The 451664-nt window shown below is 58.4% G+C and carries 459 protein-coding genes, 9 tRNA genes, 3 rRNA genes, 1 other RNA gene and 2 other annotated features (2 of these 474 only partly in view); of the genes, 239 read left to right on the top strand and 233 right to left on the bottom strand.

Annotated features, from left to right (window positions below; genetic code table 11):
* Nucleotides 1-556, bottom strand: partial view of a tRNA-modifying protein YgfZ gene (locus KPHS_43940; RefSeq protein YP_005228694.1) — the 5' portion only. Its footprint begins 428 nt before the window's first position; only the first 556 of its 984 coding nucleotides appear in the window; the start codon lies at nucleotides 554-556; its stop codon lies beyond the left edge, outside the window.
* Nucleotides 557-801: 245 nt separating this feature from the next.
* Between KPHS_43940 and KPHS_43930 the strand changes: the two genes are divergently transcribed.
* Together KPHS_43930 and KPHS_43920 are read left to right on the top strand one after the other, a co-directional pair.
* Complete coding sequence (locus KPHS_43930; protein ID YP_005228693.1) at nucleotides 802-1068, top strand: FAD assembly factor SdhE; 267 nt, start codon at nucleotides 802-804, stop codon at nucleotides 1066-1068.
* Nucleotides 1049-1459 (top strand): protein YgfX, encoded by a 411-nt coding sequence (locus KPHS_43920; RefSeq protein YP_005228692.1) that lies wholly within the window; start codon nucleotides 1049-1051, stop codon nucleotides 1457-1459. The genes KPHS_43930 and KPHS_43920 overlap by 20 nt, the downstream gene beginning before the upstream one ends.
* Before the next feature lie 6 nt (nucleotides 1460-1465).
* Here the strand turns inward: KPHS_43920 and KPHS_43910 are convergent, their stop codons facing one another.
* Nucleotides 1466-1987, bottom strand: coding sequence for a flavodoxin (locus KPHS_43910; RefSeq protein ID YP_005228691.1), 522 nt, complete (start codon nucleotides 1985-1987; stop codon nucleotides 1466-1468).
* 100 nt (nucleotides 1988-2087) lie between these two features.
* Here KPHS_43910 and KPHS_43900 point away from each other — a divergent pair, with 100 nt between their 5' ends.
* The 5 genes from KPHS_43900 to KPHS_43860 all read left to right on the top strand — a co-directional run bounded on the left by KPHS_43900 (nucleotide 2088) and on the right by KPHS_43860 (nucleotide 8170).
* Nucleotides 2088-2984 (top strand): site-specific tyrosine recombinase XerD, encoded by an 897-nt coding sequence (locus KPHS_43900; RefSeq protein ID YP_005228690.1) that lies wholly within the window; start codon nucleotides 2088-2090, stop codon nucleotides 2982-2984.
* A gap of 22 nt (nucleotides 2985-3006) precedes the next feature.
* Nucleotides 3007-3720 carry a thiol:disulfide interchange protein DsbC gene (locus KPHS_43890; RefSeq protein YP_005228689.1) on the top strand — a complete coding sequence of 238 codons (714 nt, stop codon included), beginning with the start codon at nucleotides 3007-3009 and terminating at the stop codon, nucleotides 3718-3720.
* 5 nt (nucleotides 3721-3725) lie between these two features.
* Nucleotides 3726-5459: an ssDNA exonuclease RecJ gene (locus tag KPHS_43880; protein ID YP_005228688.1), complete on the top strand. Its 1734-nt coding sequence runs from the start codon at nucleotides 3726-3728 to the stop codon at nucleotides 5457-5459.
* A 221-nt stretch (nucleotides 5460-5680) separates the two neighbouring features.
* Nucleotides 5681-6643, top strand: coding sequence for a peptide chain release factor 2 (locus tag KPHS_43870; RefSeq protein YP_005228687.1), 963 nt, complete (start codon nucleotides 5681-5683; stop codon nucleotides 6641-6643).
* A gap of 9 nt (nucleotides 6644-6652) precedes the next feature.
* A complete protein-coding gene (locus KPHS_43860; RefSeq protein YP_005228686.1) occupies nucleotides 6653-8170 on the top strand; it encodes a lysyl-tRNA synthetase in 1518 nt (505 codons plus the stop codon).
* A 234-nt stretch (nucleotides 8171-8404) separates the two neighbouring features.
* Here the strand turns inward: KPHS_43860 and KPHS_43850 are convergent, their stop codons facing one another.
* Nucleotides 8405-8959: an isopentenyl-diphosphate delta-isomerase gene (locus KPHS_43850; RefSeq protein ID YP_005228685.1), complete on the bottom strand. Its 555-nt coding sequence runs from the start codon at nucleotides 8957-8959 to the stop codon at nucleotides 8405-8407.
* Between the two features lie 140 nt (nucleotides 8960-9099).
* On the opposite strand from KPHS_43850, the gene KPHS_43840 reads away from it, so the two are divergent.
* The 3 genes from KPHS_43840 (at nucleotide 9100) to KPHS_t00610 (ending at nucleotide 10143) form a co-directional block, all read left to right on the top strand.
* On the top strand, nucleotides 9100-9225 hold the full coding sequence (locus KPHS_43840; protein ID YP_005228684.1) for a hypothetical protein: 126 nt from the start codon (nucleotides 9100-9102) through the stop codon (nucleotides 9223-9225).
* A gap of 50 nt (nucleotides 9226-9275) precedes the next feature.
* Entirely contained in the window at nucleotides 9276-9989 is a 714-nt protein-coding gene (locus tag KPHS_43830; RefSeq protein YP_005228683.1) for a putative lipoprotein, read from the top strand.
* A gap of 80 nt (nucleotides 9990-10069) precedes the next feature.
* Nucleotides 10070-10143 (top strand) — tRNA-Gly (locus tag KPHS_t00610).
* Between the two features lie 167 nt (nucleotides 10144-10310).
* On the opposite strand, the gene KPHS_43820 is transcribed toward KPHS_t00610, so the two are convergent.
* Entirely contained in the window at nucleotides 10311-11699 is a 1389-nt protein-coding gene (locus KPHS_43820; RefSeq protein YP_005228682.1) for a putative transport protein, read from the bottom strand.
* Between the two features lie 129 nt (nucleotides 11700-11828).
* On the opposite strand from KPHS_43820, the gene KPHS_43810 reads away from it, so the two are divergent.
* Complete coding sequence (locus KPHS_43810; RefSeq protein ID YP_005228681.1) at nucleotides 11829-12758, top strand: putative LysR family regulatory protein; 930 nt, start codon at nucleotides 11829-11831, stop codon at nucleotides 12756-12758.
* A gap of 363 nt (nucleotides 12759-13121) precedes the next feature.
* Here KPHS_43810 and KPHS_43800 read toward each other — a convergent pair whose 3' ends face one another.
* From KPHS_43800 to KPHS_43770, 4 genes are read right to left on the bottom strand one after another with little or no spacing between them, the layout of a single operon-like run.
* Nucleotides 13122-13925, bottom strand: a complete 804-nt coding sequence (locus KPHS_43800; protein ID YP_005228680.1) for a putative carboxymuconolactone decarboxylase — start codon at nucleotides 13923-13925, stop codon at nucleotides 13122-13124.
* Between the two features lie 32 nt (nucleotides 13926-13957).
* Nucleotides 13958-14977, bottom strand: coding sequence for a putative NAD(P)H-dependent xylose reductase (locus KPHS_43790; RefSeq protein YP_005228679.1), 1020 nt, complete (start codon nucleotides 14975-14977; stop codon nucleotides 13958-13960).
* A gap of 20 nt (nucleotides 14978-14997) precedes the next feature.
* Nucleotides 14998-15555: a putative NAD(P)H oxidoreductase gene (locus KPHS_43780; protein ID YP_005228678.1), complete on the bottom strand. Its 558-nt coding sequence runs from the start codon at nucleotides 15553-15555 to the stop codon at nucleotides 14998-15000.
* Nucleotides 15556-15563: 8 nt separating this feature from the next.
* On the bottom strand, nucleotides 15564-15872 hold the full coding sequence (locus KPHS_43770; protein ID YP_005228677.1) for a putative superoxide dismutase, iron: 309 nt from the start codon (nucleotides 15870-15872) through the stop codon (nucleotides 15564-15566).
* Nucleotides 15873-16010: 138 nt separating this feature from the next.
* Here KPHS_43770 and KPHS_43760 point away from each other — a divergent pair, with 138 nt between their 5' ends.
* On the top strand, nucleotides 16011-16937 hold the full coding sequence (locus KPHS_43760; protein ID YP_005228676.1) for a LysR family transcriptional regulator protein: 927 nt from the start codon (nucleotides 16011-16013) through the stop codon (nucleotides 16935-16937).
* A gap of 3 nt (nucleotides 16938-16940) precedes the next feature.
* Here KPHS_43760 and KPHS_43750 read toward each other — a convergent pair whose 3' ends face one another.
* A complete protein-coding gene (locus KPHS_43750) occupies nucleotides 16941-17513 on the bottom strand; it encodes a DUF1349 domain-containing protein (protein YP_005228675.1) in 573 nt (190 codons plus the stop codon).
* 30 nt (nucleotides 17514-17543) lie between these two features.
* Entirely contained in the window at nucleotides 17544-17837 is a 294-nt protein-coding gene (locus KPHS_43740) for a hypothetical protein (RefSeq protein YP_005228674.1), read from the bottom strand.
* Between the two features lie 218 nt (nucleotides 17838-18055).
* On the opposite strand from KPHS_43740, the gene KPHS_43730 reads away from it, so the two are divergent.
* The 5 genes from KPHS_43730 to KPHS_43690 all read left to right on the top strand — a co-directional run bounded on the left by KPHS_43730 (nucleotide 18056) and on the right by KPHS_43690 (nucleotide 22671).
* Entirely contained in the window at nucleotides 18056-18385 is a 330-nt protein-coding gene (locus tag KPHS_43730; protein ID YP_005228673.1) for an arsenical resistance transcriptional repressor, read from the top strand.
* Nucleotides 18386-18436: 51 nt separating this feature from the next.
* The gene (locus KPHS_43720) at nucleotides 18437-19729 is read left to right on the top strand and encodes an Ars family arsenical pump (RefSeq protein YP_005228672.1); all 1293 of its coding nucleotides are present in this window, start codon (nucleotides 18437-18439) and stop codon (nucleotides 19727-19729) included.
* Between the two features lie 9 nt (nucleotides 19730-19738).
* Nucleotides 19739-20161 (top strand): arsenate reductase, encoded by a 423-nt coding sequence (locus KPHS_43710; RefSeq protein YP_005228671.1) that lies wholly within the window; start codon nucleotides 19739-19741, stop codon nucleotides 20159-20161.
* Nucleotides 20162-20633: 472 nt separating this feature from the next.
* A complete protein-coding gene (locus tag KPHS_43700; RefSeq protein ID YP_005228670.1) occupies nucleotides 20634-22187 on the top strand; it encodes a di-/tripeptide transporter in 1554 nt (517 codons plus the stop codon).
* 184 nt (nucleotides 22188-22371) lie between these two features.
* On the top strand, nucleotides 22372-22671 hold the full coding sequence (locus KPHS_43690) for a DUF1889 family protein (protein ID YP_005228669.1): 300 nt from the start codon (nucleotides 22372-22374) through the stop codon (nucleotides 22669-22671).
* A 62-nt stretch (nucleotides 22672-22733) separates the two neighbouring features.
* Here the strand turns inward: KPHS_43690 and KPHS_43680 are convergent, their stop codons facing one another.
* Genes KPHS_43680 through KPHS_43650 form a run of 4 tightly spaced genes read right to left on the bottom strand, consistent with a single transcriptional unit; the run spans nucleotide 22734 to nucleotide 27433 of the window.
* On the bottom strand, nucleotides 22734-24182 hold the full coding sequence (locus tag KPHS_43680) for a putative outer membrane efflux protein MdtP (protein ID YP_005228668.1): 1449 nt from the start codon (nucleotides 24180-24182) through the stop codon (nucleotides 22734-22736).
* Nucleotides 24179-26116 (bottom strand): multidrug efflux system protein MdtO, encoded by a 1938-nt coding sequence (locus KPHS_43670; RefSeq protein ID YP_005228667.1) that lies wholly within the window; start codon nucleotides 26114-26116, stop codon nucleotides 24179-24181. Before KPHS_43670 ends, KPHS_43680 begins: the two co-directional genes overlap by 4 nt.
* Before the next feature lie 12 nt (nucleotides 26117-26128).
* On the bottom strand, nucleotides 26129-27154 hold the full coding sequence (locus tag KPHS_43660; RefSeq protein YP_005228666.1) for a multidrug resistance protein MdtN: 1026 nt from the start codon (nucleotides 27152-27154) through the stop codon (nucleotides 26129-26131).
* A gap of 6 nt (nucleotides 27155-27160) precedes the next feature.
* A complete protein-coding gene (locus tag KPHS_43650; RefSeq protein ID YP_005228665.1) occupies nucleotides 27161-27433 on the bottom strand; it encodes a hypothetical protein in 273 nt (90 codons plus the stop codon).
* A 166-nt stretch (nucleotides 27434-27599) separates the two neighbouring features.
* Here KPHS_43650 and KPHS_43640 point away from each other — a divergent pair, with 166 nt between their 5' ends.
* Both KPHS_43640 and KPHS_43630 read left to right on the top strand, forming a co-directional pair.
* The gene (locus tag KPHS_43640) at nucleotides 27600-27869 is read left to right on the top strand and encodes a (4Fe-4S)-binding protein (protein ID YP_005228664.1); all 270 of its coding nucleotides are present in this window, start codon (nucleotides 27600-27602) and stop codon (nucleotides 27867-27869) included.
* Nucleotides 27870-27880: 11 nt separating this feature from the next.
* Nucleotides 27881-28153, top strand: coding sequence for an acyltransferase domain-containing protein (locus tag KPHS_43630; protein ID YP_005228663.1), 273 nt, complete (start codon nucleotides 27881-27883; stop codon nucleotides 28151-28153).
* A gap of 132 nt (nucleotides 28154-28285) precedes the next feature.
* On the opposite strand, the gene KPHS_43620 is transcribed toward KPHS_43630, so the two are convergent.
* From KPHS_43620 to KPHS_43550, 8 genes are all read right to left on the bottom strand, one after another.
* Nucleotides 28286-29608 carry a putative fimbrial protein gene (locus tag KPHS_43620; RefSeq protein YP_005228662.1) on the bottom strand — a complete coding sequence of 441 codons (1323 nt, stop codon included), beginning with the start codon at nucleotides 29606-29608 and terminating at the stop codon, nucleotides 28286-28288.
* Nucleotides 29605-30513: a fimbrial protein FimH gene (locus KPHS_43610; protein YP_005228661.1), complete on the bottom strand. Its 909-nt coding sequence runs from the start codon at nucleotides 30511-30513 to the stop codon at nucleotides 29605-29607. Before KPHS_43610 ends, KPHS_43620 begins: the two co-directional genes overlap by 4 nt.
* Nucleotides 30514-30527: 14 nt before the next feature.
* Nucleotides 30528-31013: a fimbrial morphology protein gene (locus KPHS_43600; RefSeq protein ID YP_005228660.1), complete on the bottom strand. Its 486-nt coding sequence runs from the start codon at nucleotides 31011-31013 to the stop codon at nucleotides 30528-30530.
* A gap of 27 nt (nucleotides 31014-31040) precedes the next feature.
* Entirely contained in the window at nucleotides 31041-31568 is a 528-nt protein-coding gene (locus tag KPHS_43590) for a type 1 fimbrial minor component (protein YP_005228659.1), read from the bottom strand.
* A gap of 10 nt (nucleotides 31569-31578) precedes the next feature.
* Complete coding sequence (locus KPHS_43580) at nucleotides 31579-34191, bottom strand: outer membrane protein for export and assembly of type 1 fimbriae (RefSeq protein ID YP_005228658.1); 2613 nt, start codon at nucleotides 34189-34191, stop codon at nucleotides 31579-31581.
* 81 nt (nucleotides 34192-34272) lie between these two features.
* The gene (locus KPHS_43570) at nucleotides 34273-34977 is read right to left on the bottom strand and encodes a periplasmic chaperone (protein YP_005228657.1); all 705 of its coding nucleotides are present in this window, start codon (nucleotides 34975-34977) and stop codon (nucleotides 34273-34275) included.
* A 49-nt stretch (nucleotides 34978-35026) separates the two neighbouring features.
* Nucleotides 35027-35563, bottom strand: coding sequence for a fimbrial protein involved in type 1 pilus biosynthesis (locus KPHS_43560; protein YP_005228656.1), 537 nt, complete (start codon nucleotides 35561-35563; stop codon nucleotides 35027-35029).
* A 70-nt stretch (nucleotides 35564-35633) separates the two neighbouring features.
* Nucleotides 35634-36182: a major type 1 subunit fimbrin (pilin) gene (locus KPHS_43550; RefSeq protein ID YP_005228655.1), complete on the bottom strand. Its 549-nt coding sequence runs from the start codon at nucleotides 36180-36182 to the stop codon at nucleotides 35634-35636.
* Between the two features lie 363 nt (nucleotides 36183-36545).
* On the opposite strand from KPHS_43550, the gene KPHS_43540 reads away from it, so the two are divergent.
* Nucleotides 36546-36659, top strand: a complete 114-nt coding sequence (locus tag KPHS_43540) for a hypothetical protein (protein ID YP_005228654.1) — start codon at nucleotides 36546-36548, stop codon at nucleotides 36657-36659.
* A 2-nt stretch (nucleotides 36660-36661) separates the two neighbouring features.
* Here the strand turns inward: KPHS_43540 and KPHS_43530 are convergent, their stop codons facing one another.
* Nucleotides 36662-37270 carry a site-specific recombinase involved in flagellar phase switching/type 1 fimbriae regulatory protein with FimB gene (locus KPHS_43530; RefSeq protein ID YP_005228653.1) on the bottom strand — a complete coding sequence of 203 codons (609 nt, stop codon included), beginning with the start codon at nucleotides 37268-37270 and terminating at the stop codon, nucleotides 36662-36664.
* 465 nt (nucleotides 37271-37735) lie between these two features.
* Nucleotides 37736-38365 carry a FimB protein gene (locus tag KPHS_43520; protein YP_005228652.1) on the bottom strand — a complete coding sequence of 210 codons (630 nt, stop codon included), beginning with the start codon at nucleotides 38363-38365 and terminating at the stop codon, nucleotides 37736-37738.
* 1193 nt (nucleotides 38366-39558) lie between these two features.
* Here KPHS_43520 and KPHS_43510 point away from each other — a divergent pair.
* A complete protein-coding gene (locus KPHS_43510) occupies nucleotides 39559-40515 on the top strand; it encodes a nickel/cobalt transporter (RefSeq protein ID YP_005228651.1) in 957 nt (318 codons plus the stop codon).
* Here KPHS_43510 and KPHS_43500 read toward each other — a convergent pair.
* Entirely contained in the window at nucleotides 40512-41018 is a 507-nt protein-coding gene (locus KPHS_43500; RefSeq protein ID YP_005228650.1) for a putative regulatory protein MarR, read from the bottom strand. The genes KPHS_43510 and KPHS_43500 overlap by 4 nt on opposite strands.
* Nucleotides 41019-41099: 81 nt before the next feature.
* Between KPHS_43500 and KPHS_43490 the strand changes: the two genes are divergently transcribed.
* Nucleotides 41100-41996: an EamA family transporter gene (locus KPHS_43490; protein ID YP_005228649.1), complete on the top strand. Its 897-nt coding sequence runs from the start codon at nucleotides 41100-41102 to the stop codon at nucleotides 41994-41996.
* A 95-nt stretch (nucleotides 41997-42091) separates the two neighbouring features.
* Here the strand turns inward: KPHS_43490 and KPHS_43480 are convergent, their stop codons facing one another.
* A complete protein-coding gene (locus tag KPHS_43480) occupies nucleotides 42092-42301 on the bottom strand; it encodes a DUF1471 domain-containing protein (protein ID YP_005228648.1) in 210 nt (69 codons plus the stop codon).
* Nucleotides 42302-43006: 705 nt separating this feature from the next.
* Between KPHS_43480 and KPHS_43470 the strand changes: the two genes are divergently transcribed.
* The 5 genes from KPHS_43470 (at nucleotide 43007) to KPHS_43430 (ending at nucleotide 48545) form a co-directional block, all read left to right on the top strand.
* Nucleotides 43007-43615 carry an MrkA fimbrial protein gene (locus tag KPHS_43470; RefSeq protein YP_005228647.1) on the top strand — a complete coding sequence of 203 codons (609 nt, stop codon included), beginning with the start codon at nucleotides 43007-43009 and terminating at the stop codon, nucleotides 43613-43615.
* Nucleotides 43616-43686: 71 nt separating this feature from the next.
* Nucleotides 43687-44412: an MrkB fimbrial protein gene (locus tag KPHS_43460; RefSeq protein ID YP_005228646.1), complete on the top strand. Its 726-nt coding sequence runs from the start codon at nucleotides 43687-43689 to the stop codon at nucleotides 44410-44412.
* 11 nt (nucleotides 44413-44423) lie between these two features.
* Entirely contained in the window at nucleotides 44424-46910 is a 2487-nt protein-coding gene (locus KPHS_43450; protein YP_005228645.1) for a putative fimbrial usher protein, read from the top strand.
* The gene (locus KPHS_43440) at nucleotides 46901-47896 is read left to right on the top strand and encodes a putative fimbrial-like protein (RefSeq protein ID YP_005228644.1); all 996 of its coding nucleotides are present in this window, start codon (nucleotides 46901-46903) and stop codon (nucleotides 47894-47896) included. Before KPHS_43450 ends, KPHS_43440 begins: the two co-directional genes overlap by 10 nt.
* A 13-nt stretch (nucleotides 47897-47909) precedes the next feature.
* Nucleotides 47910-48545, top strand: coding sequence for a putative fimbrial-like protein (locus KPHS_43430; protein ID YP_005228643.1), 636 nt, complete (start codon nucleotides 47910-47912; stop codon nucleotides 48543-48545).
* A 34-nt stretch (nucleotides 48546-48579) separates the two neighbouring features.
* Here the strand turns inward: KPHS_43430 and KPHS_43420 are convergent, their stop codons facing one another.
* The 6 genes from KPHS_43420 to KPHS_43370 all read right to left on the bottom strand — a co-directional run bounded on the left by KPHS_43420 (nucleotide 48580) and on the right by KPHS_43370 (nucleotide 53928).
* Entirely contained in the window at nucleotides 48580-49296 is a 717-nt protein-coding gene (locus tag KPHS_43420; RefSeq protein YP_005228642.1) for an EAL domain-containing protein, read from the bottom strand.
* A gap of 143 nt (nucleotides 49297-49439) precedes the next feature.
* Nucleotides 49440-50012, bottom strand: coding sequence for a putative LuxR family regulatory protein (locus KPHS_43410; RefSeq protein ID YP_005228641.1), 573 nt, complete (start codon nucleotides 50010-50012; stop codon nucleotides 49440-49442).
* Nucleotides 50013-50029: 17 nt separating this feature from the next.
* Nucleotides 50030-50734, bottom strand: a complete 705-nt coding sequence (locus KPHS_43400) for a pilus assembly protein PilZ (RefSeq protein ID YP_005228640.1) — start codon at nucleotides 50732-50734, stop codon at nucleotides 50030-50032.
* A gap of 382 nt (nucleotides 50735-51116) precedes the next feature.
* On the bottom strand, nucleotides 51117-51995 hold the full coding sequence (locus KPHS_43390) for a putative aldo/keto reductase (protein YP_005228639.1): 879 nt from the start codon (nucleotides 51993-51995) through the stop codon (nucleotides 51117-51119).
* Between the two features lie 118 nt (nucleotides 51996-52113).
* On the bottom strand, nucleotides 52114-53229 hold the full coding sequence (locus tag KPHS_43380; RefSeq protein YP_005228638.1) for an HAAAP family transporter: 1116 nt from the start codon (nucleotides 53227-53229) through the stop codon (nucleotides 52114-52116).
* A 237-nt stretch (nucleotides 53230-53466) separates the two neighbouring features.
* Complete coding sequence (locus KPHS_43370; protein YP_005228637.1) at nucleotides 53467-53928, bottom strand: Na(+)-translocating NADH-quinone reductase subunit E; 462 nt, start codon at nucleotides 53926-53928, stop codon at nucleotides 53467-53469.
* Nucleotides 53929-54030: 102 nt separating this feature from the next.
* On the opposite strand from KPHS_43370, the gene KPHS_43360 reads away from it, so the two are divergent.
* The 3 genes from KPHS_43360 (at nucleotide 54031) to KPHS_43340 (ending at nucleotide 57141) form a co-directional block, all read left to right on the top strand.
* A complete protein-coding gene (locus KPHS_43360) occupies nucleotides 54031-54900 on the top strand; it encodes a LysR family transcriptional regulator (RefSeq protein ID YP_005228636.1) in 870 nt (289 codons plus the stop codon).
* Between the two features lie 118 nt (nucleotides 54901-55018).
* Nucleotides 55019-56197 carry an acetyl-CoA acetyltransferase gene (locus KPHS_43350; protein YP_005228635.1) on the top strand — a complete coding sequence of 393 codons (1179 nt, stop codon included), beginning with the start codon at nucleotides 55019-55021 and terminating at the stop codon, nucleotides 56195-56197.
* 248 nt (nucleotides 56198-56445) lie between these two features.
* Complete coding sequence (locus KPHS_43340) at nucleotides 56446-57141, top strand: KdgM family porin OmpK26 (protein YP_005228634.1); 696 nt, start codon at nucleotides 56446-56448, stop codon at nucleotides 57139-57141.
* A gap of 135 nt (nucleotides 57142-57276) precedes the next feature.
* On the opposite strand, the gene KPHS_43330 is transcribed toward KPHS_43340, so the two are convergent.
* Together KPHS_43330 and KPHS_43320 are read right to left on the bottom strand one after the other, a co-directional pair.
* The gene (locus KPHS_43330; RefSeq protein YP_005228633.1) at nucleotides 57277-58452 is read right to left on the bottom strand and encodes a translocation protein TolB precursor; all 1176 of its coding nucleotides are present in this window, start codon (nucleotides 58450-58452) and stop codon (nucleotides 57277-57279) included.
* Nucleotides 58453-58595: 143 nt separating this feature from the next.
* The gene (locus tag KPHS_43320) at nucleotides 58596-58727 is read right to left on the bottom strand and encodes a hypothetical protein (protein YP_005228632.1); all 132 of its coding nucleotides are present in this window, start codon (nucleotides 58725-58727) and stop codon (nucleotides 58596-58598) included.
* Between the two features lie 210 nt (nucleotides 58728-58937).
* Here KPHS_43320 and KPHS_43310 point away from each other — a divergent pair, with 210 nt between their 5' ends.
* Together KPHS_43310 and KPHS_43300 are read left to right on the top strand one after the other, a co-directional pair.
* The gene (locus tag KPHS_43310; protein ID YP_005228631.1) at nucleotides 58938-59699 is read left to right on the top strand and encodes a 2-deoxy-D-gluconate 3-dehydrogenase; all 762 of its coding nucleotides are present in this window, start codon (nucleotides 58938-58940) and stop codon (nucleotides 59697-59699) included.
* Between the two features lie 279 nt (nucleotides 59700-59978).
* Complete coding sequence (locus tag KPHS_43300) at nucleotides 59979-61415, top strand: low-affinity L-arabinose transport system proton symport component (RefSeq protein YP_005228630.1); 1437 nt, start codon at nucleotides 59979-59981, stop codon at nucleotides 61413-61415.
* Here the strand turns inward: KPHS_43300 and KPHS_43290 are convergent.
* Nucleotides 61412-62407 (bottom strand): LacI transcriptional regulator, encoded by a 996-nt coding sequence (locus KPHS_43290; RefSeq protein ID YP_005228629.1) that lies wholly within the window; start codon nucleotides 62405-62407, stop codon nucleotides 61412-61414. The genes KPHS_43300 and KPHS_43290 overlap by 4 nt on opposite strands.
* 94 nt (nucleotides 62408-62501) lie before the next feature.
* On the opposite strand from KPHS_43290, the gene KPHS_43280 reads away from it, so the two are divergent.
* From KPHS_43280 to KPHS_43250, 4 genes are all read left to right on the top strand, one after another.
* Nucleotides 62502-62636 carry a hypothetical protein gene (locus KPHS_43280; protein YP_005228628.1) on the top strand — a complete coding sequence of 45 codons (135 nt, stop codon included), beginning with the start codon at nucleotides 62502-62504 and terminating at the stop codon, nucleotides 62634-62636.
* Nucleotides 62637-62648: 12 nt separating this feature from the next.
* Nucleotides 62649-63890 (top strand): galactoside permease, encoded by a 1242-nt coding sequence (locus tag KPHS_43270; RefSeq protein ID YP_005228627.1) that lies wholly within the window; start codon nucleotides 62649-62651, stop codon nucleotides 63888-63890.
* Nucleotides 63891-63909: 19 nt separating this feature from the next.
* Entirely contained in the window at nucleotides 63910-65343 is a 1434-nt protein-coding gene (locus tag KPHS_43260) for a glycoside hydrolase (protein YP_005228626.1), read from the top strand.
* A gap of 121 nt (nucleotides 65344-65464) precedes the next feature.
* The gene (locus KPHS_43250; RefSeq protein YP_005228625.1) at nucleotides 65465-66808 is read left to right on the top strand and encodes a glycoporin RafY; all 1344 of its coding nucleotides are present in this window, start codon (nucleotides 65465-65467) and stop codon (nucleotides 66806-66808) included.
* 59 nt (nucleotides 66809-66867) lie between these two features.
* Here the strand turns inward: KPHS_43250 and KPHS_43240 are convergent, their stop codons facing one another.
* The 5 genes from KPHS_43240 to KPHS_43200 form a co-directional block, all read right to left on the bottom strand.
* On the bottom strand, nucleotides 66868-68154 hold the full coding sequence (locus KPHS_43240) for a putative ABC transporter periplasmic binding protein (protein YP_005228624.1): 1287 nt from the start codon (nucleotides 68152-68154) through the stop codon (nucleotides 66868-66870).
* A 16-nt stretch (nucleotides 68155-68170) separates the two neighbouring features.
* Nucleotides 68171-69298 (bottom strand): ATPase, encoded by a 1128-nt coding sequence (locus KPHS_43230; protein YP_005228623.1) that lies wholly within the window; start codon nucleotides 69296-69298, stop codon nucleotides 68171-68173.
* A 12-nt stretch (nucleotides 69299-69310) separates the two neighbouring features.
* The gene (locus tag KPHS_43220) at nucleotides 69311-70213 is read right to left on the bottom strand and encodes a putative binding-protein-dependent transport systems inner membrane component (protein ID YP_005228622.1); all 903 of its coding nucleotides are present in this window, start codon (nucleotides 70211-70213) and stop codon (nucleotides 69311-69313) included.
* Nucleotides 70206-71096 carry a putative inner membrane permease of oligogalacturonide ABC transporter gene (locus KPHS_43210; RefSeq protein ID YP_005228621.1) on the bottom strand — a complete coding sequence of 297 codons (891 nt, stop codon included), beginning with the start codon at nucleotides 71094-71096 and terminating at the stop codon, nucleotides 70206-70208. Before KPHS_43210 ends, KPHS_43220 begins: the two co-directional genes overlap by 8 nt.
* Nucleotides 71097-71548: 452 nt before the next feature.
* Complete coding sequence (locus KPHS_43200; RefSeq protein YP_005228620.1) at nucleotides 71549-71875, bottom strand: cupin domain-containing protein; 327 nt, start codon at nucleotides 71873-71875, stop codon at nucleotides 71549-71551.
* Between the two features lie 139 nt (nucleotides 71876-72014).
* On the opposite strand from KPHS_43200, the gene KPHS_43190 reads away from it, so the two are divergent.
* Nucleotides 72015-72728 (top strand): aspartate racemase, encoded by a 714-nt coding sequence (locus tag KPHS_43190; protein ID YP_005228619.1) that lies wholly within the window; start codon nucleotides 72015-72017, stop codon nucleotides 72726-72728.
* Here the strand turns inward: KPHS_43190 and KPHS_43180 are convergent.
* Nucleotides 72694-73620, bottom strand: a complete 927-nt coding sequence (locus KPHS_43180) for a DNA-binding transcriptional regulator LysR (RefSeq protein ID YP_005228618.1) — start codon at nucleotides 73618-73620, stop codon at nucleotides 72694-72696. The genes KPHS_43190 and KPHS_43180 overlap by 35 nt on opposite strands.
* A 136-nt stretch (nucleotides 73621-73756) precedes the next feature.
* Here KPHS_43180 and KPHS_43170 point away from each other — a divergent pair, with 136 nt between their 5' ends.
* Nucleotides 73757-75019 (top strand): diaminopimelate decarboxylase, encoded by a 1263-nt coding sequence (locus KPHS_43170; RefSeq protein ID YP_005228617.1) that lies wholly within the window; start codon nucleotides 73757-73759, stop codon nucleotides 75017-75019.
* Here KPHS_43170 and KPHS_43160 read toward each other — a convergent pair.
* Entirely contained in the window at nucleotides 75012-76013 is a 1002-nt protein-coding gene (locus tag KPHS_43160) for a putative transcriptional regulator (protein ID YP_005228616.1), read from the bottom strand. The genes KPHS_43170 and KPHS_43160 overlap by 8 nt on opposite strands.
* 299 nt (nucleotides 76014-76312) lie before the next feature.
* On the opposite strand from KPHS_43160, the gene KPHS_43150 reads away from it, so the two are divergent.
* From KPHS_43150 to KPHS_43120, 4 genes are all read left to right on the top strand, one after another.
* Entirely contained in the window at nucleotides 76313-77650 is a 1338-nt protein-coding gene (locus KPHS_43150) for a putative phosphotransferase system, EIIC (protein YP_005228615.1), read from the top strand.
* Nucleotides 77651-77657: 7 nt separating this feature from the next.
* On the top strand, nucleotides 77658-79085 hold the full coding sequence (locus tag KPHS_43140; RefSeq protein YP_005228614.1) for a glycoside hydrolase: 1428 nt from the start codon (nucleotides 77658-77660) through the stop codon (nucleotides 79083-79085).
* Nucleotides 79086-79152: 67 nt separating this feature from the next.
* The gene (locus KPHS_43130) at nucleotides 79153-79926 is read left to right on the top strand and encodes a putative regulatory protein, GntR (protein ID YP_005228613.1); all 774 of its coding nucleotides are present in this window, start codon (nucleotides 79153-79155) and stop codon (nucleotides 79924-79926) included.
* Entirely contained in the window at nucleotides 79923-80402 is a 480-nt protein-coding gene (locus KPHS_43120; protein ID YP_005228612.1) for a GnaT-family acetyltransferase, read from the top strand. Before KPHS_43130 ends, KPHS_43120 begins: the two co-directional genes overlap by 4 nt.
* On the opposite strand, the gene KPHS_43110 is transcribed toward KPHS_43120, so the two are convergent.
* Nucleotides 80363-81379, bottom strand: a complete 1017-nt coding sequence (locus KPHS_43110; RefSeq protein ID YP_005228611.1) for a DNA-binding transcriptional regulator GalR — start codon at nucleotides 81377-81379, stop codon at nucleotides 80363-80365. The genes KPHS_43120 and KPHS_43110 overlap by 40 nt on opposite strands.
* Nucleotides 81380-81472: 93 nt before the next feature.
* Between KPHS_43110 and KPHS_43100 the strand changes: the two genes are divergently transcribed.
* The 3 genes from KPHS_43100 to KPHS_43080 all read left to right on the top strand — a co-directional run bounded on the left by KPHS_43100 (nucleotide 81473) and on the right by KPHS_43080 (nucleotide 85345).
* Nucleotides 81473-81736, top strand: a complete 264-nt coding sequence (locus KPHS_43100; RefSeq protein ID YP_005228610.1) for a hypothetical protein — start codon at nucleotides 81473-81475, stop codon at nucleotides 81734-81736.
* A 263-nt stretch (nucleotides 81737-81999) separates the two neighbouring features.
* Nucleotides 82000-84159 carry a bifunctional acyl-[acyl carrier protein] synthetase/2-acylglycerophosphoethanolamine acyltransferase gene (locus KPHS_43090; RefSeq protein YP_005228609.1) on the top strand — a complete coding sequence of 720 codons (2160 nt, stop codon included), beginning with the start codon at nucleotides 82000-82002 and terminating at the stop codon, nucleotides 84157-84159.
* Complete coding sequence (locus KPHS_43080; protein ID YP_005228608.1) at nucleotides 84152-85345, top strand: lysophospholipid transporter LplT; 1194 nt, start codon at nucleotides 84152-84154, stop codon at nucleotides 85343-85345. Before KPHS_43090 ends, KPHS_43080 begins: the two co-directional genes overlap by 8 nt.
* 102 nt (nucleotides 85346-85447) lie before the next feature.
* On the opposite strand, the gene KPHS_43070 is transcribed toward KPHS_43080, so the two are convergent.
* The 5 genes from KPHS_43070 to KPHS_43030 all read right to left on the bottom strand — a co-directional run bounded on the left by KPHS_43070 (nucleotide 85448) and on the right by KPHS_43030 (nucleotide 88752).
* A complete protein-coding gene (locus KPHS_43070; protein YP_005228607.1) occupies nucleotides 85448-86488 on the bottom strand; it encodes a putative aldo-keto reductase in 1041 nt (346 codons plus the stop codon).
* A 220-nt stretch (nucleotides 86489-86708) separates the two neighbouring features.
* Nucleotides 86709-86927, bottom strand: a complete 219-nt coding sequence (locus KPHS_43060) for a YgdI/YgdR family lipoprotein (RefSeq protein YP_005228606.1) — start codon at nucleotides 86925-86927, stop codon at nucleotides 86709-86711.
* 123 nt (nucleotides 86928-87050) lie between these two features.
* Nucleotides 87051-87764, bottom strand: a complete 714-nt coding sequence (locus tag KPHS_43050; protein ID YP_005228605.1) for a putative transmembrane protein, transport — start codon at nucleotides 87762-87764, stop codon at nucleotides 87051-87053.
* A 63-nt stretch (nucleotides 87765-87827) separates the two neighbouring features.
* The gene (locus KPHS_43040) at nucleotides 87828-88523 is read right to left on the bottom strand and encodes a DNA mismatch repair protein (RefSeq protein ID YP_005228604.1); all 696 of its coding nucleotides are present in this window, start codon (nucleotides 88521-88523) and stop codon (nucleotides 87828-87830) included.
* 85 nt (nucleotides 88524-88608) lie between these two features.
* Nucleotides 88609-88752 (bottom strand): hypothetical protein, encoded by a 144-nt coding sequence (locus KPHS_43030; protein ID YP_005228603.1) that lies wholly within the window; start codon nucleotides 88750-88752, stop codon nucleotides 88609-88611.
* 453 nt (nucleotides 88753-89205) lie between these two features.
* On the opposite strand from KPHS_43030, the gene KPHS_43020 reads away from it, so the two are divergent.
* The 12 genes from KPHS_43020 to KPHS_42910 all read left to right on the top strand — a co-directional run bounded on the left by KPHS_43020 (nucleotide 89206) and on the right by KPHS_42910 (nucleotide 107691).
* Nucleotides 89206-89736, top strand: coding sequence for a dinucleoside polyphosphate hydrolase (locus KPHS_43020; RefSeq protein ID YP_005228602.1), 531 nt, complete (start codon nucleotides 89206-89208; stop codon nucleotides 89734-89736).
* A gap of 12 nt (nucleotides 89737-89748) precedes the next feature.
* Nucleotides 89749-91995: a fused phosphoenolpyruvate-protein phosphotransferase PtsP/GAF domain-containing protein gene (locus KPHS_43010; protein ID YP_005228601.1), complete on the top strand. Its 2247-nt coding sequence runs from the start codon at nucleotides 89749-89751 to the stop codon at nucleotides 91993-91995.
* Nucleotides 91996-92240: 245 nt separating this feature from the next.
* On the top strand, nucleotides 92241-93116 hold the full coding sequence (locus tag KPHS_43000; RefSeq protein YP_005228600.1) for a prolipoprotein diacylglyceryl transferase: 876 nt from the start codon (nucleotides 92241-92243) through the stop codon (nucleotides 93114-93116).
* A gap of 6 nt (nucleotides 93117-93122) precedes the next feature.
* Nucleotides 93123-93917: a thymidylate synthase gene (locus KPHS_42990; RefSeq protein ID YP_005228599.1), complete on the top strand. Its 795-nt coding sequence runs from the start codon at nucleotides 93123-93125 to the stop codon at nucleotides 93915-93917.
* Between the two features lie 185 nt (nucleotides 93918-94102).
* Nucleotides 94103-94654 (top strand): prepilin peptidase-dependent protein A, encoded by a 552-nt coding sequence (locus tag KPHS_42980; RefSeq protein ID YP_005228598.1) that lies wholly within the window; start codon nucleotides 94103-94105, stop codon nucleotides 94652-94654.
* A complete protein-coding gene (locus KPHS_42970) occupies nucleotides 94651-95208 on the top strand; it encodes a prepilin peptidase dependent protein B (RefSeq protein ID YP_005228597.1) in 558 nt (185 codons plus the stop codon). Before KPHS_42980 ends, KPHS_42970 begins: the two co-directional genes overlap by 4 nt.
* Complete coding sequence (locus KPHS_42960; protein ID YP_005228596.1) at nucleotides 95205-95612, top strand: DUF2509 family protein; 408 nt, start codon at nucleotides 95205-95207, stop codon at nucleotides 95610-95612. Before KPHS_42970 ends, KPHS_42960 begins: the two co-directional genes overlap by 4 nt.
* Complete coding sequence (locus KPHS_42950) at nucleotides 95597-95920, top strand: prepilin-type N-terminal cleavage/methylation domain-containing protein (RefSeq protein YP_005228595.1); 324 nt, start codon at nucleotides 95597-95599, stop codon at nucleotides 95918-95920. The genes KPHS_42960 and KPHS_42950 overlap by 16 nt, the downstream gene beginning before the upstream one ends.
* A 12-nt stretch (nucleotides 95921-95932) precedes the next feature.
* Nucleotides 95933-99310 carry an exonuclease V (RecBCD complex) subunit gamma gene (locus KPHS_42940; RefSeq protein ID YP_005228594.1) on the top strand — a complete coding sequence of 1126 codons (3378 nt, stop codon included), beginning with the start codon at nucleotides 95933-95935 and terminating at the stop codon, nucleotides 99308-99310.
* Between the two features lie 153 nt (nucleotides 99311-99463).
* Complete coding sequence (locus KPHS_42930) at nucleotides 99464-102316, top strand: protease III (protein ID YP_005228593.1); 2853 nt, start codon at nucleotides 99464-99466, stop codon at nucleotides 102314-102316.
* The gene (locus tag KPHS_42920) at nucleotides 102313-105801 is read left to right on the top strand and encodes an exonuclease V subunit beta (RefSeq protein ID YP_005228592.1); all 3489 of its coding nucleotides are present in this window, start codon (nucleotides 102313-102315) and stop codon (nucleotides 105799-105801) included. Before KPHS_42930 ends, KPHS_42920 begins: the two co-directional genes overlap by 4 nt.
* 45 nt (nucleotides 105802-105846) lie before the next feature.
* Complete coding sequence (locus KPHS_42910; RefSeq protein YP_005228591.1) at nucleotides 105847-107691, top strand: exonuclease V subunit alpha; 1845 nt, start codon at nucleotides 105847-105849, stop codon at nucleotides 107689-107691.
* A gap of 57 nt (nucleotides 107692-107748) precedes the next feature.
* Here the strand turns inward: KPHS_42910 and KPHS_42900 are convergent, their stop codons facing one another.
* Complete coding sequence (locus KPHS_42900) at nucleotides 107749-108069, bottom strand: hypothetical protein (RefSeq protein YP_005228590.1); 321 nt, start codon at nucleotides 108067-108069, stop codon at nucleotides 107749-107751.
* Between the two features lie 229 nt (nucleotides 108070-108298).
* Nucleotides 108299-109630: an N-acetylglutamate synthase gene (locus KPHS_42890; RefSeq protein YP_005228589.1), complete on the bottom strand. Its 1332-nt coding sequence runs from the start codon at nucleotides 109628-109630 to the stop codon at nucleotides 108299-108301.
* A gap of 227 nt (nucleotides 109631-109857) precedes the next feature.
* Here KPHS_42890 and KPHS_42880 point away from each other — a divergent pair, with 227 nt between their 5' ends.
* Both KPHS_42880 and KPHS_42870 read left to right on the top strand, forming a co-directional pair.
* Nucleotides 109858-111111, top strand: a complete 1254-nt coding sequence (locus tag KPHS_42880; RefSeq protein YP_005228588.1) for an N-acetylmuramoyl-L-alanine amidase — start codon at nucleotides 109858-109860, stop codon at nucleotides 111109-111111.
* Nucleotides 111112-111128: 17 nt separating this feature from the next.
* Nucleotides 111129-112205 carry a threonine-phosphate decarboxylase gene (locus KPHS_42870; RefSeq protein ID YP_005228587.1) on the top strand — a complete coding sequence of 359 codons (1077 nt, stop codon included), beginning with the start codon at nucleotides 111129-111131 and terminating at the stop codon, nucleotides 112203-112205.
* Nucleotides 112206-112208: 3 nt separating this feature from the next.
* On the opposite strand, the gene KPHS_42860 is transcribed toward KPHS_42870, so the two are convergent.
* From KPHS_42860 to KPHS_42660, 21 genes are read right to left on the bottom strand one after another with little or no spacing between them, the layout of a single operon-like run.
* A complete protein-coding gene (locus tag KPHS_42860) occupies nucleotides 112209-113111 on the bottom strand; it encodes a propanediol utilization (RefSeq protein YP_005228586.1) in 903 nt (300 codons plus the stop codon).
* Between the two features lie 55 nt (nucleotides 113112-113166).
* Entirely contained in the window at nucleotides 113167-114381 is a 1215-nt protein-coding gene (locus KPHS_42850) for a propionate kinase (protein ID YP_005228585.1), read from the bottom strand.
* A complete protein-coding gene (locus tag KPHS_42840) occupies nucleotides 114378-114818 on the bottom strand; it encodes a propanediol utilization (protein YP_005228584.1) in 441 nt (146 codons plus the stop codon). The genes KPHS_42850 and KPHS_42840 overlap by 4 nt, the downstream gene beginning before the upstream one ends.
* A gap of 4 nt (nucleotides 114819-114822) precedes the next feature.
* Nucleotides 114823-115173, bottom strand: a complete 351-nt coding sequence (locus KPHS_42830; protein ID YP_005228583.1) for a propanediol utilization polyhedral bodies protein — start codon at nucleotides 115171-115173, stop codon at nucleotides 114823-114825.
* Nucleotides 115173-115727: a propanediol utilization polyhedral bodies protein gene (locus KPHS_42820; protein ID YP_005228582.1), complete on the bottom strand. Its 555-nt coding sequence runs from the start codon at nucleotides 115725-115727 to the stop codon at nucleotides 115173-115175. The genes KPHS_42830 and KPHS_42820 overlap by 1 nt, the downstream gene beginning before the upstream one ends.
* 2 nt (nucleotides 115728-115729) lie before the next feature.
* Nucleotides 115730-117082, bottom strand: a complete 1353-nt coding sequence (locus tag KPHS_42810) for a propanediol utilization polyhedral bodies protein (RefSeq protein ID YP_005228581.1) — start codon at nucleotides 117080-117082, stop codon at nucleotides 115730-115732.
* The gene (locus tag KPHS_42800; RefSeq protein ID YP_005228580.1) at nucleotides 117079-118191 is read right to left on the bottom strand and encodes a propanol dehydrogenase; all 1113 of its coding nucleotides are present in this window, start codon (nucleotides 118189-118191) and stop codon (nucleotides 117079-117081) included. Before KPHS_42800 ends, KPHS_42810 begins: the two co-directional genes overlap by 4 nt.
* A gap of 11 nt (nucleotides 118192-118202) precedes the next feature.
* Nucleotides 118203-119591: a propanediol utilization: CoA-dependent propionaldehyde dehydrogenase gene (locus KPHS_42790; protein ID YP_005228579.1), complete on the bottom strand. Its 1389-nt coding sequence runs from the start codon at nucleotides 119589-119591 to the stop codon at nucleotides 118203-118205.
* The gene (locus KPHS_42780) at nucleotides 119588-120604 is read right to left on the bottom strand and encodes a PduO protein (RefSeq protein ID YP_005228578.1); all 1017 of its coding nucleotides are present in this window, start codon (nucleotides 120602-120604) and stop codon (nucleotides 119588-119590) included. The genes KPHS_42790 and KPHS_42780 overlap by 4 nt, the downstream gene beginning before the upstream one ends.
* Nucleotides 120605-120614: 10 nt before the next feature.
* Nucleotides 120615-120890: a propanediol utilization polyhedral bodies protein gene (locus tag KPHS_42770; protein YP_005228577.1), complete on the bottom strand. Its 276-nt coding sequence runs from the start codon at nucleotides 120888-120890 to the stop codon at nucleotides 120615-120617.
* A 3-nt stretch (nucleotides 120891-120893) separates the two neighbouring features.
* Nucleotides 120894-121385: a propanediol utilization gene (locus tag KPHS_42760; protein ID YP_005228576.1), complete on the bottom strand. Its 492-nt coding sequence runs from the start codon at nucleotides 121383-121385 to the stop codon at nucleotides 120894-120896.
* Nucleotides 121382-122014, bottom strand: coding sequence for a propanediol utilization (locus tag KPHS_42750; RefSeq protein ID YP_005228575.1), 633 nt, complete (start codon nucleotides 122012-122014; stop codon nucleotides 121382-121384). The genes KPHS_42760 and KPHS_42750 overlap by 4 nt, the downstream gene beginning before the upstream one ends.
* Nucleotides 122014-122460 carry a propanediol utilization polyhedral bodies protein gene (locus KPHS_42740; RefSeq protein ID YP_005228574.1) on the bottom strand — a complete coding sequence of 149 codons (447 nt, stop codon included), beginning with the start codon at nucleotides 122458-122460 and terminating at the stop codon, nucleotides 122014-122016. Before KPHS_42740 ends, KPHS_42750 begins: the two co-directional genes overlap by 1 nt.
* A gap of 21 nt (nucleotides 122461-122481) precedes the next feature.
* A complete protein-coding gene (locus tag KPHS_42730; protein ID YP_005228573.1) occupies nucleotides 122482-122757 on the bottom strand; it encodes a propanediol utilization protein PduJ in 276 nt (91 codons plus the stop codon).
* Between the two features lie 18 nt (nucleotides 122758-122775).
* Nucleotides 122776-123126 carry a propanediol utilization diol dehydratase reactivation protein gene (locus KPHS_42720; RefSeq protein ID YP_005228572.1) on the bottom strand — a complete coding sequence of 117 codons (351 nt, stop codon included), beginning with the start codon at nucleotides 123124-123126 and terminating at the stop codon, nucleotides 122776-122778.
* A complete protein-coding gene (locus KPHS_42710; RefSeq protein ID YP_005228571.1) occupies nucleotides 123116-124948 on the bottom strand; it encodes a propanediol utilization diol dehydratase reactivation protein in 1833 nt (610 codons plus the stop codon). The genes KPHS_42720 and KPHS_42710 overlap by 11 nt, the downstream gene beginning before the upstream one ends.
* A gap of 12 nt (nucleotides 124949-124960) precedes the next feature.
* Nucleotides 124961-125485, bottom strand: coding sequence for a propanediol utilization dehydratase small subunit (locus KPHS_42700; protein ID YP_005228570.1), 525 nt, complete (start codon nucleotides 125483-125485; stop codon nucleotides 124961-124963).
* A 14-nt stretch (nucleotides 125486-125499) separates the two neighbouring features.
* Complete coding sequence (locus KPHS_42690; RefSeq protein YP_005228569.1) at nucleotides 125500-126189, bottom strand: propanediol utilization: dehydratase, medium subunit; 690 nt, start codon at nucleotides 126187-126189, stop codon at nucleotides 125500-125502.
* 10 nt (nucleotides 126190-126199) lie between these two features.
* A complete protein-coding gene (locus tag KPHS_42680) occupies nucleotides 126200-127864 on the bottom strand; it encodes a propanediol utilization dehydratase, large subunit (RefSeq protein YP_005228568.1) in 1665 nt (554 codons plus the stop codon).
* 18 nt (nucleotides 127865-127882) lie between these two features.
* Nucleotides 127883-128695 (bottom strand): propanediol utilization polyhedral bodies protein, encoded by an 813-nt coding sequence (locus KPHS_42670; RefSeq protein YP_005228567.1) that lies wholly within the window; start codon nucleotides 128693-128695, stop codon nucleotides 127883-127885.
* Nucleotides 128692-128976, bottom strand: coding sequence for a propanediol utilization polyhedral bodies protein (locus KPHS_42660; protein YP_005228566.1), 285 nt, complete (start codon nucleotides 128974-128976; stop codon nucleotides 128692-128694). Before KPHS_42660 ends, KPHS_42670 begins: the two co-directional genes overlap by 4 nt.
* A gap of 113 nt (nucleotides 128977-129089) precedes the next feature.
* Here KPHS_42660 and KPHS_42650 point away from each other — a divergent pair, with 113 nt between their 5' ends.
* The 20 genes from KPHS_42650 to KPHS_42460 all read left to right on the top strand — a co-directional run bounded on the left by KPHS_42650 (nucleotide 129090) and on the right by KPHS_42460 (nucleotide 146316).
* The gene (locus KPHS_42650) at nucleotides 129090-130058 is read left to right on the top strand and encodes a transposase InsC for insertion sequence IS903 (RefSeq protein YP_005228565.1); all 969 of its coding nucleotides are present in this window, start codon (nucleotides 129090-129092) and stop codon (nucleotides 130056-130058) included.
* Nucleotides 130059-130547: 489 nt separating this feature from the next.
* Nucleotides 130548-131924 (top strand): cobyrinic Acid a,c-diamide synthase, encoded by a 1377-nt coding sequence (locus KPHS_42640; protein YP_005228564.1) that lies wholly within the window; start codon nucleotides 130548-130550, stop codon nucleotides 131922-131924.
* Nucleotides 131921-132880, top strand: coding sequence for a cobalamin biosynthesis protein CobD (locus KPHS_42630; protein YP_005228563.1), 960 nt, complete (start codon nucleotides 131921-131923; stop codon nucleotides 132878-132880). The genes KPHS_42640 and KPHS_42630 overlap by 4 nt, the downstream gene beginning before the upstream one ends.
* A gap of 10 nt (nucleotides 132881-132890) precedes the next feature.
* Nucleotides 132891-133526, top strand: coding sequence for a precorrin-8X methylmutase (locus KPHS_42620; protein ID YP_005228562.1), 636 nt, complete (start codon nucleotides 132891-132893; stop codon nucleotides 133524-133526).
* Nucleotides 133523-134662, top strand: a complete 1140-nt coding sequence (locus KPHS_42610; protein YP_005228561.1) for a cobalt-precorrin-6A synthase — start codon at nucleotides 133523-133525, stop codon at nucleotides 134660-134662. The genes KPHS_42620 and KPHS_42610 overlap by 4 nt, the downstream gene beginning before the upstream one ends.
* Nucleotides 134656-135261 carry a cobalt-precorrin-7 (C(5))-methyltransferase gene (locus KPHS_42600; RefSeq protein YP_005228560.1) on the top strand — a complete coding sequence of 202 codons (606 nt, stop codon included), beginning with the start codon at nucleotides 134656-134658 and terminating at the stop codon, nucleotides 135259-135261. The genes KPHS_42610 and KPHS_42600 overlap by 7 nt, the downstream gene beginning before the upstream one ends.
* Complete coding sequence (locus KPHS_42590; protein ID YP_005228559.1) at nucleotides 135251-135820, top strand: cobalt-precorrin-6Y C(15)-methyltransferase; 570 nt, start codon at nucleotides 135251-135253, stop codon at nucleotides 135818-135820. The genes KPHS_42600 and KPHS_42590 overlap by 11 nt, the downstream gene beginning before the upstream one ends.
* A complete protein-coding gene (locus tag KPHS_42580; protein ID YP_005228558.1) occupies nucleotides 135813-136586 on the top strand; it encodes a cobalt-precorrin-4 methyltransferase in 774 nt (257 codons plus the stop codon). The genes KPHS_42590 and KPHS_42580 overlap by 8 nt, the downstream gene beginning before the upstream one ends.
* Nucleotides 136567-137622 (top strand): cobalamin biosynthesis protein CbiG, encoded by a 1056-nt coding sequence (locus tag KPHS_42570; protein ID YP_005228557.1) that lies wholly within the window; start codon nucleotides 136567-136569, stop codon nucleotides 137620-137622. The genes KPHS_42580 and KPHS_42570 overlap by 20 nt, the downstream gene beginning before the upstream one ends.
* Entirely contained in the window at nucleotides 137622-138347 is a 726-nt protein-coding gene (locus KPHS_42560; protein YP_005228556.1) for a precorrin-3B C(17)-methyltransferase, read from the top strand. Before KPHS_42570 ends, KPHS_42560 begins: the two co-directional genes overlap by 1 nt.
* Nucleotides 138344-139129, top strand: a complete 786-nt coding sequence (locus KPHS_42550) for a cobalt-precorrin-6A reductase (RefSeq protein YP_005228555.1) — start codon at nucleotides 138344-138346, stop codon at nucleotides 139127-139129. The genes KPHS_42560 and KPHS_42550 overlap by 4 nt, the downstream gene beginning before the upstream one ends.
* 10 nt (nucleotides 139130-139139) lie before the next feature.
* Nucleotides 139140-139934: a sirohydrochlorin cobaltochelatase gene (locus KPHS_42540; RefSeq protein ID YP_005228554.1), complete on the top strand. Its 795-nt coding sequence runs from the start codon at nucleotides 139140-139142 to the stop codon at nucleotides 139932-139934.
* Nucleotides 139931-140641, top strand: a complete 711-nt coding sequence (locus tag KPHS_42530) for a cobalt-factor II C(20)-methyltransferase (RefSeq protein ID YP_005228553.1) — start codon at nucleotides 139931-139933, stop codon at nucleotides 140639-140641. The genes KPHS_42540 and KPHS_42530 overlap by 4 nt, the downstream gene beginning before the upstream one ends.
* Nucleotides 140641-141378: a cobalt ECF transporter S component CbiM gene (locus tag KPHS_42520; RefSeq protein ID YP_005228552.1), complete on the top strand. Its 738-nt coding sequence runs from the start codon at nucleotides 140641-140643 to the stop codon at nucleotides 141376-141378. Before KPHS_42530 ends, KPHS_42520 begins: the two co-directional genes overlap by 1 nt.
* 1 nt (nucleotide 141379) lies before the next feature.
* A complete protein-coding gene (locus KPHS_42510) occupies nucleotides 141380-141661 on the top strand; it encodes a cobalt transport protein CbiN (RefSeq protein ID YP_005228551.1) in 282 nt (93 codons plus the stop codon).
* A complete protein-coding gene (locus tag KPHS_42500; RefSeq protein ID YP_005228550.1) occupies nucleotides 141648-142325 on the top strand; it encodes an energy-coupling factor ABC transporter transmembrane protein in 678 nt (225 codons plus the stop codon). The genes KPHS_42510 and KPHS_42500 overlap by 14 nt, the downstream gene beginning before the upstream one ends.
* A gap of 8 nt (nucleotides 142326-142333) precedes the next feature.
* Nucleotides 142334-143158, top strand: coding sequence for a cobalt transporter ATP-binding subunit (locus tag KPHS_42490; RefSeq protein YP_005228549.1), 825 nt, complete (start codon nucleotides 142334-142336; stop codon nucleotides 143156-143158).
* Nucleotides 143155-144678: a cobyric acid synthase gene (locus tag KPHS_42480; protein YP_005228548.1), complete on the top strand. Its 1524-nt coding sequence runs from the start codon at nucleotides 143155-143157 to the stop codon at nucleotides 144676-144678. The genes KPHS_42490 and KPHS_42480 overlap by 4 nt, the downstream gene beginning before the upstream one ends.
* The gene (locus tag KPHS_42470) at nucleotides 144672-145217 is read left to right on the top strand and encodes an adenosylcobinamide kinase/adenosylcobinamide-phosphate guanylyltransferase (RefSeq protein ID YP_005228547.1); all 546 of its coding nucleotides are present in this window, start codon (nucleotides 144672-144674) and stop codon (nucleotides 145215-145217) included. The genes KPHS_42480 and KPHS_42470 overlap by 7 nt, the downstream gene beginning before the upstream one ends.
* A 43-nt stretch (nucleotides 145218-145260) precedes the next feature.
* On the top strand, nucleotides 145261-146316 hold the full coding sequence (locus KPHS_42460; RefSeq protein YP_005228546.1) for a nicotinate-nucleotide-dimethylbenzimidazole phosphoribosyltransferase: 1056 nt from the start codon (nucleotides 145261-145263) through the stop codon (nucleotides 146314-146316).
* Nucleotides 146317-146411: 95 nt separating this feature from the next.
* Here KPHS_42460 and KPHS_t00530 read toward each other — a convergent pair.
* The 3 genes from KPHS_t00530 to KPHS_t00510 form a co-directional block, all read right to left on the bottom strand.
* Nucleotides 146412-146488 (bottom strand) — tRNA-Met (locus KPHS_t00530).
* 32 nt (nucleotides 146489-146520) lie between these two features.
* Nucleotides 146521-146597, bottom strand: a tRNA-Met gene (locus KPHS_t00520).
* Between the two features lie 33 nt (nucleotides 146598-146630).
* Nucleotides 146631-146707 (bottom strand) — tRNA-Met (locus KPHS_t00510).
* Between the two features lie 210 nt (nucleotides 146708-146917).
* Here KPHS_t00510 and KPHS_42450 point away from each other — a divergent pair.
* Both KPHS_42450 and KPHS_42440 read left to right on the top strand, forming a co-directional pair.
* Nucleotides 146918-148015, top strand: a complete 1098-nt coding sequence (locus KPHS_42450; protein YP_005228545.1) for a murein transglycosylase A — start codon at nucleotides 146918-146920, stop codon at nucleotides 148013-148015.
* A gap of 88 nt (nucleotides 148016-148103) precedes the next feature.
* Entirely contained in the window at nucleotides 148104-148925 is an 822-nt protein-coding gene (locus KPHS_42440) for a tRNA cyclic N6-threonylcarbamoyladenosine(37) synthase TcdA (protein ID YP_005228544.1), read from the top strand.
* 42 nt (nucleotides 148926-148967) lie between these two features.
* Here KPHS_42440 and KPHS_42430 read toward each other — a convergent pair whose 3' ends face one another.
* Nucleotides 148968-149399 carry a cysteine desulfurase sulfur acceptor subunit CsdE gene (locus tag KPHS_42430; protein ID YP_005228543.1) on the bottom strand — a complete coding sequence of 144 codons (432 nt, stop codon included), beginning with the start codon at nucleotides 149397-149399 and terminating at the stop codon, nucleotides 148968-148970.
* A complete protein-coding gene (locus tag KPHS_42420; protein ID YP_005228542.1) occupies nucleotides 149399-150604 on the bottom strand; it encodes a cysteine sulfinate desulfinase in 1206 nt (401 codons plus the stop codon). Before KPHS_42420 ends, KPHS_42430 begins: the two co-directional genes overlap by 1 nt.
* 191 nt (nucleotides 150605-150795) lie before the next feature.
* Between KPHS_42420 and KPHS_42410 the strand changes: the two genes are divergently transcribed.
* From KPHS_42410 to KPHS_42380, 4 genes are all read left to right on the top strand, one after another.
* Complete coding sequence (locus KPHS_42410; protein YP_005228541.1) at nucleotides 150796-151026, top strand: YgdI/YgdR family lipoprotein; 231 nt, start codon at nucleotides 150796-150798, stop codon at nucleotides 151024-151026.
* Between the two features lie 444 nt (nucleotides 151027-151470).
* Nucleotides 151471-152295 carry a DNA-binding transcriptional activator GcvA gene (locus KPHS_42400; protein ID YP_005228540.1) on the top strand — a complete coding sequence of 275 codons (825 nt, stop codon included), beginning with the start codon at nucleotides 151471-151473 and terminating at the stop codon, nucleotides 152293-152295.
* Nucleotides 152296-152314: 19 nt separating this feature from the next.
* The gene (locus KPHS_42390; protein YP_005228539.1) at nucleotides 152315-152710 is read left to right on the top strand and encodes a DUF423 domain-containing protein; all 396 of its coding nucleotides are present in this window, start codon (nucleotides 152315-152317) and stop codon (nucleotides 152708-152710) included.
* Nucleotides 152703-153803, top strand: coding sequence for a putative RNA 2'-O-ribose methyltransferase (locus tag KPHS_42380; RefSeq protein ID YP_005228538.1), 1101 nt, complete (start codon nucleotides 152703-152705; stop codon nucleotides 153801-153803). The genes KPHS_42390 and KPHS_42380 overlap by 8 nt, the downstream gene beginning before the upstream one ends.
* A gap of 48 nt (nucleotides 153804-153851) precedes the next feature.
* Here the strand turns inward: KPHS_42380 and KPHS_42370 are convergent, their stop codons facing one another.
* From KPHS_42370 to KPHS_42330, 5 genes are all read right to left on the bottom strand, one after another.
* Nucleotides 153852-154562, bottom strand: coding sequence for a DNA-binding transcriptional activator FucR (locus tag KPHS_42370; protein YP_005228537.1), 711 nt, complete (start codon nucleotides 154560-154562; stop codon nucleotides 153852-153854).
* A 58-nt stretch (nucleotides 154563-154620) separates the two neighbouring features.
* Nucleotides 154621-155043 (bottom strand): fucose operon protein, encoded by a 423-nt coding sequence (locus KPHS_42360; RefSeq protein YP_005228536.1) that lies wholly within the window; start codon nucleotides 155041-155043, stop codon nucleotides 154621-154623.
* A gap of 1 nt (nucleotide 155044) precedes the next feature.
* Complete coding sequence (locus KPHS_42350) at nucleotides 155045-156463, bottom strand: L-fuculokinase (RefSeq protein ID YP_005228535.1); 1419 nt, start codon at nucleotides 156461-156463, stop codon at nucleotides 155045-155047.
* Between the two features lie 107 nt (nucleotides 156464-156570).
* A complete protein-coding gene (locus tag KPHS_42340; protein YP_005228534.1) occupies nucleotides 156571-158346 on the bottom strand; it encodes an L-fucose isomerase in 1776 nt (591 codons plus the stop codon).
* A 32-nt stretch (nucleotides 158347-158378) separates the two neighbouring features.
* Nucleotides 158379-159689 (bottom strand): fucose permease, encoded by a 1311-nt coding sequence (locus tag KPHS_42330; protein YP_005228533.1) that lies wholly within the window; start codon nucleotides 159687-159689, stop codon nucleotides 158379-158381.
* Nucleotides 159690-159984: 295 nt separating this feature from the next.
* Here KPHS_42330 and KPHS_42320 point away from each other — a divergent pair, with 295 nt between their 5' ends.
* The 3 genes from KPHS_42320 to KPHS_42300 all read left to right on the top strand — a co-directional run bounded on the left by KPHS_42320 (nucleotide 159985) and on the right by KPHS_42300 (nucleotide 162079).
* Nucleotides 159985-160104 carry a hypothetical protein gene (locus KPHS_42320; RefSeq protein ID YP_005228532.1) on the top strand — a complete coding sequence of 40 codons (120 nt, stop codon included), beginning with the start codon at nucleotides 159985-159987 and terminating at the stop codon, nucleotides 160102-160104.
* Nucleotides 160105-160255: 151 nt separating this feature from the next.
* Entirely contained in the window at nucleotides 160256-160903 is a 648-nt protein-coding gene (locus KPHS_42310; RefSeq protein YP_005228531.1) for an L-fuculose phosphate aldolase, read from the top strand.
* A 27-nt stretch (nucleotides 160904-160930) separates the two neighbouring features.
* Entirely contained in the window at nucleotides 160931-162079 is a 1149-nt protein-coding gene (locus tag KPHS_42300; protein ID YP_005228530.1) for an L-1,2-propanediol oxidoreductase, read from the top strand.
* A 70-nt stretch (nucleotides 162080-162149) separates the two neighbouring features.
* Here the strand turns inward: KPHS_42300 and KPHS_42290 are convergent, their stop codons facing one another.
* On the bottom strand, nucleotides 162150-162905 hold the full coding sequence (locus tag KPHS_42290) for an exonuclease IX (RefSeq protein ID YP_005228529.1): 756 nt from the start codon (nucleotides 162903-162905) through the stop codon (nucleotides 162150-162152).
* A 96-nt stretch (nucleotides 162906-163001) separates the two neighbouring features.
* Nucleotides 163002-164945 carry a sigma-54 dependent transcriptional regulator gene (locus tag KPHS_42280; RefSeq protein ID YP_005228528.1) on the bottom strand — a complete coding sequence of 648 codons (1944 nt, stop codon included), beginning with the start codon at nucleotides 164943-164945 and terminating at the stop codon, nucleotides 163002-163004.
* A 77-nt stretch (nucleotides 164946-165022) separates the two neighbouring features.
* On the opposite strand from KPHS_42280, the gene KPHS_42270 reads away from it, so the two are divergent.
* The 9 genes from KPHS_42270 (at nucleotide 165023) to KPHS_42190 (ending at nucleotide 174751) form a co-directional block, all read left to right on the top strand.
* On the top strand, nucleotides 165023-165139 hold the full coding sequence (locus KPHS_42270; RefSeq protein YP_005228527.1) for a hypothetical protein: 117 nt from the start codon (nucleotides 165023-165025) through the stop codon (nucleotides 165137-165139).
* Nucleotides 165140-165216: 77 nt separating this feature from the next.
* Nucleotides 165217-166389: an alkanesulfonate monooxygenase gene (locus tag KPHS_42260; RefSeq protein YP_005228526.1), complete on the top strand. Its 1173-nt coding sequence runs from the start codon at nucleotides 165217-165219 to the stop codon at nucleotides 166387-166389.
* Between the two features lie 46 nt (nucleotides 166390-166435).
* Entirely contained in the window at nucleotides 166436-167833 is a 1398-nt protein-coding gene (locus KPHS_42250; protein ID YP_005228525.1) for an FAD-dependent oxidoreductase, read from the top strand.
* A gap of 73 nt (nucleotides 167834-167906) precedes the next feature.
* Nucleotides 167907-169313, top strand: a complete 1407-nt coding sequence (locus tag KPHS_42240) for an NtaA/SnaA/SoxA family monooxygenase (protein ID YP_005228524.1) — start codon at nucleotides 167907-167909, stop codon at nucleotides 169311-169313.
* Entirely contained in the window at nucleotides 169310-170332 is a 1023-nt protein-coding gene (locus KPHS_42230) for a putative D- and L-methionine transporter ATP-binding component (protein ID YP_005228523.1), read from the top strand. The genes KPHS_42240 and KPHS_42230 overlap by 4 nt, the downstream gene beginning before the upstream one ends.
* A complete protein-coding gene (locus tag KPHS_42220) occupies nucleotides 170329-171027 on the top strand; it encodes a putative ABC-type metal ion transport system permease component (protein ID YP_005228522.1) in 699 nt (232 codons plus the stop codon). The genes KPHS_42230 and KPHS_42220 overlap by 4 nt, the downstream gene beginning before the upstream one ends.
* Nucleotides 171024-171902 (top strand): putative ABC-type metal ion transport system periplasmic component, encoded by an 879-nt coding sequence (locus tag KPHS_42210; RefSeq protein ID YP_005228521.1) that lies wholly within the window; start codon nucleotides 171024-171026, stop codon nucleotides 171900-171902. The genes KPHS_42220 and KPHS_42210 overlap by 4 nt, the downstream gene beginning before the upstream one ends.
* Before the next feature lie 193 nt (nucleotides 171903-172095).
* Nucleotides 172096-173517: a putative general substrate transporter gene (locus KPHS_42200; protein YP_005228520.1), complete on the top strand. Its 1422-nt coding sequence runs from the start codon at nucleotides 172096-172098 to the stop codon at nucleotides 173515-173517.
* Nucleotides 173518-173527: 10 nt separating this feature from the next.
* Nucleotides 173528-174751, top strand: coding sequence for an acyl-CoA dehydrogenase family protein (locus tag KPHS_42190; RefSeq protein YP_005228519.1), 1224 nt, complete (start codon nucleotides 173528-173530; stop codon nucleotides 174749-174751).
* Nucleotides 174752-174796: 45 nt separating this feature from the next.
* Here the strand turns inward: KPHS_42190 and KPHS_42180 are convergent, their stop codons facing one another.
* The 5 genes from KPHS_42180 to KPHS_42140 all read right to left on the bottom strand — a co-directional run bounded on the left by KPHS_42180 (nucleotide 174797) and on the right by KPHS_42140 (nucleotide 181433).
* On the bottom strand, nucleotides 174797-175738 hold the full coding sequence (locus KPHS_42180; RefSeq protein ID YP_005228518.1) for a putative ABC-type transport protein: 942 nt from the start codon (nucleotides 175736-175738) through the stop codon (nucleotides 174797-174799).
* Nucleotides 175739-175876: 138 nt separating this feature from the next.
* Complete coding sequence (locus tag KPHS_42170) at nucleotides 175877-177244, bottom strand: L-serine deaminase 2 (protein ID YP_005228517.1); 1368 nt, start codon at nucleotides 177242-177244, stop codon at nucleotides 175877-175879.
* Between the two features lie 65 nt (nucleotides 177245-177309).
* Nucleotides 177310-178599, bottom strand: coding sequence for a serine transporter (locus tag KPHS_42160; RefSeq protein ID YP_005228516.1), 1290 nt, complete (start codon nucleotides 178597-178599; stop codon nucleotides 177310-177312).
* A 509-nt stretch (nucleotides 178600-179108) separates the two neighbouring features.
* Complete coding sequence (locus tag KPHS_42150; protein YP_005228515.1) at nucleotides 179109-180476, bottom strand: LOG family protein; 1368 nt, start codon at nucleotides 180474-180476, stop codon at nucleotides 179109-179111.
* 111 nt (nucleotides 180477-180587) lie between these two features.
* Complete coding sequence (locus KPHS_42140) at nucleotides 180588-181433, bottom strand: 7-cyano-7-deazaguanine reductase (RefSeq protein ID YP_005228514.1); 846 nt, start codon at nucleotides 181431-181433, stop codon at nucleotides 180588-180590.
* Nucleotides 181434-181501: 68 nt separating this feature from the next.
* Here KPHS_42140 and KPHS_42130 point away from each other — a divergent pair, with 68 nt between their 5' ends.
* The 8 genes from KPHS_42130 to KPHS_42060 all read left to right on the top strand — a co-directional run bounded on the left by KPHS_42130 (nucleotide 181502) and on the right by KPHS_42060 (nucleotide 189987).
* The gene (locus KPHS_42130) at nucleotides 181502-182047 is read left to right on the top strand and encodes a SecY interacting protein Syd (RefSeq protein YP_005228513.1); all 546 of its coding nucleotides are present in this window, start codon (nucleotides 181502-181504) and stop codon (nucleotides 182045-182047) included.
* Nucleotides 182048-182678: 631 nt separating this feature from the next.
* Entirely contained in the window at nucleotides 182679-183008 is a 330-nt protein-coding gene (locus KPHS_42120; RefSeq protein ID YP_005228512.1) for a YqcC family protein, read from the top strand.
* Nucleotides 183008-183802: a tRNA pseudouridine synthase C gene (locus KPHS_42110; protein YP_005228511.1), complete on the top strand. Its 795-nt coding sequence runs from the start codon at nucleotides 183008-183010 to the stop codon at nucleotides 183800-183802. Before KPHS_42120 ends, KPHS_42110 begins: the two co-directional genes overlap by 1 nt.
* A 4-nt stretch (nucleotides 183803-183806) precedes the next feature.
* The gene (locus KPHS_42100) at nucleotides 183807-184250 is read left to right on the top strand and encodes a flavodoxin (protein ID YP_005228510.1); all 444 of its coding nucleotides are present in this window, start codon (nucleotides 183807-183809) and stop codon (nucleotides 184248-184250) included.
* 471 nt (nucleotides 184251-184721) lie between these two features.
* Nucleotides 184722-186074 (top strand): MFS superfamily D-glucarate permease, encoded by a 1353-nt coding sequence (locus KPHS_42090; protein ID YP_005228509.1) that lies wholly within the window; start codon nucleotides 184722-184724, stop codon nucleotides 186072-186074.
* 2 nt (nucleotides 186075-186076) lie between these two features.
* Nucleotides 186077-187417: a putative (D)-glucarate dehydratase 2 gene (locus tag KPHS_42080; RefSeq protein YP_005228508.1), complete on the top strand. Its 1341-nt coding sequence runs from the start codon at nucleotides 186077-186079 to the stop codon at nucleotides 187415-187417.
* Nucleotides 187418-187434: 17 nt separating this feature from the next.
* Nucleotides 187435-188775, top strand: a complete 1341-nt coding sequence (locus KPHS_42070; RefSeq protein ID YP_005228507.1) for a (D)-glucarate dehydratase 1 — start codon at nucleotides 187435-187437, stop codon at nucleotides 188773-188775.
* Nucleotides 188776-188847: 72 nt separating this feature from the next.
* The gene (locus KPHS_42060) at nucleotides 188848-189987 is read left to right on the top strand and encodes a glycerate kinase (protein YP_005228506.1); all 1140 of its coding nucleotides are present in this window, start codon (nucleotides 188848-188850) and stop codon (nucleotides 189985-189987) included.
* Between the two features lie 157 nt (nucleotides 189988-190144).
* Here the strand turns inward: KPHS_42060 and KPHS_42050 are convergent, their stop codons facing one another.
* Nucleotides 190145-192895, bottom strand: coding sequence for a hybrid sensory histidine kinase BarA (locus KPHS_42050; protein ID YP_005228505.1), 2751 nt, complete (start codon nucleotides 192893-192895; stop codon nucleotides 190145-190147).
* Between the two features lie 113 nt (nucleotides 192896-193008).
* Between KPHS_42050 and KPHS_42040 the strand changes: the two genes are divergently transcribed.
* The 5 genes from KPHS_42040 to KPHS_42000 all read left to right on the top strand — a co-directional run bounded on the left by KPHS_42040 (nucleotide 193009) and on the right by KPHS_42000 (nucleotide 200873).
* Nucleotides 193009-194313, top strand: a complete 1305-nt coding sequence (locus KPHS_42040) for a 23S rRNA (uracil-5-)-methyltransferase RumA (protein ID YP_005228504.1) — start codon at nucleotides 193009-193011, stop codon at nucleotides 194311-194313.
* A gap of 121 nt (nucleotides 194314-194434) precedes the next feature.
* Nucleotides 194435-196672, top strand: a complete 2238-nt coding sequence (locus KPHS_42030) for a GDP/GTP pyrophosphokinase (RefSeq protein ID YP_005228503.1) — start codon at nucleotides 194435-194437, stop codon at nucleotides 196670-196672.
* Nucleotides 196673-196783: 111 nt separating this feature from the next.
* On the top strand, nucleotides 196784-197575 hold the full coding sequence (locus KPHS_42020; protein ID YP_005228502.1) for a nucleoside triphosphate pyrophosphohydrolase: 792 nt from the start codon (nucleotides 196784-196786) through the stop codon (nucleotides 197573-197575).
* A 280-nt stretch (nucleotides 197576-197855) separates the two neighbouring features.
* Nucleotides 197856-199493, top strand: a complete 1638-nt coding sequence (locus KPHS_42010) for a CTP synthetase (RefSeq protein YP_005228501.1) — start codon at nucleotides 197856-197858, stop codon at nucleotides 199491-199493.
* A gap of 81 nt (nucleotides 199494-199574) precedes the next feature.
* Nucleotides 199575-200873, top strand: coding sequence for a phosphopyruvate hydratase (locus KPHS_42000; RefSeq protein YP_005228500.1), 1299 nt, complete (start codon nucleotides 199575-199577; stop codon nucleotides 200871-200873).
* A 63-nt stretch (nucleotides 200874-200936) separates the two neighbouring features.
* Here the strand turns inward: KPHS_42000 and KPHS_41990 are convergent, their stop codons facing one another.
* Nucleotides 200937-202046, bottom strand: a complete 1110-nt coding sequence (locus tag KPHS_41990) for a hemolysin F (protein ID YP_005228499.1) — start codon at nucleotides 202044-202046, stop codon at nucleotides 200937-200939.
* 183 nt (nucleotides 202047-202229) lie between these two features.
* Nucleotides 202230-202358 (bottom strand): hypothetical protein, encoded by a 129-nt coding sequence (locus KPHS_41980; RefSeq protein YP_005228498.1) that lies wholly within the window; start codon nucleotides 202356-202358, stop codon nucleotides 202230-202232.
* Between the two features lie 162 nt (nucleotides 202359-202520).
* Here KPHS_41980 and KPHS_41970 point away from each other — a divergent pair, with 162 nt between their 5' ends.
* Nucleotides 202521-203192 carry a coenzyme PQQ synthesis protein gene (locus KPHS_41970; protein ID YP_005228497.1) on the top strand — a complete coding sequence of 224 codons (672 nt, stop codon included), beginning with the start codon at nucleotides 202521-202523 and terminating at the stop codon, nucleotides 203190-203192.
* A gap of 40 nt (nucleotides 203193-203232) precedes the next feature.
* Here the strand turns inward: KPHS_41970 and KPHS_41960 are convergent, their stop codons facing one another.
* Nucleotides 203233-203598: a putative 6-pyruvoyl tetrahydrobiopterin synthase gene (locus KPHS_41960; RefSeq protein YP_005228496.1), complete on the bottom strand. Its 366-nt coding sequence runs from the start codon at nucleotides 203596-203598 to the stop codon at nucleotides 203233-203235.
* On the opposite strand from KPHS_41960, the gene KPHS_41950 reads away from it, so the two are divergent.
* The 4 genes from KPHS_41950 to KPHS_41920 all read left to right on the top strand — a co-directional run bounded on the left by KPHS_41950 (nucleotide 203598) and on the right by KPHS_41920 (nucleotide 208259).
* Nucleotides 203598-203771, top strand: a complete 174-nt coding sequence (locus KPHS_41950) for a hypothetical protein (RefSeq protein YP_005228495.1) — start codon at nucleotides 203598-203600, stop codon at nucleotides 203769-203771. The genes KPHS_41960 and KPHS_41950 overlap by 1 nt on opposite strands.
* A gap of 170 nt (nucleotides 203772-203941) precedes the next feature.
* A complete protein-coding gene (locus KPHS_41940) occupies nucleotides 203942-205714 on the top strand; it encodes a sulfite reductase subunit alpha (RefSeq protein YP_005228494.1) in 1773 nt (590 codons plus the stop codon).
* Entirely contained in the window at nucleotides 205714-207426 is a 1713-nt protein-coding gene (locus tag KPHS_41930) for a sulfite reductase subunit beta (RefSeq protein ID YP_005228493.1), read from the top strand. The genes KPHS_41940 and KPHS_41930 overlap by 1 nt, the downstream gene beginning before the upstream one ends.
* Nucleotides 207427-207524: 98 nt before the next feature.
* Nucleotides 207525-208259 carry a phosphoadenosine phosphosulfate reductase gene (locus KPHS_41920; RefSeq protein ID YP_005228492.1) on the top strand — a complete coding sequence of 245 codons (735 nt, stop codon included), beginning with the start codon at nucleotides 207525-207527 and terminating at the stop codon, nucleotides 208257-208259.
* 72 nt (nucleotides 208260-208331) lie between these two features.
* On the opposite strand, the gene KPHS_41910 is transcribed toward KPHS_41920, so the two are convergent.
* Nucleotides 208332-209378 (bottom strand): alkaline phosphatase isozyme conversion aminopeptidase, encoded by a 1047-nt coding sequence (locus KPHS_41910; RefSeq protein YP_005228491.1) that lies wholly within the window; start codon nucleotides 209376-209378, stop codon nucleotides 208332-208334.
* Nucleotides 209379-209624: 246 nt separating this feature from the next.
* Between KPHS_41910 and KPHS_41900 the strand changes: the two genes are divergently transcribed.
* The 13 genes from KPHS_41900 to KPHS_41780 all read left to right on the top strand — a co-directional run bounded on the left by KPHS_41900 (nucleotide 209625) and on the right by KPHS_41780 (nucleotide 220855).
* Complete coding sequence (locus KPHS_41900; protein YP_005228490.1) at nucleotides 209625-211031, top strand: siroheme synthase; 1407 nt, start codon at nucleotides 209625-209627, stop codon at nucleotides 211029-211031.
* 9 nt (nucleotides 211032-211040) lie between these two features.
* Nucleotides 211041-211949 carry a sulfate adenylyltransferase subunit 2 gene (locus tag KPHS_41890; protein ID YP_005228489.1) on the top strand — a complete coding sequence of 303 codons (909 nt, stop codon included), beginning with the start codon at nucleotides 211041-211043 and terminating at the stop codon, nucleotides 211947-211949.
* A gap of 9 nt (nucleotides 211950-211958) precedes the next feature.
* Nucleotides 211959-213386, top strand: a complete 1428-nt coding sequence (locus KPHS_41880; RefSeq protein YP_005228488.1) for a sulfate adenylyltransferase subunit 1 — start codon at nucleotides 211959-211961, stop codon at nucleotides 213384-213386.
* The gene (locus tag KPHS_41870; RefSeq protein YP_005228487.1) at nucleotides 213386-213991 is read left to right on the top strand and encodes an adenylylsulfate kinase; all 606 of its coding nucleotides are present in this window, start codon (nucleotides 213386-213388) and stop codon (nucleotides 213989-213991) included. Before KPHS_41880 ends, KPHS_41870 begins: the two co-directional genes overlap by 1 nt.
* A gap of 50 nt (nucleotides 213992-214041) precedes the next feature.
* A complete protein-coding gene (locus tag KPHS_41860) occupies nucleotides 214042-214368 on the top strand; it encodes a YgbE (protein YP_005228486.1) in 327 nt (108 codons plus the stop codon).
* A gap of 140 nt (nucleotides 214369-214508) precedes the next feature.
* Nucleotides 214509-214826, top strand: coding sequence for a cell division protein FtsB (locus tag KPHS_41850; RefSeq protein YP_005228485.1), 318 nt, complete (start codon nucleotides 214509-214511; stop codon nucleotides 214824-214826).
* A gap of 19 nt (nucleotides 214827-214845) precedes the next feature.
* A complete protein-coding gene (locus KPHS_41840) occupies nucleotides 214846-215556 on the top strand; it encodes a 2-C-methyl-D-erythritol 4-phosphate cytidylyltransferase (protein YP_005228484.1) in 711 nt (236 codons plus the stop codon).
* A complete protein-coding gene (locus KPHS_41830; protein ID YP_005228483.1) occupies nucleotides 215556-216035 on the top strand; it encodes a 2-C-methyl-D-erythritol 2,4-cyclo diphosphate synthase in 480 nt (159 codons plus the stop codon). The genes KPHS_41840 and KPHS_41830 overlap by 1 nt, the downstream gene beginning before the upstream one ends.
* Entirely contained in the window at nucleotides 216032-217081 is a 1050-nt protein-coding gene (locus KPHS_41820; protein YP_005228482.1) for a tRNA pseudouridine synthase D, read from the top strand. The genes KPHS_41830 and KPHS_41820 overlap by 4 nt, the downstream gene beginning before the upstream one ends.
* Nucleotides 217062-217823 (top strand): acid phosphatase, encoded by a 762-nt coding sequence (locus KPHS_41810; RefSeq protein ID YP_005228481.1) that lies wholly within the window; start codon nucleotides 217062-217064, stop codon nucleotides 217821-217823. Before KPHS_41820 ends, KPHS_41810 begins: the two co-directional genes overlap by 20 nt.
* 20 nt (nucleotides 217824-217843) lie before the next feature.
* Nucleotides 217844-218443, top strand: coding sequence for a protein-L-isoaspartate O-methyltransferase (locus KPHS_41800; RefSeq protein YP_005228480.1), 600 nt, complete (start codon nucleotides 217844-217846; stop codon nucleotides 218441-218443).
* Between the two features lie 125 nt (nucleotides 218444-218568).
* Nucleotides 218569-219705 (top strand): lipoprotein NlpD, encoded by a 1137-nt coding sequence (locus KPHS_41790; protein YP_005228479.1) that lies wholly within the window; start codon nucleotides 218569-218571, stop codon nucleotides 219703-219705.
* A 157-nt stretch (nucleotides 219706-219862) separates the two neighbouring features.
* Nucleotides 219863-220855, top strand: coding sequence for an RNA polymerase sigma factor (locus KPHS_41780; protein YP_005228478.1), 993 nt, complete (start codon nucleotides 219863-219865; stop codon nucleotides 220853-220855).
* Nucleotides 220856-220907: 52 nt separating this feature from the next.
* Here the strand turns inward: KPHS_41780 and KPHS_41770 are convergent, their stop codons facing one another.
* The gene (locus KPHS_41770) at nucleotides 220908-221285 is read right to left on the bottom strand and encodes a putative cytoplasmic protein (protein ID YP_005228477.1); all 378 of its coding nucleotides are present in this window, start codon (nucleotides 221283-221285) and stop codon (nucleotides 220908-220910) included.
* A complete protein-coding gene (locus tag KPHS_41760; protein YP_005228476.1) occupies nucleotides 221282-222484 on the bottom strand; it encodes a putative permease in 1203 nt (400 codons plus the stop codon). Before KPHS_41760 ends, KPHS_41770 begins: the two co-directional genes overlap by 4 nt.
* Before the next feature lie 108 nt (nucleotides 222485-222592).
* Between KPHS_41760 and KPHS_41750 the strand changes: the two genes are divergently transcribed.
* Nucleotides 222593-223480, top strand: a complete 888-nt coding sequence (locus KPHS_41750; RefSeq protein ID YP_005228475.1) for a putative LysR-family transcriptional regulator — start codon at nucleotides 222593-222595, stop codon at nucleotides 223478-223480.
* 8 nt (nucleotides 223481-223488) lie between these two features.
* On the opposite strand, the gene KPHS_41740 is transcribed toward KPHS_41750, so the two are convergent.
* Nucleotides 223489-223911 carry a putative transcriptional regulator gene (locus KPHS_41740; protein YP_005228474.1) on the bottom strand — a complete coding sequence of 141 codons (423 nt, stop codon included), beginning with the start codon at nucleotides 223909-223911 and terminating at the stop codon, nucleotides 223489-223491.
* A 157-nt stretch (nucleotides 223912-224068) separates the two neighbouring features.
* On the opposite strand from KPHS_41740, the gene KPHS_41730 reads away from it, so the two are divergent.
* From KPHS_41730 to KPHS_41700, 4 genes are all read left to right on the top strand, one after another.
* Nucleotides 224069-224662 (top strand): putative flavoprotein, encoded by a 594-nt coding sequence (locus tag KPHS_41730; protein YP_005228473.1) that lies wholly within the window; start codon nucleotides 224069-224071, stop codon nucleotides 224660-224662.
* The gene (locus KPHS_41720; protein YP_005228472.1) at nucleotides 224662-226089 is read left to right on the top strand and encodes a putative 3-polyprenyl-4-hydroxybenzoate decarboxylase and related decarboxylase; all 1428 of its coding nucleotides are present in this window, start codon (nucleotides 224662-224664) and stop codon (nucleotides 226087-226089) included. Before KPHS_41730 ends, KPHS_41720 begins: the two co-directional genes overlap by 1 nt.
* 10 nt (nucleotides 226090-226099) lie before the next feature.
* A complete protein-coding gene (locus KPHS_41710) occupies nucleotides 226100-226336 on the top strand; it encodes a putative cytoplasmic protein (protein YP_005228471.1) in 237 nt (78 codons plus the stop codon).
* A gap of 340 nt (nucleotides 226337-226676) precedes the next feature.
* The gene (locus KPHS_41700) at nucleotides 226677-226829 is read left to right on the top strand and encodes a small toxic membrane polypeptide (RefSeq protein YP_005228470.1); all 153 of its coding nucleotides are present in this window, start codon (nucleotides 226677-226679) and stop codon (nucleotides 226827-226829) included.
* A 119-nt stretch (nucleotides 226830-226948) separates the two neighbouring features.
* Here KPHS_41700 and KPHS_41690 read toward each other — a convergent pair whose 3' ends face one another.
* The 8 genes from KPHS_41690 to KPHS_41620 all read right to left on the bottom strand — a co-directional run bounded on the left by KPHS_41690 (nucleotide 226949) and on the right by KPHS_41620 (nucleotide 237381).
* A complete protein-coding gene (locus KPHS_41690; RefSeq protein ID YP_005228469.1) occupies nucleotides 226949-229510 on the bottom strand; it encodes a DNA mismatch repair protein in 2562 nt (853 codons plus the stop codon).
* A gap of 268 nt (nucleotides 229511-229778) precedes the next feature.
* On the bottom strand, nucleotides 229779-230027 hold the full coding sequence (locus tag KPHS_41680; RefSeq protein ID YP_005228468.1) for a DUF1493 family protein: 249 nt from the start codon (nucleotides 230025-230027) through the stop codon (nucleotides 229779-229781).
* Between the two features lie 544 nt (nucleotides 230028-230571).
* Nucleotides 230572-231054 (bottom strand): type VI secretion system effector, encoded by a 483-nt coding sequence (locus KPHS_41670; protein YP_005228467.1) that lies wholly within the window; start codon nucleotides 231052-231054, stop codon nucleotides 230572-230574.
* A gap of 278 nt (nucleotides 231055-231332) precedes the next feature.
* Nucleotides 231333-232112, bottom strand: coding sequence for a hemin transport system ATP-binding component (locus KPHS_41660; RefSeq protein YP_005228466.1), 780 nt, complete (start codon nucleotides 232110-232112; stop codon nucleotides 231333-231335).
* Nucleotides 232105-233100, bottom strand: a complete 996-nt coding sequence (locus tag KPHS_41650; protein ID YP_005228465.1) for a vtamin B12-transporter permease — start codon at nucleotides 233098-233100, stop codon at nucleotides 232105-232107. The genes KPHS_41660 and KPHS_41650 overlap by 8 nt, the downstream gene beginning before the upstream one ends.
* Nucleotides 233100-233918, bottom strand: coding sequence for a hemin ABC superfamily ATP binding cassette transporter, binding protein HmuT (locus KPHS_41640; RefSeq protein ID YP_005228464.1), 819 nt, complete (start codon nucleotides 233916-233918; stop codon nucleotides 233100-233102). The genes KPHS_41650 and KPHS_41640 overlap by 1 nt, the downstream gene beginning before the upstream one ends.
* The gene (locus KPHS_41630; protein ID YP_005228463.1) at nucleotides 233915-234946 is read right to left on the bottom strand and encodes an S-adenosylmethionine-dependent methyltransferase; all 1032 of its coding nucleotides are present in this window, start codon (nucleotides 234944-234946) and stop codon (nucleotides 233915-233917) included. Before KPHS_41630 ends, KPHS_41640 begins: the two co-directional genes overlap by 4 nt.
* A 71-nt stretch (nucleotides 234947-235017) precedes the next feature.
* Complete coding sequence (locus KPHS_41620; RefSeq protein ID YP_005228462.1) at nucleotides 235018-237381, bottom strand: outer membrane porin for ferric enterobactin and colicins B and D; 2364 nt, start codon at nucleotides 237379-237381, stop codon at nucleotides 235018-235020.
* A gap of 215 nt (nucleotides 237382-237596) precedes the next feature.
* On the opposite strand from KPHS_41620, the gene KPHS_41610 reads away from it, so the two are divergent.
* Complete coding sequence (locus tag KPHS_41610; protein ID YP_005228461.1) at nucleotides 237597-237890, top strand: SelT/SelW/SelH family protein; 294 nt, start codon at nucleotides 237597-237599, stop codon at nucleotides 237888-237890.
* 39 nt (nucleotides 237891-237929) lie between these two features.
* On the opposite strand, the gene KPHS_41600 is transcribed toward KPHS_41610, so the two are convergent.
* A complete protein-coding gene (locus KPHS_41600) occupies nucleotides 237930-239639 on the bottom strand; it encodes an acetolactate synthase III large subunit (RefSeq protein YP_005228460.1) in 1710 nt (569 codons plus the stop codon).
* A gap of 35 nt (nucleotides 239640-239674) precedes the next feature.
* Nucleotides 239675-240616 (bottom strand): putative receptor protein, encoded by a 942-nt coding sequence (locus KPHS_41590; RefSeq protein YP_005228459.1) that lies wholly within the window; start codon nucleotides 240614-240616, stop codon nucleotides 239675-239677.
* Between the two features lie 184 nt (nucleotides 240617-240800).
* Between KPHS_41590 and KPHS_41580 the strand changes: the two genes are divergently transcribed.
* Both KPHS_41580 and KPHS_41570 read left to right on the top strand, forming a co-directional pair.
* Nucleotides 240801-241688, top strand: a complete 888-nt coding sequence (locus KPHS_41580) for a putative LysR-family transcriptional regulator (RefSeq protein YP_005228458.1) — start codon at nucleotides 240801-240803, stop codon at nucleotides 241686-241688.
* A gap of 67 nt (nucleotides 241689-241755) precedes the next feature.
* Nucleotides 241756-242097, top strand: coding sequence for a nitrous oxide-stimulated promoter family protein (locus KPHS_41570; RefSeq protein YP_005228457.1), 342 nt, complete (start codon nucleotides 241756-241758; stop codon nucleotides 242095-242097).
* A gap of 66 nt (nucleotides 242098-242163) precedes the next feature.
* On the opposite strand, the gene KPHS_41560 is transcribed toward KPHS_41570, so the two are convergent.
* The 9 genes from KPHS_41560 to KPHS_41480 form a co-directional block, all read right to left on the bottom strand.
* Nucleotides 242164-243018 carry an iron transporter: fur regulated gene (locus KPHS_41560; RefSeq protein YP_005228456.1) on the bottom strand — a complete coding sequence of 285 codons (855 nt, stop codon included), beginning with the start codon at nucleotides 243016-243018 and terminating at the stop codon, nucleotides 242164-242166.
* Nucleotides 243012-243860, bottom strand: a complete 849-nt coding sequence (locus KPHS_41550) for an iron ABC superfamily ATP binding cassette transporter, membrane protein (protein ID YP_005228455.1) — start codon at nucleotides 243858-243860, stop codon at nucleotides 243012-243014. The genes KPHS_41560 and KPHS_41550 overlap by 7 nt, the downstream gene beginning before the upstream one ends.
* Complete coding sequence (locus tag KPHS_41540) at nucleotides 243857-244678, bottom strand: ABC transporter (RefSeq protein YP_005228454.1); 822 nt, start codon at nucleotides 244676-244678, stop codon at nucleotides 243857-243859. Before KPHS_41540 ends, KPHS_41550 begins: the two co-directional genes overlap by 4 nt.
* Nucleotides 244675-245592, bottom strand: a complete 918-nt coding sequence (locus tag KPHS_41530; protein ID YP_005228453.1) for an iron ABC superfamily ATP binding cassette transporter, binding protein — start codon at nucleotides 245590-245592, stop codon at nucleotides 244675-244677. Before KPHS_41530 ends, KPHS_41540 begins: the two co-directional genes overlap by 4 nt.
* 178 nt (nucleotides 245593-245770) lie before the next feature.
* Nucleotides 245771-246673 carry a LacI family DNA-binding transcriptional regulator gene (locus KPHS_41520; RefSeq protein YP_005228452.1) on the bottom strand — a complete coding sequence of 301 codons (903 nt, stop codon included), beginning with the start codon at nucleotides 246671-246673 and terminating at the stop codon, nucleotides 245771-245773.
* 116 nt (nucleotides 246674-246789) lie between these two features.
* A complete protein-coding gene (locus KPHS_41510; RefSeq protein YP_005228451.1) occupies nucleotides 246790-247704 on the bottom strand; it encodes an NAGC-like transcriptional regulator in 915 nt (304 codons plus the stop codon).
* A 50-nt stretch (nucleotides 247705-247754) separates the two neighbouring features.
* Nucleotides 247755-248069, bottom strand: coding sequence for a PEP-dependent phosphotransferase enzyme III (locus tag KPHS_41500; RefSeq protein YP_005228450.1), 315 nt, complete (start codon nucleotides 248067-248069; stop codon nucleotides 247755-247757).
* Nucleotides 248070-248092: 23 nt separating this feature from the next.
* On the bottom strand, nucleotides 248093-249415 hold the full coding sequence (locus tag KPHS_41490) for a putative phosphotransferase protein (protein ID YP_005228449.1): 1323 nt from the start codon (nucleotides 249413-249415) through the stop codon (nucleotides 248093-248095).
* Between the two features lie 9 nt (nucleotides 249416-249424).
* Complete coding sequence (locus tag KPHS_41480; RefSeq protein YP_005228448.1) at nucleotides 249425-249739, bottom strand: PTS system lactose/cellobiose specific transporter subunit IIB; 315 nt, start codon at nucleotides 249737-249739, stop codon at nucleotides 249425-249427.
* Nucleotides 249740-249916: 177 nt separating this feature from the next.
* Between KPHS_41480 and KPHS_41470 the strand changes: the two genes are divergently transcribed.
* The 5 genes from KPHS_41470 to KPHS_41430 all read left to right on the top strand — a co-directional run bounded on the left by KPHS_41470 (nucleotide 249917) and on the right by KPHS_41430 (nucleotide 256445).
* Complete coding sequence (locus KPHS_41470; protein YP_005228447.1) at nucleotides 249917-250420, top strand: PTS system, lactose/cellobiose family IIC component; 504 nt, start codon at nucleotides 249917-249919, stop codon at nucleotides 250418-250420.
* Nucleotides 249917-251189: a sequence feature (potential frameshift: common BLAST hit: gi|238896192|ref|YP_002920928.1| PEP-dependent phosphotransferase enzyme II), on the top strand. Its footprint overlaps the gene before it by 504 nt.
* Entirely contained in the window at nucleotides 250413-251189 is a 777-nt protein-coding gene (locus KPHS_41460) for a PEP-dependent phosphotransferase enzyme II (RefSeq protein ID YP_005228446.1), read from the top strand. It overlaps the preceding feature by 777 nt. The genes KPHS_41470 and KPHS_41460 overlap by 8 nt, the downstream gene beginning before the upstream one ends.
* A 262-nt stretch (nucleotides 251190-251451) precedes the next feature.
* The gene (locus KPHS_41450; RefSeq protein YP_005228445.1) at nucleotides 251452-252789 is read left to right on the top strand and encodes a maltoporin; all 1338 of its coding nucleotides are present in this window, start codon (nucleotides 251452-251454) and stop codon (nucleotides 252787-252789) included.
* Between the two features lie 12 nt (nucleotides 252790-252801).
* Complete coding sequence (locus KPHS_41440) at nucleotides 252802-254994, top strand: beta-1,4 mannanase (protein ID YP_005228444.1); 2193 nt, start codon at nucleotides 252802-252804, stop codon at nucleotides 254992-254994.
* 50 nt (nucleotides 254995-255044) lie between these two features.
* Nucleotides 255045-256445, top strand: a complete 1401-nt coding sequence (locus KPHS_41430) for a phospho-beta-glucosidase B, cryptic (protein YP_005228443.1) — start codon at nucleotides 255045-255047, stop codon at nucleotides 256443-256445.
* A 53-nt stretch (nucleotides 256446-256498) separates the two neighbouring features.
* On the opposite strand, the gene KPHS_41420 is transcribed toward KPHS_41430, so the two are convergent.
* The 5 genes from KPHS_41420 to KPHS_41370 all read right to left on the bottom strand — a co-directional run bounded on the left by KPHS_41420 (nucleotide 256499) and on the right by KPHS_41370 (nucleotide 261960).
* Nucleotides 256499-258556, bottom strand: a complete 2058-nt coding sequence (locus KPHS_41420) for a formate hydrogen-lyase transcriptional activator (protein YP_005228442.1) — start codon at nucleotides 258554-258556, stop codon at nucleotides 256499-256501.
* A gap of 251 nt (nucleotides 258557-258807) precedes the next feature.
* Complete coding sequence (locus KPHS_41410; protein YP_005228441.1) at nucleotides 258808-259818, bottom strand: hydrogenase expression/formation protein HypE; 1011 nt, start codon at nucleotides 259816-259818, stop codon at nucleotides 258808-258810.
* Complete coding sequence (locus tag KPHS_41400) at nucleotides 259815-260936, bottom strand: hydrogenase expression/formation protein (protein ID YP_005228440.1); 1122 nt, start codon at nucleotides 260934-260936, stop codon at nucleotides 259815-259817. The genes KPHS_41410 and KPHS_41400 overlap by 4 nt, the downstream gene beginning before the upstream one ends.
* On the bottom strand, nucleotides 260936-261208 hold the full coding sequence (locus KPHS_41390; protein YP_005228439.1) for a hydrogenase isoenzymes formation protein: 273 nt from the start codon (nucleotides 261206-261208) through the stop codon (nucleotides 260936-260938). Before KPHS_41390 ends, KPHS_41400 begins: the two co-directional genes overlap by 1 nt.
* Nucleotides 261199-261960: a hydrogenase nickel incorporation protein HypB gene (locus KPHS_41370; protein YP_005228438.1), complete on the bottom strand. Its 762-nt coding sequence runs from the start codon at nucleotides 261958-261960 to the stop codon at nucleotides 261199-261201. Before KPHS_41370 ends, KPHS_41390 begins: the two co-directional genes overlap by 10 nt.
* On the opposite strand from KPHS_41370, the gene KPHS_41380 reads away from it, so the two are divergent.
* Nucleotides 261931-262089 carry a hypothetical protein gene (locus KPHS_41380; RefSeq protein ID YP_005228437.1) on the top strand — a complete coding sequence of 53 codons (159 nt, stop codon included), beginning with the start codon at nucleotides 261931-261933 and terminating at the stop codon, nucleotides 262087-262089. The genes KPHS_41370 and KPHS_41380 overlap by 30 nt on opposite strands.
* Here KPHS_41380 and KPHS_41360 read toward each other — a convergent pair.
* Nucleotides 262075-262419: a hydrogenase nickel incorporation protein gene (locus KPHS_41360; protein YP_005228436.1), complete on the bottom strand. Its 345-nt coding sequence runs from the start codon at nucleotides 262417-262419 to the stop codon at nucleotides 262075-262077. The two genes, KPHS_41380 and KPHS_41360, sit on opposite strands and share 15 nt — an antisense overlap.
* A gap of 209 nt (nucleotides 262420-262628) precedes the next feature.
* Between KPHS_41360 and KPHS_41350 the strand changes: the two genes are divergently transcribed.
* The 9 genes from KPHS_41350 to KPHS_41270 all read left to right on the top strand — a co-directional run bounded on the left by KPHS_41350 (nucleotide 262629) and on the right by KPHS_41270 (nucleotide 270433).
* Complete coding sequence (locus KPHS_41350; RefSeq protein YP_005228435.1) at nucleotides 262629-263078, top strand: formate hydrogenlyase regulatory protein HycA; 450 nt, start codon at nucleotides 262629-262631, stop codon at nucleotides 263076-263078.
* Between the two features lie 82 nt (nucleotides 263079-263160).
* On the top strand, nucleotides 263161-263769 hold the full coding sequence (locus tag KPHS_41340; RefSeq protein YP_005228434.1) for a formate hydrogenlyase subunit B: 609 nt from the start codon (nucleotides 263161-263163) through the stop codon (nucleotides 263767-263769).
* Complete coding sequence (locus tag KPHS_41330; protein ID YP_005228433.1) at nucleotides 263766-265592, top strand: formate hydrogenlyase subunit 3; 1827 nt, start codon at nucleotides 263766-263768, stop codon at nucleotides 265590-265592. The genes KPHS_41340 and KPHS_41330 overlap by 4 nt, the downstream gene beginning before the upstream one ends.
* Before the next feature lie 2 nt (nucleotides 265593-265594).
* Nucleotides 265595-266518, top strand: coding sequence for a hydrogenase 3 membrane subunit (locus tag KPHS_41320; protein YP_005228432.1), 924 nt, complete (start codon nucleotides 265595-265597; stop codon nucleotides 266516-266518).
* 16 nt (nucleotides 266519-266534) lie between these two features.
* A complete protein-coding gene (locus KPHS_41310; protein YP_005228431.1) occupies nucleotides 266535-268244 on the top strand; it encodes a hydrogenase 3, large subunit (part of FHL complex) in 1710 nt (569 codons plus the stop codon).
* 9 nt (nucleotides 268245-268253) lie between these two features.
* A complete protein-coding gene (locus tag KPHS_41300) occupies nucleotides 268254-268796 on the top strand; it encodes a formate hydrogenlyase complex iron-sulfur subunit (RefSeq protein YP_005228430.1) in 543 nt (180 codons plus the stop codon).
* Nucleotides 268796-269563: an NADH-quinone oxidoreductase subunit B family protein gene (locus tag KPHS_41290; protein YP_005228429.1), complete on the top strand. Its 768-nt coding sequence runs from the start codon at nucleotides 268796-268798 to the stop codon at nucleotides 269561-269563. The genes KPHS_41300 and KPHS_41290 overlap by 1 nt, the downstream gene beginning before the upstream one ends.
* Complete coding sequence (locus KPHS_41280; RefSeq protein ID YP_005228428.1) at nucleotides 269560-269970, top strand: processing of HycE (part of the FHL complex); 411 nt, start codon at nucleotides 269560-269562, stop codon at nucleotides 269968-269970. Before KPHS_41290 ends, KPHS_41280 begins: the two co-directional genes overlap by 4 nt.
* Nucleotides 269963-270433: a hydrogenase 3 large subunit C-terminal protease gene (locus KPHS_41270; RefSeq protein YP_005228427.1), complete on the top strand. Its 471-nt coding sequence runs from the start codon at nucleotides 269963-269965 to the stop codon at nucleotides 270431-270433. Before KPHS_41280 ends, KPHS_41270 begins: the two co-directional genes overlap by 8 nt.
* On the opposite strand, the gene KPHS_41260 is transcribed toward KPHS_41270, so the two are convergent.
* From KPHS_41260 to KPHS_41220, 4 genes are all read right to left on the bottom strand, one after another.
* Nucleotides 270430-270738 (bottom strand): type I toxin-antitoxin system SymE family toxin, encoded by a 309-nt coding sequence (locus KPHS_41260; protein YP_005228426.1) that lies wholly within the window; start codon nucleotides 270736-270738, stop codon nucleotides 270430-270432. The genes KPHS_41270 and KPHS_41260 overlap by 4 nt on opposite strands.
* Nucleotides 270739-270919: 181 nt before the next feature.
* Nucleotides 270920-272344 (bottom strand): cryptic 6-phospho-beta-glucosidase, encoded by a 1425-nt coding sequence (locus KPHS_41250; RefSeq protein YP_005228425.1) that lies wholly within the window; start codon nucleotides 272342-272344, stop codon nucleotides 270920-270922.
* 26 nt (nucleotides 272345-272370) lie between these two features.
* Nucleotides 272371-273813 (bottom strand): cellobiose/arbutin/salicin-specific PTS system components IIBC, encoded by a 1443-nt coding sequence (locus tag KPHS_41240; protein ID YP_005228424.1) that lies wholly within the window; start codon nucleotides 273811-273813, stop codon nucleotides 272371-272373.
* Between the two features lie 117 nt (nucleotides 273814-273930).
* Nucleotides 273931-274080 carry a hypothetical protein gene (locus KPHS_41220; RefSeq protein YP_005228423.1) on the bottom strand — a complete coding sequence of 50 codons (150 nt, stop codon included), beginning with the start codon at nucleotides 274078-274080 and terminating at the stop codon, nucleotides 273931-273933.
* On the opposite strand from KPHS_41220, the gene KPHS_41230 reads away from it, so the two are divergent.
* The 4 genes from KPHS_41230 to KPHS_41190 all read left to right on the top strand — a co-directional run bounded on the left by KPHS_41230 (nucleotide 274081) and on the right by KPHS_41190 (nucleotide 279011).
* Nucleotides 274081-275094 carry an ascBF operon repressor gene (locus KPHS_41230; protein ID YP_005228422.1) on the top strand — a complete coding sequence of 338 codons (1014 nt, stop codon included), beginning with the start codon at nucleotides 274081-274083 and terminating at the stop codon, nucleotides 275092-275094. It abuts the gene before it with no gap.
* 136 nt (nucleotides 275095-275230) lie between these two features.
* Nucleotides 275231-275758, top strand: a complete 528-nt coding sequence (locus KPHS_41210) for an electron transport protein HydN (protein YP_005228421.1) — start codon at nucleotides 275231-275233, stop codon at nucleotides 275756-275758.
* Between the two features lie 8 nt (nucleotides 275759-275766).
* Entirely contained in the window at nucleotides 275767-278001 is a 2235-nt protein-coding gene (locus tag KPHS_41200) for a hydrogenase maturation protein (RefSeq protein YP_005228420.1), read from the top strand.
* A complete protein-coding gene (locus tag KPHS_41190; RefSeq protein YP_005228419.1) occupies nucleotides 277998-279011 on the top strand; it encodes a putative high-affinity nickel-transporter in 1014 nt (337 codons plus the stop codon). The genes KPHS_41200 and KPHS_41190 overlap by 4 nt, the downstream gene beginning before the upstream one ends.
* Before the next feature lie 96 nt (nucleotides 279012-279107).
* Here the strand turns inward: KPHS_41190 and KPHS_41180 are convergent, their stop codons facing one another.
* The 3 genes from KPHS_41180 to KPHS_41160 are packed head-to-tail and all read right to left on the bottom strand — an operon-like array spanning nucleotide 279108 to nucleotide 281874.
* The gene (locus KPHS_41180; protein ID YP_005228418.1) at nucleotides 279108-280241 is read right to left on the bottom strand and encodes a nitric oxide reductase; all 1134 of its coding nucleotides are present in this window, start codon (nucleotides 280239-280241) and stop codon (nucleotides 279108-279110) included.
* Nucleotides 280238-281686, bottom strand: a complete 1449-nt coding sequence (locus KPHS_41170; protein ID YP_005228417.1) for an anaerobic nitric oxide reductase flavorubredoxin — start codon at nucleotides 281684-281686, stop codon at nucleotides 280238-280240. The genes KPHS_41180 and KPHS_41170 overlap by 4 nt, the downstream gene beginning before the upstream one ends.
* 44 nt (nucleotides 281687-281730) lie before the next feature.
* Nucleotides 281731-281874: a hypothetical protein gene (locus KPHS_41160; RefSeq protein ID YP_005228416.1), complete on the bottom strand. Its 144-nt coding sequence runs from the start codon at nucleotides 281872-281874 to the stop codon at nucleotides 281731-281733.
* Here KPHS_41160 and KPHS_41150 point away from each other — a divergent pair.
* The gene (locus KPHS_41150; protein YP_005228415.1) at nucleotides 281874-283424 is read left to right on the top strand and encodes an anaerobic nitric oxide reductase transcriptional regulator; all 1551 of its coding nucleotides are present in this window, start codon (nucleotides 281874-281876) and stop codon (nucleotides 283422-283424) included. The two genes, KPHS_41160 and KPHS_41150, sit on opposite strands and share 1 nt — an antisense overlap.
* Here the strand turns inward: KPHS_41150 and KPHS_41140 are convergent.
* The 7 genes from KPHS_41140 to KPHS_41080 form a co-directional block, all read right to left on the bottom strand.
* On the bottom strand, nucleotides 283387-284352 hold the full coding sequence (locus tag KPHS_41140) for a D-arabinose 5-phosphate isomerase (RefSeq protein ID YP_005228414.1): 966 nt from the start codon (nucleotides 284350-284352) through the stop codon (nucleotides 283387-283389). The two genes, KPHS_41150 and KPHS_41140, sit on opposite strands and share 38 nt — an antisense overlap.
* Nucleotides 284345-285118 (bottom strand): DNA-binding transcriptional repressor SrlR, encoded by a 774-nt coding sequence (locus KPHS_41130; RefSeq protein ID YP_005228413.1) that lies wholly within the window; start codon nucleotides 285116-285118, stop codon nucleotides 284345-284347. Before KPHS_41130 ends, KPHS_41140 begins: the two co-directional genes overlap by 8 nt.
* Before the next feature lie 66 nt (nucleotides 285119-285184).
* Nucleotides 285185-285544 (bottom strand): glucitol operon activator protein, encoded by a 360-nt coding sequence (locus KPHS_41120; protein ID YP_005228412.1) that lies wholly within the window; start codon nucleotides 285542-285544, stop codon nucleotides 285185-285187.
* A gap of 156 nt (nucleotides 285545-285700) precedes the next feature.
* Complete coding sequence (locus KPHS_41110; RefSeq protein YP_005228411.1) at nucleotides 285701-286480, bottom strand: sorbitol-6-phosphate dehydrogenase; 780 nt, start codon at nucleotides 286478-286480, stop codon at nucleotides 285701-285703.
* A gap of 12 nt (nucleotides 286481-286492) precedes the next feature.
* Nucleotides 286493-286855: a glucitol/sorbitol-specific PTS system component IIA gene (locus KPHS_41100; protein ID YP_005228410.1), complete on the bottom strand. Its 363-nt coding sequence runs from the start codon at nucleotides 286853-286855 to the stop codon at nucleotides 286493-286495.
* 13 nt (nucleotides 286856-286868) lie between these two features.
* A complete protein-coding gene (locus KPHS_41090) occupies nucleotides 286869-287849 on the bottom strand; it encodes a PTS family glucitol/sorbitol porter, IIB component (RefSeq protein YP_005228409.1) in 981 nt (326 codons plus the stop codon).
* On the bottom strand, nucleotides 287846-288409 hold the full coding sequence (locus KPHS_41080) for a PTS family enzyme IIC, glucitol/sorbitol-specific (RefSeq protein ID YP_005228408.1): 564 nt from the start codon (nucleotides 288407-288409) through the stop codon (nucleotides 287846-287848). Before KPHS_41080 ends, KPHS_41090 begins: the two co-directional genes overlap by 4 nt.
* A 276-nt stretch (nucleotides 288410-288685) precedes the next feature.
* Between KPHS_41080 and KPHS_41070 the strand changes: the two genes are divergently transcribed.
* From KPHS_41070 to KPHS_t00640, 12 genes are all read left to right on the top strand, one after another.
* Nucleotides 288686-289765, top strand: a complete 1080-nt coding sequence (locus tag KPHS_41070) for a lytic murein transglycosylase B (RefSeq protein ID YP_005228407.1) — start codon at nucleotides 288686-288688, stop codon at nucleotides 289763-289765.
* 338 nt (nucleotides 289766-290103) lie between these two features.
* Complete coding sequence (locus tag KPHS_41060) at nucleotides 290104-290814, top strand: putative ABC transporter ATP-binding protein (RefSeq protein ID YP_005228406.1); 711 nt, start codon at nucleotides 290104-290106, stop codon at nucleotides 290812-290814.
* Nucleotides 290811-291674, top strand: coding sequence for a putative ABC transporter permease (locus KPHS_41050; protein ID YP_005228405.1), 864 nt, complete (start codon nucleotides 290811-290813; stop codon nucleotides 291672-291674). Before KPHS_41060 ends, KPHS_41050 begins: the two co-directional genes overlap by 4 nt.
* Nucleotides 291675-291681: 7 nt before the next feature.
* A complete protein-coding gene (locus KPHS_41040) occupies nucleotides 291682-292560 on the top strand; it encodes a putative periplasmic solute binding protein (protein ID YP_005228404.1) in 879 nt (292 codons plus the stop codon).
* A 139-nt stretch (nucleotides 292561-292699) separates the two neighbouring features.
* Nucleotides 292700-293197, top strand: a complete 498-nt coding sequence (locus KPHS_41030) for a competence damage-inducible protein A (RefSeq protein YP_005228403.1) — start codon at nucleotides 292700-292702, stop codon at nucleotides 293195-293197.
* 90 nt (nucleotides 293198-293287) lie between these two features.
* Entirely contained in the window at nucleotides 293288-294346 is a 1059-nt protein-coding gene (locus KPHS_41020; RefSeq protein YP_005228402.1) for a recombinase A, read from the top strand.
* 67 nt (nucleotides 294347-294413) lie between these two features.
* Nucleotides 294414-294914 (top strand): recombination regulator RecX, encoded by a 501-nt coding sequence (locus tag KPHS_41010; protein ID YP_005228401.1) that lies wholly within the window; start codon nucleotides 294414-294416, stop codon nucleotides 294912-294914.
* A gap of 250 nt (nucleotides 294915-295164) precedes the next feature.
* Nucleotides 295165-297792 carry an alanyl-tRNA synthetase gene (locus KPHS_41000; protein ID YP_005228400.1) on the top strand — a complete coding sequence of 876 codons (2628 nt, stop codon included), beginning with the start codon at nucleotides 295165-295167 and terminating at the stop codon, nucleotides 297790-297792.
* 420 nt (nucleotides 297793-298212) lie between these two features.
* Nucleotides 298213-298341, top strand: a complete 129-nt coding sequence (locus KPHS_40990) for a carbon storage regulator (protein YP_005228399.1) — start codon at nucleotides 298213-298215, stop codon at nucleotides 298339-298341.
* Nucleotides 298342-298663: 322 nt separating this feature from the next.
* Nucleotides 298664-298756, top strand: a tRNA-Ser gene (locus KPHS_t00620).
* A 4-nt stretch (nucleotides 298757-298760) separates the two neighbouring features.
* Nucleotides 298761-298837, top strand: a tRNA-Arg gene (locus KPHS_t00630).
* Between the two features lie 61 nt (nucleotides 298838-298898).
* Nucleotides 298899-298975, top strand: a tRNA-Arg gene (locus KPHS_t00640).
* Between the two features lie 91 nt (nucleotides 298976-299066).
* On the opposite strand, the gene KPHS_40980 is transcribed toward KPHS_t00640, so the two are convergent.
* Nucleotides 299067-299207, bottom strand: a complete 141-nt coding sequence (locus tag KPHS_40980) for a hypothetical protein (RefSeq protein YP_005228398.1) — start codon at nucleotides 299205-299207, stop codon at nucleotides 299067-299069.
* Between KPHS_40980 and KPHS_t00650 the strand changes: the two genes are divergently transcribed.
* From KPHS_t00650 to KPHS_40920, 7 genes are all read left to right on the top strand, one after another.
* A tRNA-Arg gene (locus KPHS_t00650) sits at nucleotides 299204-299280 on the top strand. The two genes, KPHS_40980 and KPHS_t00650, sit on opposite strands and share 4 nt — an antisense overlap.
* A gap of 355 nt (nucleotides 299281-299635) precedes the next feature.
* Complete coding sequence (locus KPHS_40970; protein ID YP_005228397.1) at nucleotides 299636-299950, top strand: lipoprotein; 315 nt, start codon at nucleotides 299636-299638, stop codon at nucleotides 299948-299950.
* A gap of 125 nt (nucleotides 299951-300075) precedes the next feature.
* Nucleotides 300076-300642 carry a fructose-1-phosphatase gene (locus KPHS_40960; protein YP_005228396.1) on the top strand — a complete coding sequence of 189 codons (567 nt, stop codon included), beginning with the start codon at nucleotides 300076-300078 and terminating at the stop codon, nucleotides 300640-300642.
* Nucleotides 300639-301067, top strand: a complete 429-nt coding sequence (locus tag KPHS_40950) for a DedA family protein (protein YP_005228395.1) — start codon at nucleotides 300639-300641, stop codon at nucleotides 301065-301067. The genes KPHS_40960 and KPHS_40950 overlap by 4 nt, the downstream gene beginning before the upstream one ends.
* Before the next feature lie 66 nt (nucleotides 301068-301133).
* The gene (locus tag KPHS_40940; protein ID YP_005228394.1) at nucleotides 301134-302690 is read left to right on the top strand and encodes a glutamate--cysteine ligase; all 1557 of its coding nucleotides are present in this window, start codon (nucleotides 301134-301136) and stop codon (nucleotides 302688-302690) included.
* A 210-nt stretch (nucleotides 302691-302900) separates the two neighbouring features.
* A complete protein-coding gene (locus tag KPHS_40930; protein YP_005228393.1) occupies nucleotides 302901-303362 on the top strand; it encodes an S-Ribosylhomocysteinase (LuxS) in 462 nt (153 codons plus the stop codon).
* A 52-nt stretch (nucleotides 303363-303414) separates the two neighbouring features.
* Nucleotides 303415-304182 carry a putative helix-turn-helix AraC-type transcriptional regulator gene (locus KPHS_40920; RefSeq protein ID YP_005228392.1) on the top strand — a complete coding sequence of 256 codons (768 nt, stop codon included), beginning with the start codon at nucleotides 303415-303417 and terminating at the stop codon, nucleotides 304180-304182.
* On the opposite strand, the gene KPHS_40910 is transcribed toward KPHS_40920, so the two are convergent.
* From KPHS_40910 to KPHS_40890, 3 genes are all read right to left on the bottom strand, one after another.
* A complete protein-coding gene (locus tag KPHS_40910) occupies nucleotides 304161-305837 on the bottom strand; it encodes a putative isopropylmalate/homocitrate/citramalate synthase (protein YP_005228391.1) in 1677 nt (558 codons plus the stop codon). The genes KPHS_40920 and KPHS_40910 overlap by 22 nt on opposite strands.
* A 136-nt stretch (nucleotides 305838-305973) precedes the next feature.
* On the bottom strand, nucleotides 305974-307512 hold the full coding sequence (locus KPHS_40900) for a multidrug resistance protein membrane translocase (RefSeq protein ID YP_005228390.1): 1539 nt from the start codon (nucleotides 307510-307512) through the stop codon (nucleotides 305974-305976).
* 15 nt (nucleotides 307513-307527) lie between these two features.
* A complete protein-coding gene (locus KPHS_40890; RefSeq protein YP_005228389.1) occupies nucleotides 307528-308700 on the bottom strand; it encodes a multidrug resistance secretion protein in 1173 nt (390 codons plus the stop codon).
* Between KPHS_40890 and KPHS_40880 the strand changes: the two genes are divergently transcribed.
* Complete coding sequence (locus KPHS_40880; RefSeq protein YP_005228388.1) at nucleotides 308677-308802, top strand: hypothetical protein; 126 nt, start codon at nucleotides 308677-308679, stop codon at nucleotides 308800-308802. The two genes, KPHS_40890 and KPHS_40880, sit on opposite strands and share 24 nt — an antisense overlap.
* Nucleotides 308803-308825: 23 nt before the next feature.
* On the opposite strand, the gene KPHS_40870 is transcribed toward KPHS_40880, so the two are convergent.
* The gene (locus tag KPHS_40870; protein YP_005228387.1) at nucleotides 308826-309356 is read right to left on the bottom strand and encodes a transcriptional repressor MprA; all 531 of its coding nucleotides are present in this window, start codon (nucleotides 309354-309356) and stop codon (nucleotides 308826-308828) included.
* Between KPHS_40870 and KPHS_40860 the strand changes: the two genes are divergently transcribed.
* On the top strand, nucleotides 309327-309443 hold the full coding sequence (locus tag KPHS_40860) for a hypothetical protein (protein YP_005228386.1): 117 nt from the start codon (nucleotides 309327-309329) through the stop codon (nucleotides 309441-309443). The two genes, KPHS_40870 and KPHS_40860, sit on opposite strands and share 30 nt — an antisense overlap.
* A 3-nt stretch (nucleotides 309444-309446) precedes the next feature.
* Here KPHS_40860 and KPHS_40850 read toward each other — a convergent pair whose 3' ends face one another.
* From KPHS_40850 to KPHS_40760, 10 genes are all read right to left on the bottom strand, one after another.
* Nucleotides 309447-309782, bottom strand: coding sequence for an L-valine transporter subunit YgaH (locus KPHS_40850; RefSeq protein ID YP_005228385.1), 336 nt, complete (start codon nucleotides 309780-309782; stop codon nucleotides 309447-309449).
* Nucleotides 309772-310518 (bottom strand): putative amino acid transport protein, encoded by a 747-nt coding sequence (locus tag KPHS_40840; protein ID YP_005228384.1) that lies wholly within the window; start codon nucleotides 310516-310518, stop codon nucleotides 309772-309774. Before KPHS_40840 ends, KPHS_40850 begins: the two co-directional genes overlap by 11 nt.
* Before the next feature lie 177 nt (nucleotides 310519-310695).
* A complete protein-coding gene (locus tag KPHS_40830; protein ID YP_005228383.1) occupies nucleotides 310696-311694 on the bottom strand; it encodes a glycine/betaine/proline transport system periplasmic binding component in 999 nt (332 codons plus the stop codon).
* 78 nt (nucleotides 311695-311772) lie between these two features.
* Entirely contained in the window at nucleotides 311773-312840 is a 1068-nt protein-coding gene (locus tag KPHS_40820; protein YP_005228382.1) for a glycine betaine transporter membrane protein, read from the bottom strand.
* Nucleotides 312833-314035 (bottom strand): glycine, betaine and proline ABC transporter ATP-binding protein, encoded by a 1203-nt coding sequence (locus tag KPHS_40810; RefSeq protein ID YP_005228381.1) that lies wholly within the window; start codon nucleotides 314033-314035, stop codon nucleotides 312833-312835. The genes KPHS_40820 and KPHS_40810 overlap by 8 nt, the downstream gene beginning before the upstream one ends.
* Before the next feature lie 356 nt (nucleotides 314036-314391).
* Nucleotides 314392-315354, bottom strand: a complete 963-nt coding sequence (locus tag KPHS_40800) for a ribonucleotide-diphosphate reductase subunit beta (RefSeq protein YP_005228380.1) — start codon at nucleotides 315352-315354, stop codon at nucleotides 314392-314394.
* Between the two features lie 10 nt (nucleotides 315355-315364).
* Complete coding sequence (locus KPHS_40790) at nucleotides 315365-317506, bottom strand: ribonucleotide-diphosphate reductase subunit alpha (protein YP_005228379.1); 2142 nt, start codon at nucleotides 317504-317506, stop codon at nucleotides 315365-315367.
* A complete protein-coding gene (locus KPHS_40780) occupies nucleotides 317479-317889 on the bottom strand; it encodes a ribonucleotide reductase stimulatory protein (protein ID YP_005228378.1) in 411 nt (136 codons plus the stop codon). Before KPHS_40780 ends, KPHS_40790 begins: the two co-directional genes overlap by 28 nt.
* The gene (locus KPHS_40770; RefSeq protein YP_005228377.1) at nucleotides 317886-318131 is read right to left on the bottom strand and encodes a glutaredoxin protein; all 246 of its coding nucleotides are present in this window, start codon (nucleotides 318129-318131) and stop codon (nucleotides 317886-317888) included. The genes KPHS_40780 and KPHS_40770 overlap by 4 nt, the downstream gene beginning before the upstream one ends.
* A 183-nt stretch (nucleotides 318132-318314) precedes the next feature.
* Complete coding sequence (locus KPHS_40760; protein YP_005228376.1) at nucleotides 318315-318746, bottom strand: carboxymuconolactone decarboxylase family protein; 432 nt, start codon at nucleotides 318744-318746, stop codon at nucleotides 318315-318317.
* An 88-nt stretch (nucleotides 318747-318834) separates the two neighbouring features.
* On the opposite strand from KPHS_40760, the gene KPHS_40750 reads away from it, so the two are divergent.
* A complete protein-coding gene (locus KPHS_40750; protein YP_005228375.1) occupies nucleotides 318835-320187 on the top strand; it encodes a GntR family transcriptional regulator in 1353 nt (450 codons plus the stop codon).
* A 143-nt stretch (nucleotides 320188-320330) separates the two neighbouring features.
* Here KPHS_40750 and KPHS_40740 read toward each other — a convergent pair whose 3' ends face one another.
* Nucleotides 320331-320678: a DUF883 domain-containing protein gene (locus KPHS_40740; RefSeq protein YP_005228374.1), complete on the bottom strand. Its 348-nt coding sequence runs from the start codon at nucleotides 320676-320678 to the stop codon at nucleotides 320331-320333.
* A 149-nt stretch (nucleotides 320679-320827) separates the two neighbouring features.
* Between KPHS_40740 and KPHS_40730 the strand changes: the two genes are divergently transcribed.
* Nucleotides 320828-321190, top strand: coding sequence for a YgaC family protein (locus KPHS_40730; protein ID YP_005228373.1), 363 nt, complete (start codon nucleotides 320828-320830; stop codon nucleotides 321188-321190).
* A gap of 85 nt (nucleotides 321191-321275) precedes the next feature.
* Here KPHS_40730 and KPHS_40720 read toward each other — a convergent pair whose 3' ends face one another.
* Together KPHS_40720 and KPHS_40710 are read right to left on the bottom strand one after the other, a co-directional pair.
* Nucleotides 321276-321725, bottom strand: a complete 450-nt coding sequence (locus KPHS_40720) for an L-alanine exporter AlaE (protein YP_005228372.1) — start codon at nucleotides 321723-321725, stop codon at nucleotides 321276-321278.
* 118 nt (nucleotides 321726-321843) lie between these two features.
* Nucleotides 321844-322029 carry a hypothetical protein gene (locus KPHS_40710; RefSeq protein ID YP_005228371.1) on the bottom strand — a complete coding sequence of 62 codons (186 nt, stop codon included), beginning with the start codon at nucleotides 322027-322029 and terminating at the stop codon, nucleotides 321844-321846.
* 406 nt (nucleotides 322030-322435) lie between these two features.
* Between KPHS_40710 and KPHS_40700 the strand changes: the two genes are divergently transcribed.
* Nucleotides 322436-322855 (top strand): DNA-bending protein with chaperone activity, encoded by a 420-nt coding sequence (locus tag KPHS_40700; RefSeq protein YP_005228370.1) that lies wholly within the window; start codon nucleotides 322436-322438, stop codon nucleotides 322853-322855.
* Nucleotides 322856-322927: 72 nt separating this feature from the next.
* On the opposite strand, the gene KPHS_40690 is transcribed toward KPHS_40700, so the two are convergent.
* A complete protein-coding gene (locus tag KPHS_40690; RefSeq protein YP_005228369.1) occupies nucleotides 322928-323107 on the bottom strand; it encodes a hypothetical protein in 180 nt (59 codons plus the stop codon).
* 205 nt (nucleotides 323108-323312) lie between these two features.
* Here KPHS_40690 and KPHS_40680 point away from each other — a divergent pair, with 205 nt between their 5' ends.
* Nucleotides 323313-324215, top strand: a complete 903-nt coding sequence (locus KPHS_40680; protein ID YP_005228368.1) for a lipid A hydroxylase LpxO — start codon at nucleotides 323313-323315, stop codon at nucleotides 324213-324215.
* Here the strand turns inward: KPHS_40680 and KPHS_40670 are convergent.
* From KPHS_40670 to KPHS_40650, 3 genes are all read right to left on the bottom strand, one after another.
* Nucleotides 324196-324741, bottom strand: a complete 546-nt coding sequence (locus KPHS_40670; RefSeq protein YP_005228367.1) for a putative phosphatase — start codon at nucleotides 324739-324741, stop codon at nucleotides 324196-324198. The two genes, KPHS_40680 and KPHS_40670, sit on opposite strands and share 20 nt — an antisense overlap.
* 7 nt (nucleotides 324742-324748) lie before the next feature.
* Nucleotides 324749-325048, bottom strand: coding sequence for a helix-turn-helix transcriptional regulator (locus KPHS_40660; protein YP_005228366.1), 300 nt, complete (start codon nucleotides 325046-325048; stop codon nucleotides 324749-324751).
* 75 nt (nucleotides 325049-325123) lie between these two features.
* Nucleotides 325124-325729, bottom strand: a complete 606-nt coding sequence (locus KPHS_40650) for an acyl carrier protein phosphodiesterase (protein ID YP_005228365.1) — start codon at nucleotides 325727-325729, stop codon at nucleotides 325124-325126.
* 103 nt (nucleotides 325730-325832) lie between these two features.
* On the opposite strand from KPHS_40650, the gene KPHS_40640 reads away from it, so the two are divergent.
* A complete protein-coding gene (locus tag KPHS_40640; protein ID YP_005228364.1) occupies nucleotides 325833-326741 on the top strand; it encodes a LysR family transcriptional regulator in 909 nt (302 codons plus the stop codon).
* A gap of 82 nt (nucleotides 326742-326823) precedes the next feature.
* Here KPHS_40640 and KPHS_40630 read toward each other — a convergent pair whose 3' ends face one another.
* On the bottom strand, nucleotides 326824-328611 hold the full coding sequence (locus tag KPHS_40630) for a putative Fis-type transcriptional regulator (protein YP_005228363.1): 1788 nt from the start codon (nucleotides 328609-328611) through the stop codon (nucleotides 326824-326826).
* A 263-nt stretch (nucleotides 328612-328874) separates the two neighbouring features.
* On the opposite strand from KPHS_40630, the gene KPHS_40620 reads away from it, so the two are divergent.
* Complete coding sequence (locus KPHS_40620) at nucleotides 328875-329597, top strand: lactaldehyde dehydrogenase (protein ID YP_005228362.1); 723 nt, start codon at nucleotides 328875-328877, stop codon at nucleotides 329595-329597.
* An 88-nt stretch (nucleotides 329598-329685) separates the two neighbouring features.
* Here KPHS_40620 and KPHS_t00880 read toward each other — a convergent pair.
* Nucleotides 329686-330048, bottom strand: an annotated gene (locus KPHS_t00880).
* A gap of 144 nt (nucleotides 330049-330192) precedes the next feature.
* Complete coding sequence (locus tag KPHS_40610; protein YP_005228361.1) at nucleotides 330193-330675, bottom strand: SsrA-binding protein; 483 nt, start codon at nucleotides 330673-330675, stop codon at nucleotides 330193-330195.
* 149 nt (nucleotides 330676-330824) lie between these two features.
* On the opposite strand from KPHS_40610, the gene KPHS_40600 reads away from it, so the two are divergent.
* Nucleotides 330825-331262: a polyketide cyclase/dehydrase family protein gene (locus KPHS_40600; protein ID YP_005228360.1), complete on the top strand. Its 438-nt coding sequence runs from the start codon at nucleotides 330825-330827 to the stop codon at nucleotides 331260-331262.
* Nucleotides 331252-331542 (top strand): RnfH family protein, encoded by a 291-nt coding sequence (locus tag KPHS_40590; protein YP_005228359.1) that lies wholly within the window; start codon nucleotides 331252-331254, stop codon nucleotides 331540-331542. Before KPHS_40600 ends, KPHS_40590 begins: the two co-directional genes overlap by 11 nt.
* A gap of 66 nt (nucleotides 331543-331608) precedes the next feature.
* Here KPHS_40590 and KPHS_40580 read toward each other — a convergent pair whose 3' ends face one another.
* From KPHS_40580 to KPHS_40550, 4 genes are all read right to left on the bottom strand, one after another.
* Complete coding sequence (locus KPHS_40580) at nucleotides 331609-331950, bottom strand: outer membrane protein assembly factor BamE (RefSeq protein ID YP_005228358.1); 342 nt, start codon at nucleotides 331948-331950, stop codon at nucleotides 331609-331611.
* Nucleotides 331932-332072, bottom strand: coding sequence for a hypothetical protein (locus KPHS_40570; RefSeq protein ID YP_005228357.1), 141 nt, complete (start codon nucleotides 332070-332072; stop codon nucleotides 331932-331934). Before KPHS_40570 ends, KPHS_40580 begins: the two co-directional genes overlap by 19 nt.
* 25 nt (nucleotides 332073-332097) lie before the next feature.
* Nucleotides 332098-333759 carry a DNA repair protein gene (locus tag KPHS_40560; protein ID YP_005228356.1) on the bottom strand — a complete coding sequence of 554 codons (1662 nt, stop codon included), beginning with the start codon at nucleotides 333757-333759 and terminating at the stop codon, nucleotides 332098-332100.
* A gap of 86 nt (nucleotides 333760-333845) precedes the next feature.
* Entirely contained in the window at nucleotides 333846-334724 is an 879-nt protein-coding gene (locus tag KPHS_40550) for an inorganic polyphosphate/ATP-NAD kinase (protein YP_005228355.1), read from the bottom strand.
* Between the two features lie 124 nt (nucleotides 334725-334848).
* Between KPHS_40550 and KPHS_40540 the strand changes: the two genes are divergently transcribed.
* Nucleotides 334849-335439: an Hsp 24 nucleotide exchange factor gene (locus tag KPHS_40540; RefSeq protein ID YP_005228354.1), complete on the top strand. Its 591-nt coding sequence runs from the start codon at nucleotides 334849-334851 to the stop codon at nucleotides 335437-335439.
* A 119-nt stretch (nucleotides 335440-335558) separates the two neighbouring features.
* Here KPHS_40540 and KPHS_40530 read toward each other — a convergent pair whose 3' ends face one another.
* From KPHS_40530 to KPHS_40490, 5 genes are all read right to left on the bottom strand, one after another.
* Nucleotides 335559-336314, bottom strand: a complete 756-nt coding sequence (locus KPHS_40530; protein YP_005228353.1) for a CBS domain-containing protein — start codon at nucleotides 336312-336314, stop codon at nucleotides 335559-335561.
* Nucleotides 336315-336417: 103 nt separating this feature from the next.
* Nucleotides 336418-336540, bottom strand: coding sequence for a hypothetical protein (locus KPHS_40520; RefSeq protein ID YP_005228352.1), 123 nt, complete (start codon nucleotides 336538-336540; stop codon nucleotides 336418-336420).
* A complete protein-coding gene (locus KPHS_40510) occupies nucleotides 336521-337783 on the bottom strand; it encodes a transposase (RefSeq protein ID YP_005228351.1) in 1263 nt (420 codons plus the stop codon). The genes KPHS_40520 and KPHS_40510 overlap by 20 nt, the downstream gene beginning before the upstream one ends.
* Nucleotides 337784-337879: 96 nt before the next feature.
* A complete protein-coding gene (locus KPHS_40500) occupies nucleotides 337880-338506 on the bottom strand; it encodes a DUF21 domain-containing protein (RefSeq protein YP_005228350.1) in 627 nt (208 codons plus the stop codon).
* 19 nt (nucleotides 338507-338525) lie between these two features.
* Entirely contained in the window at nucleotides 338526-339317 is a 792-nt protein-coding gene (locus KPHS_40490; RefSeq protein YP_005228349.1) for an inner membrane protein YpjD, read from the bottom strand.
* A 163-nt stretch (nucleotides 339318-339480) separates the two neighbouring features.
* Between KPHS_40490 and KPHS_40480 the strand changes: the two genes are divergently transcribed.
* The 5 genes from KPHS_40480 (at nucleotide 339481) to KPHS_40440 (ending at nucleotide 343106) form a co-directional block, all read left to right on the top strand.
* Nucleotides 339481-340845, top strand: coding sequence for a fifty-four-like protein (locus tag KPHS_40480; protein ID YP_005228348.1), 1365 nt, complete (start codon nucleotides 339481-339483; stop codon nucleotides 340843-340845).
* 259 nt (nucleotides 340846-341104) lie between these two features.
* A complete protein-coding gene (locus KPHS_40470) occupies nucleotides 341105-341353 on the top strand; it encodes a 30S ribosomal protein S16 (RefSeq protein ID YP_005228347.1) in 249 nt (82 codons plus the stop codon).
* 108 nt (nucleotides 341354-341461) lie between these two features.
* Entirely contained in the window at nucleotides 341462-341920 is a 459-nt protein-coding gene (locus KPHS_40460) for a 16S rRNA-processing protein (protein YP_005228346.1), read from the top strand.
* Between the two features lie 31 nt (nucleotides 341921-341951).
* Nucleotides 341952-342719, top strand: a complete 768-nt coding sequence (locus KPHS_40450; protein ID YP_005228345.1) for a tRNA (guanine-N(1)-)-methyltransferase — start codon at nucleotides 341952-341954, stop codon at nucleotides 342717-342719.
* A gap of 39 nt (nucleotides 342720-342758) precedes the next feature.
* Nucleotides 342759-343106, top strand: coding sequence for a 50S ribosomal protein L19 (locus KPHS_40440; protein ID YP_005228344.1), 348 nt, complete (start codon nucleotides 342759-342761; stop codon nucleotides 343104-343106).
* A gap of 458 nt (nucleotides 343107-343564) precedes the next feature.
* Here the strand turns inward: KPHS_40440 and KPHS_40430 are convergent, their stop codons facing one another.
* From KPHS_40430 to KPHS_40180, 26 genes are all read right to left on the bottom strand, one after another.
* Nucleotides 343565-344725 carry a putative prophage tail protein gene (locus KPHS_40430; protein ID YP_005228343.1) on the bottom strand — a complete coding sequence of 387 codons (1161 nt, stop codon included), beginning with the start codon at nucleotides 344723-344725 and terminating at the stop codon, nucleotides 343565-343567.
* Entirely contained in the window at nucleotides 344725-345051 is a 327-nt protein-coding gene (locus KPHS_40420; protein YP_005228342.1) for a putative prophage tail protein, read from the bottom strand. Before KPHS_40420 ends, KPHS_40430 begins: the two co-directional genes overlap by 1 nt.
* Nucleotides 345052-345217: 166 nt before the next feature.
* Nucleotides 345218-347659: a putative prophage tail length determinator gene (locus tag KPHS_40410; protein YP_005228341.1), complete on the bottom strand. Its 2442-nt coding sequence runs from the start codon at nucleotides 347657-347659 to the stop codon at nucleotides 345218-345220.
* Entirely contained in the window at nucleotides 347652-347771 is a 120-nt protein-coding gene (locus KPHS_40400; RefSeq protein ID YP_005228340.1) for a putative prophage tail protein, read from the bottom strand. The genes KPHS_40410 and KPHS_40400 overlap by 8 nt, the downstream gene beginning before the upstream one ends.
* A 32-nt stretch (nucleotides 347772-347803) precedes the next feature.
* On the bottom strand, nucleotides 347804-348079 hold the full coding sequence (locus tag KPHS_40390) for a putative prophage tail protein (protein YP_005228339.1): 276 nt from the start codon (nucleotides 348077-348079) through the stop codon (nucleotides 347804-347806).
* 60 nt (nucleotides 348080-348139) lie between these two features.
* Entirely contained in the window at nucleotides 348140-348655 is a 516-nt protein-coding gene (locus KPHS_40380) for a putative prophage tail tube protein (RefSeq protein YP_005228338.1), read from the bottom strand.
* Nucleotides 348656-348668: 13 nt separating this feature from the next.
* On the bottom strand, nucleotides 348669-349850 hold the full coding sequence (locus KPHS_40370) for a putative prophage tail sheath (protein YP_005228337.1): 1182 nt from the start codon (nucleotides 349848-349850) through the stop codon (nucleotides 348669-348671).
* Between the two features lie 110 nt (nucleotides 349851-349960).
* Nucleotides 349961-351031, bottom strand: a complete 1071-nt coding sequence (locus KPHS_40360; protein YP_005228336.1) for a phage tail protein — start codon at nucleotides 351029-351031, stop codon at nucleotides 349961-349963.
* A gap of 15 nt (nucleotides 351032-351046) precedes the next feature.
* Nucleotides 351047-354484, bottom strand: coding sequence for a hypothetical protein (locus KPHS_40350; RefSeq protein ID YP_005228335.1), 3438 nt, complete (start codon nucleotides 354482-354484; stop codon nucleotides 351047-351049).
* Nucleotides 354474-355274: a hypothetical protein gene (locus tag KPHS_40340; RefSeq protein ID YP_005228334.1), complete on the bottom strand. Its 801-nt coding sequence runs from the start codon at nucleotides 355272-355274 to the stop codon at nucleotides 354474-354476. Before KPHS_40340 ends, KPHS_40350 begins: the two co-directional genes overlap by 11 nt.
* Nucleotides 355275-355278: 4 nt before the next feature.
* Nucleotides 355279-355863, bottom strand: coding sequence for a tail protein I (locus tag KPHS_40330; RefSeq protein ID YP_005228333.1), 585 nt, complete (start codon nucleotides 355861-355863; stop codon nucleotides 355279-355281).
* Nucleotides 355864-355870: 7 nt separating this feature from the next.
* On the bottom strand, nucleotides 355871-356779 hold the full coding sequence (locus KPHS_40320) for a putative prophage baseplate assembly protein (protein YP_005228332.1): 909 nt from the start codon (nucleotides 356777-356779) through the stop codon (nucleotides 355871-355873).
* Nucleotides 356780-356783: 4 nt separating this feature from the next.
* Nucleotides 356784-357131 carry a putative prophage baseplate protein gene (locus KPHS_40310; RefSeq protein YP_005228331.1) on the bottom strand — a complete coding sequence of 116 codons (348 nt, stop codon included), beginning with the start codon at nucleotides 357129-357131 and terminating at the stop codon, nucleotides 356784-356786.
* Nucleotides 357128-357721, bottom strand: a complete 594-nt coding sequence (locus KPHS_40300; RefSeq protein ID YP_005228330.1) for a putative prophage baseplate assembly protein — start codon at nucleotides 357719-357721, stop codon at nucleotides 357128-357130. The genes KPHS_40310 and KPHS_40300 overlap by 4 nt, the downstream gene beginning before the upstream one ends.
* Nucleotides 357722-357837: 116 nt before the next feature.
* Nucleotides 357838-358212, bottom strand: coding sequence for a putative prophage, tail completion protein (locus KPHS_40290; protein ID YP_005228329.1), 375 nt, complete (start codon nucleotides 358210-358212; stop codon nucleotides 357838-357840).
* A 67-nt stretch (nucleotides 358213-358279) separates the two neighbouring features.
* On the bottom strand, nucleotides 358280-358747 hold the full coding sequence (locus KPHS_40280; RefSeq protein YP_005228328.1) for a putative prophage, tail completion protein: 468 nt from the start codon (nucleotides 358745-358747) through the stop codon (nucleotides 358280-358282).
* Nucleotides 358710-358868, bottom strand: coding sequence for a hypothetical protein (locus KPHS_40270; protein ID YP_005228327.1), 159 nt, complete (start codon nucleotides 358866-358868; stop codon nucleotides 358710-358712). Before KPHS_40270 ends, KPHS_40280 begins: the two co-directional genes overlap by 38 nt.
* Nucleotides 358843-359274: a putative prophage P2 LysB-like protein gene (locus tag KPHS_40260; protein ID YP_005228326.1), complete on the bottom strand. Its 432-nt coding sequence runs from the start codon at nucleotides 359272-359274 to the stop codon at nucleotides 358843-358845. Before KPHS_40260 ends, KPHS_40270 begins: the two co-directional genes overlap by 26 nt.
* Nucleotides 359271-359768, bottom strand: a complete 498-nt coding sequence (locus tag KPHS_40250) for a putative prophage endolysin, control of lysis (protein YP_005228325.1) — start codon at nucleotides 359766-359768, stop codon at nucleotides 359271-359273. Before KPHS_40250 ends, KPHS_40260 begins: the two co-directional genes overlap by 4 nt.
* Nucleotides 359755-360045 carry a putative prophage holin gene (locus KPHS_40240; RefSeq protein YP_005228324.1) on the bottom strand — a complete coding sequence of 97 codons (291 nt, stop codon included), beginning with the start codon at nucleotides 360043-360045 and terminating at the stop codon, nucleotides 359755-359757. Before KPHS_40240 ends, KPHS_40250 begins: the two co-directional genes overlap by 14 nt.
* A 4-nt stretch (nucleotides 360046-360049) precedes the next feature.
* On the bottom strand, nucleotides 360050-360253 hold the full coding sequence (locus KPHS_40230) for a putative prophage tail component protein (protein YP_005228323.1): 204 nt from the start codon (nucleotides 360251-360253) through the stop codon (nucleotides 360050-360052).
* Complete coding sequence (locus KPHS_40220; protein YP_005228322.1) at nucleotides 360253-360759, bottom strand: putative prophage phage head completion protein; 507 nt, start codon at nucleotides 360757-360759, stop codon at nucleotides 360253-360255. The genes KPHS_40230 and KPHS_40220 overlap by 1 nt, the downstream gene beginning before the upstream one ends.
* 96 nt (nucleotides 360760-360855) lie before the next feature.
* The gene (locus KPHS_40210) at nucleotides 360856-361575 is read right to left on the bottom strand and encodes a putative prophage small terminase subunit (protein YP_005228321.1); all 720 of its coding nucleotides are present in this window, start codon (nucleotides 361573-361575) and stop codon (nucleotides 360856-360858) included.
* A gap of 27 nt (nucleotides 361576-361602) precedes the next feature.
* Nucleotides 361603-361803 (bottom strand): putative prophage major capsid protein, encoded by a 201-nt coding sequence (locus tag KPHS_40200; protein YP_005228320.1) that lies wholly within the window; start codon nucleotides 361801-361803, stop codon nucleotides 361603-361605.
* Nucleotides 361603-362660: a sequence feature (potential frameshift: common BLAST hit: gi|152973344|ref|YP_001337124.1| putative prophage major capsid protein), on the bottom strand. (Overlaps the previous gene by 201 nt.)
* Nucleotides 361797-362660 carry a putative prophage major capsid protein gene (locus KPHS_40190; protein ID YP_005228319.1) on the bottom strand — a complete coding sequence of 288 codons (864 nt, stop codon included), beginning with the start codon at nucleotides 362658-362660 and terminating at the stop codon, nucleotides 361797-361799. It overlaps the preceding feature by 864 nt. Before KPHS_40190 ends, KPHS_40200 begins: the two co-directional genes overlap by 7 nt.
* A 73-nt stretch (nucleotides 362661-362733) precedes the next feature.
* Entirely contained in the window at nucleotides 362734-363588 is an 855-nt protein-coding gene (locus KPHS_40180; RefSeq protein YP_005228318.1) for a putative prophage capsid scaffolding protein, read from the bottom strand.
* Between the two features lie 165 nt (nucleotides 363589-363753).
* Between KPHS_40180 and KPHS_40170 the strand changes: the two genes are divergently transcribed.
* Nucleotides 363754-365523: a putative prophage large terminase protein gene (locus KPHS_40170; RefSeq protein YP_005228317.1), complete on the top strand. Its 1770-nt coding sequence runs from the start codon at nucleotides 363754-363756 to the stop codon at nucleotides 365521-365523.
* The gene (locus KPHS_40160) at nucleotides 365523-366566 is read left to right on the top strand and encodes a putative prophage presumed portal protein (RefSeq protein ID YP_005228316.1); all 1044 of its coding nucleotides are present in this window, start codon (nucleotides 365523-365525) and stop codon (nucleotides 366564-366566) included. The genes KPHS_40170 and KPHS_40160 overlap by 1 nt, the downstream gene beginning before the upstream one ends.
* A 370-nt stretch (nucleotides 366567-366936) precedes the next feature.
* Here the strand turns inward: KPHS_40160 and KPHS_40150 are convergent, their stop codons facing one another.
* The 4 genes from KPHS_40150 to KPHS_40120 form a co-directional block, all read right to left on the bottom strand.
* On the bottom strand, nucleotides 366937-367734 hold the full coding sequence (locus KPHS_40150; protein ID YP_005228315.1) for a hypothetical protein: 798 nt from the start codon (nucleotides 367732-367734) through the stop codon (nucleotides 366937-366939).
* Between the two features lie 113 nt (nucleotides 367735-367847).
* A complete protein-coding gene (locus tag KPHS_40140) occupies nucleotides 367848-368579 on the bottom strand; it encodes a phage protein (protein ID YP_005228314.1) in 732 nt (243 codons plus the stop codon).
* Between the two features lie 79 nt (nucleotides 368580-368658).
* The gene (locus KPHS_40130) at nucleotides 368659-368772 is read right to left on the bottom strand and encodes a bacteriophage sos operon Tum protein (RefSeq protein YP_005228313.1); all 114 of its coding nucleotides are present in this window, start codon (nucleotides 368770-368772) and stop codon (nucleotides 368659-368661) included.
* A gap of 120 nt (nucleotides 368773-368892) precedes the next feature.
* A complete protein-coding gene (locus KPHS_40120) occupies nucleotides 368893-369075 on the bottom strand; it encodes a TumA (protein ID YP_005228312.1) in 183 nt (60 codons plus the stop codon).
* Nucleotides 369076-369478: 403 nt separating this feature from the next.
* On the opposite strand from KPHS_40120, the gene KPHS_40110 reads away from it, so the two are divergent.
* On the top strand, nucleotides 369479-370966 hold the full coding sequence (locus tag KPHS_40110) for a putative reverse transcriptase/maturase (protein YP_005228311.1): 1488 nt from the start codon (nucleotides 369479-369481) through the stop codon (nucleotides 370964-370966).
* 145 nt (nucleotides 370967-371111) lie between these two features.
* Here KPHS_40110 and KPHS_40100 read toward each other — a convergent pair whose 3' ends face one another.
* The 9 genes from KPHS_40100 to KPHS_40020 all read right to left on the bottom strand — a co-directional run bounded on the left by KPHS_40100 (nucleotide 371112) and on the right by KPHS_40020 (nucleotide 376209).
* On the bottom strand, nucleotides 371112-373175 hold the full coding sequence (locus KPHS_40100; protein ID YP_005228310.1) for a gp36: 2064 nt from the start codon (nucleotides 373173-373175) through the stop codon (nucleotides 371112-371114).
* Nucleotides 373176-373596: 421 nt separating this feature from the next.
* Nucleotides 373597-373869 (bottom strand): DUF5405 family protein, encoded by a 273-nt coding sequence (locus KPHS_40090; protein YP_005228309.1) that lies wholly within the window; start codon nucleotides 373867-373869, stop codon nucleotides 373597-373599.
* Complete coding sequence (locus KPHS_40080; protein ID YP_005228308.1) at nucleotides 373866-374447, bottom strand: putative exonuclease CP81; 582 nt, start codon at nucleotides 374445-374447, stop codon at nucleotides 373866-373868. Before KPHS_40080 ends, KPHS_40090 begins: the two co-directional genes overlap by 4 nt.
* Nucleotides 374444-374671 (bottom strand): TraR/DksA family transcriptional regulator, encoded by a 228-nt coding sequence (locus KPHS_40070; protein YP_005228307.1) that lies wholly within the window; start codon nucleotides 374669-374671, stop codon nucleotides 374444-374446. Before KPHS_40070 ends, KPHS_40080 begins: the two co-directional genes overlap by 4 nt.
* Entirely contained in the window at nucleotides 374671-374895 is a 225-nt protein-coding gene (locus KPHS_40060) for a DUF2732 domain-containing protein (protein YP_005228306.1), read from the bottom strand. Before KPHS_40060 ends, KPHS_40070 begins: the two co-directional genes overlap by 1 nt.
* 65 nt (nucleotides 374896-374960) lie before the next feature.
* Entirely contained in the window at nucleotides 374961-375248 is a 288-nt protein-coding gene (locus tag KPHS_40050) for a hypothetical protein (protein ID YP_005228305.1), read from the bottom strand.
* Nucleotides 375249-375328: 80 nt separating this feature from the next.
* Nucleotides 375329-375475 carry a DUF2724 domain-containing protein gene (locus KPHS_40040; protein YP_005228304.1) on the bottom strand — a complete coding sequence of 49 codons (147 nt, stop codon included), beginning with the start codon at nucleotides 375473-375475 and terminating at the stop codon, nucleotides 375329-375331.
* Between the two features lie 61 nt (nucleotides 375476-375536).
* Nucleotides 375537-376046 (bottom strand): gp31, encoded by a 510-nt coding sequence (locus KPHS_40030; protein ID YP_005228303.1) that lies wholly within the window; start codon nucleotides 376044-376046, stop codon nucleotides 375537-375539.
* 31 nt (nucleotides 376047-376077) lie between these two features.
* Nucleotides 376078-376209: a hypothetical protein gene (locus KPHS_40020; RefSeq protein YP_005228302.1), complete on the bottom strand. Its 132-nt coding sequence runs from the start codon at nucleotides 376207-376209 to the stop codon at nucleotides 376078-376080.
* Between the two features lie 497 nt (nucleotides 376210-376706).
* On the opposite strand from KPHS_40020, the gene KPHS_40010 reads away from it, so the two are divergent.
* Nucleotides 376707-377303, top strand: coding sequence for a CI repressor (locus KPHS_40010; RefSeq protein YP_005228301.1), 597 nt, complete (start codon nucleotides 376707-376709; stop codon nucleotides 377301-377303).
* A 2-nt stretch (nucleotides 377304-377305) separates the two neighbouring features.
* Nucleotides 377306-378337 carry a gp27 gene (locus KPHS_40000; RefSeq protein ID YP_005228300.1) on the top strand — a complete coding sequence of 344 codons (1032 nt, stop codon included), beginning with the start codon at nucleotides 377306-377308 and terminating at the stop codon, nucleotides 378335-378337.
* 104 nt (nucleotides 378338-378441) lie between these two features.
* Here the strand turns inward: KPHS_40000 and KPHS_39990 are convergent, their stop codons facing one another.
* Entirely contained in the window at nucleotides 378442-378579 is a 138-nt protein-coding gene (locus tag KPHS_39990) for a hypothetical protein (protein YP_005228299.1), read from the bottom strand.
* Here KPHS_39990 and KPHS_39980 point away from each other — a divergent pair.
* Both KPHS_39980 and KPHS_39970 read left to right on the top strand, forming a co-directional pair.
* Nucleotides 378569-379027: a DUF2946 domain-containing protein gene (locus KPHS_39980; protein YP_005228298.1), complete on the top strand. Its 459-nt coding sequence runs from the start codon at nucleotides 378569-378571 to the stop codon at nucleotides 379025-379027. The two genes, KPHS_39990 and KPHS_39980, sit on opposite strands and share 11 nt — an antisense overlap.
* A 56-nt stretch (nucleotides 379028-379083) precedes the next feature.
* Entirely contained in the window at nucleotides 379084-380454 is a 1371-nt protein-coding gene (locus KPHS_39970; RefSeq protein ID YP_005228297.1) for a putative iron-regulated membrane protein, read from the top strand.
* A gap of 8 nt (nucleotides 380455-380462) precedes the next feature.
* Here the strand turns inward: KPHS_39970 and KPHS_39960 are convergent, their stop codons facing one another.
* The 3 genes from KPHS_39960 to KPHS_39940 are packed head-to-tail and all read right to left on the bottom strand — an operon-like array spanning nucleotide 380463 to nucleotide 382684.
* Nucleotides 380463-380945: an iron-regulated membrane protein gene (locus tag KPHS_39960; protein YP_005228296.1), complete on the bottom strand. Its 483-nt coding sequence runs from the start codon at nucleotides 380943-380945 to the stop codon at nucleotides 380463-380465.
* Between the two features lie 13 nt (nucleotides 380946-380958).
* Nucleotides 380959-382182: a diguanylate cyclase DgcN gene (locus KPHS_39950; RefSeq protein ID YP_005228295.1), complete on the bottom strand. Its 1224-nt coding sequence runs from the start codon at nucleotides 382180-382182 to the stop codon at nucleotides 380959-380961.
* A complete protein-coding gene (locus KPHS_39940; RefSeq protein ID YP_005228294.1) occupies nucleotides 382175-382684 on the bottom strand; it encodes a YfiR family protein in 510 nt (169 codons plus the stop codon). Before KPHS_39940 ends, KPHS_39950 begins: the two co-directional genes overlap by 8 nt.
* A 342-nt stretch (nucleotides 382685-383026) precedes the next feature.
* Here KPHS_39940 and KPHS_39930 point away from each other — a divergent pair, with 342 nt between their 5' ends.
* From KPHS_39930 to KPHS_39910, 3 genes are all read left to right on the top strand, one after another.
* Nucleotides 383027-384097 carry a phospho-2-dehydro-3-deoxyheptonate aldolase gene (locus KPHS_39930; protein YP_005228293.1) on the top strand — a complete coding sequence of 357 codons (1071 nt, stop codon included), beginning with the start codon at nucleotides 383027-383029 and terminating at the stop codon, nucleotides 384095-384097.
* A 9-nt stretch (nucleotides 384098-384106) separates the two neighbouring features.
* Nucleotides 384107-385228 carry a bifunctional chorismate mutase/prephenate dehydrogenase gene (locus tag KPHS_39920; protein ID YP_005228292.1) on the top strand — a complete coding sequence of 374 codons (1122 nt, stop codon included), beginning with the start codon at nucleotides 384107-384109 and terminating at the stop codon, nucleotides 385226-385228.
* Between the two features lie 62 nt (nucleotides 385229-385290).
* Entirely contained in the window at nucleotides 385291-386163 is an 873-nt protein-coding gene (locus tag KPHS_39910; protein YP_005228291.1) for an SMP-30/gluconolactonase/LRE family protein, read from the top strand.
* On the opposite strand, the gene KPHS_39900 is transcribed toward KPHS_39910, so the two are convergent.
* The 3 genes from KPHS_39900 to KPHS_39880 form a co-directional block, all read right to left on the bottom strand.
* Nucleotides 386160-387320, bottom strand: a complete 1161-nt coding sequence (locus KPHS_39900; RefSeq protein ID YP_005228290.1) for a bifunctional chorismate mutase/prephenate dehydratase — start codon at nucleotides 387318-387320, stop codon at nucleotides 386160-386162. The genes KPHS_39910 and KPHS_39900 overlap by 4 nt on opposite strands.
* Before the next feature lie 254 nt (nucleotides 387321-387574).
* A complete protein-coding gene (locus KPHS_39890; RefSeq protein ID YP_005228289.1) occupies nucleotides 387575-387910 on the bottom strand; it encodes a sigma-54 modulation protein in 336 nt (111 codons plus the stop codon).
* Nucleotides 387911-388180: 270 nt separating this feature from the next.
* Nucleotides 388181-388918 (bottom strand): outer membrane protein assembly complex subunit YfiO, encoded by a 738-nt coding sequence (locus KPHS_39880; RefSeq protein YP_005228288.1) that lies wholly within the window; start codon nucleotides 388916-388918, stop codon nucleotides 388181-388183.
* 209 nt (nucleotides 388919-389127) lie between these two features.
* On the opposite strand from KPHS_39880, the gene KPHS_39870 reads away from it, so the two are divergent.
* Entirely contained in the window at nucleotides 389128-390030 is a 903-nt protein-coding gene (locus KPHS_39870) for a 23S rRNA pseudouridine synthase D (RefSeq protein YP_005228287.1), read from the top strand.
* A 26-nt stretch (nucleotides 390031-390056) separates the two neighbouring features.
* Nucleotides 390057-390758, top strand: coding sequence for a polyphenol oxidase (locus KPHS_39860; RefSeq protein YP_005228286.1), 702 nt, complete (start codon nucleotides 390057-390059; stop codon nucleotides 390756-390758).
* Nucleotides 390759-390845: 87 nt separating this feature from the next.
* On the opposite strand, the gene KPHS_39840 is transcribed toward KPHS_39860, so the two are convergent.
* Entirely contained in the window at nucleotides 390846-390959 is a 114-nt protein-coding gene (locus tag KPHS_39840) for a hypothetical protein (RefSeq protein YP_005228285.1), read from the bottom strand.
* A gap of 30 nt (nucleotides 390960-390989) precedes the next feature.
* Here KPHS_39840 and KPHS_39850 point away from each other — a divergent pair, with 30 nt between their 5' ends.
* The 7 genes from KPHS_39850 (at nucleotide 390990) to KPHS_39820 (ending at nucleotide 400723) form a co-directional block, all read left to right on the top strand.
* The gene (locus tag KPHS_39850) at nucleotides 390990-393461 is read left to right on the top strand and encodes a protein disaggregation chaperone (protein ID YP_005228284.1); all 2472 of its coding nucleotides are present in this window, start codon (nucleotides 390990-390992) and stop codon (nucleotides 393459-393461) included.
* Nucleotides 393462-393933: 472 nt separating this feature from the next.
* Nucleotides 393934-395459, top strand: a 16S ribosomal RNA gene (locus KPHS_r00250).
* Nucleotides 395460-395549: 90 nt separating this feature from the next.
* Nucleotides 395550-395625: transfer RNA gene (locus tag KPHS_t00660), tRNA-Glu, on the top strand.
* Between the two features lie 184 nt (nucleotides 395626-395809).
* Nucleotides 395810-398708: ribosomal RNA gene (locus tag KPHS_r00170) — 23S ribosomal RNA — on the top strand.
* Between the two features lie 192 nt (nucleotides 398709-398900).
* A 5S ribosomal RNA gene (locus KPHS_r00090) occupies nucleotides 398901-399015 on the top strand.
* Together the 16S, 23S and 5S rRNA genes with 1 tRNA gene alongside form the textbook arrangement of a ribosomal RNA operon.
* 81 nt (nucleotides 399016-399096) lie before the next feature.
* Nucleotides 399097-399210: a hypothetical protein gene (locus KPHS_39830; protein ID YP_005228283.1), complete on the top strand. Its 114-nt coding sequence runs from the start codon at nucleotides 399097-399099 to the stop codon at nucleotides 399208-399210.
* A gap of 214 nt (nucleotides 399211-399424) precedes the next feature.
* Nucleotides 399425-400723, top strand: a complete 1299-nt coding sequence (locus tag KPHS_39820; protein YP_005228282.1) for an alpha-ketoglutarate transporter — start codon at nucleotides 399425-399427, stop codon at nucleotides 400721-400723.
* Between the two features lie 3 nt (nucleotides 400724-400726).
* On the opposite strand, the gene KPHS_39810 is transcribed toward KPHS_39820, so the two are convergent.
* The 5 genes from KPHS_39810 to KPHS_39770 all read right to left on the bottom strand — a co-directional run bounded on the left by KPHS_39810 (nucleotide 400727) and on the right by KPHS_39770 (nucleotide 406447).
* Nucleotides 400727-401050, bottom strand: a complete 324-nt coding sequence (locus KPHS_39810) for a YfiM family lipoprotein (RefSeq protein ID YP_005228281.1) — start codon at nucleotides 401048-401050, stop codon at nucleotides 400727-400729.
* 41 nt (nucleotides 401051-401091) lie between these two features.
* The gene (locus KPHS_39800; RefSeq protein ID YP_005228280.1) at nucleotides 401092-402447 is read right to left on the bottom strand and encodes a phosphatidylserine synthase; all 1356 of its coding nucleotides are present in this window, start codon (nucleotides 402445-402447) and stop codon (nucleotides 401092-401094) included.
* A 120-nt stretch (nucleotides 402448-402567) separates the two neighbouring features.
* Nucleotides 402568-405219 carry a putative NAD(P)-binding and ATP-binding acyl-CoA synthetase gene (locus KPHS_39790; protein YP_005228279.1) on the bottom strand — a complete coding sequence of 884 codons (2652 nt, stop codon included), beginning with the start codon at nucleotides 405217-405219 and terminating at the stop codon, nucleotides 402568-402570.
* Between the two features lie 34 nt (nucleotides 405220-405253).
* Complete coding sequence (locus KPHS_39780) at nucleotides 405254-405952, bottom strand: DTW domain-containing protein (RefSeq protein YP_005228278.1); 699 nt, start codon at nucleotides 405950-405952, stop codon at nucleotides 405254-405256.
* A 69-nt stretch (nucleotides 405953-406021) separates the two neighbouring features.
* Complete coding sequence (locus KPHS_39770) at nucleotides 406022-406447, bottom strand: thioredoxin 2 (protein ID YP_005228277.1); 426 nt, start codon at nucleotides 406445-406447, stop codon at nucleotides 406022-406024.
* A 203-nt stretch (nucleotides 406448-406650) separates the two neighbouring features.
* Here KPHS_39770 and KPHS_39760 point away from each other — a divergent pair, with 203 nt between their 5' ends.
* The gene (locus KPHS_39760) at nucleotides 406651-407736 is read left to right on the top strand and encodes a putative methyltransferase (RefSeq protein YP_005228276.1); all 1086 of its coding nucleotides are present in this window, start codon (nucleotides 406651-406653) and stop codon (nucleotides 407734-407736) included.
* 57 nt (nucleotides 407737-407793) lie between these two features.
* On the opposite strand, the gene KPHS_39750 is transcribed toward KPHS_39760, so the two are convergent.
* Nucleotides 407794-408483, bottom strand: coding sequence for a uracil-DNA glycosylase (locus tag KPHS_39750; protein YP_005228275.1), 690 nt, complete (start codon nucleotides 408481-408483; stop codon nucleotides 407794-407796).
* Between the two features lie 313 nt (nucleotides 408484-408796).
* Here KPHS_39750 and KPHS_39740 point away from each other — a divergent pair, with 313 nt between their 5' ends.
* Nucleotides 408797-409180, top strand: coding sequence for an autonomous glycyl radical cofactor GrcA (locus KPHS_39740; protein YP_005228274.1), 384 nt, complete (start codon nucleotides 408797-408799; stop codon nucleotides 409178-409180).
* A 45-nt stretch (nucleotides 409181-409225) separates the two neighbouring features.
* Here the strand turns inward: KPHS_39740 and KPHS_39730 are convergent, their stop codons facing one another.
* Nucleotides 409226-410557, bottom strand: coding sequence for an ATP-dependent RNA helicase SrmB (locus KPHS_39730; protein YP_005228273.1), 1332 nt, complete (start codon nucleotides 410555-410557; stop codon nucleotides 409226-409228).
* A 131-nt stretch (nucleotides 410558-410688) separates the two neighbouring features.
* Between KPHS_39730 and KPHS_39720 the strand changes: the two genes are divergently transcribed.
* Nucleotides 410689-411426, top strand: a complete 738-nt coding sequence (locus KPHS_39720; protein ID YP_005228272.1) for a tRNA1(Val) (adenine(37)-N6)-methyltransferase — start codon at nucleotides 410689-410691, stop codon at nucleotides 411424-411426.
* Here KPHS_39720 and KPHS_39710 read toward each other — a convergent pair.
* Nucleotides 411411-413030, bottom strand: coding sequence for an L-aspartate oxidase (locus tag KPHS_39710; RefSeq protein YP_005228271.1), 1620 nt, complete (start codon nucleotides 413028-413030; stop codon nucleotides 411411-411413). The genes KPHS_39720 and KPHS_39710 overlap by 16 nt on opposite strands.
* 420 nt (nucleotides 413031-413450) lie before the next feature.
* On the opposite strand from KPHS_39710, the gene KPHS_39700 reads away from it, so the two are divergent.
* From KPHS_39700 to KPHS_39650, 6 genes are all read left to right on the top strand, one after another.
* The gene (locus KPHS_39700; RefSeq protein YP_005228270.1) at nucleotides 413451-414026 is read left to right on the top strand and encodes an RNA polymerase sigma factor RpoE; all 576 of its coding nucleotides are present in this window, start codon (nucleotides 413451-413453) and stop codon (nucleotides 414024-414026) included.
* Between the two features lie 32 nt (nucleotides 414027-414058).
* Entirely contained in the window at nucleotides 414059-414709 is a 651-nt protein-coding gene (locus KPHS_39690; protein YP_005228269.1) for an anti-RNA polymerase sigma factor SigE, read from the top strand.
* A gap of 29 nt (nucleotides 414710-414738) precedes the next feature.
* Nucleotides 414739-415665 (top strand): periplasmic negative regulator of sigmaE, encoded by a 927-nt coding sequence (locus tag KPHS_39680; protein ID YP_005228268.1) that lies wholly within the window; start codon nucleotides 414739-414741, stop codon nucleotides 415663-415665.
* Nucleotides 415662-416141, top strand: coding sequence for a SoxR reducing system protein RseC (locus KPHS_39670; RefSeq protein ID YP_005228267.1), 480 nt, complete (start codon nucleotides 415662-415664; stop codon nucleotides 416139-416141). The genes KPHS_39680 and KPHS_39670 overlap by 4 nt, the downstream gene beginning before the upstream one ends.
* A gap of 185 nt (nucleotides 416142-416326) precedes the next feature.
* On the top strand, nucleotides 416327-418126 hold the full coding sequence (locus tag KPHS_39660; RefSeq protein YP_005228266.1) for a GTP-binding protein LepA: 1800 nt from the start codon (nucleotides 416327-416329) through the stop codon (nucleotides 418124-418126).
* Between the two features lie 15 nt (nucleotides 418127-418141).
* Nucleotides 418142-419116 (top strand): signal peptidase I, encoded by a 975-nt coding sequence (locus tag KPHS_39650; RefSeq protein YP_005228265.1) that lies wholly within the window; start codon nucleotides 418142-418144, stop codon nucleotides 419114-419116.
* Between the two features lie 177 nt (nucleotides 419117-419293).
* Here the strand turns inward: KPHS_39650 and KPHS_39640 are convergent, their stop codons facing one another.
* A complete protein-coding gene (locus KPHS_39640; protein YP_005228264.1) occupies nucleotides 419294-419422 on the bottom strand; it encodes a hypothetical protein in 129 nt (42 codons plus the stop codon).
* 9 nt (nucleotides 419423-419431) lie between these two features.
* Here KPHS_39640 and KPHS_39630 point away from each other — a divergent pair, with 9 nt between their 5' ends.
* The 5 genes from KPHS_39630 to KPHS_39590 are packed head-to-tail and all read left to right on the top strand — an operon-like array spanning nucleotide 419432 to nucleotide 422820.
* Nucleotides 419432-420046, top strand: coding sequence for a ribonuclease III (locus KPHS_39630; RefSeq protein YP_005228263.1), 615 nt, complete (start codon nucleotides 419432-419434; stop codon nucleotides 420044-420046).
* Nucleotides 420043-420948, top strand: a complete 906-nt coding sequence (locus KPHS_39620; RefSeq protein ID YP_005228262.1) for a GTP-binding protein Era — start codon at nucleotides 420043-420045, stop codon at nucleotides 420946-420948. Before KPHS_39630 ends, KPHS_39620 begins: the two co-directional genes overlap by 4 nt.
* Nucleotides 420949-420959: 11 nt before the next feature.
* On the top strand, nucleotides 420960-421697 hold the full coding sequence (locus KPHS_39610) for a DNA repair protein RecO (protein YP_005228261.1): 738 nt from the start codon (nucleotides 420960-420962) through the stop codon (nucleotides 421695-421697).
* Nucleotides 421698-421708: 11 nt separating this feature from the next.
* Nucleotides 421709-422440 carry a pyridoxal phosphate biosynthetic protein gene (locus KPHS_39600; protein ID YP_005228260.1) on the top strand — a complete coding sequence of 244 codons (732 nt, stop codon included), beginning with the start codon at nucleotides 421709-421711 and terminating at the stop codon, nucleotides 422438-422440.
* Nucleotides 422440-422820, top strand: coding sequence for a 4'-phosphopantetheinyl transferase (locus KPHS_39590; RefSeq protein YP_005228259.1), 381 nt, complete (start codon nucleotides 422440-422442; stop codon nucleotides 422818-422820). Before KPHS_39600 ends, KPHS_39590 begins: the two co-directional genes overlap by 1 nt.
* A gap of 12 nt (nucleotides 422821-422832) precedes the next feature.
* Here KPHS_39590 and KPHS_39580 read toward each other — a convergent pair whose 3' ends face one another.
* Both KPHS_39580 and KPHS_39570 read right to left on the bottom strand, forming a co-directional pair.
* Nucleotides 422833-423093, bottom strand: coding sequence for a 4Fe-4S binding protein (locus KPHS_39580; RefSeq protein YP_005228258.1), 261 nt, complete (start codon nucleotides 423091-423093; stop codon nucleotides 422833-422835).
* A gap of 56 nt (nucleotides 423094-423149) precedes the next feature.
* On the bottom strand, nucleotides 423150-423998 hold the full coding sequence (locus tag KPHS_39570) for a putative DNA-binding transcriptional regulator (protein ID YP_005228257.1): 849 nt from the start codon (nucleotides 423996-423998) through the stop codon (nucleotides 423150-423152).
* A gap of 237 nt (nucleotides 423999-424235) precedes the next feature.
* Between KPHS_39570 and KPHS_39560 the strand changes: the two genes are divergently transcribed.
* A complete protein-coding gene (locus tag KPHS_39560; RefSeq protein YP_005228256.1) occupies nucleotides 424236-424847 on the top strand; it encodes an acid phosphatase AphA in 612 nt (203 codons plus the stop codon).
* A gap of 62 nt (nucleotides 424848-424909) precedes the next feature.
* On the top strand, nucleotides 424910-425419 hold the full coding sequence (locus KPHS_39550; protein YP_005228255.1) for a tRNA-specific adenosine deaminase: 510 nt from the start codon (nucleotides 424910-424912) through the stop codon (nucleotides 425417-425419).
* Here KPHS_39550 and KPHS_39540 read toward each other — a convergent pair.
* The gene (locus KPHS_39540; RefSeq protein ID YP_005228254.1) at nucleotides 425416-427032 is read right to left on the bottom strand and encodes a putative transglycosylase; all 1617 of its coding nucleotides are present in this window, start codon (nucleotides 427030-427032) and stop codon (nucleotides 425416-425418) included. The two genes, KPHS_39550 and KPHS_39540, sit on opposite strands and share 4 nt — an antisense overlap.
* Before the next feature lie 175 nt (nucleotides 427033-427207).
* Between KPHS_39540 and KPHS_39530 the strand changes: the two genes are divergently transcribed.
* From KPHS_39530 to KPHS_39490, 5 genes are all read left to right on the top strand, one after another.
* Nucleotides 427208-431095, top strand: a complete 3888-nt coding sequence (locus KPHS_39530) for a phosphoribosylformylglycinamidine synthase (RefSeq protein YP_005228253.1) — start codon at nucleotides 427208-427210, stop codon at nucleotides 431093-431095.
* 590 nt (nucleotides 431096-431685) lie between these two features.
* Nucleotides 431686-433107, top strand: a complete 1422-nt coding sequence (locus KPHS_39520; RefSeq protein ID YP_005228252.1) for a sensor histidine kinase — start codon at nucleotides 431686-431688, stop codon at nucleotides 433105-433107.
* Between the two features lie 29 nt (nucleotides 433108-433136).
* The gene (locus tag KPHS_39510) at nucleotides 433137-433823 is read left to right on the top strand and encodes a putative alpha helix protein (protein ID YP_005228251.1); all 687 of its coding nucleotides are present in this window, start codon (nucleotides 433137-433139) and stop codon (nucleotides 433821-433823) included.
* The gene (locus KPHS_39500) at nucleotides 433810-435147 is read left to right on the top strand and encodes a putative 2-component transcriptional regulator (RefSeq protein YP_005228250.1); all 1338 of its coding nucleotides are present in this window, start codon (nucleotides 433810-433812) and stop codon (nucleotides 435145-435147) included. Before KPHS_39510 ends, KPHS_39500 begins: the two co-directional genes overlap by 14 nt.
* A 65-nt stretch (nucleotides 435148-435212) precedes the next feature.
* Complete coding sequence (locus tag KPHS_39490; RefSeq protein YP_005228249.1) at nucleotides 435213-435551, top strand: nitrogen regulatory protein P-II; 339 nt, start codon at nucleotides 435213-435215, stop codon at nucleotides 435549-435551.
* 73 nt (nucleotides 435552-435624) lie between these two features.
* Here the strand turns inward: KPHS_39490 and KPHS_39480 are convergent, their stop codons facing one another.
* Nucleotides 435625-436815, bottom strand: coding sequence for a nitric oxide dioxygenase (locus KPHS_39480; RefSeq protein YP_005228248.1), 1191 nt, complete (start codon nucleotides 436813-436815; stop codon nucleotides 435625-435627).
* 325 nt (nucleotides 436816-437140) lie between these two features.
* Here KPHS_39480 and KPHS_39470 point away from each other — a divergent pair, with 325 nt between their 5' ends.
* The gene (locus tag KPHS_39470) at nucleotides 437141-438394 is read left to right on the top strand and encodes a serine hydroxymethyltransferase (RefSeq protein ID YP_005228247.1); all 1254 of its coding nucleotides are present in this window, start codon (nucleotides 437141-437143) and stop codon (nucleotides 438392-438394) included.
* Nucleotides 438395-438449: 55 nt separating this feature from the next.
* Here KPHS_39470 and KPHS_39460 read toward each other — a convergent pair whose 3' ends face one another.
* Complete coding sequence (locus KPHS_39460; RefSeq protein ID YP_005228246.1) at nucleotides 438450-438872, bottom strand: DoxX family protein; 423 nt, start codon at nucleotides 438870-438872, stop codon at nucleotides 438450-438452.
* A gap of 73 nt (nucleotides 438873-438945) precedes the next feature.
* Nucleotides 438946-440142: a putative NAGC-like transcriptional regulator gene (locus KPHS_39450; protein YP_005228245.1), complete on the bottom strand. Its 1197-nt coding sequence runs from the start codon at nucleotides 440140-440142 to the stop codon at nucleotides 438946-438948.
* A 112-nt stretch (nucleotides 440143-440254) separates the two neighbouring features.
* Between KPHS_39450 and KPHS_39440 the strand changes: the two genes are divergently transcribed.
* From KPHS_39440 to KPHS_39410, 4 genes are all read left to right on the top strand, one after another.
* Nucleotides 440255-443530, top strand: coding sequence for a putative transferase (locus KPHS_39440; RefSeq protein YP_005228244.1), 3276 nt, complete (start codon nucleotides 440255-440257; stop codon nucleotides 443528-443530).
* A 69-nt stretch (nucleotides 443531-443599) separates the two neighbouring features.
* Nucleotides 443600-445036 carry a sugar transporter gene (locus tag KPHS_39430; protein ID YP_005228243.1) on the top strand — a complete coding sequence of 479 codons (1437 nt, stop codon included), beginning with the start codon at nucleotides 443600-443602 and terminating at the stop codon, nucleotides 445034-445036.
* Entirely contained in the window at nucleotides 445036-445869 is an 834-nt protein-coding gene (locus tag KPHS_39420) for an aldose 1-epimerase (RefSeq protein ID YP_005228242.1), read from the top strand. Before KPHS_39430 ends, KPHS_39420 begins: the two co-directional genes overlap by 1 nt.
* 210 nt (nucleotides 445870-446079) lie before the next feature.
* Nucleotides 446080-447087, top strand: coding sequence for a putative 3-phenylpropionic acid transporter (locus KPHS_39410; RefSeq protein YP_005228241.1), 1008 nt, complete (start codon nucleotides 446080-446082; stop codon nucleotides 447085-447087).
* Here KPHS_39410 and KPHS_39400 read toward each other — a convergent pair.
* The gene (locus tag KPHS_39400) at nucleotides 447084-448361 is read right to left on the bottom strand and encodes a stationary phase inducible protein CsiE (protein YP_005228240.1); all 1278 of its coding nucleotides are present in this window, start codon (nucleotides 448359-448361) and stop codon (nucleotides 447084-447086) included. The two genes, KPHS_39410 and KPHS_39400, sit on opposite strands and share 4 nt — an antisense overlap.
* Nucleotides 448362-448524: 163 nt before the next feature.
* Between KPHS_39400 and KPHS_39390 the strand changes: the two genes are divergently transcribed.
* The 3 genes from KPHS_39390 to KPHS_39370 all read left to right on the top strand — a co-directional run bounded on the left by KPHS_39390 (nucleotide 448525) and on the right by KPHS_39370 (nucleotide 451031).
* The gene (locus tag KPHS_39390) at nucleotides 448525-449124 is read left to right on the top strand and encodes a putative ABC-type transport protein (protein YP_005228239.1); all 600 of its coding nucleotides are present in this window, start codon (nucleotides 448525-448527) and stop codon (nucleotides 449122-449124) included.
* On the top strand, nucleotides 449115-450095 hold the full coding sequence (locus tag KPHS_39380) for a putative transmembrane protein (RefSeq protein YP_005228238.1): 981 nt from the start codon (nucleotides 449115-449117) through the stop codon (nucleotides 450093-450095). The genes KPHS_39390 and KPHS_39380 overlap by 10 nt, the downstream gene beginning before the upstream one ends.
* 99 nt (nucleotides 450096-450194) lie before the next feature.
* Nucleotides 450195-451031 carry a hypothetical protein gene (locus KPHS_39370; RefSeq protein YP_005228237.1) on the top strand — a complete coding sequence of 279 codons (837 nt, stop codon included), beginning with the start codon at nucleotides 450195-450197 and terminating at the stop codon, nucleotides 451029-451031.
* A gap of 46 nt (nucleotides 451032-451077) precedes the next feature.
* Here KPHS_39370 and KPHS_39360 read toward each other — a convergent pair whose 3' ends face one another.
* Nucleotides 451078-451664: the 3' portion of an inositol monophosphatase gene (locus tag KPHS_39360; protein YP_005228236.1), read on the bottom strand. The gene runs 217 nt beyond the window's last position; only the last 587 of its 804 coding nucleotides appear in the window; the start codon falls outside the window, past its right edge; its stop codon occupies nucleotides 451078-451080.

Below are 451664 nucleotides of genomic sequence, written 5' to 3'. Positions count from 1 at the left end.
TGTTGTTAAACTGCGCTTCGCCGCGCAACGCGTCGGTGACGCGGTTGGCGGTGTCGACATCGGTCACCAGCAGGAAGCGCTCGCCCGGGTGTTCAAACCACAGCAGGCTGGTGGCGCCTTCGCTGACCACCGGGGTGGCAGCGTCGGGCAAGGCGGCGAACAGCGGCGCCAGCGCGGCGCGCGCCTGGAAGCCGGCTACTCCCAGCAGAACCAGATCGTCGTTGGCGGCAATGGTGACTTTGGAGAAGACGGCATATTTTTTCAGCTCGGTCAGCTGCGCGTCGCGCAGGCTGCGGCGCTCAATCCACGCGAAGCCGCCCTCGCGACGGAATACGCGCAGGTTGCTCCACATCTTGCCTTTGGCATCACAGTGGGCGGCAAGCAGATGCTGGGCATCGGTGAGATGACTCACATCGGCGGTAATCTGCCCCTGCAGATATTTTTCGCTGTCCGGCCCGCTAATTGTCGCCAGCGCCCAGTCATCCAGGGTCATCAGCGTTAACGGCAGACGAGCGGAAGAGGAAGGCTGACGCGGAGGAAAAGGTGTAAAAGCCATAGTCATATCCTGAATCGCTTAACGCAGTGTGTGTGACCAATGGTAAAAGAGCTATAGTGCATTGCAAGTGCTTTCAACAGGCCATTTGTGCGCTGGCGTGAGACAGCCGCCTGACGCAGGGAATCAATAAACCCATCATTATTTTAAGGTTTTTATGGAAGGATGCTCGCATTCAGCGATATTCCTGTAAAGTTACGGCAGAAAACGGGTTAAACTAACCTATATTTTGCTGCTGGAAGGTCAACATGGACATTAACAATAAAGCACGTATCCACTGGGCATGCCGCCGCGGGATGCGCGAACTCGACATCTCCATCATGCCGTTCTTTGAGTATGAGTACGATACCCTCAGCGACGCTGACAAACAGCTGTTCATTCGCCTGCTGGAAAATGACGATCCGGATCTGTTCAACTGGCTGATGAACCACGGCAAACCGGCCGATGCGGAGCTGCAGCGGATGGTAACCTTAATTCAGACACGGAATCGGGAACGTGGTCCTGTGGCAATCTGATCTCCGTATCTCCTGGCGCGCGCAGTGGTTTTCCCTGCTGCTTCACGGCGTGGTGGCGGCCCTGGTGCTGTTGGTTCCCTGGCCGCTGAGCTATACCCCGATCTGGCTGCTGCTGCTGTCGCTGGTGGTCTTCGACTGCGTGCGCAGCCAGCGGCGGATCCATGCCCGTCGCGGGGAGATAAAACTGCTCACCGATTCCCGTCTTCGCTGGCAAAACGCCGAATGGGAAATCCTCGGGACGCCGTGGGTTATCAATAGCGGTATGCTGCTGCGTTTGCGCCATGTCGATACCCGGCGCGGACAGCATCTTTGGCTGGCGGCGGACAGCATGGACGCCGGAGAGTGGCGCGATCTGCGCCGGCTGGTGCTGCAAAAACCGGCGCAGGAGTAAGCCGCGTCAGGAAAAGTGTTCGGCCATTTCGCCGAGGATCTGCTCGCACCAGCTCTGGATGCGCTCGTCGCTCAGGTCGTACTGGTTGGTTTCATCCAGCGCCAGGCCAACGAACAGTTGGCCATCGGCGATCACCGGTTTCGGGCTGGTGAACTCATAGCCTTCGGTTGGCCAGTAGCCGACAAACTTCACGCCCCTGGTCGCCAGCTTGTCATGCAGCATGCCGAGCGCGTCAAGGAACCATTCGCCGTAGCCCAGCTGATCGCCCATGCCGTACAGCGCGACGATCTTTCCCTCGAGGTTCAGGGTGTCCAGCTGATCCCAGACCGCTTCCCAGTCTTCCTGAATTTCGCCGAAATCCCAGGTCGGGATGCCAAGGATCAGTACGTCGTACTGGCTCATCAGCGCGGGGGAGTCATCTTTCAGATTGTGCAGCGTCACCAGTTCGGGGCCGATGATATCGCGGATTTTCTCCGCGGCCATTTCGGTGTAGCAGGTACTGGAGCCGTAAAACAGACCTATATTCATCGCGTAAACATCTCGATTCTTGCCGTGAATGGCGGGCAGTGTACCAGAAAGGCGTCCTCTTAAGGCATAATGAGAGCGTTTAACGAACAAAGAGGCCGATGTGAAACAGGATCTGGCACTAATCGAACAGTTTCTCGATGCCCTTTGGCTGGAGCGCAACCTGGCGGAGAATACGCTCAGCGCCTACCGTCGCGATTTGACGATGTTAGTTGAGTGGTTGCACCATCGCGGCCTGTCGCTGGCAAGCGTTGGCAGCGACGATCTGCAGGCGCTGCTGGCTGAGCGGCAGTCCGGCGGCTACAAAGCCACCAGCACCGCGCGCCTGCTGAGCGCCGTGCGCCGTTTTTTCCAGCATCTGTACCGGGAAAAAATTCGCCCGGACGATCCCAGCGCGCTGCTGGCCTCGCCGAAGCTACCGCAGCGGCTGCCAAAAGATCTCAGTGAGGCGCAGGTTGAGCGCCTGCTGCAGGCGCCGCTGGTGGAGCAGCCGCTGGAATTGCGCGATAAAGCGATGCTGGAGGTGCTGTATGCCACCGGCCTGCGCGTCTCGGAGCTGGTGGGGCTGACGATGAGCGACATCAGCCTGCGGCAGGGCGTGCTGCGGGTGGTGGGAAAAGGCAACAAAGAGCGGCTGGTGCCGCTGGGGGAAGAGGCGGTACTGTGGGTGGAAAATTACCTCGAGTATGGTCGCCCCTGGCTGCTGAACGGCGTGGCGTCGGATGTCTTATTTCCCAGCCAGCGCGCCCAGCAGATGACGCGCCAGACCTTCTGGCATCGGATTAAACACTATGCCGTACTGGCGGGGATCGACAGCGAAAAGCTTTCCCCGCACGTGTTACGCCATGCGTTCGCCACGCATTTGCTCAATCATGGCGCCGATCTGCGCGTGGTGCAGATGCTGTTAGGACACAGCGATCTCTCCACCACGCAGATATACACCCACGTGGCGACCGAGCGTCTGCGACAACTTCATCAACAGCACCACCCGCGGGCGTGAGTGCTGAACAAAAGGACTGAGTATGAAAAAAGGTTTATTGATGTTCACCCTGCTGGCGGCCTCCCTTTCAGGAGCGGCGCACGCCGATAGCGCGGCAATTAAACAGTCGCTGGCGAAGCTGGGTGTGCAGAGCACCGATATTCAACCATCGCCGGTTTCCGGGATGAGCACGGTGCTGACCGACAGCGGCGTGCTGTACGTGACCGACGACGGCAAACATATCATCCAGGGGCCGATGTACGACGTGAGCGGCGCGCAGCCGGTCAACGTCACCAACCAGCTGCTGCTGGGTAAGCTGAACGCGCTGAGCAATGAGATGATTGTCTACAAAGCGCCGAAGGAGCAGCACGTCATCACCGTCTTCACCGATATTACCTGCGGCTACTGTCATAAACTGCACGAGCAGATGAGCGACTACAACGCGCTGGGGATCACCGTGCGTTATCTGGCCTTCCCGCGCCAGGGGCTGCAAAGCCAGGCCGAGCAGGATATGAAAGCGATCTGGTGTGCGAAAGATCGCAACAAAGCGCTGGATGACGCCATGAATGGTAAAGGCGTGCAGCCGGCGAGCTGCAGCGTAGATATCGCCAAACATTACACCCTCGGCGTGCAGATGGGCGTCAACGGTACGCCGGCGATGGTCCTCAGTAACGGCATGGTGCTGCCGGGCTATCAGGGGCCGAAAGAGCTGAAGGCGTTCCTTGATGAGCACAAAAAACAGACAAGCGGTAACTGATTCGCGTGAAACAACAGATACAACTACGCCGCCGCGAGGCGATTGACGGCGTCGAACTCCCCGCCGACCTGCCGCCGCTGCTGCAGCGGCTATATGCCAGCCGCGGGGTGCGCAGCGCGCAGGAGCTGGAGCGCAGCGTCAAAGGCATGCTCCCCTGGACGCAGCTCACCGGCGTTGAAAAAGCGGTCGAGATGCTGCATGACGCGTTCCAGAAAGGGTTGCACATCGTGGTGGTCGGTGATTTTGACGCCGACGGCGCCACCAGCACCGCGCTCAGCGTGTTGGCCCTGCGCGCGCTGGGTTACGGCAACGTCTCCTATCTGGTGCCGAACCGCTTTGAAGACGGCTACGGTTTAAGCCCGGAAGTGGTCGATCAGGCCCATGCTCGCGGCGCGCAGATGATCATGACCGTCGACAACGGGATCTCGTCCCATGCCGGCGTCGATCATGCCCATGCGCTGGGGATCCCGGTGCTGGTGACCGATCACCATCTGCCGGGCGAGACGCTGCCGGCGGCGGAAGCTATCGTTAATCCCAACCTGCGCGATTGCGACTTCCCGTCAAAATCACTGGCCGGGGTGGGGGTGGCGTTTTATCTGATGCTGGCGCTGCGCACTTTTCTGCGCGATAAAGGCTGGTTCGACGCTCGCGGCATCCCCGCGCCGAACCTTGCCGAGCTGCTGGATCTGGTGGCGCTAGGCACCGTCGCGGACGTCGTGCCGCTGGATGCTAATAACCGTATCCTCACCTGGCAGGGGTTAAGCCGCATTCGCGCCGGCAAATGTCGGCCCGGTATTAAGGCGCTGCTGGAAATTGCCAACCGCGATCCGCAAAAGCTGGCGGCCAGCGACCTCGGTTTCGCCCTCGGGCCGCGCCTGAACGCGGCGGGACGGCTGGACGACATGTCGGTCGGCGTCGCGCTGCTGCTGTGCGACAACATCGGCGAAGCGCGGGTGCTGGCCAACGAGCTCGATGCGCTTAATCAGACGCGCAAAGAGATTGAGCAGGGGATGCAGGCGGAAGCGCTAACGCTCTGTCAGCAGCTGGAGCGCAGCGCCGATACCCTGCCCGGCGGGCTGGCGATGTACCATCCGCAATGGCATCAAGGGGTAGTCGGCATTCTCGCCTCGCGGATTAAGGAGCGCTTCCATCGCCCGGTTATCGCTTTTGCGCCTACCGGCGACGGCACGCTGAAAGGCTCCGGCCGTTCCATTCAGGGGTTGCATATGCGCGATGCGCTGGAGCGCCTTGATACGCTTTATCCCGGGCTAATCCTGAAGTTCGGCGGCCACGCGATGGCGGCGGGCTTATCGCTGGAGGAGGCGCGTTTTGAAGAGTTTCAACAGCGCTTCGGCGAGCTGGTGACCGAATGGCTGGATCCTGCGCTGTTGCAGGGCGAGGTGGTTTCCGATGGCCCGCTGGCGGCGGCGGAGATGAGCATGGAAGTGGCGCAGATGCTGCGCGACGCCGGGCCGTGGGGGCAGATGTTCCCGGAACCGCTGTTTGACGGTCGTTTTCGCCTGCTGCAGCAGCGGCTGGTGGGCGAGCGTCACCTGAAGGTGATGGTCGAACCGGTTGACGGCGGGCCGCTGCTGGACGGTATCGCCTTCAACGTGGATACTTCCATCTGGCCGGATAACGGCGTGCGTGAAGTCCAGTTAGCCTACAAGCTCGACATCAACGAGTTCCGCGGCAACCGTAGCCTGCAGCTGATCATCGATCACCTCTGGCCAAATTGACAACAGTGTAGGAATAAGGGCGCGAATCCGGTAGAATTCCGCTCTTATCACCGCATTTTGACAAATCCATTAAAAGAAACCGACCATGTTTGAAATAAATCCGGTAAAAAACCGCATTCAGGACCTCACGGAGCGCTCCGACGTTCTTAGGGGGTATCTTTGACTACGATGCCAAGAAAGAGCGTCTCGAAGAAGTAAACGCCGAGCTGGAACAGCCGGACGTGTGGAACGAACCCGAACGCGCCCAGGCGCTGGGTAAAGAGCGTTCTTCCCTGGAAGCCATCGTAGATACCCTGGATCAGATGTCCCAGGGGCTGGAAGACGTTGCCGGCCTGCTGGATCTGGCCGTGGAAGCGGATGACGAAGAGACCTTTAACGAAGCCGTCGCCGAGCTGGATACCCTGGAAGAGAAGCTGGCGCAGCTTGAGTTCCGCCGCATGTTCTCCGGCGAATACGACAGCGCCGATTGCTACCTTGACATTCAGGCCGGTTCCGGCGGCACCGAAGCCCAGGACTGGGCCAGCATGCTGATGCGCATGTACCTGCGCTGGGCGGAAGCGCGCGGCTTTAAGACCGAAATCATCGAAGAATCCGAAGGTGAAGTCGCGGGGATTAAATCCGTGACCATTAAGATCATTGGCGATTACGCCTACGGCTGGCTGCGTACGGAAACCGGCGTTCATCGTCTGGTGCGTAAGAGCCCGTTCGATTCCGGCGGCCGCCGTCATACCTCCTTCAGCTCCGCGTTCGTTTACCCGGAAGTGGAAGACGATATCGATATCGAAATTAACCCGGCCGACCTGCGCATTGACGTATACCGCGCCTCCGGCGCCGGTGGTCAGCACGTTAACCGTACGGAATCCGCGGTGCGTATTACCCATATCCCGACCGGATTGGTGACGCAGTGCCAGAACGACCGTTCGCAGCACAAAAATAAAGACCAGGCCATGAAGCAGATGAAAGCAAAGCTTTATGAACTGGAGATGCAGAAGAAAAATGCCGAGAAGCAGGCGATGGAAGACAACAAGTCCGATATCGGCTGGGGCAGCCAGATCCGCTCTTACGTGCTGGATGACTCGCGTATTAAAGATCTGCGTACCGGGGTGGAAACCCGCAACACTCAGGCGGTGCTCGATGGCAGCCTGGACCAATTTATCGAAGCAAGTTTGAAAGCAGGGTTATGAGGAACCAACATGTCTGAACAACAAGCACAGGGCGCTGACGCGGCAATTGACCTTAATAATGAACTGAAAACCCGTCGCGAGAAGCTGGCTGCGCTGCGTGAGCAGGGCGTCGCATTCCCGAACGATTTCCGTCGTGACCATACCTCTGACCAACTGCACGCTGACTTCGATGGCAAAGAAAACGAAGAGCTGGAAGCGCTGAACGTTGAAGTGGCCGTTGCTGGCCGCATGATGACCCGTCGTATCATGGGTAAAGCCTCCTTCGTGACCCTGCAGGACGTAGGCGGCCGCATCCAGCTGTACGTGGCGCGTGATGACCTGGCGGAAGGCGTTTATAACGACCAGTTCAAAAAGTGGGACCTCGGCGACATCATCGCCGCCCGCGGTAAGTTGTTCAAGACCAAAACCGGTGAGCTCTCTATCCACTGCACCGAGCTGCGTCTGTTGACTAAAGCTCTGCGCCCGCTGCCGGACAAATTCCACGGCCTGCAGGATCAGGAAGCGCGTTACCGTCAGCGTTACCTGGACCTGATTTCCAACGATGAATCTCGTAAGACCTTCAAAGTGCGTTCGCAGATCCTGGCGGGCATCCGTCAGTTCATGGTTGGCCGCGGCTTTATGGAAGTAGAAACCCCGATGATGCAGGTGATCCCGGGCGGCGCTTCCGCGCGTCCGTTCATCACCCATCATAACGCGCTGGATCTGGACATGTACCTGCGTATCGCGCCGGAACTGTACCTCAAGCGTCTGGTGGTTGGCGGCTTCGAACGCGTCTTCGAGATCAACCGTAACTTCCGTAACGAAGGGATCTCCGTTCGTCATAACCCAGAGTTCACCATGATGGAACTCTACATGGCTTATGCGGATTACAAAGATCTGATCGAGCTGACCGAATCTCTGTTCCGCACCCTGGCGCAGGACATCCTCGGCAATACCGAAGTGCCTTACGGCGACCAGGTGTTCGACTTCGGCAAGCCGTTTGAAAAACTGACCATGCGCGAAGCGATCAAGAAATACCGTCCGGAAACCGAGATGGCGGATCTGGATAACTTTGATTCCGCGAAAGCGATCGCTGAATCTATCGGCATCAAAGTGGAGAAGAGCTGGGGTCTGGGCCGTATCGTGACCGAGATCTTCGAAGAAGTGGCGGAAGCGCACCTGATCCAGCCGACCTTCATCACCGAATACCCGGCGGAAGTTTCTCCGCTGGCGCGCCGTAACGACGTCAACCCGGAAATCACCGACCGCTTTGAATTCTTCATTGGCGGCCGTGAGATCGGTAACGGCTTTAGCGAGCTGAACGACGCCGAAGACCAGGCGCAGCGCTTCCAGGATCAGGTTGATGCGAAAGCCGCAGGCGACGACGAAGCAATGTTCTATGACGAAGACTATGTCACCGCGCTGGAACACGGCCTGCCGCCGACCGCTGGTCTGGGTATCGGTATCGACCGTATGGTCATGCTGTTCACCAACAGCCACACCATCCGCGACGTTATTCTGTTCCCGGCGATGCGTCCGCAGAAATAATCGCCCTTCGCGAAAAGCAAAAAACCCGGCTTGCCGGGTTTTTTTATGTCTGATGTGAGGTCCTAAGGCTGGCGTAGCCTGGCTCAGCGCAGCGCAAGCCGGGGATCCCGGATGACGGCGTAAACGCCTTATCCGGGCTACGCAATGGCGCAGAACCGTAGGCCTGTGCAAGCGTAGCGCCGCCAGGCATTAATGACAGGCACAGGGCTGCGCCTGGCCTGGAGAATAGTTAGCTTACCCGCGCAGACGCGCAACAAAGTCGGTCAGCGCCTGGCGGGCGTCCCGATTTTCCGCTTCCAGCACCATCCACGGGCTGAACGCCCACGGCGTGGCGGCCAGCGCGCTTAACATGGTTGCCAGGTCAACCCACTGATAGTCCATGACTTCATCGTCGTTAGGCTGCACTTCGCTTACCACGCGCGCGGCATATACCGGGCACACTTCGTTCTCAACGATACCGTTTGGGGCGACCGCCCGGTAGCGGAAGGCCGGGTGAACCGGCGCGATATCAGAGATCTCCACACCGAGTTCGAAGCGACAGCGGCGCGTGACGGCCTGCTCGAAGGTCTCGCCCTGCTGGGGGTGTCCGCAGACCGAGTTGGTCCATACCCCGGGCCAGGCTTTTTTGCCCAACGAACGGCGAGTGACCAGTAACTGACCCTGCTGGTTAAACAGCCAGCAGGAAAACGCGAGATGTAAAGGGGTATCAAACGTATGGGCGGCATACTTCTCCAGCATACCGGCAGGCTGATCCTGCTCATCCAGCAAAATGACGTGTTCCCCGGCCATGACGACTCCTGAAAATAAAAAATGACCCGGCACAAACCCGCCGGGTCATGTACTCAGGCCACTAGGGTAGCCCATAAATGGGAGAAAGGCATTACCAAAACAAGCCCTGGAGGCAGCTCTGTGAACGGCAACGCGCAATAGTGAGGAGAGGCCGCCGCGCCGCGTGGCGCAAATATGAATTTCTGCCTGCCGCAGACCGCGCGCTAGGGACGGGGGATAATGGTTTCGCCATCAGGGATGACGCCCTGCGCCGCGGACTGGTATGATATTCGCCCTGATTGCGAGGTAAGTGGTTGTGTTAAGTGCAGGATGCCTGATGATGAAACGCTTTTATATGACACTGATGCTGGCGGCAAGCCTGGTGCTGGCCGGCTGCTCCAGCACCTCCGATTCCGGTGGCACCTACACCGTTAAACGCGGCGATACCCTGTACGGCATCTCCCGCACCACCGGCACCAGCGTTCGCGATCTGGCCCGCCTGAATAACATCTCCCCGCCTTACACCATTGAGGTGGGGCAGAAGCTGAAGCTTAACGGCAGCAGTTCAACGAAGACAACGAAGAAAAAATCTTCCTCTACGCGCACCGCGGCGGTCACGCCTTCGTCCGCGGTACCTCAGTCCTCCTGGCCGCCGGTGGGACAGCGCTGCTGGCGCTGGCCGACCAGCGGCAAAGTGGTCCTGCCTTATTCCACCGCCGATGGCGGCAATAAAGGCATTGATATCGCCGGAACCCGCGGCCAGCCGGTGTATGCCGCCGGGGCGGGCAAGGTGGTCTACGTCGGCAATCAGCTGCGCGGCTATGGCAACCTGATCATGATTAAGCACAGCGAGGATTACATCACCGCCTATGCCCACAACGATAAGCTAATGGTGAATAATGGCCAGAGCGTGAAGGCCGGCCAGCAAATTGCCACCATGGGCAGTACGGATGCCGACTCAGTGCGGCTGCATTTCCAGATCCGCTACCGGGCGACAGCCATCGATCCGCTGCGTTACCTGCCGCCGCAGGGAAGTAAACCTAAGTGCTAAAAGGTTATTTTATCGCCAGTCAGCATCCGGCAGGCTTGTCACAGGGTGCGTAAGGGCTATAATGCTTCTCGCACCTCTTCGCGGGCGTAGTTCAATGGTAGAACGAGAGCTTCCCAAGCTCTATACGAGGGTTCGATTCCCTTCGCCCGCTCCAAATTCAAGTCTCCTGAAGTCTACCCAACTCAATTTTCCCTTGATAAATCAGCGATTATAGCATTCTGTTAGTCTATTGAACTCCGGCAGAGGACTCCACTTTGGTTGCGGGATCGGCGTTTTGCGCTGCTGGCGCTGGAGTCGTAGCGTTTAGTGATATTTCCGCGCTTATCCTGTTTCCGCAGGATGAGTGATTTTACGCAACCGGCTCGCGCTGACGACGACCGATACCGCAGAGGCCGCGGCGGCGCTCCACAGCGCAACATGAATTGACCTTTCATCTGCTGCCAGCAGAACGGCTACGGCGGCGGCTCCCAGGCACTGCCCGAAAGTGCGCATAATGGATAAAACACCGGACGCATAACTCGCGTGCTCACGAATAACGTTTGAGAGCATTTCCCGGTTATTGGGACTCTGAAAGCAGCCAAACCCTATTCCGCATACCAGACTTCGCAGGCAGATATCCCACATTGAAGGTCTGGCGGGTAACGTCGCCAGCAGGATCAAACCGACGACAAATATCACCAGCCCCAGGGTGGATATCGCCGGGGCTGATATCGTGTCCGCCCAACGGCCTGCATGCGGCGCAATCAGCACGATCCCTAATGGCCACGGCGTAAACAGCAGGGCAGACACTACCGGACTGTAGCCGTATTCGCTCTGAAACAGGAAGGGTAGCGCAATAAAGGTGATCCCCTGGCTGACAAAAGCAACCATCGACGTGAAGGCCGCGAGGGTAAAACGTTCATTTTTAAACATGCTCGGCGGCAGTAAGGGATGACCCGTGCGGCGGATTTGCCAGATAAAAGCCATGCCGCTCAGCGCAGCGAGAGCCATCCAGCAAAGGCTGCCGAATTGAGAAGTAGCGTTCTGTAGGCTGTTCGCCGCCATGATCGTCGAACCCAACAGCAGCGCCGACAATATGGCGCCCACGGTGTCGAAGGGCGCCTGCATACGGATCGCATCCCGCGGCAGCGCTCTGACCGCCAGCAGTAAGGCGAGGGTGCCGGGAAGAATGTTTATCGCAAACAGCCATTGCCAGCTAAGAGTGTGAAGGATCGTACCGCCCAATACCGGGCCGATAGCGGAGCTCGAGGCAATGAGCAGGGCATGGAACCCCAGAATGCGGCCAAGTAAGCGTCCGGGAAATACGGACCTGAGTATTGCGGGGGCAATACTCAGCGTCGCCGCGCCGCCGATCCCCTGAAGTACGCGCATACCGATAAGCACTTCGGGCTTATTCGCCAGCGCACAACCCAGTGATGTCAGGGTAAAGGTCGTCAGGCCCGCCAGAAATACGGGGCGATAACCCAGACGGGCCGCAAGCGCCGCGAATATCGCCAGCGTCATCGCAGCCGCCAGCAGATACCCGTTGGCGAACCAGACGGCAATACTGGCAGGTACCTGCATCTCCTGAGCCATGGAGGGCAGGGCAATGTTGATCATGGTGCCATCAAACACGCCCATTAAGGTGGTGGTCATTATTGCGGCCATCACCCGTGCGCGCGCCGGGCCAGGCAGTCCTTCGTCGCCGGGTTGACTGGAAAAGAGCGTCATCATTTGTCCTCTGAGAAGAGTGTATGGATGACAAAACTATAAAGATGGCTTTTACCAGGCGGAAGGCGCACTATTTTCACTTTATTGTTGCATCAAACGCCTTATCTTAATGTGCTGGGAGGAAGGGTAATGTCTGATCCCGATTTTAATTTGCTGGTAGCTCTCGACGTATTGCTGAGTGAAGCGAGTGTCGCAGGTGCGGCTCGTCGTCTGAACCTCAGCACTTCGGCCATGAGCCGGACATTAAGCAGGTTACGCGATGTCACAGGAGACCCGATCCTGGTACGCGCCGGGCGTAACATGGTACTGACCCCGTGGGCCGAAGCGACCCGGGATCGCGCCAGGCGTGCAGTGCACGATGCCAGGGCGGTATTACAGCCCTCAACTGAAACGTTCAGCGCGCAAAATCTGGCGCGTCTTTTTACCATCAGGGCAAACGATGGTTTTGTGGTGGCGTTTGGGCCTGCGCTTATAGCAGCGGTTGCCGACGCAGCGCCGGACGTCTGTATACGCTTCGCGCCTAAGCCGGAAAAAACGTCGCGCTATCTTCGGGAAGGGCTGGTTGATCTGGAGATTGGCGTTCAGAGTAATATGGGGCCAGAAATACGGCTGCAACGACTGTTTGAGGATCGGTTTGTTGGCGTCGTCCGTAAAGGGCACCCGCTGGCTAAGCAGGCTGAAATAGGCGTGAGTGATTATGTCGCCTGGGGCCATGTGGTAGCGTCACCCGAGGGCGCGTTGCACGGATCCGTTGACGATGCGCTGGCCGAACTGGGGACAAAACGTAAAATTGCAAGCGTCGTACCGGGATTTCCGACAGCACTTTCCGTGGCGCTGGAATCGGATCTTATCGCCATGATACCCGCACTCTATTTACTCAATCAGCAGGTAACGGACCAGGTACACCTTTTCGAGCTGCCGTTCAAAAGCCGTCGTATTACGGTATCGCAGATGTGGCACCCAAGAATGGAACGCGACCCCGGTCACCGCTGGCTGAGAGAGCAAATTCTTGCGATATGCGGTGTGGCCCGGTCAGTCATGACTAAGGAGCCTGTATAGCGATTGCTATAACATCAATTTATATTAAATGTATAATTCAATTCATTGATATTTAATATAAAATACATCAATCGAAGTAGCGGTGTAGTAGCTAAATTGAGATGTCCATCTCTGGACCAAATAGACATGTCCGCGCTACCGTCTCGCCACAGCGATCGCTGCTTTCAAAGGATGAGACTCATGACGGCATACGGAACGGCAATTTTCTCAATGAGCGATGTGAACAGACTCACGATCGAAGTCTCCATACTTCGATAGACCGTTTATGTTCTTTCCGCGAGACCTAATCGAAAGCCCTCGTGGTACCTTTAAATTAACAATTAACGATAAATAAAGGACAGCTTCCCTGTCCTTTATTCTTTTTTATTCAGTTTTGCTCTCGCGCGATCGTAATACCTCACCGACCACCGGGGCGGCGGTAAACGCATTTGGCCATCCCGCGTAGAACGCCGCCTGGGCGACTACTTCTCCGGCCTCTTCAGCCGAAAGCCCATTATCCATAGCTCTGTTTAGGTGGTAGCCAATCTGCGCGCTCTGTCCGGCGGCGATTAACGCGCTGACCGTCACCAGACTTCTGTCGCGGGGCGTAAGCGCGGGCCGTTGCCAGAGGTCGAGAAACAGCGGGTCGGCGGTAAATTTAACCAGGCCAGGCGAAATGGGGCCGACATTTTTTTCCACGGTGTCTGCACGCTGTTTCTCTACCTGTTCATTGAGTGGCAGCAGCGTTGGCGAGGCGGCGGGCAGGGCCTCTGCCGTCACGCCCCTGGCTTCAAAGATGGTTTTAGCGACGCTGACGGCTGACATCGCATTGGGCCAGCCAGCGTAGAAGGCGAGGTGAGTAATGATCTCTGACACTTCCGCTGGCGTCACGCCGCTATCGAGCGCAACGGCAATATAGTGCTTCAGCTCGCCTGGCTGGTTGCGGGCAATCAGCATCGCTACGGTCACGATGCTACGGTCGCGGGCGGACAGGGCGTCACGTTGCCAGAGGTCGTTGCTGATGGCCTCGCGGCCGAAGCGCGCCAGCGCCGGGGAGACCGCTTGAATATCAGCGTCCGCAAGGGTGGAAGGGGTAATTTTCATCATAGCTTCATCTCTTTGTTCGTGGGCATAAGTAAAATCAGACAGCACAAGCGACAAGGCTGCCGCGGCAATCACGTTTTTCATGTTTTATTCTCCCTGCTGAACAGGACAGAGGGTTACCGCGTCCACACCTGATGATGGTCTTTGGCTTGCGGCGTGTTTTGCGCCATCACGCCTGTGAGAACGTGCGGCTGGTAGGCTTCTTCCAGATAACGGATGTCTTCCGGGCTCAGTTGAAGGGCTACAGCGTTGACCGCGCCGTCAACATGATGCTTTTGCGTGGCGCCGATCACCGGGGCGGTGACTTTAGTCAGCAGCCAGGCCAGCGAAATTTCGGTCATGGAGACCTGATGCCGTTCGGCAAGTTCGGCGACGCGGGCAATAATGATCCGGTCCTGCTCTGCCGTGCCGTCGTATTTGCCCCGGGCATAATCATCTTCCACCGCTCGCCGCGTGTGGCCTTCTAAGCGGGAGAGACGGCCGCTGGCCAGCGCGCTATAGGGAGTCATGGCGATACCCTCTTCCGCGCACAGCCCGAACAGCTCTCGTTCATCTTCACGCATAATCAGGTTGTAGTGGCTCTGCACAGAAACAAAGGATGTCAGCCCTTCGCGTTCGGCAAGGGCGTTCACCTTCGCCAACTGCCAGGCATAGCAATTGGAAATGCCAATCGCGCGCACCTTGCCGGCGGTCACTGCGGTGTGCAGCGCCTCCAGCACGTCGATAACCGGGGTGTTGTAATCCCAGATGTGGTAGATGTAGAGGTCGATGTAGTCCATCCCGAGGTTTCGCAGACTCTGGTCAAGCGAGCGGGCTATCGCCTGTTTTCCGCTGATCCCCTCGGCAATCTGGGCAGCGGTTCGTGGCAGAAACTTGGTGGCCAGCACCACCTCCTCGCGTTTTGCCATCTCCCGCAGCGCCCGGCCAACGTACCGTTCGCTGGAGCCGTTCTGATAGGCGATGGCGGTATCGTAAAAATTGATGCCCTGTTCCAGAGCGTGGCGGATGATGTCCCGGCTGGCTGTTTCGTCCAGCGTCCAGCGATGCTGACCCGTTGACGGATCGCCAAACCCCATACATCCCATGCAGATACGGGAGACCAGTAAGTCACTCTTCCCGAGCCGGGTATACTGCATCGTTATTTTCTCCCTTTGGGTTATTCCACCAGAGTTTTAAGCTGCGCGATCAGTCTGGCCGCGTGTTCCCGGGCAAGCGTTTTTTGCTGAGCGATTTTGTAGGCATCCCGGTCGGCGTAGCTAATACCGCAGGTATAAACCGGCGCCAGCAGCTCAAGATTGCACAGCCTGGCCGTGGTCTCGAAGGGAAGGAGATACTCCTCAATGGCATGGCCAAAGAAACCGTCAGCGGTATAGAGCGCCTGTGGCGCTCCCGTGGTGAAGGAGAGGATCAGCTTTTTACCACCCAGTTTCGCCGTTGAGCCATGGGCGAAGCCGTGGACAAATACCTCGTCCAGCCACTGTTTCATTAACCCGGGCAGCCCATACCAGCTAAAGGGAAACTGCCAGACAATCACATCCGCCTGCAGCAGGCTTTCCTGCTCAGCGGCGATGTTGAATTTGCCGTCCGGATAGAGCCAGTCCAGACGACGGATTTCCGCATCAGGCAGGGCGGTCGCCAGCTCATCGAGGATGGTGGCGTTGGCGATGGAATGGTTAAGATCCGGATGCCCGGAAACGACAAGAATATGAGCCATTCCCAACGTTACTCCTGATGTTTAAATTCAGCAGAGAAGAGATTTTCCCAGCTAATAAACGAGCCGAGTGGAATACACTCGAAGGTTAATAGACCCGCTTTTGCCAGCGGAAATTCGGCCATGACATTATTCGCCTCTTCCACGGTGTCGCACTCGAGGAAAATAGCGACGCCGGGTCGATCCTGACGGAAATAGATGTCGCGAATAAAGCCTGACTTGTACAGTCCCCAGGCGTGCAGGGCTTCTGCGGTAAGGTGCGGCGCATAGTGTTCCAGCGTCGCGCCGGGGGCAGGGATATCCAGACATAAAATTCGCATAGTTGTCTCCGGAAAGTCGTTATCAGCGGGAAGAGACAAAAGTATACGAGCCGCAGGGGGGGAAGATTAGGCGGTCATTGACTTAAGAATATTTAGCCTGTACTTAATAATCAGGCGAGGGTGTCTTAAGGAGATGCTATGAATAACGCGCTTTATAATCAGATACGCATCTTTCAGAGCATTGCGCGCGAGGGCAATATCTCGGCCGCCGCGCGCAAGCTCGAAATCACGCCGCCGTCGGTCAGCAATGCGCTCAGGCTGCTGGAGGAGCATATTGGCCACCCCCTTTTTGTGCGCACTACCCGGCGTATCGAGCTGACGGAAACCGGGCAACAGCTGCTGGAGCAGACCGCCGCGGCGGTGGAGACACTGGAAAAGTCGCTGGAAATCATCCGCGACCAGAATCAGGAGCCCTCCGGGGCAGTGAGAATAACCCTCTCGCGCTTTGCCTACCTGCTTATTCTCAAACCGGCGATGGCGGCATTTTGTCAGCAATATCCGGGGATCCAGCTGGAAATATCGGTCTATGACGGTACCGTCAATATTATTGAAGAACGTTTCGACCTTGGGATCCGCTTTGGCGATATTCTCGAAGGCGGCGTGGTCGCCCGCCCGTTAATGAAGCCGTTTCGTGAAGGGCTATACGCCTCCTCTGCCTATCTTGCCGAATATGGCGTGCCCGCGATGCCTGCCGATCTCCATCATCACCGGCTGATTGGCTATCGCTTTATTACCAACAACCGCATCCTGCCGCTGATCCTCAATGACCACGGCGAGCAGCTCACCGTCGAGATGCCCGGACAGTTAATCAGCAATGATATTGACGTCATGGCCGACGGTATTCGCCACGGACTGGGGATTGGCCGTTTATTTGAACCAATCCTGCAATTACAGCCCGATCGTGAGCAGTTTATTCCCGTGATGGAGGACTACTGGAAAACCTATCCGCCGGTTTATCTCTATTACCCAAAAAACGCGGGCAGAACGAAAAGGGTGAAAGCCCTGATTGATTTCCTGATAATGCATGCCGCGGATGATGCAGAGAAAGTCGGGTCTTCCCGCTAGCGTTCAGCTCAGATCGTGCAGCGCTTTGTCCAGCGGCGGGGAAAGCTGAATATCCTGAAACGCAACCGCCAGTCCGCCACGCTCCGGTGAGCAGCACATGACGCCCGCTTTCACCGGGCCTGGCGGAAAGTAGCCGAGCCGCAGCAGCGGCCAGCGCTCGCCGTCGGTTGAATACTGCAGCCTTAACGCGTCGCCCTTGCGGGTCAGCCGCAGCCAGAAGGTGCGCGGGTCGCCGGGGAAAAGCCCGGTGGCCCAGTCGGAGTGGGTTAGCGTCAGTACGCTGCCGATGGCCGGGGCATCGTCATTGAATTCAATTCCCGCCTTCAGCCAGGTCTGCTCGTCGGCCATCATCATCAGCCCGGCCTGGTCGTAAAGCGTGGTGAAATCCGCACAGATTTTTGCCTGCAGGGTAAAATCGCCCGCCACTTCTGCGGCATAGAGATGGCCAGAGAAGCGCTCGAAGCCATACCAGGTATGGCGCCAGAAGTCGGTATGCTTATTAGTGACCACCGTCAGGCCGTCGGAATCGCGGCGCCACTCGGCAGGTTCATTGATCCAGTGAAAGTACGGCTGCATTTTTCCTCCGGGATATGCTTTCAGACAGGGTTATAACAGCGACTGCAGCGCGGGTGACGCCATGCTGGCCTCAAAGGGAATAATCTCTGTACGGGCGAGACCCAGCTGCTGGAAGGGATCCTGGCTCAGACGCGCTTGCAGAGTTTCCCGGCTATCGCATTTTGCCAGAATGACGCCGCCGGTGCGGGGAATACGGCGGCCGGAGGCGAGAAAGAGGCCGTCGGCATAGCCTTTTTTGAGCCATTCGATGTGGGCGGGGATCGCACGGTCAACCTCTTCGAGCGGTTTTATATACGTTAAAACAACCACATAAATCGTACTCATCCTGAAAGCCCTGGCAATCCAATGGGATCTCCAGCCTGACATATTTCGATGATGGATAAAAGAAAACGCGGCATTTTTCCGTGCTATTTAGCAGGGATGGCGGGGCGCAACATCCCGGATGCTCATCGCAGACGTGAATTAATATATATGTTTTTGCGCATGTATATTGATCTTTCTTTGTGGCCCCGTATGCTGTCCGTCACGCTTGAGGAGAAATCATGTCTTTATTGCCCCTGCAACTGTTCAAAAACCTCGCCGATGAAACTCGGCTGGGGATCGTATTGCTGCTCAAGGCGCGTGGAGAGCTGTGCGTGTGCGATCTCTGTACGGCGCTCGCCCAGTCCCAGCCCAAGATCTCCCGCCATCTGGCGATGCTCCGTGAGAGCGGATTGCTGCTGGATCGTAAACAGGGTAAGTGGGTCCATTACCGCCTCTCTCCGCAGATGCCGGCCTGGGCGGCGCAGGTGATTGAGCAGGCCTGGCTCAGTCAGCAGGAGGATGTGCGGCTGATGATCAGCAGACTGGCTGGCGGGCCGGGTTGCCGGTAAAAAATTTATCTTAACATATATGATTTTTCGAATGTGATTGGCGGAGGAACGATGTTGCTGGCAGGTACGATTTTTATCCTGACCCTGGTGCTGGTGATCTGGCAGCCGCGGGGGTTAGGGATCGGCTGGAGCGCGGCATTTGGCGCGGCGCTGGCGCTGGCCACCGGTGGCGTACAGGTAGCCGATATCCCGGTGGTATGGCATATCGTCTGGAATGCGACCGCCACCTTTATCGCCGTTATCATTATCAGCCTGCTGCTTGATGAGTCTGGCTTTTTCGAATGGGCCGCGCTGCACGTTTCCCGCTGGGGAAGAGGCCGGGGTCGTCTGCTGTTTACCTGGATTATCCTGCTCGGCGCGGCTGTGGCGGCGCTGTTTGCCAACGATGGGGCGGCGCTGATCCTCACGCCAATCGTGATTGCCATGCTGCGAGCGCTGGGGTTCAGCAAGGGAACGATGCTGGCCTTTGTCATGGCCGCCGGATTTATTGCCGATACCGCCAGCCTGCCGCTGGTGGTGTCGAATCTGGTGAATATCGTTTCGGCAGATTTCTTTGCCATCGGCTTCAGGGAGTACGCTTCGGTGATGGTGCCGGTCGATCTCGCGGCGATCCTCACCACCCTGGCGATGCTGCACCTGTTCTTTCGCAAGGATATCCCGCCGGCCTGGGATATGGCGTTACTAAAAGCGCCGGCCACGGCGATAAAAGATCCAGCGACGTTCCGCACCGGCTGGGGCGTGCTGCTGCTGTTGCTGGCTGGCTTTTTCGTCCTTGAACCGCTGGGGATCCCGGTCAGCGCCATCGCGGCGCTCGGCGCCGGGATCCTGTTTGCTGTCGCGAAGCGCGGGCGGGTAATTAACACCGGCAAGGTGCTGCGCGGCGCCCCGTGGCAGATAGTGATCTTCTCGCTGGGAATGTATCTGGTGGTGTATGGTCTGCGAAACGCCGGGTTAACGGATTATCTGACCACGGTGCTGAACATGCTGGCGGAGCGCGGCCTCTGGGCCGCGACGCTGGGCACCGGTATCCTGTCGGCCTTCCTCTCTTCAATAATGAATAATATGCCCAGCGTACTGGTCGGCGCCCTGTCGATTGATGGCAGCACGGCAACAGGGACGATCAAAGAGGCCATGATTTATGCCAACGTCATCGGCTGCGATCTGGGGCCCAAGATCACGCCAATTGGTAGCCTGGCCACGCTGCTGTGGCTGCATGTGCTGGCGCAGAAGCACATCACCATCGGTTGGGGGTATTATTTCCGCTGCGGCATCACCATGACCCTGCCGGTGCTGCTTGTGACGCTGGCCGCGCTGGCGCTGCGTCTCTCCTTCAACCAGCCATGAGAACGTACTATGAGCATCACCATTTACCATAACCCTGACTGCGGCACCTCGCGTAATACGCTGGCGCTGATCCGTAACAGCGGCGCCGAGCCCACCGTTATCTATTATCTGGAGACGCCGCCGTCGGGTGATGAGCTGCGCCAGCTGCTCGCCGCGATGGGGATCCCGGTGCGCGCGCTGCTGCGGAAAAACGTCGAACCCTACGACGCGCTGGGCCTGGCGGAAGACCGGTTTACTGACGACCAGATAATCGACTTTATGCTTCAGCATCCGATCCTGATTAACCGTCCGATCGTAACGACGCCGCAGGGCACCCGACTCTGCCGCCCGTCAGAGGTGGTGCTGGAGATCCTGACGGCGCCACAAAAAGGCGCATTCGTGAAGGAGGACGGTGAGCCAGTCATTGATGCCGCAGGGCAGCGTGTGAAATAGCGCGCAGAATGGCGCCGGCTGTAGCAGCCGGCATGCCGTGTTAAACCTGCTGTATGGTAGGCTCTCCAGGTATGTAGCGCCTGGATTGCTGACAATATTCTCGCTTAGCGCTATTTCTCCACTATCCAGTCTGTTTCCCTTACTTTTCCTGCCGTTATACACCGCCTCTGCGCCGGTGGTTTATGTCTCTCGATAAATTATTAACTGTTTGTTTTTAATGGGTAAAATTTCGTTTTGTGCGTAATGATATAAAGTCAACGTCGTTTGCATTATTGCGAACATTAAATCTGTAAAACTAGATGTTTGTCGACTTTTCATCTAAAAAGGGAAGGTAAGGGGCTGGACAAAACCATTGCGTGGTTATCAAATGGTTAAAAATGCTCGTGTTTGATGTTAATGCAAACAAATTATAAATCGTCAGCCTGCTTTATACGGTTAACTTGCGCTGCGGCGCACCTTACCTGGAGAATTTATGCATTCCTCTGTTAATAAAAACGAAAGCCGTACCTTTTTCGGCCATCCTTATCCGCTGGGCTCCCTGTTCTTCACTGAAATGTGGGAGCGCTTCTCGTTTTACGGCATCCGTCCTTTACTGATCCTGTTTATGGCGGCGACAGTGTACGACGGCGGCATGGGCCTGGCGCGAGAGAACGCCTCGGCGATCGTTGGGATTTTTGCCGGCAGTATGTATCTGGCCGCGCTGCCTGGCGGCTGGCTGGCGGATAACTGGCTTGGCCAACAACGCGCCGTCTGGTACGGCTCTATCCTGATCGCCCTGGGGCACCTGTCGATCGCTCTGTCAGCATGGCTGGGCAACGATCTGTTCTTTATCGGTCTGATGTTTATCGTCCTGGGTTCCGGGTTGTTTAAAACCTGTATCTCGGTGATGGTCGGCACCCTGTATAAAAAGGGCGACGCGCGCCGCGACGGTGGTTTTTCGCTGTTTTACATGGGGATCAACATCGGCTCGTTTATCGCGCCATTGATCTCTGGCTGGCTTATCAAATCGCATGGCTGGCACTGGGGCTTCGGCATCGGGGGGATCGGGATGCTGGTGGCGCTGATCATTTTCCGTGTCTTTGCCGTACCGTCGATGAAGCGCTATGACGCGGAGGTTGGCCTCGATTCCACCTGGAACAGCCCGGTGGCGAAAAAGAATGGCGTTGGAGCGTGGCTGCTGGCGCTGGCTCTGGGAGTGGCGGTGCTGGTCACGCTTATCAGCCTGGGCACGATCGTGATTAACCCGGTGGCGGTGGCCAGCGTGCTGGTCTATGTAATTGCCGCCTCCGTGGCGCTCTATTTCATCTGGCTGTTCGTCTTCGCCGGACTCAACCGTAAAGAGCGGGCGCGCCTGCTGGTATGCTTTATTTTGCTGGTCTCGGCGGCCTTTTTCTGGTCCGCGTTTGAACAGAAACCGACCTCCTTCAACCTGTTTGCTAACGACTATACCAACCGGATGATCGGCGATTTTGAGATCCCCGCGGTCTGGTTCCAGTCGATTAACGCCTTGTTTATCATTCTCCTCGCGCCGGTATTCAGCTGGGCGTGGCCTGCGCTGGCGCGTAAAAACGTTCGTCCGGGCAGTATGACCAAATTCGTGATTGGCATCCTGTGCGCAGCGGCGGGCTTTGGCCTGATGATGCTGGCGGCGCAGAACGTTCTGAGCAACGGCGGGGCCGGTGTGTCGCCGCTGTGGCTGGTGGGCAGCATCCTGATGCTGACGCTCGGTGAACTGTGCCTCAGCCCGATTGGGCTGGCGACCATGACTCTGCTGGCGCCGGAGAGAATGCGCGGCCAGATGATGGGGCTGTGGTTTTGCGCCAGCGCGCTGGGTAACCTGGCGGCGGGCCTGATCGGCGGTCATGTGAAGGCCGATCAGCTGTCGTTGCTGCCGGACCTCTTCGCCCGCTGCTCCATCGCATTGCTGATCTGCGCCGCCGTGCTGGCCGTGCTGATTGTCCCGGTCCGCCGGATGCTGGAGAACAGTCGGTCCAGCGCCGCGCAAAAATCCCTCAGCAACGCCTGACGCGATCCTCAGGCCGGCCCTACGGGGCCGGCTTGTTTTTTGTCCAATCCCCGCCCCAGCAGAACAAAATCCCCTTTTCACAATGCGCGATGTCCCATAACGTGAGCGTGTTCTTTGAAATCACGTCGCTTTCCGGTCCATAGTGTAGTCAGGTTTACTATGTGGTTAATATAAGGACACACCTATGCCAGCAGTCATTGATAAAGCATTGGATTTCATCGGTGGTATGAATACGTCTGAGCCAGTACCACAGTCTATGGATGAAAGTACCGCGAAGGGAATTCTCAAATATTTAAAAGAACTGGGCGTACCCGCCACCCCGGCCGACGTCGCTGCGCGCGGCCAACAGCAGGGCTGGAGCGCTGGGTTTACCGACAAAGTGGCGGAGTGGGCTGAACGGGTCGCCGCCGGCGAACGGCTGGTGATTAAGCATCCGGAATTCTTTTCCACCTATATGCGGGAAGAGCTGCGCGCCCTGGTGTAATCGCCGCGCATCCACCCCGCCTCTTCAGCTTAATGCCTTCCCCTATTGGGAAGGCATTTTTGTTACTGCCCTCGATAGCCGCCGCCCAGGGCTTTGATCAGGGTAATGTCGGTGCTTAGCCGCTGGGCCTCAATGTCCAGCAGCAACAGCTGCTGGGCGAGGACCGCCCGGCGGGCTTCTTCGGCGGCGTAGCGGCTGAGGAGGCCGCGCTGATAATGAGCGCGAGCGCTATCGGTGGTGGTCTGCGCCGCGGTGACTTTTAGCTGCTGCAGCGCGCGCTGCTGATTCAGGTCGTTAAGCTGGCTGGAGCTGATGGCGACATCGCGAACCGCATCCAGCACCGCCTGGTTGTACTGTTTGATCAGGATGTTGCTGGCGGTGCGTACCGACTGCAGATTAGCGTTCAGACGGCCGCCGTCGAAGATCGGCAGATACAGCCCGGGCAGCAGGTTGATCTGCTGGAAAGAGGACTTAAACAGATCCCCGACGCTCAGGGCGTTATAGCCCCAGAACGCTTTGATATCAAAATGGGGGTAGAAGGCCGCTTTCGCCGCATCGACCTGGCTCAGGGAGGCGGTGACGTAGCCGCGCAGCGCCTGCAGGTCCGGACGGCGGGCCAGCAGCTCGAAAGAGAGCGACGGCGGCAGCGTCTCCTGGAGCGCCGGCAGCGCCACCGGATGGATGGCCGGCATGCTCTGCGCATCGGCGCCGATCAGCGCCCGCAGGGTTTCACGATACTGGGTCAGCATCCCCTCGGCGCTAATGATCTGCTGGCGAGCGGCGAGCTGTTCGGCCTGGGCGTTGGCCACATCCACACTGTCTTCCAGACCGCGCCGGGTCCGGTGCTCGTGGGCTTCCACCGAGAATCGGGCAATGCCCTCCAGCTCCTGCAGCAGCGCGATTTTCTGGAACGTCGCCTGCATGGCGAAATAGAGCTGCGCCACGCTGCTGGCGATGTCGAGCTCAATGCCGGCGGTCTCCGCCAGCCGGGCGTTTTTCTCGCCAATAGCGGCGGCGACCCGGGCGCGATCGGCCCCCCAGAGATCGATATTCAGCTGCGCCCCGACGCCAACGGTATTCAGCGTATACCAGGGGCCGTTTTTATCCACCGGCAGGGAGTATGAGTAGGGCCAGCTAAAGGATTTGTCGGTGATCCGCAGGCGGTTTTGCGCCGCGACGGCGGTAGCCTGCAGGCCCATCGCCGACCGGGCGAGTTCCACCGTGGACTGCGACTGGGAGATGCGCAGCCGGGCGGCCTGCATGGTCGGCGAGTTCTGCAGCGCCCGGTTGATCAGCATATTGAGCTGAGGATCATCATAGGCCTCCCACCAGCGGGCGGCCGGCCAGTCGCTGTTCGCCAGGTGGATCACCTGCGCCAGCTGGGCCTGCTGCGGATTGACGATGGCGACCTGGGCAGGCTCATCCTGGATCAGCGCGCAGCCGCTGAGCAACGTCAGCGTCAGGGTAAAAAGAGTGCCGCGCAGGCGCGCGGAGAAAGGAAGGATCATCATGACGTTTTAGCCTGTTGCTCAGTCGCTATCGGTGTCGGCCCCCAGTCGGGCAGGGCGGCCAGCGCGGCGGCCAGCGCCGGGCCAAAGGGGTTAGTCAGTTCGGCGGTCAGCTGTTCGCCAGGCGCCGTCGCCTCCTGTTCGATACGTTCAGCGTAGCGCCGCAGCTGTTCGGCGCAGCGGGCCAGGGTCGGGTCTCCCGGCGCGGCGTTGAGTCGGTAGCCTTCGCTGAGGCGGGCGATCTCCTCGGCCTGGGCGAGGGTGGCGCGCATCGGCCAGTCTTTCGCCTGGGGCCAGGGGTGAGCATACGTGCCCAGCGGTTCGGCGCGAACCCGGTGGATCAGCGCTTCGCTGTCGGTGAAGGCGACAAGCAGGGGAGCCAGCGGAACCGCCTCCTTCGGGGCGGCGAGGCAGTCCGCCAGCCGGCGATAGAGTGCCGCAAGGCGGGTTTTCAGCTGCGGCGCTTCGCTGTCCGGCCAGAGATACAAATGAACAATGGAGGAGACCAGCACCCCGAGCAGGATGCCCAGCACCCGATCCCGGAGCTCGGTGAGGTTCGTCAGCGGAGCAAACCAGCTGAGAAAGGCCAGCGCAAAGGTGAAACCAATCTGGATCCCGGCGTAGGCGATACGCTCCGAGCCGGCGGCAATCCACGCCGCCAGCGCCAGCACCGGCAGGGACATCGCCAGCAGGCCCGTCAGCGAATCGGTCCAGGGCTGGACAAAGACGATTAACAGCAGCGCCAGCAGGGAGGCGAGCAGCGCCCCGCCGATGCGCAGCCATGTCTTTTGCATCGTGGCGCCCAGCCCGGGCTGGGCGACGATCACGCAGCTCAGCATAATGGTATGTAGACCCTGCCAGTCGGCAGCGGTATAGAAGACATAGCAGATTAGGGTCGCCAGCAGGGTCTTGAGCGCAAAATGGAGATATGCCGGGTTGCGCCAGGCGTCCGGCGCCAGCAGGGGCGCCTTCTCCACCTCACCCTGCGGCAGGGCAACCGGCTCACCCTGCGCCAGCCGCTGCAGAGTGGTAGCCATCTCCTGCAGAACAGCGCGATTGACGCCGCGACCGCTGAGCGTCAGGGGAGGAATAGCGCCGTCAAACGGCTCCTCGCTAAGGGCGTTCTTCAGCTGAAGTACCGCCTGCGACAGCTGCTGGCGATCGTCACTATCCGCCTCGTCTGCTTGCAGCAGGGCCGCCAGCTGGTAGCAGCGCAAAGTGGCGGCCAGCCGCGAGCGCCAGGCCAGGGGATCGGCGGCGATCTCCGGTGTCGCCCGGCTGGCCTGGGCGAACAGCGACTGCAGCTGATTGAACTGCGCGGCGGTCTCGCCGAAGGTCGGTGGCGCTTCAGCGTCCGGGGCCGCCAGCCGCCGGGCGACCTCGTGCAGCATCCCGGCCAGGCGCGCCTTAAACTGGTTACCGGGAAAGGCCTGCTGAAAGCAGGCGTTGACCAGCAGGGTGACGAGGATCGCGGTGTTAATCGCCACCCACAGCCAAAGCAGCAGCCGCACCAGGATCTCGCTCTGGCTGGTCATCGACGGGAAGGTCTGAGCGTAAATCACCGCCAGCGCCACCACGAAAAAGGCCAGTCCCAGCTTGCCCAGCACCCGCATCAGATAGAGGGCGCAGAAAAAGAGCGCCACGGAGGCCGCCAGGCGGATCAGCGGGTAGTCATAGGTCCACTTGATGATCAGCAGCACGCCGCCGAGCGCCACGGTGACGGTGACAAAAAAGACCACGCTGACCAGCTTAATCATCAACACGTTAGGCTGGCTGACGTAGAACACGACGATCAGCGCAACGGCCAGGAAAGGGATCTGCAGGGTCATAAACAGGGTGATGAGCACCGCGCAGCTTAGCGTCAGGCGCAGCGTGTAGCTGGCGCGTCCCGGCGCGTCGCGCAGTTCCTGGCGTAAAAAATGGGCGAGAGGAAACATAGCGTCGCCCGGCTACGGCTGCAGCACGGCGCTGGCCGAGGCGCCCATGCGGAACAGTTCCGGGTCGGGATCGCTGACGGCGATTTTCACCGGGAAGCGCTGCGAGACGTGGACCCAGTTAATGCTTTTCTGGATCAGCGGCAGCCCTTCGATGACGCTCCCACCTTCGGGCAGGACCCCGGAGCCGACCGAATCCACCACCCCGTTAAAGGTCCGGTTGTGGTTGGTCATCACGGTGATCCGCGCCGCCACGCCGGGGCGCACGTTGTTCAGGTCGGTTTCGCGGAAGTTCGCGATCACATACCAGCGGTCGTCATCAAGCAGGGTGAAGACCGGCTTCAGCGCCGAGGCGTACTGGCCGACGGTGGTTTTCAGCGCCACCACCACGCCGTTGAACGGCGCGCGCACTTCGGTAAATTCCAGATGCAGTTCAGCGAGGGCGATTTGCGCCAGGACCCCGGCGCGTTGCGCCACCATGGCATCCACGCCGGTCACGGCCGCCGAGGCCTGTTTGGCCTGCAGCAGCGTGGCCTCCAGCTCCGCCCGCGCCGCTTTCTCAGCGGTGCGCGCCTGATCGAGATCTTCCTGGGAAGCGAACCCCTGCGGCACCAGCGGCTCAAGGCGGATACGCGTGGAGGTGGTCTGCTTAACCAGCGCTCTGGCGCGCTCGACGGCGGCCGCCACCGACTGGGCGTTATACTCCTGCGCTTTGATAGTGCGCTGGGTCAGCATGATCTGCGCGTCGAGGGTCGTCAGCCGGGCTTTCGCGTCATCGAGCATTGCCTGATAGGGGCGGGGGTCGATGCGGAACAACAGATCGCCTTTTCTCACCCGCTGGTTATCGCGAATGGGCATCTCCACGATGCGTCCGCTGACCTCGGGCACTACATCGATGGTATCGGCATAGACATAGGCGTCATTGGTCTCCGGCGAGGTTTGCAACTGCCAGATAACGAGGATCAGCGCCAGGATGGCGGCAAGGACCAGCGCCAGCAGAGGCCACTTTTTGCGTAACAGGGAAGTGCGGGAAGTTGTCATAAGCGATCAGTGAACAAAAAACAGAAACCACAGCAACGTGGCGAACAGGAACATCAGCGCGACGTAGCTGAAGACCAGGGGAGAAAAGCGCGGCTGCCAGCCTTTACGGGTAATCAGGATATGGCAGGGGATCAGTAAAAACGCACCGCCCAGTAAGCAGAAAAACCAGCCGGGAAAAGCAGCGCCCAATACCGGGATCTCTGGCGAAAGTGAGCAGCCGGAAAGCGGCAAGACGAGCAGTAACCGCGCCGGGCGGGCGATGGTGGCAATATGATTCAATGGAACATCCCTGAGTGATCATACCAGTGTGTCATGAGTGTAATCGCCTCGTTGCGGGAATGAAAGTCAACCGATCGTTGACTGCGGGATCCTTGTGCGATGGGAGAGCATGATGTGAGGCGTCAATTCCCGCGCTTGCGCATAGTCAGCCGCCACGGCGAGGGCTATGCTTAGCCTGAAAGATAAAAACGACCGAGGCAATGTCATGGATAAGGAATTACTGGAAGCCGGCTACCGGGCCTACACCGGGGAGAAAATCGACGTCTACTTTAATACGGCGATCTGTCAGCATTCCGGGAACTGCGTGCGCGGCAGCGCGAAGCTCTTCAACCTGAAGCGTAAGCCGTGGATTATCCCGGATGAAGTGGATGTCGCGACGGTGGTAAACGTGATTGATACCTGCCCGAGCGGCGCTCTGCAATATCGTCATAAATAAGCGAGGAGAAGATGGAAATACTGGAAGGGCATAACAAATTTTATGTTAACGACGCGCAGGGAAACCAGGTGGCGGAGATTGTTTTTGTTCCCACCGGCGAACACCTCAGCATTATCGAACATACCGATGTTGATCCCAGCCTGAAAGGCCAGGGCGTGGGGAAACAGCTGGTGGCGAAGGTAGTGGAAAAAATGCGCCAGGAGCAGCGGAAGATTATCCCTCTCTGCCCGTTTGCCAAACATGAATTCGATAACACCCGCGAATACGACGATATTCGCGCATGACGTACCGGCACCGGTGCTAACCGGTGCGCTTTTCTCGCACCCTCAACGATCCGCCGGATCGCGCTGGTGGGAAAAGCGGCGGATCAGATCCGGGAGATGTTCACGCCGCATCGGTGGTGAAAACAGATAGCCCTAGAAGCGATCAATCCCCAGCGATTTTAACTGCGTAAATTTCGCCAGTGAATCCACCCCTTCCGCCACACAGCGACTGTCGCTTAACTGGCAGTAGTAGGCCAGGCTTTTTATTAGCGCAAGCGCCTTCGGATCGTGCTGGGCGTCGTTGACGATGCTCATATCCAGTTTATACGCATTGAAGTGCAGTCGACGCGCCGGAAAGATAACGCTCCCCTGAGAAAAGCAGTCGTCCAGCATCACGCGCACGCCAGCACGTTGCAGCTGCGCCACGTGGGCGGCGGAGCGGCTCTGATGGCGAAAATCGATAGTTTCAGCATATTCCAGCACCAGCCTTGCCACGCCCTCTGGCTGCCGAAGCTGCTGGCGAGCGGCTTCCACCATCCGCAGCAGGCTGTCACTGTCGGCGAGTGAGGAGGGTATGTTGACCGAAAAATAGAAGGTGCCTGGATACTCATTAATATTCTGCACGGCCTCCTGCAGAACAAAGGCCGTAAGCAGTAGCCAGGTGTAGTCGGCGCGGAAGTGCGGTAGAAAGGTCTGGGGGTGAAGTACCTGGCCGCGGTGGCGCCAGCGGATCAGGATCTCCACCCCCTGTAGCTGTGAGCGACTATCGACGATAGGTTGAAAAACCGGGAAGACCTGGCGATCGTGAATCGCTTGTACCCATTCCTGTTCAAACGCCGTCAGTGCGTTTGCGGGTGAGCGCGGCAGCAGCGTGCGCGGAAAGCGGGGGGCCAGATGCGGATGACATTCCACCAGCTTTTTCACCCCAGCCAGCCGCTGGGTGTAGAGCGTTTTCTGGCTCAATCCGAGACGTTGGGCCTGCTCGCCTATCGTCTGCCCTTGCAGCAGGGCGAGGATCACCTTGAGCTCGGCGTGGGTCAACCCGACGACCCGTTTTCCGTGGATCAGGGCGGCTTCGCTGGCAAGCCGCTCAAGCCGCGGCGCATTCTCCAGCCGATGGGCCAGCTCCGCGCAGGACAGATCGGCGGGGGCAGTATGGACGTTGCGCAGACGATCCGGATGACTCACCTGATAGAGCAGCGTTTGCCACAGCCAGATGGCCGGGCTGCGGCTCAGAATCAACATCGGTAACGGCGGCAAGGCCTCGTCGAGTAGCCTTGCCGCCTGGCGCAGCGTGGTGAGCATCCACAGGGGATCGTCAGGGAGATACACTACGATCCGCTTCACGGCGGCCAGTTCGCGCAGGGACACGCCCTCGACCGGCAGCTCAACGGGCCGCTTCGCGGCGTTCAGCATCAGCTGGCTCAACCCGCGGGCGGCCAGCGAGCAGGGCGAGAGGATATAATCGGTCATCATTGATAGACAAAGGTGATGCCGATGATCGACTGCACGTTGCCGGCGGTAACCTGGCCTGTGGTCCGGGCATAGGTGGCCGTCAGGCCGAGGTTGACCGGCGAGGTGCCGACGGTGCCCAGCGAGACCGTGCTGTTCGCCGGGACGGCGCTGCCGTTGCGCGTCAGCTGAACGCCTATCCCCTGCGCCGGCGAGGCGGAGGCGGTATTGGTGAAGATCGCGTTGGCGCTGTCCGCGGTGGTGCCGGAGAGGTAATACCCCAGCTGCTGGCTTTGCGCGCAGTGGACGGTGAGCGGCACGGCCATCGATCCCGGGTAGTCGGGGAGGGTGACGGTGACATCGCGGGCGGAGACATCGCAGCCGCCGGTGGGGACCACCACGTCGTTGTTGGCGTAAATGTTCCAGATGAACTGGAAGGAGTCGCTATTGTAGTTGTTGGTCTGATGCAGGATCAGCACCGCGATTAACGATCCTGCGGTGATGGCCACTCCACCGGCAGTGCTCACCGGCGTCAGATACAGGACGGCCGGCCAGGGTTTATCGGTCCGTGAATCATAAATCACCCGCGCGGTTTCCGTGGTGGTCGGGAACGGGTAAGAGGTGCCGTTATATTTCACGGTGCCTGAAAAACTCGACAGCACACCGCCATAGGCGGATCCGCGCTGCAGGGTCACGTAGTCGGTGATCGTTTCCGGATAGTCGTTATGGCAAAAAATCTGCGTGGAGAGGTCGACCACCAGGTTTTGCCCGACGTTCACCGCCGGGGTCAGGTTAACGTAGACGTTGGCTGACCCGCCGCCGATGGGAATCGTCGCCCCGGTGGCCGTTTTGCAGGCAAAGGACCAGGCGTTCATCGACCAGCCCAGCAGCAGCAGGGTGGTGAACAGGGGGATTATTTTTTTCATCATGATGCTCTCCTGGCTCAGGCGTAGGTATAGGTGACGTTAATCACCGCCTGAATGGTGCCTTGCGTGGCGCCGCCGTTGACGGACAGCGCCCTGACCTGCAGCGGGAAGCGAGCGGACTGGCTGGCCTCATCCACCTGTACCGACTGGCTGCTGCCATTGTTCAGCGTGGTGCCGTCCTCGTTCTGCAGTTCGAGCTGAATATTGCCCGCCGTTCCCTGGTTTTTGTAATAGCCGGTGCTGTCCGCCGTTCCGCTGAAGGTGGCTTTCACCCGTGAAGTACCCACGGGGCAGTTGCTCAGATCCAGCGCCACGCTGTGCCAGGCCGATGCCGAGCCCGCACCGATCAGGCTAAAGGTATAGAGATCGCCCAGCTCGACGGTGGCATTGACGGTGGAAACCGTGCAGGGTCTGGCCACCACCTTGCCGTTGACGGTGAGAGTGACGTCGGCCGCCCGCAGGGAAGCGCTCGCGGTTAACAGGCCGGCCAGCAGCCAGCCCACATGAGTCCATTTCATTTCAGCCTCCGCTTACTGAAATTCCAGGGTGAATGTCGCTGTCGCATTGACATGCCCGGCGGTGACGGGCACCTGAGTGGCCATCAGCCGGGCGTAAAAGTTGAGAATATTGGTCTGGCCCGGGGTCAGCGTGGTCCAGGTCATGGTGGATGACGGCGCATTGACCGGCAGCCGGGACTGCTGCTGATCGAGAATTTCCACCCCCATTCCTGCCGCCGCCGAGGTCCCGGCATCGAGTTTTAACAGGCTGGTGTTGACGCTGTCCGCCACGCCGGTGAAACCGACCTTCACCGCGGTGACGGAAGTGCCGCAGGGCGACAGCACGATGCGGAACGGCACCGGCGGCGTCGTTGCCCCAACGGCATAAAACTGCTTCGCGGCGTTATCCTGTAAATCGACAGTAAAATCCTTCGATTCGCCGGCTACCGTGCAGGCGTTATCGCGGACATAGCCGCTGATGGCGATCGTGCTATCGGCGGCAAGCGCAGCCGGTGCGCCCAGGGTGAACAGGGCGCCCAGCAGATACTGCAGTGTTCTCATCATGATCTCCTTAGCGGCACGCGACCGAAAGCTGACTGAGCGCCTGCTGCTGGCTCTCCGGCGGCAGACGGTAATCGGCCACGCACTGAGCGTCCGGGCCATCGCCCCATTTCACCCGCACTTTGCCCGCCAGCGGCATCCCGCTCAGGTAGACCTGGCCGTTGTCCGCGACGATGCTGCCGCTCTGGTTGCTGTCGCCGGTGGCGAGGGCGCCAAACGGCACCGGTTTGCCGCGATGGGTCAGCGTCATCAGGATCTTCATCCCCACCTGGGCGTTAAAGTTGGCGCGGACAATCGCCCCATGGGTGGGCACCACGCTGACCACCGCATCGTCAAGGTCGACATTGTCCGCCAGGGTGTTGGTATCCAGCGCGATCCGGTTTTCACGATACTCAGTGGCATAAGGCAGGACGGCATACCCGCGCCAGTCGGTGCGTACCCCGGTCTGGTTTTCCACTTTCACGCCGCCGGCGCCGGGGGCTTTCACCAGCACCACGGTATCGTTTAACGGTTGGCTCAGGGTGATGCCGTTGGCGTGCGCCAGCACGCCGCCGCTGACCCCGTAATAGAGCTGTTTAAAGCCATCGCTGCGGCTGTAGCCGACGTTGGCGTTGCCGTAGCCGCCGCGGTAGTTGAGGGCGGTGTAGCCTGTGCTCCCGTTGTCGCCGTTGCCGCCGCCGGCATAGCCGGTCTGCATGCTATAGCTGAGGTTGTTGTCTTCCAGCAGGGTGCCGTACAGGCCCGCCAGATTGGTCATGCGGCCATTGAGATCGTGCGACAGGCTGTAGCTGGCGCTGGCGTGCCGCCAGACCGAGCGGCTGTCGGAACGCAGCCAGTGGCTGAAGGGGATATTGATATTGATCGCCAGCATTTGATCGCGCCCCTGCTGCCAGGCGTTTTTTGTCAGGCTGTAGCTTAGCGACCAGTTGATATCGTCCACGGCGGCGTTGAGGCCGGCCTGCAGCTGCTCATCGGCATCGTCGGTGCCCCAGTAGGTCTGGTGGCTACCGCTGAGATAGAGGGTGGCGGTGCGCCCCAACTGCTGAGTCACGCTCAGCTGCACCTTGCCGCGCTTGCTGTAAGCCAGATTGTAGTAGTCGGTAAATTTCGGTTTTACCTGGATAACGCCGTCCTGGGTTTCCACACTGTAGCCGCTCATCCGGCGGTAAGTGGTATCGGCAAAGTTATAATAGCCGCGGGTAGAGTAGCGGTAGCCCACCAGCTGCAGGTTGGTGCCGGTCTCATCCAGGGATTTGTTATAGAGAAAACGCACCGACTGCCCCTGATGTTCGCTGTCGTCAGCCAGGGTGGCGTTGGCCTGAGTGATATCCAGCGACAGGGCGCCGAAATAGCCCATGTTTTTCCCCACCCCAAGGTTAAAGGCGCGATAGCGGTCTGCCAGCTGGGTGCCGCCGTAGAGCGTCCAGCCTGCCGGCAGGCCATGCATGACCGTGCCCTGGAAAAAATCGGGCGTTTCCTGCTGACTGTTGCCGCTGCGGTACTCCCCGGCGGTGAGGGCGAAGCGGGTATGGCCTTCACGCTGGAGAACCGGCACCGTTGACCAGGGCACGCTGAAGACCTGGCGGGAGCCATCCGCTTCTTTGATCGTGACCTGCAGATCGCCGCCATTGCCCGCGGCGTAGAGATCGTCGATGGTAAATGGTCCCGGCGGCACTGTGCTCTGGTAGATTTCGTAGCCGTTTTGCCTGATTGACACCTGCGCCGTGCCGCGGGCGATCCCGTGGATCACCGGCGCAAAGCCTTTCTGGCTGTCCGGTAGCATATTGTCGTCGGAGGCCAGCTGGGCGCCGCGGAAGTTGATCCCGTCGAAGACATCGCCGTTGGTGTAGCTGTCCCCTAGGGTGAGTCGCGAACGCAGAGGCGTGATGTCCCGCTCAAGCCAGCTGTTAACGTGCTGCCAGCGATTCTCGTTGGATGAGGTGCTACCGCCGCTGCTGTAGCTCCAGGTGCTGTTATCGCGCAGACGCCAGGCGCCAATGTTCAGGCCGCTCTGTAGATTCAGATAGGCGTAACGGCTGCTGCCACCTGTGGTGTTATGGGCGTTATTGCCCGTGAAGTTATAGTTTATCAGCCCGGCGGTGATACCGTTATCCCACAGCTCCGGCGGAATATAGCCGCGCGCATGGTTACCCATAAATGCCTGGGGGACGGTGAGGTACAGGCGCTGCTGTCCGACGTCGAAGCGCGTGGTAGCTTCGCTGATAAGCGTGGTCAGCGGCACGCAGGCCGTGCTGTCCAGCGTCGCCATGCCCGGCACCCGACCGGTATCCACACCCATGCTCGCCAGCTGGCCGCGTGTCAGGCAGGGGGACAGACCGTGACCCTGGGCATCGGCCTGGAAGGTGACGTCCCTGGTGGTCATAAAACCATTGTTGAGATAAATATCGACGCGATAGGTGCCTGGCGGAACCTCCTGGCCTTTTTCAAATCCCGACAGGTCAGCCACCGCCGCCGGATCGTCAGCTAAAAAGCGGGGGTTAAAATAGAGGTCCGCCCGCGCGGCAAACGGCTGTGAGCAGAGCCACAGCGCCAGCGCCGGAGATACCAGGCGCCGGGCAGTTCGGCAACCTAAATGATCCAGTCCATATTTCCGATGTGACATTATCCCTCCGGTCCGACGTTGCCCGGCTGTCATTGCTTCTGGTCATGCGCAGCGTGTCCCGCGCGGCGGGGCGCTTCTGGGTTAGCGCAGCACGCCATTCATTTTCGGCGTCAGCGCGCCGTAATCATTAATCGTGCGATAGGTGATGGTGTTCCCGGCATCCGCGGGTAGCTTGACGCTGGTTTTGCCCATCGGCGGTACGAGGGCGTTCTCCAGAATGCGTGTCCCGGCGTTCAGTTCGGTCACCGTCAGGTAATAGGGGGTGGGGTTCGTCAGCGTCAGCGACGATCCGCTACGGCTAAAGGTCAGCTTTTCCGCCGCTTGATCCGGAGGCAGGGCCAGTTTTCCCGGACGGTAGTAGAGCTTGATGCGGCTGATAATCGCCAGCTGCAGGGTATTGTCGCTGAGCTTTGATTTATCCATCGAAGGGATCGCCTTCACGTTCATCCAGAACAGACTTTCCCGATCCTGCGGCAGCTGGTTATTGGTGGCGTCGATAATGCGCAGGGTGTTCTCTTTTTTACCCTGCATGGCAAACAGCGGAGGAGTGATGACAAACCGGCCGTCTCGCTGACCATCGGCATTTTCCACCCATGACTGAATAAGCCAGGTACTGTTGTCATCATTATTGGTCACCGCGAGCTGGACCTGCTTCTGTCCCGCCGGGTAGATAACCCGGGTCGCGCCAAGCGCAACGCCCGCCTGCGCGCTGGCGCTAAAGATACTGGCGGCGAAAAGCACACATCCTGCCAGTAAGCCATGCGCCATCGTTGCCGTTTTTCTCACATTATCTCCTTGTCTGCTCACCGTGTTGTCCTGTTTGTCTGCGGATTAATTACTGATAGGTCAATGAGAACCAGGCCTGGGCATTGGCTGCACCGCCGGTGACCTGGCGTCCGGTCGCCCGATATTTGGCGACGAAATTTAGCGTCGTCCGTCCGCGGTAGAGTGATATCCAGCGATCCGTTGGACGATTGAGCGGGAGCTGCTGGCCCTGGCTGTCGAATAGCGCAATACCGATCCCACTGGCGATCCCCGGACCTTCACCCACCGACAGCACGTCGGGGTTTTTTCCATCAGCCACGCCGTGAAAGGTCACACCCACATGCTGGCTGACCGCCGTACTGCAATCCTGTAAATGAATCGCGAAAGGGATTGGGTTGCTGTCTTCGCCGACAGCATGAAATCGATTACTGCTGATCTGCCCCAGATTGACCGTCATCTGCCGATCGCCGGCTTCGACGTGGCAGGAGCTCGCCATTATCAGGCCCTGAAAACGCATGCTGCCCCCCGGCAGCGTGACGTTCCAATGATTACCGGCCAGCGCCAGCGGAGGCAGTAGCAGCAGCAGACCAGATTTCATTCCCTGCATCGTTTCACTCCGGTTGAAAATAGAGAGCGGGCCCTCCTGGCCCGAATAGCTTCCCTGCCTGACTCGGGTCTTACTCGTACTGCACTTTGAACGTGGCATCCGCGTTCGCTATACCAGCCGTCGCTGCGCCGGTCGCGTAGTAACGTGCCTGGAACGGGATGATGTTGGGGCCGTCATTCAGCGTGGTCGCAGCACTGAAGGTGGCGCCGTCCAGTGCCAGTGGCGTACCGGTATTGTCGAGGATCTGCACGCCGACGTTGGTTGCGCTGCCAGCGGCAGAGTTTTGCAGGGCCAGAACGGTGGTATTGCTGCTGTCGATGGCCGTACCGGCGAAGGCGACGGACGCTTTGGTGGCTACCGTAGTGTCGCAATCATCCAGCTGGATGTTGAAACCGACGGCCGAACTGGTGCTCCCCGCCGTGGCCAGTTTCGCGGAACGCACCTGGCCTAACTGAACGGTTTGATCGATAGAGCCGGCATCCACCGCACAGGCCGCATTAACGACTTCTCCTTTAAAATGCACGGTCCCGCCGTTGACCGTGGTGGTATCGGCCAGAGCTGCCGTGGAGCTCAGTGACAGGGCTGACACAACAATCATTGCCAGTGTTTTGATTTTCATACTGTTTTCCTTTGAACGATGTCGAAATAACGAACCGGATTGGCAGCCGTTGTGCCTTCCAGGCATTTCAGATTTCAGCCGAGTGGTCCGGCTGCCGGCTCTGCACAGTTTTCGCCCAACCGATGAGACAATTGGGGCCATTTTGACTCGTTGGGATAAATGATCTGTATTTTGTGTCAACCTGGTATTCTGTGGTTTTAAATGCTGCCAAATTTGGTTTTTATGGTAATATAATCTGGTGTGGTGGGAGGGGGTGCGAAAGGAATAGCGATGGCGTTGGCGACGGATCGCCGGTGCAGCAGAGATATGGTTAGAGAAAAGTGAGTAATTGCAGGTTTAAAAATAGATAATAATCAATGAGATATGATTTTTTTTGCGGAAATATGGCGCAGTGAGTTGCAAAATATGTCAAAACATTTTTATGATATAAACAGTTTGGCCCCAATTGACCTGTTCGTTATTTTTTTAATTCTTTAAAATCAATCTGTTATTTCATTTTTCGTCTTCTGGTCTTTTTCCTCTAAAAGATTATTTCTTTCCCAGATGCCAGCGAAACGTGCCGCATTACTGGCGGTGTAACGTACTGTGTGACGAATATTACGATGTCCTAGATAATCCTGTATCAAACGCGTATCTGTCCCTCTTTCAGCCAGTTCATAGCCGCAGGCGTGACGCAGCATATGGGGGTGAGTGTGCGTGACGGTACCCGCATTTTCCCCGGCAGAGCGAATAATACGATACGCCTGCTGGCGGGAGAGCGCGGTGCCGCGGCGGGAGATAAACAGTGCGTCCGTTTTGTCCGCCGCTTTCCAGCCGGCACGGACCAGGCTCCAGCGCTCAATCGCCTCGCGCTCATCAAAACGCAGTGGATGAATCGTCGAAAAACCATTCTTTAATCGCCGCACATTAACCCGCCCTTCATGGAGATCCAGATCGTGATAATGCAGATCCAGCAGTTCGCTAATGCGCATACCATGGCGAAAGGCCAGCAGAATGAGGCAGTAGTCCCGTTCGCCGGTAGGGCCCTGACGAGCAGCCTGCATCATGGCCTGAACTTCTTTGGCGGTTAGAAAACGACGTCGGTTCACAATAGTTGCTCCTGAAAATAGGTATGAATGACCGTCACAGCGAAACCATACGCCATGACGAGAAAGGTTCTGTAATGCTAAAACGGTACAGGGTGAAGATGATTAATCACGAATTGATAACATATTACATTGCCAGACACTAAAAATATCGTCGGGTGATAATTCTTAATTTTAAAGATTTTAATCATCGGCTCAATAGTATCTGCGCGGGTTGCCGCCAGGTATATAAAATGAAAGGATATTTTTCATTACCAGCCGCTATTAAACACACAGCCGCGGAAATTTTTTCCCACCAATAAATACCCAGTCTTATTCCTGAGTAAACGCAGGGTTATATTAACTCTCAGTAATAAGGATTAAATAAGAACTTGTGGGAACAGTAATCCTAATTAACGCAGGGTTAATAATCATGAATATTTTAATTTGTCGACCGATCGCGATACAACGCCATCCGTGGCGTCAAGGCTATTGGATCAGCGACGATCGCTGTTTGTCACGGGGATTGTCCCAGATGCCATAGAAGCGTCCCGCATTGCTGGCGGTATACCAGACGGTGTGGCGGATATTGCGATGCCCGAGATAATCCTGTATCAAGCGGGTATCGATCCCCATATTCGCCAACGCAAAGCCACAGGAGTGCCGCAGCATGTGCGGGTGGATCTCCAGTGGCAGCCCTGCCAGTCCCCCTGAGGACGCGATAATCTGATAAAACTGTTGGCGGGAAAGGGGATTACCTTTGCGGGAGAGAAACAGCCATTCGCTGGCGGCCTGCGGCCAGCTGCTGCGAATGGCCAGCCAGCGCTTTAGGGCGTAGATCTCTTTATCCAGCAACGGGTGGGTAGTCGAAAACCCTTTTTTAAGCCGATGGATGTAAACACATCGGGCAGCAAGGTCGATATCCGATATTCGTAGACGACAGATCTCGCTGGCGCGCAGACCATGGATGAAGCACAGTAACGTCAGGCAATAATTACGTGCAGCATAAGGACCGGTATCGGCCGCTTTAAGTAAAGACTCAATTTCATTCTGAGTCAGGAAGTTCCTTTTTTTTATGTCGGCGTTATTCGTCATGGTTTTCCCTTTTATTGCAGGCATATTTTTGGTTTTCCGAGCCTGCGTCAGGTCATTGTTAAATTTGACTGCCTTTTTATTTTGAAACAGCGTGGTGATAACGTTTTAATTTGCTACGAGCGCGAGCGGTATCATGGGCTAGCTCCATTGCTAACGATAAGAGGCCGCGATCTGAAGGGTAAAGAAAGGGTGAGCTGGCTGAACTGATGAATCTTTCCTGGGGGTTTCCACGTCCTGTACATCCCTGATCCTCTTGATGATACCCGCATGATGATGAAGGCTTGGGCTTCCGGCCACGGCAAGGCGGCTATCAATGCCGTCATGATTGATTGCCTGTTTACTGGGCAATGTCACCCCTGTAAACCAGCCTCCCTCGCCGACAACCTTCGGGAATGGCATGAGAAATTTCTCAGACAAAATACAACCTTAAGTCGTCTGGATAGCATTCACTGCAAAACTACAACAGTGATTAAACCATACTGCAAAAAGCCTGGTGATAATAGCATTGTCTGTAATAGAGCACATTACGCCGTATTTCAACGGGTAAGCTTAATCTGGTACATGCGGTTGAATGAGATGAAAACTCGTCACGGTCAACGTATACAGGAAGATATCAATGGGAGGTAGTAGAGGACAGGTAAGTATTGCGACACGGTCTGGCGGCGGGTTGGAATACTCGCTTCGGCGCGGGAAGGACTCACATCCAGGATACGCCGAAGCCTGCCGGTTCACCACTTTTCGTCACGTGCCACCTGGCGCTTGTCGCTGCGCCAGGTGGCCTGTACGGAAAGCGATGGCAGCAGTAACCAGGGTAAGTAAGCCTCTTTTCATGGAAGTGATCCTGCTGAAGAGTACAATAAATAGCAGTTAAAGAATATTCTTGCCGGAAGCGCAGCATAATAACTGACAAAAAATGCTCGCCAAGAAATAAGTTATTTATTTTTATCTGTGATTTTTTGAGTAATTATTCCTGTTAAAAGGTATTGGTAACCAATAACGCATAAAAAGATATAGCTGTGGTATGCTCAAGATATTGAGGCATTCTGCGCTAATACGGTGTCGGGAAGATAGCGATCGGTAGATAATGCGGAGCCTGGTGACTACGAACAATCCCGTGAACAGCTTCGACAAATTCCTCACCCTTCAGCGCTGACGCCTTCGCTCGCCTGTCGTAAAGTTGCTGTCAGGCGGTTTACGTTTACTACAATGGTATAACGATGACGACTCCGATTGCGCTCCGCGACTGGCGCCTGCTGGCGGCCGGGTGCGGCGGCCTTCTACTGCTGGCCGCCGCTATCACCTTGCACAGCCACTGGGGTGACTTTCTCCAGTGGTGTCTCGCCACCCAAATTACCCTGCATCGCTATCTGGTGATGTACCTTCTGTTGCTGAATAACCATCAGTACAGCGGCGGTATCTGGCTGCTGGTGGGGGCCTTTCTCTATGGCGTGCTGCACGCCGTCGGACCGGGACACGGTAAATTTATCGTGACGACCTACCTGAGCACCAATCAGGAGAGCCTGACGGCGGCGCGGGTGGTGCCCTTTCTCGGCAGCCTGTTACAGGGCGTCACTGCGATACTCTTCGTCTTTATTCTTGCGGTGGGGCTGAATCTGGCCGCCGGCTATCTTAGCGCCAGCCGCTGGTACGTCGAGAAGATCAGCGCCCTGACCATCGGCGTCTTTGGGGCTTATGTTATCTTTCGCGCTCTGCAAAGCCTGTGGCCGACAAAACAGGTGATTCGCCGTCTGACGCCAGCGCATCAGCATGACGCCTCGTGCGGCTGCGGCCATCACGGCGTGGGGCAGGATCTGCAGGGCGCTGACTGGAAGACGCGCCTTGGCGTGGTGCTGGCTATCGGCGTTCGGCCCTGTAGCGGGGCGATCATGATTTTATTATTCGCCAATGCGTTGGGGATTGTTAGCTGGGGCATCGCCGCGGTGATGAGCATGGCGCTGGGCACCGCGCTCTCGATCCTCGGTCTGTCGCTACTGGTTCACTATGCGCGCCATCGGACGGTCAAACGATTGGCCACGAATCACCGCCCGCGGCCCTGGCTGGTACCGTTGGTGAAGATCCTCGGCGGTCTGGCGCTGATCCTCTTTGCCGTGGGATTGTTTTTCAGCGTGGTGCCGATCAGCGCCAACGGCGACTTTATCGCCGCTGGCTGTTAGCCCGTTTCCAGCAGTCGCATCAACACCCGCAGCGCCTGATCCAACTGCTGGCGTTCACCGTCACTGAGTCCTGCCAGCAGTTGCCGTTCGTTGTCGACGTGGGTTTCCACTGCGGCATCGATCCGTTCGCGTCCGGCGGAAGTCAGGGCGACCAGCATACTGCGGGCATCCTCCGGATTGGGCAGGCGGGTAATAAACCCGCGTTTCTCCAGCGCCTTCAGACGATGGGTCATGGTGCCGGAGGTAATCATCAGCGTGGAGAAGAGCTGGGTGGGCGAAAGTACGAAAGGCGCTCCGGCGCGCCGCAGCGTCGCCAGCATGTCAAACTCCCAGCGCACCAGATCGTGGCGCGTAAAGGCCACTTCCACCTGCGGCTCCAGCAGCATAGCGCATCGTTTCAGGCGACCTATCGGCCCCATGGGGCTGCAGTCGAGGTCTGGCCGCTCCCGCTGCCACTGGGCGAGGATGCGATCCACGGCGTCGATCGGCGGTGATTTGTCCATTAGTGCTCACTTGTCTTGATATCAAGATACTTGGCGGTACATACTTCACTCACTAATTTACCTTGAAGTGAAGATAAAATCATGGCTTTTCTCTCACGTAATCTGATTCTCGACCTGCTGCTCACCGCGCTGGCGCCCGCTATCTGGGGGACGACCTACATCGTCACCTCCCAGTTTCTTCCCCCTGACCGCCCATTTATTGCTGCGCTGCTGAGGGTGCTGCCGGCAGGTATCGCCCTGCTGATCTGGAGCCGTCGTTTTCCGCAACGCGGCGAATGGGCAAAGCTGATCGTTACCGGCATCTTAAATATCGGCGCGTTTCAGGCGCTGTTGTTTATCGCCGCCTATCGCTTACCCGGCGGGCTGGCGGCGGTGATCGGCGCGATCCAGCCGCTGCTGGTGATGCTCCTCGCCTGGTGTGTCGACCGGCAGCGCTCGCCCTGGCTGGCGGTGTTCTCCGCCATCGCCGGCATACTCGGTATGGCCATGCTGCTGCTGTCGCCGCACACCGTACTCGACCCGCTGGGCATCGGCGCGGCGTTTCTCGGGGCGATCAGTATGGCGCTGGGCACCTGGCTCTCCCGGCGCTGGGCGCTCTCCCTGCCGATCGTCGCGCTGACCGGCTGGCAGCTGACGATCGGTGGGGTGGTGCTGGCCCCGGTGGCGCTGATCGTTGACCCTCCTTTGCATCAGGTAACAGTGCTGCAGGCGGCCGGCTATCTGTGGCTGTGCCTGGCGGGCGCCATGCTGGCCTATGGCCTGTGGTTTCGGGGGATTGGCCGCCTCTCACCGGTGGCCGTGTCGGCGATGAGTCTGCTGAGCCCGGTGACCGCCGTGGTACTGGGATGGATATTCCTCGGACAAAAGATCCAGGGGATGGCGCTGATGGGATTGATCGTGGTGCTGGCGAGCGTGCTGTCTATCCAGCGCGCGCTGGCGCGTCAGGCGGCGGGAGCAAAAACGAAAAAAGCCCCGTAACGGGGCTCGACATTGCTGCGTGCGGGGTGGGCGGCGGGAGCCAGACCAGCCACCCGCAGGCGGCCTGTCCGGCAGCTCCCTCTGCAACCATTCGCTTATTTAGACAGCTCGGCGGTCATATGGACCTGGTTGCCGGTGTACGCTTCGGTAATGTGATAGGAAGCGCCTTGTTCTTTCGCAATGGTTGCGATTTTCGCTTCTGCGCTGTCCAGGGTGTCTGCTGTCACGCTCACCGGATGAGCGAAGCTAGCGAAAGAGACCAGGGAGAGCATACCGGCAGCGGCGAGTAATTTTACGTTTTTCATGGTGTTTGTCCTTTTAACTTTTATGGTGGAAAGCATGTTTGCTTTCGATGGACTTATAATAAGCCTGCTAACTATAACGCGCGTGGCAAAAAGTGCGATTTAGATCACATTTTTATGGCGGTTTGATGGCGTAAACATGATCGTTTATCTATTTTTTAGTTTAAAAACAATGGATTAATGATTTGTTTCTGAAAGGGGGGATCACATGGGCTGCCCTTGTTCAGGGAGAGGAATGCGCCTCATTCATGCTTTCACCATTCGTTGTGTGAATGGTTTGGTGCTGTTTTCACCACCGCAAAGGCAGATTCAGACTTATCGCGATGGCCTTCCGAGGGCTTTTTCTGCATGCTGTTGCGGTCACTTTCTCTCGCTCTGGCGTTAGGCTTGCTGCGCTGTAAACAACCACCCTCGCGTTTTCATCTATCAATGGCTGTTTATTAATAGTCGATGGTTATCTGTTATATAACTTAATGAAACGTGAACAAATGTATATTTGTCGGCGAATAAATAGCATTCTTTGACGCCGATAGCACCAGCGAACTTATATTTTTAGGTTCGTTACCTGACGCCTTAAATATTGCGGCTCCCGGTCAGTCGAAGATTCTATTAGCAGTGGCATAAATCAGCATCGCCTGATGTTTCTGGTTCTATGCGAATTCACAGTGTGCTCATTGATTCGTAATTCACTCTGACAAGGAAATGGCAATGAAAAAGGTTCTTCTCTCTGCAGCAATGGCAACCGCGTTTTTTGGCATGACTGCTGCCCATGCAGCTGATACCACTGTTGGCGGCGGCCAGGTTAATTTCTTCGGTAAAGTTACCGATGTATCCTGTACTGTTTCCGTTAACGGCCAGGGCAGCGATGCGAACGTTTACCTGTCTCCGGTAACCCTGACTGAAGTTAAAGCGGCAGCAGCGGATACTTACCTGAAACCGAAATCTTTCACCATTGACGTCTCTAACTGCCAGGCTGCTGATGGCACTAAACAGGATGACGTAAGCAAACTGGGCGTGAACTGGACCGGCGGTAACCTGCTGGCTGGCGCAACCAGCAAACAACAGGGCTACCTGGCGAACACCGAAGCTTCCGGTGCTCAGAACATCCAGCTGGTGCTGTCTACTGACAACGCTACCGCGCTGACCAACAAAATCATCCCGGGTGACAGCACTCAGCCGAAAGCGAAAGGCGACGCTTCCGCTGTAGCTGATGGCGCGCGTTTCACCTACTACGTAGGCTACGCCACCAGCGCGCCGACCACGGTAACCACCGGTGTGGTTAACAGCTACGCGACTTACGAAATTACTTACCAGTAATTCCGTCAGAAAATAAAACTGCCCCGCGATGGGGCAGTTAATAACAATAATAAAGCGGCAATGTCCGCCGCTTGTATTTTTATTCTGAGGTCAGCATGAAGCGTATTGCCCTTTTTTTCTGTTTCATTTTTAGTTTTGCGGCCCATGCCAACAATATTATTGTTAACGGTACCCGCTTTATTTATCCAGGAAATGAAAAAGAAATAACGGTACAGCTTTCAAATAACGCCGACCGTCCGGCGCTGGCGCAGGCCTGGCTGGATAACGGCGATGCCGATGCCACACCGGATACCATTACCACCCCGTTTATTATCACCCCGCCGATTTCGCGCGTTGACGCCAAGAGCGGCCAGACGCTGCGTATTAAGCTCGGCAGCAGCGCCGGTCTGGCGAAAGATAAAGAGACGCTGTGGTGGCTGAATCTGCTGGAAATTCCGCCGGTGGTGGCCAATCAGAAAAATGAAGGCCAGAACGTGCTGCAGCTGGCGATCCGTTCGCGCTTTAAATTTATTTATCGTCCTGCCGGACTGGGCAACCGCGATGCGGCGGCCGAGAAGCTGACCCTGACCGCCAGCGGCAGTAGTCTCGCCATCAACAACCCGACGCCGTTCTACATTACCGTCAGCCGTATTTCCCGCGACGGCGGTAAAGCCCTGAACAGCAAAACCGTGATGCTGGCGCCGCAGTCCAGCCAGACGGTGGCGCTCTCCTCCGCCGTCAACCGCGGCGAAACCCTGACCGTTAACAACATTAATGACTATGGCGCCGATGTCGCAGTGAAAGTGGCCGTTAAATAAGGGAAAAGCTAATGAAGCAGAGGTCATTCTGCCCGGGAAGATTAAGCACCGCGATCGCCATCGCGCTGTGCTGCTTTCCGCCATTTTCCAGCGGACAGGAAAACCCGGGAACGGTATATCAGTTTAACGACGGCTTTATTGTCGGCAGTCGCGAAAAGGTCGATCTGTCGCGCTTTTCGACCAGCGCGATTACCGAAGGCACTTACTCCCTTGACGTCTACACCAACGACGAGTGGAAAGGGCGCTACGATTTACGCATCGCGCGCGATAAAGATGGTCGGCTGGGCGTCTGCTACACCAAAGCGATGCTGGCCCAATATGGCATCGCGGCGGAAAAGCTCAATCCGCAGCTGAGCGAGCAGGAGGGCTACTGCGGTAGCCTCAAATCCTGGCGCAACGAAGAAAACGTCAAAGACAACCTGGTCCAGTCCTCCCTGCGGTTGAACATTTCGGTACCGCAGATCTATGAAGATCAACGCCTGAAAAACTATGTCAGCCCGGAGTTCTGGGACAAAGGTATTACCGCGCTCAATCTTGGCTGGATGGCGAACGCCTGGAACAGCCATACCTCTTCGGTAGGCGGGTCGGATAACAGCAGCGCCTATCTGGGCGTCAACGCCGGACTGTCGTGGGACGGCTGGCTGCTGAAGCACATCGGCAACCTGAACTGGCAGCAGCAGCAGGGTAAAGCGCACTGGAACAGCAACCAGACCTATCTCCAGCGCCCTATCCCACAGCTCAACTCCATCGTCAGCGGCGGGCAGATTTTCACCAATGGTGAATTTTTCGACACCATCGGTCTGCGCGGGGTTAATCTTTCCACCGATGACAATATGTTCCCGGACGGCATGCGCTCGTATGCTCCGGAAATTCGCGGCGTGGCGCAGAGCAACGCCCTCGTCACCGTGCGCCAGGGCAGCAATATTATCTATCAGACCACCGTTCCGCCCGGACCGTTTACCCTGCAGGATGTCTATCCTTCCGGCTATGGCAGCGATCTTGAGGTCTCGGTGAAAGAAGCGGATGGCTCGGTAGAAGTGTTTAGCGTGCCTTACGCCTCCGTCGCCCAGCTGCTGCGCCCGGGCATGACCCGCTACGCGCTCTCCGCCGGTAAAGTGGACGACAGCGCGCTGCGCAACAAGCCGATGCTCTATCAGGCGACCTGGCAGCACGGGATCAACAACCTGTTGACCGGCTACACCGGGGTCACCGGTTTTGACGACTATCAGGCCTTCCTGGTGGGGACCGGGATGAACACCGGCATCGGCGCGCTCTCTTTTGACGTCACCCATTCGCGGTTGAAGAGCGATGCCCATGATGACTCGGGTCAGAGCTATCGCGCGACCTTTAACCGCATGTTTACCGATACCCAGACCAGCATCGTGTTGGCGGCGTATCGCTACTCGACGAAAGGTTATTACAACCTCAACGACGCGCTGTACGCCGTCGATCAGGAAAAAAATAGTCGCAGCAACTACACCCTGTGGCGGCAAAAAAACGGCATGACCTTCACGGTGAACCAGAACCTGCCGGACGGCTGGGGCGGGTTTTATCTCAGCGGCCGTATCTCCGATTACTGGAACCGCTCCGGGACCGAGAAGCAGTATCAGGTCAGCTACAACAATTCATTTGGTCGTCTCTCCTGGTCGGCGAGCGCGCAGCGCGTCTATACGCCAGACAGCTCCGGTCATCGTCGCGACGATCGTATTTCACTCAACTTCAGCTACCCGCTGTGGTTTGGCGATAACCGCACCGCCAACCTGACGTCGAACACCTCGTTCAATAACTCGCGCTTTGCCAGCTCGCAGATTGGTATCAACGGTTCGCTGGACAGTGAAAACAACCTTAACTACGGCGTGTCGACCACCACCGCCACCGGCGGTCAGCATGATGTGGCGCTCAACGGCAGCTACCGTACGCCATGGACCACCCTCAACGGCAGCTACAGCCAGGGCGAAGGCTATCGTCAGAGCGGCATTGGCGCCAGCGGGACGATGATCGCCCACAGCGGCGGCGTGGTGCTCTCACCGGAAAGCGGCTCGACGATGGCCCTGATTGAAGCCAAAGACGCGGCCGGGGCGATGCTTCCGGGATCGCCGGGCACCCGTGTGGACAGCAATGGTTACGCCATCCTGCCGTATCTGCGCCCGTACCGGATTAACGCCGTGGAAATCGACCCGAAAGGCAGCCATGACGACGTGGCCTTCGATCGCACCGTGGCGCAGGTTGTGCCGTGGGAAGGCAGCGTGGTTAAGGTCGCGTTCGGCACTAAGGTGCAGAACAACCTCACCCTGCAGGCGCGCCAGGCGAACCACGAGCCGTTGCCGTTTGCGGCAAGTATTTTCTCCCCCGACGGCAAGGAGATCGGCGTTGTCGGCCAGGGCAGCATGATGTTTATCAGCGATGCGAACGCCAAACGCGCGATTGTGAAGTGGAGCGGCGGGCAGTGTTCGGTGGATCTGGGACAGCAAACAACAAAGGATAGCGTATGTCGCTGAGGAAATTACTAACGCTTTTTATCGTCTTAATGGCGCTGGGAACCACCTCGTCCTGGGCCTCCTGTACGCGTCTCTCATCGCCAACGGTGATGCTGGACATGGTGGTGGGCAGGGTGGTGGTGCCCCCGGATCTGCCGGTGGGCTCGGTGATCCTTACCCGCGACTGGACGATGAGCGCTCCCGGCGGGGCAAGCTATCGCTGTACTTCCGGCACCAACCGCTTTGCGGCGAAGATCGTGTCGCCAGGGGCCACGGACCTTGGAAATAAAATCTACTCCACCAACGTGCCGGGAATCGGCATGCGTTTCAGCCGCGGCGGCGCAACGGTAAATATCGTCTATCCCGACGTCTTTTCGTCCCGGGTATATAACACCACCAACTATTCCCTCGAAGGGTCGCGCTTTACGCTGCAGATTATCAAAACCGCGGCAACCACCGGCAGCGGCACCCTGGCGGCGGGTAAGTACACCTCCTACGACTGGGAGAGCGGCGGTAACCCGATCCTCGAAACCTATCTGAGCGCCAACGCCATCACCGTGGTCTCGCCCTCCTGTTCGGTGCTGAGCGGGAAAAATATGAATGTCGATGTGGGTTCCATCCGGCGCACCGACCTGAAAGGGGTCGGCACCACCGCCGGCGGGAAGGATTTTAATATCGACCTGCAGTGCAGCGGCGGCCTGAGTGAAACGGGATATGCCAACATTAGCACCTCGTTCTCCGGTACCCTGGCCACCAGCACTACCGCTACCATGGGCGCCTTGCTGAATGAAAAAGCCGGCAGCGGGATGGCGAAAGGCATTGGCATCCAGGTGCTGAAGGATGGCTCCCCGCTGCAGTTTAATAAGAAATACACCGTCGGCCGCTTGAATAATCAGGAGACCCGCTACATCACCATACCGCTGCACGCGCGTTTTTATCAGTATGGCCCGACGACCAGCACCGGCGAGGTGGAGTCGCATATGATCTTTAACCTGACGTACGATTAATACGGGAGGGGGAATGAAGGGATTGCCGAAAAACACTATCGCGTGGCTGCTATTTTGCGGCAGCCTCGCCGCCCCCTCGGCGTGGGGTTTTGAGACCAATTACGATCGCGGACGGGTCGATTTTGCCGGGCGGGTGACGGATATTTCCTGTAGCGTCGCGCTAAACGGCGGCCAGCATGCCGGCAGCGGTAATGTCTGGCTGGCGCCGGTCAGCCTGGCGGAAGTCCACGATCGCGGGGCCGGGGCGTTTATGAAACCGCAGCCGTTTACCCTGGCACTGTCAAACTGCCAGCTGCGCCATGATGGTGGGGCAGCCTCGCAGGATGAGGTGCGTCGGGTCAGCGTGCGCTGGGTCGATGGTTTTTTACTGACGGCGGTCGGTAACGAAAACGCCGGGTATCTGGCCAATACCTTGCCGGATGGAGCGCAGAATATTTATCTGGCCCTATCGACTAACGATAATAATACTCTGGATAAGAGTAATAAAATTGTCCCGGCGGACCCGCAGCAAAATCAGGTGCGTTTGCAGGAAAGCGCGGTCAGCGGCGGCCTGTTCACCTATTACGTTGGCTATGTTTCGCCAACGCCGAAAAGCGCCACCAGCGGGCCGATTACCAGCTGGGCAACGTGGGAATTAGTTTATAATTAAGTGACGTTAAAAAGCCGGGAATTCCCGGCTTTTTTTACATGGCAATATCATCGGCGACCAGTTGTTCAATACTGACTTCCCGCCAGTAATGTCCCTGGATAGCAAACCACTCCATTCCCTGCAGCCATTCTTTATGGGCTTCGCTTTCGACACCTTCAATAATCACATTATGATGGTTGCGCGATAAAAAGGTCACCAGCGCATCCATCAGCTGGCGGCCGGACTCTTTGCGCATCAGGTGCCAGAAAAAATCCTTATCAATTTTCACATAGTCAAAGTGATAACCGCGAATAGCGTTAATTCCCGCGTAGCCGGAGCCGAAGTCGTCGAGCCACAGTGAGGTATCCTGTGGGCTCTGCCAGGCGGCAAGAGAATTATGCAGCAGATTCTCGGCGTTTTCGGTTACCTCGAAATGGACGCAGGTCAGGGCGGCGACTTTGGCTTTTATATCCTTCTGGCGCAACAGGTTCAGGATATGGTCATCAACGTTAATTGTTGCGGAAATATGGTTACGTAAAAACCAGGCTTTATGCTTTTCAATCAGTGCCAGTTGTTCGAGGAAAATACGTTCACGAACGGCGGCGGTAGCATGGCGGAAAAAATCTTCGGGGGAAATAGAAAGATTATCAAAGCGGCTTAAGCATTCCACCGCGACCAGAGTACCTTGTGGGGAAAACATTTTCTGAAAGACGTAGCGTACAGCGATATCATTACGAGATAAAATGTTGTCTTCGAATATTTTAGTGTTCATTATCCCTCTTCACGAGGTTAGTCAGACAATAGGCAGAGGATACATTAATTATAGGCTACCTGATGATTAATGGGAATGGCGGGAAATGTAAATCAACAGCGAATAAGTACGCTTTATCCGCTACTGATTTACCGGGAGAACATTTAGCATTGATGGAGAGCGGCAATACGCTGATTCATAGTGCGGGAGTTATCAATACCCAGTTTTTGCATGATATGGATGCGGTGGCTATGAACCGTTTTATGAGCAATGCCGAGCAGGGCGGCAATACGCTTATTATTATTGTTGGCAATGAGCAGTTCGAGGATCTGACACTCCCGTGGTGAAAGCTGTTTGCGCAATCCTCGCGGCGGCAGTTCGCTGACGCCTTTGGCGCGCTGGACGATAGATGAAAAAAGAGTTAGCGGAGATTTCTCACTAATAATCATAGCGTTGTCAAAGTTTATCAACTCTCTGCACAGCCCGACAATGTCGCTTTTCACCATTAGCACCGGCTGCTGGCAGCGCAGCAGGGAAAGGCGGAGCGCATTCAGCAGATCGACGATTCTGATGGCAGAAATATCCTTATTAATTAAATTGAAAATAATCGTCTGGGCCAGTGGCAGATGTTTCTCATGGATGACATCGGCATAACTCAGTCGGGTGGCATTTTCATGGCTATCAATAAGGTAGTGATAGATTGAGTGACCAATGAGATTGTCATTGGTGTACAGCAATATACTGTCCAAGGTTGTCAGATTCTCTTTTTGCGCTTGGCTTCTAAGATCAGGTCCAGCAGTATCTTCTCTATTCTGCGCTGGTCATCGAGATGGCGGAACTTAAACTGGCAGGATATCTGATAGTAGCTCTCACTCTCTTCATTAGCGTTATCCAGGGTGATAACAATGACATTTTTGACCACCAGGTCGATGGTGATCTCGCCATATTCTGCAAGCATCAGTACGGCGTTTTTCAGTAAGGCGTTGTGGCTGAGGAATTTAAGATTCGGCGTTTTGGTCATCAATGCGCAACCGCCATCTGAAATGTCTTTGATATCGAAAAGATAGTTTTCGCCGTTTTTATGGCGGCCGCGGCAATAAAAGTCATGCTCATGGCGTAAACGAAAGCGGGGATCGCGGCGACGCTGCACTACCTGCAGGCATTCAGGCAATGAAAAAGCGTAGCGGATACCTTTATCGACACCGCTATTGTCATGTTTTGTCAGGGCCGCATTAAACTCTATTTTCCCTGAATCGCTATGCAGGAGAAAGCGAATTTTATGCCCGGACGGGATTTTGCGATGGGTCTGAATATGAAACTCGGCAAAGTCCACGCGCGTCAGTTGGGTTATGATACTGGTGTTGTTAAAAAATATTTCAATTTCAGTACGTTTGCGCAACTCCTCTCTGAAAATAGCAATAATTTCATACTTACTGGTCTTTATCGTTCCCTCTGTCATATGCATCCCTTGTAAATAGTTGTCGTGAGGCGTTTGATTTTTCTTATAGCAATAGCAACATTCTGATTGGGTTAATCAGATGTTTTTATGAGCGTTTGATGTTATTGACTATCTTTGCAGCCAGATTGATATGTATAAACTTGGAATTTGATATTGTATTTCCTGTAATCAAGAGTTTCGAATTTTGGTCATGACAAAAACGACAACGGCCTCCAAGCTGGAGACCGGTCGAAGGATAAAAACTTAAGTTTAATTAACGGGGATAATGAGAGAACGATCGTCGATCACGCCCCATTTGTAGGATCTATAGTGCCAGTAGCGGTGAGGTTTTTCCAGGCAAATATTGAGGAGGGATAGGGTTCCCTCCATTTTGTCTGGCAGGTCAGCGGCGCGCGGCGGTGGCGATATTATCGAGGGTGCGCAGCGCTTCCGCGGGCAGGACCAGCTCGGCAGCGGCAATATTTTCCGCGAGGTGCGTGCGGGAGGAGGTGCCGGGGATCAGCAGAATATTTGGCGCTCGCTGGAGCAGCCAGGCGAGGGCGACCTGCATCGGCGTCGCCTCAAGCGAAGCCGCGACCTCGTTCAACTCCTGCGCCTGCAACGGCGTAAAACCGCCCAGCGGGAAAAAGGGCACCCAGGCGATGTGCTGGGCGGCCAGCGCATCCACCAGCGCGTCGTCGGCGCGATGGGCAACGTTATAAAGATTTTGCACGCAGACGATGGGCGTCATTTTCTGCGCATCCGCGACCTGCTTTGCCGTCACGTTGCTGAGGCCGATATGGCGGATTAATCCTCGCTCTTTCAGTTCCAGCAGGGTGGCGAGTGGCGCCTCCAGCGAACCCTCCACCGGGCCGTGCGGGCTCAGCATACTGCGCAGATTAACCACTTCCAGTACCTCAAGCCCCAGGTGACGCAAATTGTCTTCAACGGCCTGGGTCAGTTCGGCGGGCGACATGGCCGGTAGCCAGTTGCCTTTCTCGTCACGGCGGGCGCTGACCTTGGTGACAATGCACAGATCGTCAGGGTAGGGGTGGAGCGCTTTGCGGATCAACTGATTGGTGACATGTGGACCGTAGAAATCAGAGGTATCGATATGGTTTATCCCGGCCTCGACGGCGGCCTGTAGTACGCGCACCGCTTCTTCAGGATCTTTGGGCGGGCCGAAGACACCGGGGCCGGCCAGCTGCATCGCGCCGTAACCTAAGCGATAGACCTGGCGATCGCCGAGCGTGCCGCGACCGGATAAGGTGACACTGGACATAAGAACTCTCCTCACGGTGGCTAAGCCGTAAGTGTAATCCGCTCACAAGGAAGGCAAGGGGGAGAATATTGTCAGAATGTGCGACAGCAGCTCAGGCAGCCGCTGTCGCCAGAGGGGATTAGCCGAAGAACATCACCGACACGCAGAGCAGGCCAACCACCAGCGTAATGGCGTTACCCACCGAGCGGTACGGCTTCAGCGCCGGAATGAGCCATGTCGACAGCGTGGGCATAATAAACAGGATCATGGCGATAAGCGGTCCGCTGATAGCGTAGATCATTGAGATCGCATTCGGGTTGATAAAGCACACCGCAAAAGTGAAGGCGGAGACCAGCAGGATCGACATCGCGCGGTTGAAAGCGCGGCTCTTACGCACGCCCAGCAGGCCCAGCGAGCTTTTGACGATTTCGCTGGCGCCCTCAATCACTCCGAAGTAGGTTCCGAGAAACGACTTCGACATAGCGACGACGGCGACGATGATGCCGGTCACCGCCAGCCATCCCGGCGCGCCTGGCACCATCGACAGGGCGGAGAGGATAGTCACCCCCTGATCGCGGGCGGTCTCTATATAGGTTGCCGGGATCGCCAGCAGACAACTGAAGACAAAAAACAGCACGCTGGCGCAGATGATGGTGTAGGCCACCTTCATGATTTTTTTGCATTTACCCATGGCCAGGTCGCCGTGTTTCTCCTGCTGATCGATAGCAAAAGTCGAGATGATCGGCGTATGGCTAAAAGCGAAAACCATCACGGGAATAGAGATCCAGACCTGGTGGAGCGTCTGCGGGCTGAACTGCATCTGGCTGGTGAGATGCTCCGGATGCCAGTCGCGGATTAAATAGAGGGAGAGAAACAGGAAACAGGCGATAAGCGGGAAGACCAGAAAGCCCATCACCTTGATGGTGACCTGCCGTCCCATGAGAAAGATCAGGTTGAGGACCAGCACGACCCCCAGACTCAGCAGCGCACGCAGCCCTGGGGTCATCGGCGTGCGATGCGCCACCTGTTCGGCCAGCGAGTTGGTGATGGCCACGGCGTAGATGAGCACCACCACAAAGAAGGCAAGGAAATAGAGGCCGGTGATCAGGTTGCCAATTTTCTTACCATAGTAGTGATTAACTGCGCCGGTGATCCCGGTTCCCGGCGCGATATTGGCCGAGAGAATAAACTGGCTCAGCGCTTTGTGGGGCCAGTAAGTGAGCGGCCAGGCGACCAGCGCGGTGATGAACAGCACAATCGCGCCAGCCGAACCCAGCTGGATCGGTAGAAATAGCGTCCCAGCGCCTACTGCAGTGCCATATAAGGCAAAACTCCATAGAGTTTCTTCTTTAGACCAAATTTTAGACATTATGCGACTTTATCAACCGTCAAACCAAAAAAAAGGAGTGCAATTTACCATATTTATGGTTCGTCTGTTGCGATAGTTTTCGGTGATAAAGTCGCGGCGGATCGTCGAAGATCCGCGCCGGGATTAACCGCGCGCCGTCTGGCGCGGGCGGCGGTGACGAATAACGCGCTCGCGCAGGGTGTCCCATACCCAGTTAAAGGCCATGGTGTAGGGCAGGAAGAAAAGCATAAAACCGATCTCCAGCATAAACGCCTGCAGCAGCGAGACGCCCAGCACGATCGCCACCATGGTGACGCCAATGATGACGAATCCGGTTTCGAAACCGAGCGCGTGCAGGGCGCGTACTTTCAGCTGGCGGGGGAAGCGGGAGACCGGCCACAGGCGATCGAACGCCGCGTTATAGATAATGTTCCATACCATCGCCAGGGTGGCGAGCAGAATGCTCAGTCCGCCCATCTCCACTACCGAGCGCTGCATCAGCCAGGCGGCGGTAGGGGCGAGGATCAGCGTCGCCAGTCCTTCGAAGGTGATGGCGTGGATAACGCGTTCGGTGAGCGTCTTGCGCTGATGTGGGGTCTGTTGCATGGCGAGCTACCTCCAGTTTTAGCCTGAACAGGAAATTACCCGGCAGTTTATGGAAAAATATGATAAACAAAAGATAGGAACCATCGATATTGTAGATACATCATGCGTTATTCACCGGAAGCCTTAACCGCCTTTGTCGAGGCGGTCGACAGCGGATCGTTCTCCGCCGCCGCCCGCCGCCTGCGGAAAAGTCAGTCGACGATCAGTACCGCCATCGCCAATCTGGAGGCCGATCTCGGCGTAATCCTCTTTGACAGGGCAACGCGGCAACCGACGCTGACCCCGCAGGGGGAGCAGGTGCTGAGCTATGTCAAAGCGATTCTTGCCGCCAGCGAGCGGCTGGACGAACTGGCTGTGTCGCTGTCCGGCGAGACGGAGCCGCGGCTGACCTTCGTGCTCTCCGATACTCTGCACCCGGACGTGCTGGAAGATCTGCTGGTGCAGTTTGACCGCCGCTTTCCTCATACCGAGTTTGAGTGTTTGATTGGCGAAGACGAGGATGTGATCGATCTCCTGCAAAAATCCCGCGCCCAGGTGGGGCTGATTGAGGCGAGGGAGCGCTACCCCACCGATATCGGCAGCACCCGCCTGCCGCTGCAGACGGCGATGGGCATTTATGTAGCCCCTGGCCATCCGCTGGCGGCGCAGGGTAAGGTCGCCTGGGATGAGCTGCGCAGCTGGCGCGAGCTGCGTTTGAGCACCTTTCTGGCCAGCGCCACCGAACCTGCCGCAGGCCAGGTCTGGTCGGCGCCAAACTACCTGCTGCTGCTCAGCATGGCGGCGCAGGGGTTCGGCTGGTGCATTCTGCCCAGCGCGCTGGTGGCGGAGTTTGCGCCGCAGGGCGGGCTGGTGGCGCTCGATATCCCCGGCTGGCCGCGGGCAATTTCAGTCGATCTGCTGTGGAATAAGAAAGCGCCGCCGGGAGCGGCCGGCAGCTGGCTGCGTCAGCATCTGCAGCGGCGTGAACGTTAACGAATAGCTATTTCTTTGTGATTGGCTTCACTTTTTTTAAACAATTACAAAGTTTTTTGATAACAATTATCTAGTATATCGCTGTTTCTTTGCGCAAATGCATGGGCAGGGGTAGAGGATGAAGGATGTCGTGATCGTCGGCGCGCTGCGAACGCCGATTGGCTGCTTTCAGGGCGCATTATCGCGCCATTCAGCCGTCGAGCTGGGGAGCGTGGTGGTGAAGGCGCTGGTGGAGAAAACGGGAATCGATCCGCACAGCGTGGATGAGGTGATCCTCGGCCAGGTGCTGACCGCGGGGACCGGACAAAATCCGGCGCGTCAGTCCGCTATTCGCGGTGGGCTGCCTAACACCGTATCGGCTATCACCATTAACGATGTCTGCGGTTCCGGCCTGAAGGCTCTGCACCTCGCTACCCAGGCGATCCAGTGCGGGGAAGCGGACGTGGTGATCGCTGGCGGCCAGGAGAATATGAGCCGCGCTCCGCATGTGCTTACCGACAGCCGCACCGGCGCCCAGCTGGGCAACAGCCAGCTGATTGACAGTCTGGTGCATGATGGGCTGTGGGATGCTTTCAACGATTATCATATGGGCGTCACGGCGGAAAACCTGGCCCGGGAATTTGGCATCAGTCGCGAGCTGCAGGACGCCTGGGCGCTCAGCTCACAGCATAAGGCGCGCAAGGCGATTGATTCCGGTCGCTTTCGCGATGAGATCGTCCCGGTTGTCACCGAGCATAACGGCGCGGCGCGCACCGTGGATACCGATGAACAACCGCGGGTGGATGCCAGCGCGGAAGGGCTGGCCAGCCTGCAGCCCACCTTCGATCGCCTTGGATCGGTAACCGCCGGCAACGCCTCAAGCATCAATGACGGCGCGGCGGCGGTAATGATGATGAGCGAGGCTAAAGCGCTGGAGCTGGGGCTGCCGATCCTTGCGCGGATCCGCGCCTTCGCCAGCGTCGGCGTCGATCCGGCGCTGATGGGCATTGCCCCGGTGCATGCCACCCGTCGCTGTCTGGAGCGGGCCGGCTGGCGGCTGGACGACGTCGATCTGATCGAAGCCAATGAGGCCTTTGCCGCTCAGGCGATCTCGGTTGGCCGGGTACTGGAGTGGGATGAGCGCCGGGTCAACGTCAACGGCGGCGCGATCGCCCTCGGCCACCCCATCGGCGCCTCCGGCTGCCGGATTCTGGTGTCGCTGGTGCATGAAATGATCAAGCGCGATGCCCGCAAAGGTCTGGCGACGCTGTGCATTGGCGGCGGTCAGGGCGTGGCGCTGGCGGTAGAACGCGCATAGCGCTATACCTCGATTTCCATGGCCTCCTGCGGGAGGCCTTTTTTATGCGCCGTGCTTTGCCGAACCCTTATTTTTCCCCTCCCTCTTTCACTCTCCCCGGCGAAATTATTGAGCTTCGTCACGTCTTGTTGTGCCACCTTTTTTGAAACAAATAACTACGATCCTGGTCACTAAAACTATGGTGTCTAAAAAATAAAATGATGTTTCATAAAAACGAAATGTCATTTTATTTATTGTAAGGGTACCCTATGTTAAAACGATCTCTGGTTCTCGCCGCCCTCTGCGGTATGTCTTTTGCGGCAACCGCGGTAACGATAGATTTACGTCATGAATTTATTGATGGCGGAAAGAGTGATAAAAGTAATGCTGACCGCGTCTCCGTTTCTCACCGCTTTGCCAACGGCTTAGGCTTTACCGTCGAGGCCAAATGGCGTTCGGGTGGCGACAACGGTTCGCAACCCTATTCGGACGTGGTGGGCAATGGTCATGAAGACACCATCAGCTGGCGCTGGAAAGCAACGTCGAACTTTTTCCTCACCCCCGGGTTTACCATTGAGAGCAACGACAGCCGCTCCATCTACAAGCCGCACCTGCACGCGCAGTACAGCTTCGACAACGGCTTCTATGTCGCCGCTCGCTATCGCTATGAATACACCCGCTATCCGAACAACGCCGGCAAAGATGATGACAAAGTTAACCGCGGCGACGCGTGGGCCGGATTTGTCCTCGGCGACTGGCGTACAGAGCTGAACTATGTCTATGCCCGCAGCTCGGAAGGGGTCAGCCGCAACGACAATAAACCCTACTCGCAGGAATATAACGTGAAGGTGGCCTATAAGCTGGATAATAACTGGTCGCCGTATGGCGAAATTGGCAACGTCGGGGTCAATGACCGCAGCGATCGCCAGACCCGCTTCCGCGTTGGGGTGGCTTACTCGTTCTGACCGACCATTCATCCCTCATCGTTTGTTTTCCCCGGCGCCGTCAGCCGGGGTTTTTTTATGGGGGAAAGAGAAGGGACAAAAAAAGCCCTCCATGAAGGAGGGCAAGGCCAGTTACAGAAAGAAGTGTGGCGTGGATCAGGCGCTCAGCATTGACGGGTGCGCGGGTAATTTCGCGATATAGATGGCCGGTTTACCGTCTTTATCGGAGCTGAACAGAATGGCGCTATCGTCCGGGGTAAATGAGGGGTGCGGGTGCGTTACCTGGCGGCTGTTGGCCACCGTCGCCCACGAGGTATCATGGCGCGCGACGCGGAAGTAGCGCTTTTCCGCCACGTTAAAGACATACAGCCAGGGATCGTTATCAATGGAGTAGCCGCCGGTATCCTTGACATCCACCGGTGTACCTGAGCCATCGCCTACCAGCAGCGTGCCATCGAAATTGCTCATCAGATGCGAGCAGGCCGGCATCGTCATCAGGGCCTCGTTGACGCCGCTTTCGGGATCAAAGCGATAGATCGTCCGTCCCTGCTGGCCTTTCAGATAGGAGACGTAGATCAGCGCCGAACCGTCCGGCACCCAAAATTCATGAGTACAGCTTTCGCCTGGAGCATGCGCTTTGACTTTGCGAACATGGCTGCCATCCTCGTTGACCAGCCACATGCGGGCGTCCACCAGATCGTGCGGCCCTTCATGGCAGAAGGCGACGGTATGGTCGTCGAAGGGACGATAGATCGGGTGTCCCAGCCAGATTTTTTCCTCATGGATCACCTGGCTCTCACCGCTGCGCAGGTCGACGCGCAGCAGGCGGCAGTGCGGTCCTTTATGGAAGAAATCATGGAAAATCTGCCAGTCGTTGAGTGGCGTCCAGTCGCTTTTGGCAATCTCAATGCCCACCAGTTTGCTGCAATCGCTGTTTGCCACCCAGGTGCCATACCCTACCCAGTCATCGCTAACGCGATAAACTTCGCGCTCGGCGAGGGTGGTCAGGTTGACTTCCAGCAGGATACGGTCATTTTTCACGTAATAAAGCGACTTATCGTCCGGGGAGAGGAAGCCGCCGAAGGTGTTATCCCCGGCGCCTTCGGTTAGCTGGACGGCCTCGGCGCTGGCGATATTCAGCAGATAGTAGTTCCAGTGGCCGTCAAACTCGCCGGCGAACAGTAAATGGCTGCCATCGTTAAAAAAGCACTTCTGATAGAAGTAGTTGCGATGACAGGTGACCTCCGGGGGGGTTAAGCGGGTGACTTCCGCCCCGGTATCCGGATCGTGGCTGACGTGATAATTCAGTTTGACCCGCATGCCTTTAGCCATGTAGTGCTCCTTTCTTTCCTGCGATGCCGCTGGACCAGAGGCGTGTCGCTGAGTGATATGTTTTAAAAGACGGGTATTAATTTATCAAAACATTGTTTCATTATTTGTGATGGCTCACGCAGTTCAGCGTAATTCCCGCGTTTTCAGCGGGCTGCTGGCTTCGCTTCGGCACCTCTGCAGACAATCGGTTGAATCTTCATCTTTTCAAAACCTTTTCCGGCCTGGCGCGTGCCGGGAGGCTCCTTCGCTTTTTCTTTTTTTGTAATCATCATCATAAAAAATGAAACATCGTTTTAAATAATATTGAAAATGGCTGGGGGCGGGGCTAAGATGGCACCCATCAGCAAAACGGAACTCTGTTTTATTTTCATTATGGTGGGCTATGCCCGAGAGTTCGCCCCACGCTCAGTCGCGCCGCCGGCGCGGACCGGGCCGAGAGAACCTTGCCTGCAAACAGCAGGCTCTGAACGACTAAGGAACATAATATGATTCTTGATGCATTCTCCCTGCAGGGAAAAGTGGCCGTCGTGAGCGGATGCGATACCGGTTTAGGTCAGGGGATGGCCCTCGGGCTGGCGGAAGCGGGCTGCGATATTGTCGGTATCAATATCGTCGAACCGGTGGAGACTATCGAGCGAGTAACCGCGCTGGGACGCCGTTTTCTTAGCCTGACCGCCGACCTGCGCCAGATCGACGGTATTCCTCAGCTTCTGGAGCGGGCGGTGGCGGAGTTCGGCCATATTGATATTCTGGTCAACAATGCCGGCCTGATTCGCCGCGAGGACGCGCTGGCGTTCAGCGAAAAAGACTGGGACGACGTGATGAACCTCAACATCAAGAGCGTATTTTTTATGTCCCAGGCGGCGGCGAAACACTTTATCGCCCAGGGCAGCGGCGGGAAGATCATTAACATCGCCTCCATGCTGTCGTTCCAGGGGGGGATCCGCGTGCCGTCGTATACCGCATCCAAAAGCGCGGTGATGGGCGTCACCCGCCTGCTGGCCAACGAGTGGGCCAAACACAACATCAACGTCAACGCCATCGCCCCGGGGTATATGGCGACCAACAACACCCAGCAGCTGCGCGCCGACGAGCAGCGTAGCAGCGAAATCCTCGATCGCATTCCCGCCGGGCGCTGGGGGCTACCGGCCGATCTGATGGGGCCAGTCGTGTTCCTTGCCTCCTCAGCCTCCGATTACATCAATGGCTACACGGTGGCGGTGGACGGCGGCTGGCTGGCGCGCTAACCGTCCGCGATGGCCGGGGTCTGTGGTATCGCTCCGGCCTTCTGAGCAATTATTGTCCATACGCAAAAGTGCGGATCGTCCATACTCCTGAACACGGGTATAATGTTACCGCTCTGTATAAACAGGGTTATTAACTATTGGAAACGCATTTTTTGTTACTTTGAAAGTTTAATGTCCATCACAAAACCCATCCTGCCAGCAATATAGTCCATATCTTTGGCTTATCCTGCCTGACCCATTCATCCACCAGTCACGTACTTTCGTCTTATGTCTTACTCTGTGTGGCAGGAAAAAATGACTTCAATCAGTAACGACTCTACATTATCGCCGCGGACGCAACGTGATACCCGGCGGATGAACTGGTTTGTTTCCATCGCCGCGGCGGTGGCGGGCTTGCTCTTTGGCCTGGATATCGGCGTGATATCCGGAGCGTTGCCCTTTATAACCGACCATTTCACCTTATCCAGCCAGCTTCAGGAGTGGGTGGTTAGCAGCATGATGTTGGGGGCGGCGATAGGCGCGCTGTTTAACGGCTGGCTGTCGTTCCGCCTTGGTCGTAAATACAGCCTGATGGCGGGGGCCGTACTCTTTGTGGCCGGCTCTATCGGATCCGCTTTTGCCGCCAGCGTGGAGGTGCTGCTGGTGGCCCGCGTGGTGTTGGGCGTGGCAGTCGGGATTGCCTCTTATACCGCGCCGCTGTACCTCTCCGAGATGGCCAGCGAGAACGTGCGCGGGAAAATGATCAGTATGTATCAGCTGATGGTCACCCTTGGCATTGTGCTGGCGTTTCTTTCCGATACCGCCTTTAGCTACAGCGGTAACTGGCGCGCCATGCTGGGCGTGCTGGCGCTGCCGGCGGTGATCCTGATCATTCTGGTCGTCTTTTTGCCGAACAGCCCGCGCTGGCTGGCGGAGAAGGGACGCCATATCGAAGCGGAAGAAGTGCTGCGGATGCTGCGCGATACCTCGGAAAAGGCGCGCGACGAGCTTAACGAGATCCGTGAGAGCCTCAAGCTGAAGCAGGGCGGTTGGGCGTTGTTTAAGGTCAATCGTAACGTGCGCCGGGCGGTGTTCCTGGGCATGCTGCTGCAGGCGATGCAGCAATTCACCGGCATGAACATCATCATGTACTATGCGCCGCGTATCTTTAAAATGGCGGGCTTTACCACTACTGAACAGCAGATGATCGCCACCCTGGTGGTGGGCCTGACCTTTATGTTTGCCACCTTTATTGCGGTGTTCACAGTGGATAAAGCGGGCCGCAAGCCAGCGCTGAAAATCGGCTTTAGCGTGATGGCGCTGGGCACTCTGGTGCTGGGCTACTGCCTGATGCAGTTCGACAATGGCACCGCATCCAGCGGCCTCTCCTGGCTCTCCGTCGGCATGACCATGATGTGTATTGCCGGGTATGCGATGAGCGCGGCGCCGGTAGTGTGGATCCTCTGCTCCGAGATCCAGCCGCTAAAATGCCGCGACTTCGGTATCACCTGCTCGACCACCACCAACTGGGTGTCGAACATGATCATCGGCGCCACTTTCCTGACGCTGCTTGACGCGATTGGCGCCGCCGGCACCTTCTGGCTCTACACGGCGCTCAACGTGGCCTTTATCGGCATCACCTTCTGGCTGATCCCGGAAACCAAGAATGTCACCCTCGAGCACATTGAGCGCAACCTGATGGCGGGCGAGAAGCTGCGCAACATCGGTAATCGTTAATGTGAGGCGCGCGGCAACCACGGGCTGGCGACTTTGCGCGTCTCCCGATGGTTGTCGCCGTGAATGATATGCAGGGCGCTCAGGCGCCCGATGTCATAATGCGGCAGTTGCACTGTGGAGAGCGGCGGTAGAAACAGATCGCCAATGCCCACCATGTTGTCGTATCCCACTACCGCCACGTCCTGTGGAATGCGTAACCCCTGGCCCAGCAGCGTCTGATAGACCATAAACGCGATGCGATCGTTGCCGCAGATCACTGAGTCAAAGCCAGGTTTACCCTCGCGGATATGCGCCAGCACCACCGCCGGGATATCGTGGTAATGCTCATCGCCCTGGCCCATATACGAATGGCTCAGATGGTCCGGTTCGATACCGGCCTCCCGGCAGGCGCGCTCCAGCCCCCGGCGGCGGCGGATCGTCGCCGGCTGGCTGGCGGGTAAGTGCAGGCACAGCGGACGACGATAGCCAGCGGCAAGCAGGGCTTTCACCGCATCGTACTGCCCCTGTTCATCGTCCGGGATATAGCTGGCCACCGGCTGGCTGAGGCTTTCGCAGTTGGCCAGCACGCAGGGCAGAGTCAGCAGTTTTTCCGGCAGCGGTACCTGGCGCAGGCCCATGGTGGTAAAGATAATGCCGTCCGGACGATGGGAGAGGAGCAGGTCGACCACCGCTTCCGGACGATCGTCAGAAAACATATTGACCACAAAGCTGTTCCAGCCGTGGGCGCGGGCCGTCTCTTCGATCGATAAGGTGATCTCCACCGAAAAGGGCGTGGTCACGGTATCCAGCGCCAGCACGCCGATGGTGCTGGGGGTGGCGCGCGCCCCGCGGATCTTCTTCGCCGACAGGTCGGGGACGTAGTTGGTTTCGGCGATGGCGGCCTGCACGCGGGCCAGTGTCTCAGGCTTCAGCCGCTCCGGGGTGTTCAGCGCCCGTGAGACGGTCATCAGAGATACATTCGCCAGTTTTGCTACATCTTTCAGGGACGCCATTTTTTCCTCCGCCATTGCCGCAGAGTACAGGCTATACAACTAAGTCGCTGATGTAAAAGAGTGAAACGATTTTCTGCTATCGCCGTCGTGAGCTATGTTGCGGTTGATTTTTGATCGCGATCGCATCTTCATTATGTTAACGTTAACTTTTGTGATTAACATCATATATCGCAGCGAATCCACCTGCGTTTTGTTTTTTGTTAACGTTACCATAATTGCATTCCTCTAACACGAGAATGTCATGATGAAAGCGCCTCACTCACACAGCTACCCGTTGCTCAGTGCCTTACTGTTTTTCTTTTTCGTGACCTGGTCGTCATCCGGCTCCTTGCTCTCTATCTGGCTTCACCAGGAGGTTGGGCTGAAGGCAGGCGATACCGGTATTATCTATGCCGTACTGTCGGTTTCCGCGCTGTTTGCGCAAGTTTGCTATGGATTTATCCAGGACAAGCTGGGGCTGCGCAAACATCTGCTCTGGTATATCACCGCGCTGCTGATCCTCTCTGGTCCGGCGTATCTGCTGTTCGGCCACCTGCTGAAAATCAACGTCCTGTTGGGCAGCATTTTTGGCGGGATCTATATCGGTTTGACCTTTAACGGCGGCATCGGCGTGCTGGAATCTTACACCGAGAGGGTGGCGCGTCAGAGCCAGTTTGAATTCGGCAGGGCGCGGATGTGGGGCTCGCTGGGCTGGGCGGTGGCCACCTTCTTCGCCGGCCTGCTGTTTAACATCAATCCGCAGCTAAACTTCCTCGTCGCCAGCTGTTCCGGGCTGGTGTTCTTTATCCTGTTGGCGCGGCTGCGGGTCTCCTCGGCGCCGCATGCGATGCAGGAGGCGGTATCGGGCGGTAAGGTGACCCTCGAAGATGCGCTGCGCCTGCTGACGCTGCCGCGCTTTTGGGCGCTGGTCTTCTTCGTCATCGGCACCTGCATTTACGGCGTCTATGACCAGCAGTTCCCGGTCTATTTCTCATCGCAGTTCGCGACCCTGCAGGAAGGCAATGAGATGTATGGCTACCTCAACTCCTTCCAGGTGTTCCTCGAGGCGGCCGGCATGTTCTGCGCGCCGTGGCTGGTGAACCGCATCGGCGCCAAAAACGGTCTGATTTTCGCCGGCATGGTGATGGCGATGCGCATGGTGGCCTCCGGTCTGGTGGAGGGGCCGCTGCTGATCTCCATCACCAAACTGCTGCACGCGGTGGAGTTGCCGATACTGCTGGTGGCTATCTTTAAGTACAACAGCCTCAACTTCGATAAACGTCTCTCCTCCACCCTCTATCTGGTGGGCTTCGCCTGCACCAGCTCGATTATCGCCAGCGTATTGTCGCCGCTGGCGGGCTACAGCTATGAAAAATATGGCTTCGCCCAGTCCTACCTGATCATGGGCCTGCTGGTGTTCTGCACCACCTTTATTTCCATCTTCTTGTTGCGCTCCGGCAAATCCTCCGCCGATCCGCTGGTGTCGCAACCTACCGCTATCTGAATCAAAAAGAGTGAAAATGATGACTTACACAATCTCCCGGGCTGAACAGGTACTCCAGACACAACGCCAGGCGCTTAATCTGCGCTGGTATCCGCACTATCACCTGGCGGCCCGCGCCGGGTGGATCAACGACCCAAACGGTCTGGTGTGGTTTGACGGCTGGTACCATGCCTTTTATCAACATCACCCGTACTCCACCCAGTGGGGACCGATGCACTGGGGGCACGCGCGCAGTAAGGATCTGGTGCACTGGGAGCATTTGCCGGTAGCCCTGGCGCCGGAGGGCCCGGAGGATAAAGACGGCTGCTTTTCCGGCTCGGCGGTGGTCGATGGCGATACCCTGGCGCTGATTTACACCGGGCATAAGTTCCACGGCGATCCTGGCGACGAAGCCAATCTGTATCAGGTGCAGTGTCTGGCCACCAGCCGCGACGGGATCCACTTTGAGCGCCAGGGGATGGTGGTCGACACCCCGCCGGGTATGCACCACTTCCGTGACCCGAAGGTCTGGCGTGAAGGAGACTGCTGGTACATGATCGTCGGCGCGCGCGAAGGCGATACCGGCCAGGTGCGGCTGTACCGTTCAGCCGATCTGCGCCAGTGGCAGGACGCGGGGGTGCTGGATGAAGCGGAAAGCACCATGGGCTATATGTGGGAGTGCCCGGACTTCTTCACCCTCAACGGCAAACGCGTTCTGATGTTTTCCCCACAGGGGATGCAGGCCGCGGGGTTCAGCAACCGCAATCTGTTCCAGAGCGGCTATCTGATCGGCGAGTGGCAGCCAGGCCAGCGTTTTATTCGCCATGGCGAATTCCGGGAGATGGATAACGGCCACGATTTCTATGCCCCGCAAAGCTTCTCCACCCCCGATGGCCGGCGGATCGTGATTGGCTGGCTGGATATGTGGGAATCGCCGCTGCCGGAGCAGCAGGACGGCTGGGCGGGCATGCTCTCCCTGCCGCGCGAGCTGAGCCTGAGCGCGGATGACCGCCTGCAGATGCGCCCGGCGAAAGAAGTGGAGAGCCTGCGCGGCGCCTGGTTCCCGTGGCCGGTCAGCACCCTGAACAACCAGCAGACGACGATGGTCGACAACTGCGAGGCGATGGAGGTGAATCTGCGCTGGGACTGCGCCCGCAGCAGCGCCGAGCAGTATGGTCTGCGCTTTGGCGATGGCCTGCGCATCTACATGGATGCCCAACAGCAGCGTCTGGTGCTGGAACGGCATTATCCGCAGTATGGCCTGTGCGGGACGCGCAGCGTGCCGTTGACCGCCGGGGCGGATCTCAACCTGCGAATATTTTTCGATAGCTCTTCGGTGGAGGTTTTTGTCAATGACGGCGAAGCCTGCCTGAGCAGCCGTATCTATCCGCAGGCTCCCCGCCGTGAATTAGCGTTATTTGCCTGGAGCGGCGCGGCGGCATTAACCGAAGCCGGCGCCTGGCAGCTCGAATAATAATAAGGCTGTTGTCGTTAATAACCCGTCTTTGACGATGGGCGGGTTATTATTGCCTGCATCGTCGTGCGTTACCCATTAATAAAAAATTCAGTTCATTCCATAATAAAAGGGTTTACCGATGAATAAAATCTGGGTCGGGTGTTTTCTGACGTCTCTGTATCTGCCATCCGTTATGGCGCAGGCGCCGTTATCGCTGGAGGAGCGACTGGCGCAAATGGAGCAGCGGCTAAAGGCGACGGAGGCGCGCGCCGCCAGCGCAGAGGCGGAAATTAAGACGCTGAAAGGCCAGCAGCAGGCCGCGACGGTCGCCCGCGCGGCGCCTGCTTCGCCGCGTTTGCAGCTAAATGACAATGGCGAATTAAAATTTTATGGCGACGTCGAATTTAACCTCGATGGCGCCAGTCGCACCGGCAGCCTGACGTCGGTCAAAACCAGCGCGAATAAAAGCTGGGCGCCCGGCGATAAAGAGCGCTGGGATATTAACGGTCGTATTCTGCTGGGTTTCGATGGCAGACGGAATGGCGCCGACGGGCAATATGCCGGATTCAGCGTGCAGCCTCTGGCGGATATGGATGGCAAAATGAATCTTGATGATGCGGTATTTTTCTTCGGCCAGCAGGATGACTGGAAAATAAAAATAGGCCGCTTTGAAGCCTGGGATATGTTCCCGCTGAATCAGGATACCTTTATTGAATATTCAGGTAATACCGCCAACGATCTCTATTCCGATGGCTATGGCTATATTTACATGATGAAAGAGGGGCGCGGGCGCAGCAGCAGCGGCGGTAACCTTCTGTTTAGCAAAACGGTGGATAACTGGTATTTCGAAGTTAACACCCTGGTGGAGGACGGCAGTTCGCTGTTTGTCGATCAGAACTATCATGGTAACGCGCTGGAAAACCGCAAAAATGTGGTGTACGTGCGGCCGGTGGCGGCATGGCAGTCCGGCGTCTGGTCGGCGGCCGCGGCGATAGAGAGCAATCTCGTCAACAATGCTTACGGCTATCAGAGCCAGAGCGGACGCTGGGTCGACCAGTCAAACCGCACCGGCTACGGGCTGACCATGAGCTGGAACACCCTGAAAAGCGATCCGCAGGATGGGGCGGTGGTCAATCTGAGTACCGCCCTGCTGGACGCGGCGGACGAAACCGACTTCAGCGCCGGGATCAACGCCCTTTGGCATCGCGTGGAGCTGGGCTATATCTATGCGCACAATAAAATCGACCAGTTCAATATGGCCGGGGTGACCAGCGAATGCGATGGCGATTGCGCTATCCTGGCGCCGGGGCGCTATGACATCCATACCTTGCACACCTCCTGGCAGTTGCCGAATATCATGGCGATGCCGAACTTCAATATTTACCTTGGCGCCTATGCCTCGTGGCTCGATTCCACGGCAGCGAAGAGCGGGAATCCCGATGAACGCTACGGCGCCCGGGTGCGCTTTAAATATTTCTTCTGACAGGGCCGTCTGGCAGACCCTCCCGCGGCGTGCGCCGCGGGAGAGTTCAGACGGGCAGGTTAGCGCATCGCGCGGCGCAGAATGCGGTCGGTCTGGCGCTGGAAGTCCTCGGCCGCTTCTTCCACCGACTTTTTACCGTAGTCGATGTACTGCAGGGTGGTGCCGAACTGGGCGACGATCTGCGGATCGTCGAAGTACGGGGAGACCGGCAGAGCGGTGGGCAGGGATTGCGCCAGCTTCAGGCCGGACACCGCCGGATCGTCGGCTTTGATTACCCCATCCTCGGTCAGGTAGGTGACCGCCGCTTTACTCAGCGGCACGCCGCGCTCCAGTCCAAGAATATCCACCCCTTCTTTGCTGTTCAGCAGGAAGTTAATCACTTTCGCCGCCGCCTGCGGGTTTTTCGTCGATTTGCCAATCGATAACATTTGCGCGGGCTTGAAGAACAGTCCGGCATCGGTGGCGCCCGGCAGCATCGGGTATTCCCCCAGCACCAGCTTCGCCGGCGGCTTCAGGTTATCGGAATATTTGTTGATGGTGGAGTTCCACATGTAGGTCCCGCCCCATTCGCCCTGGATCCACGGCTTCATTTCGTACATGTTGCTCTTGCCGAAGGAGGCATAGTAGCGGGTGTCCGGCATCACATGGCTGTCGATAAGCTTCTTATACATACCGAAGAAATCCGCCCACTGCGCTTTGCTGTAGGAGAATTTTCGCCCTTTCTCATCGATGGCCGGCTGATTGTATTTTTGCACCATATAAGAGTTGAGCAGGGCCAGCACGTCCTGGTGTTCGAGCACCACCGGGTAGTACTGTTTCCCGAGCTTGCTTTCGAAAGTTTTTCCCGCCGCCATGAGTTCATCCCAGGTTTTCGGGAAGGGGATGCCCGCCTTTTTCCATGCTTCGTCGTTAAAGTAGAAGACGCGGGCGGTGACGGAAATTGGAATACCGTTAAGCTTGCCGTTGACCGTGGTGGACTGCAGTTCTTTGGCGTCGAACTGGCTGAGGTCGATCTCGTCTTTCAGGGTATTCAGATCGTAAAAGCCATCGCCATTTTTCGAAAAGATCGGCAGCCAGTTCCAGTTGGTCTGCATCACGTCAGGCTCGGTACCGCCGGCAATCTGGGTGGTCAGGCGTGAAAGATGGCCGTCCCAGCCGGTGTATTCTGCTTTGACGTTGATGTCTGGGTTTTGTTTGTGGAATTCCTCCAGCGCCTTGAGGGTGACCTGATGGCGGCCGTTGCCCCCCCACCAGGACATACGCAGGTCGACATCCTGCGCTAGCGAAGAGAAGGCGCTAAGGCCCAGGGTGGCGGAGAGGGTGGCGCTTATCAGCACGTTTTTCATTGTTATGCTCCAGGGTTCACAGAGAGAGGTTCTGTTCGGTTTTGGCGTCAAAGATGTGACACTTGTTGAGATCAAAGGTGAAATAGACTTTGCGATTCAGTCCCTTGGCAATCATCGGCTTCGCATCGTCCGACGGCACGCGGGCGGTCAGCTCATAATCAGCAACCCTGAGATAAACAAAGAATTCATGTCCCATGTTTTCTACGCGTACCATTTCACCCGCGCAGGAACCTTCGGCAAACGGTTCATCGGAGAGAGAGACAAACTCCGGGCGCACGCCAAAGAACACCTGCTGATTCTTATGGGTTTCAACTTTGCTTTGCAGCCGATCGTTGAGCGGCAGCCGCTGATCGCCCAGCGTCAAATACAGGCGACCACCGTGCTCAACCAGCTGGCTGGGACGAATATTCATCTCCGGCGCGCCGATAAACCCGGCGACAAACATATTTTTCGGCTGGTGGTAGAGATTGTCCGGGGTATCAACCTGCATAATGTGGCCGAGCTTCATCACGCAGATGCGGTCGCCCATGGTCATCGCTTCCGTCTGATCGTGGGTGACGTAGACGGTGGTCGCCGGTTTGCCAGATTTTTTCAACTGCTTATGCAGATCGGAAATGCGGATCCGCATCGAGGCGCGCAGCTTGGCGTCAAGGTTGGAGAGCGGTTCGTCGAACAGGAAGACGTCCGGTTTTTTGACGATCGCCCGGCCCACCGCCACGCGCTGCGCCTGGCCGCCGGAGAGCTGGCGCGGCAGGCGATCGAGCAGTTCTTCCAGTTCGAGAATTTTCGCCGCTTCTTCCACCTGTCTGTCGATTTGCGCCTTCGGCAGCTTGCTTAGTTTGAGGCCAAAGGCGAGGTTTTCGCGCACCGTCATATGCGGATAGAGGGCGTAGTTCTGGAACACCATCGCGATGCCACGGGATTTAGGCGCCAGGTTGTTGACGATTTTGTCCCCAATCCGCACCTCGCCGCCGCTGATGGTCTCCAGGCCCGCCAGCATGCGCAGGGTGGTCGATTTGGCGCAGCCGGAGGGGCCGACGATCACCATAAATTCGCCATCGGCAATCTTCAGGTCGATACCATGCACCGCTTTAAACCCGTTGGAGTAGACTTTTTCCAGTTTGTTGAAAATCACTTCAGCCATGATATTTCCCTCTTAACCTTTGATTCCGCTGCTGGTCACGCCCTGCACGAAGTAGCGTTGAGCCAGGAAGAAGACAATGATGGACGGCAGAATGGAGATGCTCGCCATTGCCAGAATTTCGTTCCACGGCGCGCCTTCCGTGACGTCGATAGACATTTTTAGCGCCAGCGCGATGGGATACTTATCGACGCTGTAGACGTAGATCAGCGGACCGATAAAGTCGTTCATCGACCACATAAACTGGAACAGCGCCACCGAGATAATGGCCGGCTTGAGGATCGGCACCACCACATACCACAGCACCTGGATGGAGTTGCAGCCGTCGATCTGCGCCGCCTCTTCCATATCGCGCGGCACGCCGCGCAGAAACTGGATCAGCATGAAGACGAAGAATCCCTGGGTGGCGAAGGCCAGCGGCAAGTACAGCGGCAGATAGCTGTTCAGCATCCCCATTTCGCGGAACATCAGGTACTGCGGGATCAGCAGGACGGTGCTCGGCAGCAACATGGTGGTGATAAGCGTTGCGAACCAGAACTTCTTCCACGGGATCTCAAAGCGTGCGAAGCCGTACGCCACGATGGTGGAGGAAATGATCGTTAACACCACTTTCGGGATCACATACTTAAAGGTGTTCAGCATATAGTGGCCGAAATGGTATTCGGTGCCGGTCTTCCAGCCGTTGATAAACCCGTCCCAGGTGGCGTGGGCAGGCCACAGCCCGAGGGTGGTGAAGATCTCATGGTTCGGCTTGAACGAGGCGGAGAACATCCACGCCAGCGGGTAGAGCATCAGCAGGCCGACGAATATCAGCACGACGTAGCGCACCACCCGGCTCACCTTTTCCCGGCGCAGCGTACGGGCGACCTCACGATCGGCGTCGCTCATCACCGGCGCCATCTGTTGAATATCAGCCATTTTTGCCTCCCTTATCGGCGGAGTAGAAGACCCAGTATTTCGATGACTTAAAGGCGATCGACGCAAAGACCGCCACGACGAGGAACAGCACCCACGCCAGCGCGGCGCCATAGCCCATGTCGAAGTACTTAAAGGCGGTATCGTAGATATAGAGTGAGAACAGGTAGGTGTAATAGGTCGGACCGCCGCCGGTTATCACGTACGGGCCGGTAAACTCCTGGAACGCCTGGGTGGTCTGCATAATAAAGTTGAAGAAAATCACCGGGGTGATCAGCGGCACGGTGACCTTCATGAACATCTGCCACTTTGAGGCGCCGTCAATCATTGCCGCCTCATACTGCGACTGCGGAACGTTCTGCAGCGCGGCGAGGAAGATGACCATCGCGGAGCCAAACTGCCAGACGCGCAGCAGGGTGACCGACATCAGCGCCAGGGAGGGTTCCCCCAGCCAGTTGATGGCATCGATGCCAAAGACGGCGAGAAAACTGTTCAGCAGGCCGTCAATGGCGAACAGGGCGCGCCACAGCACGGCAATCGCCACCGAGCTGCCGAGGATCGACGGGATGTAATAGGCGGTGCGGAAAAAGCCGATGCCGCGCAGTTTGAAATTGAGCACAAAAGCAATGCCGAGGGCGAAAGCCAGTTTTAAGGGGATGGTTAAAAAGACGTAGGCAAAGGTCACCCCCATCGATTTCCAGAACAGGCTATCCTCGGTCAACATATAGCGATAGTTTTCGATGCCGTTAAATACCGGCGGGCTCATCAAGTCGTACTCGGTAAAACTGAGAAAGAAAGATGAAACAAAGGGAAAAGCGGTAAAGACGATCAGCCCGATGATATAGGGCGATATCCATGCCAATCCCAGCAGCTTGTTTTCATTCATACATACCTACCTGGCTTACGAGTTGTAATACGGATCCGGTGACGCCGCGCTGTCGGCCTTTTACGCCTGACAACGCAAAAATGTCTGAACGCTTCCTCTGCTTAACATGTCATTGTTAATTAATGGGTTATTCTTTAACTGGTCTAGCAGGTAAGGGCTGTCAGCCCCTTTTTTTATGCTGAACTGTTTTTTATAAAACGCCGTTTTAATTTCATTTTATTGCGATTTGTTTCTGCGTCATGCAGATCAGGATGGAAATGTGATCAAAGTCGAAACGATGTTTCAAAAAGGTGAGGTGGTAAGCATTTTGGCCGTAAAGGGCGTCTGAAAGGAATGAAAAATTAGGCTTAACTGAGCGGGAAATATAATTACCAGGATAATGATTGTGACAGCATCTTTTTATTGAAGGGCGCCGGGCAGTAACCGGGGACGGCGAACGCCCCCGTTATGGATTAGCCTTCAAGAAAATCTTCGCGAATGGGAGTAAAGGTATCGAGCAGCGTGCCGGGCTGCAGGCAGACGCAACCGTGCATAATCCCCGGCCGCTTATACAACGTATCGCCGGCGCTGACGACGCGCGTCTCCTCGCCGATGGTGAACTCAAACTCGCCGGAAAGCACATAGGTGAGCTGTTCGTGAGGATGGTTATGCATCGGGCCGACGGCGCCGGCGGCAAAATTCACCTCCACGGCCATCATTTTGCCGTCGTGGGCCAGAATGCGGCGGGTTACGCCATTGCCGAGGTCTTCAAGGGTGGTGTCTTTATGAAAAATAAACATCGGGCGATCCTGTTGTTAAAGTGAAACATTGTTTCATTTAACTTATCCCACTCTTCATGAAAAAGAAATACGCGGCCAGAGAAGTGGAAAGTTGATCACAAGTTTGCTTCACTGGCAGAAACGACATAAGGAGCAGAAGATGAAAACCATTGGCCTGTTAGGCGGCATGAGCTGGGAGTCCACGATCCCCTATTATCGGTTGATCAATGAGGGCGTTAAGGCGCGACTGGGCGGCCTGCACTCTGCCAGCCTGGTGCTGCACAGCGTCGATTTTCACGACATCGAAGCCTGCCAGTCCGCCGGCGACTGGGATCGCGCCGGGGAGATCCTTGCTGAGGCCGCGGTCGGGCTGCAGCAGGCGGGGGCCGAAGGCATTGTCCTGTGCACCAACACCATGCATAAAGTCGCAGATGCCATCGCCGCCCGCTGCCAGGTTCCCTTCCTGCATATTGCCGATGCCACCGGACGGGCGATTGCCGCCAAAGGTCAGCGCCGGGTCGCGCTGCTGGGCACCCGCTATACCATGGAGCAGACCTTTTACCGCGGTCGTCTGCAGGAGCAGTTTGCCATCGAGACGCTGATCCCTGAGGCTGACGATCGGGCGCAGATCAATCAGATCATCTTCGACGAACTTTGTCTCGGCACCTTCAGCGAGGCGTCGCGGGATTATTATCTGCAGACGATCGCCGCCCTGGCGGAGCAGGGGGCGGAAGGGGTTATTTTCGGCTGTACGGAGATTGGCCTGCTGGTGCCTGCCGAGCTCAGCCCGCTGCCGGTCTTTGACACCGCGGCGATCCACGCGGAAGACGCGGTCAACTTTATGCTCTCTGCAGGACCGACGCCAGCGGCGTGAGGATCTGCGGCAGACTCTGCTGCAGGTGGGCAACAAAGGCGTCGACCAGCGCCGAGCGCGGGCGGTGGAGAGGGCGGATCAGGCTGACGGTAAACGGCACCTCGACGCTGAAGCGGCGCACCACCACGCCGCTATCGGCATAGTCCAGGGCGGTTAACGGATTCACCACCGAGATCCCGGCGCCGGCGCGCACCATGGCGCAGATCGAGGCCGCGCTGTGGGTTTCGACCACCATCCGCCGTTTAACCTGATGCTCAAGGAACAGGGCGTCGAGCAGCTGGCGATAGCTGTCGGTGCGCGACAGGCTGATGTAGTTTTCGCCCTGAAAATCGGCGGGGGTCAGCGTCGCCTGCGCCGCCAGCGGATGGCCGGCGGGCAGCACGCAGACTTCATTCAGCGTCAGCAGCGGGGTGCGTTCGGTGCCCGCGGGGGTATGCAGGGTCTCCGTCAGGCCAAGGTCATGGCGCTGGGCGGAGAGCCACTCCTCCAGCAGCGGCGACTCCTGGGGGACGATCTGCAGGCTGACCTCCGGGTAGCGAGCGAGAAACGGCGGCAACAGCAGCGGCAGAAAGGACTGGGAAAACACCGGCAGACAGGCGATCGACAGCTCGCCCTGGCGGAACTCGCGCAGGCTCTCGGCGGCGCTGACGATACGGTCCAGGCCATACCAGGAGCGCTGAACCTCCTCAAACAAACGCAGGCCCTGCACCGTCGGCTGCAGGCGACCGCGGGTCCGCTCAAACAGCTGCAGGCCGAGCACCTTCTCAAAGCGCGCCAGCTCGCGGCTGACCGTGGGTTGCGAGGTGTGCAGCATCCGCGCCGCTTCGGTCAGGTTGCCGGTGGTCATCACCGCGTGAAAGATTTCGATATGACGCAAATTGACGGCTGGCATGCGGTCTCCGTGAGGCTCGGCTGGAACCATATCATTTTTGCATAGAGTCGCGATAAAACGATATTTTTTATTCGTCCGCCACTGTGGCGTAATCGAAAAAAACAGCGACCAACACACGCACTGCACCGGAGTTCTTATGCCACACTCGCTTTACGCCACCGATACTGACCTGACCGCAGACAACCTGCTGCGCCTGCCCGCGGAATTTGGCTGTCCGGTCTGGGTCTATGATGCGCAGATTATTCGCCGCCAGATTGCCCAGCTCAGCCAGTTCGACGTGGTGCGTTTTGCGCAAAAAGCCTGCTCTAACATTCATATTCTGCGTCTGATGCGTGAGCAGGGGGTGAAGGTGGACTCGGTGTCGCTGGGGGAGATCGAGCGGGCGCTGGCGGCAGGCTACGATCCGCAGCAGAATCCCGAGGATATCGTCTTCACCGCCGATCTGATCGACGACGCCACCCTCGATCGGGTGAAGGCGTTACAGATCCCGGTGAACGCCGGCTCGATCGACATGCTGAGCCAGCTGGGCGAGGTGTCGCCGGGCCATCGCGTCTGGCTGCGCGTCAACCCGGGCTTTGGCCACGGCCACAGCCAGAAAACCAATACCGGCGGTGAGAATAGCAAGCATGGCATCTGGTACAGCCACCTGCCGGCGGCGCTGGAAGTGATGCGTCGCTATCAGCTGCAGCTGGTCGGGATCCATATGCATATCGGCTCTGGCGTTGACTATGGTCACCTGGAGCAGGTGTGCGGCGCGATGGTGCGCCAGGTCGTCGACTTTGGCCAGGATCTGCAGGCCATCTCCGCCGGCGGCGGTCTGTCGATTCCTTACCGCGAAGGTGAAGAGGCCATCGACACCGCCCACTATTATGGCCTGTGGAACCGCGCCCGGGAGCAGATCGCGGCCCATCTGGGGCACCCGGTGAAACTGGAGATTGAGCCAGGACGCTTCCTGGTGGCCGAGTCCGGCGTGCTGGTGTCGCAGGTGCGCAGTGTGAAAGAGATGGGCAGCCGTCACTTCGTGCTGATTGACGCCGGCTTTAACGACCTGATGCGCCCGGCAATGTACGGTAGCTATCACCATATCACCGCTCTGGCGGGGGATGGCCGGGATCTCAGCGCCGCGCCGCAGGTCGAAACCGTGGTGGCCGGGCCGCTGTGCGAATCCGGGGATGTCTTTACCCAGCAGGAGGGGGGCAAAGTCGAGACCCGCCTGCTGCCGGCGGTGGCGCCTGGGGATTATCTGGTGCTCCATGACACCGGCGCCTACGGGGCTTCGATGTCGTCCAACTATAACAGCCGTCCGCTGCTGCCGGAGGTGCTGTTTGATGGCGGTAAGGCGCGGCTGATCCGCCGTCGCCAGACCATCCAGGAGCTGCTGGCCTTAGAGCTTATTTAAAAAAAGGTCCCGTCGTCACCGACTCGCGAAGCACCAGCGTGCCGGTAAACGGCGGGATCGTTTCTATCGGCTGCTGATTGGCAAGCTTGATCGCCTGGTCGATAGCCGTAGTGATCATGTTGTCGATCGGCAGATAAACCGTCGACAGCCCCGGCTCCAGCCATTTCGCGCTTGGCGCATCGTCGAAGCCAAACAGCGACACATCCTGTGGAATACGCAGCCCCGCCTGATGCAGCGCCTTTGACGCCCCCAGCGCCATATCATCGTTACAGGAAAACAGCGCGCTGAAGCGGGCTTTCTCGTCCAGCAGTTCCCGGCACAGTTCGTAGCCGCGAGTCATCGTCGAGTCCCCATACTTCACCCGGCTCGGATCCCACTCAATACCATGTTTTATCAGCGCGTTGCGGTAGCCCTGCAGGCGAGCCTGGCCGGTAGGGGTATGCATCGGGACGGTGATGCAGGCGATATCGCGGTGGCCCTGGGTAATCAGATACTCCACGGCCTGGAAGGCGGCTTCCTGCTGTTCGAAGAACACGCAGCGTTCGCGGGCCTGCGCCACATCGCGGTTAATCACCACCAGCGGCATGGCGATCGAGTTAATCAGCGACATGATCGCCTTCTCGCTCATGTGCCGGGTATAGAGGATGATCGCATCGCACTGCCGGTCGGCGAGCATCTGCACCGCTTCCTCTTCGCGCTCCGGCGTATCATGGCCGTCGGTGACGATAAGCTGCTTTCCCCAGGCTTCGGTCTGGCGTGACGCCTGCTGCAGCAGACGGCCAAAGTAAAAGCCGTCAAAGGTGGAGACGACCAGCCCGATACTATTGCTGGTCTGATTGGCCAGCGAGCGGGCAAGGAAATTGGGCCGGTAGCCCAGCTCTTCCATCGCTTTAAAGACCTGTTGGCGGGTGCTCTCTTTCACCTGACCTGTGCCGTTCAACACGCGGGAAACCGTCGCTTTCGAGACGCCTGCGCGAATTGAGACATCCAGCATTGTAGCCATTCATCGATTCCTGATTTCACGTGGTAAAGCGCAGTTTATCACAGACCGAAAAGGGACATATCGACGGGGCGGGGCGGAAAAACCATCGCGATCACGCTTTTGGCAGGAACTGACGAGCCGACAGACTCTGGTATGCCAATGCCGATTTTATCGGATATTTGGGATACCACTGTGCGCGTTGCGAGCGCTGTCACAGAACTATTTTTGCCTGGCGACTATGTTTTGGTATGCCAAAAGTCTCTGGCTGTTCACCTGGCCGCAATAAGCCCTTTACACTGAGGTACTCTTTTATGGCATTACAGGACAAACTGATCGACGCGCTGGGGCGTTTCGCGACGACATTCAACAGCTATCGCTACATTATGGCGATCAAATCGGCGTTTATTACCCTGATGCCGGTGATCATCGTCGGGGCCTTTTCGGTGCTGATCTCCAATATGGTGCTGGATCCGAAGAATGGGCTCGCCAGCTTTTCCTCGCTCTCCTTTCTTGCGGCGCTGAAGCCGATCACCAGCGCGCTTAACTACGCTACGCTCAACTTCCTCAATATCGGCGCCGTGTTTCTGATCGGTATTGAGCTGGGGCGGATCAACGGCATCAAAAGCCTGTTTCCCGGCCTGTTGGCGGTGATCTGCTTTATCTGCGTCACGCCGACCACGGTAGAGATGATGGTCGATGGCCAGATGCACGTGGTGAAAGATGTCCTGCTGCGCCAGTTTTCCGATACCCGCAGTCTGTTCCTTGGGATGTTCATCGCCATTCTGTCAGTGGAGATTTACTGCTGGCTGGAGGGGCGCAAGGGACTGAAGATCAAAATGCCGGATACCGTGCCGCCGAACGTCTCTGCCTCTTTTTCCGCGCTGATCCCGGCGATCATCACCACCACCGCGATCGCCACCTTTGGTTTTCTCTTTCACCAGCTGACGGGAATGTATCTCTACGATGCGGTCTACCAGGTGGTGCAGCAGCCGCTGGAGCGGGTGGTGCAGAGCCTGCCGGGGATCCTGCTGCTGATGTTCGTCGCCCAGCTGTTCTGGGTGATCGGCATTCACGGCAACCAGATGATCAAGCCGATCCGCGAGCCGCTGCTGCTGGGAGCGATCACCGTCAATATGAGCGCTTTTGAGCAGGGGAAAGAGGTACCGAACATCATCACGATGCCCTTCTGGGATGTCTACATGAGCATCGGCGGCTCGGGGCTGACCATCGGCCTGCTGATTGCGGTGATGATCGCCACCAGGCGCAAAGAGATGAAAGAGATCGCCAAGCTGTCGATAGGCCCGGGGCTGTTCAATATTAACGAGCCGGTGATCTTCGGGATGCCGATCATGCTTAACCCGATCCTCGCCATCCCGTTTATCATCACCCCGCTGGTGACCGGCAGCATCGGCTATTTCGCCACCCTGACCGGCTTCGCCGGCAAGGCGGTGGTGATGGTCCCCTGGACCACGCCGCCGCTGATCAACGCCTGGCTCTCCACCGCCGGCTCGATGGGGGCGGTGGTGACCCAGCTTATCTGCATCGTCGTCGCGGTGCTTATCTATCTGCCTTTCGTCAAAATCGTCTCCCGCCGTGCCGATGCCGCGCAGCGTCAGGTAGACAATCAACAAACCGCCAACCCTGTCTGAGGAGCCTATGACTACCGTACGGATGACCATTCCCGATGATTTTATCCTTGGCGCGGCGGCTTCCGCCTGGCAGACCGAAGGCTGGAGCGGGAAAAAACCAGGGCAGGACTCCTGGCCCGATCTCTGGTACAAAAACGATCGCCACGTCTGGCATAACGGCTATGGCCCGGCGGTGGCCACCGATTTTATCAACCGCTTTCAGGAAGATGTGCAGCTGATGAAGCTGGCTGGGCTGACCCACTACCGCACCTCAATCAACTGGTCGCGCTTTCTGACCGACTATGAAAACGTCACGGTGGATGAGGAGTATGCGGCCTATTATGACCAGCTGTTCGATGCGCTGCTGGCTAACGGCATCACGCCGATGATCTGCCTTGAGCATTATGAATTGCCCGGCTATCTGCTGGAAAAGTATGGCGGCTGGGGGTCGAAAACGGTGGTTGAGCTGTTTGTGCGCTACGCGGAGAAGGTGTTTGCCCGCTACCACCCGAAGGTGACGCGCTGGTTTACCTTTAATGAGCCAATTGTGGTGCAGACCCGGGTCTATCTGGATGCTCTGCGCTGGCCCTATGAGCAGAACACCAGCACCTGGATGCAGTGGAACTATCATAAGGTGCTGGCGACCGCCAGCGTCGTGAAGCGGTTTCGCGAGCTCGGCTATCCCGGGACCGTCGGCTGCATCCTCAATCCGGAGGTGACCTACCCACGCTCACGCGCCCCCCATGACCTGCGCGCGGCGGAGATCTACGATCTGTTCTACAACCGCATGTTCCTCGACCCGCTGGTGCACGGCGTCTGGCCGCCGGAGCTTCTCGCGCTGCTTGAGCAGCATCAGGTGACGTGGGAGACCAGCGAGGAGGATCTGGCGGTTATCCGCGAGCACACCGTCGATGAGCTGGGGATTAATCTTTACTACCCGCACCGGGTCAAAGCCCCGTCGCGGGCCTGGCATCCGCACACCCCGTTCCATCCGGCCTGGTATTATGAGCCGTTTGAGCTGCCCGGCCGGCGGATGAACGCCTCCCGCGGCTGGGAAATCTACCCGCAAATCATCTTTGATATGGCGATGCGGATAAAAAATGACTATAGCAACATCCCGTGGTTCGTGGCGGAGAGCGGGATGGGGGTGGAAAACGAAGGCCAGTTCCGTAACCGCGAAGGCGTCATCGATGACAGCTACCGCATTCGTTTTATCAGCGAACATCTGTGGCACACCCTGCGCGCCCGCGAGGCAGGGGCCAACTGCCAGGGCTATATGCTGTGGGCGTTTACCGACAACGTATCGCCGATGAACGCCTTTAAAAACCGCTACGGGCTTATCGAAATCGATCTGCAAAACCATCGCGCCCGGCGACCCAAAGCCTCGGCGCACTGGTTTCGTCAACTGGGCGAACGGCGTGAACTGGTGCTGGATATCGATGATGAATACCGCTAGCCGGGGGCAATATTTGCTAAGATAGCGGCGTATTTGACTCGCAGGCATGTAACGCACAGGTGATTTTGTGGAAAAAGCGATAGTTCCGCCGGAAAAGAAGCCCTATCAGGAGATTGGTGATGACCTGCGCGCCCAGATCGCGCAGGGGCGCTACCCGGTCGGGTCGCGTTTGCCGCCGGAACGCCATATTGCCGAAACCTATGGCGTCAGCCGGACCATCGTGCGCGAAGCGCTGCTGATGCTGGAGCTGCAGGGGACGGTGGATATTCGTCAGGGATCCGGGGTGTATGTCATGCGCATTCCCCACGAGAACGACAGCGAAGAGGAGCAGCTGCTCAGCAGCGACGTCGGCCCGTTTGAAATTCTCCAGGCGCGCCAGCTGCTGGAGAGCAACATCGCCGCCTTTGCCGCGAAAATGGCCACCCGCGCCGATATCGACAATCTAAAGCGGATTATTGAACAGGAGCAGCGGGCAATCGCTCTCAACGACACCGCGCAGGATAACGCTCGTCTGTTCCATCTGGTGCTCGCCGGGGCGACGCAGAACCAGATGCTGTTGGCGACGGTAGAGCGGATCTGGCTGCAGATGGACAGCAGCCCGCTGTGGCAGCAGTTCAATGTGCATATTGCCAGCCGCGCCTGGCGGCTGAAATGGCTCGGCGACCGGCAGACCCTGCTCGCCGCGCTGCGGCGTCGCGATGTGATGGGCGCCTGGCAGGCGATGTGGCAGCATCTGGAAAACGTCAAAAACAGCCTGCTGGAGCTGTCCGATGAGGACGCCCCCGACTTTGACGGCTATCTGTTCGACTCAGTGCCGATTTTTCAGGGGAAGCTGGTATGACGATCCTGCCGCTGTACGCTGCGCCGCAGTACGCCCCGCAGGTGACCGACTGGCTGTGGCAGGCCTTTGGCGGCGAGACGCTGCCGCGGCAATTCTTCGCCAGCATTGTGCAGCATAGCCAGACGGCGGAGGCGCTGCCGTTGACCTTTATTGCCGTGGAAGGCGAGCAGTTGCTCGGCACGATTGGCCTCTGGCGCTGCGATTTGATCAGCCGCCAGGATCTGTTTCCCTGGCTGGCGGCGCTGTACGTCGCGCCCGCCGCCCGCGGTCAGGGGCTGGCCGGAAAACTGCAGCGGCATGTGATCGATTATGCCCGCCGCGCGGGCTTTCGGGAGCTCTATCTCTACTCCGCCTGCCGGGATTTCTATGAACGCTTCGGCTGGCGCTACATCGGCGAGGGGCTGGATTACCCGGCCACCGCCGTGCACCTCTATCGCTATGACTTATCGCCTTCCTGCGGGGCGACCACCGAGTGACGACGGACCAGCGTCGGGCTGAACAGATGGGTGATCTCCGGCGCCGGCCGCTGCTCCGCCAGGGCTAAAGCCAGCTCGGCCGCCTGGGTCGCCATCGTGACGATCGGATAGCGGACGGTAGTCAACCGCGGGCGGACATAGCGCGAAATCAGGACATCGTCGAAGCCAATCAGCGAAATCTCCCGCGGAACGTCGATGCCATTGTCATTCAGCACCCCCATCGCGCCGGCGGCCATCGAGTCGTTATAGCAGGCGACGGCGCTAAAGTGGCGGCCGCGGCCAAGCAGTTCGGTCATCGCCTGTTCGCCGCCGCTTTCATCCGGCTCGGCAAACGTGACCAGCCGGTCGTTGCACGGCAGGCCGCTCTCCTCCAGCGCCGCGTAGTACCCCTGCAGCCGATCTTCCGCATCGGAGATATCATGGTTTGAGCACAGATAGCCGATACGCGTGTGCCCCTGCTGGATCAAATGGCGGGTCGCCAGCCAGGCGCCGTAGCGGTCGTCCAGCGCGACGCAGCGGGTTTCATATCCGGGCAGGATGCGGTTGATCAGCACCATGCCGGGGATCTGTTTCATTAACCCCGCCAATTCCTCATCTGGGATCATTTTGGCGTGCACCACCAGCGCCGCGCAGCGATGGCGGATCAGCTGCTCTATCGCCTGGCGCTCCTTCTGCACGTTGTGGTAGCCATTGCCAATCAGCAAAAAATTGCCGGTGCGGTAGGCCACCTGTTCGACGGCTTTGACCATCGCGCCGAAGAAGGGGTCGGAGACATCGCCCACCACCAGGCCGACGGTTTCCGTTGACTGCTGGGCCAGCGCCCGGGCGTTCGCGTTGGGGTGATAGTTCAGGGTTTCCATCGCCGCGCCCACGGACTGACGCGAAGCTTCGCTGGCTTTGGGAGAGTTGTTGATGACGCGGGAGACGGTAGCGACGGAGACTCCTGCGAGTCGGGCTACATCCTTAATAGTCGCCATACCATGCCTTTTCTAGGGTAAGCGTTTACATACTGCTATGTTACGGGAAAGAGCGGCAGATTCAAGGCGCGGCGGCGAAGGAATGGCGCAAATGTGATTCAGCGCGGGCTTATCGGTGACCTGTTTACATTGACGCGAGCGGTAATTGAAACCGGCGCAGGGAAATACAAACCTTTGCTTACACTTTGCGATGCGCTGTTGCGAATGTTCGCTGGTTTGTTCGCGGATCCGGTTGATATTCTGGCTATCCCAGAGGTATTGATAGGTGGAGTCAACGTCACGTTGACCACTTTACTTACACCAGCCTGCGCAGATGCGCAGGTTTTTTTTGCCCGCTATCGGCGTTGTTACAGATAGCGAAAATCGTAATACCTCGTTGCACTTAGGCTCACTCCCTTGCGTTTTCCCGCTGGCCCGTTACGGCCAAAAAACGTGACAATCGAGATCCCAGAGGTATTGATAGGTGAGTTTCTCAGGTACGCTCTTCGTACTGAACGTCTTACACCGACCTGCGCGGATGCGCAGGTTTTTTTTATTCCGAAAATCCCCCCGCTGCACTGCTTTCCCATGCCTTCTCGTGTAACCTGCTTTGACTCATCAACCGGTCACATGGAGTTGTTATGCTTTTGGGATTTTTCAGACTGCTGTTCAAGGGGTTATACCGGGTCAGACTGACCGGCGACACGCAGGCTTTATACCAGCAAAAGGTCTTAATCACCCCGAACCACGTCTCTTTCCTCGACGGCATTCTGCTGGCGCTGTTTTTGCCGGTCCGACCGGTTTTTGCGGTCTATACCTCAATCAGCCAGCGCTGGTTTATGCGCGCGCTGACGCCGATTATCGATTTTGTGCCGCTGGACCCGACCAAGCCGATGTCGATCAAACATCTGGTGCGCCTGATTGAGCAGGGGCGGCCGGTGGTTATTTTCCCGGAAGGGCGAATTTCGGTCAGCGGCTCGCTGATGAAAATTTATGACGGCGCCGCCTTTGTCGCCGCCAAATCGCAGGCGACCATTGTGCCGCTGCGTATTGAAGGCGCCGAACTGACGCCCTTCAGCCGGCTGAAGGGGCTGGTGAAACGTCGCCTGTTCCCGCGTATTCAGCTGCATCTCCTGCCGCCCACCCATCTGCCGATGCCCGAGGCGCCGCGCGCCCGCGACCGGCGCAAAATCGCCGGGGAGATGCTGCATCAGATCATGATGGAAGCCCGGATGGCGGTGCGCCCGCGGGAAACCCTGTATGAGTCGCTGCTGGCGGCGCAGGACCGCTTCGGCGCGCGCAAACCCTGCGTGGAGGATATCAACTTCCAGCCGGATACCTATCGCAAGCTGCTAACCAAAACCCTGTTTGTCGCCCGCATTCTGGAAAAATACAGCCAGCCGGGCGAGAAGATCGGCCTGATGCTGCCTAACGCCGGCATCAGCGCGGCGGTGATTTTCGGCGCTATCGCCCGCGGGCGTATTCCGGCGATGATGAACTATACCGCCGGGGTGAAAGGGCTCAGCAGCGCGATAGCCGCCGCGGAGCTCAACACCATTTTCACCTCGCGCACCTTCCTCGATAAAGGCAAACTCTGGCACCTGCCGGAGCAGCTGACCCAGGTGCGCTGGGTATTCCTGGAAGATCTTAAAGGCGATATCACCCTCGCTGACAAACTGTGGATTTTTGCTCATCTGCTGGCGCCGCGTCTGGCGCAGGTTAAGCAGCAGCCGGAAGACGCGGCGATGATCCTCTTCACCTCCGGTTCCGAGGGCAATCCGAAAGGGGTGGTGCACAGCCATAAGAGTCTGCTGTCCAACGTCGAGCAGATCAAAACTATCGCCGACTTTACCGCCAATGACCGCTTTATGTCGGCGCTGCCGCTGTTCCACTCTTTTGGCCTCACCGTCGGCCTGCTGACGCCGCTGCTTACCGGGGCGGAAGTGTTTCTCTATCCCAGCCCGCTGCACTATCGCGTGGTGCCGGAGCTGGTCTACGATCGCAACTGTACGGTGCTGTTCGGCACTTCGACCTTCCTCGCCAACTATGCCCGTTTCGCCAATCCGTACGATTTCTACCGCCTGCGCTACGTGGTCGCCGGGGCGGAGAAGCTGCAGGAGAGCACCAAACAGCTGTGGCAGGATAAATTCGGCCTGCGCATTCTCGAAGGCTATGGCGTGACCGAGTGCGCGCCTGTGGTCTCGATTAACGTGCCGATGGCGGCGAAGGTCGGCACCGTGGGCCGCATCCTGCCGGGGATGGACGCCCGCCTGCTGGCGATGCCAGGCATTGATCAAGGGGGGCGGCTGCAGCTGAAAGGGCCGAACATCATGAAAGGCTACCTGCGGGTGGAAAACCCCGGCGTGCTGGAAGCGCCTGCGGCGGAAAACCAGCACGGCGAGATGGAAGCGGGCTGGTATGACACCGGGGATATCGTTACCTTCGACGAGCAGGGCTATGTCCGCATTCAGGGCCGCGCGAAGCGCTTCGCCAAAATCGCCGGCGAGATGATCTCCCTCGAGATGGTGGAGCAGGTGGCCCTCGGCGCGTCGCCGGACAAAATGCACGCCACGGCGATTAAACAGGACGCCAGCAAAGGCGAGGCGCTGGTGCTGTTTACCACCGATAATGAACTGACTCGTGAAGCCCTGCTGCGCTACGCCCGCCAGCACGGCGTACCGGAGCTGGCGGTGCCGCGAGATATACGCTGGCTGAAACAGCTACCGGTGCTCGGCAGCGGCAAGCCAGACTATGTCACCCTGAAAAATATGGTCGACGAGGCGGAAACAACCCATGAGTGAGTCAGTACATACTAACCCTTCGCTGTACTCGAAAGGGATGCTGGCGGTGATCTGCGCCCAGTTCCTGTCGGCCTTCGGCGACAATGCGCTTCTCTTCGCCACCCTGGCGCTGATGAAGCAGCTCTATTATCCGGAGTGGAGCCAGCCGGTCCTGCAGATGTTGTTTGTGGGCGCTTACATCCTCTTTGCCCCCTTTGTCGGTCAGTTCGCCGATAGCTTTGCCAAAGGCCGGGTGATGATGGTGGCCAACGGCCTGAAACTGCTCGGCGCCGGCTGCATCTGCTTCGGCGTCAATCCGTTTATCGGCTATACGCTGGTGGGGATTGGCGCCGCCGCCTATTCGCCGGCCAAGTATGGCATTCTCGGCGAACTCACCACCGGCGATAAGTTAGTGAAGGCTAACGGACTGATGGAGTCCTCGACCATCGCGGCGATCCTGCTGGGCTCCATGGCCGGCGGGATCCTCGCCGACTGGCACGTGCTGGCGGCGCTGATCGTCTGCGCGCTGGTCTACGGCGGGGCGGTAGTGGCTAACCTGTGGATACCCAGGCTGCCGGCAGCGCGTCCGGGGCAGTCGTGGCGTTTTAAGCCAATGACGCACAGCTTCTTCAGCGCCTGCCGGACGCTGTGGCGCAACGGCGAAACCCGCTTTTCGCTGATGGGCACCAGCCTGTTCTGGGGCGCTGGCGTGACCCTGCGTTTCCTGCTGGTGATCTGGGTGCCGGTGGCGCTGGGCATTACCAGCAACGCCATGCCCACCTATCTTAATGCGATGGTGGCGGTGGGGATTGTGCTGGGTGCCGGGGCGGCGGCGAAGCTGGTGACCCTGGAGACGGTGTCGCGCTGTATGCCGGCCGGGATTTTGATCGGTATCGCGGTGATAGCCTTTGCGGTGCAGCAGTCGCTGCTGCCGGCGTTCGGTCTGCTGCTGCTGCTCGGGGTGTTCGGCGGGTTCTTTATCGTACCGCTGAACGCGCTGCTGCAGGAGCGTGGGAAACATTCGGTCGGGGCAGGTAACGCCATTGCGGTACAGAACCTCGGTGAGAACGTGGCGATGCTGCTGATGCTGGGGCTCTATTCCCTGGCGGTGAGCGTGGGCGTTCCACCGGTCGCCGTGGGGATAGGCTTTGGCGCGGTATTCGCCGTGGCCATTGCCGCGCTGTGGGTCTGGGGGCGGCGTAAATAACCTCCCGGCTTGCGCTGCGCTTGACTGGGCGAGGGGGTCGCCAATATCTGCTCTTCAGTAGCCCGGGTAAGGCGTATAAGCCTTACCCGGGGCTTTGCTTTCTTACGGCGCCGGGTAGGTATAAACCTGATGCACCGCCTCAATCTCCGCTAATACCTCTTCGCTTAGCTCAAGCTGCAAACTTTCCACGTTGGCCTGCAGCTGCGTCATGGTCGTCGCCCCCAGCAGGGTGCTGGCGACAAACGGCTGCCGACGCACAAAGGCCAGCGCCATTTGCGCCGGATCGAGGCCGTGGCGTTTGGCGATATCCACATAGGCCGCTACCGCTTTCTGCGACTGCTCGCTGCTGTAGCGCGTAAAGCGGCTGAACAGCGTATTGCGCGCCCCTGCCGGCTTCGCACCGTTGAGATACTTGCCGGTCAGTGTGCCGAAAGCCAGACAAGAGTAGGCCAGCAGCTCCACGCCTTCGAACTGACTCACTTCCGCGAGGCCGACTTCAAAGCTGCGGTTCAGCAGGCTGTAAGGATTCTGAATAGTCACGATCCGCGGGAGGTCGTGCTTATCCGCCAGGTGCAGATAACGCATCACGCCGAAGGCGGTTTCGTTCGACACACCGATGTAGCGGATCTTCCCGGCGCGCTGGAACTCGGTCAGCGCTTCGAGGGTATCCAGCAGCGTCACGGCGGGCGCGGCGTCGGCCCAGGTATAGCCCAGCTTGCCAAAGCAGTTGGTTGGCCGCTGCGGCCAGTGAACCTGATATAAATCGAGATAATCGGTCTGCAGCCGCTTCAGGCTGGCGTGCAGCGCCTCGCGGATATTTTTGCGGTCCAGGACGTGATTGGGCCGAATGCTGCTGTCGTTATTGCGCGCGGGCCCGCTGACTTTCGAGGCGAGCACCAGCTTTTCGCGATTGCCGCGTTTCGCCAGCCAGTTGCCGACGTAGGTTTCAGTCAGCCCCTGGGTTTCCGGGCGCGGCGGGACCGGGTACATTTCAGCGACATCGATCAGGTTGATGCCGTTGGCAACCGCGTAATCGAGCTGCTGGTGGGCATCGGCCTCGCTATTCTGTTCGCCAAAAGTCATGGTTCCCAGCCCGAGGGTGCTGATTTCAAGAGAACTGTGTGGGATACGGTGATACTGCATAGCCAGCTTCCTTTTTATTTATAAGGTCAGGCATTCCCCGACAAAGGAGTATCAACATGGCAGAGGGTGAGAAAAAGAGGAAGTAAAAAATCAAAAAAGCCGGGTGACGAGGAGGGGCGGTGGGTGAAACCCGCGGCGTCCTGGTATATCCCGACTCTTCTCAAAAGACTGGTGGTCGGTAAGCGCAGCGTCAACAGAAGCTGGGGCCGACAGGGAAAGATTAACGCTTAATGATTTGCGAAACGTCGTCACGATTGATCTGCATTTTATTACCCTGCTGATCTTCGTAACTGATTAAACCGGTATCGTCATCCACGGTAGGTTTACCGTCGGTCAGGATCATTCGCCCATCTTTGGTCGCCATGACGTAATCGCTGCTGCAACCGGAAACCGAGAACGCCAGTCCTACGGCGGAAATCAATACTGCCCATTTCTTCATCGTCAACACCTCTTCAGTAGCTGCACCCCATACCCGTCTATTAATAGCCTGATTTGTGAGACATAAAAAGCAGTAAAGTCTGAAAAAGGGTTGCAGCCTGTGACCAGGCTGCAATTTTGTGGTTTACAGCGGGTTTTTCTTATTACGCAGCAGGTTAAGGCTCTCCACCGCGATAGAGAAGAACATGGCGAAATAGATGTATCCCTTCGGCACATGGACGTCGAAGCTTTCCAGCATCAGGGTAAAGCCGACGAGGATCAGAAACGACAGCGCCAGCATTTTCACCGAAGGATGACGGTCAACAAAATCGCCGATGGGTCGCGCGGCGAACATCATCACCCCCACCGCGATCACCACTGCCGCCATCATGATGAACAGATGATCCGACAGGCCGACGGCGGTGATCACTGAATCGAGGCTAAAGATGATATCCAGCAGCATGATCTGCACGATGGCGCCGAGGAAGGAGTGGACGTTGGTCTTCAGCCCCTCCTCTTCACCTTCGATAGATTCATGGATCTCTTTACTGGCTTTCCAGATAAGGAATAGCCCGCCGAGCAGCAAGATCAGATCGCGAAACGAGATCTCCTGACCGAAAACGGTAAAGAGCGGGTTGGTCAGCTTAACGACCCAGGCGATTGAGGCCAGCAGCGCCAGACGCATGACCATCGCGCCCATCAAACCGATCCGGCGCGCATGGGCGCGCTGGGCGGTGGGGAGCTTAGCCACGACCAGAGAGAGGAAAATAATATTGTCGATCCCGAGCACGATCTCCAGCAGCGTCAATGTGCCCAGCGCCAGCCAGGCGTTAGGATCGGTTATCCATGCAAATAACATTGTTCAAAGTCCTGCAAAATAGAAAGCAGCAATTATATGCAACCCCCAACGCAGAACAAAAAATTAATCGTGTTGTAACAAGAAATGGCGGGCAAGCAGAGCGGCGGTAAAATTCTTTTTCAGATAGAAACCGCGCGGCAGCGTGAGGATTGTCTCCCCGCGGGCGCCGATGGCTTCGGTCAGCGCCTTGCTGTTGGCGGCTTTCGGTCTTAACTGCAGCACCTCGCCGTGGCGGGCGGTAATGCGCTCGACCTCACCGAGAACAATGAGATCCATCAGCTCTTCCCAGTCCATGCGCAGCTGGCGCTCCTCGTCTTCGTCCGGGCTCCACAGCAGCGGTGCGCCGACGCGCCGCGCCGCCAGCGGGATGGTGCGTTCACCCTCCACCGGGATCCACAGGACGCGCTGCAGCTTATGCCGTACATGGCTGCTCTCCCAGGTGACGCCGCTATTGCCGGTTAACGGGGCGACGCAGACGAAGGTGGTCTCCAGCGGGCGTCCCCGGCTGTCGATGGGGATCGTTTTGAGCTCGACCCCCAGCGCGGCGAAATCCTGCTCGGGTTTACTGCCTGCGCTGGCGCCCAGCCACAGCTCCAGCAGAATGCCCGTCCAGCCTTTATCGCGCTTCAGATCGCGCGGAATGGGGATCCCCGCCAGCGCCGCCAGCTCGCCCAGCGAATAGCCGGCCAGCTGGCGGGCCTGGGCCAGCAGCTGTTCCTGACTTTGCGGCGGTGAGGCGAGCGGAGCGATAGCGGGCATAGGGTAATACCTTTGGTTAAAAAGTGAGCGCTAATTTTGCGCGTTGTGGATAGAGTTTACCGTTTTCTGAGTAACTATACCAATCTCATGATTTATATGGCTTTTTAAACTCATCATGCGGCTTATGAAAACGGTGTAAACGGGTTTTCCAGAACTGGTCACTGACAATAAACAGGATCTTACACCATGTTATCCACAGAAAAGTGGGATAACTGGGGAAAAGACTCACTACTGGTTCGATTTACAGCCTTGACGTGCGACGAAAATCGAATTTTTAGAGAAAATCTGCCGGTGGCCTGCGCGTAATCTGTGGATAAAATCGACATTGCTCGATCTTTCATCAGTCGGCGGATCGCATGTGTGATGATCGTCACGTTATGCTGTAATGTGTGAAAGGAATATATTCTAACTTTATGAATATGATACTATTATTTTCAGATGCTAGCGATGCGATGTTCGGATTACTCTGGGTTTTCCCGGGTTAATTCCGTACTTCTTCACAACTCTATCCACAGAAAAAGTGAATAAAATCGGCTGTCACGCGCTTTCATTGTTTATAACTCTGGCAATTACTGTGAGTTATTCAAATGTTATCCGTTCTCAGTGTGCGAACAGAGTGGTTTACCGTTTCCGGCGAGTGTGAAACAATCATTCACATTGAAGCTTATCTTGAGGTAGTCCGGTGATTGATGACGATGGCTACCGCCCAAATGTCGGTATTGTAATCTGTAATCGTCAGGGCCAGGTGATGTGGGCCCGGCGCTATGGTCAGCACTCGTGGCAGTTCCCGCAAGGGGGCATTAATCCAGGAGAATCCGCAGAGCAGGCGATGTATCGGGAATTGTTTGAAGAGGTCGGGTTAAGCCGTAAAGATGTGCGGATCCTGGCCTCAACCCGTAACTGGCTGCGTTACAAGTTGCCTAAACGTTTGGTGCGTTGGGACACAAAGCCGGTTTGTATCGGCCAGAAACAAAAGTGGTTTCTTTTGCAGTTGATCGGCAATGATGCGGACATCAATATGCAAACCAGCAGTACACCTGAATTTGATGGTTGGCGCTGGGTGAGTTACTGGTACCCGGTTCGCCAGGTGGTGTCGTTTAAGCGCGACGTCTACCGCCGGGTGATGAAAGAGTTCGCCAGCGTGACCATGTCGCTGGCGGAGAGCGCACCTAAGCCGCAAAACGCGCCTGCTTATCGACGTAAAAGAGGTTAAGCCACGCACATTATGCTCACTCGGTTGCGAGAAATAGTCGAGAAGGTCGCGAGCGCGCCGCGTTTAAACGAGGCGCTGGATATTCTGGTGACGGATGTCTGCCAGGCGATGGAGACGGAAGTCTGCTCGGTTTACCTGGCTGACAATGACCGACGCTGCTATTACCTGATGGCCACCCGCGGGTTAAAAAAACCTCGCGGGCGCACCGTTGCGCTGGCGTTCGATGAAGGCCTGGTGGGGCTGGTTGGCCGCCTGGCGGAACCCATCAACCTCGCCGATGCGCAAAAACACCCCAGCTTCAAATATATCCCCGCCGTCAAAGAGGACCGCTTCCGCGCCTTCCTTGGCGTGCCGATCATTCAGCGCCGCCAGCTGCTGGGCGTGCTGGTGGTCCAGCAGCGCGAGCTGCGTCAGTTTGATGAAAGCGAAGAGTCTTTCCTCGTCACCCTCGCCACCCAGATGGCGGCGATCCTCTCCCAGTCCCAGCTGAACGCCCTGTTCGGCCAGTATCGTCAAACGCGCATTCGCGCTCTGCCGGCCTCTTCCGGGGTGGCGATCGCCGAGGGCTGGATGGACGTCAGCCTGCCGCTGATGGAGCAGGTGTATGAAGCCTCGACGCTGGACACCGCCTCGGAACGCGAACGCCTGACCGGTGCGCTGGAAGAGGCGGCCAACGAGTTTCGTCGCTACAGCAAACGCTACGCTGCCGGGGCGCAAAAAGAGACGGCGGCGATCTTCGATCTCTACTCGCACCTGCTCTCTGACGCCCGCCTGCGTCGCGAGCTGTTTGCCGAAGTTGACAAAGGCGCCGTCGCCGAGTGGGCCGTCAAAAAGATCATTGAGAAGTTCGCCGAACAGTTTGCCGCGCTGAGCGACGGCTATTTGAAAGAGCGGGCCGGCGATCTGCGTACCCTGGGCCAGCGTCTGCTGTTCCATCTCGACGACAGTATTCAGGGGCCCAACACCTGGCCGGCGCGCATTATCCTCGTGGCGGACGAGCTGTCGGCCACCACCCTCGCCGAAGTGCCGCAGGATCGCCTGGCCGGCGTGGTGGTGCGCGATGGCGCCGCCAACTCCCATGCCGCTATTATGGTGCGGGCCCTCGGCATCCCAACGGTGATGGGCGCCGATATTCAGCCCTCGCTGCTGCATGGCCATACGCTGATTGTCGATGGCTATCGCGGTGAACTGCTGGTGGATCCTGAACCTGTCCTGTTGCAGGAGTATCAGCGCCTTATCAGCGAAGAGAACGAACTCAGCCGCCTGGCGGAGGACGATCTCCAGCGCGCGTCGGAGCTGAAAAGCGGCGAGCGGGTGAAAGTCATGCTCAACGCCGGCTTAAGCCCGGAGCACGAAGAGAAGCTCGGCAGCTTTGTTGACGGCATTGGCCTCTACCGCACCGAAATTCCCTTTATGCTGCAGAGCGGCTTCCCCTCAGAAGAGGAGCAGGTCGCCCAGTATCAGGGCATGCTGCAGATGTTTAACAGCAAACCGGTGACCCTGCGTACCCTGGACATCGGCGCGGATAAACAGCTGCCGTATATGCCGATCAGCGAAGAGAACCCGTGCCTCGGCTGGCGCGGGATCCGCATCACCCTCGATCAGCCGGAGATCTTTTTGATCCAGGTGCGGGCGATGCTGCGCGCCAACGCCGCCACCGGCAACCTCAGCATTTTGCTGCCGATGGTGACCAGTCTGGAGGAGGTGGATGAGGCCCGTCGGCTGATCGATCGCGCCAGCCGGGAAGTGGAAGAGATGATCGGCTACGCCATCCCACGTCCGCGCCTGGGGGTGATGCTGGAGGTCCCGTCGATGGTCTTTATGCTGCCGCAGCTGGCCAGCCGGATCGATTTTATCTCGGTAGGGACGAACGACCTGACCCAGTACCTGCTGGCCGTCGACCGCAACAATACCCGGGTCGCCAGCATGTATGACAGCCTGCATCCTGCGGTATTGCGTGCGCTGGCGATGATCGCCCATGACGCGGAGCGCTTTGGCATCGATCTGCGCCTGTGCGGCGAGATGGCGGGCGACCCGATGTGCGTGACGATCCTTATCGGCCTCGGTTACCGCCATCTGTCGATGAACGGCCGCTCGGTGGCGAGGGTGAAGTATCTGCTGCGCCGCATTGATATCGAAGAGGCGCAGGAGCTGTCGCGTCGCAGCCTCGATGCGCAGATGACCGCCGAGGTGCGCCATCAGGTGGCGGCCTTTATGGAGCGTCGCGGTCTCGGCGGCCTGATCCGCGGCGGGCGGTAGCGCCAGCCCGGGTGAGGCGTAAGCCGTAACCCGGGGATCCTCTGCTCGCACCCTCCGGCAAAGTAGGGGACCGCCGGGGAAACGGCATTCTGTTAGCATCCGTATACATATCTTTTACACGTTCGGCGCGGATCGCTCTTGTGGCTTATGCTATGATTCGCCTCCTTCGGCGTGCCCGTTTTGTTCGGGTATGGATCATCACCGCTGTCCACTTTCGGCGGAATAACAAGTCTTTATGGTGACAGATGAATAGTGGCTACCTGCATTTTCCGGAGTTCGATCCGGTCATTTTTTCTCTAGGCCCGGTCTCCCTCCACTGGTACGGTTTGATGTACCTGGTGGGCTTTGTCTTTGCGATGTGGCTGGCCACCCGTCGGGCGAATCGTCCGGGCAGCGGCTGGACGAAAAATGAAGTGGAAAACCTGCTCTACGCGGGCTTCCTCGGCGTCTTCCTGGGCGGCCGTATCGGCTACGTGCTGTTTTACAACCTGCCGGTATTTCTTGCCGATCCGCTGTATCTGTTCCGCGTCTGGGACGGCGGCATGTCGTTCCACGGCGGCCTGATCGGCGTGATCCTGGTGATGATTATCTTCGCCAGACGCACCAAACGCACCTTCTTCCAGGTCTCCGATTTTATCGCGCCGCTGATCCCGTTTGGTCTTGGCGCCGGGCGTCTGGGCAACTTTATCAACGGCGAGCTGTGGGGCCGCGTAGACCCGAGCTTCCACTACACGATGATTTTCCCGGGCTCCCGTGCCGAAGACCTGGCGCTGCTGCCGACGCATCCGGAATGGCAATCGCTGTTCGATACCTACGGCGCGCTGCCGCGTCACGCGTCGCAGCTGTACGAGCTGGCGCTGGAAGGCGTGGTACTGTTCCTGATCCTCAACCTGTTTATCCGTAAACCGCGCCCTACCGGCTCCGTTTCCGGTCTGTTCCTGATTGGCTACGGCCTGTTCCGCATCATCGTGGAATTCTTCCGCCAGCCCGACGCCCAGTTCACCGGCGGCTGGGTGCAGTACATCAGCATGGGGCAGATTCTTTCGATCCCGATGGTGCTTGCGGGTATCATTATGATGGTTTGGGCTTACCGCCACCGTCCGCAGCAACAGAATTCTTGAGGAACCATGAAACAGTATCTTGATTTGATGCAGAAAGTGCTCACCGAGGGCACGCCAAAAAATGACCGCACCGGCACTGGCACGATCTCCATTTTCGGCCATCAGATGCGTTTTAACCTGCAGGAAGGCTTCCCGCTGGTGACCACCAAGCGCTGTCATTTACGCTCCATCATCCATGAACTGCTGTGGTTCCTGCAGGGCGACACCAACATCGCCTATCTGCACGAGAACAACGTCACCATCTGGGACGAGTGGGCGGATGAGAATGGCGACCTGGGGCCGGTCTACGGCAAACAGTGGCGTTCCTGGCCTGCGCCGGACGGCCGCCATATCGACCAGATCAGCACGGTGATGAACCAGCTGAAAAACGACCCGGACTCCCGCCGGATCATCGTCTCGGCATGGAACGTCGGCGAGCTGGATAAAATGGCGCTGGCGCCGTGCCACGCCTTCTTCCAGTTCTACGTCGCCGACGGCAAGCTCTCCTGCCAGCTGTATCAGCGTTCCTGCGATGTGTTCCTCGGCCTGCCGTTCAATATCGCCAGCTATGCGCTGCTGGTGCATATGGTGGCGCAGCAGTGCGATCTGCAGGTCGGTGATTTCGTCTGGACCGGCGGAGACACCCATCTGTACAGCAACCATCTTGAGCAGACCAACCTGCAGCTAAGCCGCGAACCGCGTCCGCTGCCGAAGCTGGTCATCAAACGCAAGCCGGCGTCGATCTTCGACTACCGCTTTGAAGACTTCGAGATTGAAGGTTACGATCCGCACCCGGGCATTAAAGCGCCGGTGGCGATTTAACCCCCAGCAGAGTTGACTAACCGGCGCCCGATGGCGCCGGTTTTTTTATGCCCTTCGCACCACCCGATGGGAGCGCTTTCCGTTACCACCGGGAGAAGGTTGTTTTCTCCTGCCCCCCAGGCCACAGGTGGTTGCGGTGGGCGAAGTTGGGTAGACGCTCGCAAAAAAATGTCCTTCTGTCGAGTATGCAAAGCTTTTTTGCGTATCTGGCCGGGAAAGCTATTTTCCGTCGTCGCGCCAGAGCCAATCGCCGCGGCATACTCGACGCCATGAACAGAGAACATGGCTACACCCTGATGGAAACCCTGGTAACGCTGACACTGATGATGATCCTCAGCGTCGGCGGCCTGTACGGCTGGCAGCGCTGGCAGCAGCAGCAACGACTGTGGCAAACCGCCGTCCAGGTGCGGGATTTTCTGCTCTTTCTGCGCGATGACGCCAACGCCTACAACCGGGACCGCGTGCTTCGCGTCGGCCAGGACGAAGTGGGCTGGTGCCTGAGCGCGGAGGGGGAGGGGCCTGACTGCGCCTCGGGGACATCCTTCACGCTGCGCCCGCGCTGGCCGGGGATCACTCTGGCTGGCGTTACGCCTGGTCTGGGGTTTTATGGTCTGCGCAGCACCGCCTGGGCGGGGAATCTGCGGCTGCAGAGCGCGGCCGGCAGCTGGAGCATTGTGATCTCACACTGGGGGCGGATTCGTTTATGCCGCAGCGACAGCGCAGGAGGGTGTCAGTGAGCCGCCGCGGATTTTCCCTGGCGGAGGCGCTTATCGCCATGGCCATTGGCTCGCTGCTGCTGATGGGGGCCTGCCGCTTTCTGCCTGCCCTGCAGCGTCATATTCTGCGCCAGGGCGAACAGCTGGCCCTGGAGAACGAGCTGTGGCAGCGTGTGCATGCCGTGGGAAAACATCTGCAGCGCGCCGGGTACTGCCGGGGAGCGTGCGGCGGAGCCGGGCTGGAGCTAGCCGCTGGCGGGGAGTGTCTGATTGTGCGCTGGGATGCGAACAGCAACGGGAGATGGGAAACTTCCCCCGCGGCAGCGGCGGAGAGCACCGGCTTTCGCCTGCGCGACGGCGCGCTGGAGACCCTGCGCGGGGCCAGCGACTGCCGCGGCGGCGGATGGGAGAAAATCACCAACCCGGCCGCCATCGTGGTGACGCGCTTCTCGGTACAACGTCAGGTCACCCCGGGCTTCGCGCCGGAGCTGAGCGTGACGCTGGCGGCGCGCTCCGCGCAACAGACGGGCCTGACGAGCGAGGTTGAGCAGCGGGTGACGGGGTATAACCTGTGATCCGCCAGCGTGGAATGTCGTCGCTGCTGATGGTGCTCCTGTTGCTGACCCTCGGCAGCCTGTTACTCGAGGGGCTTAACCTGCAGCAGCGGGTGCTGCTGGCGCAAACCGCCAGCGAAACGCAGGCGATCCGCGATACGGCGATAGCCCATTCCGCGCTGCAGTGGGGAAAACAGCAGGTCTGGTCGGCGCAGGTGGCGCTGGCCTGCCGGGAGCAGGCGCCGCAGGGCTGGCGCGCCTGTCTGCGTATCTTCGGCGACGGTTCACTGGTGCTCAGCAGCGCCAGCGGCGAGGTGCAGGTCTGGCAGTCCGGCGAGGTGCGCGGCGGGCAGGTGCGTTTTTCCGCCCACGGCTGGAGCGATTTTTGCCCGCTCAGAGAGGCGAGCTTATGTCAAATGCCCTGAAGCGTCAGCGGGGGTTTAGCCTGCCGGAGACCGTGCTGGCGATGGCGCTGATGGTGCTGACGGTCACCGCGCTGGGCGGCTATCAGCGCGGAATGGCGCAAGGAATTGTCCAGTTGAACCAGACCCGTCAACTGTGGCGCGACGCGTGGCGCTATAGCCAGCTCTCCGCGCCGCCGTCGCCGGCACGCGGGCAGGTAAGCCGTATGCAGACATCGAGGCAAAGATGTGTCAGCATCACGGTAACGATCAGTAGACCCGTTGCAAAGCGGGTGCAGATGACCCGGCTGCATTGCCCGGTCAGCCAGTAGTCAGGAGCAATTATGTTAAGGGTATACCACTCAAACCGGCTGGATGTTCTCGAGGCGTTGATGGAGTTTATCGTCGAGCGCCAGCGGCTGGATGACCCTTTTCAGGCCGAAATGGTGCTGGTGCAGAGTACCGGCATGGCGCAGTGGCTGCAGATGACCCTGGCCGCGCGCTTTGGGATTGCCGCCAATATCGAGTTCCCGCTGCCGGCGAGCTTTATCTGGGATATGTTCGTGCGCGTCCTGAAAGATATTCCGGGCGAAAGCGCCTTCAGCAAGCAGAGCATGAGCTGGAAGCTGATGACCCTCCTGCCGCAGCACCTGGAGGAAGACGATTTTATCCTGCTGCGCCAGTATCTGAGTGATGACGGCGACAAGCGCAAGCTGTTTCAGCTGGCCGCCCGGGTGGCGGACCTCTATGACCAGTACCTCGTCTATCGCCCGGAGTGGCTGATGCGCTGGGAGGCCGGCCAGCGGGTGGAAGGTCTCGGCGATGCCCAGCAGTGGCAGGCGCCGCTGTGGCAGGCGCTGGTGAGCTACACCGCCGAGCTGGGGCAGCCGCAGTGGCACCGCGCCAATCTCTACCAGCGCTTTATCAGTACCCTGGAAAAAGCGGACGAACCGCCCGCCGGGCTGCCGTCGCGCGTCTTCATCTGCGGGATTTCCGCGCTGCCGCCGGTCTATCTTCAGGCGCTGCAGGCGCTGGGTAAGCATGTCGATGTCTACGTATTGTTTACCAACCCCTGCCGCTACTACTGGGGAGACATTAAGGATCCGGCGTTCCTGGCGAAGCTGCTGTCGCGCCAGCGGCGCCATCACCGCGAGGCGCGCGCGCTACCCCTGTTTCGCGACACCGAGCAGGCGCCGGGGTTGTTTAATGACGCCGGGGAACAGGATGTCGGCAACCCGTTGCTCGCCTCCTGGGGGAAACTGGGGCGCGACTATATCTACCTGCTGGCGGGGCTGGAGCGCTATGAGGAGCTGGACGCTTTTGTCGACATCGCCCCCGATAACCTGTTGCATAACCTGCAGTCGGATATCCTTGAACTACGCAACGCGGCGGTGGCCGGGCAGAGCGCAGAGGCATTCGCCCACAGTCGCGACAAACGTCCGCTGACGCTGGATGACCGCAGTCTGAGCATTCACGTCTGCCACAGTCCGCAGCGCGAAGTGGAGGTTCTGCACGATAGGCTACTGGCGATGCTGGAGGCGGATCCGACGCTCACGCCGCGGGATATCATCGTCATGGTGGCGGATATCGACAGCTACAGCCCCTATATACAGGCGGTGTTTGGCGCCGCCAGCGGCGATCGCTGGCTGCCGTGGGCGATCTCCGACCGTCGCGCCCGAGAGTCGCACCCGGTGCTGCAGGCGTTTATTACGCTGCTCTCACTGCCGGACAGCCGCTTCGCCAGTGAAGATGTGCTGGCGCTGCTGGACGTCCCGGTGCTGGCGGCGCGCTTTAATATCACGGAAGAAGGGCTGCGCTACCTGCGCCAGTGGGTGAACGAGTCCGGCGTCCGCTGGGGAATGGATGACGACAACGTCCGTGAGCTGGACCTGCCGGCGACCGGGCAGCATACCTGGCGGTTCGGCCTCACCCGCATGCTGTTGGGCTACGCGATGGACAGCCGCGAGGGAGAATGGCAGTCGGTGCTGCCGTATGACGAATCCAGCGGTTTGATCGCCGAGCTGGTGGGCAACCTCGCGTCGCTGCTGATGCAGCTTAATCTGTGGCGACGCGGCCTGGCCCAGCAGCGGCCGCTGGCGGAGTGGCTGCCGGTCTGTCGCGATCTGCTGAATGACTTTTTCCTGCCGGACAGTGAGACCGAAGCGGCGCTGGCGCTGATTGAGCAGCAGTGGCTGGCGGTTATTGATAGCGGTCTGGAGGCGCAGTATGGCGAGCAGGTGCCGCTGACGCTGCTGCGCGATGAGCTGGCCCAGCGCCTCGATCAGCAGCGGATCAGCCAGCGCTTTCTTGCCGGCCCGGTCAATATCTGTACCCTGATGCCGATGCGTTCGATCCCCTTTAAGGTGGTGTGCCTGCTGGGGATGAATGACGGGGTTTATCCGCGCACGCTACCGCCGCTGGGCTTTGATTTAATGAGCCAGAAGCCGCAGCGCGGCGACCGCAGCCGGCGCGATGATGACCGCTATCTGTTCCTCGAAGCGCTGATGTCCGCCGAGCAGACGCTGTATATCAGCTATATCGGCCGTTCGATCCAGGACAACAGCGAGCGTTTTCCTTCGGTGCTGGTGCAGGAGCTGGTGGATTATATCGGCCAGAGCCACTGTCTCGCCGGTGACGAAGAGCTTGACTGCGACGCCAGCGAAGCGCGGGTTAAAGCCCATATCACCCATCTGCATACGCGCATGCCGTTCGACGTTGCCAATTTCCAGGAAGACGAGAACAAGAGCTACGCTCGTGAATGGCTGGCGGCCGCCGGCCAGCAGGGAGAGGCGCATAGCGATTTTATACAGCCGCTCACCGCGCCGCCGATTGACAGCCTGCCGTTCGATCAGCTTCTGCGCTTCTGGCAGCACCCGGTACGCGCGTTCTTTCAGCAGCGTTTGCGGGTCAATTTCCGCGCCGAAGAGGACGATATTCCAGACGACGAGCCGTTCACTCTTGAAGGGCTGAGCCGTTATCAACTGAATCAGCAACTGCTCAATACGCTTATTGAGGAGCAGGACGTCTCGGCTATGTTCCGCCGCTTTCGCGCCGCCGGCGAGCTGCCGTATGGCGCCTTTGGCGAGCTGGTCTGGGAGACGCAGCGCCTGGAGATGCAGGCGCTGGCCGAGCGGGTGATGGCCGAGCGCCAGCAGGCGCAGAGCATGGAGATCGATCTGCAGTGCGGCGGCGTGAACCTGACCGGCTGGCTGCAGCAGGTGCAGCCGGACGGTCTGCTGCGCTGGCGGCCTTCGCTGCTGAGCGTCTCCCAGGGGATGCAACTTTGGCTGGAACACCTTGTCTACTGCTCCAGCGGCGGCACCGGCGAGAGCCGGCTGTTTGTGCGGAAAGAGGGAGAGTGGCGCTTTCCGGCGCTGGCGCCCGCCGAGGCGCAGGCGTACCTTAACGAGCTGGTGGATGGCTATTTGCTGGGGATGTCGCAGCCGCTGCTGCTGCTGCCGGAAAGCGGTGGCGCCTGGCTGAAAGCCTGTTACGACGCCGAAAAGGATGTCATCTTAATGGACGAAGAGACGCAGCAGAAAGCGCGGAGCAAATTCCTGCAGACCTACGAAGGGAACATGGTGGTCAGCGGGGAGGGCGCCGATATCTGGTATCAACGCCTGTGGCGTTCGCTGGAGCCGGCGCATTACGAAGAAATCATTGCCCAGACGCAGCGTTATCTGTTACCGCTATATCGTTACCATCGGTCCACACAAATTTAAATAGTATAAAAATTGCGCAGTGAATGACGGTTCATTTAATATGCGCAACGTATCACGGACTGATGGACATAAAAGGCTGCACGCTGTGCAGCGCAAGTTTGTTAATGATGAGGTTCGTGAATGCCCCGCAGTTTATGGTTCAAGGTTTTTGTTGTGCTGGCCGCCCTCTGGGCGCCGTTTAGTCAGGCCGACACCGGATGGCAGCCGATTCAGGAGACGATCCGCAAAAGCGAAAAAGATACGCGTCAGTATCAGGCGATCCGCCTTGATAACGACATGGTCGTGCTGCTGGTTTCCGATCCGCAGGCGGTGAAATCGCTGTCGGCGCTGGTGGTGCCGGTGGGATCCCTGCAGGATCCGGCAGATCATCAGGGGCTGGCGCATTTTCTGGAACATATGACGCTGATGGGGTCGCAAAAATATCCCCAGCCTGACAGCCTTGCAGAGTTTCTTAAGCTGCACGGCGGCAGCCATAACGCCAGTACCGCGCCCTACCGCACCGCGTTTTATCTTGAAGTGGAAAATGATGCGCTGGACGGGGCCGTAGATCGCCTGGCCGACGCCATCGCCGCGCCGCTGCTGGATAAAAAATATGCCGACCGCGAACGTAACGCGGTCAACGCCGAGCTGACGATGGCCCGGACGCGAGACGGGATGCGCATGGCCCAGGTCAGCGCGGAGACCATCAACCCGGCTCACCCGGCGGCCCACTTCTCGGGTGGCAACCTCGAGACGCTCAGCGATAAGCCCGGCAGCCCGGTGCTTGATGCGCTGCACACCTTCCGCGATAGCTGGTACTCCGCCAATCTGATGAAAGCGGTGATCTACAGCAACAAGCCGTTGCCGGCGCTGGCGCGCATGGCTGCGGACACCTTTGGCCGCGTGCCGAATCGTCAGATCAGCAGGCCGGAAATTACCGTCCCGGTGGTCACGGATGCGCAAAAAGGCATCATTATTCACTATGTGCCGGCGATGCCGCGTAAAGTGCTGCGCGTCGAGTTTCGCATCGACAACAACAGCGATCGCTTCCGCAGCAAAACCGATGAGCTGGTCACCTATCTTATCGGCAACCGCAGCCCGGGCACGCTCTCTGACTGGTTGCAAAAACAGGGTCTGGCGGAAGGTATCCGCGCCGATTCCGATCCGGTGGTAAACGGCAACAGCGGCGTACTGGCGATCTCAGCCACCCTCACCGACAAAGGCCTGGCGCACCGCGATGAAGTGACGGCGGCCATTTTCAGCTACCTCGACCTCCTGCGTACTCAGGGCATCGACAAACGCTATTTCGACGAACTGGCGCATGTGCTGGCGCTGGATTTCCGCTATCCGTCGATCAACCGCGACATGGACTACGTGGAATGGCTGGCGGACACCATGATCCGGGTGCCGGTCGAGCATGCGCTGGACGTGGTGAATATTGCCGACCAGTACGACCCGCAGGCGATCAAAGACCGGCTGGCGATGATGACCCCGCAGAACGCCCGTATCTGGTATATCAGCCCCCAGGAGCCGCATAACAAGACGGCCTACTTTGTCGATGCGCCGTATCAGGTGGATAAGATTAGCGAGCAGACGTTCGCTGACTGGCAGCACAAATCGCAGGCCATCCAGCTGCGGCTGCCGGCGCTCAACCCCTATATTCCGGATGACTTCACCCTTATCAAAAGCGATAAAGCCTGGCCGCATCCGCAGCTGATCCTGGATGAACCGACGCTGCGGGTGGTGTATGCCCCGAGCCAGTATTTTGCCAGCGAGCCGAAGGCGGACATCTCCCTGGTGCTGCGTAACCCTCAGGCGATGGACAGCGCTCGCCGGCAGGTGATGTTTGCCCTCAACGATTATCTCGCCGGCATCGCCCTCGACCAGCTCAGTAACCAGGCGGCGGTCGGCGGCATTTCGTTCTCTACCGGCGCTAATAACGGATTAATGGTCAATGCCAACGGCTATACCCAGCATCTTCCGGCGCTGTTCAGCGATCTGTTGCAGGGATACTTCAGCTATACGCCGACCGAGGAGCAGCTGGAGCAGGCCAAATCCTGGTATGCGCAGATGATGGATTCCGCCGAGAAAGGCAAAGCCTACGATCAGGCGATTATGCCGATCCAGATGGTCTCGCAGGTGCCGTACTTCCAGCGCGAAGTGCGCCGGGCGCTGCTGCCCTCCATTACCCTTAAAGAGGTGCTCAACTACCGCGCCAACCTGAAAACCAGGGGGCGTCCTGAACTGATGGTGATAGGCAATATGACCGCCGATGCCGCCACGACGCTGGCCCGCCAGATCCAGCAGCAGCTGGGCGCTGACGGCAACGAATGGTGCCGCAATAAAGACGTGGTGGTGAATCGGCAGCAGCTGGCGATCTTCAATAAAGCGGGCAACAGCACCGACTCCGCGCTGGCCGCGGTGTTTGCGCCGCCCAACGTGGATGAGTTCAGTAGCACCGCCGCCAGCACCCTGCTGGGGCAGATCATTCAGCCGTGGTTCTACAACCAGCTGCGTACTGAAGAGCAGCTCGGCTACGCGGTCTTTGCCTTCCCGATGAACGTGGGGCGCCAGTGGGGCATGGGCTTCCTGCTGCAGAGTAGCGATAAGCAGCCGGCCTTCCTCTGGCAGCGGTTCCAGGCCTTCTTCCCCACCGCGGAGGCGAAGCTGCGGGCGATGAAGCCGGAAGAGTTTGCTCAGCTCCAGCAGGCGGTGATAAGCCAGATGCTGCAGGCGCCGCAGACGCTGGGCGATGAAGCCTCGAAACTGAGCAAAGATTTCGATCGCGGTAATATGCGTTTTGATTCACGTGATAAAGTAGTGGCTCAGATTAAACTGCTGACGCCGCAAAAACTTGCCGACTTCTTCCATCAGACGGTGGTGGATCCGCAGGGCATGACGATCTTGTCCCAGATTTCCGGTAGCCAGAATGGCAAAGCGGACTATGCCCAGCCGAAAGGCGGCAAAGTGTGGGAAAACGTCAGCGCATTGCAGCAATCCTTACCCCTGATGCGAGAGAATGAATGACCGACACCGCTGAGTCTTTGGATCCCCTGCGCTTGCCCCTGATCGGCGAGCGCCTGATAGAAGCCTCTGCGGGCACCGGAAAAACCTTTACCATCGCCGCGCTGTATCTGCGGCTGCTGTTGGGGCTGGGCGGTGAGGCCGCCTATCCCCGCGCCATCAGCGTTGAAGAACTGCTGGTGGTGACCTTTACCGAGGCGGCGACCGAAGAGCTGCGCGGCCGTATCCGCAGCAACATCCACGAACTGCGCATCGCCTGCCTGCGCGGCGAATCCGACAATCCGCTCTACAGCGCGTTGTTGGCGGAGATCGCCGATAAAGACGACGCCGCGAAGACGCTGCTGCTGGCTGAACGGCAGATGGACGAGGCGGCGGTATTCACCATCCACGGCTTTTGCCAACGGATGCTGAGCCTTAACGCCTTCGAGTCGGGCATGCTGTTCGAGCAACAGCTGATCGAGGATGAATCCCGCCTGCGCTATCAGGCCTGCGCCGATTTCTGGCGCCGCCACTGCTATCCCCTGACCCGCGATATCGCGGCGGTGATCCACGACGTCTGGAAAGGGCCGCGCGATCTGCTGAAGTCCCTTGACCGCTGGCTGCAGGGCGAAGCGCCGCAGCTTAAGTCGCCGCCAGCCCCTAACGAGACGCTGGCCGAACGCCATCAGCAGATCATCGCCCGCATTGACTCGCTCAAGCAGCAGTGGCGCGAGCAGGTGGGCGAGATCGAAGGCGTGCTGGAAAATTCCGGCCTTGACCGGCGGAAGTTTAATCGCGGCAACCAGGGCAAGTGGATGGAGAAAGTGAACGCCTGGGCGCAGGAAGAGACGTTAAGCTACCAACTGCCCGACGCGCTGGAGAAATTTGCCCAGTCGTTTCTGCTCGAGCGCACCAAAGCCGGTGGCGAACCGCCGGTGCATCCCCTGTTTAGCGCCGTAGAGTCGTTGCTGGCCTCCTCGCTGACGCTCACCGATCTGGTGCTGGCGAGAGCGATGGTCGAGATCCGCGATGCGGTCGCCCGCGAAAAGCGCCGCCGCGGCGAGCTGGGGTTTGACGATATGCTCAGCCGGCTTGACGAGGCGCTGCGCGGCGACAGCGGCGAGACGCTGGCCAGCGCCATTCGCCAGCGTTTTCCGGTGGCGATGATCGATGAATTTCAGGACACCGACCCTCAGCAGTACCGGATTTTTCGCCGCATCTGGCGCCGGCAGCCGGAGACGGCTCTGCTGCTGATCGGCGATCCCAAGCAGGCCATCTACGCCTTTCGCGGCGCCGATATCTTTACCTATATGAAAGCGCGCGGCGACGTTGCCGCGCACTACACCCTCGATACCAACTGGCGCTCCTCGCCGGGCATGGTGGGCAGCGTCAATCGGCTGTTCAGCCTCAGCGATAACCCCTTCATGTTCCACGAGATCCCGTTCCTGCCGGTGAAGGCGGCGGCGAAGAACAAGGGGCTGCGCTTTACCGTTGACGCGGCGGACGTACCGGCGATGAACGTCTGGCTGATGCCCGGCGACACTGTCGGGTCTGGCGATTATCAGACCTTTATGGCGCAGCTCTGCGCCACGCAGATCCGCGACTGGCTGAGCGCCGGTCAGCGGGGGCGCGCGCTGCTGTGGCGCGGGGAAACCTCGCGCCCGGTACAGGCTTCGGATATTACCGTGCTGGTGCGCAACCGGCTGGAGGCGGCGCAGGTGCGTGAAGCGCTGCAGACGCTGGGCATTCCCTCAGTCTACCTCTCCAACCGCGACAGCGTTTTTGAGACGCTTGAGGCCCAGGAGCTGCTCTGGCTATTGCAGGCGGTGCTGGCCCCGGAGCGGGAAAATACCCTGCGCAGCGCGCTGGCGACGTCGATGTTTGGCCTGACCGCGCTGGATATTGAAAACCTGAACCAGGATGAGCAGGCGTGGGACGCGCTGGTGGAAGAGTTTAGCGAATACCGCCAGATTTGGCGGCAGCGCGGAGTGATGCCGATGCTGCGGGCGTTGATGACAGCCCGACATATAGCCGAGAATCTACTGGCGACACGCGGCGGCGAGCGGCGCTTAACCGACATTCTGCACATCAGCGAACTGCTGCAGGAGGCGGCCAGCCAGCTGGAAAGCGAGCATGCCCTGGTGCGCTGGCTGGCGCAGCATATCGCCGAGCCGGACAGCAACGCCGCCAGCCAGCAGATGCGTCTCGAAAGCGATAAGCACCTGGTGCAAATTGTCACCATTCACAAGTCAAAAGGGCTGGAATACCCCCTGGTCTGGCTGCCGTTTATCGCCCGGTTTCGTAAACAGGACCAGGCGTTTTACCACGATCGCGAGACGTTCGCGGCGGTGCTGGATCTGGGCCAGGATGAGGCCAGCCTCGAGCTGGCGGAGGCGGAACGACTGGCGGAAGATCTGCGCCTGCTGTACGTGGCCCTGACCCGCGCGGTCTGGCACTGCAGCCTCGGCGTGGCGCCGCTCAGCAGCCGGAAATCCGGCAACAGCGATTTCCACCTCAGCGCGCTGGGACGGCTGCTGCAGGCGGGCGAAGCCATGGACGCCGCCGGGCTGGCTGCGCGGCTGGCGGACTTCTGTCATGGCGATATTGCATTACAGATTCCGGGCGAACTGGATCTCACCCCGTGGCAGGCGCCCGCGGCGACCATCCCGCGATTGTCGGCGCGCGAGCTGCAGCGCCGCATCGCCGACGACTGGCGGGTGACCAGTTACTCCGGACTGCAGCAGCATGGTTTCAGCGGCGGGCAGGATTTGCTGCCGCGTCTGGATGTTGATGCCGCCGGCGTCGGCGAAGTCGTGGAAGAGCCGCAGCTGACTCCGCACCAGTTCCCGCGCGGCGCCGCGCCGGGGACCTTCCTGCACAGCCTGTTTGAGGAGCTGGACTTCACCCAGCCGGTGCCGGAAGGGTGGATGGCGGAGAAGCTGCAGCTGAGCGGGTTTGACGCGCAGTGGGCGCCGGTGCTGACCGACTGGCTGGGGGGCGTGCTGAAGACCCGCCTGCCGGGGCCGGATATCGCGCTCAATCAGCTTGCGGCGCGGGATAAACAGGTGGAGATGGCATTTTACCTGCCCATCGCCCAGCTGCTGACGGCGGAGCGCCTTGACGCGCTTATCCGCCAGTACGATCCCCTCTCTGCCGACACGCCGCCGCTGGATTTCCGCCAGGTGCGCGGCATGCTGAAGGGCTTTATCGATCTGGTCTTCCGTCACGAAGGCCGTTATTACCTGCTGGATTACAAATCCAACTGGCTGGGGGAAGATCGCGAGGCCTACACCCGGCCGGCGATGGAGCAGGCGATGCGTGCCCACCGCTACGATCTACAGTATCAGCTGTATAGCCTGGCGCTGCACCGCTATCTGCGCCACCGGCTGGCCGATTATGACTATGACCGCCACTTCGGCGGCGTGATTTATCTTTTCCTGCGCGGCATGGACGGGCGAGGAGGGGGGGCAGGGGATCTTCACCACCCGGCCGGTGCGACCGCTGATTGACGGTCTGGATCAGCTTTTTGCCGGAGAAACTCAGGAGGAGGCCTCATGACTTTCGAACAACTACTGCTGGCGGCGGTGGAGCAGCGTCTGCTGCGGCCGCTGGACGTCCAGTTTGCCCTGATGGTGGCGCAAAACGACCCGCCGGCGGTCAAGCTGGCGGCGGCCTTGCTGAGCCGGGATGCCGGCGAGGGGCACGTCTGTCTGCCGCTCTCGCGGTTGAGCGGCGACGAGGCGCTGAGCGGTAAAGCGGGGGAGATCCGCGATCGGCTGCTGGCCGAAGCCGGCGCGCCGGAGGACTGGCCCGGGCTACTGCTCGCTTCGTCGGCGGTGAGCTGCGGCGATGCTCCGGCGCCGATGATTTTGTGCGGCGACCGGCTCTATCTGAATCGGATGTGGCGCAACGAGCTGACCGTCGCCCGCTTCTTCAATGAAGCCAACCGGGTGCTGGAGATGGATGAGGCCCGGCTGGCGTCAACCCTGAATGCCCTGTTCCCTGCCACCGGCGAAACCGACTGGCAAAAAGTGGCCGCGGCGGTGGCGCTGACCCGCCGCATCTCAGTGATCTCCGGCGGTCCCGGGACCGGGAAGACCACCACCGTGGCGAAGCTTCTGGCGGCGCTGATCCAGATCGAAGACAGCCCGCGCTGTCGTATTCGCCTGGCGGCGCCAACCGGGAAAGCGGCGGCGCGTCTGACCGAATCGCTGGGCGCGGCGCTGAGAAAATTGCCGCTGACCGACGCGCAGAAAGCGTTGATTCCCACCGAGGCCAGCACGCTGCATCGTCTGCTGGGCGCCCAGCCAGGCAGCCAGCGGATGCGCTATCACGCCGGCAACCCGCTGCATCTGGACGTGCTGGTGGTGGATGAAGCCTCGATGATCGACCTGCCGATGATGTCGCGGCTTATCGACGCGCTGCCGGCCCACGGGCGGGTGATTTTCCTCGGCGATCGCGACCAGCTGGCCTCCGTAGAAGCGGGGGCGGTGCTGGGGGATATCTGCGCCTGGGCGAGTTCGGGCTATACCGCCGCGCGGGCGCAGGAGCTGACCCGGCTGACCGGTTCGCCGGTGCCGGCGGGCGAGGGGGCTATCGCGGGCGCGCTGAGAGACAGTTTGTGCCTGCTGCAAAAGAGCTATCGCTTCGGCAGTCACTCCGGCATCGGGAGCCTGGCGCGGGCGGTGAACGCTGGCGCGCGCGCGGAGGTGAAGGCCACGCTGCGCCAGCCGTTTGACGATATCGCGCTTCATCCCCTCAGCACGACCGAAGAGTACGAAGCCATGCTCGGCGCGGCTCAGCAGGGCTATGAGCGCTACCTGCAGCTGCGCCGCGAGCGGGCCGAACCGCAGGCCATGCTGGCCGCTTTCAGCGAATTCCAGCTGCTGTGCGCGCTGCGCGAGGGGCCGTACGGCGTGAGCGGCGTCAATGAGCGGCTGGAGCAGCGGCTCAACCGCCAGCGGGCGATCGCCCTGCCGCGCCACTCTCGCTGGTATGATGGCCGACCGATCATGATATCGCGCAACGACAGCGCGCTGGGGCTGTTTAACGGCGATATCGGCATCGCCCTGGAGCGCAACGGCGAGCTGCGGGTGTGGTTCCTGATGCCCGACGGCGCCATCAAGTCGGTGCAGCCGAGCCGTCTGCCGGAGCATGATACCGCCTGGGCGATGACCGTGCATAAATCGCAGGGCTCGGAGTTCGAACACGCGGCGCTGATCCTGCCGGCGCGCAGCGTCCCGCTGGTGACCCGCGAACTGGTCTACACGGCGATCACCCGCGCGAAACGGCGGTTGTCGCTCTATGCCGACGAGCAGGTGCTCTCCCAGGCCATTGTGACGCGCACCGAACGGCGCAGCGGCCTGGCGGAGATTTTCGCCGGGCGCGAAGCCCCCTGAGACGCCGGGTCCGGGCGATGGAAAATGCTGCAGCCGTTGCCCGGGCTGGCGGAAAAATCAGTAACTGAAGAACAGAGGGATAAGCCAGAGCGCCGAGATCGAGTTCATGGCGAAAAAGCGGACTGCTGCGCCGCCGGCCAGCGGTGGGGTGGAACAGCGGGCACAAAAAATCACCAGCGAGGAGATGAGAAGATTCATGCCGGACGTCAGGGCCAGCAGAAATAATATCGCGATGGCGGCGCCGAGCGCGGCATAGCCATGCTGATGATGGCGCTGGTTATCCCAGAGGAGCAGTATCATCAGCAACCACGGATAGAGGGCGACCGCGGTGGTAATGAGATTAATATGTCTGACCAGCCAGTTCGGTTTGGTTTCCATTCTTTAAGCGATCCTTGCTGGGCGGGTGGCGGCCGCGGCGCCAGTCGACGTCCTGTCGACAGCCAATAGCATATCGGTGAGCCAGCGAGAAAGAAATGGCCTGCGCGGAAACCAGGAATTTCGCCCGCGTGCGTACGCCAGGCTGGCGGGAAGAGGGGCGGGAGACCGGCCGGGGATAAAGCGATAAGCGTCGCGCTATCCCGGGCCGTTAGATAGAGAGGAGAAGGGCTTAAGCGAGGTCGGCCATCAGCACCTTCGACCGGCGCTGATAGTTATACATCTGCTTTTTACTCTCCGGCAGCAGGTCGATATCCACCGGCGTGAAGCCGCGCTCCTGGAACCAGTGGATGCTGCGGGTGGTTAACACGAACAGTTTGCTCAGTCCCATCTGCCTGGCCTGAGCGGCAATACGCTCCAGCAGCACCTCTCCCCGCGACGAGCTCCGGTAATCCGGATGCACCGCCACGCAGGCCATTTCGCCGATCTTCTCTTCCGGGAAAGGATAGAGGGCGGCGCAGGCGATGGTGGTGTTATCGCGCTGAATAATGGTGAATTTGTCGATCTCCATCTCCAGCTGTTCGCGGGAACGGCGTACCAGAATGCCCTGCTGCTCGAGCGGGCTTATCAGCTCAAGAATACCGCCGATATCATTGATGGTCGCCCGACGGATCTGCTCCGCGCTCTCCATGACGATCTGGGTGCCGATGCCGTCGCGTGAAAACAGCTCCTGCAGCAGCGCGCCATTTTCCTGATAGCTGATCAGGTGGCAGCGCCGTACGCCGCTGCGGCAGGCCTTCACCGCCCCGCGCAGGAAGCGCACGGTGCCGGAGTTATAGTCTTCGTCTGCTTCCAGCTCTTCGACGCGGGCTTGCGCCTCATTAGGGAACAGTTCGGAGACAATTTCCCCGGCCTGGTTGTAAACCCCTTGCGACGAACAGAAGCCGATCATTTTCTCCGCCTTCAGCTTGATGGCCAGCTGGGTAGCTATCTCTTCCGAAGTCAGGTTAAAGCTCTCGCCGGTGACCGACACCGCGACCGGCCCCATCAGCACAATGGCGCCGCTGTCGAGCTGACGATGAATCGCCTCTTCGTCAATGCGGCGAATGCGTCCGCTGTGGCAATAATCGACGCCGTCATCGACGCCCAGCGGCTGGGCAATGATAAAGTTGCCGCTGACAACGTTGATATGGGCCCCCTGCAGCGGGGTGTTGTTGAGGCTCATCGACAGACGGGCGGTGATCTCCAGCTGCAGCATCCCCGCCGCCTGCTTAACCAGCTCCAGCGTTTTGGCGTCAGTCACTCGCGTCTGCTTGTGATAGACCGGCTCGTGATGGTGCTCGGCGAGGTTAGCGTCAATCTGCGGGCGGGCGCCATAGACCACCACCAGGCGAATGCCCAGGCTATGCAATAATCCTATGTCATTGACAATATTTGAGAAATTTTCATGCTCAATGGCTTCGCCGCCCAGCATGATGACAAACGTTTTTCCCCGATGGGCATTAATATAGGGAACAGAATGGCGGAATCCTTCTACCAGTTCAGTGCGACGTTCCTTCACCATGACAAACCCTCAATGCATGATTGTTCGTAATTATTGTATTTTTATTCTGTTTTGCCGTTAAACGCAAGCCCCAATTTGAGGCTAAGCCGCGAAAAACATGTGACCCGGCGCAGGGTGTCAATGAATGTTTACCCTTTTATAGATGACAGGTTATATGCCTTTCGTTAAAGTTTCTGGTCAATCTGTTTGTTTTGGGTATAAATGCGTTTTTATTGCTTGGGAGTGGCATGTCGGGAAACAACTCAGGATTAAGCCGTCGCCGTCTGTTGCAGGGCGCGGGCGCCATGTGGTTAATGAGCGTGAGCCCTGTCGGGTTGGCCGCCGCCGCGCGGGTGGTCGCCGTTCGCGTCTGGCCAGCATCGACCTACACGCGTGTCACGGTAGAATCGAATCATGTGCTGAAATACCGGCAGTTTGCCCTCAGTAATCCGGAACGAGTGGTAGTGGATCTGGAAGGGGTTAACCTGAACTCTGTGCTGAAAGGCATGGGGGGCCAGATCCGCGCTGACGATCCCTTTATTAAGTCCGCCCGGGTGGGCCAGTTTGATCCGCAAACCGTGCGCATGGTCTTCGAACTCAAGCAGAACGTTAAGCCGCAGCTGTTTGCCCTCGCGCCGGTGGCCGGCTTTAAAGAGCGTCTGGTGATGGATCTCTACCCCGCCAACGCTACCGATGTTCAGGATCCGCTGCTGGCGCTGCTCGAGGATTACAACAAAGGCAATCTGGAGCGGCAGGTGCCGCCGGCGCAAAGCGGGCCGCAGCCGGGCAAAGCCGGGCGCGACCGGCCGATTGTCATCATGCTCGATCCCGGGCACGGCGGCGAAGACTCCGGCGCCGTGGGGAAGTATCGCACCCGCGAAAAAGACGTGGTGCTACAGATCGCCCGTCGCCTGCGGGCGCTGATCGACAAAGAAGGCAATATGAAGGCCTATATGACCCGCAACGAAGACGTGTTTATCCCGTTGAAAGTGCGTGTCGCCAAGGCGCAGAAGCAGCGCGCCGACCTGTTCGTGTCGATTCACGCCGACGCCTTTACCAGCCGCCAGCCCAGCGGCTCTTCGGTGTTTGCCCTCTCCACCAAGGGGGCCACCAGTACCGCGGCAAAATATCTCGCCCAGACGCAGAACGCCTCGGATCTGATCGGTGGGGTCAGCAAGAGCGGCGACCGCTATGTCGACCACACCATGTTCGATATGGTGCAGTCTCTCACCATCGCCGACAGCCTCAAATTCGGAAAGGCGGTGCTGGAGAAAATGGGCAATATCAATAATTTGCACAAGAATCGGGTAGAGCAGGCGGGCTTTGCGGTACTGAAGGCGCCTGATATCCCCTCCATTCTGGTGGAGACGGCGTTTATCAGTAACGTGGAAGAAGAGCGGAAACTGAAAACGGCCAAATTCCAGCAGGAGGTGGCCGAGTCGATCCTCGCCGGGATTAAAGCCTACTTCGCCGACGGCGCGACGCTGGCCCGCCGCGGATAACCACACAGGAAAGGGACATGGCCTTACTGAAAAGCGCCCATGGCGGCAATATCCGCGAGGCCGCCGCCCTGCTGGGCATAGCCCCCGGCGAGCTGCTGGATTTTAGCGCCAACATCAATCCGCTGGGGATGCCTGCCTCGCTCAGGCAGGCGATCGTTGACAACCCGGGCTGCGCCGAACGCTACCCTGACGTCGAGTATCAACAGCTGCATCAGGCGCTGGCTGCCCACCATCAGTTGCCGACGGCGCATATCCTCGCCGGCAACGGCGAAACTGAATCGATCTTCACCCTCGTCCACGGCCTTAAGCCGCGGCGGGCGATGATCGTCATTCCCGGTTTCGCGGAGTACCGGCGGGCGCTGCAGACGGTGGACTGCGAGGTGGTGGAGTATGCCCTGCGGGAGCGCGATGGCTGGCAGCTGACCGACGCGATCCTCGATGCCCTGACTCCGGCGCTGGACTGCCTGTTTCTCTGCACCCCGAACAACCCCACCGGCCTGCTGCCGGAGCGGGGCCTGCTGGAAGCCATTGCGCAGCGCTGCCGAGCGCTGAACATCAGCCTGATCCTCGATGAGGCCTTCCTCGACTTTATCCCCGACCAGCCGGGGTTTATTCCTCTGCTGGCGCAGCATCCGCACGTCTGGGTTTTGCGATCGCTGACCAAATTTTATGCCATTCCGGGGCTGCGTCTCGGCTACCTGCTGAACGCTGATGCCCAGGCGGTGGCCCGACTGCGCGCGCGACAAATGCCGTGGTCCATCAACGCCTATGCCGCCCTGGCCGGGGAAATTATTCTCCAGGATCGGGCGTATCAGCGGGCCACCTGGCAGTGGCTGCAGGAGGAGGGAGCGCGTTTCTATGCGCAGCTGCAGGAGATGGCCGGGCTGACCGTATGGCCCGGGCGTGCTAACTACCTGTTCTTGCGCTGCGACAGACCCGATTTTGACCTGCAATATGCCCTGCTGCGCCAGCATGTGCTGATCCGCAGCTGCGCCAACTACCCGGGGCTGGATAGCCGCTATTTCCGCGTGGCGATCCGCAGCGCCGAGGAAAACGACCAGCTGCTGGTGGCGTTGCGCCGGGTGCTGGCCTGAGGCCTACTGCAGGATGACGCCCCCGGGCACCATCGCCAACAGATGCTGCTGCGGCCAGTGGGCGGCGATGTCGCTGTCTGCCAGCCGCCATTGCAGAAATTCGACGTCATGCCGACGGCGGTCCAGCAGCAGGCCGACGACGCTGCCGCTGTGCGCCACGTTGAGACCATAGAGCCCTGCGCTTTCCACCAGGTCCAGCAGCGCGTCAAACCCCGGCTTAGGCAACAGCTGCTGGCTGGCAATGGCGCTGATGGTTGCTGCTTCGCCCAGCAGCTGCGGGCTGCCGCAGTGGCAGGCCTGTTGAACTTTCTCCCACGCCAGCTGCAGCCGGGAGGCGTTTGCCAACAGGCCCGGCTCGCGCGGCAGCTGGTGATAGTCGGTGGTGCGCAGTGTCAGCGGGCTCTCCAGCACTAACAGGTCGAGCGCCGGCGGAGGGGGACAGGCGATTTGCGTGGCGGCGGTATTATGGTCGAACAGCGTCAGCTGGCGAAACAGGGTGCTGTCGGTAGGCTCCAGCGCGACGCACAGGCGCGCCAGCGTCGGCTCATCCAGTAGATGGCCCAGATGATGGGCGGTGGCGACGGCGGTGGCAGCGATATCGGCGGTGCTGCTGGCCATCCCTTTGGCCACTGGGATCGTTGAGTGCAGGGTGATGCGGATCTGCTGGCTCAGCGCTGGGGGGTAGCCCCAGTGGGCCAGCAGCTGGTCGACCATCGCCCGCGACAGCGGCCGCTCGTCTTTTCGCGGTACTCCGGTCTCGACCTCGACGGTGCTGTACCAGTCCACCGGACAGGAGACCAGCTTTTCGCTGCCGAGGATCCAGCCCTGGATAAGTTCTCCGCACGAGGCGGGACATTGTGCAACAGCCACGTTTTCACCTTTCCGCTTACCTTCGCCAGGGCGCATAGTGGCATGGCGACCCGCCGGTTACCATGATTCTCCGCAAGAGGAGGCGCGTCGTTTATGCCGACACCGCCAGCTCGCGCGCCTGCGGCAATGCAAGACGCATGACGTCGCGGGCAATCATAAGCTCTTCATTGGTGTTGATCACCGCCACTTTGACCAGCGCATTATCCGCCTGAATAAAGGTCGCGCTCCGCTGGTTTTTCTCGTCGTCCAGCGCGAGGCCGAGAAAATGCAAATTGCGGCAGATCGCCGCCCGCGCCCGGGCGGAATTCTCGCCTATGCCGCCGGTAAAGATCAGCGCGTCCAGACCTCCCATCTGCATGATATAGCTGCCGATAGTCGCGCGAATGCGTTCGGCAAACAGCGACAGCGCCAGAGCCGCCCGTTCGTTGCCGGCGTCGGCTGCCTGTTCGACGTCGCGGTAATCAGAGGACACGCCGGAGACGCCCAGCAGCCCGGATTCATTATTCAGCAGCTGGCTGAGCTGCTGGGCGGATTTCCCTTCTTTCTCCACCAGCCAGGGAAGAATCGACGGGTCGATATCGCCGCTGCGGGTGCCCATCATCACCCCGGACTGGGGAGTAAAGCCCATTGAGGTATTCACCGATTGCCCGCCTTTGATGGCGCAGACGCTACAGCCATTGCCCAGATGGCAGCTTACTACCCGCAGGGCGCTCAGCGGTACGCCCAGCTTTTCCGCCAGCGCGCTGCTGACATAGTGATGGCTGGTACCGTGAAAACCGTAGCGGCGAATGCCCAGCTCGGCGTAATAGCGCCAGGGGAGGGGATAGAGCCAGGCCTCCGGCGCCAGGGTCTGGTGAAAGGCGGTATCAAAAACCGCCACCGCCGGTACCGCGGGTAACAGCTGGCGAAAGAGACGTATGCCCAGCGCATTGACCGGGTTATGCAACGGCGCCAGCTCCGCCAGGCGCTCGATCTCCCGCAGGGTATCGTCGCAGACCAGCGCGGCGTCTTTGAAGCGTTCGCCGCCGTGGGCGACGCGGTGGCCAACGCCGTCGATCTCCTGCAGGCTGCTCAGGATCCCGCGGCCGGTCAGCGCCTCCAGCAGCAGGGTCACTGCCTCATGGTGATCGGCGATGGGCAGCGTCTCCTGCCATTTCTGTGCCGACGTTTTCAGCGTGAAGCGGGCCTCGGGCAGGCCGATACGTTCGATCAACCCCTGACAGAGCAACGCCCCCTGCGGCATGTTAAGCAGCTGAAACTTCAGGGAGGAGCTGCCGGCGTTAATCGCCATGATTTTATAGGTCATTGATATTCCTCTGCATTCAGGCAGGCGAACAGGTCATCAAGCCCGTCGCCGGTTAACGCGCTGGTGATAAAGATATGTCCGGCGCCCGCCGTCTCGAGCCATGTCCGGACCTGTTGCAGACGGGGCGGGGCGGCCAAATCGGCTTTAGTGATCACCCCGATGACCGGGCGGTTCATCGGGGCGGTAAACCCCGGAGAAAAAGGTGACCAGGGCGCATCGGCATTTAGTACCAGCGCGATGACATCGGCCTCGCAGGCGCTGGTGAGCAGTGCACTGTACAGGCAGCGGTTTTCCAGATATTCCCCGGGGGTATCGATGGCGGCCGGCGTCCAGACGATGGCCTGGGTTTTCTGATAGCGCAGGGTTTCGCCACGCAATACCTGGGTCAGCGAGGTTTTGCCGCACTGGCTGGGTCCGATTAGCATCAGGCGTTTCATGGGCTCAGGTCCGGGTAATTGGGCAAGCGGTGAAGCGCATCAGCTCACCGAGGGTGCGGGTGACCTGCCTGAGCGCGTACTCCACGGCGGAGACATCGCCGGTCAACACCACCGCGCCGGTGAAGCGATCGAGAAAACCGATCTCCACCGCGCCGGACTTGGTAGCGATGTCGCAGGCGATAATCGATGCTTCACTGGGGGTAATGGTAAGAATGCCGATGGCGGAGACCGCGTCCGGCAGACCCAGCTTTTTGAACAGATCTTTGCCAGGATTGGCAATGAGATGCGCCAGAGTAACCTGTTTGCCCGGGACATACTCCTGGATCATGCGTTCGGTAGGGGTTTGCGGTTCCATTATCCCTCCATCAGCTGTTGCCACAGCGCATCGTGCGGTCGCGGGATCACTGCCCGGTGAACCAGTAATCCTTTCTCGCCTGCGCTGTCGCTGGCCACCGTGACGGCGTTGTCGACATCGGCGATATCACCCGCCACCACCATGTAGCATTTGCCGCCGATACCAAACGCCATATGGACCCGCACCAGGGTGACGTTGGCCGCTTTCACCGCGCGGTCGGCGGCGCTGATGCACGCCGCCACGCTCCAGGTTTCGACGATCCCCGCCGCCTGCCGCTGCCCGACCACGTTGAGACCGCTGATCGCCGGTAGTACGCTGGGGTGAATGTTGGCCAGCACCAGGCTGTCCACCAGCATCTCCCCGGCGCGCGCGGTGCCGGCGGCGATTGCCTGCTGCACGGCGCCGACGTCGCCGCCGAGCATCAGCAGGAATTTCCCGGGGCAAAGGGTTCTGCAGAGCAGGAGCTGTACGTTCGCGCTTTTCAGCATGACGTCGCCCAGCTCCATCCCCCTGGCGATGCTGGTCAGTTCTAAAATTCCGATAGCCTGGGTCATGATTAACCTCTTACAAGCGTAATGGCCTGCTCCGTGATGGTGGAGACCAGGCCGTCAATACTGGCGTGCACCGGCGCGCCGAGGGCGTCGGCGGGGATATCCGCCAGCACCTGGCCGCGCGTTACCCGCTCTCCCGGCGCGACGCAGGGCACGGCGCTGATGCCGATATGCTGGCGCAGGGGCAGGGTGACGCAGGCCACCTCCGGTTCCACCGCCGTCAGCGGCGCTTCCTGATACCAGGGATCAAGTCCCAGTTTGCTGATGAGCCGCTTGACCGGCACCAGGCGGTGCTTCGCCATCTCGTCCGCCGGACGCAGCGGTCCGTCGTAGCGCAGGTTTTTCGCCCTCAGCTCACGTTTCAGCAGACGGTTGATGCGCATGGGGGAAATACCCACCGGGCAGGCGACGCTCTCGCAAACGTTGCACTCCGAACAGGTCAGGGCGCTGAGCAGCAGCGACGGGGTGGCCGCCTGGCGATAGTTCACCGCCCGCACCAGCAGATGAGGGGAAAGCTCATGGCCGATCAGGTGCCGGGGGCATAAATCTGTGCATAAACGGCACTGTTCACAGACGGTGCGGGCGATGGCGAGCAGCGTTCGTTCATCCTGCCGCCGTCGCTGGATCAAAGGATGGTTGCCCGGGAGCACCAGCAGGCCGCCGGTGGTTTTGGTGACCGGTGTCTCGAGGGAGGTAATAAGCGAGCCCATCATCGGACCGCCGTTGATAAACCCCGGATCGTCAACCGTCGCGCCGCCGGCCAGATCCAGCACCTCGCGCAGCGATATACCCAGTGGTACGGCCAGCGTCAGTGGACGGGCGACGGCGCCATTGACGGTCAACGTCCGGCGAGTTACCGGATAGCCCTGTTCCACGGCTCTGGCGATATTGAGCACCGTCTGCACGTTATTGACCACCACGCCGACGCTGACCGGCAGCGCGGCAGGTGGTACGCGGCGTCCCGTCGCCAGCCAGATAGTGAGCACCTCATCCCCGGCCGGATAGACGTCAGGCAGAATATGCAGCCGGGCCCATTCCGGGAGTCGTGGGGTTAATGCCGCAATCGCCGGAGCATATTTCGCCTTCAGGGCAATGATCCCTTCCCGGGCGCCAGTGGCGGTCATCGCGTAACCCAGGCCGCGAATCAGTCGGTCAGCCTGCTGAGCCATCAGCTGTTGGTCAACCTTCAGCATCGGTTCGCATTCGGCGGCGTTCACCAGCACGGTGTCCACCCGGGCCTGCAGTTTGATGTGGGTCGGAAAGCCTGCGCCACCGGCTCCTACGACGCCAGCGGCCCGAACGCGTTCGCGGATCTCCGCTGCATCAATGCTTGATAGTGGCACTATCGCTTCACTCATTGCAGGCTCTCCAGCAGTTGCGCGATGGCCGCGCCATCGACCGGACGCGGGTTGGTGCGCAGGGTGGCGTCGGCCAGCGCGGCCGGCACCATGGCGGGAATTCGCGATAAGAAAAGGGGATACTTTTCCTGCAGCGCGCCCTTGAGGGTGGGAATGGCGCACTGCTGTTTCAGCGTTTCCACCGCGGTAAGCAGCGCCTGGAAAGCCTCCTGTTCGCCAGCTTCGGGCGGGCAGAAGCGGCAGGCCCTGGCCAGGCGTGCATAGCGCTTAGCCGCTCGTGGCTCGCCGGCATTGAAGCGGATCACCGCGGTCAGCAGCAGCGCATTGGCCAGGCCATGGGGGAGGTGAAACTGGCCGCCAAGCTGATGGGCGATCGCATGATTGAGCCCAAGGCCAGCCTGGCTAAAGGCCATACCGGCGAGGGTTGATGCATTGTGCATTTTGCTGCGGGTCGCAATGCAGTCGCCCTGACGAATCGCAACGGGCAGGGCGCGAAACACCAGCCTTACGGCCTTTTCCGCCAGCGCATCGGTAAAATCGGTGGCCTGCGGCGAGACCCATGCCTCCAGGGCGTGGGTCAGCGCGTCCAGCCCGGTATGGGCTGTGATGGTGGGCGGTACGCTAACCACCAGCGTCGGGTCGATGATCGCCATGTCGGGACAGAGCGCCTCATGGAACAGCGGGTACTTGATCCCTTTTTCCGGGTCGCTGATGACGCAGGCGCTGGTCACTTCCGAACCGGTACCGCTGGTGGTGGGGATCGCCACGCAGGTGTCGACAGGCAGACCGCCCTGCTGGCTGAACCAGACGATAGCCTTGGCGGCATCCATCGCCGAGCCGCCGCCGAAGCCGATCACCACCTGCGGACGCAGGGCCTGCATCTGCGCTATCCCTTTCGCCACGGTGTGAATGGTCGGATCCGGTGTAATATCGCTGAACACGCTGACGCGGTTGCTGGCGGGCAGCGCGGCGCGCAGTCGGTCAAGCAGCGGCGAGCGCGCCAGGAAGCCGTCGCAGACGATCCAGATGTGCTGATGGCTAAAGCGCTGCAGCGCGGCCAGGCTGCCCGGGCCGCTGTAGAGGCGCGTTTGCAGAGAAAAGGTATGCATGGCGCCCCCGGTTAGCGAATGGAAAAACCGTTGGTCAACACGCAGCGCCGCAGGCGGGCGAACGTCCGCGCGGAGGTGGTGCCTTCTCCGGTTGGCGTGGCGATGGTGAAGGTGGTAAACCCTTCGCCGCCGACGCCGATTCCCGCGTAAGACGGGCCATTTTTGACAAAAATGGAGGTCTGCAGGGTGCGTGCCGCCAGATTGAGCCGCGAGACATTCTGCGAGTGCATAATGGCGGTGTGGTGCAGACCCTCCTCTACGCGCAGGGCCAGCGCCAGGGCGCTGTCAAAGTCGGCGACCCTGACGATCGGCAGCACCGGCATCAGCTGCTCGCAGGTCACCCAGGGGTCGTTCGCCTCCACCTCGGCTATCAGCAGGCGAGGGGGGCGAGGCGGAACGGCGAGACCCGCCGCCGCCAGCAGCGCAGCCGGGCTTTTACCGACCAGTTTTTTATTCGCCGCGCCGTCGGGCAGGCAGACGGTACGCAGGGTATCGGCCTCCTGTCGGCTCAACAGCAGCGCGTCAAAATCCTGCATCTGCTGGATCAGGCGGTCAGCGACGGAGGCGACGACGATCAGGCTTTTTTCGGCGATACAGGGCAGGTTGTAATCGAAGGCGGCGCCGCTGATAATATCTTCGGCGGCTTTGACGAGATCGGCGGTTTCATCAACGATGCACGGCGGATTGCCGGCGCCAGCGCCGATCACTTTTTTACCGCTTTTCATGCCCATCGCCACAATGCCAGGGCCGCCGGTGATAGCCAGAACGGCAATCAGCGGGTGGGACATCATTTGCTGGGTGGCTTCAAAGGTCGGCTCGGCAACGGTCACCACCAGGTTACGGATCCCGCTGCAGCGGTAGGCGATCTCTTCGATCCTGGCGATAAGCTTCAACGAGACCTTTTTCGCGCCGGGATGGGGGCTGAAATAGACGCTGTTACCCGCCGCCAGCATGCTGATACTGTTGTTGATAATGGTTTCCGTTGGGTTGGTGCTGGGCGCCACGGCGCCAATAACCCCGAACGGCGAGTACTCAAACAGCACCATCCCGCCATCGCCGGTGAGGGCGCTGGTAGTGAGATCCTCTATGCCCGGCGTGTTTTCAAGAGCGGCTTTATTTTTCAGATATTTATCTTCTTTGTTGCCCATGCCGGTTTCCGTGGCGCTCTCTTCCGCCAGCGTCGCCAGCTCGGGGGCCAGCGTCTCCCGCAGGGCGCTGATAATGGCGCTGCGGGTTTTTAGCGGACACTGCTGATAGCGGAGAAAAGCCTGATGAGCGGCGTCGATGGCGCTGCCGACATCGCAGAAAATGCCCTGCTCTTGCTGAGGGGCAGGGGGCGTCGGCGCGAGCTTTTCACTGAGGATGGTGCGGATAAGGGTTTCCAGTTCTGCTGTATTCATTGATGAGTTCTCACGTTAATGGCCGCCATGGCAGCCTGTGCAATAGCCATATCCTGCTCGACGCTGCCGCCGCTAATGCCGAGGCCGGCTATTAGCTGGCCATCGCGCCACAGCGGATATCCGCCGCCAAAGGTGACGACTTTGCCCTGCAGATGGCTCTCCAGACCGTACAGCGCAGCGCCTGGCTGTACGGTCGTCGCGAGCTCGTGGGTGGCGGTTTTCATGGCGACGGCGGTCCAGGCTTTTTTCGGCGCCAGCTCGCTGCTGACCAGCAGCGCATCGGGCATTCGCCAGGTCACGGTTTCGGTGCCGTGTGCGTCAACGATGCTGACCACCACCGGCACCTGCAGCTGGCGGGCGTGTTCAATGGCCTGACGGATGAGCTGATGCAGCTCGTGAAAGGAGAGCGACCCGGCCTGGGCTTTGGGCGCGTCGGGCGCAGGCGACCCGCTGGCGGCCAGATAGCGGGCCGCGATCTCCGTCACAAGGCGGCGCTGGTGAGCGGCATGATCCTCGCTGCGCGCCAGGGCATACAGGCAGTCAGATAAGCGGTTCAGATAACGCAGCAGCATCTGACGGATAGTAACCTCTGCCCCCAGCTCGACCAGCCGGCGCTCCGCCCGTCTGGCAACGGTGCGGGCCAGGTGCAGACGGCTGGCGGCTTCACAGCGTCCGGGCAATACAAACTGGTGCAGCGCCGGCACGCGGGCCATCTCGCGATCGATGGTCTGCTCCAGCAGGGCAATCTCTTCGCTGCTGATATAGCGCTTACCCGGTGATGGCTGTTCGCTGTCGCTGGCGAGCTCCGCGCTGAACCAAAAAATGTGCTGCTGCAGGGCTTCGAGCAGGGTGCGCTGTTCCTCTTCAGCGACGGCGCAGACGCACAGGCTCAGCATGGCGTTCAGTTCATCCAGGGTGCCGTAGGCTTCGACGCGCGGATGCGTCTTGCTGACCCGCTGGCCGGTAAAGAGTGATGTACTGCCGGCATCGCCGGTTCGGGTATAGATAGCCACAGGCGCCCCCTTAGCGTGAAAGTGAGTCAACAATGCCCACGACGGCAAGATCGATGGCCTCATTCGGGCCGCTGAAAACGTGGCGTGCGCTCGAGCCGCTGCAGAGCAGCACCAGCTCGCCGACGCCAGCGCCAACCGAATCTACCGCCACTTCATCGCCGCTCGTGGGGAGAATCGGACGATCGTCGTCCGCGCTTACCCGGCGCACCAGCAGCAGTTTTTTGCCGTTCAGAGAGGGCGATTTTTGCGTCGAGACGACGGCGCCGGTCACGCGTGCCAGATGCATAGTTCACTCCTGCTTAATCAATTGAACATGCCGCGCGACGGCCGCTTCGCGGGCGAGGGCGGTGATAATGGGGCGGCGGCGCAGCACCAGATAGCCGCCACTGAAACGGGCTACGTCGGCATAGGTGAGCACCGACGCGGCGTGAAGCCTGACGGGCTGGCCAAGCGGGTCGCTGAACGTCAGCGGCAAGCGGGCGAGTTTTTTTACCGCCAGCGCGGGGAGCTGGGCGGGAAGCAGCGTTAGCTGTACCCGAACGCCCCAGGCCATCGCCTCATGCAGTGCGCAACCGGCTGCCGCCAGCGCACGCTGGCCGGCAAGCTGCTCCAGCAGCGGTAAATCCACCTGCACGATGCGCAGCGAAGCGTGCTGGCACAGCAGGCTGCGGATATCCGCTTCGCCGAGCTGGGCCACGCTGAGCGTGGCCGTGCTGAGGGCGCGATGGCGCAGACGGGCGGCGACCTCTTCGACGATACGCTGCAGCATCGCGTGGTTCATGGCTTCGTCACCAGCGTTGCCCAGGCTTGCGCAGCGTCAGCGCCTGCCGCATTGGCCTCGTCAGTATCGATGTGCATCTCAAGACGCATATCCGGGGCAACGCGGACCGCCACGTTGTCGAAGATAAGCCGCCTGTCGCTGCCTTCGATCGCCACCGCGACGCTATCGCCATGGGAGACGCGCAGGATCAACGCATCAAGTGGCGACATATGAATATGTCGCTGGGCAACAATCGTCCCGCCGCTCAACTCCAGTTCGGCAAAGGGGCTTATCAGGCGGATCCCCGGCGTGCCCTGCAGATTGCCGGACATGCGCAGCGGCGCGGCGATACCGAGGATCCGGGCGTCGGTGCGTGAGATTTCCACCTGGCTGGTCTGGCGCAAAGGGCCGAGCAGGCGCACGTTGTTTAATCGCCCTTTGGGGCCAACCAGGGTCACCGTCTGCTCTGCAGCATATTGTCCCGGCTGCAGCAGCGCTTTTTTCGGCTGGATGGGCTGCGCGGGAAAAAGCCTGGCATAGTCAGCCGCCGCTAAATGGATATGGCGACTGGAGATACCGATTGGAATGGGACGCTGGCGCATCTCATCCAGCACTTTGTTGACTGTCGAAGCCAGCTGTTGTTTATCCATTACGCGTCACCTCGTTTACCGGCGTGCAGGCACTGCGAGCGGGGATCGCCTTTTTGTCGTGGGCAGTGTGGGTCCAGGCACAGGTTGCAGGTCACCCGCTCCGTAGAGTGGGAGGGGGCGTCTGTGAGGGCCGTGTTCTCCTCCGTCACGGCGACGTCAGGCGCTGGTGAAGGCGCCTGGACGCGGGCCGGCAGCAGGCCTTCCCCGGGCCTGGCGATAACCTTCTGCGCTACCAGCCCCTGCTGCCGTTCGGCGAGTTCGGCCCCGGTCATCACCGCCGCCTGGACAGAGGCCACATCACCGGCGATCTTCACCACCATCCAGCCGGAACCGTTGGTCTTTTCCAGGGCGAGCAGCGTGATGGCGGCCGCTTTCGCCATAGCGTCGGCGCAGGTGATGGCCAGGGCCAGACCGCTGACCTCAAGTAATCCCAGTGATTGCTTCACGCGGTGCTCCTTTTTTGAGGGTCAGACGGATTTCGGCAGAATGGCCTCAACATCGCTATGCGGGCGCGGGATCACATGGCTGGACTTGACCTCGCCGACCACGCTGGCCGCCGCGCTGCCGGCGTCAACGGCGGCTTTGACCGCGCCGACGTCTCCGCGGACCATCACGGTAATCAGCCCGGAGCCAATTTTTTCGTAACCAATCAACTGCACGTTGGCGGATTTCACCATTGCATCAGCGGCTTCAATGGCGCCAACCAGGCCTTTCGTTTCAACCAGTCCTAGTGCGTTATTCATACTGCGTTCTCCTGTGGATTAAGCATGGCGATCCCGAAATGGGATCCCTTTGACGAGACGAGCCGCATTGTTGCCAGTGTTTCGCCGGGCCAGCCTGTTCTGGTGATACATCAGCGAAAACAACGGAGTTGATGCGGGTAAATTTTTGTAGTGCACGATGAGCCGTTCCCGGTCGCAGGCGATGCCTACCTGCAGCGGCGAACGCTGCGCCGCCTGCCAGGCGTGATGGATAAGATCGCCGCCGGTCTGCGGCTGCAGAACAAAAGGAATGCCTTCCTCTTCAATGCCCAGCAGGACATCGCGCCACTGTTCGCTGCATTCGTCAGTGACGGCAATGACGATGGCGGGGGCGACTACGCTACTCTCCATGTGTGCCTCCTTTTTGCCAGGAAAGGAGTAATCCGCTGGCGACCGCATTGCGTGGGCCTTCACAGCCGCGGATGTTGCCGCGCCCGGCAACCAGCCGGTAGTGCGCCAGCGCGTCGGTGACCAGCTGGGGGATCTCGAAATCGAGGGACGAGCCGCCCACCAGCACCACGAACGGGATGTCGCGAATGTTGCCGGTAGGGCTCACCTGGCGTAACGCTCGCAGGGCGTTGGTGATAAAGACGCGTGATTTGGCGCTACGGCGAATGGCGCGCACTTTCTCCAGCGGCAGATCGCCGGGCAGGGGAACCAGTTCATCCGGTTTCACCACGCAGACGCGGGCAAATACCGTCGGTGGTAAGGCCGACGGAAAAAACTGGACGCTGCCGTCTTCATGACGCAGATGAAACAGGCTTTCGACTTTAGCCAGCGGATATTTTTTGATCTCTTCCGCCAGGTAGCGGTCCTCAAGCCCCAGCTCGCGGGCGATGATCATCGTGACCATATCGCCGGCGCCGGCCAGGTGAGTGGCGCTGATCTCTCCCTGCGCATTGATAATGGAGGCGTCGGTCGACCCGGCGCCCAGATCGAGGATCGCCAGCGGGCGCGTGGTGCCGGGAGTGGTGAGCGCCCCAAGAATGGCCGCCTCCGCTTCGGCGCCGCCCACCTGAACCGCAATCTGCAGTTTGTGCTCAATTTCACGGGCGATGAGGGCCATCTGCAGGCGATCCGACTTGACCATCGAGGCGATACCCACCGCCTGCTCCAGCGAGAACTCTCCCGCAAGACCGCCGGTCACGCTGACTGGCACCGCCGTATCAACGGCCAGCAGATCCTGAATGCGGATCTCCTGAGCTGGCTTATTGGTAAGCTCCGCCATGGTCTGGCGCACGTGCTCAAGCATGCCGCCGATATTGGTGCCCGCTTCTCCCGCGACGTTGTCCAGTTTGCCGCAGCCGTCAACCGCTTTCATGATGGCTTCCGCCCCGGCGGCCACATCAACCTGTACGCTGCGCCCCTGAGCGATGAGCAGCAGATTACCTGCCGGAATAGCGCGGGCCTTGACGTCGCCGGAGGGGGTTTTCACCACCACGGCCGAGCGGTTGCCAATCAGCGCCCGCGCCATTGGCACGATATTTTGGGTCTCCTCGGCGTTGAGATCGAAAACGGTCGCAATACCGTAGGGGTTGGAGAGCGTTTCGATGATCTTACCGGGTAAAGCGACCTCGACGGCCGCCAGCATGCCAAGTGGAATCCGGTCGATATGCTGAACTTCGTCGATCACCGGTAGCGGTTGCTGTAGCCGGTTATTGACCAGCACGCCGTCATCCTGCTGCAAAATAATGCCGGTTATCTGATAGCCCGCTGCCGTTGCCGCATTGACCATCGCGGCGACATCGGCAAAGTCAAAGGCCGAGGAGACCACCAGAATATAGGGAGTGTCCGCGGAGCAGGACAGCAGCGCCTCTGGTGTGATGGTGATGCCGACCCCCAGTCCGACGCCGCCGGGTGTCTTCGGGTTATGGCCGATCATGGTGGACTCGGTGATGATGGTTTCCGTGATGGTTTCCATCGCCACATCGCCAATGACCGGCGTGGCTTCGTTAATGCGAATAAGCGAAATATCGCTGAGCTGAATGCCGGCCGCTTTTGCCGCCTGCGTTAGCGCCTCCTGGATACCGAACACATTTCGTAATGTGCCTTTTATACCCGTGGTTTCAGCCAACGCGCTGTGGCGAATGTTCAGCACACCTGCGTCATCGACCGTCGCCAGGGCGACTTCTGTCGAGGAGTTGCCAATATCAATGCCAGCGATATAGCGCATGCTTACCCCCTGTTAATCGTCGCCTTTGAGTTTCTTACGCTCGATGTACAGCCCGGCCGCTTCCCGAACAAAGGCGGCACAGAGTCGTGCCTGGTAGCGATGCTCGAGATCATCAGCGATCGCCAGTAGCTCCGCCTGGGTGGAACGGTATGGGCGCAGGGCGTTGTAGATCTCAAGGATTCGGTCGTCGGGAACCGCGGTGAGCTCTGCGGCCCGCTCAAAGTTCATCGCCAGCCGATCGCGTCCGGCATCCTGGGCGATCGCCGCCTGCATACGCAGCGTTTCCGGAGTGATGCGCATGTCCTGCGCCGTAACGCGATCGCTTAATACGTTCTCCAGCGTCAGGTCATCGAGCGTTTTATTGGTAGCGGTTTTGACCCACTCCGGATGGCGGGTCGCTAACGGGTAGTCGCTAACTTTTGGCTGGCGAACGGTGTCGTTTGTTGGCGCGGCTGGCGCGGGCGTTATCCCGTCCTGTAGGCTGTTCATCCGGCTCAGCACGTCGCGTACCATGGATTCAATTGCGTCGGTATTCATCGGGATATCCTTTGTTAAAGCGCCACGCGCAGTTCCTGCGGGTTTTTGCCCGTCACCACGTATTTGGTCTCTTTAATGTGCAAAATGGCCGACTTCGCCTGGTATTTGGGACGAGCCATCTGATCGTTAAGCGTCGGCACCGGCTGCGGCGACTCGCGTTTGGCGTAGCGCGCGGCGTTTTTGCCAATCTGACGGTAGGTTTCCAGCGTCAGCAGCGGCGCCTGCGGGAAGAGTTCCAGGTTGGAAAGCGGCGGCAGGCCGCGCTGGTGGATGACGGTGGTGCCTTTCGACTGAATACCGATCGAGATGCCGGAACCGCTCAGGCGGTTGCCTTCCACTGCCACGAAGGCGACGTCAGAAGACTTAAAGCAGCGGATCACCCGGGCTTTGATGCCTTCTTCCTCAATGCCGGCGATCACTTCGCGCAGAATATTTTTATGCGGAATGCCGACGATATTGGCGGTTTGCGCCAGACCAAACGCTGGCCCGACGGCAATAATGACTTCATCCTGCTGCGTGCCGGGTTTGGCTTCGCCGATTTCCGTCAGGAAGCTGTCGCCGGACACAGGCGCAACGGCGACCGGCGCGGCAGAGGCGACAGAAGCCGCAGGCGCGCTAAAGGAGACCGGCTTATCTGCGCCTGATTTCATCTCCACCAGCACCTCTTCGATAATCTGGCGCAGCAGCGTTTCGTTAATTTCCATTTTTCACCCCTTAGCCAAGTTCATTGGGATCGAGCGCGCCCGGGATATTTTTAATCTCTTCCCAGCGCTCGCCTTGCAGGCGGTAGCCTGTTGCCGGACCGGCATAATCGTTCACGTCGTTCACGGCCGAGAGCACCTGGCCCTCGCCAACAATGATGGCGGAGGTATGCAGGTAGTCGCCGGTGAGCTTGGCTTTCTGAATATTGAGCATGTCCTGGGCGACATCGGGGAAGCCGCCTTTCGCCAGGGCTTTCACCACCTCCAGGCCGTTGCGGTTCTTGTTGATGATCTCCTGAGCAAACTTGATGTCCTCGACGATATTGCGCTCAGGCATATCTTTTGAACCGTGGGCGTAGGTGGCGGCTTCTACTTCTTCATCCGTAATAGGCGGCAAACCCATGCCGGCAAATACCGCCTGCAGCGCGCGGGCGGCTTTGTTGCGAATGGCGATCACGTCCTCTTCACGCACCGGCCGCAGGCCGCCATCGACCTTCAGGTCGCGCTGGATCACGTTGTAGTCATCGAAGTCTTCGGCATCTTCGTTGGAACCGGCGAACATGTTGTCGTAGTTCGGCACCGCCGAGTAACCGGAGGAGATGAAGTCGGTGCCTGGCAGGAACTGCATCAGCAGACGCGCGGTACGCCGCATATCCGAGTGGGTAAAGGTTTGATCGTTGCTGGAGGCGCACTCCAGATCCAGCGCTGAGCAGATCAGGTTTTCCGCCAGTACGGCGCGGATCCCGGACGGCACGGCGGACGGTACGCCGATACAGCTGACGGAGCCATTCTGCAGGCCTTGCACCCCGGCGGCTTTGGTGATGTAGATGCAGCGCGCTTCGAGATAAAGCATCGATTTGCCTTCGGCATAGCCCATCTGTACTTCAGAACCGGAACCGGAGGTAAAGCGCATTTTCAGGCCGCGCGAGGCGTAGGAGGAGGCGAGGAAGCCTTTCGACCATGGAGTGTCATCGCCATCGGTAAACACCGGTTCCGTACCGTATACCGAAATGGTTTCGGCATAGCAGGTGTGGCCCAGCATGCCCAGTTTCAGCTCGGTGGCTTCTTCCAGCGAACACTGGGTGAGGACGCCGGGGCGGCCAACCTGTGAACCCACCAGCAGGGCGATGGCGTTGAACGGCGCGTAGCGCGCCACGGCGACGGTGGTCTCCTGTTCGTCAAAGCCGCGCCATGCGCCTTCAGCGGCGTCGGCGGCAATCTGTACCGGATTATCTTTGATATTAGTGACATGCGCCTGCTGGGACGGCGTGCGGCGGGCGCGCATTTTTTGCATCGCCATCATCATCTCGACCACGTTCATATGCGACACCACTTCCACGATTTTCGCCGGGGTCATCGCGGTAGTGAGCGGCACGATGTCGCTGCGTTTAACGTTCGGGTCGCAGAGCATGTTGGCGAGCTTAACCGAATCCATGGCCATCACTTCTTCGGCCCGGGCGAGATTAATGCCGTAGCGCGCGATAAAGTGGTCAATCAGGTCGAACTGCTCAACCGGTTTACCGTCGAGTTCGGTCACCGCGCCGTTGACGATGCGGATAGAAGGTTTGGGATCGTTAGGGCTTTCCATCGCGATAAAGCCCTCTTCAATCCACTCCTTAACGAAACCATCCTGATTCACAGGGCGTTTCGCCAGTGCTTCAAATCTTTTCGATCTCATGAATCAGCCTCGCGGGTATTAAATGTAGGAGGGGCGATCGTTTTTCGGTTCGGCGCCCAGCGTCGCCAGTACGGTTTTGCCGATTTCCCGGGCGGAGATCACCGCCTGGCGCACCGCGCCAGAGTCGCCGGAAATCACCAGAATGGCTTCGTTGCTGAAACTGGTGCCGTGGGCCGGTGAGCTGTAAGCCACCACCTCGACGTTGGCTGATTTCAGCGCGGTATCGGCCATCAGCACGCCAACGGACGCCGGGGCGCCGACGATAATGCCGCAGGCGCGGCCCAGTGGGGCGCCGAACGCTTTTTCCAGGGCATAACTGGCGCGCGCGGTATACTGCAGCTCAATATGACCCGCTTCGTTGCCGTAGACATCGCCGAAGGTACGGTCCAGCTCTTTCAGCGCGACCTCAATCCCGCGTTTGACGTCGGAAACATCATTCCCGCCCAGCACAATCAGCGAGCCATGGCCGGCGCCGCCTTTGGTGTCGCGAGGAAGCTCAATGCTGACCACTTCGGTGTTGGTGGCTTTGACCGCTTCATCGGCGGCCATGATGTGCGGCCCGGCGCCGGTGCGGGCGCCGAGGATGCCGATAGAGCGATAGCGTTTTTCGAGCTTCATCGCCTCCAGCAACGCGGCATCCACGTTGGCGATGACCAGCCCGAGGGTGTCGCCAATGGCGGTCCCGACAAATTCCGTTAAGCTGCAGCTTTTCTCTGCCATAGCCGTCTCTCCTGTGGGATGGGGGGTATCGGGAAGCGCCTGCTGCTCTGGCGTCGCTACACGGGCTATGACTTGCGCCATGATCTGTTCAACCAGCTCATTGCTGCTCATTGGCTATTCCCCTTCGGTAAGATTTTTTCAACATCGGTATGGGGGCGGGGAATGACGTGTACGGCTTTCACTTCGCCCACGTGGCGGGCTGCGGCGGCACCGGCGTCGGTGGCGGCTTTAACTGCCCCCACGTCGCCACGCACGATGACGGTCACCAGGCCTGAACCGATCCTTTCATAGCCAACTAATAAAACGTTGGCCGACTTAACCATTGCGTCAGCGGCCTCTATGGCTGCGGTTAAGCCTTTGGTTTCTACCATTCCTAATGCTTCTTGTTGCATAAAGACCTCGCAGGATATGTGCCAGTGAGGGAACTATATGGCGGAGCGGCGAAAAAGAATGGCTGAGTTGATGGTGGAGAGGGTTTTGTTGAATAAATCGAACTTTTGCTGAGTTGAAGGATCAGATCACGTATCTTCCCGACAACGCAGACCGTTCCGTGGCAAAGCAAAAGTTCAAAATCACCAACTGGCCCACCTACAATAAAGCCCTCATCAACCGTGGCTCCATAACTTTCTGGCTGGATGATGAAGCTATTCAGGCCTGGTATGAGTCAGCAACACCTTCTTCACGAGGCAGACCTCAGCGCTATTCTGACCTTGCCATCACGACTGTGCTGGTCATTAAACGCGTATTCAGGCTGACCCTGCGCGCTGCGCAGGGCTTTATTGATTCCATTTTTTCTCTGATGAACGTTCCGCTACGCTGCCCGGATTACAGCTGTGTCAGCAGGCGGGCAAAGTCGGTTAATATCAGTTTCAAAACGCCCACCCGGGGTGAAATCGCACACCTGGTAATTGATTCCACCGGGCTGAAGGTCTTCGGTGAAGGCGAGTGGAAAGTCAAAAAGCATGGCCAGGAACGCCGTCGTATATGGCGTAAGCTGCATCTGGCAGTTGACAGTAAAACACATGAAATCATCTGCGCTGACCTGTCGCTGAACAACGTTACGGACTCAGAGGCCTTCCCCGGGTTAATCCGGCAAACCCACCGGAAAATCAGGTCAGCCGCCGCCGATGGAGCTTACGATACCCGGCTCTGTCACGATGAACTGCGGCGTAAGAAAATCAGCGCGCTTATCCCGCCCCGAAAAGGTGCGGGTTACTGGCCCGGTGAATATGCAGACCGTAACCGTGCAGTGGCTAATCAGCGAATGACCGGGAGTAATGCGCGGTGGAAATGGACAACAGATTACAACCGTCGCTCGATAGCGGAAACGGCGATGTACCGGGTAAAACAGCTGTTCGGGGGTTCACTGACGCTGCGTGACTACGATGGTCAGGTTGCGGAGGCTATGGCCCTGGTACGAGCGCTGAACAAAATGACGAAAGCAGGTATGCCTGAAAGCGTGCGTATTGCCTGAAAACACAACCCGCTACGGGGGAGACTTACCCGAAATCTGATTTATTCAACAAAGCCGGGATAAACTACACCAGTTTTTATTTTTGTGATGAGATAGAGTGTCCGTTAATACGAGACAGCTGATTATCACAACACCGCTTTCCTTCACTGACGTCATTGTGACGAGTGATGAAACGGTAAAAGAAAACATAAAGTAATACCCGTCGATGCAGGGCGCATCGGCGAAACAAACCGACAGGTTCGACACCAGTTTGGTGTCAGGGAAGGGGGTGTAAATCCCCCGCAGCCCCCGCTGCTGTGATGCTGACGACCCCGCAAAAACCACTGATCGAAAGATTGGGAAGGGCGGGCGAGAACGAGGCTAAGCCAGAAGACCTGCCTGCCGGTAACTGACCAACAACTTCGGTGGGAAGTGGGTGGCTTAGCGGTGCGTGGTCGCAGGACCAGGCATGCGCGTAGCTATACCCTGACCGCCAGAACAGGACAGGGTATGGCAACCAGGCGTGCGTTCATTCTTGCGGGTACCGGCAGCGGTTGTGGCAAAACCACCGTTACGCTCGGCCTGCTCAGCTTGCTCCAACAGCGCGGTATGCGGGTGCAACCCTGTAAAGTCGGGCCTGACTACCTGGATACCGCCTGGCACACCGCCATCAGCGGCATCGCTTCCCGCAATCTCGACAGCTTTATGCTTCCCGCCCCGATACTCAACGCGCTGTTTACCGAACAGCTACAGCAGGCCGATATCGCGGTTATCGAAGGGGTGATGGGCCTGTATGACGGCTACGGCACCGACCCTAACTACTGCAGCAGCGCGGCAATGGCTAAGCAGCTTGGCTGCCCGGTGATTTTGCTGGTCGATGGCAAAGCGGTGTCGACCTCCATCGCCGCCACGGTGATGGGTTTTCAACATTTTGATCCGGCTCTCGACATCGCTGGCGTTATCGTCAATCGGGTCAACAGCGACGCGCACTTCCAGCTGCTGAAAAGCGCCATTGAGCGCTACTGTCGGGTGCCAGTGCTCGGCTATGTGCCGCGCGTGGAAGGCGTGGCGCTGCCCGAACGACATCTGGGATTGGTGACCGCCCGCGAGTCGGTGGTCAATCAGCAGGCATGGCGGGATTTTGCCAGCCTGCTGGGGCGCACCCTCGACATAGACCGGCTGCTGGCCCTCAGCGAACTGGCCGCCATGCCGATCGGCGAGTGGGGAGAACAGCTTGCCGCCGATGCCGGCGAAGGACTGACGCTGGCCCTCGCCGACGATGAGGCCTTCAATTTTTATTACCTCGATAACCTGGCGCTGCTGGCGCGCTGCGGCGTGAAGATGGTGCGCTTTAGCCCGCTGCGCGATCGCCAGCTGCCGGCCTGCCAGATGATCTGGCTCGGCGGCGGCTATCCGGAGCTGCATGCGGCCGGGCTATCCGCTAACCACGAGATGCTGACACAGCTTCGCGCGGCGCACCGGCGCGGGGTGGCGATCTACGCCGAGTGCGGCGGCCTGATGTACCTGGGCACGACCCTGGAAGTCACCAGCGGCGAGCGCTACACGATGGCGGATATTATTCCCGGACACAGCCGAATGGGGACGCGTCTGACCCGGTTCGGCTACTGCGAAGCGCAGGCGCAGCAGCAGACGCTGCTGGCAGCCCCTGGCGAGTGGCTGCGCGGCCATGAATTTCATTACTCCGATTTTTCTCCCGCCACTCCCGCCGTACTGGCCTGCCGTAAACAGCGAGACGGTAAGACGCTCCAGCAGTGGCAGGGAGGATGGCAGTCCGGCAGCGCCTTTGCCAGCTATCTCCATGTCCATTTTGCCCAGCGCCCGACCATGCTCAACCACTGGCTGCAGGCAGCAAGGAGGGCGCTATGACCCTTCTCGCCTGGTGTGTAGCCTGGATACTTGATGTCGTCATTGGCGATCCGCCGCACTGGCCGCATCCGGTGCGCTGGATAGGTCGCCTGATCGCCGTCAGCCAGCGTGTAGTGCGACGCGTCTGCCATAGCGACCGGGCGCTGCGCATCGGCGGCGGGGTGATGTGGCTGGTGGTGATCGGCCTGACATGGGGCGTTGCCTGGGGCGTACTGGCGCTGGCGCACGGGATCCACCCCTGGCTTGGATGGCTGGTGGAAGTGTGGATGATCTTCACCGCGCTGGCGGGACGCTGTCTGGCACAGTCGGCGATGGCGGTGGCCCGGCCGCTGCAGGCCGGAGATCTCGCCGAAAGCCGGCATAAGCTCTCCTGGATTGTCGGGCGCGATACCTCTCAGCTCCAGCCAGCGCAGATCAACCGTGCGGTGGTGGAGACCGTGGCGGAGAACACGGTGGATGGTATTATCGCGCCGCTCTTTTTCCTGCTCCTCGGCGGCGCGCCGCTGGCCATGGCCTATAAAGCGGTCAACACCCTCGATTCCATGGTCGGCTATAAACACGAAAAATACCGGGCGATCGGCATGGTCAGCGCTCGTCTTGATGATGTAGCCAACTTCCTTCCCGCCCGGCTGAGCTGGCTGCTGCTCAGCCTTGCCGCGGTGCTATGCCGGGAAGATGGCGCCCGGGCGCTGCGTACGGGCTGGCGCGATCGCTATCAGCACAGCAGTCCTAACTGCGCCTGGCCGGAAGCGACCGTCGCCGGCGCGCTGGGGATCCGCCTTGGCGGCCCGAACGATTACTTCGGCCAGCGCGTTGAAAAGCCCTGGATAGGCGACGCCGTCCGCGACATCGCGGTGGACGATATTTCCCGAACCATTCGATTAATGTGGGTGGCGTCAAGCCTGGCGCTGGCGCTGTTTATCGGCGTGCGCTACTGGCTGGTCGGCGCGGCCTGAGGAGAACCTGATGCAGTACATCCAACAACCGCAGGCGATCGAGGCGAAAAGCTTCGACATCATCAGCGAGATCATCGCCGAAACGCGACCGGACTACCGTTTCGCCAGCCCGCTGCACGAGGCGATTATCAAGCGGGTGATCCACACCACCGCTGACTTCGACTGGCTGGATATTCTGTGGTTTTCTCCGGATGCCCTGATCGCGCTGAGTGAGGCCTTGAGCCGGCCCTGCACGCTGTATACCGATACCACCATGGCGCTGTCCGGGATCAACAAAACCCTGCTGGCCCGCTTTGGCGGCGAATGCCGCTGCTATATCAGCGACCCGCGGGTGGTGCGCGAGGCGCAAAGCCGGGGGATGACCCGCTCGATGGCGGCGGTGGATATTGCGGTGCAGGAGCCCGGGGAGAAAGTGTTCGTCTTCGGCAATGCGCCAACCGCGCTGTTTCGCCTGCTGGAACATCGCGAGACCGCCATCGGCGGCGTGGTGGGGGTGCCGGTCGGGTTCGTCGGCGCGGCGGAGTCGAAAGCGGCGCTCAGCGAGAGCGGCCTGCCGGCCATCGCCGCGCTCGGCCGCAAAGGGGGAAGCAACGTGGCGGCAGCGATTGTGAACGCTCTGCTTTACCACCTGCGGGAGGCGCAATGAGCGATCAGACCTTTGACGCCCCGGTGTGGCATCACGGCAAAGCGCTGCGCAAGGGCTACACCACCGGCTCCTGCGCCACAGCGGCGGCAAAAGTGGCGGCGCTGATGGTGATGCGCCAGCATCTGATTCATCAGGTCTCGATCGTCACCCCCTCCGGCGTCACCCTGTGCCTGAACGTTGAGTCCCCGCACGTCGAAGGGCAGCAGGCGGTCGCCGCGATCCGTAAAGACGGCGGCGATGATGTCGACGCCACCCACGGCATGCTGATTTTTGCCCGGGTCACCCTCAATGACAGCGGAGAGATTAGCCTGCAGGGCGGGGAGGGTATCGGCACGGTGACCCGCAAAGGGATCGGCCTGCCGACAGGCAGCCCGGCGATAAACCGCACTCCGCGGCACACCATCGAGACCGCCGTGCGCGAAGCGATAGGTCCTACCCGCGGCGCGCAGGTGGAGATTTTTGCTCCGGAAGGCGTACTTCGCGCGCAAAAAACCTATAACGCCCGGCTGGGGATCCTCGGCGGGATCTCGATTATCGGCACCACGGGGATCGTTACCCCGATGTCGGAAGAGAGCTGGAAGCGCTCGCTCTCCCTCGAGCTGGAGATAAAACGCGCCGCCGGGCTGGAGCGCGTGGTGCTGGTGCCGGGCAACCACGGTGAGCGCTTTGTCCGCGAGCAGATGGGCATCGACCCGCAGATGGTGGTCACCATGAGCAACTTCGTCGGCTACATGATTGAAGAGGCGGTTCGGCTCGGTTTCCGCCAGATTGTGCTCATTGGCCATCCCGGCAAACTGATCAAAATCGCCGCCGGGATCTTTCATACCCACAGCCATATCGCCGATGCGCGGATGGAAACTCTCGTCGCTCATCTGGCGCTGCTTGGCGCGCCGCTGCCGCTGCTGACGCTGGTCAGCGAGTGCGACACTACCGAAGCGGCAATGGAGCATATCGACGCCTGGGGATACCAGCGCCTCTATAACCATCTGGCTGAGCGAATCTGCCAGCGTGTTCTTGAGATGCTGCGCTTCACTCAGCAACCGCCCACCTGCGACGCGGTTCTGTTTTCTTTTGATAACCAGGTACTGGGCAGCAGCCGTCCGCTGGAGGCGATTGCCCGGGAGCTGACATGTTGACGGTCGTGGGAATGGGCCCGGCGGGGCTGCAGTGGCTGATCCCGGCCGCGCGCGAGGCAATCGCCGCCGCTGAGGCGCTGGTGGGCGGCAGCCGCCATCTCCAGCAGTTTCCCGACTTCGCCGGCGAGCGCTTCGCGCTGGGGGCCGATATGCCGGCGCTGCTGGCGTGGATTGAGGCCCATACCGGGCGCCGCGTCGTGGTGCTGGCCTCTGGCGACCCGCTGTTCTATGGCATTGGCACCCGGCTGATTGCCCATTTTGGCCGGGAACGAGTGCAGGTGATCCCCGGCATCAGCGCGGTGCAGTACCTCTGCGCCCGGGCGGGCATCGACATGAACGATATGTGGCTGACCAGCAGCCATGGCCGGGCGGTGAGCTTCGATGCTCTGGCCGCCCACCGGAAAGTCGCCATGGTGACCGACGGCCGCTGCGGACCGCGGGAGATAGCCGCCCAGCTGATGGCCCGCGGCAAAGGCCATCGCTGGATGGTGATAGGCGAGAATCTGGCGATGGAAAACGAGCGGATCCACTGGCTGCCGGTCAGCGCCGTGGAGGACGAATATGAGATGAATGCGGTGGTGATCCTCGATGAAAGATGAGCTGTTTTTGCGCGGCGCCCAGGTGCCGATGACCAAAGAGGCCGTGCGCGCGCTGGCGCTGGCGAAGCTGGAGCTGCACCGGGCGCGCCATCTGATTGATATCGGCGCGGGCACCGGCAGCGTCAGCATTGAGGCTGCTCTACAGAACCCGGCGCTGCGGGTGACGGCGATTGAGCGTCAGGCCGACGCGCTGCGCCTGCTGGCGGAGAACCGGCAGCGCTTTGGCTGCGACAACATCGCTATCGTGGCGGGCGTTGCGCCGCTGGCGGTCGCCGACAAAGCCGACGCGATCTTTATGGGGGGCAGCGGCGGCCACCTGACGGCGCTGATCGACTGGTCGCTGGCGCAGCTGCATCCTGGCGGCCGGCTGGTGATGACTTTTATTTTGCAGGAAAACCTTCATAGCGCCCTGGCGCACCTGCGGCAGAGCGGCATCCACGAGGTGGACTGCCAGCAGCTGGCGGTCTCCACCCTGGCTACCCTGGGCAGCGGCCACTACTTCAAACCCCATAATCCCGTTTTTGTCATCGCCTGTCAGAAGGAAGAAAACCATGGCTGAGACTTTTGATCCCCATTGCGTGTGGTTCGTCGGCGCCGGTCCGGGCGATCGCGAACTGATTACTCTCAAAGGCTACCGTCTGCTACAGCAGGCGCAGGTAGTGATCTACGCCGGGTCGCTGATCAACACCGAGCTACTGGCCTACTGTCCGCCACAGGCGGAGTGCCACGACAGCGCCGCGCTGCATCTGGAGCAGATCCTCGACCTGATGGAGGCGGGGGTGAAGGCGGGAAAAACGGTGGTGCGTCTGCAGACGGGCGACGTCTCGCTATATGGCTCGGTGCGCGAGCAGGGCGAAGAGCTGACCCGCCGCGGGATCCGCTGGCAGGTGGTGCCGGGCGTCAGCGCTTTCCTCGGCGCGGCGGCGGAGCTGGGGGTGGAGTACACGGTACCCGAAGTCTCGCAGAGTCTGATTATTACCCGTCTGGAAGGGCGCACGCCGGTTCCCGCGCGCGAACAGCTGGAAGCCTTTGCCAGCCATCAAACCTCGATGGCGATTTACCTGTCGGTGCAACGTATTCACCGGGTGGCGGAGCGGCTGGTGGAGGGCGGCTACCCCGCGACCACCCCGGTCGCGGTGATCTACAAGGCCACCTGGCCGGAAAGCCAGACCGTCCGCGGTACCCTCGCGGACATCGGCGACAAAGTACGCGACGCCGGGATCCGCAAAACGGCGCTGATCCTGGTCGGCCCCTTCCTCGGCGATGAGTATCACTACTCAAAACTGTACGCAGCGGATTTTAGCCATGAATACCGTAAAGCCTGAATCCATTGCCCTGTTTTGCCTGACGCCCGGCGGCGTGCGGCTGGCAAAACGGCTGGCGGCCATGCTGCCGCTTACCTGTTACACCAGCGAAGCGCTGCAGGAAGAGGGGTTTATCCCCTTCAACGGCGGCTTTGCCAGCGCTGCCCGCGAGGCGTTCAGCAGCTTCTCGGCGTTGATTTTTATCGGCGCCACCGGGATTGCCGTGCGGGTGCTGGCCCCACTGGTGAATGACAAGCTCAGCGACCCGGCGGTGGTGGTGATTGATGAGCGCGCCCGGCACGTCATCAGCTTGCTCTCCGGCCATGCCGGGGGGGCCAATGCGCTAACCCGCTATCTCGCCGGGATGCTCGACGCCGACCCGGTGATCACCACCGCCACCGACGTCAACGAGCTGGCCGCCCTCGACACGCTGGCCTTCCAGCTGAACGCCCGGATGACCGATTTTCGCGCGGCGGTGAAAACCGTTAACCAGATGCTGGTGAGCGGTAAGCGGGTGGGGCTGTGGTGCGACGGCGAATTCATCGGGGCGCTAAGCCGCTGCGACCGGCGCGGGTTTATCCCGGTAAGCGACCTGGCGAGCTTGCCGGCGCTCGACGCCCTGATCTGCGTCACCCTGCGCCGGTCGCTGCCGCCGCTGCCGGTGCCTCACTGGAAGCTGGTGCCCCAGCGGGTGGTGGCGGGGATCGGCTGTCGGCGCGACACCCCCTGCGCGCTGCTCTGTACGTTGCTGGATCGCCAGCTTGCCGCTCAGCGTCTTGACCCGCTGGCGCTGAAAGCGATCGGCAGCGTGAGCCTGAAGGCAAACGAGCCGGGGTTGCGCCAGCTGGCTCACCGCTGCCGGGTGCCGTTCGAAACCTTCAGCGCCGAGGCGCTGCGCGAGCACGAGCACCGCTTTCCGGCCTCGTCTTTTGTCCGGGAGACGGTCGGCGTCGGCAGCGTCTCCGGCCCGGTGGCCTGGCTGCTGAGTCAGGGAAACCTGTCCGGCGAAACCCTGCGTGAGCAGGGCGTGACCATTACTTTGGGAGTAACACACTGATGTTAAACGTAATCGGAATTGGCCCTGGCTCGCAGGCGATGATGACCATGGAAGCCGTGGAGGCCCTGCAGGCGGCAGAGATCGTGGTGGGCTACAAGACCTACACCCACCTGGTAAAAGCCTTTACCGGCGACAAGCAGGTGATCAAAACCGGCATGTGCAAAGAGATTGAGCGCTGCCAGGCGGCCATCGAGCTGGCGCAGGCCGGGCACAACGTTGCGCTGATCAGCAGCGGCGACGCCGGCATCTACGGCATGGCGGGGCTGGTGCTGGAGCTGGTTAATAAGCAGCAGCTGGACATTGAGGTCCGTCTGATCCCAGGGATGACGGCCAGTATCGCCGCCGCCTCGCTGCTCGGCGCGCCGCTGATGCATGATTTCTGCCATATCAGCCTTAGCGATCTGCTGACGCCCTGGCCGGTGATTGAAAAACGCATAGTCGCCGCCGGGGAAGCGGACTTCGTTATCTGTTTCTACAACCCCCGCAGCCGCGGCCGCGAAGGACATCTGGCGCGCGCCTTTACGCTGCTGGCGGCCAGTAAAAGCGCAGATACGCCGGTCGGCGTAGTCAAATCCGCCGGACGCAAAAAGCAGGAGAAATGGCTGACCACCCTCGGGGAGATGGATTTTGCCCCAGTGGATATGACCAGTCTGGTGATCGTTGGCAACAAAGCGACTTACATCGACAACGGCCTGATGATCACCCCGCGAGGCTACGCGCTGTGAATCACGGCGACGTGCTGGTTATCGGGGGCACCAGCGATGCGCGGGCGATCTGCCAGCAGCTGGACGCCGCCGACGTACGCTACACCCTGTCGGTGGCGACCCCTACCGGCGAGCGGCTGGCCGGCGATATCCGCGGGCAGATACGCTGCGGGCGTATGGAGTGGCAGCAGATGGCGGAGTGGCTCAGAGCGCAGCGCACCCGCTGGGTGATCGATGCCTCTCACCCCTACGCCGAGGTGGTCAGCCAGAATATTGTGCGCGCCTGCGCCAGCGTCGGGGTTCTGCTCAGCCGCTATCAAAGGCCGGAGCAGCTGAGCGATCTGCGCCATCCGCTACTTCACGTGGTCGGCGATCTGAACGAGGCCTGCGCGGTGGCTCGTCGCCTCGGCGAGCGGATCCTGCTGACCACCGGCAGCAAAGATCTGGCGGCCTGGCGGGCGGGACTGGCGGAGAAAACGCTGCTCGCCCGGGTGCTGCCGGTGCCGGAGGTGGTTCAGCACTGTAGCGATCTGGGGTTTGGCGTCGGGGAGATCTTCGCCCTCTGCGGGCCGTTCAGCGCCGAATTTAACGCCGCCTTTTATCGCCAGTGCCGGGCCGATGTTGTGGTGACGAAAGCCTCGGGGGCTGAAGGAGGCTATCAGGAAAAAGTACAACCCTGTCTTGATGCGGGGATCCCCTGCATCGTCATTACCCGTCCGGCGCCGCTGGTGACGGGCGATGAACTACTGCAAAGCCAGGCCGATTTCACTGCGCGGCTGACGCGCTGGCTGTCGGCGACTTGAGGAAGAGGATATGAAAAAAGCACTTCTGGTGGTGAGCTTTGGCACCAGCTATCACGACACCCGCGAGAAGAACATCGCCGCCTGCGAGCGCGATCTGGCCGCCAGCTGCCCGGACCGCACGCTGTTCCGCGCCTTCACCTCGGGGATGATTATTCGCAAACTGCAGCAGCGCGATGGTATTCATATCGATACTCCGCTGCAGGCTCTGCAAAAGCTGGCCGAGCAGGGATACCAGGATGTGGCTATCCAGTCCCTGCACATTATCAACGGCGACGAGTACGAGAAGATCGTTCGCGAAGTGCAGAGCATGCGCCCGCGCTTTCAGCGTCTGACGCTGGGCGCGCCGCTGTTGAGCGGTCATGGCGATTACGTGCAGCTGATGCAGGCCCTGCGCCAGCAGATGCCGCCGCTGGCGGCGACGGAGCGAGTGGTGTTTATGGGGCACGGCGCCAGCCACCACGCCTTCGCGGCCTACGCCTGTCTGGATCATATGATGGCGGTGCAGGGTTTTCCGGCGCGGGTGGGGGCGGTGGAAAGCTATCCCGAAGTGGACATCGTCATTAACGAACTCTCCCGCCAGGGCGTGACCGGCGTGCATCTGATGCCGCTGATGCTGGTGGCCGGCGATCATGCCATTAATGATATGGCCTCCGACGAAGACGATTCGTGGAAAACCCGCTTCAATGCCGCCGGTATCCCCGCCACGCCATGGCTTAACGGGTTAGGGGAGAATCCGGCGGTGCGGGCGATGTTTGTCGCCCATCTGCAGCTGGCGCTGAACGACACGATGGAGAAAGCAGCATGAGCGGCAAACTATACGCCCTGAGCAGCGGGCCGGGGGCGGCCGATCTGATCACCGTGCGTGCGGCGCGGATCCTCGGCCAGCTGGATGTGCTGTATGCGCCAGCCGGCCGCAAAGGCGGCGACAGCCTGGCGCTCTCCATCGTACGCGAGTACCTGGGCGCACACACGGAGGTCCGCTGCTGCCATTTTCCGATGAGCGCCGACAGCGCGGAAAAAGAGGCGGTGTGGAACGACGTTGCCGCGGCGCTGGCCCAGGAGGTGGCGGCGGGCAGGCAGGTCGGGTTTATCACCCTCGGCGACGCCATGTTGTTCAGCACCTGGGTCTTTCTGCTGCAGCGGATTGGCTGCCCGGAGTGGCTGGAGATTGTCCCTGGCGTTACCTCCTTCGCCGCCATTGCCGCGCGGGCGAAAACCCCGCTGGCCATGGAGCAGCAGTCGCTGGCGGTGATCTCCTGCACCGCGCCGGAAGCGGACATTGCCGCGGCGCTGCGCCAGCATGACAGTCTGGTGCTGATGAAAGTCTACGGCCGCTTCGCCCGCATTAAGGCGCTGCTGGCGCAGGCGGGGCTGCTGGATGCGGCGCTGATGATGTCAGAGGCCACCCTGCCGGGCGAGCAGTGCTGGCGCCGTCTGCGCGAGGTCAGCGATGACCAGCCGCTGCCCTATTTCTCGACCATTCTGGTTAACAAACAGTGGGAGGAGGCGTAATGAATCAGGTGAAATCGCTGAAGCAGCTTTCGTATGGGGGGCTGGCGGCCGCTGTTCTGCTGATCATCGTCCCGCAGGAGGCGTTCGCCATGCATATCATGGAGGGCTTTTTGCCGCCGATGTGGGCGCTGGCGTGGTGGCTGCTGTTTTTACCCTGCCTGTGGTACGGCCTGGTGCGCCTGCGGCGTATCGTTCAGGAAGAGAGCAATCAGAAGGTGCTGCTGGCCCTCTGCGGGGCGTTTATTTTTGTTCTTTCGGCGCTGAAGATCCCGTCGGTGACCGGTAGCTGCTCGCACCCGACCGGCGTCGGTCTGGCGGTGATCCTCTTCGGGCCGGGCGTGGTGGCGGTGCTGGGGGCGATCGTTCTGCTGTTCCAGGCGCTGCTGCTGGCGCATGGCGGCCTGACCACCCTTGGCGCCAACGGGATGTCGATGGCGGTGATCGGCCCGATGGTCGGCTATCTGGTGTGGAAGCTGGCCTGTCGGGCGGGGATCCGTCGCGATGTCGGGGTCTTTCTCTGCGCCATGCTGGCGGATCTGATGACCTACTTTGTCACCTCCGTCCAGCTCGGGGTGGCTTTTCCCGATCCGGCAACCGGGGCAGGCGGATCGATCGCCAAGTTTATGGGCATCTTCTGCCTGACGCAGATCCCGATCGCCATCGCGGAAGGCTTGCTCACCGTGATGATCTACGATCAGCTAACCAAACGGCGACTGATCGCCGCGGAGGCACATTAATATGAAAAAGACCCTGATCCTGTTGGCGATGGTGGCCGCCCTGATGATCCTGCCATTTTTTATTAACCACGGCGGCGAGTTTGGCGGCTCGGACGGCGAAGCGGAGAGCCAGATCCAGGTGGTGGCGCCGGATTATCAACCCTGGTTCCAGCCGCTATATGAACCGGCGAGCGGCGAGATTGAGAGTCTGCTGTTTACCCTGCAGGGCTCGCTGGGCGCGGCGGTGATTTTTTACATTCTCGGATATGCGAGGGGCAGACAGCGCCGTGATGACCGGGTTTGACCGACTCAGCTACCAGAGCCGCTGGTTGCAGGTGGCGCCAGAGCGTAAGTTTCTGCTCTGGCTGCTGCTGATGGCGCTGGCCTTTACGCTGCCGGCGTGGGGCCAGGCGCTGACGCTGGCGCTGACCGCCGCGCTGACCTGCTGGCTGCTGCGGGTCTCATTCTGGCGCTGGTGCCGCTGGATGGCGCTACCCTTTGGCTTTTTGCTGGTCGGCGTGCTGACCATTCTGTTCAGCGTTAGCCGCGACCCGCAGATGCTGTTAGCGAGCTTGCGGCTGGGCGCTTTCTCGATAGGGATTTCCGCTCCGGGGCTGGCCGTGGCCGGGGAGACCTTCTGGCGCAGCCTGGCAGCGATGGCGGCCACGCTCTGGCTGGTGCTTAATCTGCCTTTCCCCCAGCTGATTATCTTGCTCAAGCGCGGTCGCGTACCGCGGCTGTTGACGGAGCAGATCCTGCTGACCTGGCGCTTCATTTTTATTCTGTTGGACGAGGCGATGGCGATTCACCGCGCGCAAACCCTGCGTTTTGGCTATGGTAGCGTGCCGCAGGGCTATCGCTCGCTGGCGATGCTGGTGGGACTGCTGTTCACCCGCGTCCTCCTGCGCTATCAGCAGATGAGCACGGCGCTGGATATCAAATTGTACCAGGGTGATTTTCACCTCTAAGGATAAGTATGCTTGCCACAACCGATCTCTGGTTTCGCTATCAGGATGAGCCGGTACTTAAAGGGCTGACGCTGGATTTTTCCCGCCATGCGGTGACCGGCCTGGTGGGGGCCAACGGCTGCGGAAAGTCGACGCTGTTTATGAACCTGAGCGGCCTGCTGCGCCCGCAGCAGGGGGCGGTGCTGTGGCAGGGAGAGGCGCTGAATTACAGCAAGCGCGGTCTGCTGGCGCTGCGCCAGCAGGTGGCGACGGTGTTTCAGGATCCGGATCAGCAAATCTTCTATACCGATATCGACAGCGATATCGCTTTTAGTCTGCGTAACCTCGGGGTGGCGGAAGAGGAGATCGCCCGCCGGGTGGATGAGGCGTTGACCCTCGTCGATGCCCAGGGGTTTCGCCAGCAGCCGATCCAGTGCCTCAGCCATGGGCAGAAAAAACGGGTGGCAATCGCCGGGGCGCTGGTGCTGCAGGCGCGCTACCTGCTGCTTGACGAGCCCACCGCGGGCCTCGATCCACGCGGGCGGGCGCAGATGATCGCCATCATCCGCCGCATTGTCGGGCAGGGGCGGCGCGTGGTGATCTCCAGCCACGATATCGATCTGATCTATGAGGTGAGCGACGCCGTTTACGTGCTGCGTCACGGCGAAGTGCTGGCCGCGGGGGATCCCGGCGAGGTATTTGCCTGCGCGGAGACGATGGACAGGGCGGGATTGACGCAGCCGTGGCTGGTGAAACTTCATAGCGAACTGGGGCTGCCGCTGTGTAAAACCGAGGCGGAGTTTTTTCAGCGGATGCACAACAACGCGATAGGCGCGATAAAGGAGGCGTCATGACGCTGGCAGTGATGTTGCAGGGCACGGCTTCCGACGTGGGGAAAAGCGTGCTGGTGGCGGGACTGTGCCGCATTTTTCATCAGGATGGGCTGCGTACCGCGCCGTTTAAATCACAGAATATGGCGCTGAACTCCGGCATTACGCCGGATGGCAAAGAGATGGGCCGGGCGCAGATTTTCCAGGCCGAAGCGGCCGGGATTGCGCCGGATGTCCGCATGAATCCGATTTTGCTCAAGCCCACCAGCGACCGTCAGGCGCAGGTGGTGCTGATGGGGCAGGTGGCGACCAGCATGGATGCGGTGAGCTATCACCAGTACAAGCCGCGCCTGCGCGAGCAGATCCTCGCGGTCTACCAGAGCCTGGCCGGAGAGTATGAGGCGCTGGTGCTGGAAGGCGCCGGCAGTCCGGCGGAGATTAACCTGCGCGACCGCGATATCGTCAATATGGGCATGGCCGAGATGGCGCAATGCCCGGTGATCCTGGTGGCCGATATCGACCGCGGCGGGGTGTTTGCCGCGATTTACGGCACGCTGGCGCTGCTGCAGCCTCAGGAGCGGGCGCGGGTGAAAGGGGTGATCATCAATAAATTCCGCGGCGATGTGGCGCTCCTGCGCTCCGGGATAGAGCAGATCGAGGCGTTGACCGGGGTGCCGGTGCTGGGCGTTATGCCATGGCTTGACGTGGATCTCGAGGATGAGGACGGCGTCGCGCTGCAGGCCGGGAAATACCATCGCACCGACCGGCGCGATATCGACATCGCCGTGGTTCACCTGCCGCATATCGCCAATTTTACCGACTTTAACGCCCTGGCGGCACAGCCAGACGTCCGGGTGCGCTATGTCCGCGATCCGCAGGCGCTGGCCGACGCCGACCTGGTCATTCTTCCGGGCAGTAAAAATACCCTCGGCGATCTGTGCTGGCTGCGCGAGAGCGGCATGGCGCACGCGGTCGAGCAGGCCCGGCAGCGCAAGGTGCCGCTGCTGGGGATCTGCGGCGGCTATCAGATGCTGGGCGAAACCATTATCGATGAGGTGGAGTCTGGCCTTGGCGCCCAGCCCGGGCTGGGGGTGCTGAAGACCGTGACCCACTTCGCCCAGCACAAAACCACCACCCAGGTGCAGGCGACCCTGGGGTCTGCGCTCCCGGATTGGTTAGCCGACGCGGCGGGGCTGCGCGTCAGTGGCTATGAAATTCATATGGGCGAGACGCGCCGCGAGGCAGGCTGCCCGCCGCTGCTGCAGTTGCATAAAGCGGGGCAGGCAGTGGACGACGGGGCGATAAGCGACGACGGCCTGGCGTTCGGCACCTATCTCCATGGCCTGTTCGACAGCGATGCCTTTACCCGGGCGCTGCTCAACGGCCTGCGCCAGAGCAAAGGGCTGGCGCCGCTGGACAGCGCCCTGGAGTATGCCCGCTATAAAACCCGGCAGTTTGATCGGCTGGCCAAGGCCATGCGCGAACATATCGCCATCGATAAAATTTACGCCATCATGCGCCAACATCAGGAGCCCCTATGCTGACTCTGGTTACCGGCGGCGCGCGCAGCGGCAAAAGTCGCCATGCCGAGGCGCTGATTGCCGATGCGCCGCAGGTGTTATATATCGCCACCTCGCAAATCTTTGACGACGAGATGGCCGCAAGGATCCAGCATCATCGCGACGGCAGGCCCGCCCACTGGCGCACCGCCGAGCGCTGGCAGCAGCTTGATGAACTGATCACCCCGGCTATCGCCCCAGCGGAGGCGATTTTGCTGGAATGCATCACCACCATGGTCACCAACCTGCTGTTCGCGCTCGGCGGCGACAGCGACCCCGACGGCTGGGATTACGCCGCCATGGAACGGGCTATTGATGACGAAATTGGCGTGCTGATTGCCGCCTGTCAGCGCTGTCCGGCGCACGTCGTGCTGGTGACCAACGAGGTGGGGATGGGCATTGTGCCGGAGAACCGCCTGGCGCGGCATTTTCGCGATATTGCCGGGCGGGTTAATCAGCGCCTGGCGGCCGCGGCGGATGCGGTCTGGCTGGTGGTCTCCGGCATCGGCGTCAAAATCAAATAACTCAATCGCTGGCTGACCGGGCCAGCCCTGGCAGGGATTCTGTATGCAAAATTTAAACACGGTTCTGCGGGCGATCCCCGCGCCGGACGCCGACGCCATGGCGCGGGCACAGCAACACATCGACGGCTTACTCAAGCCCCCCGGCAGCCTCGGGCGTCTGGAGGCGCTGGCGGTGCAGCTGGCGGGAATGCCCGGCCTGGGCGGCCAGCCGCAGGTGGCGAAAAAGGCCTTGCTGGTGATGTGCGCCGACCATGGAGTGTGGGACGAAGGGGTGGCGATTTCGCCGAAGGCGGTCACCGCCATCCAGGCGGCAAATATGACCCGCGGCACCACCGGCGTCTGCGTGCTCGCCGCCCAGGCCGGGGCGAAAGTGCATGTAATTGATGTCGGTATCGATAGCGAACCGCTGCCCGGCGTGGTGAATATGCGGGTGGCGCGGGGCTGCGGCAATATTGCCCGCGGTCCGGCGATGAGCCGTGAGCAGGGGCAGGAGCTGTTGCTGGAGGTGATGCGCTACACCCGCGCGCTGGCCCAGGAGGGCGTTACCCTGTTTGGCGTCGGCGAACTGGGGATGGCCAATACCACGCCGGCGGCAGCGATCGTCAGCGTCCTGACCGGCAGCGATGCGCAGGAGGTGGTCGGGATTGGCGCCAATCTGCCGCTGGCGAAGGTTGGCAACAAGATGGAGGTGGTGCGGCGGGCTATCGCCGTCAATCAGCCCGACCCGAATGATGGCCTCGACGTACTGAGCAAAGTCGGTGGTTTCGATCTGCTGGGGATGACCGGTGTCATGCTGGGGGCGGCGTCCTGTGGGCTGCCGGTGGTGCTGGATGGCTTTCTCTCCTACGCGGCGGCGCTGGCGGCGTGTCAGATAGCGCCGGAGGTGAAACCGTATCTGATCCCGTCCCACTATTCGGCGGAGAAGGGGGCGCGTATCGCGTTGGCGCACCTGGGCCTCGAACCGTATCTCAATATGGGCATGCGTCTGGGAGAAGGCAGCGGCGCGGCGCTGGCGATGCCGATCGTCGAGGCGGCCTGCGCGATGTACCATCGCATGGGCATGCTGGCGGCAAGCAATATTGTGTTACCGAAGGGGTAAGCAGGAGATGGGGGCGGCAATGGCCGTTCCCGTTTTCGGCAGAGGTTTTGCCGGCGGCAGAAACAAAAAAACACCCTTGAGGGTGTTTGTAATGTTGGTTGCGGGGGCCGGATTTGAACCGACGACCTTCGGGTTATGAGCCCGACGAGCTACCAGGCTGCTCCACCCCGCGTCACCGTACTGCTTCACTTTGTCAAATTTGATTGGTTGCGGGGGCCGGATTTGAACCGACGACCTTCGGGTTATGAGCCCGACGAGCTACCAGGCTGCTCCACCCCGCGTCACCGTACTGCTTTACTTCATCAAATTTTAATTGGTTGCGGGGGCCGGATTTGAACCGACGACCTTCGGGTTATGAGCCCGACGAGCTACCAGGCTGCTCCACCCCGCGTCCGTGGAAGCGCACTATACTCCGCTAGCGAGATGATGCAACCTTTTTTCGACCAAATCGACATTTTTGTAAGAATTGGCTTATAAAACGCCATGTTGTGGTGTTTTTTTACACAAATCTGTGCCATCGATGAGATCGCGCATTTCAATAGCTCCGGCGCTTTGTTATCTTCAACACGCACTAAGGCTTCGCAGCAAAAGATGAGACACCATGAAAGGACGTTGGGCAAAATATGTAGCGACGGGGGCAATGCTGGCCATGCTCGCCGCCTGTTCCTCAAAACCGACCGACCGCGGTCAGCAATATAGCGATGGCAAGTTCACCCAGCCGTTTTCACTGGTAAACCAGCCGGATGCCGTCGGGGCGCCGATCAACGCCGGCGACTTCTCCGAGCAGGTTAATCAAATTCGTAACGCCTCGCCACGCCTCTATAATAGCCAGAGCAACGTCTATAACGCGCTGCAGGAGTGGCTGCGCGCCGGCGGCGACACCCGTACGCTGCGCCAGTTTGGCATCGACGCCTGGCAGATGCAGGGCGTCGACAACTATGGCAACGTCCAGTTTACCGGCTACTACACGCCGGTGGTGCAGGCGCGCCACACCCGTCAGGGCGAATTCCAGTACCCCATTTACCGTATGCCGCCAAAGCGCGGTAAGCTGCCGTCCCGCGCCAGCATCTATGCCGGCGCGCTGAGCGATAACTATGTGCTGGCGTATAGCAACTCGTTGATGGATAACTTCATCATGGACGTGCAGGGCAGCGGCTATATCGACTTTGGCGATGGTTCGCCGCTCAACTTCTTTAGCTATGCCGGGAAAAACGGCTGGCCCTATCGCAGCATCGGCAAAGTGCTAATCGACCGCGGGGAAGTGAAGAAAGAAGATATGTCGATGCAGGCGATCCGCGAGTGGGGTGAGAAGCACAGCGAAGCGGAAGTGCGTGAGCTGCTGGAGCAGAACCCGTCGTTCGTGTTCTTTAAACCGCAGTCTTTCGCGCCGGTGAAAGGGGCCAGCGCTGTGCCGCTGATCGGCCGCGCCTCGGTGGCCTCCGACCGGTCGATTATTCCGCCAGGAACCACCTTGCTGGCCGAGGTGCCTCTGCTGGATAATAACGGCAAGTTTAACGGCCAGTACGAACTGCGCCTGATGGTCGCCCTCGACGTCGGCGGGGCCATCAAAGGTCAGCATTTCGACATCTATCAGGGCATTGGGCCTGACGCGGGCCACCGTGCCGGCTGGTATAACCACTACGGCCGCGTATGGGTGCTGAAAAACGCCCCGGGCGCGGGGAATGTTTTTAGCGGCTAACCCCCCCCGGCCGTGCCTGTTGACCAGGGCGCCCGGATGACGCCGCTTGCGGCGGCCTCCGGGCGCTGTCATTTTGTTCTGAGGTTCTATGTCTGTTGTAATCAGCGATGCCTGGCGCCAGCGTTTTGGCGGTACGGCACGTTTATATGGTGAAAAAGCGCTGCAATGTTTTGCCGACGCCCACGTCTGCGTGGTCGGGATCGGCGGGGTCGGCTCCTGGGCGGCGGAAGCGCTGGCGCGGACCGGCATCGGGGCGATCACCCTTATCGATATGGACGATGTCTGCGTCACCAACACCAATCGTCAGATCCACGCCCTCAGCGGCAACGTCGGGCTGGCGAAAGCGGAGGTGATGGCGGAGCGTATTCGCCTGATCAACCCGGAGTGTCGGGTGACGGTGGTGGATGATTTCGTGACCCCGGAAAACGTGGCGGAATATCTTGGCGTCGGCTTTAGCTATGTTATCGACGCCATCGATAGCGTCCGGCCGAAAGCGGCGCTTATCGCCTGGTGTCGCCGCTACAAGGTGCCGCTGGTTACTACCGGCGGGGCGGGTGGTCAGATTGACCCAACGCAGATCCAGGTCGCGGACCTGGCGAAGACCATCCAGGATCCGCTGGCGGCCAAACTGCGAGAGCGGCTGAAAAGCCAGTTTGGGGTGGTGAAAAACAGCAAAGGTAAGCTCGGTGTAGACTGCGTCTTCTCTACGGAAGCGCTGGTCTACCCGCAGGCGGACGGCAGCGTCTGCGCAATGAAGAGCACGGCGGAAGGGCCGAAGCGGATGGACTGCGCTTCCGGCTTTGGCGCGGCGACGATGGTGACCGCGACCTTCGGCTTCGTCGCGGTGTCGCATGCCCTGAAGAAGATGCTGGCGAAAGCGCAGCGTGACGCTGCGGCTTCCGGAAAATAGTTTCCCCACCGGGCGCGGCGGCGGGAAAGCGAAATCGGGAGATTAACTTTCGCGGGCGGCGGCGAGCACCGCCTCGCTCAGGGCGCTGAGGCCCTGGCTGCGCGAGGCGCTGAGCTGGCCGCGCAGCCCCAGCTCGTCGAACAGCGCCAGCGGATCCTGCGCCAGGATCCCGGCGCGGGTTTTTCCTTCCACGGCGGTTAAAAGTACCGCCAGCAGACCGCGCACAATCCTTCCTTCGCTGTCGCCAAAGAAGTGCAGCCTGCCCTCGGCGTCCTCCTCATAGCCCAGCCAGACGCGGTTCTCACAGCCGGCAATCTCATGGGCCTGCGCTTTGCGCTCGTCGGTCAGCGTCGGCAGCTTTTTGCCCAATAAAATCAGCTGACGGTATTTATCCTCCCACTGGTTCAGCGGGGCGAAGATCTGGCGCAGCGTAGCGTCGGTAATGGTTGTGCCGAAGGGGTGCAGAGTTGTCATTAATCCACCAGAATTTCCAGGGCGCGATCCACCGCGTGGACCAGCGCCGCAACATCGTCTTGGGTATTGTAGGGGGCGAAAGAGGCCCGCAGGGTGCCGCTGACCCCTAAGGCCGCCAGCAGCGGCTGGGCGCAGTGTTGCCCGGCGCGCAGGGCAATGCCGGACTCCGCCAGCAGCGTCACCAGATCGCTGTGATGAATATCCTCAAATTCAAAGGCCAGCAGGCTTGACTGCTGGCAGCGGAAAGAGCGGAAGCCCGGCCGTTTCGCCAGTTCCTCTTCCGCCAGGCTCGCCAGACTGCGGCTCCAGTTTTCCGCCTGGCCGATATCGCTCTGCGCCAGCCACTCCAGCGCGGCGCTGAGGCCGATAACCCCGGCGACATTCGGCGTACCGGCCTCGAGGCCATAGGGGGCCGGCTGCGGCGTAAAGCCGTCAAAGCTGACCTCGGCGATCATTTTCCCGCCGCCGAGCCAGGGCGACATCGCTGCCAGCAGCTCGCTTTTGCCGTACAGGGCGCCGATCCCGGTCGGGCCATACAGCTTATGGCCGGAAAAGGCGTAAAAATCGATATCCAGCGCCTGCACGTCAGCGGGGAAATGCACCGCTCCCTGGGCGCCATCGACCATCACCACCATCCCGGCGGCGTGAGCAAGGCGGATAGCCTGCGCCAGGTCCGGGCAGCCGCCGGTGACGTTGGACATCTGACCGATGGCCAGCACCCGGCTGCGCGGGGTAATCAGCGCGCTGAGGCTGGCGATATCCGGCAGGCGGTCGGCGCCAAGCGGCAGCTTGACCACTCTGGCGCCGGTCTGCCCGGCCACCATCAGCCAGGGCACGAGGTTGGCATGATGCTCGGCTTCGCTAACGATAATTTCATCGCCAGGCTGCAGGCGCGGCCGGACGTAGCTTTGCGCCACCATATTGATGGCCTCGGTGGTCCCCCGCGTCCAGACGATATCTTTGCCGGAAGGGGCGTTAAGCCACGCCGCCACGCGATCGCGGGCCGCCTCGTAGCGCTCGGTCAGCCGCTGGGCGGCGGCGAACTGGCTGCGATGGACATTGCCGGCGCTCAGGCGATAAAACTGGTCGCTGGCGTCGATCACCGCCAGCGGTTTGAGCGCTGTCGCGGCGCTGTCGAGATAGACGCCGGCATCGGCCAGAGCCGGAAACTGCGCGCGAAAGTGCGCCGGGTTGAATGCGTTCATGGAATTCCTCGTATCAATACCGCGATCGTCGCGCAATTTGCCGGGCGTGACAAGGTCTCTGCGTCCTGTGGAATTGTCCGAATGTGACTCCACGTCGGTCAAAGAGGGTTATGCTGAAAAGTGTTGGGTTTGTGTTTTAACCTATTACTTAACGAGTTACGAATAGTATAAATAGCCGTAAGGAGAGAAGAATGAAAATGACTAAGGCCGCTGCGATTATCTCTGCCTGTATGCTGACTTTAGGCCTGAGCGCCTGTTCCTCTAACTATGTGATGCATACCAACGATGGGCGGACCATCGTTACCGACGGGAAACCGCAAACCGATAATGACACTGGCATGATCTCGTATAAAGACGCGTGGGGCAACAAACAGCAGATCAATCGCTCTGACGTGAAACAACTGGGTGAACTGGACGAGTAAGGCAGTAAAAAGGCAAAAAAAAGCACCGCGCGTTGCGGTGCTACATTAAATCACTATGGACAGACAGGGTAAATGTACAGGAAGTGAAAAGGGGTAGCTTTGCTACCAGGGTCTGCAAAAACAGACCAATTGCAAACACAACAACACAACATCACAACCGTAAGCCAAAAGCTTGATGGAACACGCATTCCAAAAAAAGCTTCTCGTTCCGGCTCAGGAAGTGCCGCCACTATAGGTATTTGCTGGTAGAACCTCAACGGACAATTTATAATGGCTCAGATAAAAAAAACTAATAGGTTAATCATTGTTTCCTATTTGTTAAATTGAGTTAACATCTAAGCCAGAATAACCATGTCGAAGCGATTACCACCTCTGAATGCATTACGTGTTTTTGATGCAGCCGCACGTCATCTCAGCTTCACTCGGGCAGCCGATGAGCTTTTTGTGACGCAGGCCGCAGTCAGCCATCAAATCAAGTCTCTCGAGGATTTTCTGGGCCTTAAGCTGTTCCGTCGGCGCAATCGTTCGCTGCTGTTAACGGAAGAAGGGCAGAGCTATTTTCAGGATATTAAAGAGATTTTTTCGCAACTGACGGAAGCGACGCGTAAACTGCAGGCGCGCAGCGCCAAAGGGGCATTAACGGTCAGTTTATTGCCAAGTTTCGCCATTCAGTGGCTGGTGCCAAGACTCACAAGCTTTAACTCAGCTTATCCGGGAATCGACGTCAGGATCCAGGCGGTGGACCGTCAGGAGGATAAGCTGGCGGACGATGTCGATGTGGCGATTTTTTACGGCCGCGGCAACTGGCCGGGCCTGCGTGTGGAAAAATTGTACGCCGAGTATCTGCTGCCGGTCTGTTCCCCGCTCTTGCTCACCGGCGACAAAGCATTGAAAACGCCTGCCGATCTGGCGCAACATACCCTGCTTCACGATGCGTCCCGCCGCGACTGGCAAACTTATACCCGTCAGCTTGGTCTAAGCCATATTAATGTGCAGCAGGGGCCGATTTTCAGCCATAGCGCGATGGTGCTGCAGGCGGCCATTCACGGGCAGGGCGTGGCGCTGGCCAACAACGTCATGGCGCAGTCCGAAATTGAAGCCGGTCGTCTGGTGTGTCCGTTTAATGATGTTCTGGTCAGTAAGAATGCGTTTTACCTTGTTTGCCATGACAGTCAGGCAGAACTGGGTAAAATAGCCGCTTTCCGGCAGTGGATCCTGGCGAAAGCGGCAAGTGAACAAGAAAAATTCCGCTTTCGTTATGAACAATAATTACTTGTAGGGTAACAACATGACCAGCCGTTTTATGCTGATATTCGCCGCGATTAGCGGCTTTATCTTTGTGGCTCTGGGCGCCTTTGGCGCGCATGTCTTAAGTCAATCGCTCGGCGCGGCGGAGATGGCCTGGATCCATACCGGCCTGGAGTATCAGGCCTTCCATACCCTGGCGATTTTTGGTCTGGCGGTGGCGATGCAGCGTCGGATCAGTATCTGGTTCTACTGGAGCAGCGTATTTCTGGCGTTAGGGACCGTGCTGTTCAGCGGCAGCCTCTATTGTCTGGCGCTCTCTCATTTACGTCTGTGGGCGTTCGTGACCCCGGTGGGCGGCGTAAGCTTCCTCGCCGGTTGGGTTTTAATGTTAATTGGTGCAATTCGTCTGAAACGTAAGGGCGTTGTTCATGAATAAGGTTGTCCTCTATTGTCGCCCTGGGTTTGAGAAAGAGTGCGCAGCAGAAATTACCGATAAGGCAGCCCGCCTTGAGGTGTTTGGTTTTGCCCGGGTCAAAGAAGACTCTGGCTATGTAATTTTTGAAGGTTATCAGCAGGACGACGGCGAGAAGCTGGTGCGCGATCTGCCGTTCAGCTCGCTAATTTTCGCCCGACAGATGTTTGTGGTCGGCGAACTGCTGCGCGACCTGCCGCCGGAGGATCGCATAACCCCGATCGTCGGCATGCTGCAGGGCGTGGTGGAGAAGGGGGGCGAGCTGCGTGTGGAAGTGGCGGATACCAACGAAAGCAAAGAGCTGATGAAGTTCTGCCGCAAGTTTACGGTGCCGTTACGCGCGGCGCTGCGCGAGGCGGGCGTGCTGACCAACTATGAAACACCAAAGCGACCGGTGGTGCATGTGTTCTTTATCGCACCCGGCTGCTGCTATACCGGCTACTCATACAGCAACAACAACTCACCGTTCTATATGGGCATTCCGCGGCTGAAGTTTCCGTCCGACGCCCCGAGCCGTTCCACCCTCAAGCTGGAAGAGGCGTTCCACGTCTTTATTCCGGCGGACGAGTGGGACGAGCGTCTGGCGAACGGCATGTATGCCGTCGATCTCGGCGCCTGCCCGGGCGGCTGGACCTATCAGCTGGTGAAGCGCAACATGTGGGTCTCTTCGGTCGATAACGGCCCGATGGCCCAGAGCCTGATGGATACCGGCCAGGTGACCTGGCTGCGCGAAGACGGTTTCCGCTATCGTCCGAACCGCAACAACATCTCGTGGATGGTCTGCGATATGGTGGAGAAACCGGCGAAGGTGGCGGCGCTGATGGCGCAGTGGCTGGTCAACGGCTGGTGCCGGGAGACCATCTTCAACCTCAAGCTGCCGATGAAAAAGCGCTATGAAGAGGTGTCGCAGAATCTGGCCTATATTCAGGCCCAGCTGGACGAGCACGGCGTTAACGCCCAGATCCAGGCGCGTCAGCTGTATCACGATCGTGAAGAGGTGACCGTTCACGTGCGCCGCCTGTGGGCCGCCGTCGGCGGACGTCGCGACGAGCGTTAATCCTTCCCCCTCAGGCCGGAGACGCGTGCGCGTCCTCCGGCCTTCCCCTTAAGGCTGCGGCGCATCCGACACAATATGCGTCACGTCATCCAGATGACCAATCCTCGCCTCGCCGGAGCGGTTGAACTTGCTTTTGTCGATCAGCAGCAGCGACTGCGCCGCCCGCTTAAGCAGGATCGATTTGAAGTCGGCATTGAACGCATTGGAGTCCCACAGCGCGCCCTGCGGGTCGATGCCTTCGCAGGAAAAAATAAACAGATCGATCTCCAGCGATTTCAGCTGGGAAATCAGCGCCGGGTTCACGTAGCAGCCATATTTCCGCTGCAGAGTGCCGCCGGAGCAGGTGAGCGTGATCTGGTCGCGTTTGGCCAGCTCCTGGCAGATGGGCTGGCTGTTGGTAAAGACGTGCAGCGGGCGGTCCGGCAGCTGGCGGGCGAGATACCAGCAGGTGGAGCTGGCATCGAGGGCGATCACCATCCCTTCGTCAATCCAGGCCAGCGCTTCGCGGGCGATGTCGGCTTTATGCGCGTAATGGCTTTTCAGGCGCATGTGGAAAGGATCGCCGCTGTCCTGGCTGCGCTGGTGGATCACTTTGGCCCGGCCGTGGTTACGCAGCACTTTGCCCTGCGCCTGCAGCTCGCTCAGATCGCGGCGAATAGTTTCCCTGCTGACGTTGAGCTGTTTTGACAACGTTTCGGTGGTCAGGATGCTGTGGGTGATCAGGAGATCGACGATCGCCTGCTGGCGGGCTGCTTTCATTTATTCTCATCCCATCATTGATTGAGCGTCTGCATCAGGCAGACGCTCCGGCATGAGATTACGGCGTGACTCCTTTTTTTAAAAGGATATTTCCGTACTTAGCGCACTCTCCTGTGATAACGATCGCAAAGGCTTTTTGCGCCCGGTCGTAGAAGGCAAAGCGGTCAATCCGCACGATATCCGGGCAGGGGGCCTGCGCCGATAGCGCCTGCCGATAGCGCTGTTCCACCGTCGGGTCGAGCGCATCGCCTTCGACGGCGGCCATCATCACCACCGGCGGCGCATAGCTGTCTAATTCGAACAGCGGGATAATCGCCTGCAGCAGATCGCTGACTCGCAGGCCATCGGCGCGGATCACCTGCGGCCCCATGCTGTGCGCCGGGAAATGGGCATCGGAAAAAATGATTTCATCCCCATGGCCCATTTCGGCCAGCACTTTCAGCAGTTCCGGCGATATCAGCGGGGAAATGGTTTTGAGCATCTCAGGCTTCCTCTATCAGTTCAGGTTCAGTTTGCGGCCAGAAATAGCGGTAGCGGTACGCGACCTGCGCTCTGGCCTGTTCTGGCGAAGAGAACTCGCCCACGCCATACCAGCCAAACATCGCCGCGCCGGCCACGGTGGTTTCGGCATCGTCGAGGACTTTGATCGGTATCCCGAGTCGGTTGGCCTTGATCTGGTTCCATAGCGCGTTGCGGCTGCCGCCGCCCACCAGCAGCAGCTCTTTCGCCCTGAAGCCGCCGATTTTTTCCAGGGTTTGCAGATGCTGCGCCAGCTGATCGCTTAACCCCTCCAGCGCGGCGCGGTAAAAATGGCCGCGGGTGGTGTTGAGCGTGACGCCCTGCCAGCCGGCGTGCTGGCTGGCGAGCAGGTCGCACTGCATCCTGACGCCCTGGGCGCCGGGCGGGATCGCCTGCGCTTCGTCAATCAGCGTCTGCCATGGGGTGTCAGCGCTCCACAGCAGTTTGCGCACCCACTCGAGCACGCCGGAGGCCAGCCACTGCATCCCCGGGTTATAGCGGCCCGGCTGGCTGTCCAGCTCGCAGGTGGAGCCGCTGTAGTCACAGAGCAGCGAGGTGTCGACCTGCGCGCTGCGCACCATCAGGATCTCCCAGGTCCCGGAGGAGAGCACCGGCTCATCCTGCCCGGCGCCGGCGCCAAACAGAGCGAACTGGGTGTCATGCCCGGCCGAGATAACCGGGATCCCGACGGGGAGGCCCAGCAGCGCAGCGGCCTCCGGCAGCAGGGCGCCGATCGGCTGGCCTGCTTCAACCAGCCGCGGGAACAGGCGGCGCGGCAGGCCGGTCGCCTGCAGGATCGGCGCGCTGAAATCGCGCTGCCGGAGATCGAGCATCTGGCTGGTGCCCGCCATGGTGAGGTCGGTGGTGAACTCCCCGGTCAGCCGATGGTTGATCAGCGATGAAATAAACAGCCAGGCATGGGCCTGCGCCAGCAGCTGCGGGTGGTTCTCTTTCAGCCACACCAGCTTATACAGGGTGTTGAACGCAAACGCGCCGACGCCGGCTATCCGCTGCAGCTGGCGCGCGGGCATATACTGGCTGATTTTCTCCATCACCGCCGCGGTGCGCGGGCATTTCCAGCTGATGATCGGATACAGCAGGGCGCCCTGCTCATCCACCAACGCGCCATCGACGCCAAAGGTCGTGACGGTGATGCCGCGCACCGTGCAGGAGGCCAGCTGGTCATGGATCTGCCGACAGCAGTCGGCAAAGCGCTGCATAATGGCCTCCAGCGACCACTGGTGCCAGTCGCTTTTTTCCGCCGCGATGTCGCTGGCGTTCGCCGTTGCGGCGCGGGCGATAATGTTCCCTTGTCGATCCACGGCCATCGCCCGCACGTTCGTGGCGCCGCAGTCGAGGACCAGGATAACGTCTTGCTTCATAGTGACTCCCGAAACAACATTGCCGGATGGCGCAGCGCTTATCCGGCCTACAGACCGCGCGCGTCTTTAGGCCAGGTAAGCCTGCGCCTCCGGGCGAAACCAACCTGTTAACGCTTATACAGCGGCCCGTAGTTCTGGCAGGCGCGGTAGTCCTGGCCCTCGATATCCATGCCGTGCGCGGCCCAGGCGGAAGGGCGATAGATTTTCGCCTCTTCCACGTTGTGCATGCAGACCGGAATGCGCAGCATGGCGGCGAGGGTAATGAAATCTGCGCCAACGTGGCCGATGGTCAGCACGCCGTGGTTGGCGCCCCAGTTGGCCATCACCGAGTACACATCGCTGAACGGGCCCTTGCCGGTCAGGCGTGGGGCAAACCAGGTGGTGGGCCAGGTGGAGTTGGTGCGGGCGTCGAGCTGGTCGTGCATCGCTTTGGGCAGCGCTACGCTCCAGCCTTCGGCAATTTGCAGCACCGGCCCCAGACCTTTGATGATGTTCACCCGGGTCATGGTGAACGGCACGCCGCCTTCGGTCAGGAAGCGGGAAGAGAAGCCGCCGCCGCGGAAGTATTCGTGGATCGCCGGGCACCATTCGGTCGCCGCGAGGCAGGCATCCGCCTCGCTCTGCTCAATCTCCCAGTGGGGTTTCATCGTCGGATTGCCCTGCGCGTCGCGCTGCTGGCAGGAGCCGTCCAGCGCCGCAGAGCCGGAGTTAATCAGGTGAATGATGCCGTGCTCCGCCCGCCCGGTGAGCGGCTGCCCGGTGACCCGTTCAACGGCATCCGGCGACCAGTAGGTGCGTACGTCGGCAAACACCTGGGCGGTGCCGGTGAGCTGATGGCCCATCAGCATGGCCACGCCGTTGAGGCTGTCGTTTTCGGTAGCGACGACAAACGGTTCGCGCACCCCGTTCCAGTCAAAAGAGCTGTTGAGCAGCGCTTCGGCGGTATCGCCATTGGGGTATTGATCGGTCCAGTGGCGCTGACCCTGGAAACCGGCGGCGATGGCGTTGTAGCCCAGCGACTCCTCCACCAGCCCTTTTTCTGCGAGCTTCGGGTTGCCCTGCATCATGTCGCGGATGCACATCGCCATCAGCAGGCTCTCTTTCAGCACCGCGCGGCTCTGCGTTTCATTGCGCTTATACTGCTCAGCGTTCTGATCTTCGCCGTAGCGGAAGTGTTTATCCGCCCACGCCAGCGCCATCTCCAGCTCGGTTTCATCATAGATTTTTTGATCGATTCGCCGGCGCAGCTCCGTCATGTCGACAGCCTGCACCTTCATGCCGAGCCAGGACTCAAAAAAGTTGTGGTCGACGATAGATCCGGCGATGCCCATTGAGACGCCGCCCAGCGACAGATAGCTTTTCCCTTTCATACTGGCGACAGCCAGGCCGGCGCGAGCGAAGCGCAACAGCTTTTCTTCGACATCCGCTGGGATCGACGTGTCATCGGCATCCTGCACGTCATGTCCGTAGATGGAGAACGCCGGGATCCCTTTCTGGCTATGGGCCGCCAGCGCCGCGGCCAGATAGACCGCCCCCGGACGCTCGGTGCCGTTAAAGCCCCAGATGGCCTTCGGGCGCAGCGGATCCATGTCGATGGTTTCGCTGCCGTAGCACCAGCAGGGGGTGACGGTGATGGTGACGCCGACGTTCTGGCTGCTGAATTTCTCTTCACAGGCGGCCGACTCGGCCATGCCGGCGATGCAGGTATCGGCAATCACGCACTCCACCCGGGCGCCGCAGGCGTGGCGCAGTTTCTCGCTGATAAGCGCGGCGGTGGCTTTCGCCATGTTCATGGTTTGCGCTTCCAGTGACTCGCGGACCCCCATGCGACGACCATCGATTACCGGACGAATACCGATCTTCGGTAAGCTGATTTTTTTCATTACAGATCCCTCAGGTTATGCGGATAACAGGTTTAGTTCGTCGCCGCTTGTGAACGGAAACGGGCAAAAATAAAGATGATGGCGAAGCACAGCGCCGGGACCAGTTCGGCGGTCGGGATATTGCCGGCGGCGTCGCTGACAAAGCCCATCACCGGGGTAACGATCCCGCCGCCGATAATGGTCATGACGATAAATGACGAGCCATATTTGGTGTCCTGGCCCAGATGCTTAATCCCCAGCGAGAAGATGGTCGGGTACTGAATGGACATAAAGGCGCTGCACAGGGTCAGGGCCAGCAAACCGACGTGGCCGCCGCTGAAGGCGGAGAGCAAACAGAGCAGCATGGCGATAAACGCATAGATAGCGAGCACGTTGTGCGGCGCGAAGCGGCGGATAAGCCAGGTGCCGGTAAAACGGCCGATAAAGAAGCAGACCATGGTGGCGGTCAGGTAGTTGGCGGCGAAACCGGCCGTCATGCCCGGGATCTCTTCGATAGCGTAGCGAATCAGGTAGCTCCAGCAGGCGGTTTGCGCGCCGACGTAGCAGAACTGGGCCAGTACCGCCCAGCGCCAGTGGCGGATGCGCATCAGGCGCGTCAGCGAGGCGAAAAAAGTGCTCTGCGCGCTGTCGCTGTGGTCATCGCTTTGCAGGGAGGGGAAGCGGGTGCAGACGATCAGCAGGGCGACCAGCAGGACAATGGCCACGATAATCATATAGGGGGTTTGTACCGACAGGACCAGACTGTGCTTCCAGGCGCTGAGCTGTTCCGGCGTCATTTTATCCAGCACCTCCTGCGGCTGATGCGGGACGTTAGACAAAATAAGACTCTGGCCAAATACCACGGCAATAATGGCGCCGAATGAGTTAAAGGTCTGGGCCAGATTAAGGCGGAAGTGACCGCCGCTTTCCGGACCGAGGACGGTGACAAACGGGTTGGCCGCGGTTTCCAGACAGCCAAGCCCGGCAGCGATAATAAATAATCCAATCAGGAATAAAGTGTAGTTCATCACTTCGGCGGCAGGCCAGAACAGCGCGGCGCCGCAGGCATATAAAAACAGCCCCGTAAGGATGCCGGCTTTGTAGCTGAATTTTTTCATCAACATCCCGGCGGGGATGGGAATAATAAAATAGCCAAAGTAAAAGGCCGATTGAATTAATCCGGCCTGGAAGTTAGTCAGGGTAAAGGCCTGTTGAAATTGCGGTAATAAAATATCATTCAGATTATTTGCCACCGCCCACAGAAAAAAGAGGGAGCACAGCAGAGCGAAAGGAATAATGTAGCTCTTACTCTGCCCGCTCTCCATGGCGCGGTAACTTTGCGTTGGTATCGTTGTGTTTCCCATAGCGTCCTCATCAGTTCAGAAGCATTTACAACAGCATTCAGGGCGCAGTCTGGTGCTGCAGCAGACCGCAAAATTAAGTGAGCTCAGGTGACGCGCCGGTGAGTGAAATGAAAGTCACGGCGGAACTCATGGCTTCATTTTCAAATAAAAACCGCCTGTTAATATGATGATGGTCACACTTAACGTACTGTGGGCCATTTTATGTGATTGTTGTCACTTTAATTTTTCAAAAACGCTGACCGTTTGAGAAAAAAAATTCACAAAACCACAACGCTTATGACCGAATGAATATATATTGTGGAAAACGGGCAATTGTTACAAAGAAATAAAATGCCCGCTTGATGAAATATTATTAAGAACGGGCATTTTAATCTCTCTCGTAATGGGTATGGTTGCTTTATTCATGGCGGAATAATTGACGCGGCTCACAAAAAATAATCATGAAAATTCCCCTTTGAATATTCAGGTTGATGATGAAGACCATTATTCACCCTATCCCACGGTAGCCGACGATATTTCTGTTGCCCTGCCGTTGATGGATGATGAGTCACCAAAAGAGGAACGCAATGGAAAGAAACAGACTGGCCCGGCAGATTATCGATACCTGCCTGGAAATGACCCGCCTGGGGTTAAATCAGGGGACCGCCGGCAATGTCAGCGTGCGCTATCAGGGAGGAATGCTGATCACCCCTACCGGTATCCCATATGAAAAGCTGACGGAAGACAAGATCGTCTTTATTGATGCCGACGGCCAGCATGAGCAGGGAAAACTGCCCTCCAGCGAATGGCGTTTTCATCAGGCGGCCTACCAGACGCGACCCGATGCCCAGGCGGTGGTCCACAATCACGCTGTCCATTGTACGGCGGTGTCGATCCTCAACCGGCCCATCCCGGCCATTCACTATATGATCGCCGCGGCCGGCGGGAATTCGATCCCCTGCGCGCCCTATGCCACCTTCGGCACCCGCGAACTGTCTGAGCATGTCGCGGTGGCGCTGAAGCACCGCAAAGCCACGCTGCTGCAGCATCACGGCCTGATCGCCTGCGAGGCCAGCCTGGAGAAAGCGCTCTGGCTGGCGCATGAAGTGGAGGTCCTGGCCCAGCTCTACCTCAGTACGCTGGCGATTACCGACCCGGTCCCGGTGCTGGATGACGAGGCGATCGCCATCGTGCTGGAGAAGTTCAAAACCTACGGATTACGCATTGAAGAGTGATGCCGCAACGCTAACAGGAGAGCCACGATGGCAAACAGAATGATCCTCAATGAAACGGCATGGTTTGGCCGGGGGGCGATAAACGCATTAACCGATGAAGCGGTGCGGCGCGGTTATCGTAAAGCATTGATCGTCACTGACAGCACTCTCGCCCGCTGCGGCGTGGCGGCGAAAGTCACCGACAAACTGGATGCCGCCGGGCTGGCATGGGATATATTCAGCGACGTGATCCCTAACCCGACCATCGCCGTGGTCCAGCAGGGGCGGCAGGCCTTTCAACGCAGCGGGGCGGATTACCTGATCGCCATCGGCGGCGGTTCGCCGCAGGATACCTGTAAGGCGATCGGTATTATTCAGCGTAACCCGGAATTCGCCGATGTCCGTAGCCTCGAGGGGCTGTCGCCCACCCGTCAGCCCAGCGTGCCGATCTTCGCGGTGCCGACCACCGCGGGTACCGCGGCGGAGGTGACGATTAACTATGTCATCACTGATGAAGAACAGCGGCGCAAATTCGTCTGTGTCGACCCGCACGATATTCCGCAGGTGGCCTTTATCGATGCCGATATGATGGACGCTATGCCGCCGGCGCTGAAGGCGGCTACCGGCGTGGACGCCCTGACGCATGCTATCGAAGGGTACCTCACTCGCGGCGCCTGGGCTTTGACCGATGCTCTGCACCTCAAGGCCATCGAGATCATCGCCGGCGCGCTGCGCGGCTCGGTTGCCGGCGACGCCGGCGCGGGGGAAGCTATGGCGCTCGGCCAGTATGTGGCGGGGATGGGATTTTCCAACGTCGGGCTCGGGCTGGTGCACGGCATGGCGCATCCGCTCGGCGCTTTTTACAACACGCCGCACGGCGTGGCGAATGCCATCCTGCTGCCGCACGTGATGCGCTTTAATGCTGAGGCGACCGGGGAAAAATATCGCGACATCGCCCGGGCGATGGGCGTCAGGGTGGAAGCGTTAAGCCTGACCGCCGCGCGCGAGGCGGCAGTAGAGGCGGTCTGCCAGCTTAACCGCGATGTCGGTATTCCCGGCCATCTGCGCGAGGTGGGCGTCAGGAAAGAGGATATTCCGGCGCTGGCCCAGGCGGCGCTGGCGGATGTGTGTACCGGCGGCAACCCGCGCGAGGCGAGCCTGGCGGATATCGTCGGGTTATATCAGGCTGCCTGGTGATTGCCTGGCCCGGGTAAAGCAGGCAGTGCCGGAGGCAGTCACCCTGCACCGGCGCACCTCTTAACGAAGGTCAGCGCGTCAGCCGCAGCTGCTGCAGATTGCCGTCCAGCTGGAGGTCGGTCTGCAGGCGGGCCACCTCCCGGCAGGTGAAGGCCATCTCCTGATGCGCGGCCAGCTTTTTGCGCCACTTCTCCGGGACCTCGGCCAGACGGGCGTACAGCCCCTCCAGGTCCTGAAACTCGTTCAGCAGCTGGGCGGCGCTTTTGGGTCCAATGCCCGCCACGCCCGGCACCTTCGAGCTGCTGATCCCCGCCAGCCCCCAGTAATCCGCCAGCTGCTCCGGGGTGACGCCGAACTCGCTGGCGATGAAGGGGGCGTCCAGCCAGCGCTTCTGAAAGTAGTCGCGGATGCGGATGGTGGGCGACAGCAGCTGGCAGTAGCCTTTGTCGGTGGAGACGATGGTGGCCTGATGGCCCGCCTGGGCCACCTTTACCGCTAGGGTGGCGGCGAGATCGTCCGCTTCGCTGCCCGGCGAGGCCCAGCAGCGGATCCCCCGCTGTTCGAAGGCGGCCCGCAGCGCCGGCATCTCGGCGACCAGCGTCTCCGGCATCGGCGCGCGGCCGGCTTTGTACTCCGGCAGGCGCTGGTGGCGCCAGCCGTGGGCGCGATCCTCATCATCGAACACCGCCACAGCGTGGGTGGGCTGACTGTGGACAATCAGCTGCTCCAGGGCATGCAGGCAGGTATCGACGCAGGGTGAACCCTGCACCGCGTGGATGCGGCGGATTAGATTTAACGCGTCGACGATTAACAGATGAACAGCCACAGATACCCCCTTATTCTCAGCGTCTTTAGGGTAACATCGCCATCAGATCGAGGCTATCTGCGCCTGAACAATCAGGAAGATAACGCGCAAATTTCGCTAACTGACCGCCATCAGCGGTCTGATGACGTCCGGCGCGGGTTCGCCGTACCACACCGCTTCGCGCACCGGGACCGGTTTGGCGATAAGCCCGAGGGCGTAAAAGCGATCGGCGATGGTCTGCTGGGCGCGGATCACCGACAGATCCATCGGCCGCGGGCGATGGCTGCGGCGGGCGAGGGCCATGCTCAGCGACCGGGCGTCGATCCCCAGCTCTGCCGAGAGTAAGCGGGCCGCTTCGCCGCGATGCGAGTCGATAAACTGCCCGGTGTGGGTCAGCTCCGTCAGCAGGCGGCGCATGATATCGCCATGCTGAGCGAGGTAGTCCCGTCGCGAAAGATAAAACTGATGGTTGTTGACCCGGCCTTCGCCGCTGGCGACCACCCGCAGCTCGCCGGTGTGTTCGGCGTCGCTGAGCAGCGGATCCCACATCATCCAGGCGTCAACCGCCAGATAGTCGCTGGCGGTCAGCGGATATTTCGGCGGGGTATAGACCACCCGCACATCGTTCAGACCCAGGCCGGCGTCCTCGAGGATCTGCAGCAGCAGCCAGTGGACATTCGACCCTTTATTGAGGGCGATGCGTTTACCGCGCAGATCGCTGAGCTGGCGAATGTCGCTCTCCTGCGGGACGACCATCGCCACGCTGCGCGGCGCCGGCGGCTCCCACGCCACGTACATCAGTTCGCTATTGCTGGCCTGGGCAAACACCGGCGGCGCTTCTCCGGTGGTGCCGAAGTCGATCTCGTTGCAGGCGAGGGCGTGGAGGAGCTGCGGTCCGGCAGGAAACTCACTCCACAGCACGTTGACGCCGAGGCTGGCGAAGGCGGTTTCCAGGCTCTGACGGGCTTTCAGGATCCCGAGGCTGCCGAAGCGCTGGTAGCCAATGCGCAGTTCGCGATCGGCCCCGGCTGCGTTGGCGAACGCCCGCGGCGGCGCAGGCGGGCGGCGGCGGCTTTTGATCAGCCCGAGGTTAGCGAGCTGGGTGCGCAAGGTATGCCGGCTGATCCCCAACAGCTCGGCCGCCTGGCTCTGGTTATCGTCGCAATGTGCCATGGCGTGGCGAATCAGGGCGCTGGTCACTCGCTGCCACAGCGGCTCGCCGGGAAGCGCCAGCTGGTGGCGAATAAAGTCGTCCAGCTCATGATCGCTCGCCGGCCCCGGGGCGTCGTTGAGCGTCGCCAGGCGCAGCTGGGCAGGACTGATCTCCTCTTCTTTACTGAGCAGCACCGCGTTGTGCAGGGTGTTTTCCAGCTCGCGAATATTGCCCGGCCACGAATAGTCCATCAGCCGGGCCAGTGATTCCGGCGCCAGACGCAGGGTTGGCCGCCCGAGGCGCCGGGCGTAGAGTGATAAAAAGTGGTGCGCCAGCAGCGGGATATCCTGCCGACGCTGGCGCAGCGGCGGCAGCGGCACCACCGCGATATTCAGTCGATAGTAGAGATCCTCGCGAAAGCGGCGCTCGCGGATCGCCTGGGCCAGGTCAACGTGGGTGGCGGCAATCACCCGGACATTCACTTTAATCGCTTTGCGTGAGCCGACGCGGGTAATTTCACGCTCCTGCAGCACTCGCAGCAGCTTGACCTGCAGCGGCAGGCTTAATTCGCCGATCTCGTCCAGCAGCAGCGTCCCCCCTTCCGCGGCTTCAAACCAGCCGGGCTGTCCCTGCTGCGCGCCGGTGAAGGCGCCTTTCTCATGGCCGAACAGTTCAGCTTCGGCGAGGCTCTCGGTCAGCGCGCCGCAGTTAACGGCCAGAAACGGCTGCTGGCGACGGGCGCTGTGATGATGGAGATAGCGGGCCACCACCTCCTTGCCGGTGCCGGTTTCGCCCACGATCAGCACGGTCGCCTCCGTTGGCGCGAGTTTGTCCAGCAGGCTCTGGAAGGCCTTCGACGCCGGGTCGATCAGCGCGGGAGCGGTGGAAGGGGATTCTGGGTTCAGCATAGCGGGCCTCCGATCGTTGACGCTCTGAACTTATCCTGCGGCGGCCGCAGAAACCAGAGGGGGAAGGCCCCCGGCTGTTGCAAATGCGCCAGCGGATGCGCGGTGGCTGCGCGATTTGCAACAGCGCGGCGCGGCGAAGCCGTTTTCAGTGCATTGATTTTAAAAGATTAATTTTTTATTCACCATTGGCATGATTATCGCTAACACCCATATAACCAAATTAAAACATCTCTTCGATAAATATCGGATATGGTTATATAGGAAATAGATAATGACGCAGCAAGCTCCCGACAAGATCAATGTCTTCTGGTTCTTACCTACCCACGGCGATGGCCGTTATCTGGGTACCACCGAGGGTGGACGCCCGGTCGATTTACCTTATCTGCAGCAGGTGGCGCTGGCAGCCGACAGCCTGGGCTACTACGGCGTGCTGATCCCCACCGGTAAAAGCTGTGAAGATTCGTGGCTGGTGGCCTCGGCGCTGGCGCCGTTGACCCGCCGTCTGCGCTATCTGGTGGCGGTCAGGCCGGGCCTGCAGCCGCCAACCCTGGCGGCGCGGATGGCGGCCACCCTCGACCGTTTATCGGAAGGTCGGCTGCTGATCAACGTCGTTACCGGCGGCGACCCGGTGGAAAACAAAGGCGACGGTATCTTCCTCAGCCACAGCGAGCGCTATCAGGTGACCCGCGAATTTCTTGATGTTTACACCCGCCTGCTGCGCGGGGAAAAAGTAGATTATCACGGCGAGCATATTCACGTGGAAGGCGCTGAGGTGTTGTTCCCGCCGGTGCAGGAGAATGGCCCGCCGCTCTATTTCGGCGGCTCTTCTGATGCGGCCATTGATGTGGCGGCCGAGCAGATCGACAGCTATCTGACGTGGGGCGAACCCCCGGAACTGGTGGCGGAGAAGCTGGCGGTGGTGCGCGAGCGCGCCGCGGCCCGCGGACGCACCCTGCAGTACGGCATTCGTCTGCACGTCATTGTGCGCGAAACGGAAGAAGAGGCATGGGCCGCCGCCGACCGGCTGATCGCCCATCTTGACGACGATACCATTGCCCAGGCGCAAAAGATCTTCGCCCGCATGGACTCGGCCGGCCAGGCGCGGATGAGCGCCCTGCATCAGGGATCGCGCGATAATCTGCGCATTGCGCCCAATCTGTGGGCCGGCGTCGGACTGGTGCGCGGCGGCGCGGGTACCGCGCTGGTAGGTAATCCGCAGCAGGTAGCGGAACGCATCCGCGAATATCAGGCGCTCGGCATCAGCAACTTTATCTTCTCCGGCTACCCACATCTGGAAGAAGCGCACCGCTTTGCTGAGCTGGTGATGCCTCTGTTGCCGCTGGAAAACGGGGCCTCGTCGAAGGCGCGTAGCGTGAACACCGGTCCGTTTGGCGAAACCATCGGCGGCGATAAGCGCCCGGTGCGCCAGGTCAGCGCCAGCTGATGGCCCGGAGCGCGACCATGAGACAGCATACCGGAGGAGGGCAGCGATGAGTGCAGAACCGCATATCGTGATTATCGGCGGCGGCTTTAGCGGCGCGGCGGTGGCGATTGAGCTGCTGCGCCTGGCGCCGAACGGGGTGCGCGTGACGCTGCTGGAGCCGCGCCAGTCCCCCGGGGCCGGGGTGGCCTACTCCACCGCGGAGCCGACGCACCGGATTAACGTTCCGGCCGCTCGCATGCAGCTGGCCGGCGACGAAGAGGGCGCCTTCGATCATTGGTACCGCCATCAGCCTGCCTTTACCGTCGATGTGCAGGCGCTGCGCCCGGACGGTTCCGTCTACCCTCAGCGCGGCCAGTTTGGTCGCTATGTGGCGCAGCGTTTTGCCGACGCCGCGGCGTCCAGCGGCGGACGGCTTCGCCACCTGCGCGATCGGGCGCTCGCTTTTCATCAGGGGATGGTGACCACCGACGGCGGCCTGCAGCTTAAGGCCGATCTGCTGGTGCTGGCGATCAGTCATCCACCGCCTTCGCTGCCGACGCAGGCCGAAGCCTGGCGTCATCATCCGGCGCTGATTGCCAACCCGTGGCAGCCCGGCGCGCTCGATGCCATCGCCCCGCACGCCCGGGTGGCGGTGATGGGCACCGGATTAACCATGGCCGATACGGTCGCGACGCTGGACCGGCTGGGCCACCGCGGCAGTATCGTCGCCTTTTCGCGCCATGGCCTGCTGTCGCGCGGCAACCTTAGCGGCGCAGGGGCAACCTGGCCTGGCGACTATCAGCAGGGCAGCCTGCGCCAGCGCCTGCGCCAGATCCGCCTCGACGTCGCGTATGCGGCGCAGCAGGGCCTGAGCTGGCAGGTGGTGCTGGATGCGGTTCGTCAGCAGGGGCAACGGATCTGGCAGGCGCTCAGCGTCGCCGATCGCCAGCGTTTTCTGCGCCATCTGCGCCATTACTGGGATGTCCACCGCTACCGCGTGGCGCCGCAGGTCGCCGAGGTGCTGGAGGCGCGCCAGCGCACGGGCAGTCTGCAGGTGCAGGCGGCCAGGCTACTGTCGATAAGCGGTGAAGGCGAAACGCTGCGTCTGACGCTGGCGCGGCGCGGCGGCGGCGTGCAGACGCTGAGCGTCGATCACCTGATCCTGACCACCGGACCCGCACACCGCGCCCTGACCGACAGCCAGCCATTTTTACAGGACCTCGCCCGCCGCGGCCTGATTCGCGCCGATGCCCTCGGCATGGGCCTGGAGGTGGACAGCCGTTCCCGGGCAGTGGCTGAGCCGCACGTTGAGGCGCTGCCGGTGCTGGTGGCCGGTCCGGCCGCCCGCGGGCGTTTTGGCGAACTGATGGGCCTGCCGCAGGTAGCCGACCATGCCGCTGACGTGGCGGCGCAAGCGTTACTCACGCTCGGGATCCCGCAGGACTCCCGATGTCCTGCGTACTGAATACCTCTCTTTCTTTTCCCTGATTCATTTTGCCGCGTGCGCCCCGGCGACGGGCCGCGCTATGGAGATTGCTATGTCATCACAACGTGAAATTCGTCTTAACGCTTTCGATATGAACTGCGTCGGCCATCAGTCGCCGGGCCTGTGGGCGCATCCCCGGGATCGCTCCTGGCAGTATAAAGATCTGGAGTACTGGGTGGATCTGGCGCGGCTGCTGGAGCGCGGCAAGTTCGACGGGCTGTTTATCGCCGACGTGCTGGGGATCTATGACGTGCTGAACGGCAGCGGCGATGCGGCGATCCGCCAGGCGACGCAGGTTCCGGTCAACGATCCGCTGGCTCTGATCACCCCAATGGCGCTGGTGACGGAGCATCTGGGCTTCGGCCTGACCGCCTCGCTGTCGTTTGAGCATCCTTACCCCTTCGCTCGTCGTCTGTCTACGCTCGATCATCTGACCAAAGGGCGGGTGGGCTGGAATATCGTCACCTCCTATCTGGAGAGCGGGGCGCGCAATATCGGCCAGCAGACCCAGACCGACCATGACACCCGCTATGACTATGCCGATGAGTATTTGCAGGTGATCTACAAACTGCTGGAGGGAAGCTGGGAGGACGGGGCAGTGCTGCGCGACAGAGAGCGGAAGATCTTCAGCGATCCGCGGAAAATCCATCCCATTAACCATCAGGGACAGTTCTTTTCCGTGCCGGGGATCCACCTCTGCGAGCCATCCCCGCAGCGCACGCCGGTGCTGTATCAGGCGGGGGCGTCCAGCCGCGGCAAACAGTTCGCCGCCGGCCATGCCGAATGCGTCTTCGTCGCAGCGCCGTCGAAGGTGCTGCTGAAGAAGACGGTGGCGGATATTCGCCGCCGGGCAGCTGAGGCGGGGCGCGATCCGCACAGCATCCTGATCTTCAACCTGCAGACGGTGATTGTCGGCGACACCGACCGCGAGGCACAGGCGAAGTGGCAGGAATATAAGCAGTACGTCAGCTATGAAGGCGCGCTGGCGCTGCTCTCCGGCTGGACGGGGATCGATTTCGGCCAGTATCAGCCGGATCAGGTGCTGAAGTATCTGCACACCAACGCCATTCAGTCGGCGGTGGAGGCCTTTTCGACCGCTGATCCGAACCGCCAGTGGACGGTGCAGGCCCTGGCCGATTGGGCGGGGATCGGCGGCTTCGGTCCGCTGGTGGTTGGCAGCGCGCAAACCGTGGCGGACGAACTGCAGTCCTGGGTCGAAGAGACGGACGTCGATGGCTTTAACCTCGCCTATGCCGTCACTCACGAAACCTTCCGCGATGTCGTCGAGCTGCTGGTGCCTGAGCTGCAAAAGCGCGGCGTCTTTAAGCAAGAGTACCGCGAGGGGACCCTGCGCGAAAAACTGTTCGGCGGCGGCCCGCGTCTGGCCGCGCCTCACCCGGGCGCCAGCTACCGCCGCGATGCGCGCACGGCGGCATCGGTAGAGGAGAAGGTGACATGATCGCTATTGATGACCTGCATAAAAGTTACCGCACGGCGGATGGCCGGCTCAGCGCGGTGCTGAAAGGGCTGTCGCTGCAGGTGCCTGAGCGCTCCATCACCGCGGTGGTGGGGCCGAGCGGCGCCGGTAAATCAACCCTGGCGCGCTGCATCAGCCTGCTGGAGCAACCGGACAGCGGCAGCATTCGTATCAATGGCAAGGATCTGTCGGCGCTGTCCGGCGAGGCGCTGCGCCGGGAACGGCGGGCGATTGGCACCGTTTTCCAGTCTTCGGCGCTGTTGAGCCGCAGGACCGCCTGGGAGAATGTCGCCCTGCCGCTGGCGTGGCTTGGTGTGGTGGAGCGCGATATCAAGGCGCGGGTTGGCGAGCTGCTGGAGAGCGTCGGCCTGAGCCACAAAGCGGATGCCTGGCCGGCCCAGCTCTCAGGCGGCCAGCGCCAGCGGATCGGCATTGCCCGCGCGCTGGCGCTGCGCCCGTCCGTTCTGCTGGCGGATGAAGCCACCTCCGGCCTCGATCCTCAGGCCACGGCCTCGGTGCTGGCTCTGCTCAAGCGGCTGCGTGATGAGTACCAGCTGGCGATCGTCCTGATTACCCATGAAATGGACGCGGTGCGCACGGCGGCGGATGCGGTGGCGGAGATCCGCGACGGGACGATCGTCCAGTACGGGCGGATCGAAGATCTGCTGGCGCGTCCCGATTCTCTGCTCGGCCAGCAGCTGTTGCCGCTGACGCCGGCGGCAGCTACCCACAGCGATCTGCTGCTGCGTCTGAGCTACCGCTGGGATGTGCCGGTGGCCACCGACTGGATCAGCCGCCTGAGCCAGCAGTGGGCGCTGCAGATCGATCTCCTTGGCGGTCACGTCGAGGTGATTAATGGTCGGCTGGCCGGTCGCCTGCAGGCCGGAGTGCGCTTTCAGGGCGAACGCCTGTCGCCCGCGCGACTGCAGGGCCTGCTGGCGCAGCTCGGCATAACGGCGGAGATCCTCGACAGCGCGCCGTTGCTCAGGGAGGCGGTATGAAACCGACAGTCATCAGTCAGGATACCCCCTGGGGCGAAATCCCTTCGCTGCTGCTCCCCGCCTATGGCGAAACCTGGCTGATGGTGGCCATTGTGATGCTGTTTGTCGTCACGCTGGGAGGACTGGTGGGGGTGGTGTTGTTTAACGCCTCGCCGCGGGGCTTATTTCCGCACGCACTGCTGTACCGGCTGCTGAACTGGGTGGTCAATATGGGACGTTCGCTGCCGTTTCTGGTGCTGATGGCCGCCATTATCCCGTTCACTTACTGGCTGACCGGCACCACGATTGGCATACCCGCCGCGGTCGTGCCGATGATCGCCGCCGGCGTCCCGTTCTTTGGCCGTCTGGTGGAGAACGCGCTGCGCGAGTTGCCGGCGGAGGTCACCGCGGTGGGGGTCGTCTGCGGCGGGTCGCGCTGGCAAATCATTGCCAGCGCGCAGCTCAGTGAAGCCATGCCCGCGCTGGTGGCGGCGGTGACGCTAAACCTGGTCTCGATGATCGAGTATTCGGCTATCGCCGGGACCATCGGCGCCGGCGGCATCGGCTACCTGGCCGTGGTGTACGGCTATCAGCGCTTCGACAACCACATCATGATCGCGACGATCGTTGCCCTGATCGCCACGATCCAGTTGATTCAATTTTTGGGTGACCGTCTGGTCAACCGTTTACGCCACACGCAGGGGAACCTTGTATGACAACAGAGCAATTTGAGTTACGTAAAGCGCGGCGCTGGCCCTGGCTGGCGGCGCTGGCGGTGATTATCCTGCTCGCCATCGCCTTCTGGTGGTGGCGGGGACATACCCAAAGCCAGCAGGTGGTCTTCGGCAGCACGTTAAAAATTCACTACGAGCCGGCGATGGCCGGCGAGCAGCGGATCATTGAGTATATTAATCAGCATATTGCGCCCGATTACGGTCTGAAACTGGAGGCGGTGGGGGTGCAGGATCCGGTCCAGGCTGACCGCGCGGTAGCGGAAGGTCAGTATGCCGGGACGATCTATCAGCATCAGTGGTGGCTTAAACAGGTGGTGGACGCTAACGGCTTTGCGCTGTCGACCACGGTGCCGGTGTTCCAGTGGGCGTTTGGCATCTATTCCGACCGCTACTCGTCGGTACAGGCGTTGCCCAACGGCGCGACCATTGTCGTGCCTGACGATGGCGCCAATCAGGGGCAGGCCCTGTGGCTGCTCCAGCGCATTGGGTTGATCTCGCTCGACCCGGCGGTGGAGCCGCGCACGGCGAAGCTGAAAAATATTGTCGGTAACCCGCATCAGTTTGTCTTTAAAGAGCTGGATCTGCTGACCATGCCGCGGGCGTTAAATTCGGTGGATGCCGCCATCGGCTATGTCTCGCAATTTGACGCCGGGAAAGTGCCGCGTGAGAAAGGCATATTATTCCCGCCGGCGCCGCGCACCTTTGCTTCGCAATTAGTGATTGGTACACCGTATTTATCGCAGGAAAATATCGTCAAATTAAAACAGGCTTTTTCTGATCCGCGGATCCAGACGTGGTTAAAAACCACCGATGACCCGCTGGTAAAAGACGTATTAGTTCCAGTGTCCGCGGAATAAGCGTCCTGCACGACGTCTATTTTCGTTGTTATTTATTTCCCTTGAGGATGCGTGAAAGCGCGTCCTTTTTGTGCTGGTGATATTTATTAACTTATTGATTATATTGATTATTATAGAATGATTTGTTGTTTTGATTCTCGTCGCGCGCGGTCTATAACCGCTGATGACCTGCACAAAATAATAAGGTGAAAAAATGAGTACATTACCAGTGGATAATCCCGGTATCGCTTCGGTACCGGTCAGTAGCGTCGGGGATGTGGCGCGGCTAATTAATTCCGGCAAGGAACAAGCGAAATATGCGCGGATGATTGTCTTCCTCGCGCTGGGGGGCGTTTTTCTCGACGCATATGACTTAACCACGCTCTCCTACGGTATTGATGACGTTGTACGTGAATTTCAGCTCTCACCGCTGCTGACCGGCCTGGTGACTTCGTCCATTATGGTCGGGACTATCGTCGGCAATATTATCGGCGGCTGGCTGACCGATAAATATGGTCGCTATTCGGTTTTTATGGCCGATATGTTCTTTTTCGTGATTTCGGCTATCGCCGCCGGGCTGGCGCCGAACGTCTGGGTGTTGATTGGCGCCCGCTTCCTGATGGGCATCGGCGTTGGCATCGACCTGCCGGTAGCGATGTCCTATCTGGCCGAGTTTTCCCGCTTTGCCGGCAAAGGCAACAAAGCGGCTCGCCTCGCGGCGTGGTGCCCGATGTGGTACGCCGCCTCAACCGTCTGCTTTCTCATTATCTTCGGCCTCTATTTCCTGCTGCCGCAGGAGCATCTTGACTGGCTGTGGCGCGCCTCCCTGCTGTTCGGCGCCGTGCCGGCACTGCTGATTATTGCCGTCCGCAGTCGATTTATGAATGAATCCCCGCTGTGGGCGGCGAACCAGGGCGATCTGACCTCTGCAGTGCGTATTTTACGCGACTCCTGGGGGATCCATGCCCATGAGGTCCCGGCGGCGAAGCCCGCGCCAGCGCCGAAAGTGAGCTTCCGCGTGCTGTTCGAAAAACCCTACCGCGAGCGGACTATCGTCGCCGGGGTGATGAATATCTGTATCTCCTTCGAGTACACGGCGATTGCCTTTTTCCTGCCGTCAATTCTTGCCCAGTTCCTCGGGGCTGGCGTCTTCGAAACTATTTCGGCATCGCTGGGGCTGAACGCCCTGTTTGCTTTTACCGGTGGGCTGCTCGGTATGCATCTGGCGTGGAAATATCCTTCGCGTCATGTGGCGATAGCCGGCTTCGCCCTGCAGTTTGTGGCGCTGATTGTGCTGGCGCTGGTGGGGCAACCGCACGCGACGGCAGGTATCGTGCTGGCTATCGCGATGCTGGGGCTGTGGCTGTTCGCCGAAGGGTTTGGCCCGGGGGCGCAGCTGATGATCTACCCGGCGCTCTCCTATCCTACTGCCATTCGCGCCACCGGGGTCGGTTTCAGCCGGGCACTCTCCGGGATCGGCAGCGCGCTGGCGTTGTTTATTCTGCCGCTGCTGCAGGCCTCCCTCGGCACGCAGATGTTCTGGGTGGTCTCGCTTGCCGCCATTATTCCCATTTTCTTCCTGCTGGCGGTCCGTCATGAACCGACGCGAGAAGATATCGACGCACTTCATGAATAAGGAACTGACAATGACCCTGCTTTCTACTGGCACCGATTATGACGCGCTGGCGGCCGCCTTCCGCCCGATATTCACCCGTATCGCCCAGGGCGCTGCGGAGCGCGAACAGCAGCGCATTCTGCCCGATGAGCCGATCCGCTGGCTGAAAGAAGCGGGCTTCGGCACGCTGCGTATCCCGCGCGAGAAGGGCGGCTGGGGCGCTTCGCTGCCGCAGCTCAGTGCGCTGCTGATCGAGCTGGCGCAAGCGGACTCTAACCTGCCGCAGGCCCTGCGCGCGCACTTTGCCTTTGTGGAAGATCAGCTGAATCAGCCGGATTCCGCCGGGCGCGACCGCTGGTTTCGTCGCTTCCTCGACGGTGAGCTGGTGGGCAGCGGCTGGACGGAGATCGGCGCGGTTAAGCTGGGAGAGGTGAACACCAGAGTGACGCCGACAGAGGGCGGCTGGCGACTCGACGGCGAGAAGTTTTACAGCACCGGCGCGCTGTACGCCGACTGGATCGATGTGTTTGCCCGGCGCAGTGATACCGCCAGCGATGTGATAGCCCTGGTCAGCACCCAGCAGACCGGCGTGGTGCGGGAAGATGACTGGGATGGCTTTGGCCAGCGGTTGACCGGCAGCGGGACCACCCGCTTTACCGGCGCTCGGGTGGAAACCGAACATGTCTATGATTTTGCCCAGCGCTTTCGCTATCAGACCGCCTTCTACCAGCATGTGCTGCTGGCGACCCTCGCGGGCATTGGCCTGGCGGTTGAGCGGGATGCCGCGCAGGGCGTCAAACATCGTTCCCGGATGTACAGCCACGGCAACGCCGCCGTGCCGCGCGATGACGCCCAGGTTCTGCAGGTCGTTGGGCAGATCAGCAGCTGGGCATGGGCGACCCGGGCCGCGGTCCTGCAGGCCGCGGAATCGCTGCAGCAGGCCTATGTGGCGCACGTCAGCGACGACGAAGCATTGATTGCCCGGCGTAACCAGCTGGCGGAAGTGGAAGCGGCGCAGGCGCAGGTGATCGCCAGCGACTGGATCCCGCGGGCGGCGACGGAGCTGTTTAATGCCCTCGGGGCGTCGGATACGCGAACTCGCCTTGCGCTGGATCGCCACTGGCGCAATGCGCGGACGGTTGCCTCGCATAATCCGGTGATTTATAAGGCACGTAATATCGGTAACTGGCTGGTGAACGGTGAAGCGCCCACCTTTATCTGGCAGATAGGCAATGGTGAGAAAACGGCGGGGTAAGCCTGTCGGCGACGGGAGGCGCAGAGCTTCCCGTCGTCAGGAAAATCAAGGTTTATCCAGCGACCAGGTGGCGCTGCGCACGTCGACTTTCACCGGCAGCAGGCCGATGCGCGTAAAGGTATCCGCCAGCGCCTGCTGTTCGTTATACACCGCCGGGGTCATGCGTTCGGCACCGTAGGGCAGGCGGGCCAGGGTCTTCAGCCAGATGGCTTTATCCAGTCCGGTTGAGGTCGACAGCAGCCCGGCGGCCTCGTCCTGATGGCTGTTCGCCCACGCGCTGAGTTTACCCAGCTCATCCACCACCTGCTTTGCTGTCTCCGGGTAGGTATCTGCAAACTTGCGGCTGGCGAGATAGAAGGTGTAGTGCGGCACCAGCCCCTCGGCATTGCGGATCTGTCGGGCTTTCGCGTTGGTTTCCACTTCTGCGAGGAACGGATCCCAGATCACCCACGCATCAATCGCCCCGCGCTGGAAAGCGGCGCGGGCGTCCGCCGGCGGCAGATAGACCGGGGTGATGTCTTTATAGCTGAGGCCCGCTTTTTCCAGTGCGGCAACCAGCAGGTAGTTGACGTCAGACCCCTTGTTCAACCCCACGCGCTTGCCCTTCAGGTCGGCCACGCTGTGGATTGCCGACTGTTCAGGCACCACAATCGCTTCCGTTTTCGGGTTAGCGGGGGAGTGGGCAAGGTAGACCAGATCGGCTTGCGCCGCCTGGGCAAAGGCCGGAGGCGCATCGCCGGTCGCGGCCAGATCGATACTACCGACGTTCAGCCCCTCCAGCATTTGCGGCCCGGCGGGGAATTCGACCCAGCGTACGGCAATGCCCTGTTTTTTCAGGCTCTCATCCAGCGTGCCGCGGTACTTCAGCAGCGCGAAGATATTCGCCTTTTGATAGCCGATGTTGACGGTTTCCGGCGCTTTGGCCAGCGCGGAGGTAGAGAGGGCGGCGAGGACCAGCAGCCAGGCGGGGCGGAATCGGTTGGACATTGTCTGTTCTCCTTAGCGGTTTTGCGTAAGGTAACAAACAGCGCTTATAACCATTAAATAACTAAAATTTTATTGATATAACAAAAAGAGTTATGCAGGACGATGGCCCGACACGCCGACGCGTGGCGGGCCAGCAGGTTAATCGCAGGCAACAATCTTCATCGCCAGACCACCGCGGGAGGTTTCCCGGTACTTGGCGTTCATGTCTTTGCCGGTTTCGTACATGGTCTCGATCACTTTATCGAGACACACGCGCGGCTCGCTGGTCCGGCGCAGCGCCATTCGCGCGGCGTTGACCGCTTTCACGGCAGCGATAGCGTTGCGTTCGATGCACGGCACCTGCACCTGGCCGGCGACCGGGTCGCAGGTCAGGCCGAGGTTATGCTCCATAGCGATCTCTGCCGCGATGCACACCTGACCCGGGCTGCCGCCCAGCAGTTCCGCCAGACCGGCCGCCGCCATCGAGCAGGCGACCCCCACTTCACCCTGGCAGCCGACTTCGGCGCCGGAGATGGAGGCGTTCATCTTATACAGCGAACCAATCGCGCTGGCGACCAGCATATAGCGGGCCAGGGAGTTGCTGTTCACCTTGCGGATAAACTTGTCATAGTAGGCCAGCACCGCCGGCACGATACCGCAGGCGCCGTTGGTTGGCGCGGTCACCACCCGGCCGCCGGCGGCGTTCTCTTCGTTCACCGCCAGGGCGAACATATTGATCCAGTCGACCACCGCCATCGGATCGCTGTTGGTGGTGTCCTGGCTCACCAGCATACGGCGCAGCGCGGCGGCGCGGCGCGGGACGCGCAGTTTGCCCGGCAGGACGCCTTCGGTGGTGATGCCGCGCTCGATACCGGCGCTCATCACTTCCCACACCGCGGCGAAGTGTTGCTCAAGGGCTTCTTTGCTGTGCAGCGCCAGTTCGTTCTGCATCATCAGGCCGGAGAGCGACAGCCCGGTTTCACGGCAGTGACGCTGCAGGTCGGCGGCGTTTTTGTAAGGGTAAGGAACGGCAACCGGCGCCTCGGTAGTCTGGCCGAAGTGCTCCTCATCAACGATAAAGCCGCCGCCGATAGAGTAATACGTCTGGCTGTAGAGCACCTTGTCGCCGGCCAGGGCGGTGATACGCATGCCGTTCTCATGCAGCGACAGGTTGTCGGCATGGAAATTCATGCACTGATCCACCGGGAAGTCCACTTCGTGCTGACCGTTGGCCAGCATCAGGCGGCCATGGGTATTAACATCCTGAATAAAGCCCGGAATGGCGTCGATGTCGACGGTGTCCGGCAGGTTGCCGGCGAGTCCCATGATAATCGCGATATCGGTATGGTGGCCTTTACCGGTCAGGGAGAGGGAGCCGTAGACGTCGACGACGACTTTGCTCACCTCGGCCAGCAGGCCGCGCGCGATCAGGTCGTCAGTGAATTGTTTGCCCGCTTTCATCGGTCCAACGGTATGGGAGCTGGAAGGGCCAATGCCGATTTTAAAGATATCGAATACGCTGATCATATGTATTCCCGTGCTGTCGGAAAGCGCGCCGCCGTAAAGCGGCGCGGGGGGAGGCGTTGAATGAATTAGCTGAACAGAGAGTAGAAGATCGCGGAGATGGCAATCAGGCCCATAATCACCACGAAGACGTTGCTGATATGGCCGCTGTATTTACGCATCGCCGGGACTTTCTGAATCGCATACATCGGCATCAGGAACAGGATCATCGCGATAATCGGGCCGCCAAGGGTCTCGATCATACCGAGGATGCTCGGGTTCAGGGTTGCCACAATCCAGGTGGTGATCAGCATGAACAGCGCGGTCAGCTTGTTCAGTTTGTTGATTTCAATCGATTTGCCTTTACTGCGCAGGGATTTAATCACCATGCCGTTAAAGCCTTCGCGAGCGCCCAGATAGTGGCCAAGGAAGGATTTGGTGATGGCGATCATCGCGATGATCGGTGCCATCCAGGCAATGATTGGCGCGTTAAAGTGGTTCGCCAGGTAAGACAGAATCGAGATGTTCTGCTCTTTCGCCGCCGCCAGGTCTGCCGGAGAGAGGCTCAGAACGCAGCTGAAGACGAAGAACATCACGGTCAGCACCATCATGATGTGGGCGCGAGCGAGGATACTGGAGCATTTCTTCTCAGCGCCTTCGCCGTACTCTTCACGTTTGGCTACCGCGAAGGAAGAGATGATCGGCGAGTGGTTGAAGGAGAAGACCATCACCGGGATCGCCAGCCACAGGGTCATCAGCAGGCCGTTGCCGGTAACGGAAGCGCCGCTCAGGGAGAGCGTCTCCAGCGCCGCGCCGTTCCACTGCGGGATCAGATACAGAGCCAGCACCATCAGCGCGATAACGAACGGGAACACCAGCACACTCATTGCCTTAACGATCATCTGCTCGCCGAAACGCACAATGGTCATCATGCCGACGATCAGGATCAGCGACAGAATGGCGCGCGGCGGCGGCGTCATGTGCAGCTGATGCGCCATGAAGGTTTCGACGGTGTTAGTGATCGCCACGCTGTAAACCAGCAGGATCGGGTAGATAGCGAAGAAATAAAGCAGGGTAATCAGCTTACCTGCGCCTACGCCGAAGTGTTCTTCCACTACTTCGGTGATGTCTTCGCCCGGGTTTTTCCCGGAGAGCACGAAGCGGGTCATGCCGCGGTGGGCGAAGAAAGTCATCGGGAAGGCCAGAATCGCCATGATGATCAGGGGGATCATGCCGCCAACGCCGGCGTTGATCGGCAGGAACAAGACGCCCGCGCCAATCGCTGTACCGTACAGGCCCAGCATCCACATGGTGTCGGTTTTACGCCATCCGCTGCGGGTTTCGCCCGAAACGATGGTGCTGGTTTGAGTGGTTTCCATCTGTATCTCCTGGAGGAATCAACAAAATCTAATGAATAAATACAATTGCGTAACATGAAATTCGTTTAATTACGGTTTTTTTAGAAATTTTCTCCGTAATAATTGGGCCGGAAAGATACATTTATATGGTTTATGCATCAGTGATCGCGATCTCAAATGCAATAATCCACTTTCAATGTGCGTATTTTTAGTCCAACAGCCTGTTTCTGGTGATCAGCCAGCGATTTGTGGCGCGAAGGCTACCATTTGCAGCATATGAGATAAAAGCGGAGCGGCGTAATAACGAGGGATTTACTGTAAAAAAGAGAACTAGTCGACGTTTTTGCGCTTAAAACCATTTTTTGCAGTGATAATTGTCGCAGTTTTTACCAACGCAAACGTTTGGCTATGTAGAAATAATTCAGGTGATTGATTAGTAACAGAAAGGTTTTTAGCGCGTTCTGGAAGTCAGAGGAAGAGAGCCCGCCGGGGGCAGGCGTCAGGCGATGCCCCGGCGGGAGAGTGGGAAATCAGGCGATGATTTCGTAGCAAGGAATATAGGCGGTGCCGCCCGGAAGCTTCATGCGGTGCTGGGCGACGAAGCCCTGCAGCAGATCGTCCATACGGCGCATCATCTCCGGATCGCCGTGCAGTTTGTAAGGGCCGTACTGCTCAATGGCCTGGATGCCCACCTCTTTGACGTTCCCCGCGACAATCCCGGAGAAGGCACGACGCAGGTCGGCGGCCAGCACTTCCACCGGCTGATCCGGGGAGAGTTTGAGGTTGGCCATGTTCTCGTGGGTCGGATCAAACGGCATCTGCAGGTCCGGCGAGATGCGAATCGACCAGTTAAAGCTATAGGCGTCATCGGTCTCGCGACGGCTCTCTTTCACCAGCGGCATCGCTTTTTTCATCTGCCGCGCCACTTCCGCGGGGTCGTCAATGATGATCCGGTAGTGGCGACGGGCCGATTCGCCCAGGGTATGGGTGATAAACTCGTCCAGTACACGGAAGTAGTCGGCGCTCTCCTTCGGCCCGGTGAGGATCAGCGGCAGCACCTGCGCTTTGTTGTCGGGATGCATCAGAATACCCAGCAGGTAGAGCAGCTCTTCGGCAGTGCCGACGCCGCCCGGGAAAATAATGATCCCGTGGGCGATACGTACGAAGGCCTCCAGACGCTTTTCGATATCCGGCATGATGATCAGTTCATTGACCAGCGGGTTCGGTGGTTCCGCAGCGATAATGGATGGTTCGGTCATGCCGATAAAGCGGCTGTCTTTGTAGCGCTGCTGCGCATGGCCGACAGCGGCGCCTTTCATCGGCGCCTCCATTGCGCCAGGCCCGCAGCCGGTGCAGATATTCAGTTCCCGCAGGCCCAGCTGCGTACCGACGCGGCGGGCGTAGAGATATTCGTTTTCGTTGATGGAGTGGCCGCCCCAGCAGACGATCATGTTCGGCGCCTCGCCGACGTGCAGCGCGCGGGCGTTGCGCAGGATCGAGAACACCAGGTTAGTGATATGAACCGAACTTTCGAGATCGAGGTTCGGGAAGCGAACGGTATTGTGGATCTGGCCGTAAACAAACAGGATATCGCGCAGCACGGCGAACAGGTTGGCCTGCAGGGAGCGGATAATCCGCCCGTCAACGAAGGCGTCTTCCGGCGGGTTGATCAGTTCCAGCTTCACGCCGCGTTCGCGCCGCAGCACGTTAATCTCGAAATTTTCGAAACGGGACAGGAGCTCCTTGCTGTTATCGGTCAGGCTCCCCGAATTGAGCACAGCAAGCGAGCAGTTGCGAAAGAGTTGGTACAGGTCGCTGCTGGCGGTGCGCTTAAGCATATCCACTTCCAGCTGCGACAGCATATCCATTGAACCAAGCGGGCTAACATGTGTAATCAAGTGAACTCCTTACAGGACGCTTATGGTCTTCCTGTGATTACAATAGCCCTGCGAACGGCGTTTCCACAACCTTGCGCGCGCCTAAACGCACGCAAATTGTGAAATTGTTTATTATTGACGGGCGAGGCGGCCGGTGGCGGGGGAAAAGTCGCCATTGCTGCGCCAGGGGTTGATATCCAGACCGCCGCGTCGCGTATAGCGGGCGTAAACGGAAAGCGATTCCGGCTGGCAGAAACGGAGAATATCGTTAAAGATACGTTCGACGCACTGCTCATGGAATTCGTTATGGTGGCGGAACGAAACCAGATAGCGCAGGAGCTGCTCGCGGTCGATTTTCGCCCCCCGATACTGGATCTGCACCGAGCCCCAGTCCGGCTGATGAGTGATAAGGCAATTAGACTTCAGCAGGTGGCTGACCAGCGTCTCCTCCACGATTTTGCCGCTGGCGGCGCCCTGCAGGTAATCGGCGCTGAACTGATAGTTATCGATCTCGATATCCTGATCGTCGATGCAGGTGCCGTGCAGGCGGGCAATCGGCTGGCCTTCCAGTTCATCCAGGCGGTAGAGCGATACCTTCACCTTCCCCTGCGCGCAGGCGCTGAGATCGCGAGTCAGGGTCTCTGCAACGTCCTGCCAGCTGGCGAAACGGGTCTGGTTAAAGCTGTTGAGATAGAGCTTAAAGCTTTTCGACTCCACCAGATTGAGGCTGGTATCGGGCAGCTCGACGTGGCCGACAGCTACCTGCGGCAGACCTTTGCCGTTCAGCCAGGAGAGTTCGTACAGCGTCCAGATATCGGCGCCGTGAAACGGCAGATTATCGGCATGCAGGCCCAGCGGGTCGCGGTTTAAACTGCGCGGCACGCCCTGCAGCAGCGAGGCGTCATAGGTATCGCGGTAATCGGTTGATTTACCGAGCGTCAGGCCGGCCAGCGCCTGCTTATTATCGTAAGAAGACATGTTTCACCATAGTAAAGCGGGTACACTATTGCTCCAGTGTATCCTGTCTAACGTGAAGAGAGAAACCGGTGGACCATCAGACAGCAGAAGCGCTACGCGCTTTTACCCAACGATATTGCGCCGTCTGGCAGCAGCAGCGCCACAGCCTGCCGCGCAGTGAAGAGCTTTACGGCGTCCCGTCGCCTTGCGTTGTCGACACCCAGGGCGAGGCCGTTTTCTGGCAGCCGCAGCCGTTTTCGCTGGCGCAAAATATCAGCGCGGTTGAACGCGCCCTCGACATTGTGGTACAACAGCCGCTTCATTCTTATTATACCACTCAGTTTGCCGGCGATATGTCCGGCCGGTTTGCCGGCGAAACCTTGACGCTGCTGCAGACCTGGAGTGAAGAGGATTTCCAGCGGGTGCAGGAAAATTTAATCGGGCACCTGGTGGTGCAGAAGCGGTTGAAGCTGTCGCCGACGCTGTTCATCGCCACCCTCGAGAGTGAACTGGATGTGATATCCGTCTGTAATCTCAGCGGCGAGGTAGTCAAAGAGACCCTCGGCACCGCCAAACGCATTACGCTTTCTCCCTCACTTGCGGGTTTCCTCAACCACCTTGAGCCAGTTCTGTAATCCAGTCTGCCAGATCGTTTGTGAGAGATCTCTTACAAAACCTGTAAGAGATCGTCATCATTTAAGGTAAATTTAATCCATACTTTTTTATATAAGTTGTTGGTATTAAATCAGATCTTAATTTTTTCGTCCTTTTGAGTGGGGACTAATCTTAAGAGATTGTCTCAAGAAGGGTTGTAAGAAGGGGCAGAATCAGTGATCCTATGTCTGTCGACAGGACGTCGCGAAATGAAGCGAACATCAGGATGATGGCGCTTCTGCAGGACCCGCCAGGACGGCGTTGCAGGGACAGGCTTCAGGATGAAGCAAGGATAACGCAGGATCGCGTAATGGACACCTCCAGGATGGAGAACGAGAGCCGCTCAGGATGAACGGTGGATCAGGAAGATCGGGACAAACTTATGGATAAGTCATTTCGCATCGGGGTGGTGTGAAAGCAGGATGCACGTGTTTATGGATGAACATGGTCAGGAGACCTCAGGAAAAGTTTTCAAGGACGAGCAGGGAGCACCAATGTAGCGGGACTGCTGCAAAACGAACCGGGAGCACTGTTTATACAGTGCTCCCTTTTTTTATTTCTCCTGCGGATTTGCTATCCTGCGCCCGGTTTTTAACTCATCGAGGTTTCCCCATGACTCTTCACGATAGCGTGCGCGATCGCCTGCGCGCCATTGAAGCCCTGCTGCGCGAAACGGAGCACTGGCAGGAGACGGCGCCGGACAGCAGCGCCTTCGCCAGCGATAAGCCGTTTTGCCTGGATACCCTGGAGCCGCTGGAGTGGCTGCAGTGGGTCCTGATCCCGCGTATGCACCAGCTGCTGGAGAGCGGCCAGCCGCTGCCGCAAAATTTTGCCGTTGCGCCTTATTACGAAATGGCTCTGGATCAGGCCCACCCGGTCCGCGAATCCATGCTGGCGGAACTTCTGCTGTTAGACGCGCTGTTTGCCGGTGAGCAGGCCTGATGCTGGAGATTATCTACCAGGACGACTGGCTGGTGGCGGTCAACAAACCCTCGGGCTGGCTGGTGCATCGCAGCTGGCTCGATCGCGACGAGAAAGTGGTGGTGATGCAGACCGTGCGCGACCAGATCGGTCAGCACGTTTTTACCGCTCATCGTCTCGACCGGCCCACCTCCGGCGTGCTGCTGATGGGATTGTCGAGCGAGGCGGGCCGGCTGCTGGCGCAACAGTTCGAGCAGCACCAGATCCGGAAGCGCTACCATGCGATCGTCCGCGGCTGGCTGATGGAAGAGGCGCTGCTGGATTACCCGCTGGTAGAGGAGCTGGATAGAATCGCCGATAAGTTCGCCCGCGAAGATAAAGGGCCGCAGCCAGCGGTAACCCACTACCGCGGTCTGGCGACAGTGGAGATGCCAGTGGCGACTGGGCGCTATCCCACCTCGCGCTATGGGCTGGTGGAACTGGAGCCGAAAACCGGCCGCAAGCACCAGCTGCGCCGTCATCTGGCCCACCTCCGTCATCCGATCCTCGGCGACAGCAAGCACGGCGATCTGCGGCAAAACCGCAGCGCCGCGGAACATTTCGGCTGTCACCGCCTGATGCTGCACGCCAGCGAGCTGTCGTTAACCCATCCTTTTACCGGCGAGCCGCTGACCCTGCGCGCCGGTTTTGACGACGTCTGGATGCGCGCGCTGTCGCAGTTTGGCTGGCGCGGGCTTCTCCCGCTAAATGAAAGGGTTGAGTTTGCCGACGACAGCGGTCAGGATGAAGAGAATAAGGTCAATCCAGGGAGATAATAGCATGGCGGAAGTCGGAATTTTTGTCGGCACCATGTACGGCAACTCGCTGCTGGTCGCGGAAGAAGCGGAAGCGATCCTCAGCGGACTGGGACACAAGGCTACCGTGTATGAGGATCCGCAGGTCAACGACTGGGAATCCTACACGGGTAAGTATGTGCTGGTGGTCACCTCCACCACCGGGCAGGGCGACCTGCCGGACAGCATCGTCCCGCTGTATGAGGGCATCAAAGATATGTATCAGCCTCACCTGCGGTACGGCATTATCGCGCTCGGCGACAGCACCTATGCCAACTTTTGCGGCGGCGGCCTGAAGTTCGATCAGCTGCTGCAGGAGCAGGGCGCGAAGCGCATCGGCGAGATGCTGAAGATTGACGCCAGCGAAGACCCGGAGCCGGAGAGCGTCTCCAATCCGTGGGTTGAGCAGTGGGCCACCCTGCTCGCATAAAAGCGCTGCCCTCTCCCTACGCAGAGGGCGCTCTTTCAATACGTCGCGGCCAGATACGCGGACGTCAAAATAGTAGCGCTTTCCAGGCGCCACGCCTTTAGGCAAACGCCACAATATCCTTAACAATATCATGGCTTAAGCCAGCCAGTTTCACCGGGTCAAGTGAGGTATTTCACACTCCGGCCCTTTTTGCTGCGCTATGCGGCGCCAGCGGCGCTGGCTTTTCATTTCCGTGAACTTCCCCCCATTCTTTCAGGCATTCGCCACAAACCACCTGCAATAGCGGCGTAAAAGCTGTGTGGATGCACGGTGAGCCGCGGTGTGCCTCTTCATATACTGCTCCAGCCAGTGATAAATGCAGTGCCAGATATAACGACAACTATCAAAACACGACCACGTCATTCTGATTACCCTACAGGTTGTGCTGTTCAGAATGAACGTAGCTAAACGCTATGATTCAGGAGTACAACAATGAGTTCATTAAGTCAGGCGGCGACGGCGGCTGAAAAGCGCACCAACGCCCGCTACTGGATAGTGGTGATGCTGTTTATCGTCACCTCTTTTAACTATGGCGACCGGGCGACGCTGTCGATCGCCGGTTCGGAAATGGCCAGGGATATCGGCCTTGATCCGGTGGGGATGGGGTATGTGTTCTCCGCCTTCTCATGGGCTTATGTCATCGGCCAGATCCCGGGCGGCTGGCTGCTCGACCGCTTCGGCTCGAAGCGCGTCTATTTCTGGTCGATCTTCATCTGGTCGATGTTTACCCTGCTGCAGGGCTTCGTCGATATCTTCAGCGGCTTTGGCATTATCGTTGCGCTGTTTACCCTGCGCTTCCTCGTCGGCCTTGCCGAGTCGCCGTCATTCCCCGGCAACAGCCGGATCGTCGCCGCCTGGTTCCCGGCGCAGGAGAGGGGGACAGCGGTATCGATTTTTAACTCCGCCCAGTACTTTGCCACCGTTATTTTCGCGCCGATCATGGGCTGGCTGACGCATGAGGTGGGTTGGTCGCATGTGTTCTTCTTTATGGGCGGGCTGGGGATTGTGATCAGCTTTGTGTGGCTGAAAGTGATCCACGATCCGAACAACCACCCGGGCGTGAACCAGAAAGAGCTGGACTATATCGCCGAAGGCGGGGCGCTGATCAACATGGATCAGAAGAGCAGCGCGCAGAAAGTGCCGTTTAGCGTCAAAATGGGGCAGATCAAGCAACTGATCGGCTCGCGGATGATGATCGGCATCTATATCGGTCAGTACTGCATCAACGCCTTAACCTACTTCTTTATCACCTGGTTCCCGGTTTATCTGGTGCAGGCGCGCGGCATGTCGATCCTCAAAGCCGGCTTTGTCGCCTCCATTCCGGCGGTGTGCGGCTTTGTCGGCGGGGTGCTGGGCGGGGTGATCTCCGACTGGTTAATGCGCCGCACCGGCTCGCTGAACATTGCGCGCAAAACGCCGATTGTGCTGGGGATGCTGCTCTCCATGACCATGCTGATGTGTAACTATGTCAACGTGGAGTGGATGGTGATCGGCTTTATGGCAATGGCCTTCTTCGGCAAAGGGATCGGCGCCCTCGGCTGGGCGGTGATGGCGGATACCGCGCCGAAAGAGATTAGCGGTCTCTCCGGCGGTCTGTTCAATATGTTCGGCAATATCTCCGGCATCGTCACCCCAATCGCCATCGGCTATATCGTCGGCACCACCGGCTCGTTCAACGGCGCGCTGATCTACGTCGGTATCCATGCCCTGGTGGCGGTGCTGAGCTATCTGGTGCTGGTGGGCGATATCAAACGTATCGAACTGAAACCTGTAGCGGGACGTTAATCATGACTACTCAATCCAGCCCGATTATCACAGAGATGAAGGTCATTCCGGTGGCCGGGCACGACAGCATGCTGCTGAACATCGGCGGAGCGCATAACGCCTGGTTTACCCGCAATATCGTGGTGTTAACCGATAACGCCGGCCATACCGGCGTCGGCGAAGCGCCCGGCGGAGAGGTCATCTACCAGACGCTGCTGGCGGCGATCCCGCAGGTGGTGGGCCAGGAGGTCGCCCGACTCAATCGCGTGGTGCAGCAGGTGCACAAAGGCAATCAGGCGGCGGATTTCGACACCTTCGGCAAAGGGGCGTGGACCTTCGAACTGAAGGTTAACGCGGTGGCGGCGCTGGAAGCGGCGCTGCTCGACCTGCTCGGCCAGGTGCTTAATGTGCCGGTCTGCGAGCTGCTGGGCCCGGGTAAGCAGCGTGATGCCGTCACCGTGCTGGGCTACCTGTTCTATATCGGCGATCGGCAGAAAACCGACCTTGGTTATCTGGACCATACGCCGGGCGATCACGAATGGTACCGCCTGCGCCACCAGCAGGCGTTGAGCAGCGAGGCGATAGTGCGTCTGGCGGAAGCCGCCCAGGATCGCTACGGTTTCAAAGACTTTAAGCTCAAAGGCGGCGTGCTGCCCGGCGAGCAGGAGATTGACACCGCGCGGGCGCTGAAAAAGCGTTTCCCGGATGCGCGCATCACCGTCGACCCTAACGGCGCCTGGCTGCTGGATGAGGCCATCGCGCTGTGTAAAGGGCTGCAGGATGTTCTGACCTACGCCGAAGATCCGTGCGGCGCCGAGCAGGGTTTCTCCGGCCGGGAGGTGATGGCCGAGTTCCGCCGCGCCACCGGGCTGCCGGTCGCCACCAATATGATAGCCACTAACTGGCGCGAAATGGGCCATGCGGTGATGCTCAACGCCGTCGATATCCCGCTGGCGGACCCGCACTTCTGGACGCTCTCCGGCGCGGTGCGGGTGGCGCAGCTGTGCGACGACTGGGGGCTCACCTGGGGCTGCCATTCCAACAACCACTTTGATATTTCCCTGGCGATGTTTACCCACGTCGGCGCCGCCGCGCCGGGCAACCCCACCGCCATCGATACCCACTGGATCTGGCAGGAGGGCGACGCGCGCCTGACCAAAAATCCGCTGCAGATTATTAACGGCAGCATTGCCGTGCCAGACGCGCCGGGACTCGGCGTGGAACTTGACTGGGAGCAGGTGCGCAGAGCCCATGAGGCCTATAAAGCGCTGCCGGGCGGCGCGCGCAACGACGCGGGCCCGATGCAGTACCTGATCCCCGGCTGGACATTCGACCGCAAACGTCCCGTTTTCGGCCGCCACTAATTAAAAAGGATGATGCTATGACGACTTTCTCTTCAACGCCCGTTGTCACCACCATGCAGGTGATCCCGGTTGCCGGCCATGACAGCATGCTGATGAACCTGAGCGGCGCGCACGCCCCGTACTTCACCCGCAATATCGTAATTATCAAAGATAACGCCGGCCATACCGGCGTCGGTGAAATCCCGGGCGGTGAAAAAATTCGCCAGACCCTGGAGGATGCCATTCCGCTGGTGGTGGGCAAAACGCTGGGCGAGTATAAAAACGTGCTGGGCGCGGTGCGCAATCAGTTTGCCGACCGCGACGCCGGGGGCCGCGGCCTGCAGACCTTTGACCTGCGCACCACCATTCACGTGGTGACCGGCATCGAAGCGGCACTGCTGGATCTGCTGGGCCAGCACCTTGGGGTCAACGTCGCCTCGCTGCTAGGCGATGGCCAGCAGCGCAGCGAAGTCGAAATGCTGGGCTATCTGTTCTTTGTCGGTAATCGCCATGCGACGCCGCTGGCCTATCAGAGCCAGCCGGATGAGCAGTGCGAGTGGTATCGCCTGCGCCATGAAGAGGCGATGACGCCGGATGCGGTGGTCCGCCTGGCGGAAGCGGCGTATGAAAAATATGGTTTCAACGACTTTAAGCTGAAGGGCGGCGTGCTGGCCGGTTTTGAAGAAGCCGAAGCGATCAGCGCCCTGGCGAAGCGCTTCCCGAATGCTCGCGTCACTCTCGACCCGAATGGCGCCTGGCTGCTTGAGGAGGCCATTCAGATTGGTAAACAGCTGAAGGGCGTGCTGGCCTATGCGGAAGATCCGTGCGGCGCCGAACAGGGCTTCTCCGGCCGCGAAGTGATGGCCGAGTTCCGCCGCGCGACGGGCCTGCCGACCGCCACCAATATGATCGCCACCGACTGGCGGCAGATGGGCCATACGCTGTCGCTACAATCGGTGGATATCCCGCTGGCGGACCCGCACTTCTGGACCATGCAGGGGTCGGTGCGTGTGGCGCAGATGTGCCATGAGTTCGGCCTGACCTGGGGTTCGCACTCTAATAATCACTTCGACGTGTCGCTGGCGATGTTCACCCACGTCGCGGCAGCGGCGCCGGGCAAGATCACCGCTATCGATACCCACTGGATCTGGCAGGAGGGCAACCAGCGTCTGACCAAACAACCTTTTGAAATCAAAGGCGGCATGGTGCAGGTACCGAGTACCCCGGGCCTGGGGGTTGAGCTGGATATGGACCGCGTGATGCAGGCAAATGAGCTATATAAGAAACATGGTCTTGGCGCCCGCGACGATGCGATGGCGATGCAGTATCTGATCCCGGGCTGGACCTTTGACAACAAGCGTCCATGCATGGTGCGCTAAAAGTCCGCCGGCCTCTGCGGGGGCCGGCATTGCGCGACAGCGCCAGGGGTTGGCTCAGAGTAAGGACAGCAGATGAAAATAGTGATCGCACCGGATTCCTGGAAGGAGAGCCTGAGCGCGCTGGAAGTGGCCAGTGCGATAGAGCAAGGCTTTCGCGAGATTTATCCTGACGCCGAGTACGTCAAGCTGCCGGTTGCCGATGGTGGGGAAGGGACGGTGGAAGCCATGGTGGCGGCGACCGGCGGGCTTCTGGTTCCGCTGACGGTCACCGGGCCGCTGGGCGAGCCGGTTGAGGCATTTTACGGGCTGTCCGGCGATCGCCAGTGCGCCTTTATCGAAATGGCGGCGGCCAGCGGCCTGGAGAGCGTCCCGCCGGCGCAGCGTAACCCGCTGCTGACCACTTCCTGGGGTACCGGGGAGCTTATCCGCCATGCGCTGGACGCCGGGGTAAGACAGATCATTATTGGTATTGGCGGCAGTGCGACCAATGACGGCGGCGCCGGGATGGCGCAGGCGCTGGGGGCGAAACTGCTGACCGCCGAGGGCCAGCAAATTGCCTCCGGGGGCGGCGCGCTGGAGACGCTGGCGCGAATCGATCTCAGCGAACTCGATTCGCGGCTGGCAGATTGCCGGATTGACGTTGCCTGCGACGTCACCAACCCGTTGACCGGCCCGCAGGGCGCCAGCGCGGTGTTCGGCCCGCAAAAAGGGGCGACGGCGCAGATGATCGACCGGCTCGATAGCGGCCTACGGCACTATGCCCGGATTATCGCCCGCGATTTAGATATCGACGTGCTGAGCCTTGAGGGCGGCGGCGCGGCGGGCGGCATGGGTGCGGCGCTGTATGCGTTCTGTGGTGCTCAGTTGCGTCCGGGCATTGAGATTGTCACCGATGCGCTACAGCTGGCTGAGCGGGTGGCGGATGCCGATTTAGTGATCACCGGCGAAGGGCGTATCGATAGCCAGACGATCCACGGCAAAGTGCCGGTGGGGGTGGCGAGGGTGGCGAAGCGTTTTAACGTCCCGGTGATCGGGATTGCCGGCAGTCTTACCGCCGATGTTGGCGTCGTGCATCAGCACGGGCTGGATGCGGTATTCAGCGTGTTGTATACCATCTGTACCCTTGATGAAGCGTTGGCCAATGCCGCCGCCAACCTGCGAATGACGGCGCGTAACGTAGCCGCGGTTTTGCAGATGGGCGACAGGCGGTAACCCGGCTGGCGCAGTGGTATTTGTAGTCCGGATAAGGTGCGTAGCACCGCGATCCGGGAACCATCCCCGGTGGCGCTTACGCTTACCGGGGCTACCAACCGAATACCGGACCGTAGGGCGTAGGCCGGATGAGGCGCGTAGCGCCGCTATCCGGGGTTTACACCCCCATCCGGCACGCTTCGCGGGCCACATTATCCATCTCATCTAACAGCTCAAGCAGCTCCGGCTCCAGATCCTCGGCGGCGGTGCCTGCCCGCAGCTGACTTTCCAGGGTATGGCACAGCTTTTTCAGCCGCGGCACGCCGCTATAGCTGCAGCTGCCGTGCAGTTTATGGATCAGATCCACCAGCCCTTCCGGCTGCTCGCCCACCAGCTGCTCCTCAACTTTGTTACGCACCTCCGGCATAAAGGCGATCAGCATTTGCAGCATCTCCCGCGCCAGGTCCGGCTTCATGGCCGCCTGGCGCAGCGCCAGTTGCCAGTCGAGCGTTTGATTATGATCGACGATCGGCTCTGCGGGCGGTAGCGACGCCGGAACGACGCTGTGCAGGCCGGGCTGATAGCGCAACAGCAGTGCGTGCAGTTTCTCTTCTTCGATTGGCTTCGCCAGATAGTCGTTCATGCCGGCGCTCAGTAATTTCTCACGCTGGCCCTCCAGGGCGTGCGCGGTGACCGCAATAACCGGGGTTTGCTGATGATGGGACAGGTGATGGATAAGCTCACAGGCGCGGATGCCGTCCATATCCGGCATCTGAATATCCATCAGGATCAGATCCATCTGCAGCTGCTTGGCCTTGTCCACCGCCTGCTGGCCGCTGTCGCAGAGGATCACCTGCTGCACAAGATCATCCAGCAGGGCGCCAATCAGCTTCAGGTTAGCCGGGTTGTCGTCGACGGCCATTACCGTCATTGGCAACTTATGACTGTCGATCTGCATCAGCGGCGCGGAGGCAAGCGCGTGGCTGGTAGCCACCAGCGCCGGTAGCAGACGGGTGGTGGTGAGCGGCTTTAACAGGCAGGCGGCAACGCCGTCGCGCTTCAGGGCTTCGGCGCTGACCTGGGCATGGCACGGCAGGGCCAGCAGTACGTTATCGGACATCGCGCAGGCTTTGGCTAATTTTTCCCGATGCGGCGACAAATCGCGCATTGAAACCGGGATACCGACCAGCAGAATGTCATACTGCGCTTCCGCCAGCGAGGAGAAGGTAGGGCTGTAGATAACCTCCAGCGGCGTAGCGGCCAGCATCTCCAGGGTACACTGCGCCGCCGTCGCGTTGGCTTCCACATAGGCCAGACGTTTGCCGACAAGCCCGTCGGTGTTCAGCGTATCCGGAATGGCGTTCGGGTTGAGATCGAGGCTGATATGGAACCAGAAGGTGGAGCCGCGGTTCGGCTGGCTGTGGAACGAAATATCCCCGCCCATCTCTTTGACCAGACGCTGAGTGATCACCAGCCCGAGCCCGGTGCCGCCGTGGCGGCGTGAAATACTGGCATCGGCCTGACGGAAGGCCTGGAATAGCCGGGACTGGTCGCGCTCGGGGATGCCGATGCCGGTATCGTGGATCTGAATTTCGATCTGTACCCGGGAATTACTGATGGCCCGCTGCTCCACCAGTACGTCGATATTGCCGTGCTCGGTAAATTTGATGGCGTTGCCCACGAGGTTGGTCACAATCTGCTGCAGACGCAGCGGGTCGCCGATAACGTTGTCCGGTACATTGTTCTTAATATTCAGCGTCAGCTCCAGCCCTTTATCGTGCGCGGAATGCGCCAGCAGGGTGACCACTTCATCAAGCGAAGTGCGCAGCAGGAACGGAATACTCTCCAGGATCAGCTTCCCGGCTTCCAGCTTGGAAAAGTCGAGCACGTCATTGATGATCGCCAGCAGATTGTTGGCCGAACGTTCGATGGTGGTCAGGTGGTCGCGCTGCGTAGCGTTGAGATCGGTTTTCAGCGTCAGGCGGGTAAAGCCGATCACCCCATTGAGCGGAGTGCGCAGCTCGTGAGACATATTGGCCAGGAACTCAGACTTAATGCGCGCCGCCTCCTGGGCGCGCTTTTTCGCCAGGTCCAGCTCGACGTTCTGGATCTCCATCTGCTCAAGCGTTTCCCGTAGATCGGAGGTCGCCTGGTCGACGTTGTGTTGCATCTCTTCGTGGTATGCCGCCAGCGACATGGCCATCGAGTTAATGCCATTTTTCAGCATATCCAGTTCGCCGAGCATAAAGCCTTCGACCCGGCTGTCCAGCTGTCCGCGGCGGATGCGGTCGACAGTGTTAACCATATTGCGGATTGGCCCGGTGACGTCGCGCATCAGCCTCCAGCCGAAGATTAACGCGATGCCGATACAGAACAGCATCATTACGCTGGAGATAAAAATCTCTTTGTACTGCTGGAGGCGAACCGATTTTAGATCCAGCTCCAGGGCGACGTAGCCCAGCATATTGCCCGGCATTTTAGCGTCAGATTCGGGTGATTCATCCGGAGAATAGCTTTCCGAGACAATAGGCGTGCGCAGGATCATCATGTCGCCATCGCGGATGACGCTGAGGTGACGGGGGAATGCCTCGCCTTTCGGGATCTGCAGTTCGCTGGGATTGAGCTGGTAATTGGAGGTGACAAATAAGCGGTTATGCGAATCGTACACCGAGATGGCCCGCACGATCTCCGAGTGGCGACGATGCAGAACGCTGATCAGCTGGCCGATGGATTCGCGGTTTTGCAAGTTCATGCCATATTCGCTGGAGACCGCCAGCGGTTCGATAATACTGGCGCCAGCGTCCTCCAGCTGGCGTTGCAGGTCGTTATAACGATGAGCGACAAAGAAAATACTGAGCAACAGTCCTATCAGGACGGTTGGCGCCAGAATCAGAATCATCATGCGAGCACGCAGGCTGTAGTTGGTCATGCGGTTCCATTATGGGAGAATATAGACATCATCGTTCTGTGCAGCGTCGCTGCGCCTCGCGGCGCTGCCGCTCTGAACGAGCTCGTTTTATTTGATTGAGACAACTCTCTACGATGGCGCAATTCTACTCTGCAAAACGGCGTGTGACGACGCGCCAGATCATAACCGTTACAGTCAACGACCTCGATCCCTTTGGTCAGGGTGTTGCCCGCCACCAGGGGAAGGCGCTGTTCGTGAGCGGCGTGCTGCCCCACGAGCAGGCCGAGGTGGCGCTGGTGGAAGATAAAAAACAGTACGCCCGCGCCGAGGTGAAACGCCGACTGACCGACAGCCCGCAGCGCCAGGCGCCGCGCTGCCCCCATTTTGGCGTCTGCGGCGGATGCCAACAACAACATGCCAGCGTTCCGCTTCAGCAGCAAAGTAAACGCGCCGCGCTGGGGCGACTGATGAAGCGCGAGGTAGATGACGTCATCGCCGGCGCGCCGTGGGGCTACCGCCGTCGCGCACGCTTGAGCTTGAATTATCAGCCGAAGACCCAACAATTGCAGATGGGTTTTCGCCAGGCCAACGCCAAAGCGATCGTCGATGTGGTGCAGTGCCCTGTTTTGGTGCCCCAACTTGAGGCATTGCTGCCCGCTGTGCGCGAGTGCTTAAGCGCGCTGAGCGCATTACGCCATCTCGGCCACGTCGAGCTGGTGCAGGCGGACAATGGCCCGCTGATGGTGCTGCGCCATACCGCAGCCCTGCCGGCGACAGACAGGGAAAAACTGGAACGCTTTTCGCAAACTCACGGTCTTTCCCTGTACCTCGCGCCACAAAGCGAGATACTGGAGCATATTCATGGCGAAGCGCCATGGTATACCTCAGACGGACTACGCTTAGTGTTCAGCCCGCGGGATTTTATCCAGGTCAACGACGGCGTAAATCAGCAGATGGTGCGTACCGCACTGGAGTGGCTGGATCTGCGGCCAGAGGACCGGGTGCTGGATCTATTCTGCGGGATGGGCAACTTTACCCTGCCGCTGGCGACACGCGCCGCCCATGTGGTGGGCGTGGAAGGGGTGCCGGCGCTGGTGGAGAAGGGGCGGGAAAACGCCGCCCGCAATGGTTTATCAAATGTCACTTTCTTCCATGAAAATCTGGAAGAAGACGTCACCCGTCAGGCCTGGGCGAAGCACGGCTTTGATAAAGTGCTGCTGGACCCGGCCCGCGCCGGCGCGCCGGGCGTGATGCCGCATATAATAAAACTGGCACCGCGGCGGGTGGTGTATGTTTCCTGCAACCCGGCGACGCTGGCGCGAGACAGCGAAACCCTGTTGCAGGCTGGATATCAGATTCAACGCCTGGCGATGCTGGATATGTTCCCGCATACCGGCCATCTGGAATCAATGGTGTTGTTTGAGCGCAGGCTTACATAAGGTCATTCACAACGTCGCAGAAGAGCCACCCTGGCCATGAATGCTGACGCGACCTGCAGGATGACATGTAGAAAGTTGAGGCTTGCCGACTTCGGCAGGCCGGTCCCTTAAGGAGAGGACAATGGTTGCGGTAAGAAGTGCACATCTTAATAAAGCTGGTGAATTTGACCCGAAGAAATGGATCGCGAGTCTGGGAATTTCCAGCCAGCAGTCGTGTGAGCGCTTAGCCGAAACCTGGGATTATTGTCGCGAAAAAACGCAAGGACACCCGCAGGCGGACCTGCTGCTGTGGCGGGGCGTCGAAATGGTGGAGATCCTCTCCACCCTAAGTATGGACATCGATACGCTGCGCGCGGCGCTGCTGTTCCCGCTGGCCGACGGCGAAGTTGTCAGCGAAGAGGTGATGCAGGAGAGCGTAGGTAAATCGGTCGTGACCCTGATTCACGGGGTGCGGGACATGGCCGCTATCCGCCAGCTGAAGGCTACCCATACCGACTCGGTCTCTTCCGAGCAGGTGGATAACATTCGCCGTATGCTGCTGGCGATGGTTGACGATTTCCGCTGCGTGGTCATCAAACTTGCTGAGCGGATCGCGCATCTGCGCGAGGTCAAGGACGCGCCGGAAGATGAGCGCGTTCTTGCGGCGAAAGAGTGCACCAATATCTATGCTCCCCTGGCGAACCGCTTAGGTATCGGCCAGCTGAAGTGGGAGCTGGAAGATTACTGCTTCCGCTATCTGCATCCGGCGGAATACAAGCGCATTGCCAAACTGCTCCACGAGCGCCGTATCGACCGCGAGCATTACATCGAAGAGTTTGTCGGCCACCTGCGCTCAGAGATGAAAGCCGAAGGCGTCAAGGCGGAAGTCTATGGCCGGCCGAAGCATATCTACAGTATCTGGCGCAAAATGCAGAAAAAACACCTCGCTTTCGACGAGCTGTTTGACGTTCGCGCGGTGCGTATTGTGGCTGAGCGTTTGCAGGATTGCTATGCCGCGCTGGGGATCGTCCATACTCACTACCGCCATCTGCCGGATGAATTCGACGACTACGTGGCCAACCCGAAACCCAACGGTTACCAGTCTATTCATACCGTGGTGCTGGGGCCGAGCGGCAAGACGGTGGAGATTCAGATCCGCACCCGGCAGATGCATGAAGACGCCGAGCTGGGCGTGGCCGCGCACTGGAAGTACAAAGAGGGCGCGGGAGCCGGCACCAGCGGCGGCCGCGGCTATGAAGACCGTATCGCCTGGCTGCGTAAGCTGATTGCCTGGCAGGAAGAGATGGCCGACTCCGGCGAGATGCTCGATGAAGTGCGCAGCCAGGTCTTCGACGACCGGGTGTATGTCTTTACGCCGAAAGGCGACGTGGTGGACCTGCCTGCGGGGTCGACGCCGCTCGACTTTGCCTATCATATTCACAGCGATGTCGGCCATCGCTGCATCGGCGCCAAAATTGGCGGCCGCATCGTGCCATTCACCTACCAGCTGCAGATGGGCGATCAGATCGAAATTATTACCCAGAAGCAGCCGAACCCGAGCCGTGACTGGCTGAACCCTAACCTCGGCTATGTGACCACCAGCCGCGGACGTTCGAAGATCCACGCCTGGTTCCGTAAGCAGGATCGCGACAAGAACATTCTCGCCGGTCGGCAGATCCTCGACGACGAGCTGGAGCATTTGGGCATCAGCCTGAAGGATGCGGAAAAGCACCTGCTGCCGCGCTATAACTTCAACGAGCTCGATGAACTGCTGGCCGCCATCGGCGGTGGCGATATCCGTCTCAACCAGATGGTCAACTTCCTGCAGGCGCAGTTCAATAAACCTAGCGCCGCCGAGCAGGATGCGGCCGCGCTGAAGCAACTGCAGCAGAAAACCTACACGCCGCAAAATCGCACCAAGGACAATGGCCGGGTAGTGGTGGAAGGGGTAGGCAACCTGATGCACCATATTGCCCGCTGCTGCCAGCCAATCCCGGGCGACGAGATCGTCGGCTTTATCACCCAGGGGCGCGGGATCTCCGTGCATCGCGCGGACTGCGATCAGCTGGCTGAACTGCAGTCGCATGCCCCGGAGCGCATCGTCGATGCGGTATGGGGCGAAAGCTACTCGGCGGGCTACTCGCTGGTGGTCAGAGTGGAGGCGAACGATCGCAGCGGTTTACTGCGCGATATCACTACCATCCTCGCCAATGAGAAGGTGAATGTGCTGGGCGTCGCCAGCCGCAGCGATACCCGTCAGCAGCTGGCAACCATCGATATGACCATCGAGATTTACAACCTGCAGGTGCTGGGCCGGGTGCTCGGTAAGCTCAACCAGGTGCCGGATGTGATCGACGCGCGCCGTCTACACGGCGGTTAATTCGTCTGTAGGCCGGATAAGGCGAAGCCGCCATCCGGCAATTTCGCAACGTCGGATAAGGTCTAAACGCCTTATCCGGCCGACTATTTTTTAAATTTCCAGGATTGTCACATGACTCAAATTGACCGCTTGCTCGGCATCATGCGCCGCCTGCGCGACCCGGAAAACGGCTGCCCATGGGATAAAGAGCAGACCTTTGCCACTATCGCCCCTTACACCCTTGAGGAGACCTACGAGGTCCTCGATGCTATCCAGCGGGAAGATTTTGACGATCTGCGCGGTGAACTGGGCGATCTGCTGTTCCAGGTGGTGTTCTATGCGCAAATGGCGCAGGAAGAGGGACGCTTTAACTTTGACGATATCTGCGCCGCCATCAGCGACAAGCTGGAGCGTCGCCACCCGCATATCTTCGGCGAGGCATCGGCGGGCAATAGCACGGAAGTCCTGGCCCGCTGGGAGCAAATCAAAAGCGCGGAGCGGGCGGAAAAAGCCCAGCATTCGGCACTGGACGATATTCCCCATAGCCTGCCGGCGCTGATGCGCGCGCATAAAATCCAGCGCCGCTGCTCGGCAGTGGGTTTCGACTGGACCTCGCTGGGCCCGGTGCTCGACAAAGTGCATGAAGAAATTGATGAAGTGATGCATGAAGCGCAGCAGGCGGTGGTGGATGAAGCAAAACTGGAAGAGGAAGTGGGCGATCTGCTGTTTGCCACGGTGAACTTATCCCGTCATTTGGGCGTCAAAGCCGAGGTGGCGCTGCAGAAAGCAAACCTCAAATTTGAGCGTCGCTTCCGCGAGGTCGAGCGTATTGTCGCCGCCCGAGGCCTGGAAATGACCGGCGTCGACCTCGATACCATGGAAGAAGTGTGGCAGGAAGTAAAACGCCAGGAAACTGATCTCTAACGGATTTTCGTGATCAAGCGCGATTTGTGTGATTTTATAAATAACAAGCGCTTGATTTACGTCAAAAACATTTCGCCAAAAGCGTCTATTTTCTCTTTCCGTTATGTCGTTGAAACACCATGTAGCCTGCCTCTTCGAGTTGTTCGAGTCGCAACACAGGTGCAACTTGAAGAACGAAGGGGAGGGGAAGAATGAAAGTTTGTGGCGTCACGCATGTTCGGGTATACTACTTTCCCGTCCTGGTTATTCCATCGTTTTACCCTAACTTCTCAGGTTCAGCATGACAACGAACTATATTTTTGTGACCGGCGGGGTCGTATCCTCTCTGGGTAAAGGCATTGCCGCAGCCTCCCTGGCAGCCATTCTTGAAGCCCGTGGTCTCAACGTGACCATCATGAAACTGGATCCGTATATCAACGTCGATCCGGGCACCATGAGCCCAATCCAGCATGGGGAAGTGTTCGTTACTGAAGACGGCGCAGAAACCGATCTGGACCTGGGCCACTATGAGCGTTTTATCCGCACCAAGATGACGCGCCGCAATAACTTCACCACCGGCCGTATCTACTCCGACGTGCTGCGCAAAGAGCGCCGTGGCGACTACCTGGGCGCGACCGTTCAGGTTATCCCGCACATCACCAACGCTATCAAAGAGCGCGTACTGGCGGGCGGCGAAGGCCATGACGTCGTGCTGGTGGAAATCGGCGGTACCGTAGGCGATATCGAATCCCTGCCGTTCCTCGAAGCGATTCGTCAGATGGCGGTAGAGATCGGCCGCGAGCATACCCTGTTCATGCACCTGACTCTGGTGCCGTACATGGCCGCCGCGGGCGAAGTCAAAACCAAGCCGACCCAGCACTCCGTGAAAGAGCTGCTCTCCATCGGTATTCAGCCTGATATTCTGATCTGCCGCTCCGATCGCGCGGTTCCGGCCAACGAACGAGCCAAAATTGCTTTGTTCTGTAACGTTCCGGAAAAGGCTGTGATTTCTCTGAAAGATGTCGATTCCATTTATAAAATTCCGGGCCTGTTGAAATCTCAGGGGCTGGACGATTATATTTGTAAACGATTCAGCTTAACTTGTCCGGAAGCAAACCTGGCCGAATGGGAACAGGTAATCTATGAAGAAGCTAATCCGGCAGGCGAAGTCACCATCGGTATGGTCGGTAAGTACATTGAACTGCCGGATGCCTACAAGTCGGTGATTGAAGCGCTGAAACACGGCGGTCTGAAAAATCGCGTTACCGTCAACATCAAGCTGATCGATTCGCAGGATGTGGAAACGCGCGGCGTCGAAATCCTCAAGGATTTAGACGCTATCCTGATCCCGGGCGGCTTCGGCTACCGCGGCGTTGAAGGCAAGATCGCCACCGCGCGCTATGCGCGTGAAAACAATATTCCTTATCTGGGCATCTGCCTGGGTATGCAGGTTGCGCTGATTGAGTTCGCGCGTAACGTAGCGGGTATGGAAAACGCCAACTCGACGGAATTTGTGCCAGACTGTAAATACCCGGTCGTGGCCCTGATTACCGAATGGCGTGACGAAGATGGCAACGTTGAAGTCCGCTCTGAGAAGAGCGATCTGGGCGGCACCATGCGCCTGGGCGCGCAGCAGTGCCAGCTGAGTGATGATTCTCTGGTACGCCAGCTTTACGGCGAGCCGACCATCACCGAGCGTCATCGTCACCGCTACGAAGTCAACAACATGTTGTTGAAATCGATTGAAGCTGCCGGTCTGCGCGTTGCGGGCCGTTCCGGGGATGATCAGTTGGTCGAGATCATCGAAGTGCCGAACCATCCGTGGTTTGTGGCCTGCCAGTTCCACCCGGAGTTTACTTCGACGCCGCGTGATGGACACCCGCTGTTTGCCGGCTTTGTGAAAGCCGCGAGCGAGTACCAGAAACGCCAGGCGAAGTAAAAAGAGTTTGAACGGCAATGCACCCATCCGGGTGCATTGTTTGTCTGGAGTTTTAGTTTAACTTGTACTGAGGAAAACCTAATGTCCAAAATCGTTAAAGTCATCGGTCGTGAAATCATCGACTCCCGTGGTAACCCGACTGTTGAAGCCGAAGTACACCTGGAAGGTGGTTTCGTCGGTATGGCAGCTGCTCCGTCAGGTGCTTCTACTGGTTCCCGCGAAGCGCTGGAACTGCGCGATGGCGACAAATCCCGTTTCCTGGGTAAAGGCGTAACCAAAGCTGTTGCTGCGGTAAACGGCCCGATCGCTCAGGCAATCCTGGGCAAAGATGCTAAAGATCAGGCTGGCATCGACAAGATCATGATCGACCTGGACGGTACTGAAAACAAATCTAACTTCGGTGCGAACGCTATCCTGGCCGTTTCTCTGGCGAACGCCAAAGCAGCTGCTGCGTCCAAAGGCCTGCCGCTGTACGCGCACATCGCTGAACTGAACGGCACTCCGGGCAAATACTCCATGCCGGTTCCGATGATGAACATCATCAACGGCGGTGAGCACGCTGACAACAACGTCGACATCCAGGAATTCATGATTCAGCCGGTTGGCGCGCCGACCCTGAAAGAAGCAGTACGCATGGGTTCTGAAGTGTTCCATCACCTGGCGAAAGTGCTGAAGTCCAAAGGCATGAACACTGCCGTTGGTGACGAAGGCGGCTACGCGCCGAACCTGGGTTCCAACGCCGAAGCGCTGGCTGTTATCGCTGAAGCGGTTAAAGCTGCAGGCTACGAGCTGGGCAAAGACATCACCCTGGCGATGGACTGCGCGGCGTCTGAATTCTACAAAGACGGTAAATACGTTCTGGCTGGCGAAGGCAACAAAGCATTCACCTCTGAAGAGTTCACTCACTTCCTGGAAGAGCTGACCAAACAGTACCCGATCGTCTCCATCGAAGATGGTCTGGACGAATCTGACTGGGAAGGTTTCGCTTACCAGACCAAAGTACTGGGCGACAAAATCCAGCTGGTTGGTGACGACCTGTTCGTAACCAACACCAAGATCCTGAAAGAAGGCATCGAAAAAGGCATCGCTAACTCCATCCTGATCAAGTTCAACCAGATCGGTTCTCTGACCGAAACTCTGGCTGCTATCAAGATGGCGAAAGACGCTGGCTACACCGCTGTTATCTCTCACCGTTCTGGCGAAACTGAAGACGCTACCATTGCCGACCTGGCTGTTGGTACCGCTGCAGGCCAGATCAAAACTGGTTCTATGAGCCGTTCTGACCGCGTTGCTAAATACAACCAGCTGATTCGTATCGAAGAAGCGCTGGGTGAGCAAGCGCCGTTCAACGGTCGTAAAGAGATCAAAGGTCAGGCTTAATCCTGTCCTTGTGAAATAATCATGCCAGCCTTCGGGCTGGCATTTTTTTTACGCCTGCGGCCATTATTTAAAGTCGACGGCCATTTGCTGAGGGATCGACAACCCGCGGGTGGTTTCCACGCAGCGGTCGATGTAATCGGTAAAGCGCGGCGGTTTTGGCATCCCCATGCTCAGCAGCTTGTCGTTACTAAAGCGCACGTTCAGTGTGGCGAATGCGCCGTATAAGCGCATGGCTTTCAGCATCAGCCGCTCATTGCATGGCCCAAATATCCCTTTCAGTTCGCGTCTCATTTTGACCAGCGTTTCATAGCTCACCTGGGCGTACTTATCCCCCACCGGCGCCTGCTCCAGGGCCTGAGCCATCGCCCGGTCGATTTCGGCAAACTTCACGCTGTTCTCTTCGCCAGCAGAGATATGCACCACCTCGCCGTGAGCCAGAGGCTGGTTAAGCAGCATTAGCAGGGCGTCGGCGCAGTAGTCCACCGGGATAACGTCAATTCGGTCCTCCATGGAGCACATGAATTTCTGCAGCATCAGCCCCATGCTGAACACCCAGAAAATACTGCTGGAAGGCCGGCAGCCGTGATGGGTATGACCCACCACGATAGAGGGGCGGGCAATTACCAGCGGTAGCGTAGGGCACTGCTGCTGCATCAGCTGCTCGATGGTCGACTTCGAGTGGGTATATTCCACCAGGTGCTCAGCGCGTTCCCGAAACTCCGCGCTTTCGGCGACCAGTGAATCCGGTTCAGGCGAACATGACATCGCCGTACCGACGTGCAGAAAGCGCTGCAGACCCGTCACCTGCGCCATACGTTGCGCCAGGCGCAGCGTGCCCTCAACGTTAACCTTCCAGATAAGCGGGTTGCTGCCAAATGAGGCGACAGCGGCGCAGTTGAGGACATGGGTGACCTGCTCAAGGCGCGGATCGTTAAGAAAATGCTCCGAAGAGGCGAGATCGCCCAGCAGGATATGCTGCTGGCGCAACATCGCCAGCTTCTCCTCGGCGATGTTGAACTTACGCATGTTCTCTTTAACCCGTTCGAGGCCAGCCTCGGGGCTATCAGCACGTACCAGCAGCAGCAGATCTAACCGGGTTTCCTGATGGAGTATTTTCTCTAACGCGGCACCGCCCAGAAACCCCGTAACGCCGGTAATTAATAATGTGGTCATAAACGCTATCTCATTATGGTTGGTCTGCGGGATTCTAGGCGGGCAAAAGTAAACGACAATTAAATAAAAAAGGGGCCCGGTCAGGGCTTTATTAAGACCAGTTTAAGGTTATTATTACCGGGGGATAGAATTGGACTCGCAGATCGGCCAGATAATTCACTCTTTCATGTATCAGTTTGTACGTTACTGTATTTTAAGGTTTTTTATTTTGGTTCTTGGACCTTTTATTTTATCCTGAATGACAGGAATAACATTTTTTGTTACATATTTCCCCCCGCGCGTCAGAATGCTATTTATTTTAATTCTTATCATGCTAATAAACTAAGCCAAAAGAAAAGATTGCCTTTTTAATCAATAATATTATTCCCGACACGGATATTGACGGAGGGGTAAAAAAGCGATCGCAGCGCAGGACAAGACCTGGGCAGCGAAATCTGCGATAATGAACGTTTATCACCCTAAACAGAGATGACTATGCAGTACCCGATTAACGAGATGTTCCAGACCCTGCAAGGCGAGGGTTACTTCACCGGCGTGCCTGCCATCTTTATTCGTCTGCAGGGATGCCCGGTAGGATGCGCGTGGTGTGACACCAAGCATACCTGGGACAAGCTGGCCGATCGGGAAGTGTCGTTGTTCAGCATCCTGGCGAAAACCAAAGAGAGCGACAAGTGGGGCCCGGCAAGCAGCGAGGATCTGCTGGCGATTATTGGGCGGCAGGGGTGGACTGCCCGCCACGTGGTCATTACCGGCGGTGAGCCCTGCATTCATGATTTAACGCCGTTAACCTCGCTTCTGGAACAAAACGGCTTTAGCTGTCAGATTGAAACCAGCGGCACCCATGAAGTACGCTGCAGCCCCAATACCTGGGTGACGGTTTCCCCGAAGGTCAACATGCGCGGTGGCTATGACGTGCTGTCTCAGGCCCTGCAGCGGGCGGATGAGATCAAGCATCCGGTAGGGCGCGTCCGCGACATAGAAGCGCTGGACGAACTGCTGGAAACGCTGAGCGATGACAAACCGCGGATCATCGCCCTGCAGCCGATCAGTCAGAAAGAAGATGCGACGCGCCTGTGTATCGACACCTGCATCGCCCGCAACTGGCGCCTGTCTATGCAGACGCACAAGTATCTGAATATTGCCTGATAAAAAAGCCCGGCAGCGTACTGACCGGGCTTTTTTTCGCTTACTCGCCGCGATAGACGCAGCCGGCGGTGCAGGTCTCTTTGACCATCACGGCGCTCAGCAGCGGCACCCGCGGTTTCATCTCATCCCAGATCCATTTGGCCAGCACTTCGCTGGTGGGGTTTTCCAGACCAGGAATATCGTTCAGATAATAGTGGTCGAGGCGATCGTATGTCGGCTTAAAGGCGGCCTTCAACTCGGCAAAATCCATGATCCACCCGGTATGGGGATCGACTTCACCGGTGATCTCCAGACGCACCATAAAGGAGTGGCCATGCAGGCGACCGCATTTGTGTCCTTCCGGGACGTGCGGCAGGTGGTGGGCGGCTTCGAAGGTGAAATCTTTAAACAGCGTGGTGGACATCATTGACTCTCAACAGGACGAAAAAAACCGCCGTAGGGTACCGGAAAGTACATTTTTTCGCATTAACTAAAACGGCCGTGAACAGAAAATGGACATGTTTATCTGCTTTATTTGATTTAATCTCTTATATTTCAATTGCTTATTTAATCGATTTTGTTGTTAATAACTACAACTAAAACAGGTTAGTCCATTTGGTTATTTATTATTTCCATCCCTTCTTTAATTGTTACTATGCCCGCCGTTAACCTTCTATTCTCTTCTGTTTTTGTCGCGCTGACAGGGTGCGAATAACAGCTTTGCTTACTGGAACAAACGACGCATGACGACACAGGCCCCACCTTCCAACTTGCTGCCGCTCAACCCGGAGCAACTGGCGCGCCTTCAGGCGGCCACCACTGACTTCACGCCCACTCAGCTCGCCTGGGTATCTGGCTATTTCTGGGGCGTGCTGAATCAGCAGTCCGGCGCGGCGGTAGCCGCCCCCGCCCCGGCCGCCGAGGTACCGACGATCACGCTGATTTCCGCCTCGCAAACCGGCAACGCCCGCCGCGTCGCCGAAGCGCTGCGTGACGATCTGCTGGCGGCGAAGCTGAACGTGAAGCTGGTGAATGCAGGCGATTATAAATTCAAACAAATTGCTGCGGAAAAACTGCTGGTGGTTGTAACGTCCACCCAGGGGGAAGGAGAGCCGCCGGAAGAAGCGGTCGCATTGCATAAGTTCCTGTTCTCTAAGAAAGCGCCGAAGCTGGACGGGACCGCGTTCGCCGTCTTTGGTCTCGGCGATACCTCTTATGAATTTTTCTGCCAGTCCGGCAAAGATTTCGACAACAAGCTGGCCGAGCTCGGCGCGGAACGTCTGCTCGATCGCGTCGATGCCGACGTTGAATATCAGGCCGCGGCCGCTGAATGGCGCGCGCGCGTGGTTGAGGCGCTGAAGGCCCGTGCGCCGGTCGCTGCGCCCGCTCAGCTGGCCACCAGCGGCGCGGTGAATGATATTCACACCAGCCCATATACCAAAGAAGCGCCCCTGACGGCGACCCTGTCGGTCAATCAGAAAATCACCGGCCGCAATTCAGAAAAAGATGTGCGCCATATCGAAATAGACCTCGGTGATTCCGGTCTGCGCTATCAGCCGGGCGACGCCCTGGGCGTCTGGTACCAGAACGATCCTCAGCTGGTGAAAGAGCTGGTGGAGCTGCTGTGGCTGAAAGGCGACGAGCCGGTGACCGTTGAGGGCAAAACTCTGCCGCTGTCGGAAGCCCTGCAGTGGCATTTTGAGCTGACGGTTAACACCGCGACTATCGTTGAAAACTACGCCACCCTGACGCGCAGCGAATCGCTGCTGCCGCTGGTGGGCGATAAAGCTCAGTTGCAGCAGTATGCCGCCGCGACGCCGATCGTCGATATGGTCCGTTTCTCTCCGGCGCAGCTGGACGCCGAGGCGTTAATCGGTCTGCTGCGTCCGCTGACGCCGCGCCTGTATTCTATTGCTTCCTCACAGGCGGAAGTGGAGAGCGAGGTGCATGTCACCGTAGGCGTGGTGCGCTATGAAATTGAAGGCCGCGCCCGGGCTGGCGGCGCCTCCAGCTTCCTCGCCGACCGCGTGGAAGAGGATGGCGAAGTCCGTGTCTTTATCGAACACAACGACAACTTTCGTCTGCCAGCCAACCCGGAGACCCCGGTGATCATGATTGGCCCGGGCACCGGTATTGCGCCGTTCCGCGCCTTTATGCAGCAGCGCGCTGCGGACGGAGCGCAAGGCAAGAACTGGTTGTTCTTCGGCAACCCGCACTTCACCGAAGATTTCCTCTATCAGGTGGAGTGGCAGAGCTATGTGAAGGAAGGTCTGCTGACCCGTATCGATCTGGCCTGGTCCCGCGATCAACAACAAAAAATCTATGTGCAGGACAAACTGCGCGAGCAGGGGGCCGAGCTGTGGCGCTGGATCAATGACGGCGCCCACATTTATGTCTGCGGCGACGCCAATCGTATGGCGAAGGACGTGGAAAACACCTTACTGGAAGTGATTGCCGAATACGGCGCGATGGACGCCGAAGCGGCGGACGAATTTTTAAGTGAGCTGCGCGTTGAGCGCCGTTATCAGCGAGATGTCTACTAATGAGCGAAAAACATCCGGGGCCTTTAGTGGTCGAAGGTAAACTGAGCGATGCCGAGCGCATGAAGCTTGAGAGCAACTACCTGCGCGGCACCATTGCGGAAGATTTAAACGACGGTCTGACCGGCGGTTTTAAAGGCGATAACTTCCTGCTGATCCGTTTCCACGGCATGTACCAGCAGGACGATCGCGATATCCGCGCGGAGCGCGCCGCCCAGAAGCTGGAGCCGCGTCATGCGATGCTGCTCCGCTGCCGTCTGCCGGGCGGGGTGATCACCACCACCCAGTGGAAGGCGATCGATAAGTTTGCCGCTGAGAACACCATTTACGGCAGTATTCGCCTGACCAACCGGCAGACCTTTCAGTTCCACGGCATTCTGAAAAAGAACGTCAAGCCGGTGCATCAGATGCTGCACTCGGTGGGGCTGGACGCGCTGGCCACCGCCAACGATATGAACCGTAACGTGCTGTGCACCTCCAACCCCTACGAGTCGCAGCTGCACGCTGAGGCCTACGAGTGGGCGAAAAAGATCTCTGAGCATCTGCTGCCGCGTACCCGCGCTTATGCCGAGATCTGGCTGGATCAGAAAAAGGTCGCCACTACCGACGAAGAGCCGATCCTCGGCCAGACCTATCTGCCGCGTAAGTTTAAAACCACGGTGGTGATCCCGCCGCAGAACGATATCGATCTGCACGCTAACGACATGAACTTCGTGGCGATTGCCGAAAATGGCAAGCTGGTAGGCTTTAACCTGCTGGTGGGCGGCGGTCTCTCTATCGAACATGGTAACAAAAAAACCTACGCCCGCACGGCGAGCGAATTCGGTTATCTGCCGCTGGAGCATACGCTGGCGGTGGCGGAAGCGGTTGTGACCACCCAGCGCGACTGGGGCAACCGTACCGACCGTAAGAATGCGAAAACCAAGTACACCCTTGAGCGCGTCGGTATCGAAACCTTCAAAGCGGAAGTGGAGCGCCGGGCAGGCATTAAGTTTGAGCCGATCCGCCCGTACGAATTTACCGGCCGCGGCGATCGCATCGGCTGGGTGAAGGGGATTGATGATAAGTGGCACCTGACGCTGTTTATTGAAAACGGCCGCATTCTCGATTATCCGGGTCGTCCGCTGAAGACTGGCCTGCTGGAGATTGCTAAGGTCCATCAAGGCGAATTCCGCATCACCGCTAACCAGAACCTGATTGTCGCCAGCGTACCGGAAGATCAGAAGGCGCGGATCGAGAAGCTCGCGCGGGATCATGGCCTGATGAATGCCGTCACCCCGCAGCGCGAAAACTCGATGGCCTGCGTCTCCTTCCCGACCTGTCCGCTGGCGATGGCGGAAGCCGAGCGTTTCCTGCCGTCGTTTATCGACAAGGTGGAAGGGGTGATGAGCAAGCACGGCGTGAGCGATGAGCATATCGTCACCCGCGTCACCGGCTGCCCGAACGGCTGCGGCCGCGCGATGCTGGCGGAAGTGGGACTGGTGGGCAAAGCGCCGGGCCGCTATAACCTGCACATCGGCGGTAACCGCAACGGCACCCGCATCCCGCGGATGTACCGTGAGAATATTACCGAGTCGGAAATTCTCGACTCGCTAGACGAACTGGTAGGGCGCTGGGCGAAAGAGCGCGAAGCGGGTGAAGGCTTCGGCGATTTTACGGTGCGTGCGGGCATCATTCGCCCGGTGCTCGACCCAGCCCGCGATTTCTGGGAATAACATCCTGGTGCCCGGTGGCGCGTAGCGATCCGGGCCAGCGAAACCCGTAGGCCGGACGAACGCAGTGTCGTCCGGCAAAACAGGCAAACGAGGTTCATATGTCCGTACTCGATCTAAACGCGCTTAATGCATTGCCGAAAGTGGAACGCATTCTGGCACTCGCGGAAACCAACGCCCAACTGGAAAAGCTTGACGCCGAAGGGCGTGTGGCGTGGGCGCTGGAAAATCTGCCGGGAAACTATGTGCTGTCGTCGAGCTTTGGCATTCAGGCGGCGGTCAGTTTGCATCTGGTGAATCAGATCCGCCCGGATATTCCGGTGATCCTCACCGATACCGGCTACCTGTTCCCGGAAACCTATCAGTTTATTGACGAGCTGACGGACAAGCTCAAGCTGAACCTGAAGGTCTACCGCGCGGCTGAAAGCGCGGCCTGGCAGGAGGCGCGCTACGGCAAGCTGTGGGAGCAGGGCGTTGAGGGCATTGAGAAATACAATGAGATCAACAAGGTTGAGCCGATGAACCGGGCGCTGAAAGAGCTCAACGCGCAGACGTGGTTTGCCGGTCTGCGCCGCGAGCAGTCGGGCAGCCGGGCTACGCTTCCGGTGCTGGCGGTTCAGCGCGGGGTGTTCAAGGTGCTACCGATTATCGACTGGGATAACCGCACGGTGTATCAGTACCTGCAAAAGCACGGGCTGAAGTACCACCCGCTGTGGGATCAGGGCTATCTGTCGGTAGGCGATACCCACACCACCCGCAAATGGGAGCCGGGCATGGCAGAAGAAGAGACCCGGTTCTTCGGGCTTAAACGCGAGTGCGGATTGCACGAGGGTTAAGCTGTTAGCTCTTCCTCTGAGTGATAATTCAAAAAGAACACGCGGGCGATACCGCGCGTTCTTTTGTGCGTATTAGCTTTTCTTCTCCACCTTCGCCAGCTCTTTCACCAGCGGCAGCATGACTTTCACTACCTCGCGTCCGCGGTGTTCGATGCGCCCGGGCAGCGCGTGGTCGATATACTGCTGATTATCCAGCTGGACGTCATGCCAACTGGTTCCCTGCGGGAAACTGGCCGATTTGCTCCGCTGCTGATAGCCATCTTTTTTGCCGAGTGACCAGTTAGTCGCCTCGACCGACAGCACCGGGATCCCGGCGTTGTCGAAGACGCTGGCGTCATTGCAGCAGCTGGTGCCTTTCGGATAAGCCGGGTTGAGTCCCGGGTTGGTGTAGGCGGCGATGCCCTTGCTGCGAGCGATAGCCAGCGCGCGATCGCGGGTCAGCTTGCGCACCGAGGCCGGCGTGCTGCGGCCGCTGTTGAAGTAAAGCTTATCGCCCACCACCAGATTATCGAGATTGATCACCAGCAGGGTATTTTTCTTTTCCGCTTCGCTCATCCGCTGCAGCAGGTTTTGCGCGCCGAGACGGCCTTCCTCTTCACCGCTGGTGGCGATAAAGCGGATGCCATAGCGGGTAGGGACGTTCTTTAAATGCTCCGCCAGCTCCAGCAATACGCCAAGTCCCATCGCGTTGTCGTCGATGCCCTGCAGCGTCAGGCCGCCGAGGTTGTTCTCCACGTCTTTATCGCTCTGCGGCGCATAGGTGTCGAGGTGTGCCATGATAATAATCTGCTGGCGCACTTTACCTTCATGGGCGGCGATCACCGTACTGCCGGTGGCGTTATGCCAGTTCTTGCGCTGATTGCTGTCGGTAAAGATATAGCGGGTATTGAAGCTTCGCACGTCGCTCTGATACCCCATCAGGGCGAACTGCTGGCGCAGATAGTCAGCTGAGAGCATTTCCGGCGGCGTTCCGGTCATTCGTCCCGGGAAGACGGTGGCGATATGGCGGGCCTGGCTACTGGCGGTGTCGCCCAGCGCGCTGAATGCGGGGGCGGCGGCAAAAACAAAACCGGTGCCGAGCGCCAGCGGAAGCAGACGGCGGCACAACGCGGAAAACATAAGGGGTCCTTACACGAACAAGACAATTTGACGCGTACAGTATGAAACTGTGACCGCGGTTAAACAATTTCAATTGCTCTTAAATAGCGGAAAAATAGCGCGTTAAGCACTTTTTGATATTTGTATTTCCGCCGCGTTATTCCTTTGCGTCACAACTCATTCCATTTCGTAATTTCATTTGCTCTAAGGCGCACCCTATAGTCGCAGTATCGCTGAATGTAAGAGAGTTGTTGCACCGTGGATTACTTGCCCCTTTTTGCCGAACTGAAACAAAGGCCCGTGCTGGTGATCGGCGGCGGCGAGATTGCTGAACGTAAGATCAAGTTCTTGCTGCGCGCCCAGGCGCAGGTGCAGGTGGTCGCTGAAACGCTGTCACCGGCGCTGGCCGATCTGGCTGCGCGCCAGGCACTCAGCTGGCGGGCGACGGAATTCAGCGACTCGCTGGTGGATGATGTCTTTCTGGTGATTGCGGCCACCGAGGATGAGGCGCTTAACCAGCGGGTATTTGCGGCAGCTAACGCGCGCTACCGGTTGGTCAACGTGGTGGATAACCAGGCGCTGTGCTCGTTTGTTTTCCCTTCTATCGTCGACCGTTCGCCGCTGCTGGTGGCGATCTCCTCCAGCGGTAAAGCGCCGGTGCTGTCGCGCATTCTGCGTGAAAAAATCGAAGCGCTGCTGCCGACGAATCTCGGTCGGCTGGCGGAATCAGCAAGCTACTGGCGCAACCATCTGAAAACCCGCCTGACGACTACCGAAGCGCGTCGCCGCTTCTGGGAGCGCGTCTTTACCGGCCGCTTCGCCAGCCTGATGGTGGCGGGCAACTCTGCGGAGGCGGAAAAGGCGCTGCAGGATGAGCTGGATAAGCCCGAACGTGAGACGGGAGAAATTATTCTGGTTGGCGCCGGGCCGGGCGATGCCGGGCTGCTGACCCTTCGCGGTCTGCAGGCGATCCAGCAGGCGGACGTGGTTTTCCACGATCATCTGGTGACTCAGCCGGTTCTCGAGCTGGTGCGCCGCGATGCCGAACTTATTTGCGTCGGCAAACGCGCCGGCGAGCACTCGGTGCCGCAGCATGAAACCAATCAGCTGCTGGTGGAGGCGGCGAAGGCGGGGAAAACCGTCGTGCGCCTGAAGGGCGGCGATCCGTTTATTTTTGGCCGCGGCGCAGAAGAGCTGCAGGCTGCCGCCGAGGCGGGGATCCCGTTCCAGGTGGTGCCGGGCGTCACCGCAGCCGCCGGGGCGACGGCCTACGCCGGTATTCCGCTGACCCATCGCGATTATGCGCAAAGCGCCGTCTTTGTCACCGGCCACTATAAGCCGGACAGCGCCCCCTTCGACTGGTCGCTGCTGGCGAAGAGCCAACAGACGCTGGCGATCTACATGGGCACCATGAAGGCAGCGGAAATCAGCGCGCAGCTGATCGCCCACGGTCGCGACAGCGACACGCCGGTGGCGGTAATTTCCCGTGGCACCCGTGACGATCAGCAGACGATAACCGGCACATTGCAACAACTCGAACACCTGGCGAAAGACGCCCCGATGCCCGCCCTGCTGGTGGTAGGCGAAGTGGTGCAGCTGCATCAGCAGCTCGCCTGGTTTCAACATACATCATCCGCCGAGGGGTTTAACGCTTCGGTGGTCAATCTGGCTTAAGGAACGGTTATGGACCAAAAACGACTCACTCACCTGCGGCAACTGGAGGCGGAAAGCATCCATATTATTCGTGAGGTGGCCGCCGAATTTTCTAACCCGGTAATGATGTACTCAATCGGGAAAGATTCCAGCGTAATGCTGCATCTGGCGCGCAAAGCGTTTTATCCGGGAACCCTGCCGTTCCCGCTGCTGCACGTCGATACCGGCTGGAAATTCCGTGAGATGTATGAGTTCCGCGACCGGACCGCCAAAGCCTACGGCTGTGAGCTGCTGGTGCATAAAAACCCGGAAGGGGTGGCGATGGGCATCAACCCGTTTGTCCACGGCAGCGCCAAGCATACCGATATCATGAAAACCGAAGGCCTGAAGCAGGCGCTGAACAAATACGGCTTTGACGCCGCGTTCGGCGGCGCGCGTCGCGACGAAGAGAAATCCCGCGCGAAAGAGCGCATCTACTCCTTCCGCGACCGTTTCCACCGCTGGGACCCGAAAAATCAGCGTCCGGAGCTGTGGCACAACTACAACGGCCAGATTAACAAAGGCGAAAGCATCCGCGTCTTCCCGCTCTCCAACTGGACCGAGCTGGATATCTGGCAGTACATCTATCTGGAAAATATTGAAATCGTGCCGCTGTATCTGGCCGCTGAGCGTCCGGTGCTGGAGCGCGACGGTATGCTGATGATGATCGATGACGACCGTATCGATCTGCAGCCGGGCGAGGTGATTGAAAAACGGATGGTGCGTTTCCGTACCCTCGGCTGCTGGCCGCTGACCGGCGCGGTGGAGTCTGAAGCGCAGACGCTGCCGGAAATTATTGAAGAGATGCTGGTATCGACCACCAGCGAACGTCAGGGGCGCGTCATTGACCGCGACCAGGCCGGCTCGATGGAGCTGAAGAAACGTCAGGGGTATTTCTAAGGAGCCGCCATGAACACGACCATTGCCCAACAAATTGCCAACGAAGGCGGCGTAGAAGCTTACCTGCACGCGCAACAGCACAAGAGCCTGCTGCGTTTTTTGACCTGCGGCAGCGTCGATGACGGCAAAAGCACCTTAATTGGCCGCCTGCTGCACGATACGCGCCAGATCTATGAAGACCAGCTCTCTTCGCTGCACAACGACAGCAAGCGTCACGGCACCCAGGGCGAAAAGCTGGACCTGGCGCTGCTGGTGGACGGCCTGCAGGCCGAGCGCGAGCAGGGCATCACCATCGACGTGGCCTATCGCTACTTCTCAACCGAAAAACGCAAATTTATCATCGCCGACACCCCGGGGCACGAGCAGTACACGCGCAATATGGCCACCGGCGCGTCCACCTGCGACCTGGCGATCCTGCTGATCGATGCGCGCAAGGGCGTGCTCGACCAGACCCGCCGTCACAGCTTCATCTCGACGCTGCTGGGCATTAAACACCTGGTAGTGGCGATCAACAAAATGGATCTCGTCGAGTTTAGCGAAGCGCGCTTCAACGAGATCCGGGAAGATTATCTGACCTTTGCCGAGCAGCTGCCGGGCAACCTTGATATCCGCTTTGTGCCGTTGTCGGCGCTGGAAGGCGATAATGTCGCCAGCCAGAGCGCGAATATGCCGTGGTACAGTGGCCCGACGCTGCTGGAAGTCCTCGAAACCGTAGAGATCCAGCGGGTGGTCGAGAGCCAGCCGCTGCGCTTCCCGGTGCAGTATGTTAACCGTCCGAACCTTGATTTCCGCGGCTTCTCCGGCACGGTCGCCTCCGGTACCGTGCAGGTTGGCCAGCGTCTGAAGGTGCTGCCGTCGGGCGTCGAATCGAGCGTGGCGCGTATCGTCACCTTCGACGGCGACCTGCAGGAAGCCGCCGCCGGCGAAGCCATTACCCTTGTGCTGAAAGATGAAATCGACATCAGTCGCGGCGACCTGCTGGTTGACGCGCAAGCCTCGCTGCCGGCGGTACAAAGCGCCAGCATCGACGTGGTGTGGATGGCCGAACAGCCGCTGACCCCGGGCCAGAGCTACGACATCAAAATCGCCGGCAAGAAGACCCGCGCTCGCGTCGACGCTATCCGCTACCAGGTCGATATTAACAACCTGACCCAGCGTGAAGTCGAGTCTCTGCCGCTGAACGGCATCGGCCTGGTGGAGCTGACCTTTGACGAACCTTTAGTGCTGGATCCGTATCAGCAAAACCCGGTGACCGGCGGGCTTATCTTTATCGATCGCCTGACCAACGTCACCGTCGGCGCCGGGATGGTCAACGAGCCGCACCTGCAGGCATCGACTTCGGCATCACAGTACAGCGCCTTCGAGCTGGAGCTGAACCAGCTGATCCGTAAACATTTCCCGCACTGGGACGCCCGCGACCTGCTGGGAGGCAAATAATGGCCCAGCATGACGAAAACGTCGTCTGGCATGCCCACCCTGTGACCCAACAGCAGCGGGAACAGCATCACGGCCATCGCGGCGTGGTGCTGTGGTTTACCGGCCTTTCGGGGTCGGGTAAATCCACCGTCGCCGGGGCGCTGGAGGAGGCCCTGCATGAGCGCGGCGTCAGCACCTATCTGCTGGACGGCGATAACGTGCGCCATGGCCTGTGCAGCGACCTGGGATTCAGCGATGAGGATCGCAAAGAGAACATTCGCCGCGTCGGGGAAGTGGCCAGGCTGATGGTCGATGCCGGGCTGGTGGTATTGACGGCATTTATATCTCCGCACCGTGCGGAACGGCAGATGGTGCGCGAGCGCCTCGGGGAAGGACGCTTTATCGAAGTGTTCGTCGATACCCCGCTGGCCATCTGCGAGGCGCGGGATCCGAAAGGATTGTATAAGAAAGCGCGGGCAGGGGAATTACGCAATTTCACCGGTATAGACTCGGTCTATGAGGCGCCGGAAAAGGCGGAAATTCATCTGGATGGTGAACAATTGGTAACAAATTTGGTGCACCAACTATTAGACCTGCTGCAACAGAGCGATATTATCAGATCCTGAAACGGCAGCGGCATCGAGGGGTGCCGGTTGCCCGGTCTACAGGATTCGATATGCGCAATACCCAGAACCTCAGTATTATTCGTTCAGAACCGCCTCCGGCGATCGGCGACGAGACCACCTGGTCTTTGTCGGGCGCTGCCGTGGGCTTTATTTCGTGGCTGCTGGCGCTGGGTATTCCCTTCCTTCTCTATGGCAGTAATACACTCTTCTTTCTCCTCTACACCTGGCCATTCTTCCTTGCGTTGATGCCGGTGGCGGTGGTGGTCGGTATTGCGCTGCACTCTCTGCTCAATGGCAAACTGCTCTATAGCGTCAGCGCGACCATCCTGACCGTTGGGCTGATGTTTGCGCTACTCTTCCTCTGGCTGTTGGGATAACCCGTTGCTGGTATGAATCAAGCATGGGTATCGACAGCAAAAATATGGTACAGTCCCCGCGTTACGCGGCATCGTCCGCGCGCCCCGGTAGCGTACCCGGGCGAGTTTTGGGATGATGATGCCGTTTTTCAGGGGGCAGGATGGGTAAACTAACGCTGCTATTATTAGCTTTGCTGGTCTGGCTACAGTATTCGCTGTGGTTCGGTAAAAACGGCCTGCATGACTACACGCGGGTTAACGACGACGTCACCGCCCAGCAGGCGACTAACGCCAAATTAAAAGCACGCAACGATCAGCTGTTTGCCGAAATTGACGACCTCAACGGCGGGCAGGAAGCGATTGAGGAGCGTGCGCGCAATGAACTCAGCATGACCCGCCCGGGCGAAACCTTCTATCGTCTGGTACCGGATGCGTCTAAACGCAATCAGGCATCGGGGCAACAGCAGAACAATCGATAACCAGGCCCAGGATTACAACATGGCAGCCACTTTTCCGGGCGTTTGCGCCGTGGTGCCGGCAGCCGGTTTCGGCCGCCGCATGCAAACGGAATGCCCGAAACAATATCTCTCAATCGGTAACAAAACGATTCTCGAACACGCGGTCGCCGCGCTGCTGGCGGATGCGCGCGTCCAGCGGGTGGTGATTGCCGTCAGCCCCGGCGATCGCCGCTTCAGCCAGCTGCCGCTGGCGCAGCATCCGCAGATTACCGTGGTGGATGGCGGCGCCGAGCGTGCCGATTCGGTGCTCGCCGGCCTGCAGGCGTTGCCGGAGGCGCAGTGGGTGCTGGTGCATGACGCCGCGCGCCCCTGCCTGCATCAGGACGACCTCAGCCGCCTGCTGTCGCTCTGCGAAACCAGCCGCGTCGGCGGGATCCTTGCGGCGCCAGTGCGCGACACCATGAAGCGCGCCGAGCCGGACAAAACCGCTATTGCCCATACCGTCGACCGCAATGACCTGTGGCATGCGCTCACCCCGCAATTTTTCCCTCGCGAGCTGCTGGTGGATTGCCTCACTCGCGCGCTAAACGAGGGAGCCACTATCACCGATGAAGCCTCGGCGCTGGAGTACTGCGGCTTCCATCCGCAGCTGGTCGCCGGACGCGCGGATAATATTAAAGTGACGCGCCCGGAAGACCTGGCGCTGGCTGAATTTTACCTCACCCGTTCCCGACACCAGGAGAAAGCTTAATGCGAATTGGACATGGTTTTGACGTACACGCTTTTGGCGGTGAAGGCCCAATCATCATTGGCGGGGTACGCATTCCTTATGAAAAAGGGCTGCTGGCCCACTCCGACGGCGACGTCGCGCTGCATGCGCTGACCGACGCGCTGCTTGGCGCCGCGGCGCTGGGCGATATCGGCAAGCTGTTCCCCGATACCGATCCGGCGTTTAAAGGCGCCGATAGCCGCGAACTGCTGCGCGAAGCATGGCGCCGCATTCAGGCCAGGGGCTATACGCTCGGCAACGTCGACGTCACGATTATTGCCCAGGCGCCGAAAATGCTGCCGCATATTCCGCAGATGCGCGTCTTTATCGCTGAGGATCTCGGCTGCCATATGGACGACGTCAACGTGAAAGCGACCACCACCGAGAAGCTCGGCTTCACCGGCCGCGGGGAAGGGATCGCCTGCGAAGCGGTTGCGCTGCTGCGTAAGGCCGACAAATGATCGCCTTTGACCAACTGACCTGGCTGCACGGCAAACCGCAGAGCAGTGGGCTACTGAAAGCCAATCCGGAAGATTTTCTGGTGGTGGAAGATCTGGGCTTTGCCCCGGACGGCGAAGGCGAACACGTGCTGGTGCGGATCCTGAAAAACGGCTGCAATACGCGCTTTGTCGCCGACGCGCTGGCGAAATTCCTTAAGATCCACGCCCGTGAAGTGAGCTTCGCCGGGCAAAAGGATAAGCACGCGGTCACCGAGCAGTGGCTGTGCGCCCGGGTGCCCGGCAAAGAGATGCCGGACCTGAGCAAATTTCAGCTCGAGGGCTGCCAGGTACTGGAATATGCTCGCCATAAGCGTAAGCTGCGTTTAGGCGCGCTGAAAGGCAACCAGTTTACCGTGATCCTGCGCGAGATTAGCGATCGCCAGGACGTGGAGACGCGTCTGCAGGCCATCGCTGAACGGGGAGTGCCGAACTATTTCGGCGCGCAGCGCTTTGGCATTGGCGGCAGTAACCTGCAGGGCGCCATGCGCTGGGCGGAGAGCGGCGCGCCAGTGCGCGATCGCAATAAGCGCAGTTTTTGGTTGTCGGCAGCCCGCAGCGCGTTGTTTAATCAGCAAGTGAGTATTAGATTAAAAAAAACGGAATTTAATCAGGTCGTTGATGGCGATGCGCTACAATTAGCGGGGCGCGGGAGCTGGTTTGTCGTCACACCGGAAGAACTCGAGGTTTCGCAGGCGCGGGTGCATAACCGCGAACTGATGATTACGGCCACGCTGCCGGGCAGCGGCGACTGGGGAAGCCAGCGCGACGCCCTGGCTTTCGAGCAGGCCGCGATCGCCGAGGAAACCGCGTTGCAGGCGCTGCTGGTACGGGAGAAAGTCGAGGCGGCGCGCCGGGCGATGCTTCTCTATCCACAGCAGCTCAGCTGGAACTGGTGGGATGACGTAACCGTTGAACTGCGTTTCTGGCTGCCGGCGGGCAGCTTCGCCACCAGCGTGGTCAGGGAGCTTATCAATACAACGGGTGACTATGCGAATATTGCTGAGTAACGATGACGGGATCCATGCGCCGGGGATACAGACCCTGGCGAAGGCCTTAAGGGAGTTTGCCGAGGTCCAGGTGGTTGCACCCGATCGTAACCGCAGCGGGGCCTCAAATTCGCTGACGCTGGAATCGTCCCTGCGTACGTTTACCTTTGAAAATGGCGACATCGCCGTCCAGATGGGCACCCCGACCGACTGTGTCTATCTCGGCGTGAACGCGCTGATGCGCCCGCGTCCGGACATCGTGGTTTCCGGCATTAATGCCGGCCCCAACCTGGGCGACGACGTCATCTATTCCGGCACCGTGGCCGCGGCGATGGAAGGCCGTCATCTGGGGTTCCCCGCGCTGGCCGTGTCGCTGAACGGCTATCAGCATTACGATACCGCCGCGGCGGTAACCTGCACCATTCTGCGCGCCTTAAGCCGCGAGCCGCTGCGTACCGGGCGGATCCTTAACATCAACGTACCGGATCTCCCGCTTGATCAAATCAAGGGCATTCGCGTGACCCGCTGCGGCAATCGCCATCCGGCCGACCAGGTGATCCCGCAAAAAGATCCGCGCGGCAACATCCTGTACTGGATTGGTCCGCCGGGCGATAAGCGCGATGCCGGGCCGGGCACCGATTTTGCGGCAGTGGATGAAGGCTATGTTTCCGTGACGCCATTGCACGTCGATTTAACCGCCCATCAGGCGCATGAGGTGGTCACCGATTGGCTGGAACGTGTCGGGGTTGACAGGCAATGGTAAGTAAACGTGTTGAAAGTTTGTTGAATCAACTGCGCACGCAGGGCATCGTCGATGAACGTGTCCTCGAGGCGATCGCGCTGGTCCCGCGCGAAAAGTTTGTTGATGAAGCCTTTGAACATAAAGCGTGGGAAAACACCGCGCTGCCGATTGGCCAGGGGCAGACCATCTCCCAGCCGTATATGGTGGCGCGGATGACCGAGCTGCTGACGCTGACGCCGGAGTCGCGGGTGCTGGAGATCGGCACCGGTTCCGGCTACCAGACGGCCATCCTGGCGCATCTGGTGCATCACGTATGCTCGGTAGAGCGAATTAAGAGTTTACAGTGGCAGGCGCGTCGTCGCCTGAAACAACTTGATTTACATAATGTTTCAACCCGTCATGGCGATGGGTGGCAAGGTTGGCAGGCGCGGGCGCCGTTTGATGCCATTATTGTGACGGCGGCGCCGCCGGAAATACCGACCGCGCTGCTGGCGCAGCTGGATGATGACGGCGTGCTGGTGCTGCCGGTCGGCGAAGAGCATCAGTTTCTCAAACGGATCCGTCGTCGGGGCAACGAATTTATCATTGATACCGTCGAGGCCGTTCGCTTTGTTCCCCTGGTGAAGGGGGAGCTGGCCTGAGACCCGGATTATTCCAGGTTTTTTTTGCCTGACTTTAGGCGTAGGGTGGACACATTTTTCAGTGTCCTGGCCGGGCGCCGCCCGGTAAGCAAGATATTGGCAGTTAACATATTCCTGGGGGATAAATGAGCGCGGGAAGCACCAAATTTACCGTCAGCCGTATTGCGGCTCTTTCACTGGTTTCACTCTGGCTGGCCGGGTGTACCAACACCAATAATCCGCCTGCGCCGGTTAGCTCTGCCGGCGGCGCCGCCTCTTCCAGCACCAACTCCGGCATGCTGATTACGCCGCCACCCTCCGGCGTCAAGTCCGCTCCTCAGGCGCAGCCGATTCAGCCGATGCAGACCCAGACCATTCAGCCGCAGCCGGCGCCGGTGGCGCAGGAGCCGGTACAGACGGTAAATGGCCGGATCGTTTACAACCGCAAATATGGCGATATTCCGAAAGGTAGCTATACCGGCGGCAGTACCTATACGGTAAAACGCGGCGACACGCTATTCTATATCGCCTGGGTCACCGGCAACGATTTCCGCGACCTGGCGCAACGCAACAATATCCCGGCCCCGTACGCGCTGAACGTGGGGCAGGTACTGCAGGTCGGTAACGCCTCAGGCCAGCCGATCACCGGCGAAAACGCCGTTTCTCAGGCCAGCGCAAGAGCGAGCGGCGGTGCGACGACCAGCACAACTTCTGCACAAAAATCGACCGCGGTGGTTGCTTCACAACCGACTATTACGTATTCTGAATCTTCAGGTGAACAGAGTGCTACCAAGATGTTGCCTAATAATAAACCAGCGACTACAACCACAACGGTTGTCGCGCCGGTGACGGCACCAACAACGGTGAGCACAACCCAGCCGACTGCAAGCAGTACGTCAACCAGTTCGCCGATCTCAACATGGCGCTGGCCGACTGATGGCAAGGTTATCGAGAACTTTAGCGGCGCGGAAGGCGGCAATAAAGGTATCGATATTGCAGGCAGTAAGGGACAGGCTATTGTCGCGACCGCCGATGGGCGCGTCGTCTATGCCGGTAACGCACTGCGCGGCTACGGTAATCTTATTATCATCAAACACAACGATGATTACCTGAGTGCCTACGCTCATAACGATACCATGCTGGTTCGGGAGCAACAGGAAGTCAAAGCGGGGCAGAAAATCGCTACCATGGGTAGCACCGGAACCAGCTCAACAAGATTACATTTTGAAATTCGTTACAAGGGGAAATCCGTCAACCCGCTGCAGTACTTACCGCAGCGATAATTTGGCAAAGTACGGATAAGCGAAGCATCAGCTAACAGGCGCCAGGGCGGTGTCTACGTTCCTCTCGCAGAGAGGGCAGGGGAAATCGTCCAGGCGTCGTTTGTTGATGTGCCGTGGAAGGTGCTTTGCTCAGGGATCACGGGTAGGAGCCACCTTTATGAGTCAGAATACGCTGAAAGTTCATGATTTAAATGAAGACGCGGAATTTGATGAGAACGGAATTGAGGTTTTCGACGAGAAAGCCTTAGTAGAAGAGGAACCCAGTGATAGCGATCTGGCTGAGGAAGAGCTGCTGTCGCAAGGCGCAACCCAGCGCGTACTTGACGCCACTCAGCTTTATCTTGGAGAGATTGGTTATTCCCCACTGCTGACCGCGGAAGAGGAAGTCTATTTCGCGCGTCGCGCACTGCGTGGTGATGTCGCTTCACGCCGTCGCATGATTGAAAGTAACTTGCGTCTGGTGGTGAAGATTGCCCGTCGTTACAGCAATCGTGGTCTGGCGTTGCTGGATCTGATTGAAGAAGGTAACCTCGGCCTGATCCGCGCCGTTGAGAAGTTTGACCCGGAACGTGGGTTCCGTTTTTCGACCTACGCGACCTGGTGGATCCGCCAGACTATTGAACGGGCGATCATGAACCAAACCCGTACGATCCGTTTGCCGATCCATATTGTTAAAGAGCTGAACGTCTATCTGCGTACCGCGCGCGAGTTGTCCCATAAGCTGGACCACGAGCCTAGCGCGGAAGAGATCGCCGAACAGCTGGACAAACCGGTCGATGACGTCAGCCGTATGCTGCGTCTGAACGAGCGCATCACCTCCGTGGATACTCCGCTGGGTGGCGATTCAGAAAAAGCGCTGCTGGATATTCTGGCCGATGAGAAAGAGAACGGCCCGGAAGACACCACGCAGGACGATGATATGAAGCAAAGTATCGTCAAATGGCTGTTCGAACTGAACGCCAAGCAGCGTGAAGTTCTGGCACGTCGTTTTGGTCTGCTGGGTTATGAAGCTGCCACGCTGGAGGATGTGGGCCGTGAAATTGGCCTGACCCGCGAACGCGTGCGGCAGATCCAGGTGGAAGGTCTGCGTCGCCTGCGGGAAATTCTGCAGGGACAGGGGCTGAATATCGAAGCGCTCTTCCGCGAATAAGACGTTTTCTGTCAAAAAGGCCCCCTCGAAAGTCGGGGCCTTTTTCTTTGGGCTAGCCGAGGCGGGTTTCCTGCAGATGGCGCCAGACAATTTTCCCTTCCGCTTGTTGAAAAATCGCCGTCGACCAGCGAACGTTCTGACTGCTATCCGCCAGCGTTTGGCTTTCACGATATAGCACTGCGGCGCCGTCGTGCCACTCGCTGATGATTTCCATCTGATCCACTACGATATCTAACCCCGGACGGCTGCCGCCGGCGTGGTGGAAAAAACGGCTCACCGTTGGGTAGTCCATCTTCTCACCGCTCAAGGGGATCATGGTAAAATCGGCGGCAAAACGCTTCATCAGCGCCTCAGCGCTTCCTTCGCCATGGCTTAACCAGCGTTCGATAAGGACATGGGCATCGAGGACTTCCTGCAGATAAGGATTCATGACTTCTCCAGAGTGGTGTGCAGGCGATGGATAATCGCCCGATTATTCAGCCGCAGGCAAAACAGCAGCGGCAACAGGGTAATGACGGCGGCGCTGATAAATACCCCCTGCCAGGCGTAGGCCGGCGGGAATACCCTCAGCAGCAGGGCGAGCAGGGCGCTGCCGGCAAAGAAGCTGAGCTGGCGGTTAAGATTCCATATCGCGCTGGCGTCAGGCATCTCTTCGGCAGGCGTATGCAGGAAAGCGCTGCTTTGCGCGGTGCTGCTGCATAAGCTGCCTCCGCCGCCCATCAGCGTAAAGGCCAGAATCAACAGCGCCAGCGGGCTGTCCGCATCGATCTTCAGCAGCAGCATGATCCCCATCGCCTGAAGCAGGCAGCCGATGATGACCAGCGGCCGGGGCCCGAAGCGGTTGAAATATCTGCCGGTAAAGGTGATGGCGGCAAACGAGGCCAGCGACCAGGGCACCATCAGGGCACCGATTGCCCCCGGCGCCATCCCGGTGACGCGTTGCAGGTAGTACATCCCCACCACGTTGACGCCAATAAACATCCCCGGCACGCAGAGGTAGATCAGCATCGCGAAGCGCAGCAGGGGATCGGCCAGCAGCGACAGTGGAAGAAAGCGAGTCGGGCGAACCGGACCGGGGGTGTCGTTCAGCCATCGCACCGCCAGCACAAAGGTTAGCAGAGCCACAGGCAGGCTGGCGAAAAAGACCCAGCGCCAGCTGAACGCCTCGACTAACAGGCCGCCGATCGCCGGCGAGCAGGCGGGGGCCAGCAGGCCGACCAGCATCACCGCCGCCGACAGCTTCGCCCGCTCATGCGGCTGAAACAGCGGCCACGTCAGCGCCTGGCCGAGGGGGATTAACAGCCCGCCGCCCATCCCCTGCAGCGTCCGCCATAAAATTAGTTCGCTCAGGCTGTTGGCAAGTCCTGCCGCCAGCGCGCCGAGGCTGAACAGCCCCAGCGAGAGTAAAAACAGCCGTTTCGCCCCCCAGCGCTCGCTGAGCCAGGCGCTGAACGGCACAACGACCGTCAGACCGAGAATATAGGCATTACTGACCCACGCCAGTTGCGAGACGGAAACCGCCAGCGCGCGGCTGATTGCCGGAAAGGCGATGCTGGCGATAAACATATTGATCAAATCGAGAAAAAAGCCGAACAGAAAAACGGTGGCAACGCGGTGGCGGTAGGTCATGGTTCACTCCCTCAGACAGGCGGCTACTGTAAACCTGCCGCAGCGAGGGATAAACGGGACTAATCGGGATATACTGTCTGAATATTTTTGACAATCATCCGGACGACGATGCTTAATCTTCAGCGCGTGACCATGTTTATCGCCGTGGTAGATGCCGGCAGTTTCACCCTGGCCGCAGCGGCGCTGGGGCAGACCAAGGCAGTGGTCAGCTTTAACGTACGGCAGCTGGAAAATGAGCTGGGGGTGACGCTGCTGCTGCGTTCGACGCGGCGTTTGCGGCTCACTGACGCCGGGGTGCTGTTCTATCAGCGCGGGGTGGCGCTCCTGAACGCGGCGGAAAATCTCCAGGATGAAGTGCGGGCCAGCCATAGCGGCTTAAGCGGGGAGCTACGGATCACCACCACGCCGGAGTATGGCGCGCAGGTTATCATTCCAGCGCTGGCCGCGTTCGCCCGTCGTCATCCGGCGCTGCGGGTGCGCCACGTCTCCTCCTCCCATCATGCCGACCTCATTTCAGAACGATTTGATGTGGCGATACGCCTCGGTACGCTGGCCGATTCCCGCTATCGGGCGACGCGGATAGCCAGTTTCGCGATCCTGCCCGTCGCCTCTCCGGCCTGGCTGGCAAGCCATCCGGTGCAGACGCTGTCAGATCTGGCGCAAGCTGAGTGGATTATTCACGAGCGCCTGCCGACGCCGCTGCGCTGGCAGCTGCGCACGGATCACCAGACAGAGGTGGATTTCTCGATAGCCAGCGCGCCGCGGTTTTCTGCTGATAGCGCTACGGCGCTGATGAGCTTTGCTCTGGCGGGATGCGGCGTCGCCTTGCTGCCCGCATGGCTGGTAGCCAAAAAGGTGGCGCAGCGGGAGCTGGTGCCGCTCCTGCCGGAATACCATTTCCCACAGCAGGGCGTGTATGCCCTTTATCCCGACTCGCAGCATTTGCCGACCCGGGTGCGGGCATTTATTGACTTCCTGCGCGAGAAGGTCGGTTAAGCGCCCGTTCAGGGCGCCATCATTTTGTGCACCAGCCGGGAGAACTGCTCGCGCTCGTCATCGCTCAGGCGGCCGAGAAACTCGTCATCGACCTCATTGCCCTGCGGAATGGAACGGTTAAGCAACGCCTCGCCTTCGTCGGTCAGATAGACAAAACGGCGGCGTTTATCGGCCGGATCGTGCTCCCGGCGCACCAGGCCGCGCGCTTCCATTCGGCTGAGCATCTCCGCCAGCGTAGCCTTGGTGCTGACCGCCGCTTCAATCAGCGCCACCTGTTCGATCCCGGGGTGCTCCGCTACCGAGCGCATCACCGCATACTGAGGTTTAGTCAGGTCCGGCAACGCCTGCTGCCAGCGGGCGGTATGCTGTTGAAAAGCTGGCGCAGCAGGTGGAATGCTTCGTTTCGTAACTCCATGAATACTCCGTAACAAAACTGTCACCTCTATGATAGCCGTTCGTACGCCTTTTTATACCCTTTCTGCGTTTTGATTAAAAATGCGCACGTATACGAACGATCTTGCCAATAAGGGCTGGAGGGGGTAGTTTAAATATAAAGTTCGTACACGAACAAAAGTAATGAGGTCTGGAATGAAACTGATTATTGGGATGACGGGGGCCACCGGGGCACCGCTTGGGGTGGCATTGCTGCAGGCGCTGCGCGATATGCCGGAGGTGGAAACCCATCTGGTGATGTCGAAATGGGCCAAAACCACCATCGAGCTGGAAACGCCCTGGACGGCGCGCGAAGTGGCCGCGCTGGCGGACTTTTCCCACAGCCCGGCAGACCAGGCCGCCACCATCTCATCCGGTTCATTTCGTACCGACGGCATGATCGTTATTCCCTGCAGTATGAAAACGCTTGCAGGCATTCGCGCGGGTTATGCCGAAGGGCTGGTGGGCCGCGCGGCGGACGTGGTGCTCAAAGAGGGGCGCAAGCTGGTGTTGGTCCCGCGGGAAATGCCGCTCAGCACGATCCATCTGGAGAACATGCTGGCGCTGTCCCGCATGGGCGTGGCGATGGTCCCGCCCATGCCAGCTTACTACAACCACCCGGAGACGGTTGACGATATCACCAATCATATCGTCACCCGGGTGCTGGATCAGTTTGGCCTCGACTATCACAAAGCGCGCCGCTGGAACGGCTTACGCACGGCAGAACAATTTGCACAGGAGATCGAATAATGGCTTTTGATGATTTGCGCAGCTTTTTGCAGGCGCTGGATGACCAGGGACAACTGCTGAAAATCAGTGAAGAGGTGAACGCTGAGCCCGATCTGGCGGCGGCCGCCAATGCGACCGGACGCATCGGCGACGGTGCCCCGGCGCTGTGGTTCGATAATATTCGCGGCTTTAACGACGCTCGCGTGACGATGAACACCATCGGCTCGTGGCAGAACCATGCCATCTCGCTGGGCCTGCCGCCTAACACGCCGGTGAAAAAGCAGATTGATGAGTTCATTCGCCGCTGGGATAACTTCCCGGTGACGCCAGAGCGCCGCGCCAACCCGGCGTGGGCAGAAAATACTGTTGATGGCGATGATATCAACCTGTTCGATATTCTGCCGCTGTTCCGCCTCAATGATGGTGACGGCGGTTTCTACCTCGATAAAGCCTGTGTCGTTTCACGCGATCCGCTGGATAAAGATAACTTCGGTAAGCAAAACGTCGGTATCTACCGCATGGAAGTGAAAGGCAAGCGCAAGCTCGGCCTGCAGCCGGTACCGATGCACGATATCGCGCTGCATCTGCACAAAGCGGAAGAGCGTGGGGAAGATCTGCCGATCGCCATTACCCTCGGTAACGACCCGATTATTACCCTGATGGGCGCCACGCCGCTGAAATACGATCAGTCTGAATATGAGATGGCTGGCGCGCTGCGCGAGAGCCCGTATCCCATCGCTACCGCGCCGCTGACCGGCTTTGACGTGCCCTGGGGTTCGGAAGTGATCCTCGAAGGGGTCATTGAAGGGCGTAAGCGTGAGATCGAGGGGCCGTTCGGTGAATTTACCGGTCACTACTCCGGCGGTCGTAACATGACGGTAGTGCGTATCGACAAAGTCTCTTATCGCAGCAAACCGATTTTTGAATCGCTCTACCTCGGTATGCCGTGGACCGAGATTGACTATCTGATGGGCCCGGCGACCTGCGTACCGCTGTATCAGCAGCTGAAGGCCGAATTTCCGGAAGTGCAGGCGGTCAACGCCATGTACACCCATGGTCTGCTGGCGATCATCTCCACCAAAAAACGCTACGGCGGTTTTGCCCGCGCGGTGGGCCTGCGGGCGATGACCACTCCCCACGGCCTCGGCTATGTGAAGATGGTGATCATGGTTGATGAAGACGTCGACCCGTTCAACCTGCCGCAGGTGATGTGGGCGCTCTCCTCGAAGGTTAACCCGGCGGGAGACCTGGTGCAGTTGCCGAACATGTCGGTCCTTGAACTTGACCCAGGCTCCAGCCCGGCAGGCATTACCGACAAACTGATTATCGACGCCACCACCCCGGTTGCGCCGGACCTTCGCGGTCACTACAGCCAGCCGGTGCAGGATCTGCCGGAAACCAAAGCCTGGGCTGAAAAACTGACCGCTATGCTGGCCAACCGTAAATAAGGAGAAGAAGATGATTTGTCCACGTTGCGCCGATGAAAAGATTGAAGTCATGGCGACCTCGCCGGTGAAAGGGGTCTGGACCGTGTATCAGTGCCAGCACTGTCTTTACACCTGGCGAGATACCGAGCCGCTGCGCCGCACCAGCCGCGAACACTATCCGGAAGCGTTCCGCATGACGCAGAAAGATATCGATGAGGCGCCGCAGGTGCCGCACGTACCGCCGCTATTGCCGGAAGATAAGCGTTAATGAAAGGGGCCCGCTAAGTCGGGCCTTTTTTATATTTAGTACAATTATGGAAATTATTTTTTTTCATTAAATTAAAAAATTACGTGAAGGGTTAATATACCGGGATGACTTTGCGAGCCTGCATCCAGATTATTATAAAATTCGTCTGATTAATTCCTTGCAGATAAATTTCACGCCCTGACGAGTGTAGAATTGCGGCGGGTGCTTGAGGCTGTCTGGCCTTGAGCATTACCAGGCCCCCAGACAGACGAAAGCCCCAGGAGATATTTCTATCAACTGAGGCTAGCGAATGAACATAGACAATTCAGATGTTAGTCTCTTCTTTGCAGGGAGGCAAGATATGCTGACAAAATATGCCCTTGTGGCAATCATCGTACTCTGTATTACGGTACTGGGATTTACGCTGTTGGTGCACAGCTCACTATGCGAGCTGAGTATTAAAGAGCGTAATATTGAGTTTAAAGCTGTTCTCGCTTACGAATCGAAGAAGTAGCATCCGCGCGAGGGCAACCCCGCGTATGGGTTGTCAGGACGCATCCTCTAGCACCCATTTTTTTGTTTACTAAAACGGCAGCGCTTCACAGCGCTGCCGTTTTTCACCTTAATGGGGGGCTAGACCAGGCTTTTCAGACGGTAGATCCACTCCAGCGCCTGACGCGGGGTCAGGGAGTCCGGATCAAGATTCTCCAGCGCCTCAACCGCAGGCGAGGTCTCTTCCGGGGCGGCGAGTAGCGACATCTGCGTGCCGTCGACCTGGGTCGCCGCCGCGTTGGGCGAGATACTCTCCAGCTCGCGCAGTTTCTGCCGCGCGCGCTTGATCACCTCTTTCGGCACCCCCGCCAGCGCGGCGACCGCCAGGCCATAGCTCTTGCTGGCCGCGCCGTCCTGCACGCTGTGCATAAAGGCGATGGTATCGCCGTGCTCCAGCGCGTCGAGGTGGACGTTGGCGACGCCTTCCATTTTCTCCGGCAGCTGGGTGAGCTCGAAGTAGTGGGTGGCGAACAGGGTCAGCGCCTTGATTTTGTTGGCCAGATTTTCCGCACAGGCCCACGCCAGCGATAGCCCGTCGTAGGTGGACGTGCCGCGGCCAATCTCATCCATCAGCACCAGGCTGTGTTCGGTAGCGTTGTGCAGGATATTGGCGGTTTCAGTCATCTCCACCATAAAGGTCGAGCGGCCGCTGGCCAGGTCATCCGCCGCGCCGACGCGGGTAAAGATGCGATCGATGGGCCCGATCTCCACCTTCTGCGCCGGGACGTAACTGCCGATATAGGCCAGCAGCGCAATCAGCGCGGTCTGGCGCATATAGGTACTTTTACCGCCCATGTTCGGCCCGGTAATGATCAGCATCCGCCGCTGCGGCGCCAGCTGCAGCGGGTTAGCGATAAACGGCTCTTTCAGCACCTGCTCGACCACCGGATGGCGGCCTTCGCTGATGCGAATGCCTGGCTTATCGCTAAAGGTCGGGCAGCAGTAGTTCAGGGTTTCCGCGCGTTCCGCCAGGTTGACCAGCACGTCCAGCTCGGCCAGCGCGCTGGCGCTGGTTTGCAGATCGGCGAGATGCGGCAGCAGCAGGTCGAACAGTTCGTCATAAAGCTGTTTTTCCAGCGCCAGCGCTTTGCCCTTGGAGGTCAGCACCTTATCTTCGTATTCCTTCAGCTCAGGAATAATGTAGCGTTCGGCGTTTTTCAGCGTCTGGCGGCGCACGTAGTGGATCGGCGCGAGGTGGCTCTGGCCGCGGCTGATCTGGATGTAGTAGCCGTGGACGGCGTTGTAGCCGACTTTCAGGGTATCGAGGCCCAGCCGCTCGCGCTCGCGGATCTCCAGCTTATCGAGATAATCGGTGGCGCCATCGGCCAGCGCCCGCCACTCGTCCAGCTCTTCGCTATAGCCCGGGGCGATGACCCCGCCGTCGCGGACCAACACCGGCGGGGCGTCGATCACCGCGCGCTCCAGCAGTTCGCGCAGTTCGGTGAACTCGCCCATTTTCTCGCGCAATTTTTGCACCGGCTGACTGTCAACGTCGGCCAGCAGCTCACGCAGCAGAGGCAGTTGCTGCAGGGCATGACGCATGCGGGCAAGATCGCGCGGCCGGGCGGTACGCAGCGCCAGACGCGCCAGAATACGCTCCAGATCGCCGACCTGGCGCAGCACCGGCTGCAGCTCGGTATAGCGCTCCTGCAGCGCGCCGATGGTCTGCTGGCGCTCCACCAGCACGGCGGTATCGCGGACCGGCATATGCAGCCAGCGCTTGAGCATCCGGCTGCCCATCGGCGTCACCGTACAGTCGAGTACCGAGGCCAGGGTGTTGTCGGTGCCGCCGGCCAGATTCTGGGTGATCTCGAGGTTACGGCGGGTGGCGGCATCCATAATGATGCTGTCCTGCTGGCGTTCCATGGTGATGGAGCGGATGTGCGGCAGCGAGGTACGCTGGGTGTCTTTGACATACTGCAGCAGGCAGCCGGCGGCGCACAGGCCGCGCGGGGCGTTTTCGACGCCGAAGCCGACCAGATCGCGGGTGCCGAACTGCAGGTTTAGCTGCTGGCGCGCGGTGTCGATTTCAAATTCCCACAGCGGGCGACGGCGCAGACCGCGGCGGCCCTCGATCAGCGACGATTCGGCAAAATCTTCCGCATACAGCAGTTCCGCCGGGTTGGTGCGTTGCAGCTCTGCCGCCATGGTTTCGCGGTCGGCCGGTTCGCTCAGGCGAAAGCGCCCGGAGCTGATATCCAGCGTCGCGTAGCCGAAGCCCTTGCTGTCCTGCCAGATGGCGGCCAGCAGGTTGTCCTGGCGCTCCTGCAGCAGCGCTTCATCGCTAATGGTGCCTGGGGTGACGATACGCACCACTTTACGCTCGACCGGCCCCTTGGTGGTGGCCGGGTCGCCAATCTGCTCGCAAATGGCCACCGACTCGCCCTGATTGACCAGTTTGGCGAGGTAGTTCTCTACGGCGTGGTGGGGGATGCCGGCCATGGGTATCGGTTCGCCCGCGGAGGCGCCGCGCTTGGTCAGCGAGATATCGAGCAGCTGCGAGGCGCGTTTCGCATCGTCATAAAATAGCTCGTAAAAATCCCCCATCCGGTAAAACAGCAGAATGTCAGGATGTTGCGCCTTTAGCTTGAGATACTGCTGCATCATCGGCGTGTGGGCGTCGAGATTGTCAATTGTGCTCATGGGGTGTTATCCAGATCCCTGATTTTAAATGGCTGCGATTTTGTAGTTTTCGTCGTTATCACATGGATGAGACATAATAACGGAGATGGGCAGGTGAGGGAAACCGATGAAAGCACGCGGCGCGATCCGGATTCCAGTTGCAGAGGGGGCGGGGTACCGTCACAGTAATTGAACCGCCGCCACGCGATCGTCTTCATACATTACGTTCGCCGTCGATGTTGTTCTGCCTTCTGGCCGTAGACCTCGTTACGACAACGGCTTGTGGTTGCTAGTCGTAAAGCCATTTACCTGCTTTTGCTGATTCGGCAAACATTTTGATAGTTAAAGGTTTACGCGTTTTTTCTACATCTTCTCGTTTTACTTTAAACCACCGAGTTAGCATTGGAGTATTCTCCCAAGGGAAATAACACGACCATTTAACACTGGAAAGATCAACATTAAATTTTTGTTCAAATTTATTTAAAGCGTCAAGCAGATCGTCGCCGGGAGCATCAAATAAGTCATAATCAAGTTCCAATGGGATTTCTTTCCAATTTTTATCTAAACGGGTTGAGATCTCATCTTTAAACAAGTCTAAAACCTGATCTTGAATGCTTTTCATTAAAAGGATGTCCATTGTATACGGTCTTTGGGGCGAGCTATTAGGTTGTATTTTTCCTGAGTTTTTCTTGAAACTTGATAAATTGAGTTTACAAGTCCTATCCAACCTAACCACGGAACATAACGGGCGATAACAGCAGCAAGACTATTCGTTTTTCTCATTCTTACACCAACGGGTGTAGGAACCCTAATACCAAATGGAGTTTTTGCATTTCTCAGAAGCATCCTTCCATATTTAGAAACAACACTTGTTCCTTTTATTGCCTCTCCTGGCTTTGTTCTGGTTTTTAGCCAAGGTTGCCCGGCGAGGATAGCGGCACCAGATTCAATACCAATGCCAAGTTCGTCACAAAATTGTTCAAGAAAAATGACATCAAAAAGTTCACCAGCCGAAAGATTGGATTGTCCGTGATAGAAATAGGTTCCATTTAGTTCTTCTGTCGTATCCATTTGCTCATCTATTATGCTGTTTGTCTTTCATTCCAGGCATCGGTGAAAATTATATTTCCGTCACAATGTTTCCAGGTGATCTTCTCATATCTAAGTTCGACAGATTCAAGATGGTTGTTGTTCTTGTCTTCTGGGGAAGCCATTGTAGGAGATATTGATACGATTCGGACGCCTTCAAGTAGCATATTGAAGTATTCCACTTCTTGACCAGCATCGCTGATTTTATACCATTTGATTTCAGCAGATTTCAGGTTCTGACCAGTAGCTACTGCTTTGTAGAGGTATGGACTGGAATAGTCGAATTCTTTAACGATGATCATTGGTGAGTGCTGACGAGTGCCGGTAGGCTTGCCAGTGGCATTATCAGTGGGAATGGAGAGATTGTGATGAAACCCTTTAAATTCGATGCTGAACTCCCTGTCTGCAACATCACAACCACCTTTGATTAGTGCCCCACCGTCGTCGTATATCCACATATTACCTGGAATAGCCATGCTTCTTCTTCCCTCTATTATCATTAGTAAGAAAACAGTGTATCGAGTTGATTAAGCGCAGTAAATAATCAATGTGTCGTTTTTGGATTAATACGGGAAATATCTTCTCTGTAATGATGGTTTATATTTAAAAATAGCTGTCGTAAATATTTCATTGGGTTATTACGCCATTGGTATAGATTTTAAATATAAATGACCCTCAATAATATAATGCAGGCAATTATTGCCAGAAAGCGTAAGCGCGGCGCGATCCGGATTCCAGTTGCGCCGCGCGGGGATTATGGCGCCAGATAAACCTGGGGGACCGCGTTGTCCGGGTGCTGGACGAGGCGGACATCCGCCCCGTACCAGCGATGGATAACCGGCTGCTGGATCACCTCCTGCGGCGTGCCCTGGGCGACCAGATGTCCCTGGTGAAGCAGCAGGATGCGGTCGGCCCACAGGGCGGCGAGGTTAAGGTCATGCAGCACCACGCAGACGTGCAGTTGCCCGCCGGCGGTGAGCCGTTTGAGCAAACGCAGCAGGTGCTGCTGATAGTAAAGGTCCAGCGCCGAGGTAGGCTCATCGAGAAACAGCCAGCCCTGCGGCGCGCCGTCGCGCCATAGCTGTGCCAGACAGCGGGCCAGCTGTACCCGCTGCTGCTCGCCGCCGGAGAGGCCGGGATAGCGGCGACCGGCAAGGCCATCGCAGCCGGTGACGGCCATCACCGCCGCCAGCACCGCCGGATCCGCCGTCGCGCCCCACGGTGAGCGTCCCATGGCAATGACCGTTTCCACCGTCCAGTCGGCCTGCAGGGCCGTTCGCTGCAGCATGACCGCCCGCCGGCGCGACAGCGCCTCGGGCGACCAGGCTTCCAGCGGCTTGCCTGCAAGATGGCGGGTGCCGCTGTCCGGAGTCAGATAGCCGGTCAACAGGCGCAGCAGAGTGGATTTCCCGGCGCCGTTCGGCCCGATAAGCGCCGTCATCTCGCCGCCGCGCAGCGCGACGGAGACGTTGTCGATAATCTGTCGTTTACCAAGGTGAAGTGACAGCCCCTGGGCGCTGTATTCATTAACCATGTCTGGAGTTCTCCCGACGAAAGACCAGCCACAGAAACCAGGGGGCGCCCAGCAGGCTGGTGAGCAGACCGACCGGTATCTCCGCCGGCGCCGCCACGGTGCGGGCCAGGGTGTCGGCCAGCAGAAGCAGGATCGCGCCGGCCAGCAGCGAGCCGGGGATCAGTCCGCGATGGTCAGGTCCCAGCCACAGGCGCATCAGGTGCGGCACCACCAGGCCGATAAAGCCGATGACTCCGCTGATGGCCACCGCGACGGCCACCAGCACCGCGCTGCACAGCAGCAGCCAGCGCTGCAGCGCCTGCACATTAACCCCGAGATAGTGCGCCTCTTCATCGCCAAGCTGCAGCAGATTGAGGCGGGACGCCATCCACCACACCGCCAGCGCCGCCGGGATAATCAAGGTCGCGGCCACCAGCAGCGTCGGCCATTCGGCCTGGCCCAGACTGCCCATTCCCCACAGCGACAGCTGGCGCAGCTGGGCGTCATTGCTCAGCCAGGACAGGACGCCGACCAGCGCGCCGCACAGCGCGTTGATGGCGATCCCCACCAGCAGCAGGCGCGACAGCGAACCCTCCTCCGCCCGACTGAGGATGAAAATCACCACCATCACCGCCAGGCTGCCAATAAACGCCGCCAGCATCGGCATATACAGAGCGATCAGCCCCGCAGCGGAGAACGGGAGCACCAGCCAGCTGGCCACCGCCAGCGCGGCGCCGCTGCTGATGCCCAGCAGGCCCGGGTCGGCAAGCGGGTTGCGAAACAGCCCCTGCATCACGCAGCCGGAGAGGGCCAGCGCCGCGCCCACCAGCAGGGCCAGCAGCACCCGCGGCAGACGGATGGTCAGCCAGATGTGGCGCAGCATGTCATCCCCGGAAGGCAGCAGGTTGACCAGCGGCAAGCGCATGGCGCCGAGGGTGGTGGCAAACAACGCCAGGGAGACCAGCAGCAGCGTCATCAGCAGCAAACGGCGAGTGAGGGCAGGGCGCATCAGGGCAACTGCTCCGCTTTGTTTCGCAGCGCGATTATCGCCTGCGGTGTGCGCGGCCCGAAGCCCAGCAGGGCCATATCGTCGATCGTCAGCAGCTGTTTATGACGCCCCGCCGGGGTCTGCGCCAGACCGGGCAGTTTCCACAGCCCGGCTTCGCCGCCCATCCCTTTGAGACCATCGGCGGAGATCACCACCAGATCCGCCTGGCTGGCGGCGACCCCTTCCTGCGACATGGCGCGATAGTGGTCGAAGCCCTGCATCGCGTTCTGCAATCCGGCGGCGCGAATGGCGCTATCGGCCGCGGTATGCTGTCCGGCCACCAGGGTATTCATTCCGCCGTGGCTGAGAATAAACAGCACCCGCTTAGCAACCGGCTGCGTTGGAATGGCGGCGATCTGCTGCTGAAGCTGCTGGCGCAGCGCGTCGCCTGCCGCCGTTTTGCCTAACGCTTCGGCAATGACAGCAACTTTGTTATCGATCGCGGACAGACTTTCGCCGCCCGGCACGTTAACCACCTTCACCCCGCTCGCCTGTACCTTGTGTAAGACCAGCGAGGGCTGCGCCTGGGCGCTCGCTAACACCAGCTGCGGGCGTAACGCGAGGATCCCCTCGGCGTTCAGCTGTCGCAGGTAGCCGACGTCCGGCAGCTTTTGCGCCGCCGGGGGCCAGCTGCTGGTGCTGTCCCGCGCCACCAGGCTCTCCTCCGCGTGAAGGGCATAAACGATCTCAGTGACATCTCCGCCGAGTGTGACGAGCCGCTCAACGGCGGCGTGACTCAGCAGCGGGAAAGCGATCAAGAGCAGTAACCAGCGCATCATGCGGGCTGCCCTTCACGGGTCAGGCGGTCTACCTGCTGGCGCCATTGCGTCTGCTCGGGGTGCCCCTCGCTGCGCTGGCCGTAGAGCTGGGCAATCTGGGTGCCGTCTTTAGCGAACAGTTCGACGCTGGTGACGTGTCCGTCCGAAGTCGGCTTGCGGGTCACCCACACTTCATCGACGCTCTCTTCGCGCAGATGCAGGGTAAAAGTAGTATTGAAGATATTCAGCCAGCCGCGCATGGGGGCCAGCTTTTCCAGGGCGCCGGTAAAGATCTGCACGCAGCCGCGATTGCCGACGAAAATCATGATTTCATTGCCCTCCTGGCGCACCGTCTCCAGCAGCGACGGCAGCGCATGGCGATCCACGCGGCAGGCGAGGTCGTCGCTCACCAGACGGAAGGCCTGCTGGCGGGAAAGCTGATATTTACGCAGCAGACCGAAGAACTGGTGAACGTCGGTCATCGCGCGCCAGTCGTTCTCCAGGGCGGCGCCGTCGGCGGTATCGGCATATTTCACCGGCTCCAGCGGGCGCAGGGTCAGCGGTGCCGGCGCCGCCACCCGATATTCCGCGATCAGGGTCTCCCAGGCCGCCATGTCGGTCTGCGTGGTCGCATAGACTTTCAGCAGGGCGTCGCCGTGGTGGTCGAAAAACTGGATGCTCTGACGGCCATTATCGTTCAGATGGAAGGCGCTGGCCCACTGGCTGAGGAACAGACGCAGGTCGAGCGCACGCGGGTTCAGCACCAGCCCGGCGTGGCCGCTGAGGTGATGGTGCGTGAACTGGCCCACCTGCTCATGCACGGCATACTCGTTGCGGCAGATGCATTTGGTTTCGCCGACGCGCTCCAGGGCGGCAATCAGCGCCCGGGCGTCATCGCTCAGGCGCACGGCATCATGGCCGAGGCGGGCGGCGGTCAGCTCGGCTTCGCTGATCCCCATTTCCGCGGCGATATCGCGGGCATATTTCGCGGTACTGGCCGCTTTGGTGGCCTGGTAGCGCTGCCACAGGTCAGGGTGTGCATTTGGCATAATCATATCCTTCTCGACGATGAATATCCCCGGCCGGCGGGCCGGGGGCAGGTGCGTTATTATTCGGGCAATCAGAAGTCGACGTTGACGCCCAGCTGCCAGGTGCGGCCCGGCATCACCGCCAGCGCTTTATCGTTGGCGTCCTGGTTGGTGCCGGTCTCGATATTGCGGCTGCTCAGGTAATCCCAGTATTTACGATCGGTGAGGTTGTAGACCCCGCCATTGAGGCGCACGTTTTTCGCCACCTGCCAGTACGCGGTCCAGTCCAGCATGCCGTAGCCCGGCACGCGCATATAGTCGCTGCTGGCATCGGTGATGGCGGATCCGCTGTTGCTGTAGCTTTCGCGGTTGGTGGCGGTCGCCTGTTTCCCTTTGACAAAGGTCGCCGTCAGGGCGGTGCCGTAGCGTTTCGCCGGATCGTCCCACGCCACGCCGACGATGGCTTTCATCGGCGCCACGCTGTCGAGGTCGACGTATTTATCGCCGCTGTAGCTGGATTTCGATTTCCCTTCGCTATAGCCGAGGGCGAGGGTGGCGCTCAGGCCGTCCACCTGCTCAAACCAGGTGCCAAAGTTAAATTTGGTGCTAATCTCACCGCCGTAGATATAGGCTTTATCGCGGTTTTCCGCCTGATAAATGGTGTAGATGTTCGACGGCACATTCGTGAACTGGCCCGGATTGTTGGCGCGGGTATAGCGGGTATAGGCGATAAAGTTCTTATAGCTGTTGTAGAACAGCGCCGTGCGCAGGGTGATGCCTTCGGTAACTTCCCCTTTCAGCCCCCACTCGAGATTATCGCTGGTTTCCGTCTTCAGATCGGTATTGCCGATCAGGGCATACTGCTGGCTGCCGGCGTAGCTGGAGCCGAGGTTCCAGGAGCCATACAGCTGGCTGGCGTTGGGGAACTGCGCCCCGCGCTGGTACTGCAGGTAGGTCATCAGGCGCGGGGTGAGGTCGTACTGGAAGGTCAACGACGGCAGAACCTGGGTATCGCTGTTTTTGCCGTACAGATTCGCCACCGACGATTCGCTCAGCACGCTGCTGTTGGCGGCGAGATCGGACAGATTTTCCGGCTTAGTCGATTGATGCACCACGCGCACGCCGGGAATAACGGCGAAGTTGTGGCTGTCGAGATCGAAGTTGATCTTATCCTGGACAAAGCCGCCGAGGGTGTAGCTGCGGCTGTCTGCCTCCGGCTGCATGATCTCGCTGTAAACGCTGGGGATCGGCGACTGGCTGAACGGCCGCTGGGTTTTGCTGGTGCTGGCGTTGAAACCGGCGCTCAGATCGTGGCGGCCCAGGGTTTTCGCCAGCGCGGCCTGCAGGCCCCAGGTGTCGGTATCGTAGTTAGAGTTCACCGTCTGCATTCTGCGGGTGACGCTGTCCGGCATATAAGTCCAGTCATGGGCTTCGGTATGCTGGTAGTAGATTTTTGTGGAGACGCTGTCGAGGTAGTCGTTCATCGGCGTCCAGTCATCCTTCAGGCTCAGGCCCCAGCGCCGGGTCTGGCTGGTCTGGTTGGCGGTGCCGATGGTGCTGTTGCCGCTGGAGTCCCAGGTATCGTAGTGGGTGTGGTTGGTTTTATGGTAATAGTCGAAGGTGCTGGTCAGCTTGTGCTCATCGTTAGGCTGCCAGATCCCGGAGGCCAGAAAAGCATCGGAGTGCCAGTTCGCCGGGTAGGCGTCGACGGTGCCGCTGTTGTTTTCGGTTTCCTGGCCGTCACGGCGGCTATAGACCAAAATCCCGCGCAGGAACTCATCGCCGCCGGCGACGGTCACCCCGTTGTGCCAGCTGCGATCCGCAGAGTCGTAACCGCTGCGGTAGCCGAAGGCGCTGGTCTTGCCCGGGCGCAGGTAATCATCCGCTGATTTCGGGCGGAAGGAGACATTCCCCCCGATAGCGCTGTTGGCCGTTTCCGTCGAGGTGGCGCCGGACTGGATATCCACGCTGCCGTACATATACGGGTCGATATAATCGCGGCCGATGCCGAAGGTGTTGAGCCCGGCGCGGCCGACGTAGCCGCGGCCGGTGGCGTTGGGTTGCGCGATACCGTCCACGTCGATACCGACGCGGTTGCTCTCCATACCGCGAATGTTGTAGCCGGTGTAACCTCCGCGGTCGAAGCCGCTTTTGCCGTTGCCGGAGCCGCCGCTGCCCCCGGTGGCGCTGATGAGCGGCTCATAGCGCATGATTGAGCCGAAATCGTTAGCGCCTTTATTCTCCAGCTCCCGGGCGCTGATGCTGTGTTCGCTACCGGCTTTCTGCACCGGCGCGGGGGCGGTGACGGTCATTTGTTCCGAGGTGTCATCCACCGCCTCGCCGCTAACGGCGGAAGTATCTGCTGCGATGGCAGAAGTCTGATAAATTGCTGCAAACAAAGAGGTCACCAGCAGGCGTTTTTTACACCATGCTGCTGACGGAGTCGATTTGTACATAGTCGCCACGCCTTGATCGTTATTAGTATCGGCTCACGCGTTACTTCCAGAGTTGCAGGTTGCTCCGTCTTTTCCGTTGCGGATAGGGTCTTACTCCATTTGTTGATTGCGAATGGTAATGATAGGTATTATCGTTTGCAACAAAATAATCATGTGTTCTTCATTTAAACTGCACTTTGTTTACAATTTGCCCTTTCAGACTTAGCGAGACGACGATGAACTCAAAAGCGGCCATCACCATCACCTACTGTTCCCAGTGCAACTGGATGCTGCGCGCCAGCTGGATGGCGCAGGAGCTGTTACATACCTTCAGCACCGACATCGCCTCGGTGACGCTGGTGCCGGGGACCGGCGGGATCTTCACGATCGATGTCGACGGTCAGCAGATCTGGGAGCGCAAGCAGGATGGCGGTTTTCCGGATGCGGCCGAGCTGAAACGCCGGGTGCGCGATGTCTGCTTCCCGGAGAAGCCGCTGGGCCATGTGGATAAAGGTGACCAGAAGGGGTGACAACCCCCTCCGGACGACAAGCGCCCGGAGGATAAACCGTTAGCGGGCTAACTGCACGTCAACCAGCACGCTTTGTCGGCGGGTGCGTATGAGGGATACCGCTTCTTCCAGCACGCCGGGGAGATCTTCGGCCCGGGAAACCGACAGGGCCGCCGCGCGGCTGGAGGCGGCGATCGCGGCGAAATCCGGCGAGGTGGTAAAGGCGGTGGCTGGAATGGTTTCCGCGCGGGCCGCGTAGCCATCCGGGTAGAGCGCTTTGGTGCCGCCCGCGACGGCGCCCCACCCGCCGTTATTTCCGACCACGACGAGGACAGGGAGCTTCATTACCTCCGCAATATGGTGGCAGACCGCAGGGTTGGCGAACAGGTACGACCCGTCGCCGACGGCGGCAATAATCAGTTCTTCCCGGCGCGCAAGCTGCAGCCCCAGCGCGATGGGCAGGGCTTCGCCCAGGCCGCCGGCCAGCGCTTCCTGGTAATAGCTCTCGGCTTGGGTCAGTCCGGCAAACTGCGGCAGCGTGGTCAGTTCAGAAACGATCCGGCCGCGGTGTTGATTAGCCAGATGGCCGAGGCAGTAGCTGAGCCAGGGTTTGGTAATGGCCCCGGTCTGGCTGGCATGGAGAAGCGCGTCGCGCTGGTTTTTCTGTTGCTGGATGCGGCTCTGCGTATATGCCGCCCGCTCCGCCACATGCTGCTGGCGGGCGGCCTGCAGCGGGCGCAGCGCCTCTTCCAGCAGGCTGAAGACTTCATCGGTCTCGCCCGCCAGGTTGATGTCCGCGCGATAGCCGCGCACCGGGTAGCGGGAGAAGAGCGGATCGGGCCCCATCTGGATCACGGTGCAGTCCTGGCGACAGTCGCCCTCGGCGATCATCCATGGTGCCTGCGAGTCGACCACCAGAATCACATCGGCGTCAGCGAGCCAGACGCTGGGATCAGCCCCGGCGAGCAGGGGATTATCGGCGCTCAGGGTAACCTCGGTGCCCCAGTATTCCACCAGAGGGATCGCCCATTCGCGCACCAGACTATCGAGGCGCGCAAAGCCTTCCGCCGTTCGGGCGCCGCGCTGGGCGAAGATGACCGGGTGTCTGGCGCAGGCGATTGCCTCGGCTGCGCGGGCGATATCTTCCCGGACTGGCGCATAGCGGACCGGCTGCTGCGAAGGGCCAGCCTGCAGCGCGGCCTCATCGACGGCAAAGGTTTCGCACAGTGGCTCACGCGGTAAGCTCAGGTAGACCGGCCCTTTCGGCAGGGAGCTGGCAATCGCCCAGGCCCGGTCAACATGCTCGCCGATCTGATCGGCCAGCCGCAGTTCAAAATCCCACTTCACGGATTCACGGATCAGCGCCGCCTGGTCGCGCATCTCCTGGCCGTAGCCAATCGGCGTATTGCGGCAGCCGAAGTGGGAATGTTCGCTTATCGGCGTGCGGCCGCCAAAAATCAGCACCGGGATATTGCTGTTCGCCAGATTGATGACGCCGCAGGCGGCGTTGGCTAGCCCGACGTTGGTGTGAACCATCACCGCCTGCACCTTGCCGGTGCCGAGGTAATAGCCATGGGCCATGCCGATGGCGGCGTTTTCATGCGGGCAGATCACTAACTCCGGTACCTTTTGCCCGGTCGCCCGGGCCTTTGCCCAGGCTTCAATGACTGGAGGATAATCGGTGCCCGAGTTGATAAAAATATACGCCACGTCCAGCGCCTGCAGCCGATGCAGTAACAATTCAGCAGCCGATAATGTGATAGAGGCCATATTCTCTCCGTATTCACGCGGTGTAATCGCGGTAATTAAAAGGTTAAGAAAATAAATCCGCCCATCGTAATGATGGAGGCAATAATACTCAGCGCCATCGTCGAGGCCATTTCCTGCTCGCCGGTTTTATACTGCATAGCAATAATTATCGCGATGGAGCCTACCGGGATAGCCATCGTCAATACGACTTCCTTTATTTGCTCCATGCTGAAGCCCATTTTTAATAAAATGAGATAGCAGGCGCCGGGGACCAGAATATTGCGGGCGATAACGGTGATAATGGTAGCGGTGGTGATAACAATGCTGCGCGTATAGAGCACGATCCCGGCGGCAAACAGCGCCAGCCCGCCAGAGGCTTTGCCCAGCAGACCCAGCGACATCGAGATAGTCTGCGGAATATGGATATCCGCCAGCACGATGATCAGGGCGATTACCGGCGACCAGACCACGGGTTGTTTAATGGCGTTCACCACCCGTGCGCCAAAGGAAATATGCTGGCTCTTATCGCCGGTGGCGACCGACATCAGTATCATCACCAGCGGCAGCTGGAAGACGTTTTGCGTGATGCTGGACACGGTGATCAGCGACGCGCTGACGGTGCCAAATAAAAAGGCCAGCACTGAGGTGCCGATAAACGGGACTGCCGGCGAGCCGATGGCCAACGCCTGCAGCGTACTGAGGGCGAGGTCGCGTCGAAACAGATAGCGGGCGACCAGTAAGGGAATGACGAAGCTGAGAATCAGCGCCAGGATGATAGCCACGGCGACCGGGCCCATGGTCATGACGATGTGTCGCGGCGTCATCACCATATTGCTGAAAATACTTAGCGGCAATGCGTAGAGCATCACAATTTTATTGATGTCTCCCGCCTGCTGCCAGTTAAAGTCTTTTCGTTTACCGCTAATATAGCCGATGATGACGGTAATGATGACCGGTAATATAGCGCCTGAAATTAATAGAATATTGTTCTGTGTCATGGTGATATATTCTCATTATAAATTATCTTCGGTTCAGAAATGTGTTTTGCCGTGGGTGGTGAGATAAATAAACCCTTTTGAAGTATGCGTTCCGGTGATTTTTGAGCGTATTGATAGCGATATTTATTCGCTAAAAAAGGGCGCAGGGGAAATGCAAAAACCGTTTATTCAATGAGTAAATATCATGCCAATGAAATTTAAGCAGATTCAGGCATTTATTACCGTCGCCCGCGAAGGCAATATGACCCTGGCCGCAGAGAAAATGGGGATCACCCAGTCGGGACTGAGCCGACTGCTATTGAGCCTGGAAGCGGACCTGAGCGCATCCTTATTCGAACGACATAAGCACGGCATGGCGTTGAGCGAATATGGCAGCGCCTTTTTACCCTACGCGCTGACGATGCTGAATACCGAACAAAAGGCGCGCGAGGAAATTGAGCTCATCCGTGGCGCCGGGAAAGGCATTCTGCGGATTGGCTGCGTTTCCAGTCTGCTGACCAGCCATTTCATCGATAAGCTGGCGGCTTTCCATCAGCGCCATCCCCAGATCCATCTGCGGATCGTCGACCGCATTGACTCCGAGCTGTATAAGCTGTTGCTGATGCACGACATCGATATCGCCCTCTGCGGTCCCTTACCGCATGATGAGAAAATCGTGGTGCGGGGCAAAATTAACTGGCAGGACCGGATCTGCATCGTCGCCAGGCAGCACCACCCGCTGCATCAGGCGGCGGACGTCACCCTGGAGGCGATGTTGGACTATCCGTGGATCATGCCGCCGCCGTCTAGTACGCCAATGAACATCCTGGCTGATATCTTTCGCGCCCGGCAGTTGCCCTGTCCGCAGCCGGTTATTGAGTGCGCCTCATCCTCGGCCATTAAGGCCTTTCTGTGCGAGAGCGATCTGTTAACGTCGATGCCGGCCCCGGTTTACCGACACGAAGAAGCGCTTGGCCTGCTGCGCCCGTTTGAGCTCGAGGGCAGCGTTTTTATCCGGGATTTCTATGCCTACAGCCATTTCGGGGTTCTGTCCGGGGCAGCCCTGCAGTTGATTCAGCATCTGAAGCAGTGAGTCTGGTCGGGTATGGATATTAAGGTGTATGATAAATGCACCTTAAGAGCAGACGAAAGGCGGGGAGATGGGGAAGCGTATCGAACGGGAAAAAATGACGATTCAGCGGATGATTGCCCTCTACCAGCGGCGCAGTCCCGAGGCGCAGGCCGATGATGCGCACTATCAGGCGCTGAACGCCTACGCTGACAAGCGCCTTGATAAGTGCGTGTTTGGCGAGAATAAACCGGCCTGCAAGCAGTGTCCGGTGCACTGCTACCAGCCGGCGAAGCGCGAGGAGATGAAGCAGATTATGCGCTGGGCCGGGCCGCGGATGCTCTGGCGCCACCCGATCCTCACTATTCGCCATCTGCTGGACGACAGGCGCCCGGTGCCGCCGCTGCCGGAAAAATATCGACCGAAAAAATAGCGGCTTTCCCTGGTCAGCGCTGCGCAGCCGGGCGACAAGTCGTGCTCTTGTAGCCCCGGCAAGGCGTTAGCCGCCACCGGGGATAATTGCTGAAGTTTTCTGTTTCTGACTATCGCGGATCGTGCTTGCGACAAAGGCGACCACAAACAGCGCGGTAAACAGCACCACGATAGTCGGCGCTGGCGCGCTGTCGAGATAAAACGCCAGCCACACCCCTCCCGCCGAGCAGCCGATGGCCACCGCTACCGCCAGCAGCAGGGCGTGGATAAAGCGTCTCACCAGCAGAAGCGCGATCGCCCCGGGGGCAATCAGCAGCGAAATCGACAGAATAATCCCCACCGACTGCAGCGTCGCGACGATGGTCAGGGCGATCATGCACAGCAGGCCGTAGTGCAGCAGTCCGCCGCGCAGGCCGCTGGCTTTAGCCTGCGTTGGATCGAAGGCGTGCAGCAAAAAATCCCGCCATTTGAGACCGATAATCAACGCAATCACCAGCGCGATCGCCGTCGTTTGCCCAATATCGCGGAGGGATATTCCCAGCATATCGCCGAACAGAATATGGTCGAGATGAACATCGGACTGGATCGCTACGTACAGCACCAGTCCGGCGCCAAACATGCCGGAGAAGACAATCCCCATGATGGTATCGCGCTTGAGTCGGCTGTTATCGTCGAGAAAACCGGTCGTCACGGCGCACAGCAGACCGGCGATAAACGCGCCGATGGCGAAGGGGATGCCGATAATGTAGGCCAGCACCACGCCCGGAAAGACCGCGTGGCTCATGGCGTCGCCCATCAGCGCCCAGCCTTTGAGCACCAGAAACACCGACAGCAGCGCGCAGGGAATGGCGACGACGATCGATATCGCTATCGCATTGACCATAAAAGGAAACTGGAACGGGGCCAGGAACAGGTTCAGCATGCGGCCTCCCTGGCGCGGCGGCGGCTGGCCAGCAGGCCGTGCTTCGGCGCGAAGATAAAGGTGATGAGGAACAGCAGCGTTTGCGCGACCACGATAATGCCGCCGGTGGCGCCGTCGAGATAGTAGCTGAGCCAGGCGCCGAAGAAACTGGTCAGGCTGCCGATAGCCACGGCGATGGCCAGCAGGCGCGGGAAGCGATCGGTTAACAGCCACGCGGTGGCCCCGGGAGTGACCACCAGGCAGATGACCAGAAAGGCGCCGACGGTCTGCAGCGCCGCCACGGTGCAGGCGGCCAGCAGGGTAAAGAACAGCAGCTTCAGGCCGCGGGTGTTCAGGCCAATCGAGCGGGCGTGGTGTTCATCAAAGAAGGTCACCATCAGGTCTTTCCACTTCAGCAGCAGAATCGCCATTGAGATAAAGCCGATCGCCGCCAGCTGGATAATATCCTCCGGGGCGATGGCCAGAATATTGCCGAGGATGATGGTCTGGATATTCACCGACGTCGGATTCAGCGACACCATAAACAGCCCGATCCCGAAGAAGGAGGAGAAGATCAGCCCGATAATGGCATCCTCTTTTAGCCGCGAGCGCTGTTGCAAAAACAGCATGCTGCCCGCCGCCAGGCCGCCGGAGAGAAACGCGCCGAGCGCGAAGGGCAGGCCGAGCATATAGGCCCCGGCGACGCCGGGTACAATCGAGTGGGAGAGGGCGTCGCCAATCAGCGACCAGCCTTTGAGCATCAGGTAGCAGGAGAGAAAGGCGCAGACGCCGCCCACCAGCGCCGACACCCACATCGCATTGAGCATATAGTAATAGCCAAACGGCTCCAGCAGCCAGCTCATCGTGGGCCTCCCGCCGCGCGCCGGCTGATAAACGGCCGCTCGTCATCGGTGATAATTTGCGCTTCCGCGCCGGTCAGCGCGACGTGGCGCAGCACGCCGCTGAAAGCCCGCTCCAGATTCTCGGCAGTGAAGGTGGTTTCTGTCGGGCCGCTGGCCAGCACGGTGCCTTTCACCATCACCGTATAATCACAAAATTCACTCACTGACCCGAGGTTATGGGTGGAGACCAGCATGGTACAGCCCTCATCGCGGAGCTCGCGCAGCAGGCTGATGATCCGCGCTTCGGTCTGCACATCGACGCCGGTGAAAGGTTCATCCAGCAGGATCACCTGACCCTGCTGAGCGATGGCGCGGGCCAGAAAGACGCGCTTTTTCTGCCCGCCGGAGAGCTCGCCAATCTGCCGATGGCGGAACTCGCTCATGCCCACGCGGGCCAGCGCGGCATCGACAATCTCGCGATCGCGCGGCTTTGCCCGCCGCAGCCAGCCCATATGGCCGTAGCGGCCCATCATCACCACATCCTCCACCAGCACCGGGAAGGACCAGTCCACCTCTTCCGACTGCGGGACATAGGCGACCAGGTTTTGGCGCAGTGCGCGGTTGACCGGCTGGCCGAGTATGGCGATCTCGCCGTGACCAACGCGGACAAAGCCCATCAGCGCTTTAAACAGCGTGGATTTACCCGAGCCGTTAACCCCCACCAGCGCGGCAATGGAGCCGCGCGGCACGCTGAACGAGGCGTCGCGCAGGGCAGTGTGGCCGTTGCGCCAGGTGACGGTGAGCTGGTCGACATACAGTCCCGCTTGCGCTGCATTCATGGCTGCTTCCTCATCCCGTCCTGGATACCGTTGACGATGGTTTCGGTGGTGACGCGCAGCAGGTCGAGCCAGGTCGGCACCGGGCCGTCGGCGGCGCTCAGCGAATCGACATACAGCACGCCGCCGTAGTGGGCCCCGGCTTCCCGCGCCACCTGACGCGCCGGTTTATCGGAGATGGTGCTTTCGCTGAAGATGGTCGGGATGCGTTCTTTCTTCATGGTGTCGATAACCTTGCGCACCTGTTGCGGGGTGCCCTGCTGGTCGGCATTGATCGGCCACAGATACAGTTCGCGCAGGCCATAGTCGCGGGCCAGATAGGAGAAGGCTCCCTCGCTGGTGACCAGCCAGCGCTTATCCGCCGGCAGCTGCGCCAGTCTGGCCTGCAGCGGCGCCATCGTCTGACGGATCTTCTCTTTGTAGGCCTCGGCGTTACGGCGATAGGTGTCGGCGTGAGGCGGATCGTACTTCACCAGCGCATCGCGAATGTTATCGACATAGATCAGGGCGTTATCTGCCGACATCCAGGCATGGGGATTGGGCTTCCCGCTATAGGGGCCCGCGCTGATGCCCATCGGCTGGATCCCCTCGCTGACCACCACCTCCGGAACGCCCTGTAAGTGCTGATAAAAACGGGCAAACCACCGTTCGAGATTAAGCCCATTGCTGAGGATCAGCTGCGCCCCCTGCGCGCGTTTGATATCGCCGGGCGTGGGCTGGTAATCATGGATCTCCGCGCCCGGTTTAGTAATGGAGCTGACGACGGCGGCGTCGCCGGCCACGTTCTGCGCCATATCGGCGATAACCGTGAAGGTGGTGATAACCCTGAATTTCTCCTGCGCCGAGGCCGGCGTCGCGGCCAGCAGAGCCAGCGCGCTGGCCAGCAGCAATGATTTCAGCGGTGTCAGGTGTAGCATAGGATCCCTCGCAATGGTGTGGTTAATTTCCCAGCGTTTATAGCCATTGCTATGTTATATAGCACAAGCTATTTATAAATGAAAATAATTCTTATTTACATGCGTGGGTAATAATGAGCCCGGAAACGAAAGCGCGAAAAGGGGAGGTAAGTCTGGCCCGGCGCCAACCGGGCGAAGATCAAGAGATATCGGCGACCGACTGGCGCGGGATCAGGCGGCCAGCCAGCGAGCGGCCCTCGGCGGTGAAGGTTGGCCGGTCGTCAATCAGGCTGCGAATACGCTGAATACAGTTATCCAGCAGCGCCTCCAGTGGCCAGGAGATGCAGGTCAGCGGCGGGTAGAGCAGCGAGGCGAGCGGGGAATCCTCAAGGCTCAGCAGGGAGACCTCCTGCGGGACGGCGATGGTGAATTCGCGCAGCAGACGCATCGCCTCAGCCGCGTAGCGGTCGCGTTTAACGATAATGACTGAGTATTTACTGAAGCTGTTAATTAAGGTCAGCAGCGCCTGCTCGACGTCATCGTTGGCCGTCAGCACCAGCTGACGGTTAAAAGGAATGGAGTAGTTCTGCAGGACGTTGCGGTAGCCTTCCAGCATCTGACGGCTGGCATCGTCGCTATCGCTGTCCACCAGCAGGGCGATGTTGCGGTGTCCCTTGCCAATCACATAGCGGCAGGCGCTTTCGGTGGCAAAGGCGAAGTCATAGCCCTGGCTGTTGCTCCCGGCGACGCCGAAGCGGTCAAAGGCGATAACGTTGCGCGGCGCGTCGGCGGCAACGGCGCCCAGCACCACCACCGCCACGCACTGGCGCTGCAGATCGTCGATTACCGCCGCCTGCTCTACCGGGTCGCTGACGTACTGGACCAGCAGGCTTTTATTCAGCCCTTTCAGCGCCTGAGAGAGCAGCGGCAGCAGACGTGCGCCGTGGCTTTCGTCCTGCGCGGAAATCACCAGACCAACGTGGCTGGATGTCTGACTGGCGAGGTTTTGCGCGGCAAAGCTCGGGCGATAGTTGAGTTCTTCAACGGCCCGCAGCACAGCTTCCCGGCTCTCTTCGCGCACGCCCCGGGTGCCGGTCAGCACGCGGGATACCGTCGCTCTTGAGACATTCGCTAATCTTGAAACATCATCAATCGTTGGCATGGCTTTTTCTGTCTGAACATTTTCGCCTAGCTTAACATACCTGCTGAAAAAAGTGTCTACCGCGGCCCTTGCGCGGCGCCGGGAAGCCGGGGCAGCCAGGCCGCGCCGCGCACGCCGCTGGCGTCGCCGAAACGGGCCGGTTTGATCTGCGTGCGGCAGGTGTCGGAGAAGATCCACGGCACGATGGCGGCAGGCAGATCGCGATAGATCTGGCTGACGTTGGACAGACCGCCGCCCAGCACAATCACCTGCGGGTCGAGAATATTGATCACCGACGCCAGGCTGCGGGCAAAGGCATCGATAAAGTGTCGCCAGTGGGCCAGCGCGCGCGGATCGCCGTTTTGCGCCGCGGCGACAATGGCTTCCGCACGGGCTTGTTCCCCATAGCGGCGGGCGAAGCCGGTACCGGAGAGAAAGCTTTCGATGCAGTTCGTTTTGCCGCAGTAGCAGGGCTGCGGCGGGCCATCGCGCTCAGGAGTATAGCCCGGCAGCGGATTATGCCCCCACTCCCCGGCGATAGCGTTGGGGCCGCTGAGCAGCTGTTGATGAACGGCGATCCCGCCGCCGCAGCCGGTACCGATAATCACCCCGAAGACGGTGGTAGCTCCGGCGCCGGCGCCATCCACCGCCTCCGAAAGGGTGAAGCAGTCGGCATCGTTTGCCATCCACACCGGCTGGCCAAGCTGCTGCATGATATCCCGGCGCAGATCGTGACCGTTGAGCACCAGGCAGTTGCAGTTTTTAATGCGTCCGCTTTGCGGATCGATAGCCCCTGGCAGGCCGATCCCCAGGGTGAACGGCTGCGGGCTGACCGCGCGAATATCGGCAATCAGGGTCAGCAGCTGACGCATAAAGGCGTCATAGCTCTCTTTGTGGGTCGGCCGGCGCAGGCGCTGGACGCATTCGCCCGCCGGGTCCAGCAGTACGGCTTCCATTTTGGTGCCGCCAATATCTATTCCAAGATGTAACATAGTGACCTCGGGGAATCAGGCCCGGCCAGCGCGTCTGGCCGGGCAAGGCGCTAGGCGTGAAGCGGCTGCGCGCGGTAAATCGCAATCAGTTCGGCAATCAGCTCTTTCGCCAGAATGGATGTCATCAGGTGATCCTGAGCATGGACCATTACCAGCGTCATTTTGGTTTTTCCCTCGCCTTCGTCAGCTTCGATAAGCTGGGTCTGTACAAGGTGAGCTTCGCGGGAATAGTGCGCCGCTTCCTGCATTTTGGCGTCGGCGGTGGCGAAATCACCCGCTTTAGCGGCGTGCAGCGCTTCGTAGCACAGGCTACGTGACTGGCCGGCATTGATGATAATCCCCATCACCTGTTCTTCTAATTCCATGATTATCCTCTGAATCGTTAGCGTTAAGCGGTCTGCGCCGCGTTGTCAGCCTGGCCGACGGCGTTTTCACGCTCCTGGGCCAGCAGCTGTTTTTCGTAAGCTTTGAGAAATGGCAGGTACATCACCATGGCGGTGGCCATACAAATGAGGCACAGGATCACCGGGCTAAAGCTCCAGTTCGCCGCCCACGAGGCGCCGATAGGCGCCGGCGTTGTCCATGGCGTCATCGACACTACGCGGCTGACCAGGTCCAGCTTCAGCGCGAAGTACGCCAGGGTCGCGTTCACCATCGGCACCAGCACGAACGGCAGGAAAAATAGCGGGTTCATGATGATTGGCGCGCCGAAGAGGATCGGTTCGTTGATGTTAAATACGCCCGGCACGACCCCCATCCGGCCGATCGTCCGCAGATGCACGGCCTTGCTGCGCAGCAGCATCAGCGCCAGCGGCAGGGTGGAGCCGACGCCGCCGATCAGCAGATAGTGATCCCAGAAGCCCTGGACATAGATGTGCGGGATAGCGGTGCCAGCGGCCATGGCCGCCTGATTGACCGACAGGTTGGCCATCCAGAACGGGTTCATGATCCCGGTGACGATTAGCGCGCCGTGGATCCCGGCGAACCACAGCACCTGACAGACCAGCACCGACAGCAGGATCGCCGGCAGCGTATCGGAAGCCGCGACCAGCGGCTTCACCAGCGACATGATCGCTTCCGGAATGATCATCCCCAGCTGGGCTTCGATAAACAGGTTCAGCGGATGCAGCGTCAGAATGATCGCCAGCACCGGGATCAGGATTTCAAACGAGCGCGCCACCCCGGCAGGCACTTCCGGCGGCAGGCGAATGGTGATGTTATGCCGTTTGAGGAAGGCGTACAGCTCGGTGGAATAGATGGCCACCAGAATGGCGGTAAAGATCCCCTGACCGGAGAAGTAGGCAGTAGAGATCTGGCCATCTTTCAGCGGCGCGGCTACCAGCAGAAACGACATCAGCGACAGCATCCCGGCGGTCAGCGAGTCCAGATGATGGTGTTTGGCGAGGCTGGCGGCGATCCCGACGGCGATAAACAGGGTCATCACCCCCATGCTGAAGTTGAACGGCAGCATCAGCGCATCGCGATGATCGAGCGAAAATTGCAGCCAGGCGCGGGCAAACCCCCACGTCGTATCCGGAGAAAACGGCGGGAAGATAAACACCAACAGGAACGAGCCGACGATCATAAAGGGCAGGGCAGTGATAAAGCCATCGCGGATCGAGGTGACATATTTTTGCTGGCCGATCGCGCCGGCCATAGGCGTGATCTGCCGTTCGATCACGTCGATCAGTTTAGCGTACAGAGAGCTCATGATCTTTCCTTAGTTCTTGTTTTCGATAAGGGAAAGGGCGAAATCAAGGACCGCGGCGCCTTTTTGCATGCCGTAGTCCATCATATTGATGGGTTCGACGCGGATACCGTATTTATCCGCCTGTTTTTGCAGGTCCTGCTGCATGTATTTCACCTGCGGCCCCAGCAGCACCACCTGATAATGGCCAACCTGTTCGGCGAACTCCGCTACGCCATAGGCGTTGATCTCTACCGGCAGGCCCCGCTGTTCGGCTTCCGCAATCATTTTTTTCATCAGCAGGCTGGTGGACATGCCTGCTGAACAACACAACATAATTTTTTTCATAATTACCGCTCCTGATGAGGTTGGATGAGCGGACTATAGTCAAAATGGATGCATTACGGAAAGCGCTTTCCGTTTGTGGATTTATTAATTGTGACCATGATCACCTATGGCAGGCTTTCACTTTCCGGTGTTGTGGGCGATCATCCCGGCGAGACAACCATTCGCAAAGGTAGGAGTATGAACATTCAGTTAATGAATGTGGCCGTGGACATCATCGAGCAGCGGCTGGCGCCGCTGGCGAACGTTCTGACGCGCAACAACCACATTACGGCGATGCGCGATAGCTTTGCGCTGGCTATGCCCTTTGTGATTGTTGGCAGCCTGTTAGTTCCCATTTTGTTTCCGCCCGTTTCCATCGACGGCGCCTCGCGTTTCGGCCAGGTCTATTTGCTGCTGCGGCCTATCCTGCTGCCGACCTTTCAGCTAACCATTGGCCTGGTGGCGCTGATTGTTGCCTTCGGCGCCAGCGCCAGTCTCGCCAAGCAGTACCGTCTGCCGGAACGGCTCTGCGGTTTAACCGGGTGTCTGGCTTTTCTGCTGTTTATCGGCTTTCGCGAGACTGCGGTGAGCAATGTTTATCTCGGCGGTATGGGGATATTTACCGCCCTGATATCCAGCACCTATTCCATTGAGATAATTCGCTTTTTTTTACAAAAAAGGCTGGTGTATTCGCTTGCCTGATGAAGTGCCGCTGATGACCCGCAATGGCTTTCAACTGCTGATCCCGCTGCTGGTGGTGATGCTGTCGATAAGCGTGATGAATGCCATACTGCTGCAGACCACCGGACGCATCGTACCGGAGTTGATCAGCGAAGCGGTGCGGCCGCTGGTGCTGGCGTCCGACACGCTGATGGCGGTACTTATCTCTTTATTTATCTGTAACTTACTCTGGTTTATCGGTATCCACGGCGCGCTGATCATCACCGGGATCATGAACCCCTTCTGGATGACCTATCTGTTTGAAAATCAGCAGGCGCTGGCGGCGGGTTCGCCAACGCTGCCGCATATTTATCTGCAGGGGTTCTGGGATTTTTACCTGCTGATCGGCGGTATTGGCTCCACTTTGCCTCTGGTGCTGATGGCGATGCGCAGCCGCTCGCGGCAGCTGAAAAGCGTGGCCAAGATTGGCCTGCTGCCGTCGCTGTTTAATATCAACGAGCCGATACTGTTTGGTTTTCCGGTGATCATGAACCCGGTTTTTTTACTGCCGTTTCTCTTTGTTCCGCTGATAAATGCCTGTATCGCATGGTATTTAACTCAGCTGGGTATCCTCGACCGCGCGGTGGCGATGCTGCCATGGTCGATGCCTTCCCCGCTGGGGGCGGCATGGTCGGCGAACGGCAGCTGGAAAAATTTGTGCATGAGCCTGTTCGCGATGTTTAACGCCTGGATGCTCTATCGCCCCTTCTTCAAAGTGTACGAACGTCAGCTCGCGGAAACCGAACGCTGATCCTCTCGCCGTCGGCGGCTTATCCCCCGGCGGCACCTGCTCATCTCCTCCTCCTTCCGCTCCACTGCCAGCGCCCGGCGGCATTCTTGTCATTTTATGTGATCAGTCTCACGAATATATTCGCCGCAGAGCTAATTTTGTGAACCAGATAGGCAATTATGGAAAGCGCTTTCCGTAAGTGGATGTACATTTCCGTTTTTGATCCGTAAATTTCCCCTCCGTTATCGGTTCGTGTTAACAAACATAACGTGGGAAAAAAATAATGATAAAGCTGAAACACTCAATACCTCTGGCTCTCCTCTCGCTGGCAGGGGCCAGCAGCCCGGCCTGCGCCGATCCGAAGTATGATTTTGCGCTGCATGGCTATATCCGCTCCGGGATCCTGGCGAACTCCGATGGCAACCGCGCGGACTCCGTCGGCCTGATGCCGGACGGTAAGTGGCGACTGGGCAACGAAGAAGACACCAAGATCGAACTGATCCCCACCGTGACGCTGACGGCGGACAGCGGCGTGGTGGCGAAAGTGCAGGCCAACCTCACTCACCAGTCGAAATGCACCTCCGACTGGAACTGTCAGGATGACGATGGCCATGACGTACAGTTTCGTGAAGGGTTCGCCGAGCTGAGCAATCTGGATTTTGCGCCGGAGATGACCTTCTGGGCCGGTAAGCGCTACAGCAGCTCCAACACCTCCAGCCATCAGTTCGACTGGGAGTACATTCAGTACAACGGCACCGGCGGCGGCTTCGACAACATGGATCTCGGCTTCGCCCGCTTCGACGCCGGGGTGTACGCCTTTTCACCCACCGATGAAACCAAAGCCTACCCGGTGGATAAGGGAGATCAGGGCTACCCGGATGACTATTCTCTCAACCTGTGGCTGAAAAAGATCGCGGGGACAGGCTTCGATCTGGAGCTGATCGGCCACCACATGAACCGTAACGAAAACCATCCAACTTCCGCCGAGAAGGGCTATGGCGTGACCGGTATTTATAACTTTGACGGCTTCTATGGTCTGACCGGAGGATACTCCCGCCTCGCATTGCAGTACGGGAAAGGGCTGGCGGCGGGTGACTCGCTGGGTAAAAACGGCTGGGGCTGGGCCAACCTGGAAAACACCCAGTCCTGGCGAGTGGTGCTGGATAGCGTGGCCTCGATGGGCGACCTGGAGATCTCGACCTTCGCTTTCTGGCAGAAAGATAAAAACTACCGCTGGTGGACAGAAGATGAAAATGGCTGGGGACGCTCGATGTGGGTCGCTGGTATCCGCCCTTATCATCAGATCACCCGCAACTTTGCCATGCAGTACGAGCTGGGCTACGAATACCTGGATGACAAAAACTACAAAGGAGTAAACGGCAAAGGCAAAGGCGGCCTGACCAAAGTCACCGTTGCGCCAACGCTGACCTTTGACTCCGGTTTCTGGGCGCGTCCGCAGCTGCGCTTCTTCGTCACCTACGCGAAGTGGGATAAAGGTGTCTCCGATGCATTAGACGGTAACTACAACTGGGATACCAATACCATCACCGCCGGCGGGTATTCCCGCAGTGGCTCTACCGACACCGTTAACTTCGGCGTACAGGCCGAGGTCTGGTTCTAAGGAGAGAGAACGATGAAGCCGATGAAAAACCTGCTGCTGATGGGGCTGCTGTCCGCGCTGGCGGCCGGCGGGGCGCTGGCCGCCGAGCGCTCGCACTTTACGCACTTTATCACTCGCGACGGCGCCACCCTCAAGGACGGCGACAAGGTGTTTCGTTTCGCCGGGATCCACGCGCCGGAGCTGCACCGCATTGAAGACGACGCCCGCGGCCCCTGCAGGGCAGACCCGCGCGGCTGGGGGCAATACTTTAAATGGCCAACGGCCCAGGAGCAGCAAAACTGGATCCAGGCGATGGTGCAAACCGGGGCGAAAGCCCAGCGCGTCTACGTGCTGTCGGTGCAGCAGGAATTTGATAAGGCCTGCGGGCGCGAGACCCATATTCTGGCGCCGGAAACGGCGGACGGCATGCCGCGGCTGAATGAGAAAGCCATGCGGGTGTATGACAACATGATTGCCGAAGCGGATAAACAGGGATTGCGTCTGATCCTGCCGTTTATCGACCACTGGTGGTGGTGGGGCGGGCGCGAGCAGCTGGCGGCGTTCTATCATGAAAAAGCGGAAGACTTTTATCGGACCGATAGCAAGACCTTCAAAGCCTATCTGGATGTGATCCGCCAGGTCATCACCCGGACAAATACCGTCACCGGCCGCGCCTATTATGATGAAAAGGCGATCATGGCCTGGGAAACCGGTAACGAGCTGGAGGATACCAACGCCGATTTCCTGCATCAGACCGCGGCGTGGATTAAAAAGTGGGCCCCTCATCAGCTGGTGGTGGATGGCACCTATAAGAAAATTAATCCGTTTGCGTTGACCGACCCCAATGTGGATATCGTCAGCAATCACTATTACACCAATGCCGATAATAACCATCCCGGGCAGGTGACGCAGGATCTGCGCGCCGTCGGCGGACAAAAAGTCTATCTCGTCGGCGAGTTTGGCCTGCTGCCGGCGGATCAACTGAACGCCATTATGCAGTCGATTGTTCACAGCGAGGTCAACGGGGCGCAAGCCGCCGGCGGGCTTATCTGGGGCTTCCGCGGCCATCGTCACGACGGCGGCTTCTACTGGCATAAGGAGTCGACCGAGCACTATAGCTACCACCTGCCGGGGTTTGCCAAAGAAGGCGAAGCGAACCAGGAGCAGGCGGTGGTCGATCTGGTGCGCACCGCCGCGGCGCAGATGGCCGGGCAGCAGACGATGGCGCCGCTACCGAAGCCGGAGGCGCCTTTGCTGCGCGAAACCACCTCGCCCTTCGCGATCAACTGGATGGGCGCTGCGGTGGGACGCAGCTACGATGTCGAACGCGCCGCCTCACCGACCGGGCCGTGGACGGTGGTGGGCCGGGATATCTCCGATGGCGTTAACGAATGGAATCCGGAAACCATGGTTCTGTTCCGCGACGATTATCGTCAGCTTCAGCTCGGGCACACGTATTACTACCGGGTGACGGCGAAAAACGAGAGCGGTCGTTCGGCCCCTTCCAATGTGATTAGCGTGCAGCATAGCGAGGAGAATCAGCCGCCGGTTGTCACGCTGGAACCGGCCCTAACCACCACGCAGGACCAGGGCGTCGAGCTTACGGCCAACTGGCAGGACGATGGCCTGCCGTCGCGAGAGGTTAAGGTGGGCTGGCAGCACGCCGGCGATGGCCAGGTGCATTTCTGCCATGCCGATCGGGCTCAAACCCGGGCCTGGTTTACGGCGCCAGGCACCTATGCGCTGACGTTCACGGCGGACGATGGGCTGTTGAAAAGCAGCAAAACCGTGACCGTGACGGTGGGCGAGGCGACGGGGAAAGCGCCAGCGGATTTTTGTCGTTATCACGGCGAAGTTTATGGCGTGGCTGAGGGGCGGCTGACGGTGATGAAGAGTGATAAAGACGCGCTGACAGTTGGTGAGGACGGCTTCCTCGGCCCATTTGCCAACGAGGGGGATAAGGTCAGCTGGCAGGTGCAGGCGCCGTGGAGCGGTCAGTTCCTGCTCAATGTAACCTTCAACGGCAAATGGGGCGGTAAGCAGAACTCGTTTGTCGTCAACGGGGTCGCTCCGCAGGCGGTGGCCTTCCCGCAGACGGATGAGCAGGGCCAGCAGTTGCGGATACCGGTGACGCTTAAAGCCGGGAGCAATCAGATTGACTTCGGCCGCTTCGCCGGCGACTGGGGCTATATGTTCATTAAATCGATCGAAGTGGTCGCTGAGTAGTACGTTCAGGCTGCGCCAGACGGGCGCAGCCTTTTTTCGAAGGAGAGGTTATGCAGCAGTATCAGTTTCCGCAAGGGTTCCTGTGGGGGGCGGCGGCGTCCGGCCCGCAAACGGAAGGGGTCACCAATAAGCGCCATCGTTCCATTTGGGACAGTTGGTTTGCCGAACAGCCGGAGCGATTTTATCAGCAGGTAGGGCCGCAGACCGTGTGTGATACTTATCATCAGTATCCGCAGGACGTAGCGCTGATGAAACAGACCGGCTTCAACTCATTTCGTACCTCGATACAGTGGTCACGACTGATCGCTGATTTGGAAACCGGCGCGCCGGACCCGGACGCGGTGCGTTTTTATCACGCCTATCTGGATGAGATGATCGCTAACGGCATTGAGCCGATGATCAATCTCTACCACTTTGATATGCCGGAAGCGCTGCAGAAACAGTACGGCGGCTTTGAATCGGCGCACGTAGCCGAGCTGTTTGCCCGCTTTGCCCGCACCGCCTTTAGCCTGTTTGGCCATAAGGTTAAATACTGGATAACCTTCAACGAGCCGATTGTGCCGGTTGAGGGAGGCTACCTGTACGACTTCCACTATCCATGTAAGAAAGATGGCCGGCTGGCGGCGCAGGTGGCGTTTAACATTATGCTGGCGCACGCCAAAGCGGTAACGGCTTATCGTGAACTGGCGCTGGCGGGCGAGATCGGCGTGGTGCTCAACCTGACCCCGAGCTATACCCTCACCGACAGCGACGCGGATAAAAAAGCCGCCGGGTATGCCGACCTGTTTTTTAACCGCAGCTTCCTTGACCCGCTGGTAAAACATGAATTCCCCAAAGCGCTGTGCGAGATCCTTGCCGCCCACGACTGCCTGCCGACGACCAGCAAAGACGACGCGGCGTTGATCCTCAGCGCGGATATCGATTTTCTTGGGGTAAACTATTACGTGCCGCGGCGGGTAAAAGCGCGTGAGAGCGAATATGACCTCGATTATTTCACCCCGGAATACTATTTCGAAAACGCGGTGAACCCGCAGGGCCGCTTTAATCCTTATCGTGATAACAACGAGATCCTGCCGCAGGCGATCTATGACATTGCCGCCAATATTCGCGATAACTACGGCAATATTAAGTGGTATCTCGCGGAAATCGGCATCGCGATGGATCGACAATCAGAGGGCGAGCCCGGGGCGGACGGGGTGATAGACGATACTTTCCGCATCCAGCTGATGGAGGAGCATCTGGTGCAGTTGCATCGGGCGATAGCCGACGGCGCGAACTGCTTTGGCGTGCACCAGTGGACGTTTATCGACAACTGGTCGTGGATCAATGCCTTCAAACGGCGCTACGGCTTCTGGCGACTGGATCTGGAGACCGGCGAGCGACAGATAAAACGCAATGCGCTGTGGTTTGCCGAACTGGCGACCAGCAACGGTTTTACCAGCGATAAATAGCGCGCTGCGCCAGCGCTCCCTCTCACCGGCGCGGAAAGGGGGAGCGCGCGAGGTTACACCAGTTCGTCTTTATTAATACCCAGCCGCTTCATGCGTGACAGGAGCGTGGTGCGCTTGAGCCCCAGCCGCTGGGCGGCGCCTTTCGGCCCGGCCACCACGCCGTTGCTCTCCTTCAGCACCCGGACGATCAGCTGATATTCATCCTCACCTTCCTCAGGCAGGACCGCCGGCGTCCGCGGGGCTTCCACGATATCCCGCTCCGGCAGGGAGAGCTGCAGTACGTTGCCGCGGGTGAGCAATACCGCCCGTTCGATAACGTTTTCCAGCTCGCGCACGTTGCCCGGCCACTCCATACGCGTCAGAGTGCGCAGGGTTTCCGCCGGAATGCTGTCGATATTGCGCCCCATGCGGCGGGCGATTTTAAAGGTAAACGCCTTCACCAGCAGCGGGATATCGTCGGGACGTTCACGCAGCGGCGGCAGATGGATCGGGAACACGTTGAGCCGGTAGTAGAGATCGCTACGGAATTCCCTGTCGATAACCATCTGCTTGAGATCGCGGTTGGTGGCGGCGATCAATCGAACGTCGGTCTGAATCAGCTTATTGCTCCCCAGACGTTCGAACTCCTGCTCCTGGAGGACGCGCAGCAGTTTGGGCTGCAGTTCCAGCGGCATATCGCCCACTTCATCGAGGAACAGGGAGCTTTTGTCCGCCAGTTCGAAGCGGCCGATACGCTGGGCGCTGGCCCCGGTGAACGCGCCGCGTTCGTGGCCGAACAGATCGCTCTCCAGCAGCCCGGCGGGCATCGCCGCGCAGTTCATCTTCACCATCCGCCGACCGTTGCGTCCGCTGAGGTTGTGGATAGCGCGGGCGATAAGCTCTTTGCCGGTGCCGGTTTCGCCGAGGATCAGCACGGTGCTGTCGCTCTGCGCCACCATCTCTACCTGCTTGAGCACATTGTTCATCGCCTCGCTGCGGCCGATAATCTCCCCGAATTCGCTCTCGACATTATTGAGCTGCTCGGTGAGGGCGAGGTTCTCATCCACCAGCCGCTCTTTCAGGCGCTGAATTTCGCGGTAGGCGAGGGCGTTATCGATAGCGATCGACACCCGCTCGGCGATCTGCCGCAGCAGCTTGAGATTGGTGGTGGTGAAGACCTGTTCGTCGCACTGCGCCAGCTTAAGCACCCCGAGCAGGGTATTGCCGGACATCAGCGGCAGCAGGCACAGGGTCTGGATCTTATTGCCCCACATCTCGAAGAGCATTTTCTCATACGGCGCGAGAGTGTCATGTTCGTGCAGATTAAGCAGCAGCATCTCTTTGCTTTTGAACACGCGCTCGGTGAGGGTGCCGGCTTCATCCACCTCGCTCTGGTCGTGAACCGGGTGGCTGGCGTCAAGATAATGCGTGGAATAGATGTTGAGCTTCCCCTTGCGGTCGCTGCGCAGCACCACGCTGATGGCGTCGATCCGGAAGTAGCGATGGATCTCTTTCGCCACCTCGCTGACCAGCTCGTCGATATCCAGTCGCGAGAGCACCGCGTTGGTGATCGCCACCAGGATGCGAAAGTTGTCGCGCTCGTGGCACAGCAGATCGTAATCGACGTTATTGCTGACCCGGTTCTGAATCTGTTCGGTGACGACGGCGACGATCTGCGCGAAGGTATGCAGCCGCTGGAACTCTTTCTCGCTCCACGGCCGGTTGTCACGGCGGAGGAATTCGCAACCGCCGAAGATCCGCCCGTCCGCCGCCAGCGGCAGCAGCGAGTAGTAACCGAACGGATGATACAGTCCGCTGCGGATAAGCTGCGGCCAGGTATCGGCAAAGGTTTCATGATCGCAATGCAGGGCATCCGGCCGGGAGAGTAAGCGACGCACCGGACCGTGGGCCAGGACGGTTTCATCCTCGTAGCTTACCGGATGGCCGGCCTCATCGCAGGCGTACCTGGCCGCGCGGTGATTACCCGCGTTCCACAGGATGATGGCCGCCTCATCGGCCAGCGCGGACTGTTGCACCAGACGGGTCAGGGTTTCGCTTAGCGCGGCCAGGTCGGGCTGCTGTAATAAAAGCCGGGTGATATCGAACAGCCCCTGCTGGCCGAGATCGCTCATCGGTGTATACGACATTGCTTACGTCCAAAACGCGCCGACAACGCGGCGCATAAGAAAATGATGGTACAAATAATAGTATGTTAATAAAGCGGTTATTGCCGCTTTAACCCATCCATGGGCGCCCGCTGGTTTGGGCAAAATAATTACGCTGGCTTTTTCCCGGCTCGCGCTGCGCTTAGCCGGGCTACATGTGCGCGCAGTTTTGTAGCCCGGATAAGGCGCCAGCCGCTATCCGGGACCCGACGCCGTCGTTAACAAATTCTCGGCAGCGGTTCGGCGTGGGGAAGATCGAGCGTCCGCTTCACGCCGTACAGCCCAACGGAACGTACGCCCGGGCGGGCGACCACTTCGCCGATTATCGCCGCATCGCGTCCTAACGCGTGAGACCGCAAATGCGCCAGCACGTTTTCCGCCTCGTCGCGGGCGACGGCGAGCACCAGCTTGCCTTCATTGGCGAAGTTCAGGGCGTCCAGACCAAGCAGCTCGCAGACGCCGCGCACCGTGTCGTTGACCGGCAGCGTTGCCTCCTGCAGTTCGATGCCGCAGCCGCTGGCGGCGGCGAACTCATGGGCGACCGCGTTAACCCCGCCGCGGGTGGCGTCGCGCAGGGCTTTCACTCCGCTCAGCGGGCGCAGGGTCTGGATAAGCGGCGTCAGCACCGCGCAGTCGCTGGACAGCGCGCCGTCCAGCCCCATCTGCTCGCGCAGGTTAAGGATGGTGGCGCCATGATCCCCCAGCGTGCCGCTGACCAGCAGCACATCACCGGCGCTAATCTGCTGCGTCCCCCAGTGAACGTCCGCCGGGATGGCGCCGATGCCGGCGGTGTTAATAAACAGCTTATCCGCCGCGCCGCGCGGCACCACTTTAGTGTCGCCGGTGACGATGGCGATCCCTGCCGCCCGGGCGGTGTCGGCCATGCTGGCGACCACCGCTTCCAGGGTGGCCATCTCCAGCCCCTCTTCGAGAATAAAGCCGCAGGAAAGATAGCGCGGGATGGCGCCGCTGACCGCCACATCGTTGGCGGTACCGCAGACGGCCAGCTTGCCGATATTGCCGCCGGGAAAGAACAGCGGGTCAATCACGTAGCTGTCGGTGGAGAAGGCGAGGCGGTCCCCCTGGGCGGCGAGCGCCGCCAGATCGAGGCGCGCCTGATCCTCCTGCTCCGCCAGCCAGGGGTTGGCGAAGGCCTGCATAAACAGGTCGCCGATCAGCTGCTGCATTGCCTGTCCCCCGCTACCGTGGGCTAACTGGACGCTTTTCATACTTCATTTTCCTGACTGCGATATTGATACCAGGCGGCGCAGGCCCCTTCAGAGGAGACCATTAGCGCGCCAAAGGCGCTTTGCGGATTGCAGGTGCTGGCGAAGAGCGGGCACTGGTGCGGTTTACAGCGGCCGGTCAGCACCTCGCCGCAGCGGGCGCGCGGGTCGTCGCACACGCGCTGCGGCGCCGGGCGAAAATGCGCCTCGGCATCGAAGCGCTGATAGGCTGGCGTAAGCTGCACGCCGGAGTCGCTGATGACCCCCAGGCCGCGCCATTCGCTGTCGCCATCCAGGCGGAAGACGTCGGCCATCGCCGCCTGCGCCAGCGGGTTGCCCTCATCCGGCACCACGCGACGGTACTGATTTTCCACATCGCTGCGCTGCGCTATTGTCTGCTCAACCAGCATCACCGCGCCTTGCAGTAGATCAAGCGGTTCGAAACCGGCGACCACTAAAGGACGGTGATAGTCGCTGGCGATAAAGCCGTAGGCCTCGGTGCCGATCACCATACTGACGTGGCCCGGGGCGAGAAAGGCGTCGATTCCGTTCTCCGGCTGGTCCAGCAGGCTGCGCAGGGTCGGCAGCAGGGTGATGTGCTGGCAGAAAAAGTAGAAGTTATCGACGTTGCGCTCTCGCGCCTGACGCAGGGTCAGGGCGGTAGCGGGCATGGTGGTTTCGAAACCGAGACCAAAAAAGACCACCTCGCGCTGCGGATTTTGCTGCGCCAGCCGCAGAGCGTCCATCGGCGAGTAAACGATGCGGACATCGGCGCCGCGGGCTTTCGCCTGCAGAAGCGAGCCGTTTTTACCCGGCACGCGCATGGCGTCGCCGAAGGTGCAGAAGATCACTCCCGGGCGGCTGGCAATCTCAATGCAGGCATCGATGCGCCCCATCGGCAGGACGCACACCGGGCAGCCGGGACCATGAATAAATTCGATGTTCTCCGGCAACAGTTGGTCGAGCCCGAATTTAAAAATGGCATGGGTATGGCCGCCGCAGACCTCCATGATGCGCAGCGGTCGCGCGGCGGTGTGCGGCAGCAGACGAGCACGCTGCTGAAGATGGGCCACCAGCTGCATCACCTGTTCGGGGGCGCGGTATTCATCTACGTAACGCATTATCGCTCCTCGCCGTACAGCAGCGCGCCGACGTCCGGCTCCACGTCAAACATATTTTGCAGCGCCTCGAGGGTGTCGCGGGCTTCGGCTTCATTAATGACGCTCATGGCGAAGCCGACATGCACCAGCACCCACTGGCCGAGCCGCGGCTGGCCCTGCTCATCAACGGCGCCGACCAGCGTCAGGTCGACGTCGCGCTGAATACCGCAAACTTCCACCTTCGCCAGCACGCCGTCGATGGCGCAAATTTGTCCCGGAATGCCTATGCACATCGCTGCGTCTCCAGCCAGGTAAGCCACTGCTCCATGCCTTCGCCGCTGGTGGCGGAGACAAGAATAATTTCAATATGCGGATTGACCTCGCGGGCGCAGGCCAGGCACCGCTCAACGTCGAAATTGAGATACGGCAGCAGGTCGACTTTGTTGAGCAGCATCAGGCTGGCGGCGGCGAACATATGCGGATACTTCAGCGGTTTGTCTTCGCCTTCGGTGACCGACAGCACCGCCACCTTATGGCGCTCGCCGAGATCAAAGCTGGCCGGGCAGACCAGGTTGCCGACGTTTTCGATAAACAGAATGCCGCGGTCAGCCAGCGGCAGGCGCGGGGCGGCGTCGGCGATCATCTGGGCGTCGAGATGGCAGCCTTTCCCGGTATTGACCTGAATCGCCGGGGTGCCGGTGGCGCGAATGCGGGCGGCGTCATTGACCGTTTGCTGATCGCCTTCAATCACCGCGCAGTCGGCGCGTCCTTTCAGCCGGGTGAGGGTTTCGGTGAGCAGGGTGGTTTTGCCGGAGCCGGGGCTGGAAACCAGATTCAGCACCAGCTGCTGTTTTGCTGCGAAGCGTGCGCGGTTGCGTGCCGCCAGGCGGTTGTTTTTATCCAGCACGTCGATCTCCACTTCCAGCATCCGCCGCTGGCTCTGCCCCGGGGCGTGGGTACCCGCTTCGCCGTGGCCGTAATGCAGGTCGCCCTCTGGCGTGCGGGTGGGGGTGAAGTGGTCGATTTTGACACCGGTGATGGTCATCGTCTGGCGTGGGGCGGGCGCGAAGGGGGCGCTGCGGAACGCGGAATGCGGGTTTCGTTCGTCTCCTTCAATATAGAGGTTGCCTTCGCCACAGCCGCATGTTGTACACATAATTTACTCCAATTCTAAACGCTGAATCTGTAAGCCATCATCCGCCACGATCTGCAGCTGGTCGTTATTGCAGTGCGGGCAGCGGCGAACGTGCTGCGAGACAAGATGGACGTACTGCTGACAGCGATCGCACCAGCATTCAGCCTGTTGTTCGGCGATATGCAGTTCGCACCCCTCCGCCAGCGTGCCGCGGCAGACCAGCTCAAAGCAGAAGGTCAGGGCGCTGGCTTCCACGCAGGAAAATGCGCCGACCTTGAGCCACACGCCGGTAACCCGCCGCGCGCCGGCCTGCTGCGCCTGTTGTTCAATAATTTCCAGCGCCCGCTGGCTGAGGGTGATTTCGTGCATAGTCGCCTCCGTATCGCGATGCGCCTTCTATGCAATAACGATGCCAGAATGAAATCGTCGTGGCAGTCAATGTCGATGTCGACGCCCCGGGGCTGTCATCGACATGTCGTATCGGCAGAGGGCGATATAAAAACATAGTTAAATCAATTAAATAAAATCTGGCATGAAAAATGCTTAGAGGGTGCATCTCATGCTACGGAGAAACCGATATGACTATTTGGGAAATAAGTGAAAAGGCGGATTACATCGCCGACCGTCACCGGCAGCAGCAGGAGCAGTGGCACATCTACTGTAACTCGCTGGTTCAGGGGATCACCTTGTCGAAGGCCCGCCTGCATCACGCGATGAGCTGCGCGCCGGACAAAGAGCTGTGCTTCGTGCTGTTCGGCCATTTTCAGGTGTTCGTCGCCCTCGCGGAAGGCTTCAACAGCCACACCATCGAGTACTACGTCGAAAACAAAAACGGCGGTGATAAGTATCTGATTGCTCAGGCCACCCTCGCAATGGATGGCACGGTGGACGGCCGCATCAGCAACCGCTCCCGCGACCAGGTGCTGGAGCACTATCTGGCGATTATCGCCACCGTCTATGACCGTCTGTATGACGCCATGGAACAAGACCAACCGGTGGATTTAAGCCATCTGGCGCTGACCCACTGATCGTAAGGTGTCGACACGTGTCGAAAATGACACCTGCGCAACCTGATTTCGTCAAAAATGACTTTCACCCGAGGATGACCCGGTGAACCGTTTTGTAATTGCTGACTCCACTGTCTGTATCGGCTGCCGCACCTGCGAAGCCGCCTGCTCTGAGACGCATCGCCAGCACGGCCTGCAGGCTATGCCGCGGCTGCAGGTGATGCGTAATGAAAAAGAATCGGCACCGCAAATGTGCCACCACTGTGAAGATGCTCCCTGCGCCACCGTCTGCCCGGTTAACGCCATCCAGCGCGTCGATGGCGCGGTCCAGCTCAACGAGAGCCTGTGCGTAAGCTGCAAACTGTGCGGCATTGCCTGCCCGTTCGGCGCCATTGAATTTTCCGGCAGCCGCCCGCTGGATATCCCGGCGAATGCCAATACCCGGCTGGCGCCCCCCGCGCCGCCGGCGCCGGCGCGCGTCAGCTCGCTGCTCGACTGGGTACCGGGCGTGCGCGCTATTGCCGTGAAATGCGACCTCTGCCACTTCGATGACCAGGGCCCGGCCTGCGTGCGGACCTGTCCGACCAACGCGCTGATGCTGGTGGATAGCCGTGATATCGCCCAGGCCAGCAAGCGTAAACGCCAGCTGACCTTTAATACCGACCTTGGCGACTTGTCGCTGTTCCAGGCGCAACAGGGGGAGAGGGAATGAGTGTAATTGGATTAGTGAATCAGGCGGTGGCGTGGTATGCCGCCAGCGCCGTACTGGCCTTTCTGTTTGCCATGCGCAAACCGCTCAGCGGCGCCATTGCCGGGATCGGCGGCGCGGTGGCCAGCGCCATGCTGGTGGTCGCCGGCGGCGCCGCGCTGCTGATGCCGGAGCGGATCCACGGCGGCATGCTGCAGTTTCTCCACCTGACGATACGGGTGGGGGGCGTCAACGCGCTGTGGCTGCTGGCCATCGGCCTGTCGGCGCTGCCGGTGTCATTGTTCAATATTAGCTGGCATCGCCACCCGCAGGTGAAGGCCAACGGCCCGCTGGTCAACCTGCTGCTGGCCGCCGCGACCTGCGCGGTGGTGGTGACCAATATCGGTTCACTGGTGGTGATGGCGGAGATCATGGCGCTCTGCGCGGCGTTTCTCACCGGCTGCGCCGCCTCCGGTAAGCTGTGGTTTGCCCTGGGGCGTCTCGGTACTCTGCTGATGGCCTGGACCTGCTGGCTGGTGTGGTCAACCTACGGCACCCTCGAGCTGGCGCAGATCAACCTTCAGGCGGTGGATATGATGCAGAACCCGCTGCTCTGGCTGCCGGGTCTGGTGGGGTTCGCCCTGCTGGCCGGGGCGATCCCGCTGCACGGCTGGGCGCCGCAGGCTCACGCCGGGGCCAGCGCGCCGGCCGCCGCGCTGTTTTCCACGGTGGTAATGAAGGTTGGTCTGTACGGCATGCTGACCGTTTCGCTGGCCGGCGGCGTGCCGCCGCTGTGGTGGGGCGTGATGCTGCTGGCGCTGGGGATGATCACCGCCTTTATCGGCGGACTGTATGCGCTGATGGAGCATAACATTCAGCGCCTGCTGGCCTATCACACCCTGGAGAATATCGGCATTATCCTGCTGGGGCTGGGCGCCTTCGTCACCGGCGTGGCGACCCGCAACAGCACGCTGATGGTGCTGGGCTTTATCGGCGGCATGTATCACCTGATTAACCACAGCCTGTTCAAAACCACGCTGTTCCTCGGTGCCGGAGCGGTGTGGTTCCGCACCGGTCATCGCGATATCGAGAAGCTGGGCGGCATCGGTAAAAAAATGCCGCTGATCTCCCTCGCCATGCTGGTGGGGCTGATGGCAATGGCTGCCCTGCCGCCGCTGAACGGCTTCGCCGGCGAGTGGGTTATCTATCAATCCTTCTTCAAAATGAGCACTGGCGACCTGTTTATCGGCCGTTTGCTGGGGCCGCTACTGGCCGTTGGCCTGGCGATCACTGGCGCACTGGCGGTGATGTGTATGGCGAAAGTCTACGGCGTGACCTTCCTCGGCGCGCCGCGGACGAAAGAGGCGGAATACGCCACCTGCGCCCCCTGGCTGATGACCCTGAGCGTGGTGCTGGCGGCTGTGTTCTGCCTCGTTGGCGGCATCGCCGCGCCGTGGCTGCTGCCGCTGGTGAGCGGCGCCTTCCCGGTGCAGGCTCAGGTATCGAGCGTGGTGTCGCAGCCGATGATCGCGCTGCTGCTTATCGCCTGCCCGCTGCTGCCGTTCCTGCTGATGATCTTCTTTAAAGGCGATCGCCTGGCGGCGCGCTCGCGCGGCGCGGCGTGGGTCTGCGGTTACGACCACGAGCAGTCGATGGTGGTAACGGCCCACGGCTTTGCCATGCCGGTGAAAGAGGCCTTTGCGCCGTTGCTGAAGCTGCGTCACTGGCTGAACCCGGTGCGTCTGGTGCCGGGCTGGCAATCGGCCTCGGCGCCGGCGCTGCTGCGCGGGATCGCGCTGGTTGAGCTGGCGGTGCTGGTGGTGATTGTCATTTCGCGAGGAGCCTGAGAATGAGTCTGTTAATTGCATTGCTACAGGCGCTGGTGCTGTTTGCCGTCGCGCCGCTGTTGTCCGGAATCGTTCGCGTCGCCCGCGCGCGGCTGCATAACCGCCGTGGACCGGGGGTACTGCAGGAGTATCGCGATATCCTGAAACTGCTGGGCCGCCAGATCGTCGGTCCTGACGCCTCGGGCTGGGTGTTTCGCCTGACGCCGTACGTCATGGTGGGCGTGATGCTGACCATCGCCACCGCGCTGCCGGTGGTGACGGTAGACTCCCCGCTGCCGGTGCTGGGGGATCTCATCACCCTGATCTACCTGTTCGCCATCGCCCGTTTCTTCTTTGCCATTTCCGGTCTGGACACCGGCAGCCCGTTTACCGCGCTGGGCAGCAGTCGCGAAGCGATGCTCGGCGTGCTGGTGGAGCCGATCCTGCTGTTGGGCCTGTGGGTGGCGGCGCAGGTCGCCGGCTCGACCCATATCAGCGCCATCACCGATACCCTTTACCACTGGCCGGCGGCGCGCAGCATTCCACTGATTCTGGCGTTATGCGCCTGCGCCTTCGCCACCTTTATCGAGATGGGCAAACTGCCGTTCGATCTGGCGGAAGCGGAGCAGGAGCTGCAGGAAGGGCCGCTGTCGGAATACAGCGGCAGCGGCTTTGGCATCCTGAAGTGGGGCATCAGCCTCAAACAGCTGGTGGTGCTGCAGATGTTTGTCGGGGTCTTCTTTCCGTGGGGCCAGATGACCAGCTTCAGCGTCGGCGGCCTGCTGCTGGCGCTGGTGGTCGCCATCGTTAAGCTGGTGGTTGGGGTGCTAATTATCGCGCTGTTTGAAAACAGCATGGCGCGTCTGCGTTTTTGTGCCACCTCCCGCGTCACCTGGGCCGGGTTTGGTTTCGCCTTTTTAGCTTTCGTCTCCTTGCTGGTGGCGTGATTAAGAGAGTTTGAGCATGTCTGAAGAAAAAATAGGTCAACACTACCTTGCGGCGCTGCACCAGGCCTTTCCCGGCGTGGTGCTGGACGAAGCCTGGCAGACCAAAGACCAGTTAACCATCACCGTGAAGGTCAACTACCTGCCGGAAGTGGTGGAGTTTCTCTACTACCAGCAGGGCGGCTGGCTGTCGGTGCTGTTCGGCAACGATGAACGTAAGCTCAACGGCCACTACGCGGTCTATTACGTGCTGTCGATGGAGCAGGGCACCAAATGCTGGATCACCGTGCGCGTGGAAGTGGACGCCAACAAACCGGAATACCCGTCGGTGACGCCGCGCGTCCCGGCGGCGGTATGGGGCGAGCGCGAAGTGCGTGATATGTACGGCCTGGTGCCGGTCGGCCTGCCGGACGAACGCCGGCTGGTGCTGCCGGACGACTGGCCGGACGAACTCTATCCGCTGCGCAAAGACAGCATGGATTATCGCCAGCGTCCGGCGCCGACCACCGACGCCGAAACCTACGAGTTTATTAACGAGCTCGGCAGCAAGAAAAACAACGTGGTGCCGATTGGCCCGCTGCACGTCACCTCTGATGAACCTGGCCACTTCCGCCTGTTCGTTGACGGCGAGAACATTATCGACGCCGACTACCGCCTGTTCTACGTCCATCGCGGGATGGAAAAGCTGGCGGAAACCCGCATGGGTTATAACGAAGTGACCTTCCTGTCGGACCGGGTGTGCGGCATCTGCGGCTTCGCCCACAGCACCGCTTACACCACCTCGGTGGAGAACGCGATGGGCATCGTGGTGCCGGAGCGGGCGCAGATGATCCGCGCCATTCTGCTGGAGGTGGAACGCCTGCACTCGCACCTGCTGAACCTCGGTCTGGCCTGCCACTTTACCGGCTTTGACTCCGGCTTTATGCAGTTCTTCCGCGTGCGCGAAACCTCGATGAAGATGGCAGAGATCCTTACCGGCGCGCGTAAAACCTACGGCCTGAACCTGATCGGCGGGATCCGCCGCGACCTGCTGAAAGAGGACATGATCCAGACCCGTCAGCTGGCGCAGCAGATGCGTCGCGACGTGCAGGAGCTGGTGGATATGCTGCTCAGCACGCCGAATATGGAACAGCGTACCGTCGGTATTGGCCGTCTGGACCCGGAAATCGCCCGCGACTTCAGCAACGTAGGCCCGATGGTGCGCGCCAGCGGCCACGCCCGCGACACCCGCGCCGACCACCCGTTTGTCGGTTACGGCCTGCTGCCGATGGAAGTCCACAGCGAGCAGGGCTGCGACGTGATATCTCGCCTCAAGGTGCGGATCAACGAGGTTTACACCGCGCTGAATATGATTGATTTCGGTCTCGATAACCTGCCGGGCGGCCCGCTGATGGTGGAGGGGTTCACCTATATTCCGCACCGCTTCGCGCTGGGCTTCTCCGAGGCGCCGCGCGGCGACGATATCCACTGGAGCATGACCGGCGACAACCAGAAACTGTACCGCTGGCGCTGCCGGGCGGCGACTTACGCCAACTGGCCGACCCTGCGCTATATGCTGCGCGGCAACACCGTTTCCGATGCGCCGCTGATCATCGGCAGCCTCGACCCGTGCTACTCCTGTACTGACCGCATGACCGTGGTCGATGTACGCAAGAAGAAGAGCAAAGTGGTGCCATACAAAGAGCTGGAGCGCTACAGCATCGAGCGTAAAAACTCGCCGCTGAAATAAGGAATCGCCATGTTTACCTTTATTAAAAAAGTTATTAAGACCGGCACCGCGACGCACGCCTACCCGCTGGAGCCGATGCCGGTAGACAAAAACTTTCGCGGCAAGCCGGAGCATACGCCACAGCAGTGTATCGGCTGCGCGGCCTGCGTGAACGCCTGCCCGTCGAACGCCCTGACGGTCGAGATCGATCTGGCCACTAACCAGCTGGCGTGGCAGTTCAATCTCGGGCGCTGCATCTTCTGCGGTCGCTGTGAAGAGGTGTGCCCGACGGCGGCGATTAAGCTGTCGCCGGAGTATGAGCTGGCGGTGTGGAAGAAAGAGGATTTCCTCCAGCAGTCGCGCTTCGCTATCTGCCACTGCCGGGAGTGCCAGCGTCCGTTCGCGGTGCAGAAGGAGATCGACTACGCCATCGCGCTGCTCAAGCATAACGGCGATACCCGCGCCGAGCTGCACCGCGAAAGCTTCGAAACCTGCCCGGAATGCAAGCGCCAGAAATGCCTGGTGCCGTCCGATCGTATTGAACTGACCCGCCACATGAGGGAGGCCAGCTGATGAGCACTTTACTTGGCCCGCGCGATGAAAACGGCATTCCCGTGCCGATGACGGTGGATGAATCCATCGCCAGCATGAAGGCCTCGCTACTGAAGAAGATTAAACGTTCGGCCTACGTCTACCGCGTCGACTGTGGCGGCTGCAACGGCTGCGAAATCGAAATTTTCGCCACCCTTTCGCCGCTGTTCGACGCTGAACGCTTCGGGATTAAGGTGGTGCCTTCGCCGCGCCATGCCGATATTCTGTTGTTTACCGGGGCAGTGACTCGCGCGATGCGCTCCCCGGCGCTGCGCGCCTGGCAGTCGGCGCCGGATCCGAAGATCTGTATCTCCTACGGCGCCTGCGGCAACAGCGGCGGCATCTTCCACGACCTGTACTGCGTCTGGGGCGGTACCGATAAAATCGTACCGGTCGACGTCTATATTCCGGGCTGCCCGCCGACGCCAGCCGCCACGCTGTACGGCTTCGCCATGGCGCTTGGCCTGCTGGAGCAGAAAATTCATGCCCGTCTGCCGGGTGAGCTCGACGAACAGCCGACCGAGCTGCTGCATGCCGATATGGTGCAGCCTCTGCGGGTGCGCATCGATCGCGAAGCGCGGCGTCTGGCGGGCTATCGCTATGGACGGCAGATTGCCGATGACTATATGCGTCTGCTTGGCCAGGGCGACAGCCAGGTGCTGCGCTGGCTGGAGGCGGAGAAAGATCCGCGTCTGACCGAGATCGTCACCCATCTCAACCAGGTGGTCGAGGGGGCGCGTATCCGATGAGCGAGACGGTGGTGTTCAGTCAGCTGAGCCGTAAATTTATTGATGAGAACGACGCCACGCCGGATCAGGCGCAGCAGGTGGTCTATTACAGCCTGGCGATTGGCCACCACCTCGGCGTCATCGACTGTCTGGAGGCGGCGCTGAGCTGCCCGTGGGACGCGTATCTGGCATGGATCGCCACCCTTGAGGCCGGAAGCGCCGCGCGGCGCAAAATGGAGGGCGTGCCGAAGTATGGCGAAATCGTCATCGACAGCAGTCATGTGGCGATGCTGGCCAACGCCTTTGATAAAGCGCAGTCCGCGCAGACCCCGCAGCAGCAGGCGTGGAGCAAAACCCTGCTCAGCATGCTGCATGATATTCACCAGGAGAGCGCCATCTACCTGATGGTGAGGAGATTACGTGACTGACGTTTTACTCTGTGTCGGCAACAGCATGATGGGCGACGACGGCGCCGGCCCGCTGCTGGCGGAGATGTGCGCGGCGAACCCGGCCGGCCAGTGGGTGGTCATCGACGGCGGCAGCGCGCCGGAAAACGACATCGTGGCGATCCGCGAATTACGCCCCGAACGCCTGCTGATTGTCGATGCCACCGATATGGGCCTAAACCCCGGCGACATTCGCATCATCGATCCCGACGACATCGCCGAGATGTTTATGATGACCACCCATAACATGCCGCTCAACTATCTGGTCGATCAGCTGAAAGAAGACGTCGGCGAGGTGATTTTCCTCGGCATTCAGCCGGATATCGTCGGTTTTTATTATCCGATGACCCAGCCGGTGAAAGAGGCCGTTGCCCGGGTGTATCAGCAGTTGGCAGGCTGGAAGGGCAAGGGCGGCTTTACTCAGCTGGAGGCCGCGGACGACTAGCCCTGCGGCGAACCGGGCTCTCCGCCGGCGCACGACTGGCCGGAAGGGAGCCCCGTTCCCGGCGCTGCCAGCTCAAGATTCTCTATCACTAATTTACCGGGCGACACCGAGACTCTGACCTGCGTGCCGACCGGAAACCCCGCCTGCTCCAGCCAGTCGCCGTTTAAGCTTAATGCCGCGTGGCGGGTGTAGCGCCGCGTCTCCCGCGTTTTGCGGTCCTCATGGCGTTTTCTGACATATCCCACGGTTAACTGGCGAATGGCCCTGGCTATCCCTCTGGCTGCGGTAGGGTGCTGTGCGCTCATGATGTGCTCCTTGCTGAAGATACCCCGGTAAAAGTACTGGATAAAATACCAGTTATTGTAAACAGGTGGCAAACCAGAAACTGGAATCAGGCTCGAGAAAAAAGCATGTAATGGATGCAACAGATAGCCGACGCCCGTCCCCCGGCTATCGCGGGGAACGGGCGCGCGTGGGCGAGGGTGCTTAGTCGAGATCGGCGCCGTTACTGGCTATCACCTTCTGGTACCAGAAGAATGACTTTTTACGCTTACGCGCCAGGGTGCCGTTGCCGGCATCGTCGCGATCGACATAGACAAAGCCGTAGCGCTTGCTCATCTCGCCGGTGGACGCCGAGACCAGATCGATGCAGCCCCAGCTGGTGTAGCCCAGCACCGGAATGCCGTCGCCGATAGCGTCACGCATTGCCCTGATGTGCTCGCGCAGGTAGCTGATGCGATAGTCGTCATTGATGTCCCCATTGGCATCGATCTCATCGCGGGCGCCAAGCCCGTTTTCCACCAGGAACAGCGGTTTCTGATAGCGGTCGTACATCATGTTCATGGTGATGCGCAGGCCCAGCGGGTCGATGCCCCAGCCCCATTCGCTGGCCGGAATGTGCGGGTTCTTCAGCGACTTGACGATGTTGGCGGCATTGGTGTTGCTGGCGTTCATCTCCGCCGAGGCGCAGCGCGACGCGTAGTAGCTAAAGGAGACGAAATCGACGGTGTTTTTGAGGATCTCGTCATCGCCCGGCTGTTTCGCAATCGTGACCCCTTTTTCCCGGAACACCCGCGCGGCCCACACCGGATAGGCGCCGCGGGCCTGGACATCGATAAAGAACAGGTTTTCGCGGTCCTTCTCCAGCGCCATCCATACATCTTCCGGCTTGCAGGAGTAAGGGTAGAAATTACCGCCGGCCAGCATACAGCCGACCTGATTTTGCGGGTTAATCTCATGGGCGATTTTCGTCGCCAGCGCGCTGGCCACCAGCTCGTGATGCGCGGCCTGATACTTCACCTGCTCCTGGTTTTCACCCTCTTCAAACACCAGACCGGCGCCGGAGTAGGGGCTGTGCAGCATGATGTTGATTTCATTGAAGGTGAGCCAGTATTTCACCAGGCCGTCAAAAGCTTCAAAGCAGGTGCGGGCGTAGTGGCTGAAAAAATCCACCATTTTGCGGTTGCGCCAGGAGCCGTACTCCATCACCAGATGCATCGGCACGTCAAAATGGCACAGGGTGACCAGCGGCTCGATACCGTGCTTTTTGCACTCCTCGAACAGTGAGCGATAGAAGGCGATGCCCTGCGGATTCGGCTGCTGTTCGTCGCCGCGTGGGAACAGGCGGCTCCAGGCGATGGAGGTGCGAAAGACGCTGAACCCCATCTCGGCCATCAGGGCGATATCTTCTTTATAGCGATGGTAAAAATCGATCGCCTGGTGGCTGGGGTAAAATTCGTCTCCACGCAGCGTAAAGCGCTTCTCCAGGCCTAATTTTACCGGCAGGCGATGGGCGCCGTGGGGAAGGGTATCCACGGTGGTCAGCCCCTTACCGCCTTCAAGATAAGCGCCTTCAGACTGGTTGGCGGCCAGTGCGCCGCCCCATAAAAATCCCTGTGGGAAACTCGCCATGCATTACCTCATTATCAATAGTGTATTCAGGCGTGGGATGCCTGGGCCCTGGCCTGGCGCGCTCTGGCGTCGGCAGCGGCCTGCTCAACGGGAATGTCCTCAAAGCCAAGGATCAGCGTCAGGGCAAACGACAGCACCACCGACAGCGCCATCACGCCAAACACCCAGACGATGGTCATTGGATTGGCCGGATCGAAAAACTGCACGCTGGTAAACAGCCCCGGCGCCGCCATCGAATGGCTGGCCAGTCCGGCAATACCTGCCACCGCGCCGCAGATAAAGCCGCTGATTAAGCTGGCGATCAGCGGGCGCTTCAGGCGCACCGCCACGCCGTACAGCGCCGGTTCGGAAATCCCGGCCAGAATCGCCGATGCCGCGGCGGCCAGCGCCGTCTGGCGCAGCTCCGGGTTTTTGGTTTTCCACGCTACCGCCAGCGAAGAGCCGCCGAGCGACAGGTTGGCGCCGATCTCCGATGGCATCACCATACCCTCTTTGCCGGTTTCGGCGATGGTCTGAATGATGGTCGGCGTAAAGACGCGGTGCATACCGGTCATCACCAACAGCGGCCACAGCCCGCCCATGATCGCCACCGACAGCCAGCCGAGATAGCTGTGGATCGTATACACCAGCGCGGAAATGGCGCTGCCGATCCAGATGCCCAGCGGGCCAATCAGCAGGATCGCCAGCGGGGCGGCGATCAACACGATCAGCATCGGCTTCAGAAAGTTTTTCGTCACCGCCGGGGTAATGCGATCCACCCAGCGCTCGATATACGACAGGCACCAGGTCATCACCAGCGCCGGGATCACCGTGTAGGTGTATTTCACCGCGGTAACCGGAATAAAGGCGAATTCAACGTGTTCTCCCTGGGCGGCTTTGGCCATCAATTCGATAAACCCAGGATGCACCAGCACCCCGGCGATGGCGATAGCCAGCGACATATTAGTTTTGAATTTCACCGCCGCGGAGGCGGCCACCATCAGCGGCAGGAAGAAAAATGCGCCGTCGCCGATAAGCGCCAGCAGGGTCAGCGTCGGCGAGCCTTTCGGCAACGCGCCGCTCATCTCGAGGATCATCGCCAGCAGCTTGACCATCGATCCGCCGATAATCGCCGGGATCAGCGGCGACATGGTGCCGATCAGCGCGTCAAGGATCCCGGCGCCGATGCGTTTCAGGGTTAGCGGCGCTTTGCCCTGCGGCTCAGCCGGGCGCAGGTCGCCAGGCAGCAGATTCACCACCTCGCGGTAGGCCTGGGAGACAGTGTTGCCGATGATCACCTGGCACTGGTTATCGCTGCGCACAACGCCGAGCACCCCGGCCAGCCCTTTCAGGGTAGAGCTATCGACCTGTTCGTCGTCTTTAACCACGAAGCGCAGACGGGTCATGCAGTGGGTAACGGCGGCGACGTTGTCGACCCCGCCGATTGCCGCGACTATCTGTTGCGCCAGGGCTGCATAATTTTTCGACATCGGATTTTATCCTGTTTATCAATAGGGTACTGATCTGCCACCGCCCCGCATCGCCGGGCGATACCATGTTTTTATAGGAAACCGGTTCCACAAAATCATGGTGAGTTTCATTTAATTTCACAAGAAATAAAAAAATATGATCTCAATTTTGTGATTTTGATCGCTAAGCGTCGCCGTGAGCCGGATCGCGGTGATGAACAGGGGAGTGCTGTAAAAGCGGGAAACGTGCAGTACACTGCCTGCAACTTTTGCAACAGGAAGAATCACATGGCAACGATGCTGGAGGTCGCAAAGCGCGCGGGGGTATCGAAGGCGACCGTTTCGCGGGTGCTGTCGGGCAACGGCTATGTCAGCCAGGAGACCAAAGACCGGGTGTTTAAGGCGGTGGCGGAGAGCGGCTACCGGCCTAATCTGCTGGCGCGCAACCTGGCGACCAAAACCACGCAAACCCTCGGCCTGGTGGTGACCAATACCCTGTACCACGGCGTCTATTTTAGCGAACTGCTGTATCACGTGGCGCGGATGACGGAGGATAAAGGGCGGCAGCTGATCCTGGCCGACGGCAAGCACAGCGCGCAAGAGGAGCGGGAGGCGATCCAGTACCTGCTGGATCTGCGCTGCGATGCGATCATCATCTACCCGCGCTTTCTCACCGTCGATGAGATGGACGAGATCGTTGAGAACCACTCGCAGCCGATCATGGTGCTTAATCGCCGCCTGCGCCGCCACGCCAGCCACTGCGTCTGGTCCGATCAAAAAGCCTCGGCGATGCGGGTAGTGGAGCGGCTGATTGCGCTTGGCCATCGCAATATCGCCTTTATTACCGGCTCCCTTGACTCTCCCACCGGCGTCGAACGCCTCGCCGGCTACAAAGACGCGCTGGCTGGCCACGGCATCGCCCTGAACGAGGCGCTTATCGCCGAAGGGCGCTGGACGCCGGAAACCGGGGCGGCGGGGGTGGAGAGCCTGCGTAAGCGCGGGGTTACCTACAGCGCGCTGGTGGCGAGCAATGACGATATGGCCATCGGGGCGATGAAGCAGCTTCACCAGCTGGGCGTTAAGGTGCCAGAACAGGTCTCGGTGGTGGGGTTTGACGATATTGCTCTTGCGCCGTATATGGTGCCGTCGCTCGCCAGCGTCCGGGTGCCGGTGACGGAGATGATTAAAGAGAGCATCAATCGGCTGATCTTTATGCTGGATGGCGGGGAATTCAACTTTCAGCAAAGCTTTCCCGGAGCGCTGATTGAACGCGAGTCGCTGGTGGCGGGCCCCTGTGCCTGACGTCGTCAGCTGTCATCGTCACTACTGACGATGACAGCAAAGCCCAGCTATAATAGTCTTTATAATCAATATATTAAAAACTTGGAACGTATTATGCATACTCCGGCGCGTAACCTTCTTACTGCTGGAGAAATGGATGAACCGTTTCATTATCGCCGATGCGAGCAAATGTATCGGCTGTCGCACTTGCGAAGTGGCCTGCGTGGTATCCCATCAGGAACATCAGGACTGCGCCTCCCTGACGCCTCACACCTTTCAGCCGCGTATTCACGTGATCAAAGGGGTCAATGTTTCCACGGCGACCGCCTGCCGTCAGTGTGAAGACGCCCCCTGCGCCAACGTCTGCCCGAACGGCGCCATCAGCCGTGATAAAGGCTTTGTCCATGTGATGCAGGAGCGTTGCATCGGCTGCAAAACCTGCGTCGTCGCCTGCCCGTACGGGGCGATGGAGGTGGTGGTGCGCCCGGTGATCCGCCATAGCGGCGCCGGACTGAACGTCGTGGCGGAAAAAGCCGAAGCCAACAAGTGCGATCTCTGCTTCCACCGCGAGAGCGGTCCGGCCTGCATGGAAGTGTGCCCGACGCACGCCCTGGTGTGCGTTGACCGCAACAAACTTGAGCAGATGAATATCGAGAAACGTCGCCGTACGGCGCTGGCCTGGTAAGTCAAGGCATGAACGGGGTGCAAATCCGCATTCGCGGTAAAGTGCAGGGGGTGGGGTTCCGCCCCTTTGTCTGGCAGCTGGCCCGGGCGCAGGCCCGCTGCGGCGATGTCTGTAACGACGGCGACGGCGTACTGGTGCGGCTGGTCGGGGGCGACGACGGTTTTACTGCCGCTCTGGCTGACCACTGCCCGCCGCTGGCGCGGATCGACAGTACCGCCTGCATTCCCTATCGCTGGGCGGCCACGCCGCAGGATTTCACCATCCGCGAGAGCGGGGCGGGACGGATGCGGACTCAGATTGTGCCCGATGCCGCGACCTGCCCGGCGTGCCTCGCGGAGATGAACGATCCCCGGGCACGCCGCTACCGCTACCCCTTTATCAACTGCACCCACTGCGGCCCGCGGTTGACCATTATTCGCGCCATGCCCTACGACCGGCCCTTCACCGCAATGGCGCCGTTCCCGCTCTGTTCCCCTTGTGAGGCGGAATTCCGCGATCCTGCCGATCGCCGTTTTCACGCCCAGCCGGTGGCCTGCCCCGACTGCGGGCCGCGACTGGAATGGCGGGCAGAGGGGGAAACGCTGGACGGCGAGGCGGCGCTGCAGGCGGCTATCGCCCGGCTGGCGGCGGGCAAAATCGTGGCGATAAAAGGCATCGGCGGCTTTCATCTGGCCTGCGATGCCGGTAACCCCGCTGCCGTTGCCACGCTGCGGGCGCGAAAACACCGCCCGGCAAAACCGCTGGCGGTAATGCTGCCGACGGCAACGGGCTTACCCGCCGCCGCTGCGGCGCTGATGGGCTCCCCGGCGGCGCCCATCGTACTGATTGCCAAAGCGCAGGTCTCCGGCCTGTGCGACGAAATAGCGCCAGGGCTTGCGGAAGTTGGGGTGATGCTGCCGTCTAATCCGCTGCAGCATTTGCTTCTGCAGGGCCTGGCGCGCCCCATCGTAATGACCTCCGGCAACCTTAGCGGCCGTCCGCCGACGTTAAGTAATGCTCAGGCGCTCAATGAGTTAGCCGACATTGCCGACGGCTTTCTCTTGCATAATCGCGACATCGTACAGCGGATGGATGATTCACTGGTGCGCTCAAGCGGTGAAATGCTGCGCCGCGCCCGGGGCTACGTCCCGGACGCGCTGCCGCTGCCGCCAGGGCTAGGAGACATCCCGCCGCTGCTGGCTCTCGGCGCGGATATGAAAAATACCTTCTGCCTGGCGCGCGGCAGCGAAGCGGTGCTGAGCCAGCACTTTGGCGATCTTGGCGAGGAAGGTGTTGAACAGCAGTGGCGCAGCGCCCTGCAGCTGATGCAGAGCATTTACGCGTTTGTGCCGCAGCGGGTGGTGGTTGATGCCCATCCCGGCTATCGCTCAACGCAGTGGGCGGCCTCCCTGCCCCTGCCGCTGGAGACAGTGCTGCATCACCATGCCCACGCCGCGGCATGCCTGGCGGAGCACCGCTGGCCGCTTGACGGCGGGGACGTTATCGCCCTGACACTCGACGGTATTGGTATGGGGGAGAACGGCGCGCTGTGGGGCGGGGAGTGCCTGCGGGTCAACTATCGCGAATGCGAACATCTTGGCGGGCTGCCGGCCGTCGCGCTGCCAGGGGGGGACCTGGCGGCACGCCAGCCGTGGCGAAATTTGCTGGCCCACTGTCTGGCCTTTGTCCCTGACTGGCAGGATTATCCGCAGGCCGCCACCCTGCGCCAGCGCAACTGGCCGCTGCTGGCGCAGGCCATCGAGCGCGGGATTAACGCGCCGCGCGCCTCATCCTGCGGACGGCTGTTTGATGCCGTTGCCTGCGCCCTGGATTGCGCGCCGGAGAGTCTGAGCTATGAAGGCGAAGCGGCCTGTCGGCTGGAGGCGCTGGCCGCCAGCTGCCCCGGCGTCAGCCACCCGGTTACGCTGCCGTGGCGCGACGACGCGCTGGATTTAGCGACCTTCTGGCGGCAATGGCTGAGCTGGCAGGCGACTCCGGCGCAGAAAGCCTGGGCATTCCACGACGCCCTGGCCTGTGGGCTGGCGGCGATGGCCCGCGACTGCGCCACCGTCCGCGGCATCGACACGATGGTCTGCAGCGGCGGGGGGCTGCATAACCGCCTGCTGGCGGCGCGATTGACCTTTTATCTGGCGGATTTTACTCTGCTGTTTGCACAGCAGTTGCCGGCCGGCGACGGCGCAATCGCCTATGGTCAGGCGGTGATCGCCGCCGCCCGCTGGCAGGCTCAAGGAATACAACCATGATAATGACAGTTTTACGCCAGCAGCCGCGCGCCGCGGGTCTGGTGCTGGGGTTGATCGCGGCGAATTTACTGGCCTGGTGCTGGGCGCTGCAGGCCTTTGGCGACAGCGGCGCGCTGATGGCCGCCAGCCTGCTGGCCTGGGGCTACGGCCTGCGCCACGCGGTGGACGCCGACCATATTGCGGCGATTGATAACGTGACCCGCAAGATGATGCAGCAGGGGCGGCGGCCTTTCGCCGTCGGGGCGTGGTTTTCGCTGGGCCACTCATCGATTGTGGTGCTGGCCTCGGCGGCGATTGCCGCGACCGCCACCGCCTTCAGCACGCAGATGAGCTGGCTGCATGATACCGGCAGCGTTATCGGCACCGCCGTGTCGGCCCTGTTTTTACTGGCGATGGCCTTTATCAACCTGGTGATTTTACGCAGCGTGTGGCGCAGCTTCCAGGCATGGAAGCGCGGTGAAAAGGTCAGCGACGAAATCGTCAGCGGCGGCGGCATGATGAGCTGGCTGTTTGGCAAGACCTTCCGTCTGATAAGCCGCAGCTGGCAGATGTACCTGGTCGGTTTCCTGTTTGGCCTCGGTTTTGATACCGCCACCGAAATCGGCGTACTGGGTATCTCCGCCGCCGGCGCGTCGAGCGGGATTTCCGTCTGGTCGATTATGGTCTTCCCGGCGCTGTTCGCCAGTGGTATGGCGCTGGTGGATACCCTCGATAACGTGCTGATGGTCGGCGCCTACGGCTGGGCGTTCAGCAAACCGCAGCGCAAGCTCTATTACAACATGACCATCACCGGCACCTCGGTGGTGGTGGCGCTGTTTATCGGCGGCCTGGAAGCGCTGGGCCTGCTGATGGATAAGTTTGCGCTCAGCGGCGGAATATGGCGCTGGGTAGGGGCGTTAAACGACAACCTCGGCGACGCCGGATTTGTGGTGGTCGGGTTGTTTGTCGCCTGTTGGGCGCTATCGGTGCTTAACTATCGCTGGCGCGGCTACGACAATCTGGCGCGCTAGGCTGGATATGTTCCCGGCTTGCGCTGCGCTTAGCCGGGCTACCAGGACAATACCGTAGCCCGGCTAAGGCGTTTACGCCGCAAGCCGGGAAAACCATCAACTTACCAGTTGTTTGAGCAGCGCAAAGGCTTCCTTCATTTTGTCTTCGCTGACCACAAAGGCGCGCAGCTGGTTTTCGGCATCCACGCCTTTCGCCACCAGCCCCTCTTTGGCGGCCACGATGTTCCACGTCAGATCGTCGCGGCGGGTGTCGCCGGCCAGATGCAGCGGCAGATCCGGGGTTTTCACCTTCACCAGCATTGGCGGCAGCTTGAGTTCTCCCGCCTGCGCCAGCAGATTTTTACTCAGGCACATGGCGCTGAGTAAAATCGGCTGCAGGAACGGCAGTACCACGCCGTTGATTTCCGCACAGTCGCCGAGCGCATAAATCGCCGGGTCGCTGGTTTGCAGCTGGCTATTGACCACAATACCGCGGTTAATCTGCAGTCCGGCGTGGCGCGCCAGCGACGTTTCCGGGCGCAGGCCGGCGGCGGCCACCACCGCATCGACGGTTATCGCGCGCTGGCGATCGAGACTGACGCGAATGCCGTCGGCGGTTTGCTCCAGCCCCTCCAGCTGCGTTTTCAGCATCAGATGTACGCCCATCTCGGTGAGCCGATGCTGCAGGCGGCTGCTGGCCTCCGGCGGCATCAGCGCCGCCAGCACGCTGGCGGAGTTATCGACTACCGTTACCGCTTTACCGGCGCGGCAGAAATCCATCGCCAGTTCGCAGCCAATCAGGCCGCCGCCGACGATCAGCACGCGCTTCGCGTCGTGCAGCCGGCTCTGCGCCGCGCCATATTCGCGCTGGCTATTGAGCGTTAGCATCAGCTCGCGCCCCGGTACCGACGGGATAAACGGCGTCGCGCCGGTGGCCAGTACCAGTTTGTCGTAGCGCCACTGGTTATCGTGGCTCTTCACTAACCGGTTTTCGGCGTCGATATCGCTTACCCAGGTATGGGGAAACAGACGCAGAGTGTACTGCTCGGCGAACTCGCCGGCGCTTTGCAGGGTCAGATCGTCGGCCTTCTGTCCGCGGCTGATGACATGGCTGAGGTCCGGTTTGTTGTATTCATCCATGCTATCGGCGGCGATGAGGGTCAGCGGGATTTGCGCATCCTGCTTACGAATATTTTTCACCAGCTGGCGGGCCGCGAAGCCCGAGCCGATGATGACGATGCCATCACTCATTTTGCCTCCGTCGCCAGTACGTCAAAGACATCTTTGCCAAGAGAACACTCAGGGCAGAGGAAATTGTCCGGCACTTCGCTCCACGGCGTACCCGGCTGTACATCCTGATTAGGTTCGCCTTTCGCCGGGTCATAGACCCACTGGCACACGCTGCACTGCATCATGGGACCGAGATCGGCGGCCGCGGCCGCGGCACAGGCGCAGTCCTGTGGTTCCGGCGTTGTCGCTGCTTCAGCAACCGGCAGCGGCGAGAGGGCCCATTGGCGAGCGATGTCGCGACCGTGTTGGCGGCACAGCTCCAGCGCGTCGATATCCGGGCGCCATTTGGCTTTCAGGCTCAGCGACATCTCAAAGCCGGCATCCTGCAGGCGGGTGGACAGGCGGTCTACCGCGCCGCCGCTCCAGCCGTGCGAGCCAAAGGCGCTGGCGCGTTTATTGCGAAAACGCAGCCCGGTCATCTCTTCCACCAGCCCGGCGATTTTCGGCATCATCACGTTGTTCATGGTGGACGTGCCGACAAGTACGCCTTTCGAGCGGAAAACATTGGTGAGGATGTCGTTTTTGTCGCTGCGGGCGACGTTAAAGATTTTCACCGCTACCCGTGGGTCAACCTCGGTGATCCCCTGGGCAATGGCGTCCGCCATCATGCGGGTATTATTGGACATGGTGTCGTAAAAGATGGTGATGCGATCTTCCTGATAATCCGCCGCCCACTCGAGGTATTTCTCGACGATTTGCGTCGGGTTATCGCGCCAGACCACGCCGTGGGAGGTGGCAATCATCTCCACCGGCAGGTTGAAGCCGAGGATTTCAGTAATTTTCGGCGTCACCAGGCGGCTGAAGGGCGTCAGGATGTTGGCGTAGTAGCGCTGGCACTGTTCGTACAGTTCAGTCTGGTCCACTTCATCGTTGAACAGATGTTCGTCGCAATAGTGCTGGCCGAAGGCGTCGTTGCTGAACAGCACCGCGTCGCCGGTCAGGTAGGTCATCATGCTGTCCGGCCAGTGCAGCATCGGCGTTTCCACGAAGATCAGCTGTTTACCGTTACCGATGTCGAGAGTATCGCCGGTTTTCACCACGTGGAAGTTCCACTCCGGATGATGATGGTGGCCGTTGATCGAGTCGATGGCGTTGGCGGTGCAGTAGATCGGCGTATCCGGGATCTGCATCATCAGTTCGGTCAGCGCGCCGGCATGGTCCTCTTCGGCGTGGTTAATGACGATATAGTCGAGGTCGGCGAGGTCGATTTCGCGGCGCAGGTTCTGTACGAACTCGCGGCTGAATTTATGATCGACGGTATCGATCAGCACGTTTTTCTCTTCGCGGATGAGATAGCTGTTGTAGCTGCTGCCGCGCAGCGTTTTATATTCGGTGCCGTGGAAATCACGCACTTCCCAGTCACGTTGGCCAACCCAAAGAATGTTATTTTTCACCACAATAGACATAGCAACCTCAATCAATACAGTGTGTTTAAACTCAGTTGACTGGCTTATATCAAGTTGCGTGCCAACTTTTTAATTAATTGATAATTATCTGTTTTTAATTTTTTCTGATTTTGGTTGTTGTCAAAATGACAATGGTTAAAATAGTCGATATGACAATGCGTATTGTCAAAATGACAATGGAGCGGCAATGAGTTTTTCCGTCGACGAGCTGGCGAGAATCGCCATAGATTTACAAAGCGATATTGGTCACACCGACCGCTTTTCGCGCCTGATTACTACCCTGCGGCAAATTCTTGGCTGCGATGCCTCGGCGCTGCTGCGCTATGAGGCGCATCAGTTTGTGCCGCTGGCGATCGATGGCCTGGCGCAGGATGTGCTCGGTCGGCGCTTTGCCCTGGAAGGACACCCGCGGCTGGAGGCGATTGCGCGCGCCGGGGATGTGGTGCGCTTCCCGGCGGATAGCGACCTGCCCGACCCCTATGACGGGCTGATCCCCGGTCATGAGAGCCTCAAAGTCCATGCCTGCGTGGGACTGCCGCTGTTTGCCGGGCAGACGCTGATTGGCGCGCTGACCCTGGACGGCATGGATGCCGATCGTTTCGATAGCTTCAGCGATGAAGAGCTGCGGCTGATTGCCGCGCTGGTGGCCGGGGCGCTGAATAATGCGCTGCTTATCGCCCGCCTTGAAGCGCAAAACGTCCTGCCGGCGCAGGCGGTGAATTACCCGCTGCCGGAGCGCCAGGAGATCATCGGCCTGTCGGGGCCCATGCTGCAGCTGAAAAAAGAGATCGATATCGTCGCCGCCTCGGATTTAAACGTGCTGATCAGCGGCGAAACCGGCACCGGCAAAGAGCTGGTGGCGAAGGCAGTGCACCAGGGATCGCCGCGAGCCGCCAACCCTCTGGTGTACCTCAACTGCGCGGCGCTGCCGGAAAGCGTAGCGGAGAGCGAGCTGTTCGGCCATGTGAAAGGGGCATTTACCGGGGCTATCAGCAACCGCAGCGGTAAATTTGAGATGGCGGATAACGGCACCCTGTTTCTTGACGAAATCGGCGAACTGTCGCTGGCGCTGCAGGCCAAACTGCTGCGCGTGCTGCAGTATGGCGATATTCAGCGCGTCGGCGATGACCGCAGCCTGCGGGTCGATGTGCGGGTGCTGGCGGCGACGAACCGCGATCTGCGCCAGGAGGTGGTGGAAGGGCGCTTTCGCGCCGATCTGTACCATCGGCTGAGCGTCTTCCCGCTGTCGGTTCCGCCGCTACGCGAGCGGGAAAGTGACGTGGTGCTGCTGGCGGGCTATTTCTGCGAGCAGTGCCGCCTGCGGATGGGGCTGGCGCGGGTCATTTTGGCTGAGGCGGCGCGAAACCGGCTGCAGAAGTGGTCCTGGCCGGGCAACGTGCGCGAACTGGAGCATGCTATCCATCGGGCGGTGGTGCTGGCGCGGGCCACCCAGGCCGGTGATGAAGTGGTCCTGGAGCCGCAGCATTTCCAGTTTGCGGTGGCGGCGCCGATGTTGCCGACTGAGACGGCGGCAGCGGCGCCCGCGACGGGAAACATCAATCTGCGCGAGGCGACCGACTCTTTTCAGCGAGAAGCCATTAGCCGCGCGCTGGAGGCTAACCAGGGCAACTGGGCGGCGACCGCCCGAGCGCTGGAACTGGACGTCGCCAACCTGCATCGGCTGGCGAAACGTCTGGGTCTTAAAGGATCCCCGCCTGGTAAAAGTTCTGCAGGTTAATGGCGCCGACCAGTTGGCCGTTCTCATCCACTACCGGCGCGGCGCTGATTTTGTGTTTCATCAGTCGCTCTTTGGCTTCCACCGCGCGGCTATCCGCCTGCAGCGTTACGCCATTGCGGGTCATCGCCCGAGTGACGCCATCGTTGAGCGTACCGCCAGCAACCAGCCAGCGGCGCAGGTCGCCGTCGGTGAAAACGCCCTGCACGCGGTTGGCTTCATCGCAGACCGCCACCAGGCCGAGCCCGGTTCGGCTTAGTTCAAGCATGGCGTCCATGACGTTGGCCTCGGCATTGACCCGCGGCACTTCTTCGTCGCGGCGCATCAGGTGATGCACTTTGTTCAGCAGCCGCGCGCCGAGGGCGCCCGCCGGGTGGGAACGGGCGAAATCCTCTTCATTGAAACCGCGCGCCTGCATCACCGCCATCGCCAACGCGTCGCCCAGCATCAGCGTGTTGACGGTGCTGGAGGTTGGCGCCAGATGCATCGGGCAGGCCTCGCGCTCCACGGCGATATCCAGCACCGCTTTCGCCGCCAGCGCCAGCGGCGAGGTGGATTTGCCGGTCATCGCCAGCAGCGGAATGCCTTTTTCTTCCAGCCGCGGCACGATGAGATCCAGCTCTTTCGCGCTACCGGAGTAGGAGATAAACAGCATCACGTCGCGGCTATCGAGCATGCCGAGATCGCCGTGCAGGGCTTCCGCCGGATGGACGAAAAAGGCCGGGGTGCCGGTGCTGGCGAAGGTTGCCGCCAGCTTTTTACCGATGTGGCCGGATTTACCGATACCGGAGACAATCAGTTTGCCCTCGCAGTGGATAATGGTTTCCGCCGCGCGGATGAAGTCGTCGCCCAGGCGCTCCGGCAGGCGGCTCGCCTCCTGCAGCTCAAGCATCAGGGTCTGGCGTCCGGCCTCTAACAAAAAGTTACTCATGATGTTCTCCAGTAATAATGACTTCAATGCCTTTGGCTTCCAGCGCCCGCTGGAATTCCGGGTCAATATCGGCATCGGTAATCAATTTATCCACGCGTTCAAGGCCGCAGACAATATTGGGGCTTTTACGACCAAACTTGGATGAGTCGGCCATCAGGATCACTTCGCGGGCGGCGTTGCACATCGCTTTGCTGACGGTATAGACCTCATTAAAGGTAGTGACTCCGGCGTTCAGATCGATACCGTCGGTGCCCATAAACAGCTTGTCGAAGCTGAACTGTTCGAAGGCGTTTTCCGCCAGCTGGCCGTGAAAAGAGGCCGATTTTTTACGGAAGGTGCCGCCCGGCATCAGGATGGTCTGCTCGTTATCGAACTCTGATAGCGCGTTGACGATATGCAGGCTGTTGGTCATCACCGTGATGTTATTGAAGTGACTCAGCAATGGCACCATCTGCAGCACGGTGCTGCCGGCGTCGAGGATAATTGAATCGCCATCGTGGATGTATCGCACGGCAGCCTCGGCAATCTGCGCTTTTTTATGGGTGTTGATCAGCGTTTTATGGTCAATCGGCGGATCGGCTTCATCCTTGTTGAGTACCACGCCACCGTAGGTGCGAATGACGGTGCCGGCGTTTTCCAGCGTGACCAGATCCTTGCGGATGGTGGTGCCAGTGGTATCGAAGTGTTGCGCCAGCTCTTCGACCGAGCATTTTCCCTGCGACTGCAGGAACTCGAGAATGGCTGCCTGGCGCTGACGTGGTTTCATAGGCGTCTATCCTGCGTTTAAGTTTCGAAGTGATAATTTCGCAAGATATTTACTTTTACAACGAAATTATCCATGTTTCGGATTAAGCGCTAATGATAGTGCATTCTGACAGCGCGGATCATGGGGAAAGATCACATCAGGCTGCAATTCCGCAATATGTTTGCCTGCCAGAGCCGGGATCTTTTGCGGACTGGCGAAAATGGTGAAGCCTTTCATCAGCAGCGTGTCGCTAATGCGGTCGTTATCATCGACGGCGATGGCGACGATGGCGCGCGGTTGAAAGCGTCCGGCGGAGCGGCCGACGCCCACCCGCCCCTGCTGGCACAGGCTATCAAAGGCGCGATTGAAGCGGCGGATCTGCCAGCCGCCAAAGGCCAGCTGGGTAAGCCAGGCGATGGCGGCGACGATGATTAATGCAGTAACCATAGGTCTCTCCTTAAGGGGGGCGGGAACAGCCCAGGTCACGGCGCGAGCGCCTAACCCGAGCGACCCGCGGTGCCGTTTTTTGTCGGGTGGCGGCTAACGCCTTACCCGACCTACAGTTTTGTAGCCCGGATAAGCGCAGCGCCATCCGGGAACCTGTTAAAACATCACCTGGCCGCCGGTGACGTTGATCGACTGCCCGGTGCAGTACGACGCCTGTGGGCTAGCGTAAAACATCAATACGTTCAGCACATCCTGATATTCGCAGCCGCGCTTCAGCGGCACCTTGTCGATGTAGTACTGCTCGACTTCGCTCTCATCGATACCGAGCTTGGTGGCATACTGCGGCAGCAGCGACTGGAACATCGGCGACTTCAGCAGATTGCCGAGCATCAGCGAATGCACGGTAATGCCATATTCCGCCAGATCCAGCGCCAGCGACTGGGTCAGCCCGACGCCGCCGAACTTCGCCGCGCTGTAGCCGGAGTTGTGCTTACTGCCGACTTTGCCGGATTTCGAGTTGATCTGAATGATCCGCCCCTTAATGCCGTCGCGGATCATCAACCGCGAGAACTCGCGGGCGCAGAGAAAATAGCCCACCAGATTGACCTGCAGCGAGCGGTCGAAATCCCCCAGCGCGAAGTCGCTAATAAACGCCGCCTTGGCGATCCCGGCGCTGTACACCAGCAGGTCGACGCGCGAAAAAATCTCATCCACCCCGTGGGCCAGGGCGGTGACGCTGGCCTCGCTGGTGGCGTCGGCGCCGAAGCCGTACGCCATACCTTCGCCATACTCAGCGTTAATCTCCTGGGCGACGCGGCTGGCTTTTTCGCTCTGAATATCGACCACCGCCACGCGGTAGCCCTCGGCGGCCAGCCCGCGGCACAGAAACTCTCCTAAGGTTTGTCCACCGCCAATGACAACAGCAACCTGATTCATCTCTCTCTCCTTTTAAGCAACAAACTTCAGTACGCAGCCGGGCGCGATGGCGTCCGGCACCGGGCCCGCCACATGGACGGTACCTGGGAACTCCGCTTCACGATGGCCGTCAAAGCGCAGGGTGATGTGGCCCAGCTCGCGCAGGTTTTGTTCAGCGACCTCGCCGACGGCGGTCACCGGGTAGCGCTGTTCGCCAAGCTGCAGCTCTGCCCCCGGCTGCAGCGTGCCAGCAAGCTTGCCGTGGTTGTGAATAAAGCAGTACTCTTCGATATCCGCCGGGGCGCCCTCGCGGAAGGTGATCAGCATTTGCTCTTCCAGCGCCATCGTCGCGCAGGCGCCGATGTGCGTAATGGTGGTCTGGTAAATCACAGTCATCTGCAGGAACCTCTTACTGGTAAATAAATCCGGAAACGAACCACGCGATCAGCACCGTTGGTGCGCCGGTCAGAAAGCGGCTGACCAGCACCGACGGCACGCCGACGCGCACGGTATCCTGGCGGGCTTCGGCTAGCGACAGGCCTACCGGAATAAAATCGCAGGCGGCCTGGGCGTTAATGGCGAATAGGGCGGGCAGGGCGAGGTGCGGCGGAATGTTGCCGAGGCCGATTTGAACGCCGATCAGCACGCCGATCACCTGGGCAATAACCGCGCCGGGGCCGAGAAACGGCGACAGCAGCGGGAAAGAGCAAATCAGCGCCAGGGTTACCAGCCCCAGCGGATGGCTGGCGAGCGGCGCCAGGCCGTGGGCGATCCAGTCGCCGATGCCGGAGGCCATGATGATGCCGATCAGCGCCGAGACGAAAGCCATAAACGGCAGAATGGTTTTCAGCACCGTATCAATGGTGTCGCGCCCGGCCTGGAACAGCACCGCCACCACCGAACCCATGCCCATCCCGACCTTCGCCAGCAGGCCATCGCTCTGTTCAGTAATCTTCTTGCTGGTGTCGTAATCGCGACCCGCGCTCTTGTTTTCCGCCGGCGGCTCGGAAACCCCTGCGCTGTCGGGAGCGATGCACTGGATGTTGTCCTCTTTGACGCCGGAGACATAAATATCTTCCGTGATGTACTGGGCCAGCGGCCCTGATTTGCCGGTGGCATGGATATTCACCGTCGGGATGCGGCGCTTAGGATAGAGCCCGCAGCGCAGGGTGCCCCCGCAGTCGATAATCGCCACGCCGATGTCGCTTTCCGCTGGTTCCCCCTCTTTAAACCCGTCCACCGGCTGCCAGCCGGTCAGGCTGGCGATGCGGTCAACGATCGCCGGGCGGGTGCCGGCGGTGATATAGACGATCTTTTTGCCTTCGACGGCGTCGAGCTCAAGCGGGCCGCCCCAGCCGCCGGTGCCTTTCTCTATACGAATACGGGTCATGATGTCGCTCCTGACAGATGCACTTTCTGGGAAAGCTGAATCGCCATTTTTCTCTCGAAAATCGAGGTGGTCAGGTCGGTGACCCAGCCGCGGAAGAAGTTAGTCACCAGCCCGACCAGCAGGTAGCTCACCGCCAGCGGACCGAGCGGTAGGCCGAGGGTAGTGAGGCCGTTGGCGATGCCGAGATAGACGAACAGCTCGCCGGGGTTGATATGTGGAAACAGTCCGTTCATTGAGTGGCAGCTATACGACGCCGCCGCGTAATAGCTGGGCTTGTACTTCTCTGGCATAAACCGACCGAGGCTTAACGTCATTGGGTTACAAAACACGAAGGTGCCGATGCAGGGTAGCAGCAGGTAACGGGAGATTGGGTTTCCGGCGCAGCGCTGCGCCAGCTTCTCGATCCGCTGCTGGCCGATAAAGTTGATCAGCGCGTTCATGATCACCAGCAGGCTGATCAGCAAGGGGAGGATCCCGGTCACCATGCCGGTAAATACCTCGCCGCCTTTCTGAAACAGGCCGATAAACCACTCCGCGCCGTGGGTCACGACGTCAATCATTGTTCTCTCCTTCAGCATGTTATTTTTCTTGCTAATCGCAGGCTGATTTTAATCATTTTGAAAGGTTTAAAAGTGTTAAATGGATCGCAAAATGAAAGATAAATATTTTATTTTGAAAGATGATGCGGGCGAGATGAAATATTGCAGGGCATGAAAGCACGCAGGGGAGGAGCCGTTGAAGGACTATTTTGTCTACAAACAGATTGTCGCTTTCTTGTTGGTCGTCGCATGCTTTACCATAATTATCCCTTGCTGAATTTGTTAAACGGAATTCCCATGTTGAAGCGTCGCTATCTGGCTTTACTTCCCCTTTGTGTGCTCCTCGCTGCCTGCAGCAGCAAACCCAAGACCCCCGCGGAAACGGAGATGGCGAGTGGAACCGGCGGCTTTTTGCTGGAACCGCAGCATAACGTGATGCAGATGGGCGGCGACTTCGCCAACAACCCGGCGGCGGCGCAGTTTATCGATAAGATGGTGGCGAAGCACGGCTTCGACAGGCAGCAGCTGCAGGAGATCCTGTCGCAGGCAAAGCGCCTGGATTACGTCCTGCGGCTGATGGATCGTCAGGCGCCGACCGGCCTGCCGCCAACCGGGCCGACCGGCGCCTGGCTGCGCTACAAGAAACAGTTCATTACCCCGGATAATGTGCAGAACGGCGTGGTGTTCTGGAATCAGTATCAGGACGCGCTTAACCGCGCTTATCAGGTTTACGGCGTGCCGCCGGAAATCATCGTCGGCATTATCGGCGTGGAGACTCGCTGGGGCCGGGTGATGGGCAAAACCCGGATCCTCGACGCGCTGGCGACGCTGTCGTTTAGCTACCCGCGCCGCGCCGAATACTTCTCGTCGGAGCTGGAAACTTTCCTGCTAATGGCGCGCAGCGAAAGCGACGACCCGCTGGATCTGAAAGGCTCTTTCGCCGGGGCGATGGGCTACGGTCAGTTTATGCCGTCCTCCTATAAGCAGTATGCGGTCGATTTTAACGGTGACGGACATATCAACCTGTGGGACCCGGTGGATGCTATCGGCAGCGTGGCCAACTACTTCAAACAGCATGGCTGGGTGAGCGGCGATCTGGTGGCGGTGCAGGCGCTGGGGCAGGCCCCGGGGCTGGAGAATGGTTTCAAGACTAAATACAGCGTTTCGCAGCTGGCGGCCGCAGGGCTGACCCCGACCCAGCCGCTGGGTAACCATCAGCAGGCCAGCCTGCTGCGGCTGGACGTCGGCACCGGCTATGAGTACTGGTACGGGCTGCCGAACTTCTACACCATCACCCGCTACAACCACAGCACCCACTACGCGATGGCTGTCTGGCAGCTGGGCCTGGCGGTTGCGCAGGCCCGCGGCGGTTATTAATCCTTTCATCCGGCTGACAATTTCCCAGCCTCCCCGGATAGCGGCGCGTAGCGCCTTATCCGGGCTACGGTCTGGTATCCGGTTGCTAGCCCCGGTAAGCGCAGCGCGACCGGGGGATGACGCCGGGGAGGCCGCGCTTATCTTCCCGTTTTTTCCCGTCTCCATGCCTCTTGTTGACCTTTGTTACATTTCCGCTGAATGACGCTGATTTACATTCTTTCTTCGCTTCGTTATTGTTATGTTATAACATTAAATTGAGGCGGGGATATGTTCACATCGATTTTTATGGCATCCGGCGCGGTGCGCGCGGCTATCGCAGGCGTGCTGCTGGCGGCGCTATGGTTAGCAACCTGGTGGGCGGTGACGCTGCCATGATTGAACTGGAGCAGCTGGTCGCCGGCTATGACGGGGTAGCGATCACCCCTCCGCTGAGCGGGATGATATGCCCCGGCAGCCTGACGGCAATTGTTGGCCTCAATGGCTGCGGAAAATCAACGCTGCTGAAAACCCTCGCCGGGTTTCTTCCGCCGGTCAGTGGCCGCCTGCGCTGGCAGGGAACACGGCCGGTGATCGGCTGGCTGGCGCAGCGCCATGCCCTCGAGTCGCAGTTTCCTCTCAACGTGCAGGATGTGGTAAGCCAGGGCGCATGGCCCGGCGTGTCGCTGCTGCGCGGTCTGGGGGGCGGCACCCGGCGACGCATCGGCGCGGTGCTGGAGCGGGTCGGGCTGGCGGGCCTGGCGAAAACGCCGATCGAAGCGCTCTCCGGCGGCCAGTTTCAGCGCATGCTATTTGCCCGGGTGATGGTGCAGCAGGCGCCGCTGGTGATGCTCGACGAGCCCTTCACCGGTATCGACGAAGCGACCAGTCGCGAACTAATGGATTTGATCCTCGAGATGCACCGGCAGGGACAGACCATCCTGGCGGTGCTGCATGATAACCAGCGGGTGGCCGACTTTTTCCCCGAGACGCTGCTGCTGACTCCCCAGCGCGCCTGCTGGGGCGCTACCCGGGCGGTGCTCCCGGCCTTCAGTCATGTGAGGTCGGCATGATCTGGCACACCTTCTTTCAGCCTTTCATTGAATTCGGCTTTATGCGTCGGGCCCTCGTGGTGTGTCTGGCGCTGTCGCTGAGCACCACCATGCTGGGCGTCTTCCTGCTGCTGCGGCGCATGAGCCTGATGGGCGATGCGCTGTCGCACGCCATTCTCCCCGGCGTGGCGGTGGGGTATCTGCTGAGCGGCATGTCGCTGCTGGCCATGACCCTCGGCGGCTTCATCGCCGGCATCGTGGTTGCCCTGGTGGCCGGGTGGGTGAGCCGGCGGACACCGTTAAAAGAGGACGCCAGTTTTGCCGGATTTTATCTGGGCTCGCTGGCCCTGGGCGTCACCCTGGTGTCGCTGCGCGGCTCCAGCGTGGACCTCCTGCATCTGCTGTTTGGCTCCATTCTGGCGGTCGACCGCGATGCGGCGCTGTTTGTCAGCGGCGTCGCCAGCCTGACGCTATTGTGCATTGCGCTGTGCTACCGCGGTCTGGTCTGCGAGGCGTTCGACAGCGCCTGGCTGCAGGTGAATCACCGGCGGCTGCCTGCGCTGCTGCATGGGCTTTTTCTGGCGCTGCTGGTGCTTAATCTGGTGGCCGGGTTTCAGGTGCTCGGCACGCTGATGGCGGTAGGGGTAATGATGCTCCCGGCGGTCGCCGCACGCTGCTGGGCGCGCACGCTGCCGGGCATTCTGCTGCTGGCGGCGGGAATGGGCGCGCTCTGCGCCTGGCTGGGATTAAGCCTCTCCTGGGCGATTAGTCTTCCCGCCGGGCCCGCTATTGTGCTGACCGCCAGCGCACTGTTTTTTGTTTCGCTATTTTTTGGCACGCGCAGCCGGCTGCTGGTCGGTTGGCGCACATTGATGGGGTAAGGAAATGATGAAACGTAGTGCAATAGTGGTCGCGCTGGCCCTCGGCCTGATGGCGCAGGGGGCCATGGCGAAAACGCTGAATGTGGTAAGCAGTTTTTCGGTGTTGGGTGATATAGCGCAGCAGGTCGGCGGGGAGCATGTCCATGTGGATACCCTGGTCGGCCCGGACGGCGATCCGCACACCTTCGAACCGTCGCCGAAGGATAGCGCGCTGCTCAGCAAGGCCGACGTGGTGGTGGTTAACGGCCTGGGGCTGGAAGGGTGGCTGGATCGCCTGATTAAGGCCTCTGGTTTTAAGGGCGAGCTGGTGGTGGCATCGAAAGGCGTCAAGACCCATACCCTTGATGAAGAGGGTAAAACGGTGACCGATCCCCACGCCTGGAACAGCGCAGCGAACGGCGCATTGTATGCGCAGAATATCCTCGATGGTCTGGTGAAAGCCGACCCGGAAGATAAAGCGGCGTTGACCAGCAGCGGCAAGCGCTATATCGACCAGCTGACGTCTCTCGACGGCTGGGCGAAAGCGCAGTTCAGCGCCATTCCGCTGGCCAAGCGCAAGGTCCTGACCAGCCATGACGCTTTCGGCTATTTTGGCCGGGCTTACCACGTGACCTTCCTCGCGCCACAGGGGCTCTCTTCAGAGAGCGAGGCCAGCACGGCGCAGGTGGCGGCGCTGATTAAGCAAATCAAAGCGGATGGCGTCCATACCTGGTTTATGGAGAACCAGCTTGACCCGCGGCTGGTGAAGCAGATTGCCAGCGCCACCGGCGCGCAGCCGGGGGGCGAACTCTATCCGGAAGCGCTGTCTAAGCCGGGCGGCGTCGCCGATAGTTACGTCAAAATGATGCGTCACAACGTTGAGCTTATCGCTAAAAGCATGAAGTAACAGGTTGTCTGGTCGTCCTGGTTATCACAGGACGACCCATTTCTGGATCCCCCCTCGTAAAATCGCCACTTCATCCCCATATCTCTGTCGAAAGTGCTATCTTTGATGGCCTCTTTATCCAGAGCAAAGCGGGGCGATAATGACCGATTCAGAATTAATGCAGCTAAGCGAGAAGATTGGCCGGGCGCTGAAGGCGCGTGGGGCGACGGTGACCACGGCGGAATCCTGTACCGGCGGCTGGATTGCGAAAGCGATCACCGATATTGCCGGCAGCTCGGCGTGGTTTGAACGCGGCTTTGTCACCTACAGCAACGAAGCTAAATCGCAAATGATCGGCGTCAGCGAAGCGACGCTGCGCGACAACGGCGCGGTAAGCGAACCGGTGGTGGTGGAGATGGCGATTGGCGCGCTGCGCGCGGCGCGTGCGGATTATGCCATCTCCGTTAGCGGCGTCGCCGGGCCGGATGGCGGCAGCGTCGAAAAGCCGGTCGGCACGGTATGGTTCGGCGTCGCCAGCGTGAGCGGGCAAGGGGTGACGCGGCGGGAATGCTTTGCCGGAGACCGCGAAGCGGTGCGTCGTCAGGCGACGGCCTATGCGCTAAATCTGCTCTGGCAACAATTTCTACAAAACACTTGATACTGTATGACCATACAGTATAATTGCCTCAACTGAACAAATATTAACGGCGAAGCGAACACGCTTTACCCTGCATGATTAGGAGTAACAATGGCGATCGACGAAAACAAACAGAAAGCGTTGGCGGCTGCACTGGGCCAGATCGAAAAGCAATTCGGTAAAGGCTCCATCATGCGCCTGGGTGAAGACCGCACCATGGATGTGGAAACCATCTCCACCGGCTCGCTTTCTCTGGATATCGCGCTGGGCGCCGGCGGTCTGCCAATGGGCCGTATCGTCGAGATCTACGGTCCGGAATCCTCCGGTAAAACCACCCTGACGCTGCAGGTTATCGCCGCAGCGCAGCGCGAAGGTAAAACCTGTGCGTTCATCGATGCTGAACATGCGCTGGATCCGGTCTATGCACGCAAACTGGGCGTCGATATCGACAACCTGCTGTGTTCTCAGCCGGACACCGGCGAGCAGGCGCTGGAGATCTGTGACGCGCTGGCGCGCTCCGGCGCGGTTGATGTTATCGTCGTCGACTCCGTCGCGGCGTTGACGCCGAAAGCGGAAATCGAAGGCGAAATCGGCGACTCTCACATGGGCCTTGCGGCGCGTATGATGAGCCAGGCGATGCGTAAGCTGGCGGGTAACCTGAAGCAGTCCAACACGCTGCTGATCTTTATCAACCAGATCCGTATGAAAATTGGCGTGATGTTCGGTAACCCGGAAACCACTACCGGTGGTAACGCGCTGAAGTTCTACGCCTCTGTGCGTCTGGACATTCGCCGCATCGGCGCGGTGAAAGAGGGCGACAACGTCGTCGGCAGCGAAACCCGCGTCAAAGTGGTGAAAAACAAGATTGCCGCGCCGTTTAAACAGGCCGAATTCCAGATCCTCTACGGCGAAGGCATCAACTTCTACGGCGAGCTGGTAGACCTCGGCGTAAAAGAGAAGCTGATTGAGAAAGCGGGTGCCTGGTATAGCTACAACGGCGACAAAATCGGTCAGGGTAAAGCGAACGCGATCACCTGGCTGAAAGAGAACCCGGCGGCGGCGAAAGAGATTGAGAAGAAAGTGCGCGAACTGCTGCTCAACAATCAGGATGCGAAGCCAGACTTCGTTGTTGACGGCAACGACGCAGAAGAAACCGAACAGGATTTCTGATATCGTCTGCAAGACTGACAGGGCTGCTTAGGCAGCCCTTTTGCTTTGTGAGATTATCGAGGTGCCTGTGACTGAACCTTCATCACGCCGCTCCGGCTACGCCCGCCTGCTGGACCGTGCTATCCGCATTCTGGCGATGCGCGACCACAGCGAGCAGGAGCTGCGACGCAAGCTGGTCGCTCCGGTGATGAGCAAAAACGGTCCTGAGGCGCTGGACGCCACCCCCGACGAGCTGGAGCAGGTTGTCGCCTGGTGTATCGAAAACCGCTACCTTGACGACAACCGCTTCGTCGGCCAGTTCATCGCCAGCCGGAGTCGCAAGGGCTATGGTCCGGCGCGCATTCGCCAGGAGCTCAGCCAGAAAGGCATTGCGCGCCAGGTCGTTGACCAGGCGATGCGCGAATGCGATATCGACTGGGTGAGCCTTGCCAGGGAGCAGGCACAGCGTAAATACGGCGAACCGTTACCTTCCGCCTTTACTGAAAAAGTGAAAGTTCAGCGATTCCTGCTTTACCGCGGCTACCTGATGGAAGATATCCAGGAAATCTGGCGAAATTTTGCAGATTGACCCATCCGGGATTTTACTTCGCCGTAAAGAAAACTTATCTTATTCCCACTTTATTCCGTCGGGCCGCTGGTTGTGACTGTGCAGGCAGCGGCCTGGGCGATTATTCCTTTACACAAAATCATTCAAGCTGCATCAGGGCGGCAAGAGAGACTCTCTTTCGCAACGTACGTCAGTTCGGTGCCGGAAGAGCAAGCGCAGCCAGGACAGAGGCGACTTGAAGGATGACGTGTAGCTTGATTTCAGGATAATTATGAGCAAGAGCACCGCTGAGATCCGTCAGGCGTTTCTCGACTTTTTCCATAGCAAGGGACATCAGGTAGTTGCCAGCAGCTCCCTGGTGCCGCACAACGATCCGACCCTGCTGTTTACCAATGCAGGGATGAACCAGTTCAAGGATGTCTTCCTTGGTCTCGACAAACGTAATTATTCGCGTGCGACCACCGCACAGCGTTGCGTGCGTGCGGGTGGTAAACACAACGATCTGGAAAACGTCGGTTACACCGCGCGTCACCACACCTTTTTTGAAATGCTGGGCAACTTCAGCTTTGGCGATTACTTCAAGCAGGATGCCATCAAATACGCGTGGGAACTGCTGACCGGTGAGAACTGGTTCGCGCTGCCGAAAGAAAAACTGTGGGTTACCGTTTACGAGACCGATGACGAAGCTTTCGACATCTGGGCCAATGAAGTAGGCGTTCCGCGCGAGCGTATTATCCGCATCGGCGACAACAAAGGCGCGCCGTTTGCTTCTGACAACTTCTGGCAGATGGGCGACACCGGTCCGTGCGGCCCGTGCACCGAAATCTTCTTTGACCACGGCGATCACATCTGGGGCGGCCCTCCGGGAAGCCCGGAAGAAGATGGCGACCGTTACATTGAGATTTGGAACATCGTCTTCATGCAGTTCAACCGTCAGGCTGACGGTACCATGGAGCCGCTGCCGAAGCCGTCCGTCGACACCGGTATGGGTCTGGAGCGTATTGCCGCGGTGCTGCAGCACGTTAACTCCAACTATGACATCGACCTGTTCCGCGATCTGATCGCCAGCGTGGCGAAAGTCACCGGCGCGACCGATCTGACGAACAAGTCGCTGCGCGTTATCGCCGACCACATTCGCTCCTGCGCCTTCCTGGTTGCCGACGGCGTGATCCCGTCGAATGAAAACCGCGGCTACGTGCTGCGTCGTATCATTCGCCGCGCGATCCGTCACGGCAACATGCTGGGCGCGAAGGACACCTTCTTCTGGAAACTGGTTGCCCCGCTGATCGATGTGATGGGCTCCGCCGGCGACGAGCTGAAGCAGCAGCAGGCTCAGGTTGAGCAGGTGCTGAAAACCGAAGAAGAGCAGTTTGCCCGCACCCTCGAGCGCGGCCTGGCGCTGCTGGATGAGGAGCTGTCGAAGCTGAAAGGCGACACCCTGGACGGCGAAACCGCCTTCCGTCTGTACGACACCTACGGCTTCCCGGTCGACCTGACCGCCGATGTGTGCCGCGAGCGCAACATCAAGGTTGATGAAGCTGGTTTTGAAGCCGCGATGGAAGAGCAGCGCCGCCGCGCGCGCGAGTCCAGTGGTTTCGGCGCCGACTATAATGCGATGATCCGCGTTGACGGCGCCTCTGAATTTAAAGGCTACGATCATCTGGAGCTGAACGGCAAGGTTACCGCCCTGTTTATCGACGGCAAAGCGGTGGATAGCGTTAGCGCTGGCCAGGAAGCGGTGGTGATCCTTGATCAGACCCCGTTCTATGCGGAGTCCGGCGGCCAGGTGGGCGATAAAGGCGAATTAAAAGGCGCGGGCTTCTCCTTCGCAGTCAGCGACACGCAGAAGTACGGCCAGGCTATTGGTCATATCGGTAAAGTCGCCAGCGGCACACTGAAAGTGGGTGACGCGGTGCAGGCCGACGTAGATGAGGCTCGCCGTCAGCGTATCCGTCTCAACCACTCCGCGACGCACCTGATGCACGCGGCGCTGCGCCAGGTGCTCGGCACCCATGTGGCGCAGAAAGGTTCGCTGGTCAATGATAAAGCGCTGCGCTTTGACTTCTCGCATTTTGAAGCGATGAAGCCGGAAGAAATTCGTGCGGTGGAAGACCTGGTCAACGCGCAGATCCGTCGTAACCTGGCTATCGAAACCAACATTATGGATATCGATGCCGCGCGCGCATCCGGCGCCATGGCGCTGTTTGGCGAGAAATACGACGATCGCGTGCGCGTTCTGCGGATGGGCGACTTCTCCACGGAGCTGTGCGGCGGGACTCACGCGGCGCGTACCGGCGATATCGGCCTGTTCCGCATCACGTCAGAGTCCGGCACCGCTGCTGGCGTGCGCCGTATCGAAGCGGTGACTGGCGAAGGCGCGATGGCCATCCTGCATGCGCAGAGCGATCAGCTCAATGATATCGCTCAGCTGCTGAAGGGTGACAGCCACAATCTCGGCGAGAAGGTTCGCGCCGCGCTGGAGCGTACCCGTCAGCTGGAAAAAGAGCTGCAGCAGCTGAAAGAGCAGGCTGCGGCGCAGGAGAGCGCAAACCTCTCCAGCAAAGCGGAAGAGATTAACGGCGTTAAGCTGCTGGTCAGCGAACTGACCGGCGTTGAGCCGAAAATGCTGCGTACCATGGTTGACGATCTGAAGAACCAGCTCGGTTCGACGATCGTTGTATTAGCTACGGTAGCGGATGGTAAGGTTTCTCTGATTGCAGGTGTGTCTAAGGATGTGACAGACCGCGTGAAAGCAGGGGAGCTGGTTGGTATGGTCGCTCAGCAGGTGGGCGGTAAAGGGGGCGGTCGTCCGGATATGGCGCAGGCCGGTGGTACCGATGCGTCTGCTCTCCCTGCAGCGTTAGCCAGTGTGAAAGGCTGGGTCAGCGCAAAACTGTAATAACTATAAACGCATTTACCCTAAATAATTCGAGTTGCAGGAAGGCGGCGACGCAGCGAATCCCCAGGAGCTTACTCTAGTAAGTGACTGGGGTGAGCGAGGAAAGCCAACACGCATGCAACTTGAAGTATGACGGGTATAGGTGCCATAACCAGAGGGTTGCGGCACCTTGCGTCAGAAACACTGATAACGATAAAGTCGGGTTGAAATTGTGTATATCGGCTAAACTTAGGTTTAACAGAATGTGATGCCATGACTGCTTATACCCTAAGGTATTTGTCATCGCTTACTTTTTGGCGTTATATGATGGATAATGCCGGGATACGAGAGACCCGACTCTTTTAATCTTTCAAGGAGCAAAGAATGCTGATTCTGACTCGTCGAGTTGGTGAGACCCTCATGATTGGAGATGAGGTCACTGTGACAGTTTTAGGGGTGAAGGGTAACCAGGTTCGTATTGGCGTAAACGCCCCTAAAGAAGTGTCTGTTCACCGTGAAGAGATCTACCAGCGTATTCAGGCTGAAAAATCCCAGCAGTCCAGTTACTAAGGTTTCCGCGCCTCGCTGTGCAGTGAGGCGCATCACTTACCGCCGCTTTTTCCCTTTTTCTGTTTTTTCCCCCTGCGCCATACCGCTTTTCATTACCCTTTGCCGCTTTGGTCGTTTGGCGTTATGCCAGCGTCAGGGCTGATTTCCTGTTGATAAATTGCCCTTTTTGCCGTTTTTGCATGCGAATTGCGTGCGAAGTGTGCAAACGAAAAAAGGTCTCGAAAAAGTGTTTGACTTATAAGTACCAGAAAGTAATATGTGCGCCATCGCAGCGACGAAGAGCAGAAACAAGTTCTTCGAAGCACTCGAAAGAGGCGTGTGTGGTGAGGTGGCCGAGAGGCTGAAGGCGCTCCCCTGCTAAGGGAGTATGCGGTCAAAAGCTGCATCCGGGGTTCGAATCCCCGCCTCACCGCCATTTTGCATCCGTAGCTCAGCTGGATAGAGTACTCGGCTACGAACCGAGCGGTCGGAGGTTCGAATCCTCCCGGATGCACCATTCTTTAATAAGAATGGCAAATCGCGAAATTTGATATCAGAATTACAGCAGTAATCCCGATGCATCCGTAGCTCAGCTGGATAGAGTACTCGGCTACGAACCGAGCGGTCGGAGGTTCGAATCCTCCCGGATGCACCATATTCTCCTTGATAACAGCGACGATGTTGTTTTATGGTCTGCGAAATTATCGCCAGCACCAGGGAGGATAACGTTGCGTAAGCAACGGCCCTTAGGGCGAGGCGCAGCCGAGTAATCCTCCCGGATGCACCATATTCTCCTTAGTAACAGCAACATTGTTGTTATCTGGTTTGCGAAACCATCGTAAGTGCCAGGAGAGTAACCCCGCAGTAAAATAGCTTTCCCGATGCATCCGTAGCTCAGCTGGATAGAGTACTCGGCTACGAACCGAGCGGTCGGAGGTTCGAATCCTCCCGGATGCACCATATTCTCCTTAGTAACAGCGACGATGTTGTTTTATGGTCTGCGAAATCATCGCCAGCACCAGGGGGGATAACGTTGCGTAAGCAACGGCCCAAAGGGCGAGGCGTAGCCGAGTCATCCTCCCGGATGCACCATATTCTCCTCAGTAACAACGACGATGTTGTTGCGTAGGCTGCGAAATTATCGCAGCACCCGTTCTGAATGCATAATCTTCACTCTTCTCTCACCATCCCGATTACCTCGTTTTCCATCACTGGCTTCATCCTGACTTTTTTATTGGCAAGACGCGCTTTCCACTATAATTTATCCTTGTATATCAGCGTTATCAGGCTGAGATAAATGCAAGGAGAGAAATCCATGAAATGGTTCAAAGCAATACCTGCTTTTTGCGCGACGCTGCTGGTAACGACGGCCCTCGCTGGCTGTGCGGGATCGGCTACAAAGGAGAGTACGGGCGGCTATATTGACGATACCGTGGTGACCACCAAGGTGAAAACGGCGCTCTTTAACGATAAAGACATTAAGTCCTCAGAAATTAGCGTCCAGACCTTTAAAGGCCGCGTCCAGCTGAGCGGATTTGTCTCCTCCGCGGAGAGCGCTAAACGAGCCGTAGAAGTCACACGCCGAGTGCAGGGCGTGCGAATGGTCGAGAACGATCTGCGTATTAAATAAGGCTGGTTATCCGGCCTAATTTTTGGGGGCGCCTGAGGGCGCCTTTGTCGTCTGCGCCGCTGGCCGCGACAACGGCGGGCTTTTGCGTTACAGTAATCATTCCCAAACCGGTTGGTGAGAAGACAATGTACGAAGGTTACGCAGGACTGATCTTTGATATGGATGGCACCATTCTCGATACCGAGCCGACCCATCGGCAGGCATGGAACGAGGTGTTGGGCCGCTACGGTATGCGTTTCGACGAACAGGCGATGGTCGCGCTCAATGGCTCACCAACCTGGCGAATCGCCCAGGCGATTATCGAACTCAACCAGGCCGATCTCGATCCACATCGCCTGGCGCAGGAAAAAACCCAGGCCGTCAAAGCGATGCTGCTGGACAGCGTACGCCCGTTGCCGCTGATTGAGGTGGTTAAGGCATGGCACGGCCGTCGCCCGATGTCGGTGGGAACCGGCAGCGAGAGCTCCGTCGCCGAAGCGCTGCTGGCGCACCTGGGGCTGCGTCATTACTTCTCCGCGGTGGTGGCGGCCGATCATGTGGTCAACCATAAACCCGCGCCCGATACCTTCCTGCTGTGCGCCGAGCGCATGGGCGTCGCGCCGGAAAAATGCGTCGTCTTCGAAGATGCCGACTTTGGTCTGCAGGCGGCGAAGCGCGCGGGAATGGACGCAGTTGACGTGCGTTTGCTGTGAGCGACGCGCTGTCACTCACCTCGCTGTTTGCCAGTAGCTTTTTAAGCGCCACGCTGCTCCCCGGCAATTCGGAGGTTGTGCTGGTGGCTATGCTACTTGCGGGGGTCAGTCATCCGTGGTGGTTAGTATTAATAGCAACAATCGGCAATAGCCTTGGAGGGGTAACTAACGTTATTCTGGGGCGCTTGTTTCCGCTGCGCAAAACCTCGCGCTGGCAGGAGCGGGCGGCCGGCTGGCTTAAGCGCTACGGCGCGGTCACGCTCTTACTGAGCTGGGCGCCGGTTGTCGGCGATTTACTGTGTTTGCTGGCGGGATGGATGCGCATTTCCTGGGGACCGGTACTCTTTTTCTTATGCCTTGGTAAGGCGCTGCGCTATATCGCTATTGCGGCAGCGACGCTTCAGGGCATGACGTGGTGGCACTAATTGGACTGACAGTTCATCCATTACAATTATGCTTATTCAAACGATTTCGACAGGCGGGAGGTCAAATTGATCCCGGACGTATCACAGGCGCTGGCCTGGCTGGAAAAACATCCGCAGGCTCTGCAGGGTATTCAACGTGGTCTGGAGCGGGAAACGCTGCGCGTGAACGCAGACGGCACCCTTGCAACGACCGGTCACCCTCCGGCGTTAGGCTCAGCGCTAACGCATAAATGGATTACCACCGATTTTGCCGAAGCTTTACTTGAGTTCATTACGCCAGTAGATGGCGATATTGAGCATATGCTGACCTTTATGCGCGATGTCCATCGCTATACCGCGCGTCAGCTTGGCGACGAGCGGATGTGGCCGCTGAGCATGCCATGCTATATCGCCCCCGGTCAGGATATTGAGCTGGCGCAGTACGGCACCTCTAACGTGGGGCGCCTGAAAACGCTATATCGCGAGGGGCTGAAGAACCGCTATGGCGCGCTGATGCAGACTATCTCCGGCGTGCACTATAACTTCTCCCTACCGATGGCCTTCTGGCAGGCAAAATGTGGTGTGGAAGATGCCGAGAGTGGTAAAGAGGCCATTTCGGCGGGCTATTTCCGCTCAATTCGTAACTACTATCGCTTTGGCTGGGTGATCCCCTATCTGTTTGGCGCCTCGCCGGCGATTTGCTCCTCATTCCTGCAAGGCAAACCGACAACGCTGCCCTTTGAGGAAACGGGCAACGGCATGTATTACCTGCCGTATGCCACCTCGCTGCGCCTCAGCGACCTTGGTTATACCAATAAGTCGCAAAGCAATCTCGGAATTACGTTTAACGATCTGCACGAGTATGTGGCAGGATTGAAGCGGGCGATTAAAACGCCGTCGGAAGAGTACGCCAAAATCGGGCTGCAGAAAGACGGCAAGTATCTGCAGATCAACAGCAACATTCTGCAGATTGAAAATGAACTTTATGCGCCGATCCGCCCGAAACGCGTCACCCGTCGGGGCGAAACCCCGTCCGATGCGCTGTTGCGCGGTGGTATTGAGTATATCGAAGTGCGTTCGCTGGATATCAATCCGTTCTCGCCGATCGGCGTTGACGCCCAGCAGGTGCGTTTCCTCGACCTGTTTATGGTCTGGTGCGCGCTGGCCGACGCGCCGGAGATGAGCAGCGATGAGCTGCTGTGCACCCGCACCAACTGGAATCGGGTTATTCTGGAAGGGCGTAAGCCGGGCTTAACGCTGGGGATTGGCTGCGAAAGCGCGCAGTTCCCGCTGGCTCAGGTGGGCAAAGATCTGTTCCGCGATTTACGCCGCGTGGCGCAGACCCTGGACAGTATCCACGGTGGCCAGGCATATCAGCAGGTCTGCGACGAGCTGCTGGCCTGCTTTGACGATCCGGAATTAACCTTCTCAGCCCGCATTCTGCGTTCTATGATTGAAGAAGGCATTGGCGGTACCGGCCGTGCGCTTGCCGATCGTTACCGGACGCAGCTGCGCGAAGAGCCGCTGGAGATCCTGAGCGAAGACGATTTTATCGCCGAGCGCGACGCGTCGGTGGCGCGACAGAAGAAAGTGGAAGCTGAAGACAGCGAGCCGTTTGAGGCGCTGCTGGCGCGGCACGCGTAGCGCTGGAAAAGAAAAAGGCCACATCACTGTGGCCAAACTTTCATCTCTGATTCAGGGATGATGATGATAATAAATGCGCGTCTTTCATATACTGAGACTCGCGGCTGAACAAAGAGTTCATTTTATTTTAAAAAAATTCACTCCCGGAGGTGACGAATGCCGTTGTTAGATAGTTTCACAGTCGACCATACCCGAATGGAAGCCCCAGCGGTGCGTGTCGCGAAGAAAATGAACACGCCGCATGGCGATGAAATCACCGTTTTCGATCTGCGCTTCTGCGTACCGAACCAGGAAGTGATGCCGGAACGCGGTATCCACACCCTGGAGCATCTGTTCGCGGGCTTTATGCGCGATCATCTGAACGGGAATGGCGTGGAAATTATCGACATTTCGCCAATGGGCTGCCGCACCGGCTTCTATATGAGCCTGATTGGTACGCCGGACGAGCAGCGCGTCGCTGACGCCTGGAAAGCGGCGATGGCCGATGTGCTGAAGGTGAAAGATCAGAACCAGATCCCGGAGCTCAACGTCTACCAGTGCGGGACTTACACCATGCACTCGCTGGAAGAGGCCCAGGACATCGCTCGTCATATCATTGAGCGCGATGTGCGCATCAACAGCAACGACGAACTGGCGTTGCCGAAAGAAAAACTGCAGGAACTGCACATCTAGTGCTTCCGCCACGGCCCGACGCCTGTCGCCGGGCCGCTCTTCTGACGCCGCGATGACGACGACGCTTTCCTTCTCCTTTCAGCACCGCCCACTGGTGCCCTTTGCCCATGATTATGCCCACGGTGACCAGGAAGACTGGCATCAGCATGACTGCGCCCAGCTGCTGCATATACTAAGCGGCGTGGTGCGAGTCGCGACGCCGGTAGGCTACTGGGTGGTGCCGCCCGGGCGCGGCGTCTGGCTGCCGGCGGGAACGCCGCACGCGCTGCGCATGACCGGCAACGTGGCGGCGCGCACCCTGTTTATCGATCCGCTGGCGCGCGCCGATCTTCCGGCGGGCTGCCAGATCGTACAGATCACGCCGCTGCTGCGGGAACTGATCGTGTCATCCCTGGCGCTGGCGGAACGCTATGCCCCCGCCAGCCGCGACGAAAGAATTTATGAACTGATCCTCGATGAGATCCGCGGGATGGCGATCCTGCCGTTTGGCCTGCCGGAGCCGCAAAGCGAAACGCTGCGTCGGCTGTGCCAGCAGGTACGCGAGGCGCCGGGCGAGGCCTGGAGCAGCGGCCAGGCGGCGAAGGCGTGCAGCATGAGCGAGCGAACCCTAAACCGCCATTTTCAGCAGCAGACTAGCCTGACGTGGAGCGAGTGGGTGCGCCGGGCGAAGCTAATGGAAGCGCTGGTGCGCCTGGCGCAGGGCTACTCCGTGCTGCGGGTGGCGCTGGAGCTGGGCTACGGTAGCCACAGCGCCTTCAGCGCCATGTTTCGTCGGGTGATGGGCGTCGCCCCCAGCGACTATTTTCGTCCCCCGGCCTGATCGGCGGCGCTGAGCGCATTGCACAGCGCCTGCAGCGAGGCGCGCGCCACGTCATTATCGATACCCACGCCCCAGTAGCTTTCTCCTTGCGGAAAAACGCAGCGGATATAGGCCACCGACCGGCTGTCGCTGCGCGCGCCGAGCGTATGCTCATGATAGTCCTTGATCATAAACGGCTGCCGAAACAGCGCGCTGAGCCCGCTGGCTGCGGCGGAGAGCAGGCCGTTGCCCTGGCCCTGCAGGCGTCGGGTTTCGCCGTGGTGACGCAGCGTTGCCTGCAGGGAAAGCTGGCCATCCTGCTGGCTGGCGCTCTGATAATCGAGCAGCGTCAGCGCCGGCTGCGCCTGCAGCCCGTAGCGCGTGCGGAACAGCTGCCACAGCGCATGGTGGGTCATCTCTTTGCCGTCGCTATCGGTGGCCTGCTGAACGTGCTGGCTGAAGTCCTGCTGCAGCCCGCGGGGCAGTTTCAGACCATGATTTTGTTCGATAAGCCAGGCGCTGCCGCTCTTCCCCGACTGGCTGTTGACGCGGATCACCGCCTCATAGCTGCAGCCTATATCCTGCGGGTCAATGGGCAGGTAGGGCATCTGCCACGGATCGCCAGGCTGACGGGCATCAAACCCTTTTTTGATCGCATCCTGATGGGAGCCGGAGAAGGCGGTGTAAGCCAGACTTCCCGCCCACGGGTGGCGCGGGTGAACGGGGATCTGGTTGCAGTTTTCCACCACCTCCACCACCCGGTTCATCTGCTCGAAGCGAAGCTCAGGGTCGATGCCCTGGCTGTAGAGGTTCATCGCCAAAGTCACCAGACAGACGTTGCCGGTGCGTTCGCCGTTGCCAAACAGGCAGCCTTCTACCCGATCGGCGCCGGCCATCACCGCCAGCTCGGCGCTGGCGACGCCGGTGCCGCGATCGTTATGCGGGTGCACGCTGATGCAGACCTCGCTGCGGCGGGAGAAGTGGCGGCAAAAATACTCGATCTGATCGGCATAGACGTTGGGGGTGTTGACTTCCACCGTCGCCGGCAGATTGACGATCATCGGTCGCTCGGCGCAGGGCTGCCAGACATCCGCCACCGCTTCGCAAATCTCAAGCGCAAACTCGGGCTCGGTGAAGCAGAAGGTTTCAGGCGAATATTCATATTGCCAGCGGGTCTCCGGCTGCTGTTCGCACTGCTGACGGATAAGCCGGGTGGCGCGGGTCGCGAGGGCGATCACCTCGGCCTTGTCCATGCCGAAAACCAGCTCGCGGAACAGCGGCGCGGTGGCATTGTAGAGGTGGACGGTAGCCCGGCGGGCGCCGCGCAGCGCCTCAAAGGTGCGCAGGATCAGCGGGTCTCGCGCCTGGGTCAGCACCTGGATGGTGACATCCTCCGGGATGCGCTGTTCGTCAATCAGCTGGCGGACAAAGTTGAAATCGGTTTGTGAGGCGGAAGGGAAGGCGACTTCAATCTCTTTAAAGCCGCACTCCAGCAGCAGATCCCAGAACTGCAGTTTGCGGGCGCTGTCCATGGGCTCCGCCAGCGCCTGGTTGCCGTCGCGCAGGTCAGTCGAGAGCCAGCGCGGGGCGTGACTGATTTGCCGGTCTGGCCAGCGGCGGTCAGGCAGGGCGATCGGCGGATAGGGACGGTACTTTTCAGCAGGATGGCTCAGCATAGTGTTCTCCTTAATGGTCAGCCTTTATCCTGCCCGAGCGCAGGGTGACGGGCTTTCGCAAACGAGACAGAAACTAGCGAGAACTGGACAACCTGACGCCGTAAAAAAGGGACCCGGAGGTCCCTTTATGTGAGGCTTAGTGCGCGCCGCCGCCGCCTCCGCCGGCGCTGAACGGTGGTCTGGCGAACCACACCAGCCCCAACAGCAGGATGAAAATAGCCGCAGAAATCCAGAAGATTTCGTTGGCGGAGATAATCAGCCCCTGGTTGGTTATCTGCTGCGCTATCCAGCCGGACGCCTGCTGCTGCGTCATTCCCATGCCCTGCAGCTGATCGTATATCTGCTGCGCGTTGGGGTTAAAGGGGGTCACCGATTCGGTGAGCTGCGCATGATGCAGCGCCTCGCGGTTGGTCCACAGGGTGGTGGTGATCGAGGTCCCGATGGAGCCGGCAAGGGTACGGGTGAAGTTCGACAGGCTCGACGCCGCCGCCAGCCGCTCCGGCGGCAGGCCGGAGAGGGTGATGGTGGTCAACGGCATGAAGAAGCAGGCCACCGCGAAGCCCTGGATAAACTGTGGCCACGCCGAGGCGCCAAAGTCCATCCCCGGTTCGAAGGTCCAGGCGCGCCAGTAGAAGCAGACCGCGTACATAATAAAGCTGAAGGTGACCAGCCGCCGCATGTCGAGCTTATGCGCGAAGCGGCCGATAATCGGCGACAGAATGACCGGGATCACCCCCACCGGCGCCGACGCCAGGCCGGCCCAGGTCGCGGTGTAGCCGTAGACCTCCTGCAACAGCTGCGGCAGCAGTACGATGGCGCCGAAGTAGAGCATATAGGCCAGACTGATACAGAGGCAGCCGATGGTGAAGTTGCGCGACTTAAATAGCGACAGATCGACAATCGGGTTATCGTCGGTTAGCTCCCAGACGATCAGGAAGCTTATCGCCACCACCGCCACGATGGTCAGAATGATAATCTCATTGGAGGAGAACCAGTCCAGCTCTTTACCCCGGTCCAGCATCACCTGCAGGCTACCGATACCGATGATCAGCAGCGCCAGACCGACACCGTCGATCCGCCGCTGTTCGGTTTTGGTTTCCCGGTTGCGCAGGGTCTGCAGGGTCATCAGCACCACCGCCACGCCAATGGGCACGTTGATAAAGAAGATCCAGCCCCAGTGATAGTTATCGCTGATATAGCCGCCGAGGATCGGACCGCAGATGGGCGCGACAATCACCGTCATTGACCACAGCGCCAGAGCGATAGAGCGCTTCGCCGGGGGATAGTTGCTGAGCAGCAGACTTTGCGACAGCGGGATCAGCGGTCCGGCGACGATCCCCTGAATGACGCGGAAGAAAATCAGCATCGTCAGGCTGTTGGAGACGCCGCAGGCCCAGGAGGCAATGGCGAAAGCGGTGGTTGACCACAGGAACAGCTTCACCTCGCCGACGCGCTTGGCCAGCCAGCCGGTGATCGGGATGGAGATGGCGTTAGCGACCCCGAACGAGGTGATGACCCAGGTCCCCTGGCTCAGCGACGAGCCAAGGTTGCCGGCAATGGTCGGGATCGCCACGTTGGCGATAGTGGAATCCAGCACCTGCATGAACGTCGCGAGCGACAGCGCAATGGTCATAATGACCAGCTGCGCGCCTTCCAGCGGTTTTTGCTGTTGCATTACACTCACCCCGAATTATCCGGCGTTGGCCTGAATGATCTCGTCTATCAGCTTATTAACCGGATCGAGAGCGATTTCACGGGCATTGCTCTCGTAAACCGGGGAGCTCCGCACCTGGCTGGCCAGCATTTCACCATCGCGATCGGTGGTGTTGACTTCCACCAGCGTCGAGAGGCCGATGCGCAGCGGGTGTTCCGCTAGTTGTTTTTCATCCAGCTCGATACGAACCGGCAGACGCTGTACCACTTTGATCCAGTTGCCGGTAGCATTCTGCGCCGGCAGCAGAGAGAAGGCGCTGCCGGTGCCCATATCCAGACCGACCACTTTACCGGTGTATTTCACGTCATCGCCATAGATATCGCTGATCACGGTGGCCGGCTGGCCGATACGCATATGCGCCAGCTGAGTCTCTTTAAAGTTAGCATCGATCCACAGGTTGGTCGCCGGGACCACCGCCATCAGCGGCGTGGTGGTGCCGATCTGCGCGCCAGGCTGTACCGAGCGACGGGAAACGTAGCCGCTAATCGGGCTGACGATCTGCGTACGCTGCAGGGCCAGCCAGGCGTTACGCACTTCAGTGGCCGCCTGGAGCACCGCCGGCTGCTGTTCCAGCCTGGTGCCCAGCACGATCGCCTGGTTGGCGTTGTACTGCTGGATTGCCACGTCGAGTTCGGCCTGTGCGCTGGCGACGGTATCGCGGGCGTGCTGCAGCTCTTCGCGGCCAATGAGGTTCGCGGCGCCCAGCGGGATGCGGCGGTTCAGGTCAGCCTGCGCCTGGGCGAGGGCGGTTTTTTTGACGTCGATATTTGCCTGCAGCTGCTTGCTGTTGATCATCTGCTGGCGGGTCTGACGGACGCTGGCGGCCAGTTGGGTCTTAGCCTTTTCAAACGCCTGTTGGGCATCGGTCCGATCGAGAGTGACCAGCGGATCGCCTTTCTGCACGTAGTCCGTGTTGTCAGCCCAGACTTTGGTCACGCTGCCCGCGACCTGAGCCATAATTTGTACCTGATTCCCTGCCACGTAGGCATCGTCGGTCTCTTCGTAGTGACGCAGTACCAGAAACCAGTAAATCCCATATGCCACGGCAATAATAATGAAGAGCAATGTCAGCAACAGAAGGGCGCCTTTACGCTTTCCTTTTTTGCTGCCTGGTTGCTGCGGGGTTTGGCTCTCCGCATTTGCACTCATGTTATTCTCCACGATCTTATTATTTCACATCGGCTGAGCCGACCTGTTTATCAGAAAGGCCAGCAGAGATCTGCTGGCCTGGCTGTTTTCCTTGCAACGTAAAAATGGGCTGAGCGACGCCGCCCTTAGCGTAGAGAGTCCGCTAGCACGCCTTCTTCTTCCATCTGATCAAGGCGGCTCAGGAGTTTGCGGGTGATGTGTTCGAGCTGATCTTTTTCGCTGGTGCTAAGTGAAGACCACAGCTGATGCAGGCAGTTATGCTGCGGCGGCAGGACTTCACGCAAAAACTGATGGCCCTTTTCGGTCAGTTGCAGATGCAAACAGCGACGATCGTTATCGCTCTCGCGGCGCTCAATCCAGCCGCGTTTTTCCAGTTCATCAGCGATACGGGTGGCGTTGGTACGTGACGAGCCCAGCGCACAGCTCAGCTCGGACGGCTGGATGCTGTGGTTTTCCTGTGACTCCAGCGTAATCAGCGCCATAAATAATGTCTCGTTAATTCCCTGCGCTTTGAGCATTTTATTGCGATTTTCCAGCAGCTTACCTTGCATATGCATGCAAAGACGAGTTAACAGGATCTCCTGAAACGGGAAATCTTCATGGCGGCTGGCGCGGAACTTGAGCATTTGCTCAATGGGAGTAAACGAACTATCCATTTGGGTATGACCTCATTAATTACAGCCGATATAATAACTATTGTGACAAATAAATCAAATGAATTATTGACCAAAATTGATACGTAAAGCTTAGAGCCCGTTGGTGATTTTCCATGCCAGACCATAGGCAAACGCCGACAGCAGGGTCGGGACAATGATGCTGCGGGTTTTCCAGAAGGCGGCCCCCAGCACCAGGAAGCCGGTCAGCGTCGGCGCCAGGCGATGGGCATCGGCGAGGATCTCCGGCACGCTGGAGACCACCAACAGCGCGCAAATCGAGGCGATGCCAATGGTATCCAGCAGCACGCTGACCGGGCCGCGGCGGGCAGGACGGGCGTGGCCGACGCGCAAACGCAGAGGAAGATAGCGAAAGAGATAGTTGACGCCGCCGACTATCACCCCGAGCAGAAGGACTTCACTGTTCATCCGGCATCCCCTTGAGCATGGCCTGAAGCAGCGCCGTCAGACACCCGCAGACAATTCCGGCGAGGATCGCCGCCGGAATGGAAAATAACAGAATGCCGCCCAGCGCGCCCGCCAGCGCCGCCGTGACGCAGAGTGACTGCTGACGCTGGAAAGAGGCCAGCAGGAAGCTCATAAACAGCGCCGGCAGCATAAAGCCGAGGGCGGCTTCCACCGCTGGATAATCCACCAGCAGGCCGTTGCCGGACCAGGCGCCGGCCAGCGTGCCGCACACCCACGATGCCCACGAGGTAAAAGCGAGACCAAGCATCCAGTTTTCGCTCCAGCGGCGGTTATCGCGAACCAGCCTGGCGGTAGCGGCGGCGAAAACCTCATCGGTCAGGCCGAAGGCCCAGAGGGCGGTTTTCTTTTTATCCAGCGCTGAGCGAATGCGGCTGCGCAATGAGGGGCCATACAGCACGTGGCGGACATCCATCGCCATCACCGTCAGGGCGGCGACCCACAGCGAACTGCCGGCGGCCAACATGGCGGTGATCACAAACTGGCTGGCGCCGGCGTAAATAATGCAGGAGAAGAACAGGCTTTCCAGCGGGGTGAAGCCCAGCCGGGTGGCATTGAGTCCGAAGGCGAATGCCACCGGAAGGTAGCTGATGACGATGGGGAGACTGTCTTTGACGCCTTCGCCGACGGTGGCGACGCGTTCAGGTAAGGCACAGGTTAAGGGCGCGGGGTTTTCCATATGAATAACTTATCGCTGGATCCATGTGAAGGTGGCAATTTGACCGATGTCTCCACCTTAACAGAGCGCGATGCGCCTTAACACTATGGAAATTCCTGGAATCGCTTTTCTATGACCTGGCCAGGAGAAAGGGGCAAGGGGGCCGGATAAGGCGCTGGGCCTTATCCGTGAGCGGGTTTACTGCTGCGCGGCGAGGGCGGTTTTCACCCAGCTGTCGAACAGCGGCTGGTGGGCTTTGATCCAGCCATCAACGTGGCCGTTAATGTCGGCTTCGGAAGCATGGCCTTCGTGCATCATCGCATTCTCGGCGTTGATGTCGGCGATCGGCAGCTTCATGACGCTAAACAGAGTGGCGGCGGCCGGATTTTTCTCCGCCCAGGCTTTGTTAGCGACGATGTGCATGGTGTTCACCGGGAAGCCATAGTTGGCGCCGTTGGCCAGTTTGGTGTCGATGTTTTTCTGCTCGCCCGGCAGGGAGGAGAACGGCACCTGCAGCCAGACGACGTCCTTGCCAGGCTTCAGCACGTCGCTAACCCAGTACGGCGTCCAGGTATAGTAGAGCACCGGTTTACCTTCTTTATACCGGGCAATGGTGTCGGCCATCATCGCCGCGTAGTTGCCCTGGTTATGGGTGACGGTTTTGCTCAGGCCATAGGCGTCAATCTGATGGTTAATCACTGCTTCGCAGCCCCATCCTGGGGTACAGCCGGTGAGATCCGCTTTACCGTCATTGTTGGTATCAAACAGTTTGGCGATCTGCGGATCTTTGAGCTGATCGATGGAGGTGATGTGGTACTGCTCAGCGGTTTTTTTGTCGATCAAATAGCCCTGGGCAGCGCCTGAGACGTACACTCCTTTGCGATAGAATTTGTTATCACCGCCCGCCGCGGCGTACATGTCATCGTGCAGCGGTTGCCAGTTGGTGGCGATAAAGGTGGTATCTCCGGCGGCAATCGACGTATAGGCAACGTTATAGTCCACTTCGCTGGGTTTCTCGACGGTGTAGCCCAGCTTCTCCAGCGCGCGACTGACCAGCAGGGTCTGGAAGCTCTCTTCGGAGATAGTGCTCTGAGCGGGCTTCACCGTAATCCCTTTACCCGGCAGGTCGGCGGCGAAGGCGCTGGTGGCGAGCAGGGTGGCAAAGGCGGCGGTGGCCAACATCGTACTATGTCGCATGGTGGTTCCTCTTATTGTTTAACGGGAAGGGCCGCTCCCGGGCATCGGCTGGTGTCGGGGAGCGGCGCTGTTATCGACTTATCGACAGAAAGGGCGAGTGATAAGCCCCAGCGGGCCGGTGGTGTACCAGCGGCGGTTGCCGCGACTGCGGGCGTCGCGACCGACGGCCTGGGTGAGGCGGTCAAGAATAATCGCCAGGATCACGATCCCCACCCCGCCGACGGTCGCCAGGCCCATATCCAGGCGACCGATACCGCGCAGCACCATCTGGCCGAGGCCGCCGACGGCGATCATCGAGGCGATCACTACCATCGACAGGGCCAGCATCAGGGTCTGGTTAACCCCGGCCATAATGGTGGGCATGGCCAGCGGCAGCTGCACCTTAAACAGCAGCTGGCGCGGGCTGGCGCCAAATGAGCGCGACGCTTCGATCAGATCCGCAGGCACCTGGTTTATCCCGAGGATGGTCAGACGGACGATCGGCGGCAGGGCGAAGATAATCGTCACCACCACGCCCGGTACGTTGCCGATGCCGAACAGCATCACGATCGGCACCAGATAGACGAACGCCGGCGTGGTCTGCATGGCATCCAACAGCGGGCGGATGATTTTCGCCGCCCGCGGGCTGCGCGCTAGCCAGATCCCCAGCGGCAAGCCGATAACCATGCAGAACAGCAGGGCGGTGAGGACCAGCGCCAGAGTGACCATGGCTTGCGACCACGCGCCGATGGCGCCGATGGCAATCAGCGATACCAGAGTGGCGACCCCCATGCCGAGGCTGGAGATCTGCCAGGCGATTAGCGCGAAGACGATAATCGCCACCGGCGCCGGTATCCCCAACAGCAGCTGCTGGAAGGCGCTGAGGATGTAGTCGATCGGCACGCGGATCCCCTGGAACAGCGGACGGAAGTGCAGCACGATCCAGTCGATGGCGTGGGTCACCCAGCTGTCGAGCGGGATCAGGGTCTTATGGAACGGATCCATGATATTGAACTGTTCCGGCTGCGGCGCCGGGGCGCTGTGCAGCCAGTCGGCGCCGCCGCCATTAGCCGGCGCGGCAGTAGAGGCACCACCCCAGGCGTCGGCAGCCTGCGCGGCGCTGTCGGTTGACGGGGCGCTGCCCCATGGATTGGTCTGATCAGCCATGATTCACCCCCTCGCGATCTAAAGCCTGGAGCAACATCCGTTTGGAAATGATGCCAATATATTGTTGTTCTTCATCCACTACCGGCACGGCGCACGGAGCGTGGCCGACGTGGGAGAGCAGATCGCTGAGCGGGGTTTGCGCTTCCACCGCCAGCGGGGCGTCAATCAGCGCCGCCTCGATCCCCTGCCCGGCGCTGAGGGCTGTTTTCAGAGAATCAATCGAGACAATCCCGACAAAGCGATTACCGCGCTCTATGACATAGCCATATTCCCGGTCTTCATCCTGTAATAATTTCAGCGCCGAACGGGGGCCAAAACCAGGCGTTTTACGAATCAGGCCAACCGGGCTGCGGCGGGCAATATCTTTCGCGCTGAATACCTGGCTAATATCCACGCCGCGGAAGAAGGTGCGCACATAATCATTGGCCGGATTATTTAATATTTCATCCGGAGTGCCGACCTGGACCACTTCGCCATTTTGCATAATGGCGATACGATCGCCAATTCGCATGGCTTCATCAAGGTCATGGGAAATAAAGACGATAGTGCGTTGATGCTTCGCCTGTAATTTGATGAGCTCATCCTGCATTTCGGTACGAATGAGCGGATCGAGCGCAGAGAAGGCTTCATCCATTAACAGAATATCGGGATTAATCGCCAGGGCGCGAGCTAAACCGACGCGCTGGCGCATGCCGCCGGAGAGTTCATCCGGCCAGGCGTGGGCATAATTCTCCAGCCCCACCTGACGCAGCGCCTCCCGGGCTTTTTGCTCTCGTTCGGCGGCGGGAACGCCGGCAAGCGCCATGCCAAACGCCGTGTTGTCGAGCACGCTCATGTGCGGCATCAGCGCAAAGGACTGAAAAACCATCGCAATTTTCTTGCGACGCACCTCGCGCAGCTCGGCATCCGACATTTTGGCGATATCGACCCCGTCAATCAGCACCTGGCCGCGGGTGGGTTCAATCAGGCGATTGAGAAGGCGAACCATGGTGGATTTCCCCGAGCCGGAGAGCCCCATGATGACGAATATCTCGCCTTCTTCAATGGCCAGACTGGCGTCTTTGACGCCAAGCGACAGCCCCGTTTTTTCCAGTATTTGCGCTTTGTTGAGTCCTTTCTCAATATATTTGAAAGCACGGTGTGGATGCTCGCCAAATATCTTATAAAGATTTTTGATTTCTAATTTAATTGCCATGCAATAGAGAAGTTCCTGTTATTTGTTTATTGCGATATGATACCCGATGGTGATTATGATCTTTTTACACCCTAACATACTCAGATTCTGTGACAACCCTCAATGGCAAACTCTCGGCAAAATCAGATGGGGACAACTGTGGCTAAGCCCCCGTGATATAAGGGCTGGGCGGTAATTTGTTGTTGGTAATATTTTTTGATTATCTTTGGATAATTCGACTGAAATGGACCGGTTTTCTGCTAAATATGACGAAGTGATGACGGTTAGGTCATGGAGAGAATATTTGGTGGATTAAACGCTATTTTGTGAAATTAATCACCAGGAATCCGCCTGCGATATTCCTGGTGAAAGTACGGTTAAAAGTCCCAATCGTCGTCGGCGGTCTCTTCCATTTTTCCTATCACGTAGGAGGAGCCGGAACCGGAGAAAAAGTCATGGTTTTCGTCGGCGTTGGGCGACAGCGCTGCGAGGATTGCCGGATTGACCGCCGCCATCTCCGCCGGGAACAGCGCCTCGTAGCCGAGGTTCATCAGCGCTTTGTTGGCGTTGTAGCACAGGAAAGCGCTGACGTCGTCGAACCAGCCGCTCTCGCCGTACAGCTCCCGGCTGTAGGCCAGTTCGTTGTCGTAAAGATCCATCAGCAGATCGAGGGCGAAATTTTTCAATTCTTCGCGCTTGCCGGGGCTGACGATCTCCAGTCCTTTCTGGTACTTGTAGCCGATGTAATAGCCATGCACCGCTTCATCGCGAATGATCAGGCGGATCAGATCCGCAGTGTTGGTCAGCTTTCCCCGGCTGGAGAAGTACATCGGCAGCCAGAAGCCGGAGTAGAAGAGAAAGGATTCGAGGAACACGCTGGCGATTTTTTTCTTCAGCGGCTCGTCGGCCTGATAGTAACCCAGCATCAGCTGCGCCTTGCGCTGCAGGGGATCGCAGCTTTCGCTCCAGGCGAAGGCGGCATCCACCTCCTTGCTGTGGCACAGCGTGGAAAAGATGGAGCTGTAAGAGCGGGCATGAACCGCCTCCATAAAGCTGATGTTCGACAGCACCGCCTCCTCATGCGGGGTTAAGGCGTCCGCCATTAGCGCCGGGGCGCCGACGGTGTTCTGAATGGTGTCAAGCAGGGTCAATCCGGTAAAGACGCGAATGGTCAACTGCTGCTCCGCCGCGCTGAGGGTTTGCCAGGCGGGAATGTCGTTCGACAGCGGCACTTTCTCCGGCAGCCAGAAGTTGCTGGTGAGACGGTTCCAGACCTCAAGATCTTTATCGTCATCAATGCGGTTCCAGTTGATTGCGCTGACGCGCGTTAAATGGGTCATCCTGTTCTCCTTACAGCGCGCAGGACACGCAGCCTTCAATTTCAGTGCCTTCCAGCGCCAGCTGGCGCAGACGGATGTAGTAGAGCGTCTTGATGCCTTTCTTCCAGGCGTAAATTTGCGCCTTGTTGATATCGCGGGTGGTGGCGGTATCGGGGAAGAACAGGGTCAGCGACAGCCCCTGGTCGACGTGGCGCGTCGCCTCGGCGTAAGTGTCAATGATCTTCTCCGGCCCTATCTCATACGCATCCTGGTAGAGGGCCAGATTGTCGTTATTCATAAATGGCGCGGGGTAGTACACCCGCCCGGTTTTCCCCTCTTTGCGGATCTCAATCTTCGAGACGATCGGGTGAATGCTGGAGGTGGCATGGTTGATGTACGAGATCGAGCCGGTGGGCGGCACCGCCTGCAGATAGCGATTGTAGATGCCATAGCGCATGACATCGTCGCGCAGCTGGCGCCAGCTTTCCCGGTCGGGCAGAGAGATGCCGGCGCGGGCGAACAGCGTGCGCACCCGTTCGGTTTTCGGCTGCCACTCCTCCTGCAGATATTTGTCGAAGTACGCCCCGCTGGCGTAGCGCGACTGCTCGAAGCCGGCGAAGCGCTGGCCGCGCTCGCGGGCCAGCTGCATCGAGGTGTGCAGCGCGTGCCAGGTCACGGTGTAGAAGTAGATATTGGTGAAGTCCAGCCCCTCCGGGCTGCCGTAGGCAATGCCTTCCCGCGCCAGGTAACCGTGCAGATTCATCTGCCCCAGGCCGATGGCGTGGGAGGCCGCGTTGCCGGCCGCCACCGAGGGAACCGACTGAATGTCGCTCATGTCGGACACGGCGGTCAGGGCGCGCACCGCGGTGGCGATTGTGCGGCCGAAATCCGGCGAGTCCATGGTATGGGCGATGTTCAGCGAGCCGAGGTTGCAGGAGATATCTTCCCCGATATGCGCATAGCTGAGGTCTTCATTATAGGCGGACGGCGTACTGACCTGCAGGATCTCCGAACACAGATTGCTCATGGTGACCCGCCCGGCCACCGGACTGGCGCGGTTCACGGTGTCTTCAAACATGATGTACGGGTAGCCGGATTCAAACTGGATCTCCGCCAGGCGCTGGAACAGGTCGCGGGCGCGGATCCAGCGTTTGCGGACCCGCTCGTCGGCCACCAGCTGCGGATAGAGGTCGCCGATGGCGCAATCGGCGAAAGGTTTGCCGTACAGCCGTTCGACGTCATAAGGCGAGAACAGGGCCATCTGCGCATCTTCTTTCGCCAGCTGGAAGGTGATATCAGGGATCACCACCCCCAGCGACAAGGTTTTGATGCGGATTTTCTCATCGGCATTTTCACGCCGGGTATCAAGAAAGCGTAAAATATCGGGATGGTGAACATGCAGCCAGACCGCACCCGCCCCCTGGCGGGCGCCGAGCTGATTGGCATAGGAGAAGGCGTCCTCCAGCATCTTCATCACCGGCACCACCCCAGAAGACTGGTTTTCGATGCGCTTGATCGGCGCCCCGGCCTCGCGCAGGTTGGAGAGTAAAAAGGCCACCCCGCCGCCGCGCTTCGACAGCTGTAGCGCCGAGTTCACCGCCCGGCCGATGGACTCCATATTATCCTCAATACGCAGCAGGAAGCAGGAGATCAGCTCCCCGCGCTGCTGTTTGCCAGCGTTAAGGAAGGTCGGTGTGGCGGGCTGAAAGCGGCCGCTGAGTATCTCCTCCGTCAGCTGCCGCGCCTGCTGTTCATCGCCCCGGGCCAGCGTCAGGGCCACCATCACGCTGCGTTCGGCGAAATCCTCGAGGTAGTGCTTGCCGTCAAAGGTCTTCAGCGCATAGCTGGTATAGAACTTCCAGGCGCCGAGGAAGGTCTGAAAGCGAAACGGAGCGCGCCGGGCATGGGCGAACAACGCCAGCACAAACCCGCGGTCATAGCCGGCCAGCACCTGCGGATCGTAATAGCCCTCGCTGACGAGCCAGCTGAGCTTATCCTCCTGGCTGGGGAAGGTGAGGGCGTTGGGCTGAACCTGGGTCGCCATAAAGGCCTCAACCGCCTGGCGATCTTTTTCAAACGGGATGCGGCCCTCGCTGTCGTACAAATTCAGCATCGCGTTGAGGGCGTGAAAATCCACGGCGGCGGTTATACGTTCTGCGGTTGTCGTTGCCAAAATTCGCTGACTCCTTTACGCACGGTGTTGATATCGTCGGGGGTTCCCATCAGCTCGAAGCGGTAGAGATAGGGCACGGCGCATTTTTGCGCGATGACATCTCCGGCACGCCCCCAGCCGTCGCCAAAGTTGCGATTGCCGGCGGCAATCACTCCGCGGATCAGCTGGCGGTTATGCACGTCGTTTAAAAAGCGGATCGCCTGACGCGGTACCGCGCCGGCGGTGCCGCCGCCGCCATAGCTGGGAACGATGAGAATATAGGGCTCGTCTACCCGCAGATGTTCACGCTCGTTCAGCGGGATGCGCACCGCCGGCAGCCCCAGGCGCTGCACAAAGCGATGGGTATTCTCCGAACGGCTGGAGAAGTAGACGATGAGGCTCATGCGCTGGCCGCCGTAAAGGAGGGGCGCAGGCGATTGATCATATCCGGGCGGAAGCCGCTCCAGCGCAGCTCACCGGCGATCACCACCGGCAGCTGGCGAAATCCCTGCTCGCGCAGGGTGTCGGCGGCATCCGGCTGCTGGTCGACGTTGACCATTTCAAAGGCCAGTCCCCGGCTCTCCATGGCTCGCCGGGTGGCATGGCACTGCACGCAGTCATTTCGAGTGTAAATAATAATGCGCATGATTCGTATTTCCTTTTAAGATAACAGCACGGCGCTAAACATAGCGTCGAACGTAGTGGGCCATTCGATAAGGAAATACTAGATGTAGTTATTTAAAACTTCAACCACTCAATATATAGCGTTTTTGGCAAGCGAGTCCCCCGCCGGGATAGATCGGCGGAGGAGGGGGGAGGCTGTGCGGAACTACAGGCGCATGGCCACGGCGAGGCGGTTAAAGGCGTTCATCAGACTGACGGCGAAGGTCAGATCGCTTATCTGACGCGGGGTAAAATGTTCGCGCAGCGGCTGGTAAACCTCATCTTCCGCATGGCTGGCGGCAATGTCGGTGACCGACTCGGCCCAAGCCAGCGCCGCGCGTTCGGCCGGAGTAAAGTGGGCGCTTACCCGCCAGCCCGCAAGGGCATCCAGTTTGCTTTGCGCCATGCCGCCTTTGCGCAGCGCCTGGCTATGTTTCTCAAGACAGAAGGCGCAGCCGTTGATCTGCGAGACGCGTAAATAAACCAGCTCTACCAGGGCGTTGCCCAGCTCGCTTTTCTCCAGCGCGATGCTGGCCTGTACCAGCCCTTTATAGACTTCCGGGCTCAGTTCACTGAATGGCTGACGTAATTGGTTCATGGTGTTCTCCTCTCTAAGACGGCAGCCAAAATAGCACTATAATGGACTGCAAAAGATAGCCATATTCTGATGAAAAAAGCAGACCATAATGGAAGCAATTAACCTCCCGCTTTATCAGCGTATCGCCCGCCAGTTGAAATCGGCGATTGAACGTGGCGAACTGACCCCGGGCAGCCGTTTGCCCGCCAGCCGGGTGTACGCTCAGGAGCAGGGCGTCTCCCGGGCGACCATCGAAAACGCCTGGGGAGAGCTGGTCGCCCAGGGATGGCTCGAGCGGCGTGGGCAGGCGGGGACCTTTGTCAGCGAGCGGCTCAGCCCGCGCCAGCTGGCGCCGGTACCGCCAGTGCAACCGGCCGCGCCGACGGAGCCGCTGCCGTTTCAGATGGGGCTGCCGGCGCTGGATCTCTTTCCGCGCGGGCAGTGGGCGCGGGTGATGGGGCGTCGGCTGCGGACGCAGTCGCGGTTCGATCTTGCACCCGGCGATCCCGGCGGCGATCCGCTTCTGCGCCAGGCTATCGTCGATTATCTACGCCTGTCGCGTAGTATCGACTGTCAGCCGGATCAGGTGTTGATCACCGGCAGCTATGCCGCCTCCATGAACCTTATCCTGCGTACCCTGGCGCAGCCGGGACAGCATATGTGGATGGAAGATCCGGGGTATCCCTTTATCCGGCCGGTCGTCGAGGCTGGGCAGCTGGCGGTGGATGCGATTCCCGTGGACGACGAAGGGATGGACGTCGGCTGGGGCCAGCGTCATCACCCGCAGGCGCGATTTGCCCTGCTCACACCAGCCCATCAGAGTCCGCTGGGGGTCGCGCTGTCGCTTCCCCGACGCCGCCAGCTGCTGGCGTGGGCCGCGGAGCGCGACGCGTGGATCATTGAGGACGATTACGATAGCGAGTTTCGCTATCACGGCAAACCGCTGCCGCCGCTGAAAAGCCTTGATGCGCCGCAGAGGGTCATCTACGCGGGCACCTTCAGTAAGTCGATGTTCCCGGCGCTGCGCACCGCCTGGCTGGTGGTGCCGACCCCGCTGGTGGCGCGTTTTCACCAGACCGCGGAGCGCCAATCCTGCACCGTTCCCACCCTGTGGCAGCAGACGCTGGCGGATTTTATCCAGCAGGGACATTTTTGGCGTCATTTGAAGAAAATGCGCGCCAGCTATAGCCAGCGTAGACAGTGGCTGGAGTCGGCTCTGCAGGCGCAGGGCTTTCAGGTCACACCGCAGCTGGGGGGAATACAACTGGTTATGTCGGTCAGCGGCGACGATCGGCTGCTCGCGCGGCGGGCGGTTGTGGCCGGGCTGGCGGTGCAGGCGCTGAGCGACTGGCGGATTCGCCACGCGGGCGAGGGGGGATTATTGATGAGTTTTACCAATATACGTTCGCCGGCGATGGCTGACGGACTTGCCCGACGGCTGAGAGAGGCGATTGCGATTTGATGGCGCTTAAGTCGGGGAAGCAGAAAAACCCCTGCGGCCAGAGGCGCGCAGGGGCTGACGCGTATTTGTTATCTTCATTGCCTTCCGTAAAGCTCGCGGGCTACCGCGCGCCAATCGCGCGGCGGCAGCCGACGCTTAAGCTATTATCGACGTAAATTGAGCAATACGCCAATAAATACCCCGACGGCGGCGGCGGCGCCCACACTGTGCCACGGTTTATTGCGCACGTAGGTATCGGCACAGCCCAGCGCATCGCACGCTGCCTGGCGCGCATCCAGCGCCGCCTGCTGCACCCGGTTGTGGCCATTAAGGCGGGCACGAGTCTCTTTTAACAGCGACTGCGCTTTGACACGCGCCGCTTCCGCTTCCTCTTTGGCGTCACTGCCCCATGATTTCAGCACCTCTTCCAGCGTATCCGCTAATTGGCTGACATCGTTATGAATATCTTCGGCGTTCTCGTCAAAATTGTTGCGGTTCACATGGTTAGCCATCGTTATCTCCCTTAATTCCATCGAGTGAGTAAGTGTAGGACAAGATTTTGAATTATGCTTACTGTTGTGGTTTCTGGAATTTTCCGAAAGCACTGTCCTTAATGAATAAGGTAAGGTCAATGTGCGGTAAAAGATAACGAGGAATCAGTATGTATTTAAGACCCGATGAGGTGGCGCGTGTTCTTGAAAAAGCCGGCTTCACCATGGATGTTGTGACGCAAAAAGCGTACGGCTATCGCCGCGGCGATAATTATGTTTATGTGAACCGCGAAGCGCGCATGGGGCGAACAGCGTTAGTTATTCATCCGGCGTTAAAAGAGCGCAGCAATATGCTGGCCGAACCGGCTTCAGATATCAAAACCTGTGATCATTATGAACAGTTTCCGCTGTATTTAGCCGGGGATGCGCAACAACATTATGGTATTCCGCATGGATTTAGCTCACGCATGGCGCTTGAGCGTTTTCTGAATGGGCTATTTGGCGAAGCCCAGCCGGCAATGTCGACGAATTAATACGGCGATAGGCATTTAAGGATCCAGGCGAGGCGGGCTGGCGGGAAGAGGCGACTGGCAGAGCCAGTCGCTGCTAACGCGTTGGTCAGGCCTTCGCCTGCTGATAGGGCGCTACGCGGAACAGGCGGCGGCAATAGTCGAGGAAGTAGCCGTAGGCGGCGCCCATCATCATCGATACCGCCAGGTTCGAGCTCACCGCGGCGACAATCTGGTGCCAGTCAGCACCCACGCTCCACAGAATAGCGACATACACCGGCGACTGAAAGGTGACGTAGGCCAGCACGTCGGCCATATTTTTCATCCACCTGGCTGGGCTGATGCGCCGGGCCTGACGCATGGCGAAATCGCGATAAATCCCATAGGGTACGGCAATAATAATGTTGACCGGGATCGCCACCAGACGCGACGATAACGACTGCTCAAACGTCATACCAGAGAGAAAAATTTCGATCATCATGTTGACGACGGTGCAGTAAACCACCATCGCAAAGGTGTCTGCAACCGCATGCCGCAAGCGGGAGTGCGCAGAGAACATCGGAGTGCTCCTCGAAAATGAAGTCATTAACGCCGAAAAATGCGCGTTGGTATAGCGTTTTTGGGCTGCCTGTTTTGATGTGCGTAGAGTATATCTCTGCATTAAAAGTGGCAACTAGCTATAAATTTTTATTTATCGCCTTTTTGTCGATAAAATACTCTGCGCTGGTTTGTTTTTTGTTCGTTACGCTACTTTTATTCCTGTTTTTGCAAATATCAATATTTATCAATGTGTTACTCTTGATTGCGAAATCGAGACTGGCCGAGGGAACGGCGCCTGATAGCCAACCATGGCGCAACATCACGCGAGTGTGTGATTCCGCTCTCTTTTAGGATTTTTTATGCCGTAAGTCGCTTTTTTATGGTGAAAAATTCTGAATTGCGAATTGTTGTTTTATTCCCATTTTCTGATTAACTATTCACTGTGGCCAAAGGTATGTATCAGTGCGGCCACGTATGAACAGCAGGTAACCCGCTGACCATAAAGCTAATATTCCTGGCGAGAACGGTGGTTTTTCCCGTCATTCTGCCTTTTTTATTTATTCACTCTCTTTTTTGCCTGTGCTTATGAAAAAGGCTCAGGTATTTGCCAATATAGTTCCAGGGGATAACCGCTAATATCCACCTTATATATTTATCTGGACAACCGAAGGCTGGAAATAAATAAACGTTTCTATTACACTTGCCGCGTTGTATCTTTTAATTTGCTATTTGGAATTTTTTAATTTTATGTCTTCAATGTTACACAAACTGAATAATATCCGTTCACTGCGTGCCCTGTCCCGTGAATTCTCCATTGACGTGCTTGAAGAGATGCTGGAAAAGCTCAGGATCGTCACTGAAGAAAAACGTACGCAACAGCAGCAGGCAGCTCAGCAGCAGGCTGAATATCAGGAGAAAGTGAATACCTGGCTTGAACTGATGCGCGCCGACGGTATTTCTCCTGACGAGCTGGTGGCCGATATTCAGCCGCCAAAGGCGGGAGGCAAAAAGCGTCAACCGCGCCCGGCGAAATATCGTTATACCGATCATACTGGCGCAGAGAAAACCTGGACCGGACAGGGAAGAATGCCGAAGCCGATTGCCGAGGCTGTCGCCCAGGGTAAATCGCTGGATAGCTTTTTAATTTAACGCCTTCGGGCCAGCGCCAGGCCGGTGGTGAGAGACCCACCGGCCTGGCCTTATGACTTTAAGCGAGGGGCTTTAGCAGACGCCGAAGTCTCCCTCTTCCTGATACGGCGTGACCTCGTCCGACTTCAGCGAATAGCGCTCTCCCTGCTCCTGTGCGGCCTGAACCACCACCAGTTGCTCCCCTTGCACTTCCACCACTTTCAGTTTTGGTCCGCCCGCTCGGGGTTGTACCAGATCGCCGACAGCAAACATAATTCACTCCTCACTGTTAACACCATGGATAAACCTAAACCATAGCTCAACGCCCGCTCACTGAACACCGGGCGTGCTGTTTTTTGTTAAAACAATTTGGAGTTATATGTATTAACATTGTTAATGTTTTGCTGGCGCCATACCGCTGCTGAGAAAGGGGGACGGCGAGGGTAGGGTTACCACCAATCAGGTCAGGAAAGACACCATGAAGTATATCATTCTGTTGATCATTGTTATTGCTGTACTGTATGTCCATTACCGCGGACGGGTGCGCTATCGTTTCTGGCGGCAGCTCTCCGACCATTCCACATTTACCGCGCCGCTGAATGGATTTATGTATTTATTTTCCCGCGTGCCGAATACGCCTTATCTGCGGCCGGAGATGTTTCCCGAGCTGGCGATATTGCAGCAAAACTGGCAGGTTATTCGCGACGAAGGTCTCCACCTTCAGCAGCTGGAGCAGATTAAAGCGGCCGATAAATATAACGATGCCGGGTTTAACTCATTTTTCAAAACCGGCTGGAAACGCTTTTATCTGAAATGGTATGAGGATGCCCATCCTTCCGCCAGCCAGCTCTGTCCGCAAACTACCGCGCTGCTGCGCGATATCCCGTCGGTGAAAGCGGCCATGTTTGCCACTCTGCCGGACGGTAGCCGTCTGCCGCGCCATCGCGACCCCTACGCCGGCTCGCTACGCTTTCATCTGGGCCTGGCAACGCCGAACGATGACCGCTGCTTTATTGAGGTGGATGGCCAGCGTTACAGCTGGCGCGATGGAGAAGGCGTGCTGTTTGATGAGACCTATATCCACTATGCGGAAAATACCAGTGGTGAGAATCGCCTGATTCTGTTCTGCGATATTGAACGGCCGATGCGCTACCGCTGGGCGCAGAAAGTTAACCACTGGCTGGGACGTCATCTGATGAGCGCCGCTTCGGCGCCCAACGATATCGGCGATCGCACCGGCGGGATTAACCGGGCGTTTCGCTATATTTACCAGATCCGTATTGTTGGTAAACGGTTGAAAAAATGGAATAAGACGGTCTATTACATCGTCAAATGGCTGCTCTTCGGCGGCATTGCCTGGCTTATCTGGAGCGCGTTTTAACCCCCTGGCGCCGGTTCCACGGCATGGTCGCCAGCAGACGCGCCATGCCGCAAAAGCCGGTTACGCCGGCGAAGGTGAGCCCGGCGCCGACCGCGCCGCTGAGCAGGAAAAAGCCGCCGTTAACGGTATAGCCCAGCAGCACCCCCAGTAAAATCAGGACGCCAGCGGCAATTTGCACCTGGCGCATCAGCGGCAGCGGCTGCGATGAATCTTCCACTACCGGCAACCCCGCGGCTTTCCACGCCTGAATTCCTCCTGCCAGCAGGCAGGTCTGCGCCGGCGCGGCGGCCGCGGCCAGACGAATCGCATTATTCTGCGTCCGGGAACCCGCCTGGCAGTGAAAGATGACCGTCTCTCCGGCCCGGGCATTGAGGGGCGCACCGCTGGTCAGAGTGGCGAGCGGCACCAGCTCGGCATCGGGGATATGTTCGCGCGCATATTCATCCGCATCGCGGATATCAATCAGTCTGGCGCCCTGGGCAATCTGCGCCTGGGCCTCGGCGGGAGTTAAGGTGGCGATGGTCATAGGATCCTCACGGGCAATAGAGCGTTTTCAGCGTATTGATCACCTGCTGTACCGCAGGGTGAGTAATGAAATAGTGGATACGCTGGGCGTCGCGCTCGCTGTCGATCAGCCCCTCGTCACGCATCCGCGCGAGGTGTTGCGAGGTGGCGGAGGGGCTCAGCCCTGTAGCCCGGGCGAGTTCGCCGGCGCTGGCCCTGGGCGCATCGCACAGCATGCACAGGATCAGCAATCGGTGAGGATTGCTCATCGCTTTCATCAGCGCGGCGGCTTCTCCGGCGCGGGCCTGCAGGTCTTCAGGTGTGGTCATTTATTTTAGCTTTGTCTAAATTTAGATAACTCTAAAATAAAAAGGCCGCCAGCGCCAGCACAATTTCTCCACGACTCAGGCCTGAACGGCGAGCCGGGCAATCTGCGCCCGGGCGCTGGCGATCCCGGCGTCGCGACCATGCGGGCGATTGTCCAGCCCTTCGGCATAGATAAATTCCACCTCCTGGATCCCCATCAGCCCCAGTACCGCGCGCAGATAGGGCGTGACGGCGTCGGTAGTTTCTCCCTGGTGAATACCGCCGCGGCTGCTGACGACCACCGCCCGGACGCCCTCCACCAGCCCCTGCGGCCAGCTCTCGGTGTAGCGAAAGGTTTCCCGCGCCCGCGCCACGAGGTCGAACCATTTTTTTAGATCGGTCGGGACGTTGAGGTTATACATCGGCGCGCCGATCACCAGCAGGTCGCTGGCCTTTAACTCGGCGATAAGCTGGTCGGAGAGGGCGACCGCCTCGCGGATAGCAGGCTGCGGATCCACTGCCCCGCGCAGGGCGGCGAACAGGGGGCGATCCAGCGTTGGCAGCGCCATGGCGCTGAGATCGTGTTCGGTGAGCCGATCGCCGTGTCCCGCCGCCTGGCGCGCCGCGAGAAATTCGTTAATCAACTGATTTGTCAGGGATGTTTCGCCATTAATGCTGGATTTTAAAACCAGAACGTTAGCCATGATGAGTGCCTCAAATGAAAGATAGAAGCAAAGACTAACACTGTCTTTTTTGTCTCAGGAGTGACATTATTTTTCCCTATTGTATCCCGTAAGGAACCAATCTGTGCGCGACGATCTGAATGCGATCCCGGTATTTGTCACCGTGGTCGAGAGCGGCAACTTTGCCAGCGCGGCGGCGATCCTCCATGTGACGCGTTCGGCGGTGGGAAAAACCATTGCCCGGCTGGAAGCGCGTCTCGGCGTGGCGTTATTCCAGCGTACCACCCGACGGCAACTGCTGACGGAAGAGGGGGAGCAATTCTATCTCCAGTGCCGGGAAGCGCTGGAGCGCATCCGCGAGGCCGAAGAGACGCTGCAGCGCGGCAAAGATGAGGTGCAGGGGCGGCTGCGGGTGTCGCTGCCGGTGCTGTTTGGCCAGCGCTGCGTGGCACCGCTGCTGTTCCGCCTCAGCCAGCGCTATCCGTTACTGAAGCTCGAGCTCCACTACAGCGACCGGCAGGTCAATCTGCTGGAGGAGGGGTTTGATCTTGCGGTGCGTATCGGGAGCCTGGCCGATACCGGGTCGCTGCGGGCCCGGGCGCTGGGAGAGCACGGCATGGTGCTGTGCGCGGCGGCGGAGTACCTGCGCCAGCAGCCAGCGCCGCAGACTATTGCCGGGTTGAACGAGCACCGTACCCTCGGCTATCTGCACAACGGCCAGCTGCAAAAATGGCAACTGTATGACCCGCAGCAGGGCGAAGTGCGCTTCAGTCCGCAGACGTGGCTGATACAGGATGATTTTGCCGCCATCGCGGCGGCAGTGCAGCAGGGGATGGGCATCGCCTGGCTGCCGGACTGGCTGGTGGCGCAGGCGCTTGCCGATGGGACATTGCAGCAGGTGTTGGCGCCCAGCGCTCAGGTGCGTTTCGCCATCCACGCGGTATGGCCGGAGGGGCCGTGGCTGCCGCAAAAAACGCGGGCGGCGATCGATGCCCTGCGGGAAGGGCTACCTCTTACCGCAACACCTGGTTAGCGCAGAGAGAAATAACCGCCATCTATGGCGGCGGAGGTTTTCCGACAGCGTGCAAGCTACCGGCGCGCTTTACGCCATAGCCTCAGCGACGAGGCCGTCCGGCACGGGCGGCACGGCGGTACAACGTGCTGCGGGCGATACCCAGTATCTGCGCCGCCCGGCTGACGTTGCCGTTGACCCTGGCCAGGGTATCGACAATCAACTGCTCATCATGGGCCTGCAATCCCCCGCGCGGCAACGGCGCAGGCGCGGCGCGATACGCCTCCGGCAGCGCGTCGGGCGTCAGCGTGTCGCCCTCATCGGCGAGAGCCAGCATTACCTTCAGGACGCTCTGCAGCTGGCGTACGTTTCCCGGCCACGGCAGCTGGCTGAGGTGAACCAGCAGCGCGTTTGAAAGCGTCACCCGGCGTGAAGCACCGCCCAGGTCGTGCCACAGGGTGGCGATAAAGGTTTCCAGCGCCGGCCACTCGCGCAGCGGAGGCAGCGCCAGGGCGTATTCCCGGAGGCGCCACAGCAGATCTTCACGGAATTCTCCGGCGCTGACCCGCTGGGTCAGGTTGCGGTGGGTGGCGCAGATCAAGGCGAAATTCACCGGCACGCTGCGGCTGGCGCCCAGCGGAGCGACCTCTTTCTCCTGCAGGACGCGCAGGAGGCGGGTCTGCAGCGCCAGCGGCATATCGCCGATCTCATCAAGAAACAGCACCCCGCCGTCAGCCTCGCGGATTTTACCGATATAGCCATTTTTGCTGGCGCCGGTAAACGCCCCCGGCTGGTAGCCGAAGAGCTCGGATTCGATCAGCGATTCCGGAATGGCGGCGCAGTTAATGGCGACAAATTTACCGCTGCGCCAGCGGCTGTGCCGGTGCAACGTGCGGCTGACATACTCTTTGCCGCTGCCGGTTTCTCCTTCAATGCACAGGGCGATGCCGGCGTTGAGCAGCCGCAGCAGCTTTTCGCCTTCGCGCGGACTGGTAAAGGGGAGATGCATGGCCGGCGGGGCGCTTACCGCCACCCGGCGGCGGGTGGGCTCCCGCAGGCGATAGTGGTAGCGGCCCTGCGGCGTGGTCAGCGGCAGCGGGACGCTGACCGCCGTTTGCGTCAGCGTCGGAAAAAGCGAGGCAAAGGTGAGCTGGCCAAACTGCGCCGCGCTCAGGCCGAACTCGCGCATCGCCAGCCGGTTGCCGGCGGTGAGGACGTTGTCGGAAAAGACCAGCAGCAGCTCCTCGACGCTGTCGAGTTTGTCCACCTGCCGGTGCAGGCTCATCAGCCACTGCTCAGGATGCAGACTCTGTTTCACCCACAGATATTCAATTTGCTTTGCCGCCGCTTTTACCCAGCCAAAGGTGTGCTGGTGGGGAAAATTCGCCGGGCCGGAGATATCCAGCACCCCGGCGATGCTTCCGTCCGGTCGCTGGAGCGGCATCGCCGCGCAGTACAGATTCTGGTTGCGGGTAAGAAAGTGCTGACGGCCATCGATCTCGCAGCCATCGTCAATCGCCAGCGCGGTGCCGATGGCGTTGGTCCCGCGCCCGCTTTCACTCCACAGATTGCCGGGAGCCAGCGCCACGCGCTGGGCCTTTTGCAGCGCCTGGGTATCGCCGAGAGTATGCAGCACCAGGCCGTCGGGGTCGGAAAGGATCACCACCGACTGCAGGTCTGCGACCTGGCGCGACAGGGCTTCCACCACCGGCTGCGCCAGCTGCTGCAGGCCTCGGTGGCTGGCGAGCCGGTCCGCCAGCTCGCCGGCACCGAGGCGGGGAAAATCCTCGGTGGCGGGATCCAGCCCGTAGCGCTGGCAGCGAGACCACGAATCGCTCAGCAGGGGATTCGCATTAACCTCTGGTGCGAGAAGAAAGGGATTGCCTGCCACAGGGCACCTCTGGGTCGATGTTGCTGTGTTGCAATATTGTAGCTATTTGGTTTATTTGGTGTTGCGATTTGCAACACATAAGTGGAAACCCGTGCGACAGTGGCTGACCATCTGCTCGGTTAGTGAAGGCAACGTATTAATAAATAAAAATATTTAAAGAAAATAAAAAACTGGCATAACCCCTGCAAAGTGAGAAGCGTTCGGCGGCAAACTTAAAAAATCAATATGCCGCTGCGTCTCAACCCTACAGAAGGAGATTTGCGATGCGTTATGCACATCCTGGCCAGCCCGGCGCCGTGGTTTCATTTAAATCGGCTTACGGCAACTTTATTGACGGTAGATTTGTCGAGCCGCTGAGCGGTGAATTCTTTATGAATACTTCGCCGGTCGACGGCTGCAACATTGCGCAGTTTCCCCGCTCGGATGCCAGAGACATTGACTTCGCCCTCGACGCTGCCCATCGCGCGGCGCCGGCGTGGGGTAAAACCTCAGTGCAACAGCGCTCCAGGCTGCTGCTGCAGGTCGCCGATCGTATTGAACAGCATCTGGAATATCTGGCGGTGGCGGAGAGCTGGGACAATGGGAAACCGATCCGCGAAACCCTGAATGCTGACCTGCCGCTGGCGGTGGATCATTTTCGCTACTTCGCCGGCTGCCTGCGCGCTCAGGAGGGAAGCACCGCCGAGATTGACGAAACCACGGTGGCCTATCATTTCCATGAACCGCTGGGGGTGGTCGGGCAGATTATCCCGTGGAACTTCCCGCTGCTGATGGCCGCGTGGAAGCTGGCCCCGGCCCTGGCGGCGGGGAACTGCGTGGTGCTCAAGCCGGCGGAACAGACGCCGCTAAGCATTACCCTGCTGCTGGAGCTGATCGGCGATCTGTTCCCGGCCGGGGTGCTTAACGTGGTGCAGGGTTTCGGTCGGCGAAAGCGTTGCATGAGGTCAAAAGTATCAGCATCAAAAGAGATTTTTTCATATCGGTAGTCCTTTGCATTGATAAATGTCTGCCGCCATTTTGCCGCCACAATCCAAAAAAAAGGGGTCACGCTTTCACGTAACCCCTTGTTTTATTTGGTGGAGCTGGCGGGAGTTGAACCCGCGTCCGAAATTCCTACATCCTCGGCACTACATGCTTAGTCAGTCTTTACATTCGCTTGCCAGCTGCGGACAGACACGCCACTAACAAACTAGCCTGATTAGATTTAACGCTTCAACCCCAGGCAGGGCATCCACGCGATCTCTTTTGGGTTTGACCTCTCTTTGATCCCCGTCTTAAGAGCGGAAGCTAGGGAGAGAGGGCTCAGAGCAGGTTATTAAGCTGCTAAAGCGTAGTTTTCGTCGTTTGCGACTATTTTTTGCGGCTTTTTACGAGGCCAACCGCCCCTCGGCATGCACCTTGGGTTTCGCAAATCCCGTCGAATCCAGAATCAGCCCCAATGTGTAGGTCAAGTATAACAGATTTGTGAATGTCGTTACCAGCCCCATCACGCAGGATTATTTCAGCAGGGTGGACGAAAAATCAGCATCAACAAGGATATAGCGTAAGGGCCAGCGAGAGCTGGCCTTCGGGGAGGGGAAATTAACGTCCGGCGTGCTTCATAATACGCGCCTTGTCCAGCGCCCATTCACGATCTTTCAGGTCGGTACGCTTGTCGTGCTGTTTCTTACCTTTGGCGACGCCGATTTTCACTTTGCACCAGGCGTTCTTCCAGTACAGCGACAGGGCGACGACGGTGTAACCTTCGCGGTTAATGCGGCCGTACAGCGTGTCCAGCTCACGCTGGTTGAGCAGCAGCTTACGGGTGCGCGTCGGGTCGCAGACATAGTGGGTGGAAGCCACGGCCATGGGCGTAAAGTTGGCGCCGAACAGGAAGGCTTCGCCATCCTTCAGGATGACATAGCTATCGCCGATGTTGGCTTTGCCTGCACGCAGGGATTTGACTTCCCAGCCCTGCAGGGCGAGACCAGCCTCGTATTCATCTTCGATAAAGTATTCGTGACGGGCGCGTTTATTCAGCGCAATGGTGGCTGATCCAGGTTTGTGGGCTTTTTTCTTAGTCATAATGTCCTGAAGTCATCGTCTTATACACAGTTACCTCGATCGCATCCTGCGAGGTATACTGCGCATCTTAGCACGAGTTGCGGCACAGCGTTTTTTTTAGCAGCAGATAAATGATATTATTTGCACTGTGTTTAAATGTGGAACCTGCTATGCCTCAGATTAGCCGTACTGCGCTGGTGCCTTTCAGCGCGGAACAGATGTATCAACTGGTAAACGATGTGAAGTCCTATCCTGATTTTCTGCCAGGCTGCACCGGTAGCCGCGTGCTGGAATTGGGGCCGACGCAAATGACGGCGGCGGTTGATGTGTCCAAAGCCGGCATCAGTAAGACCTTCACCACACGCAATACATTGACCAGCAACCAGAGCATTTTGATGAGCCTGGTGGATGGCCCGTTCAAGAAGCTGATTGGCGGCTGGAAGTTTATTCCGCTGAGCCCGGAGGCGTGCAAAATCGAGTTCCATCTCGATTTTGAGTTTACCAATAAGCTGATTGAGATGGCCTTTGGCCGGGTCTTTAAGGAACTGGCCGCCAACATGGTGCAGGCGTTTACTTCGCGCGCCAAAGAGGTCTACAGTGCCAGCTAATATTCGTGTTGAGGTCGCTTACGCGCTGCCTGAAAAGCAGTACCTGCAGCGGGTCACCTTGGACGAGGGGGCGACGGTCGAGCAGGCGATTGTCGCCAGCGGCCTGCTGGCGCTGCGTGATGACATCGATCTGGCGAAAAACAAGCTGGGTATCTACAGTCGTCCGGTAAAGCTGCATGACGAAGTTCACGACGGCGACCGGGTGGAAATCTATCGTCCGCTGATCGCAGACCCGAAAGAGCTGCGTCGCCAGCGGGCAGAGAAAAGCGCCGCAAAGTAACCTGCAGCAGACCGACTATCAGCCATAAAAAAAGCGCTCATCGAGCGCTTTTTGCTTTTCCGGGCCTTACTGACTGGTCAGCGCAGGCTTGTTATCAATGTTAGTCAACACACCGCCGCTGTTGAAGGTCAGGGTTAGGGTCTGCTGAGTCACTTTCTGGTGGCCCGGCTCCTGACGGAAGACATAGAACCAGGTATTGGTGCCGAACGGATCCGTCATCATTGGCGTCCCCAGAGCATAAGCTACCTGCTGTTGCGTCATACCGACACGAATTTTTGCTACATCGTTTGGTGCCAGATAGTTACCCTGGTTGATGTCAGGACGGTAAACCACTCGTTCCAGAGTGGAACAGCCTGCGGTCAACATAAGAAGAACCGCTGCGGCAGCAGTCAGCGTTTTACAGCGCATAGTGATTTGATTCCTTTTTGGGCCCGAGCAGTACGTGGCTCATCTGTAATATGCCGATAATAATAGACCTTCGCGCCGTTGGAAACCTCCGGCTGCAGGTCAGCAGGCAATTTGCTGTTCACTATGACCCTGTGAAAATCAAAAAGTTTACGCCGCAAGCAACTCTTTCGCGTTCGCCAGGGTGTTGCGCGTGACTTCGCTGCCGCCCAGCAGACGGGCCAGCTCCTGCAAGCGAGCACGTTTATCCAGCGGCTGCATATGGGTTTCGGTCATCTCGCCATCGGTCTCTTTGCAGACAAAGAAATGATGGTGGCCGCAGCCTGCGACCTGCGGCAGGTGGGTCACGCACATCACCTGCGTGGACTCGCCCAGCTGGCGCAGCAGCTTGCCGACCACGGCGGCGGTCGGGCCGCTGATGCCGACGTCCACTTCGTCGAAAATCAGCGCTGGGGTTTCCATTTTACGCGCGGTGATCACCTGAATCGCCAGCGCAATGCGCGACAGTTCGCCGCCGGAGGCCACTTTGGCGATTGGCTGCAGCGGCTGACCGGGGTTAGTGGTGACGCGGAACTCAATATGGTCGGCGCCGTCGGCGGTGAGATGGCGTTCATCGAACGCGACCTCAATCGCGAAGACCCCGTGCGGCATCGAAAGTGAGTGCATACTTTCGGTGATAAGCTGGGTCAGCTCGTCGGCGCTGGCCTGGCGCAGGGCATGCAGCTGGCGTGCGGTCTCCAGCGCCAGCTGATGATGTTCGACCACCTGCTGGCTGAGGGATTCCAGCGAGCCGGCGCTGTCGTCCAGCAGGCGCTGCTCTTCCAGCATCGCCTGATAAACCGCCGGCAGCTCTTCCGGCATCACCTGATGTTTACGCGCCAGCGCGATTTGTCGGGAAATCCGTTGCTCAAGTTCAAACAGACGGTTCGGATCGAGATCCAGACGGTCATGGTAGTGGCGCAACTCGTCGCTGGCCTCGCTGAGCTGAATGGCCGCCTCTTCCAGCATATCCAGGACGCCGGAAAGCTTGCTGTCCATGCCCACCAGCTCGCTAACCAGCTGCTTCGCGGTATAAAGCTGGCTCTGCAGATTGGCCTCTTCGCCGTCCGCCAGTACCGTAAGGGCGTGCTGGCAGGTGCTGAGCAGCTGGCCGCTGTTGGCCAGGCGCTTGTACTCTTCGTCAATCTGCTCGAATTCTCCCGGCAGCGGGTTAAATTCGTTCAGCTCTTTAAGCTGATACTGCAGCAGATCGGCGCGGGCGGCGCGCTCCTGGCTCTGATGCTGATGCTGGGCCAACTCGCGGCAGCTCTGGTGCCACTGGCGATAGTGCTCGGCCATACGCTGAGTAAGCGCATACTCACCGGTATAGCCGTCGAGCAGCGTTTTTTGGTGTTCGGGTTTGGTCAGCAGCTGGTGGGCATGCTGGCCGTGGATCTGGATCAGCAGCTGGCCCAGCTCGCGCAGCTGCGAGAGCGGGACGGCGGTGCCGTTGATGAAGCCGCGCGAGCGGCCGTCGGCGCTGATCACCCGGCGAAGTAAACACTCACGCCCGCTCTCCAGCTGATTCTCTTCCAGCCAGCGCTGGGCGGCAGGGGTATCTTTCAGCGCGAAGCGCGCGCACAGGTCGGCACGGGTGGCGCCGCGACGCACCATGTCGGCTTCCGCTCTGCCGCCGAGGCACAGCCCCAGCGCGTCGATGGCAATGGATTTCCCGGCGCCGGTTTCCCCGGTGATGGCGGTCATGCCGCTGTGGAAATCAATTTCCAGTTCACGAACGATAGCAAAATTACTGATGGTGAGTTGCGCCAACATAGCTGCCTTCCTGTATGAAAAACCAATACTGTGTTTTCGTACAGTATAGACTGGTTTTTTATCCAGTAAAGAGGCAGCCGTGAAAATCAGAACAATTTTTTCGACCAGCCGAGCTTGGTGCTTAATGTATTGAAATAGCTGTAATCTTTAGGGTGAATCAGATTGAGGTGATAATCACAGCGGCGAATGAGGACATCTTCGCCATCCTGGATCGGCAGGGCAATCTGGCTGTCGCAGCTGATCTCCAGATCGCTGCAGCGGTGAGAGAAGCGTAGGCGGATGGTGCTGTCGCCGTTGATCACCAGCGGTCGCGCTGAAAGGGTGTGCGGGAACATCGGCACCAGGGTGATGGCGTCCAGCGACGGCGTAAGGATTGGGCCGCCAGCCGACAGCGAGTAGGCGGTGGAGCCGGTCGGAGTGGAGATAATCAGGCCATCGGATCGCTGAGAGAACGCAAAGACTTCGTCGATATAGACTTCGAACTCAATCATATGCGCCACTTTGCCGGGGTGCAGCACCACTTCGTTGATGGCGGTGCTGATACGTTTCTGGCAATCCTGCTGACACACCTGGGCCTCCAGCAGAAAGCGTTTCTCGGCGATGTAGTGGCCTTCCAGCACGTCGGCGAGCTGCTGCAGGGCGTTGTCCGGGTCAAGGTCGGTGAGAAAGCCGAGGTTGCCGCGGTTAATGCCGATGACGTTAATGTCGTAACGGGCCAGGGTCCGCGCCGCGCCGAGCATATTGCCGTCGCCGCCCACCACCACCGCGAGATCGGCCTGTTGGCCAATCTCCGCCAGCGTGCCGGTTTTCACGTTGCTGAGCTGAAGTTCATGGGCGATCTGCTGTTCAACCAGCACTTCATACCCTTTGCTGCACAGCCAGCGCCAGAGCATTTCATGTGTGGTCAGGGCGGTGGGGTGACGAGGATGTCCCACAATGCCGATACACTTGAAATGGTTCTTCATGATCTGGATGTCCTTGCGTTAAATGAAATAGTGACAATCTGTCCGCTTCCCTTGAAACCCGGAAACTGATCCCCATAATAAGCGAAGTTAGCGAGATGAATGCGAAAAAAACGCGGAGAAATTCATGAGTAGTAAAGAACAGAAAACGCCTGAGGGGCAAGCCCCGGAAGAAATTATCACGGAGCAGCACGACGACGTTGAGGCGGTAGAGCCTGAAGTTTCGGCTGAGCAGGTGGATCCGCGCGATGAAAAAATTGCGAATCTGGAAGCCCAGCTGGCTGAAGCGCAGAAACGTGAACGTGAAGTGATGCTGCGTGCCAAAGCCGACGAAGATAACCTGCGTCGTCGTACCGAGCAGGATATCGAGAAAGCGCACAAATTCGCGCTGGAAAAATTCGTCAATGAACTGCTGCCGGTGATCGACAGCCTGGACCGCGCGCTGGAAGTGGCTGACAAGGCTAACCCGGAGCTGGCGCCGATGGTGGAGGGGATCGAACTGACCCTGAAATCTATGCTGGACGTAGTGCGTAAGTTCGGCGTGGAAGTGATCGCCGACACCAACGTTCCGCTGGATCCGAACGTCCACCAGGCCATTGCGATGGTCGAGTCTGAAGATGTGGCGGCGGGCAACGTGCTGTCCGTGATGCAGAAAGGTTATACCCTGAACGGCCGTACTATTCGCGCCGCGATGGTGACGGTAGCGAAAGCGAAATAACGCTTGCTGCCTTGCTCAACGGCTGCCTGCGGGTGGCCGTTTTTTGTGTCATCGCTCCCGGCGCGAGATAAAAAAACGGCGGGCCGCAGCCCACCGTGATATTAATTCCTTCGCTAGCGCTACTCCGCGACGCTCTCGCGTAATGATTTCACCGGCATCACTTTCACCTGTTTGATCATGTTGTCCTGCACGTCGAGGATATCTATATCGTACTGCTCAATGCGCACGCGGGTGCCCGGGACCGGGATCTCTTCCAGCGCTTCGAGGATAATACCGTTGACGGTGCGGGCTTCATCTTCCGGCAGGTGCCAGTTAAACGCTTTGTTGATTTCGCGAACGTTGGCGCTGCCGTCGATAATCACCGTGCCGTCGTTAAGCGGGGTCACTTCCTCCGCCAGGGTGGGTGACATGGAGGTGGTGAAGTCGCCGACAATCTCTTCAAGAATATCTTCGACGGTGACCAGCCCCTGAATATCGCCGTATTCATCGACCACCAGACCGACTTTCTTTTTATTGCGCTGAAATTTCACCAGCTGGGTGCTGAGCGGCGTGCCTTCCGGCACAAAGTAGATCTCATCTGCCGCCCGCAGCATGATCTCTTTTGTGAACTCTTTCTTCTCCGTCATCAGACGGTAGGCTTCGCGAACGCGCAGCATGCTGATGGCATCGTCCAGCGAATCGCGGTAGAGCACGATGCGGCCATGCGGGGAGTGGGTCAGCTGGCGGACGATAGATTTCCAGTCATCATTGATATCGATGCCGACAATCTCATTGCGCGGCACCATGATGTCGTTAACGCTGACCTTCTCCAGGTCCAGCACCGACAGCAGCATATCCTGATTGCGTCGTGAGATTTGTGAACGGGATTCATTCACCTAAATTCCACGTGTGTTTTTTATTAGCTTCAAAAATCACTATTTCACGAAGAATTTAGACTGCTTCTCACACATTGTAACATTATTTACAACCACCTTTCAATCATTTTTGATAAATCATTGATTTCATCTTTGCTGCAATGATACTTAATAAACTCTGCAAGTTATCCACAGAGCAACACTCAATTTTATTGATGATATTCTTATTATACCAGACATTTTTCATACACTCCCTTGTACGGATAGTTTTCCGACAACTTCATGATTACATATCTTGCGGTTTTGATTATTTTTGCTGCAAGAAATACATACTTCAAACGAAAGGTCTTTATTTGCTGTCTGTATTCTGAAGAGTCCAAGGAATCAAACTTGAACAACAAAAATAGGTTATATGAAAGCATCATCATTTGAAACACGGCTTCATTCGCCCAAAATGACTTTAGCAAGAGATGACCCACCGCCATGTCGTATTTGGCTTCTTTGATATAGTTTTCAGCATTACCACGCTTTTCATAGTATATAACTACTTTTTCAGAAAGCAAGGTAGTATTTGTTACAAAGAAAAAGTAGTCGTATTCGGAACCTTCTAAAAGTGATAATTGTGCTCTTTCTTTTTCTGGTTTCAGTACGCGAGATACGACAAATCTTCTGTCTTTTTCCCATTTAACTAATTTTGTATACAGTTCTGTAGTTTCTCTACCTTCTTCTCCTTTAACGAATACAATTGATGAATTCGTTGCTTGTGAGGTGAGTGTAGAATAACTTTTGGCTTTAATTAAATATTTGCATCCAAGAGATTCTATCGTTTCGATAATTTTTTCATCAAAGTAGCCACTATCCATTCGAAATAAAATTTCTAAATCGTCTGATTTGATGTTAGCAACAATTTCTTTGATCATTTCCGCAGCACCGTTTGCAGTGTAAGTATTGCCACTTCTTACAAATCCGGTAACATATGCTTTTAATTCGTCGCAAAATGCAAATTGGATATTGTAGCATCGGTTTCCCAGTTTCTTAGGATTATATCCTTTTGACGCACCTTCTTGATGACCTTCTACGTTAATTACACTACTATCAATATCAATCGTAATGGATGTCAATTTACTTTTAGTGAGCAGTTTTTTAAAGACTTTAAAATTAATGTCTCTAAACATTTGGGTTGTCTTGAAGTTGAAGTTTCCTAGAAACCGTGACACTGTTTCAGGTTCTTTTACGGAAATATCAAACTCGTTGACGAGGGGATCATTTTGAAGTAGCTTTAGACGTTCTAACTTATCAATGCCAATGAAGTGACCGCAGAGCATGGTCTTTATATGATTCATCTTGATTTTATTTGTTGAGTCATTATCAAATACGAGGTCATTTTCAATAAAATCAAAAATCCCATTGCTTTTTGCATTCTCAAGGAGCAGAAAAAGACCTGCATTTGATGTTAGATTCTTAGCTTTGAAATCAATTTTATTAATCATAATTAGAACCCCTTTTTACTACTTTTCTTACTATTATTTTACCATATATCGAGTCATAAAAGCTGATAATTTAACATATTTTTGAGCACTTTTCTTTCACCCAATGGGTGAAAGCTGAATTTCGAAGGAATGCATATTTATCAAGGCTTTGATTATGCTTTTTGAAGTACTGACGTAGAATCTAGGATTCACAATCGTGCGCAGTTCATCTTTGCTCAGGGCGCTGCTGATGACGGTATCGGTGCGGATGCCCATCATGCGCATCAGTATGCGGGTGATGGTATTCAGCAGCCACACCAGCGGCATCATCAGCACCTGCAGGGGCGCCAACAGGAAGCTGCTGGGGTAGGCGACCTTTTCCGGATAGAGGGCGGCGATGGTCTTCGGCAGCACTTCGGCAAATACCAGCACCACAAAGGTAAGTACGCCGGTGGCGATCGCGACGCCGGCGTCGCCGTACAGGCGCATGCCGACGATGGTGCCCAGCGCCGAGGCGAGAATGTTGACAAGGTTATTGCCGATCAGCACAAGGCTAATCAGGCGGTCCGGCTTGCGCAGCAGCTTCTCCACGCGCTTGGCGGGGCGGTTGCCTTGTTTCGCCATGTGGCGCAACCGGTAGCGGTTCAGCGTCATCATGCCGGTTTCGGAACCGGAGAAATAGGCAGAGATAATCACCATGACGATCAGCGTTATGATCAGCGTGGTGGTGGAGATATGTTCCACGTAGGATTCCTTAAAAGACTTAGCTCACGAACTGCTGCAGCACGCGGCTACCAAAATAGGCCAGCGTCAGCAGACCGGCGCCAGCGACGCTGAACCAGACCACACGACGTCCGCGCCACCCTTCATGATAGTGCCCCCACAGCAGGACGATATAGACGAACCACGCAATAATCGACAGCACCGCTTTATCGATATTTTCGCTGCTGAACAGATTGTGCATGTAGAACAGGCCGCTGCACAGCGTCAGGGTCAGCAGCACCACGCCGACCTGGGTGATGTGGAACATTTTGCGCTCAATGCTCATCAGCGGCGGCATTTCGCTGCTGAAGGCCAGCTTTTTATTCTTGAGCTGGTAGTCGATCCACGCCAGCTGCAGCGCATACAGCGCGGCAATGATCAGCGTGGCGTACGAGAAGAGCGACAGGCCGATATGCACCAGCATCCCCGGGGTGGTTTCCAGGTGAGTGATATATTCGTTAGGCACGAATGTGGCGAAGGCCAGGTTGATCAGCGCGAAGGCATAGACGATAGGCAGCAGCAGCCAGCCGCGATTGCGCGAGGCCACGATAGTCATCACCGTACAGATCATCAGGCTGACCAGCGACCCGACGTTCAGTAAGCTGAGATTTTGCCCGCTCTCGCCGCCGGGGAATATCCGTGCTTCCAGCGCAAAAGCATGGCAGATCAAGGCGATAGTCGCAGATAAAATCGCCATTCGCCGCCAGCTGCTGTTTTTTTGCAGCAAGCCGGGGATAATCAGCGCGAGGCTGACGGAGTAGGCGACAAGGGCGAGTAGAGCAAAAACAGGCATAGGTGTCGGCTGTTGGCTAAATAAGAAAGAGAAGCAGTATAACGTTAGCAGGCCTCTGCTCCAACCGTTGCAGCACATTCAGATTGATGTCGTGTTATACTCCGCCACATTCGTTTTGTGTGTCGCTGCGGCGACCGACCGTTTCCACCTCAGGCGAGAGACAATGTTTGATAATTTAACCGATCGTTTGTCGCGTACGCTGCGCAACATTAGCGGCCGCGGACGCCTTACAGAAGACAATATTAAAGACACCCTGCGCGAAGTGCGCATGGCGCTGCTGGAAGCGGACGTTGCGCTTCCGGTGGTCCGTGATTTCATCAGCCGCGTCAAAGAGAGCGCGGTCGGCCATGAAGTCAATAAAAGCCTGACCCCGGGTCAGGAGTTCGTCAAAATCGTCCGCAACGAGCTGGTGGCGGCGATGGGCGAAGAGAACCAGACGCTCGACCTGGCGGCGCAGCCGCCGGCCGTGGTGCTGATGGCGGGCCTGCAAGGTGCTGGTAAAACCACCAGCGTCGGTAAGCTGGGGAAATTCCTGCGCGAGAAGCACAAGAAGAAAGTGCTAGTCGTTTCCGCGGACGTTTACCGCCCGGCGGCGATCAAACAGCTGGAAACCCTGGCCGAGCAGGTCGGCGTCGATTTCTTCCCGTCTGATGTTGGGCAGAAGCCGGTTGATATCGTCAACGCGGCGCTGAAAGAAGCGAAACTCAAATTCTACGACGTGCTGCTGGTGGATACCGCCGGTCGTCTGCACGTTGACGAAGCGATGATGGACGAAATCAAGCACGTCCACGCCGCCATTAACCCGGTTGAAACCCTGTTCGTCGTCGATGCGATGACCGGTCAGGATGCGGCGAATACCGCGAAGGCCTTTAACGAAGCGCTGCCGCTGACCGGCGTGGTGCTGACCAAAGTGGACGGCGACGCCCGCGGCGGCGCGGCGCTGTCGATTCGCCATATTACCGGCAAGCCGATTAAATTCCTCGGCGTCGGCGAGAAAACCGAAGCGCTGGAGCCGTTCCATCCGGACCGCGTCGCTTCCCGTATCCTCGGCATGGGCGACGTGCTGTCGCTGATCGAAGATATCGAGAGCAAGGTTGACCGCGCGCAGGCCGAGAAGCTGGCCTCCAAGCTGAAGAAAGGCGACGGTTTCGACCTCACCGACTTCCTTGAGCAGCTGCGCCAGATGAAAAACATGGGCGGCATGGCCAGCCTGATGGGCAAGCTGCCGGGCATGGGGCAGATCCCGGACAACGTGAAAGCGCAGATGGACGACAAAGTGCTGGTGCGTATGGAAGCGATCATCAACTCGATGACCCTGAAAGAGCGCGCTAAGCCGGAAATCATCAAAGGCTCGCGTAAGCGCCGTATCGCCGCCGGCTGCGGCATGCAGGTGCAGGATGTGAACCGTCTGCTCAAGCAGTTCGACGACATGCAGCGCATGATGAAGAAGATGAAGTCGAAAGGCGGCATGATGAAGATGATGCGCGGGATGAAAGGGATGATGCCGCCAGGCTTCCCGGGTCGTTAAAAACAAGGGCATAAGGTTATCTTGTTTGCCATTTTAGCGCCGGGGTGTGCTCGCCATCCTCACGTACTACCTGTACGTTACAGTGGTTGCGCACACGCTGGTACTAAACTGGCTGCACCGCCGACGGCCTTTTACAGCAGACTTATCAACTGCTGATTGCATTTTCCCCAGAAATCAGTAAAATTTTCGGGCTTTTAATATGACACCGGGCTCCGTTCCTCGATGGGGCCCGGTTGTTTTATTCACACAAGAGGATGTTATGGTAACTATTCGTTTAGCACGTCACGGCGCTAAAAAGCGTCCGTTCTACCAGGTTGTTGTCACCGACAGCCGTAATGCACGCAACGGTCGCTTCATCGAGCGCGTTGGTTTCTTCAACCCGATCGCTAACGGTGCGGAAGAAGAAACTCGCCTGGATCTGGATCGTATCGCTCACTGGGTTGGCCAGGGCGCTACTGTTTCCGATCGCGTTGCCGCGCTGATCAAAGCCGCTAACAAAGCAGCTTAATCTGTCACGGTGGTCATGATGAGCAAGCAACACACCGCGCAAGCACCTGTTGATCCGATCGTATTGGGGAAAATGGGTTCTTCCTACGGTATCCGTGGTTGGCTCAGAGTGTTTTCCTCCACCGAAGACGCCGAAAGCATTTTTGACTATCAGCCCTGGTTAATCCAGAAGGCGGGTCAGTGGCAGGTCGTTGAGCTGGAAAGCTGGCGCCACCACAATCAGGACATCATCATCAAGCTGAAAGGCGTTGACGATCGTGATGCCGCGAATCTACTGACTAATTGCGAAATTATCGTGGATTCATCGCAGTTGCCGGAGCTGGAAGAGGGTGACTACTACTGGAAAGACCTGATGGGCTGCCAGGTAGTTACGACGGAAGGCTATAGCCTCGGTAAAGTCATCGATATGATGGAAACCGGGTCGAATGACGTGCTCGTCATCAAGGCAAACCTGAAAGATGCATTTGGTATCAAGGAGCGGTTGGTTCCGTTCCTCGATGGGCAGGTTATCAAGAAAGTCGATCTCACTACGCGTACTATCGAAGTAGATTGGGATCCTGGTTTTTAAATTCTCCGGATAAACGGTAAAAGACGGCGCTATGTGGATTGGCATAATTAGCCTGTTTCCTGAAATGTTCCGCGCAATTACCGATTACGGGGTAACTGGCCGGGCAGTAAAAAATGGCCTGCTGAGCATCGAAAGCTGGAGTCCTCGCGACTTCACGCATGACCGGCACCGTACCGTGGACGATCGTCCTTACGGCGGCGGACCGGGGATGCTAATGATGGTGCAACCCTTACGGGATGCCATTCATGCAGCAAAAGCCGCGGCAGGTGAAGGCGCGAAGGTGATTTATCTGTCACCTCAGGGACGCAAGCTTGATCAAGCGGGCGTCAGCGAACTGGCAACGAATCAGAAACTGATTCTGGTGTGCGGTCGCTACGAAGGGATAGACGAGCGCGTAATCCAAACCGAAATTGACGAAGAATGGTCAATCGGCGATTACGTTCTCAGCGGTGGTGAGTTACCGGCAATGACGCTGATTGACTCCGTTTCCCGGTTCATTCCGGGAGTACTGGGCCATGAAGCATCGGCAACGGAAGATTCCTTTGCTGATGGGTTGCTGGATTGCCCCCACTATACCCGTCCTGAAGTGTTAGAGGAGATGGAAGTACCGCCAGTATTGCTGTCGGGAAACCATGCTGAGATACGTCGCTGGCGTCTGAAGCAGTCGCTGGGCCGCACCTGGCTTAGAAGACCTGAACTTCTGGAAAACCTGGCTCTGACTGAAGAGCAAGCAAAGCTGCTGGCGGAGTTCAAAACTGAACACGCGCAACAGCAGCATAAACATGATGGGCAGGCGTGAGCCCCCAATATCAGTTTACCCAGGATAAGAGATTAAATTATGAGCAACATTATTAAGCAACTTGAACAAGAACAGATGAAGCAGGACGTACCTTCCTTCCGTCCGGGTGATACCGTGGAAGTGAAAGTATGGGTTGTTGAAGGTTCCAAAAAACGTCTGCAGGCATTCGAGGGCGTGGTTATCGCTATTCGTAACCGCGGTCTGCACTCTGCATTCACTGTTCGCAAAATTTCCAACGGCGAAGGCGTTGAGCGTGTCTTCCAGACTCACTCTCCGGTAGTTGACAGCATTGCTGTTAAACGTCGTGGTGCTGTACGTAAAGCTAAACTGTACTACCTGCGTGAGCGCACTGGTAAGTCTGCTCGTATCAAAGAGCGTCTTAACTAATAAGCGCATCACGCTACATCCAAAGCGTGTTATAAAACAAGGGGTTAGCGTAATGCTAACCCCTTTTTTATTGATGTTGTCCACGGAATGTCCACGGAGAATTGATAAATGACCACAATGACCACATTGCACAGGTAATAAAAAACCTGCCGGAGCAGGTTAGAGCCATAGTTGATGTTGCTGATATTTAGAAGGGTGGGGCGGAGCTGGGTCTATTTCACCTGGCTTAACAATAAAGCGAGCCAAAGTTTCATGAGTAACAAATGTGCAACCACAATTTATGTTTTGGCACTGATGATAGCGCTCTTTTGTTTCCGTGCTTAGGTATCGGCTGGACCGAGCGTGTGCGGCATCCTGGCATAGTGGACAATGCATCATGATTTTTAACCCCCTCTCTCGCAGTCATTGAGGTGGATAATAATCCTGTAGCTTACATTTGCAAGATAATGTTTGCATTTTTAAATATCTTTCGCCTCATACTCTACATCCGACAACCTCACTTCAAGCTCTAGGGTCGTCGTGAATCCGTTATTGCTCAGAGAGTGCATCACCTTAGTGATTGTCCACGATTGCTCGTCTATGACGCGCTTAAAGCCCATAACCTGTACTGGCGTCTCAGGGTAAAGGTCTGCTCGCCCCGTCGCCAGCCTGATTGAAAACTCAGCAACCCCACGTTGCAGTTTGTCCCATTTTGCCTGGGCGGCTCGCATGGCCTGCGCTTTGGTTGAAAAAATTGTCGTCAGGGCAAACACGTTGTCATCCTCGCCGACCATGTATTCGCCCTCCCTGGCTTCCGGCTCCTTCACCGTTTTTTTCTTCGTTACCGGTTTGGCTTTGGGGTGCTGTAGCGCGCGTAAATGCTGCTCTTTGGGTTTGCGTTTTAACGTAACCTTTTGCTTTTGTGGTTTCGGGTCTTTGGTGTGCAACCATTTTGCCGTAACGCCGGTATATGCCCCACGGTCAGCAATGGAAAACTGATGGCGGTCGCCATCGCTGCGGGTGATCGTTATCTGCGGAATGGCTTTTCCGCTGGCTGTAACCCCCCGACCGGCTTTGAGGAAAAGTAACTTTCCCGCTTTTACCGAAACCTCACCGCCGTTTCGCTCGGCGAGCCGTGTCAAAAATTTGGCATCCGATTCCTGTGACTGGTCGATATGCGGAATTTTTATTCCGGCCAGCTCCGGTATAACGCTCGACGTCAGTTTGTTACGTGTCGCTATCGCTGCCACGATCTCGCCGAGCGTCTTGTCATGCCAGGACTCTTCCCGACGTGAGTTAAGCGTTCCCCGAAAATCGGCGCTACGGGCGCGGATTGTCACTGTATCTGGCGCGCCATGATGTTCAACCTCATCGACGGTAAAACTTCCCTTACCAATCAACGCAAAGCCTTTCCACCCGAGGTAAAGCGTCAGTACGGCACCGCGTAACGGCAGCTCGACCAGCCCGTCAGCATCATCAAGCTCGATGTCGAGCTGGTCGGCCTCGAATCCGCGATTGTCTGTCATGGTCAGACTCATCAATCGATTACTGATGTTGCCGGTAATATCTTTGCTGTCGAGCATCAGCATAAAATCGGGCGTCAGTACGCCACCCGCCTTCAGATTCAGCATATCCAGCATCAGCTAATCCCCACCATGCCGGACACTGATGAGGCCATATTTCCCGCCTTGCCAATCAGTGATTTTGCCTGTTCGCCGATATCGCCATACAGCGCCGCAAGGGATTCATCCACGCGGGTGAGCGTCAGCGTAAAATCAATTTTACGCGCCGTGCCGTCAGCAAAAAACAGGCTTCCTGTCTCGCTGATATTATTGATGACGTACATACCGTAAATCGTGCCAGTTCCATCCAGTAACGGCCAGGCTCGCCCCTGGTCAGCCATCAGACGAATAGCCGTCATCGTCAGCTTTCCGCCGGTCAACTCAGGGTAAAGCGTCCCGGCCAAGGTAATTTTTTCCTCACCCGGCCCCAGATACTGGAAAGAATCCCGCTTACCTACGCGGGAGTTTGACGGCCACCGATATTCGGCATCGCGTTGCATCGTCTGGTGTGGCAACGTCTGGCGCATAAAAACAAACATACCGAGTGCGAGCATCATTTTTCGTCACCTCCTATCCATCGTGGTTCATGCTGGCACGCTGGCGGGCGCGTTTTTCACGCTCAAATTTTTCGAGCGCATCTTGTAGCTGGCGATCGAGCTGAGTGCCGTTACCGCCACCATCAACGGAAATGTGATACTCGCTTTTACTCTGGTCGATGTAAGAACGTCCGGCGGGTGCAGTGACGGGTTGATATGCCTGATAGCCGCTATAAGTACTAGTAGCCGGGATATAAGAGTTACCCTGCGTGGCTGCATTTGCTTTTTCGGCAGTCTGGTCAAGCGTGCTGGACTCTTTGTTGATTATGCCGAGCTTTTCAAGCACCCAATCGATACCGCTGCGCAGCTTATTGAATGCTGTAAGCGGTAACGTAAGAGCGTCAGCCAGGCGCTGACCAAACAACACACCGGCATCACGAAAACTGTTTAAGGTTTCCTGCGATGATTTGACCGGCGCGATCAGGTTGTTAAACCAGTCCCATGCGGCTTTAAGTTTTCCGCCCAGCCAGTCAAACATCGGTTTAAGCGGTGCAAATAGTTCTGCTACTGGCGCAAAGACCGTGCGCAATCCTTCCATCACGCCGCCAAAAAACGCGCTGATGGGTTCCCAATATTTACGGATGAGCAATGCCCCGGCCACTATTGCGGCCACGACAGCAACAACCGGCCAGGAGATCGCGCCAATTGCAGTAACGACGCCACCGGCCACCGTAGTAAATACGGTACCGAGCGCCGTCGCAGCGGCGATGATGGCATTTACACCGGTTATCACCGGCCAGGCAATCAGCCCAATAGCCCCAATCATCCCCACGACCCCGATCGCCACAGCGGTAATCACCCCCAGCGTCTGCGCGAGCTCTTTATTTTGCTGGATCCATTTATCAAGTTTGAGCACGTAGCCGGTAGCTGTTTGCACCAGTTTACGTAAGGAGGACTCCTGCTGGTCAAAAAGGTCAGTACCTACAGCCTCATATGCCGACTGAAACTCTTTAAAGTCGCCGCCGAGGTTGTCCTGCATAACCTTAACTAGTTCCTCCGTCTTACCGTCAGAGGCTTTAAATGCAGCAGTGAGCTTGTCCAGCTTTCCTGATTGAGCCGCGTTCATCAAAACAGCGGCGGCAGAGCTGGCCTCTTCACCGAAGATCGTTTTCATGTATTCAGCGCGCTGACCGGTACCCAGCTTATTTTTTTCAAAACTGGCCTGCATTTCCTTCAGGATGGTAAATATCGGGCGGGTATTCCCTTTACTGTCTGCCGTTTTAACCCCAAGCTCTTTAATCGCCGCGTAGGCTTGCCCGGTCGGTGCCTGTAATCGACTTAAAATAGCGCGGCTACCCGTACCAGCCATTGACCCCGTAATTTTCGCATCATGTAGGGCGCCAACCATTGCAGCGGCTTCCTCAATACTGACACCGGCATTTTTCGCCACCGGCGCAGCATATGTCAGCGCATCACTAAGCCCGTCAAAATCTGCGGCGGTTTTATTCATTGTCATCGACAGGACATCACCGATGTGAGAGACCTGATCGTTAGTGAGCTGGAAAGCTGATTTCATCCCCATCAGCAAACCGGCGTTCTCTTCCATTGTTCGACGGTTAGCAAGCGCCATATTAAGTGTGACGGGCGTCGCCGCCTGAATCGCCGCCGCGTCTCCGCCTGCTTTTGCAATGATAATCTGAGCACCGGCCGCATCATCGGCAGAGGCGGCTGTATTGTCACCCAGCAGTCGGGCCTGCTTTCGCAAAGCCGTCATTTCTGCGGAGTCTTTCGCCACGCCGAGTACAGCCTGTAACTCGGAATTTTTCTGCGTAAAATCATAACCCGGTTTCATCAGCGCAACACCGGCCAGCGAGCCGGTCGTCGCCATACCGACACCGGCGGCCCCCATTGCAGCCGCATTTCCGGCCAGCTCCTTACCGGCCTGATATCGCTGCTTAACCGCGTTGAGCTTTGCCTGTTGCGCGCTGACCCGCGCCAGCGCTTCACGCTGACGATTGAGCTGCGCCGTCGTTTCGCTGATGCTGGTTTTTAACCGGCGCTCGTCTGCCGCCAGGCTGCGGGTATTGATTCCCGCCTGGCTGAGTTCCTGCCTCTGGCGTTGTACAGCCTGCCGCAAGCTGTTGTGTTTGAGCTGGAGCGCTGCGGCGCTTTTACGTGCGGCATCCATTGCCTGCGCCTGCGCGCGCGTCGGCTGTTCAGTATTTCTAAACTGGATCGCCAGTGCGGCGGCTTCCTGTTTAGCTTTCTTCAGCTCCTGACCGGTAACGGCAAGTTGCGCGCTGGCCTTGCGAAACCCGTCAATTCGGGATGCCTGGCCATTCAGTTCACGCAGCGATTTTTGAGTGTCCCGGATATCACCAGACAGCGTTTTGCTCGCTGTCTGGATGGATTTAAACGGACGGGTCGCCTGGTCAACAGCCTTGAGTAATACCTGCAATTTAACGTCGTTACTCATTCGTGTTTCCGCTTCGCTGTAGCGCCTTTTCGCGCCAGGTGGTAAGCTCGGTCAGGCTCATGGGATATAACTCTGATGGCGGCCAGTGAAAAATCACCGCGATATCCGCCATCAGGTCATCGACCGACAGGTCTTTCGGGAAATTTAATCCGCCAAATTCGGCGACAAAAAACCGATCACCTTTGTTGCCAGCGCCATCAAATCGGGTAAATCCATCATGACGACATCCGACTCGGTGAGTGATGGGCTGGTCATACGCGGCAACACTTTAATCAGGGCATCCACTTCAGAGCGCGCAACGTCGGCCAGGCTGACACCGCGCAGGGTTCCGGCGTTGGGCTTCATCAGGGTGATTTTTTCGATGACCTGCTCGCCGCGTTTGATGGGGTTTTCCAGGGTGACGATGTTTTCTTTGCTCATGATTTTCTCGCTGTTTACGGATTCGGGGTTAACCGGCCATGCATGCTGGCCGGGGAAAAATTACAGGCCGATATTGCGGCGGTGCTGGTCGAGTCGGTCGACGCCGTTCACCTTCTCAATCATGTTGAGGACGTCGATTTCGACCAGCTCTTTACCGTTCATGGTCAGCTTGTAGTACGTGCAGACCAGCGATAACTTGCTGCTGGTATCCTCTCCCTGTTTGCTCTCGCCGTTATCGACTTCCTTCACCTTGAAACGGGTCTCAACTTCCACCGCCACGGTTTCGCCGGTATCGTCCCGCTGGTAAGAGCCTGCATAGCGCAGTAGCGTCCCGGTACCGACGGCACCGTAAAGTGACCAGATCGCATCATCAGGGAAGCCGCCGAGGGAAATCTCCATCGCCAGCGCGTCATCGTCGAGGCCGAAATCGACAGGGGCCGAGCCTGACATCCCTCCGCCCCGGTAGTTTTCCAGCTTACGGGTCAGCTTTGGCAGGGTGACGGACTCGATAACGCCGAGATAGCTGACGCCATCCAGAAACGTGTTCAGGTATTTGAGCTTGCGCGGCATTGCCATTGGTCAGGGCTCCTTAATTGCTGTTAACCGATGACACCAGATTCGCCAGGTATTTATCGGTAATGCGCTGGCGTAGCGTCAGGTTTTCGAGAGGGGGAACCGGCGTATAGTCATAATCGATATACAGTTTCCCGGCTTTGAGGGTCGCCGCGTCGTTGGCCGATTCATCAAACCAGCAGGTCGCATCGACGATATAGCCCGCCGTTTTCATCTCGCGGAATTTCGCATTGATACCCGCAACGATGTCCCGAATCAGGGTGGCGGTGATGGGCTTATCGACCGCCCACATGTGACCAGCGGCCATTGTGTCGGCGATAACCTGCGCGGTGCGGGTGTAGTTCTCGAACAGGAACAGCGGGTCATCGGAGCAGCAGCGGTTGCCCCAAAAGCGGAAACCGTCTTTACGAATGAGCGTGGTGACGCCAGCCTCGTTAAGCAGGTCGGCATCGGTGCCGGATTCCTGCAAATCCCAGAAGACCGACGCGCTGATGCCGGTGACGCCATTCACACCAACGTTTGACAGAGTTTTATGCCATCCGGTGTCCTGGTCGATTTTGGCGCGCAGGCCCAGGGCGCGGGCGGTCGCCCATGCGGTTTCGGTCGCGTTCGCCGTGGTATCCCATGCCAGAAAATCCGGCCAGATAACCATCAGCTCACGCTGGCTGAAATTCTCGCGATAGAGCATCGCCTCGGAAATGTTCTGGCAATCCCAGGCGCTGATATAACCAAAGGCGCGGAGCTTCTGACAAATCGGCGCGAGCGCGGTTGCCACTTCGAGGGAATCGAGGCCCGGCACACCGAGGATGCGCGGTTTAACGCCGGTGACGGCCTCCGCCGTGAGCAGTGCTTTCAGCCCGGTGTAATTGCCGTTTTCGTCGGTGCCGCCGATGATATTAGAGATAGTCTGCGCTTCGGCATCGTCGCCGGTACCTTCGGCTACGCGCACAACGACAATGACCGGCTTCGACTGGTCGGCGATCGCCTGGAGGGATGCGGCCAGGGTGCCTTTTGTACCCGCTTTGGCGATGGCGCTTTGCACGCTGGTAATCAGTACGGGCTTATTGAGTGGGAAGGTGGCAGCATCGGCATCGCTGGCCGTGCAGACCATGCCGATAATAGCCGTTGATACGGTGGAAATGACGCGGGTGCCGTCGTTAATCTCGACAACCTGGACGCCGTGATGAAAATCGCTCATCCGTTTAACTCCGTGGTTAAGGGTGAGCATTATTTTCAATCGTGGGGGAAGGGGTGACGAGTCATCCCCGCTGTAACAGGGATAGTACAACAGGAATGACCGTCACAGGGTCAGGCAACGCGGCTCCAGCACATCAGCAGGGTGTGTGCTTCAACCACGCTGAACGATTTGCCCTCGCCAAGGTTGGCTGTTTTGCCGCTGGTATTGTGTTTGTGCGCCGGCACCGTGACTTCGTGGTCGTGCTCTCCGGCGTTATCGGTCACACCCAGCTCTTTCGGGTTAAAGAGCTGCCGCACATCACCGCCGATTTCCCAGGGGTCATCTTTACCGGCTACCCCACCATGATTGTGAACACCGCCGCGCGTGGTCGTTAGGTTCTGCTCTGGCTGCTCGCTGGTTTCCCCGGTGACATCAATCTGCACGGCGGGCAGATTGGCGCGCTCAATGGTCACGGTATCGCTGCCGCCTGTCGTGGCAACGTCCGAACCGTCAGCCTTGCCGACGCGGATCGTTTTGTTTTCGCCGGTGTACACCCATTTCGACCACGGCCAGCGCTCATTGGGATTGAGGTTCTGGTTAAAAAAGCGGGTGGAGCCCACCGGGTTATCATCTTCCCAGAAATCACGTTTTGCCGCCGTTATCGCATCAGCAATCACCTGCTGAATGTCGGTATTCAGTGAGCCAGCCACTTCATCGGCATAATCTTTTGCCTCGTTTTTTGCCTGGTTAACTTCCTCAATCGTCGCCAGAATAACGGACGGGTCAGTTTTCAGCGTCACATCGGCCGTGTTGCTGACGGCTATCCACAGGTTGACCGCGTGAAGCCGTCCCGCCCCCTCAGCAAGCAGCGGTTTATAAGATGGCGGGACGGTAGCGACAGCCAGGCATATGCCTTCCTCGTCATACAGTGCCGCTTCCCTTATCCAGAACCCGCCGGACTGCGGCAAAATGATCATCTCGGTACGAATGACATTATTTTCACCGTCAGCAATCACCACCCGGTTCAGCGAGCCGCGATAAACCTCATTGACCAGGCTTTGCTGACTGGCCGACAGTACAGGTGTGACCCCGCCGCCGTCGCCGACAGCCATAAACGCAAACCCCACCGGCTCACCGGTAATCGCCGATGCAGCAAATTTCTGCTCACCTGCGGGGGTCAGAAGTGTGTAATAAGGTTGCACGTTACTCCCCCCCCCTCAGTTGTTACCTTCAGTCCACCACTGCAACCACGCATCAGCCATAATGTTGCAGGCAAATGTATAATCGGAGAAGTTGGTAGACACGACAGAGTAATAATCCAAATCCCAGAGTTTAATCTGACCGTTGGTGTTGGCTCCCGCGTATTCGTCGAATGCGTCCATCATGCGCTCTGCCGCTTCCAGACAGGAGTTGTCCCCGGCATGAAGGAGCGGATACAGCATAAAGGCCACTGTTGACGGTACCCCGCGCCGGGATTCTGCGGTGCAGTAGTCAATCTCCCGCAGCCCGCCATAACCGGAAATTGCGTTCAGGGCAAAGGTCGTCATATCCAGCACAGGAGTGCGACCGGCAATGCGGCACCCGACCAGATAGTTATTCCATGCATACATCTGATAGTGCAGATACATACGCTTTGGCACGTTCTCAACGACGTTATCGGTGATGATGTTTTTCACCCCGGCGAAATATGCAGGGCTGGAGAACTGGCCGTCAACCATATCCATAGCCGCCGTATAGTTCCCTGTCGGGTCGGTACCGGTGGCTACCGCCATCGCCCAGGCGCGGAACGCCGCCGCATAGAAGTTGCTGTTAGCTTTACCCACCCCGCCAAATGCCGCGTAACAGTCCGATGCCACCCGGTCGATGGCGGTCTTCAGCTCAGCCTGTTTTGCCGCATCACCTTCCATCACTGCCAGTTGATACAACCACCATAGCTGCGGCAGTACGAGGCGGGAGGCAAACTGGAGGGACTGGTAAGCCTCCGGCGCGCCAAGGTGAATGCTCGCGATGCCTGCCCCGCCATAGCGTGACAGCGCCCAGGCCTGAAACTTCGCATAAACGCCTGCAAACGTCCCGGCCCGCAGGTGCAGCAGCTGGACGATATCCCCTGCGACGGTATTGAATGCGCCGTTCGCATTATCCGTCGCACTGGCATCACGTTTATTCCATGAGGCCAGCCCGCTGATGACGTTCCCCAGACGGGACATCAGCGCCGCCTGACGAACACGGGGGTATACTGACGACTGTGACGCAAACCCGACCACCGGATTCATTTCAACATCAGACAGGGAGACGTTATCCGTGACCGGTTCATTCAGGTTGATGCTGAAACCCACCGTCCAGGTCCAGTTTTTCGGGGCGCCCAGGGTGGTCTTTGCTGCGCCGTAGGTCGCCCCGGCCTGCCACCCGCCATCAAAGCGCACGTAACTGGCATTCGCCGTCAGTCCTGCAACCGGCGGTCGATTCCCCAGCGTAGCGGCCTCAGCTTCATCCCGGATAACGTCGCCTCCGGCCACACGAATGGAAACAGAGCGCGGCATGGCATTATCTGTCCAGATAGCGTTATATTCGTTGCGGATGGTTTTTACCGCCGTCGAATTCATCTGGATGCGGGTCATACAGCCGAAAAGCACATTAGCAGGCATATCGGTAGCCAGCCGGACCGCCGCATCAATCTGGATGTAGCCGTTACGGAATATTTTTGTCCGGTAGGTGAATTTCAGCAAACCTGCCGCTATTTCCTGATTATCCCCGGCCACACCATTGGTGAACGTCGTCTCAATCTCCGTAAACACCGGCCCGTCGCTGATGACCGCGTATTTAGCATCCTGGTATGTTGCGGCAAAAATAGACCATGCCCCGCCAGAGAGCCGGATCAACAACTGCTGGCAAATGGCGGTGTAGGTCATGGCATCACGGGTCAGCTTGTAGGGAAGCCACCCAACCACGCTGTCAAATCGCACCTGCGTGCCATCATCCGCAGTGACCAGAAAACTCGTGCTCGTTTCCTGGACGGTGTGATTTACCGATGATGCAAATTGCTCTGTCGGGAACGCTTTAATGATGTACTTTTTGACTTCCCCGGCAGCAAGGTTATCCATGATAAGCAGCTCGCCACTGCGCAGGGAATCATCGCCCCAGTAACTCAGGGTACGCCCGCGACGGGGGTTAAAATCCCGCTCTCCCGCCCACTGGCAGGGGTAAACCTTCCCGGTGGTATCTGTCACCACGATGCATTTATCGTTCGGGACTTCGCCTGCCTTGAATTTGCATTTCAGTTTTACCGGACGCAGGCCGGTGGCGGTTCCGCTGTTATTTTTAACAGTGGACTCATAGCGCTGGTACGTGGATGAGTTATCAGACGACATTTTCGCTCCGTAAAAATTACCGGTCAGGGTGACAGCGGTATCGGTAGTCAGGGAAACCGCCCCGGCGCTTGCCCGGAACAGGTTGCTGAATGGGCGGGTGACGGCGTTCGCCGTCAGCTGACTGAAGACATAGCCACTGAGTTTCTCCACCGCATACTGAATCACCCCGGCACTGGTCAGCGGATACCCTGCCGTGGTGATATCGGTATTCATCAGGGCAACAATCAGGCTACCTGTCGAGGCTTCATAGGTGATGCCCCGCGTGGAACCGCTGAACAGCGTTGACGGGGTGTACGCCCCGAAATAATCCGTTCTGTCACGGATGATGCGGGTCGGATCCGCAGGCAGTGCCCCCGGCAGGGTTACGGGGATTTTGAATGTCGTCCGCCCGGTATCGGTATTGATGGACAGGGCATAAATCCCGACGGGTTGCAGGACAAAATCCACATAGGGCGATGACAATACGCGGCCCGTCACGGACTCGCTTTCAAGCAGGGTAAATACCGACGCAGCCCCGGCGCTATCGGTCAGGCTCATGACGGCACGACGTACATTCGCTGCCAGCGACAGTTTGTCCAGGACGAAAATACTGTCACCGCTGAATGTGGCGCTGTAGGCAACGGCTGAACCATAATTTCCGACAGCCCCCAGGTGATATTTATGGTCCTGAAGTGCAGCGTTAATTTCCCGGAATTTGTCTACGGCGTAGCGGTCAGTCTGCACCCGTAAATCGGTTGATGCTGCCCGCGCCAGCATCGCGCCGGTATCCAGTGCCAGTTTTTTAGTGACCTTGACGGTTGCAGTACAGTTCTGGTCAGTGATGACAGAAACCTCACCCGCTTCAGAAAAAAAGAGGGTGTATTCCGGCAGTATCTGCGTCTCGGTGGATTTCTGACTGAGGATGAGGTCGCCGTAGGTTTTCCAGAAATAAGCCTGCGCCCCGGACTCGGTATTCTCAAAACCGGCGGCGGTCATTTTATCCTGCGCCACCGCCACGCGCAGCAGTCCTGCGGCGGCATCAAAGGTTAAGGTGTCATCGGTGTAGGTATACGCCGCAGAGGCAATACCAACAGGAATACGCCCCTCCCGGTCATATAACACGCGCCCTTCGGCAGGTGAAAACGGCTTCGGCAGTTTAATCGCCCCCTCAAGCACCCATGTTTTCTTTGTGTTATTACCGGTGACTTTCGTCAGCGTGGCTGCACGCATGGACACGTCAAAATATGGCGTGGTGAGCAGCCCGTCCCGGAGTGATTCACCACTCAGGAAGCCTTTATCAAACAGCACCCTTCCTGCGCCGGTGATGCGCAGGCGGCAGGGTCCGGTTGCAAAGTTCGTTGAGAAGGTGGTCAGCGACAGCAGGACGCGACTGGCAAAGGTGGCGCTGCTGTTCAGGCGACTCAGCCCCCCCCGCAGACCAGGTATCAAGATACTGCGTAAAATCTGCGGCAATCGTCCGGCGGGCGGGCATATCGGTAGCGCGACTCATCCCCTGCCTGGCAGTGACCGCCTGAAAGTCATCGGCCATCGCGAGCCGGATTTCATTGAGCACCTTCGCACCCGCCACCTCATACAGGTAAGCGGGGGAACCGCTCTCATTGCGGTAAATCACTTCTTTCTCATCATCAATGAAAATGACGCGGAACAGCTGTGCGGGGAGCGTGGCGGCGATGCCCTGCGCCGTTCCGTCAGGGTCGGCCTCTGACGGGAAAACACTGATGGCGATAGCGCGGCTGTCCGCGATAACCTTCCCGGTGGCAACCGGGGTACCACCCTGATTTTTATATTCGGCAACCCATATCATCGGGTCGGTGGAGCGAACGGAGAACAAAGCCCCCTCTGCGATTTTTCCCGCATTAATCGCAGCCTGTGCAGCGCTTTCATCTGTATAAGGGGCATCACCCGACTGGATCATTACGCTGAAGGATTCCAGGGATTTTTTCAGGTATGCCGTTCTGTCTGCCAGTTGACCTGCCTGAATGTTGGCGACGCCGTCTTTTCCACCGGATACTGTGTCACCCCGGCGGATTTGATAAATCTCAGAGGGCCATACTGCTTTTTCGTCGATTTTTGTCATAGTGCTATCCGGTGTAGTAATAATTACTGTCGTGACGGCTCTGTCCGTCATAGTGAATGCTGTCATCAGGCCTGTAACCAGCCGGATAAACCGTGATAATTTCCCCGTCAGAAACGGCGGCACCGATACTGGCGATACCGGTTGAACGCTGGACTAGTGTCAGTCTCGAAATATGACGGCTGACCGGCTTCGTATCACCGATAATTCTTTCCAGCTCTTTAATCATCGACTCAGTGATGCCGATATCGTTGAGGTCAATCTCAAGGCGGAATGTTCCTGCGGGGTCGGCTACTTCCCACCATTCCTGGAGCGTCATGCTGTAACCCAGCGTTTCAATCACCCGGCGAACGGCGGCAACGGTGCCTTTGCGTTGGTGGATCCAGAAAGCATCACTGACCGCCTGGCGTTTCACTGTTTCCGACCAGGTTTCTTCCCAGCGGTCGACAGAAAACGCCCACGCCAGATACGGCAGAAATTTTACGGGGCATCGCCAGGGGTTCCACAAATCACGCAGCGGCACAGATAAATCGCTGATGACGGCGCACGCTTCGGCGGCTCGTTGTTCCAGCACCGACGACCCGGTCGCCATCAGCGAGTTACTCATCGGAGCCCCCGATCACGACACTGGTTTCGGTGCAGTACGCGGCCTGGGTTTTATCGAGCACGACGTCGGCCAGCGGCTCGCGCAGTTCGACGCGCTGGACACCCTGCACATGCAGTGCGGCATAGATGGCAGATAGTCGAATATCCCGACCGAGGCGGCGCTGCTCAGTGATGTAGGCAGTTAACTGCGCTTTCGCGGCGGCAAGAATGGGCTCCGTCGCCGGGCCGGGGTACACGTACAACACCGCATCGACCGCATAACTGATAATCTCGGCCGAGACGACTGTCAGGCGGTCAGCAACCGGGCGCACGCTCTCATCATTCAGCGCGGTACTGACGGCCAGCAATAAATCATCCGATGCCGTGCCGTCACCTTCCCGCGACAGCACGGCGATAGTCACCTCAGCCGGGGCAGGGCTGTTCGCCGAGGCATCCGCGACACGTCCGTCGGCACTCAGGGCGTGAAATTCATAGGCACCGGTCGGCCCGGCAACACTCATGCCCTCAAATGCCGCCGGGATGCGCTGTCGTAAATCACTGTCGGATTCCAATACCGCATCCACTGGCGGGATTTGGGTATCGTCTCCGGGGGTAATGACCAGGCGCTCAACGTTATTATTTGCCGCGAGCTGGTCGAGGTCGTTCTTGATGGCATAGGCCACCATCCCGGCTTTCGCCGCCTCGTTAATGCGCTGGCGTAAAATCACCTCGCGATAGGCATTCTCTTCGAGATATTTCACCAGTGGCTCTGACTCCAGCGTCAATGTCCTTGCGACCGCTTCCTGCTCATCTTCCGGGTACAGTGAAATCAGCGTCGCTTTGCGCTCGGCGAGGATGGCTTCAAAATCCAGCGTTTCCACCACATCAGGCGCGGGGAGCTGGCTCAGGTCGATAACTGCCATAGATTCAACTCACAGGAATGGTTAAGGAAAGGCTCTCGCCGGTATCGGTGATTTGGCCGGTCACGTCGACGACCATTTGCCCGTTAAACTGCCGCGCTGTGGTGATGCTTGTCAGCCTGACGCGGGGTTCCCACTTCAGGATCGCCATGTAGCACGCCGCCATAATTTGCAGCTCAAGCGCCGGGGTCTGAGGCTGGTCAATCATCTGCGACAACAGCGAGCCGTATTCACGACGCATGACGCGGGAGCCGACGGGCGTGCGCAGAATATCCCCGATGCTCTGACTGATATGGTCAACGTCTGAAATGCTTTCACCGGTCGTGCGGTTCATGCCGAGATAACGCGCCGTCATTGGGTGCCCTCCGTCCATTCATCGCCGCGCCTGATGCCGCCGTGGCCGTGTTTATCCACCTGCACACCGTTGGAAGTGAAAGCGCCGCCGCTGTGCTCGATATCACCTGACATCTTGCCGCCTTGCTTCACCTCCAGCGTGCCGGTCGTCAGCTTGTTGGTGCAGACCACCTCCGGTGTATCGAGGGTGACGCGGGTCTCGGCTTTTACCAGCACCACCGGCACGCTGACGGCAACCGAATCGGATGCGGTCACATCGGCGTTTTTAATGCCGGTGACGGTCAGCGCGCCGGTTTCCGGCTCATAACTCATAACGGCACCGTCGGGAAATTCAACGTGCCAGGCATCAGCAGAGGCCGACGGCGCGGGGTTGTCGTCGGAATAAATACCCGGCAGCACAAAAGCGGTATCGAGTTCGCCGCCCACGGCCAGAATCATCACCTGCTCACCAACAGAGGGAGCCCACCAGGTGCGCGAGCGCCCGGCCCGGTGCGTCAGCCACTGTAGCCAGTCGGTATAAATGCCGCCGGTCTGTACGCGACAGCGCCCGGCGTCGAGGTCAGTTTCGACGACGATGCCGGTGCGGATCATGTTGCGTATCGCGCGGGCGAGTTCCTGGATAGATGCGAGAGTATTCATAGGGGAAAGGATGCCGCCGGGGTGTTCCGGCGGCAATCTGCGGGCGTTTTGCCCTGGCTGGCACAACGTTAATCGGCGAGGTAGTCGATAATGACGCTTTCCACAAGTTGCCGGTCGTCTTCGGTAAAGCCCAGGAGCTGACGTTGTGGATATTCAACGTCGGCGCTTTTTGGTGATGGTTTATCCTTGAGCCCGAGCTGATGCACGCGGGCGATGCGCTGCACTTTCCCGGTAAATTCCACCACCGCCGCGCTATCGCCGCCGCTCGCTTTCATATAGCGGTTGGTACGCAGTTTCGCGAACATCTCACGCTTAATCCGGCCTTGCTTTGCCCTGACGGGTGGGCGCTTACGCGGGGAAAATGGCGAACCGTCCGGTGCTTTTTGCGATTTAATGCGCTGTTGTTGCCGTTGGCGCAGTTTCTTCGCAATATCCGCGGTCATCCGACGGCGCCCGGCGGGGGAAAGGGCCGCTATCAATCCGGCTAGCTTGTCCTCAAAAGGTTTGAAGTCATTCATCCCATTTACTCACCAGTTCGCCATTACTCCACATCTCGACAGGGCGCGTCACCGGCTCCGGCGGTGGCGGCTCCGGGATGTTCTCAACGTACATTGCGCCGTCGGCCTCTTTGACCAGCGTGCGCTCGGTCAGCAACAGGCTGATGCTGACATCGAGGCTGCTGTCGTTATTAATGTCAGCGTACCAGGCAAATCCTTTTTTTCGCCCCTCGTCGGTTGTCATGATGTCCGGCTGATTGACGCGCAACCAGGCCATAATCGGCACAAACAGCAGGTCAATATCGTCGGTAAAATCCGTGACCACGATGTTAAGCGTGTACCGCTTTTCAAACGACAAGGAGCGCGCCAGCGTCGCCGTATTGTTGCCATCGTCCAGGCGAAGGTGAAGCATATCGGGGTTGGTACGCAGTACCGGCACCGCATCAGTTAAGGCTTTTCGCAGACTGTTGGGCTTTTGCATCGATTTCATCCTGACATTGTTTAACCGTATCGACCTGGATTGCGCAGCTTTTCAGGGCGTTTTCGAGCTGGCGTATATCCGCACTCAGGTCGCCATTAGTTACCGGGTCGCTTCCCGGCATCGGGCAGGGGCTGACCTTCGGGCAGGCGTTGTAAACAATCACCGGCGGCGGCATTGGCACAGGCGGCGCGCTGGTGCAACCGGCGCACAGCATCAGGTAAATCAGCGCGATACCAGCGGCGAAACGCGTCATTTTCATTGAGTAACCTCGTGATGGTTTGTTCACGCCGGAAAGCCAGCAGGTTAGCCGCTGCAAGCTTGTCCCTCATGGCGACCTGCGCCAGCTCTTTACGTTGCGACTGCTCTGCGGCAACGTTGAGCTGATTTTTCAGCATGGTGATCGTGGTTTTCTGCGTACCGGCGACCCGGTTCGCACGTTCAAATGAGGCGCGTAAATTGCTGTTATCGTGTCGCATCCACAGCAGCCCCGCACAGGCCAGCGCCAGCAGGAGAATCACTATCTTCATGCAGTTCCCCCTCCGGCCTTGCGCCACACTGCGACCAGCTTGTCGAGGCTGTGCTCACGCTGACCGTATCCGGCACCCGGCAATGAAGCCCAGATATTGCGACAGCGGGAAATCGCGCGCTCGATGCGCCCTTGCTGCAAATCTTCCAGCGCGCCACGCTCCCGAATAAGCTGAATGGCGAGCCTGTCCTGTGATACCGGGCTGAAATCCGGCAAAGCGAGCTGTTTCTGATAATGCGGCCAGAACAGATAAAGCTGCTGGTAACGCCCGGATGCCGTAGATTTTTCCCCGCGACGATTGAAGACCTTCGCCGGGCGTCCACCGGCGAACGGGTGATCGCGATAATCGGTAAAAATCTCCGGCTTGCCATCGATACCCGTGACGATAACGTCGTACCCGTTGTTTCTGGTCAGCGGATGCGTTGCTGTCCCTTCCGAAAACGCCAGCATGTCGAGGAATGCCGCGACGTTGGGGTGTGTCTTAATGACCGCCATCGCTTTCCCCTTTTTTAATCCTGCGCTGAATCGCAATTTCCACCGCCTGATAACCGGCGATACCCAGCATGGAGCCAAATCCGCACACGGCGGCGGGCGGCAGGTCGGGAAACTGCACCAGCGCCACCCCGGCCACCATCGAGACAAAACCGCCCAGCAGCATGCGACCAATAAAAAGCCGGGCAGTGATGGGTTCACCACCGGCCAGCACTTTTCCGACGACAATCAGCACGCCGATCACAAAGAGTGACAGGACGCTTTTTTCACCTTCCGTCATGTGTTTACTCCCAAAGATTAATTGTTTCAGTTACGGGGGATGACTGGACGTCGGGCAGTTCGACCACCGTGCCATGTGGCAGCACTGCGCCGAGCTCGGCCAGCCCCTGATTTGCGGCGAGCACCGACTCGAATACCCCCTCAGTGCGCCCGTAATACCGGGCGCAAATCATGTCGAGCGTGTCGCCCTGTTGCGCGATGGCCTGCATCAGATTTGGCTCACGATGCAGCGGGGTTTGTCCTGGACGCGTGATACGGCCCAGCGCATGTCCCGCCACAGCTCGTCGACAGTGGTATCGATGCTGTCGGCTTTCTTGTCACCTTTGGCGCTGGCATCCACACCGCGATAACGCTCGTAGAGCGTGGCGGTTGCCATTGAGGTGACGGCGCGCAGGTAATAGAAAACGCGCACGCTCTCGCCGTCGAGATCGTCAGCCGGCACGTCGGCCAGCTTGCTAAACCCTCCGGCAATCTGCTGTTCCCGCCACAAAAACAGCTCGGCATTGGTTTCGGCGATGCCGGTTTTGATGGCCTCACGCAGCCGGGCCGGGGCGACGGTCTGCTCAAGGCGCATCCCTTCACGCACGCGTTTCGGGTCGATGTCAGGAAAGAAAAACGTATTTTGTATCACCGGCTCATCGCTGGCAGGCGGCGGGATGACCACCACGCCACCCGGCTGCGGCTCATCGTTCTTTTTAATAATCAGCGTCGTCATGACTACCTCTGAATAGGTGGGCGGTGGACGCCGGTCTCAGGTCAGGTAAAACACCCTCATCGACCAACGTGCCGCCCTGGCGCGGGGCGCATTCTGTTAACCGACGGTCTTTTTCGGGCGGCCACGTTTAGCCGGTGCCGTGGTTTTCACGGCGCGCGGCGCTCTTACCGGGGCTTTAACGACCGTTGCCGGTTTGGGCTTCAGCTCACGCTCAAGCCGTTCAATGTCTTTTTTAACGCCTGCCTGACAATCGAGCTGCATCGCTCGCTTGAGGTGGGCCAGCGCGTCGGCGGGCTGTTTGTTGTCCCGTAACACCTGGCCGGTGATTTTGTGCAGTTTTGCGCGCACTTCATCAGGCATATCGGCGGCGGCGGTCAGCGCCAGCGTGTCGAGCAGCTGGCTGATGACGACCGGTTCACCGGCGGCATGGGCGCGCATGGCGGCGAGCGCCACCTCTTCGGTAAACATGTACTGCGGCGGGCGGCGGTGTTTGCCTGGCATGGTCAGACCGTACTTAAACGCGTAGCGGGCAATATCCATCGCGCCGCCGATATCGCCGACATCGAGACGCCACAGCATGACGGTCATCACGATGTCATCCTGCGCACCTTTTCCCTGTTCCAGCACGCCACTGACCCACGGCAGATAGAACGGCAGCAGCTCGCGCTTTTTCGTGGCTTTCAGCTCTTTACCAAAGATGGCTTTTAACGTGCGTTGGTCTGCGGCCAGCTTAACCAGCATCTGCTCGTAGGCAGTGGCATGTCGCAGCGGGTTGTTTTCCCGCTGCGCGGTTTCAATGGCCGAGACCCGCATCATGTGACGCTGTGCGGGGCTCGTCATCGGTTAGCCCTCCGGTTGCGCGGCAGAGAAATCGCCCAGCTTGATATTTTCAATGAAGCACCCGGCGGCGTAGGTTTCGACCACGTAATCGATGTTCATCGATTCGTAGTTTTCCACCTGGTCGAGTTTCGGGTTTTCGATGATGGAGCGGCGGTGACTTTCATCCATGAAATAGATGGACAGGTTATCGAGACGCGTCACCATAATCGCGTTCGCCGGGAAGTACGGCACACGGACGGCGGGCAGGTTGCCGATGCGTTTCTGGCTGATGATGATGTCAGCCGCGAGCGCTTCGCTGTTGGGCTGGTCTTTGTTGACGATCGGGAATATTTGTCAGCCAGCAGCTTACGACCCACAATCGCGACGAGCTCCGAATCTTCCTGATAAATTTCGTCAATCAGGTTGTCGGTGGCATCCATGACCAGCGCATCGAGGTTAACGTAATCGCCGTTTTTACCCACGCGGATAACAGCGGAAACCACGTTCCCTTCCTCGTCGACGATTTTGCTCATCACACGGGTCGGCGCTTCATTGCGGTATTTCTGCGGCCAGCCGACGGCGACGTCCTGCAACATCGGATGAGTGGCGCGGTCAGAGGTTTCGGCGCGCTCAACGCCGTTGAACCCGGCCATGATGAAATCTAGCGCCTGCCGCTGGATGATGGCATCGCGAATACGGCGCTGGAAGTCCTGGAAGCGCGCCCACAAATCCAGCTTTTTATATTTAAAGTGGAAGTCAAAGTTGACCTGATCGCACTCGTACTTGTTGGACTCCAGCGCGGTAAAGTCGGCGGTTTTACGCTCCTTGCCGCTGTTGGTGTCCGTGGTGCTGGCGATGGTGCCATTGACGCCGACGCCAATTTTTTCACCCTTCAGCTCATCCACCGGCACGATATTAATTTTCTGCAAAAAGGCCGAGGACATCTGCACGGTGTTCATCATGGTTTGCGTGACGGACGGCTCGACGGAGAATTTTTTACTCACGTCGTCCGGGTCGATGCCGTTCAGCTCGGCAACGCGGGACAGGTAGGCATTGAATTTAAAACGGGTTTCCTGACGCATAGTCTTTCCTGTTGGGTTAAATCGGGTTGTCTGACCGGACAAGCCTGTCGCCCGGCGATAAATTCACGACCGTTTAGCAGTCGGTCAGCAGCTCATCGCCACCGCCACCGGTGGAGAGCTTGCGGCGTGGCTGCGTGGTGCTTTCGGTTTTATCCAGCGACGTTTTTAACTGGCTGAATGCCTGGCTGGTCTGGTCGGCCTTCGTGGTGACGTCCTTTTTCAGGGTCGCAAAGGCATTTTCCAGCGTGGCAAGACGCTGTTCAGTAGCAGTGAGGTTTTCCTGCACATGCTCACTGACGGTCGTCACGGCCTCATGCACATCCTGAAAACGGGCGTCATCGCTGGCCTGTTTGCGGCTGAAGATCGCTTTCACTTTGTCGCTCAGGGCGGTAAAGACATTTTCCGCCTGGTCTTCAAACTCCAGCTCGGCGAGGGTGGCGACGGAAATCAGGTTGCCCGGCTCGGCTTTGAAGCGGTTGAGGGGGTTAAATTTGGCACCCCGGCAAAATTCGAGGTATTCGGTGCCGAGGCTGGCCGGGTCATCGGTCACCGCCAGGCCAACCAGGTAGCATTTACCGCTATTGGCGAAATTCGGCTGAATTTCCATTGAGGTGTAGACCTTCTGCAATTTTTTATTCATTGCGATCAGGTCATCGGTCGGGGTGATTTTGGCGAACAGCGCCAGCTTGCCTTTCAGTACCGAATCGTCGTCAATCTTTTCAGACTTCAGCTCGACCACATCGCCGTAACGACTGAACGGGCCATCCGGCAGAATGCCTTTCAGGTGTTCGAGGTTAATGCGGCAACCATAGACGCGGGGGTCAAAGGTCTCTGCCATTTCCTGAATATCCGTCGCGCTGATAACGCGGCCGTCACAGGTATCGCCTTCGACGCCGATGCGAAACCATTTTGAAACTTTTTTTGCCATTGTCAGGAGTCCTGATATCGGGTTAACGGGTCGGGGTTAGTTTCCCGACGTCGCCGCCCACCCGCTATCAATCCCTGATGGCTTATCCCTCACACAACAGCACCTTAGCGATTCGCATCACCCGTTTCTTTAGCCTTGCCCTGTATCAACCACGGCGAGGCATCCATGACCATCACCACCGACACCACTTTATTAAACGACCCGCGACGCCAGGCGGCTTTACTGTACTGGCAGGGGTTTTCCGTGCCGCAGATTGCCGAAATGTTGCAGACCAAACGCCCGACGGTGCAGAGCTGGAAACAGCGCGACCAGTGGGAGGAAACCGCACCGCTGAACCGGGTCGAAAGCACCTTAGAGGCCCGGCTGATTCAGCTCTACGCAAAGCCCAACCTGACACCCCACGATTTCAAGGTGGCGGATTTTCTGGCCCGACAGATGGAGCGCTTTGCGCGCATTAATCGCTATGGCCAGACCGGAAACGAGGTTGACCTTAATCCCAATGTGGCCAACCGCAACAAAGGCGACCGAAAAAAACCGACAAAGAACTTTTTCAGCGACGAGGCTATCGAGAAACTGGAAGAGATTTTTTTCGCGGAGTCTTTCGAGTATCAGCTCCGCTGGCACCGCGCCGGGCTTGAGCACCGTATTCGCGACATTCTGAAATCGCGCCAGATTGGGGCGACGTTCTACTTTTCCCGCGAGGCGCTGCTGCATGCGCTGAAAACCGGCCATAACCAGATTTTCCTGTCAGCGAGTAAGACGCAGGCGTATGTATTCCGCGAGTACATCATTCAGTTTGCCCGCCTGGTCGATGTCGACCTGACCGGCGACCCGATTGTCATCGGCAACAACGGCGCAAAGCTGATTTTTCTCGGCACCAACTCAAACACCGCGCAGAGCCACAACGGCGACCTGTATGTCGATGAGATATTCTGGATCCCCAACTTCCAGAAACTACGCAAAGTGTCGTCGGGCATGGCATCACAAAGCCACCTGCGCAGCACCTACTTTTCGACGCCTTCAACCCTGGCGCACGGCGCTTACCCGTTCTGGTCGGGGGAATTGTTCAACCGTGGACGCGCCCGCGCCAGCGAGCGGGTCGACATCGATATCAGTCATGACGCGCTCGCCGCTGGCGTGGCGTGTCCCGACGGTCAGTGGAGGCAGATTGTCACCATTGAGGATGCGCTCGCCGGGGGATGTACGCTGTTCAATCTGGAGCAACTCCAGCGCGAAAACAGCGTCGACGACTTCCGCAATCTGTTTATGTGCGAGTTCGTTGACGACAAGGCGTCGGTGTTCCCGTTCGAGGATTTGCAACGCTGCATGGTCGACAGTCTGGAAGAGTGGGAAGACTTTGCGCCGTTCGCCGACAACCCGTTCGGCTCCCGTCCGGTGTGGATTGGCTACGACCCCTCGCACAGCGGCGACAGCGCCGGGTGCGTGGTGCTCGCGCCGCCGGTTGTCGCCGGGGGCAAGTTCCGCATTCTGGAGCGTCACCAGTGGAAAGGCATGGACTTTGCGACGCAGGCCGAATCCATTCGTCAGCTCACCGAAAAATACAAGGTCGAGTATATCGGTATCGATGCAACCGGCCTCGGCATTGGCGTTTTCCAGCTGGTTCGCTCGTTTTATCCCGCCGCCCGCGATATCCGCTACACGCCGGAAATGAAAACCGCAATGGTGCTGAAAGCAAAAGACGTTATCCGCCGTGGCTGTCTCGAATATGACGTCAGCGCCACCGACATCACCACCTCGTTTATGGCAATCCGTAAGACCATGACCAGCAGCGGGCGCAGCGCCACCTATGAGGCAAGCCGCACCGAGGAAGCCAGTCACGCGGACGTCGCCTGGGCGACCATGCACGCGCTGTTAAACGAACCGCTTACCGCTGGCAGCGGCCAGGTAACATCATCCATTCTGGAGTTCAACTGATGAGTAAATACAAAGGCCGCAAGCCACAGCCACAAAAGCGCCCGCGCAACATGAAAGACAGCGCGCCCCAAAAAATGGGGGCGTTTACCTTTGGTGAACCGAGCGCCGTGCTCGACCGCCGCGATATTCTGGATTACGTGGAATGCGTCAATAATGGCCGCTGGTTCGAACCGCCGGTCAGCTTTAACGGGCTGGCGAAAAGCCTGCGCGCCGCCGTTCATCACAGCTCGCCAATTTACGTTAAGCGCAACATTCTGGCCTCAACGTTTATTCCGCACCCGCTACTGTCACAACAGGACTTCAGCCGCTTCGCGCTTGATTTTCTGGTGTTTGGCAACGCGTTTTTAGAGCTCCGAAAGAGTGTCACCGGTCGCCCGCTGAAGCTGGAAGCGTCACCGGCTAAATACACGCGGCGTGGTATTGAAGATGATGTCTACTGGTGGGTGCCGTCATTTGACCAGCCGCACCCGTTCGCGCCGGGATCCGTATTCCACCTGCTGGAGCCAGACATCAACCAGGAGCTGTACGGCATGCCGGAATATCTCAGCGCGCTAAACTCCGCCTGGCTGAATGAAGCGGCGACGCTGTTCCGTCGCAAGTATTACCAGAACGGGGCGCATGCGGGTTACATCATGTATGTGACGGACGCCGCGCAAAGCGGTACCGATGTTGAGGCGTTGCGCGATGCGATGCGCAGTTCGAAGGGGCTCGGCAACTTCAAAAATCTGTTTTTCTACGCACCGCACGGAAAACCAGACGGCATTAAAATTGTGCCGCTCAGTGAGGTGGCAACGAAAGACGATTTCTTCAATATCAAAAAAGTCAGCGCCGCCGACCTGCTCGACGCTCACCGCATCCCGTTCCAGCTGATGGGCGGCAAGCCGGAAAACGTCGGTTCGCTCGGCGATATCGAGAAGGTGGCAAAGGTGTTTGTCCGTAACGAGCTCATCCCGCTACAAGACCGGATGCGCGAGGTCAACGCTTGGGCCGGTCAGGAGGTGATCCGGTTCAAAAGTTACACCCTCGACACCGAAAGTGACTGATTTCCGCCGCCTCCGGGCGGCTTTTCTTACCCCCACGCCTGACCGCCTCAGAAGCCCGCCACGCCCTCAAACACCCCCGCACCACCCACCGACACCCTCGCGAACCTGCGCGGCACAGCGACGCGCTCAGGCTGCGAAAATAAATGCGCAAAAGTACGCTGGCGCGCAGTGCTTTCCCCGCCTCGCCTGCCCGCTTCGTGAGTCGGAATTAATGCAGGTGCATGACCACTCTGGATCCGCGCCAGCTCTGGCATAATCGTCATAGCAGGGATGATAAACACGCATGCAGAATGATGCACTAAATGCATGCACGCTTCGTGTTCGAGATTATTATCACCTCAGACATACAATCTAACGACATATTTACATGTCATTTTATCAGTCCAAGAAAAGCGGCAACCATGCTTCCTACACCTCCGGCAGCTGCAAAACAAGTTGCCAACATCATAATTTGTTGGCTGCGTATATTCTCTTTGTAACGTTGCTCGGTTTTATTGAAGTTAGCAAGGGTATTGACTGCTTTTCCGGTAGGTTTATACCCTTCTGGAGTCTTTGAAAGGTCGCCATTTTCTACTAGCGAATCAAGGCATAGACCAAGCTCTTTTCTAAGTCTTGCCTGATTATCATGATAAACCCATAATTTCCCTGCAACGTCAGTCATTATAAGTATCTCGCTGAATGGTCTATCTCCCTGCTGCTCACGATAAATCCTGACAACAGATGTTAAAACAGTCATAGCATCAGTAATCTCTTGCTTACGCTGACGATACAGGAATTTTTCACGACTCAGCTTTTTGTTTTCATAATCAGCATTTCTTTTGAATTTGAAAACCCGAAAAAAACTTAAATCATTTAAGGAAGTAAACTTTAATTCATGTGCGTGATAATAATAAATTCCTGAAAATGAATTTGGATTAAGCTGCTCAGGCATGAGAATAGAGTCAATTTGAAAAATGCTATTTTCCTGATCCCATTTTCTTGCTTTTATTTCGCCGTTAACGTATCTATCAAAAAGATAATCATCACCATTTTCATCTTTAATATAAACTGAATACATATCATAATGTATTGCTTTATCAAACATTAAGCTAATTGTATGACTTGGTGTTCTCTTTATATCAAACATCTCAAGATATTTTTTGACATCTATAGCCATAATACTCAACATTCAAAACCCTCCTTAAAACTACTACAACATAAATTCTTAACTAACGCCTCGCGTAGCTCGTTGTTCAACGTCGCCAGCCCAGAAAGGTACTTTCAGAGCTGGCGACGTTTTGGTTAATTTTCGATTATTGATTCAATCTCGCCCGTTCTGACATCGACGCGAGCGGCAATAGTCTCTTTTACAACTGCGCCATATGAGTTTGTACCTCTAAACGTGGTTTTTACAATGGCATGCGGGTCTTTGTTCAAAATCAGATGATAGACGGTAGAAACATGCTTGTAAGATGAATCATCATTCATGTTCGATTTTATTAGTTTTTCTAACGGACGATAAGAGCCATCCCAACCGCTAAAATTACCCTGAAATGCGTCAAGGTTGATTTTATTATTTAGAGATTGCGGCTCTTTCTCGAAGTCATTGAAACACCACCCCAACACATCACCAAGCTTTAATGCATCATCTTTAGTAAAAGTGTACTCACTCATACAAGCATAAAAAACATCAGTAGAGCTGGTCGGTACACTTTTGAAATCAAGATAGTTTTTAACGATATCGTGTCGGGTTTGTTTTGGCTCGTTGCGATATTCTTTGAGGGTTTTATCTGCATACTCAAACGTTGGCGTAGCCGGTTTCGCTTTAACCTCCAGTGCATCAGTTTTTGCAACAGGCTGGCTCTTTTCAGTCGGCCATAAAATTGAGCCAACAACACTCAGCGCTAGACTGGCACCGAGGTAAACCGCACTGGCTCGCTTACGGTTCGGCATCCGAACCAGCGACGGCTTGATTAAACCCACGATAAAAGCAATAAAGAGTGCCAAAGATAAAAATGCTATTACGGTATCCATGATTTTCCTTTGTGTAATCCCCATAAAAACAACCCCATGCTATCAAACATGGGGTCGAGGGTTGCATACTTTTCAGAGGTTAACGCCAGCTCTCATCTTCCCATACTTCCTGAATGATGCCATCTAATGCCTCTCGGTCAGATTTGTTGTCGAACCCGATAACCTCAACCCCCGTTACAGACCCTTTTTTCACCGTAACCCGCGTGGATGGGAAAGCACATCTCACCTTGCTTGTTAGTTCATTCTGTAAAGCATCGACCACCTGCTGGCCTAATTTTTGCTCTTTGTCCAACGTGATGTTTATTCTCATAACCTATTCAGCCTTATAGAAAACTTCTTTTTCTGGTTCTTTATTTTCACTATTTGCCAGGTCAGCAATGAGAGACAGGGCGAGCTTGAGGTCTGCTGGTTTGCAGTTTGCAATCAGAGACACTTCGGCGATGAATTGCACACAAGCCCATTTTTTCTGCCTTTGGCTGAAACATTCATCAACCATGAAATCCCTCCCACAAGTATTACTGTATATTTATACAGTGTGCGCCGGGAGACCGGTTAGAGATCAAGGGGTGAAAGTCCCCGACCATTGAAGGACCAGCAATCCACAAGGTCCCCGAGTCATGCGTTGCATACCGCGAGGTATGGGGCGAAGCGTTGACAGGGGTGTTGACAGGCCAGCCATTGAGCCACGAAATGTATATTAAATTACCGGGTGCCGACGTTGTACTGTTAACGGAAGGCAACATCATAGGGTGCGATACTGCGAGTGCCACATGGACCCGGCGGGGTCTGAGACCCTGGCATGTCAATACGATCTCTACGCGGGAACCGGGAGATCTCCCCTCTGACCATCTGCCAGTGTCGGAGATGGCCCGCACCGGGAAGACGAGGAGTCATAGCCGGTGATGTACGGAGAGGAGAAGTCGGACTCGCTCATAGTAGCGGCGAAGCAGGCGAACAACCCGAAAGGAGCGGAGTCAGTGGAGCGAAGGAGCGGGGCCAAGGGGAACGCGGAACAGCCACACATGCGCCGGACACAGAGCCGGGAAAGCATGTCACAGAGGCTGTCACGCGTGCGGGAAGCTGCGAAGCAGCGGAAGAAAGAACGGTTTACAGCATTGTTCCACCTGCTGACAGTCGAAGCACTGGAAGCCGCATTCCTCTCCCTGAGCAGGAAAGCGGCCGCCGGAGTGGATGGCATCAGGTGGATGGACTACGCCGGAAACATGAAGAACAACATAACAGATCTGCACCGGAGGCTACATCAGGGCAGCTACAGGGCGCAGCCCGGCAGGCGTCACTACATCCCAAAAGCGGATGGAAAACAACGCCCGCTCGGCATCGCCTCGCTGGAGGACAAGATCGTCCAGTATGCGCTGGTGAAAATCCTGAACGCAGTCTATGAAAACGACTTTATGGGGTTCTCATACGGGTTCAGACCCGGGCGAAGCCAGCACGATGCACTGGACGCACTGGCCACAGGGCTGGTACGCACTAACGTAAACTGGGTACTGGATGCCGACATCAGTCAGTTCTTCGACAGGGTGAGCCACGAATGGCTGATCAGGTTCACAGAGCATCGGATCGGCGACCGGAGGGTAATCAGGCTCATACGTAAGTGGCTCACAGCCGGGACGTCGGAGGAGGGTCAATGGCGAGCAACGGAGGAAGGCACCCCACAGGGTGCGGTCATCTCACCGCTGCTGGCAAACATATACCTCCACTACGTCTTCGATCTGTGGGCGCATCAGTGGCGACGTCGCTATGCCACAGGCAATGTGGTAATGGTCAGATACGCCGATGACATCGTCATCGGGTTCGACAAACGATACGATGCCCGGCGCTTCCGTATAGCCATGCAGCGCAGACTGAGGGAGTTCGGACTCACGGTTCACCCGGAGAAAACCCGTCTGATGGAGTTCGGCCGCTTCGCTGCCGAAAACCGTGCCATCAGGGGAAAAGGCAAACCAGAAACGTTCAACTTCCTCGGGTTCACGCACATCAGCGGGAAAGATCGCAACGGCAGGTTCATGCTGATACGAAAGACCCGCCGGGATCGGATGACGGCAACTCTGAAAGCCATCAAAGACGGTCTGCGAAGGCGCTGGCATTACTCAATCCCCGAACAGGGAAAATGGCTCAGGAGAGTGGTTCAGGGATACCTGAACTATCACTCGGTACCGGGCAACTTCCCCACCATGCAGAAGTTCAGGACACACGTAACAAACCTCTGGCGCCGGGCGCTCAGGCGCAGGAGCCAGAAGGATGATACGACCTGGACGAAAGCAAACAAACTGGCAGCCGCATGGCTACCAAGGGTTCGGGTTCTTCATCCATGGCCTGTGGAGCGGTTCACCGCCAGACACCCGAGGCAGGAGCCCGGTGCGTAAATCGCGCACGCCGGGATCTGTGCGGGGGGTATCCGGTAACGGGTATCCCTACCGCGACATCACGTATGGCTGAGGGATTAAAAGAAAATTATCAATCGCGATTAGTCTGTATGTTAATGAAATCGATGAATATTAAAGTTCATCTCTACTTCTGCTTTTCTGCTAACCCCGCGACTCGATTTAGGATTTGTCTAGCCTGCGCCTGGTGTGATGGTGCTGTCGGGAAAATTTCACCGGTTGCGGAACCGCGGCACCATTTGCCGTTTATGCAACTTCTGCCACCGGTCATCAGGTGCAGGGCCTCACCCCGGCTGATGGTTTCGCCGGTCGTGAGCTGAATCTCGTCTATGGTTCTGTCAATGGCTGCGTTTTGTTTATCCGTTCCGTGGACAAAATCATGCCCGGTGACCCGTTTTTTGTCCCTGAGTCTGGCCGTTAGCTTCCGCCTTTCACTTCGACTCAACGGTTTGGATAAATCCAGCTCCGGAGGATCGCTTTCGCTCCCCGTACAGTTATTGACAGAACTCCGAGAGGGCGCAGGGGCGCCCTTAACGTCAACGGCCAAATCAACTGCACGCTTCGGTACAATCTTCCACTGCGTGAGCCGGGTTAAAATCGGGGTGTCAGCGCCGACGGCGGAATCGTACACGCCACGAATGCAGATAGTTTCCTCACCATACTGGTTAAACTCGGCGCGAGGCTCATACAGCGTGCGCACCTGCAAATCATCGCGACGGACAAACGGGCCACCTTGCGCATTAACGTAACCAGCCCAATCACCGGCGTCGGCGGCATCATGCACAGCTGCAAACTCAACACTCAGACCATGCGCTGTCTCAGTATCAGCAAGGCGGCGTAGTTCGCGGTAGACCGTCACCGGCGCGCCACCGATAAACTGAAATTGACGAATGTGCCAGCGCGCCGCCCATGCTGAAACGGCGGGGGCGGTCTCTTTCAACAGTTCGCCGCTTTCGTCGTCGGTTTCACCATCAAGAGCATAGCCGTCGATGTTTTTGGAAATGTATTTAGCGACATATCCGGTTGCGCTACCTTTTTCCGGGTCGATTGCCTCGGCATGGAAGCGCGCTTTTTTGGCTTTATCGCTTCTCAGTTCGTGGCGGTCTTCCTCCCACGCATAATCACGGATGATGAGGCGCACGCGCTCGACATCTTCCGGCAACATGAACATAAGCATGTGCCAATGCGGCGTTCCATCATGGTGAGGCTCGGCAACACGTATGCCGAAAATGCGGATTTCTTCCCGGTGTAGCTTGGCGCGTATACGCGCCCAAAGACCGGTGAGATAGCTCTGCGTGTCCGACGGGCTGGCACCGTTCCATTTGCTGTTACGGTAGCCCGCTTTGGTGGTGGCGTGGTATTTAGACGGTGCGGTCAGGGTGTAAAACTCCCCGACATAACCGAGCTCATTACAGATATTTTCAAACCCACGGATGCGGGTCATCAGCTCGCAGCGGCGTATAGCTGGATTAGCGACTGAGCCGTCGTATTTTTCAATCAGGCTGATGCGGTTGCCGTCTTCGTCTTCGAGATCCAGACCTTTGAGAAACTCACGCGTGCGGCGCTTCTGCTCGCGCCAGTCTGTCACGCAGTTTTTACTCGCGTAGGCGTGCTTTTTCTTGCTGACGTTGCCGACTGCAATTTGTAGATGCTCGCGCCATGACGACGCGACACGACGCAGACGATTACGCCACCATGACTCAGTAAACATACGGATTACTGCGGGGGCGATATCATCTTTGTTGAAATATTTATTTGCCACGCGCTCCCAATGGGGAGGGGTGACATTGAATTGCAGAGAAATAAAACCAGCGTGCATGTACCAGGTGTATAGCGTCTTGAGCTCTCCAAAGCCTGAATCATCAATATTTGCCAGCTCAGAACGAATGAAATTAGCAATGTCACCGGCGAGCAGGTCAACATCGGCGCGCGACATATCCGGGAGGCGGTTATATCTGGCAACCAGATTAACCATACGTGACGCCAGATATTGCATGAGTCGGGTGTCAAAATGACCACCGAAAACGGCGGTTGATACATTGCTTTTGATACCCGCGCTCTCGTATTTTTTGGTGACCAGTTCAAGACGGGGCAATGCCTTTTTGCAGAAGCTGATTAAAAAAGCATTGGCTCGTTGACTGCCCTGATTTTGCTCCAGCACCGTAGCGGTGCGATAAACGTCAAAACGCACACACTCGGGCTGGAGAGAAAGCACCTTTCTCGCATGCAGTAAAGCCGCGAACATACGGTCGCGGCGATACTGTTGGTCATAGGTAAGATATGGGCTGGCTATTGCCGACCGTGGAGCGTTCCACGGGTAAGCATAGTTAACGCTTACCCGCATAGCTCCCCCATTTGCCTACGCTGCATGCTTAGCATCACATAGCCTGGAGCCCACTCGTTAAGGTCAGTTACATGAGTCACTAGCACGTAGACAAAAGCGCCGGTAAAACCGACCCTTTGTGGGTCATCTTCGCAGGGACCATACTCGTTTAAGCAAAGTAAATCCCCAGCAGCAAAAGCACGGTCAGCAAGACGAAACTCGGCTTTCTTCGTTCCATTGATGACAGCCTGAAAAAACTCAGGCCGAATTTTTAGTTGATGTGTTTTTCTCATGCTGCCGCCTTGATTGAGGAGGCGCACATTTCTCCGATACGCTTAATCTCTGCGGCCATATCCTCAATTGAGGTAATGGCCGACTGCTGGATATGATGATGAATCAGGCCGGAAATAAGCTGTTCGATTTTCGGATAGTAGCCGATAGTATCGAGCCATTCCTCGCCAGCTTTACGGCCGCTTTTTGCGACCTTTTTCTCGCTCAAAATGAATTGATACTGGTCGCTGTTAATAATCCATTTGTCGCCGATTTCGATGCGGAGGCTCATGCTGCACCGCCTTGCGCTAAAGCTTTAATGACACCTAATGTCATTTTGCAATCTGCTAAAGCACGGTGTGCCTGCCCTTCAACCACAACCCCTTCATGCGCGGCTGCATCGACTAACTTATGCCATTTATAACCGTGATATCTCCCCGGCTCGCCACGATATTCTGCATATAACATCATGGCGCACAGGGAGTGGTCTATAAATGAAGATAGTCCGTCAGTCCCTAATCCATTTAATTCCGCTGTTTGACGTATCAGGCGAGTATCATAATCAGCATTATAAATAACGAAGCCATAATTAAAGAACAAATTGGCTACTGCACCGTGAACATCTTTCCAAGTTGGAGCGTGAGAAACCATTTCATTGGTAATGCCGTGAATAGCGATAACCTCATCAGGGATAGGCTTAGTAGGTTTAATTAGCGTATTAAGCATAATAAAACCATTTTTATCTATAATGCAGATTTCAACGATTTCCGCATCGTCACCCAATCCAGTAGTTTCGGTATCAATAAATAAGTACCCATCATTAAGCCAACGTTTGGCATGCTGACTAATTGTCGTATTAATAATGCTCATACAGCACCTCCGTTATAGTGTTTACCTTTAAGCTCTGCGATTTCCTTACAGGTAACGCATAGCGCAACGCCCTGGATGGCAATGCGGCGTTCCTCCGGGATTGGTGCTTCACATTCTTCGCAGGTAAAACGAGAAGGCGCAGTGATATGGCTGCGCGCGTTGTTGATAAGGCGCTCGCGTTCTGCCTGCTCGCGCTGTTGTGCGATATCCATTGCGTCGGCCATTAGTGCAGCTCCTGAGATTCGTTTTCGTAGCGAGTGGCTTCGCGGCGCAGCAGTTCAGCGGCTTCTTTACCGCTCATATCTTTGTTAGCGATATGGGTTGCCAGCGCCTCAAGGCGGATAGAAACAGCGAGCGCGCGACCTTTGCGCTCTTCACGTTTTGCAATACCGATAACCTCAAGAAGCAGGTCGGTATTTTCTTTAGGTTCTAAAGTTTGTTTGTGCATTCTTAATCTCCTGATTTTGGGCAATAAGAATCCTGGCGGGTTTACGCCATTAATTACGGGTTTATTTAATTAGCTAAAAAGCATTCATGGATTGAAATATGCCGGGGCAAAACCCCACCCCAGCGGGAAATTTTATTCATTGACGCAATAATCAGCTTGCGGCGATCCATATCAAAATACTCATATGGCTTACCGACTTCATCAGAGCGAAACGCGCCCGGATTATTTCGGTTGGCAAGCGTTAAAACCACAAACTTAAAATCTTCATCAAGCTTATTGAAATTACGCAGCGCCTTATTTTCTGTTGCTTTAAGTTTTTGATGAAACCGTGCGAAACACTCTTCGCCGGTCATGGTCTTCGGTTGATCAGTAGAACAATCAGCATTGCTAAAAAGCTTGCTCGCCTGGGTGTCATGAGCTGAAATTCTTTCGTTCATTTTGCCCCCATTAATGCATTTAAAAGCCGCTTAACCGCAGAGACTTTTTTTGCTGTTAAGCCGTTCAACAATTCGGACTGAGAGCTGCAAGGGTGCCAGCGCTGGCCGTCGCTACCCATTATCCAGCCGTGCCCGTAGTGCATAGATGGGCTACGTTTTTTTAGCAGAGACGCGAATGACGGTTCGTTAGTCAACATAAGCACCTCAAATCAAACCGAATGATGCGCCGATGCCGCTGACGGTATCGACGACACTCGTCATTGCCGGGTTAGCCTGGATCCGGGCCTGCAACGCCATTGCCGACAGCGACAGCATGCGAATACCCGCGTTTACGCTCGCAATCATGTTTTGCTTACGGGCCGGGGTAAGACGGTCGCCTGAAACGGCACCGCTCGCGAGTTCGCCTAGTTCACTCATTGCGCGCATGACGTAGGATTGCAGTTTCTCTTTTGCCAGCTCGTTGACCGGCACGCACGGCAAACAATGGATCTGCGCCAGAAAACCATCGACTAGGGTCGAATCTTCGGTCAGGTCTGTCAGCGTCCAGATTTCGCGCGGCGTTAACTGGTGCGGCTGCTCCGGGTTGAGTTTGTTGTAAAGCGTATGCGGCTTGATACCGGCCTTACCCGCCAGCTCTTTCACGTTATGCGTGGCCGCGAATTTTCTGCATGCATCATCAAAGTGTGCATGTGACGAAACGCGAAAATCTAACATGCTGTAACTCCCTTTAACTTGCAAAATTAAGTTACTGGAACACGGCATAGCGTGAATTAATCGCCTGAGCGAGCAAGCGCGTACGGAAGGCAATCATGTTGATACGACCGAGACCACCCTCGCGGGTACGTGGCACCAGTAGAAGCTCGCCGCGTTTTACCATCTCTTTTACAGTGTTTAGATGGCATCCATAGAGCTCGGCGAACTCCTCATATGACAGAAAGTCAGGGCCTGAAGGGATTGCAATTTGAAGATTCATAGGTGACTATCTCCGGTTAGATTCATTTTTTGGTATGTTCTCGCACATTCTCAGGGTGCAGGACGGATATTACTTTCCATTTGAAAACCTGTAAAGGTTGGTTTGAAAATAATTAAGGCGTCCATATGGATAATGAAGGGCAGTCCGTCAAAGATGTCATCGATAGAATTCTTATTTCTTATGGAGTTAGGACAAGGCAGGCTTACTCTGATCTCGCGAAAATCCCGTTACCAACAATCAGTAATTGGGCTAAGCGAGGCAAGGTTCCCGGTGATTACATAGTCCAATGCGCTCTCGATACTGGTGCAGACCTTAAATGGCTCACAGAAGGTGGTGAACTTACAAATGTAAGATATAAGCCGGGTAATTATCCCATGCGGGGAATCAGGCTAATGGAGGCTATGCAAAGCTCAGGTGGGAAAGAGATTTTGCAGCGCATCATGCAGGCTTACGGCTTCACCATGCAAAAGGAGCTTGGCGACCATCTCGATATACCTTCAGGCACGATGAGCGCTTGGGTGAGGCGTGAACATTTCCCCGGCGATGTGGTTATCGTCTGCGCCCTTGATACTGGCGCATCGCTGTACTGGCTGGCGACGGGTATCGGGCCGATGAATGAGCAACATACACAAGTGCAACCTGAGCAGTTAACAGCCCTTCCTGCTGGCCTTAGGCAAATCACCAAATACAGCATTCATACCGGCCAGCTTACTGAGAACGGTACGTGGTTCTGTGATGACTCGCTGATTGATTCCACGGTAGTTAACCCGGCGTTGGTAGAGAAAAACGGGCAGCGGTGGTGTGTGGATCTCGATGCGAAAAATATCGCTAATGGTCGTTGGTTGGTCGATGTAGACGGTACTGCCGATGTTTATGATGTCGCGCGTTTACCAGGTAACCGGTTGTCGGTAAAAAATGGCTCGTCTCAGTTTGAATGTCTGGTTGATGAAGTTAACTGCGTCGGGATGGTATTTTTGACACTGAGTAAAAATTTCTAATCATGGCCGTTAAAAAACTAACGTCTGGTGAGTGGTTGTGTGATTTTCGCGTTGATGGGCGTGATAGTCGTCGCGTTCGTAAACGCTTCACAACCAAAGGTGAGGCGGTGGCGTATGAGCAATATTATCGGGATGATGCCAAGAATAAGCCGTGGAAATCGGAGAAGGAAGATCGGCGCAAGCTGAGTGAAATTATTCAGCTCTGGCATAACCTGCACGGTCAGGCGTTAGTCGCCAGTAAGTCACGCCTGGCGAAACTGCAAATAGTGTGTAATGGCCTCGGCGACCCGGTAGCTTCCCAACTTACCGCTAAGGATTGGGCGCATTATCGCGACCAGCGCCTGAGCGGTAAGATTGATAATGGATATCACAAAGACCCGGCGAAATGGGTTGCGAAGCCGATAACCGTCAACCGAGAACAGCAGTATCTTGAAGCGGTTTTCAATGAACTGAAGCGGCTAGGGGAGTGGAGCTTACCGAATCCCCTTGATGGTATTCGCGTCTTCAAGGAAGCTGAAAAGGAAATGTCCTGGCTGACGCTTGAGCAGATTCCGCAGCTCTTATTGGCTTGCCATGAGTACGGCCATGAAGACCTTACGATGATCGCGAAAGTTTGCCTGGCTACTGGCGCACGCTGGGGGGAGGCTCAACGGCTTACGCGGCCCCAGCTTTCACCCTATAAATTGACCTTCACAAAGACGAAGGGAAAAAAGAATCGCACTGTGCCGATCCCGAAGTGGCTTTACGAGGAACTATCGAAGCGACAGGGCAGGATGTTTAAGCCCTGCTATCAGGAGTTCAAAAAGATGCTGGCGCTTACCGATATTGAGCTGACTGAGGGACAAAAGACACACGTCCTGCGTCACACCTTTGGTGCGCATTTTATGATGAACGGTGGAAACATCCTTGTACTGCAAAAGATACTCGGTCACGCTAACATTCGTGAAACAATGAAGTACGCGCACTTTGCACCTGACCATCTTGAACAGGCCGTCGAGCTGAATCCGCTAAGTCTTTTTATGTCCACTAAATGACCACGCAGCATGTGCGAGGATGGTTTAGAGTGTGCTTAGGATGTGCGTAACTTATTGTGAAATATATAAATTGTTGTTTTGTAAAGGTGTCCTCTAGAAGCGTCTTAACTAAGATTCGCTTTCGCGACATCCTGATAGAAAGGGCTGGCCAGATGGCTGGCCCTTTTTTTATCTTTGTTGTAACCATCGTGATGTAAATCATTTACAATACGCCCTCTATACGGAGGGGCGGTGGTCAGCAACAGTTTTCAGCAAACGACACCTAAACGGCGAGCCGCCTGGCTGGCGCTGTTGGCGATCCTGCTGATCGTGGTGGCCCCGCTAATCTCCGTCTCCCTGCAAAAAGACCCCATGAGCGCCATGCCCGGCATGCACCACGCCATGATGATGGATAGCTCGTCCGCGAGCATGGCGCAGATGCCCGGGCACAAGATGGCGATGATGCACAGCACAGACGGCGCCACGCATACCGGACACGAAATGCCGCTGGACCATGCCGAAGCGTGTGGCTATTGCGTGCTGTTAGCCCATGTCCCGGGGCTCCTTTTCGCGCTGGCGCTGTTCGTCGCCATGCTTCTGCGGCGCATTCGCCTGCCGGTTTCTCGCCCGGTATTAAAGCACTGGCACTACTTTCCCTGGCTCTACCCCGAAACCCGCGCCCCGCCGCGGCTGTCTGCTTTTTCCCTTTAATAAAAATCAATCTGCGCACCGCGCAACGACCTCTTTTGCTTTAAAAAAGGAAAAGTATGACAACCTGCACCTCGCGCGCGGCATGGCTGAACCTGCTGCGTCGCCTCCATTTCTATATTGGTCTGTTTATCGGACCGTTTATCTTTGTCGCTGCCCTGACCGGTACGTTGTACGTGGCGACGCCGCAGCTGGAAAACTGGCTCTATCACGACGCGCTGCATGGCCTTGCCGAGGGGACTCCGCAGCCGCTCAGCGCCCAGATTGCGGTGGCCGAAGAAGCGACCCAGGGCAATCTGCGGCTGCTGGCGGTGCGTCCGGCGCCTGCGTTGGGCGAGACCACGCGCATTATGTTTGCCGATCCGGGTCTCGGAGAGTCGGAATCCCGGGCTATTTTTGTCGATCCGATCGCGCTGCGGGTGAAGGGCGATATGACGGTCTACGGCACCAGCGGCATCCTGCCGCTGCGCCAGTGGATTGATTATGCGCATCGCTCTCTGCTGCTGGGCGACAGCGGGAGGTTATACAGCGAACTGGCCGCCTCCTGGATGTGGGTGGCCGCGCTCGGAGGCATTGCCCTGTGGGCGATGACGCGTCCAAAACGGCGGCTGAATAACGCCCTGCAGAATCATCGTCGGCTGCACGTGACGCTGGGCTGGGGCTTACTGGTGGGTATGCTGCTCTTCTCCGCCACCGGCCTGACCTGGTCGCAATGGGCCGGCGGCAATGTGGACAAAATGCGGGCAGCGTTCGGCTGGCTGACGCCGCAGGTCAATACCCAGCTGCATGGCGAGATGCCGATGACGCACGATCCCCATGCCGGACATCATATGGATGCGATGGCCATGGCCCAGCATCAGCCGGCGCTGCAGTTGGCCCAGTTTGACCAGGCGCTGGCGGCGGCCCGTCAGGCGGGGCTGAACGCCAGCCGGCTGGAGATCCGTCCGCCAGTGTCAGACGACCGCGCCTGGACGGTGAATGAGATCGACCGTCGCTGGCCGACGCAGGTGGACGCGGTGGCGATCGATGGCGCCACGATGCAGGTGGTGGATCGCACGCGTTTTGCCGACTTTCCGCTGATGGCGAAGCTCACCCGCTGGGGCGTCGATTTCCATATGGGGATCCTCTTTGGTCTGGCGAATCAGCTGCTGCTGGTGGGATTTGGCTGCGCGCTGTGCGTTACCATCGGGGTGGGGTACCGATTATGGTGGATCCGCCGTCCGCCTCAGGCGGCCTGGGATCCGGCGCATTCGCTGCTGCAGGCGTGGCTGTCGCTCGCCTGGCCTGCCCGAAGCCTGGTGCTTGGGCTGGCGTTTGCCCTTGGATTGGCCATGCCGTTAATGGGAGCCAGCCTGCTGCTGTTCATTGCCGTTGACTACCTGCGCTGGCGCGCGGCAACGGCAATGAGGATGATGAAGTCCAGCGACTAAGTGAAGACTTACGGCGTGCTGATGACCACCGTTACCCGGCGGTTTTCGGCGCGCCCGGCCGCCGTGTCGTTGCTGGCGATCGGGTATTTTTTGCCAAGGCCGCGGGTGACTAAATTACTGCGTGGGACATGAGCGCCTTCCGCCCAGGCATCGGCCACGCTGTTGGCCCGCTTAAGCGACAGGGCTTCATTGTAGCTATCTTCACCATAATTATCGGTATGGCCTTCAAGGCGGCTATGGGTGATCCCGGTAGCCGCCAGCCGCGAGGCCATCGTGATGATCTGCTGGCGGCTGTCGGGACGTAGTCGGTAGTCATTCTTGTCAAACAGGATGCTATCGGATAAGCCCAGGGACCAATCGCCATTGCTTTCAGTGAAGCCGTAAGATTTCATCGCCGCCACCTGCTCCGGGGTAAATTTTCCCTGAGGAGCCTGGCAACCTGTCAAAAGCGCCGCCGCCATCAGGGCGGGGACGAAATATTTTCTGATCATAATGAGTCCTTTATTATTTCAGCGTCTGCTGGATACGTTGGTTTTTCATCCGATACATATTCTGATCGGCAAGTTCTTGCAGTGATTCCGCGGTGGCGTGCTCCCACGCCAGGGCATAACCGACGCTCAGCGAGAGCGTGGCGCTATGACCGTTGTGCAGGTTGAATGGCGGAAGAAATTGTTCCGTTAGCGCCTGGCACAGGGCCTGCACTTCTGCTTCCGAGCGCACCTCGCGCAGCAGAACGGCAAACTCATCGCCGCCAAGACGCCACGCCAGATGGCGTTTACCGGCAAAAGTCATCAGGCGGCTGGCGACCTCCATCAGCACTTTATCGCCCGCCGCATGCCCCCAGTTGTCGTTAATCAGTTTGAAATTATCGCCATCAAGAAACAGCAATGCCGAGGTTTGATGATCGACTTCATTCTGCATCAGCTCGGCGAGCGCGTTACGAAAGGCGGCGCGGTTAGCCAGGCCGGTCAACGGATCGTGTAACGAACTGCGCAACAGCTGCGCGTTTTTGGCCTGCAGCTGGCGCTGCCAGTCCTCCATTTCCCCCAGCAGGCTGTTAAAGTCCTGGGCGAAAAGATGGAACTCCTCGATACGCTCCTCCGGCACCCGCCGGGAGAAGTGGCGGTTTTCACGTATATCATGCACGACCTCAGTGATGCTCTGCAGGGCGGCGACGATCCCCCGGTGTAGGGAGTGGGTCAGCAGCAGGGCGATGAACGAGGCGAGCAGAATGCTGCCGGTCAGCACCAGAATCGAGATACCGAGAAAGTGGCTAATCAGTTCATCAAGCGCGGTCAATCTCAGCTCGCCGATTTGTTTGCCCTGGTGCCAGATGGGCTGCACCGTGGGCTCCGGAAACAGCCATTTACTGATAAGCCCGCTCACTTGCTCTTTATTGGCCAGCGGTTCATGGCGCCACGCGGCGAAGTGCTGCATCTGGCCGTTTAGCACGATTGCCTGGGAGATCTGCCCTTGCTTGCCCAACGACGCGAGGGTCTCCTCTGCCGCCGCGCTGTCGCCAAACACCAGGGCGGCTTCGAGGCTGCGCCCCATGGTCGCGGCAGTGAGCTCAAGATTTTTCTGCGCGTACTGCTTGAGCGTGAAGATTGAGGCTGTACTTAGCAGCAGCCAGACCAGCGTCATGGAGATCACCACGCTTATCACGCTAATGCGACGGAGCGCGCGTTTGAAAGTCGGGCGCGGAGTCTGTGAAAAGTCCTTATTCATGTGGTTTCTTCCGGGCAAGCATCAGAACGTCCGGGTTAACCCGAACCCCGCTGTGCGTCAGAACGTCCAGATTAACGGAGAAGCGGACCCGGTCGTCATTGATGATCAGGCAAAACGCGCTACCAATTGAACAATCCGTATTTTGTTCTGCGATGAGTAACAGCGGCCTCGGGCCATAGCGGCGAGTGAGTTCTGACTGTTCAGTCGGCGATTCGCTGCCAAAATAAAAACCATCGCAGGTCGTTTTTAACGCTTCTTCACGATTACGTACTATCACCGGTTGATAGGGTAATGCATCCGGATCTTCATGAGCCAGGCTATGGGTGAAGCGTGATGAGGCAAAAATGCACAGCTTTGGCGCTCCTGTTAATGACGGCCAACGGGTGTAGGTCACGATCCCGGAAACAATAGCGCGAACATGTTCTGAAGGTCCGGCAGCAAAAACAGGAGATACCGCGATGAGAAAAAATACAGTCAATAAAAGACGGTGTAATACTGTCATTAACGCTTCCGTCAAAGTCGCCATAGCGCGGGAAAAGCCGCTGCCGATGCCCGGCGAAGAATACCACTGTTAATAAAACCCGTCATTAGATGCGCCCTTTGCTTTGGGACAATTCTCACCAGGATTTTTCGTAGTACCGATACCGTGGGTGCGCAAGTTTGGCTTGTTTTTTCTATGTGTAAATATTGTTATACGCATCGCGCCATTGTGAGTGGCAATTAATTCGTTGGTGTAAATTAAAATTTACGGAATATGGATTGAATTCTTTACTTTGTGTGGTATCGTTACGTCATGCCCTCTGAGGCAACCCTTATCGCAAACGAGCTACACAGGATCGCAATCATGCAAAAAGACGCGCTGAACAACGTACATATTACCGACGAACATGTATTAATGACCCCGGAGCAACTGAAGGCGGAATTCCCGCTGAGCGTCGAGCAGGAAGCGCAGATCGCGCACGCCCGTCAGACCATTTCGGATATCATCGCCGGTCGCGATCCGCGCCTGCTGGTGGTATGTGGTCCTTGCTCCATTCACGATCCGGAAGCCGCGATTGAATATGCTCGTCGGTTTAAAGCCCTTGCCGCAGAGGTCAGCGATAGCCTCTACCTGGTGATGCGCGTCTATTTTGAAAAACCCCGTACCACCGTCGGCTGGAAGGGGCTGATTAACGATCCGCACATGGATGGTTCGTTTGATGTTGAAGGCGGCCTGAAGATTGCGCGTCGTCTGCTGGTCGAGCTCGTCAATATGGGACTGCCGCTGGCGACGGAAGCGCTGGATCCCAACAGCCCGCAGTACCTCGGGGATCTGTTCAGCTGGTCCGCTATCGGCGCGCGTACCACGGAATCACAAACGCACCGCGAAATGGCCTCTGGCCTGTCGATGCCGGTCGGCTTTAAAAACGGTACCGACGGTAGCCTGGCTACGGCCATCAACGCCATGCGCGCCGCGGCGATGCCGCACCGTTTCGTCGGCATCAACCAGGCCGGGCAGGTCTGCCTGCTGCAAACGCAGGGTAATCCGAACGGCCATGTGATCCTCCGCGGCGGCAAGGCGCCGAACTACGGTCCGGAAGATGTGGCGAAATGCGAAAAAGAGATGGCGCAGGCGGGACTGAAGCCGTCGCTGATGGTAGATTGCAGTCATGGGAACTCCAATAAAGATTTCCGCCGCCAGCCGGCCGTGGCTGAATCCGTGGTCGCGCAGATCAAAGATGGCAACCGCTCCATTATCGGCCTGATGATCGAAAGTAATATCCACGAAGGCAATCAGTCCTCTGAACAGCCGCGTGAGGCGATGAAATACGGCGTCTCGGTGACGGATGCCTGCATCAGCTGGGAGACTACCGAGGCGCTGCTGCGTGAACTGGATAAGGATCTCCGCGGCCACCTGGCGGCCCGTTTGGTTTAAGAGGAAAGTATGGTTGCTGAACTGACCGCGTTACGCGATCAAATTGATGAAGTGGATAAAGCGTTGCTTAGCCTGCTGGCTAAGCGTCTGGAGCTGGTGGCCGAAGTCGGCGAGGTGAAGAGCCAGTATGGCCTGCCGATTTACGTCCCGGAGCGCGAGTCGGCGATGCTCGCCTCCCGACGTGAAGAGGCGGCTGCGCTCGGCGTACCACCGGATCTGATCGAGGACGTTCTGCGTCGCGTGATGCGGGAATCCTATTCCAGCGAAAACGACAAAGGCTTCAAAACCCTGCAGCCGAATCTGCGGCCAGTGGTCATCGTCGGCGGCGGTGGGCAGATGGGGCGTCTGTTTGAGAAGATGTTAACGCTGTCCGGCTACCAGGTGCGTATTCTGGAAAAAAACGATTGGGCCCGGGCGGCGGATATCGTCGCCGATGCCGGCATGGTTATCGTCAGCGTACCGATTCACACCACCGTGGAGACGATCGGCAGGCTGCCGCCCCTTCCGGCGGATTGCATTCTGGTTGACCTTGCCTCGGTGAAAGCGGAGCCGCTGCAGGCGATGCTGGCGGCGCATCAGGGCCCGGTTCTTGGCCTGCACCCGATGTTCGGTCCGGACAGCGGCAGCCTGGCGAAGCAGGTGGTGGTCTATTGTGATGGCCGCCAGCCGGAGGCCTATCAGTGGTTCCTCGAACAAATCCAGGTTTGGGGCGCGCGGCTGCACCGCATCAGCGCCGTTGAGCACGATCAGAACATGGCCTTTATTCAGGCGCTGCGCCACTTTGCCACCTTCGCCTATGGCCTGCACCTGGCGGAAGAGAATGTACGTCTTGAGCAACTGCTGGCGCTCTCGTCACCCATTTACCGACTGGAGCTGGCGATGGTAGGCCGTCTGTTTGCCCAGGATCCGCAGCTGTACGCCGATATTATTATGTCATCGGAAAACAACCTGGCGCTGATTAAGCGCTACTACCAGCGTTTCGGCGAAGCGATCGGCCTGCTGGAGCAGGGCGATAAGCAGGCGTTTATCGACAGCTTCCGTAAAGTCGAACACTGGTTTGGCGATTACGCTCAGCGTTTCCAGAGCGAGAGCCGCACGCTGCTGCGTCAGGCGAACGATAATCGGCAGTAAAGCGAAAAAGATGTATACAATAAAGCCAGCGACCGCTGGCTTTTTTTATAGGGATGACAACGATGGCTGAACCACAACCGCTGTTTGACTACACCGGATACCTGCCGGAATGCCCGACCTGGAGCGAGGCAGAGCAGGCCCTCTACTGGGCTGATATCATGGAATGTGAAATTCACCGCTACGATATCCGCAGCGGAGAACACCAGGTGCTGCAGTTTCCAGAGGAGGTCGGCTGTTTTGCCCTGCGCGAGAAGGGCGGGTTTATCGTTGCATTGCGCAGCGGCATCTGGCTGACCGACGCCCACGGCCTGCTGCGGCGGAAAGTCTGCGATAACCCGAGCAACCCGGAGCTGGCGCGGTTTAACGACGGCGGGACCGATCGCGATGGGCGCTTTTATGCCGGTACCTTCTGGGGGCCTGGGGATTACAACGGCGCGCTGCTGATGCGAGTGGATAACGACCTGCAGCCGAAAGTGATCCAGTGTGACATCCATGGCGCCAATGGCCTGGCCTTTAGCGCCGACCGGCGCTGGATGTATACCTCTGATACGCCGAACGCCGTGATCTACCGTACGCCGCTGGATGAGCAGGGTGAGCCTGGCCGACGCGAAGTCTTTCGCCGTTTTCAGCCTGGCGAAGGGATCCCTGACGGGGCGGCGATCGACGTGGAGGGATGTTACTGGAGCGCAATGTTTGACGGCTGGCGGATCGCCCGTTTCTCGCCGCTGGGCGAGGAGCTGGAATCCTACCCGATGCCGGTTCGTTGCCCGACGATGGTCTGCTTCGGCGGGGCGGATATGAAAACGCTCTATATCACCACCACCCGGGAAAACATGGAGGACGATGAGCTGGCGCAGTATCCGCTGTCAGGCGCCATCTTCACCCTGCCGGTAGCGGTGGCAGGGATGAAGAAATTACCGTTCCGCGAATGTTAAACCGGATCCACCGGGACCACGTTTTCGCTAGGGTAGCAGCCGAGGACCTTCATGGAGCGGGTGATATCCGCCAGCTCCTTCAGCGCCTTGCGCATGGGCAGCGAATCCAGGTTGGCCTGAATATCGAGATAAAACATCTCTTCCCAGGGATTGCCGTGGATCGGGCGGGATTCCAGTTTGGTCATGATCAGATTGTGGTTGCGCAGCACCAGCAGGGCTTCCACCAGGGCGCCCGCCTGCTGACCGGTCGCCATTAACAGCGTGGTCTTGGCCGGCACCTGGTCGGAGACGTTCACCGCTTTGCGCGCCAGGACGAGGAAGCGCGTGATGTTCTGCGTCTGGTTGGCCTGGCAGTGCTCCAGCACCTGCAGACCATACAGAGCGCCGCCCGCTTCGCTACCCAGGGCCGCGACGGCCGGGGAGTTCGCCTGCGCCACTTTTTCCATTGCCGCCGAGGTGCTCTCGGTATACTCAATCTTCCAGTGCGGGTAGCGGCTCAGGTATTGGCTGCACTGCTGGAACGGCTGCGGATGGCTGTAAACGGTCTGAATTTTATCGGCATCCGTCGAGGTGCTCACCAGTACGCAATGATCGATAGGGATCGTCAGCTCGCCAACGATCGACAGGCTGGTGTGCTGCAGCAGATCGTAGACGTCGTTGATCCCGCCGGAGCTGGTGTTTTCAATCGGCACCACCGCGTAATCGGCCTGGCCGGTTTCTACCTGATTAAAAATATCGGCGAACTTCGCGCAGCCGCTCTCAATAAACTGCTCAAAGTGGCGAGCGGCGTACTGACGCGCCGCCAGATGCGAGTAAGAGCCCTTGGGACCGAGGAACGCCACGCGGGCCGAATGCGGGTTAATTTTATTCAGATGCTGCTGCAGCAGGGTTTGCTGGGTAAGAACAGAGTCTTCGATAATCAGCTGGAACAGGCGGGTGATATAGTGCGCATCCAGATTATGGCGCTTGCCGATAGTCATCAGGCGCTCCAGCAGATCGCGTTCGCGGTCAATATCACGCACCGGACGATGGGAGGCCAGTTTGGCTTTTCCAACCTCAACAGCCAGTCCGCGGCGCTCCGCCAGCAGAGCAAGCAGCTTCTCGTCCAGGGCGCTTATCTTATCGCGCAGCGCCAGTAATGGGTTTTCCTCGGTCATAGATGTTGCCTTTGTTGTTATCAAATAAAAAAGGCCTCCCGGGTGGGAGGCCTTATTGTTCGTCTTCGCATTCTTTCTTATACGACGAATTGCCTCCCGGTCAGGGGAAGGTAAAAAAGAATGCGAAGAAGAACGGGACAAGTTTCATGGTAAATTCCTTTAGGTAGTGGGGATTACAGTACCTGTACTGTTTTCACTCTGTCAATAAAAAACGCGCCCGAAGGCGCGTGGCATGACACAACTTAAGTTAAGGATTACTCTTCTTCTTCCACAAAGCCTGCCTCTTTCACCGACGTCGCGGCGCGGCGGGCTTCCCCTTTGTGTTGCACTTTATTGAGCTGCCGTTCCAGCTTGTTGATCAATTCGTTAATGGCGGCGTACATATCTTCATGACGCGCACTGGCAACCAGATGGCCGTTTGGCGTGTTGATGGTTGCATCAGCGATAAAACCCTGCGGCTCCTTAGACAGAATGATGTGCGGGTTGATTAAATGAGTTTGCCACTTATCCAGTTTGGCGAGACGGTCTGCGACATGCTGGCGGATTGCCGGAGTAATTTCCATTTGTTTACTGGTAATGTTCATTGTCATAAATTTTACCTCTTGTCTTTCCCGTCTTGGTGAATCCAGCATACCTTTCCCAATGTCAAAATGTGTGATCTAAATCACATTTTATTGTCACTTTTTGTCAACAAATTCATTTTGTGAGACAGGGCAGGAAGAAGTGAGATTTTACTTGTCGAACCCGATAAAGCAGGCCATATTTGATGAGTTAACCCGGCGCTAAACCGCTTCAGCTTGCCGGGAAACGTATAAAAAAACGGCAGCCAGTGGCTGCCGTTTGCGATCGATGAGTCAGGCTCAGGTGTTCTTGCTGTTCGCGGCGATAATCTTCGCGACTTTGTCCGCCTGAGCGTTCATTTGCATCTGACGATAGGCGTTTTCCATCTTCGGCAGGGCATCGCGGGTGGCCTGGGTATCCGGATAATTACGCATCATCCCTTCCACACGGTTAACCACGGCAACCCATGCGCCACGATCGGTGTAGTAATCCACGACCGACAGCTCATATTTGGCCAGACGATCTTTCAGGAACACCATGCGTTTATAGGCGTCAGTGGCGTACTGGCTGTTCGGATAACCACGCACCAGTTTGGAGAAGTCATTGAAGGCATCGCGCGCGTGCTGCGGATCGCGGTCGGAGCGATCAACGCCGAAGAAGCCCTGCAGGGCGCTGTCATCCAGGGCCATGTTGGTCAGGCCGCGCATATAGATGACATAGTCGATGTTCGGATGGGTGGGGTTCAAACGCATGAAGCGATCGATAGCCGCCTGAGCCAGAGGAAGATCGGCGTTTTTATAATACGCATAAATCAGATCCAGCTGTACCTGTTGGGAATAAGGGCCGAATGGATAACGATTATCCAACGCTTCCAGTTGCGTTATCGCCTGTTTCCAGTTACCGTCCTGCAGTTTTTGCTGGGCGGTCGCGTAGATTTCATTCGGCGGATTATCAGGCACCTCTTCCTTAGAGCCGGAGCAACCCACCAAAGCCAGGCTCAGTGTGGCGGCTGCCACCAGGTATTTCATGCGCGTCATGACGTTTTGACTTCCTCAAAATGTTTATGCGGGAGAATCTCTGTTCCTGCTCCCGATTAAGACCAGCTACAATAGCACACTATATTAAACGGCAAAGCCGTAAAACCCAACGTTAAACGAAGAAGCTGTATATGGCACAACGAGTACAACTCACCGCAACGGTGACCGAAAATCAACTCGGTCAACGCTTAGATCAGGCTTTGGCCGAATTGTTCCCTGATTATTCGCGATCGCGGATAAAAGAATGGATCCTCGACCAACGCGTATTAGTCAATGGCACCATTGGCGATAAACCGAAAGAAAAAGTGCTGGGGGGAGAACGCATCGCTATCGATGTGGAAATCGAAGAAGAGGCGCGCTTCCAGCCGCAGGATATTCCGCTCAATATCGTTTACGAAGATGATGACATCATCGTGATCAATAAACCGCGCGATCTGGTTGTACATCCTGGCGCGGGCAACCCTGACGGTACTGTGCTGAATGCGCTGCTGCACTACTATCCGCCTATTGCCGATGTGCCGCGCGCGGGTATTGTTCATCGTCTGGATAAAGACACCACCGGTCTGATGGTGGTGGCGAAAACCATTCCGGCGCAAACCCGGCTGGTGGAGTCGCTGCAGTTGCGCGAGATCACCCGTGAATACGAAGCGGTGGCGATCGGTCATATGACCGCCGGTGGCACAGTGGAAGAGCCGATCAGCCGTCACCCGACCAAGCGTACCCATATGGCGGTGCATCCGATGGGCAAACCGGCGGTGACCCACTACCGCATTATGGAACATTTCCGCATCCATACCCGCCTGCGTCTGCGTCTGGAAACCGGTCGTACACATCAGATCCGCGTGCATATGTCGCATATCACCCATCCGCTGGTGGGTGACCAGGTCTATGGCGGCCGGCCGCGTCCGCCGAAGGGCGCGTCGGAGGAGTTCATCACCGCGCTGCGTAAATTCGACCGCCAGGCGCTGCATGCCACCATGCTGCGCCTGTATCACCCGATCTCCGGCATTGAAATGGAGTGGCACGCGCCCATCCCGCAGGATATGGTCGAGCTCATCGAGGCGATGCGCGCCGATTTTGAAGCCCATAAGGACGATATTGACTGGTTATGACGAAACTGATTGTACCGCAGTGGCCAATGCCCGGCAGCGTGGCGGCCTGTAGTTCTACCCGCATCGGCGGCGTGAGTCTGCCGCCCTATGACTCGCTCAACCTGGGCGCCCATTGCGGCGACAATCTGCAGGATGTCGAAGAAAACCGGCGGCGGATGTTTGCCGCCGGCGGCTTGCCGTCTTACCCGGTTTGGCTGGAGCAGGTCCATGGCACCGAGGTTCTGACGCTGGACGGCGGACCCTATCCGTCGAAACGCGCGGATGCTTCTTATAGTCGTACGCCAGGGACCGTCTGCGCGGTGATGACCGCTGACTGCCTGCCGGTGCTGTTCTGTAACCGCGACGGCACCGAAGTCGCCGCGGCGCACGCGGGATGGCGCGGCTTATGCGAAGGGGTTCTGGAAGCGACGGTTGCTCGTTTCGCCGATAAAGCCGAAAATATTATGGCGTGGCTGGGGCCCGCCATCGGTCCGCAGGCGTTTGAGGTGGGACCGGAAGTCCGGGATGCCTTTATGGCGAAGGACAAGAATGCGCACCGGGCTTTTCGTCCGGCAGGCGAAAAATATTTTGCTGATATCTACCAACTGGCGCGGCAGCGTCTGGCAAACGTCGGCGTTGAGCTGATTTTCGGCGGCGATCGCTGCACGCTAAGCGAAAAGGATGATTTTTTCTCTTACCGGCGCGACAAGACCACCGGTCGTATGGCAAGTTTCATTTGGCTGATATAACCTAGAGAATCAAGACGATCCAGAAGGCAAACTTATTTTTCACATAGTTCGGGTCTTTAACCTTGAATAATTGAGGGATGACCTCATTTAATCTCCAGTAGCAAATTTGACCTGTTTATGGGAGGAGTTATGCGTCTGGATCGTCTTACCAATAAATTCCAGCTTGCTCTTGCCGATGCCCAGTCGCTCGCACTCGGGCACGACAACCAATTCATCGAACCTCTTCATTTAATGAGCGCCTTGCTGAATCAGGAAGGGGGATCGGTACGTCCTTTATTAACCTCGGCGGGCGTGAATGCCGGGAAACTGCGCACTGACATCGAACAGGCCTTGAGCCGTTTACCGCAGGTGGAAGGCACCGGCGGCGATGTGCAACCTTCTCAGGATTTAGTGCGGATCCTCAACCTTTGCGACAAGCTGGCGCAAAAGAAAAAGGACAACTTTATTTCGTCGGAACTGTTCGTTCTGGCGGCGCTTGAATCACGCGGTACGCTGACCGACCTTTTAAAATCCGCCGGAGCAACAACCGCCAACGTGACTCAGGCGATTGAACAAATGCGCGGAGGGGAAAGCGTGAACGATCAGGGTGCCGAAGACCAACGTCAGGCATTGAAGAAATTTACCGTCGATCTCACCGAGCGTGCCGAGCAGGGCAAGCTGGATCCGGTGATCGGCCGTGATGAAGAGATTCGCCGTACCATTCAGGTACTGCAGCGTCGTACCAAAAACAACCCGGTGCTGATCGGTGAACCCGGGGTGGGTAAAACGGCAATCGTCGAAGGCCTGGCGCAGCGTATCGTCAACGGCGAAGTACCAGAAGGGCTGAAAGGCCGTCGGGTATTGGCGCTGGATATGGGGGCGCTGGTGGCCGGGGCGAAATACCGCGGTGAGTTTGAAGAGCGTCTGAAAGGCGTGCTGACCGACCTGTCAAAACAGGAAGGCAACGTCATTCTGTTTATCGACGAACTGCATACCATGGTGGGCGCTGGTAAAGCCGACGGCGCGATGGATGCGGGTAATATGCTGAAGCCGGCGCTGGCGCGTGGTGAACTGCACTGCGTCGGGGCGACGACGCTTGATGAATACCGTCAGTACATCGAAAAAGACGCCGCGCTGGAACGTCGCTTCCAGAAAGTGTTCGTCGCCGAGCCTTCGGTAGAAGATACCATCGCGATTCTGCGCGGTCTGAAAGAACGTTATGAGCTGCACCACCACGTGCAGATCACTGACCCGGCTATCGTGGCGGCGGCGACCTTATCGCATCGCTATATTGCCGACCGTCAGCTGCCGGATAAAGCCATCGACCTCATCGATGAGGCGGCATCCAGCATCCGTATGCAGATTGACTCCAAACCGGAAGAGCTGGACCGCCTCGATCGGCGTATTATCCAGCTGAAACTGGAACAGCAGGCGCTGAAGAAAGAGTCTGATGAGGCGAGCCTGAAGCGTCTTGATATGCTCAACGAGGAGCTGGCGGATAAAGAACGGCAGTACTCGGTGCTGGAAGAAGAGTGGAAAGCGGAAAAAGCGTCGCTCTCCGGCACCCAGACCATCAAAGCTGAGCTGGAGCAGGCGAAAATCGCCATCGAACAGGCGCGCCGCGTCGGCGATCTGGCGCGGATGTCCGAGCTGCAGTACGGCAAAATTCCGGAACTGGAGAAACAGCTGGCGGCGGCCACTCAGTCCGAAGGGAAAACCATGCGTCTGCTGCGTAATAAAGTGACGGATGCTGAAATCGCCGAAGTGCTGGCCCGCTGGACCGGTATCCCGGTCTCCCGCATGATGGAAAGCGAGCGCGACAAACTGCTGCGTATGGAGCAGGAGCTGCATCATCGGGTGATTGGCCAGGATGAGGCGGTTGAAGCGGTATCCAACGCCATTCGCCGCAGCCGCGCCGGGCTGTCCGATCCGAACCGGCCGATTGGTTCGTTCCTGTTCCTCGGTCCAACCGGGGTCGGTAAAACCGAGCTGTGTAAAACGCTGGCTAACTTTATGTTCGACAGCGACGACGCGATGGTGCGTATCGATATGTCCGAGTTTATGGAGAAACACTCCGTCTCGCGTCTGGTCGGTGCGCCTCCGGGATACGTCGGCTATGAAGAGGGAGGTTACCTGACCGAGGCGGTGCGCCGTCGTCCTTATTCCGTCATCCTGCTGGATGAAGTGGAAAAAGCGCACCCGGATGTGTTCAACATTCTGCTGCAGGTACTCGACGACGGGCGTCTCACCGACGGGCAGGGGAGAACGGTCGACTTCCGTAATACGGTAGTCATCATGACCTCGAACCTCGGTTCCGATCTGATTCAGGAACGGTTCGGCGAGCTGGACTACGGACATATGAAGGACCTGGTGCTGGGGGTAGTCAGCCAGAACTTCCGTCCGGAGTTCATCAACCGTATCGACGAAGTGGTGGTCTTCCATCCGCTGGGCGAGAAACATATTGCCTCTATTGCCCAGATCCAGCTGCAGCGTCTGTATAAACGTCTGGAAGAGCGCGGATATGAAGTGCAGATGTCCGATGAGGCGCTGAAGCTGCTGAGCGCCAATGGTTACGATCCGGTATACGGCGCGCGGCCATTGAAACGTGCTATTCAGCAGCAGATTGAGAACCCGTTAGCCCAGCAGATCCTTTCCGGTGAGCTGGTTCCGGGTAAAACCATCGAGCTGGTAGTAAAAGACGACCGCATTGTGGCAGTGCAGTAAATCACAAAACGACAAAAACGGGCCCAGCGGGCTCGTTTTTGTTTAAAAACCAGGCAAGAATTAAAGCTCAATACCTGATTTGGTTGAAAAGTGAGCGGTTGAATTCTTTTTTTGAATTTATCCTTGTCACTTCAGAATTACCCCCTATAATGCGCCTCCACTGACACGGAACAACGGCAAACAAGCCGCCGGGCTAGGAGGATTCAACGACGGAAATCGACGTTGAAAGCCGACAGAGGAAAGCAAAATAAGCGCTTGACTCTGAATGAGGAAAACGTATTATACGGGACCTCGCGACAGAGCGCTAAAGCGCGTCGCAACTGCTCTTTAACAATTTATCAGACAATCTGTGTGGGCACTCAAAGTGACATGGATTCTTAACGTCCTCGGACGAAAAATGAATACCAAGTCTCAAGAGTGAACACGTAATTCATTACGAAGTTTAATTCTTTGAGCATCAAACTTAAATTGAAGAGTTTGATCATGGCTCAGATTGAACGCTGGCGGCAGGCCTAACACATGCAAGTCGAGCGGTAGCACAGAGAGCTTGCTCTCGGGTGACGAGCGGCGGACGGGTGAGTAATGTCTGGGAAACTGCCTGATGGAGGGGGATAACTACTGGAAACGGTAGCTAATACCGCATAACGTCGCAAGACCAAAGTGGGGGACCTTCGGGCCTCATGCCATCAGATGTGCCCAGATGGGATTAGCTAGTAGGTGGGGTAACGGCTCACCTAGGCGACGATCCCTAGCTGGTCTGAGAGGATGACCAGCCACACTGGAACTGAGACACGGTCCAGACTCCTACGGGAGGCAGCAGTGGGGAATATTGCACAATGGGCGCAAGCCTGATGCAGCCATGCCGCGTGTGTGAAGAAGGCCTTCGGGTTGTAAAGCACTTTCAGCGGGGAGGAAGGCGTAAGGTTAATAACCTCTCGATTGACGTTACCCGCAGAAGAAGCACCGGCTAACTCCGTGCCAGCAGCCGCGGTAATACGGAGGGTGCAAGCGTTAATCGGAATTACTGGGCGTAAAGCGCACGCAGGCGGTCTGTCAAGTCGGATGTGAAATCCCCGGGCTCAACCTGGGAACTGCATTCGAAACTGGCAGGCTAGAGTCTTGTAGAGGGGGGTAGAATTCCAGGTGTAGCGGTGAAATGCGTAGAGATCTGGAGGAATACCGGTGGCGAAGGCGGCCCCCTGGACAAAGACTGACGCTCAGGTGCGAAAGCGTGGGGAGCAAACAGGATTAGATACCCTGGTAGTCCACGCCGTAAACGATGTCGATTTGGAGGTTGTGCCCTTGAGGCGTGGCTTCCGGAGCTAACGCGTTAAATCGACCGCCTGGGGAGTACGGCCGCAAGGTTAAAACTCAAATGAATTGACGGGGGCCCGCACAAGCGGTGGAGCATGTGGTTTAATTCGATGCAACGCGAAGAACCTTACCTGGTCTTGACATCCACAGAACTTTCCAGAGATGGATTGGTGCCTTCGGGAACTGTGAGACAGGTGCTGCATGGCTGTCGTCAGCTCGTGTTGTGAAATGTTGGGTTAAGTCCCGCAACGAGCGCAACCCTTATCCTTTGTTGCCAGCGGTCCGGCCGGGAACTCAAAGGAGACTGCCAGTGATAAACTGGAGGAAGGTGGGGATGACGTCAAGTCATCATGGCCCTTACGACCAGGGCTACACACGTGCTACAATGGCATATACAAAGAGAAGCGACCTCGCGAGAGCAAGCGGACCTCATAAAGTATGTCGTAGTCCGGATTGGAGTCTGCAACTCGACTCCATGAAGTCGGAATCGCTAGTAATCGTAGATCAGAATGCTACGGTGAATACGTTCCCGGGCCTTGTACACACCGCCCGTCACACCATGGGAGTGGGTTGCAAAAGAAGTAGGTAGCTTAACCTTCGGGAGGGCGCTTACCACTTTGTGATTCATGACTGGGGTGAAGTCGTAACAAGGTAACCGTAGGGGAACCTGCGGTTGGATCACCTCCTTACCTTAAAGAACCTGCCTTTGTAGTGCTCACACAGATTGTCTGATGAACGTAAAGAAGCAAGGCGTCTTGCGATTGAGACTTCAGTGTCCCCTTCGTCTAGAGGCCCAGGACACCGCCCTTTCACGGCGGTAACAGGGGTTCGAATCCCCTAGGGGACGCCACTTGCTGGTTCGTGAGTGAAAGACGCGTGCCGAACTATCTCAAAACTCATCTTCGGGTGACGTTTGAGATATTTGCTCTTTAAAAATCTGGATCAAGCTGAAAATTGAAACGACACACAGTTAATGTGTGTTCGAGTCTCTCAAATTTTCGCAATCAGAAGTGAAACATCTTCGGGTTGTGAGGTTAAGCGACTAAGCGTACACGGTGGATGCCCTGGCAGTCAGAGGCGATGAAGGACGTGCTAATCTGCGAAAAGCGTCGGTAAGGTGATATGAACCGTTATAACCGGCGATGTCCGAATGGGGAAACCCAGTGTGATTCGTTGCACTATCGTTAACTGAATACATAGGTTAACGAGGCGAACCGGGGGAACTGAAACATCTAAGTACCCCGAGGAAAAGAAATCAACCGAGATTCCCCCAGTAGCGGCGAGCGAACGGGGAGCAGCCCAGAGTCTGAATCAGCTTGTGTGTTAGTGGAACGGTCTGGAAAGTCCGACGGTACAGGGTGATAGTCCCGTACACCAAAATGCACAGGCTGTGAACTCGAAGAGTAGGGCGGGACACGTGGTATCCTGTCTGAATATGGGGGGACCATCCTCCAAGGCTAAATACTCCTGACTGACCGATAGTGAACCAGTACCGTGAGGGAAAGGCGAAAAGAACCCCGGCGAGGGGAGTGAAAAAGAACCTGAAACCGTGTACGTACAAGCAGTGGGAGCACCTTCGGGTGTGACTGCGTACCTTTTGTATAATGGGTCAGCGACTTATATTCTGTAGCAAGGTTAACCGTATAGGGGAGCCGCAGGGAAACCGAGTCTTAACTGGGCGTTAAGTTGCAGGGTATAGACCCGAAACCCGGTGATCTAGCCATGGGCAGGTTGAAGGTTGGGTAACACTAACTGGAGGACCGAACCGACTAATGTTGAAAAATTAGCGGATGACTTGTGGCTGGGGGTGAAAGGCCAATCAAACCGGGAGATAGCTGGTTCTCCCCGAAAGCTATTTAGGTAGCGCCTCGTGAACTCATCTTCGGGGGTAGAGCACTGTTTCGGCTAGGGGGTCATCCCGACTTACCAACCCGATGCAAACTACGAATACCGAAGAATGTTATCACGGGAGACACACGGCGGGTGCTAACGTCCGTCGTGAAGAGGGAAACAACCCAGACCGCCAGCTAAGGTCCCAAAGTCATGGTTAAGTGGGAAACGATGTGGGAAGGCACAGACAGCCAGGATGTTGGCTTAGAAGCAGCCATCATTTAAAGAAAGCGTAATAGCTCACTGGTCGAGTCGGCCTGCGCGGAAGATGTAACGGGGCTAAACCATGCACCGAAGCTGCGGCAGCGACACTATGTGTTGTTGGGTAGGGGAGCGTTCTGTAAGCCTGCGAAGGTGTGCTGTGAGGCATGCTGGAGGTATCAGAAGTGCGAATGCTGACATAAGTAACGATAAAGCGGGTGAAAAGCCCGCTCGCCGGAAGACCAAGGGTTCCTGTCCAACGTTAATCGGGGCAGGGTGAGTCGACCCCTAAGGCGAGGCCGAAAGGCGTAGTCGATGGGAAACAGGTTAATATTCCTGTACTTGGTGTTACTGCGAAGGGGGGACGGAGAAGGCTATGTTAGCCGGGCGACGGTTGTCCCGGTTTAAGCATGTAGGCTGATTGTCCAGGCAAATCCGGATAATCAAGGCTGAGGTGTGATGACGAGGCACTACGGTGCTGAAGTAACAAATGCCCTGCTTCCAGGAAAAGCCTCTAAGCATCAGGTAACATCAAATCGTACCCCAAACCGACACAGGTGGTCAGGTAGAGAATACCAAGGCGCTTGAGAGAACTCGGGTGAAGGAACTAGGCAAAATGGTGCCGTAACTTCGGGAGAAGGCACGCTGGTGTGTAGGTGAAGTCCCTGCGGATGGAGCTGAGACCAGTCGAAGATACCAGCTGGCTGCAACTGTTTATTAAAAACACAGCACTGTGCAAACACGAAAGTGGACGTATACGGTGTGACGCCTGCCCGGTGCCGGAAGGTTAATTGATGGGGTTATCCGTAAGGAGAAGCTCTTGATCGAAGCCCCGGTAAACGGCGGCCGTAACTATAACGGTCCTAAGGTAGCGAAATTCCTTGTCGGGTAAGTTCCGACCTGCACGAATGGCGTAATGATGGCCAGGCTGTCTCCACCCGAGACTCAGTGAAATTGAACTCGCTGTGAAGATGCAGTGTACCCGCGGCAAGACGGAAAGACCCCGTGAACCTTTACTATAGCTTGACACTGAACATTGAGCCTTGATGTGTAGGATAGGTGGGAGGCTTTGAAGCGTGGACGCCAGTCTGCGTGGAGCCAACCTTGAAATACCACCCTTTAATGTTTGATGTTCTAACGTTGGCCCCTGACCGGGGTTGCGGACAGTGTCTGGTGGGTAGTTTGACTGGGGCGGTCTCCTCCCAAAGCGTAACGGAGGAGCACGAAGGTTAGCTAATCCTGGTCGGACATCAGGAGGTTAGTGCAATGGCATAAGCTAGCTTGACTGCGAGCGTGACGGCGCGAGCAGGTGCGAAAGCAGGTCATAGTGATCCGGTGGTTCTGAATGGAAGGGCCATCGCTCAACGGATAAAAGGTACTCCGGGGATAACAGGCTGATACCGCCCAAGAGTTCATATCGACGGCGGTGTTTGGCACCTCGATGTCGGCTCATCACATCCTGGGGCTGAAGTAGGTCCCAAGGGTATGGCTGTTCGCCATTTAAAGTGGTACGCGAGCTGGGTTTAGAACGTCGTGAGACAGTTCGGTCCCTATCTGCCGTGGGCGCTGGAGAATTGAGGGGGGCTGCTCCTAGTACGAGAGGACCGGAGTGGACGCATCACTGGTGTTCGGGTTGTCATGCCAATGGCACTGCCCGGTAGCTAAATGCGGAAGAGATAAGTGCTGAAAGCATCTAAGCACGAAACTTGCCCCGAGATGAGTTCTCCCTGAGACTATAAGTCTCCTGAAGGAACGTTAAGACGATGACGTTGATAGGCCGGGTGTGTAAGCGCAGCGATGCGTTGAGCTAACCGGTACTAATGAACCGTGAGGCTTAACCTTACAACGCCGAAGATGTTTTGGCGGATTTGAGAGAATTTTCAGCTCTGATTCAGAGTCCGAAGGATTTTGCGCTGAGACAAGGCGGCAAACGACGCGATGGAAGGAGCATACATAAGTATGTGACTGACACTCGCGAGAGCAGCCAACGCAGTATGAGCGCAAAAGACACAGGACGAGCACAAAGAATTTGCCTGGCGGCACTAGCGCGGTGGTCCCACCTGACCCCATGCCGAACTCAGAAGTGAAACGCCGTAGCGCCGATGGTAGTGTGGGGTCTCCCCATGTGAGAGTAGGGAACTGCCAGGCATCAAACAAGTGAAGAGCCCATCCTGCCGGATGGGCTTTTTGCGTTTCTGTCGTCCGGCCAGCGTGCCGGTATGTCTCCCCGGTGGCGCTGCGCTTACCGGGGCTACAAAACCGTACCCCGGACAAAGTGCGCAGCACCGCCTCCGGCGAAAATTACGCCATGTTCGCTCCATTATCTCCTTTCAACGCAAAATAAAACCCCGTCATGGCAATCCCTTCGCCATAATCCACTTTTTCCCTGCCCCTGCGCTGGCGATGATCGCGAAAACCGTGCTTGCGAAAAAAAATGTGAATCCAATCACATATAAAAGTATAACAATTATATAACATTTAGTTTACTAATTAATTTGTCTGCGTGACGTGGTACGCCCGACAAGACAGATTGCAGTCTTTGCTGGAGCAATATAACAATGACAGAAAGTAGCATTACCGAACGGGGCGCGCCGGAACTGGCCGATACCCGTCGTCGTATTTGGGCAATTGTTGGCGCTTCCTCGGGGAATCTGGTTGAATGGTTTGATTTTTACGTTTACTCATTCTGCTCGCTCTATTTCGCGCACATCTTCTTTCCATCCGGAAATACCACCACCCAACTGCTGCAAACGGCAGGCGTATTTGCCGCCGGATTTCTGATGCGTCCTATCGGTGGATGGCTGTTTGGTCGGATCGCTGACCGCCGGGGACGTAAAACGTCCATGCTTATCTCGGTCTGCATGATGTGCTTTGGCTCACTGGTGATTGCCTGTCTGCCGGGTTATGCGGTGATCGGCACCTGGGCCCCGGCGCTGCTGCTGCTGGCGCGTCTGTTCCAGGGGCTGTCTGTTGGCGGAGAATACGGCACCAGTGCGACCTATATGAGTGAAGTCGCGGTGGAGGGAAAGAAAGGCTTCTATGCCTCCTTCCAGTACGTTACGCTGATTGGTGGTCAACTGCTGGCTGTATTAGTGGTTGTGGCGCTCCAGCAGGTGCTTAGCGATGAAGATCTCCATGCCTGGGGATGGCGTATTCCTTTTGCCCTCGGGGCGGTACTGGCTATCGTCGCGCTGTGGCTGCGTCGCCAGCTGGACGAAACCTCGAAGCAGGAGACCCGGGCGCTGAAAGAGGCTGGCTCATTAAAAGGGTTGTGGCGCAATCGCCGGGCCTTTGCGATGGTGTTAGGCTTTACCGCCGCCGGATCGCTGACCTTCTACACCTTCACCACCTATATGCAAAAGTATCTGGTCAACACGGCGGGCATGACGGCCAGCACCGCCAGCGTGATCATGACCGCGGCGCTGTTCGTTTATATGCTGGTTCAGCCGCTATTCGGCGCCTTCTCGGATAAAGTTGGCCGCCGGACCTCCATGCTGTGCTTTGGCGTGCTGGCGACGTTATTTACCGTGCCTATTCTCAGCGCCTTGCAAAAAGTGAGCTCACCCTATGCCGCCTTCGGCCTGGTGATCTGCGCCTTACTGATTGTCAGTTTCTATACCTCGATCAGCGGCATCCTGAAAGCAGAGATGTTCCCGGCTCAGGTTCGCGCGCTTGGGGTCGGGTTGTCCTATGCCGTCGCGAACGCATTGTTCGGCGGCTCTGCGGAGTACGTCGCGCTGTCGCTTAAGTCGGCAGGGATAGAGCACGCGTTCTACTGGTATGTGACGGTGATGGCCGCCATTGCCTTCCTTGTCTCCCTGATGTTGCATCGCAAAGGGAAGGGGTTGCGTCTGTAACGCTTACTGATGAGCCAACTGCCATACAGCGTAGCCGGTGGTCGCGCCGGCGACATCCCAGGCAAAATCCTTCCAGCTCCAGCCGCTCCCAGCCGGGCGGCTGTCCCAAAGCTCTTTTGAGGCGCCAAGGCTGACGGAAAACATCAGGCCGATAGCGGCGCTGCGGTCCCGGCTGTAACCCTGATGTTGCGCATATTCATTGCCAGCGGCAGAGAGCATCGCTGAGGCCAGAAAATGCTGGGCTTTGTCCTGACCGGACCATGCATCATTTGCCATGTGGCTACAGCCGGTTAACAGCAGCGAAGCAATCACTATTATCGTACGCATAGCGCTTCCAGAAAAAAGCCCCGTCGAGGCGGGGCTGATAGTCAGAGAATACGGCTGATCAGCCGGTCAATGCGGATCCGCCGCAGACGGCGGATCAGTTTTCGCACTTTCACCGGATAGTCGGCGATACTTTGCAGATCCCGATAATGTTTCACTACCGTGGTGTGGGTGCGGATGAGCTTCAGCTCTTTCTCCCGCATGGCCCCCAGCTGCCGCTTTGGATCGTGGATCAGAATGGCGTTTTCCAGATCGAGCCGCCAGGCGCGCGGGTTCAGGTTGTTGCCAGTGAGCAGCATCCACTCATCGTCAACCCACATGCCTTTCAGGTGGTAGCTGTTATCGTCATCCTTCCACAGGCGGACGATCAGCTGATCGGTATTGACATAATACTGCAGCCGGCTGAGGAAACGCCGCAGGTTGATCTCATACAGATAGGGAAGGGCGCCGATGATTTTAAACGGCTGATCTTCAGGAATGTAGAAATCGTTAGCCGTTTTATCGCCGACAATAATCTCCACCTGTTTTCCATCGCGCAGCAGCTGGATGATATTTCTTACCAGTACGGCAGGGAGGTTGAAGTAGGGGGTGCAGATCGTCAGCTTGTGTTCGGCACAGGGCATCAGGTGAAAGATGGTTTTATTCAGCAGGCTCGATTTACCCAGGCCTACCAGCGGGGTGACGGAGAGTTCTTCGTCACCAGCGGTGCCGACAAAATGGTAGCTGCGGTCGCGGAGCTCCTGACGGTACTGGCGAATGTCGTTTTTGATTTCCGGGCTTCTTGGCCGATCCGGTCTGTCGAGACGGTTAACGCCGCGCCCCTGAACCAGATTGTTGTCGACCCAGTCGAACATGATGTCCGCCATTTTGCCGTTACGGATGCACTGATAGCGATCATAGCGATACTTATCATGCTGATGCAGATAAACATCATTCAGGCTGGCGCCGCTGTAGAGGACGCAGTCATCAATAATAAAGCCTTTGAAATGGAGAACGCCGAGCGCCTCCCGGGTGTTAATCGGCACGCCGTAAACGGGGATATCTACCCCTGGATTTTCATTGGCCATCCGACAATACCAGTCGGCATTGGTATTAGAGGCGGCGGCGCCGATACGGCCACGCTGAGCGCGGTGCCAGTCCACCAGAACGCGGACATCCAGTTCCGGACGCTGGCGTTTGGCGTCATAAAGGGCCTGCAAAATTCCTTTTCCGCCATCATCTTGCTCCAGATAGAGCGCAATAATGCATATACGCTGAGTGGCGTGGGCAATCCGGGTCAGTAACGCTTCCCTGAATTCCGCAGGGGCGTAAAAGAACTCTACATCATCAACTGACTGAGAAAGCTTAGGGAGTTGGGCAAGGTGTTGTTGATGTTTATTACGCTTAAATTTTGACAACATCACAGTGCGTTTCTTCTCTGTTTATTGAAGGGTCTTCTGTACCATGCAGACGACGTAAGCGGGCAATAATACCATTACTACCCGCTAATGTGGTCAACAATTGCGGTCAGCGTCGCGCGATTATCCCTGATTCAGGGGCAGCGACAGGCTGACAATCCCATCTTCCAGCTGAATATCGACGGTGAATCCCAGCTTTCTGGCGAGGCCTATCATGCCTCGGTTATTTGGCATCGTAATACCATTAAGGCGCTGCAGGCCATGGCTTTGCGTATAGGCGATCAGCTTTTCCAGCAACCTTCGCCCCAGGCCTAACCCTTTTAAATCTGAACGGACCAGAACGGCAAACTCGGCGTCAATATTATCGGGATCGGAGATCGCCCGCGTCACGCCGAGGATCTCGCTCTTCTCTGCGCTGGTCCTGACGGCAACGAACGCCATTTCTCGATCGTAGTCGATCTGGGTCATATTGGCTAAGTCGTCATGGGTAAATTCGTTGATCTCACTAAAATAGCGATAATAGAGATCTTCTTTGGTGACCTGGGCGATAAATGCGAGCAACTGTGGCTCATCTTCCGGGAGGATCGGCCGGAACAGACAGCGATCGCCATTTTTCATCACCACCCACTCCTCCAGTTGGTGCGGATAGGGACGAATAGCGAGACGGCTTTCACTGTCGCCGCTGAAGGGAGCAAGCCCCAGGGTAACGTCCAGCGCCGTAAACTCGTTGCCGGAGGCGAGCAGGGGATGAATATCCAGGCGCTGGATCTCCGGGCAGTCGACGATCAGGTTCGAGACCTGAACCAGCAGCTGGCTTAAGCCAGCGATATCCAGCGGGCGCAAGGCGCTGCGGCCGCGGATCTTCTTATTTTTGATCGCCTGGATCACCAGATAACGCGCCAGGTTCATATTCAGCGGCGGCAGCGCCACGGCGGCCTGGTCCTCGGCCCGCCACTCCACGCCGCCCTCGCCCAGCATAATCAACGGGCCGAAGACGGGATCGTGCTCAACCACTACTCTTAGCTCCTGGGCGCCAGCGCGATTGGCCATGCTTTGCACCAGCAATCCATGAATGCGCGCCTGGGGCCAGGCCAGTTTGACGCGATCGATCATCGCATCTGCAGCCTGCTGCACCTCGGCGGCGGTACGCAAATAGAGCATGACCCCCTGTACTTCTGATTTGTGCGGGATATCCGGAGAACGCAGCTTCAGCGCAACCGGATAGCCTATCTGCTCAGCGATATGCACCGCTTCCGCGCTGTCAGCGGCAATCCAGGTTGGCAGCGTGTGGATGCCATAGGCCCGAAGCACCGGGCTGACCTCGTGAGTATCCAGCGTGGTGGCGCCGTCATCTATCGCTTGCTGCAGCAGAGCATGCGCCTCGCTGGTATTGGCGGTTAAGGAGTCTGGTAGCACCGGCGTCTCGCGCAGTTGTTTCTGGTTGCGACGGTATTCCACCATATGCATAAAAGCGGTGATCGTGCCCTCCGGCGTACGGTAGGTAGGGAGGCCGGCATCGCTGAATAAACGTCGCGCTTCCTGCGAGGAAAATTCGCCGCACCAGTTGGTCAGCACGGTGACATATTTACCGCGCGGGTGATGCTTCAGAGCGTCAATCAGGGCCAGGGCACTCTCGGTGCCCGGCGCGGCGGCGCTGGGAGAGTGGATCACCAGCAGCGCGTCATAATCCTGACTGTTGAGCAAAACATTCACCGCCCGCTGATAGTGTTCGCTACTGGCGTCATCGCGTAGATCCAGCGGGTTGGCGATCTCCACGCCAACCGGCAACGCCTGACGCAGGGCGTCGCGCGTCTCCTCGCTGAGAGTCGCCAGCTTACCGTTTCGCAACCAAAGCTCATCCAGCGCCAGCGCCGCCGGCGCCGCACCGTTGCTGACGATCATCAGTTTTTCACCGCGCAGCGGGCGCATGTGGCTGAGCGTTTCCACCGCAGAGAACAGCTCATGGGTATCCTGCACCCGCAGCAGACCAGCGCGCTGAATGGCCGCATCCCATGCCGGGTCCATCCCGGAATTGGCGTGCAATAGCTTCTGCGCCGCCGGACTACGGCCGCTTTTAATCACCAGGATAGGTTTGTTTCGCGAAGCGCTGCGCGCGGCGGAGACAAAGCGGCGCGCGTCGCTGAGATGCTCGAGGTACAGCAAAATGGCGCTGGTCTTGCTGTCGCGGGCCAGAAAGTCCAGCAGGTCATCGACATCAATATCCAGGCTATCGCCCAGGGCGATGAAGTAGGAAAAACCCATCTCGCGCTGTTGCGCCCAGTCAAGGATAGTATTGGAGACGGCGGCCGACTGCGAGATAAAGGCCAGTTTACCGCGATGGATCGGCACCGGTGAAAAGCTGGCGTTCAGCCCTTGCCATGGGGCCAGCAGTCCGAGACTGTTGGGGCCGAGCAGACGCATCTGATAGCGCGCGGCGCATTCGAGCAGCGCCGGGTACTGTTCCGGCTGCGAAGAGAGGATGATGCAGGTCTTGCAGCCTTTTTGCCCTAAGGCTTCGAGCAATTCGAGATTACGCCTGGCGTTAGTACAGAGCACCGCCAGATCCGGGGTAAACGGCAGGCTCTCGATGGTAGGCCATGCCAGTACCCCAAGAACCGCCTTCCAGGCGGGGGTGACCGGCATCACCGGGCCATTGAAGCCGCCGGCTAACAGGTTGCGCATCATGAGATAGCCAGCGCGCTGCGGCTTCATTGATGCGCCAATAACGGCGATGGACTTTGGTCGCAGCAGCGCTTCCAGGCCTCGTTGGCTCATACCGGTCTCCTTTCATCCCAGTGACCGAATGATTTTAAACGTTTTCCACCTGGCCCGCTGTGATACTGCCCTTATGCTGGGTTTTTCCCGCCAGATAGCGGGTCCGGAAGCGGGTGAAGTGCTCGCCAAGCGCAGCGGCGGCCGGGGCATCGCCCGCCAGATCCAGCAGGGCGATGGCCACTTCCGCGGTACAATATTGTCCGTCGGCGTGCGCCTCGCGCAGATGGTAGGCAGAGATGCGCGACAGATCGACGGAGATAATCGGCAGCGCGTCGAGATAAGGACTCTTACGGAACATTTTGCGCGCTTCGGTCCAGGTGCCGTCGAGCATGATAAACAGCGGCGGTTTACCGGACGGCGGCGCGCTCAGGACCTGGCGATCCGGCCCGGCATAGGAGGCCGGAAATACGACCATGGGCTGATAATCAGGATGGGCGACCAGATCGAGCAGCGCCTGCGGCGGTTCGGTACGCGACCACTGAAACGCTTCGGTATCTGGCAGAATATCGGCGATGAGCCGGCCAGTGTTGCTGGGCTTCATCGGTTCCGTATCAAACATCACCAGGCAGAAGCGGCTGGCGGCCTGCGCTGAGGTTAACGTGGCGCACAGGCACTGCTTGAGCGGCAGCAGACAGCGCTGGCAGCGGCGGATGCGATTGCCGCGCGCAAGGAAAGGGCGGGTAGCTCGCGCGAGACGTTCGGCGCGCAGGCGAAGGACAGCGTTATCAGTCATGGGAGTCGCTAGTGAAAAACGCTATTGTCGCAGAGGTGAAAACGGGGCACAAGCGGTGCCCCGGAAGGGTTATTGTTGGCCGGCTTCGTTAAGCCAGCTATCGAATGGCGCTTTTGGCACTGCGCCATTGAGCATGTCGATCACTTCGCCATTTTTGAACATCATAATGGTCGGGATGCTGCGGATACGAAACCGGGCGCTAAGCTCACGTTCCGCTTCGGTGTTGACTTTCACAAAACGCATCTTCCCGCTACGCTCTTCCGCGACGTCTTCAAAGATCGGCGCGAAGCTACGGCAGGGTCCGCACCATGGCGCCCAGAAATCGACAACGACCGGCAGATCGTCCTTCAAGAGTTTATCCAGCGTTGCCCCGGTCGCGTTGATGACGTCGCCGTCAAAAAGATCGTGACCGCAGCGTCCGCACTTTGCGCCATCCGCGCTACGATCGTCCGGGAGGCGGTTCAGAGCCTGACAACTGGCACAAACGGTATTCATAACTAACCTCTGGTTATGGGTTGCAACGTGGCACGTGGCCGATATGTTTCTGTGATGTTACATATTATCGATGAAGTGTTATTTGAGGACAATGCGTTTTGTTCGATGAGTGCAATAGAGGCCGGCTTTTAAACGAAATCATGGCGAAGCGATGGCACATCGGGTAATCTGCGCGCTTCGCGCAGCGCAGGTGGAGAAAATTGATGAGCGACGAACTGAAAAATAAAAGCGGCAAGGTCAAAGTGATGTATGTCCGCAGTGATGATGATTCTGACAAACGCACCCATAACCCACGTACCGGGAAAGGGGGAGGTCGTCCAGGAAAATCTCGTGTTGACGGCCGCAGCCGCCCTGCGCGTGACGAACGAAACAGCCGCGGCGACGATCGCAAACGTGACGACCGTAAGCGTGACGATCGCAAACGCGATGATTTTCATCGCGACGATGCGTCTCCGTGGCGTACCGTTTCCCGCGCTCCTGGCGATGAGACGCCGGTAAAAGAAGATCACGGCGGGATCAGCGGGAAGAGCTTTATCGATCCGGAAGTGCTGCGTCGTCAGCGTGCGGAAGAGACCCGCGTATATGGCGAAAACGCCTGCCAGGCGCTGTTCCAGAGCCGTCCGGAAGCTATCGTTCGCGCCTGGTTTATTCAGAGCGTGACGCCGCGCTTTAAAGAGGCGCTGCGCTGGATGGCGGCCAACCGTAAGGCCTATCACGTGGTGGACGAAGCCGAGCTGGCGAAAGCCTCCGGCACCGAGCACCACGGCGGCGTCTGCTTCCTGATCAAAAAACGCCACGGCACTTCTGTTGCTCAATGGGTCGCGAAGGCCGGGGAAGAAGATTGCGTTCTGGCGCTGGAAGATGTGGGTAACCCACATAATCTCGGGGCGATCATGCGCAGCTGCGCGCACTTTGGCGTGAAGGGCGTGGTGGTTCAGGATGCCGGCGTGCTGGAGTCCGGGGCGGCGATCCGTACGGCGGAGGGCGGTGCGGAGCATGTTGAACCGATCACCGGCGACAGCTTTATCGATACCCTCGATCAGTTCCGCAAAGCGGGCTACGCGATTGTCTCAACGTCCAGCCATAATGGTACCCCGCTGTTTAAAGCCGAGCTGCCGAAGAAAATGGTGCTGGCGTTAGGCCAGGAACGTGATGGTCTGTCCGATGCGGCGATTTCCAGCGCCGATCTCAGCGTTGCCATCGACGGTACCGGCAACGTTGAAAGCCTGAACGTCTCTGTGGCGACCGGCGTCCTGCTGGCGGAATGGTGGCGTCAGAACAAGGCGTGATTCGCCTGCCTGAATGCAAAAAAGCCAGCTGATGCTGGCTTTTTTTATGGCTGTCAATCACTCGCTTTCAGCGGGAAGGACCGGCATCCAGTCGATCGGCGTTTCGCCGCGGTCAACCAGCCACTGGTTGGTCTGTACGAAATGGTTGCAGCCAAAGAAGCCGCGATGCGCAGAGAGCGGTGATGGATGCGGCGCCTTCAGCACGCAGTGGCGCTGACGATCGATAATCGCGCCTTTCTTCTGCGCATGGGAGCCCCACAGCAGAAAAACTACTCCCTCGCAATGCTCATTGATTAAAGCGATAACCTTATCGGTAAAGGTCTCCCAGCCCAGACTGGCGTGCGAGTGCGCCTGTCCGGCGCGGACGGTCAGGACCGTATTCAGCAGCAGCACGCCCTGTCGTGCCCAGCTTTCGAGATAACCGTGGGTGGGGCGGGTAAAGCCGGGGATCGTGGCCTCCAGCTCTTTATACATATTCAGCAACGAAGGCGGGATCGCGACGCCCGGACGAACTGAGAACGCCAGACCATGGGCCTGACCCGGGCCGTGATAGGGGTCCTGGCCGAGAATGACGACTTTGACATCGCCCAGTTCAGTAAAGCGAAACGCATTGAAGACGTCTTTTTGCGGTGGATAGATGGTGATCCCCGACTGGCGCTCTTCGGCGACGGTCTTCAGAGTATTGAGAAAATAGGGTTGTTGCTTTTCATCCGCCAGCACGTCATGCCAGGTTAAAGGGGTGGTCATCTTGCTCTCCTGCAAAAGGGTCATCGCTATAGCTTAACGGCTTCTTTCTATAGAACAAAATCGGCACGGCCTGATGCCGGCTTTTATGCAAAAAAAAATTGAAAATTTACAAAATTATTTATAGCTCACAATGGCGTAACTTGATGTAAAACAATAAAAACCTCCTATACCCACGTTGGGTGAGTGGTTTTTATTGATTTATATCAAGGAATGCCGAGGGTGCGGCTGATATATATACACTCATACAACAATGGTTTTACCAATTGGCCGCGAAGAGGCCAAAATCGAATAAACACTGCCTGGGAGGCATCAAATGATTACTGGTATCCAAATTACTAAAGCGGCAAACGACGACCTGCTCAACTCTTTCTGGCTGCTGGATAGCGAAAAAGGCGAAGCGCGCTGCCTGTGCGCCAAAGGTGGTTTTGCGGAAGATGATGTGGTTGCGGTAAGCAAACTGGGTGAAATCGAATATCGTGAAATCCCGGTGGACGTGAAACCGGAAGTGCGCGTCGAAGGCGGTCAGCACCTGAACGTTAACGTGCTGCGTCGCGAAACCCTGCTGGACGCGGTTGAGCATCCGGAAAAATATCCGCAGCTGACCATTCGTGTTTCCGGCTACGCGGTACGCTTCAACTCTCTGACGCCGGAACAGCAGCGCGACGTTATCGCCCGTACCTTTACCGAAAGCCTGTAAGGCTAACGCCAGATGTGAAAACGCCGGGATATCCCGGCGTTTTTTTTACTCATCGCTGGACGCTGATGGCGTCCCGGCCGCGCTTGGCTTCCGGCGCTTACCGATATTTTTCGTATCGCGGTGGCGCTTCTTCACCCGCGGTTTCTCTTTTTCATCTTTTTTCTTCTGCGCACGCTTCGCCAGCACTTTCTTCGATGGCTTACCCGTCAGCTTCTCGCTCGGCGCACGGGTCGTCGGGCGCAGTTCATCGATAACTCTGGCTTTCAACGGCTCTTCAATATAGCGACCAATCTTACCCAGCAGCAGGTGGTCATGAGCCTCGACCAGAGAAATGGCGGTCCCTTTTTTACCGGCGCGGCCGGTACGACCGATACGGTGCAGGTAGGTATCCGCGGTACGCGGCATATCGAAGTTAAAGACGTGGCTGACGTCCGGAATATCGATACCGCGGGCAGCGACGTCGGTGGCGATCAGCACGTTGACGCGGCCGTCGGTCAGGCGCTTGATAGCTTCGTTTCGCTTGGCCTGCACCATCTCGCCTTCCAGCCAGCAGGTGTTAATCCCGGCCTCACGCAGCCAGTTAGCCAGCTCATGCACGCGCTCGCGCTTACGCACAAACACGATAGCGCGGGTGGCTTCCGGCTGTTGCAACAGATTCACCAGCAGTTTGGTTTTATGTTCGATATCGTCGGCGCGGTAGTACCACTGATGGATTTTCTTACGCTCGCGGGTTGACGGATTGGCGGAAACTTCAACCGGCTCCTCCAGCAGACGCTCAGCGAAGTCTTTGATCGCATCGCCTTCCAGCGTCGCGGAGAACAGCATAGTCTGCTTGCGCCAGCGAGTTTCACCGGCGATGGTTTCGATATCCTGGGCAAAACCCATATCCAGCATGCGGTCGGCTTCATCGAGGATTAGGGTCTCGACGGCGCGGCAGTCGAAATTCTCTTCTTTAATATATTGCAGCAGGCGACCGGTGGTGGCGACTACGATGTCCTGGTTTTCGCTGAACACTTCCGCGTGGTTCATGTACGCCACGCCGCCGGTAATGGTGGCGATGTCCAGATGGGTATGCTTCGCCAGCTCGCGGGCGTGGTCGGCCACCTGCATCGCCAGCTCACGGGTCGGCGTCAGGATAAGAATGCGCGGCGGGCCGGATTTCTTACGCGGGAAATCGAGCAGGTGCTGCAACGCTGGCAGCAGATACGCCGCCGTTTTACCGGTGCCGGTCGGCGCTGAACCGAGAATGTCACGGCCATCGAGCGCAGGCGGAATAGCGGCGGCCTGAATGGCTGTCGGGCGAGTGAAACCTTTATCCTGGAGGGCTTCCAGCAGGTTTTCGTCGAGTTCAAGTTCGGAAAAAGTCGTTACAGTCATGTTCTACCTCTGAGTGGGCCGCCGATTATAGACGTTACTGACGTAATGTTCATCTGTTTGTAAGGCTATCTGTTCTCCGGTATTGTGCATAGCCTTAGGTTCAGGAGTTTTTGTCGGCAAGGTTATTGAGGATGTCTCAGTCGAAGTTTGCGCTGCCGCGCAATGGTTTTACCTTCAAACGGTTCTTTGTCGCTCACGATCGCTGCGCCATGAAGGTGGGTACCGACGGCATTTTGCTGGGCGCCTGGGCGCCGATTGCCGGAGTGAAGCATGTGCTGGATATTGGCGCGGGCAGCGGCTTGCTGGCGCTGATGCTCGCGCAGCGTACCGGAGATGATGTGCATGTCGAGGCGGTAGAACTGGACGAAGAGGCCGCCGCTCAGGCGCGGGAAAACGCCCTCGCGTCGCCGTGGGCTTCGCGGATTGAGGTCTGGCAGGCCGATATTCATCAGTGGCAGCCGTCGCAAACTCGACGCTATGAACTGATAATCAGTAATCCGCCCTTTTTTGCCGAAGGCGTGCCATGCGCGACCTCGCAGCGAGAGCAGGCGCGGTACACCACTACGCTCGATCACGCCTCCCTGCTGACCTGTGCCGCAGAGCATATTACCGAAGAAGGTTTTTTTTGCGTGGTGTTGCCGGTGGATATTGGTAATGCGTTCATCGAACGGGCAAGGGCGATGGGCTGGCATCTGCGACTGCGTACTGACGTGGCGGAGACCGAGCTGCGACCGCCGCATCGGGTGCTGCTGGCTTTCTCCCCGACGGCAGGGGAGTGTTTCAGCGACAGGCTGGCGATCCGCGGGCCAGAGCAGCAATATTCGGAAGGCTTTACCGCTCTGACCGAGGACTTTTATCTCTTTATGTGAGCCAGGGGCGAGAGTATCGACGGGCCGCTGTCAGGCAGCGGCTGCGGATAGTCGAGGGTATAATGCAGACCGCGGCTCTCCTTACGCAACATCGCGCAGCGTACGATAAGCTCCGCCACCTGCACCAGATTGCGCAGTTCCAGCAAATTATTCGAGACGCGGAAGCGGGCGTAATACTCATCCAGCTCCTGCTGGAGCATGGTAATGCGCCGCAGGGCGCGCTCCAGCCTGCGGGTGGTGCGCACAATCCCCACGTAATCCCACATCAGCAGGCGCAGTTCGTGCCAGTTGTGCTGGATAACCACCAGTTCATCCGGGATCTCCACCTGACTTTCATCCCATGCTGGCAGCGTGGCGACCTTCTGGGCGAGCGGCAGGCGCCGGGTAATATCCTCCGCGGCGGACCAGCCATAGACCAGGCACTCCAGCAACGAGTTCGACGCCATACGATTCGCGCCGTGCAGCCCGGTGTAGCTGACTTCGCCGATGGCGTATAAACCATCGACGTCGGTGCGGCCATTATCATCCACCATCACGCCGCCGCAGGTGTAATGCGCGGCGGGGACGACCGGCACCGGCTCTTTGGTTAAATCAATTCCCAGGCCGAGCAGCTTTTCATAAATCATCGGGAAATGCTGGCGAACAAACGCCTCGGGTTTATGGCTGATATCAAGGAACATACAGTCTACGCCCAGGCGCTTCATTTCATGGTCGATGGCGCGGGCGACGATATCGCGCGGGGCCAGCTCGCCGCGCTCGTCAAAGTCCGGCATAAAGCGGGTGCCATCCGGGCGTTTAAGGTGGGCGCCTTCGCCGCGCAGCGCTTCAGTAAGCAGGAAATTACGCGCCTGGGGGTGATATAGCGCGGTGGGGTGGAACTGGTTAAACTCCAGATTCGCCACCCGACATCCCGCCCGCCAGGCCATCGCAATCCCGTCTCCGGAAGAGACGTCGGGGTTAGTGGTATATTGGTAAACCTTCGCGGCCCCGCCGGTAGCGAGTACTACGGCTTTCGCGCTGCAGGTTTCCACCCGCTCTTTATTACGATTCCAGATCCATGCCCCGACCACCCGGCGCGTGCCTGGCAAGCCAATCTTATCCGATACGATCAAGTCGACGGCATTGCTGCGCTCAAGGATGCGGATATTGGGGTGGGCGAGGGCTTTATCGACCAGCGTCGTCTCCACCGCTTTGCCGGTAGCGTCGGCGGCGTGGAGAATGCGCCGATGGCTGTGGCCCCCTTCGCGCGTGAGATGATAGCTCTCTTCGCCATTGGCCTGGACCTGAGTGTCAAACAATACGCCCTGATCGATAAGCCACTGGACGCATGATCTGGCATTGCTGGCGACGAAGGTGACCGCATGGCGATCGCATAACCCTGCGCCGGCAATCAGGGTATCTTCGACATGGGATTCAATACTGTCCGTCTCGTCGAAAACGGCGGCAATCCCACCCTGGGCGTAGAACGTCGAACCTTCGCTGATCGGCCCTTTACTCAGCACGGTCACCGAACTGTGCTCAGCCAGGCGCAGGGCAAGGGAAAGACCGGCAGCGCCGCTGCCGATAATCAACACATCACAAGAGAAGTCAGGAGTGGTATTCATTGTCTTTGTTTAATTTACTAAACACATTTGGCTCACAATAGCACCGGTCCGTGAGGAATCGTACAATTTTTTTGTCTGCTGTTGTGACGGCTAAACAAAAGGCGAACGGAAACGGCGTCTTGCGCGCTGAAAATGAGACGCGGGGAAGGTTGATGACATTGGATTTTATAGTGAAATAAACGGCGTGTTACGATACCCTTCAGACGGGCCTGCGCTTTTTCTTATTGACTTACCTATCGTTTAGCAACCTGGGCATATAATGATTGATAACGATCTGCCGCCGTTGCCAGACAAAAAACAAAAAGCGTAACGGAACTTTATTGTTTTCATGCACTCCAACAGTCAGCTTGCTCATAATGCAGATTTTGGGTGGTGTTTTGAAGACGCATGGGAATTGGGTTTGGGGAGACATTACCTCGGATGAGCGAGCAGTTAACGGATCAGGTCCTTGTTGAACGGGTCCAGAAAGGAGATCAGAAAGCGTTTAATTTGCTGGTAGTGCGCTATCAGCATAAGGTCGCGAGCCTGGTTTCCCGCTATGTACCGCCGGGCGATATCGCTGACGTTGTTCAGGAATCGTTCGTTAAGGCATGGCGTGCGCTGGACTCTTTCCGGGGAGATAGCGCTTTTTACACCTGGTTATACCGTATCGCCGTCAACACGGCGAAGAATTATCTGGTTGCTCAGGGGCGCCGTCCGCCGTCCAGCGATGTTGACGCCAACGAGGCGGAAAACTTCGAAAGCGGCGGGGCGTTGAAAGAAATTTCGAACCCTGAGAACTTAATGTTGTCAGAAGAACTGAGACAAATAGTTTTTCGTACCATTGAATCGCTCCCGGAAGATTTACGCATGGCAATTACGTTACGGGAGCTGGATGGCCTGAGCTATGAAGAGATAGCCGCTATCATGGATTGTCCGGTTGGGACGGTGCGTTCGCGTATCTTCCGGGCGCGAGAAGCTATTGATAATAAAGTTCAACCGCTTATCAGGCGTTGACGATAGCGGAATACTGGAAAAGGGTATCAGGCATGCAGAAAGAAAAACTTTCGGCTTTAATGGATGGTGAAACGCTGGATAACGAACTGCTCAACGAGCTGAGTCGTTCTTCTGAGATGCAAAAAACCTGGGAGAGTTATCACCTTATCCGCGATACGCTGCGTGGCGATACCGCTGAGGTGCTGCAATTTGATATCTCCGCCCGGGTGATGGCCGCCATTGAAAATGAGCCCGTTCGTCAGACGGCTCCGCTTATTCCTGAATCTCAGCCCGCACCGCATCAGTGGCGGCAGATGCCGTTCTGGAACAAGGTACGTCCGTGGGCCAGCTCCCTGACTCAAATGGGCGTTGCCGCCTGTGTATCGCTTGCGGTTATCGTCGGCGTCCAGCACTATAATGGTCAGTCTGATTCCGCTCAGCAGCCAGAAGCGCCGGTGTTCAATACGCTGCCCATGATGGGTAAAGCAAGCCCGGTAAGTCTTGGCGTGCCGGCTGACGCGTCAGCGGGAAGCGGCCAGCAGGCGCAGGTCCAGGAACAGCGCCGCCGAATTAACGCCATGCTGCAGGACTACGAACTGCAGCGCCGCCTGCACGCTGAGCAGCTTCAGTTTGGCCAGGCCCAGACTCAGCAGGCCGCAGTCCAGGTACCGGGCTATCAAACTTTAGGAACGCAATCGCAGTAATGAAGCAACTTTGGTGTGCCATGTCGCTCATGGCAGGCAGCCTGTTGTTCTCTGTCAACGCCTCGGCTGATACATCGTCCGGGGCGTTGTTGCAGCAGATGAACCTGGCCAGCCAGTCTCTCAATTATGAGCTGTCTTTTGTTAGCATCAGCAAACAAGGCGTTGAGTCGCTGCGCTATCGTCACGCGCGACTGAACAACCAACCGCTGGCGCAGTTGCTGCAGCTGGACGGTCCGCGCCGGGAAGTGGTCCTGCGCGGCACGGAAATCAGCTATTTTGAACCCGGTCTCGATCCGTTCACCCTGAACGGGGACTATATCGTCGATTCGCTGCCATCGCTGGTATATAGCGATTTCAAACGCCTCTCCGCGGCGTATGATTTTATCTCCGTGGGCCGTACCCGTATCGCTGACCGCCTCTGCGACGTGATCCGCGTCGTGGCTCGCGACGGCACGCGCTACAGCTTTATCGCCTGGCTGGATGCTGAAACCAAGCTGCCGCTGCGCGTCGATTTGCTCGACCGCGACGGGGAAACGCTGGAGCAGTTCCGGGTCGTCTCCTTCAACGTTGGCGATAACGTCAGCGCCAGCATGGAGACGCTGGCAAAAGCGAATTTGCCGCCGCAGCTGTCGGTGCCTGAAGGAGGCGACAAAGCTAACTTCAACTGGGCGCCGACGTGGCTCCCGCAGGGCGTGACTGAGGTTTCCAGCAGCCAGCGCCGTCTTCCCACCTTTGACGGTCCGGTAGAATCACGTCTCTATTCCGACGGCTTGTTTAGCTTCTCGATCAATATCAACCGCGCCACGGCGGCCAGCAGCGACCAGCTGTTGCGCACCGGCCGACGCACCGTCAGCACGACGGTGCGCGATAACGCGGAGATAACCGTAGTGGGCGAGCTGCCGCCGCAGACGGCGAAGCGTATCTCTGACAGTATTAAATTCAAGGCAGTACAATGATTAAAGAGTGGGCTACCGTGGTTTCCTGGCATAACGGCGTGGCGCAGGTGCACTGCGACGTTAAAGCCTCCTGCAGCAGCTGCGCCTCCCGTGCCGGCTGTGGTAGCCGGGTGCTAAACAAGCTGGGGCCGCAGACCAGCCATACCATTAGCGTGCCCTGCGAGCAGCCGTTGGCCGCGGGGCAAAAAGTGGAGCTGGGGATCGCTGAAAGCAGCCTGCTGGGCTCAGCGATGCTGGTGTATATGGCGCCGCTGGCGGGGCTGTTTGTAATGGCGTCTATTTTTCAGGTGCTGTTTGCCAGCGATATTGCGTCACTTTGCGGCGCGCTGCTGGGCGGCGTCGGCGGCTTCCTGGTGGCGCGCGGTCTGTCGCCGCGACTGGCGGCACGTCAGTCCTGGCAGCCGGTGATTTTGAACGTCGCACTGCCGCCGGATCTGCTGCGTGTTGATACGCCTTCCTCCGACATGGGCCAGTGATTTCACTGGCCCTTATCTTTATTTACCTTTCCTGTTACAACGCCACAATTTCTGCGGGTATGCTGGATCTAACAGCATTTCCTGGTTTCGCGGATGTAGTGTAGAATGCGGCGTTTTCGGATTAAAAAACGTCAGGCACAGTACAGCGGCCTCATGATACTCGTAAGGCATAATTAACTCTAAATATGAAGAATATACGTAACTTTTCGATCATCGCTCACATCGACCACGGTAAGTCGACGCTGTCTGACCGTATCATCCAGATTTGCGGTGGCCTTTCTGATCGTGAAATGGAAGCCCAGGTTCTGGACTCCATGGATCTTGAGCGCGAACGCGGGATCACCATCAAGGCGCAGAGCGTCACCCTGGACTATAAGGCCAGCGACGGTGAGACCTACCAGCTGAACTTTATCGACACCCCGGGCCACGTGGACTTCTCTTATGAAGTTTCCCGTTCTCTTGCCGCGTGCGAAGGCGCGCTGCTGGTGGTAGACGCCGGGCAGGGGGTAGAAGCCCAGACCCTGGCCAACTGCTACACCGCCATGGAGATGGATCTCGAAGTGGTTCCGGTACTCAACAAGATCGACCTGCCTGCGGCCGACCCTGAGCGCGTAGCGGACGAGATTGAAGATATCGTCGGGATCGACGCCCACGACGCGGTGCGCTGCTCAGCGAAAACCGGCGTCGGCGTGACCGACGTGCTGGAGCGTCTGGTGCGCGATATCCCACCGCCGGAAGGCGATCCGGACGCGCCGCTGCAGGCGCTGATTATCGACTCCTGGTTCGATAACTACCTCGGCGTGGTGTCGCTGGTGCGGATTAAAAACGGCACCATGCGCAAGGGCGACAAGATCAAGGTCATGAGCACCGGCCAGGTCTATAACGCTGATCGTCTGGGCATCTTCACCCCGAAACAGGTTGACCGTACCGAGCTGAAATGCGGCGAGGTAGGCTGGCTGGTCTGCGCGATCAAAGACATCCTCGGCGCGCCGGTGGGCGATACCCTGACCGCCGCCCGCAACCCGGCAGACAAAGCGCTGCCTGGCTTTAAGAAGGTGAAACCGCAGGTGTATGCCGGCCTGTTCCCGGTGAGCTCCGATGATTATGAAGCTTTCCGCGACGCGCTGGGCAAACTGAGCCTTAACGATGCCTCTCTGTTCTACGAGCCGGAAAGCTCTACCGCGCTGGGCTTCGGCTTCCGCTGCGGCTTCCTCGGCCTGCTGCACATGGAGATCATTCAGGAGCGTCTGGAGCGTGAATACGATCTCGACCTGATCACCACCGCGCCAACGGTAGTCTACGAAGTAGAGACCACCTCCAAAGAAGTTATCTACGTCGACAGCCCGTCCAAGCTGCCGCCGCTGAATAATATTCAGGAGCTGCGCGAGCCGATCGCCGAGTGTCACATGCTGCTGCCGCAGGAGTTCCTCGGCAACGTGATTACCTTGTGTGTCGAGAAGCGTGGGGTGCAGACCAACATGGTTTACCACGGTAAACAGGTGGCGCTGACCTATGAAATTCCGATGGCGGAAGTGGTTCTCGACTTCTTCGACCGCCTGAAGTCCACCTCCCGCGGCTATGCGTCGCTGGACTACAACTTCAAACGCTTCCAGGCGTCGAACATGGTACGCGTCGATGTGCTGATCAACGGTGAGCGCGTCGATGCGCTGGCGCTGATCACCCACAACGATAACGCGCCGTATCGCGGCCGCGAGCTGGTGGAAAAGATGAAAGATCTGATTCCGCGTCAGCAGTTCGATATCGCGATTCAGGCGGCCATCGGTAACCACATTATCGCGCGCTCTACGGTGAAACAGCTGCGTAAAAACGTCCTGGCGAAATGCTACGGCGGCGACGTCAGCCGTAAGAAAAAGCTGCTGCAGAAGCAGAAAGAAGGTAAGAAGCGTATGAAGCAGGTCGGTAACGTTGAGCTGCCGCAGGAAGCGTTCCTCGCCATTCTGCACGTTGGTAAAGACGGCAAATAACCCTAAGGAGTTGGCATGGCGAACATGTTTGCCCTGATCCTGGTGATTGCAACCCTGGTGACGGGCGTTTTATGGTGCCTGGACAAGTTCATTTTTGCACCGAAACGTCGTGAACGTCAGGCCGCTGCTCAGGCAGCGACCGGCGAGCAACTGGACAAGAAGACGCTGAAGAAAGTCGGCCCGAAACCGGGCTGGCTGGAAACCGGCGCATCGGTTTTCCCGGTGCTGGCGATCGTTCTGGTGGTACGTTCATTTATTTATGAGCCTTTCCAGATCCCTTCAGGTTCGATGATGCCAACGCTGCTCATCGGCGATTTTATTCTGGTGGAGAAATTTGCCTACGGCATTAAAGATCCTATCTATCAGAAAACGCTGATCGAGACCGGCCATCCGAAGCGCGGCGACATCGTGGTGTTTAAATATCCGGAAGACCCGCGTCTGGACTACATTAAGCGCGCGGTGGGGTTACCGGGTGATAAGGTCACCTACGATCCGGTTGCCAAACAGGTCACTATTCAGCCGGGCTGCAGTTCCGGACAGGCCTGCGGCAACGCGCTGCCGGTGACCTATTCCAACGTGGAGCCGAGCGATTTTGTTCAGACCTTCTCCCGCAGCAACGGCGGCGAAGCGAGCAGCGGTTTCTGGCAGTTGCCGAAGGGCGAAACCAAAGCCGACGGCATTCGTCTTACCGAGCGTCAGGAGACATTGGGCGACGTGACGCACCGAATTCTAATGGTGCCGATTGCCCAGGATCAGGTTGGGATGTACTACCATCAGTCCGGTCTGCCGCTGGCCACCTGGATTGTGCCGCCCGGTCAGTACTTCATGATGGGCGACAACCGGGATAACAGCGCCGACAGCCGGTACTGGGGCTTTGTGCCGGAAGCCAACCTGGTCGGAAAAGCAACCGCTATCTGGATGAGTTTTGAAAAGCAGGAAGGTGAATGGCCGACCGGCGTGCGGTTATCGCGCATTGGTGGAATTCATTAATTTCCTCTGCTGAATTCACGTCGCTGCTGTTATCGCAGCGGCGTGAATTATTTAGTATTTAAATCCATTCAAACTAACGACATCCCGTGTCGTTGCGTATAGAATATCCCCCCGAAGTTTTTGGTTGTCGCTCTGCCGGGTGACACTGCACACGAAAGCGTATTGGTCTGTTTCAAATTACTGTTTGAAGCGAATGCTCAGGTCGGTTTCGTGTGCTGCATCTTTGACGCATTCATTTATTGGTAACGCATGAACCCCATCGTAATTAATCGGCTTCAACGAAAGCTGGGCTACACTTTTCATCATCAGGAGCTGTTGCAACAGGCATTAACTCACCGCAGTGCCAGCAGCAAACATAATGAGCGCCTGGAATTTTTAGGTGACTCCATTTTAAGTTTCGTGATCGCGAATGCGCTGTATCATCGCTTTCCTCGTGTCGATGAAGGCGATATGAGCCGTATGCGCGCGACGCTGGTGCGCGGCAACACGCTGGCGGAGATCGCCCGCGAGTTTGAGCTGGGCGAGTGTCTGCGCCTCGGGCCGGGAGAGCTGAAAAGCGGCGGTTTCCGTCGCGAATCGATTCTCGCGGATACCGTTGAAGCGTTAATTGGCGGGGTTTTCCTCGACAGCGATATTCAGAACGTTGAACGCTTAATCCTCTCCTGGTACCAGACCCGTCTGGACGAAATCAGTCCGGGCGATAAGCAAAAGGATCCGAAGACGCGTCTGCAGGAATATCTGCAGGGACGTCATCTGCCGCTGCCGTCTTACCTGGTGGTCCAGGTTCGCGGCGAAGCGCACGATCAGGAATTTACTATCCACTGCCAGGTCAGTGGCCTGAGTGAACCGGTGGTTGGCACAGGTTCCAGCCGTCGTAAGGCGGAGCAGGCTGCCGCCGAACAGGCGCTGAAAAAGCTGGAGCTGGAATGAGCGAAGAAAAAAGTTATTGCGGATTTGTCGCCATCGTGGGTCGTCCAAACGTTGGCAAATCCACGCTGTTGAACAAGCTGCTTGGGCAGAAGATCTCGATCACCTCCCGTAAAGCGCAGACCACCCGTCACCGCATCGTCGGTATCCATACCGAAGGGCCGTATCAGGCGATTTACGTTGATACTCCGGGCCTGCATATGGAAGAGAAGCGTGCCATTAACCGCTTAATGAACAAAGCGGCCAGCAGTTCGATTGGCGACGTGGAACTGGTCATCTTCGTGGTGGAAGGCACCCGCTGGACGCAGGACGACGAGATGGTGCTCAACAAGCTGCGCGACGCGAAAGCGCCGGTGATCCTCGCGGTCAACAAGGTGGATAACGTGCAGGAAAAAGCGGATCTGTTACCGCACCTGCAGTTCCTCGCCAGCCAGATGAATTTCCTCGATATCGTACCGATCTCAGCGGAAACCGGCACCAACGTTGATACCATCGCGGCGATCGTGCGTAAGCATCTGCCGGAAGCGATCCATCACTTCCCGGAAGATTATATTACCGATCGCTCACAACGCTTTATGGCCTCCGAAATCATCCGTGAAAAACTGATGCGTTTCCTCGGCGCTGAGCTGCCGTACTCCGTCACCGTGGAAATCGAACGTTTCGTCAGCAACGAGCGCGGCGGTTACGATATCAACGGCCTGATCCTCGTCGAGCGCGAAGGGCAGAAAAAGATGGTGATTGGCAACAAAGGCGCCAAAATTAAAACCATCGGTATCGAAGCGCGTAAGGACATGCAGGAGATGTTTGAAGCGCCGGTGCACCTCGAGCTGTGGGTGAAAGTGAAATCCGGCTGGGCCGATGACGAGCGCGCCCTGCGCAGTCTCGGTTACGTTGACGACCTCTGAGTTAACGCAACGTGGATGGATGGCAGCGCGCCTTTGTCCTGCATAGCCGTCCGTGGAGCGAAACCAGCCTGATGCTGGACGTCTTCACGGAAGAATCCGGTCGCGTGCGCCTCGTTGCCAAGGGCGCACGCTCCAAACGCTCTAATCTCAAAGGCGCTTTACAGCCCTTTACCCCCTTGTTGGTTCGCTTCGGCGGGCGCGGCGAAGTCAAAACCCTGCGCAGCGCGGAAGCCGTTTCGCTGGCGCTGCCGCTCAGCGGCATCACCCTCTACAGCGGTCTCTACGTTAACGAGCTTATCTCCCGCGTGCTGGAGCACGAAACACGCTTCTCCGAACTCTTTTTCGACTACCTGCACTGCATTCAGGCGCTCGCCGGGGCCAGCGGCTCGCCGGAGCCCGCGCTGCGGCGTTTTGAGCTGGCGCTGCTCGGGCACCTGGGGTATGGCGTGGATTTTCTCCACTGCGCCGGGAGCGGCGAGCCGGTAGACGACACCATGACCTACCGCTATCGTGAAGAAAAAGGCTTTATTGCCAGCCTGGTGATTGATAACAACACGTTTACCGGGCACCATTTGAAAGCATTGGCGAGTCGCGAGTTTCCTGATGTTGATACGCTGCGCGCCGCGAAGCGCTTTACCCGTATCGCCCTGAAGCCCTATCTCGGCGGCAAACCGCTCAAGAGCCGGGAGTTGTTTCGCCAGTTTATGCCCGCGCGAAAGGCGCGAGCCGATAATACGAATAATGATTAACGAGGATTGTCATGGCTGAATTATTGTTAGGGGTCAATATTGACCATATCGCGACCTTGCGTAACGCCCGCGGCACCGCTTACCCGGATCCGGTTCAGGCGGCTTTCATTGCCGAACAGGCCGGCGCTGACGGCATCACCGTGCATCTGCGCGAAGACCGTCGCCATATTACCGATCGCGATGTGCGTATCCTGCGCGAGACGCTGCACACCCGGATGAATCTTGAAATGGCGGTCACCGAAGAGATGCTGACGATCGCCTGCGAAACCAAACCACACTTCTGCTGCCTGGTGCCGGAGAAACGTCAGGAAGTCACTACCGAAGGCGGACTGGACGTGGCCGGGCAGCGCGACAAGATGCGCGATGCCTGTCAACGCCTGGCGGATGCCGGCATCCTGGTCTCCCTGTTTATCGATGCGGATGAAGCGCAGATCAAAGCGGCGGCGGACGTTGGCGCGCCCTATATCGAAATCCACACCGGCTGCTATGCCGATGCCAAAACCGACGCCGAGCAGGCCAGGGAGCTGGAACGTATTGCCAAAGCGGCCACCTACGCCGCCAGCCTCGGGCTGAAGGTGAATGCCGGCCACGGTCTGACCTACCACAACGTGAAAGCGATTGCTGCGCTGCCGGAAATGCATGAGCTGAATATCGGTCACGCGATTATTGGCCGTGCGGTGATGAGCGGCCTGAAAGAGGCGGTGGCGGAAATGAAGCGTCTGATGCTGGAAGCGCGCGGCTAATGGCCATTCTCGGGTTGGGTACCGACATCGTCGAGATCGCCCGCATCGAAGCGGTGATCGCCCGCAGCGGCGATCGCCTTGCCCGCCGGGTGCTGAGCGACCATGAATGGAGCATCTGGGAGCAGCACCAGCAGCCGGTGCGTTTCCTGGCGAAACGCTTTGCGGTCAAGGAAGCGGCGGCGAAAGCGCTGGGAACCGGGATCCGTAACGGGCTGGCGTTTAACCAGTTCGAGGTTTACAACGACGAGCTGGGCAAGCCGAAGCTGCGGCTATGGGGTGAAGCAAACCTTTTAGCTGAACGCATGGGAGTAAGCGCTATTCACGTTACTCTCGCTGATGAACGCCACTACGCCTGCGCCACGGTGATTGTCGAAAGCTAGCCAGGAGGGCGGTTAAATTTTATCCGCGTGGTGCATCAGCACGAATTTATCCCACAGCTGTTCTTCACTCTCGAGGTGTGCCGGATCTTTCAGGATCGTATTCGGGATCGGGCACACTTTCTGGCAGGTTGGCGTGTCGTAATGACCCACGCACTCGGTGCAGCGGTCGCTGTTAATCTCATAAATGCTGTCACCCATCGAAATGGCCTCATTCGGGCACTCCGGCTCGCACATATCGCAGTTGATGCATTTTTTGGTAATTAACAGCGCCATCAGGAAAGTCTCAGAAACAACACAAACAGGGCGGGCATTATACGCCCATTTTCTGCTCAGACCAGCTTTTTCACCAGCGCTTCGCTATGGCGAATGCGCTCCGGCGCCCGCTCCAGATCCTGCTGCACCAGCCCCATAAACAGCAGATCGGTGAGCATCATTTGCGCGCTGGTGGAGGAGATGGCGGCGCTGCGCGTCGCCTGCTCTTCGGCGATAGTATACAGGCAGTGGGTCGCCTGCTGTTGCAGGGCGTTCGGGCTAAACCCGGTGATCGCCAGGATCTTACAGCCGACGCGCAGCGCTTCACCGGCCGCCATATTGATCTCCCGGCGCTCGCCGGAGTAAGAGATCGCCAGCAGAAGATCGTCGCTGGACATGGCCTGCACCGTCGCCAGCAGGGCATGCATATCCTGCTCAGAAACAGCGTTGATGCCGATCTTCATCAGCTTCCAGCTAAAGTTACGCGCCACCAGGCCGGAGGCGCCAATCCCGGTGACGATCACTCGCCGGGCGTTGCGCAGCAGCGTGACGGCTTCCCGTAGCGTCTCTTCAGTGTTGACGTCCAGCGAGGCATGCATGGCGGCGACATTGTCTTTAATGAGTTTCTCGCCGACCAGACGCAGCGGATCGTCACCGCGAATGTGGTTATGCACCGGGACGGAGTGCGGATCCGGGCTACTCGCCAGCGCTTCACTAAGGGCCAGCTTCAGCGCCGGAAAGCCTTTGAATCCCAGCTTCTGGGAAAATTTAACCACGCTGGACTGACTCACACCGGCTTCCGCCGCCAGCTGCTGCGAGCTGAGGTGCCGGGTCTCATCGGGCTGGCTCAGAATATAATCGGCCAACTTTTTGTCGCTCGCCGCCAGGGTGGGATAGCGCTGACGAATACGCGTTAAACAGTTCATTGGAGCTCCGCTGGAGCCGTCCGGCTCGTGACTGACAGAATTTTTATTCGATTATAAGGGGTATACCATGAATTAAAAATTCTTAAGCCACAATTTTTCCTTCGCCTGCTACTTTAATTCTTTCTTAACGGCAGGGGATGTTTTCCCTCGACATGGCGTCAGGCTGTTAAGCTTACCCTAACGAGAAGCGAGTTCTGAGATAAAGGAGGCAGTTTGCAGCACACTGAACGGAGAGTGGTGTTTTTCGATCTGGACGGAACCTTACACCAACAGGATATGTTCGGCAGTTTTCTGCGCTATCTGCTGCGCCATTTGCCGCTGAACCTGTTGCTGGTGGTGCCGATGGGGCCGGTGATCCTTGCCGGGCTGGCAGTGAGCGGACGGGCGGCGCGCTGGCCGATGAGCCTCCTGCTGTGGGCGACAACCTTTGGCCGCCGCGAGGCGGTGCTGAAGCGGCTGGAAGCGGAGTTTGTCGGCTGGTTTCGCCATCATGTGACGGCGTTTCCGGTAGTTCATGCGCGGCTTACCGCCTACCTGACCAGCACCGATGCCGACGTCTGGTTGATCACCGGCTCGCCGCAGTCGCTGGTGGAGCAGGTCTATCGCGATACCCTCTGGTTGCCGCGGGTGAATCTGATAGCCAGCCGCACCGCGCGCCGCTGGGGCGGCTGGGTATTGACCCTGCGCTGCCTGGGGCATGAAAAGGTGGTACAGCTGGAGAAAAAGATTGGCGCCCCGCTGCGGCTGTATAGCGGCTATAGCGATAGTGAGCAGGATAATCCATTGCTCGGCTTTTGCCAGCATCGCTGGCGGGTAACCCCTCAGGGAGAGCTTCAGCAGCTGGAGTAATAGTGTGTAATTGATAGCGCCCATGTATAATGCGCCCCGCTTTTTCTGCTGGAGTGGCCGCTGTGTCTGACCTCGAACTCAATGATGAATACTGGATGCGTCATGCCCTGACGCTGGCGAAACGCGCCTGGGAAGAGGGCGAGGTGCCGGTGGGCGCGGTGCTGGTGCATAACAATCAGGTCATTGGCGAGGGCTGGAACCGGCCGATAGGCCGTCACGACCCCACCGCCCATGCGGAGATTATGGCCTTACGCCAGGGCGGACTGGTGCTGCAAAACTACCGCCTGATCGACGCCACGCTGTACGTGACCCTCGAGCCCTGCGTCATGTGCGCGGGCGCGATGGTGCACAGCCGTATCGCCCGCCTGGTGTTTGGCGCCAGGGATGCCAAGACCGGCGCCGCCGGCTCGCTGATGGATGTTCTGCACCACCCGGGAATGAACCATCGGGTTGAGATTAGCGAAGGCGTGCTGGCAGAGTCCTGCTCTGCCATGCTGAGCGACTTCTTCCGCTGGCGGCGGGAAGAGAAAAAAGCGCTGAAGAAAGCCCGGGCGCAGACTGGGGAAAGTTAATACAGGTGGCCGGGGAGTTTCATCCGGGCATTATCCATCTGCTTATCGGCGCGAAACTTGAAAAAGGGCAGGGTGGTCTCCTGCGGCTCTTCGAGCTCATTGGGGAGCACGGCCGGGTAATCCTCCGCCAGGGCCAGCGTTTGCTGCTGCTGGCGCTCCTTCTCTGACAAATAGCCGACAAGGCTTATCTGATATTTGCGGATGTTTTCCACATAGGCGTAGGCCTCATGGCCGCGGGCATAGCCGTATTTTAGTTTGCTGTAATAGGGTTTCTGGCTCAGCAACGGTAAACGCAGCTTAACGTCCGCCCAGCTGTTAGGATTGCCTTTCTGTTTGCGGGTGAGCGCCATGGCGTCCAGCATATGGGCATAACCCATATTATAAGCGGCCAGCGCAAACCAGATGCGTTCATCTTTCGGGATCGAATCCGGCACTTTATCCATCATATCCTGCAGGTAGCGCATGCCGCCGTCGATACTCTGCGCCGCATCGGTGCGGTCGGTTAGACCCAGGCTTTGCGCCGTATTGCGTGTGAGCATCATCATACCGCGCACGCCGGTAGGGGAGGTGGCCTGCGGATCCCAGTGGGATTCCTGCCAGGCGATGGCGGCCAGCAGGCGCCAGTCAATCTCGCGGGCGTATTTTTCAAACAGCGGCTGCACCTCCGGAAGAATATTTTCCACCGCGCGCAGGAAGGTGCGGGTATCGACATAATCGAAATCGTTGCCGTGGCCGAGGTATTTCTCCTCCAGGCGCGCCAGCGTCCCGTCTTCATTAATGTTATTGAAGAAATCAAGCATTGCCGCCGACAGCGAATTATCGTCGTCCCGGGCACTAAACCAGGTGACCGGCTGTTCGTCAGTGATATCGAGGGCCACCGCCAGCTCCGGATGGACGCGCTGAAACAGGCTGACGGCCACCGAGTCGGCGATGGTGTAATCAAGTTTACCGTCAATCACCGCCTGCATCAGCGCCGTGGTACCGCGTTTTTCGTCCACGCGCCAGGCAAGATCCGGGTATTTCTCGGCTTTTAAGGTCTGCAGGTCGTTGATCGCCACGTGGCCCGGAGCGATAGTGAGCTGCTCGGCGGTCAGCGCCGCGAGGGTGCGCGGCCGGGTATTGCCGACGCGGTAGACCAGCTGTTGTGAAACAGAATAGTAGGTGGGGCCGGCCTGATAGTTTTTCACTCGCTCCTGGTTATAGACCAGTCCGGCGGCCAGCATATCGGCCTGACCGTCGTCGAGGTCGTCAAACAGCTGGCTGATGTTTTGCCGGACGGTTATCTTAAGCGTGACGCCAAGGTAGTCGGCAAACTGCTTCGCCAGTTCATAATCCAGACCGAACGCTTTATTGTTCATGGTGGCGAAGGTCATTGGCGAGTTGATGGTGCTGATGCGCAGCTCGCCGCGAGCGATAATGCCCGCCACCCGGTTCTCGGGTTTACCAGACCAGGGGATCGACGGCCACAGGGCCGCCGCCAGCAAAAGGGTGACAATGCCGATCAGCAGATAATTAATCTTTAATTTTTTCAGAGAGTTAATCTTCTGCAGCTTCAGGTTCCTCAGCAGGCGATGTCCGGAAAAAACGCAAGGTTGTCGTCGAATGTGCGGCATTCTGCTTAATAATGCGCCAGTTGGCAACTTATTCGCGATGGTCGTCACATTTATTGATAAACAGCATCAATGATTTTATTTCTACGCAAACGGTTTCGTCGGGGCGCAGGATTCACTATAATGACGCCCGTTTCCCCCCCTGGCTCACCCTGAAAGCTTCGAAGACGAGAGACTTATGATGGAAATTTTGCGTGGTTCACCTGCACTGTCGGCATTCCGTATTAATAAACTGCTGGCACGATTTCAGGCGGCCAACCTTCCGGTAAGCGCCATATATGCCGAATATATTCATTTTGCCGATCTGAATGCCCCGCTGAGCGCTGACGATCGCGAGCGCCTGGCGCGACTGCTTCAGTATGGCCCGAGCTTGAGCAGCCATACCCCGACCGGTAAATTACTGCTCGTGACCCCTCGCCCTGGCACCATCTCTCCCTGGTCTTCTAAAGCTACCGATATCGCTCACAACTGCGGTCTGGCGCAGGTTGTGCGTCTTGAGCGCGGCGTGGCGTATTACGTTGAAGCCTCAACCCTGACCGAAGCGCAGTGGGCCGCGGTGGCGGCGGAGCTGCACGACCGCATGATGGAGAGCGTCTTCGACGAGCTGGAAGCGGGCGAGAAGCTGTTCGCTCACCATCAGCCGACGCCGGTCACCAGCGTCGACCTGCTGGGCGAAGGGCGTCAGGCGCTGATTGACGCCAACCTCCGTCTGGGTCTGGCGCTGGCCGACGACGAAATTGACTACCTGCAGGACGCGTTTACCCGCCTGGGACGCAACCCGAACGATATCGAGCTGTATATGTTCGCCCAGGCGAACTCAGAGCACTGTCGCCACAAGATTTTCAACGCCGACTGGATCATCGACGGCGAACAGCAGCCGAAGTCGCTGTTCAAAATGATCAAAAACACCTTTGAAAAAACGCCGGACTACGTGCTGTCGGCCTATAAAGATAATGCCGCGGTGATGGAAGGGTCTGAAGTCGGGCGCTATTTCGCCGACCATCAGACCGGGCGCTACGACTTCCATCAGGAGCCGGCGCACATTCTGATGAAGGTGGAAACCCATAACCACCCGACGGCCATCTCTCCATGGCCGGGCGCGGCAACCGGCTCCGGCGGCGAAATCCGCGATGAAGGCGCCACCGGCCGCGGCGCGAAGCCGAAAGCGGGCCTGGTGGGCTTCTCGGTTTCCAACCTGCGTATCCCGGGCTTCGAACAGCCGTGGGAAGAAGATTTCGGTAAACCGGATCGCATTGTCACCGCCCTGGACATCATGACCGAAGGCCCGCTGGGCGGCGCGGCGTTTAACAACGAATTTGGTCGTCCGGCGCTGAACGGCTACTTCCGCACCTATGAAGAGAAAGTCACCAGCCACAATGGCGAAGAGCTGCGTGGCTACCACAAACCGATCATGCTGGCCGGCGGTATCGGCAACATCCGCGGTGAGCACGTGCAGAAGGGCGAGATTACCGTCGGCGCGAAGCTGATCGTGCTGGGCGGCCCGGCGATGAACATCGGCCTCGGCGGCGGCGCGGCGTCTTCTATGGCCTCCGGCCAGTCCGATGCCGATCTCGATTTCGCCTCCGTACAGCGTGACAACCCGGAAATGGAGCGCCGCTGTCAGGAAGTGATCGACCGCTGCTGGCAGTTGGGCGACGCCAACCCGATCCTCTTTATCCACGACGTTGGCGCCGGCGGTCTCTCCAACGCCATGCCGGAGCTGGTGAGCGACGGCGGCCGCGGCGGTAAATTCCAGCTGCGCGATATTCTCAGCGATGAGCCAGGGATGAGTCCGCTGGAGATCTGGTGTAACGAATCGCAGGAGCGTTATGTTCTGGCGGTCGCCCCGGAGCAGCTGCCGCTGTTCGACGAACTGTGCCGCCGCGAGCGCGCGCCTTATGCCGTTATCGGCGAAGCCACCGCTGAGCAGCATCTGAGCCTGAGCGACAGCCACTTTAACGATCAGCCGATCGACCTGCCGCTGGACGTCCTGCTCGGCAAAACGCCGAAAATGACCCGCGACGTGCAGACTCTGAAAGCTCAGGGTAGCGCGCTGGATCGCCAACCGATTACCCTTGCCGATGCGGTTAACCGCGTTCTGCATCTGCCGACGGTGGCCGAGAAAACCTTCCTCGTCACCATCGGCGACCGCACCGTGACCGGTATGGTCGCCCGCGACCAGATGGTTGGCCCGTGGCAGATCCCGGTGGCCAACTGCGCGGTGACCACCGCCAGCCTCGACAGCTACTATGGCGAAGCGATGGCGATGGGCGAGCGCGCCCCGGTCGCCCTGCTGGACTTCGCGGCCTCTGGCCGTCTGGCGGTCGGTGAAGCGCTGACCAACATCGCCGCCACGCAGATTGGCGAGCTGAACCGCGTGAAGCTGTCGGCTAACTGGATGGCCGCCGCCGGCCACCCGGGTGAAGACGCTGGCCTGTATGAGGCGGTGAAAGCGGTGGGCGAAGAGCTGTGCCCGGCGCTGGGCCTGACCATTCCGGTCGGTAAAGACTCGATGTCGATGAAAACCCGCTGGCAGGAAGGCAGCGAGCAGCGCGAGATGACCTCCCCGCTGTCGCTGGTCATCTCTGCCTTCGCCCGTGTCGAAGATGTCCGTCATACCGTCACGCCGCAGCTTTCGACGGAAGATAACGCCCTGCTGCTGATCGACCTCGGTAAAGGGCACAACGCGCTGGGCGCGACGGCGCTGGCGCAGGTCTATCGCCAGCTCGGCGACAAGCCGGCTGACGTGCGCGATGTCGCGCAACTGAAAGGCTTCTGGAATGCGATGCAGGCCCTGGTGGCGCAGCGTAAACTGCTGGCCTACCACGACCGCTCCGACGGCGGTCTGCTGGTCACGCTGGCGGAAATGGCCTTTACCGGCCACTGCGGCGTGGAAGCGGATATCGCCGCGCTGGGCGACGACCATCTGGCCGCGCTGTTCAACGAAGAGCTGGGGGCGGTGATTCAGGTCCGCGCCGCAGACCGTGAGGCGGTGGAAGCCATTCTGGCGGTTAACGGCCTGGCGGACTGCGTGCATTACCTCGGTAAAGCGGTTGAGGGCGATCGCTTCGTGCTGACCGCCGGCGGTCAGACGGTGTTCAGCGAAAGCCGCACCACGCTGCGCATGTGGTGGGCGGAAACCACCTGGCAGATGCAGCGTCTGCGCGACAACCCGGCCTGCGCCGATCAGGAGCATGAGGCGAAAGCCAATGATGCCGACCCGGGCCTCAATGTGAAGCTCTCGTTTGATATTAACGACGACGTCGCCGCCCCGTACATTGCCACCGGCGCGCGGCCGAAAGTGGCCGTCCTGCGCGAGCAGGGGGTGAACTCCCACGTTGAAATGGCGGCCGCCTTCCATCGTGCCGGCTTTGACGCCATCGACGTGCATATGAGCGACCTGCTGGCCGGCCGGACCGGTCTGGGCGATTTCCATGCCCTGGTAGCCTGCGGCGGCTTCTCCTACGGCGACGTGTTGGGCGCGGGCGAGGGCTGGGCGAAGTCGATTCTGTTCAACGAGCGCGTGCGCGATGAGTTCGCGACCTTCTTCCATCGTCCGCAGACGCTGGCGCTCGGCGTGTGCAACGGCTGTCAGATGATGTCCAACCTGCGCGAGCTGATCCCGGGCAGCGACCTGTGGCCGCGCTTTGTGCGCAACCAGTCTGACCGCTTTGAAGCGCGCTTTAGCCTGGTGGAAGTGACGCAAAGCCCATCCCTGCTGCTGGAAGGCATGGTTGGCTCACGGATGCCGATTGCGGTCTCCCACGGCGAAGGTCAGGTGGAAGTGCGCGACAGCGCGCATCTGGCTCAGCTTGAGAGCAAAGGTCTGGTGGCGCTGCGCTTCGTGGATAACTTCGGCAAAGTGACCGAAACCTATCCGGCGAACCCGAACGGTTCCCCGAACGGTATCACCGCGGTGACCAGCGAAAGCGGGCGCGCGACCATCATGATGCCGCACCCGGAACGCGTCTTCCGCACCGTAAGCAACTCCTGGCACCCGGAGAACTGGGGCGAGGATAGCCCGTGGATGCGTATCTTCCGTAACGCGCGTAAACAGCTGGGTTAATCTTCCCGCCGCGCTTCACGCGAACGTATCAGCCCCCTGCCTGACAGGGGGCTTTTTTTTATCTGTGATGGTCGGCACGCCAGGGTGTCGGGAATTGCCGACAACTGCGATATTGCAGTGTCGTCAATAGGCGACACTTAAGTTATTGATTTAAATGATGAGTAATCGGTAGCCTATTTGGTGTCGCTAAATAGCGACAACGCGGGTGAAAAATAAACAGAGGTAGTTCGACTGTTCTTGCGGTTAATGTCATATATATCAGTATGTTAATAAAATGTTTTGAGAGCTGGCATAGTTCATGCATAATATTAACCAGTGGCTCATTCACCTTCTTATGTCAGCCCCTTCGGGACGCGCTACATAAACTTCGAATGACGCACAAACAGGTGCCTGCCGTCCAACTCCTGATAACAGCCTGGCTTTATCAGACATCGGGCGAAACGTCGAGTAAGGCACCGCCTCATTCCTGAACAAAGCCAGGCCTTGCGCCTGGCTTTGTTGTTTCTGCGGCGCAGTAACCAGCGGTAGCGCTTTTCTCCGGCGCGCTCCTCAGTTAGCATCGACCAGAGCTAATGATTGAGACTACATCCTTGAAGCGACTCTCTCTTTTCCCCCGTTCGCTGCGTCAGCTGGTGACGCTCTCTTTTGTGCTGATCCTGCTGCCATTGCTGGTGCTGGCCTGGCAGGCCTGGCAGAGCCTGAACGCCCTTAGCGCCCAGGCGGCGCATATTAACCGTACCACCCTGGTCGACGCCCGACGCAGCGAGGCGATGATCAATGCCGCACTGGAGATGGAGCGCAGCTATCGCCAGTACTGCGTGCTGGACGATCCGACGCTGGCGCGCGTCTATCAAAACCAGCGGCAGCGCTACAGCCAGATGCTGGACGCCCACGCCGGCGTGCTGCCGGATGAGAAGCTCTGGCAGGCGCTGCGTCAGGATGTCAGCGATCTGGCGCAGCTGCAGTGTAAAAATAGCGGACCCGATGCCCAGGCAGCCGCCAGACTGGAAGTTTTCGCCAGTAATAACAGCGATATGGTGCAGGCGACCCGGGCGGTCGTCTATTCTCGTGGCCAACAGCTGCAGCAGGAGATAGCCGAACGCGGCCAGTTTTTTGGCTGGCAGGCGCTGGTGCTGTTTCTGCTGAGCCTGGCGCTGGTGCTACTCTTCACCCGCATGATTATCGGCCCGGTGAAAGGCATCGAAAGAATGATCAATCAGCTGGGGGCAGGGAAGTCGCTGGACGACGCCGCATTGTTTACCGGCCCGCGCGAGCTGCGATCGGTGGGCAAGCGCATCATCTGGCTCAGCGAGCGCCTGGCGTGGCTGGAGTCGCAGCGGCATCAATTTCTTCGCCATCTGTCGCATGAGCTGAAAACCCCGTTGGCCAGTATGCGTGAAGGTACCGAGCTGTTGGCCGACCGCGTCGCGGGGCCCCTGACCCCTGAGCAGCAGGAGATCGTCGAGATCCTCGACAGCAGTAGCCGTAACCTGCAAAAGCTGATTGAACAGCTGCTGGACTATAACCGAAAACAGGCCGACGGCCCGGTGGCTCGCGAAGCGGTGGACCTGGTGGACCTGGTGGAAAACGTCGTGGCGGCGCACAGCCTGCCCGCGCGGGCTAAACTGATGCATACCGAACTGACGCTGCAGGCGCGGCGTTGCCTGGCAGAGCCTGCGCTATTGATAAGCGTAATGGATAATCTCTACTCCAATGCGGTGCACTATGGCGCTGAATCCGGTAACATCCGTATCCATAGCTACCGGCACGGAGAGCAGGTGCGTATTGATGTCGCCAACAGCGGCGAACCGATCCCGGCCGCGGAAAAAAACATGATATTCGAGCCTTTTTACCAGGGGAGTCACCAGCGTAAAGGGGCCGTTAAGGGCAGTGGACTGGGGTTGAGTATCGCCCGCGACTGCGTCCGGCAGATGCAAGGGGAGCTCAGCTTAGTTGATGCGCCCGCCGGGCAGGTCTGTTTTCGCATTACGCTTCCCTCAGCGCCGGAATAATCCAACTTATGAATCGATATCGGGGAACTATGTCCCAATTCCTGGCCTGGCGCCGTTCCCTCAGCGGATGGCTGCTTTCAGGCATTGCTTGTCTGACGCTGGCGGGGTGTTCCGCCGGCTTTTCACCGCATACCGCGGAAGGTACCGCCGCCCCCGGGCAGGCGCAGCATCAGGTGGCCGATTTTGTCGCGGTAGACTGCGCGGATATCTGGGCGCACAGCAGCGATGCCAGCGACAAAAATCCCCTCTACTGGCTGCGGGGCATTGACTGTGCCGATCGCCTCGCGCCGGCGCAGGCGCGGGCGGAGGCGAAACGCCATACCGACGACAGCTGGCAGGACGCGTTCCGTCGCGGCATCCTGCTTGCTGATGCTAAAATTACCCCTGAGGAGCGCCGCGACCTGGTGGCGCGTCTCGATACCTTCAGCCCGCAAATCGCCGTTCAGGTCCGCCCGCTGTATCAGCTCTGGCGCGACGGCCAGACCCGTCAGCTGCAGCTGGTGGAAGAGCGTGCCCGTTACGCTAAGCTTCAGCAGTCCAGCGATAGCGAACTGGAGACACTGCGTCAGCAGGAGCTGGCGCTGCGCGAGCAGCTGGAGCTGACCACCCGCAAGCTGGAGAACCTGACGGATATCGAACGCCAGCTCTCCAGCCGCAAGCCGGGCGGCAATTTCGGCAGCGAAAAAGTGCCGGAGGTGATCCATGACGATCCGTAAACCGGCGCGTTTACTGCTGGTGGATGACGATCCGGGACTGTTGAAGCTACTGGGCATGCGCCTGGTCAGCGAAGGCTACAGCGTGGTCACCGCCGAGAGCGGGCCGGAAGCGCTGCGCGTGCTGGGGCGTGAGAAAGTGGATCTGGTGATTAGCGATCTGCGGATGGATGAAATGGACGGCCTGCAGCTGTTTAGCGAGATCCAGAAGGGCCACCCCGGCATGCCGGTGATCATTCTCACCGCTCACGGTTCGATTCCCGACGCCGTGGCGGCTACCCAGCAGGGGGTGTTCAGCTTCCTGACCAAGCCGGTCGATAAAGATGCCTTATATAAAGCCATTGATGAGGCGTTGGAGCAGCGCTCGCCGGCCACCGACGAAGCCTGGCGCCAGGCGATTGTAACCCGCAGCCCGCTGATGCTGCGCCTGCTTGAGCAGGCCGGAATGGTGGCGCAATCGGATGTCAGCGTACTGATTAATGGCCAGAGCGGGACCGGGAAGGAGATCGTCGCCCAGGCGATCCACAACGCCAGCCCGCGTCATGATAAGCCGTTCGTGGCGATCAACTGCGGCGCGCTGCCGGAACAGCTGCTCGAATCCGAACTGTTTGGCCATGCGCGGGGCGCTTTTACCGGCGCGGTCAGTAACCGTGAAGGATTATTCCAGGCCGCTGAGGGTGGTACGCTGTTTCTCGACGAGATCGGTGATATGCCGGTTGCGTTGCAGGTGAAGCTGCTGCGCGTCCTGCAGGAGCGCAAGGTGCGCCCGCTGGGCAGCAACCGCGATATCGAAATCAACGTGCGGATTATCTCCGCCACCCACCGCGACCTGCCGAAGGCGATGGCCCGCGGCGAGTTTCGTGAAGACCTGTTCTACCGCCTCAACGTAGTGAACCTGAAAATACCGCCGCTCTCCGAACGCACGGAAGATATTCCGCTGTTGGCCAACCATCTGCTGCGTCAGTCCGCCGATCGCCATAAGCCGTTCGTGCGGGCGTTTTCCAGCGATGCGATGAAGCGGCTGATGGCCGCCAAGTGGCCGGGCAACGTGCGCCAGCTGGTGAACGTGATCGAGCAGTGCGTGGCCCTGACTTCGTCGCCAGTGATCGGCGACGCGCTGGTTGAGCAAGCGCTGGAGGGCGAGAACACGGCGCTGCCGACCTTCGTGGAGGCGCGCAATCAGTTTGAGCTGAACTACCTGCGCAAGCTGCTGCAAATTACCAAGGGCAACGTCACTCACGCCGCGCGGATGGCAGGGCGCAACCGCACCGAATTCTATAAGCTGCTGTCGCGCCATGAGCTCGACGCCAACGACTTTAAAGAGTAGCTCCGCACTATAGCGCAAGTTATGATACGGTAAGCAACCGGTTACGCGATTAAGACAGGAACCCCATGAAAAAGATTGATGCGATTATTAAACCTTTCAAACTGGATGACGTGCGTGAAGCGCTGGCCGAAGTCGGCATCACCGGGATGACGGTAACGGAAGTGAAAGGCTTTGGCCGCCAGAAAGGGCACACCGAACTGTACCGTGGTGCCGAGTATATGGTCGATTTTCTGCCGAAAGTAAAAATTGAAATTGTAGTGACCGACGATATCGTCGATACCTGTGTGGATACCATCATCCGTACCGCACAGACCGGTAAAATCGGCGACGGTAAAATCTTTGTCTTCGACGTGGCGCGGGTCATTCGTATTCGTACCGGCGAAGAAGACGACGCGGCGATTTAACGCTCGCCGCTCGCTGCAGTATTGCCGGGTGGCGCTGCGCTTACCCGGCCTACAAATCCCCGCGCGTCGGGGCTTACAGCACCTTATGCGGGCCGAAGCATTCGTAATGAATGTTGTCTTTGTTGATCCCTAATTCGACCAGCTGCTTCGCTGCAAACTGCATAAACGCTACCGGGCCGCAGAGATAATACTGCATCTGCGGGTCGCGAATATTGTCCGCCACTGCTGCTAAATCCATCAAACCTTCGCTATCAAAACGTCCAGCCTGACGGTCGGCCTCAGTCGGGGTGCGATACCAGACGTGAGAGGTAAACGCCGGCAGCGCCGCGCCGAGCGCCTTCACTTCATCGGCAAAGGCGTGAACGTCGCCATTTTCCGCCGCATGGAACCAGTTCACCTGACCCTGATGACCGCTCTTCGCCAGCGCATCCAGCATCGCCAGCATCGGCGTTTGCCCGACGCCGCCAGAGAGCAGAGTGACCGGCGTCTGCGGCTTAACGTTAAGGAAGAAATCTCCCGCCGGGGCGGCCAGATAGACCACATCGCCTTCGCTGGCATGGTTATGCAGCCAGCTGGAAACCTGACCGCCTTCCTCGCGTTTAACCGCAATGCGGTAGCCTTTGCCGTCCGCTTTGCGGGTCAGGGAGTACTGGCGGATTTCCTGATATTCGAAGCCTTCCGGTTTCAGCCAGATGGCCAGGTACTGGCCAGGCTGGTAATCGGCGACCGGCTGGCCATCAACCGGTTCGAGCTCAAAGCTGGTGATAAGCTGGCTGCGCGGGGTTTTCTTCACGATGCGGAACGCGCGGGTCCCTTCCCAGCCGCCGGTTTTACTGGCGTTTTGCTGATAGATCTCGGCTTCACGGCCGATAAAGACGTTCGCCAGCACGCCGTAGGCTTTACCCCAGGCATCGAGCACTTCCTGGCCCGGACTGAACATTTCATCGAGGGTCGCCAGCAGATGGCTGCCAACAATATTGTACTGCTCCGGTTTGATCTGGAAGCTGGTGTGTTTCTGGGCGATCTTTTCCACCGCCGGCAGCAGGGCAGGCAGGTTATCGATATTGCTGGCGTAGGCGGCAATAGCGTTGAATAACGCTTCACGCTGATCGCCGTTGCGCTGGTTGCTCATGTTGAAGATCTCTTTGAGCTCCGGATTATGCGCGAACATACGATCGTAGAAATGGGCGGTTAATTTCGGGCCGGTCTCTACCAGCAGGGGAATGGTGGCTTTTACCGTGGCGATGGTTTGAGCGTCAAGCATAGCGTGCTTCCTTATGTGTTATCTTAATGATGCATTTTAAATGCATCTTAAAGAAATAACCCTGCGTTGTAAATGGTTCTTTAACACATTCCCCCGATCCAGTTACAACATGAAGAATTTGCATCACAAACCTGAAAAGAAATCCGTTGATACTGAGAGAGGCGTTATTGCTCAAAGCCTTGTGTCATGCGGAGCCAATCGTTTGCGTAAAATCCTTTGTCAAGACCTGTTATCACAGAATGATTCGGTTATACTGTGGGCCGTTGTCCAATCGGACCGCCTTTTTAGGCCGAAATTTTATTGTTAGCTGAGTCAGGAGATGCGGATGTTAAAGCGTGAAATGAACATTGCCGATTATGATGCCGAACTGTGGCAGGCTATGGAGCAGGAAAAAGTACGTCAGGAAGAGCACATCGAACTGATCGCCTCCGAAAACTACACCAGTCCGCGCGTTATGCAGGCGCAGGGCTCTCAGCTGACCAACAAATATGCTGAAGGGTATCCGGGCAAGCGTTACTACGGCGGCTGTGAATACGTCGACGTGGTTGAACAGCTGGCAATCGACCGCGCGAAAGAACTGTTCGGCGCTGACTATGCTAACGTCCAGCCGCACTCCGGCTCCCAGGCTAACTTTGCCGTCTACACCGCGCTGCTGCAGCCGGGCGACACCGTGCTCGGTATGAACCTGGCGCAGGGCGGCCACCTGACTCACGGCTCCCCGGTTAACTTCTCCGGCAAACTGTACAACATCATCCCTTACGGTATTGATGAGTCCGGTAAAATTGACTATGACGACATGGCGAAGCAGGCTCAGGAACACAAACCGAAGATGATCATCGGTGGTTTCTCCGCTTACTCCGGTATCGTTGACTGGGCGAAAATGCGTGAAATCGCTGACAGCATCGGCGCTTACCTGTTCGTCGATATGGCGCACGTGGCAGGCCTGATTGCCGCTGGCGTGTACCCGAACCCGGTTCCGCATGCTCACGTTGTGACCACCACCACTCACAAAACCCTGGCGGGTCCGCGCGGCGGCCTGATTCTGGCGAAAGGCGGTAGCGAAGAGCTGTACAAAAAACTGAACTCTGCCGTGTTCCCAAGCGCGCAGGGCGGCCCGCTGATGCACGTTATCGCGGCGAAAGCGGTGGCGCTGAAAGAAGCGATGGAGCCAGAGTTTAAAGTTTACCAGCAGCAGGTTGCGAAAAACGCTAAAGCGATGGTGGAAGTGTTCCTGAACCGCGGCTACAAAGTGGTGTCTGGCGGTACTGAGAACCACCTGTTCCTGCTGGATCTGGTGGATAAAAACCTGACCGGTAAAGAAGCTGACGCCGCTCTGGGCCGCGCCAACATCACCGTCAACAAAAACAGCGTGCCGAACGATCCGAAGAGCCCGTTCGTAACCTCCGGTATCCGTATCGGTTCTCCGGCAGTGACTCGCCGCGGCTTTAAAGAAGCGGAAGTCAAAGAGCTGGCTGGCTGGATGTGTGACGTGCTGGACAATATCAATGACGACGCGGTCATTGAGCGCGTGAAAGGTAAAGTGCTGGATATCTGCGCCCGCTTCCCGGTATATGCGTAAGCGTTAGCGTTGACATCAAAAAGGCCGCGTATGCGGCCTTTTTTGCGTCTGGAGATTAGCGGCGGTCGAGGGAGATCGCCCCGGGGCCGGTTACCGCCAGCAGCAGGAAAGCGCCGGCGATACTGACGTTTTTCCAGAAGTTAATCATGTTCGGCAATACCGCATCGCCAGTCATATCCCAGTAGTGATGGCCAATCACCGCCGTGCCCAGGGTGTAGAAAATAAAGATGACCGCCAGCGGGCGGGTGAAAAAGCCGAGCACAATCAGAATCGCGGCAGGCACTTCCATAATGACGGCGATAATCGCCGCCAGGGTCGGCATCGGCGCGCCGGAGGCGGCCATGTACTGCACCGTACCGTCAAAGCCCAGCAGTTTGGGGTAGCCAAAAAGAATAAACAGAATCACCACGGCGATGCGGGCGATAAGCAGCAACAGAGAGCGGGAAGCGCCAAAATCAAAATAGCGGAGTGTGTTCATAATCAGCTCGTTATGAGAGACGTGTGATTTAAACGTAATACACAAATTTGCGCTCCGCCACGTTCGTTTATGACTAAACCAGCGTCTGCAATTGCTCCTCAACGTACAGATAACCTATCCCCATCAGCTGCTGGGCGCGTGTCAGCTGGCCAAAGCCAATTTGGGTGGCGTGCGCTCGCGGCGTATCCCGGTGGTCAAAGGGGTTGAAACCCGTTTGTTTGACGATACTTTCCAGCCACTGCTCACCGAAGGCGCAGCTGCGCCCGTAAAGCCATATTTGATTAATATTTAATATATTCAGGAAATTATAGAGGCTTAAGCCAATCGCGTTGGCAGCGTTATCAACCCATGCGCGAATTTGCACATCTCCCTCTTTCCAGGCCTCAATGAGCGACGCCGTGGTTAACTGCTCAGGGGAGAGCGTTGCTTCAGGCTGCGTTTTGAGCCACATTCGGGCCTGTTTTTTCAGCGCGCTGAGAGAGGCGACGGTTTCGAGGCAACCGTATCTTCCGCAGTCGCAGGCTTTGCCGTCAGGATTGACAATCGTATGCCCAATCTGCCCGCTGCCGTACAGACTGCCGCGATAAATATGATCGTTAATCACAAATGACGAGCCGATACCGTAGTCGACGTTGATCACGCAAAAATCCTGCTGTGTACCCTGATGCTGCCACTTCTCCGCCAGCGCCAGCATCACGCAGTCGTTATCCACCCGAACCTGCACGCCAAGCCGCTCCTCAAGCAGATACTTTATTTCGATCGGTGTTTTCCAGCGTGCCTGGGGCATGGTTTGTGAAACGCCGGTAATCGGATCAACCTGTCCATGCACGCCAAGGGCGAGATTGATGCTGTGCTGCGGGTAGCGGCGGTGGATATGCCGCCAGCATTCAACGATGGCCTCAAGCAGGGCCTGAGGAGTGGGCGCGTTGACCGGCAAATGCTGATGACCATCCACTGCCAGCAGGCGGGCGTCGGCAAGCTGATATTCAATGCTGGTCGGGGTGATATTCATGCACAGTGTCCAGGCGCCGTGCTCGGGGATCTGGTAGCTGCCGCTGTTCACGCCCCGTTTGCTCAAGTGTTCCGTTGAGTGACCGATCAATCCCTCGCTAAGCAGCTCGGCCAGAATATTGCTCACCGCCGGAATGGAGAGACCGGTGAGTTGAGAGAGCTGTGATTTACTGAGCTGCTTTTCCCGCCACAGATGGGAAAGAAAAATCGACTTATTGGCCTGCCGGACCCGGGCGTTATCAAAGCCAGTACGCTGCATACACTTAACTCCCTTAACTATATTGCGTGAGCATTGCGCATTTTAACAGCGAATTGGCGATATAGACTCCTGTTATTGCAACTTTTACTTCGTTTTGTTTAGTGGAGGCATCATGTACGGTTCGGTTAAGGTCTGGCAGGAAATCATTTCATTACCAACGTGGACGACGGGAGCGGAAGATCCGAACCCTATGTTTCTGGAAAAACGTGTTTATCAAGGATCTTCCGGCAGCGTCTATCCCTACGGCGTGATTGATACCCTGACCGGCGAACGCGAAATGCGCGATTATCAGGCAGTGTGGATGGAGAATGATTTCCTTCGGGTCATGCTGCTACCGGAGCTTGGCGGCCGTATTCACCGGGCATATGATAAAGTCAAACAACGTGATTTCGTCTATTACAATGAGGTGGTTAAGCCAGCCCTGGTAGGGCTGCTCGGGCCCTGGATCTCCGGCGGAATCGAATTTAACTGGCCGCAACATCACCGGCCGACGACCTTTAAGCCGGTCGATTTTTCTATTCAGCAGGGAGAAAACGGCGCGCAGACCGTATGGATGGGGGAAGCGGAGCCCATGCGCGGTTTGCAGGTTATGGCCGGGTTTACGCTCTATCCTGACCGCGCGCTGATTGAAATCACTGGCAAGATCTTCAATGGTAACGCCACGCCGCGCCATTTCCTGTGGTGGGCCAACCCTGCAGTAAAAGGCGGCGATGCCCACCAGAGTGTATTCCCACCCGATGTCACCGCTGTATTCGACCATGGTAAGCGTGATGTTTCCGCTTTCCCGATTGCCACCGGTATCTACTACAAAGTGGACTATTCTGCGGGGGTTGATATCTCCCGTTATAAAAACGTCCCGGTACCCACTTCGTATATGGCGGAGAAGTCGGATTACGATTTTGTCGGCGCTTATCATCATGACGAGCGAGGCGGGTTACTGCATGTTGCCGATCACCATGTCTCTCCTGGCAAGAAACAGTGGAGCTGGGGGTACGGGGATTTTGGCCAGGCCTGGGATCGAAATCTGACTGATGAAAATGGCCCTTATATTGAGCTGATGACCGGCGTCTTCACCGATAACCAGCCTGACTTTACGTGGCTTGCGCCTTATGAAGAGAAGGTGTTTGTGCAAAATTTCCTTCCCTACAGCGAGTTAGGGATGGTGCAAAATGCCAATACACAGCTGGCACTGAAGCTGGTTCGCGAGTCTGGGCAACTGCAGCTTGGCGTATATGCCATTGCTCCGCTAAATCATATCGTGGTTGAACTCAGCGCTGACCATCAGCCATTGTACGAAACTCAGCTGACGCTGAAGCCCGGTGAGAGCTGGCAGCAGACGCTGCCGGAAAATGGCGTCGGGCGCTTAACCCTCAAAGTGAAAACCGCCGAGAACCAGCCGCTGCTGGATTATCAGGAACATATTACCCAACAGACGCCGCTGCCCGAACCAGCTATAGCGCCCGCGTTACCGGAAGCGATCCACAATGGCGACGAGCTCTATTTTATCGGCCAGCACCTTGAACAATACAACCACGCAAGCCGCTACGCCGGGGATTACTATCGTCGGGCGGTTGAGCTCGATCCGCAGGATTATCGCAATAATGTTGCCCTCGGTACCCTGGCGTTCAACAGTGCCGACTGGGCGCTGGCGGAACAGTGTGCCCGTGCTGCGCTACAGCGCGCGCATCGTTTGAATAAGAACCCGCGAGATGGCGAAGCCAGTATGCTGCTTGCCAGCGTGCTGGAAAGGATGGGGGATGATGCAGGCGCCTGGGATCACTATTACAAAGCCTCCTGGAGCGGTAATTGCCGTGACGCCGCCTGGTGGTCGCTGGCGCGGCTGGCGATGAAGCGCGGTGATGTTGCCGATGCGCTGGAAAAAGTAAACACCAGTCTGCGGTTCAACGCCAGCAATCCTCTGGCGATGGGGTTGAAAACGCTGGCATTAGCCAACAGTGGGCAGAAGAAAGCAGCGCTGGAGTTTATTTTCGCCTCTCTTGAACAATACCCATTGAGCTATCCGCTGCACTGCGCGCGCTGGATGATTGAGCGGAGCGACGACGCGCGAGAAACCCTGCTGCGCATCACGGGGCGCAGAGGGGTCAACGCCAGCCTGCTGGCGGGTTGGCTGCTCTCTATCGGACAGACGTCGGCGGTGAAAGAGGTTCTTGCGGTTCTGGACAGTCAGGAAGCGCTGCCGATGCTCTGGCGTGCGTCGCTAAGTGATGATGCCAATGAACGCCAACAGTTTATTGCCGCCGCCGAGCACTGCCATGCGCACAATGTTCGTTTCCCTAACTCGCTCGATGAAGTTCAGATGCTGCAGTCGCTGGGCGACAGCGCTTTTGCCCGCTATCTACTCGGTTGCTTCTGGTACAGCAAACGTCGCTATGACGAGGCGGTGAGCTGCTGGCGCGAGACGCTCGAAAAATCTCCCGATTATGCGCCCGCTCATCGTCTGCTGGGCGTTTACTCGTGGAATAAACAGCAGGATGCAACGCAGGCGCTGGCTTATCTGCAGCGCGCCGTAGCGCTGGAGCCGGAAAATGCGCGCTTCCTGTTTGAACTCGATTTTTTGCAAAAATTACTGGCCAGGTCGGTACATGAGCGACTGACGACGCTGGTGGAACGTAAAGCCGTGGTGCTGAAGCGGGACGACCTGACCGCTGAGCTGCTAAGCCTGTGGAACGCGTCCGGTCATTATGCCGATGCCGCCGCGATTCTGGATACGCGCGTATTCCATCCCTGGGAAGGAGGAGAAGGGAAAATCACCGGCCAGTATTTGCTCAATCAGCTCCATCGGGCATTACAGTTCATCGAGCGTGGGGCGTTTAAACAGGCCACGGACTGTCTGAAAGCCGCATTACGCTATCCCGACAATCTGGGGGAGGGGCGACTGCTTGGGCAAACGGATAACGATATCTGGTATTTGCTGGGCTACTGCGCAGAACAGGCTGGGGATGCGCAGCAGGCGGCGGAATATTACCAGCTTGCCCGGCAAGGGGGCTCAACGCTGGACGCCGGGCGGTACTACAACGATCAACCCGCCGATTATCTTTTCTGGCAGGGCATTGCGCTGCGTAAGAGCGGTAACCCAGCGCAGGCCGAGCAGTACTTCCGCCATTTTATCGACTGGGCCGCGCAGCATCGGGATGACGTTCCGCAAGTCGATTTTTTTGCCGTCTCTCTTCCGGACCTGGTGGTTCTCGATGTATCAGCGCAGCAGAGACATCAGCAGCACTGCTTGTTTATTGAAGCGTTGGGCCATCTGGGGCTGGGCAACGTATCCGCCTGCCAGCAGAGGATGCAGCAGCTTCTGCAAATAAATCCGGCTCATGATAAGGCGCATCTGATTCGCCATGCCCTGCAAAGCGGCATTTTTTCCTGAACCTCAATGGGCGGGCTCGGCCCGCCTGAACCCTACTGTTCCCTGCGTTTCCCTTATAGAGGAATCATTATGAACAACGCGCAGACACATCTGAAAATGGGCTACGTCTGGACGATTTGTCTGGTCGCCGCCTGCGGTGGTTTACTGTTTGGCTATGACTGGGTGGTGATTGGCGGCGCTAAGCCATTTTATGAAGCCTGGTTTTCAATTACGGACCCGGCGCAGTCCGGCTGGGCGATGAGCTCAGCGCTGTTGGGCTGTATTTTCGGCGCATTAATTTCGGGATGGTGCGCAGACAAACTGGGGCGCAAGCTGCCATTAATTCTTTCCGCCGTGCTGTTCAGCGCGTCGGCCTGGGGGACGGCGGTCGCCAGTCATTTCGATATGTTTGTGGTTTACCGCATTGTGGGCGGCGTAGGGATTGGTCTGGCTTCCGCTCTCAGCCCGCTTTACATTGCCGAAGTCAGTCCGGCAGAGAAAAGAGGGCGTTTTGTCGCGGTCAATCAGCTCACCATCGTGATTGGCGTACTGGCCGCTCAGTTAATCAATCTGATGATTGCTGAACCGGTGGAGCCGGGGGCGACGCAGCAGATGATTGTGGACAGCTGGAATGGGCAGATGGGCTGGCGCTGGATGTTCGGTGCGGAACTGGTGCCGGCGCTGGCGTTTCTGGTCCTGATGTTTTTTGTCCCCGAGTCGCCGCGCTGGCTCATGAAGGCCGGTAAACCGGAGCGCGCCCGGGCTGCGCTGGAACGCATTGGTTCTGCCGACTATGCCGACAGGATCCTGCGTGAAATCGCGCATACCCTGGAAAAGGATAACAATAAAGTCTCCTATGGCGCGCTGTTGGCTCCCCAGGTGAAACCGATTGTGATCATTGGCATGGTGCTCGCCATATTCCAGCAGTGGTGTGGGATTAACGTCATCTTTAACTACGCGCAGGAGATTTTTGCCTCGGCGGGGTTCGATATTAACAGCACGCTGAAATCGATCGTCGCGACGGGCGTCGTTAATCTGGTCTTTACCATTGCGGCGCTGCCGCTGGTGGATAAAATCGGTCGCCGTAAATTAATGCTGCTTGGCGCTTCGGGATTGACGCTGATCTATGTGCTGATCGCCGGCGCTTACGCCATGGGCATTATGGGGTGGCCGGTACTGTTGCTGGTGCTGGCGGCGATTGCTATTTATGCGTTGACCCTGGCGCCGGTGACCTGGGTGCTGCTGGCGGAGATTTTTCCCAACCGCGTACGTGGACTCGCGATGTCTTTAGGTACCCTGGCGCTGTGGATCGCCTGTTTCCTGTTAACCTATACTTTCCCGCTGCTTAATGCCGGTCTGGGCGCGGCAGGAAGCTTCCTGCTGTATGGTGTCATTTGCGCTGCCGGCTACCTCTATATCCTGCGCAACGTCCCGGAAACGAAAGGTATCACCCTCGAAGCGCTGGAAGAGCAGCTGGCGCAGCGTCATACGGGCGTTAATGCGGCGAAGCAGGAGCAGATGCGCTAATGGCGGAAGAGTGGATTCTGGAGAACGCGCATCTGCGGATGTGCGTCTCTTCTCTGGGCGGCAAAGTGCAAAGTTTATTCTCGCGGCAATATCAAGCGCCGGTGCTATATGAAAATCCCGCCGGCGGCATGTTTCCGATGCTGCCATTGGCCAATCGCGTCGCCGGCAACCGTTTTATTTTTCATGGGCAGGAGATTGTCCTGCCTCGCCACCATGCCGACGAGTATTTCTTTCTTCACGGTGACGGCTGGTTACAGCGCTGGGATATTATTGAGTGCGGCGCCGAGTATTGTGTATTACAGCTGCGTCGGCAGCATGCCTGCGGTTTCGATTATCTGGCGCAGCTCCGCTACCAGTTGCTGCGTAACCAGCTGATAGCGGAGCTAACGCTTACCCACTATGGGGAGGTCCCTGCGCTTTACGGCTGCGGCTTTCATCCCTTTTTCCCTTTCGATGAACGCAGCAAGGTTCAGTTCCAGGTCAGCGGTTACTGGCCGGAAGGGGAGAATCATTTACCTCTCAACTGGCAAGGAAACTTGCCCGACTATGCCAATTTCAGCGTGGCTCAGTTCGGTGAAGATCGTTGGCTGAACGTGGGTTATTCCGGCTGGGGCGGGCGGGCGAAGGTAAGTAATGACGTGATGAATATCACAATTCTATCGCAAACTCCGTGGTTGATGCTGTTCAGAATGCAAGGTGAATCATTCCTTTGCCTCGAGCCGCAAAGCCATCCGGTAAACGCCCACAACATGGATGGGCAGCCGGGGCTGCGAGTTTTAGGCGCGGGAGAGAAGCTGAATTTTTCGCTGAAAATCATCATCGAGGGAGCATAAATAACGAGCTATCAGCAGACAAGAGCATCTTGCGCCCGCCGGGGTTTATCGCCAGACTATCGCCACCATTCGGGAGGAAATCATGGTCTTGCACTCCACGCGCTGGCTGGCGCTCAGTTATTTCACCTACTTTTTTAGCTACGGTATTTTCTGCCCTTCTGGAGCGTCTGGCTGGCCGGAAACGGGCTGACTCCGGAAACCATCGGCATTTTGCTTGGCGCCGGTCTGGTGGCCCGTTTTCTCGGCAGTCTGCTGATTGCCCCGCGGGTGAGCGATCCCTCCCGGCTGATCACCGCGCTGCGCGTGCTGGCGCTGTTAACCTTGCTCTTCGCGCTGGCCTTCTGGGCCGGCAGCCACGTAGCATGGCTGCTGGCGATCATCATCGGCTTCAACCTGTTCTTTTCGCCGCTGGTGCCGCTGACGGATGCTCTGGCCAATACCTGGCAAAAGCAGATCACCATGGACTATGGCCGGGTGCGGCTGTGGGGATCTATTGCCTTTGTGATTGGTTCGGCGCTGACCGGCAAGCTGGTGAGCCTGTTCGATTACCGGGCGATCCTGCTGATGCTAAGCCTGGGGGTCGCCTCGATGCTGCTCGGCATGCTGCTTAAGCCGTCGGTGATGCCCCAGGGGGAGTCGCGCCAGCAGCAGGGGGCCGGAATGGCGGCCTGGCTGACGCTGGTGCGCCAAAGCTGGCGCTTTCTCGCCTGCGTTTGTCTGCTGCAGGGAGCGCATGCCGCCTACTATGGCTTTAGTGCCATCTACTGGCAGCAGGCCGGCTATTCCGCCTCGGCGGTCGGTTATCTATGGTCGTTAGGCGTGGTGGCGGAAGTGGTGATCTTCGCGTTGAGTAAAAAGGTGTTCCGCCGCTTCAGCGCCCGCGACCTGCTCTTGCTCTCCGCCGTCTGCGGGCTGATTCGCTGGGGACTGATGGGCTGGACCACGGCGCTGCCGGGACTCATCCTTGCGCAGATCCTTCACTGTGGCACCTTCACGGTGTGTCATCTGGCGGCGATGCGCTATATCGCCGCCCGTCAGGGTAGCGAAGTGATCCGTCTGCAGGCCGTCTACTCCGCGGTGGCGATGGGCGGCAGTATTGCCATCATGACCGTCTTCGCCGGTTTCCTCTATCAGCACCTGCACCAGGGCGTATTCTGGGTGATGGCCCTGCTGACGCTCCCGGCGATGGCTATACGGCCAAAAGCGGTGGCGGCCTAGTCCTCGAGCATGGCGCAGATATGCTGCTGCTGGCGTTCAGTGAAGTAGTTCTCCGCGTGGATCAGCGGCGGCGAAAACAGCGGCAGCGCCGTCGCATAGGGGGTGACGATAAGCGTCACCCCTTTGGGCGCACCTTCCTTCTGAAAGCGCTCTACGCTCTGGTATTTGATATTCAGCGGCAGCAGCGTTAGTTCGCGCAGCTGTTGTTCCAGGGCCTCTTCAATAGCTGGGTTGTCATCGGTTAGCAACAGCACCTGTTTCTCGTGCAGGTCGCTTTTCTGCATCAGCCAGGCGCCAAAGATCACCGCGATTAAACCGGTCTCTTCCTCATTAAAACGGATGTGCCAGGCCTCCTCGAATTCGCTCAATGCCGCCTGGGTGGTACGCAGTAAGCGAGGGTAGAGCCGGGTCACTTCCTCTGTGAGCGTGCTGTCGATGCCGATAGCAAACACGCTGCGGATCAACGCCTGCGACAAATGAATATAGAGTTGATCGCTGAGCCCCTGCTCATCACTGAACGCTCTGCCAGCGAGGATCTGGAAGCGGTGGATCAGGCCGGAGATAGCCAGCCGCAGGCGGCGATCGTGCGGGTGACCGTCGCGGACCGGGTCGGGGGTTTTGAGCAACATAAACAGCAGCGAGAGGAAAAAAGGTTCTCCGACATGGGGCGGAGCGCCGACCCGACGCTGCCAGTGGCGGACAATCTCCTGCGCCAGGGTGAACTCGGCGGCGGTTTGAGCCCAGCGTTGCTGTTCCTCATTGAAGTCCGGAGAGTATCCCCGGTGATGTTCGAGCAGACAGTACTGCAGGTACAAGCGCAGAAACTGCACGTCGCGGCAGTCAAACTGGCGATTGAGCGCCCGCGCGCAGCGGTTCACCAGCGCCTGCAGATTGGTATCATCGTATAAGGTGCGGGCAATGCCTTCCTGTTTAAGCTGCGTTTTCAGCGCCGGGGTAAAATGATGATTAACGAACTGTGGGCAGAGGCGCAGCCCCCGCCGCAGCGCATGCAGCAGACATAAACGTTGGTCGAGCGCGGCGCCTTCAATCCGATAGCTGCCGTCCACCTGTGACTGGAGGGTCAAACGGTGGTAACGCTGAATTTCGCGTCCGGTCTCCTCAATATCCTGCCGGGCCGTGGTCTCATCAACGAGGTTGATCCTGCCAAGCCGTTCAGTCGTCACCGACTGTCCGGGCAGATAAAACATCAGGAGCACCTGGCTACGGCGCTGTGGACTGGAAAGCGCAGATGGTGGTTCAATGACGGTCATCATCTGGTAAGTTCCAGTTAGGGTTTCCGCTAAGGATAGACAATGACCGCGGCGTGGGCAGGGAAGAGCGTCCGCTTTTACTCAGGATTGCTGGCGAAGTTCACAGAATTTTTCACGTGAGGAACAGATGAACAGAGTGAAACAATGCACAAGCGCGGCGTTTTTCATGGTTTTATCATGGTCGGCCGCTGCGCATCCGCATAGCTTCATCAGCCTGCAAAGCGAGCCGGTGGTCAAGGACGGTCTGCTGAGCGCCTTTAAAATGCGCTGGACGATGGATGAAATTACCTCATCGGATCTGCTCTATGATGCCGGAAACGCCAAACCGGGCAGCGAAGTCTGGAAAAAGCTGGCGGCGGAGGTGATGGCCAACGTGCTCGGTCAGCACTATTTCAGCGAGCTGTGGCATAACGGTCAGCGGGTTAAATTTGACAATCGTCCCGACGGTTACGGCCTCGAACGTGACGGACTGCAGGCGGTACTCACCTTTACTCTGCCGCTGGCGACGCCGCAACCCATTGCCGGGCAGACGTTTACCTTTTCCACCTTCGACCCGACCTACTACGTCGATATGTTTTATGACAAGGATAGCGATTTTTCCCTGCCCGCAGGGCTGCGGGCCGCCTGTAAGGCAACGGTGATGACGCCAAAACCGAACGACAAAATGCTCTCATACGCCCAGTCGCTGGATAAAGCGGATGCGCCGCCGGAGGATATGGCGCTGGGCAGCTATTTTGCCCAGAAGGTGACCCTGACATGTCAGTAATTTTTACTCCGCGCGCGCGATTTTCGCGCTGGAAAGCGCTGTGGCCGCTGGCGCTGTTGCTGGCTGTGAGCATCATCGGCGGCATCTGGCTGTGGCGGGCGTGGCCGCAGGTGCTGATGCAGAGCGCAGTCTGGCAGCGTTCGCTAAACCTGGAACTCAGCCGCCTGCTGCAGGCGGTGGCGGAGAACCCGGCGGCGGCAGGGCTGTCGCTGCTGGGGTTTAGCTTCGTTTACGGGGTGCTCCATGCCTTAGGGCCCGGACACGGTAAAATTGTCATTACGACCTGGCTTGCCACCCATCCCGCGAAGCTGAAATCAAGCATTGGCCTGACGCTGGCCGCTTCTTTACTGCAGGGGCTGGTGGCCATCGCGCTGGTGGTCGTGGTGCTGGCGCTGCTGCAGCTGCCGGCGTGCCAGCTGCACCTCAGCAGTTTCTGGCTGGAGAAGGGGAGCTATTTGCTGGTGGGCGCGTTAGGGCTGCTGCTGTGCTGGCGGGCGTTAAAAAAGCTGCGTCTGCTGCTGCGCCGGCCAACGTTTACCGCTTTTACTCCGCATCATGTTCATAACGAACACTGCGGCTGCGGGCATCAGCATCTCCCGGCCCCGGAGCAGCTGCAGGCTGGCGACGACTGGCGGGCTCGCGCCGCGATCGTCCTGTCGATGGGTATGCGTCCCTGCTCGGGGGCGATCATGGTTCTGCTGTTCAGCAAGGTAATCGGCGTTTTTGGCTGGGGGATGGCGGCGGCGCTGGCGATGGCGGCGGGAACCTCGTTGACTATCACGGCGCTGGCGCTGTTGGTGCATGGGTTCCGCCAACTGGCGATCCGCCTCAGTCGCCATCAGGCGCCAGCGTTATGGAAGCAGGTTAGTTGGGCGACGCTGGCGCTGGCCGGCGGCGTCATATTGCTGGCGGCGGCAGGGGTGATGTGGCTCAGCGCCGTCCCTGCCGGCGGTGGGATCCGTCCGTTTTAGACAGACGCCGGGCGCAAATCCTAAAGTGGGCGCCAGCGCTTGCCGCTGGCGAAGCGATGCTCTAGTTTTCCGCTTTTCGGCGGATGACAAGGAGTCGCTATGGCCGCAAATATCGTTTCTCCCGCGCAGAGCGGGCGGTTCTATTATGGCTGCGCCGGCGCCGCCGGGCTGCTGGCGGGCCTGGCGATCGTATTCTGGTTTCCAGCCCTGGCCAGCTGGTGGCCGTCAGATCTGGTGCGTGTCTACCACGCCATGCCGTATGTTATGCGATTCGGGGTGGCGAGTGTCGCGGATATTCCGCTGGTGGCCTACGCCACCCTAACGCTGTCGGGCTTCGTGCTGGCCTTTTGTCATCCCGGTCACAGTAAACTGCCCATTGTTGCCTGGGCTGTGCATAACCAGCCCTCGCCGCGGGAGATGGTCGACTGGATCCTGCGCAGCTGGGTGTTGCAGTTCGGTTTTCTGGTGATCATTTTCTGGCGTTTCGCGTTTATGGGTAAGCTAAGCAGCGACAGGCTAATGCAGATCGTGGGCATCTTTAACGACGTATGCTATCTGGCCACGCTGGTGCTGGCTGGAATACTGCTGCGCGACGGCTGGCGCGACTTTCAGGGCGTTGCCGCACCGGCAGGCAATATTCGCATTCCGCTGATCTTTGCCCTGAGTTTTTATCTGCCGTTTCAGCTGGTATGGATTTTACTCAGTGCGCAGCAGTATGAGCTGCCGCTGTGGGGATGGCTGCTGCTGGTTCCGGCGATGGTCGGCGTGCTGTTAGCCAGGCTGACGGTGGTAGGGATAGCGCTGTGTTTCCGGCGCTGGCTGGGGACGCAGGGCTGTCTGCGTTGGCGCGGACCGCTGGCCTTATTTAGCGGCCTGACGGTGCTCTGTATTGGCGGTAATGCGGTGATTCGCCAGATCCTCAACATGATAAAATGACATAAAAAAAGGAAGCCGCGGCTTCCTTTTTGACATCAGTAAGAGATTAACGCTTCAGCGCGTCGCTCAGCTGCTCGCGCATGTTCGCCAGCATCGCTTTCACCACGCGCGGGTTACCGGCAACGATGTTGCCCGTCAGCATATAGTTATGACCGCCGGTGAAGTCGCAGACAATCGCGCCAGCTTCACGGGCGATCAGTTCGCCTGCGGCGAAATCCCATGGTTTCAGGGCGATCTCAAAGTAACCGTCAACGCGGCCGGCGGCCACATAGGCCAGATCCAGCGCGGCAGAGCCGGTGCGACGGAAGTCGGCACATTCGGTAAACATGTTGCCGAGAATATTCATGTAGGTGGTGGCGTGCTGCTTCGCTTTGAACGGGAAGCCGGTCGCGATAATGGTGCCGTCGAGGTCGCGAGCGTTGCTGCCGCGCAGACGGTAGCCGTTCAGCTGCGCGCCCTGGCCGCGGGTCGCGGTAAACAGTTCGTTACGCATCGGATCGTAGACCACCGCGACTTCAGTACGACCTTTGATGCGTACGGCGATGGAAACAGAGAAGTGCGGCAGACGTTTAACGAAGTTGGTGGTGCCATCCAGTGGATCGATAACCCATTGAACATCCTGCTCTTCGCCAG

The organism is Klebsiella pneumoniae subsp. pneumoniae HS11286 (genome assembly GCF_000240185.1).
In the GTDB taxonomy this organism is placed as follows: Bacteria; Pseudomonadota; Gammaproteobacteria; order Enterobacterales; family Enterobacteriaceae; genus Klebsiella; species Klebsiella pneumoniae.
Note: the sequence above shows the minus strand (reverse complement) of the source record. Positions and strands in the feature narration are given on the sequence as shown.

Bases quoted from the DNA above. Each gene is read 5' to 3' on its own strand.
- KPHS_43930 (YP_005228693.1), top strand. From the start codon at position 802: ATGGACATTAACAATAAAGCACGTATCCACTGGGCATGCCGCCGCGGG.
- KPHS_43910 (YP_005228691.1), bottom strand. From the start codon at position 1,987: ATGAATATAGGTCTGTTTTACGGCTCCAGTACCTGCTACACCGAAATG.
- KPHS_43890 (YP_005228689.1), top strand. From the start codon at position 3,007: ATGAAAAAAGGTTTATTGATGTTCACCCTGCTGGCGGCCTCCCTTTCA.
- KPHS_43860 (YP_005228686.1), top strand. From the start codon at position 6,653: ATGTCTGAACAACAAGCACAGGGCGCTGACGCGGCAATTGACCTTAAT.
- KPHS_43850 (YP_005228685.1), bottom strand. From the start codon at position 8,959: ATGGCCGGGGAACACGTCATTTTGCTGGATGAGCAGGATCAGCCTGCC.
- KPHS_43830 (YP_005228683.1), top strand. From the start codon at position 9,276: ATGATGAAACGCTTTTATATGACACTGATGCTGGCGGCAAGCCTGGTG.
- KPHS_43820 (YP_005228682.1), bottom strand. From the start codon at position 11,699: ATGACGCTCTTTTCCAGTCAACCCGGCGACGAAGGACTGCCTGGCCCG.
- KPHS_43810 (YP_005228681.1), top strand. From the start codon at position 11,829: ATGTCTGATCCCGATTTTAATTTGCTGGTAGCTCTCGACGTATTGCTG.
- KPHS_43800 (YP_005228680.1), bottom strand. From the start codon at position 13,925: ATGAAAAACGTGATTGCCGCGGCAGCCTTGTCGCTTGTGCTGTCTGAT.
- KPHS_43790 (YP_005228679.1), bottom strand. From the start codon at position 14,977: ATGCAGTATACCCGGCTCGGGAAGAGTGACTTACTGGTCTCCCGTATC.
- KPHS_43780 (YP_005228678.1), bottom strand. From the start codon at position 15,555: ATGGCTCATATTCTTGTCGTTTCCGGGCATCCGGATCTTAACCATTCC.
- KPHS_43770 (YP_005228677.1), bottom strand. From the start codon at position 15,872: ATGCGAATTTTATGTCTGGATATCCCTGCCCCCGGCGCGACGCTGGAA.
- KPHS_43760 (YP_005228676.1), top strand. From the start codon at position 16,011: ATGAATAACGCGCTTTATAATCAGATACGCATCTTTCAGAGCATTGCG.
- KPHS_43750 (YP_005228675.1), bottom strand. From the start codon at position 17,513: ATGCAGCCGTACTTTCACTGGATCAATGAACCTGCCGAGTGGCGCCGC.
- KPHS_43740 (YP_005228674.1), bottom strand. From the start codon at position 17,837: ATGAGTACGATTTATGTGGTTGTTTTAACGTATATAAAACCGCTCGAA.
- KPHS_43730 (YP_005228673.1), top strand. From the start codon at position 18,056: ATGTCTTTATTGCCCCTGCAACTGTTCAAAAACCTCGCCGATGAAACT.
- KPHS_43720 (YP_005228672.1), top strand. From the start codon at position 18,437: ATGTTGCTGGCAGGTACGATTTTTATCCTGACCCTGGTGCTGGTGATC.
- KPHS_43710 (YP_005228671.1), top strand. From the start codon at position 19,739: ATGAGCATCACCATTTACCATAACCCTGACTGCGGCACCTCGCGTAAT.
- KPHS_43700 (YP_005228670.1), top strand. From the start codon at position 20,634: ATGCATTCCTCTGTTAATAAAAACGAAAGCCGTACCTTTTTCGGCCAT.
- KPHS_43690 (YP_005228669.1), top strand. From the start codon at position 22,372: ATGCCAGCAGTCATTGATAAAGCATTGGATTTCATCGGTGGTATGAAT.
- KPHS_43680 (YP_005228668.1), bottom strand. From the start codon at position 24,182: ATGATGATCCTTCCTTTCTCCGCGCGCCTGCGCGGCACTCTTTTTACC.
- KPHS_43670 (YP_005228667.1), bottom strand. From the start codon at position 26,116: ATGTTTCCTCTCGCCCATTTTTTACGCCAGGAACTGCGCGACGCGCCG.
- KPHS_43660 (YP_005228666.1), bottom strand. From the start codon at position 27,154: ATGACAACTTCCCGCACTTCCCTGTTACGCAAAAAGTGGCCTCTGCTG.
- KPHS_43640 (YP_005228664.1), top strand. From the start codon at position 27,600: ATGCTTAGCCTGAAAGATAAAAACGACCGAGGCAATGTCATGGATAAG.
- KPHS_43630 (YP_005228663.1), top strand. From the start codon at position 27,881: ATGGAAATACTGGAAGGGCATAACAAATTTTATGTTAACGACGCGCAG.
- KPHS_43620 (YP_005228662.1), bottom strand. From the start codon at position 29,608: ATGATGACCGATTATATCCTCTCGCCCTGCTCGCTGGCCGCCCGCGGG.
- KPHS_43610 (YP_005228661.1), bottom strand. From the start codon at position 30,513: ATGATGAAAAAAATAATCCCCCTGTTCACCACCCTGCTGCTGCTGGGC.
- KPHS_43590 (YP_005228659.1), bottom strand. From the start codon at position 31,568: ATGAGAACACTGCAGTATCTGCTGGGCGCCCTGTTCACCCTGGGCGCA.
- KPHS_43580 (YP_005228658.1), bottom strand. From the start codon at position 34,191: ATGTCACATCGGAAATATGGACTGGATCATTTAGGTTGCCGAACTGCC.
- KPHS_43560 (YP_005228656.1), bottom strand. From the start codon at position 35,563: ATGCAGGGAATGAAATCTGGTCTGCTGCTGCTACTGCCTCCGCTGGCG.
- KPHS_43550 (YP_005228655.1), bottom strand. From the start codon at position 36,182: ATGAAAATCAAAACACTGGCAATGATTGTTGTGTCAGCCCTGTCACTG.
- KPHS_43540 (YP_005228654.1), top strand. From the start codon at position 36,546: ATGATTTTTTTTGCGGAAATATGGCGCAGTGAGTTGCAAAATATGTCA.
- KPHS_43520 (YP_005228652.1), bottom strand. From the start codon at position 38,365: ATGCCTGCAATAAAAGGGAAAACCATGACGAATAACGCCGACATAAAA.
- KPHS_43510 (YP_005228651.1), top strand. From the start codon at position 39,559: ATGACGACTCCGATTGCGCTCCGCGACTGGCGCCTGCTGGCGGCCGGG.
- KPHS_43500 (YP_005228650.1), bottom strand. From the start codon at position 41,018: ATGGACAAATCACCGCCGATCGACGCCGTGGATCGCATCCTCGCCCAG.
- KPHS_43490 (YP_005228649.1), top strand. From the start codon at position 41,100: ATGGCTTTTCTCTCACGTAATCTGATTCTCGACCTGCTGCTCACCGCG.
- KPHS_43480 (YP_005228648.1), bottom strand. From the start codon at position 42,301: ATGAAAAACGTAAAATTACTCGCCGCTGCCGGTATGCTCTCCCTGGTC.
- KPHS_43470 (YP_005228647.1), top strand. From the start codon at position 43,007: ATGAAAAAGGTTCTTCTCTCTGCAGCAATGGCAACCGCGTTTTTTGGC.
- KPHS_43450 (YP_005228645.1), top strand. From the start codon at position 44,424: ATGAAGCAGAGGTCATTCTGCCCGGGAAGATTAAGCACCGCGATCGCC.
- KPHS_43440 (YP_005228644.1), top strand. From the start codon at position 46,901: ATGTCGCTGAGGAAATTACTAACGCTTTTTATCGTCTTAATGGCGCTG.
- KPHS_43430 (YP_005228643.1), top strand. From the start codon at position 47,910: ATGAAGGGATTGCCGAAAAACACTATCGCGTGGCTGCTATTTTGCGGC.
- KPHS_43420 (YP_005228642.1), bottom strand. From the start codon at position 49,296: ATGAACACTAAAATATTCGAAGACAACATTTTATCTCGTAATGATATC.
- KPHS_43400 (YP_005228640.1), bottom strand. From the start codon at position 50,734: ATGACAGAGGGAACGATAAAGACCAGTAAGTATGAAATTATTGCTATT.
- KPHS_43390 (YP_005228639.1), bottom strand. From the start codon at position 51,995: ATGTCCAGTGTCACCTTATCCGGTCGCGGCACGCTCGGCGATCGCCAG.
- KPHS_43370 (YP_005228637.1), bottom strand. From the start codon at position 53,928: ATGCAACAGACCCCACATCAGCGCAAGACGCTCACCGAACGCGTTATC.
- KPHS_43360 (YP_005228636.1), top strand. From the start codon at position 54,031: ATGCGTTATTCACCGGAAGCCTTAACCGCCTTTGTCGAGGCGGTCGAC.
- KPHS_43350 (YP_005228635.1), top strand. From the start codon at position 55,019: ATGAAGGATGTCGTGATCGTCGGCGCGCTGCGAACGCCGATTGGCTGC.
- KPHS_43340 (YP_005228634.1), top strand. From the start codon at position 56,446: ATGTTAAAACGATCTCTGGTTCTCGCCGCCCTCTGCGGTATGTCTTTT.
- KPHS_43330 (YP_005228633.1), bottom strand. From the start codon at position 58,452: ATGGCTAAAGGCATGCGGGTCAAACTGAATTATCACGTCAGCCACGAT.
- KPHS_43320 (YP_005228632.1), bottom strand. From the start codon at position 58,727: ATGATGATGATTACAAAAAAAGAAAAAGCGAAGGAGCCTCCCGGCACG.
- KPHS_43310 (YP_005228631.1), top strand. From the start codon at position 58,938: ATGATTCTTGATGCATTCTCCCTGCAGGGAAAAGTGGCCGTCGTGAGC.
- KPHS_43290 (YP_005228629.1), bottom strand. From the start codon at position 62,407: ATGGCGTCCCTGAAAGATGTAGCAAAACTGGCGAATGTATCTCTGATG.
- KPHS_43280 (YP_005228628.1), top strand. From the start codon at position 62,502: ATGTTGCGGTTGATTTTTGATCGCGATCGCATCTTCATTATGTTAACG.
- KPHS_43270 (YP_005228627.1), top strand. From the start codon at position 62,649: ATGATGAAAGCGCCTCACTCACACAGCTACCCGTTGCTCAGTGCCTTA.
- KPHS_43260 (YP_005228626.1), top strand. From the start codon at position 63,910: ATGACTTACACAATCTCCCGGGCTGAACAGGTACTCCAGACACAACGC.
- KPHS_43250 (YP_005228625.1), top strand. From the start codon at position 65,465: ATGAATAAAATCTGGGTCGGGTGTTTTCTGACGTCTCTGTATCTGCCA.
- KPHS_43240 (YP_005228624.1), bottom strand. From the start codon at position 68,154: ATGAAAAACGTGCTGATAAGCGCCACCCTCTCCGCCACCCTGGGCCTT.
- KPHS_43230 (YP_005228623.1), bottom strand. From the start codon at position 69,298: ATGGCTGAAGTGATTTTCAACAAACTGGAAAAAGTCTACTCCAACGGG.
- KPHS_43220 (YP_005228622.1), bottom strand. From the start codon at position 70,213: ATGGCTGATATTCAACAGATGGCGCCGGTGATGAGCGACGCCGATCGT.
- KPHS_43210 (YP_005228621.1), bottom strand. From the start codon at position 71,096: ATGAATGAAAACAAGCTGCTGGGATTGGCATGGATATCGCCCTATATC.
- KPHS_43200 (YP_005228620.1), bottom strand. From the start codon at position 71,875: ATGTTTATTTTTCATAAAGACACCACCCTTGAAGACCTCGGCAATGGC.
- KPHS_43190 (YP_005228619.1), top strand. From the start codon at position 72,015: ATGAAAACCATTGGCCTGTTAGGCGGCATGAGCTGGGAGTCCACGATC.
- KPHS_43180 (YP_005228618.1), bottom strand. From the start codon at position 73,620: ATGCCAGCCGTCAATTTGCGTCATATCGAAATCTTTCACGCGGTGATG.
- KPHS_43170 (YP_005228617.1), top strand. From the start codon at position 73,757: ATGCCACACTCGCTTTACGCCACCGATACTGACCTGACCGCAGACAAC.
- KPHS_43160 (YP_005228616.1), bottom strand. From the start codon at position 76,013: ATGCTGGATGTCTCAATTCGCGCAGGCGTCTCGAAAGCGACGGTTTCC.
- KPHS_43150 (YP_005228615.1), top strand. From the start codon at position 76,313: ATGGCATTACAGGACAAACTGATCGACGCGCTGGGGCGTTTCGCGACG.
- KPHS_43140 (YP_005228614.1), top strand. From the start codon at position 77,658: ATGACTACCGTACGGATGACCATTCCCGATGATTTTATCCTTGGCGCG.
- KPHS_43120 (YP_005228612.1), top strand. From the start codon at position 79,923: ATGACGATCCTGCCGCTGTACGCTGCGCCGCAGTACGCCCCGCAGGTG.
- KPHS_43110 (YP_005228611.1), bottom strand. From the start codon at position 81,379: ATGGCGACTATTAAGGATGTAGCCCGACTCGCAGGAGTCTCCGTCGCT.
- KPHS_43090 (YP_005228609.1), top strand. From the start codon at position 82,000: ATGCTTTTGGGATTTTTCAGACTGCTGTTCAAGGGGTTATACCGGGTC.
- KPHS_43080 (YP_005228608.1), top strand. From the start codon at position 84,152: ATGAGTGAGTCAGTACATACTAACCCTTCGCTGTACTCGAAAGGGATG.
- KPHS_43070 (YP_005228607.1), bottom strand. From the start codon at position 86,488: ATGCAGTATCACCGTATCCCACACAGTTCTCTTGAAATCAGCACCCTC.
- KPHS_43060 (YP_005228606.1), bottom strand. From the start codon at position 86,927: ATGAAGAAATGGGCAGTATTGATTTCCGCCGTAGGACTGGCGTTCTCG.
- KPHS_43050 (YP_005228605.1), bottom strand. From the start codon at position 87,764: ATGTTATTTGCATGGATAACCGATCCTAACGCCTGGCTGGCGCTGGGC.
- KPHS_43040 (YP_005228604.1), bottom strand. From the start codon at position 88,523: ATGCCCGCTATCGCTCCGCTCGCCTCACCGCCGCAAAGTCAGGAACAG.
- KPHS_43010 (YP_005228601.1), top strand. From the start codon at position 89,749: ATGCTCACTCGGTTGCGAGAAATAGTCGAGAAGGTCGCGAGCGCGCCG.
- KPHS_43000 (YP_005228600.1), top strand. From the start codon at position 92,241: ATGAATAGTGGCTACCTGCATTTTCCGGAGTTCGATCCGGTCATTTTT.
- KPHS_42990 (YP_005228599.1), top strand. From the start codon at position 93,123: ATGAAACAGTATCTTGATTTGATGCAGAAAGTGCTCACCGAGGGCACG.
- KPHS_42980 (YP_005228598.1), top strand. From the start codon at position 94,103: ATGCAAAGCTTTTTTGCGTATCTGGCCGGGAAAGCTATTTTCCGTCGT.
- KPHS_42950 (YP_005228595.1), top strand. From the start codon at position 95,597: ATGTCAAATGCCCTGAAGCGTCAGCGGGGGTTTAGCCTGCCGGAGACC.
- KPHS_42940 (YP_005228594.1), top strand. From the start codon at position 95,933: ATGTTAAGGGTATACCACTCAAACCGGCTGGATGTTCTCGAGGCGTTG.
- KPHS_42920 (YP_005228592.1), top strand. From the start codon at position 102,313: ATGACCGACACCGCTGAGTCTTTGGATCCCCTGCGCTTGCCCCTGATC.
- KPHS_42910 (YP_005228591.1), top strand. From the start codon at position 105,847: ATGACTTTCGAACAACTACTGCTGGCGGCGGTGGAGCAGCGTCTGCTG.
- KPHS_42900 (YP_005228590.1), bottom strand. From the start codon at position 108,069: ATGGAAACCAAACCGAACTGGCTGGTCAGACATATTAATCTCATTACC.
- KPHS_42890 (YP_005228589.1), bottom strand. From the start codon at position 109,630: ATGGTGAAGGAACGTCGCACTGAACTGGTAGAAGGATTCCGCCATTCT.
- KPHS_42880 (YP_005228588.1), top strand. From the start codon at position 109,858: ATGTCGGGAAACAACTCAGGATTAAGCCGTCGCCGTCTGTTGCAGGGC.
- KPHS_42870 (YP_005228587.1), top strand. From the start codon at position 111,129: ATGGCCTTACTGAAAAGCGCCCATGGCGGCAATATCCGCGAGGCCGCC.
- KPHS_42860 (YP_005228586.1), bottom strand. From the start codon at position 113,111: ATGCGCCCTGGCGAAGGTAAGCGGAAAGGTGAAAACGTGGCTGTTGCA.
- KPHS_42850 (YP_005228585.1), bottom strand. From the start codon at position 114,381: ATGACCTATAAAATCATGGCGATTAACGCCGGCAGCTCCTCCCTGAAG.
- KPHS_42840 (YP_005228584.1), bottom strand. From the start codon at position 114,818: ATGAAACGCCTGATGCTAATCGGACCCAGCCAGTGCGGCAAAACCTCG.
- KPHS_42830 (YP_005228583.1), bottom strand. From the start codon at position 115,173: ATGGAACCGCAAACCCCTACCGAACGCATGATCCAGGAGTATGTCCCG.
- KPHS_42820 (YP_005228582.1), bottom strand. From the start codon at position 115,727: ATGACCCAGGCTATCGGAATTTTAGAACTGACCAGCATCGCCAGGGGG.
- KPHS_42810 (YP_005228581.1), bottom strand. From the start codon at position 117,082: ATGAGTGAAGCGATAGTGCCACTATCAAGCATTGATGCAGCGGAGATC.
- KPHS_42800 (YP_005228580.1), bottom strand. From the start codon at position 118,191: ATGCATACCTTTTCTCTGCAAACGCGCCTCTACAGCGGCCCGGGCAGC.
- KPHS_42790 (YP_005228579.1), bottom strand. From the start codon at position 119,591: ATGAATACAGCAGAACTGGAAACCCTTATCCGCACCATCCTCAGTGAA.
- KPHS_42770 (YP_005228577.1), bottom strand. From the start codon at position 120,890: ATGCATCTGGCACGCGTGACCGGCGCCGTCGTCTCGACGCAAAAATCG.
- KPHS_42760 (YP_005228576.1), bottom strand. From the start codon at position 121,385: ATGAACCACGCGATGCTGCAGCGTATCGTCGAAGAGGTCGCCGCCCGT.
- KPHS_42750 (YP_005228575.1), bottom strand. From the start codon at position 122,014: ATGGATAAACAACAGCTGGCTTCGACAGTCAACAAAGTGCTGGATGAG.
- KPHS_42730 (YP_005228573.1), bottom strand. From the start codon at position 122,757: ATGAATAACGCACTAGGACTGGTTGAAACGAAAGGCCTGGTTGGCGCC.
- KPHS_42720 (YP_005228572.1), bottom strand. From the start codon at position 123,126: ATGGAGAGTAGCGTAGTCGCCCCCGCCATCGTCATTGCCGTCACTGAC.
- KPHS_42710 (YP_005228571.1), bottom strand. From the start codon at position 124,948: ATGCGCTATATCGCTGGCATTGATATTGGCAACTCCTCGACAGAAGTC.
- KPHS_42700 (YP_005228570.1), bottom strand. From the start codon at position 125,485: ATGAATACCGACGCAATTGAATCCATGGTACGCGACGTGCTGAGCCGG.
- KPHS_42690 (YP_005228569.1), bottom strand. From the start codon at position 126,189: ATGGAAATTAACGAAACGCTGCTGCGCCAGATTATCGAAGAGGTGCTG.
- KPHS_42680 (YP_005228568.1), bottom strand. From the start codon at position 127,864: ATGAGATCGAAAAGATTTGAAGCACTGGCGAAACGCCCTGTGAATCAG.
- KPHS_42670 (YP_005228567.1), bottom strand. From the start codon at position 128,695: ATGAGCAGCAATGAGCTGGTTGAACAGATCATGGCGCAAGTCATAGCC.
- KPHS_42660 (YP_005228566.1), bottom strand. From the start codon at position 128,976: ATGCAACAAGAAGCATTAGGAATGGTAGAAACCAAAGGCTTAACCGCA.
- KPHS_42640 (YP_005228564.1), top strand. From the start codon at position 130,548: ATGGCAACCAGGCGTGCGTTCATTCTTGCGGGTACCGGCAGCGGTTGT.
- KPHS_42630 (YP_005228563.1), top strand. From the start codon at position 131,921: ATGACCCTTCTCGCCTGGTGTGTAGCCTGGATACTTGATGTCGTCATT.
- KPHS_42620 (YP_005228562.1), top strand. From the start codon at position 132,891: ATGCAGTACATCCAACAACCGCAGGCGATCGAGGCGAAAAGCTTCGAC.
- KPHS_42610 (YP_005228561.1), top strand. From the start codon at position 133,523: ATGAGCGATCAGACCTTTGACGCCCCGGTGTGGCATCACGGCAAAGCG.
- KPHS_42600 (YP_005228560.1), top strand. From the start codon at position 134,656: ATGTTGACGGTCGTGGGAATGGGCCCGGCGGGGCTGCAGTGGCTGATC.
- KPHS_42590 (YP_005228559.1), top strand. From the start codon at position 135,251: ATGAAAGATGAGCTGTTTTTGCGCGGCGCCCAGGTGCCGATGACCAAA.
- KPHS_42580 (YP_005228558.1), top strand. From the start codon at position 135,813: ATGGCTGAGACTTTTGATCCCCATTGCGTGTGGTTCGTCGGCGCCGGT.
- KPHS_42570 (YP_005228557.1), top strand. From the start codon at position 136,567: ATGAATACCGTAAAGCCTGAATCCATTGCCCTGTTTTGCCTGACGCCC.
- KPHS_42560 (YP_005228556.1), top strand. From the start codon at position 137,622: ATGTTAAACGTAATCGGAATTGGCCCTGGCTCGCAGGCGATGATGACC.
- KPHS_42540 (YP_005228554.1), top strand. From the start codon at position 139,140: ATGAAAAAAGCACTTCTGGTGGTGAGCTTTGGCACCAGCTATCACGAC.
- KPHS_42530 (YP_005228553.1), top strand. From the start codon at position 139,931: ATGAGCGGCAAACTATACGCCCTGAGCAGCGGGCCGGGGGCGGCCGAT.
- KPHS_42520 (YP_005228552.1), top strand. From the start codon at position 140,641: ATGAATCAGGTGAAATCGCTGAAGCAGCTTTCGTATGGGGGGCTGGCG.
- KPHS_42510 (YP_005228551.1), top strand. From the start codon at position 141,380: ATGAAAAAGACCCTGATCCTGTTGGCGATGGTGGCCGCCCTGATGATC.
- KPHS_42500 (YP_005228550.1), top strand. From the start codon at position 141,648: ATGACCGGGTTTGACCGACTCAGCTACCAGAGCCGCTGGTTGCAGGTG.
- KPHS_42490 (YP_005228549.1), top strand. From the start codon at position 142,334: ATGCTTGCCACAACCGATCTCTGGTTTCGCTATCAGGATGAGCCGGTA.
- KPHS_42480 (YP_005228548.1), top strand. From the start codon at position 143,155: ATGACGCTGGCAGTGATGTTGCAGGGCACGGCTTCCGACGTGGGGAAA.
- KPHS_42470 (YP_005228547.1), top strand. From the start codon at position 144,672: ATGCTGACTCTGGTTACCGGCGGCGCGCGCAGCGGCAAAAGTCGCCAT.
- KPHS_42460 (YP_005228546.1), top strand. From the start codon at position 145,261: ATGCAAAATTTAAACACGGTTCTGCGGGCGATCCCCGCGCCGGACGCC.
- KPHS_42450 (YP_005228545.1), top strand. From the start codon at position 146,918: ATGAAAGGACGTTGGGCAAAATATGTAGCGACGGGGGCAATGCTGGCC.
- KPHS_42440 (YP_005228544.1), top strand. From the start codon at position 148,104: ATGTCTGTTGTAATCAGCGATGCCTGGCGCCAGCGTTTTGGCGGTACG.
- KPHS_42430 (YP_005228543.1), bottom strand. From the start codon at position 149,399: ATGACAACTCTGCACCCCTTCGGCACAACCATTACCGACGCTACGCTG.
- KPHS_42420 (YP_005228542.1), bottom strand. From the start codon at position 150,604: ATGAACGCATTCAACCCGGCGCACTTTCGCGCGCAGTTTCCGGCTCTG.
- KPHS_42410 (YP_005228541.1), top strand. From the start codon at position 150,796: ATGAAAATGACTAAGGCCGCTGCGATTATCTCTGCCTGTATGCTGACT.
- KPHS_42390 (YP_005228539.1), top strand. From the start codon at position 152,315: ATGACCAGCCGTTTTATGCTGATATTCGCCGCGATTAGCGGCTTTATC.
- KPHS_42380 (YP_005228538.1), top strand. From the start codon at position 152,703: ATGAATAAGGTTGTCCTCTATTGTCGCCCTGGGTTTGAGAAAGAGTGC.
- KPHS_42370 (YP_005228537.1), bottom strand. From the start codon at position 154,562: ATGAAAGCAGCCCGCCAGCAGGCGATCGTCGATCTCCTGATCACCCAC.
- KPHS_42360 (YP_005228536.1), bottom strand. From the start codon at position 155,043: ATGCTCAAAACCATTTCCCCGCTGATATCGCCGGAACTGCTGAAAGTG.
- KPHS_42350 (YP_005228535.1), bottom strand. From the start codon at position 156,463: ATGAAGCAAGACGTTATCCTGGTCCTCGACTGCGGCGCCACGAACGTG.
- KPHS_42340 (YP_005228534.1), bottom strand. From the start codon at position 158,346: ATGAAAAAAATCAGCTTACCGAAGATCGGTATTCGTCCGGTAATCGAT.
- KPHS_42330 (YP_005228533.1), bottom strand. From the start codon at position 159,689: ATGGGAAACACAACGATACCAACGCAAAGTTACCGCGCCATGGAGAGC.
- KPHS_42310 (YP_005228531.1), top strand. From the start codon at position 160,256: ATGGAAAGAAACAGACTGGCCCGGCAGATTATCGATACCTGCCTGGAA.
- KPHS_42300 (YP_005228530.1), top strand. From the start codon at position 160,931: ATGGCAAACAGAATGATCCTCAATGAAACGGCATGGTTTGGCCGGGGG.
- KPHS_42280 (YP_005228528.1), bottom strand. From the start codon at position 164,945: ATGCTGAACCCAGAATCCCCTTCCACCGCTCCCGCGCTGATCGACCCG.
- KPHS_42260 (YP_005228526.1), top strand. From the start codon at position 165,217: ATGACGCAGCAAGCTCCCGACAAGATCAATGTCTTCTGGTTCTTACCT.
- KPHS_42250 (YP_005228525.1), top strand. From the start codon at position 166,436: ATGAGTGCAGAACCGCATATCGTGATTATCGGCGGCGGCTTTAGCGGC.
- KPHS_42240 (YP_005228524.1), top strand. From the start codon at position 167,907: ATGTCATCACAACGTGAAATTCGTCTTAACGCTTTCGATATGAACTGC.
- KPHS_42230 (YP_005228523.1), top strand. From the start codon at position 169,310: ATGATCGCTATTGATGACCTGCATAAAAGTTACCGCACGGCGGATGGC.
- KPHS_42220 (YP_005228522.1), top strand. From the start codon at position 170,329: ATGAAACCGACAGTCATCAGTCAGGATACCCCCTGGGGCGAAATCCCT.
- KPHS_42210 (YP_005228521.1), top strand. From the start codon at position 171,024: ATGACAACAGAGCAATTTGAGTTACGTAAAGCGCGGCGCTGGCCCTGG.
- KPHS_42200 (YP_005228520.1), top strand. From the start codon at position 172,096: ATGAGTACATTACCAGTGGATAATCCCGGTATCGCTTCGGTACCGGTC.
- KPHS_42190 (YP_005228519.1), top strand. From the start codon at position 173,528: ATGACCCTGCTTTCTACTGGCACCGATTATGACGCGCTGGCGGCCGCC.
- KPHS_42180 (YP_005228518.1), bottom strand. From the start codon at position 175,738: ATGTCCAACCGATTCCGCCCCGCCTGGCTGCTGGTCCTCGCCGCCCTC.
- KPHS_42170 (YP_005228517.1), bottom strand. From the start codon at position 177,244: ATGATCAGCGTATTCGATATCTTTAAAATCGGCATTGGCCCTTCCAGC.
- KPHS_42160 (YP_005228516.1), bottom strand. From the start codon at position 178,599: ATGGAAACCACTCAAACCAGCACCATCGTTTCGGGCGAAACCCGCAGC.
- KPHS_42140 (YP_005228514.1), bottom strand. From the start codon at position 181,433: ATGTCTTCTTACGATAATAAGCAGGCGCTGGCCGGCCTGACGCTCGGT.
- KPHS_42120 (YP_005228512.1), top strand. From the start codon at position 182,679: ATGACTCTTCACGATAGCGTGCGCGATCGCCTGCGCGCCATTGAAGCC.
- KPHS_42110 (YP_005228511.1), top strand. From the start codon at position 183,008: ATGCTGGAGATTATCTACCAGGACGACTGGCTGGTGGCGGTCAACAAA.
- KPHS_42100 (YP_005228510.1), top strand. From the start codon at position 183,807: ATGGCGGAAGTCGGAATTTTTGTCGGCACCATGTACGGCAACTCGCTG.
- KPHS_42090 (YP_005228509.1), top strand. From the start codon at position 184,722: ATGAGTTCATTAAGTCAGGCGGCGACGGCGGCTGAAAAGCGCACCAAC.
- KPHS_42080 (YP_005228508.1), top strand. From the start codon at position 186,077: ATGACTACTCAATCCAGCCCGATTATCACAGAGATGAAGGTCATTCCG.
- KPHS_42070 (YP_005228507.1), top strand. From the start codon at position 187,435: ATGACGACTTTCTCTTCAACGCCCGTTGTCACCACCATGCAGGTGATC.
- KPHS_42060 (YP_005228506.1), top strand. From the start codon at position 188,848: ATGAAAATAGTGATCGCACCGGATTCCTGGAAGGAGAGCCTGAGCGCG.
- KPHS_42050 (YP_005228505.1), bottom strand. From the start codon at position 192,895: ATGACCAACTACAGCCTGCGTGCTCGCATGATGATTCTGATTCTGGCG.
- KPHS_42040 (YP_005228504.1), top strand. From the start codon at position 193,009: ATGGCGCAATTCTACTCTGCAAAACGGCGTGTGACGACGCGCCAGATC.
- KPHS_42030 (YP_005228503.1), top strand. From the start codon at position 194,435: ATGGTTGCGGTAAGAAGTGCACATCTTAATAAAGCTGGTGAATTTGAC.
- KPHS_42020 (YP_005228502.1), top strand. From the start codon at position 196,784: ATGACTCAAATTGACCGCTTGCTCGGCATCATGCGCCGCCTGCGCGAC.
- KPHS_42010 (YP_005228501.1), top strand. From the start codon at position 197,856: ATGACAACGAACTATATTTTTGTGACCGGCGGGGTCGTATCCTCTCTG.
- KPHS_42000 (YP_005228500.1), top strand. From the start codon at position 199,575: ATGTCCAAAATCGTTAAAGTCATCGGTCGTGAAATCATCGACTCCCGT.
- KPHS_41990 (YP_005228499.1), bottom strand. From the start codon at position 202,046: ATGACCACATTATTAATTACCGGCGTTACGGGGTTTCTGGGCGGTGCC.
- KPHS_41980 (YP_005228498.1), bottom strand. From the start codon at position 202,358: ATGATAAGAATTAAAATAAATAGCATTCTGACGCGCGGGGGGAAATAT.
- KPHS_41970 (YP_005228497.1), top strand. From the start codon at position 202,521: ATGCAGTACCCGATTAACGAGATGTTCCAGACCCTGCAAGGCGAGGGT.
- KPHS_41960 (YP_005228496.1), bottom strand. From the start codon at position 203,598: ATGATGTCCACCACGCTGTTTAAAGATTTCACCTTCGAAGCCGCCCAC.
- KPHS_41930 (YP_005228493.1), top strand. From the start codon at position 205,714: ATGAGCGAAAAACATCCGGGGCCTTTAGTGGTCGAAGGTAAACTGAGC.
- KPHS_41920 (YP_005228492.1), top strand. From the start codon at position 207,525: ATGTCCGTACTCGATCTAAACGCGCTTAATGCATTGCCGAAAGTGGAA.
- KPHS_41910 (YP_005228491.1), bottom strand. From the start codon at position 209,378: ATGTTTTCCGCGTTGTGCCGCCGTCTGCTTCCGCTGGCGCTCGGCACC.
- KPHS_41890 (YP_005228489.1), top strand. From the start codon at position 211,041: ATGGACCAAAAACGACTCACTCACCTGCGGCAACTGGAGGCGGAAAGC.
- KPHS_41880 (YP_005228488.1), top strand. From the start codon at position 211,959: ATGAACACGACCATTGCCCAACAAATTGCCAACGAAGGCGGCGTAGAA.
- KPHS_41870 (YP_005228487.1), top strand. From the start codon at position 213,386: ATGGCCCAGCATGACGAAAACGTCGTCTGGCATGCCCACCCTGTGACC.
- KPHS_41860 (YP_005228486.1), top strand. From the start codon at position 214,042: ATGCGCAATACCCAGAACCTCAGTATTATTCGTTCAGAACCGCCTCCG.
- KPHS_41850 (YP_005228485.1), top strand. From the start codon at position 214,509: ATGGGTAAACTAACGCTGCTATTATTAGCTTTGCTGGTCTGGCTACAG.
- KPHS_41840 (YP_005228484.1), top strand. From the start codon at position 214,846: ATGGCAGCCACTTTTCCGGGCGTTTGCGCCGTGGTGCCGGCAGCCGGT.
- KPHS_41830 (YP_005228483.1), top strand. From the start codon at position 215,556: ATGCGAATTGGACATGGTTTTGACGTACACGCTTTTGGCGGTGAAGGC.
- KPHS_41820 (YP_005228482.1), top strand. From the start codon at position 216,032: ATGATCGCCTTTGACCAACTGACCTGGCTGCACGGCAAACCGCAGAGC.
- KPHS_41810 (YP_005228481.1), top strand. From the start codon at position 217,062: ATGCGAATATTGCTGAGTAACGATGACGGGATCCATGCGCCGGGGATA.
- KPHS_41790 (YP_005228479.1), top strand. From the start codon at position 218,569: ATGAGCGCGGGAAGCACCAAATTTACCGTCAGCCGTATTGCGGCTCTT.
- KPHS_41780 (YP_005228478.1), top strand. From the start codon at position 219,863: ATGAGTCAGAATACGCTGAAAGTTCATGATTTAAATGAAGACGCGGAA.
- KPHS_41770 (YP_005228477.1), bottom strand. From the start codon at position 221,285: ATGAATCCTTATCTGCAGGAAGTCCTCGATGCCCATGTCCTTATCGAA.
- KPHS_41760 (YP_005228476.1), bottom strand. From the start codon at position 222,484: ATGACCTACCGCCACCGCGTTGCCACCGTTTTTCTGTTCGGCTTTTTT.
- KPHS_41750 (YP_005228475.1), top strand. From the start codon at position 222,593: ATGCTTAATCTTCAGCGCGTGACCATGTTTATCGCCGTGGTAGATGCC.
- KPHS_41730 (YP_005228473.1), top strand. From the start codon at position 224,069: ATGAAACTGATTATTGGGATGACGGGGGCCACCGGGGCACCGCTTGGG.
- KPHS_41720 (YP_005228472.1), top strand. From the start codon at position 224,662: ATGGCTTTTGATGATTTGCGCAGCTTTTTGCAGGCGCTGGATGACCAG.
- KPHS_41710 (YP_005228471.1), top strand. From the start codon at position 226,100: ATGATTTGTCCACGTTGCGCCGATGAAAAGATTGAAGTCATGGCGACC.
- KPHS_41700 (YP_005228470.1), top strand. From the start codon at position 226,677: ATGCTGACAAAATATGCCCTTGTGGCAATCATCGTACTCTGTATTACG.
- KPHS_41690 (YP_005228469.1), bottom strand. From the start codon at position 229,510: ATGAGCACAATTGACAATCTCGACGCCCACACGCCGATGATGCAGCAG.
- KPHS_41670 (YP_005228467.1), bottom strand. From the start codon at position 231,054: ATGGCTATTCCAGGTAATATGTGGATATACGACGACGGTGGGGCACTA.
- KPHS_41660 (YP_005228466.1), bottom strand. From the start codon at position 232,112: ATGGTTAATGAATACAGCGCCCAGGGGCTGTCACTTCACCTTGGTAAA.
- KPHS_41650 (YP_005228465.1), bottom strand. From the start codon at position 233,100: ATGCGCCCTGCCCTCACTCGCCGTTTGCTGCTGATGACGCTGCTGCTG.
- KPHS_41640 (YP_005228464.1), bottom strand. From the start codon at position 233,918: ATGATGCGCTGGTTACTGCTCTTGATCGCTTTCCCGCTGCTGAGTCAC.
- KPHS_41630 (YP_005228463.1), bottom strand. From the start codon at position 234,946: ATGCCAAATGCACACCCTGACCTGTGGCAGCGCTACCAGGCCACCAAA.
- KPHS_41620 (YP_005228462.1), bottom strand. From the start codon at position 237,381: ATGTACAAATCGACTCCGTCAGCAGCATGGTGTAAAAAACGCCTGCTG.
- KPHS_41610 (YP_005228461.1), top strand. From the start codon at position 237,597: ATGAACTCAAAAGCGGCCATCACCATCACCTACTGTTCCCAGTGCAAC.
- KPHS_41600 (YP_005228460.1), bottom strand. From the start codon at position 239,639: ATGGCCTCTATCACATTATCGGCTGCTGAATTGTTACTGCATCGGCTG.
- KPHS_41590 (YP_005228459.1), bottom strand. From the start codon at position 240,616: ATGACACAGAACAATATTCTATTAATTTCAGGCGCTATATTACCGGTC.
- KPHS_41580 (YP_005228458.1), top strand. From the start codon at position 240,801: ATGCCAATGAAATTTAAGCAGATTCAGGCATTTATTACCGTCGCCCGC.
- KPHS_41570 (YP_005228457.1), top strand. From the start codon at position 241,756: ATGGGGAAGCGTATCGAACGGGAAAAAATGACGATTCAGCGGATGATT.
- KPHS_41560 (YP_005228456.1), bottom strand. From the start codon at position 243,018: ATGCTGAACCTGTTCCTGGCCCCGTTCCAGTTTCCTTTTATGGTCAAT.
- KPHS_41550 (YP_005228455.1), bottom strand. From the start codon at position 243,860: ATGAGCTGGCTGCTGGAGCCGTTTGGCTATTACTATATGCTCAATGCG.
- KPHS_41540 (YP_005228454.1), bottom strand. From the start codon at position 244,678: ATGAATGCAGCGCAAGCGGGACTGTATGTCGACCAGCTCACCGTCACC.
- KPHS_41530 (YP_005228453.1), bottom strand. From the start codon at position 245,592: ATGCTACACCTGACACCGCTGAAATCATTGCTGCTGGCCAGCGCGCTG.
- KPHS_41510 (YP_005228451.1), bottom strand. From the start codon at position 247,704: ATGTTACATCTTGGAATAGATATTGGCGGCACCAAAATGGAAGCCGTA.
- KPHS_41500 (YP_005228450.1), bottom strand. From the start codon at position 248,069: ATGGAATTAGAAGAACAGGTGATGGGGATTATCATCAATGCCGGCCAG.
- KPHS_41490 (YP_005228449.1), bottom strand. From the start codon at position 249,415: ATGAGCTCTCTGTACGCTAAACTGATCGACGTGATCGAACGGCAGATC.
- KPHS_41480 (YP_005228448.1), bottom strand. From the start codon at position 249,739: ATGAAAAAAATTATGTTGTGTTGTTCAGCAGGCATGTCCACCAGCCTG.
- KPHS_41470 (YP_005228447.1), top strand. From the start codon at position 249,917: ATGAACATTCAGTTAATGAATGTGGCCGTGGACATCATCGAGCAGCGG.
- KPHS_41450 (YP_005228445.1), top strand. From the start codon at position 251,452: ATGATAAAGCTGAAACACTCAATACCTCTGGCTCTCCTCTCGCTGGCA.
- KPHS_41440 (YP_005228444.1), top strand. From the start codon at position 252,802: ATGAAGCCGATGAAAAACCTGCTGCTGATGGGGCTGCTGTCCGCGCTG.
- KPHS_41430 (YP_005228443.1), top strand. From the start codon at position 255,045: ATGCAGCAGTATCAGTTTCCGCAAGGGTTCCTGTGGGGGGCGGCGGCG.
- KPHS_41420 (YP_005228442.1), bottom strand. From the start codon at position 258,556: ATGAGCGATCTCGGCCAGCAGGGGCTGTTCGATATCACCCGGCTTTTA.
- KPHS_41410 (YP_005228441.1), bottom strand. From the start codon at position 259,818: ATGAAAAGCGTCCAGTTAGCCCACGGTAGCGGGGGACAGGCAATGCAG.
- KPHS_41400 (YP_005228440.1), bottom strand. From the start codon at position 260,936: ATGCGTTACGTAGATGAATACCGCGCCCCCGAACAGGTGATGCAGCTG.
- KPHS_41390 (YP_005228439.1), bottom strand. From the start codon at position 261,208: ATGTGCATAGGCATTCCGGGACAAATTTGCGCCATCGACGGCGTGCTG.
- KPHS_41370 (YP_005228438.1), bottom strand. From the start codon at position 261,960: ATGACCATCACCGGTGTCAAAATCGACCACTTCACCCCCACCCGCACG.
- KPHS_41360 (YP_005228436.1), bottom strand. From the start codon at position 262,419: ATGCACGAAATCACCCTCAGCCAGCGGGCGCTGGAAATTATTGAACAA.
- KPHS_41350 (YP_005228435.1), top strand. From the start codon at position 262,629: ATGACTATTTGGGAAATAAGTGAAAAGGCGGATTACATCGCCGACCGT.
- KPHS_41330 (YP_005228433.1), top strand. From the start codon at position 263,766: ATGAGTGTAATTGGATTAGTGAATCAGGCGGTGGCGTGGTATGCCGCC.
- KPHS_41320 (YP_005228432.1), top strand. From the start codon at position 265,595: ATGAGTCTGTTAATTGCATTGCTACAGGCGCTGGTGCTGTTTGCCGTC.
- KPHS_41310 (YP_005228431.1), top strand. From the start codon at position 266,535: ATGTCTGAAGAAAAAATAGGTCAACACTACCTTGCGGCGCTGCACCAG.
- KPHS_41300 (YP_005228430.1), top strand. From the start codon at position 268,254: ATGTTTACCTTTATTAAAAAAGTTATTAAGACCGGCACCGCGACGCAC.
- KPHS_41290 (YP_005228429.1), top strand. From the start codon at position 268,796: ATGAGCACTTTACTTGGCCCGCGCGATGAAAACGGCATTCCCGTGCCG.
- KPHS_41280 (YP_005228428.1), top strand. From the start codon at position 269,560: ATGAGCGAGACGGTGGTGTTCAGTCAGCTGAGCCGTAAATTTATTGAT.
- KPHS_41260 (YP_005228426.1), bottom strand. From the start codon at position 270,738: ATGAGCGCACAGCACCCTACCGCAGCCAGAGGGATAGCCAGGGCCATT.
- KPHS_41250 (YP_005228425.1), bottom strand. From the start codon at position 272,344: ATGGCGAGTTTCCCACAGGGATTTTTATGGGGCGGCGCACTGGCCGCC.
- KPHS_41240 (YP_005228424.1), bottom strand. From the start codon at position 273,813: ATGTCGAAAAATTATGCAGCCCTGGCGCAACAGATAGTCGCGGCAATC.
- KPHS_41230 (YP_005228422.1), top strand. From the start codon at position 274,081: ATGGCAACGATGCTGGAGGTCGCAAAGCGCGCGGGGGTATCGAAGGCG.
- KPHS_41210 (YP_005228421.1), top strand. From the start codon at position 275,231: ATGAACCGTTTCATTATCGCCGATGCGAGCAAATGTATCGGCTGTCGC.
- KPHS_41200 (YP_005228420.1), top strand. From the start codon at position 275,767: ATGAACGGGGTGCAAATCCGCATTCGCGGTAAAGTGCAGGGGGTGGGG.
- KPHS_41190 (YP_005228419.1), top strand. From the start codon at position 277,998: ATGATAATGACAGTTTTACGCCAGCAGCCGCGCGCCGCGGGTCTGGTG.
- KPHS_41180 (YP_005228418.1), bottom strand. From the start codon at position 280,241: ATGAGTGATGGCATCGTCATCATCGGCTCGGGCTTCGCGGCCCGCCAG.
- KPHS_41170 (YP_005228417.1), bottom strand. From the start codon at position 281,686: ATGTCTATTGTGGTGAAAAATAACATTCTTTGGGTTGGCCAACGTGAC.
- KPHS_41150 (YP_005228415.1), top strand. From the start codon at position 281,874: ATGAGTTTTTCCGTCGACGAGCTGGCGAGAATCGCCATAGATTTACAA.
- KPHS_41140 (YP_005228414.1), bottom strand. From the start codon at position 284,352: ATGAGTAACTTTTTGTTAGAGGCCGGACGCCAGACCCTGATGCTTGAG.
- KPHS_41130 (YP_005228413.1), bottom strand. From the start codon at position 285,118: ATGAAACCACGTCAGCGCCAGGCAGCCATTCTCGAGTTCCTGCAGTCG.
- KPHS_41120 (YP_005228412.1), bottom strand. From the start codon at position 285,544: ATGGTTACTGCATTAATCATCGTCGCCGCCATCGCCTGGCTTACCCAG.
- KPHS_41110 (YP_005228411.1), bottom strand. From the start codon at position 286,480: ATGAATCAGGTTGCTGTTGTCATTGGCGGTGGACAAACCTTAGGAGAG.
- KPHS_41100 (YP_005228410.1), bottom strand. From the start codon at position 286,855: ATGACTGTGATTTACCAGACCACCATTACGCACATCGGCGCCTGCGCG.
- KPHS_41090 (YP_005228409.1), bottom strand. From the start codon at position 287,849: ATGACCCGTATTCGTATAGAGAAAGGCACCGGCGGCTGGGGCGGCCCG.
- KPHS_41080 (YP_005228408.1), bottom strand. From the start codon at position 288,409: ATGATTGACGTCGTGACCCACGGCGCGGAGTGGTTTATCGGCCTGTTT.
- KPHS_41070 (YP_005228407.1), top strand. From the start codon at position 288,686: ATGTTGAAGCGTCGCTATCTGGCTTTACTTCCCCTTTGTGTGCTCCTC.
- KPHS_41060 (YP_005228406.1), top strand. From the start codon at position 290,104: ATGGTTAGCAACCTGGTGGGCGGTGACGCTGCCATGATTGAACTGGAG.
- KPHS_41050 (YP_005228405.1), top strand. From the start codon at position 290,811: ATGATCTGGCACACCTTCTTTCAGCCTTTCATTGAATTCGGCTTTATG.
- KPHS_41040 (YP_005228404.1), top strand. From the start codon at position 291,682: ATGAAACGTAGTGCAATAGTGGTCGCGCTGGCCCTCGGCCTGATGGCG.
- KPHS_41030 (YP_005228403.1), top strand. From the start codon at position 292,700: ATGACCGATTCAGAATTAATGCAGCTAAGCGAGAAGATTGGCCGGGCG.
- KPHS_41020 (YP_005228402.1), top strand. From the start codon at position 293,288: ATGGCGATCGACGAAAACAAACAGAAAGCGTTGGCGGCTGCACTGGGC.
- KPHS_41000 (YP_005228400.1), top strand. From the start codon at position 295,165: ATGAGCAAGAGCACCGCTGAGATCCGTCAGGCGTTTCTCGACTTTTTC.
- KPHS_40980 (YP_005228398.1), bottom strand. From the start codon at position 299,207: ATGCATCGGGAAAGCTATTTTACTGCGGGGTTACTCTCCTGGCACTTA.
- KPHS_40970 (YP_005228397.1), top strand. From the start codon at position 299,636: ATGAAATGGTTCAAAGCAATACCTGCTTTTTGCGCGACGCTGCTGGTA.
- KPHS_40960 (YP_005228396.1), top strand. From the start codon at position 300,076: ATGTACGAAGGTTACGCAGGACTGATCTTTGATATGGATGGCACCATT.
- KPHS_40920 (YP_005228392.1), top strand. From the start codon at position 303,415: ATGACGACGACGCTTTCCTTCTCCTTTCAGCACCGCCCACTGGTGCCC.
- KPHS_40910 (YP_005228391.1), bottom strand. From the start codon at position 305,837: ATGCTGAGCCATCCTGCTGAAAAGTACCGTCCCTATCCGCCGATCGCC.
- KPHS_40900 (YP_005228390.1), bottom strand. From the start codon at position 307,512: ATGCAACAGCAAAAACCGCTGGAAGGCGCGCAGCTGGTCATTATGACC.
- KPHS_40890 (YP_005228389.1), bottom strand. From the start codon at position 308,700: ATGAGTGCAAATGCGGAGAGCCAAACCCCGCAGCAACCAGGCAGCAAA.
- KPHS_40870 (YP_005228387.1), bottom strand. From the start codon at position 309,356: ATGGATAGTTCGTTTACTCCCATTGAGCAAATGCTCAAGTTCCGCGCC.
- KPHS_40850 (YP_005228385.1), bottom strand. From the start codon at position 309,782: ATGAACAGTGAAGTCCTTCTGCTCGGGGTGATAGTCGGCGGCGTCAAC.
- KPHS_40840 (YP_005228384.1), bottom strand. From the start codon at position 310,518: ATGGAAAACCCCGCGCCCTTAACCTGTGCCTTACCTGAACGCGTCGCC.
- KPHS_40830 (YP_005228383.1), bottom strand. From the start codon at position 311,694: ATGCGACATAGTACGATGTTGGCCACCGCCGCCTTTGCCACCCTGCTC.
- KPHS_40820 (YP_005228382.1), bottom strand. From the start codon at position 312,840: ATGGCTGATCAGACCAATCCATGGGGCAGCGCCCCGTCAACCGACAGC.
- KPHS_40810 (YP_005228381.1), bottom strand. From the start codon at position 314,035: ATGGCAATTAAATTAGAAATCAAAAATCTTTATAAGATATTTGGCGAG.
- KPHS_40800 (YP_005228380.1), bottom strand. From the start codon at position 315,354: ATGACCCATTTAACGCGCGTCAGCGCAATCAACTGGAACCGCATTGAT.
- KPHS_40780 (YP_005228378.1), bottom strand. From the start codon at position 317,889: ATGAGCCTCATCGTCTACTTCTCCAGCCGTTCGGAGAATACCCATCGC.
- KPHS_40770 (YP_005228377.1), bottom strand. From the start codon at position 318,131: ATGCGCATTATTATTTACACTCGAAATGACTGCGTGCAGTGCCATGCC.
- KPHS_40760 (YP_005228376.1), bottom strand. From the start codon at position 318,746: ATGAACCAATTACGTCAGCCATTCAGTGAACTGAGCCCGGAAGTCTAT.
- KPHS_40750 (YP_005228375.1), top strand. From the start codon at position 318,835: ATGGAAGCAATTAACCTCCCGCTTTATCAGCGTATCGCCCGCCAGTTG.
- KPHS_40740 (YP_005228374.1), bottom strand. From the start codon at position 320,678: ATGGCTAACCATGTGAACCGCAACAATTTTGACGAGAACGCCGAAGAT.
- KPHS_40730 (YP_005228373.1), top strand. From the start codon at position 320,828: ATGTATTTAAGACCCGATGAGGTGGCGCGTGTTCTTGAAAAAGCCGGC.
- KPHS_40720 (YP_005228372.1), bottom strand. From the start codon at position 321,725: ATGTTCTCTGCGCACTCCCGCTTGCGGCATGCGGTTGCAGACACCTTT.
- KPHS_40690 (YP_005228369.1), bottom strand. From the start codon at position 323,107: ATGTTTGCTGTCGGCGATCTGGTACAACCCCGAGCGGGCGGACCAAAA.
- KPHS_40680 (YP_005228368.1), top strand. From the start codon at position 323,313: ATGAAGTATATCATTCTGTTGATCATTGTTATTGCTGTACTGTATGTC.
- KPHS_40670 (YP_005228367.1), bottom strand. From the start codon at position 324,741: ATGACCATCGCCACCTTAACTCCCGCCGAGGCCCAGGCGCAGATTGCC.
- KPHS_40660 (YP_005228366.1), bottom strand. From the start codon at position 325,048: ATGACCACACCTGAAGACCTGCAGGCCCGCGCCGGAGAAGCCGCCGCG.
- KPHS_40650 (YP_005228365.1), bottom strand. From the start codon at position 325,729: ATGGCTAACGTTCTGGTTTTAAAATCCAGCATTAATGGCGAAACATCC.
- KPHS_40620 (YP_005228362.1), top strand. From the start codon at position 328,875: ATGCGTTATGCACATCCTGGCCAGCCCGGCGCCGTGGTTTCATTTAAA.
- KPHS_40610 (YP_005228361.1), bottom strand. From the start codon at position 330,675: ATGACTAAGAAAAAAGCCCACAAACCTGGATCAGCCACCATTGCGCTG.
- KPHS_40600 (YP_005228360.1), top strand. From the start codon at position 330,825: ATGCCTCAGATTAGCCGTACTGCGCTGGTGCCTTTCAGCGCGGAACAG.
- KPHS_40580 (YP_005228358.1), bottom strand. From the start codon at position 331,950: ATGCGCTGTAAAACGCTGACTGCTGCCGCAGCGGTTCTTCTTATGTTG.
- KPHS_40560 (YP_005228356.1), bottom strand. From the start codon at position 333,759: ATGTTGGCGCAACTCACCATCAGTAATTTTGCTATCGTTCGTGAACTG.
- KPHS_40550 (YP_005228355.1), bottom strand. From the start codon at position 334,724: ATGAAGAACCATTTCAAGTGTATCGGCATTGTGGGACATCCTCGTCAC.
- KPHS_40540 (YP_005228354.1), top strand. From the start codon at position 334,849: ATGAGTAGTAAAGAACAGAAAACGCCTGAGGGGCAAGCCCCGGAAGAA.
- KPHS_40520 (YP_005228352.1), bottom strand. From the start codon at position 336,540: ATGAAAAATGTCTGGTATAATAAGAATATCATCAATAAAATTGAGTGT.
- KPHS_40510 (YP_005228351.1), bottom strand. From the start codon at position 337,783: ATGATTAATAAAATTGATTTCAAAGCTAAGAATCTAACATCAAATGCA.
- KPHS_40490 (YP_005228349.1), bottom strand. From the start codon at position 339,317: ATGCCTGTTTTTGCTCTACTCGCCCTTGTCGCCTACTCCGTCAGCCTC.
- KPHS_40480 (YP_005228348.1), top strand. From the start codon at position 339,481: ATGTTTGATAATTTAACCGATCGTTTGTCGCGTACGCTGCGCAACATT.
- KPHS_40470 (YP_005228347.1), top strand. From the start codon at position 341,105: ATGGTAACTATTCGTTTAGCACGTCACGGCGCTAAAAAGCGTCCGTTC.
- KPHS_40450 (YP_005228345.1), top strand. From the start codon at position 341,952: ATGTGGATTGGCATAATTAGCCTGTTTCCTGAAATGTTCCGCGCAATT.
- KPHS_40440 (YP_005228344.1), top strand. From the start codon at position 342,759: ATGAGCAACATTATTAAGCAACTTGAACAAGAACAGATGAAGCAGGAC.
- KPHS_40430 (YP_005228343.1), bottom strand. From the start codon at position 344,725: ATGCTGGATATGCTGAATCTGAAGGCGGGTGGCGTACTGACGCCCGAT.
- KPHS_40410 (YP_005228341.1), bottom strand. From the start codon at position 347,659: ATGAGTAACGACGTTAAATTGCAGGTATTACTCAAGGCTGTTGACCAG.
- KPHS_40400 (YP_005228340.1), bottom strand. From the start codon at position 347,771: ATGGCGGATATCGCGGTGATTTTTCACTGGCCGCCATCAGAGTTATAT.
- KPHS_40390 (YP_005228339.1), bottom strand. From the start codon at position 348,079: ATGAGCAAAGAAAACATCGTCACCCTGGAAAACCCCATCAAACGCGGC.
- KPHS_40380 (YP_005228338.1), bottom strand. From the start codon at position 348,655: ATGGCAATGCCGCGCAAGCTCAAATACCTGAACACGTTTCTGGATGGC.
- KPHS_40370 (YP_005228337.1), bottom strand. From the start codon at position 349,850: ATGAGCGATTTTCATCACGGCGTCCAGGTTGTCGAGATTAACGACGGC.
- KPHS_40340 (YP_005228334.1), bottom strand. From the start codon at position 355,274: ATGACAAAAATCGACGAAAAAGCAGTATGGCCCTCTGAGATTTATCAA.
- KPHS_40330 (YP_005228333.1), bottom strand. From the start codon at position 355,863: ATGGCGACCGGGTCGTCGGTGCTGGAACAACGAGCCGCCGAAGCGTGC.
- KPHS_40320 (YP_005228332.1), bottom strand. From the start codon at position 356,779: ATGGCAGTTATCGACCTGAGCCAGCTCCCCGCGCCTGATGTGGTGGAA.
- KPHS_40310 (YP_005228331.1), bottom strand. From the start codon at position 357,131: ATGACGGCGCGTTATCTCGGCATGAACCGCACGACCGGTGAAAGCATT.
- KPHS_40300 (YP_005228330.1), bottom strand. From the start codon at position 357,721: ATGATCCGCACCGGCATCGTCGTCGAAACTGACCTCGACGCCGGGCGC.
- KPHS_40290 (YP_005228329.1), bottom strand. From the start codon at position 358,212: ATGACCGCGGATATTGCGAAGAAACTGCGCCAACGGCAACAACAGCGC.
- KPHS_40280 (YP_005228328.1), bottom strand. From the start codon at position 358,747: ATGCAAAAGCCCAACAGTCTGCGAAAAGCCTTAACTGATGCGGTGCCG.
- KPHS_40270 (YP_005228327.1), bottom strand. From the start codon at position 358,868: ATGCCGGGAAGCGACCCGGTAACTAATGGCGACCTGAGTGCGGATATA.
- KPHS_40260 (YP_005228326.1), bottom strand. From the start codon at position 359,274: ATGAAGATAGTGATTCTCCTGCTGGCGCTGGCCTGTGCGGGGCTGCTG.
- KPHS_40250 (YP_005228325.1), bottom strand. From the start codon at position 359,768: ATGGCGGTCATTAAGACACACCCCAACGTCGCGGCATTCCTCGACATG.
- KPHS_40240 (YP_005228324.1), bottom strand. From the start codon at position 360,045: ATGACGGAAGGTGAAAAAAGCGTCCTGTCACTCTTTGTGATCGGCGTG.
- KPHS_40230 (YP_005228323.1), bottom strand. From the start codon at position 360,253: ATGCAGGCCATCGCGCAACAGGGCGACACGCTCGACATGATTTGCGCC.
- KPHS_40220 (YP_005228322.1), bottom strand. From the start codon at position 360,759: ATGACGACGCTGATTATTAAAAAGAACGATGAGCCGCAGCCGGGTGGC.
- KPHS_40210 (YP_005228321.1), bottom strand. From the start codon at position 361,575: ATGATGCGGGTCTCGGCCATTGAAACCGCGCAGCGGGAAAACAACCCG.
- KPHS_40200 (YP_005228320.1), bottom strand. From the start codon at position 361,803: ATGGTGACGCGTCTCGATAACCTGTCCATCTATTTCATGGATGAAAGT.
- KPHS_40190 (YP_005228319.1), bottom strand. From the start codon at position 362,660: ATGCGTCAGGAAACCCGTTTTAAATTCAATGCCTACCTGTCCCGCGTT.
- KPHS_40180 (YP_005228318.1), bottom strand. From the start codon at position 363,588: ATGGCAAAAAAAGTTTCAAAATGGTTTCGCATCGGCGTCGAAGGCGAT.
- KPHS_40170 (YP_005228317.1), top strand. From the start codon at position 363,754: ATGACCATCACCACCGACACCACTTTATTAAACGACCCGCGACGCCAG.
- KPHS_40160 (YP_005228316.1), top strand. From the start codon at position 365,523: ATGAGTAAATACAAAGGCCGCAAGCCACAGCCACAAAAGCGCCCGCGC.
- KPHS_40150 (YP_005228315.1), bottom strand. From the start codon at position 367,734: ATGTTGAGTATTATGGCTATAGATGTCAAAAAATATCTTGAGATGTTT.
- KPHS_40140 (YP_005228314.1), bottom strand. From the start codon at position 368,579: ATGGATACCGTAATAGCATTTTTATCTTTGGCACTCTTTATTGCTTTT.
- KPHS_40120 (YP_005228312.1), bottom strand. From the start codon at position 369,075: ATGGTTGATGAATGTTTCAGCCAAAGGCAGAAAAAATGGGCTTGTGTG.
- KPHS_40090 (YP_005228309.1), bottom strand. From the start codon at position 373,869: ATGAGCCTCCGCATCGAAATCGGCGACAAATGGATTATTAACAGCGAC.
- KPHS_40080 (YP_005228308.1), bottom strand. From the start codon at position 374,447: ATGAGCATTATTAATACGACAATTAGTCAGCATGCCAAACGTTGGCTT.
- KPHS_40070 (YP_005228307.1), bottom strand. From the start codon at position 374,671: ATGGCCGACGCAATGGATATCGCACAACAGCGCGAGCAGGCAGAACGC.
- KPHS_40060 (YP_005228306.1), bottom strand. From the start codon at position 374,895: ATGCACAAACAAACTTTAGAACCTAAAGAAAATACCGACCTGCTTCTT.
- KPHS_40050 (YP_005228305.1), bottom strand. From the start codon at position 375,248: ATGACCGGCGAAGAGTGTTTCGCACGGTTTCATCAAAAACTTAAAGCA.
- KPHS_40040 (YP_005228304.1), bottom strand. From the start codon at position 375,475: ATGCACTACGGGCACGGCTGGATAATGGGTAGCGACGGCCAGCGCTGG.
- KPHS_40030 (YP_005228303.1), bottom strand. From the start codon at position 376,046: ATGTTAGATTTTCGCGTTTCGTCACATGCACACTTTGATGATGCATGC.
- KPHS_40020 (YP_005228302.1), bottom strand. From the start codon at position 376,209: ATGGTAAAACGCGGCGAGCTTCTACTGGTGCCACGTACCCGCGAGGGT.
- KPHS_40010 (YP_005228301.1), top strand. From the start codon at position 376,707: ATGCAAAGCTCAGGTGGGAAAGAGATTTTGCAGCGCATCATGCAGGCT.
- KPHS_40000 (YP_005228300.1), top strand. From the start codon at position 377,306: ATGGCCGTTAAAAAACTAACGTCTGGTGAGTGGTTGTGTGATTTTCGC.
- KPHS_39970 (YP_005228297.1), top strand. From the start codon at position 379,084: ATGACAACCTGCACCTCGCGCGCGGCATGGCTGAACCTGCTGCGTCGC.
- KPHS_39960 (YP_005228296.1), bottom strand. From the start codon at position 380,945: ATGATCAGAAAATATTTCGTCCCCGCCCTGATGGCGGCGGCGCTTTTG.
- KPHS_39950 (YP_005228295.1), bottom strand. From the start codon at position 382,182: ATGAATAAGGACTTTTCACAGACTCCGCGCCCGACTTTCAAACGCGCG.
- KPHS_39940 (YP_005228294.1), bottom strand. From the start codon at position 382,684: ATGACAGTATTACACCGTCTTTTATTGACTGTATTTTTTCTCATCGCG.
- KPHS_39930 (YP_005228293.1), top strand. From the start codon at position 383,027: ATGCAAAAAGACGCGCTGAACAACGTACATATTACCGACGAACATGTA.
- KPHS_39920 (YP_005228292.1), top strand. From the start codon at position 384,107: ATGGTTGCTGAACTGACCGCGTTACGCGATCAAATTGATGAAGTGGAT.
- KPHS_39910 (YP_005228291.1), top strand. From the start codon at position 385,291: ATGGCTGAACCACAACCGCTGTTTGACTACACCGGATACCTGCCGGAA.
- KPHS_39900 (YP_005228290.1), bottom strand. From the start codon at position 387,320: ATGACCGAGGAAAACCCATTACTGGCGCTGCGCGATAAGATAAGCGCC.
- KPHS_39890 (YP_005228289.1), bottom strand. From the start codon at position 387,910: ATGACAATGAACATTACCAGTAAACAAATGGAAATTACTCCGGCAATC.
- KPHS_39880 (YP_005228288.1), bottom strand. From the start codon at position 388,918: ATGACGCGCATGAAATACCTGGTGGCAGCCGCCACACTGAGCCTGGCT.
- KPHS_39860 (YP_005228286.1), top strand. From the start codon at position 390,057: ATGCCCGGCAGCGTGGCGGCCTGTAGTTCTACCCGCATCGGCGGCGTG.
- KPHS_39850 (YP_005228284.1), top strand. From the start codon at position 390,990: ATGAGCGCCTTGCTGAATCAGGAAGGGGGATCGGTACGTCCTTTATTA.
- KPHS_39820 (YP_005228282.1), top strand. From the start codon at position 399,425: ATGACAGAAAGTAGCATTACCGAACGGGGCGCGCCGGAACTGGCCGAT.
- KPHS_39810 (YP_005228281.1), bottom strand. From the start codon at position 401,050: ATGCGTACGATAATAGTGATTGCTTCGCTGCTGTTAACCGGCTGTAGC.
- KPHS_39800 (YP_005228280.1), bottom strand. From the start codon at position 402,447: ATGTTGTCAAAATTTAAGCGTAATAAACATCAACAACACCTTGCCCAA.
- KPHS_39790 (YP_005228279.1), bottom strand. From the start codon at position 405,219: ATGAGCCAACGAGGCCTGGAAGCGCTGCTGCGACCAAAGTCCATCGCC.
- KPHS_39780 (YP_005228278.1), bottom strand. From the start codon at position 405,952: ATGACTGATAACGCTGTCCTTCGCCTGCGCGCCGAACGTCTCGCGCGA.
- KPHS_39770 (YP_005228277.1), bottom strand. From the start codon at position 406,447: ATGAATACCGTTTGTGCCAGTTGTCAGGCTCTGAACCGCCTCCCGGAC.
- KPHS_39760 (YP_005228276.1), top strand. From the start codon at position 406,651: ATGAGCGACGAACTGAAAAATAAAAGCGGCAAGGTCAAAGTGATGTAT.
- KPHS_39750 (YP_005228275.1), bottom strand. From the start codon at position 408,483: ATGACCACCCCTTTAACCTGGCATGACGTGCTGGCGGATGAAAAGCAA.
- KPHS_39740 (YP_005228274.1), top strand. From the start codon at position 408,797: ATGATTACTGGTATCCAAATTACTAAAGCGGCAAACGACGACCTGCTC.
- KPHS_39730 (YP_005228273.1), bottom strand. From the start codon at position 410,557: ATGACTGTAACGACTTTTTCCGAACTTGAACTCGACGAAAACCTGCTG.
- KPHS_39720 (YP_005228272.1), top strand. From the start codon at position 410,689: ATGTCTCAGTCGAAGTTTGCGCTGCCGCGCAATGGTTTTACCTTCAAA.
- KPHS_39710 (YP_005228271.1), bottom strand. From the start codon at position 413,030: ATGAATACCACTCCTGACTTCTCTTGTGATGTGTTGATTATCGGCAGC.
- KPHS_39700 (YP_005228270.1), top strand. From the start codon at position 413,451: ATGAGCGAGCAGTTAACGGATCAGGTCCTTGTTGAACGGGTCCAGAAA.
- KPHS_39690 (YP_005228269.1), top strand. From the start codon at position 414,059: ATGCAGAAAGAAAAACTTTCGGCTTTAATGGATGGTGAAACGCTGGAT.
- KPHS_39680 (YP_005228268.1), top strand. From the start codon at position 414,739: ATGGCAGGCAGCCTGTTGTTCTCTGTCAACGCCTCGGCTGATACATCG.
- KPHS_39670 (YP_005228267.1), top strand. From the start codon at position 415,662: ATGATTAAAGAGTGGGCTACCGTGGTTTCCTGGCATAACGGCGTGGCG.
- KPHS_39660 (YP_005228266.1), top strand. From the start codon at position 416,327: ATGAAGAATATACGTAACTTTTCGATCATCGCTCACATCGACCACGGT.
- KPHS_39650 (YP_005228265.1), top strand. From the start codon at position 418,142: ATGGCGAACATGTTTGCCCTGATCCTGGTGATTGCAACCCTGGTGACG.
- KPHS_39640 (YP_005228264.1), bottom strand. From the start codon at position 419,422: ATGATGAAAAGTGTAGCCCAGCTTTCGTTGAAGCCGATTAATTACGAT.
- KPHS_39620 (YP_005228262.1), top strand. From the start codon at position 420,043: ATGAGCGAAGAAAAAAGTTATTGCGGATTTGTCGCCATCGTGGGTCGT.
- KPHS_39600 (YP_005228260.1), top strand. From the start codon at position 421,709: ATGGCTGAATTATTGTTAGGGGTCAATATTGACCATATCGCGACCTTG.
- KPHS_39590 (YP_005228259.1), top strand. From the start codon at position 422,440: ATGGCCATTCTCGGGTTGGGTACCGACATCGTCGAGATCGCCCGCATC.
- KPHS_39580 (YP_005228258.1), bottom strand. From the start codon at position 423,093: ATGGCGCTGTTAATTACCAAAAAATGCATCAACTGCGATATGTGCGAG.
- KPHS_39570 (YP_005228257.1), bottom strand. From the start codon at position 423,998: ATGAACTGTTTAACGCGTATTCGTCAGCGCTATCCCACCCTGGCGGCG.
- KPHS_39540 (YP_005228254.1), bottom strand. From the start codon at position 427,032: ATGCCGCACATTCGACGACAACCTTGCGTTTTTTCCGGACATCGCCTG.
- KPHS_39530 (YP_005228253.1), top strand. From the start codon at position 427,208: ATGATGGAAATTTTGCGTGGTTCACCTGCACTGTCGGCATTCCGTATT.
- KPHS_39510 (YP_005228251.1), top strand. From the start codon at position 433,137: ATGTCCCAATTCCTGGCCTGGCGCCGTTCCCTCAGCGGATGGCTGCTT.
- KPHS_39500 (YP_005228250.1), top strand. From the start codon at position 433,810: ATGACGATCCGTAAACCGGCGCGTTTACTGCTGGTGGATGACGATCCG.
- KPHS_39490 (YP_005228249.1), top strand. From the start codon at position 435,213: ATGAAAAAGATTGATGCGATTATTAAACCTTTCAAACTGGATGACGTG.
- KPHS_39480 (YP_005228248.1), bottom strand. From the start codon at position 436,815: ATGCTTGACGCTCAAACCATCGCCACGGTAAAAGCCACCATTCCCCTG.
- KPHS_39470 (YP_005228247.1), top strand. From the start codon at position 437,141: ATGTTAAAGCGTGAAATGAACATTGCCGATTATGATGCCGAACTGTGG.
- KPHS_39460 (YP_005228246.1), bottom strand. From the start codon at position 438,872: ATGAACACACTCCGCTATTTTGATTTTGGCGCTTCCCGCTCTCTGTTG.
- KPHS_39450 (YP_005228245.1), bottom strand. From the start codon at position 440,142: ATGCAGCGTACTGGCTTTGATAACGCCCGGGTCCGGCAGGCCAATAAG.
- KPHS_39440 (YP_005228244.1), top strand. From the start codon at position 440,255: ATGTACGGTTCGGTTAAGGTCTGGCAGGAAATCATTTCATTACCAACG.
- KPHS_39430 (YP_005228243.1), top strand. From the start codon at position 443,600: ATGAACAACGCGCAGACACATCTGAAAATGGGCTACGTCTGGACGATT.
- KPHS_39420 (YP_005228242.1), top strand. From the start codon at position 445,036: ATGGCGGAAGAGTGGATTCTGGAGAACGCGCATCTGCGGATGTGCGTC.
- KPHS_39400 (YP_005228240.1), bottom strand. From the start codon at position 448,361: ATGATGACCGTCATTGAACCACCATCTGCGCTTTCCAGTCCACAGCGC.
- KPHS_39390 (YP_005228239.1), top strand. From the start codon at position 448,525: ATGGTTTTATCATGGTCGGCCGCTGCGCATCCGCATAGCTTCATCAGC.
- KPHS_39380 (YP_005228238.1), top strand. From the start codon at position 449,115: ATGTCAGTAATTTTTACTCCGCGCGCGCGATTTTCGCGCTGGAAAGCG.
- KPHS_39370 (YP_005228237.1), top strand. From the start codon at position 450,195: ATGGCCGCAAATATCGTTTCTCCCGCGCAGAGCGGGCGGTTCTATTAT.